Annotated in this window: 445 protein-coding genes, 1 tRNA gene, 1 pseudogene, 1 riboswitch and 2 other annotated features (2 of these 450 cut by a window edge); of the genes and pseudogenes, 329 read left to right on the plus strand and 118 right to left on the minus strand. The window is 42.3% G+C overall.

Annotation, left to right across the window (positions count from 1 at the left end; translation table 11 throughout):
* A protein-coding gene (locus tag AC4E8A_RS05915) for a heavy metal translocating P-type ATPase (protein ID WP_490197357.1) crosses the window boundary here: on the plus strand, positions 1-936 show its end. Its footprint begins 1,197 nt before the window's first position; 936 of the gene's 2,133 nt are visible here — the last part of the coding sequence; its start codon lies beyond the left edge, outside the window; its stop codon occupies positions 934-936.
* A gap of 135 nt (positions 937-1,071) precedes the next feature.
* Here the strand turns inward: AC4E8A_RS05915 and AC4E8A_RS05920 are convergent, their stop codons facing one another.
* Positions 1,072-2,424: a TrkH family potassium uptake protein gene (locus tag AC4E8A_RS05920; protein ID WP_490197358.1), complete on the minus strand. Its 1,353-nt coding sequence runs from the start codon at positions 2,422-2,424 to the stop codon at positions 1,072-1,074.
* A 183-nt stretch (positions 2,425-2,607) separates the two neighbouring features.
* Between AC4E8A_RS05920 and AC4E8A_RS05925 the strand changes: the two genes are divergently transcribed.
* The 5 genes from AC4E8A_RS05925 to AC4E8A_RS05945 all read left to right on the plus strand — a co-directional run bounded on the left by AC4E8A_RS05925 (position 2,608) and on the right by AC4E8A_RS05945 (position 8,273).
* On the plus strand, positions 2,608-2,946 hold the full coding sequence (locus AC4E8A_RS05925) for a hypothetical protein (RefSeq protein ID WP_490197359.1): 339 nt from the start codon (positions 2,608-2,610) through the stop codon (positions 2,944-2,946).
* Between the two features lie 1,102 nt (positions 2,947-4,048).
* On the plus strand, positions 4,049-5,278 hold the full coding sequence (locus AC4E8A_RS05930; RefSeq protein ID WP_490197360.1) for an HD-GYP domain-containing protein: 1,230 nt from the start codon (positions 4,049-4,051) through the stop codon (positions 5,276-5,278).
* A gap of 177 nt (positions 5,279-5,455) precedes the next feature.
* Positions 5,456-6,637 (plus strand): zinc metalloprotease, encoded by a 1,182-nt coding sequence (locus AC4E8A_RS05935; RefSeq protein ID WP_490197361.1) that lies wholly within the window; start codon positions 5,456-5,458, stop codon positions 6,635-6,637.
* A gap of 123 nt (positions 6,638-6,760) precedes the next feature.
* Positions 6,761-8,005 carry an ATP-binding protein gene (locus tag AC4E8A_RS05940; protein WP_490197362.1) on the plus strand — a complete coding sequence of 415 codons (1,245 nt, stop codon included), beginning with the start codon at positions 6,761-6,763 and terminating at the stop codon, positions 8,003-8,005.
* 67 nt (positions 8,006-8,072) lie between these two features.
* Positions 8,073-8,273, plus strand: coding sequence for a Fur-regulated basic protein FbpA (locus AC4E8A_RS05945; RefSeq protein WP_490197363.1), 201 nt, complete (start codon positions 8,073-8,075; stop codon positions 8,271-8,273).
* Between the two features lie 38 nt (positions 8,274-8,311).
* On the opposite strand, the gene AC4E8A_RS05950 is transcribed toward AC4E8A_RS05945, so the two are convergent.
* Positions 8,312-9,214, minus strand: a complete 903-nt coding sequence (locus tag AC4E8A_RS05950; RefSeq protein WP_490197364.1) for an aldo/keto reductase — start codon at positions 9,212-9,214, stop codon at positions 8,312-8,314.
* Positions 9,215-9,423: 209 nt separating this feature from the next.
* Positions 9,424-9,536, plus strand: a riboswitch (TPP riboswitch).
* A gap of 133 nt (positions 9,537-9,669) precedes the next feature.
* On the opposite strand from AC4E8A_RS05950, the gene AC4E8A_RS05955 reads away from it, so the two are divergent.
* From AC4E8A_RS05955 to splB, 7 genes are all read left to right on the plus strand, one after another.
* Complete coding sequence (locus AC4E8A_RS05955) at positions 9,670-10,677, plus strand: ABC transporter substrate-binding protein (protein WP_490197365.1); 1,008 nt, start codon at positions 9,670-9,672, stop codon at positions 10,675-10,677.
* Between the two features lie 14 nt (positions 10,678-10,691).
* On the plus strand, positions 10,692-10,982 hold the full coding sequence (locus AC4E8A_RS05960) for a thiamine-binding protein (protein ID WP_490197366.1): 291 nt from the start codon (positions 10,692-10,694) through the stop codon (positions 10,980-10,982).
* Positions 10,982-11,776: an ABC transporter permease gene (locus AC4E8A_RS05965; RefSeq protein ID WP_490198782.1), complete on the plus strand. Its 795-nt coding sequence runs from the start codon at positions 10,982-10,984 to the stop codon at positions 11,774-11,776. The genes AC4E8A_RS05960 and AC4E8A_RS05965 overlap by 1 nt, the downstream gene beginning before the upstream one ends.
* Positions 11,745-12,482 (plus strand): ABC transporter ATP-binding protein, encoded by a 738-nt coding sequence (locus tag AC4E8A_RS05970; protein WP_490197367.1) that lies wholly within the window; start codon positions 11,745-11,747, stop codon positions 12,480-12,482. The genes AC4E8A_RS05965 and AC4E8A_RS05970 overlap by 32 nt, the downstream gene beginning before the upstream one ends.
* Entirely contained in the window at positions 12,475-13,263 is a 789-nt protein-coding gene (locus AC4E8A_RS05975; RefSeq protein ID WP_490197369.1) for a TatD family hydrolase, read from the plus strand. The genes AC4E8A_RS05970 and AC4E8A_RS05975 overlap by 8 nt, the downstream gene beginning before the upstream one ends.
* Positions 13,264-13,377: 114 nt before the next feature.
* A complete protein-coding gene (locus AC4E8A_RS05980) occupies positions 13,378-13,623 on the plus strand; it encodes a transcriptional regulator SplA domain-containing protein (protein WP_490197370.1) in 246 nt (81 codons plus the stop codon).
* A gap of 12 nt (positions 13,624-13,635) precedes the next feature.
* Positions 13,636-14,664 (plus strand): spore photoproduct lyase, encoded by a 1,029-nt coding sequence (splB, locus tag AC4E8A_RS05985; protein ID WP_490197372.1) that lies wholly within the window; start codon positions 13,636-13,638, stop codon positions 14,662-14,664.
* A 50-nt stretch (positions 14,665-14,714) separates the two neighbouring features.
* On the opposite strand, the gene AC4E8A_RS05990 is transcribed toward splB, so the two are convergent.
* Positions 14,715-15,146: a low molecular weight phosphatase family protein gene (locus tag AC4E8A_RS05990; RefSeq protein WP_490197373.1), complete on the minus strand. Its 432-nt coding sequence runs from the start codon at positions 15,144-15,146 to the stop codon at positions 14,715-14,717.
* 132 nt (positions 15,147-15,278) lie between these two features.
* Between AC4E8A_RS05990 and AC4E8A_RS05995 the strand changes: the two genes are divergently transcribed.
* Positions 15,279-15,449: a hypothetical protein gene (locus tag AC4E8A_RS05995; protein ID WP_490197375.1), complete on the plus strand. Its 171-nt coding sequence runs from the start codon at positions 15,279-15,281 to the stop codon at positions 15,447-15,449.
* Positions 15,450-15,454: 5 nt separating this feature from the next.
* On the plus strand, positions 15,455-15,949 hold the full coding sequence (locus tag AC4E8A_RS06000) for a GNAT family N-acetyltransferase (RefSeq protein ID WP_490197376.1): 495 nt from the start codon (positions 15,455-15,457) through the stop codon (positions 15,947-15,949).
* Positions 15,950-15,991: 42 nt separating this feature from the next.
* Here the strand turns inward: AC4E8A_RS06000 and AC4E8A_RS06005 are convergent, their stop codons facing one another.
* A complete protein-coding gene (locus AC4E8A_RS06005) occupies positions 15,992-17,107 on the minus strand; it encodes a histidine kinase N-terminal domain-containing protein (RefSeq protein ID WP_490197378.1) in 1,116 nt (371 codons plus the stop codon).
* A gap of 367 nt (positions 17,108-17,474) precedes the next feature.
* Between AC4E8A_RS06005 and AC4E8A_RS06010 the strand changes: the two genes are divergently transcribed.
* Positions 17,475-17,942 (plus strand): helix-turn-helix transcriptional regulator, encoded by a 468-nt coding sequence (locus tag AC4E8A_RS06010; protein WP_490197380.1) that lies wholly within the window; start codon positions 17,475-17,477, stop codon positions 17,940-17,942.
* A gap of 101 nt (positions 17,943-18,043) precedes the next feature.
* Here the strand turns inward: AC4E8A_RS06010 and AC4E8A_RS06015 are convergent, their stop codons facing one another.
* Positions 18,044-18,553 (minus strand): universal stress protein, encoded by a 510-nt coding sequence (locus tag AC4E8A_RS06015; protein ID WP_490197382.1) that lies wholly within the window; start codon positions 18,551-18,553, stop codon positions 18,044-18,046.
* Positions 18,554-18,940: 387 nt separating this feature from the next.
* On the opposite strand from AC4E8A_RS06015, the gene AC4E8A_RS06020 reads away from it, so the two are divergent.
* From AC4E8A_RS06020 to AC4E8A_RS06050, 7 genes are all read left to right on the plus strand, one after another.
* On the plus strand, positions 18,941-19,498 hold the full coding sequence (locus tag AC4E8A_RS06020) for a P-loop NTPase family protein (RefSeq protein ID WP_490197383.1): 558 nt from the start codon (positions 18,941-18,943) through the stop codon (positions 19,496-19,498).
* Positions 19,467-19,772 carry a hypothetical protein gene (locus tag AC4E8A_RS06025; RefSeq protein ID WP_490197385.1) on the plus strand — a complete coding sequence of 102 codons (306 nt, stop codon included), beginning with the start codon at positions 19,467-19,469 and terminating at the stop codon, positions 19,770-19,772. Before AC4E8A_RS06020 ends, AC4E8A_RS06025 begins: the two co-directional genes overlap by 32 nt.
* A gap of 166 nt (positions 19,773-19,938) precedes the next feature.
* Positions 19,939-21,207, plus strand: coding sequence for an MFS transporter (locus tag AC4E8A_RS06030; RefSeq protein WP_490197387.1), 1,269 nt, complete (start codon positions 19,939-19,941; stop codon positions 21,205-21,207).
* Positions 21,208-22,158: 951 nt separating this feature from the next.
* Positions 22,159-23,916, plus strand: coding sequence for an ABC transporter ATP-binding protein (locus AC4E8A_RS06035; protein WP_490198783.1), 1,758 nt, complete (start codon positions 22,159-22,161; stop codon positions 23,914-23,916).
* Positions 23,913-25,934: an ABC transporter ATP-binding protein gene (locus AC4E8A_RS06040; protein WP_490197388.1), complete on the plus strand. Its 2,022-nt coding sequence runs from the start codon at positions 23,913-23,915 to the stop codon at positions 25,932-25,934. Before AC4E8A_RS06035 ends, AC4E8A_RS06040 begins: the two co-directional genes overlap by 4 nt.
* A gap of 970 nt (positions 25,935-26,904) precedes the next feature.
* Positions 26,905-27,285 (plus strand): hypothetical protein, encoded by a 381-nt coding sequence (locus tag AC4E8A_RS06045; protein WP_490197390.1) that lies wholly within the window; start codon positions 26,905-26,907, stop codon positions 27,283-27,285.
* On the plus strand, positions 27,282-27,779 hold the full coding sequence (locus AC4E8A_RS06050; RefSeq protein ID WP_490197392.1) for a hypothetical protein: 498 nt from the start codon (positions 27,282-27,284) through the stop codon (positions 27,777-27,779). The genes AC4E8A_RS06045 and AC4E8A_RS06050 overlap by 4 nt, the downstream gene beginning before the upstream one ends.
* A gap of 169 nt (positions 27,780-27,948) precedes the next feature.
* On the opposite strand, the gene AC4E8A_RS06055 is transcribed toward AC4E8A_RS06050, so the two are convergent.
* Complete coding sequence (locus tag AC4E8A_RS06055) at positions 27,949-28,569, minus strand: NAD(P)-dependent oxidoreductase (RefSeq protein ID WP_490197393.1); 621 nt, start codon at positions 28,567-28,569, stop codon at positions 27,949-27,951.
* Between the two features lie 168 nt (positions 28,570-28,737).
* Between AC4E8A_RS06055 and AC4E8A_RS06060 the strand changes: the two genes are divergently transcribed.
* The 4 genes from AC4E8A_RS06060 (at position 28,738) to fumC (ending at position 32,669) form a co-directional block, all read left to right on the plus strand.
* Positions 28,738-29,565, plus strand: a complete 828-nt coding sequence (locus tag AC4E8A_RS06060) for an amino acid ABC transporter substrate-binding protein (protein WP_490197395.1) — start codon at positions 28,738-28,740, stop codon at positions 29,563-29,565.
* The gene (locus tag AC4E8A_RS06065; RefSeq protein WP_490197396.1) at positions 29,549-30,253 is read left to right on the plus strand and encodes an amino acid ABC transporter permease; all 705 of its coding nucleotides are present in this window, start codon (positions 29,549-29,551) and stop codon (positions 30,251-30,253) included. Before AC4E8A_RS06060 ends, AC4E8A_RS06065 begins: the two co-directional genes overlap by 17 nt.
* Before the next feature lie 21 nt (positions 30,254-30,274).
* Positions 30,275-31,009: an amino acid ABC transporter ATP-binding protein gene (locus AC4E8A_RS06070; RefSeq protein ID WP_490197398.1), complete on the plus strand. Its 735-nt coding sequence runs from the start codon at positions 30,275-30,277 to the stop codon at positions 31,007-31,009.
* A 277-nt stretch (positions 31,010-31,286) separates the two neighbouring features.
* Positions 31,287-32,669 (plus strand): class II fumarate hydratase, encoded by a 1,383-nt coding sequence (fumC, locus tag AC4E8A_RS06075; RefSeq protein WP_490197399.1) that lies wholly within the window; start codon positions 31,287-31,289, stop codon positions 32,667-32,669.
* A 59-nt stretch (positions 32,670-32,728) separates the two neighbouring features.
* On the opposite strand, the gene AC4E8A_RS06080 is transcribed toward fumC, so the two are convergent.
* Complete coding sequence (locus AC4E8A_RS06080; RefSeq protein ID WP_006838227.1) at positions 32,729-32,950, minus strand: alpha/beta-type small acid-soluble spore protein; 222 nt, start codon at positions 32,948-32,950, stop codon at positions 32,729-32,731.
* A 266-nt stretch (positions 32,951-33,216) separates the two neighbouring features.
* Here AC4E8A_RS06080 and AC4E8A_RS06085 point away from each other — a divergent pair, with 266 nt between their 5' ends.
* Entirely contained in the window at positions 33,217-33,471 is a 255-nt protein-coding gene (locus AC4E8A_RS06085) for a hypothetical protein (RefSeq protein ID WP_490197401.1), read from the plus strand.
* A 54-nt stretch (positions 33,472-33,525) separates the two neighbouring features.
* On the opposite strand, the gene AC4E8A_RS06090 is transcribed toward AC4E8A_RS06085, so the two are convergent.
* The 3 genes from AC4E8A_RS06090 to AC4E8A_RS06100 all read right to left on the minus strand — a co-directional run bounded on the left by AC4E8A_RS06090 (position 33,526) and on the right by AC4E8A_RS06100 (position 36,007).
* Positions 33,526-34,623 (minus strand): ABC transporter ATP-binding protein, encoded by a 1,098-nt coding sequence (locus AC4E8A_RS06090; protein ID WP_490197403.1) that lies wholly within the window; start codon positions 34,621-34,623, stop codon positions 33,526-33,528.
* A 114-nt stretch (positions 34,624-34,737) separates the two neighbouring features.
* Complete coding sequence (locus tag AC4E8A_RS06095; protein ID WP_490197405.1) at positions 34,738-35,658, minus strand: PucR family transcriptional regulator; 921 nt, start codon at positions 35,656-35,658, stop codon at positions 34,738-34,740.
* Positions 35,659-35,797: 139 nt separating this feature from the next.
* The gene (locus tag AC4E8A_RS06100) at positions 35,798-36,007 is read right to left on the minus strand and encodes a YheE family protein (RefSeq protein WP_490197406.1); all 210 of its coding nucleotides are present in this window, start codon (positions 36,005-36,007) and stop codon (positions 35,798-35,800) included.
* A 305-nt stretch (positions 36,008-36,312) separates the two neighbouring features.
* Here AC4E8A_RS06100 and AC4E8A_RS06105 point away from each other — a divergent pair, with 305 nt between their 5' ends.
* Positions 36,313-36,708, plus strand: a complete 396-nt coding sequence (locus AC4E8A_RS06105; protein WP_490197408.1) for a hypothetical protein — start codon at positions 36,313-36,315, stop codon at positions 36,706-36,708.
* Here AC4E8A_RS06105 and AC4E8A_RS06110 read toward each other — a convergent pair.
* The 4 genes from AC4E8A_RS06110 to AC4E8A_RS06125 are packed head-to-tail and all read right to left on the minus strand — an operon-like array spanning position 36,701 to position 41,682.
* Positions 36,701-37,894, minus strand: a complete 1,194-nt coding sequence (locus AC4E8A_RS06110) for a YheC/YheD family endospore coat-associated protein (RefSeq protein ID WP_490197409.1) — start codon at positions 37,892-37,894, stop codon at positions 36,701-36,703. The two genes, AC4E8A_RS06105 and AC4E8A_RS06110, sit on opposite strands and share 8 nt — an antisense overlap.
* The gene (locus AC4E8A_RS06115) at positions 37,891-39,255 is read right to left on the minus strand and encodes a YheC/YheD family endospore coat-associated protein (RefSeq protein ID WP_490197411.1); all 1,365 of its coding nucleotides are present in this window, start codon (positions 39,253-39,255) and stop codon (positions 37,891-37,893) included. The genes AC4E8A_RS06110 and AC4E8A_RS06115 overlap by 4 nt, the downstream gene beginning before the upstream one ends.
* Complete coding sequence (locus AC4E8A_RS06120; RefSeq protein ID WP_490197413.1) at positions 39,252-40,340, minus strand: YheC/YheD family endospore coat-associated protein; 1,089 nt, start codon at positions 40,338-40,340, stop codon at positions 39,252-39,254. The genes AC4E8A_RS06115 and AC4E8A_RS06120 overlap by 4 nt, the downstream gene beginning before the upstream one ends.
* 1 nt (position 40,341) lies before the next feature.
* Entirely contained in the window at positions 40,342-41,682 is a 1,341-nt protein-coding gene (locus AC4E8A_RS06125) for a YheC/YheD family endospore coat-associated protein (protein ID WP_490197414.1), read from the minus strand.
* 168 nt (positions 41,683-41,850) lie between these two features.
* On the opposite strand from AC4E8A_RS06125, the gene AC4E8A_RS06130 reads away from it, so the two are divergent.
* From AC4E8A_RS06130 to AC4E8A_RS06155, 6 genes are all read left to right on the plus strand, one after another.
* A complete protein-coding gene (locus AC4E8A_RS06130) occupies positions 41,851-42,987 on the plus strand; it encodes a DUF445 domain-containing protein (RefSeq protein WP_490197415.1) in 1,137 nt (378 codons plus the stop codon).
* 93 nt (positions 42,988-43,080) lie between these two features.
* The gene (locus tag AC4E8A_RS06135; RefSeq protein WP_490197416.1) at positions 43,081-43,434 is read left to right on the plus strand and encodes a YlbF/YmcA family competence regulator; all 354 of its coding nucleotides are present in this window, start codon (positions 43,081-43,083) and stop codon (positions 43,432-43,434) included.
* Positions 43,435-44,000: 566 nt separating this feature from the next.
* Positions 44,001-44,867: a Cof-type HAD-IIB family hydrolase gene (locus AC4E8A_RS06140; protein ID WP_490197418.1), complete on the plus strand. Its 867-nt coding sequence runs from the start codon at positions 44,001-44,003 to the stop codon at positions 44,865-44,867.
* A 673-nt stretch (positions 44,868-45,540) separates the two neighbouring features.
* Positions 45,541-47,034, plus strand: a complete 1,494-nt coding sequence (locus AC4E8A_RS06145; protein WP_490197419.1) for a coproporphyrinogen III oxidase — start codon at positions 45,541-45,543, stop codon at positions 47,032-47,034.
* Positions 47,035-47,220: 186 nt separating this feature from the next.
* Positions 47,221-48,834, plus strand: a complete 1,614-nt coding sequence (locus AC4E8A_RS06150; protein WP_490197420.1) for a long-chain fatty acid--CoA ligase — start codon at positions 47,221-47,223, stop codon at positions 48,832-48,834.
* A 132-nt stretch (positions 48,835-48,966) separates the two neighbouring features.
* Positions 48,967-49,761, plus strand: a complete 795-nt coding sequence (locus AC4E8A_RS06155; RefSeq protein ID WP_490197421.1) for an enoyl-CoA hydratase — start codon at positions 48,967-48,969, stop codon at positions 49,759-49,761.
* Positions 49,762-49,801: 40 nt separating this feature from the next.
* On the opposite strand, the gene AC4E8A_RS06160 is transcribed toward AC4E8A_RS06155, so the two are convergent.
* Positions 49,802-49,990, minus strand: a complete 189-nt coding sequence (locus AC4E8A_RS06160) for a YhzD family protein (protein ID WP_490197423.1) — start codon at positions 49,988-49,990, stop codon at positions 49,802-49,804.
* Between the two features lie 213 nt (positions 49,991-50,203).
* Between AC4E8A_RS06160 and AC4E8A_RS06165 the strand changes: the two genes are divergently transcribed.
* The 8 genes from AC4E8A_RS06165 (at position 50,204) to AC4E8A_RS06200 (ending at position 60,366) form a co-directional block, all read left to right on the plus strand.
* A complete protein-coding gene (locus AC4E8A_RS06165; protein ID WP_490197424.1) occupies positions 50,204-51,103 on the plus strand; it encodes an ABC transporter ATP-binding protein in 900 nt (299 codons plus the stop codon).
* Positions 51,096-52,346 (plus strand): ABC transporter permease, encoded by a 1,251-nt coding sequence (locus AC4E8A_RS06170; RefSeq protein WP_490197425.1) that lies wholly within the window; start codon positions 51,096-51,098, stop codon positions 52,344-52,346. Before AC4E8A_RS06165 ends, AC4E8A_RS06170 begins: the two co-directional genes overlap by 8 nt.
* A gap of 148 nt (positions 52,347-52,494) precedes the next feature.
* Complete coding sequence (locus AC4E8A_RS06175) at positions 52,495-53,040, plus strand: P-loop NTPase family protein (RefSeq protein WP_490197426.1); 546 nt, start codon at positions 52,495-52,497, stop codon at positions 53,038-53,040.
* Positions 53,041-53,068: 28 nt separating this feature from the next.
* Positions 53,069-54,439 (plus strand): NAD(P)/FAD-dependent oxidoreductase, encoded by a 1,371-nt coding sequence (locus tag AC4E8A_RS06180; RefSeq protein WP_490198785.1) that lies wholly within the window; start codon positions 53,069-53,071, stop codon positions 54,437-54,439.
* A 148-nt stretch (positions 54,440-54,587) separates the two neighbouring features.
* A complete protein-coding gene (locus AC4E8A_RS06185) occupies positions 54,588-55,820 on the plus strand; it encodes a metallophosphoesterase family protein (protein WP_490197427.1) in 1,233 nt (410 codons plus the stop codon).
* Positions 55,821-55,841: 21 nt separating this feature from the next.
* Positions 55,842-58,820 (plus strand): ATP-binding protein, encoded by a 2,979-nt coding sequence (locus AC4E8A_RS06190; RefSeq protein ID WP_490197428.1) that lies wholly within the window; start codon positions 55,842-55,844, stop codon positions 58,818-58,820.
* 148 nt (positions 58,821-58,968) lie between these two features.
* Complete coding sequence (gene yhaM / locus AC4E8A_RS06195; RefSeq protein WP_490197429.1) at positions 58,969-59,910, plus strand: 3'-5' exoribonuclease YhaM; 942 nt, start codon at positions 58,969-58,971, stop codon at positions 59,908-59,910.
* Between the two features lie 276 nt (positions 59,911-60,186).
* The gene (locus AC4E8A_RS06200) at positions 60,187-60,366 is read left to right on the plus strand and encodes a sporulation YhaL family protein (RefSeq protein WP_490197430.1); all 180 of its coding nucleotides are present in this window, start codon (positions 60,187-60,189) and stop codon (positions 60,364-60,366) included.
* A 49-nt stretch (positions 60,367-60,415) separates the two neighbouring features.
* Here AC4E8A_RS06200 and AC4E8A_RS06205 read toward each other — a convergent pair whose 3' ends face one another.
* Positions 60,416-61,387 carry a peptidylprolyl isomerase gene (locus tag AC4E8A_RS06205; RefSeq protein WP_490197432.1) on the minus strand — a complete coding sequence of 324 codons (972 nt, stop codon included), beginning with the start codon at positions 61,385-61,387 and terminating at the stop codon, positions 60,416-60,418.
* A 190-nt stretch (positions 61,388-61,577) separates the two neighbouring features.
* Between AC4E8A_RS06205 and AC4E8A_RS06210 the strand changes: the two genes are divergently transcribed.
* The 3 genes from AC4E8A_RS06210 to AC4E8A_RS06220 all read left to right on the plus strand — a co-directional run bounded on the left by AC4E8A_RS06210 (position 61,578) and on the right by AC4E8A_RS06220 (position 62,000).
* A complete protein-coding gene (locus tag AC4E8A_RS06210) occupies positions 61,578-61,664 on the plus strand; it encodes a YjcZ family sporulation protein (protein WP_490198786.1) in 87 nt (28 codons plus the stop codon).
* An 88-nt stretch (positions 61,665-61,752) separates the two neighbouring features.
* Positions 61,753-61,842, plus strand: a complete 90-nt coding sequence (locus AC4E8A_RS06215; RefSeq protein ID WP_044022974.1) for a YjcZ family sporulation protein — start codon at positions 61,753-61,755, stop codon at positions 61,840-61,842.
* Positions 61,843-61,907: 65 nt separating this feature from the next.
* Positions 61,908-62,000, plus strand: a complete 93-nt coding sequence (locus AC4E8A_RS06220; protein ID WP_490197433.1) for a YjcZ family sporulation protein — start codon at positions 61,908-61,910, stop codon at positions 61,998-62,000.
* Between the two features lie 593 nt (positions 62,001-62,593).
* Here AC4E8A_RS06220 and AC4E8A_RS06225 read toward each other — a convergent pair.
* Both AC4E8A_RS06225 and AC4E8A_RS06230 read right to left on the minus strand, forming a co-directional pair.
* Positions 62,594-62,773, minus strand: a complete 180-nt coding sequence (locus tag AC4E8A_RS06225; RefSeq protein ID WP_113928232.1) for a hypothetical protein — start codon at positions 62,771-62,773, stop codon at positions 62,594-62,596.
* Positions 62,774-62,930: 157 nt separating this feature from the next.
* Positions 62,931-63,479: a DUF3267 domain-containing protein gene (locus AC4E8A_RS06230; protein WP_490197435.1), complete on the minus strand. Its 549-nt coding sequence runs from the start codon at positions 63,477-63,479 to the stop codon at positions 62,931-62,933.
* A gap of 314 nt (positions 63,480-63,793) precedes the next feature.
* Between AC4E8A_RS06230 and AC4E8A_RS06235 the strand changes: the two genes are divergently transcribed.
* Positions 63,794-64,123 (plus strand): DUF1878 family protein, encoded by a 330-nt coding sequence (locus AC4E8A_RS06235; RefSeq protein ID WP_490197436.1) that lies wholly within the window; start codon positions 63,794-63,796, stop codon positions 64,121-64,123.
* Here AC4E8A_RS06235 and AC4E8A_RS06240 read toward each other — a convergent pair whose 3' ends face one another.
* The gene (locus AC4E8A_RS06240; RefSeq protein WP_490197437.1) at positions 64,124-64,693 is read right to left on the minus strand and encodes an HTH-type transcriptional regulator Hpr; all 570 of its coding nucleotides are present in this window, start codon (positions 64,691-64,693) and stop codon (positions 64,124-64,126) included.
* A gap of 226 nt (positions 64,694-64,919) precedes the next feature.
* Entirely contained in the window at positions 64,920-65,276 is a 357-nt protein-coding gene (locus AC4E8A_RS06245; RefSeq protein WP_490197438.1) for a YtxH domain-containing protein, read from the minus strand.
* A gap of 245 nt (positions 65,277-65,521) precedes the next feature.
* Between AC4E8A_RS06245 and yhzF the strand changes: the two genes are divergently transcribed.
* Positions 65,522-65,716 carry a membrane protein YhzF gene (gene yhzF / locus AC4E8A_RS06250; protein WP_490197440.1) on the plus strand — a complete coding sequence of 65 codons (195 nt, stop codon included), beginning with the start codon at positions 65,522-65,524 and terminating at the stop codon, positions 65,714-65,716.
* Positions 65,717-65,756: 40 nt separating this feature from the next.
* On the opposite strand, the gene AC4E8A_RS06255 is transcribed toward yhzF, so the two are convergent.
* Positions 65,757-66,281: a tryptophan transporter gene (locus AC4E8A_RS06255; RefSeq protein ID WP_490197441.1), complete on the minus strand. Its 525-nt coding sequence runs from the start codon at positions 66,279-66,281 to the stop codon at positions 65,757-65,759.
* Positions 66,282-67,716: 1,435 nt separating this feature from the next.
* Positions 67,717-68,136, minus strand: coding sequence for an HIT family protein (locus tag AC4E8A_RS06260; protein WP_490197442.1), 420 nt, complete (start codon positions 68,134-68,136; stop codon positions 67,717-67,719).
* Positions 68,137-68,747: 611 nt separating this feature from the next.
* Here AC4E8A_RS06260 and AC4E8A_RS06265 point away from each other — a divergent pair.
* The 3 genes from AC4E8A_RS06265 (at position 68,748) to AC4E8A_RS06275 (ending at position 71,505) form a co-directional block, all read left to right on the plus strand.
* Positions 68,748-69,479: an ABC transporter ATP-binding protein gene (locus AC4E8A_RS06265; protein ID WP_490198787.1), complete on the plus strand. Its 732-nt coding sequence runs from the start codon at positions 68,748-68,750 to the stop codon at positions 69,477-69,479.
* On the plus strand, positions 69,476-70,696 hold the full coding sequence (locus AC4E8A_RS06270; RefSeq protein ID WP_490197443.1) for an ABC transporter permease: 1,221 nt from the start codon (positions 69,476-69,478) through the stop codon (positions 70,694-70,696). The genes AC4E8A_RS06265 and AC4E8A_RS06270 overlap by 4 nt, the downstream gene beginning before the upstream one ends.
* A 95-nt stretch (positions 70,697-70,791) precedes the next feature.
* Positions 70,792-71,505, plus strand: a complete 714-nt coding sequence (locus AC4E8A_RS06275) for an EcsC family protein (protein WP_490197444.1) — start codon at positions 70,792-70,794, stop codon at positions 71,503-71,505.
* Between the two features lie 340 nt (positions 71,506-71,845).
* On the opposite strand, the gene AC4E8A_RS06280 is transcribed toward AC4E8A_RS06275, so the two are convergent.
* A complete protein-coding gene (locus AC4E8A_RS06280; protein ID WP_490197446.1) occupies positions 71,846-73,018 on the minus strand; it encodes a M20 family metallopeptidase in 1,173 nt (390 codons plus the stop codon).
* Between the two features lie 177 nt (positions 73,019-73,195).
* Between AC4E8A_RS06280 and AC4E8A_RS06285 the strand changes: the two genes are divergently transcribed.
* Complete coding sequence (locus AC4E8A_RS06285; RefSeq protein ID WP_490197447.1) at positions 73,196-73,687, plus strand: phosphatase PAP2 family protein; 492 nt, start codon at positions 73,196-73,198, stop codon at positions 73,685-73,687.
* 74 nt (positions 73,688-73,761) lie between these two features.
* Here AC4E8A_RS06285 and AC4E8A_RS06290 read toward each other — a convergent pair.
* Positions 73,762-73,854, minus strand: a pseudogene (locus tag AC4E8A_RS06290) (MFS transporter); the annotation flags it as partial.
* Between the two features lie 14 nt (positions 73,855-73,868).
* A complete protein-coding gene (locus AC4E8A_RS06295; protein WP_490197448.1) occupies positions 73,869-75,107 on the minus strand; it encodes a hypothetical protein in 1,239 nt (412 codons plus the stop codon).
* 276 nt (positions 75,108-75,383) lie between these two features.
* Between AC4E8A_RS06295 and liaF the strand changes: the two genes are divergently transcribed.
* From liaF to AC4E8A_RS06310, 3 genes are read left to right on the plus strand one after another with little or no spacing between them, the layout of a single operon-like run.
* A complete protein-coding gene (liaF, locus tag AC4E8A_RS06300; protein ID WP_490197449.1) occupies positions 75,384-76,172 on the plus strand; it encodes a cell wall-active antibiotics response protein LiaF in 789 nt (262 codons plus the stop codon).
* 13 nt (positions 76,173-76,185) lie between these two features.
* On the plus strand, positions 76,186-77,241 hold the full coding sequence (locus tag AC4E8A_RS06305; protein WP_490197451.1) for a HAMP domain-containing sensor histidine kinase: 1,056 nt from the start codon (positions 76,186-76,188) through the stop codon (positions 77,239-77,241).
* Positions 77,234-77,884, plus strand: coding sequence for a response regulator transcription factor (locus tag AC4E8A_RS06310; protein ID WP_490197452.1), 651 nt, complete (start codon positions 77,234-77,236; stop codon positions 77,882-77,884). The genes AC4E8A_RS06305 and AC4E8A_RS06310 overlap by 8 nt, the downstream gene beginning before the upstream one ends.
* A 234-nt stretch (positions 77,885-78,118) precedes the next feature.
* On the opposite strand, the gene AC4E8A_RS06315 is transcribed toward AC4E8A_RS06310, so the two are convergent.
* The gene (locus tag AC4E8A_RS06315; RefSeq protein WP_490197453.1) at positions 78,119-78,631 is read right to left on the minus strand and encodes an antibiotic biosynthesis monooxygenase family protein; all 513 of its coding nucleotides are present in this window, start codon (positions 78,629-78,631) and stop codon (positions 78,119-78,121) included.
* A gap of 342 nt (positions 78,632-78,973) precedes the next feature.
* Here AC4E8A_RS06315 and hemE point away from each other — a divergent pair, with 342 nt between their 5' ends.
* From hemE to AC4E8A_RS06335, 4 genes are all read left to right on the plus strand, one after another.
* The gene (gene hemE, locus AC4E8A_RS06320) at positions 78,974-80,017 is read left to right on the plus strand and encodes a uroporphyrinogen decarboxylase (RefSeq protein WP_490197454.1); all 1,044 of its coding nucleotides are present in this window, start codon (positions 78,974-78,976) and stop codon (positions 80,015-80,017) included.
* 41 nt (positions 80,018-80,058) lie between these two features.
* Positions 80,059-80,988 carry a ferrochelatase gene (hemH, locus tag AC4E8A_RS06325; protein WP_490197455.1) on the plus strand — a complete coding sequence of 310 codons (930 nt, stop codon included), beginning with the start codon at positions 80,059-80,061 and terminating at the stop codon, positions 80,986-80,988.
* A gap of 33 nt (positions 80,989-81,021) precedes the next feature.
* On the plus strand, positions 81,022-82,422 hold the full coding sequence (gene hemY / locus AC4E8A_RS06330) for a protoporphyrinogen oxidase (protein ID WP_490197457.1): 1,401 nt from the start codon (positions 81,022-81,024) through the stop codon (positions 82,420-82,422).
* 446 nt (positions 82,423-82,868) lie between these two features.
* Positions 82,869-83,120 carry a hypothetical protein gene (locus AC4E8A_RS06335; RefSeq protein WP_490197458.1) on the plus strand — a complete coding sequence of 84 codons (252 nt, stop codon included), beginning with the start codon at positions 82,869-82,871 and terminating at the stop codon, positions 83,118-83,120.
* 1,189 nt (positions 83,121-84,309) lie between these two features.
* Here the strand turns inward: AC4E8A_RS06335 and qoxD are convergent.
* The 4 genes from qoxD to qoxA are packed head-to-tail and all read right to left on the minus strand — an operon-like array spanning position 84,310 to position 88,187.
* Positions 84,310-84,612 (minus strand): cytochrome aa3 quinol oxidase subunit IV, encoded by a 303-nt coding sequence (gene qoxD, locus AC4E8A_RS06340; protein ID WP_490197460.1) that lies wholly within the window; start codon positions 84,610-84,612, stop codon positions 84,310-84,312.
* Positions 84,613-85,218, minus strand: a complete 606-nt coding sequence (gene qoxC, locus AC4E8A_RS06345; protein ID WP_490197462.1) for a cytochrome aa3 quinol oxidase subunit III — start codon at positions 85,216-85,218, stop codon at positions 84,613-84,615. It abuts the gene before it with no gap.
* On the minus strand, positions 85,208-87,184 hold the full coding sequence (gene qoxB, locus AC4E8A_RS06350) for a cytochrome aa3 quinol oxidase subunit I (RefSeq protein WP_490197464.1): 1,977 nt from the start codon (positions 87,182-87,184) through the stop codon (positions 85,208-85,210). Before qoxB ends, qoxC begins: the two co-directional genes overlap by 11 nt.
* Positions 87,174-88,187 (minus strand): cytochrome aa3 quinol oxidase subunit II, encoded by a 1,014-nt coding sequence (qoxA, locus tag AC4E8A_RS06355; protein ID WP_490197466.1) that lies wholly within the window; start codon positions 88,185-88,187, stop codon positions 87,174-87,176. The genes qoxB and qoxA overlap by 11 nt, the downstream gene beginning before the upstream one ends.
* Positions 88,188-89,423: 1,236 nt before the next feature.
* Between qoxA and AC4E8A_RS06360 the strand changes: the two genes are divergently transcribed.
* The 5 genes from AC4E8A_RS06360 (at position 89,424) to AC4E8A_RS06380 (ending at position 94,992) form a co-directional block, all read left to right on the plus strand.
* Complete coding sequence (locus tag AC4E8A_RS06360) at positions 89,424-89,999, plus strand: TetR/AcrR family transcriptional regulator (protein WP_490197468.1); 576 nt, start codon at positions 89,424-89,426, stop codon at positions 89,997-89,999.
* Between the two features lie 69 nt (positions 90,000-90,068).
* Positions 90,069-92,270: a YhgE/Pip family protein gene (locus AC4E8A_RS06365; protein ID WP_490197470.1), complete on the plus strand. Its 2,202-nt coding sequence runs from the start codon at positions 90,069-90,071 to the stop codon at positions 92,268-92,270.
* Between the two features lie 136 nt (positions 92,271-92,406).
* Entirely contained in the window at positions 92,407-93,417 is a 1,011-nt protein-coding gene (locus AC4E8A_RS06370; protein ID WP_490197472.1) for a DUF3231 family protein, read from the plus strand.
* A gap of 246 nt (positions 93,418-93,663) precedes the next feature.
* A complete protein-coding gene (locus AC4E8A_RS06375) occupies positions 93,664-94,629 on the plus strand; it encodes a phosphotransferase enzyme family protein (protein ID WP_490197473.1) in 966 nt (321 codons plus the stop codon).
* Between the two features lie 21 nt (positions 94,630-94,650).
* Complete coding sequence (locus AC4E8A_RS06380; RefSeq protein WP_490197475.1) at positions 94,651-94,992, plus strand: nuclear transport factor 2 family protein; 342 nt, start codon at positions 94,651-94,653, stop codon at positions 94,990-94,992.
* A 231-nt stretch (positions 94,993-95,223) separates the two neighbouring features.
* Here AC4E8A_RS06380 and yhfH read toward each other — a convergent pair whose 3' ends face one another.
* Positions 95,224-95,358, minus strand: coding sequence for a protein YhfH (gene yhfH, locus AC4E8A_RS06385; RefSeq protein WP_490197476.1), 135 nt, complete (start codon positions 95,356-95,358; stop codon positions 95,224-95,226).
* A 202-nt stretch (positions 95,359-95,560) separates the two neighbouring features.
* Here yhfH and AC4E8A_RS06390 point away from each other — a divergent pair, with 202 nt between their 5' ends.
* The 10 genes from AC4E8A_RS06390 (at position 95,561) to AC4E8A_RS06435 (ending at position 106,013) form a co-directional block, all read left to right on the plus strand.
* On the plus strand, positions 95,561-96,295 hold the full coding sequence (locus tag AC4E8A_RS06390) for an MBL fold metallo-hydrolase (protein ID WP_490197477.1): 735 nt from the start codon (positions 95,561-95,563) through the stop codon (positions 96,293-96,295).
* A 13-nt stretch (positions 96,296-96,308) separates the two neighbouring features.
* Positions 96,309-97,295: a lipoate--protein ligase gene (lplA, locus tag AC4E8A_RS06395; RefSeq protein WP_490197479.1), complete on the plus strand. Its 987-nt coding sequence runs from the start codon at positions 96,309-96,311 to the stop codon at positions 97,293-97,295.
* A 109-nt stretch (positions 97,296-97,404) separates the two neighbouring features.
* Positions 97,405-97,545 (plus strand): hypothetical protein, encoded by a 141-nt coding sequence (locus AC4E8A_RS06400; protein ID WP_187444358.1) that lies wholly within the window; start codon positions 97,405-97,407, stop codon positions 97,543-97,545.
* A gap of 754 nt (positions 97,546-98,299) precedes the next feature.
* Positions 98,300-99,853 carry a fatty acid--CoA ligase family protein gene (locus AC4E8A_RS06405; RefSeq protein WP_490197481.1) on the plus strand — a complete coding sequence of 518 codons (1,554 nt, stop codon included), beginning with the start codon at positions 98,300-98,302 and terminating at the stop codon, positions 99,851-99,853.
* Positions 99,854-100,153: 300 nt separating this feature from the next.
* On the plus strand, positions 100,154-100,930 hold the full coding sequence (locus tag AC4E8A_RS06410) for an enoyl-CoA hydratase-related protein (RefSeq protein ID WP_490197482.1): 777 nt from the start codon (positions 100,154-100,156) through the stop codon (positions 100,928-100,930).
* A 591-nt stretch (positions 100,931-101,521) separates the two neighbouring features.
* Positions 101,522-102,268 (plus strand): YdcF family protein, encoded by a 747-nt coding sequence (locus tag AC4E8A_RS06415; RefSeq protein ID WP_490197483.1) that lies wholly within the window; start codon positions 101,522-101,524, stop codon positions 102,266-102,268.
* A 171-nt stretch (positions 102,269-102,439) separates the two neighbouring features.
* Positions 102,440-103,123 (plus strand): AzlC family ABC transporter permease, encoded by a 684-nt coding sequence (locus tag AC4E8A_RS06420; protein WP_490198788.1) that lies wholly within the window; start codon positions 102,440-102,442, stop codon positions 103,121-103,123.
* A gap of 13 nt (positions 103,124-103,136) precedes the next feature.
* A complete protein-coding gene (locus AC4E8A_RS06425) occupies positions 103,137-103,427 on the plus strand; it encodes an AzlD domain-containing protein (RefSeq protein ID WP_490198789.1) in 291 nt (96 codons plus the stop codon).
* Between the two features lie 328 nt (positions 103,428-103,755).
* Positions 103,756-105,018: a M48 family metallopeptidase gene (locus tag AC4E8A_RS06430; protein WP_490197485.1), complete on the plus strand. Its 1,263-nt coding sequence runs from the start codon at positions 103,756-103,758 to the stop codon at positions 105,016-105,018.
* A 59-nt stretch (positions 105,019-105,077) separates the two neighbouring features.
* Positions 105,078-106,013: a hypothetical protein gene (locus AC4E8A_RS06435; RefSeq protein WP_490197486.1), complete on the plus strand. Its 936-nt coding sequence runs from the start codon at positions 105,078-105,080 to the stop codon at positions 106,011-106,013.
* A gap of 38 nt (positions 106,014-106,051) precedes the next feature.
* On the opposite strand, the gene AC4E8A_RS06440 is transcribed toward AC4E8A_RS06435, so the two are convergent.
* Positions 106,052-106,291 carry an IDEAL domain-containing protein gene (locus AC4E8A_RS06440; protein ID WP_490197487.1) on the minus strand — a complete coding sequence of 80 codons (240 nt, stop codon included), beginning with the start codon at positions 106,289-106,291 and terminating at the stop codon, positions 106,052-106,054.
* Positions 106,292-106,975: 684 nt separating this feature from the next.
* On the opposite strand from AC4E8A_RS06440, the gene AC4E8A_RS06445 reads away from it, so the two are divergent.
* On the plus strand, positions 106,976-107,506 hold the full coding sequence (locus tag AC4E8A_RS06445) for a competence protein ComK (RefSeq protein WP_490197488.1): 531 nt from the start codon (positions 106,976-106,978) through the stop codon (positions 107,504-107,506).
* Positions 107,507-107,698: 192 nt separating this feature from the next.
* Here the strand turns inward: AC4E8A_RS06445 and AC4E8A_RS06450 are convergent, their stop codons facing one another.
* Positions 107,699-108,088 (minus strand): YhjD family protein, encoded by a 390-nt coding sequence (locus AC4E8A_RS06450; protein ID WP_490197489.1) that lies wholly within the window; start codon positions 108,086-108,088, stop codon positions 107,699-107,701.
* A gap of 279 nt (positions 108,089-108,367) precedes the next feature.
* Here AC4E8A_RS06450 and AC4E8A_RS06455 point away from each other — a divergent pair, with 279 nt between their 5' ends.
* The 5 genes from AC4E8A_RS06455 (at position 108,368) to AC4E8A_RS06475 (ending at position 115,566) form a co-directional block, all read left to right on the plus strand.
* A complete protein-coding gene (locus AC4E8A_RS06455; protein ID WP_490197490.1) occupies positions 108,368-110,341 on the plus strand; it encodes a S9 family peptidase in 1,974 nt (657 codons plus the stop codon).
* A gap of 252 nt (positions 110,342-110,593) precedes the next feature.
* Positions 110,594-111,211: a TVP38/TMEM64 family protein gene (locus tag AC4E8A_RS06460; protein ID WP_490197491.1), complete on the plus strand. Its 618-nt coding sequence runs from the start codon at positions 110,594-110,596 to the stop codon at positions 111,209-111,211.
* Positions 111,212-111,231: 20 nt separating this feature from the next.
* Positions 111,232-111,792, plus strand: coding sequence for a signal peptidase I (gene lepB, locus AC4E8A_RS06465; protein WP_490197492.1), 561 nt, complete (start codon positions 111,232-111,234; stop codon positions 111,790-111,792).
* Positions 111,793-113,629: 1,837 nt separating this feature from the next.
* On the plus strand, positions 113,630-114,370 hold the full coding sequence (gene fabG / locus AC4E8A_RS06470; protein ID WP_490197493.1) for a 3-oxoacyl-ACP reductase FabG: 741 nt from the start codon (positions 113,630-113,632) through the stop codon (positions 114,368-114,370).
* A gap of 20 nt (positions 114,371-114,390) precedes the next feature.
* Positions 114,391-115,566, plus strand: coding sequence for a thiolase family protein (locus AC4E8A_RS06475; protein WP_490197494.1), 1,176 nt, complete (start codon positions 114,391-114,393; stop codon positions 115,564-115,566).
* A 37-nt stretch (positions 115,567-115,603) separates the two neighbouring features.
* On the opposite strand, the gene AC4E8A_RS06480 is transcribed toward AC4E8A_RS06475, so the two are convergent.
* A complete protein-coding gene (locus tag AC4E8A_RS06480) occupies positions 115,604-116,578 on the minus strand; it encodes a quinone oxidoreductase family protein (protein WP_490197495.1) in 975 nt (324 codons plus the stop codon).
* Between the two features lie 213 nt (positions 116,579-116,791).
* Positions 116,792-117,337: an MFS transporter gene (locus AC4E8A_RS06485; RefSeq protein ID WP_490197496.1), complete on the minus strand. Its 546-nt coding sequence runs from the start codon at positions 117,335-117,337 to the stop codon at positions 116,792-116,794.
* Between the two features lie 1,180 nt (positions 117,338-118,517).
* Between AC4E8A_RS06485 and addB the strand changes: the two genes are divergently transcribed.
* The 3 genes from addB to hlpB all read left to right on the plus strand — a co-directional run bounded on the left by addB (position 118,518) and on the right by hlpB (position 126,629).
* Positions 118,518-122,006, plus strand: a complete 3,489-nt coding sequence (addB, locus tag AC4E8A_RS06490) for a helicase-exonuclease AddAB subunit AddB (protein ID WP_490197497.1) — start codon at positions 118,518-118,520, stop codon at positions 122,004-122,006.
* Positions 121,999-125,781 (plus strand): helicase-exonuclease AddAB subunit AddA, encoded by a 3,783-nt coding sequence (gene addA, locus AC4E8A_RS06495; protein WP_490197498.1) that lies wholly within the window; start codon positions 121,999-122,001, stop codon positions 125,779-125,781. Before addB ends, addA begins: the two co-directional genes overlap by 8 nt.
* Before the next feature lie 542 nt (positions 125,782-126,323).
* A complete protein-coding gene (gene hlpB / locus AC4E8A_RS06500) occupies positions 126,324-126,629 on the plus strand; it encodes an HNH nuclease-like protein HlpB (RefSeq protein WP_490197499.1) in 306 nt (101 codons plus the stop codon).
* Between the two features lie 22 nt (positions 126,630-126,651).
* Here hlpB and AC4E8A_RS06505 read toward each other — a convergent pair whose 3' ends face one another.
* The 6 genes from AC4E8A_RS06505 to AC4E8A_RS06530 all read right to left on the minus strand — a co-directional run bounded on the left by AC4E8A_RS06505 (position 126,652) and on the right by AC4E8A_RS06530 (position 128,596).
* Positions 126,652-126,870, minus strand: a complete 219-nt coding sequence (locus AC4E8A_RS06505) for a spore germination protein (RefSeq protein ID WP_113926600.1) — start codon at positions 126,868-126,870, stop codon at positions 126,652-126,654.
* A gap of 63 nt (positions 126,871-126,933) precedes the next feature.
* Positions 126,934-127,302, minus strand: a complete 369-nt coding sequence (locus tag AC4E8A_RS06510) for a spore germination protein GerPE (RefSeq protein ID WP_490197500.1) — start codon at positions 127,300-127,302, stop codon at positions 126,934-126,936.
* 4 nt (positions 127,303-127,306) lie between these two features.
* Positions 127,307-127,486 carry a spore gernimation protein GerPD gene (locus AC4E8A_RS06515; RefSeq protein ID WP_490197501.1) on the minus strand — a complete coding sequence of 60 codons (180 nt, stop codon included), beginning with the start codon at positions 127,484-127,486 and terminating at the stop codon, positions 127,307-127,309.
* Complete coding sequence (gene gerPC / locus AC4E8A_RS06520) at positions 127,461-128,105, minus strand: spore germination protein GerPC (RefSeq protein ID WP_490197502.1); 645 nt, start codon at positions 128,103-128,105, stop codon at positions 127,461-127,463. Before gerPC ends, AC4E8A_RS06515 begins: the two co-directional genes overlap by 26 nt.
* A 27-nt stretch (positions 128,106-128,132) precedes the next feature.
* The gene (locus tag AC4E8A_RS06525; RefSeq protein ID WP_490197504.1) at positions 128,133-128,363 is read right to left on the minus strand and encodes a spore germination protein GerPB; all 231 of its coding nucleotides are present in this window, start codon (positions 128,361-128,363) and stop codon (positions 128,133-128,135) included.
* 11 nt (positions 128,364-128,374) lie between these two features.
* Positions 128,375-128,596, minus strand: a complete 222-nt coding sequence (locus tag AC4E8A_RS06530; RefSeq protein ID WP_490197505.1) for a spore germination protein — start codon at positions 128,594-128,596, stop codon at positions 128,375-128,377.
* Between the two features lie 129 nt (positions 128,597-128,725).
* Between AC4E8A_RS06530 and AC4E8A_RS06535 the strand changes: the two genes are divergently transcribed.
* The 5 genes from AC4E8A_RS06535 to AC4E8A_RS06555 all read left to right on the plus strand — a co-directional run bounded on the left by AC4E8A_RS06535 (position 128,726) and on the right by AC4E8A_RS06555 (position 134,658).
* Positions 128,726-129,910, plus strand: a complete 1,185-nt coding sequence (locus tag AC4E8A_RS06535; protein WP_490197506.1) for a DUF418 domain-containing protein — start codon at positions 128,726-128,728, stop codon at positions 129,908-129,910.
* Positions 129,911-129,942: 32 nt separating this feature from the next.
* Positions 129,943-130,848 carry a fumarylacetoacetate hydrolase family protein gene (locus AC4E8A_RS06540; protein WP_490197507.1) on the plus strand — a complete coding sequence of 302 codons (906 nt, stop codon included), beginning with the start codon at positions 129,943-129,945 and terminating at the stop codon, positions 130,846-130,848.
* Positions 130,849-130,948: 100 nt separating this feature from the next.
* On the plus strand, positions 130,949-131,320 hold the full coding sequence (locus tag AC4E8A_RS06545; protein WP_490197508.1) for a YisL family protein: 372 nt from the start codon (positions 130,949-130,951) through the stop codon (positions 131,318-131,320).
* A gap of 225 nt (positions 131,321-131,545) precedes the next feature.
* Positions 131,546-134,473, plus strand: coding sequence for an EAL domain-containing protein (locus AC4E8A_RS06550; protein ID WP_490197509.1), 2,928 nt, complete (start codon positions 131,546-131,548; stop codon positions 134,471-134,473).
* Between the two features lie 23 nt (positions 134,474-134,496).
* Positions 134,497-134,658 carry a hypothetical protein gene (locus tag AC4E8A_RS06555; protein WP_490197510.1) on the plus strand — a complete coding sequence of 54 codons (162 nt, stop codon included), beginning with the start codon at positions 134,497-134,499 and terminating at the stop codon, positions 134,656-134,658.
* A 530-nt stretch (positions 134,659-135,188) separates the two neighbouring features.
* Here AC4E8A_RS06555 and AC4E8A_RS06560 read toward each other — a convergent pair.
* Entirely contained in the window at positions 135,189-135,749 is a 561-nt protein-coding gene (locus AC4E8A_RS06560; protein WP_490197511.1) for a DUF2777 family protein, read from the minus strand.
* 168 nt (positions 135,750-135,917) lie between these two features.
* Between AC4E8A_RS06560 and asnB the strand changes: the two genes are divergently transcribed.
* A complete protein-coding gene (gene asnB / locus AC4E8A_RS06565) occupies positions 135,918-137,774 on the plus strand; it encodes an asparagine synthase (glutamine-hydrolyzing) (RefSeq protein ID WP_490197512.1) in 1,857 nt (618 codons plus the stop codon).
* Between the two features lie 419 nt (positions 137,775-138,193).
* Here the strand turns inward: asnB and AC4E8A_RS06570 are convergent, their stop codons facing one another.
* From AC4E8A_RS06570 to AC4E8A_RS06585, 4 genes are all read right to left on the minus strand, one after another.
* A complete protein-coding gene (locus tag AC4E8A_RS06570) occupies positions 138,194-139,573 on the minus strand; it encodes an ammonium transporter (RefSeq protein ID WP_490197513.1) in 1,380 nt (459 codons plus the stop codon).
* Positions 139,574-139,684: 111 nt separating this feature from the next.
* Positions 139,685-140,026, minus strand: a complete 342-nt coding sequence (locus AC4E8A_RS06575) for a P-II family nitrogen regulator (protein ID WP_490197514.1) — start codon at positions 140,024-140,026, stop codon at positions 139,685-139,687.
* Positions 140,027-140,202: 176 nt separating this feature from the next.
* A complete protein-coding gene (locus AC4E8A_RS06580) occupies positions 140,203-141,549 on the minus strand; it encodes an MATE family efflux transporter (protein WP_490197515.1) in 1,347 nt (448 codons plus the stop codon).
* Positions 141,550-141,782: 233 nt separating this feature from the next.
* The gene (locus AC4E8A_RS06585) at positions 141,783-143,540 is read right to left on the minus strand and encodes a glycoside hydrolase family 13 protein (RefSeq protein ID WP_490198790.1); all 1,758 of its coding nucleotides are present in this window, start codon (positions 143,538-143,540) and stop codon (positions 141,783-141,785) included.
* A 260-nt stretch (positions 143,541-143,800) separates the two neighbouring features.
* Here AC4E8A_RS06585 and AC4E8A_RS06590 point away from each other — a divergent pair, with 260 nt between their 5' ends.
* From AC4E8A_RS06590 to AC4E8A_RS06610, 5 genes are all read left to right on the plus strand, one after another.
* The gene (locus tag AC4E8A_RS06590; protein WP_490197516.1) at positions 143,801-145,090 is read left to right on the plus strand and encodes an extracellular solute-binding protein; all 1,290 of its coding nucleotides are present in this window, start codon (positions 143,801-143,803) and stop codon (positions 145,088-145,090) included.
* 162 nt (positions 145,091-145,252) lie between these two features.
* Positions 145,253-146,545, plus strand: coding sequence for a carbohydrate ABC transporter permease (locus AC4E8A_RS06595; RefSeq protein WP_490197517.1), 1,293 nt, complete (start codon positions 145,253-145,255; stop codon positions 146,543-146,545).
* Position 146,546: 1 nt separating this feature from the next.
* The gene (locus AC4E8A_RS06600; protein WP_490197518.1) at positions 146,547-147,389 is read left to right on the plus strand and encodes a sugar ABC transporter permease; all 843 of its coding nucleotides are present in this window, start codon (positions 146,547-146,549) and stop codon (positions 147,387-147,389) included.
* Positions 147,390-147,430: 41 nt separating this feature from the next.
* Entirely contained in the window at positions 147,431-148,969 is a 1,539-nt protein-coding gene (locus AC4E8A_RS06605) for an alpha-amylase family glycosyl hydrolase (RefSeq protein WP_490197519.1), read from the plus strand.
* A 115-nt stretch (positions 148,970-149,084) separates the two neighbouring features.
* On the plus strand, positions 149,085-150,116 hold the full coding sequence (locus AC4E8A_RS06610) for a LacI family DNA-binding transcriptional regulator (RefSeq protein WP_490197520.1): 1,032 nt from the start codon (positions 149,085-149,087) through the stop codon (positions 150,114-150,116).
* 809 nt (positions 150,117-150,925) lie between these two features.
* Here the strand turns inward: AC4E8A_RS06610 and AC4E8A_RS06615 are convergent.
* From AC4E8A_RS06615 to AC4E8A_RS06640, 6 genes are all read right to left on the minus strand, one after another.
* A complete protein-coding gene (locus AC4E8A_RS06615) occupies positions 150,926-151,834 on the minus strand; it encodes a nuclease-related domain-containing protein (RefSeq protein WP_490198791.1) in 909 nt (302 codons plus the stop codon).
* A 93-nt stretch (positions 151,835-151,927) separates the two neighbouring features.
* Positions 151,928-152,788, minus strand: a complete 861-nt coding sequence (locus tag AC4E8A_RS06620; RefSeq protein WP_490197522.1) for an SDR family oxidoreductase — start codon at positions 152,786-152,788, stop codon at positions 151,928-151,930.
* Between the two features lie 81 nt (positions 152,789-152,869).
* Complete coding sequence (locus tag AC4E8A_RS06625; RefSeq protein WP_490197523.1) at positions 152,870-154,231, minus strand: CoA-disulfide reductase; 1,362 nt, start codon at positions 154,229-154,231, stop codon at positions 152,870-152,872.
* A gap of 83 nt (positions 154,232-154,314) precedes the next feature.
* Positions 154,315-154,806, minus strand: a complete 492-nt coding sequence (locus AC4E8A_RS06630) for a YajQ family cyclic di-GMP-binding protein (protein WP_490197524.1) — start codon at positions 154,804-154,806, stop codon at positions 154,315-154,317.
* Positions 154,807-154,951: 145 nt separating this feature from the next.
* Positions 154,952-155,083, minus strand: a complete 132-nt coding sequence (locus tag AC4E8A_RS06635; RefSeq protein WP_490197525.1) for a DUF3941 domain-containing protein — start codon at positions 155,081-155,083, stop codon at positions 154,952-154,954.
* A gap of 61 nt (positions 155,084-155,144) precedes the next feature.
* The gene (locus AC4E8A_RS06640) at positions 155,145-156,011 is read right to left on the minus strand and encodes a DegV family protein (protein WP_490197526.1); all 867 of its coding nucleotides are present in this window, start codon (positions 156,009-156,011) and stop codon (positions 155,145-155,147) included.
* Positions 156,012-156,171: 160 nt separating this feature from the next.
* Here AC4E8A_RS06640 and AC4E8A_RS06645 point away from each other — a divergent pair, with 160 nt between their 5' ends.
* Entirely contained in the window at positions 156,172-157,026 is an 855-nt protein-coding gene (locus AC4E8A_RS06645) for a YitT family protein (RefSeq protein ID WP_490197527.1), read from the plus strand.
* A 57-nt stretch (positions 157,027-157,083) separates the two neighbouring features.
* Positions 157,084-157,836 carry a BsuPI-related putative proteinase inhibitor gene (locus tag AC4E8A_RS06650; protein ID WP_490197528.1) on the plus strand — a complete coding sequence of 251 codons (753 nt, stop codon included), beginning with the start codon at positions 157,084-157,086 and terminating at the stop codon, positions 157,834-157,836.
* A gap of 36 nt (positions 157,837-157,872) precedes the next feature.
* Here AC4E8A_RS06650 and AC4E8A_RS06655 read toward each other — a convergent pair whose 3' ends face one another.
* From AC4E8A_RS06655 to AC4E8A_RS06665, 3 genes are all read right to left on the minus strand, one after another.
* A complete protein-coding gene (locus tag AC4E8A_RS06655; RefSeq protein WP_490197529.1) occupies positions 157,873-158,067 on the minus strand; it encodes a DUF3813 domain-containing protein in 195 nt (64 codons plus the stop codon).
* Position 158,068: 1 nt separating this feature from the next.
* Positions 158,069-158,221 carry a hypothetical protein gene (locus AC4E8A_RS06660; protein ID WP_490197530.1) on the minus strand — a complete coding sequence of 51 codons (153 nt, stop codon included), beginning with the start codon at positions 158,219-158,221 and terminating at the stop codon, positions 158,069-158,071.
* Between the two features lie 121 nt (positions 158,222-158,342).
* Positions 158,343-159,158, minus strand: a complete 816-nt coding sequence (locus tag AC4E8A_RS06665; RefSeq protein ID WP_490198792.1) for a Cof-type HAD-IIB family hydrolase — start codon at positions 159,156-159,158, stop codon at positions 158,343-158,345.
* Between the two features lie 142 nt (positions 159,159-159,300).
* Between AC4E8A_RS06665 and AC4E8A_RS06670 the strand changes: the two genes are divergently transcribed.
* Positions 159,301-160,068: an alpha/beta fold hydrolase gene (locus AC4E8A_RS06670; RefSeq protein WP_490197531.1), complete on the plus strand. Its 768-nt coding sequence runs from the start codon at positions 159,301-159,303 to the stop codon at positions 160,066-160,068.
* 95 nt (positions 160,069-160,163) lie between these two features.
* Positions 160,164-160,472, plus strand: coding sequence for a metal-sulfur cluster assembly factor (locus AC4E8A_RS06675; protein WP_490197532.1), 309 nt, complete (start codon positions 160,164-160,166; stop codon positions 160,470-160,472).
* Positions 160,473-160,701: 229 nt separating this feature from the next.
* Here AC4E8A_RS06675 and AC4E8A_RS06680 read toward each other — a convergent pair whose 3' ends face one another.
* A complete protein-coding gene (locus tag AC4E8A_RS06680) occupies positions 160,702-161,514 on the minus strand; it encodes an undecaprenyl-diphosphate phosphatase (RefSeq protein ID WP_490197533.1) in 813 nt (270 codons plus the stop codon).
* Positions 161,515-161,929: 415 nt separating this feature from the next.
* Here AC4E8A_RS06680 and AC4E8A_RS06685 point away from each other — a divergent pair, with 415 nt between their 5' ends.
* A complete protein-coding gene (locus AC4E8A_RS06685; protein ID WP_490197534.1) occupies positions 161,930-162,109 on the plus strand; it encodes a YjzC family protein in 180 nt (59 codons plus the stop codon).
* Positions 162,110-162,211: 102 nt separating this feature from the next.
* Complete coding sequence (gene clpB / locus AC4E8A_RS06690) at positions 162,212-164,806, plus strand: ATP-dependent chaperone ClpB (RefSeq protein ID WP_490197536.1); 2,595 nt, start codon at positions 162,212-162,214, stop codon at positions 164,804-164,806.
* A gap of 593 nt (positions 164,807-165,399) precedes the next feature.
* Here clpB and AC4E8A_RS06695 read toward each other — a convergent pair.
* Positions 165,400-165,582, minus strand: a complete 183-nt coding sequence (locus AC4E8A_RS06695) for a YjzD family protein (protein WP_490197537.1) — start codon at positions 165,580-165,582, stop codon at positions 165,400-165,402.
* A gap of 318 nt (positions 165,583-165,900) precedes the next feature.
* Here AC4E8A_RS06695 and AC4E8A_RS06700 point away from each other — a divergent pair, with 318 nt between their 5' ends.
* The 4 genes from AC4E8A_RS06700 (at position 165,901) to AC4E8A_RS06715 (ending at position 168,756) form a co-directional block, all read left to right on the plus strand.
* Positions 165,901-166,641, plus strand: coding sequence for a hydrolase (locus tag AC4E8A_RS06700; RefSeq protein WP_490197538.1), 741 nt, complete (start codon positions 165,901-165,903; stop codon positions 166,639-166,641).
* A gap of 26 nt (positions 166,642-166,667) precedes the next feature.
* The gene (locus AC4E8A_RS06705; protein ID WP_490197539.1) at positions 166,668-167,444 is read left to right on the plus strand and encodes an NAD-dependent epimerase/dehydratase family protein; all 777 of its coding nucleotides are present in this window, start codon (positions 166,668-166,670) and stop codon (positions 167,442-167,444) included.
* Between the two features lie 159 nt (positions 167,445-167,603).
* Positions 167,604-168,563, plus strand: coding sequence for a BMP family ABC transporter substrate-binding protein (locus tag AC4E8A_RS06710; RefSeq protein WP_490197541.1), 960 nt, complete (start codon positions 167,604-167,606; stop codon positions 168,561-168,563).
* Between the two features lie 4 nt (positions 168,564-168,567).
* Complete coding sequence (locus tag AC4E8A_RS06715) at positions 168,568-168,756, plus strand: ComZ family protein (protein ID WP_490197542.1); 189 nt, start codon at positions 168,568-168,570, stop codon at positions 168,754-168,756.
* 227 nt (positions 168,757-168,983) lie between these two features.
* Here the strand turns inward: AC4E8A_RS06715 and AC4E8A_RS06720 are convergent, their stop codons facing one another.
* The gene (locus AC4E8A_RS06720) at positions 168,984-169,205 is read right to left on the minus strand and encodes a hypothetical protein (protein ID WP_490197543.1); all 222 of its coding nucleotides are present in this window, start codon (positions 169,203-169,205) and stop codon (positions 168,984-168,986) included.
* A gap of 445 nt (positions 169,206-169,650) precedes the next feature.
* Between AC4E8A_RS06720 and AC4E8A_RS06725 the strand changes: the two genes are divergently transcribed.
* The 5 genes from AC4E8A_RS06725 (at position 169,651) to AC4E8A_RS06745 (ending at position 174,577) form a co-directional block, all read left to right on the plus strand.
* The gene (locus AC4E8A_RS06725; RefSeq protein WP_490197544.1) at positions 169,651-170,586 is read left to right on the plus strand and encodes a beta-ketoacyl-ACP synthase III; all 936 of its coding nucleotides are present in this window, start codon (positions 169,651-169,653) and stop codon (positions 170,584-170,586) included.
* 200 nt (positions 170,587-170,786) lie between these two features.
* Positions 170,787-172,025 (plus strand): beta-ketoacyl-ACP synthase II, encoded by a 1,239-nt coding sequence (fabF, locus tag AC4E8A_RS06730; RefSeq protein ID WP_490197545.1) that lies wholly within the window; start codon positions 170,787-170,789, stop codon positions 172,023-172,025.
* Positions 172,026-172,449: 424 nt separating this feature from the next.
* Positions 172,450-173,232: a DUF2268 domain-containing putative Zn-dependent protease gene (locus tag AC4E8A_RS06735; RefSeq protein WP_490197547.1), complete on the plus strand. Its 783-nt coding sequence runs from the start codon at positions 172,450-172,452 to the stop codon at positions 173,230-173,232.
* Between the two features lie 180 nt (positions 173,233-173,412).
* The gene (locus AC4E8A_RS06740) at positions 173,413-173,661 is read left to right on the plus strand and encodes a YuzI family membrane protein (protein WP_490197548.1); all 249 of its coding nucleotides are present in this window, start codon (positions 173,413-173,415) and stop codon (positions 173,659-173,661) included.
* Between the two features lie 169 nt (positions 173,662-173,830).
* Positions 173,831-174,577 (plus strand): YjbA family protein, encoded by a 747-nt coding sequence (locus AC4E8A_RS06745; protein ID WP_490197550.1) that lies wholly within the window; start codon positions 173,831-173,833, stop codon positions 174,575-174,577.
* A gap of 265 nt (positions 174,578-174,842) precedes the next feature.
* Here AC4E8A_RS06745 and trpS read toward each other — a convergent pair whose 3' ends face one another.
* Positions 174,843-175,832, minus strand: a complete 990-nt coding sequence (gene trpS, locus AC4E8A_RS06750; protein ID WP_490197552.1) for a tryptophan--tRNA ligase — start codon at positions 175,830-175,832, stop codon at positions 174,843-174,845.
* 78 nt (positions 175,833-175,910) lie between these two features.
* Positions 175,911-176,138, minus strand: a binding site (T-box leader).
* Between the two features lie 39 nt (positions 176,139-176,177).
* On the minus strand, positions 176,178-176,552 hold the full coding sequence (locus AC4E8A_RS06755) for a DUF3899 domain-containing protein (protein WP_490197553.1): 375 nt from the start codon (positions 176,550-176,552) through the stop codon (positions 176,178-176,180).
* Positions 176,553-177,034: 482 nt separating this feature from the next.
* On the opposite strand from AC4E8A_RS06755, the gene AC4E8A_RS06760 reads away from it, so the two are divergent.
* The 11 genes from AC4E8A_RS06760 to pepF all read left to right on the plus strand — a co-directional run bounded on the left by AC4E8A_RS06760 (position 177,035) and on the right by pepF (position 190,180).
* Complete coding sequence (locus AC4E8A_RS06760) at positions 177,035-178,717, plus strand: peptide ABC transporter substrate-binding protein (RefSeq protein ID WP_490197554.1); 1,683 nt, start codon at positions 177,035-177,037, stop codon at positions 178,715-178,717.
* A gap of 180 nt (positions 178,718-178,897) precedes the next feature.
* Complete coding sequence (gene opp3b / locus AC4E8A_RS06765; protein ID WP_490197555.1) at positions 178,898-179,827, plus strand: oligopeptide ABC transporter permease; 930 nt, start codon at positions 178,898-178,900, stop codon at positions 179,825-179,827.
* A complete protein-coding gene (gene opp3C / locus AC4E8A_RS06770; RefSeq protein ID WP_490197556.1) occupies positions 179,827-180,849 on the plus strand; it encodes an oligopeptide ABC transporter permease in 1,023 nt (340 codons plus the stop codon). Before opp3b ends, opp3C begins: the two co-directional genes overlap by 1 nt.
* 17 nt (positions 180,850-180,866) lie before the next feature.
* Positions 180,867-181,937: an ABC transporter ATP-binding protein gene (locus AC4E8A_RS06775; protein ID WP_490197557.1), complete on the plus strand. Its 1,071-nt coding sequence runs from the start codon at positions 180,867-180,869 to the stop codon at positions 181,935-181,937.
* Positions 181,937-182,872 (plus strand): ABC transporter ATP-binding protein, encoded by a 936-nt coding sequence (locus AC4E8A_RS06780; protein WP_490197558.1) that lies wholly within the window; start codon positions 181,937-181,939, stop codon positions 182,870-182,872. Before AC4E8A_RS06775 ends, AC4E8A_RS06780 begins: the two co-directional genes overlap by 1 nt.
* 232 nt (positions 182,873-183,104) lie before the next feature.
* Positions 183,105-184,286 (plus strand): putative glycoside hydrolase, encoded by a 1,182-nt coding sequence (locus tag AC4E8A_RS06785; RefSeq protein ID WP_490198793.1) that lies wholly within the window; start codon positions 183,105-183,107, stop codon positions 184,284-184,286.
* 320 nt (positions 184,287-184,606) lie between these two features.
* A complete protein-coding gene (locus tag AC4E8A_RS06790; protein WP_490197559.1) occupies positions 184,607-185,179 on the plus strand; it encodes a GNAT family N-acetyltransferase in 573 nt (190 codons plus the stop codon).
* 327 nt (positions 185,180-185,506) lie between these two features.
* Positions 185,507-185,902: a transcriptional regulator SpxA gene (spxA, locus tag AC4E8A_RS06795; protein WP_113930503.1), complete on the plus strand. Its 396-nt coding sequence runs from the start codon at positions 185,507-185,509 to the stop codon at positions 185,900-185,902.
* A 442-nt stretch (positions 185,903-186,344) separates the two neighbouring features.
* Positions 186,345-187,013 (plus strand): adaptor protein MecA, encoded by a 669-nt coding sequence (gene mecA, locus AC4E8A_RS06800; protein ID WP_490197560.1) that lies wholly within the window; start codon positions 186,345-186,347, stop codon positions 187,011-187,013.
* A gap of 106 nt (positions 187,014-187,119) precedes the next feature.
* Entirely contained in the window at positions 187,120-188,232 is a 1,113-nt protein-coding gene (locus AC4E8A_RS06805) for a competence protein CoiA (protein WP_490197561.1), read from the plus strand.
* Between the two features lie 130 nt (positions 188,233-188,362).
* Complete coding sequence (gene pepF / locus AC4E8A_RS06810; protein ID WP_490197562.1) at positions 188,363-190,180, plus strand: oligoendopeptidase F; 1,818 nt, start codon at positions 188,363-188,365, stop codon at positions 190,178-190,180.
* A 307-nt stretch (positions 190,181-190,487) separates the two neighbouring features.
* Here the strand turns inward: pepF and AC4E8A_RS06815 are convergent, their stop codons facing one another.
* The 6 genes from AC4E8A_RS06815 to AC4E8A_RS06840 all read right to left on the minus strand — a co-directional run bounded on the left by AC4E8A_RS06815 (position 190,488) and on the right by AC4E8A_RS06840 (position 193,947).
* Complete coding sequence (locus tag AC4E8A_RS06815) at positions 190,488-190,634, minus strand: hypothetical protein (protein ID WP_490197563.1); 147 nt, start codon at positions 190,632-190,634, stop codon at positions 190,488-190,490.
* A 91-nt stretch (positions 190,635-190,725) separates the two neighbouring features.
* Positions 190,726-190,902, minus strand: coding sequence for a hypothetical protein (locus AC4E8A_RS06820; RefSeq protein WP_490197564.1), 177 nt, complete (start codon positions 190,900-190,902; stop codon positions 190,726-190,728).
* 317 nt (positions 190,903-191,219) lie between these two features.
* Complete coding sequence (locus AC4E8A_RS06825; RefSeq protein ID WP_490197565.1) at positions 191,220-192,077, minus strand: ClpXP adapter SpxH family protein; 858 nt, start codon at positions 192,075-192,077, stop codon at positions 191,220-191,222.
* Positions 192,078-192,082: 5 nt separating this feature from the next.
* The gene (locus AC4E8A_RS06830; RefSeq protein WP_490197567.1) at positions 192,083-192,481 is read right to left on the minus strand and encodes a globin domain-containing protein; all 399 of its coding nucleotides are present in this window, start codon (positions 192,479-192,481) and stop codon (positions 192,083-192,085) included.
* A 204-nt stretch (positions 192,482-192,685) separates the two neighbouring features.
* Positions 192,686-193,339, minus strand: coding sequence for a lytic transglycosylase domain-containing protein (locus tag AC4E8A_RS06835; protein ID WP_490197569.1), 654 nt, complete (start codon positions 193,337-193,339; stop codon positions 192,686-192,688).
* Positions 193,340-193,368: 29 nt separating this feature from the next.
* Entirely contained in the window at positions 193,369-193,947 is a 579-nt protein-coding gene (locus AC4E8A_RS06840; RefSeq protein ID WP_490197570.1) for a CYTH domain-containing protein, read from the minus strand.
* A gap of 149 nt (positions 193,948-194,096) precedes the next feature.
* Between AC4E8A_RS06840 and AC4E8A_RS06845 the strand changes: the two genes are divergently transcribed.
* The 4 genes from AC4E8A_RS06845 to AC4E8A_RS06860 are packed head-to-tail and all read left to right on the plus strand — an operon-like array spanning position 194,097 to position 196,917.
* Positions 194,097-194,474 (plus strand): UPF0738 family protein, encoded by a 378-nt coding sequence (locus AC4E8A_RS06845; RefSeq protein ID WP_490197571.1) that lies wholly within the window; start codon positions 194,097-194,099, stop codon positions 194,472-194,474.
* 48 nt (positions 194,475-194,522) lie between these two features.
* Positions 194,523-195,173, plus strand: a complete 651-nt coding sequence (yjbM, locus tag AC4E8A_RS06850; protein WP_490197573.1) for a GTP diphosphokinase — start codon at positions 194,523-194,525, stop codon at positions 195,171-195,173.
* A 52-nt stretch (positions 195,174-195,225) separates the two neighbouring features.
* Positions 195,226-196,023 carry an NAD kinase gene (locus AC4E8A_RS06855; protein ID WP_490197574.1) on the plus strand — a complete coding sequence of 266 codons (798 nt, stop codon included), beginning with the start codon at positions 195,226-195,228 and terminating at the stop codon, positions 196,021-196,023.
* A 9-nt stretch (positions 196,024-196,032) separates the two neighbouring features.
* The gene (locus tag AC4E8A_RS06860; protein WP_490197575.1) at positions 196,033-196,917 is read left to right on the plus strand and encodes an RluA family pseudouridine synthase; all 885 of its coding nucleotides are present in this window, start codon (positions 196,033-196,035) and stop codon (positions 196,915-196,917) included.
* A gap of 205 nt (positions 196,918-197,122) precedes the next feature.
* Here AC4E8A_RS06860 and prpE read toward each other — a convergent pair whose 3' ends face one another.
* Positions 197,123-197,875: a bis(5'-nucleosyl)-tetraphosphatase PrpE gene (gene prpE, locus AC4E8A_RS06865; protein WP_490197576.1), complete on the minus strand. Its 753-nt coding sequence runs from the start codon at positions 197,873-197,875 to the stop codon at positions 197,123-197,125.
* 506 nt (positions 197,876-198,381) lie between these two features.
* Between prpE and mgtE the strand changes: the two genes are divergently transcribed.
* The 4 genes from mgtE to AC4E8A_RS06885 all read left to right on the plus strand — a co-directional run bounded on the left by mgtE (position 198,382) and on the right by AC4E8A_RS06885 (position 203,366).
* The gene (mgtE, locus tag AC4E8A_RS06870) at positions 198,382-199,758 is read left to right on the plus strand and encodes a magnesium transporter (protein ID WP_490197577.1); all 1,377 of its coding nucleotides are present in this window, start codon (positions 198,382-198,384) and stop codon (positions 199,756-199,758) included.
* A 16-nt stretch (positions 199,759-199,774) separates the two neighbouring features.
* Positions 199,775-201,637, plus strand: coding sequence for a monovalent cation:proton antiporter family protein (locus AC4E8A_RS06875; RefSeq protein WP_490197578.1), 1,863 nt, complete (start codon positions 199,775-199,777; stop codon positions 201,635-201,637).
* Between the two features lie 198 nt (positions 201,638-201,835).
* Complete coding sequence (gene fabI / locus AC4E8A_RS06880; protein WP_490197579.1) at positions 201,836-202,612, plus strand: enoyl-ACP reductase FabI; 777 nt, start codon at positions 201,836-201,838, stop codon at positions 202,610-202,612.
* A 202-nt stretch (positions 202,613-202,814) separates the two neighbouring features.
* Positions 202,815-203,366 (plus strand): CotO family spore coat protein, encoded by a 552-nt coding sequence (locus AC4E8A_RS06885; protein WP_490197580.1) that lies wholly within the window; start codon positions 202,815-202,817, stop codon positions 203,364-203,366.
* A gap of 57 nt (positions 203,367-203,423) precedes the next feature.
* On the opposite strand, the gene AC4E8A_RS06890 is transcribed toward AC4E8A_RS06885, so the two are convergent.
* Positions 203,424-203,921 (minus strand): CotY/CotZ family spore coat protein, encoded by a 498-nt coding sequence (locus AC4E8A_RS06890; RefSeq protein ID WP_490197581.1) that lies wholly within the window; start codon positions 203,919-203,921, stop codon positions 203,424-203,426.
* 181 nt (positions 203,922-204,102) lie between these two features.
* Between AC4E8A_RS06890 and AC4E8A_RS06895 the strand changes: the two genes are divergently transcribed.
* The 10 genes from AC4E8A_RS06895 (at position 204,103) to AC4E8A_RS06940 (ending at position 210,697) form a co-directional block, all read left to right on the plus strand.
* Positions 204,103-204,432 (plus strand): DUF1360 domain-containing protein, encoded by a 330-nt coding sequence (locus tag AC4E8A_RS06895; RefSeq protein ID WP_490198795.1) that lies wholly within the window; start codon positions 204,103-204,105, stop codon positions 204,430-204,432.
* 412 nt (positions 204,433-204,844) lie between these two features.
* On the plus strand, positions 204,845-205,312 hold the full coding sequence (locus AC4E8A_RS06900) for a sporulation protein (RefSeq protein ID WP_490197583.1): 468 nt from the start codon (positions 204,845-204,847) through the stop codon (positions 205,310-205,312).
* 13 nt (positions 205,313-205,325) lie between these two features.
* A complete protein-coding gene (gene spoVAC, locus AC4E8A_RS06905; RefSeq protein WP_490197584.1) occupies positions 205,326-205,796 on the plus strand; it encodes a stage V sporulation protein AC in 471 nt (156 codons plus the stop codon).
* Positions 205,796-206,812: a stage V sporulation protein AD gene (spoVAD, locus tag AC4E8A_RS06910; protein WP_490197586.1), complete on the plus strand. Its 1,017-nt coding sequence runs from the start codon at positions 205,796-205,798 to the stop codon at positions 206,810-206,812. Before spoVAC ends, spoVAD begins: the two co-directional genes overlap by 1 nt.
* Before the next feature lie 25 nt (positions 206,813-206,837).
* Positions 206,838-207,194 carry a stage V sporulation protein AE gene (spoVAE, locus tag AC4E8A_RS06915; protein WP_490197587.1) on the plus strand — a complete coding sequence of 119 codons (357 nt, stop codon included), beginning with the start codon at positions 206,838-206,840 and terminating at the stop codon, positions 207,192-207,194.
* A 6-nt stretch (positions 207,195-207,200) separates the two neighbouring features.
* Positions 207,201-207,911 carry a DUF421 domain-containing protein gene (locus tag AC4E8A_RS06920; protein ID WP_490197588.1) on the plus strand — a complete coding sequence of 237 codons (711 nt, stop codon included), beginning with the start codon at positions 207,201-207,203 and terminating at the stop codon, positions 207,909-207,911.
* 49 nt (positions 207,912-207,960) lie between these two features.
* Positions 207,961-208,077, plus strand: a complete 117-nt coding sequence (locus tag AC4E8A_RS06925; RefSeq protein ID WP_490197590.1) for a YjcZ family sporulation protein — start codon at positions 207,961-207,963, stop codon at positions 208,075-208,077.
* A 140-nt stretch (positions 208,078-208,217) separates the two neighbouring features.
* Entirely contained in the window at positions 208,218-208,481 is a 264-nt protein-coding gene (spoVIF, locus tag AC4E8A_RS06930) for a sporulation-specific transcription regulator SpoVIF (RefSeq protein ID WP_490197592.1), read from the plus strand.
* A gap of 1,035 nt (positions 208,482-209,516) precedes the next feature.
* Positions 209,517-209,783, plus strand: coding sequence for a hypothetical protein (locus AC4E8A_RS06935; protein WP_490197593.1), 267 nt, complete (start codon positions 209,517-209,519; stop codon positions 209,781-209,783).
* 23 nt (positions 209,784-209,806) lie between these two features.
* Positions 209,807-210,697: an MBL fold metallo-hydrolase gene (locus tag AC4E8A_RS06940; RefSeq protein ID WP_490197594.1), complete on the plus strand. Its 891-nt coding sequence runs from the start codon at positions 209,807-209,809 to the stop codon at positions 210,695-210,697.
* 36 nt (positions 210,698-210,733) lie between these two features.
* Here the strand turns inward: AC4E8A_RS06940 and AC4E8A_RS06945 are convergent, their stop codons facing one another.
* The 4 genes from AC4E8A_RS06945 to AC4E8A_RS06960 form a co-directional block, all read right to left on the minus strand.
* The gene (locus AC4E8A_RS06945) at positions 210,734-211,408 is read right to left on the minus strand and encodes a DUF421 domain-containing protein (protein ID WP_490197595.1); all 675 of its coding nucleotides are present in this window, start codon (positions 211,406-211,408) and stop codon (positions 210,734-210,736) included.
* Positions 211,409-211,531: 123 nt separating this feature from the next.
* Entirely contained in the window at positions 211,532-211,954 is a 423-nt protein-coding gene (locus AC4E8A_RS06950) for a GNAT family N-acetyltransferase (RefSeq protein ID WP_490198797.1), read from the minus strand.
* 12 nt (positions 211,955-211,966) lie between these two features.
* On the minus strand, positions 211,967-212,482 hold the full coding sequence (locus AC4E8A_RS06955; protein WP_490197596.1) for a YjcG family protein: 516 nt from the start codon (positions 212,480-212,482) through the stop codon (positions 211,967-211,969).
* A 308-nt stretch (positions 212,483-212,790) separates the two neighbouring features.
* Positions 212,791-213,516 carry an alpha/beta hydrolase gene (locus tag AC4E8A_RS06960; RefSeq protein ID WP_490197597.1) on the minus strand — a complete coding sequence of 242 codons (726 nt, stop codon included), beginning with the start codon at positions 213,514-213,516 and terminating at the stop codon, positions 212,791-212,793.
* Positions 213,517-213,757: 241 nt separating this feature from the next.
* On the opposite strand from AC4E8A_RS06960, the gene AC4E8A_RS06965 reads away from it, so the two are divergent.
* Complete coding sequence (locus tag AC4E8A_RS06965) at positions 213,758-214,312, plus strand: phosphatidylglycerophosphatase A family protein (RefSeq protein ID WP_490197598.1); 555 nt, start codon at positions 213,758-213,760, stop codon at positions 214,310-214,312.
* Positions 214,313-214,829: 517 nt separating this feature from the next.
* Here the strand turns inward: AC4E8A_RS06965 and AC4E8A_RS06970 are convergent.
* Positions 214,830-215,057 carry a hypothetical protein gene (locus AC4E8A_RS06970; protein WP_490197599.1) on the minus strand — a complete coding sequence of 76 codons (228 nt, stop codon included), beginning with the start codon at positions 215,055-215,057 and terminating at the stop codon, positions 214,830-214,832.
* A gap of 156 nt (positions 215,058-215,213) precedes the next feature.
* On the opposite strand from AC4E8A_RS06970, the gene AC4E8A_RS06975 reads away from it, so the two are divergent.
* Positions 215,214-215,285 (plus strand) — tRNA-Val (locus AC4E8A_RS06975).
* Between the two features lie 269 nt (positions 215,286-215,554).
* Here AC4E8A_RS06975 and kynA read toward each other — a convergent pair.
* Complete coding sequence (gene kynA, locus AC4E8A_RS06980) at positions 215,555-216,397, minus strand: tryptophan 2,3-dioxygenase (protein WP_490197600.1); 843 nt, start codon at positions 216,395-216,397, stop codon at positions 215,555-215,557.
* Between the two features lie 158 nt (positions 216,398-216,555).
* Between kynA and AC4E8A_RS06985 the strand changes: the two genes are divergently transcribed.
* The 3 genes from AC4E8A_RS06985 to AC4E8A_RS06995 all read left to right on the plus strand — a co-directional run bounded on the left by AC4E8A_RS06985 (position 216,556) and on the right by AC4E8A_RS06995 (position 221,296).
* Complete coding sequence (locus AC4E8A_RS06985) at positions 216,556-217,608, plus strand: M42 family metallopeptidase (protein WP_490197601.1); 1,053 nt, start codon at positions 216,556-216,558, stop codon at positions 217,606-217,608.
* Between the two features lie 1,092 nt (positions 217,609-218,700).
* Positions 218,701-219,726, plus strand: coding sequence for a DmpA family aminopeptidase (locus AC4E8A_RS06990; RefSeq protein WP_490197602.1), 1,026 nt, complete (start codon positions 218,701-218,703; stop codon positions 219,724-219,726).
* A gap of 100 nt (positions 219,727-219,826) precedes the next feature.
* The gene (locus tag AC4E8A_RS06995; RefSeq protein ID WP_490197604.1) at positions 219,827-221,296 is read left to right on the plus strand and encodes a UDP-N-acetylmuramoyl-L-alanyl-D-glutamate--2,6-diaminopimelate ligase; all 1,470 of its coding nucleotides are present in this window, start codon (positions 219,827-219,829) and stop codon (positions 221,294-221,296) included.
* Positions 221,297-221,336: 40 nt separating this feature from the next.
* Here the strand turns inward: AC4E8A_RS06995 and AC4E8A_RS07000 are convergent, their stop codons facing one another.
* The 3 genes from AC4E8A_RS07000 to AC4E8A_RS07010 form a co-directional block, all read right to left on the minus strand.
* The gene (locus tag AC4E8A_RS07000; protein WP_490197605.1) at positions 221,337-221,489 is read right to left on the minus strand and encodes a hypothetical protein; all 153 of its coding nucleotides are present in this window, start codon (positions 221,487-221,489) and stop codon (positions 221,337-221,339) included.
* Positions 221,490-221,509: 20 nt separating this feature from the next.
* Positions 221,510-222,580 carry an aromatic acid exporter family protein gene (locus AC4E8A_RS07005; RefSeq protein WP_490197606.1) on the minus strand — a complete coding sequence of 357 codons (1,071 nt, stop codon included), beginning with the start codon at positions 222,578-222,580 and terminating at the stop codon, positions 221,510-221,512.
* 100 nt (positions 222,581-222,680) lie between these two features.
* Positions 222,681-223,898 (minus strand): NupC/NupG family nucleoside CNT transporter, encoded by a 1,218-nt coding sequence (locus tag AC4E8A_RS07010; protein WP_490197608.1) that lies wholly within the window; start codon positions 223,896-223,898, stop codon positions 222,681-222,683.
* Between the two features lie 249 nt (positions 223,899-224,147).
* Here AC4E8A_RS07010 and AC4E8A_RS07015 point away from each other — a divergent pair, with 249 nt between their 5' ends.
* The 7 genes from AC4E8A_RS07015 (at position 224,148) to AC4E8A_RS07045 (ending at position 233,052) form a co-directional block, all read left to right on the plus strand.
* Positions 224,148-224,384 (plus strand): YueH family protein, encoded by a 237-nt coding sequence (locus AC4E8A_RS07015; RefSeq protein ID WP_490197609.1) that lies wholly within the window; start codon positions 224,148-224,150, stop codon positions 224,382-224,384.
* Between the two features lie 87 nt (positions 224,385-224,471).
* On the plus strand, positions 224,472-226,040 hold the full coding sequence (locus AC4E8A_RS07020; protein WP_490197611.1) for a peptide chain release factor 3: 1,569 nt from the start codon (positions 224,472-224,474) through the stop codon (positions 226,038-226,040).
* Positions 226,041-226,930: 890 nt separating this feature from the next.
* On the plus strand, positions 226,931-227,962 hold the full coding sequence (locus tag AC4E8A_RS07025; RefSeq protein ID WP_490197613.1) for an EAL domain-containing protein: 1,032 nt from the start codon (positions 226,931-226,933) through the stop codon (positions 227,960-227,962).
* Between the two features lie 218 nt (positions 227,963-228,180).
* On the plus strand, positions 228,181-231,261 hold the full coding sequence (locus AC4E8A_RS07030) for an efflux RND transporter permease subunit (RefSeq protein WP_490197614.1): 3,081 nt from the start codon (positions 228,181-228,183) through the stop codon (positions 231,259-231,261).
* A gap of 129 nt (positions 231,262-231,390) precedes the next feature.
* A complete protein-coding gene (locus AC4E8A_RS07035; RefSeq protein WP_490197616.1) occupies positions 231,391-232,311 on the plus strand; it encodes an SDR family oxidoreductase in 921 nt (306 codons plus the stop codon).
* 3 nt (positions 232,312-232,314) lie between these two features.
* Positions 232,315-232,479 (plus strand): hypothetical protein, encoded by a 165-nt coding sequence (locus tag AC4E8A_RS07040; protein ID WP_490197618.1) that lies wholly within the window; start codon positions 232,315-232,317, stop codon positions 232,477-232,479.
* A 99-nt stretch (positions 232,480-232,578) separates the two neighbouring features.
* Complete coding sequence (locus AC4E8A_RS07045) at positions 232,579-233,052, plus strand: hypothetical protein (protein ID WP_490197620.1); 474 nt, start codon at positions 232,579-232,581, stop codon at positions 233,050-233,052.
* A gap of 304 nt (positions 233,053-233,356) precedes the next feature.
* Here the strand turns inward: AC4E8A_RS07045 and AC4E8A_RS07050 are convergent, their stop codons facing one another.
* The 3 genes from AC4E8A_RS07050 to AC4E8A_RS07060 are packed head-to-tail and all read right to left on the minus strand — an operon-like array spanning position 233,357 to position 235,355.
* The gene (locus AC4E8A_RS07050; RefSeq protein WP_490197622.1) at positions 233,357-233,941 is read right to left on the minus strand and encodes a hypothetical protein; all 585 of its coding nucleotides are present in this window, start codon (positions 233,939-233,941) and stop codon (positions 233,357-233,359) included.
* Complete coding sequence (locus tag AC4E8A_RS07055; RefSeq protein WP_490197624.1) at positions 233,938-234,915, minus strand: hypothetical protein; 978 nt, start codon at positions 234,913-234,915, stop codon at positions 233,938-233,940. Before AC4E8A_RS07055 ends, AC4E8A_RS07050 begins: the two co-directional genes overlap by 4 nt.
* On the minus strand, positions 234,822-235,355 hold the full coding sequence (locus AC4E8A_RS07060; protein WP_490197625.1) for a hypothetical protein: 534 nt from the start codon (positions 235,353-235,355) through the stop codon (positions 234,822-234,824). Before AC4E8A_RS07060 ends, AC4E8A_RS07055 begins: the two co-directional genes overlap by 94 nt.
* A gap of 309 nt (positions 235,356-235,664) precedes the next feature.
* On the opposite strand from AC4E8A_RS07060, the gene sigI reads away from it, so the two are divergent.
* Together sigI and AC4E8A_RS07070 are read left to right on the plus strand one after the other, a co-directional pair.
* Positions 235,665-236,417 carry an RNA polymerase sigma-I factor gene (sigI, locus tag AC4E8A_RS07065; RefSeq protein ID WP_490197626.1) on the plus strand — a complete coding sequence of 251 codons (753 nt, stop codon included), beginning with the start codon at positions 235,665-235,667 and terminating at the stop codon, positions 236,415-236,417.
* Positions 236,414-237,502 (plus strand): anti-sigma factor domain-containing protein, encoded by a 1,089-nt coding sequence (locus tag AC4E8A_RS07070; RefSeq protein ID WP_490197628.1) that lies wholly within the window; start codon positions 236,414-236,416, stop codon positions 237,500-237,502. The genes sigI and AC4E8A_RS07070 overlap by 4 nt, the downstream gene beginning before the upstream one ends.
* A 39-nt stretch (positions 237,503-237,541) precedes the next feature.
* Here AC4E8A_RS07070 and AC4E8A_RS07075 read toward each other — a convergent pair whose 3' ends face one another.
* The gene (locus AC4E8A_RS07075; RefSeq protein ID WP_490197630.1) at positions 237,542-237,733 is read right to left on the minus strand and encodes an alpha/beta-type small acid-soluble spore protein; all 192 of its coding nucleotides are present in this window, start codon (positions 237,731-237,733) and stop codon (positions 237,542-237,544) included.
* A 178-nt stretch (positions 237,734-237,911) separates the two neighbouring features.
* Between AC4E8A_RS07075 and AC4E8A_RS07080 the strand changes: the two genes are divergently transcribed.
* Entirely contained in the window at positions 237,912-238,088 is a 177-nt protein-coding gene (locus tag AC4E8A_RS07080; RefSeq protein ID WP_490197631.1) for a hypothetical protein, read from the plus strand.
* Positions 238,075-238,218, plus strand: a complete 144-nt coding sequence (locus tag AC4E8A_RS07085) for a hypothetical protein (RefSeq protein ID WP_490197633.1) — start codon at positions 238,075-238,077, stop codon at positions 238,216-238,218. The genes AC4E8A_RS07080 and AC4E8A_RS07085 overlap by 14 nt, the downstream gene beginning before the upstream one ends.
* Positions 238,219-238,271: 53 nt before the next feature.
* On the opposite strand, the gene AC4E8A_RS07090 is transcribed toward AC4E8A_RS07085, so the two are convergent.
* Both AC4E8A_RS07090 and AC4E8A_RS07095 read right to left on the minus strand, forming a co-directional pair.
* Positions 238,272-240,026: a B12-binding domain-containing radical SAM protein gene (locus tag AC4E8A_RS07090; RefSeq protein WP_490197635.1), complete on the minus strand. Its 1,755-nt coding sequence runs from the start codon at positions 240,024-240,026 to the stop codon at positions 238,272-238,274.
* Between the two features lie 226 nt (positions 240,027-240,252).
* Positions 240,253-241,305, minus strand: coding sequence for an acyltransferase family protein (locus AC4E8A_RS07095; protein WP_490197637.1), 1,053 nt, complete (start codon positions 241,303-241,305; stop codon positions 240,253-240,255).
* A 269-nt stretch (positions 241,306-241,574) separates the two neighbouring features.
* Between AC4E8A_RS07095 and AC4E8A_RS07100 the strand changes: the two genes are divergently transcribed.
* The 4 genes from AC4E8A_RS07100 (at position 241,575) to AC4E8A_RS07115 (ending at position 245,613) form a co-directional block, all read left to right on the plus strand.
* Positions 241,575-243,740, plus strand: a complete 2,166-nt coding sequence (locus AC4E8A_RS07100; protein ID WP_490197638.1) for a PAS domain S-box protein — start codon at positions 241,575-241,577, stop codon at positions 243,738-243,740.
* Positions 243,741-243,746: 6 nt separating this feature from the next.
* On the plus strand, positions 243,747-244,208 hold the full coding sequence (locus AC4E8A_RS07105) for a methylated-DNA--[protein]-cysteine S-methyltransferase (protein WP_490197639.1): 462 nt from the start codon (positions 243,747-243,749) through the stop codon (positions 244,206-244,208).
* Between the two features lie 409 nt (positions 244,209-244,617).
* Entirely contained in the window at positions 244,618-245,202 is a 585-nt protein-coding gene (locus tag AC4E8A_RS07110) for a DUF2087 domain-containing protein (RefSeq protein WP_490197640.1), read from the plus strand.
* Between the two features lie 207 nt (positions 245,203-245,409).
* The gene (locus AC4E8A_RS07115; protein ID WP_490197641.1) at positions 245,410-245,613 is read left to right on the plus strand and encodes an aspartyl-phosphate phosphatase Spo0E family protein; all 204 of its coding nucleotides are present in this window, start codon (positions 245,410-245,412) and stop codon (positions 245,611-245,613) included.
* 135 nt (positions 245,614-245,748) lie between these two features.
* Here the strand turns inward: AC4E8A_RS07115 and AC4E8A_RS07120 are convergent, their stop codons facing one another.
* Positions 245,749-247,197: an IS1182 family transposase gene (locus AC4E8A_RS07120; RefSeq protein WP_490197642.1), complete on the minus strand. Its 1,449-nt coding sequence runs from the start codon at positions 247,195-247,197 to the stop codon at positions 245,749-245,751.
* 455 nt (positions 247,198-247,652) lie between these two features.
* Here AC4E8A_RS07120 and AC4E8A_RS07125 point away from each other — a divergent pair, with 455 nt between their 5' ends.
* Positions 247,653-249,227, plus strand: coding sequence for a bifunctional metallophosphatase/5'-nucleotidase (locus AC4E8A_RS07125; protein WP_490197643.1), 1,575 nt, complete (start codon positions 247,653-247,655; stop codon positions 249,225-249,227).
* 21 nt (positions 249,228-249,248) lie between these two features.
* Positions 249,249-249,707: a MarR family winged helix-turn-helix transcriptional regulator gene (locus AC4E8A_RS07130; RefSeq protein WP_490197644.1), complete on the plus strand. Its 459-nt coding sequence runs from the start codon at positions 249,249-249,251 to the stop codon at positions 249,705-249,707.
* A gap of 438 nt (positions 249,708-250,145) precedes the next feature.
* Here the strand turns inward: AC4E8A_RS07130 and AC4E8A_RS07135 are convergent, their stop codons facing one another.
* Entirely contained in the window at positions 250,146-252,245 is a 2,100-nt protein-coding gene (locus tag AC4E8A_RS07135; protein WP_490197645.1) for an ATP-dependent Clp protease ATP-binding subunit, read from the minus strand.
* A gap of 295 nt (positions 252,246-252,540) precedes the next feature.
* Between AC4E8A_RS07135 and AC4E8A_RS07140 the strand changes: the two genes are divergently transcribed.
* Positions 252,541-253,578 carry a YkvI family membrane protein gene (locus AC4E8A_RS07140; RefSeq protein WP_490197646.1) on the plus strand — a complete coding sequence of 346 codons (1,038 nt, stop codon included), beginning with the start codon at positions 252,541-252,543 and terminating at the stop codon, positions 253,576-253,578.
* Positions 253,579-253,645: 67 nt separating this feature from the next.
* Positions 253,646-253,771, plus strand: coding sequence for a DUF6254 family protein (locus AC4E8A_RS07145; protein ID WP_490197647.1), 126 nt, complete (start codon positions 253,646-253,648; stop codon positions 253,769-253,771).
* 81 nt (positions 253,772-253,852) lie between these two features.
* Here the strand turns inward: AC4E8A_RS07145 and AC4E8A_RS07150 are convergent, their stop codons facing one another.
* Positions 253,853-254,032 carry a YkvS family protein gene (locus tag AC4E8A_RS07150; RefSeq protein ID WP_490197648.1) on the minus strand — a complete coding sequence of 60 codons (180 nt, stop codon included), beginning with the start codon at positions 254,030-254,032 and terminating at the stop codon, positions 253,853-253,855.
* 257 nt (positions 254,033-254,289) lie between these two features.
* On the opposite strand from AC4E8A_RS07150, the gene AC4E8A_RS07155 reads away from it, so the two are divergent.
* Both AC4E8A_RS07155 and AC4E8A_RS07160 read left to right on the plus strand, forming a co-directional pair.
* Positions 254,290-254,484 (plus strand): hypothetical protein, encoded by a 195-nt coding sequence (locus tag AC4E8A_RS07155; RefSeq protein ID WP_490197649.1) that lies wholly within the window; start codon positions 254,290-254,292, stop codon positions 254,482-254,484.
* 94 nt (positions 254,485-254,578) lie between these two features.
* Positions 254,579-255,322 carry an SDR family NAD(P)-dependent oxidoreductase gene (locus tag AC4E8A_RS07160; protein WP_490197650.1) on the plus strand — a complete coding sequence of 248 codons (744 nt, stop codon included), beginning with the start codon at positions 254,579-254,581 and terminating at the stop codon, positions 255,320-255,322.
* A 184-nt stretch (positions 255,323-255,506) separates the two neighbouring features.
* Here the strand turns inward: AC4E8A_RS07160 and AC4E8A_RS07165 are convergent, their stop codons facing one another.
* Entirely contained in the window at positions 255,507-255,884 is a 378-nt protein-coding gene (locus AC4E8A_RS07165) for a PilZ domain-containing protein (protein WP_490197651.1), read from the minus strand.
* Positions 255,885-256,021: 137 nt separating this feature from the next.
* On the opposite strand from AC4E8A_RS07165, the gene AC4E8A_RS07170 reads away from it, so the two are divergent.
* The 7 genes from AC4E8A_RS07170 (at position 256,022) to AC4E8A_RS07200 (ending at position 263,747) form a co-directional block, all read left to right on the plus strand.
* Positions 256,022-256,954 (plus strand): AAA family ATPase, encoded by a 933-nt coding sequence (locus tag AC4E8A_RS07170; RefSeq protein WP_490197652.1) that lies wholly within the window; start codon positions 256,022-256,024, stop codon positions 256,952-256,954.
* A 2-nt stretch (positions 256,955-256,956) separates the two neighbouring features.
* A complete protein-coding gene (locus AC4E8A_RS07175; RefSeq protein ID WP_490197653.1) occupies positions 256,957-258,150 on the plus strand; it encodes a DUF58 domain-containing protein in 1,194 nt (397 codons plus the stop codon).
* On the plus strand, positions 258,120-259,400 hold the full coding sequence (locus tag AC4E8A_RS07180; RefSeq protein WP_490197655.1) for a DUF4129 domain-containing protein: 1,281 nt from the start codon (positions 258,120-258,122) through the stop codon (positions 259,398-259,400). The genes AC4E8A_RS07175 and AC4E8A_RS07180 overlap by 31 nt, the downstream gene beginning before the upstream one ends.
* A 302-nt stretch (positions 259,401-259,702) precedes the next feature.
* On the plus strand, positions 259,703-259,951 hold the full coding sequence (locus AC4E8A_RS07185) for a hypothetical protein (RefSeq protein WP_490197657.1): 249 nt from the start codon (positions 259,703-259,705) through the stop codon (positions 259,949-259,951).
* Between the two features lie 507 nt (positions 259,952-260,458).
* Positions 260,459-260,725: a phosphocarrier protein HPr gene (locus AC4E8A_RS07190; protein ID WP_006836389.1), complete on the plus strand. Its 267-nt coding sequence runs from the start codon at positions 260,459-260,461 to the stop codon at positions 260,723-260,725.
* Entirely contained in the window at positions 260,725-262,443 is a 1,719-nt protein-coding gene (gene ptsP, locus AC4E8A_RS07195) for a phosphoenolpyruvate--protein phosphotransferase (RefSeq protein ID WP_490197659.1), read from the plus strand. Before AC4E8A_RS07190 ends, ptsP begins: the two co-directional genes overlap by 1 nt.
* Positions 262,444-262,844: 401 nt before the next feature.
* A complete protein-coding gene (locus tag AC4E8A_RS07200) occupies positions 262,845-263,747 on the plus strand; it encodes an NAD(P)-dependent oxidoreductase (protein ID WP_490197660.1) in 903 nt (300 codons plus the stop codon).
* 46 nt (positions 263,748-263,793) lie between these two features.
* Here AC4E8A_RS07200 and AC4E8A_RS07205 read toward each other — a convergent pair whose 3' ends face one another.
* Positions 263,794-264,966: an aminotransferase A gene (locus AC4E8A_RS07205; protein ID WP_490197661.1), complete on the minus strand. Its 1,173-nt coding sequence runs from the start codon at positions 264,964-264,966 to the stop codon at positions 263,794-263,796.
* A 144-nt stretch (positions 264,967-265,110) separates the two neighbouring features.
* On the opposite strand from AC4E8A_RS07205, the gene corA reads away from it, so the two are divergent.
* On the plus strand, positions 265,111-266,106 hold the full coding sequence (corA, locus tag AC4E8A_RS07210) for a magnesium/cobalt transporter CorA (protein WP_490197662.1): 996 nt from the start codon (positions 265,111-265,113) through the stop codon (positions 266,104-266,106).
* 133 nt (positions 266,107-266,239) lie between these two features.
* The gene (locus tag AC4E8A_RS07215; RefSeq protein ID WP_490197663.1) at positions 266,240-267,145 is read left to right on the plus strand and encodes a chemotaxis protein; all 906 of its coding nucleotides are present in this window, start codon (positions 266,240-266,242) and stop codon (positions 267,143-267,145) included.
* Positions 267,146-267,229: 84 nt separating this feature from the next.
* Here the strand turns inward: AC4E8A_RS07215 and AC4E8A_RS07220 are convergent, their stop codons facing one another.
* Complete coding sequence (locus AC4E8A_RS07220) at positions 267,230-267,694, minus strand: YkyB family protein (protein ID WP_490197664.1); 465 nt, start codon at positions 267,692-267,694, stop codon at positions 267,230-267,232.
* Positions 267,695-267,975: 281 nt separating this feature from the next.
* Here AC4E8A_RS07220 and AC4E8A_RS07225 point away from each other — a divergent pair, with 281 nt between their 5' ends.
* The 7 genes from AC4E8A_RS07225 to AC4E8A_RS07255 all read left to right on the plus strand — a co-directional run bounded on the left by AC4E8A_RS07225 (position 267,976) and on the right by AC4E8A_RS07255 (position 275,797).
* The gene (locus AC4E8A_RS07225; protein ID WP_490197666.1) at positions 267,976-269,508 is read left to right on the plus strand and encodes a Ppx/GppA phosphatase family protein; all 1,533 of its coding nucleotides are present in this window, start codon (positions 267,976-267,978) and stop codon (positions 269,506-269,508) included.
* A gap of 94 nt (positions 269,509-269,602) precedes the next feature.
* Positions 269,603-271,696 carry an RNA degradosome polyphosphate kinase gene (locus AC4E8A_RS07230; RefSeq protein ID WP_490197667.1) on the plus strand — a complete coding sequence of 698 codons (2,094 nt, stop codon included), beginning with the start codon at positions 269,603-269,605 and terminating at the stop codon, positions 271,694-271,696.
* 163 nt (positions 271,697-271,859) lie between these two features.
* Positions 271,860-272,075, plus strand: coding sequence for a hypothetical protein (locus tag AC4E8A_RS07235; protein WP_490197669.1), 216 nt, complete (start codon positions 271,860-271,862; stop codon positions 272,073-272,075).
* Positions 272,076-272,249: 174 nt separating this feature from the next.
* Positions 272,250-273,008, plus strand: a complete 759-nt coding sequence (gene fadH / locus AC4E8A_RS07240; protein WP_490197670.1) for a 2,4-dienoyl-CoA reductase — start codon at positions 272,250-272,252, stop codon at positions 273,006-273,008.
* A 128-nt stretch (positions 273,009-273,136) separates the two neighbouring features.
* Complete coding sequence (locus AC4E8A_RS07245; protein WP_490197672.1) at positions 273,137-274,357, plus strand: EAL domain-containing protein; 1,221 nt, start codon at positions 273,137-273,139, stop codon at positions 274,355-274,357.
* Between the two features lie 63 nt (positions 274,358-274,420).
* A complete protein-coding gene (locus AC4E8A_RS07250; protein ID WP_490197673.1) occupies positions 274,421-274,663 on the plus strand; it encodes a hypothetical protein in 243 nt (80 codons plus the stop codon).
* A gap of 474 nt (positions 274,664-275,137) precedes the next feature.
* Positions 275,138-275,797: a DUF3993 domain-containing protein gene (locus AC4E8A_RS07255; protein WP_490197674.1), complete on the plus strand. Its 660-nt coding sequence runs from the start codon at positions 275,138-275,140 to the stop codon at positions 275,795-275,797.
* A gap of 4 nt (positions 275,798-275,801) precedes the next feature.
* On the opposite strand, the gene AC4E8A_RS07260 is transcribed toward AC4E8A_RS07255, so the two are convergent.
* The gene (locus AC4E8A_RS07260) at positions 275,802-276,074 is read right to left on the minus strand and encodes a glutaredoxin family protein (protein ID WP_490197675.1); all 273 of its coding nucleotides are present in this window, start codon (positions 276,072-276,074) and stop codon (positions 275,802-275,804) included.
* A gap of 3 nt (positions 276,075-276,077) precedes the next feature.
* Positions 276,078-277,025 (minus strand): MBL fold metallo-hydrolase, encoded by a 948-nt coding sequence (locus AC4E8A_RS07265; RefSeq protein ID WP_490197676.1) that lies wholly within the window; start codon positions 277,023-277,025, stop codon positions 276,078-276,080.
* A 288-nt stretch (positions 277,026-277,313) separates the two neighbouring features.
* Between AC4E8A_RS07265 and AC4E8A_RS07270 the strand changes: the two genes are divergently transcribed.
* The 3 genes from AC4E8A_RS07270 (at position 277,314) to AC4E8A_RS07280 (ending at position 280,083) form a co-directional block, all read left to right on the plus strand.
* Positions 277,314-277,571 carry a YkuJ family protein gene (locus AC4E8A_RS07270; RefSeq protein ID WP_490197678.1) on the plus strand — a complete coding sequence of 86 codons (258 nt, stop codon included), beginning with the start codon at positions 277,314-277,316 and terminating at the stop codon, positions 277,569-277,571.
* Between the two features lie 505 nt (positions 277,572-278,076).
* Positions 278,077-278,517, plus strand: a complete 441-nt coding sequence (gene cbpB, locus AC4E8A_RS07275) for a cyclic-di-AMP-binding protein CbpB (RefSeq protein WP_490197680.1) — start codon at positions 278,077-278,079, stop codon at positions 278,515-278,517.
* Between the two features lie 69 nt (positions 278,518-278,586).
* Complete coding sequence (locus AC4E8A_RS07280; RefSeq protein WP_490197681.1) at positions 278,587-280,083, plus strand: MDR family MFS transporter; 1,497 nt, start codon at positions 278,587-278,589, stop codon at positions 280,081-280,083.
* Between the two features lie 674 nt (positions 280,084-280,757).
* On the opposite strand, the gene AC4E8A_RS07285 is transcribed toward AC4E8A_RS07280, so the two are convergent.
* On the minus strand, positions 280,758-281,489 hold the full coding sequence (locus AC4E8A_RS07285; protein WP_490197682.1) for a sulfite exporter TauE/SafE family protein: 732 nt from the start codon (positions 281,487-281,489) through the stop codon (positions 280,758-280,760).
* A 149-nt stretch (positions 281,490-281,638) separates the two neighbouring features.
* Here AC4E8A_RS07285 and ccpC point away from each other — a divergent pair, with 149 nt between their 5' ends.
* From ccpC to AC4E8A_RS07300, 3 genes are all read left to right on the plus strand, one after another.
* Entirely contained in the window at positions 281,639-282,529 is an 891-nt protein-coding gene (gene ccpC, locus AC4E8A_RS07290; protein WP_490197683.1) for a transcriptional regulator CcpC, read from the plus strand.
* An 84-nt stretch (positions 282,530-282,613) separates the two neighbouring features.
* Positions 282,614-283,324 (plus strand): 2,3,4,5-tetrahydropyridine-2,6-dicarboxylate N-acetyltransferase, encoded by a 711-nt coding sequence (gene dapD, locus AC4E8A_RS07295; RefSeq protein ID WP_490197684.1) that lies wholly within the window; start codon positions 282,614-282,616, stop codon positions 283,322-283,324.
* Between the two features lie 104 nt (positions 283,325-283,428).
* Positions 283,429-284,550, plus strand: a complete 1,122-nt coding sequence (locus tag AC4E8A_RS07300) for an N-acetyldiaminopimelate deacetylase (RefSeq protein ID WP_490197685.1) — start codon at positions 283,429-283,431, stop codon at positions 284,548-284,550.
* A 39-nt stretch (positions 284,551-284,589) separates the two neighbouring features.
* On the opposite strand, the gene AC4E8A_RS07305 is transcribed toward AC4E8A_RS07300, so the two are convergent.
* Positions 284,590-285,456, minus strand: coding sequence for a mechanosensitive ion channel family protein (locus AC4E8A_RS07305; RefSeq protein WP_490197686.1), 867 nt, complete (start codon positions 285,454-285,456; stop codon positions 284,590-284,592).
* A 328-nt stretch (positions 285,457-285,784) separates the two neighbouring features.
* Here AC4E8A_RS07305 and AC4E8A_RS07310 point away from each other — a divergent pair, with 328 nt between their 5' ends.
* From AC4E8A_RS07310 to AC4E8A_RS07330, 5 genes are all read left to right on the plus strand, one after another.
* Complete coding sequence (locus AC4E8A_RS07310; protein ID WP_490197688.1) at positions 285,785-287,539, plus strand: ABC transporter ATP-binding protein; 1,755 nt, start codon at positions 285,785-285,787, stop codon at positions 287,537-287,539.
* Between the two features lie 8 nt (positions 287,540-287,547).
* The gene (locus AC4E8A_RS07315; protein WP_490197690.1) at positions 287,548-289,371 is read left to right on the plus strand and encodes an ABC transporter ATP-binding protein; all 1,824 of its coding nucleotides are present in this window, start codon (positions 287,548-287,550) and stop codon (positions 289,369-289,371) included.
* A gap of 206 nt (positions 289,372-289,577) precedes the next feature.
* Entirely contained in the window at positions 289,578-290,918 is a 1,341-nt protein-coding gene (locus AC4E8A_RS07320) for a cytochrome ubiquinol oxidase subunit I (RefSeq protein ID WP_490197691.1), read from the plus strand.
* A 55-nt stretch (positions 290,919-290,973) separates the two neighbouring features.
* Positions 290,974-291,987, plus strand: a complete 1,014-nt coding sequence (locus AC4E8A_RS07325; protein ID WP_490197692.1) for a cytochrome d ubiquinol oxidase subunit II — start codon at positions 290,974-290,976, stop codon at positions 291,985-291,987.
* 65 nt (positions 291,988-292,052) lie between these two features.
* Positions 292,053-292,712, plus strand: coding sequence for a potassium channel family protein (locus AC4E8A_RS07330; RefSeq protein ID WP_490197694.1), 660 nt, complete (start codon positions 292,053-292,055; stop codon positions 292,710-292,712).
* A 622-nt stretch (positions 292,713-293,334) separates the two neighbouring features.
* On the opposite strand, the gene rnjA is transcribed toward AC4E8A_RS07330, so the two are convergent.
* Together rnjA and AC4E8A_RS07340 are read right to left on the minus strand one after the other, a co-directional pair.
* Entirely contained in the window at positions 293,335-295,002 is a 1,668-nt protein-coding gene (gene rnjA / locus AC4E8A_RS07335; RefSeq protein ID WP_490197695.1) for a ribonuclease J1, read from the minus strand.
* A 7-nt stretch (positions 295,003-295,009) separates the two neighbouring features.
* Entirely contained in the window at positions 295,010-295,216 is a 207-nt protein-coding gene (locus tag AC4E8A_RS07340) for a DNA-dependent RNA polymerase subunit epsilon (protein WP_490197696.1), read from the minus strand.
* Positions 295,217-296,212: 996 nt separating this feature from the next.
* Between AC4E8A_RS07340 and AC4E8A_RS07345 the strand changes: the two genes are divergently transcribed.
* Entirely contained in the window at positions 296,213-296,983 is a 771-nt protein-coding gene (locus AC4E8A_RS07345; RefSeq protein ID WP_490197697.1) for a Cof-type HAD-IIB family hydrolase, read from the plus strand.
* 56 nt (positions 296,984-297,039) lie between these two features.
* Here AC4E8A_RS07345 and def (AC4E8A_RS07350) read toward each other — a convergent pair whose 3' ends face one another.
* Positions 297,040-297,594, minus strand: coding sequence for a peptide deformylase (def, locus tag AC4E8A_RS07350; protein ID WP_490197698.1), 555 nt, complete (start codon positions 297,592-297,594; stop codon positions 297,040-297,042).
* 271 nt (positions 297,595-297,865) lie between these two features.
* Between def (AC4E8A_RS07350) and AC4E8A_RS07355 the strand changes: the two genes are divergently transcribed.
* The 5 genes from AC4E8A_RS07355 to lpdA all read left to right on the plus strand — a co-directional run bounded on the left by AC4E8A_RS07355 (position 297,866) and on the right by lpdA (position 303,986).
* On the plus strand, positions 297,866-298,525 hold the full coding sequence (locus AC4E8A_RS07355; RefSeq protein ID WP_490197699.1) for a YkyA family protein: 660 nt from the start codon (positions 297,866-297,868) through the stop codon (positions 298,523-298,525).
* A 490-nt stretch (positions 298,526-299,015) separates the two neighbouring features.
* Entirely contained in the window at positions 299,016-300,131 is a 1,116-nt protein-coding gene (gene pdhA / locus AC4E8A_RS07360) for a pyruvate dehydrogenase (acetyl-transferring) E1 component subunit alpha (RefSeq protein ID WP_490197700.1), read from the plus strand.
* 3 nt (positions 300,132-300,134) lie between these two features.
* Positions 300,135-301,112, plus strand: coding sequence for an alpha-ketoacid dehydrogenase subunit beta (locus AC4E8A_RS07365; protein WP_490197701.1), 978 nt, complete (start codon positions 300,135-300,137; stop codon positions 301,110-301,112).
* 95 nt (positions 301,113-301,207) lie between these two features.
* The gene (locus AC4E8A_RS07370) at positions 301,208-302,572 is read left to right on the plus strand and encodes a dihydrolipoamide acetyltransferase family protein (RefSeq protein WP_490197702.1); all 1,365 of its coding nucleotides are present in this window, start codon (positions 301,208-301,210) and stop codon (positions 302,570-302,572) included.
* 4 nt (positions 302,573-302,576) lie between these two features.
* Positions 302,577-303,986 (plus strand): dihydrolipoyl dehydrogenase, encoded by a 1,410-nt coding sequence (gene lpdA, locus AC4E8A_RS07375; protein ID WP_490197704.1) that lies wholly within the window; start codon positions 302,577-302,579, stop codon positions 303,984-303,986.
* A 56-nt stretch (positions 303,987-304,042) separates the two neighbouring features.
* Here the strand turns inward: lpdA and AC4E8A_RS07380 are convergent, their stop codons facing one another.
* Complete coding sequence (locus tag AC4E8A_RS07380) at positions 304,043-304,423, minus strand: hypothetical protein (RefSeq protein WP_490197705.1); 381 nt, start codon at positions 304,421-304,423, stop codon at positions 304,043-304,045.
* 550 nt (positions 304,424-304,973) lie between these two features.
* Here AC4E8A_RS07380 and AC4E8A_RS07385 point away from each other — a divergent pair.
* Both AC4E8A_RS07385 and AC4E8A_RS07390 read left to right on the plus strand, forming a co-directional pair.
* Entirely contained in the window at positions 304,974-305,882 is a 909-nt protein-coding gene (locus AC4E8A_RS07385; RefSeq protein WP_490197707.1) for a polysaccharide deacetylase family protein, read from the plus strand.
* 309 nt (positions 305,883-306,191) lie between these two features.
* Positions 306,192-306,311 carry a GapA-binding peptide SR1P gene (locus tag AC4E8A_RS07390; RefSeq protein WP_490197709.1) on the plus strand — a complete coding sequence of 40 codons (120 nt, stop codon included), beginning with the start codon at positions 306,192-306,194 and terminating at the stop codon, positions 306,309-306,311.
* A gap of 164 nt (positions 306,312-306,475) precedes the next feature.
* Here the strand turns inward: AC4E8A_RS07390 and AC4E8A_RS07395 are convergent, their stop codons facing one another.
* The gene (locus tag AC4E8A_RS07395; RefSeq protein ID WP_490195673.1) at positions 306,476-307,924 is read right to left on the minus strand and encodes an IS1182 family transposase; all 1,449 of its coding nucleotides are present in this window, start codon (positions 307,922-307,924) and stop codon (positions 306,476-306,478) included.
* A 572-nt stretch (positions 307,925-308,496) separates the two neighbouring features.
* The gene (locus tag AC4E8A_RS07400) at positions 308,497-309,969 is read right to left on the minus strand and encodes an aminotransferase class I/II-fold pyridoxal phosphate-dependent enzyme (protein WP_490197710.1); all 1,473 of its coding nucleotides are present in this window, start codon (positions 309,967-309,969) and stop codon (positions 308,497-308,499) included.
* Positions 309,970-310,213: 244 nt separating this feature from the next.
* Here AC4E8A_RS07400 and AC4E8A_RS07405 point away from each other — a divergent pair, with 244 nt between their 5' ends.
* Together AC4E8A_RS07405 and AC4E8A_RS07410 are read left to right on the plus strand one after the other, a co-directional pair.
* Positions 310,214-311,173, plus strand: a complete 960-nt coding sequence (locus tag AC4E8A_RS07405) for an NAD(P)H-dependent flavin oxidoreductase (RefSeq protein WP_490197711.1) — start codon at positions 310,214-310,216, stop codon at positions 311,171-311,173.
* A gap of 149 nt (positions 311,174-311,322) precedes the next feature.
* Entirely contained in the window at positions 311,323-311,589 is a 267-nt protein-coding gene (locus AC4E8A_RS07410) for a UPF0223 family protein (protein WP_490197712.1), read from the plus strand.
* A gap of 270 nt (positions 311,590-311,859) precedes the next feature.
* Here AC4E8A_RS07410 and AC4E8A_RS07415 read toward each other — a convergent pair whose 3' ends face one another.
* Positions 311,860-312,480, minus strand: coding sequence for a YktB family protein (locus tag AC4E8A_RS07415; RefSeq protein WP_490197714.1), 621 nt, complete (start codon positions 312,478-312,480; stop codon positions 311,860-311,862).
* A gap of 178 nt (positions 312,481-312,658) precedes the next feature.
* Between AC4E8A_RS07415 and AC4E8A_RS07420 the strand changes: the two genes are divergently transcribed.
* Positions 312,659-312,853 (plus strand): hypothetical protein, encoded by a 195-nt coding sequence (locus tag AC4E8A_RS07420; protein WP_490197716.1) that lies wholly within the window; start codon positions 312,659-312,661, stop codon positions 312,851-312,853.
* A gap of 249 nt (positions 312,854-313,102) precedes the next feature.
* Positions 313,103-313,909 carry an inositol monophosphatase family protein gene (locus tag AC4E8A_RS07425; protein ID WP_490197717.1) on the plus strand — a complete coding sequence of 269 codons (807 nt, stop codon included), beginning with the start codon at positions 313,103-313,105 and terminating at the stop codon, positions 313,907-313,909.
* Positions 313,910-313,977: 68 nt separating this feature from the next.
* Here the strand turns inward: AC4E8A_RS07425 and AC4E8A_RS07430 are convergent, their stop codons facing one another.
* Positions 313,978-314,163: a YlaF family protein gene (locus AC4E8A_RS07430; protein ID WP_490197719.1), complete on the minus strand. Its 186-nt coding sequence runs from the start codon at positions 314,161-314,163 to the stop codon at positions 313,978-313,980.
* A gap of 361 nt (positions 314,164-314,524) precedes the next feature.
* Here AC4E8A_RS07430 and typA point away from each other — a divergent pair, with 361 nt between their 5' ends.
* The gene (gene typA / locus AC4E8A_RS07435; protein WP_490197720.1) at positions 314,525-316,369 is read left to right on the plus strand and encodes a translational GTPase TypA; all 1,845 of its coding nucleotides are present in this window, start codon (positions 314,525-314,527) and stop codon (positions 316,367-316,369) included.
* A 25-nt stretch (positions 316,370-316,394) separates the two neighbouring features.
* The gene (locus AC4E8A_RS07440) at positions 316,395-316,706 is read left to right on the plus strand and encodes a YlaH-like family protein (RefSeq protein WP_490197722.1); all 312 of its coding nucleotides are present in this window, start codon (positions 316,395-316,397) and stop codon (positions 316,704-316,706) included.
* Positions 316,707-316,755: 49 nt separating this feature from the next.
* On the opposite strand, the gene AC4E8A_RS07445 is transcribed toward AC4E8A_RS07440, so the two are convergent.
* Together AC4E8A_RS07445 and AC4E8A_RS07450 are read right to left on the minus strand one after the other, a co-directional pair.
* Positions 316,756-317,196, minus strand: coding sequence for a hypothetical protein (locus AC4E8A_RS07445; protein ID WP_490197724.1), 441 nt, complete (start codon positions 317,194-317,196; stop codon positions 316,756-316,758).
* Positions 317,186-317,386 carry a YlaI family protein gene (locus AC4E8A_RS07450; protein ID WP_490197726.1) on the minus strand — a complete coding sequence of 67 codons (201 nt, stop codon included), beginning with the start codon at positions 317,384-317,386 and terminating at the stop codon, positions 317,186-317,188. Before AC4E8A_RS07450 ends, AC4E8A_RS07445 begins: the two co-directional genes overlap by 11 nt.
* Positions 317,387-317,856: 470 nt before the next feature.
* Here AC4E8A_RS07450 and AC4E8A_RS07455 point away from each other — a divergent pair, with 470 nt between their 5' ends.
* Positions 317,857-318,312 (plus strand): pyridoxamine 5'-phosphate oxidase family protein, encoded by a 456-nt coding sequence (locus tag AC4E8A_RS07455; protein ID WP_490197728.1) that lies wholly within the window; start codon positions 317,857-317,859, stop codon positions 318,310-318,312.
* Between the two features lie 28 nt (positions 318,313-318,340).
* Here AC4E8A_RS07455 and AC4E8A_RS07460 read toward each other — a convergent pair whose 3' ends face one another.
* Complete coding sequence (locus AC4E8A_RS07460) at positions 318,341-318,991, minus strand: YhcN/YlaJ family sporulation lipoprotein (protein WP_490197729.1); 651 nt, start codon at positions 318,989-318,991, stop codon at positions 318,341-318,343.
* Positions 318,992-319,169: 178 nt separating this feature from the next.
* Here AC4E8A_RS07460 and AC4E8A_RS07465 point away from each other — a divergent pair, with 178 nt between their 5' ends.
* The gene (locus AC4E8A_RS07465) at positions 319,170-320,498 is read left to right on the plus strand and encodes a PhoH family protein (RefSeq protein ID WP_490197730.1); all 1,329 of its coding nucleotides are present in this window, start codon (positions 319,170-319,172) and stop codon (positions 320,496-320,498) included.
* Between the two features lie 73 nt (positions 320,499-320,571).
* On the opposite strand, the gene AC4E8A_RS07470 is transcribed toward AC4E8A_RS07465, so the two are convergent.
* Positions 320,572-321,078, minus strand: coding sequence for a peptidyl-prolyl cis-trans isomerase (locus AC4E8A_RS07470; RefSeq protein WP_490197731.1), 507 nt, complete (start codon positions 321,076-321,078; stop codon positions 320,572-320,574).
* Between the two features lie 149 nt (positions 321,079-321,227).
* On the opposite strand from AC4E8A_RS07470, the gene glsA reads away from it, so the two are divergent.
* The 4 genes from glsA to pyc all read left to right on the plus strand — a co-directional run bounded on the left by glsA (position 321,228) and on the right by pyc (position 328,045).
* Entirely contained in the window at positions 321,228-322,154 is a 927-nt protein-coding gene (glsA, locus tag AC4E8A_RS07475) for a glutaminase A (RefSeq protein ID WP_490197732.1), read from the plus strand.
* Positions 322,155-322,803: 649 nt separating this feature from the next.
* Positions 322,804-323,085: an Fpa/YlaN family protein gene (locus AC4E8A_RS07480; RefSeq protein ID WP_119548816.1), complete on the plus strand. Its 282-nt coding sequence runs from the start codon at positions 322,804-322,806 to the stop codon at positions 323,083-323,085.
* Positions 323,086-323,227: 142 nt separating this feature from the next.
* On the plus strand, positions 323,228-324,445 hold the full coding sequence (locus AC4E8A_RS07485) for an FtsW/RodA/SpoVE family cell cycle protein (RefSeq protein ID WP_490197733.1): 1,218 nt from the start codon (positions 323,228-323,230) through the stop codon (positions 324,443-324,445).
* Positions 324,446-324,604: 159 nt separating this feature from the next.
* Positions 324,605-328,045 carry a pyruvate carboxylase gene (pyc, locus tag AC4E8A_RS07490; protein ID WP_490197735.1) on the plus strand — a complete coding sequence of 1,147 codons (3,441 nt, stop codon included), beginning with the start codon at positions 324,605-324,607 and terminating at the stop codon, positions 328,043-328,045.
* Positions 328,046-328,129: 84 nt separating this feature from the next.
* Here pyc and AC4E8A_RS07495 read toward each other — a convergent pair whose 3' ends face one another.
* Positions 328,130-329,035: a COX15/CtaA family protein gene (locus AC4E8A_RS07495; RefSeq protein ID WP_490197736.1), complete on the minus strand. Its 906-nt coding sequence runs from the start codon at positions 329,033-329,035 to the stop codon at positions 328,130-328,132.
* Positions 329,036-329,605: 570 nt separating this feature from the next.
* Between AC4E8A_RS07495 and cyoE the strand changes: the two genes are divergently transcribed.
* The 7 genes from cyoE (at position 329,606) to AC4E8A_RS07530 (ending at position 336,643) form a co-directional block, all read left to right on the plus strand.
* Complete coding sequence (gene cyoE, locus AC4E8A_RS07500; protein WP_490197737.1) at positions 329,606-330,520, plus strand: heme o synthase; 915 nt, start codon at positions 329,606-329,608, stop codon at positions 330,518-330,520.
* Between the two features lie 99 nt (positions 330,521-330,619).
* The gene (gene coxB, locus AC4E8A_RS07505) at positions 330,620-331,699 is read left to right on the plus strand and encodes a cytochrome c oxidase subunit II (RefSeq protein ID WP_490197739.1); all 1,080 of its coding nucleotides are present in this window, start codon (positions 330,620-330,622) and stop codon (positions 331,697-331,699) included.
* Between the two features lie 29 nt (positions 331,700-331,728).
* The gene (gene ctaD, locus AC4E8A_RS07510) at positions 331,729-333,600 is read left to right on the plus strand and encodes a cytochrome c oxidase subunit I (RefSeq protein ID WP_490197740.1); all 1,872 of its coding nucleotides are present in this window, start codon (positions 331,729-331,731) and stop codon (positions 333,598-333,600) included.
* Complete coding sequence (locus AC4E8A_RS07515; RefSeq protein WP_490197742.1) at positions 333,600-334,229, plus strand: cytochrome (ubi)quinol oxidase subunit III; 630 nt, start codon at positions 333,600-333,602, stop codon at positions 334,227-334,229. Before ctaD ends, AC4E8A_RS07515 begins: the two co-directional genes overlap by 1 nt.
* 4 nt (positions 334,230-334,233) lie before the next feature.
* Entirely contained in the window at positions 334,234-334,566 is a 333-nt protein-coding gene (ctaF, locus tag AC4E8A_RS07520) for a cytochrome c oxidase subunit IVB (protein WP_490197744.1), read from the plus strand.
* 655 nt (positions 334,567-335,221) lie between these two features.
* Positions 335,222-336,142 (plus strand): cytochrome c oxidase assembly factor CtaG, encoded by a 921-nt coding sequence (gene ctaG, locus AC4E8A_RS07525; protein ID WP_490197745.1) that lies wholly within the window; start codon positions 335,222-335,224, stop codon positions 336,140-336,142.
* A 39-nt stretch (positions 336,143-336,181) separates the two neighbouring features.
* Positions 336,182-336,643 carry a DUF420 domain-containing protein gene (locus AC4E8A_RS07530; RefSeq protein ID WP_490197747.1) on the plus strand — a complete coding sequence of 154 codons (462 nt, stop codon included), beginning with the start codon at positions 336,182-336,184 and terminating at the stop codon, positions 336,641-336,643.
* A 426-nt stretch (positions 336,644-337,069) separates the two neighbouring features.
* On the opposite strand, the gene ytvI is transcribed toward AC4E8A_RS07530, so the two are convergent.
* Together ytvI and AC4E8A_RS07540 are read right to left on the minus strand one after the other, a co-directional pair.
* Complete coding sequence (gene ytvI, locus AC4E8A_RS07535; RefSeq protein WP_490197749.1) at positions 337,070-338,128, minus strand: sporulation integral membrane protein YtvI; 1,059 nt, start codon at positions 338,126-338,128, stop codon at positions 337,070-337,072.
* A gap of 193 nt (positions 338,129-338,321) precedes the next feature.
* Entirely contained in the window at positions 338,322-338,681 is a 360-nt protein-coding gene (locus tag AC4E8A_RS07540; protein WP_490197750.1) for a YugN family protein, read from the minus strand.
* 178 nt (positions 338,682-338,859) lie between these two features.
* On the opposite strand from AC4E8A_RS07540, the gene AC4E8A_RS07545 reads away from it, so the two are divergent.
* Positions 338,860-339,333: a CBS domain-containing protein gene (locus tag AC4E8A_RS07545; RefSeq protein WP_490197751.1), complete on the plus strand. Its 474-nt coding sequence runs from the start codon at positions 338,860-338,862 to the stop codon at positions 339,331-339,333.
* 903 nt (positions 339,334-340,236) lie between these two features.
* Entirely contained in the window at positions 340,237-341,181 is a 945-nt protein-coding gene (locus AC4E8A_RS07550) for a CAP domain-containing protein (RefSeq protein ID WP_490197753.1), read from the plus strand.
* An 85-nt stretch (positions 341,182-341,266) separates the two neighbouring features.
* On the opposite strand, the gene AC4E8A_RS07555 is transcribed toward AC4E8A_RS07550, so the two are convergent.
* Entirely contained in the window at positions 341,267-341,752 is a 486-nt protein-coding gene (locus AC4E8A_RS07555; protein ID WP_490197754.1) for a PaaI family thioesterase, read from the minus strand.
* Positions 341,753-342,052: 300 nt separating this feature from the next.
* Here AC4E8A_RS07555 and AC4E8A_RS07560 point away from each other — a divergent pair, with 300 nt between their 5' ends.
* From AC4E8A_RS07560 to AC4E8A_RS07575, 4 genes are all read left to right on the plus strand, one after another.
* Complete coding sequence (locus AC4E8A_RS07560) at positions 342,053-342,454, plus strand: YlbD family protein (RefSeq protein ID WP_490197755.1); 402 nt, start codon at positions 342,053-342,055, stop codon at positions 342,452-342,454.
* 14 nt (positions 342,455-342,468) lie between these two features.
* On the plus strand, positions 342,469-342,708 hold the full coding sequence (locus tag AC4E8A_RS07565; RefSeq protein WP_490197756.1) for a YlbE-like family protein: 240 nt from the start codon (positions 342,469-342,471) through the stop codon (positions 342,706-342,708).
* A gap of 100 nt (positions 342,709-342,808) precedes the next feature.
* On the plus strand, positions 342,809-343,201 hold the full coding sequence (locus AC4E8A_RS07570) for a hypothetical protein (RefSeq protein WP_490197757.1): 393 nt from the start codon (positions 342,809-342,811) through the stop codon (positions 343,199-343,201).
* A gap of 62 nt (positions 343,202-343,263) precedes the next feature.
* Positions 343,264-343,707 (plus strand): YlbF/YmcA family competence regulator, encoded by a 444-nt coding sequence (locus AC4E8A_RS07575; protein WP_490197758.1) that lies wholly within the window; start codon positions 343,264-343,266, stop codon positions 343,705-343,707.
* An 84-nt stretch (positions 343,708-343,791) separates the two neighbouring features.
* Here AC4E8A_RS07575 and AC4E8A_RS07580 read toward each other — a convergent pair whose 3' ends face one another.
* On the minus strand, positions 343,792-344,106 hold the full coding sequence (locus AC4E8A_RS07580) for a hypothetical protein (protein ID WP_490197759.1): 315 nt from the start codon (positions 344,104-344,106) through the stop codon (positions 343,792-343,794).
* A gap of 85 nt (positions 344,107-344,191) precedes the next feature.
* Between AC4E8A_RS07580 and AC4E8A_RS07585 the strand changes: the two genes are divergently transcribed.
* Both AC4E8A_RS07585 and AC4E8A_RS07590 read left to right on the plus strand, forming a co-directional pair.
* Positions 344,192-344,467 (plus strand): YlbG family protein, encoded by a 276-nt coding sequence (locus tag AC4E8A_RS07585; RefSeq protein ID WP_490197760.1) that lies wholly within the window; start codon positions 344,192-344,194, stop codon positions 344,465-344,467.
* A gap of 11 nt (positions 344,468-344,478) precedes the next feature.
* Positions 344,479-344,715: a hypothetical protein gene (locus AC4E8A_RS07590; RefSeq protein ID WP_490197761.1), complete on the plus strand. Its 237-nt coding sequence runs from the start codon at positions 344,479-344,481 to the stop codon at positions 344,713-344,715.
* On the opposite strand, the gene AC4E8A_RS07595 is transcribed toward AC4E8A_RS07590, so the two are convergent.
* The gene (locus AC4E8A_RS07595; protein ID WP_490197762.1) at positions 344,707-345,096 is read right to left on the minus strand and encodes a DUF7147 family protein; all 390 of its coding nucleotides are present in this window, start codon (positions 345,094-345,096) and stop codon (positions 344,707-344,709) included. The two genes, AC4E8A_RS07590 and AC4E8A_RS07595, sit on opposite strands and share 9 nt — an antisense overlap.
* A 146-nt stretch (positions 345,097-345,242) precedes the next feature.
* Between AC4E8A_RS07595 and AC4E8A_RS07600 the strand changes: the two genes are divergently transcribed.
* The 4 genes from AC4E8A_RS07600 (at position 345,243) to coaD (ending at position 348,180) form a co-directional block, all read left to right on the plus strand.
* Positions 345,243-345,701 (plus strand): DUF4179 domain-containing protein, encoded by a 459-nt coding sequence (locus tag AC4E8A_RS07600; protein ID WP_490198798.1) that lies wholly within the window; start codon positions 345,243-345,245, stop codon positions 345,699-345,701.
* A gap of 35 nt (positions 345,702-345,736) precedes the next feature.
* Positions 345,737-346,471 carry a DUF5643 domain-containing protein gene (locus AC4E8A_RS07605; protein WP_490198799.1) on the plus strand — a complete coding sequence of 245 codons (735 nt, stop codon included), beginning with the start codon at positions 345,737-345,739 and terminating at the stop codon, positions 346,469-346,471.
* A 616-nt stretch (positions 346,472-347,087) separates the two neighbouring features.
* Positions 347,088-347,642, plus strand: a complete 555-nt coding sequence (rsmD, locus tag AC4E8A_RS07610; protein ID WP_490197763.1) for a 16S rRNA (guanine(966)-N(2))-methyltransferase RsmD — start codon at positions 347,088-347,090, stop codon at positions 347,640-347,642.
* Between the two features lie 55 nt (positions 347,643-347,697).
* Entirely contained in the window at positions 347,698-348,180 is a 483-nt protein-coding gene (gene coaD / locus AC4E8A_RS07615; RefSeq protein WP_490197764.1) for a pantetheine-phosphate adenylyltransferase, read from the plus strand.
* A gap of 44 nt (positions 348,181-348,224) precedes the next feature.
* On the opposite strand, the gene ylbJ is transcribed toward coaD, so the two are convergent.
* Complete coding sequence (gene ylbJ, locus AC4E8A_RS07620) at positions 348,225-349,448, minus strand: sporulation integral membrane protein YlbJ (protein WP_490197765.1); 1,224 nt, start codon at positions 349,446-349,448, stop codon at positions 348,225-348,227.
* Positions 349,449-349,639: 191 nt separating this feature from the next.
* On the opposite strand from ylbJ, the gene AC4E8A_RS07625 reads away from it, so the two are divergent.
* A complete protein-coding gene (locus tag AC4E8A_RS07625; RefSeq protein WP_490197766.1) occupies positions 349,640-350,422 on the plus strand; it encodes a patatin-like phospholipase family protein in 783 nt (260 codons plus the stop codon).
* 6 nt (positions 350,423-350,428) lie between these two features.
* Entirely contained in the window at positions 350,429-351,466 is a 1,038-nt protein-coding gene (locus AC4E8A_RS07630; RefSeq protein ID WP_490197767.1) for a SepM family pheromone-processing serine protease, read from the plus strand.
* A 537-nt stretch (positions 351,467-352,003) separates the two neighbouring features.
* On the opposite strand, the gene AC4E8A_RS07635 is transcribed toward AC4E8A_RS07630, so the two are convergent.
* Positions 352,004-353,221: a nucleotidyltransferase gene (locus AC4E8A_RS07635; RefSeq protein WP_490197768.1), complete on the minus strand. Its 1,218-nt coding sequence runs from the start codon at positions 353,219-353,221 to the stop codon at positions 352,004-352,006.
* A 150-nt stretch (positions 353,222-353,371) separates the two neighbouring features.
* Here AC4E8A_RS07635 and AC4E8A_RS07640 point away from each other — a divergent pair, with 150 nt between their 5' ends.
* The 5 genes from AC4E8A_RS07640 (at position 353,372) to AC4E8A_RS07660 (ending at position 357,241) form a co-directional block, all read left to right on the plus strand.
* Positions 353,372-353,914 carry a YceD family protein gene (locus AC4E8A_RS07640; RefSeq protein WP_490197769.1) on the plus strand — a complete coding sequence of 181 codons (543 nt, stop codon included), beginning with the start codon at positions 353,372-353,374 and terminating at the stop codon, positions 353,912-353,914.
* Between the two features lie 63 nt (positions 353,915-353,977).
* Entirely contained in the window at positions 353,978-354,151 is a 174-nt protein-coding gene (rpmF, locus tag AC4E8A_RS07645; RefSeq protein WP_006836756.1) for a 50S ribosomal protein L32, read from the plus strand.
* A 173-nt stretch (positions 354,152-354,324) separates the two neighbouring features.
* The gene (locus AC4E8A_RS07650; protein WP_490197770.1) at positions 354,325-355,542 is read left to right on the plus strand and encodes an ISL3 family transposase; all 1,218 of its coding nucleotides are present in this window, start codon (positions 354,325-354,327) and stop codon (positions 355,540-355,542) included.
* 169 nt (positions 355,543-355,711) lie between these two features.
* Positions 355,712-356,479, plus strand: a complete 768-nt coding sequence (locus AC4E8A_RS07655) for an enoyl-CoA hydratase/isomerase family protein (RefSeq protein WP_490197771.1) — start codon at positions 355,712-355,714, stop codon at positions 356,477-356,479.
* A 126-nt stretch (positions 356,480-356,605) separates the two neighbouring features.
* Entirely contained in the window at positions 356,606-357,241 is a 636-nt protein-coding gene (locus AC4E8A_RS07660) for an RsfA family transcriptional regulator (RefSeq protein WP_490197773.1), read from the plus strand.
* A 57-nt stretch (positions 357,242-357,298) separates the two neighbouring features.
* Here AC4E8A_RS07660 and AC4E8A_RS07665 read toward each other — a convergent pair whose 3' ends face one another.
* Positions 357,299-357,772 carry an N-acetyltransferase gene (locus AC4E8A_RS07665; RefSeq protein WP_490197774.1) on the minus strand — a complete coding sequence of 158 codons (474 nt, stop codon included), beginning with the start codon at positions 357,770-357,772 and terminating at the stop codon, positions 357,299-357,301.
* A 251-nt stretch (positions 357,773-358,023) separates the two neighbouring features.
* Here AC4E8A_RS07665 and AC4E8A_RS07670 point away from each other — a divergent pair, with 251 nt between their 5' ends.
* From AC4E8A_RS07670 to AC4E8A_RS07845, 36 genes are all read left to right on the plus strand, one after another.
* Complete coding sequence (locus AC4E8A_RS07670) at positions 358,024-359,370, plus strand: acetyl-CoA carboxylase biotin carboxylase subunit (protein ID WP_490197775.1); 1,347 nt, start codon at positions 358,024-358,026, stop codon at positions 359,368-359,370.
* 28 nt (positions 359,371-359,398) lie between these two features.
* A complete protein-coding gene (locus tag AC4E8A_RS07675) occupies positions 359,399-359,611 on the plus strand; it encodes an acetyl-CoA carboxylase biotin carboxyl carrier protein subunit (protein WP_490197776.1) in 213 nt (70 codons plus the stop codon).
* A 78-nt stretch (positions 359,612-359,689) separates the two neighbouring features.
* Positions 359,690-361,228: an acyl-CoA carboxylase subunit beta gene (locus AC4E8A_RS07680; protein WP_490197777.1), complete on the plus strand. Its 1,539-nt coding sequence runs from the start codon at positions 359,690-359,692 to the stop codon at positions 361,226-361,228.
* A gap of 160 nt (positions 361,229-361,388) precedes the next feature.
* The gene (locus AC4E8A_RS07685; RefSeq protein WP_490197778.1) at positions 361,389-362,285 is read left to right on the plus strand and encodes a 2-dehydropantoate 2-reductase; all 897 of its coding nucleotides are present in this window, start codon (positions 361,389-361,391) and stop codon (positions 362,283-362,285) included.
* Entirely contained in the window at positions 362,286-362,672 is a 387-nt protein-coding gene (locus AC4E8A_RS07690) for a DUF3397 domain-containing protein (RefSeq protein ID WP_490197779.1), read from the plus strand.
* A gap of 100 nt (positions 362,673-362,772) precedes the next feature.
* Positions 362,773-364,392, plus strand: coding sequence for a bacillithiol biosynthesis cysteine-adding enzyme BshC (gene bshC / locus AC4E8A_RS07695; protein WP_490197780.1), 1,620 nt, complete (start codon positions 362,773-362,775; stop codon positions 364,390-364,392).
* 540 nt (positions 364,393-364,932) lie between these two features.
* A complete protein-coding gene (gene mraZ / locus AC4E8A_RS07700) occupies positions 364,933-365,364 on the plus strand; it encodes a division/cell wall cluster transcriptional repressor MraZ (RefSeq protein ID WP_490197781.1) in 432 nt (143 codons plus the stop codon).
* 81 nt (positions 365,365-365,445) lie between these two features.
* A complete protein-coding gene (gene rsmH, locus AC4E8A_RS07705) occupies positions 365,446-366,378 on the plus strand; it encodes a 16S rRNA (cytosine(1402)-N(4))-methyltransferase RsmH (protein WP_490197783.1) in 933 nt (310 codons plus the stop codon).
* A 25-nt stretch (positions 366,379-366,403) separates the two neighbouring features.
* A complete protein-coding gene (gene ftsL / locus AC4E8A_RS07710; RefSeq protein WP_490197785.1) occupies positions 366,404-366,769 on the plus strand; it encodes a cell division protein FtsL in 366 nt (121 codons plus the stop codon).
* Entirely contained in the window at positions 366,766-368,979 is a 2,214-nt protein-coding gene (locus AC4E8A_RS07715) for a penicillin-binding protein (RefSeq protein ID WP_490197786.1), read from the plus strand. Before ftsL ends, AC4E8A_RS07715 begins: the two co-directional genes overlap by 4 nt.
* 273 nt (positions 368,980-369,252) lie before the next feature.
* Positions 369,253-371,169, plus strand: coding sequence for a stage V sporulation protein D (locus tag AC4E8A_RS07720; protein ID WP_490197788.1), 1,917 nt, complete (start codon positions 369,253-369,255; stop codon positions 371,167-371,169).
* Positions 371,170-371,458: 289 nt separating this feature from the next.
* On the plus strand, positions 371,459-372,922 hold the full coding sequence (locus AC4E8A_RS07725) for a UDP-N-acetylmuramoyl-L-alanyl-D-glutamate--2,6-diaminopimelate ligase (protein ID WP_490197789.1): 1,464 nt from the start codon (positions 371,459-371,461) through the stop codon (positions 372,920-372,922).
* Entirely contained in the window at positions 372,922-373,359 is a 438-nt protein-coding gene (locus tag AC4E8A_RS07730; protein WP_490197790.1) for a hypothetical protein, read from the plus strand. The genes AC4E8A_RS07725 and AC4E8A_RS07730 overlap by 1 nt, the downstream gene beginning before the upstream one ends.
* Position 373,360: 1 nt before the next feature.
* On the plus strand, positions 373,361-374,335 hold the full coding sequence (gene mraY, locus AC4E8A_RS07735; RefSeq protein ID WP_490197791.1) for a phospho-N-acetylmuramoyl-pentapeptide-transferase: 975 nt from the start codon (positions 373,361-373,363) through the stop codon (positions 374,333-374,335).
* The gene (murD, locus tag AC4E8A_RS07740) at positions 374,336-375,685 is read left to right on the plus strand and encodes a UDP-N-acetylmuramoyl-L-alanine--D-glutamate ligase (protein WP_490197792.1); all 1,350 of its coding nucleotides are present in this window, start codon (positions 374,336-374,338) and stop codon (positions 375,683-375,685) included.
* 112 nt (positions 375,686-375,797) lie between these two features.
* Positions 375,798-376,898: a stage V sporulation protein E gene (gene spoVE / locus AC4E8A_RS07745; protein ID WP_490197794.1), complete on the plus strand. Its 1,101-nt coding sequence runs from the start codon at positions 375,798-375,800 to the stop codon at positions 376,896-376,898.
* A 1,241-nt stretch (positions 376,899-378,139) separates the two neighbouring features.
* A complete protein-coding gene (locus AC4E8A_RS07750) occupies positions 378,140-378,928 on the plus strand; it encodes a cell division protein FtsQ/DivIB (protein ID WP_490197795.1) in 789 nt (262 codons plus the stop codon).
* Positions 378,906-379,613 carry a DUF881 domain-containing protein gene (locus AC4E8A_RS07755; RefSeq protein ID WP_490197796.1) on the plus strand — a complete coding sequence of 236 codons (708 nt, stop codon included), beginning with the start codon at positions 378,906-378,908 and terminating at the stop codon, positions 379,611-379,613. The genes AC4E8A_RS07750 and AC4E8A_RS07755 overlap by 23 nt, the downstream gene beginning before the upstream one ends.
* 48 nt (positions 379,614-379,661) lie before the next feature.
* On the plus strand, positions 379,662-380,378 hold the full coding sequence (locus tag AC4E8A_RS07760; RefSeq protein ID WP_490197798.1) for a DUF881 domain-containing protein: 717 nt from the start codon (positions 379,662-379,664) through the stop codon (positions 380,376-380,378).
* Between the two features lie 4 nt (positions 380,379-380,382).
* Positions 380,383-380,745 (plus strand): small basic family protein, encoded by a 363-nt coding sequence (locus tag AC4E8A_RS07765; RefSeq protein ID WP_119545880.1) that lies wholly within the window; start codon positions 380,383-380,385, stop codon positions 380,743-380,745.
* A gap of 118 nt (positions 380,746-380,863) precedes the next feature.
* Entirely contained in the window at positions 380,864-382,162 is a 1,299-nt protein-coding gene (ftsA, locus tag AC4E8A_RS07770) for a cell division protein FtsA (protein ID WP_490197800.1), read from the plus strand.
* 41 nt (positions 382,163-382,203) lie between these two features.
* A complete protein-coding gene (gene ftsZ, locus AC4E8A_RS07775) occupies positions 382,204-383,361 on the plus strand; it encodes a cell division protein FtsZ (RefSeq protein ID WP_490197801.1) in 1,158 nt (385 codons plus the stop codon).
* Positions 383,362-384,329: 968 nt separating this feature from the next.
* Positions 384,330-385,256, plus strand: coding sequence for a sigma-E processing peptidase SpoIIGA (gene spoIIGA, locus AC4E8A_RS07780; protein ID WP_490197803.1), 927 nt, complete (start codon positions 384,330-384,332; stop codon positions 385,254-385,256).
* A 54-nt stretch (positions 385,257-385,310) separates the two neighbouring features.
* On the plus strand, positions 385,311-386,030 hold the full coding sequence (gene sigE / locus AC4E8A_RS07785) for an RNA polymerase sporulation sigma factor SigE (RefSeq protein WP_490197804.1): 720 nt from the start codon (positions 385,311-385,313) through the stop codon (positions 386,028-386,030).
* Positions 386,031-386,420: 390 nt separating this feature from the next.
* Positions 386,421-387,197: an RNA polymerase sporulation sigma factor SigG gene (gene sigG, locus AC4E8A_RS07790; protein ID WP_148940290.1), complete on the plus strand. Its 777-nt coding sequence runs from the start codon at positions 386,421-386,423 to the stop codon at positions 387,195-387,197.
* 88 nt (positions 387,198-387,285) lie between these two features.
* Positions 387,286-387,564: a YlmC/YmxH family sporulation protein gene (locus tag AC4E8A_RS07795; RefSeq protein ID WP_490197805.1), complete on the plus strand. Its 279-nt coding sequence runs from the start codon at positions 387,286-387,288 to the stop codon at positions 387,562-387,564.
* A gap of 177 nt (positions 387,565-387,741) precedes the next feature.
* The gene (pgeF, locus tag AC4E8A_RS07800; RefSeq protein WP_490197806.1) at positions 387,742-388,563 is read left to right on the plus strand and encodes a peptidoglycan editing factor PgeF; all 822 of its coding nucleotides are present in this window, start codon (positions 387,742-387,744) and stop codon (positions 388,561-388,563) included.
* A gap of 6 nt (positions 388,564-388,569) precedes the next feature.
* Positions 388,570-389,244, plus strand: coding sequence for a YggS family pyridoxal phosphate-dependent enzyme (locus tag AC4E8A_RS07805; RefSeq protein ID WP_490197808.1), 675 nt, complete (start codon positions 388,570-388,572; stop codon positions 389,242-389,244).
* Between the two features lie 14 nt (positions 389,245-389,258).
* Entirely contained in the window at positions 389,259-389,705 is a 447-nt protein-coding gene (locus AC4E8A_RS07810) for a cell division protein SepF (protein ID WP_490197809.1), read from the plus strand.
* A gap of 8 nt (positions 389,706-389,713) precedes the next feature.
* The gene (locus AC4E8A_RS07815) at positions 389,714-389,977 is read left to right on the plus strand and encodes a YggT family protein (RefSeq protein ID WP_490197811.1); all 264 of its coding nucleotides are present in this window, start codon (positions 389,714-389,716) and stop codon (positions 389,975-389,977) included.
* A 123-nt stretch (positions 389,978-390,100) separates the two neighbouring features.
* The gene (locus tag AC4E8A_RS07820) at positions 390,101-390,877 is read left to right on the plus strand and encodes a YlmH family RNA-binding protein (RefSeq protein ID WP_490197813.1); all 777 of its coding nucleotides are present in this window, start codon (positions 390,101-390,103) and stop codon (positions 390,875-390,877) included.
* A gap of 91 nt (positions 390,878-390,968) precedes the next feature.
* Positions 390,969-391,487 carry a DivIVA domain-containing protein gene (locus AC4E8A_RS07825; RefSeq protein ID WP_119545893.1) on the plus strand — a complete coding sequence of 173 codons (519 nt, stop codon included), beginning with the start codon at positions 390,969-390,971 and terminating at the stop codon, positions 391,485-391,487.
* Between the two features lie 35 nt (positions 391,488-391,522).
* Positions 391,523-391,762, plus strand: a binding site (T-box leader).
* A 163-nt stretch (positions 391,763-391,925) separates the two neighbouring features.
* Complete coding sequence (gene ileS / locus AC4E8A_RS07830; protein ID WP_490197814.1) at positions 391,926-394,688, plus strand: isoleucine--tRNA ligase; 2,763 nt, start codon at positions 391,926-391,928, stop codon at positions 394,686-394,688.
* 957 nt (positions 394,689-395,645) lie between these two features.
* Complete coding sequence (locus AC4E8A_RS07835) at positions 395,646-395,906, plus strand: hypothetical protein (RefSeq protein WP_490197815.1); 261 nt, start codon at positions 395,646-395,648, stop codon at positions 395,904-395,906.
* Between the two features lie 116 nt (positions 395,907-396,022).
* A complete protein-coding gene (lspA, locus tag AC4E8A_RS07840; RefSeq protein ID WP_490197817.1) occupies positions 396,023-396,517 on the plus strand; it encodes a signal peptidase II in 495 nt (164 codons plus the stop codon).
* The gene (locus tag AC4E8A_RS07845; protein ID WP_490197818.1) at positions 396,489-397,400 is read left to right on the plus strand and encodes an RluA family pseudouridine synthase; all 912 of its coding nucleotides are present in this window, start codon (positions 396,489-396,491) and stop codon (positions 397,398-397,400) included. The genes lspA and AC4E8A_RS07845 overlap by 29 nt, the downstream gene beginning before the upstream one ends.
* A gap of 276 nt (positions 397,401-397,676) precedes the next feature.
* Here AC4E8A_RS07845 and AC4E8A_RS07850 read toward each other — a convergent pair whose 3' ends face one another.
* The gene (locus tag AC4E8A_RS07850; protein ID WP_490197819.1) at positions 397,677-397,823 is read right to left on the minus strand and encodes a hypothetical protein; all 147 of its coding nucleotides are present in this window, start codon (positions 397,821-397,823) and stop codon (positions 397,677-397,679) included.
* Between the two features lie 142 nt (positions 397,824-397,965).
* Between AC4E8A_RS07850 and pyrR the strand changes: the two genes are divergently transcribed.
* The 10 genes from pyrR (at position 397,966) to pyrE (ending at position 409,667) form a co-directional block, all read left to right on the plus strand.
* The gene (pyrR, locus tag AC4E8A_RS07855) at positions 397,966-398,508 is read left to right on the plus strand and encodes a bifunctional pyr operon transcriptional regulator/uracil phosphoribosyltransferase PyrR (RefSeq protein ID WP_490198800.1); all 543 of its coding nucleotides are present in this window, start codon (positions 397,966-397,968) and stop codon (positions 398,506-398,508) included.
* 152 nt (positions 398,509-398,660) lie between these two features.
* Complete coding sequence (locus AC4E8A_RS07860; protein ID WP_490197820.1) at positions 398,661-399,977, plus strand: solute carrier family 23 protein; 1,317 nt, start codon at positions 398,661-398,663, stop codon at positions 399,975-399,977.
* A 196-nt stretch (positions 399,978-400,173) separates the two neighbouring features.
* Entirely contained in the window at positions 400,174-401,070 is an 897-nt protein-coding gene (locus AC4E8A_RS07865) for an aspartate carbamoyltransferase catalytic subunit (RefSeq protein WP_490197822.1), read from the plus strand.
* 1 nt (position 401,071) lies between these two features.
* Positions 401,072-402,352, plus strand: coding sequence for a dihydroorotase (pyrC, locus tag AC4E8A_RS07870; RefSeq protein ID WP_490197823.1), 1,281 nt, complete (start codon positions 401,072-401,074; stop codon positions 402,350-402,352).
* Complete coding sequence (locus AC4E8A_RS07875) at positions 402,352-403,443, plus strand: carbamoyl phosphate synthase small subunit (protein WP_490198801.1); 1,092 nt, start codon at positions 402,352-402,354, stop codon at positions 403,441-403,443. Before pyrC ends, AC4E8A_RS07875 begins: the two co-directional genes overlap by 1 nt.
* A complete protein-coding gene (carB, locus tag AC4E8A_RS07880) occupies positions 403,436-406,648 on the plus strand; it encodes a carbamoyl-phosphate synthase large subunit (protein ID WP_490197824.1) in 3,213 nt (1,070 codons plus the stop codon). Before AC4E8A_RS07875 ends, carB begins: the two co-directional genes overlap by 8 nt.
* On the plus strand, positions 406,645-407,424 hold the full coding sequence (locus tag AC4E8A_RS07885) for a dihydroorotate dehydrogenase electron transfer subunit (RefSeq protein ID WP_490197826.1): 780 nt from the start codon (positions 406,645-406,647) through the stop codon (positions 407,422-407,424). The genes carB and AC4E8A_RS07885 overlap by 4 nt, the downstream gene beginning before the upstream one ends.
* Positions 407,421-408,362 carry a dihydroorotate dehydrogenase gene (locus AC4E8A_RS07890; protein WP_490197828.1) on the plus strand — a complete coding sequence of 314 codons (942 nt, stop codon included), beginning with the start codon at positions 407,421-407,423 and terminating at the stop codon, positions 408,360-408,362. Before AC4E8A_RS07885 ends, AC4E8A_RS07890 begins: the two co-directional genes overlap by 4 nt.
* Positions 408,334-409,044: an orotidine-5'-phosphate decarboxylase gene (gene pyrF / locus AC4E8A_RS07895; protein ID WP_490197829.1), complete on the plus strand. Its 711-nt coding sequence runs from the start codon at positions 408,334-408,336 to the stop codon at positions 409,042-409,044. The genes AC4E8A_RS07890 and pyrF overlap by 29 nt, the downstream gene beginning before the upstream one ends.
* The gene (gene pyrE, locus AC4E8A_RS07900; protein ID WP_490197830.1) at positions 409,041-409,667 is read left to right on the plus strand and encodes an orotate phosphoribosyltransferase; all 627 of its coding nucleotides are present in this window, start codon (positions 409,041-409,043) and stop codon (positions 409,665-409,667) included. The genes pyrF and pyrE overlap by 4 nt, the downstream gene beginning before the upstream one ends.
* Positions 409,668-409,776: 109 nt before the next feature.
* Here pyrE and AC4E8A_RS07905 read toward each other — a convergent pair whose 3' ends face one another.
* Positions 409,777-411,483, minus strand: coding sequence for an Rqc2 family fibronectin-binding protein (locus AC4E8A_RS07905; protein ID WP_490197831.1), 1,707 nt, complete (start codon positions 411,481-411,483; stop codon positions 409,777-409,779).
* Positions 411,484-413,212: 1,729 nt separating this feature from the next.
* Between AC4E8A_RS07905 and AC4E8A_RS07910 the strand changes: the two genes are divergently transcribed.
* From AC4E8A_RS07910 to spoVM, 16 genes are all read left to right on the plus strand, one after another.
* On the plus strand, positions 413,213-415,903 hold the full coding sequence (locus tag AC4E8A_RS07910; protein ID WP_490197832.1) for a calcium-translocating P-type ATPase, SERCA-type: 2,691 nt from the start codon (positions 413,213-413,215) through the stop codon (positions 415,901-415,903).
* A gap of 202 nt (positions 415,904-416,105) precedes the next feature.
* Positions 416,106-416,981, plus strand: a complete 876-nt coding sequence (locus AC4E8A_RS07915; RefSeq protein ID WP_490197833.1) for a YicC/YloC family endoribonuclease — start codon at positions 416,106-416,108, stop codon at positions 416,979-416,981.
* Positions 416,982-417,036: 55 nt separating this feature from the next.
* A complete protein-coding gene (gene remA, locus AC4E8A_RS07920) occupies positions 417,037-417,309 on the plus strand; it encodes an extracellular matrix/biofilm regulator RemA (protein ID WP_119545910.1) in 273 nt (90 codons plus the stop codon).
* On the plus strand, positions 417,309-417,923 hold the full coding sequence (gmk, locus tag AC4E8A_RS07925) for a guanylate kinase (protein ID WP_490197834.1): 615 nt from the start codon (positions 417,309-417,311) through the stop codon (positions 417,921-417,923). The genes remA and gmk overlap by 1 nt, the downstream gene beginning before the upstream one ends.
* Entirely contained in the window at positions 417,924-418,145 is a 222-nt protein-coding gene (rpoZ, locus tag AC4E8A_RS07930; RefSeq protein ID WP_490197836.1) for a DNA-directed RNA polymerase subunit omega, read from the plus strand.
* 196 nt (positions 418,146-418,341) lie between these two features.
* Positions 418,342-419,544, plus strand: coding sequence for a bifunctional phosphopantothenoylcysteine decarboxylase/phosphopantothenate--cysteine ligase CoaBC (coaBC, locus tag AC4E8A_RS07935; protein WP_490197838.1), 1,203 nt, complete (start codon positions 418,342-418,344; stop codon positions 419,542-419,544).
* A 5-nt stretch (positions 419,545-419,549) separates the two neighbouring features.
* Positions 419,550-421,967, plus strand: a complete 2,418-nt coding sequence (priA, locus tag AC4E8A_RS07940; protein ID WP_490197839.1) for a primosomal protein N' — start codon at positions 419,550-419,552, stop codon at positions 421,965-421,967.
* A 16-nt stretch (positions 421,968-421,983) separates the two neighbouring features.
* Positions 421,984-422,469, plus strand: a complete 486-nt coding sequence (gene def / locus AC4E8A_RS07945; RefSeq protein WP_490197840.1) for a peptide deformylase — start codon at positions 421,984-421,986, stop codon at positions 422,467-422,469.
* Positions 422,466-423,416, plus strand: a complete 951-nt coding sequence (fmt, locus tag AC4E8A_RS07950) for a methionyl-tRNA formyltransferase (protein ID WP_490197842.1) — start codon at positions 422,466-422,468, stop codon at positions 423,414-423,416. Before def (AC4E8A_RS07945) ends, fmt begins: the two co-directional genes overlap by 4 nt.
* Positions 423,409-424,746: a 16S rRNA (cytosine(967)-C(5))-methyltransferase RsmB gene (rsmB, locus tag AC4E8A_RS07955; protein ID WP_490197843.1), complete on the plus strand. Its 1,338-nt coding sequence runs from the start codon at positions 423,409-423,411 to the stop codon at positions 424,744-424,746. Before fmt ends, rsmB begins: the two co-directional genes overlap by 8 nt.
* Positions 424,747-424,883: 137 nt before the next feature.
* Complete coding sequence (locus tag AC4E8A_RS07960; RefSeq protein ID WP_490197845.1) at positions 424,884-425,633, plus strand: Stp1/IreP family PP2C-type Ser/Thr phosphatase; 750 nt, start codon at positions 424,884-424,886, stop codon at positions 425,631-425,633.
* A gap of 5 nt (positions 425,634-425,638) precedes the next feature.
* Positions 425,639-427,618, plus strand: coding sequence for a Stk1 family PASTA domain-containing Ser/Thr kinase (gene pknB, locus AC4E8A_RS07965; RefSeq protein ID WP_490197847.1), 1,980 nt, complete (start codon positions 425,639-425,641; stop codon positions 427,616-427,618).
* Positions 427,619-427,639: 21 nt separating this feature from the next.
* Positions 427,640-428,524: a ribosome small subunit-dependent GTPase A gene (gene rsgA / locus AC4E8A_RS07970; protein ID WP_490197848.1), complete on the plus strand. Its 885-nt coding sequence runs from the start codon at positions 427,640-427,642 to the stop codon at positions 428,522-428,524.
* A gap of 1 nt (position 428,525) precedes the next feature.
* Positions 428,526-429,182: a ribulose-phosphate 3-epimerase gene (gene rpe / locus AC4E8A_RS07975; RefSeq protein ID WP_490197849.1), complete on the plus strand. Its 657-nt coding sequence runs from the start codon at positions 428,526-428,528 to the stop codon at positions 429,180-429,182.
* Positions 429,183-429,299: 117 nt separating this feature from the next.
* Positions 429,300-429,947, plus strand: coding sequence for a thiamine diphosphokinase (locus AC4E8A_RS07980; RefSeq protein WP_490197850.1), 648 nt, complete (start codon positions 429,300-429,302; stop codon positions 429,945-429,947).
* A gap of 112 nt (positions 429,948-430,059) precedes the next feature.
* Complete coding sequence (gene spoVM, locus AC4E8A_RS07985) at positions 430,060-430,140, plus strand: stage V sporulation protein SpoVM (protein WP_006837352.1); 81 nt, start codon at positions 430,060-430,062, stop codon at positions 430,138-430,140.
* 249 nt (positions 430,141-430,389) lie between these two features.
* On the opposite strand, the gene rpmB is transcribed toward spoVM, so the two are convergent.
* Positions 430,390-430,578: a 50S ribosomal protein L28 gene (gene rpmB / locus AC4E8A_RS07990; protein WP_409253662.1), complete on the minus strand. Its 189-nt coding sequence runs from the start codon at positions 430,576-430,578 to the stop codon at positions 430,390-430,392.
* Between the two features lie 539 nt (positions 430,579-431,117).
* Here rpmB and AC4E8A_RS07995 point away from each other — a divergent pair.
* The 14 genes from AC4E8A_RS07995 (at position 431,118) to ftsY (ending at position 447,596) form a co-directional block, all read left to right on the plus strand.
* Positions 431,118-431,480 (plus strand): Asp23/Gls24 family envelope stress response protein, encoded by a 363-nt coding sequence (locus tag AC4E8A_RS07995; RefSeq protein ID WP_490197853.1) that lies wholly within the window; start codon positions 431,118-431,120, stop codon positions 431,478-431,480.
* A 15-nt stretch (positions 431,481-431,495) separates the two neighbouring features.
* On the plus strand, positions 431,496-433,172 hold the full coding sequence (locus tag AC4E8A_RS08000; protein ID WP_490197855.1) for a DAK2 domain-containing protein: 1,677 nt from the start codon (positions 431,496-431,498) through the stop codon (positions 433,170-433,172).
* Between the two features lie 191 nt (positions 433,173-433,363).
* On the plus strand, positions 433,364-433,825 hold the full coding sequence (gene tnpA, locus AC4E8A_RS08005) for an IS200/IS605 family transposase (protein WP_119549773.1): 462 nt from the start codon (positions 433,364-433,366) through the stop codon (positions 433,823-433,825).
* A gap of 263 nt (positions 433,826-434,088) precedes the next feature.
* Positions 434,089-434,754, plus strand: coding sequence for an L-serine ammonia-lyase, iron-sulfur-dependent subunit beta (gene sdaAB, locus AC4E8A_RS08010; protein ID WP_490197856.1), 666 nt, complete (start codon positions 434,089-434,091; stop codon positions 434,752-434,754).
* Between the two features lie 50 nt (positions 434,755-434,804).
* Positions 434,805-435,692 (plus strand): L-serine ammonia-lyase, iron-sulfur-dependent, subunit alpha, encoded by an 888-nt coding sequence (gene sdaAA / locus AC4E8A_RS08015; protein WP_490198802.1) that lies wholly within the window; start codon positions 434,805-434,807, stop codon positions 435,690-435,692.
* Entirely contained in the window at positions 435,685-437,733 is a 2,049-nt protein-coding gene (gene recG / locus AC4E8A_RS08020) for an ATP-dependent DNA helicase RecG (RefSeq protein ID WP_490197858.1), read from the plus strand. The genes sdaAA and recG overlap by 8 nt, the downstream gene beginning before the upstream one ends.
* 87 nt (positions 437,734-437,820) lie before the next feature.
* A complete protein-coding gene (fapR, locus tag AC4E8A_RS08025) occupies positions 437,821-438,399 on the plus strand; it encodes a transcription factor FapR (RefSeq protein ID WP_490197859.1) in 579 nt (192 codons plus the stop codon).
* Complete coding sequence (gene plsX, locus AC4E8A_RS08030) at positions 438,396-439,385, plus strand: phosphate acyltransferase PlsX (protein WP_490197860.1); 990 nt, start codon at positions 438,396-438,398, stop codon at positions 439,383-439,385. The genes fapR and plsX overlap by 4 nt, the downstream gene beginning before the upstream one ends.
* Before the next feature lie 25 nt (positions 439,386-439,410).
* Positions 439,411-440,358, plus strand: a complete 948-nt coding sequence (gene fabD, locus AC4E8A_RS08035; RefSeq protein WP_490197861.1) for an ACP S-malonyltransferase — start codon at positions 439,411-439,413, stop codon at positions 440,356-440,358.
* Positions 440,355-441,098, plus strand: coding sequence for a 3-oxoacyl-[acyl-carrier-protein] reductase (fabG, locus tag AC4E8A_RS08040; protein ID WP_490197862.1), 744 nt, complete (start codon positions 440,355-440,357; stop codon positions 441,096-441,098). Before fabD ends, fabG (AC4E8A_RS08040) begins: the two co-directional genes overlap by 4 nt.
* 209 nt (positions 441,099-441,307) lie before the next feature.
* Entirely contained in the window at positions 441,308-441,541 is a 234-nt protein-coding gene (acpP, locus tag AC4E8A_RS08045) for an acyl carrier protein (RefSeq protein WP_490197863.1), read from the plus strand.
* Between the two features lie 713 nt (positions 441,542-442,254).
* Positions 442,255-443,004: a ribonuclease III gene (gene rnc, locus AC4E8A_RS08050; RefSeq protein ID WP_490197865.1), complete on the plus strand. Its 750-nt coding sequence runs from the start codon at positions 442,255-442,257 to the stop codon at positions 443,002-443,004.
* Positions 443,005-443,015: 11 nt separating this feature from the next.
* Entirely contained in the window at positions 443,016-446,585 is a 3,570-nt protein-coding gene (gene smc / locus AC4E8A_RS08055; RefSeq protein ID WP_490197866.1) for a chromosome segregation protein SMC, read from the plus strand.
* Between the two features lie 15 nt (positions 446,586-446,600).
* Positions 446,601-447,596, plus strand: coding sequence for a signal recognition particle-docking protein FtsY (ftsY, locus tag AC4E8A_RS08060; protein ID WP_490197867.1), 996 nt, complete (start codon positions 446,601-446,603; stop codon positions 447,594-447,596).
* A gap of 520 nt (positions 447,597-448,116) precedes the next feature.
* On the opposite strand, the gene AC4E8A_RS08065 is transcribed toward ftsY, so the two are convergent.
* On the minus strand, positions 448,117-448,245 hold the full coding sequence (locus AC4E8A_RS08065; protein WP_490197868.1) for a hypothetical protein: 129 nt from the start codon (positions 448,243-448,245) through the stop codon (positions 448,117-448,119).
* 64 nt (positions 448,246-448,309) lie between these two features.
* Here AC4E8A_RS08065 and AC4E8A_RS08070 point away from each other — a divergent pair, with 64 nt between their 5' ends.
* The 16 genes from AC4E8A_RS08070 to dprA form a co-directional block, all read left to right on the plus strand.
* Positions 448,310-448,642 (plus strand): putative DNA-binding protein, encoded by a 333-nt coding sequence (locus AC4E8A_RS08070; protein ID WP_490197870.1) that lies wholly within the window; start codon positions 448,310-448,312, stop codon positions 448,640-448,642.
* Positions 448,643-448,654: 12 nt separating this feature from the next.
* Positions 448,655-449,998 carry a signal recognition particle protein gene (ffh, locus tag AC4E8A_RS08075; RefSeq protein ID WP_490197871.1) on the plus strand — a complete coding sequence of 448 codons (1,344 nt, stop codon included), beginning with the start codon at positions 448,655-448,657 and terminating at the stop codon, positions 449,996-449,998.
* A 253-nt stretch (positions 449,999-450,251) separates the two neighbouring features.
* Positions 450,252-450,524, plus strand: a complete 273-nt coding sequence (rpsP, locus tag AC4E8A_RS08080; RefSeq protein ID WP_490197872.1) for a 30S ribosomal protein S16 — start codon at positions 450,252-450,254, stop codon at positions 450,522-450,524.
* Between the two features lie 11 nt (positions 450,525-450,535).
* Positions 450,536-450,769 carry a KH domain-containing protein gene (locus AC4E8A_RS08085; protein WP_490197873.1) on the plus strand — a complete coding sequence of 78 codons (234 nt, stop codon included), beginning with the start codon at positions 450,536-450,538 and terminating at the stop codon, positions 450,767-450,769.
* 768 nt (positions 450,770-451,537) lie between these two features.
* Complete coding sequence (locus AC4E8A_RS08090) at positions 451,538-451,924, plus strand: YlqD family protein (RefSeq protein WP_490197875.1); 387 nt, start codon at positions 451,538-451,540, stop codon at positions 451,922-451,924.
* A gap of 15 nt (positions 451,925-451,939) precedes the next feature.
* A complete protein-coding gene (rimM, locus tag AC4E8A_RS08095) occupies positions 451,940-452,458 on the plus strand; it encodes a ribosome maturation factor RimM (RefSeq protein ID WP_490197876.1) in 519 nt (172 codons plus the stop codon).
* Positions 452,458-453,201 (plus strand): tRNA (guanosine(37)-N1)-methyltransferase TrmD, encoded by a 744-nt coding sequence (gene trmD / locus AC4E8A_RS08100; protein WP_490198803.1) that lies wholly within the window; start codon positions 452,458-452,460, stop codon positions 453,199-453,201. Before rimM ends, trmD begins: the two co-directional genes overlap by 1 nt.
* A gap of 134 nt (positions 453,202-453,335) precedes the next feature.
* Positions 453,336-453,680 carry a 50S ribosomal protein L19 gene (gene rplS, locus AC4E8A_RS08105; protein ID WP_421384555.1) on the plus strand — a complete coding sequence of 115 codons (345 nt, stop codon included), beginning with the start codon at positions 453,336-453,338 and terminating at the stop codon, positions 453,678-453,680.
* Positions 453,681-453,877: 197 nt separating this feature from the next.
* Positions 453,878-454,429: a signal peptidase I gene (gene lepB / locus AC4E8A_RS08110; RefSeq protein ID WP_490197878.1), complete on the plus strand. Its 552-nt coding sequence runs from the start codon at positions 453,878-453,880 to the stop codon at positions 454,427-454,429.
* 33 nt (positions 454,430-454,462) lie between these two features.
* Entirely contained in the window at positions 454,463-455,326 is an 864-nt protein-coding gene (ylqF, locus tag AC4E8A_RS08115) for a ribosome biogenesis GTPase YlqF (protein WP_490197880.1), read from the plus strand.
* 116 nt (positions 455,327-455,442) lie between these two features.
* On the plus strand, positions 455,443-456,219 hold the full coding sequence (rnhB, locus tag AC4E8A_RS08120; protein WP_490197882.1) for a ribonuclease HII: 777 nt from the start codon (positions 455,443-455,445) through the stop codon (positions 456,217-456,219).
* Between the two features lie 10 nt (positions 456,220-456,229).
* Positions 456,230-458,092, plus strand: a complete 1,863-nt coding sequence (locus AC4E8A_RS08125) for a hypothetical protein (protein ID WP_490197883.1) — start codon at positions 456,230-456,232, stop codon at positions 458,090-458,092.
* On the plus strand, positions 458,089-458,373 hold the full coding sequence (locus AC4E8A_RS08130; protein ID WP_490197884.1) for an EscU/YscU/HrcU family type III secretion system export apparatus switch protein: 285 nt from the start codon (positions 458,089-458,091) through the stop codon (positions 458,371-458,373). Before AC4E8A_RS08125 ends, AC4E8A_RS08130 begins: the two co-directional genes overlap by 4 nt.
* 426 nt (positions 458,374-458,799) lie before the next feature.
* Positions 458,800-459,960, plus strand: coding sequence for an ADP-forming succinate--CoA ligase subunit beta (sucC, locus tag AC4E8A_RS08135; RefSeq protein ID WP_490197886.1), 1,161 nt, complete (start codon positions 458,800-458,802; stop codon positions 459,958-459,960).
* Between the two features lie 16 nt (positions 459,961-459,976).
* A complete protein-coding gene (gene sucD / locus AC4E8A_RS08140; protein ID WP_490197887.1) occupies positions 459,977-460,879 on the plus strand; it encodes a succinate--CoA ligase subunit alpha in 903 nt (300 codons plus the stop codon).
* Positions 460,880-460,994: 115 nt separating this feature from the next.
* Positions 460,995-461,373, plus strand: the beginning of a protein-coding gene (gene dprA / locus AC4E8A_RS08145) for a DNA-processing protein DprA (protein ID WP_490197888.1). The gene runs 515 nt beyond the window's last position; the window shows 379 of its 894 coding nt (coding positions 1-379); it begins with the start codon at positions 460,995-460,997; its stop codon lies beyond the right edge, outside the window.

The following is a 461,373-nucleotide window of genomic DNA, read 5'->3' on the forward strand; positions in this document are numbered from 1 at the left end:
GATAAAACGGGGACGCTAACAAAAGGGGTACCGGAAGTCACTGATTTTATCTCATTTACCGAAATAGATGATAAAAATCTAAGGCTGCTTGCAGCACTTGAAAATGGTTCACAGCATCCTTTGGCCTCTGCTATCCTGAAAAAAGCTGAAGGCGGAAAAATCGATTACCGAAATATTGAGATTGAGGACTTCACTTCTGTCACAGGAAAAGGAATCAAAGGCACCATTCAAGACACAGTATATTATGCTGGGAGCCCTTCATTCATGGAGGAAGCAATTGGGGTGCCGCTGCCGGATGATATAAAAAGTATGATAGTGGAACTCCAGAAAGAAGGCAAAACCGTCATTGCACTAGGTACGGAAACCGGTGTAATGGCATTAACAGGTGTTGCTGATGAAATTAGGGAGAGCAGTGCTGAGGTCATTGAAAAGCTTCATAGATTGGGTATTGAGAAAACCATCATGTTGACCGGGGATAACCAGGGAACCGCTGAAGCCTTTGCCAAACGAACAAATGTTACAGACGTAGCAGCAGAATTACTTCCTCAGGATAAATTATCATATATTAAAACACTGCGCCGGCATTATGATAAGGTCGCCATGGTGGGGGATGGGGTGAATGATGCTCCTGCTCTTGCTGCTTCATCTGTAGGAATTGCCATGGGAGGAGCCGGAACCGATACAGCATTGGAAACTGCAGATATCGCTCTTATGGGAGATGATTTAAGGAAGCTTCCTTTTACTGTAAAACTCAGCAGGAAAGCTTTGTTGATCATAAAGCAGAATATCGTCTTTTCCTTAGGGATCAAACTTCTGGCACTCCTGCTGGTGATACCTGGATGGCTGACGCTTTGGATCGCAATATTCGCTGACATGGGAGCTACTTTGATTGTTACCTTGAATGGACTGCGGCTCCTCAAGGTAAAGGATAAATAAAGGTTGTTTTCGGAGAGTGCCGCTTTCGGAAAATCAATGAGCCGGAATTCCCTCTTAGTTATCAGGGGCTTCTCTCTTTAAAAAGGGTTTTCAAGGAGTCTAATAAAAAGAAGAAGCCGCTGAGGCTTCTTCTTTTTATCCAATAATGACTCTTTCTTTCGGATAATTATATAACGTCTCTTTTTGCTTGATGCCTAAGATAACAAGGAATGTCAGGAGCCCGATCCTTCCAATGAACATCAAGGCCATTATGATGAGTTTTCCATAAACACTCAAATCAGGAGTGATTCCCATAGAGAGGCCGACAGTTCCAAAAGCCGAACACACTTCAAAAAGGATTTCAATCATTGAAAATGACTCGGTGATTGAAAGGAATATCACCGAGCCTGCACACATGAAACTAGCTAAGAGTGTTACAGCAAGTGATTTTATAACGTCTGTATTATCGAGTTCTCTTCTGAACACCTTGATAGTGGAACGTCCCCTTGCAAAGTTAATCAGAAATAGTAGGTTTATAGCGAACGTGGTAGTACGAATTCCTCCTCCTACTGAACTTGGAGAAGCTCCAATAAACATCAACATGCAAATAATAATCAGGGCAGGCTCCGAAAACTGGCTTACATCCATAGTAGCCAAGCCCCCGCTCCGGGTAGTAGTGGATTGGAAAAACGCATAGAAAAAGGACTTATGCCAGGACATTCCTTCAAAAAAACGGTTAAACTCAATAACGAGTATCAGAAGCGTTCCCGCAAGCAAAAGACCGAAGAAGGTCACACTGGTTAACTTCGTGTAGAGCGAAAAGTGAAACCGGCCGCGTTTATTATTGTGAAGCAGGAAATCCTTCAACTCGATTAGTACAGGGAACCCTATCGCTCCCAAAGTAATTAAGATGATGTTCACACATTGAACAAAATAATCTCCCGCATACGGAATCAGTGATTGTCCCGTAATATCAAAACCGCCGTTTGTTGTGGCGCTGACACTGGCAAAAATGCCGTGCAAGTAAGCATCCTGCCAAGTCGGGTAGTATTTCAAGAAGTATGTACCTAATATGAGGGCACCCATTAATTCTATCAAAAGTATGATATACATAATCTGTTTCATCAGGTTGACCAGACCTGAAAGATTTGATTGATTTTGGTCCGTCATGATCAGGCGCCGTTCTTTTAACCCAATTTTCTTTCCTAAGACAAGCCATAGAAATGTCCCGAGAGTCATAATGCCGATACCGCCGATTTGCAGGATGAAAATCAAGATGAATATTCCTGCTGTACTGAAAGAATCAGCAATTTGTATAACAGTCAACCCTGTGACACTAATGGCACTGACTGCTGTAAACATGATATCGAGGAAACTAAGGTCCACACCGGGTTTAGCTGTAATGGGGAGACTTAGTAAAAGTATAGAAAATCCAACTGCCGCAACATAGAAAACCACGATAATCTGGGCAGGAGATAGTTGGTCAATTCCTTTTTTGTAGCTGGACATAAAATAATCCCCTTTATGGATAATAGCTATGTAACACTATACCACATGGTTTACTTAGGTAACATATAAAAAAATGATTTTTTCGTCTTGCAAATGGTAAGTAATTCCTACTCAAAACCAGGAATCTTATGGTACAATCTTAAAAGATGAAAGTCTGGCTATGTTTTTGAAAGGAGCATTGAAATGGCAAATGTTTTTAACAATTCGACGATAGTTGCTATTATTATTGCTTTTTCTGTGTATTTTATGATCAGGGGAATTGCGATATTCTTTGGAAAAGCGGGCAAAGGATATATGGAGCAAAGAAACTTAACAACAGAAAAACTTTTCTTCCATTTAATTGGCGGTTACTATATTTTCACCGGAATACTGGGACTATTCATTCCAAGACTGGACTGGAAAACCGAAGACATCTACAACTCAATCGGAATCTATGCTCTTGTTTCTGTTTTCTTCTGGCTGACGATCGACTTCCTTATGAAGCGAAACAGCAATATGGAACAGAAATTAGCAGAGAAGTAAAAAGGCTCTGAAAACCTAAATGGTTCAGGTTTGAAGTGAAAACGCCTAATCCTCATGCGGAAGGTCGGTCTTTTCGCGATGAAAATCTTATTATATTACAGAAAACGGTCAGTGGCTGATGCCTCTGACCTATTTTTATTTAAGGGGGGTTCTCCAGATGTGAAAAGCGGCTTTTCGGCTCTGCCCTCGCATGAGGTATAAAAATAATGAAGAGCATTAGCGAGTTGATGATGATTTATCACTAAAAAGTGAAGGTCCAATTCAACTGCGTACGGACTGGACTGATTCCGCATGCACGAATTGATGTTCTTTTCCCTTTGAACAAGATGAACACTGAATCGAATCGAGCTTATGACAGAAAAAATCCAGAACCCGATTTCTTCTGAAAATTACCTGAATTCAGTGAGGAACTGAACATGTGGACTTATCCCCAGCAGTTGGACCTTGGAGCTAATAATGAGACCGAAATCCAATAGCCGCTAAGACCCTCCCAGTGGTAAGGCCCCCTCAAGTGGAGCTGACGATTCATCCACATACTACAGGAAACTATGGATCTCCCTTGCTACTGTTTAATCATTTAAAACATCAATCCTATATCTGTTTATTGTATTCATTTTGATAGCTGGAATCATTGGGGCACTGGTAACAAAGGCAAATAAAAATGTCACTCCAAGGGTTAGAATAAAAAGTTCTATCATTTGGTTTTTAGGGTCGGTGCATATGATCTTACCATATCAGCAAAAATCGTTAACTCAAGAGATAGAGTGACATATATCGGTGCGATTTGTCACTCCTTTTGATGTGTTATTTTTAGTTTTGAATTCGAAAAAAGAACCCTGTTTCTGAGAACCGGGTTCTTTTTCAACATCTATTTAGTTCTTTAGGTCTATTTCATGGCACCTTCTGTAAACTTTTGGGTTTTTTATCCGATATAAGAAGAGTACATTTAGCTCAAAGATTACAACATTGGCTAAAAGTCATTCGAACAGTCACTACTCTTGATATGTGTGTAAAAGGAGATCCTACCCTGAACGTTCCTGCCAAATGAGCAAAAGAAACTATTTTCTTGATAGGACTTTTGCTATAGAATGAGAAATGTCGAATGTTGGCAAGTACTAGTTTAATGAGTAGAAGACATTTACAGCAAGCGAGGGCAGCCATGTTAAAAAATATAAAAGATTCAACGTTAATTCACGAAGAAAAACGGACACTTAAATGGTTTTTGGTGCTGTTTTTTACTATATCAATTTTGTATGATGCTTTCTACTATTTTATTATCCCTGGGTTTGTTGGAGGAAAGCAAGTGGGCATGCCTTCAATATTTGGATACTTTCTTTATATTTTTATATTCCTGCTCACAGGTGTAAGTTATTACATTTATAGTAAAAAAAATATATATTTAATTAAGTATAATGTAGTTTTAGCATATGTTGGCCTTATCTGTATAAACGACATTACTGTTCATATTAAAAATCCCAGTATAACTGGAGGAGGAAATATTGTAGAAATCTTCTTGATTCTATTCTCCCCCATTTTTGTAAGTGAGTCATTTTTTCTACTCGTATGTGGCTCAATTGTCCTAAAATATGCTTTAGTGGGAATCATTACACAAGATATTGTTGTATTAATAATTCCATCGCTTATGATCATATTAATTTCATCCATTGCTTACCTATTACTAAAACGAATTTTAGGTTATGTGGAAGGTATTAAAGGTTCATACAATAAACAGCTGGAAGGTATCGTTAAGGGCATTATTGCTACTTTGGAGCTAAAAGATCCTTATACAAGAGGTCATAGTGAGCGTGTTGCCTTTTATGCACTTTCCCTTGCAAAGAGGCTTGATATCTATTCAGATGAAGAATTAGAAGCATTTTACTATGCTTGTTTATTACATGACATAGGGAAAATTCATATTCCAGACAGGATATTGATGAAACCGGATAAGCTTACCAAGGAAGAATTTGAGGTTATTAAAACCCACCCGGCTGTAGGTGCAGAAGCAGTTGAAAAGGTAGAAGTGCTCAGTGACAGCTTAAACGTTATTCTTTCTCACCATGAGAGATGGGATGGCAGGGGTTATCCGGAGGGATTAAAAGGAACGGAGATTCCTCTCGCTGCGAGGGTAACAGCAATTGCAGATGCATTCGATGCGATGACTTCCACTCGTTCCTACAGAGAAGCGTTATCGACAGAAACGGCTTATAAACGAATTCTTGAAGGTCAAGGAACGCAGTTTGATCCTGATCTTATTCATACATTTAAAATTGTTTTTCCTGAATGGGTTGAGATGAGGAAGGGGTCAAACCAAACCGTTCAGCATCATCCTTAGATCCTGCACCACCTCGAGAATTAAATCCAAAGTAGATTGAAGGTGAAGTTATGAAAATCAAAAAACTTAGCAAAATTAAAACAACTTGCTGGTGGTGTGAATGGTTACAGATATAATGGGTGGGGGTGCATGCAATTGCTTGCATCCTTTTTTAATAGGAAAAAGGGAGAGAACTACATGTGGAATAAAGACAGTATAGTAGTGTTTGTTGCCCATGAAATACATGAGGATAAAAAAAAATATATTTTAGAGGATAAGCATTCAGGGGACTTCTATGAAATGCCTTTACCTGCAATCGACGCCATTAAAAGTCTCTCTGAAAGAAAAACAATAAACGAAACAGAAGCTTTGCTGATTGATAAGTATCCAGAAGAAGAAATAGATATGAAAGATTTTATCACTCAGTTGATTGAAATGGACTTATTAACCCAAATTGATGAAGAGGTCCTACAGGTAGTACCTGCAAAAAAGAAAAAGCGAGGTTTTTTGTGGATTGATAGAGACTTTGCAGGAAGGTTTTTTAAAAGCAGCTCCAAGAAATTTTACATTTTTTCGTTTTTCTGTTCAATTTTATTAATGATTCTGAATCCTTCCTCAATTCCTTATTATAAAGATTTATTTTGGTCTGATATCATGCTTCTAAACATATTGCTATTTTCTGTTTTAAGTATTGTTCTAGTTTTAATTCATGAGGCAGGACATGTATTGGCTGCGCGTTCCCTTGGCATTTCTGTAAACTTGGGTATAGGCCACAGACTCTTCTTCCCGGTTTTGGAATCCGATGTAAGTGAGGTATGGAAACTGGGAGGCAGAGATAGAAACAGAGTTTACCTTGCTGGAATTAATTTTGACATTGCTATTTTGTTTCTGAGTCTCTTTTTTCAAAACTTTTTATTATATGATGACCCGAAAGGGATGCTTTACACCATTACAGCAATGATGAATTTTAATATCGTTTTGAGGCTTATCTATCAGTGTTGTTTTTATATGAAAACTGATTTGTATTTCGTGGTTGAGAATATAACCGGGCAGTATAACCTTATGGAAGAAGCGAAGGGGTTTCTTAGAAAAAAAGTGGTTTTAAGAAGAAGTAGTAAAACAGAATATGGAAAAATGATAAAGGGTTATAGCTTCTTCTATATTTTAGGTACTTTTATATCAATAGGTATTTTTCTGTTTTACTATTTACCGCAATTATTTTATGCAATTAAAATGACTCTACCAAAACTTCAAAATCCACTTAGTTCTATTCACTTCTGGGATGGGGCTATCTTCCTTTTACAGTTGCAGATTGTGGCTTCAATTTTAATTTATTCATGGATTAGGGGATTAAAACACAACTTTCTCAAGTCGAAATAAGGAAGGTCATAAAAATATCTTAAAGATAAACCAACAAATTTCTACAAAGTTTTACAAAACGCCTGTTTTTCCTATATTATTAAGTGAATAGTCCTATCTTAAGATTTTTTAAAGGAGCAGCAAATGACTAATCTTCGACTTAATAGTATTCAATTAGATAAAGAAGAGAAAAAAACATTAAAATTATTCTTGTCCTTATTTTACTTTTTACTGATAGCTTATGATGCTTTTTATTATTACTTATTCAGGTTTTATGAGGACAAGAAAATGGGTCTGCCTGATGGGGGGCTCGGTTTCTGGTTTCACATTATCATATTGGCATTCCTTCCAGTAGCCATTTATTTAGCTAGGAAGGGAAAGCTTTATTCAATTAAATATATATATTTAATAGGTTATATTCTTATTGATATAGTTAATAACCTGATGATCTTTTTGGGAACTGATTTAGTATTTAATTCAGGAAACGCTGTAGAAATTTTCTTTATATTATTTTCTCCAATTTTTATAAATAAGAGATTCTTCTGGTTCTCTCTTATAGGCATGGTTGTTAAATATGCTTTGTTAGGGATTATTTTAGGTGCTGTTCAAGCCCTTCTGCCTATTGTTCTTTATGTCATACTTTCCGCTATTGCTTATATTTTCTTAAGCAGGTTTAATTCAAATCTTGAAACACGCCTTAAGTTGAACGACGAACTCCGCCACACAGAAAAGCTAGCCGCGGTCGGCCAATTCGCAACGTCTATAAGCCACGAGGTAAGAAATCCTCTCGCGTCCCTGAAGGGCTTCACACAGCTTCAGCATGAGAAGCATCCTGAAGATAGCGAGTACTACTCAATCATGATTAATGAAATTGAAAGGATTTCTTCTCTGCTCGATGATTTATTGGTGATCGGAAAACCTAAGGGAATGAAGTTTGAAAGCCATAATATCCCTGAAATCATAGAGTATGTGACTAAGGTGATGGAAAATGACGCAATAAACCAGAATATTGCTTTCAGTGTGAAAATGGAAAATAACCTTCCTCCAATTGAATGTGATGGGAAACATTTAAAGCAAGTACTGATTAATTTGATCAAAAACGGAATGGAAGCGATGCCTGAAGGGGGAGAGATTTCCATCAAAGCGGAACTTGAAAGGTCTGACATGGTCTTGCTGTCTGTAAGGGATGAAGGGCAGGGAATCGCTGAAAAGGATCTTGAGCAGCTCGGTACTCCCTTTCATACTACGAAATCAGACGGTACAGGGCTGGGCCTGATGGTAAGTTTTAAAATTATCGAAGAACACAACGGAACGATTCTTTATGACAGTGTTGAAGGGAAGGGGACAACGGCTTCCATCAAGCTTCCGGTCACTCAGCGGGTACTATAGAATGGGCATTCTGGTCTTAGGTTAGAAACCTAGAAAATCGGGTATACTCTCTTCGGAGGGATTAACCGTGCAGCATAGAAATAAAAACATAAATGAAGATTTTTATATAAAACAGCTATTAAGAATAGGCATCTATAAAGTTTCCGATAAACAGCTCTATGAATTGAGTAAGAATGAACTACAAAATGAGTACCTGGCCCACTATGTGGAGAACTCCATTTCAAAAGTCATTGGAATGACTGGGATGAATGAAGAAGGGTATGCATAACAAAAAAGAATCCTGCTCAGGATTCTTTTTTTATGGTTCTAAGGAACGTCATGCCCCATGGAGCTTTGTAAAATTTCAAACCAGTGATCATGGTCCAGCTTCATATCAAGAGAATCAACAGCAGATTGGATTCTAGCCATTTTGCCTGAACCGACAATCGGCATGATACGGGAAGGGTGGCTCAATAACCAGGCATATATGATTTGATCTATTCCGTCCGCGTTCTTTTCTTTGCGGATCTTTTCCAGTGTATGACGTAGACGCACTGCTTTCTCATCTTCACTGGTGAAGATTTTTCCGCCTGCCAAAGGAGACCATGCCATCGGAGCAATCCTGTTTTGGAGTGCGTGATTCAAAGTTCCGTCTCCAAAATTCTCCAGTTCATAAGGTGATAGTTCCAATTGATTGGTGACCAGAGGGAAATCCATATAAGATTGCAGCATGCTGAATTGATGATCTTTGAAGTTTGAAACACCAAAATAGCGGACTTTGCCTTCTTTATGAAGCTGGTTGAATGCTTCGGAAGTCTGTGCAGGGTCCATGAACGGATCGGGACGGTGAATGAGCAGGACGTCTATGTAGTCTGTATTCAAATTGGTTAAAGAGTTTTCCACTGATTTGATGATATGATTTTTGCTTGTATTATAATGATGTGTTTTGTGTTCTGGACGCTGTTTGGATGGAAGGACAATCCCGCATTTTGTAACGATTTCCATCTTCTCTCTGAGTGATGGTTTTAATCTCAATGCTTCACCAAATAAAGCTTCACAAGTATAGCTTCCATAAATGTCAGCATGATCAAACGTTGTAATGCCGGTATCCAGAACTTTTTGTATTAAATTCAACGTTTCTTGTTTCGATTGGTTCCAATCGTTCAGGCGCCAATGACCATGAATCAACCTGGAGAATGTTAGGTCTTCGGTAAGCTGAATTCTTTCCATTTGTATCCTCCTCGTTTTCACTTTCGCTTTCATTCATTATAGCCTGTATGGACTTATCTTCAAAATAAGAGGGCTTGTCGCTTTATTCCTTTAAAGCGGTGAGGGACTGTCCCCGGCTGCTTTAAAGGGGTAAAGGATGCTTCCGGATGTATTTCTTGAAATTCAGGGGTGTTTATGTCAAAGTAGAGAATGGAAATCAATTAAATATGCGAGAATAGTGGGGGGACCAGTAAGGCTGGTTGAGATTGTATCCTTTTTTAGATACTGACCCTTGGAACCTGATCTGGCTGAGACCAGCGTAGGGAACATATTCTAAACGGTAATTCTGTTTTCAATATGCGTCCCGGATAAACACCGGGGCGCTTTTTTTATTAGGGCACAGACACTGCATGACTCATATGAACAGGTTCTATCATATACTCGCGAACTTTTTGACACTTAAGGAGGAACCTATAATGAAAAAAGGACTATTAGCCTTATTTTCTGCTGTTTTGATTACCGGCTGCAGCGGGCAGAACAACAATGCCGAGCAGAAAGAAGAGGGGCAAGGAAATGAAAGTGAAGAATTGAAAGAAGTTTCCGTTGTGTTGGACTGGACTCCGAATACCAACCATACCGGATTATACGTTGCCAAGGAAAAAGGCTATTTCGAGGAGGCCGGTCTTGATGTGGAAATCATCATGCCAGGGGAGGCCGGGGCTGATTCCATCGTAGCTTCAGGCAGGGCCGAATTCGGTGTCGGCTATCAGGAAGGAGTGACACAGGCACGGGTCCAGGATGTTCCGCTCATCTCCATAGCTGCTGTCATTCAGCACAATACATCCGGATTTGCTTCCCCTGCAGACAAGAATATCGAAACACCAAAGGATTTTGAAGGAAAGACATATGGCGGATGGGGCTCACCAGTAGAAGAGGCTGTCATGGCATCAATCATGAAACAGGAAAATGCTGACGTATCAAAAGTGGATTTCGTCAACATGGGTGACAGTGATTTCTTTACAGCTGTCCAAAGAGACATCGATTTTGCCTGGATTTATTATGGATGGACAGGCATAGAGGCAGAGCTTAGAAACCAGGATATCAATATGATTTATCTAACAGACTACTCGGAGAAATTGGATTATTATACTCCAGTATTGACGACGAATGAAGAAATGATTTCTGATAATCCCGAAACGGTTGAGGCGTTTGTATCTGCTGCTTCAAAAGGATATAATTTCGCCATCGATAATCCGGGAGAAGCAGCAAAGATCCTTATCGATGCGGCGCCGGATCTGGACCCGGATCTGGTCATGAAGAGCCAGAAGTGGCTGGCATCCAAGTATACAGATGATGCACCTAGATGGGGTGAGCAGAAACTGGAGGTCTGGAAAAACTATGCAGACTGGATGTTCGAAAATGAACTTTTGGAAAATGAATTAGAGGCAGAAAAAGCATTCACCAATGAATTTTTGCCGGAATAAGAGGGGGTTCCTTTATGGAAAACAGCTTGATCAGTATTCAAATCCTGCCGAAGACCAAAAACGGTGAGGATGTAATTCCCTATGTCGACGCAGCAATCTCAGTGATTCAGGAGGCTGGAGTAAAGTTTGAGGTTCACCCACTGGAAACAACGATGGAGGGAAACTTATCCGATTTAATGAAAGTAATTGAAAAGATGAATGAAAAAATGATTGAAATGGGGAGCAGGAATGTGATCTCCCAAGTGAAAATCCTTTATCAGCCAAGCGGAATTTCAATGGATCAATTAACAGGGAAGTATAAATGATGAATAGATTCCTTGCAAGGGGATGGCGGCCTACCGTGGTCATCATCCTTTTGTTCATTATTTGGGAGACTGCCGTAAAGATGGCCGATATACCAGCATGGCTGCTGCCAGCCCCGTCACGAATCGCCGGTGAAGCTGCAGCTGTCTGGCCAACTTTTCAGGACCATTTGGCCTCCACTGTATCTTTGACGGTTTTGGGATTCTTGATTGGCTGCAGTATTGGTTTGCTGGTGGCGGTCGGACTGCATCTTATACCAGTCTTAAGAGAGTCGGTTTACCCGCTTTTGATTCTGTCGCAAAATATCCCGGTCATCGTCCTGGCCCCGCTCTTGGTCGTATGGTTCGGTTTTGGCCTGCTGCCGAAAATGATAGTAATCACACTTGTGTGTTTTTTTCCGGTAGCTGTGGCAGCATTGGACGGATTCAGGCAGACAGGCAATGAACTCAAACACTATATGCAGATGGCAGGTGCAAGCAAGATGCAAATCTTCACAAAGTTGGAATGGCCCCATTCCCTTCCATCTATCTTTTCAGGTGTAAAGATATCTGCTACTTATAGTGTCATGGGGGCTGTCATTTCTGAATGGCTGGGGGCGAAGCAGGGCATCGGGGTATTCATGACGTTGGCCTCCTCTTCATTCAGGACGGACAGAGTGTTTGTGGCGATTTTTGCCATTATGTTATTAAGCTTAATATTTTTCGTGTTCATTATTGGAATGGAAAAACTCCTTATCAAGTGGAGGCCGAAAGGAGAAGAGAAGAGTGGAAAAGTTGGAAATCGATCATCTATATAAATCATTTGAAGGTCAGCTCATCCTCGACGATCTCTCACTTTCTGTCGGTGATGGTGAATTTTTATCCATCCTTGGTCCATCTGGGAGTGGAAAGAGTACTCTGTTTCATTTAATTGGAGGACTCTATACCCCTGAAAAAGGAAGCATCACAATTGATGGGAAAACCATCAACGGACAGAGAGGGTATATAAGTTACATGCCGCAAGCCCCGTCACTTCTGCCTTGGAGGACCGTCGAAGACAATGTCCTCCTGGGTCAGGAATTATCAGGGAAAAAAGACAGGCAGGGTGCCAGGGGAATGATCGAACGAGCCGGCCTGGCCGGGTACGAAAAAGCTTACCCTCATGAATTATCCGGCGGGATGAAACAGAGGGTTGCCTTCATACGGGCGCTGCTCAGTCCTCAGCCGATCATTTGCCTGGACGAACCATTTTCAGCTTTGGATGAATTCACCCGGTTGGATATGCAAAAATGGCTCTTGTCCATTTGGGAGGAAAATAAAAAGAGCATTATATTCGTTACCCATAATATTGAGGAAGCTTTATTTCTCTCTGACAGACTGATTGTGTTATCTCCAAGGCCTGCAGCCATTAAAAGCGAATTCAACGTTCCGTTCTCTAGGCCGAGGGACGAAAGCCTGGTTCTCAGCGAGGAATTCCTTCGTTGTAAAAAAACGATTTATGAAGAGTTGATTGTCCATGAGTAACGGCGGGGAAAGAGGAATCATTGATTCACATATCCATCTTGATATGTATAAACCCTTTGAAAGAGAAAAAATCTTGTCAGAATGCACTATGCATCATGTCCTGGCACTGATATCAGTTTCCTATCATTTAAAATCATGTTATGAAAATTTGAAGTTATCTCAAATTGATGGAAGAATCAAACCTGCCTACGGGTACCATCCTGAGCAGCCACTTCCTTCAAATGAAGAGATTCTGGATATCCTGTCATTTCTGAAAGAAAATAAAGATTCGATGGCAGCAGTGGGGGAGGTAGGTTTGCCTTATTACTTGAAACAAGAGCTTCCTGAATTGGACCCTGCCCCCTACCATGAAATTCTTCAAATGTTTGTTCAGGAGGCAAAGGCCCTTGATAAGCCGATCATTCTCCATGCTGTATATGAAGATGCTGATAAGGCAATCTCGTTGCTTGAGCGGTTCTCGATTCATCATGCACATTTTCATTGGTTCAAGGGCTCATCTAAAACATTGCAGAAGATGAAGGACAATGGCTATTATATCTCACTTACTCCCGACCTCTTATATGAAAAAGAGATTATGACAATCGCTGAGGACTATCCCCTTGAACTTCTTCTTGTTGAAACAGACGGCCCCTGGAAATTTGAAGGACCGTTCCGAGGGGAAATGACTCATCCCGCAATGATTCATCAAACAGTGAAGAAACTGGCGGAAATCAAGAGGGAGCCCCTGCAGGATGTTTACAAAACCGTCCTTGATAACACAAAAAAACTTTATGGGATCTAAGCCTTTTCCTGGAGGAAAAGGCTTTTTTATAATCCTCCAAAAAAACCCACCTATAATAATGGCTCCCTTTAGGAAGAATGAGTACATACTGCCTATAAGAAAGGGTGTTGAAAAATGGAACTGAATACTGAGTTGACTCCTTATAAGGCCGGGGATGTAGTTTATGTGATTTACCGAAATCCCCATACACAAAGTGTGGCGAATGTTCAGGAAGCTGCAGTTATACACAACCCGGAGGACCCATCACAACTTGCTTTATTTCTATATGAAACCTATTATCCGTTAAATGACGAAATAGCTGTATACCAGACAGCCGATCAGGCTGAACAGGCATACATGGGCTATTTTGGCGGCATATAGGCGGGTGGGGCGATGATAAAACCATTTGTACCTCAATTAGTCTACATCGAACCAGGAGCCCTTGAATATCCACTGGGAAAACAACTTAAAGAAAAATTCGAAAACATGAATATTGAAATTCGGGAGACGACCTCCCATAATCAGGTCCGCAATCTTCCGGGGGACAATCACTTTCAGAAATATCGCGTTGCTAAATCAACCTTGGTGGTAGGTGTCCGGAAAACGTTAAAGTTTGATACTTCCAAGCCATCAGCTGAGTATGCCATTCCCTTTGCAACTGGCTGTATGGGCCACTGCCATTATTGTTATCTCCAAACCACCATGGGCAGTAAGCCTTATATAAGGACTTATGTAAATGTGGATGAGATCCTTGAAGCGGCAGATAATTATATGAAGGAGAGGGCTCCTGAATTCACTAGATTCGAGGCGGCATGTACCTCCGATATTGTTGGGGTCGATCACCTGACACATACCCTGAAGAGAGCAATTGAACATTTTGGGAATTCAGAGTATGGGAAGCTTAGGTTTGTCACTAAGTTTCACCACGTCGACCATCTGCTTGACGCCAAGCATAATGGGAAAACGCGTTTCCGTTTCAGTGTCAATGCCGATTATGTCATAAAGAATTTTGAACCTGGCACTTCTCCGCTGGCTAAGAGGATTGAAGCGGCAGGGAAGGTAGCGAGGGCCGGGTATCCGCTTGGCTTCATTGTTGCCCCGATTTATTTGCATGAAGGCTGGGAAGAGGGGTATCATCATATGTTTGAGCGACTGGACGCCGAACTTCCGGATTATGCAAAGAAAGATTTGACCTTTGAATTCATTCAGCACCGATTCACAAAACCAGCCAAGCGGGTCATCGAAAAAAATTACCCGATGACAAAATTGGAACTTGATGAAAATCAAAGGAGATATAAATGGGGAAAATACGGAATCGGTAAATATATCTATCAAAAGGATGAAGAGCAGGGAATTAAAGACCATTTATATAAATACATGGAAAAATTCTTTCCGGACGCGAAGCTCGAATATTTCACATAATGATTCTATAAAAAAAACCACCTCAGTCACAACTTTGACAAGGTGGTTATTTATGTGATCGTATCTAATACGTCTTTAAGGCTTTTCACCTTCATGGCGAGCGAATCACATAATTCTTGATAAAATACCCATTGTTCCATAGGGGTTTTCGCTCTTTTTTCAGGGTTGGGCAAATTCCAATGAACGACTTTGTTGTAGAAATGGGGTGGAAGTTCAAATTCATGGTCTTCCTCAAAGTCATGAATGGCAATGATGACAGAAGCATTGTCCAGTTTGTGGGATTCGACTCTTTTCTTTTTTTTCTTGGATATATCAATGCAAAGCTCTTTCATGGCTTCGACACTGAAAATATTTGTCCTTGTATCAGCCCATCCGCCGCTGTCGAAGTTCCAGCCTGAAAGGCCAGATCTTTGTGCCCAACCCTCTGCCATCAGGCTTCTTTGGTGACTTGGAGACAAAAAGTATATTTCATTTTGTGTCATTCTTATGAAGTCCCTTCTTATTAAGTTGGTTATTACACAATACCCGCTACAGAGACAATTACTCATAAAAACCCATATTTTAGTTGTGGTATGCTACGATAAATCTATAAATAGGCGGCTGGAGTGATAAATATGAGGTGGAAATTATTGGAAGGCAAAGGATACAGTACAGTGGAATGGGGTTCACTAAATGGGAACCCGGAAACTAAAGATGTAGAAGCATTAAAAGATTTGTTCTGGGGTATCCCTTCAGGGAATAGAGTGACAGTTGTGGTCCCTGCAGGTATCATTCAGAGGAACTGAAAGAGTTGGGATTAACGAAAATCAACGAGAGGGAAGTGTTTTATAAAGATTTAAGGGGGACAACGGTCTTTCCTGATACATCACTTGAATTTATTGCTGAGCCCTGCATGGAAGAGGGAATACGGTGCTTGGGCTTAATACTTGGAAGTCCGGATGAGGCACAGGTGATGCTCGATTCACTGTTTAGTGAGATTGATTCGAATAGATTCCGGATTTACCTCGTGAGAAAATCCGGGAGAGATGCGGGTTTCTTTATTCCTCATATCGAACCCTGTACAGAATCCGAAGGCAGGCTTTTTTTTATGGGGATAACACCTTCTTTCAGAGGTCTTGGCCTGGCTTCAACAGTCCATCAATTCGCTGCAGCAGCGCTAAGACTTGAGCTGAACGCGGATACTTATATTGGAGTCACCGATATGGATAACTTGCCGATGAAACAGGTTTTCAGTATAAATGGCTGCAAGAAAATACAGACCTTAGCCATATACTCTGCGACCTAATAAGAGTGCAGGCTGAACTTTACCGCTTCATCAACGATGATCCTATTTTATTACCGGTATTGTAATGTTGAAAGATGTACGCTCATCATTAGAGAAACATGATAACTGCCCTTCGTGTTTTTCGACAATTTCTTTGCAGATAAAGAGGCCTAGACCGGTACCATCTTCTTTTGAAGTAACAAAAGGTTCAAAGATACTGGTTAAGATTTCATCAGGAATTTTCTTCCCATTATTGCAGATACTCAGAATGAAACTATCGTTTTCCAATTTTGTGTTAATCCAGATTTTTGGGGTTTTGTAATTGGTGCTCAAGACATCGATCGCATTGAAAATGATATTGATGATAACCTGCCTGAATTCTTCTTTCCACCCCTTTATTTCAACATCCTTATCCAGATGCTTGTCAATTGAAACATTGACTTCCAGGATTCTTGGATATAAAAAAGCAAGTGCCTCCTCAATCAAACCATTCAAAGAAAAAGCAGACTTTTCAGTGTTCACAGCGGACTTCCTGGATAACAGCAAAAACTGTGAGATTCTGAAGTTGAGCTGCTCAAGCTCTCCAGAAATGATATCCAAATAAGACAAATCAGGATTTTCCGCTTTTAAAAGCTGAATGAATCCATTAATGGATGTCAGAGGATTCCTGAATTCGTGGACAAAACTTGAGGACATTTTTCCTAGGAGGGAGAGCCTGTCTTCATGATGGGAATCAATATACTCTTCTTTTTCCTTAATGATTTGATCTTTCATATGCGTATAGTATGAAACCGTGTAATATGTAAACTTATCGAAAAAATAATTAATCTGATTGACGATGAACTGAAGTTCCGTCCATTCAAAACTCAAGCCATCCAGGTGTTTGAGGGCTTCTGAACGGCCAAGATTCAAATTATATACAAATTCCCCAATATTGGTTTCAGACTCGAAACGTTGTTTGGCTACATGAAATGCTTCTGTTTGGATATACTGATCTAATTCGGAGTTGGGGATATGCAGACCTTGAATGAACATTTCAAATACTTCGGCCCCATTCTCGATGATTAGATCTTTTGAGAATCTTAAATCGGCAGGCGAAAGCTGACTGACCCAGCCTTTTATGATTTCTTCCTTATTGCTATTGAAAAAATTGATAGCTTTCTGTTCTACAGTAGACATCGTTTCACCTCTAATAACCATATTTATTTTTATGAAGGGGTTTGACATCTTAACAACGAATAATGGTTTTTAAAAAAGAAAACCTCTACTCTTAATATATCTTTAATAAAGGACTTTTTATAGGGTAAAATGGAAAAAACACCAAATTTAGTTGAAAGATAGCTATAAAATACTAAATAGCAGGGGGAAATACCCAGATTAATAGAAAAGCAAAATGGTTAATAGTAGGGTAAAGCTGTTTTACAGGCCACCATAAGTGAACGCATACTATCATAGATCATTTGGTTTTTTTTAGATAAGAAGTAATTGGCAAAATAGTCAGTGATGGTGTAAAATTACACTATGGATTAGCAGGAAGGTGTGCTTTATGACTAAAGAGGAATTGATTCTGCTTGTTTCTGAAAAATTAAAGATAGTCCGTGCAGAAGCCGGCTATACCCAGGATAAAATGGCATCGGTTATTGGGGTATCCAAAAAAACGCTTGTGCAGATTGAAAAAGGGCGGATGGTGGCAGGTTGGACAACCGTCGTAGCTGTTTGTGCACTTTTCCGCAACAGCGAAACACTCGTCAACTCATTCGGCGGTGAACCTCTTGAAGTGATAGAGGTTGTAGCCAGGGAAGATGTTGATTACCGAAAAGAAAAAACCTTAGGCGGAAAGATTTGGTGGAAGGAAGTCAATAAGGATGGGGGGTATATTCTGCAGCAGAATATTATCAGCCATCATTTTCGAATCCTTGATGAAGACTATTATCGCGTTTTCAGTACTTTTGATGAAAAGCATGCGAAGAACCACATGAATGAATTACTTGCTCAGCAAGATATGGAAAGATAAAGAGGCTGTCCTTGGGAAGAAACAGCCGCCGTTACAGCATTGTTGTTGCGTGCCGGTGGTGTTCATTCCTGGAGTGACAGCCTCTTTTCACTTGGTTTATTTTACTTGACGATTAGGATGCTGCTTGAACAATTATGAGAAATTTTTTCACTGACGCTGCCCAGGAACCATTTCTTAATACCTGTATTGCTGCTATTCCCTGCAACAATGATATCCACCTCGTTATCAGCTGCATAGCGGCATATGCTGTCTGCCTCAGAGCCTGTCAGCAGTTCATAATGTGCATGAATACCCCTGGATTCAAGGTTTTCCCTGACAGGTTTAAACTGGTCTCCGTTTGTACCCTTCCTGATTGGGTGGCGCTCTTCAATTTTATTATCATAGCTGTGAGGAAGGTTCTGAGCCTCATGGGAACTTAAACCGGTATTAATGACATCAAGTGAACGAGTGAATTGTTCCTGTCCCTGTTCATTCGTATACTCACTGTCTTTCGTAACATGGACCACCGTCAAGTTGGCTTCCCTGTTATGTGCAAGTAATTCTATTGCTTTTTCGAGAGCTTTTTTGCTTCCGTCGGTATTGTCATAAGCGAGCAAAATATTTTTGAACATTTCATCCACCTCTTTAATTTTTTTGTCTTGATCCTGCTTTTCAACCATTTGGTTCATAATTGAATTTTAAAAAAGGAATGACGGTACACCTTTAACGCTGTCCATCATTCCTTGTAAAGATTAGATTAATGCGAGAATCGCTCCGATTACAACGATAGCCCCGATGATCATTAAAATTGTACGAATCATGAAAACTCACCTCTGCTTTAGTTTAATAAAATCATTGATTTCAAGATTTTTATTAGGTATTTAATAAAGTAGTACCCCGCTCGAAATTTCTTTAAACATTGTAAAACCTTGTAAAAAAAGTATCCTTTACCCCGGAGAGGATTAACAGGATGGAAGGAGAATATCCGTTAAGGATGTAGAAGAAGGAAGGCATGGTATATGAAATTGATATTGGTTGAAGGGATTCCCGGTGCGGGAAAAACCTCTGCATGTGCATACATAAGGGAGAAGTTGAACAATAAGGGAATGGACTCAAGAATATATATGGAAGGGGACTTTGATCATCCTGCAGATTATGAGGCTGAAGCATTCATACACTGCGAAAGGCTGCGGGACATGGTGAATGATTTTCCAGAATTGAAAGATATCGATGATTTGGAATATCATACTGGCATGGATGAGGGGGTACTCATTCCATATGGAAAACGTTTAAAAGAAGGTAAAATGACAGACCGCTGCGCAGAGGAACTTTTAAAATATGATGTCTATGAAATGCCTCCTGATTTGTACAAGGAGTTAATCTTAGCCCGGTGGAAAACGTTCATTCAGGAAATGAAAACTTCTGATAACATAGCCATTATGGACTGCAGCTTCTTACAGAATCCCCTTACAATGCTTATGGCAAAGTATAATGAAACTCTAAAATTCCATTACAGAGTTTGTATTGGAGACGGAGCAAATCATTTTGGATCTCGTTCCGGTCCTGATTTACCTTAAACCCTCAACAGTCAGGGATACCATTGAAGATGTAAGGAAAGTCCGCTACCCGGAATGGTTTCAGTATGTGGCAAGCTGCTATACTGCACCAGGATATGGAAAAGCTCATGCATTGCCAGGAGGACTTGAAGGGGTGGTCCAACTGCTGGAGGAGCGAATGAAAAAGGAAGATCAAATCATCTCCCTTCTCACTATGCCCTCACATCTCATCAAGGTTTCTGTCCAAAACCGGGAAACGGCAGAAAATGAACTGGATGAAATCTTGGGGAAATGATGAGAGAAAAAGCCTAAAGTATCGGATAGGAACCACCGGGGTTCAAATTGGTCTTAATCTCAATCAGCCTTGAGACGGAGAAAGAAACCATCACAGGTCTCTGAACAATCCCCAGCCATTTTCTTACAATGAAAGCAGATCAAATATTGGATGGGAGTAAATAATCATGAAAAAATTCAAGGAAATCTTTAAGAATCCTACGTTCTCAAAATTGTTTTTTGCTAATTTCACCTCTCATTTGGGAAGTGTCATCGGGCTTACAGCTTTCATGTTTTACCTGCTTGACCGTTTCTCAGATCAGCCGGTCTATGCATCGATAACGGAAATGATGTACTCTGTCCCGACACTAGCAGTCTTCTTCCTGGTCGGGGTGTTGGCCGACCGGATGGACCGGAAGAAAATTGCCTATTACTGTGATACCATCAGTGCATGTTTGTCAGTCATCTTATTGGCGGCAATCTTCCTGGGCTGGATGCCCTTCATCTTTTTTGTTCTTTTCTTAAGAAGTGCGGTCCAGAAGTTCTTCTTCCCTGCGGAACAGGGGATCTTGCAAGGGGTATTAAACAAAGATGACTACTCCACGGCAGCGGGGCTGAACCAAATGGTCATGAGCCTGTTCATGCTGTTTGGAAACGGACTCGCCATCCTGATCTACTGGCTTGCCGGTATTTATGGAGCGGTTATTGTCGATATAATCACGTTCATCATAAGCGCCATCTTAATCAAAAAGTGTCAAGTTCCTGTTGAAGCTAGATTACCGAACGGCCATCATACTCTAAAAGATCTCAGTTTTTCTTTTATTATGAAAGATTTCAAGCTGGGAATGCTGTATATATTTAAACACAAGCTGTTGATGAGCCTAATTGGAGGATTCTTTGTCTTCGGTGTGGTGAACGGTGGATTTTCGGTCATGCCGATCTTTATTTTAAAATACAAACTCGCACCTCAAACATATGAGGAATATTCCATTCTACTTGGTGTTGCATTCGGAGCGGGTGTTCTCATAGGCAGTGTCATAGCTTCCATGCTTACGCAAAAGTTCAAATTCCACCACTTGATTGTGGCAGGATTAACGATATCTGGAAGTTTCATCATCCTGTCGTCATTTACAACAACTACCTGGACGTTCCTTGGCATAATCTTCTTTGCGGCACTTGGGCTGCCGCTTGTGAATATAGCCATCGGCGGGTGGATGCCTAGTATCATTGAACCCAAGATGATGGGCCGTGTCCAAGGCTGGATCAGTCCGCTTATGATGCTGTCACAATCCATAACACTTGGATTCATCGCGTACAGTTTCCCGGCCATCCTGAGCATTGAAATGCTTTATTGGATTGTGGGCGGCTGCCTCCTATTTGTAGGGATCTTCTACACTTTCCTCCTGCCGAAATTCATGAAAGAATCAGAGGAAATGGAAGCGGCGGTTGTTTCCTGATAGTGAAAGGACTTCTTTTGAAGAGGTCCTTTTGGATTGTCAAATATCATCATCAGAACAGGTAAACTACCGACAATTTTACAGTCCTCAAACAATTTTCAATTAAGGGATTTTTTCATCCAAAATAACGGAGGAAGCAAGAATGAAACAAGCCGGACTCCCTGGTGAGAGAGAAAACCTCTGAAAGCGGCTCTTGGGTCAAGCAAGGCATATCGGCAAAGATATTATTGCAGGATTAATAAAATTCCCGGTGGAGAAATCAGTAGTACAGCAAACGGATGGAGCCGGCACGACAGCAGGCAATAAGTTCGGATGTCAAGGACGCCAAACAAAGTGGGCCGATGCGAACGTGCTAGTGAGATTTAAACCGCAGGGCTGTCATGCAAAATGCTTCAGAAATTATTAGCGTATGGGTCAGCTGTAAGAGCAGCATAAAAGAAAAAGTACTGAATATAAATAATTGCCCAGCCAAAACATGAAATGAATGAATAACATGAATAATCCGAAAATAGTGATTGACACCGCCTATTCACCATGGTAATGTTATCATGACTTTGAAAATGAATGTAAAAGGAGGGTTTCGTGATGATTGAAATGATTAATGTGATAAGAATCCATAATAATACAGTTTCAAAACAATATAATCATGTAACCTGTCTGGAATACCATCCAGCCTTTTAAGGACCTTCTTATCTCGAATTGTGATATAAGGCACGGTTATGTATGTAATCGGTGCCTTTTTTATGTTCAAAGACATAACTGCCTGGCGCGGTGTGTCTTTTTTTTATTGTCATTATTTGGAATAATTTTACAGATGTCAACAGGATGACCTGTTAACATATAAAAAATTCTCTAGGAGGAATGAACATGCTGAAAGTGAGAGTTGAAATGATGATGCCTATTGTGGAGACAGAAGGCGGATAGCAGTGAAGAGTAGAGGAGTGAAGAATGATGTTTAGTGTTTTAGCGAAATTAAGTTGGTTTTTTAAAGAAAATTGGAAGAGGTATACCGTGGCTATCGTGCTGCTGACCTTCGTCGGCATCCTTGATGTACTGCCTCCAAAGATTGTTGGCATGGCCATTGATGACATACAAATCGGCAGGATGACAATGAGTAACTTAGGACAGTATTTAATTTGGCTTGCGGTGATTTTAGCAGTTTCATACGGACTGACTTATATTTGGATGTACCAGCTTTTTGGCGGGGCGTTTCTTGTAGAAAGAAAGCTTCGATCAAGGTTTATGGGCCATTTGTTGAAAATGACTCCCACGTTCTTTGAAAAGAACCGGACGGGAGACTTAATGGCGAGAGCGACAAATGACTTAAAGGCCATATCCGTTACTGCAGGTTTTGGAATCCTGACTCTGATTGACTCAAGTGTTTTCATGCTGACCATCCTGTCTACAATGGCGTTTTTCGTCAGTTGGAAATTGACACTCGCTGCTGTACTGCCTTTGCCATTTATGGCTTGGCTGATGAAGGTCTATGGAGCACGGATTCATAAACGCTTCGTGGAAGCCCAGGATGCTTTTGGCGATTTGAACGATAAAGTGCTTGAATCGATAGCCGGGGTGCGAGTAATCAGGGCATATGTGCAGGAAAGAGCAGATGAAGAAAAATTTTCGCAAATGACTGAGGATGTTTACAACAAGAATATCGAAGTGGCTAAAATAGACTCCTTATTCGAACCGACCATAAAGGTGCTTGTTGGCTTGAGTTACCTGATTGGATTGGGTTACGGTGCTTATCTGGTGTTTCATCAGACCATTACGCTTGGGGAGCTGGTATCCTTCAATGTTTACCTCGGAATGTTGATTTGGCCAATGTTTGCGGTAGGAGAGCTGATCAATGTCATGCAGAGAGGGAACGCATCTCTTGACCGTGTGCAGGAGACATTGAATTATGAGGAAGATGTTAAGAATCCCGTTGATCCCCAAGGTGTCAATAATCCTGAGACCATCGTCTTCAATGAAGTGACCTTTAGATATCCTTCCTCAAAAGTCGATAATTTGAGCCGAATTAATCTGAAGCTGCAAAAAGGGGAGACTTTGGGGATTGTCGGTAAAACCGGAAGCGGAAAAACGACGATGATCAAACAGCTGCTGAGGGAGTATCCAAGTGGAAAAGGAATCTTGGCTATTAACAATGTTCCCATAGAAGAACAAAACTTGCAGGATGTCCGGGGATGGATCGGATATGTTCCTCAAGACCATGTATTATTCTCAAGGACTGTGAGGGAAAATATTCTATTCGGCCAGCCTGATGCCACAGAGGCAGAATTACAAAAAGCGATAGAACTGGCTGATTTTAAGAAAGATTTGGAAATACTGCCCGATCGATTGGCCACTCTGGTCGGTGAGAAGGGTGTTGCCTTATCAGGCGGACAAAAACAGCGGATTTCCATTGCCCGTGCATTGATTAAAAATCCTGAAATACTCATTCTGGATGACTCCTTGTCAGCGGTTGATGCAAAAACAGAAGCAAAGATCATTGAGAATATCCGCCGCGAAAGACGCGGGAAAACCACCATTATTACAACCCACCGGTTATCAGCTGTGGAGCATGCGGACTGGATTATTGTCATTGATAATGGGGTGGTTATAGAGGAAGGCGAACATGAAACTTTATTGAAGAATGAGGGTTGGTATAAGGAACAATTCGACCGCCAGAAAATTGAGGAATCCTCGCTTGAGGAGGCAAACATATGAGTGTAGGAAAACGATTATTAAATTATGCTTTGATATACAAAAAGATCATCATAGCTGCCCTGCTGATGCTGACGGTTTCAGTAGCGGCAGATTTGGCTGGCCCATTCATCGCCAAGAAGATGATTGATGATCATATCCTTGGCATTGAAGCCGCCTGGTACCAAACGGAGGACACAAAAGATGCAGTTCGTTATAAAGGGAACTGGTATAAACGAGAAAAATATTTTACTGAAAGCGAGACAAAAGGGGAAGAGGTACGTGTCCTCTCGGTAGGCAGGGAATTTTATTTTGTTAATGAACCTGTCACGGAAACCGGTGAACGCAAAATTGAAGATGGGCAATTGGTCATTACGAAAGGAAATAACGCATCGTCCTTTTATAAAGCTGAAAAAATTTCTGCAGGTGAGCTGATCGATTTCTATAATCCCGAGATCCCGCGAATCGTTACACTGCTTGCGCTGTATTTTGGATTGCTGGTCGCTGCATCATTCTTTCAATACGGCCAGGGATTTTATTTGAAGAAAGCCGCAAACCGCGTCATTCAAAAAATGCGGTCAGATGTATTCGAGCATATTCAAAGGTTGCCGATCCGTTACTTTGACAACCTGCCTGCCGGAAAAGTGGTAGCGAGAATCACGAATGATACAGAAGCGATCAGGGAGCTCTATGTAACGGTATTATCAACTTTTTTCACAAGTGCTATCTACATTACAGGAATCTATATCGCCTTATTTATCCTTGATGTAAAATTGGCAGCCATCTGTCTACTGCTCATGCCGATTATTGCGGTATGGACGGTTTTATATAGAAGATACGCATCTAAATACAACCATGTCATCCGGACTAAAGTCAGCGATATCAATGCAATGATCAATGAATCCATCCAAGGGATGAACATCATCCAGGCATTCCGCCGCGAGCAGAAATCTCAAAATGAATTCGAAGAGCTGAATGAAACACATTTCAAGTATCAGAATAAAATGCTCAGCTTGAATTCATTGACATCCCACAATCTGGTGGGTGTGTTGAGAAACATAACTTTTGTGGCGTTTATCTGGTACTTTGGCGGAAGTGCAATGGGATCGGGTGCAGTTGTATCACTTGGTGTTCTATATGCCTTTGTCGATTATATCAATCGTCTCTTTCAGCCTGTGACAGGGATTGTGAACCAGCTTGCAAACCTTGAACAGGCACTTGTGGCTGGTGAAAGGGTATTTGAATTATTGGATGAAGGCGGAACCTCTGTAGAAGATGATAGAATGCAGCGATATAGGGGAGATGTCTCGTTTAACAATGTCTTCTTTGGTTATAAGGATAATGAACATGTATTGAAGGACATATCATTTTCAGCCAAACAGGGGGAAACGGTCGCACTGGTCGGCCACACAGGTTCCGGTAAAAGCTCAATCATGAATTTGCTTTTCCGTTTCTATGATTGCAATGAGGGGGAAATCCTGATAGATGGAAAGAACATCAAGAATATCCCTTATCAAACGATCCGTGAACATATGGGGATTGTTCTCCAGGATCCTTATTTATTTACAGGGACGATTGCCTCAAATGTCAGCTTGGATGATCCTGAAATTTCGCGCAGGGAAGTGGAAGCGGCACTGAATGCTGTAGGAGCAGGGAAGGTATTTCATAATCTTGAGAACGGGTATGATGAACCTGTGATTGAAAAGGGAAGTACATTATCCTCCGGTCAGCGTCAATTGATTTCCTTTGCGAGAGCATTGGCTTTCGATCCGGCAATCTTGATCCTGGATGAGGCCACATCGAGCATTGATACTGAAACAGAAGCAATGATCCAGGAAGCGATGGAGGTCCTGAAACAAGGCCGGACGACATTCATCATCGCTCACCGTCTATCTACTATAAAAAATGCAGATCAAATCATTGTGCTGGATAAAGGGACCATTTCTGAAAAAGGCTCACATGATGAACTTATGGAATTGAAAGGCCGATACTATCAGATGTATGAACTGCAGCAAGGCAAGCAGATGGGCAAGACGGGTTAGGCCGCTTCCTGTTGTAATAATTCATAAACAGTTCAGGCGTGATGAAAAAGTGAAGTCGGAAAAGCAGCTTAATTGGTGCATGCAAGGCAGGTGTGCTGGATGAATGTATGAAACGGATCCTAATTCCTCTACGATTTTGCAGGTGGAAGAGAGTTTATATGAATCTTGATCTAATTCATGAGAGGGTTTGAAAGAAGAGAAAAGCAGCTTAATCCTACATGAACTGATTAAACCGGTAAAATCAGGTATGAATCCAATAGACCTGTTCATCTCTGAAATGGTCAGCATGAAGTAAAGGGATTTTAAGACAAAAGAGAGTGTGTTCATCTGGGCACACTCTCTTTTCTAATTCCGGGGTTGCAGTCCTGGAATGATAATCATTTGATCCTTCCCTTTAGCTATAAAGGGGTGCCTCATGAACGCTTGATAAGACAACTTTGCCTTTTATTTTACGATTAGCGTGTCGCATGAACGCTTCATAAGACAACTTTTCCTTCCCTTTAACGATTAGGGGTGCCTCATGAACGCTTCATAAGACCATTTTGGCGTCCATTTTAGGATTAGCGTGTCGTATGAACGCTTGATAAGACAATGTTGCCTTTTATTTTACGATTAGGATGCCTCATGAACGCTTCATAAACCCATTTTGCCGTCCCTTTAAGGATAAGTGTGTGGCATGAACGCTCCATAAGACAACATTGCCGTCCTTAACGATTACGGTGTATCACCAGGACCAGGTAATCCTTCAGTCCCCCCTGTTATCGAATGATCATCAGCTTAAAACCAGATGAATAGCATATACGATTAAACTGGTTTCTCGAATTAAATTAGCCCCTATGGAGCATGAGTATTTCGGTATCCTGTCATAAAGACGGGACAAAAGGGGGATTTTGTCGAAATTAAACCCATTTCGGGTAGTATCAAGGTATAATCTAGTTTGTACTATAGAATGAAAGTAAGGGAGGATTCCATGATGGGATGGGTAATTGCCATTTTGTTTGGTTCGGCCATAGTGCTGCTCATTTTATCGTTTTTTAAAACGACTCAATCCAAATCACAACTTGAACAGCAAATTGAACACTCTTCAATTTCATTGATGAATGAAGTGCATGAACTGCAAAAACAAATCCGCACTATTGAATTAGATGCAGAAATTACAGCAAAACAGTCAGGGGCAATGGAACAAACTTCACAAGAACGCATCATGCTTCGAGAGGTCCTCGACATGCAAAAACGTGGATATTCCACCGACAGCATTGCTGCTAAGACCGGGCTTAAGACATATGAAGTCGAGGAAATGCTTGCTCCATATATGGCAAGGAAGATTGAAAGGAGCATGGCGGTACAATGATGAAGAATTCATTGCGCAGTTTTGCCTTAGGTCTGTTGATTGCAACCACCATGATTGGCGCTGTATACCTATTCGGGCCAACAAAAGCTGAAAGCATTGAACAGCCTGCCGGCACAGCACAAAAGCAAGAACTTAGTGAGAAAGAAATGATTGACCAGCTTGTTTCAAGTGGATACGTCATACATACAGAAGAAGAATGGAACAAGCAGGCTGCAGCAGCATCGGAAACTAAACAAGCTGAAGAAAAGCCGGAGGAGAAGCAAGAGGACTCAAGCGGAGAAAAAGTCGTCTACCGCGCAATCCTGTCTGTTTCTACGGGTATGACCAGCATTGATGTTGGAAATGCTCTGGAAAATGCAAAAATCATCGATAATGGGATGGATTTCTATAAAGAGGTGGAAAAACGAGGTCTTGAGAATGAATTAAGGCCGGGCTCCTTTGAAATTGAAAGTGGAATGTCGATGGATAAAATTATCTCCATCATTTTCAAATAAGCCAGCAAAAGCTCCTTTAAACAGCAGAGGAGCTTTTTGTTTTGGCTGCTTTCGATCGTCGTGATACTATTCAATAAAATGGCATCAGTGTACAAAGCACAAAAAAATAGCAAAAAAAGCTGATAGAGACTTTATCTGCAAGGATGGTTAGCCTATTGATCTCTATACATCAATAACAGATTCCAATTCTGCAGCAATAACTGTCTTTTTCTTTAATTAAGCTGTAGGCATAGTCAGCGGTATCAAATATCGAGATGCTCTTTCCACCTTCCGGAAGAACGTCCTTCTCAGTGCGGAAGGTGCCTGTCCTTTCTCCTTCCGGCAGGTAGGTGGGACAAACCACTGTGAAATCCATTTTTGAATTTTTCAACATAAGGTAGGTTTTTAAATGATCTTCTGCAGCTGTTGAGGTTTTTCTTTTGGATTCGTTCGTTTGGAACCTATAGTGGGAAGGTGATTCCCTTGATTGAAGAATACCCGCCGTACCTATTGTGATGATCCTGGTAATGTTATGCATTCTCATCGTTTTTAGGATAAGAGGCATACTTTTAGACAGTACATCATTCTTATCAGTACCCAGTGCACTTATAATTACATCACATCCGCGAAAGCAAAGTTCAAGGTTCTTTTCCAGCAGAACATTGCCCTTAATGTAGGAAAGGTTTGGGTGATCATATTTCTTGCCAGAAATATCCCGGACTAACGTGTTGATACAATGCCCATCTTTCAGTGCCTTCTTCAAGATGAGAGTCCCTACTCTGCCTGTTGCCCCCAATAAGGCAATCTTCATGATTGAATCCTCCTTTCATGCTCTAAAAATATTATAACAATTTTGATGAATTCTGTACTTATGGAGAAAACTATAAGGAGCAGACATTTTTATTGACAGAATGGGTATAACATTCTATGATAGCTAACGTTGATGAAATAATTCCGATAAGAATAGTGAGGTTTTAAGATGAAAAAGGTAACATTGAACATTTTGTTCTTTTTAGGTGCAGTATTCCTGCTTGCAGCTTGTGGAAATAATGCTGATAACGATGAAACAGCAGGGAATGGAAATGAAGGCAACGAGGAGCAGTCATTATATGACCAAATCCAGGATAATGGTGAGCTGCTGGTCGGAACGGAAGGAACATACCCTCCATTCACTTTCCATGATGAAAAAGGTAAACTTACTGGTTTCGATGTGGAAATTGCCAGAGAAGTAGCCAGTCGTCTCGGCGTAGAACCGGTCTTTAAAGAGACCCAGTGGGATGCAATGTTTGAAGGGTTGAACTCCAACCGCTTCGATATGATTGCCAATCAGGTAGGAATCAAGGAAGAACGTCAGGAGAAATATGATTTTTCAAGCCCGTACATTGAATCATCTGCTGTATTAGTTGCAAGCAAGGATAATGACGAAGTGAAATCCTTTGAAGACATTGAAGGGCTGACTTCTGCTCAATCCTTGACAAGCAATTATAAAGATATTGCTGAAGGTTATGGTGCTAAGATTCAAGGCGTTGAAGGGCTTGCTCAGTCGATTCAATTGCTGGAACAAGGACGTGTGGATGTAACAGTCAACGATAAGCTGTCAATTTTGGATTACCTGCAAAAGCAAAAGAATGCAAATGTTGAGATTGTGGCTGAAGAAGAGAATGCTTCCCAGAGCGGTTTAATGTTCCGTAAAGGAAATGAAGAATTAGTCGAAGAAGTAAATAAAGCGTTAGAGGAAATGATGGAAGACGGTACATACGCCGAGATTTCTGAAAAATGGTTTGGCGAAGATGTATCTCCTAGGTAGTATTTTTCAAGATCCTGAACGCATGATGGATATCCTGCAAAGCTCCCTGCTTCCTATGGTGAAGGGAGCTTTGTATTATTCTATTCCTCTAACACTGATATCTTTTGTATGCGGAATGATCTTGGCAATCTTGACAGCACTGGGCAGATTATCCGGAAGTAAAATTTTAAGGGGAATTGCACGGGTATACGTATCGGCAATCAGGGGGACCCCATTACTTGTGCAATTATTCATTATCTTTTTTGGATTGGGGAATCTGGGTATCGAAGCGTTGAAATTCGATCCGTTTCCTTCCGCAGTCCTTGCCTTTTCATTGAATGTGGGGGCCTATGCCTCTGAGATTGTTCGTGCAGCCATTCAATCAATCCCTAAAGGGCAATGGGAGGCGGGCTACTCGATTGGAATGACATATGGGCAGAACCTTAAACGGGTCATCCTGCCACAGGCAGCAAGGGTATCCATTCCTCCTCTATCAAACTCTTTTATCAGTTTAGTGAAGGATACGTCTTTGGCTTCCCTGATCCTGGTAACCGAATTATTCAGGAAAGCCCAGGAAATTGCTGCGACAACGTATGAATTTCTTCTTTTATATATAGAAGCGGCATTCCTGTACTGGGTCATGTGTTTCATTCTCACACTTATTCAGGACAGGGTTGAATCAAGACTTGACCGGTATATTGCCAAGTAAAGAGAGGAGGAAGCAAGCAGGATGATCAGCATCAAAGGATTGAAGAAAAGATTTGGAGACCTTGAAGTCCTTAAAGGATTCGATATAGAAGTTGAAAAGGGTCAGGTAATTGTACTGATCGGCCCATCCGGTTCGGGAAAAACAACGTTCCTTCGCTGCCTTAACCTCCTGGAAGTACCTGATGAGGGGAAACTGGGCATCAGCGGTACAAAAATGGATTTCAGCAAGAAGCTGGCGAAAAAAGAGCTTCTTGAGATGCGGCGCAAGACGGGGATGGTCTTTCAAAATTATAATCTTTTTCCGCATCGGACAGCCCTTGAAAATGTTATGGAAGGGCCGGTGATCGTTCAGAGAAAAACGAAGGAAGAAGTGAGGAAAACGGCCGTTTCCCTTTTGGAAAAGGTCGGGCTTGGTGACAAAGTAGACTATTATCCATACCAGCTTTCAGGCGGTCAGCAGCAGCGTGTAGGGATAGCCCGTGCATTGGCGATCGATCCTGAAGTCATGCTCTTTGACGAACCGACTTCGGCCCTGGATCCGGAGTTGATCGGCGAAGTCTTGAAGGTGATGAAGGACCTGGCCGAGGAAGGCATGACGATGGTCGTTGTAACACATGAAATGAAGTTTGCCAAGGAAGTGGCGGATGAAGTTATCTTCATGGACGGAGGCTATATCGTCGAACGCGGGAAACCAGCAGAAATCTTTGAAGATCCAAAGCAAGAAAGGACCCGCCAGTTCTTGAACTTAATACAATAAGAGGTGAAAGCTTAGCCGTTTGGTTAAGCTTTTTCGTTGCATTAAATAGGCAATAGGCATCTGGTTCAAGCCGGTCAAATTGAATATGTCCCCAAAATGGCTGAATTTGGAGAGGAACCTGTGAAACGAACGGCGAAGACGATAATTCCGCATCCTCCTTTCTAGTTTCACATAGGCTTTCAATAGATATAAAAATATCTACATTATTTTGCCATTGATGTTATTTCTTGAATTTAAGTGGAAAAATAATAAAGAGAAATGTGAAGGAGGAGATAAAATGGAGTATAGAACAGAACGTGATACGATTGGAGAGATTCAGGTTCCTGAAGATAAATTCTGGGGGGCACAGACTCAGCGAAGCAAGGAAAACTTTAAAATCAGTCATGAGCGGATGCCACTTGAGGTTACATACGGGTTTGCAGAGTTAAAGAAAGCAGCGGCCATAGTCAATAACAAGCTTGGAAAATTGTCAAATGTGAAAAAGGATGCCATCGTAAAAGCATGCAATGAGATCAGCTCTGGAATGCTCAATGAACACTTTCCTCTTGTTGTCTGGCAGACAGGAAGCGGCACTCAGTCAAATATGAATGTGAATGAGGTTGTCGCCTACAGGGCAAATCAGATGATTCTGGAGAGCGATGAACAGGTCCATCCCAATGATGATGTGAATATGTCACAAAGTTCGAATGACACATTTCCTACAGCCATGCATGTTGCAGCTTATAAAGAAATCCATGAAAACCTGGCACCAGCTATCGACCAATTCCATAAGACTTTGAAGGAAAAAGAAGCGGAATTCATGGATGTTATAAAAATTGGCCGTACACATCTGCAAGATGCCACCCCGTTGACTTTAGGCCAAGAAATCAGCGGGTGGAGGGCGATGGTGGAGAGATCGAAGCAAATGATTGAAGAAAGCAGCAAGCATTTGTTGAATCTGGCAATCGGCGGAACGGCAGTGGGTACCGGAATCAATGCTGACCCGAGATTTGGAGATATGGCAGCGGCCCAGTTAAAAGAACAAACCGGCTTTCCTTTTATATCTTCTGCTAATAAATTTCATGCATTGACTTCACATGATGAGATCGTTCATGTACATGGTGCCTTAAAGGCATTGGCTGCTGATGTCATGAAGATTGCTAATGATGTACGCTGGCTTTCCAGCGGTCCCAGGAGCGGTATCGGGGAAATCGTCATTCCTGCAAATGAACCCGGGAGCTCCATCATGCCTGGCAAGGTGAATCCAACCCAGAGTGAAGCACTCACCATGGTGTCTGCTCAGGTGTTCGGAAATGATGCAGTCATCGGTTTTGCAGCGAGTCAGGGGAATTTTGAACTGAATGTATTCAAACCTGTCATCATTCATAACTTGCTTCAGTCAGTGAGGCTCTTGGCTGATGGCATCCGTTCTTTTGATGAGAATTGTGCACAAGGGATAGAGGCAAATAATGAAGTGATCGAAGAGTTTGTAAACAGGTCATTGATGCTAGTTACTGCACTTAACCCTCATATCGGCTACGAAAAAGCGGCTGAGATTGCAAAAACAGCCCACAAGGAAGGCCTGACATTGAAAGAGGCTGCTGTCCGTTCCGGCTACCTTACAGAATCACAATTTGATGAATGGATCGACCCGATGAAGATGGTGAACTTAAAAAAGTAAAACGATAGAAGCCCCTGACTGAATGTCAGGGGCTTTAGCCATATTAATATTAAGTTGTATTATTGTTGTGGGTAACCGCTGATTTGCTGTTCAGCCATCTGTACAAGGCGTTTAGTGATTTCTCCACCTACAGAACCGTTAGCGCGTGCAGTTGTATCCGCACCAAGCTGTACACCAAATTCAGAAGCGATTTCCAATTTCATTTGGTCAATAGCTTGTTGAGCTCCTGGAGCTACTAGTTGGTTAGAGTTATTGCTGCGTGACTGTTGTTGGTTTTGCATGGTTTGTCATCTCCTTGATGTTTTTATGGTTGGGTCAACTGGACTTGCACCAGTCCCGCACAATTTCTGCGGCCATCTAATTTGGTGAACCCAGCGTTGTATGGGTTGATTTCTTGCTGCTGTTACTCTGTATTATGGTATTTTTAAAAAAATATATACAAGGTTGCAAGAGGGAATTTATTCCTGAAGAGAAACAGATGATTAACACATAAAACCCGGGGAAAAACAAAGCATAGTAATGATAAAATCCTGCAGAAGAAGCGGTGATGGAAATGAAAGCATGTTCACTATGCAATGGTGTGACCCGAATGGCAATTGACTGCTCCACATGCGAGGCCAAGTTGACTGACAGGGGAAGAATCTATGATTATTATGATGACTACAGTGCCTATATGGATATTGATGAAATTAAGCTTGCGGATGGGATTCCCGACAGCTCAGGTTCTGACGATTGTATACACTTGTTTGCGGGGGATTGCGGCCATGAGGAAACGAGGGTCATCAAATTTACCGAAATCTAATAGTGAAAAAGGCCGTTCCCACTTAAATCGGAACGGCCTTTTGGATGTATTTTATTAGCGGATGCGTACTTCTGTTTCAGCATCGAAGAAGTGTGTTTTGTTCATGTCGAATGCAAGGTCGATTGTTTCACCGGCTTGAACATCTGAACGGGAATCGACACGGGCAACGAAATCCTGATCGCCAAGACGTGAATAAAGCATTGTTTCCGCACCAGTTAACTCTGATACTTCAATTTTTGCTTTGACTTTTGATCCTTGGGAAGAGTCGATGAAAACGGGTTCATCATGGATATCTTCCGGCCTTACACCAAGGATGATGTCTTTTCCAATGTACCCTTGTTCACGCAAAGCTTTCATTTTGCCTTCAGGGACATCGACTGCCACGTCCCCAAATGTGAATTTCCCTTCTTGAAGGGATCCACGGAAGAAGTTCATTGCAGGTGATCCAATGAATCCGCCGACAAAAACGTTTTCAGGTTTATCATATACTTCTTTAGGAGAACCAACTTGCTGGATCAAACCATCTTTCATGACAACGATACGGGAAGCCATTGTCATTGCTTCTGTCTGATCGTGTGTAACATAGATGGTTGTCGTTTGAAGCCGTTGGTGAAGCTTGGCGATTTCCGCCCTCATTTGTACACGCAGTTTGGCATCAAGGTTGGAAAGTGGTTCATCCATCAAGAAAACTTTTGCATCACGGACAATCGCACGGCCGAGTGCCACACGCTGGCGCTGACCACCAGATAAAGCTTTAGGTTTACGATCCAATAATGATTCGAGCCCAAGAATCTTTGCTGCTTCTTGTACGCGGCGGTCAATTTCCTGTTTATCGAATTTACGTAATTTCAACCCGAAAGCCATGTTGTCATATACACTCATATGAGGATAAAGAGCGTAGTTCTGGAACACCATTGCAATGTCACGGTCTTTTGGAGCCACGTCGTTGACACGCTTTCCGTCGATATAGAAATCACCTGTAGAGATTTCTTCCAGGCCGGCTACCATTCTCAATGTAGTAGATTTACCGCATCCTGAAGGGCCAACGAAAACGATGAATTCTTTATCTTGAATATCAAGGTTGAAGTCTTTTACTGCTGTAACGTTTTTATCATAAATTTTATAAATATTCTTCATTTGCAATTCTGCCACTTTGAATTCCTCCTCTAACTTCTATTTCTCTGTTAAAACCATTGTAGTAGAAAACGCTTACCAAATGTAATGGTTAAAGTGCATAAAAAAACATGGAGGGTTTGGGCAAATTGCTCAATCCTCCATGTGGTCATCCTGGTCGAATTCAAGGCAGGCAAGATAAACGGTCAAAGCGCCTTGAAAGGTTTTAATATCTATGCCGATTTTCTCAATGAATTTGTCGATCCTGTATTGGACACTGTTGCGGTGCATAAATAAGACTTTTGCGGTTTGGCTTGTGTTTGATTGGTTTTCAAGATAAGTCTTTATCGTTTTTTTTAATTCCTCATCTTCAGTGAATAATTGAAGTATATCAGCGAACAAACTTGTCTTTGTCTGTTTTGGTACATGCTCGAGGACGAATGATGGAAAGGTAGAAGCAAATGTAAATACTCTTCCTTTAGCAATATTTTGTTCAGCAAAGGCAAATAAGTTTTTTTCCTCATTAAAAAAGGATAAGAACTGGTCATTGAGTGAATAAAACCTGCCGATGAAGAATGTCGGTGAAGCGAAAAAATCTCCTTCAATTACTGCAGCCGCAGACAGGAGTTCTTCTTCAGGAAGGGACCACTCCGTTCTTTTTTCTACAATGGCACCTGTTCCAGGCGAAGTGAAAACAATGATTGCCTGCTCGGCAAAAATACTCCGGAAAGCCTCTATGAGCAGGTCGTTTTCCACTTTATCCTTTATGGAAAATTGGATGATGCGAAACTGAGCTTTTCGAGAAATCTTATTCTCAAGTGGAATGCCGTTGTATAGGTAATCATGCCAGCTTCGGCTCTCTGCTGTGTCATTTTGCCAGCTTTGCAATGGTGCTGCCTCAGAGAAAAGGATGCAAAGAAGTTCTGCTTCAGATGGAGTGAGCAAATGTTTGGGAATTGCGAGAAATTCCTCATTTGCTTCTGTTGTCAGCCAAAGCGTATCCGGGTCTTCTTCTGAAGGTGGAACTGAGTGCAATTGGGATTCTGGATATTTTTGTTGAAGTTTTGCAAGCATGTTTTCTCCTCATTTGCCTTTTCTTGGCCATATTATTTTACGATAAGAGTAAGTAGGTTACAAAGTGTTCGGCAGACGGAAAAAAAATGATCAACCTGCCGGGAAGCCTTTTACTTGTTCATGAGATGCCCGTTAATCCTTACTCATATACATGATAAAGCATGAGTTCATGAATTTGGCTTTTTATCATTTCTTCATCTGAAGCTGGAGGACGCTCATCTTTCCACTCAATTGTGCCATTTTTGTGATAGCTTCCGTTATATTTACTTCCTTTATAGAAAAAAGAAAATGTCCATCCGGGTAATTTTTTGTTTTCATACATGCTCTGAAATTGAAAGTGCTGAATCATTTGTTTGCCCCCTCATTGTTTGACTAAAGCCGTTCAACGACTTTTTCTTCTTACTATTCTAAACCTTTATACATTTTTTTTACAGAGGGACATGAACCTACAAGTATTGCGAAAAAGCCCAAAAAGTGACATAAGCCTGTATGAACCGTCATACGGTGTAATAAAGCGATACTTCAGACCGGTGCTTTAACACGTTACCGCACGTGGGGACAGTCCCCACGTACGGTAACGCGTTAAAGTGGCGGGGGACTGTCCCTCAATGCGGTGATGAGGTAAAGCGAAAATTTATTGGAGGGATGCTGTTAATGGTGTTTATTCGGCAATTGCAAGTTGGTATCTGCCATACGTGGGCTTCGTGCCATTTTTATCAAGAACTGAAAACCAAAACCACTAATCCTGTTTATCAGAGGTATATTGAACAGGCAGAAGGTGACAAACGAAAACACTACGAACTACTGCAATATGCTTATTACCTCCAGACAGGGGAGTACCATACTTTAGAGAACGAAAAAAGGACCTCCTCCAGCTTCAGGGAGGGTGTCCACATGGCGTTGAAAGATGAGTTGAAAGAGGCGTCAATTTACCGGGATCTTTTGATGGAGGCTCCAGGCTGGGAGGTTTACCAGCCGCTCTTTATCGTCATGACGGATGCTCCGAGGAATGCAGTGAGATTTTCTTGTATCTATAATGCCCTTAAGTAGAGACCTGACGGGCGGCCTTCGAAAAATGAAAGAATGATTCAGCAAGGCTTTCCAGCCGCTTCTCCTCAATTTCATTCTCATCAAATTTCATCGGCTTAGAATTAATTTCGAAAATAACAAGCCGGCCATCACTTTCTTGCATTCCGAGGTCCATTGAAAATTCCCCAATGAGTCCGAAGGCAGATGAAAGCTGTCTTCCGCAATCCTCCGCCAGAGCTTCAATCTTGGCTATGAGTTCCTTGGTCTCAACATAACGGAAGGGCAGAATCTTTCCTCCTTCAGGAACATGGGTCGTCACGTCCTGTCGTTCAGAAACACGGATGCCAATGCCGGTAATCAAAAATTCAGTTCCTGTAAAATGGACGAGCACACGCAAATCATAACGTTGATTATTCAATTTTCGGCATTGTATGGCTTCCTGATAGATATACTCATCCGCTTCAAACCATTCGGGATATTTCAGCAGCAATCGGTCAAATCTAATGAACTTCTCTATCTTTTTGGTGCTTTTGCAGATGATCTGCCCATCTCCACAAAGCTCCAGCAGCCTTATTCCTTTTCCCTTGGAAGAAAGAACCGGCTTGATGTACATTCTTTGTTTGTCTTTCAAATCCGCTTCCAGTTCCTCTTTATTGTGCACCAATTTGGTTTCAGGTAAATGCGGCTTTAAAGAATCATTTTCGGCAAGACATTGATAAATCTCCCATTTATTAAAAAAGTGTGGGTTGAAAAAGTGAATGTTCTTCTTTTCTGTCCATTGAAGAAATCCGGTAAATTCGTCAGTTTTCTCAGCAGAGGGAGATGGAATCCTGTTGTAAATAAAGTGGGGAAGGGGAAATTTACAGGATATCCATGTGTTTTTTTCTTCATTAAAACACAGCCCTTCTATTCTCTCGCTTCCGATATCACTCAATGAGAAGACAAAGGAAATCCCCCCCCTTGACTGGACAACCTTCTGAAGCTCTTGAAATAAAGGGAAGTTACCTTGGTAACCTCCCTTTTCCTTGGCTGTCAATATCCCGATTACCGGACCGCATATATTGTTCACTGCCGATATATCAAATGCGTATTGATAAGGTTCCTTCTCTCTGTACAGAATGTAAGAATCCCTGCCAAACATAAGTGAAGGAAGTGAAGGATCTGAATGAAAGAAAATTTTCTTCTGCGGCTGATAATACATTTTCATGTGAAGGTCTCCTGAGGATGGCGGATCGCTTGCCGGGTAAGGTATAGGCCAAACGATAAAGATAGTTTACGTGTAAGTAATTCAAAAGATTTTAAATCGGGATGTGTGAAAATCGACCTTCCTGGTTTCGAATTGGCTTCAAATAACCATATGCGGCCATCTGTATCCATGCCAAAATCAAACCCGATTTCCCCGATGAAGCCCTCCATATTCCGTTCAAGAGCAGAAGATAAGGTGATTGCAGCCGCTTTAAGTTTTTCTTCCACCCGGCTGCAGTCATTTTTATCAGTGAAGATTTCTTCCAAACATTTAACCTTGCCGCCATTATGGAGATGAGTCGTTACACTTCCCTCGCCAGCAACCTTGCCGGCAATGGCGCTGACCTGCCATTTTCCGTATTCATCCTTATTAGTATGAACCCGAAAATCGACTTCACGTCCTTCCAGTTTTACCAGATGGATCCCCTGTTGAATGAGCATTCTGTTTAACAATTTGGCAGGAATCAATTTCTGTACCAACTTTTCAAGTGCAGCAGATTTCACCAAGCGGTTCTTTCCAGTTCGATCCTGAAACCGGCATGAATATACTTCCGCTATTCGGTCATAAGTAAATTGATGGACACCGAGCCCAAGGCTGCCGTTTTTAGGCTTAATATACACATGGCCGTATTCAGACATTAATCTGTCTATTTGTGAAAAAGATTGAAAGGCATGCGTCTCCGGAAGATATCTAACTGCTTCATCGTCATTTTCCAACCGTTCAAAGACGTCCAGTTTGTTAAAGAAACCTGGGTTATACCAGGGGATGCCATACTCAGTTTGAAGCCGCGACTTTATATCCTGGTATCCCGGCTTTTTTTCGCTTTTGCGATTGGGGAGGCGGTCATAAATCACATTTGGGAGAGGGACAACATGTTTTTCCCATTGATTCCGGATATAAAAATGCCCTTTTACCAGCCCATTTTCCCAATCAATATGTTTTTCTCCAAAGACAAAGGGGATGACTCCCATAGATGACTGAAGAGAAAGCAGTTTGGAAAAAAAGGCTGACCGTTCGCCAATCGGTTTCATTAAAAATGAAGTAAAGCCAGAAGTGAAAATGCCGATTAGCGGTCCAAGGATGATTGTGTTTTCATGACGGAACAAATAAATAGTTGAAATAAAAGGGGGAAGCGCGAGTTCCTCTCCAAGACTAGAACTGATGGAAACGACATTTCTCCCCTTTGGATGTTTTTGGCATATGGCATCGGTTTGGACGGATCCAAGGGAGATGGTTTCAATGTTCTCCTGATCCAGGCTTACGGGAAGATACAGAATTCTTTTTTTTGCTTCGAATCTTTCCAGTTTATATGGTTTAATCAAGAAGAATCGCCTCCTGCTGCGGGCATTTTTCGTTGAAGGGCTTTACAATAACGTAAAGGTAACGAATATATCTGTCTTTTCTCTTCCTCTGAAAGAAGCTGAAGCATTTTGTGGCCAGGCTTGGAGTTCATGTCCAGGATCCATAAGGAACTGTCTCTGCCAATGACAATATCGAGCCCAATTTCAAATAATGGAGCGAATTCCTCCTCGAGAATCAAGGGAAGTGTGCTGAGGATCTCTTTTAATTCAGTCTCGATATAGTTCCAGTTATAGTGTTTCTGTTGTTTCTTCCATTCATCATAATGGATTGCTGCGGCGCCGGCACTAAGGTTTGTGAGCAAGCTGTTTTGATTTCCGGCCCGGAAACCCTTGCAAGTAACAATCCATTCATCATGTTCATTTTTTTGGAGGAGGATTCGTAAATCAAATGGCCGGTTTTGGTCATCTGTATTATCAAGTTTTCTTTGCATTATGAAGCTTTTTTGGCTGGTGATGACTTCCAGCCAGCGGGCAAGAGTGTCTTCATCCATCTTTTTCTCCACTATTTCAAGTTTCTTCGTCGTCCTGATGGTCATCTGCTGCTCTTTATCAGCATGGATTTCGTAGACCGCTATCCCATGGGCACCATCAAAAGGCTTAATGATGACATGTTTTTCCCTTTTTATTCTTGCAATGGTTTCAGGGATGGAGCCAATGAGAGTTGTTTCGGGAAGATAAGGAGATACTTTGTCTTGGTTTTTCAAATGCCTATAAATCGTCCACTTATTGGGAAGGCCGTAACCGAGGAAGCACAAATCATCCCGGTTCTTGAGCCATTGTGCAATGGCCTTGGCCTGCTTCGATGCAAAGTCATCCTGGTAAAAGGTTCGATCGTATATAAATTCAGGTATCGTAAAAACAGCATCCTCCCAGCTGCCGGATTCCCTGCAATAGCGGCAGCCCTTAATCCATTCAGTATGAGGATGAATCTGCAGAGGCGAAAATAATACAACCTCCATGTCATGAAGTTCGCTGGATTCCGCCATCCTTGTGTAAAAGGAATGAGCAGTATCGGGTTCCAGCATCATGATGCCAAGTGTGTTCATCTTAGGTTCTCCTTTCTTCCCAAATGGAAGTTGATAATGAATGAAGTGCTTTAACAGACGGCCTGATGGAAATGTTATCAGCATAAGTCTGCTTAGACGGCTTTGAATTCACCTCGATTAACCATGGTTTCCCGGTTGCATCCAAGCCAAGGTCAACACCCAGTTCTCCTAAAGTCAAAGAACTGTTTTCAGCGAGTCTGCAGCAGACTGTCAAGGCCGTTTCTTTCATAAGCATGAAAATTTTGCGGGCTTCATCCCTGCTGAAAAATTCATGTAGCATAGTCAGTGGTTTAGCCAATTCTCCGCCTTTGGCGATATTGGATACAAATTGGCCCTCACCGGAAATCCTGGCAACTGCTGAAATCAACTTCCACTCGTTCCTGTCGACCAAGTGGCAAAGAAACCGGAAATCCAGCGCCCTTCCTCTGGATTTGAGCAGGGGTATTGTTTCCTGAATAATAAAGTTTGAAGATACCTTTAGGTTGGAGAGTTCCTCATAAGCCACTTGGAGGGAGGGAAAAGACATCTTGACAGCATCTTCCTGCATGTTTTGAAATAACAGAAATTCCTTTTCCAGGTAAGTAAGTCTCAGCAGTTTTTTTCCCTGACTGCCTGCAATGTGTTTAATGAAGAGGTCTTGATGTTGATCGATCATACGTTTCAGGCTGGCAAGAGAATAGGTTTCCGTATGGGGTAAATATTCAAGAAGATGATCTTCCTTTGAAAGCTGCTCATGAACATAATCCTTTGTTAAGTAAGAAGTATTGAACACAAAGGCAGATTGGTCTTCCAACCCCATAATAAGATTTTTCATCAACTCTCCGCAGTCGGATCTGCGTGAGTGGATACGGTTATACAAAGTATCAGGGACTGGTATGCGGACTTGGATCCACTCACTGGTTTCTTCACTATATACCCAGCCCTCGGACTGTTTTAATGATGCAGTACCAGTAATGAAGAATAACCCTCCCTGGATTTGTGTGAAGCGATGCAGCTCATTATAATAGGTTTCCAGTCTTCCGAGAACTGGCTTTCCCGATTTTTCTGCATCAGTAAGTATTCCGATGACGGGTCCAAAGGAAAGGGTTCTATTTTCGATAGAGAAATGAGTATTCAATCTACAACAATATTCAATCTTATAAGGATGTTCTTCAGGAAAAAGAAGTTCGCAATACTCCTGTCCTGATATTGGAGGCGCCAACTTGACTTGAAACCGGGAAAGTCCGACTCTGAGGAATATGACTTCTCCGTAAAGTGCTTTTAATTCCGGACTGCTGGTTTCAGACAAAGATAAGACAGGCTGTTCAATCATTGGTTTAGAGACCCTGAATTTTATTTGCATAAAACCTCCCCATTTGCGCTGTCGTTGGACAAAATTTATAATATTATAATGGGCGAATGCTGATATAGCATATTATGTTGCACTGATGAAAATGTTCAGGGACAATGATAAATAGCTTGAAGGATAAACTGCATTTTTTTAGGGGAAGCCCGAAGGAAGGATGAAAGTATGGATATTCTAATTACCTTTTGCCTAATGGTCGTAATTGGTGCTGCAATTGGCGGGTTTACCAACTCCCTTGCCATCAAGATGCTGTTCAGGCCGTATAAACCAGTTTATATCGGAAAGTGGAGGGTGCCATTTACTCCGGGACTGATACCAAAAAGAAGAAATGAAATGGCCGTACAGCTTGGGGAAATGGTTGTTCATCATTTGATCACACCGGAAAGCATCCAAAAAAAATTATCCAACAGCCAGTTCAAGACCGATGCGGTGAGTTGGATAGGCGAAAGCGTGGAGCCGATCATTGAATCGGATGAAAATATAGAGGCGTGGCTTAAAAAACTTCACATTCCATTGACAACGGAAAATATCGAAAGTGGTATAGCGAATTGGATTGACCAGAAGTATCATAGTTTTAAAGAACAGTATCGTTCCAAGACAATTGAATCCACAGTTCCGGCCCAGTGGCAGGAAAAAGTGGAGGCAGGCATTCCTAAGGCAGCAGATTTCATAGCTGAAAAAGGGGAGGCGTATTTTAACAGCCCGGAAGGCAAGCGTAAAGTGAAAATCATGATCGATGACTTCCTGGAAGGCCGGGGAATGCTCGGAAACATGCTTGGTATGTTCCTTGGCAATTCTTCTTTATCAGAAAAAATCCAGCCGGAAATCATAAAATTCATCAAGCATGACGGCACTAAAGAGATTCTAAGAAATCTCCTGAAAAAAGAATGGGAGAAACTAAAGGAATCGAAATGGGAAGAGGTCCTGAAAAATGTTAAAGATGAAGAAGTCCTACCGTCATTGAAAAACTCGGTACTGGACATGGTTTCAGTGGAAAAGCTGATGTCAACCGACCTGAAAGACGTCTTGGAACCTTTCAAAAAGAGAATCACAGGAATCATTGTGCCTCAAATTTTTGAAATGAGTGTAAGGGCAGTTTCGCAAAAAATTGAAGTCATTATGGAAAAACTTCACCTTCAGGAAGTGGTCAGGGAACAGGTGGAAACCTTCTCTGTTCAACGCTTGGAAGAACTGGTTCTCGGAATCACCTCCAAAGAGCTGAAAATGATTACCTACCTTGGGGCATTATTGGGTGGAATCATCGGATTTGTCCAGGGTGCTATTGTACTGTTTATTGCATAGAGATAGCAGAAAGCATAAGTATCCTCGCATTCTCCTTTCACTTTTGTTATAGTGGTAGGGAATTGGCAAGAGAATTAATAGGAGGTATTTATTTTGGCAGTAAACTTATACGATTACGCAAATGAATTGGAAAGTGCACTTAGAAAAAGTGACGAATTCAATAACCTGAAAAAAATGTATGATGAAGTGAACAACGACGAACAAGCTAATAAAATGTTCGAAAACTTCCGCAATATCCAAATGAACCTGCAGCAAAAGCAGATGAACGGTGAAGAACTTACACAAGAAGAAGTAGAACATGCACAGAAGACAGCCATGCTTGTCCAGCAGCACGAAAAGATTTCACAGCTGATGGAAGCCGAACAGAGAATGAGCATGCTCGTCAACGAACTGAATAAAGTCATCATGAAACCACTTGAAGAACTATACGGTTCCATGCAAAAGTAATGTTTGAATGCTGCCCCCGGCTCACTGTAGCCTGGGGCAGTTTTGTATTAAATATTGGTTAATGATGCCTGGCAATTTTGTCTTTGTCCCCCGTCATTCTGTTTCACTGGAAAAGTGGGAATTAAGAATCGGAATCAGCTGTTCAATGTGCATAGGCCAGAGATGTGCTCCTCGTGGCCATCGTTGGTTCCGTAGGACCGTTTTATGCGGAATCGGCCCCTTATTGGCCCTGTATGAGCGGAAGCAACCTCCTTATCCTGCTTCAGCTTTCTTTATTGCCAACCTGAGGGGAAAGCACTTTCGATATTACTTATGCGAAGGCATTGGATTCACTCGCCCTGCGCAGCCTTACTCGAGGAACGGAGTTTTCGCGATATCAAGACAAAGAGTCTTATTGCGGTTCTAATTGGATGATTAAAAGCTCAAGCCTTCTAAAACCTGTCATATTTTCCTACCCGCACACATATCAGTATACAAAGGACTAGGGTGGACATGATTACCAGTCCATTCCAAAATTTATATATTCCATCAGGTTAAAATAGACAACAAATGAGGAGGGCGCATCCATGATTTATCGTATGTTAGCTATGAATATCGACGGTACTTTGCTAAACAACGGCCGTTTAAGCAAAGACACAAAAGAGGCAATAGATTATGTCCAAAGCAAGGGCATCCATGTAACACTCATTACAGGAAGAACATTCCCTTCGGCCAAAAGGGTTGCCAAAGCCTTGAAAATTGATAATCCCCTTGTTACACATCAGGGAGCCTATATCGGCAAACAGATGGATAAACCGCTGTTCGTGAATAAGGTCCATGAAGATATTACCTATGAATTGGTGAAGTTTCTTGAAGAACTTAACTGCCAGCTTCGGGTCGTCCAGGAAAAGATGGCCATTATGAATAGAGTCAAACTCTCGGGTTCGCTTCGGGAAAAGGTCTTATATAACAGGGAATCAAGCTTTATTTATAGTACCCACTATACAGATTCATTGAGTGAATACCTCTTTGAAGATCCTTCTTCTGCACTGAAAATCGAAGCTAAGTTCAATTCAGAGGCGGATCTCCATGATGCCATTAAAGCAATCAAAGGGATGTACCATGAGGTGGACTGTATCGTGACAGGCACTGGCAGGATGGATATTGTGAAAAGGGGCGTTTCAAAATTAAGGGGTCTTCTGTATGTATGTGAACGAGCGGGTATCACTCGGGATCAGGTGGTCATGGTAGGAGCCAATCCAGACGACAAGGATCTTCTCGATTGCTGCGGGCTGGGGATCGCCATGGGGAATGCACCTATGGAAGTGAAACATGCAGCTGACTGGATTACCCGTTCTGATAAACAAAACGGGGTCGCCTATGCAGTAAAAGAGCTATTCCGCAAACAGCAGCCAATTGAGTTCTTAAGAAAAATGAATGTGATAAAGTCATAGACTGAGAGAACTGGCCTGGCGGGGTCAGTTTTTTTTGTTTGAAAGGATACACCAGATGGGGGGGCTTCCCCAGCCCCTCGGGGTCATAAGCCAATCCGTCAAGAAGGGTAAAGGGCACCCTTCCTGCCGGCTCGTCTTATGCCTGTTGGGGCTGATCAAGGCGCTTTTGCTTTAGTATCATCCAGCTCCAAGGTCCCAACGGCTATCGAACTTCAGTCTTTCTCCTTGCGATAAGTCATCATCGAATCGCTTTCGCTCTTCGTGATTCCTTTATCTCATACGAAAGCCTTCCAGTTCGTACGCCGCTAAACGGGACCTTTCCGCTTTAGTATCATCCAGCTCCAGCGGCCAGCTCCTAGCAGATTTCGGTCTTCTTCCTTGCGATAAGTCAACATCAACTCACTACGCTCGTTGTGTTTCCTTTATCTCATGCAGAAGCCCTCCAATCTGTACGGAGCTGAACGGCCGCTTGCGCTTTAGTATCATCCAGCTCCAGCGCCTAGCCCCTCGGGGTCATAAGCCAATCCGTCAAGAAGGGTAAAGGGCACCCTTCCTGCTGGCTCGTCTTATGCCTGTCGGGGCTGATCAAGGCGCTTGCGCTTTAGTATTGACCGTACCCGTTTCCTTTTGTACACTTAAACAAGTTGAAATTCGATTTTGAAAGGTGATTTCATTGAACATTACATTCAGCGGTTTGCGTGATGAACGTTTCAACCGTCCGTTACAGCTTATCGCCAATTTATTTTTTGAAGAACCGATGGTCGCTCCTCTTGAACAAGAAAAGGCTGACCTCCATATAGACTTCCATTTAGAAAAGGGACAAGGGTTTGTCAAAGCAAAGGCCGATCTTGAATCCATGGATCAAAGCCACACTTCTCAATACGAAAAAGAAGTGCAGCTGGAGCAAACAGAAAAAGAGCAGTTCCGCAGCTTCAAGAATGCCCTTTCCCATGTCTATCTGAATGTGCTGCAAGAATACACAGGCATTGTGCAGCCTTGGGGGATCCTTACTGGCATCCGCCCGACTAAACTTTTTCATAAAGGTGTCAAGGAAGGTGTCCCGAGGGAAGATATTCGCCGTAAGCTTAAAGAAGACTATCTCATCTCAAATGAAAAGATCGATTTGATGGAGCGGATTGTCGACAGGCAGCTTTCTGTCATTCCGGATTTATATTCCCTTCAAAAGGAAGTCAGCATTTACATCGGGATTCCTTTCTGTCCAACGAAGTGTGCATACTGTACCTTCCCGGCTTATGCTATCCTCGGAAAACAGGGAAGAGTCGACTCCTTCCTTTCCGGGCTGCATTATGAAATCCAGGAAACAGGCCGCTGGCTGAAGGAAAATGGAGTGAAGATCACTACCATTTATTATGGCGGAGGGACACCTACATCCATTACAGCAGAACAAATGGACCTGTTGTATGAAGAAATGTACCGATCATTCCCTGATGTTGATAAAGTTAGAGAAGTGACAGTAGAAGCAGGCCGCCCGGATACAATCACTCCGGAAAAATTAGAGGTATTGAATAAGTGGAACATTGATCGGATTTCGATCAATCCCCAGTCTTATACCAATGAAACCCTGAAGGCAATCGGCAGGCATCATTCGGTGGAGGAAACCATTGAAAAGTTCCACCTTGCAAGGGAAATGGGCATGAAGAACATCAATATGGATCTTATCATCGGTTTGCCAGGTGAAGGAGTGGAGGAGTTCAGCCATTCATTAAAGGAAACCGAAAAGCTGATGCCGGAATCATTGACGGTCCATACATTGTCTTTCAAAAGAGCCTCCGAAATGACTAGGAATAAAGAAAAGTATAAGGTTGCGGACAGGGAAGAAATCGAAAGGATGATGGCACTGGCCGATAAGTGGACGGACGAACATGATTATGCACCTTACTATCTCTATCGCCAGAAGAACATTCTCGGAAACCTGGAAAATGTGGGGTATGCGCTTCCTGAACAGGACAGCATCTATAACATTATGATCATGGAAGAAATGCAGACCATCATCGGAATCGGCTGCGGTGCAGCGAGCAAATTCATCGATCCTGAAACGGGCAAAATCACTCATTTTGCCAATCCGAAAGAACCTAAAGCTTATAATGAAGGGTTCAGGAACTATACTGAGAAGAAACTGCAAATTCTTGGTGAGCTTCTGAATTAATTAAAAAGCGGGCCACATTAGGGGTCCGCTTTTTGTATGTATTTTTCCATAACAAAATTTAAAATTGGAAAATTCGCTTAATTAAAAGGTTTTAGCCTGTAAAAGAGCGAATGAGATAGGTAGGATAGCATATATTTTATTGTAGTGTTTTGAAAGCGATTTCACAAATGATGGGAGAGATGTCAAATGATGAATACTCCTTTGCTGCTGACACAAATGATTGAACGCGCTGAAAAGTATTATCCGAAGAAAGAAATCGTTTCTCGAACTGAAAGCGGAGTGAACAGATTTACCTATAAGGAGATGGCTTCCCGGACAAGAAGGCTTGCAAGCGCTCTTGAAAAGCTGGAAGTGGGAGAAGGGGATAAAGTGGGTACACTTGCCTGGAATCACCACAGGCATTTGGAAGCGTACTTTGCCATTCCATGCAGCGGAGCTGTCCTGCATACCATCAATATCAGGCTTGCCCCTCAGCATATCATTTACATAATCAATCATGCGGAAGATAAGGTCCTTTTGATTGACTCAGATATAGTGCCGTTGATCGAAAAGGTGAAAGACCAGTTGAAAACAGTTGAAGCTTTCGTCATTATGACCGATAGCGACAGTCTCCCGGAAACCAGCCTTTCACCTGTCTATCATTATGAAGAACTCCTTGCTGAAGGAAATCCAGAGTACCCATTCCGACATGACTTGGACGAAAATGCGCCTGCTGGCATGTGTTATACCAGTGCCACCACTGGAAACCCTAAAGGGATTGTATACTCTCACAGAGGGATTGTCCTGCACAGCATGGCGCTTGGACTTGCCGACACTACAGGGGTTTCTGAAAAGGATATTGCCCTTCCGGTGGTGCCGATGTTTCATGTGAATGCATGGGGTCTTCCATTTGCGGCAACATGGTTTGGGACGTCCCAAGTCCTCCCTGGACCTTATTTCACCCCTAAGCTGCTGGCGGAATTGATGCAGGAAGAAAAAGTGACAATAACGGCTGGGGTACCGACGATCTGGCTTGGCCTTTTAAAGGAACTTGATGAAAATGAATATGATCTCTCCAGTCTCCGATCCATTCTTTGCGGAGGATCGGCAGCACCGCTTGGCATGATCAAAGCTTTTGAGGAAAAGCATGGAATCCCGTTTATGCACGCATATGGCATGACCGAAACCAGTCCGCTTGCCACAGTAACCGGAGAGAAAAGCTATATGGAAGAATGGGGAAAAGAAGAGAAATACAATGTGAAAGCAAAACAGGGAATTCTCGTGCCTGGTCTGGAGATGAAGATCATCGGAAAAGACGGGGAAGTATCCTGGGACGGAAAAGAAATGGGAGAATTGACGATAAGAGGACCATGGATTGCCTCTGAATATTATAAAGATGAAAGAACAGCAGAAGCCTTCCGCGATGGCTGGCTGTACACAGGGGATGTGGTAACAGTCGATGAAGAAGGGTTTGTGAAAGTCGTCGACAGAACGAAGGATCTTGTGAAATCAGGGGGTGAATGGATTTCCTCTGTCGATTTGGAAAATGCACTGATGGCCCATGAAAGCATTTTTGAGGCTGCGGTTGTGGCTGTTCCCCACCCTGAATGGCAAGAGCGGCCAGTTGCCTGTGTCGTCTTAAAAGAAGGCGGCCACCAGAATACGACAAAAGAAGAAATCTATGAATTTCTCAAGCCGCAATTTGCCAAGTGGTGGCTGCCGGATGAAATCCTCTTTTTCGAGGAAATCCCGAAAACATCAGTCGGTAAATTCCTGAAACGGGCACTGCGTGACCAAGTAAAAGATCGGGTTGGTCAGTAAATAGGAAAGAAAGCCGGGAGCTTCCCGGCTTTCTTTAATTAGCTCAACTGTCTTTTTACAATATATTGTTATATAATAATTGATGGAATATTATAAAAATTTATAAATGAGAGTACATAAGGGGTGTATGTCATGAATGCAAATGCACTGTATGAAACCATCAAAATTGACAGGGACGGCAAGACTGCGACTGTCACTTTAAACCGGCCGAAATCCTTAAATGCGATGAACCCGAAAATGATGAGGGAGCTATTGAACTGCCTCAAAGAAATTAAGAAAGATGATGAGATCCTGATTCTTGTCTTGAAAGGGGAAGGAAGAGGTTTTTCCTCAGGCGGCGATATCAAGGAAATGCTGAGTCTGGGGGGGCAGGAGGAATTTTCTGAGATCATGGAAGTGATCAATGACCTATCGATGACTCTCTACACGATGAAAAAACTGACTATTGCAGGAGTTCACGGAGCTGCTGCCGGCTTGGGGTTGAGCCTGGCCCTGGCTGCCGATTATATCATCTGTGAAGAAGACAGCAAACTGGCGATGAATTTTATCGGTATTGGATTGATACCGGACGGCGGCGGCCACTTCTTTCTTCAGGAACGGCTAGGGACGTGCAGGGCTAAAAAGCTGATGTGGACAGGAAAGGTGATCGAGGGGCAGGAAGCCTTGATGAAAAAGCTTGTGGACGAAGCCACTCCATCCGGAAAGTTGGATAGAGCCGTTGAAAAGTATATCACGGAATGTTTGCAGAAACCTTTAATGTCAATCATTGAATCAAAAGCGATTTTTGCCGAGCTGAATAAAGGTCGATTGGAAAAGGCCTTGCAGCTTGAGAAAGCCGGGCAGTGGAAAATGCGCCAGACCCATGACCACCAAGAAGGTATAAAAGCGTTTGTAGAGAAAAGAAAGCCGCACTTTAAGGGGAAGTAATACGAACGGGATGAGCCATGGCTCATCCCGTTTGCTGCTATCAAGGGTGAAATAGTATTAATTTCCCTAGAGGAGATGCACAGCGGTGAGTGTGATCCTCATATCCTTTTTCTTCTAATATTCCTTTGCCGATTGTCTTTGCTTCGTCATCAGAAGGAGCTTCGAAGGAATCTTCAAATATGCTTTCCCCTGTTTGCTCAAAAACTGTCAATTTGTAAACTTTCATCATTTTTATCCCCTTTTGAAAAATTCTGATAGTTACTATTATTCTTGCATAATTTTTAAAAATAATAAAGTTTTTAATTGTATTTAGATTTTTATAGAAATAGGGAACTTAATTCCTATACAATCGTATATATAGCTGGAATATATACTCAAAATAGGAAAAGACGGTGCAGAGATACTGGCATCGGATGTGGGGAAGGAAAAGGAGGACACAAGAATGGTTCTGTCACTGAATAACGTAACCAAACGGTTCGGGAACTTTACAGCAGTGGACAATTTATCAATCAGTATACCGGAGAAAGAAATGTTCGGTTTCCTGGGTGGGAACGGTGCAGGCAAGACGACTACTTTCAGGATGATACTCGGTCTGATGGACCCAAGCGGAGGAACAATAACCTGGAATGGGAAAAAAATTGATTATTCCACAAGTCCTGAAATAGGCTATCTTCCTGAAGAGCGGGGATTGTATCCAAAAATGAAGGTGAATGATCAGATCATTTATCTCGCCCGTTTAAGAGGAATGGATAAAAAAGAAGCTGAAAAAGAACTAGAATACTGGCTGAAGAGGTTCAATGTTCCTGAATATAAAAACAAGAAGGTTGAGGAATTATCAAAAGGAAATCAACAAAAGATTCAATTAATCGCCTCCATCATACATAAGCCGAAATTGCTGATCCTGGATGAGCCATTCAGCGGACTTGACCCGGTAAATGTTGAACTGCTGAAGGATGCGGTAGGCGAGATCAAAGAAAGTGGAACCACTATCGTGTTTTCAAGCCACAGGATGGAACATGTAGAGGAACTTTGTGAGAATCTATGTATTATGCATAAAGGTACCCCGGTCGTTCATGGTGGTTTGAAAGAAATCAAACGGTCATTTGGAAAGAAAAATGTTACTATTCATGCAGATTTTGATTTGAGCTTCCTGGAGGCTGTTTCCGGAGTGGCAAAGGCAAAGAAAACAACCGAAGGGATCCAGCTGCAGGTGGAATCGGAAGATATAGCAAAGGACATTTTCAATGAAGTGGTGAAAAAAGGCTTTGTCCGCAAGTTTGAATTGGAAGAGCCGTCCTTGAATGATATTTTCATCGAAAAGGTGGGTACTTCTTATGAATAATTTTTTCCTGATGCTATCACAATCCTATTTAAATAAATTAAAGGCGAAATCCTTTATTATTACCACCCTTATTGTAGCAGCCGGCATCTTTCTGCTCGTGAACTTACAGGATATCATTGAAAGTTTCAGCGGCGATGAGCAGGATACAGTGGCTGTAGTAGATGAAAGCGGTGAGCTTTACGAGCCGTTTGCTGCACAGGTCGGCACACTGAATGAAGATTTAAAGCTGGAACAAACAAGTGAAAGTGAAGAAAGTTTAAAAGAAAGCGTAGAAGAAGGCACCTATAATGGTTATTTGATACTATCTGAAGATGAAAGCGGGCTGCCGCAAGGGATATACAAATCAGAATCGATTTCAGAATCAACAGTTGCGGGTGATCTGCAAAATGCACTTCAGGGAATCAAATCTGCAAAGGCTGCACAAAATCTGGAATTGTCTCCTGAAGAGCTTGCTTCGTTAAGTGCACCGGTTTCGTTTGAAAGGGAAGCTCTCGTAGAAGGCGCAAAATCGGAAGAAGAGTTGAACCAGGCGCGCGGAATCGTGTATATCCTGCTGTTTTTCATCTATATCACAGTAATTGCCTATGCTAACATGATTGCGATGGAAGTAGCAACAGAAAAGTCATCACGCGTAATGGAAATTCTCATTTCAAGTGTTTCCCCAGTTAAGCAAATGTTCGCAAAGATCATAGGAATCGGGCTTGTCGGGTTGACCCAGCTCACGGTACTGCTGGGCATTGGTTACCTCGCACTGACTAGCAAAGCAGATTCGCAGCTTGGAGGGGTTATGGAATTTTTTGGATTTAATGATGTAAATGTGAGCGTCATCATATACGCCATTGTGTTCTTCCTTCTCGGTTATTTTCTTTATGCAACACTTGCGGCACTTCTTGGTTCCCTGGTCAGCCGGATTGAAGATGTACAGCAAATGATCATGCCAATGACATTCCTGGTCATGATCGGGTTCTTTATTGCCATGTACGGATTGAGCAGCCCGGAAGCAGGCTTTATCACGGCGGCATCTTACGTTCCGTTCTTCACGCCGATGGTCATGTTCCTGCGGGTCGGAATGCTCAATATCCCTGCTTGGGAACCATTCCTTGGCATCGGAGTCCTTCTCCTTTCCATCCTGTTTCTTGGCTGGTTCGGAGCAAGGGTTTATCGCGGAGGAGTATTGATGTACGGAAAATCCAATTCATTTAAAGATATCAAAAAAGCGATTGAACTGACTAAGAAAAATTAACACCTTGCAAAGCAGTTTCCCGGCCTGGGAAATTGCTTTTTTTATTGGAAAGAAAAAACAAAGAGGTATTCTCCATATTAGAATCGAATTTTTAAAAGATGCACTTATCCTGAATACGTATTTTTATATTGAAAAGAGGCGTTAGCGGATGGAAAGGATTATGGTGGTGGGAATATCAGCAGGCGTTGGGAAAACGACGTTTGCGAGAAGGCTTGGAGAAATCCTTGGTATTGAGGTAACGCACCTTGATTCACTGTATTGGAAACCGGGATGGGTAGAGGCCGAACTGGAGGAGTTTTCTGCCTCACAAAAGGAAGTCGTCAAAAAGCAGCAATGGATCATCGAAGGAAATTACAGCAATACATTTGAGCTGCGTTTTAATCATGCGGATACAATCGTTTATTTAGAGCTGCCCATGTATGTGTGCCTGTATCGCGTAGTGAAGAGATGGCTGACAAATTTAGGGGAAAACCGGCCGGACATGGGTGAGGGATGCACAGAAAAGATGGAATGGGCTTTTCTGAAGTTCATCATCACCACCTATCATTCCCGGAAAAACAAAATGGAGAACAGGATGGAACGATTTCCATTATTGGGTCCTGGAAAGAAAGTATTCAAATTGAGGAATAAAAGGGAGATCTCCGCTTTTTTAGCAGAAATGGAGGGAAAGGCAGACAAGAGGAGGATAATTTAAAAAGGAGGTAAGATTTGTGAAGGACTGCATGTATGATATCACCATTATTGGAGCAGGCGTGAGCGGTGTTTTCACAGCCTTTCAGTTAATCAAAGAAAACAGGCATCTGAACATACATATCATTGACCTTGGAAAAAAGTTAGAGGACCGCGTCTGTGGATTGGAAGCAGGAGGCGAATGTACCTGCGGGGAAAACTGCAGCCAATATACCGGTTTTGCCGGGCTGGGAAGGTCTGAAGGGAAATTCAATTATACAAATGATTTCGGTGGTGAGCTTGGAAGGGAAATTGGTGAAAACCAGGCAATGGAATTAATGAATGAGGTTGATGATATCCTTTGTGCGTTTGGCGGAGACGGCGTGAAGACATACAACACCGAGAATAAGCCGTTAGCCGAAAAGGCAAAGCAGCACTCATTAAGGGTCCTCTCTACTAAAGTCCGGCATCTCGGAACACGGTTGGCTAAAGAAGTCTTTCAGCGCATGTATGAATACTTGAGAAACGCGAACATCACCTTCACATTTGAAAAATTGATAGAATCGTTTCATCCTACTGATGAAGGTTTTCTTTTGCGCTCAAAAGATGAGGTGTATCAGACGAAGGACCTCGTACTGGCTACTGGTATGAGCGGCAGTAAATGGTTGAAGTCTCAGATGGAATCCTTGGGCATTTCTCTTTCAAAAACAAGAATTGATTTAGGACTCCGGATTGAGATGAAAGGGAGTCAGCTTCAGGCTATCCTTCAGGATACCTTTGAAACAAAACTTACATATTTGGGTGACTCATACACCGCTACTACCTACTGCATGAATCCTGAAGGAAGGATCATCCGGAAACATCAGCATGGCTTGGTGATGCCTGACGGACAAAATTTGAGAGAACGCGGGACGCCAAGTCCAAATCTTAATTTCACTCTGTTTGTGCCTCGTTACTTTCTCTCATACGAAGAAGCACAAAAGCATGCCAGGTCCATCATTGGAAATATCAATAAAGGAATCGGCCGTATCGTGGTACAAAGGCTTGAAGATCTCAAGCTTGATAGACAAACAGTGAGGCTGGACAATAATAAGGTTGTCCCATCGCTGGAAGCGGATACTGGTAACCTCAAAGATGAAATCCCTGAACTATACACAAAGGCTGCATTGGAAATGTTATCTGCCCTTGAAGGGCTGATTGGTGAACAAATTCATGGTGATACTTTGTTATATGGGATTGATGCAAAATTTTATGAACCTAAGGTCTATACCAACTCTAACTTTGAAACCGAGATTCGGCATTTATATTTGATTGGGGATTGTTCTGGAGAGACGCATTCTCTTTCTCAAGCGGCCGCGAGCGGTATCTGGATGGGGAAGCATCTCGCTGGAAAACCTGATGCAAATCATTTAGTTTCACCTTGATTATTTAGAATGGACTCATTTGGAAGCCTGATAAACTAGGCTTCTTTTTATTTGGATTTTCATGCGGAATCCTTATTTTTTTGGGAAAAGTAGTCTATAATAAAAGAATAAGAGAACGTGTATTCGTATTCAGGAAGAAGGGATATTGATGAACGAAATTCGGTTCATACATACTGCAGACCTGCATTTGGACAGTCCTTTTAAAGGATTGAAGCATATGCCGGAAGAACTGTTCCAGAGGATAAGGAACAGTACTTTTCGATCTTTAGAAAGAATAGTAGACAGGGCAATCGGGTTGAGGGTTGATTTCATTCTGATGGCAGGCGACCTCTATGACGAAGAAGACAGAAGCATCCGTGCACAGGCAAGGCTGAAAAAGCAGTTTGAGCGTCTTGATGAAGCTGGGATCTCAGTTTATGTCATTCACGGTAATCACGATTACCTTGGCAACTACTGGTCCCACTTACAAATGCCTGCGAATGTAAAGATTTTCAACAGTGAGATAGAGAAGGTCATCCATCATACGGTTGAAGGAAGAAAGGTTCATTTATACGGTTTCAGTTACGATACCCGCCATGTGCATGAAAGGAAAATTGCGGCTTATCCTGCTGCATCCAATGATGGGGGAATTCACATAGGCCTCCTTCATGGTAGTGAGACGGGGGGGACAGCAGGTCATGAACCTTATGCACCATTCACAATTAAAGAGTTAAAAGAGAAAAACTATCACTATTGGGCATTGGGGCATATTCATGTCCGGGAAGAACTGTCGATGTGCCCGCCTATAATATACCCGGGAAATATCCAGGGAAGGAACCGAAAAGAAATTGGGCGTAAGGGGTGTTATGCAGTAACAGTAAATGATGAGGAAACCAAACTTGAATTTATTGAAACCCAGGAAATTCTTTGGGAGAAGACGTCGATTTCATTGAAAGCTATCACCAATCTCAGCCAAGTATTTGAATTATGCAGAGCCGACATTGAACTATACAGGAGAAAAGGCGGGACCATGCTGGAAATAGAGTTTTACAATGTAGAAGAGACAAGTGCTGAAATTTTGAACAAAATCAAAACCGGGGAGATTCTTGAAGCATTTCAAGATGGAGAGGAACACCAGGATGACTTTGTATGGGTTCATTCCATGAGAGTCAACAGAAGCGGGCAGATTGCTAATGTCGAAGAACAGGAAACCTTCATGAGCGATATGATTCAGGCTATCCTAAACTGGGACGAGCAGGGATGGGACGAAGTGGCTTCTGATCTCTTTCTTCATCCTCAGGCACACCGGTATATCGATTTACTGGATAGCGAGGAGAAGGATGAGATGAAGAAGTCTGCAGCGGAGATGCTGGCCACATCTTTTTCAAAAAAAAGGTCCTAGGAACAGGAGGAGGTGGATTGAATGCACATTACAGATATTCATATTTATGGATTTGGAAAGTGGGAAAATCTCAAACTGAATGAATTGAAGCATTTCTCCGTTTTCTACGGAGAGAATGAAGCTGGAAAGTCGACGATCATGGCTTTTATTCATGGTGTCCTATTTGGATTTCCTACAAAACTTCAATCCGAACAGCGATATGAGCCAAAGACCCATGCCAAATATGGAGGCAGATTGACGCTTTCTATGGAAGACGGCCAGTCCATTACAGTAGAGAGAGTGAAGGGAAAAGCAGCAGGCGATGTGACAGTGTTATATGAAGACGGTTCAATGGGTGGGGAAGAAGAGCTCAAGAAAGTATTGAAAGGTATTGACAAAGCTGCCTTTCAAGGGATCTTTTCATTCGATATCCATGGTTTGCAGGAGATTTCGCGCTTAAAAGAAGAAGAAATCAACCGGTACTTGTTCAGTTCAGGTATGACAGGGACAGATGCCATATTCAAATTGGAGGAACAATGGCAGAAGGAGCTTGACAGGTTATTCAAAAAGTCAGGCAGAAAACCCGAAATCAATCAAAAAATTGCAGAGTTAAGACAAACAGAATTACAGTTAAAAAAAGCGAAAGAAAAAAATGAGGCCTTTTCATTACTACTGGAAAAGAAAATGGCCTCTGAAAACACCCTGGCATCCCTATATCAAGAAAAAGAAAAGAGAGAGAAGGAATTCCACCAGATGGAGTCCTTGGAAAAGTCGTGGAATGACCTTCATGACTATCAGGGTATTCAGGCAAGGATCATGGAATTAAAAGATATTGATTCTTTTCCTGCAGACGGTTTCCAGCGTTTTGAAAAATGTCAAAGCCAGATAGTACAGCAAAAATCGGCAATGGAGGCGGCCGGTTTCCGCTTTTCAGAACTGAAAAGGACAATGGAGGAGACAAAGCCGGATAAGGACATCACAGACAATGCTTCCCTCCTGTCCTCTCTACTGGAGAAGCGGGAGTTGTTTACCAGGTGGAAGGATCAGGCGGCAGACCAAGAGAGAGAAAAGGCTCAATTGGAAGCAAAGATGGACCATCTTATGCAGGAGCTGAAAATCGAAGAAATAGATATCATAACAGATGTACAATTAGATATGGTAGCGAAGGATCGGGTGAATCATACCGAACAGGCACTAAATAAGCTTCAGTTGAAAAAGGAAACACTGAAAGACCGCATTCATTCTGAAGAAGTACAACTGCAATATCTCGAAGAACGATGTACAGAATTAGAAGATAAGCTCCTGGTGGAATCCCAATTTCAAGAGCTGCAACGAACAATCAAGGACACCAGGGAGGCAGATACTCTAAAGGCTCAATATGATTTGATTCAGGAACAGCTTAGAGAAAGTGAGAATAAAAGCAGCGCAAAAAGCCTGCAAGGAGCTTTATTGTTTGCTGGTCTCCTTTTCTCAATGGTCACTGCCATGCTTGTCTGGATTACGACAGATTCAATCTTTATAACTGGAGGAATCTTGGCTGGCTTACTGGCGGTGATGTTTTATTTTATCCGTTCACAGAAGAAACAGGATGAGAACGGATATGTGAGCGAGCTGAAAAGGAAAAGTGAAATTCTCAAGCGGCAAATGGAGGATCAGAATAATATAGAGAGTGTAAAGGACCGGACCTTACTGAAAGAACAAACTGAGTTGAGAGAATCATGGAAACAATGGATTTTAAAACTGGAAAATCAGCAGCATACCCTTTTGAACCTTCATGAGGAAGAACGGGAACTATTCATTGAGGAAGAAAAGCTCCAAGAAGAGTTTCGCAGACTGGCAAGGGAACTAAGTCTCCCTCCCGAAATGCATTGGGGTCTGCTTGGGGAAGCTTTCGATAAACTCAAGGAACTGAAGATCCTTTCTGAAGAGAAGCAAAACAAAACGGAAATGTATTGCAGCTATCTGCAGAAGATCACTCTTTTCGAGAAGGAGATAGAAGCTGCTGTTGAAGGGCTGCCTGTTAAGCAAACCACTACTGAAGAGACCTTAATAAGAGTAAAAGATGCTCTTGTGATGAACGAACGAAAGATCCTCGCCTATGACCAACTGAAACAACAGCTGGCAGATATCAAGGAGGAACTAGACTACAGCCATGCTCAAGTAAATGTTTTGGAGAAAGAAATGAATGAGCTCCTGGCAGCCGCCGATACGGAAACGATTGACGATTTTCGGCAAAAGGCTGTAAGGGTGGAAGAAAAGAATTCACTGGAACAACAGAAACGGATATTATTTAATCGCTTGGGCGCCCCCTTGATTGAATCTTTTTTTGAAGCAAAAAAAATAAATTTGGATGTCAGGGAGGCAAAGAGGAGTCTGGACGAAAGGCTTGCTTCGATTAAGCAAAATATCTATAAAGAAAATGAAAACCTTGCAGAGACAGTATATGAGATTTCAGTTCTTGAAGAAGGCGAGTCCTTCACCAGACTTCTTTATCAATATCAAGAACAGAAAGCCAGTGTTAACGAATTGTCCCGAGAGTGGCTGAAGTATTCTCTCGCACGCGCAGCTCTTCGAAAAACCATAGAGGAGTATAAAAAAGAAAAGCTTCCAAAAGTGATTCGTACTGCGGAGCACTACCTTGTGGTGCTGACGGGTGGAGAGTATTCAAGGATTCATTCTCAGCAGGATAGATATTTTATCATCCAAAGGAAAGACGGAATGAATTTCACACCGGATGAGCTCAGCCAGGGTACCAAAGAACAGGTTTACATCGCATTAAGAATTGCACTTGTCAAAGTACTGAAGGATGCTTACCCTATGCCGGTCATCATTGACGATGGATTCGTCAATTTTGATGAGAAGAGGACTGAAGCGGTCATCAAACTTCTTGAACAGTTAAAAGATGAAGTCCAGATATTATTCTTTACTTGTCACCCTCATATATTGAAAAAGGTGAAGAGCGGCGGGATTATCCATCTCAGTGGCTCAAAGCCGGGATCATTAGCCGTTGCTGGAGAGTAGAAGAATGCGAGAAACAAAGGCTGCTCCTCTTCAGTTTCCGGCCGTTTCTCCCCTGAAGGCCAGATAAATAAACAGAAGCCATTTCCAGCCAGTAAGAGGCTGGGAATATGGTATACTAGCAGAAATAATAGAAATGGGAGGAGTACTAATGTCTGGAATTGCACAATTTGATGTCGGCTCTTCAGTGGATTTATTCATGCTGATCAAGCAGACGACGAAAGGAACGACAAATACAGGGAAACCATTTTTAACCTTGATTCTGCAGGACAAAAGCGGTGATATCGAAGCGAAGCTCTGGGATGCCAGCGAGCAGGACGAGATAAGTTATCAGCCGGAAACGATTGTGAAGGTTTCCGGAGATATTCAAAGCTACAGAGGGAAGAACCAGCTTAGAATCAGGCAAATCAAACCAAGTGCTCCCGGCGATGGTTTGGAATTAAGCGATTTCCTTCAGACTGCACCTTTGAGCATTGACGAAATGACCAGCAAGATCACACAATATATCTTTGAAATGAAGAACCCGAACATTCAACGGATTACACGCCATCTTTTGAAGAAATACCAAAAGCCGTTTCTGGAATATCCGGCTGCCACCAAAAACCATCATGAATTTGTATCCGGATTAGCTTATCATGTAGTGTCTATGCTGGATTTGTCAAAATCCATTGCTTCGCTATACCCTTCTCTTGATACAGACCTTCTGTATTCCGGTGTCATCCTCCACGACCTTGGGAAAGTGTTTGAACTGTCAGGTCCAACATCGACATCCTACACAGTGGAAGGGAACCTGTTGGGACATATCTCAATCATGGTCAATGAAATCGGGAAGGCTGCAGATGAACTCGGCATTAAAGGGGAAGAAATCATGATCCTTCAACACCTTGTCCTCAGCCATCATGGAAAAGCAGAATGGGGGAGCCCTAAAACCCCGATGATCAGAGAAGCCGAAATCCTTCACTACATCGATAATATCGATGCAAAAATGAACATGCTGGACAAGGTCCTTGAGAAAACCAAGCCTGGAGAGTATACAGAAAGAGTATTCGCCCTTGATAACCGGTCTTTCTACAAGCCGACTTTCCATAAATAAAAAAGCAAAATGACTTTCGAATGAAAGTCATTTTGCTTTTTTACTAGGGTGTCCGATGTGGCTTAGGTGTAAGAGTGCGAGGACCTGCTATTACTACAATGAAATTCATCATTTTAAGAGGCATTTTGATGCTTTTTCTGTAGAATTTGTCTAGTTTAAATGTGTGATTGGAGCAGAGGGTAAGCAAGGGGAAGAAATCACCAGTCACATGTCATTTTATTGTGTGGACAGGCATATATTTGGAATAGCAGGACAAACAGTGGGGGGAATCGAATTATGACTTTGCCAATTTGGGTGTATTTCATTGTAGCAGGTATTTTTGTCAGTGCTTACATGGCGATGAAATCAGCGAAGGAAGATAGAGATGTGGAAAATGAATGGATAGAGCAGGAAGGGGATGTCTATATTAAACGAATGGAAGACGAGAAGGAAAGAAGGCGCCAGCCATCTGCTTAATACAAGATATACAAAAGGGAAGCACTTTGACAGTGCTTCCCTTTCCTTATTATTCTTCAGTTTGTTCAGCAGATTCATCAGCCGGGGCTTCCTCTGTTGGAGCTGGTGTTTCACCTTCAGGCATTGCAGGTGTCTCAGGAGGGTTTAAGATTTGTTCTAAGCTCTTTTCGAGATCTTCATCTTTAATCTCCAATTCGGCATCTTCGACAACCTGTTTCATGGCTTGTTGGATTTTTTCAGGAGTTACTTTCGATAACTTAAGTGATTTTTCAAGCTCATCTTTCATTTCATCGAAAGACTTCTTCTCTTTTTTGTCTGTTACTTCAATAATATGGTACCCGTATTGTGTTTTAATCGGATCACTGACTTTTCCGGTTTCAAGCTTGTCCAAAGCCTCAGAGAACTCAGGTACGAAATTCTGTCTGCCTTCATAGTCAACCCAGCCTAAGCTTCCGCCCTTTTCGGCAGATCCAGGATCATTGGAGTATTCCTTCGCCAGCTCTTCGAATTTACCTCCATCAGCAAGCTTCTGCTTTACTTCTTTAGCAGTGGCTTCATCATCAACCAGGATATGGCGCACTTCAATTTCCGGCTTCCAGTTATCGTAGTACTCTTTCAGCTCATCTTCAGATACTTTGACATCAGCAGTTGCGGCTTTTTCTTGCAGCAATTGAAGCTTAAGGTATTCACGGAAAGAGTCTTCATCCAAGTTGTATTGAGACAAGAACATTTCAAACTGAGGTCCCAGCTGGTCTTTTGCCTCGTTCAGCTTTTCATCGATCTCTGCTTTTGATACTTCATATTTATCGCTAAGAACTTTAGTCAGTACTAATTCTTGCAAGGCTTGTTCCATTTGAGGAGTGAATTTTTCTTTCATTGATGCATAAAGTTCTTCCTTCGTTACATCTCCTGCTTTCGTCTCAGCCACAATTTCGCCGTTATCGCTGCCACTATCATTGCTGCATGCAGATAATCCAATTACACCAGCGGCCAAAGACATTGTTAAGATCCATTTCTTCATAGGTATAACATCTCCTAATTGTTATATTGTCAATAAGGTTTGTCTGAAAACTACAAATCATACTATATCATAAACTTAACAGGAAAATAAACATTTTAATGGAGTGTTTTCTAAAAATTGGGCGTATATAACACCCATATCAGTTCCTCATACATAAGATATCTTGACTAGAGAAAAGGAGGTAATAACAATGGGCTACGGAAATCAATCAGGATTTGCACTGATCGTGGTGCTGTTCATTTTATTAATTATCGTAGGTGCAGCCTACATTTGCTAAGTTTTTCTCAGGAACTATGTTATTCGCCTAAACAAAAAATCATTAGTTGAATAAAATAAAGTAGCGCTTCTAAAGGAGGTGGAAAGTTATGGGTGGCTCATACGGATATGGCGGAGGATTCGCGTTGATCGTAGTATTGTTCATCTTGTTAATCATCGTAGGTGCAGCTTGGCTATAATTTAACCTCGCGGAGCATGAGGCACTGAGTGCTTTATGCTCCAAAAAAGAAAGGAGGAAGCGTGTATGTCTGGTGGATACGGTTATGGTGGAGGATTCGCTTTAGTCGTCGTATTGTTTATTTTGTTAATCATCATCGGCGCATCTTGGATCAACTAATCAGATGAAAATGTAAAAAGCAGCGGGCTGCCTTTCAAAGCAGTCCGTTTTGTTTATTGGTTTGAGTGGACATGGTCCTAAAGTACATAAAGAAACGGAGACATGGGAAAGTACCTTCAGGAGTACTATAGGACATGAATGATTGAAAAGGCAGAGGGAAGTGTGGAAAGATGGATTCTATAGGACATGCAAAGAGAAGAGGAATGGAAAGCATTGTAGAAAGATTCTATAGCTCTTAAAAAAGAGTAGGGGGGCATAGAACCGCCTGCTTTACAGATAGCCGGCTTCCTTGTTTTTTCGCTCCAGCGCTTGTCAGGTCTGAGCAAGCGCCTTCCGCATTTCATAGTCCAACTTCGCCTCCTAGCCCCTCGAGTCGCTTCACAAAAAATGAAGGAAACCCAAGTGCAGGCTTCCTTCATTTTTTGCTCCAGCGCTTGTCGGGCCAGAACAGTCGGCTCCGTTTTTTATTGTCCAGCTCCAGGCGCTAGCCCCTCGAGTCACTTCACAAAAAAACAAGGAAACCAAAGAGCCGGCTTCCTTGTTTTTTCGCTCCAGCGCTTGTCGGGTCTGAGCAAGCGCCTTCCGCATTTCAATTACGCATACAATATTTCTATGTATGATGAGATTAAGAGTATTGTTATAAGTATGTTGATGGTTCTGAAGACTTTTGGCTGTCGTTCTTCAGGTATTTCTTTTTGCAGACAAAGTGAGTTTGTCATTTGGTTTATAAAATAAAGGATAAATACTGAAAAAATGATAAAAATGGAGATCATTTTATCCCCTCCCTATATCTCCTATATGCTATACGATACCAAAATATCCACTAAATTGGTAGAATGAAGTTCCCAAAAATGAAGAAGAGGCATTTATAGATAGGGGAATCAGCTGTAAGGCTCCTTCAACTGTATAAAGCCGCCAATCGCTGACTATCTATATAGTGCCTCTTTGAAGGTTCAAAATTTCATAGCCGTCCTCATTTTCCTCAATCATCGCATCTCGCGGTGAGTATAGCAAACATTTAGCATACAGAAGATCGATTGTGCAAATTCCTGTATGATAAGCTGTTAAAATCGTAAAATAATGGGAGTAATGAGGCATCATGACACAGCCGGCCATCAGCACTGTGTTAATAAAGAAAAACGGGAATAACAGGGCAAGGATAAACCGGTATTTCGGAATGGGTTCACCCACACGGAAGTTAACAATTGGGATAAAGAAAAAATGACGCTTCACTTGGTATCTAATTTTATTTAAATAGGTCACTATCGGGACAACGTGCAGCAGCTTATGTGATGGGTAAATCAGAAGCAACCCTGCCATGAATATATAAAAATGAGTATCATAAAGATCCTCAGAGAGTATGAGATTGACAGGTACATAAATAAGTGTAAATACCATCATCATCACGATACCAGACAGGAAGATTACACGGCTGTGGCCGAATTGTTTTTCAAGATTGATTGTTTTCCAGCAATGCATAAAAAAATCGCCTCCATCAGACGACAAAGTTTAGTTTTTATATCTTTCGCTTTCATACTTTACGATGTCTGGTGGAAAAAATCAATAGAAAAATTAACATAAATCTGTAAAAAAAAAATTCAAATAATTTTTCCGTCACTACACTGAGAAACGGAAGCTTCTAAAATAGGCATATAGCAAGATGCCATGGGGTTTGATATGATTTATTTATAGAAATGAGTACTTCATTTCTTGGAAACTTGGTACAATATTTTTTTGAAATATTGATTAGTCTCATTTTGATATGTGAGAATGAGTGAGAAGGAGGGATATTAATGGATGAGATAAGAAAAAGGTTGGAGAACCTGGAATTTCAGCAAAAGCTGTTGTTAAGGATGATCCCTGATAAGGGTTATGATTTTTACAGACTTATCATTAAAAAAGGACTGTCAGAGGCGGAGGTACATAATTTCTATAATTTGTGTGAAAAACTGAACAATCATTCACAAGAACAAAAAGCGGAAGGATTTGTCTTTTTTGCTCCGCTTTTTAAAGAATTCACTGAAAAACTAGATCCCCGCCTGGCACCTGAAGAAGTAATAGAAGCGTGTATAGCCCAAGGGTTATATCCACTATTAATGGAACAGCTCCGGCGAAATCTGTAATTATACTTCTTTATCTTCAGAGATTTTTTGGAGCTTCCCATTTTCTTCAGTAAATTCGGCTTCGATGTTATGGAACGATTTTTCAAAGATCTCCATAAAGTCATTTCCGTATATGTTTTTGACGACAGCCATCATTTCAATCATATCCGGGAAGCGGCCATATAACTCTCTCAGAGGGGTCACCCCCTGAAAAATGGAGTGGTTTTCCGGCTTATAGTTCCTCATCAGCTCAAGTAAAACGCTTTCACCTTTTTCGGTAAGTTGAATATAGGTGTTGCGTTTATCATTTTCCCGCTTGGAAAAACGAAGCAATTCCCGTTCCTCCAGTTTCTTAGAAAAGTTGAAGGCAGTCGAAACATGCATGACGCCGAACTTGGCTACATCTGAAATGGATGCTCCTTTTAGATGATAGGAAATCCATAAGATATGATGTTCATTTATATTAAGGTCATAAGGTTTAATCCATTGCTGCCAGTCCTTTTCAATTGCTTTCCATAAAGCTTTGCTCAGTTGGGCCATTCTCTGGCTGAACAACATTGCTTCCTTCATTGAAAATTCTCTCTCTTCCATCCGACTCACCCGCTTTGCAAAAGTTATAAAAAAACCGTGTCCAGTGTTTACTAATCTCAGAGTTTGAAACTCTCTCTTTTATTATGCCAATAAAATAAAAATTAATAAAGGTTTAAATTTACAAAATTTTTAGAATGGTGGGATTTTCTTATAAAAAAGGGAGTAAATCTGTTATGTAAGCGTATAAAAAAGGCTCGGCTGAAAACCTTTACCGAACCCTTAAAAATTATTGTTTACTTATGGTTTGTTCCATATTTTCTGCCAGCTGCTCAATCGCGCTGATATCATCTTTGATATGCTGTATATTAGGTTCTGTGCTCCCTTGCCATGCTCCAATGGAACTTTGGATATCATCTTTAAGATGAGTGATGGTTTCCTTTCCTTCCGAGGAAAGACGGGAAACAGCATCTTTAACATCGACAGCATTTGTTTTTATTTCGGTGAAAACAGATTTCCATTCGTCTTTATTTTTCTTGATTTGGTCTTTAAGTTCTTTTCCGGACTGCGGAGCGGAAAGGAAGGCAGCCAAAGCACCGATTGCACTCCCTGCTAACACGCCATAGGTTATTGATTTTAATTTCATAAGTCTCTCTCCTCCATTTTATTTCTGCGTTCTTAATTCGACATACTCCTAATATATCCTTTTTACCCCTTTCAGCAATTCACTAATCAACTTTTCTCATAACGCTTGTAAAAAGGCATAAACATAGGTAAAGGATTGTTTAAGAAAGGCTCTTTTCGTAAGCCTATTGTTTTTTTGCAGTGATCCATAAACATTAAACAGCAATCAATACGAAAATGGCCTTTTATAAGAAAGGGGTGGAGGGTGTGGATGGAATTATATTTGGATTCTTTGCGCTAAGTGCAATATTATTTTTTGGAATGATCCACTATTTTATGGCAACCCAAAAGCCTGGGATGTATCCGCCGAAGAATATATTGAAGAGGAGAGCCGGGGTTCTGGGGACCGGAGGCGTTGTAGCATTGCTTCTTGGAATATTACTATGGCTCATGTTTAAGTAAATCAAAAAGGAACCTGTCACAGGTTCCTTTTTGATTTGATTTATAAAGATATAGTTTGAGCGAAGCTTGTTCGCTTAAGTATCGAAGTAACTAGCGGAAAGACTATAAACATTGCTCCGGCATTGACAAGTGTTGCAGGTAATACAACAGCGGCAAACAAACCAAGGAATGCACCTGGAAGTCCTACAATCAAGTAAGCGGAAGACAGGAAGAAAACCCCTGATATAATGGTTCCGACTGCTGTAAGTATGACGGTCCCAGCTATGGATGAAGAATATTTCTTAAGTCCAAGGACCATAAGGTAAAAGACAAAAGCAGTAAGTGGTTTGTCAATCAGGTTTGGGACAAATCCACCTGGGAATTGGGTTGTCAGTCCGGAGATAATTCCGGTAGTAATCCCAAGCAGTAATACATTCTTCTTATCCGGAAACAGCAGGATACCCAGAAACATCATTGTCAACATCATGTCAGGCTTCATTCCAAGGAAAATCCCCGGGATGACTGCGTGCAGTACAGCTCCTATCCCCACAAGCAATGATAGGGCCACCAAAGTCTTTGTATTCATTTCTCATCTCTCCTCGTCTGATCTTTTCTCATCTATTCTTCTCCTACCGTGCACTCTTGCCGGCAGCGAAAAGTTAAAAACAGTATATCATATGATGGAAAGCATGAACAGTTGCAGGATTGAATTTTTATTAAAAGCCCAGATGCCATTTTATCAAGTATATAGAGTTCCGAAAAATTTGAAGGAGATGTTCAATAAGCAGCGGACTAAAAGGGGCGAATAGCTTTGAGAATGGACCGAAACTTAAGGGAGGCGGAAATTAACTCGGGGAATGGACCAAATCTTGAGAGCGATGTAGAAAACCTGATCCAATACCTCAGGGAATGAACCAAATCTTGAGGGCGATGTAGAAAAAATGGTCAATTAACTCGGGGAATGGACCAAATTTTGAGGGCGATGTAGAAAACCTGGTCCAATACCTCGGGGAATGGACCAAATCTTGAGGGCGATGTAGAAAAAATGGTCCAATACCTCGGGGAATGGACCAAATCTTGAGGGCGATGTAGAAAAAATGGTCCAATACCTCAAGGAATGGACCAAATCTTGAGGGAGACAGAGAAAACCTGGTCAAATACCTCAAGGAATGGACCAAATCTTGAGGGAGACAGAGAAAACCTGGTCCAATACCTCAGGGAATGGACCAAATCTTGAGGGCGACAGAGAAAATCTGGTCAAATACCTCAAGGAATGGACCAAATCTTGAGGGAGACAGAGAAAACCTGGTCAATTAACTCGGGGAATGGACCAAATCTTGAGGGAGGCAGAGAAAATCTGGTCAACTACCTCAAGGAATGAACCAAATCTTGAGGGCGATGTAGAAAACCTGGTCCAATACCTCAGGGAATGGACCAAATCTTGAAGGAGACAGAGAAAATCTGGTCAACTACCTCGGGGAATGGACCAAATCTTGAGGGCGATGTAGAAAACCTGGTCCAATACCTCAGGGAATGGACCAAATCTTGAGGGAGACAGAGAAAACCTGGTCCAATACCTCAGGGAATGGACCAAATCTTGAGGGCGACAGAGAAAATCTGGTCAAATACCTCAAGGAATGGACCAAATCTTGAGGGAGACAGAGAAAACCTGGTCAATTAACTCGGGGAATGGACCAAATCTTGAGGGCGACAGAGAAAACCTGGTCCAATACCTCAAGGAATGAACCAAATCTTGAGGGCGATGTAGAAAACCTGGTCCAATACCTCAAGGAATGGACCAAATCTTGAAGGAGACAGAGAAAACCTGGTCAAATACCCAGGGAATGAACAAAAACCTGGTCAATTAACCCGGGTTATGGATCAATTCTTTTGTTCAAGGAAGAAATAGATGATTAATAAGCGAAAATCAGCCTAATGATACTCCAAGCAATAAAAAACTCCCCACTGAGGAGGAGTTTTCATTCTATTGTGTAATAAGTTAAGGTAGGTTCCATTATGGATTATAGATGCCTGCTGATACCTTCTGCAATTTCTTTTAAATCTTCAGGGCTGTATTGGTCAGTATGGGTTTTCCAGACAGCTCCAAATCCATCGCCTGTTCCGTAGCGAGGAATGATATGAAGATGGAAATGGAAAACGGATTGACCGGCATCTTCGCCATTATTATTCAGCAGGTTTAAACCGATCGGGTCATATTCCGCTTTAATTGCATTTGTGATTTTGGGCACAGCAGCAAAGACTTTGGATGCAAGGCCTTCTGTAAGTTCATAAACATTTTCTTTATGTAGTTTGGGAATCACCAATGTATGTCCTTTTGTTACCTGACTGATATCAAGGAAAGCAAGGACATGTTCGTCCTCATACACTTTGGATGAAGGGATTTCTCCCTCGATTATTTTGCAAAAGATACAATCACTCATACTATCCCGCCTTTTAATGTTTTTTTGATTTTATCATAAGAAGAGAAATTTTGGAAAGAACAAACAAGGGGCCGGCAAGAAGGTAATATCAGCATCACCCTCTGCCAGCCCCTATTGAAGGGGGGATTACTTTAGGTTCATTAGTGGAACGTCTGAATGATCTGCGATAAACACCTCATTTTGCATTATTTTGCAAGATTAGTGAATATACAGTGTGTTGACTGACTCTGGTTCAAAGCGACCATCCCCTTGTCTTATAGCTTTTATGCTTTAAGAGTTCTTGAATAGTCCGTGTTCTTTGATAAACACCTCATTTTTAAAGTTTTTAAAAAATCTGGTGTGAGTTCAGGCCAATACTATGCAAGACGACCATCCCCTTAAGTTTTTGGAAGCAAACGTATAATTCGGATACCGGTCTTTAACAACCACCCCGTTTTAAGTTTTGCTGTCCCCTTCCTCCATTATGATGGCCATTTTTGTTATCTATATTACAGGAAAAACATGGAATTGGTTATTCCGGCGAAAGGCCGGCAATAGCTAGAAAAGCCTGGCTTTGCTAAAATAAAACAAACAAAGAGAAAGAAAGGACGTTGCTTGTGTCACTGTCACTATTGGAAATTCAACATTTGGTTGGAGGATATACAAGAAAGCCTGTTCTGAAAGATATTTCATTCCATTTAAACTCAAATGAAATCGTCGGTTTGATCGGACTGAATGGAGCCGGAAAGAGTACGACAATCAAGCATATAATTGGATTGATGGAGCCGAAGCAGGGAGAGATCAAGATCAACGGGCTTCAATTGAAAAGCGATACAGATGAATACCGGAAACAGTTCGCTTACATACCTGAAACGCCTATTCTCTATGATGAATTGACACTGGAAGAGCATATGCGTTTAACTGCAATGGCGTATGGGGTACCCGAGGCAGAATATAAGAAAAGGGCGGCGGGTCTGCTGAAAGAGTTCAGGATGGAAAAAAGGCTCGGTTGGTTTCCTTCCCATTTTTCAAAAGGGATGAAACAGAAAGTCATGATCATGTGCGCATTCCTGGTTGAACCGAGTCTTTATATTATTGATGAACCTTTTGTAGGACTCGACCCCCTTGCGATTCAGTCTTTACTGAATTGGATGGAAGAGATGAAAAAGAATGGTGCAGGTATACTGATGTCGACTCACATTCTCGCAACAGCCGAGAGGTACTGCGATTCCTTCATCATTCTTCATGAAGGGAAAATAAGGGCAAAAGGGACCCTTCTGGAACTTCAGCAGGAATTCGGGATGCCTGGTGCAACACTGGATGATATATATATTGAACTGACAAAGGAAGAAACGGAGCAATGAAAAATATCGAGGGAATTTGGAAGAAAAGGGTAGTAGAATACAATGCAGAGCTGAGGAAATATCTCCGGTACATGTTTAATGACCATCTTCTGTTTGTTCTTATATTTGCATTGGGAGGAGGGGCATTTACTTACAATCAGTGGGTAAGCACGCTTGACAGTTCATTTCCGGCACCGCTGATCATGGCCATCATTCTTGGACTGATCCTTACTTGGAGTCCTGTCTATACCTTCCTGAGGGAAGCAGATGCTGTCTTTTTGCTGCCTCTTGAAAGCAGGATGAAAGGCTTCTTCCGGAAAGGGATATGGGTCAGCTTTATCTCCCAATCCTACATTTTGCTGCTCGTTTTGGCTGCTATGATGCCAATGTATGTGAAGGTGACCAATAGGGGATTTCAATCTTTCTTTGTCATCCTTGTGATTTTATTGGCTCTTAAGGTATGGAACCTTTACGTGAGATGGTACACCTTGAAAAATCAGGAACGGGAAGCGCATTTTGTAGATTATTTCGTACGATTTGCTATGAATGCCGTTTTCTTATATATGATTCTTCATGAAGCATCCGTGGTACTTATCGCTGCTGTGGCCTTTATCCTGTTAGCATATTTAGTGTATTTCAGGTTTTCTGTAAAAGGGAAAAGCCTGAAGTGGGATGTGCTGATAAGTCTGGAGGAACAGAGGATGCTGCTTTTCTACAGGTTGGCGAATATGTTTACGGATGTCCCTAAGCTGAAGGGGAAGGTGCATCGCAGGAGATGGCTGGATTCCGTCTTGAATGCCATTCCATATGATCGAAAACAAACGTACAAATTTTTGTACTTACGAGCGCTTCTGCGTACGAGTGAATATTTTGGACTGTATATCCGCCTGTCCCTGATTGCCATGGTCCTCTTATACTTTAGTGATGCATTATGGCTCAGTATTTTTACAGGGATCCTGTTCATTTACTTGACTGGCTTCCAAATGATTCCGATGTTTAAACGATTCGATTACAAAATCTGGGTCTCTCTTTATCCGGTTCCAGAAAGTATCAAGAAGCATTCATTCCGGCAAGTAGTGCAATGGGCGCTGATCGTTCAGGCAGTCCTGTTTTCACTGGCACTGGTTTTGAGCGGGCAGCTGCTGGAAGCTTTAATTATGCTCGGGGCAGGACTACTGTTTGCCTTTGGATTTGCCAACTTTTATCTGATCCAAAGGGTAAAGAAATTTGAGTTCTGAGCGAAACTTCTTGTATCTTCATTCGTATAATCATACAGGCAGAGCCATAAGGCAATGCTTATAAAAACAGTCTTAACAAAGGACAGGGGTGTGACATGAACAGTTTTGAATCCGCTGCCCGGAATGACATGGAGATGTGGAAGAGAAAGAAGTTAAAGAGGGCCGGTTTTCTAAACCGTACCGCAAAGAAAGCCCAGGTGAAATTTAATTCAGTAATTCCCGAGAAAGTGCACATGGTAGTTACGGACAGCATTAAAAATATGGTCAAAGTTACTTTGGCAGGATCTGGTTTTACATCCGGCAATAAGATTGTGATTCCTGAATCGTTAGAAGAAAAGGAGCGGTATATGAAGGAGAGGCTGTCTTTCTATAGGAAGGCAGCTGCCATCGAAGGTGCAGGAACAGGTGCAGGCGGCTTGTTTCTTGGATTGGCGGATTTTCCTTTGCTCCTTTCCATAAAAATGAAATACTTGCATGAAGCAGCTCTAACACATGGATATGACCCTAAAGCATATGAAGAGAGACTGTTCATGTTATACGTGTTTCAGCTTGCATTCTCCGGTGATGAACATCGTCGCGAAGTTTTCTCTATTATCGATAATTGGGAAGAATATAAGAAAAAGGCAGTTGACCTTGATTGGAAGGTGTTTCAGCAGGAATATCGGGATTATATAGATTTGGTCAAATTATTTCAGCTGGTACCGGGGATTGGAGCGGCAGTAGGGGCTTATGCCAACTATGGTCTTTTGGAAGAGCTTGGCGAAGCAGCGTTGTATGCTTATCGAAGGAGGCACTTCAACCAGCTTTAGGGCGGGTAAGAAACATGGATGCCTGGAAAATCTCTGGAGTGGTGATTCCGAAATTCCTCAAAAAAGCAGAGATGGTTTCTTGGGTGTCGGTTTCAAGGGCATGAACTCGCTAAAATACAGCAAAATTGTCTAGGAGTCCAATTCTTAAGTGAAGACTTCTTCTCGCATATATTGTTGCTTTCGGAAAAATCCCGAAAGCCGGATTTTTCCCCTGCGTACTAAGTTTTTCGCTCTGAACGAAGAGAGAAGCTCTTTTCTCCCTTGTTAAACAGTTTTTTTTGTTCATTACTCCACTATGATGCAACAAAAAAGCCGGTACAAATCCATGTACCGGCTTTTGTCATTTTGCGTAGGTGATGGCTGCTTTTGCCATGACACAAGCAGCAGTCAACATCGCCTTTTCATTAAAATCAAATTTAGGGTGATGGTGGGGGTAAGGCTGGCCTACTCCTTCCGGCTTGGCCCCTGTAAAGAAAAAGGTGCCCGGGATCTCTTGCAGATAGTAGGCAAAATCTTCGCCGCCCATTTGCATTTCACACTCTTCAATGGTGTCGACGCCTATTACGCCTTCTGCTGTTTTAATAAGGTGTTCGGTTTCTGGCGGGTGATTAACCACAGCCGGGTAGCCTTTTTCATAATTAAAAGTATAAGAGCAATCGGTTGAAATGCATGTTCCTTTTATGATTCTTTCCATTTCAGATAGGATGAAGTCCCTTGTTTCTTCGCTGAAGGTTCTTACAGTACCGACCAATGTTGCGGTATCAGCAATGACATTAAAGGCGTTTTCTGCGACAAATGATCCGATTGTGACCACCGCAGGTTCTATTGGATTGACTCTTCGGCTGACGATTTGTTGAAGAGTCCCGACCAATTGAGAGGCTGCCACGATGGAATCCTTTGTCTTATGGGGTTGAGCACCATGTCCGCCCGCACCCTGGATGTTGATCTCAAATCTATCTGCTGCAGCCATGATTGGTCCTGTTCGATGTTGGATTTTGCCAAAGGGTTCTGTAGCCCATAAATGGGTTCCGAAAATAGCATCCACGCCCTTCAGGCAGCCTGCTTCCACCATGGATTTTGCTCCCCCTGGTGCATACTCTTCAGCATGCTGATGAATGAATACATAAGTTCCAGGAAGCTCGCTTTTCAGCTCATTAATTGATTTTGCCAGGACCAGCAGTGTGGCAGTATGGCCATCGTGTCCACAAGCATGCATTACTCCATCAACGGTCGACCTATAAGGAACTTTTTTTTCATCTTGAATTGGTAGTGCGTCAAAGTCAGCCCTGAGAGCGATGGTCTTGCCTGGTTTCTCCCCCTGAACTTTCGCAATGACTCCGTTGCCACCAACTCCGGTGGTTACATCAATGTCAAGCTTTCTGTAGTAGTCGGCGATATATTGAGCTGTCTTATATTCCTTGAATGAAATTTCGGGATTCCGGTGAAGGTACCGCCTGATTTCCACCATTTCTTCCCATCTGTTTTCCAGTTTTTCAAACAATGTTTCCAGCATTCCCGTTCCTCCCCCTTAGCAATCGGTACTACTATATTATATAAATGAAAAGTATGAATAGTATATCATTAATTCAGCTGAGTTGATGAGTGATTTCTATAGCTGGTTTTGAGTAATGTATGATACAACAAGTAAGGAGGAGGTGAGAGTATGTCTGAATAGAAAGCTGCATGGGGATTGATATCATTTGCTTCATTCTTGATTATTTTGCTAATGCTTGAAACAGAATACATAAGTTGGTTGGACCACTCCGTCAATTCAATAGCCAAAAATATGCTGGTGTTGGAATATTTCTATATGTTCGGTTCAGAATTGTTCATTGGGACAGTCAGCATTCTACTTATCCTTTGGCTTGCATTGAAGGAAAGGAATTTTACCGGAATCATTCTAACTGTTTTGGCTGTAGGCGGTGGAAACTTTATAAATACGTATAGTAAGTCTACGGTTGAGAGAGAGACCGGAAGGCTTGCATGGGGAAGAGGGTTCAATTTTCCCAGCGGCCACGCAATGGTAGGGCTGATCTTCCTGCTGGTATTGGCGTTTTTCATTTCAAAGCATTTGACATCTTCTTATGGAAGGCTGACTGTATATGTGGCGGCCATTGTGATCGCCTTGCTGACGGGACTAAGCAGACTTCCAGAAAAGCATTCTTTTCTTCTTGCTTTTTGAGATATTTCTGGTGAAATACGGCGATTTATTTTGAAATTCATATTTAATGGCAGCAAAGGTTATGAAAAGAGCCTCTATATAAGAAATATAGCGGTAATAGTGGTTGCGGCCAGTCCAATGGTAACGGGAAGCAGATTGCGTCTGGCCAATTCAAATGGATCGACATTCAGGTACAGCGACTTTAACTGCTCTCGGGCAGATATCCGCCATCTGGATCGGGGGCGGCACCCTTGTCCCTTGGGCACTCATACCGGCGGCTGCCATCTGTACCTGAAAACCCTGATCCATCCAGCCCTGTTATCGCACCCACCGTCGTCAGGGTAACAGCGCCCACCGCTTTGGACAGCGGAACTGCAGCGGCCAGAGCACCGCCAAGATCATTTACAATCCCCGAAGAACCTTCAGGAAGATGCCCTTCGCCGATGATTGCCGTAAACCCTGAATCTCCGAGATAGAAAAAAGCGGCAATAGGAATGACCGGGCCAAATACTTTAAATCCAAATTGAAACCCTTCAATGATAAAGCTTGTTGATTGTTCCAGCCCCTTGGCCTTATAGCCGGAGAGTGAAATGATCAACAGGATGAAGATGGATGTACCGCCAATAAGCGCAGTCGCATCTCCTCCCTGAAGGCTGAATACGGACATCGCAAGGATATTTAAGGCAAAAAGGACAGGGATCATAAGGGCAAGAAACTTTTTCGCGGAGCTGCTTAAAAGTTCAGGCCCTTTTTCTTCGGCTGTGCCTTTGATTTCAGAGTCTTCGACCACCAATATTCCTTTCTTGATATCCCTCCTTAAAAATAGAAACGCGGTCACCGTAGTGACAATCCCCATCACGGCAACTAGTGGTATACTTGCCTGAATAACCTGTGAAACATCGAGTCCTGCAGCATCTGAGGTCAGCTTGGGTGCAGCCTGTATAACAAAGTCGCCGGAGAGGGCAATGCCATGGCCAAATAGATTCATTGCCATCGCAATTCCCAGTGCAGGCAAGCCGACTCGAAGTGCGACAGGAACCAGGACTGCTCCCAGAAGGGCTACTGCAGGTGACGGCCAGAAGAACCAAGATATCAACATCATGACAATCCCGATCGTCCAATAGGCGAGTGCGGGGGTCTTGATCAATTTGGCAAACGGACTGATCATCACATCATTAATACCGGTTTTAGTAAGGCTCCGGCTCATACCGACAATGATTGAAATAACCAAAATAGTAGGGAGCAGCTCTGTTATGGCATATATGAAGCTGTTAAAGACACTGCTCACAGAGCTGGTTAACGAGCCTTTGGCAAACAAAGCAATGAGAAAAACTCCTGCTATGCAAACAATTGTTGTATCTTTCCTGAACACCATAAAAAGGATGATTAACCCGATAAAGCCTAAATACAGCCAGTGTAGTGCGGTCAATTCCACCAGCATTAAAATTCCTCCTCACTTTCAAAAAAGGGTATCTGCCCTTTGGTATTACAGAATATTCAGGCTGAAAATGATTGTGAAGAGGTACGTAAGTAAATTCAGTCTTGGGACGGAGCCCATTTCATGCGGATGCTCCTCTTAAGGAGCAAAATACATAGGTAGACTGTAATCATAAGGTATTTTCTATTCTTCAAAACGATTGACCTTTGTATGGAAAAATAAAGGATTTTAACGTTGTTCATCAAAATGAGAAAAGACTGGTTAAAGGCGGTGTAGAAATTGAAGAATTCTGGCGGAAAACAATGGTTTTTCTCAGCGGTACTATTATTGACCGGCGTAGTATTGCTTTTTATTAATATTGGTGTCATTTCCTTGGAAATAAAACAGTTATTTGTCATGTTCATTCCGCTGCTCTTGCTGTTTCAGGGATTGAAATGGATGTATTCAGGTGTTAAGTGGAAAAGGATGTTTAAATTTACCTTTGGGCTCTTTTTATCCATATATGGCGCCTTGCTCATACTAGATAGTTTTGAGGTTGTATCCTTCCATTATGGTGACTGGTGGAAACTGTGGCCGGTAAGCTTGATTGGGTTTGCCTTTACCGTGCTATGGAAGAAAAGCCGAATCAGGGTGATGTATTCAAGTGATGATTTTTTAGATGAAGATGACATTGTGCAGAAAAAAGAATATGAGAAAGTCAAAATAAACAAGAGCCATTTCATCGGTGATATCAAATACAATCAGCCCAATTGGCCGCTTGAATCGATGAGGCTCTCTAACATGATTGGAAGTTACTATTTTGATATCAGCAAGGCGTATATTCCTGAAGGTGAAACCCCGATTTATTTAAAAGGGTGGATAGGGGATGTGAAAATGCTGATCCCTGAGGATATCCCGGTGGATATCAGTATCGATGGAAGCATAGGAGATATCAAGCTATTCGGCCAGAAATCCTCTGATATCAAACCGACCATGAGCTACCGGTCTCCAGGATACGAAGAGGCTGAGAAAAAAATAAAGATCTTTATAGAATTCAGTATTGGTTCTGTGAAAATCAATAAGGTTTAGTGAGGTGCAGCCATTGAATAAATCTTCTAATATTGGTTTTGGGTTTTTCAAAAGTTTTTTTATGATGGGGTTAATGGGCACACTATTCTTTTTCCTGATTATCCAATTCTATATTCTGGTATCGGAAACCTCTCATATCACACTTGCAGGATCCTTGTATCTCACCCTGCTTGTCCTGCTTATTTTTCTAATGCTGAGCATTTACTTTGGTTTCCGGACAGGCTTTTTATTTAAGGGGAGGCTGGATGATATTTCGACCTTTGTTTCAGTCCTGAGAAGCGGAAGGTTTTCAGCGAGAGTTGACGACAGCAAACCAGATGAGATCGGAATTTTAACAGAGGAGCTTAACCAACTGGCCGTCTATATCCAGGAGCAGGTAAAGTCCCTGCAAAGACTCGCAGATGAAAAATCGGAGTTGGCGGATCAGGCTCATCAGGCAGCTGTAATGGAAGAAAGGCATCGTCTTGCCAGGGATTTGCACGATTCAGTCAGCCAGCAGCTCTTTGCTCTTAATATGCTTTCATCAGCAGCGGTACGCACTGTGCAAAAAAAGCCAAAGGATGCAGAACCGATCCTGAAGCAGGTAGCAGAAATCGCTTCGAAAGCCCAGGGAGAGATGAGGGCACTGCTGCTTCACTTAAGACCGATCGATTTGAAGGGAGAAAGTCTTTCACAGGGGTTAAAGAAGCTGATTCATGAACTGAAGGAAAAGACACCAATCGATATTTCGGCCGAATTCAATCACCTCGAAGGGTTGACTAAGGGAGCCGAGGCTCATCTGTTTCGTATCGTCCAAGAGGGGATTTCCAACATCCTCCGGCATGCTGAAGCGACTCAAATTAAGATTTCCACCAAAAAAATTGATTCCAGCCTCAACTTATATATCAGTGATAATGGAAAAGGTTTCAGTGTCAATCAACAAAAGATGACGTCCTACGGCTTGCAGACAATGAGGGAGCGCTGTGAAGAAATCGGCGGCATCTTTCAAATCCGCTCCAAGGAAAACGAAGGGACATATATTAATATACGGATACCATTAAGGGAAGAAGGGGAGAACAGGAATGGATAAAATCAAAGTGATGATTGTGGATGATCATGAAATGGTCCGGCTGGGAATGAAGACGTACCTGCTGACCGAAGAAAGAATCGAATTCCTGGGGGAAGCATCAAGCGGCAATGAAGCCGTTAAACTCGCAAAGCTTTATCAACCGCAAATCATCCTGATGGACCTATTGATGGAGAACGGAAATGGAATTGATGCCACACAGGAAATCCTTGCATTTCTGCCAGACTGCAAGATTATTATACTTACAAGCTACTATGATGATGAAAAGGTTTTCCCTGCGATTGAAGCAGGCGCACACAGCTACCTCTTGAAAACGGCAAGTGCAGAGGAAGTGATATCAGCTGTTTATAAAGCTGTAAAGGGAGAGAGCGTGATTGCCCCGAAAGTCGCTGACAAGATGATGAACCGATTTCGCCCACAGCAAAAGAAGCTGCATGAGGACTTGACTGCCAGGGAACTCGATGTCCTGAAATGTTTGGGAGAGGGAATGACAAACCAGGAAATATCGGAAGAATTGTTCATCGGTATTAAAACAACAAAAACTCATGTCAGCAATATCCTCAGTAAATTAGGAGTTGCCGACCGTACCCAGGCTGCCATCTATGCCAATAGAAACGGAATTTTGCTGAAGAGACAGGTGGAGTAACATGGGACACCTTTCGAAGGCGGAGGCTTAAGCAAAAAACATCCTATGATAAAATAGTTGACACGATATAGCAGGTGAATAACGGAAAAAAATCCATTATTAAAAGGCTGACGCGGTCTAACCATATGATTACATGAATTCACCGGCTTAGGGGACACTTTAAATAGGACGTAAATAATACTCTCCAGCTTCATGAAACAAAAGCCGGGCCGCAAATAGCGGCCCGGCTTTTGTTTATTCTTCATCTTCAGCAATGCTGTATTTGGTTACAAAGGAAGGGCGGGGGAACATGTTTCTCTGCGCATCAACGCCATCCGCGGTTCCCCTTTTTTCATGAGCCTTTGCATACTGCTGGGAATCCTGCCATTGTTTAAAGGAATGTTCATCTTCCCATTGAGTCAAGATCGAATAGGTATCCGTGTCAAGTGGGCGAAGCACCCTGATGGCGATAAAACCGGCAACTTCTTCAATTAAACCTGCACGGTTCTTGAAACGGTATTCAAATACTGGACGTCCTTCGTCGGAGACAGGAATATTATTGATGACGACAAATCCATGTTTTTGAAGATCGCCTGATGAATCGATCACTTCGTACCGTCTTGGTTCCTGGAAAACGGATTTCCCTTCTGTTTCATGGACCAATACGGACGTATCAGCATTATCCATAAGGAGGATGGTTTGATCGGAATGTTTGTTTTCTAATGTTTTAAGAAATTCATGTGTACCGCTTGTCATATAAACATACATATCATTTTCACTCCTGCCAATTGTTTAGTTATATCTTTCCCATTGCTTCAACAGGTGAAACTCCCCCTCAATAGTGAAAGGCCTGTGTATGGTATATCCATGATATCGCTTTCAACAGGCTCCCGCAAATCCAGCGCTTGAATTTTGAACAAACCGCCATAATAAAATCGGCAAATTTATGACATTTAGAGTCACCAACTATACTTTTATAGTGGAAAAGTCTATAGTGAAAACGGGATATATGAACGGATAGGTTACATTAACTGCTTCATTTTTTATTCTTGAGCCATAATATAATACAATGGTGTACATAGAGGAATGTAGAAGGGTGGACATATAAATATGAAGAAAATGAATGACACATTTTTAAGAGCGGCAAGAGGGGAGAAGACTGACTATACACCAGTTTGGTATATGAGACAGGCCGGGCGCTCTCAGCCCGAATACAGGGAACTGAAGAAAAAATATTCCCTATTTGAAATTACCCATCAGCCTGAAATCTGCGCTTATGTTACCCGCCTGCCGGTAGAACAATATGATGTGGATGCTGCAATTTTGTATAAAGATATCATGTCTCCACTGCCTTCGATAGGAGTGGATGTTGATATCAAGACAGGAATTGGACCGGTCATCGAAAATCCGATTCGATCCCTTGCGGATGTTGAAAAACTTGGAGAGATTGATCCTGAAAATGATGTACCTTATGTGCTGGATACAATCAAGTTGCTGACACAAGAGCAGCTTTCAGTGCCGTTAATTGGATTTGCAGGCGCTCCTTTTACATTGGCAAGCTACATGATTGAGGGCGGACCGTCTAAAAACTATAATAAGACAAAAGCCTTCATGTACGCTGAACCCAAAGCCTGGTTCACCTTGATGGACAAGCTGGCTGACATGACCATTGCATACGGCCGTGCCCAAATCAAAGCAGGAGCTTCTGCGTTCCAGATCTTTGATTCCTGGGTTGGTGCCCTGAATGTACAGGATTACCGTACGTTCATCAAACCAATAATGGAAAAGATATTCGCCGAATTGAAAAAAGAAAATGTACCATTAATCATGTTCGGGGTCGGAGCAAGCCACCTTTCCATGGAATGGCATGACCTTCCGATTGATGTGGTCGGTTTGGACTGGAGACTTCCGATTGAGGAAGCGCGCTCAAATGGAATCACAAAGACCGTCATGGGTAATTTGGATCCTGCTATTCTGCTTGCTCCATGGGATGTCATTGAAGAAAAAGCGAAAGCAATCATTGATAAGGGAATTGAAAATCCGGGTCATATCTTCAACCTTGGCCATGGCGTGTTCCCATCTGTTAAGCCTGAAACCCTGAAAAAGCTGACGGCTTTTGTCCATGAATACAGTGCTGAGAAGCTGAGAGGCTAATCACGTACACAACAACGAACAAAAATTCGAGGTGAAAAGAAATGGCAAAGAAAAAAATGGGTCTCCTTGTAATGGCATATGGGACACCATATAAAGAAGAAGACATCGAACGTTATTACACACATATCCGCCACGGCAGAACGCCTTCACCGGAAATGCTTGAAGATCTGACCCAGCGTTATGAAGCAATCGGAGGAATCTCCCCATTGGCGAAGATCACGCTGGATCAGGGTAAAGCGCTGGAAGAGCGACTGAATGCCATTCAGGATGAAGTTGAATTCAAAATGTACCTTGGCCTTAAACATATTGAACCGTTTGTTGAAGATGCTGTGCAGCAAATGCATGAAGATGGAATAGAAGAAGCTGTATCGATTGTTTTGGCACCGCACTTTTCAACCTTCAGTGTAAAATCATACAATGGACGTGCGAAAGAAGAAGCGGCTAAAATCGGCGGTCCGGAAATCACTTCGATTGAGAGCTGGTATGATGAACCGAAATTCATCGAATACTGGGTAAAGAAAGTAAAAGAAACTTATGCAAAAATGACGGAAGATGAACGAAATAGGGCAGTATTAGTTGTTTCTGCTCACAGCCTTCCAGAAAGAATCCTGAAAGATGGAGATCCATATCCTGATCAGCTGCAGGAAACAGCAGACCTGATTGCCAAAGGTGCGGGCGTTACCGAATATGCAGTAGGCTGGCAGAGCGAAGGAAACACTCCTGATCCATGGCTTGGGCCGGATGTTCAGGATTTAACGAGGGATCTTCATAAAGAAAAAGGATATAACACATTTGTCTATATCCCAGTCGGTTTCGTTGCCGATCATTTGGAAGTACTCTATGACAATGATTATGAATGCAAAGTCGTAACAGACGAAATAGGCGCAAGCTATTACAGACCGGATATGCCAAACGCAAAGCCCGAGTTCATTGATGCTCTGGCAACGGTTGTCATGAAACATCTACAATAAGAAACAAAACTATAAAAAGAAGGCGATGGACCAGTGGAGAAACAAAAGGTAGTAATTATCGGCGGGGGAATTACAGGATTAACATCAGCTTATTATTTACAAAAAGAAGCCGAAAAGACCGGACGTCCACTTGATATTACGTTGATTGAAGCCAGCCATAGACTCGGCGGTAAAATCCAGACGGTGACAAAGGACGGCTTTGTGATTGAAAGAGGACCAGATTCGTTTCTTGAAAGGAAAGAGAGTGCTGCCAGACTTGCAAAAGAGGTCGGAGTGGATGATGAACTTGTCAACAACTCGACTGGCAAGTCTTATGTTCTTGTGAATGAAGAACTTCATCCAATGCCGGGAGGCTCTGTAATGGGGATTCCCACACAGATGGCTCCTTTTGTTACCACCGGTTTGTTTTCAATGCAAGGCAAGGCAAGGGCGGCAGCTGACTTTGTTTTACCCAAATCCAGCGTAAAAGGGGATCAGTCACTCGGCCAATTCTTCAGAAGGAGACTTGGTGATGAAGTGGTTGAAAACTTAATCGAACCGCTGTTGTCAGGAATCTATGCTGGCGATATTGATCAGCTCAGCCTTATGTCAACATTCCCGCAATTTTACCAGGTTGAACAAAAGCATAGAAGCTTGATTCTTGGAATGAGAAAGACAACCCCGGCTCCACAGAATAAAGGTGGAAAGAAAAAAGGGATCTTCCTGACATTAACGAGAGGCTTACAGTCATTAGTGGATGCGATTGAAGAGAACCTTGCCCCTGATTCTGTTTTGAAAGGAGTCAGAGTCGAACATATTGAGAAGGATGAGAATAGCAGCTATTCTTTATTACTGAATAACGGTGAAAGACTGGAAGCGGACAGTGTCATTGTGACAACTCCGCATCCGGCCATCCCGGCAATGTTCCCTCAATACCGTTTCTTTGATCATTTAAAAAATACTCCGGCTACTTCGGTGGCTACGGTTGCCATGGCTTTTCCAGAAGAAGCCATCACAAAGGACATCGATGGGACTGGTTTTGTCGTGTCACGCAACAGTGATTATACAATCACCGCATGCACATGGACACACAAAAAGTGGCCGCATTCGACTCCAGAAGGAAAAGTATTGCTGAGATGCTATGTCGGCAGGGCAGGAGATGAAGCGGTTGTCGATCTTTCTGACAGCCAGATAGAAAAAATTGTCCTTCAGGATCTGAACAAAATCATGGACATCTCGATGGAACCGGAATTCACCATCGTATCAAGGTGGAAAGATGCCATGCCTCAGTACACTGTCGGGCATAAAGACAGATTAGAGACCATGCAGTCAGATGTCAAAAGGGAACTTCCAGGCTTGTTCATTGCTGGAAGCTCGTTTGAAGGTCTCGGTCTTCCTGATTGTATTGATCAGGGTGAGAAAGCAGTCCATGATGTATTGAAATACCTATCATGATATAAAAAGCATGCGCGCTGGCAATCAGCGTGCATGCTTTTTTGTGTTTGCCTGCCAAGCGTACCCTTTCAGGGAGATTCAGAGATATGAAAGGCACGTTTCATCTTTAAACGTACCCCTAGTGGCCATTTCCAAGAGTTATAAGGGTACGATTAGAAGAGAAACCTACCCTTTAGTCCAGTTTCAAGTATTCTAGGGAAACATTTCGTCTGTAAATCTATTCCTGCAAAAAGGTTCATAAGAAAAAATGGTACAACCACCGCCTTGAGGATGGAAAACGAGCACAAGGTCACTTGAAGAGGGGCTACCTGGAAATACTCTCTTTTAAATACAGGAGAATAATTGTGTTCTAAAGTAGACGGAAAAACTATTTTTGAATTTTTTAAGAATTTTATTTGACAAATCTGTGAACAAACATAAAATAGTATATAAAGGGGGAGAACCGGATGGGAAATAAAGAACAAACATTAGCAGTTGTAAAATGGTTATCTGCTGCAGGTACAGCAATCGGATTAATGATTACTTTTTATAGCTTTTTTGTAAGCGGTGCCACACAAGATTATATGCTTTCAATCGGAATCGGTGTGATGGTTGGATTCATGTTTATCTTCGTAACGATGATTTTCTTGCCTCTTATTGAGGAGTTTACAGGAAAGAGCAAGCCTGAAATGAGCGGAATGATCAAGAATAGAATATAATTTACAGATGCAAAGAAGGCTTGGAGAAAAAAATCTCCAAGCCTTTTAAAATTTGTATTTTTTTTGTATCAGCTGCCAGTTTGGACCGCTGCTTCCGCTTTTCTAATTGTCCAGCTCCAAGGCCCCAACGGCTAGCAGATTTCGGTCTCTCTCCTTACGATAAGTCATCATCGAATCGCCGAAGCTCTTCGTGATTCCTTTATCTCATACGAGAGTCCTCCAATCTGTACGCCGCTTAAGCGGGGCCTTTCCGCTTTTCTAATTGTCCAGCTCCAAGGCCCCAACGGCTAGCAGATTTCGGTCTCTCTCCTTACGATAAGTCATCATCGAATCGCCGAAGCTCTTCGTGATTCCTTTATCTCATACGAGAGTCCTCCAATCTGTACGCCGCTTAGCGGGGCCTTTCCGCTTTTCTAATTGTCCAGCTCCAAGGCCCCAACGGCTAGCAGATTTCGGTCTCTCTCCTTACGATAAGTCATCATCGAATCGCTGAAGCTCTTCGTGATTCCTTTATCTCATACGAGAGTCCTCCAATCTGTACGCCGCTTAGCGGGGCCTTTCCGCTTTTCTAATTGTCCAGCTCCAAGGCCCCAACGGCTAGCAGATTTCGGTCTCTCTCCTTACGATAAGTCATCATCGAATCGCTGAAGCTCTTCGTGATTCCTTTATCTCATACGAGAGTCCTCCAATCTGTACGCCGCTTAGCGGGGCCTTTCCGCTTTTCTAATTGTCCAGCTCCAAGGCCCCAACGGCTAGCAGATTTCGGTCTCTCTCCTTACGATAAGTCATCATCGAATCGCTGAAGCTCTTCGTGATTCCTTTATCTCATACGAGAGTCCTCCAATCTGTACGCCGCTTAGCGGGGCCTTTCCGCTTTTCTAATTGTCCAGCTCCAAGGCCCCAACGGCTAGCAGATTTCGGTCTCTCTCCTTACGATAAGTCATCATCGAATCGCTGAAGCTCTTCGTGATTCCTTTATCTCATACGAGAGTCCTCCAATCTGTACGCCGCTTAGCGGGGCCTTTCCGCTTTTCTAATTGTCCAGCTCCAAGGCCCCAACGGCTAGCAGATTTCGGTCTCTCTCCTTACGATAAGTCATCATCGAATCGCTGAAGCTCTTCGTGATTCCTTTATCTCATACGAGAGTCCTCCAATCTGTACGCCGCTTAGCGGGGCCTTTCCGCTTTTCTTAGTGCGCAGCATGACCAGATGACAATACCCAGATAGAACCGATAACAATGACGACCGCACAGAATACGGCATAAATGATATTGACAATCTGTACTTTGCCATCTTCTCCTTCATTGACGTGCATGAACATGAATAACTGAAGACCTGCCTGAATAATGGCAAGTGTTCCTATTACCCACATAATTACCGTAAAGGAAAGAGAGGTTTTTAGTGCTGCCCAAGCCGCAACAAAGGTTAGGGCGAGTGACATGATGAAACCGGCCACATGACTTATCGGGTAGCTTTTAGTGCTCTTTTCCATTTACATCACCAACCCTTTCAGATAAACGAATGTAAAGATGAAGATCCAGACCACATCAAGGAAATGCCAGTACAATCCGATGATAAATACCTTTCGGGCAGTAACAGGGGTCAGTCCTCTTTTTACAAGCTGGATAATGACCATACTTGCCCAGAAGATACCGAAAGTTACGTGGGCACCGTGTGTTCCAAGCAGTACGAACAGGCTTGAAAGGAATGCACTTGTCTGAATTGTTGCACCTTCATGTACATAATGTATGAATTCACTGATTTCCATGAATAAGAATCCGGCACCAAGGCCGAGGGTAATGATTAACCAGGTAATCATCCCTTTCAAATTACTGCGTCTCATTTCAAATATAGCCAATCCGCATGTGAAACTGGATGTCAGAAGCAATACAGTCTGAATCAAGACCTCTTTGATCATAAAGATATCCTGGTGTGTCGGACCACCGGCATAGCGGTGGCTCAACACAGAATAGACAGCAAACAAGGTAGCGAAGAGGGCGATCTCAGCTCCAAGGAATATCCAGAAACCAAGGATATTCAAACGGTTTTGCTCTGTTTGATACTCTAAAGGAAGGGATGTATCGACTTTAGCTGACATGTTTGTTCACCTCTCCTTTTTTGTTTCTCCATGAACGTTCAACCTCTTTGATCTCTTCAACAGGGATGTAATATCCTTCGTTGTAATCGAACGAACGATAAATCAGTCCGGCAATGATGCCGACGGAAGCAACAATGGTTGCAATCTGCCACTCAAATACAAGGAAGAATCCTGCGGTACCGAAGAACACACACATGATGAACGGCAAGCCGGAGTTGCTTGGCATGTGGATCTTCTTGATTTCTGAGTCGCTTAACGTCAAGCCTTCATTGTTCTTTTTCATATGCCAGAAAGCATCGATCTTTTTCACTTCAGGTTGTTTTGCAAAGTTGTAATATTGAACTGGAGAAGAAGTTGCCCACTCCAATGTTCGTGCATCCCACGGATCGCTTGAGATATTGCGGTCTGCGTAGCGGATGCTCCAATAGATGTTGTAGCAGAATACTGCGAAACCAGCTGCAAGGATGATAGAACCAATTGCAGACAACAAGAACAATCCAGAGAACCCTGATTCTGCTGAGAAGGTATAAGAACGGCGTACCGCCCCTTTTAGTCCCAGGAAGAACATAGGCATGAATGTTACGTTGAAACCGATATTAAATAACCAGAAATGCCATTTTCCTAACTTTTCATTCAGCATATGGCCGAACATTTTTGGCCACCAGTAGTATAATCCAGCAAATACAGCGTAAACAACACCAGGAATCAATACATAGTGGAAGTGAGCCACCAGGAACAATGTATTATGGTATTGGTAATCTGCTGCACCCATCGCAAGCATGACACCAGTCACACCGCCGATCGTGAAGGTTGGAATGAAAGCCAGCGCCCACAGCATGGAAGTGGTCATCTTGATCCGGCCTTTTCTCATGGTAAACAGCCAGTTAAATATCTTGACTCCCGTCGGCACCGCAATCATCATTGTTGTGATCGAGAAGAAGGAGTTAACAGCAGGGCCTGAGCCCATTGTGTAGAAGTGGTGGACCCACACGACCATACTCAATACAGCAATACCGACAATCGCGTAAACCATCGATTTATAGCCAAACAGTGATTTGCGAGAGAATGTAGCAATGACTTCAGAGAAAATACCGAAGGCTGGCAATGCTACTATATATACTTCAGGGTGTCCCCATAACCAGAACAGGTTTGCCCAGAGCATATCCATTCCTCCACCGGAAACTGTGAAGAAATGCGTTCCGAAAATACGGTCCGTTGTCATCAATGCCAATGCAACAGTAAAGATAGGGAACGCTGCGACAATGATCACAGATGTAATCATTGTGGTCCATGTGAACATTGGCATCTTCATCAGACCCATGCCTTTTGTTCTCATTTTTAAGATCGTGACGATAAAGTTAATCCCTGTCATCAATGTACCGATACCGGCAATCTGTAGGGCAACTGCATAATAGTTATTCGCTATACCCGGGCTGAATTCCTTACCAGCAAGCGGGAAGTAGGATGTCCATCCGGCATCAGGAGATCCCCCGATGACGAATGAAAGGTTGAATAGCATAGCTCCGGCAAAGAACAGCCAGAAACTCAAAGCATTCAATTGAGGGAACGCAACATCGCGTGCACCGATTTGCAGCGGGACGACAACGTTCATTAATCCAATCAAGAAAGGCATCGCCATGAAAAGAATCATGATAACGCCGTGTGTTGTAAAAATTTCATTGTAGTGCTGTGCATTCAGAAATTCCATTTCGGGTCTTGAGGTCTGTGCCTTCATCAGCAATCCGTCAATACCTCCACGGAAAAACATCAGAACGGCAGAGATTATATACATGATTCCTATACGTTTATGGTCAACGGTCGTAATCCATTCCTTCCACAACCAGGTCCATTTCTTTAAATAGGTAACACCAAAAACGATACCGATCATTGTCAGTGCAATGGAGATCTGGGCTCCTAAGATAAGGGGGTCTCCTGTGACGAAAAATTCATCCCATTTAATGCCCATGGTGTTCACCTCCGTGAGAGTCGTGTTCATCTTCGCTGTGCTCACCGTGTGAATCTTCATCTTCCTTGGATTCATCTGTTTCATCAGCGTTTTTGTAATTATCTTCTTCTTCAAACGTTTTTCCTTGGTATCCGTGGTAACGGTATAATTCAGGGTTGGTGTATGTTTTTGACTTCATATCTGAATGGTCAACCCATGCAAGGTGTGTATCATTAAATGTCATTCTGCCTAAGTGAGTAGGCTCTAATAGTTCTTCATATTTTTGTTCTGTAAGTTTAGGAGCCGTGTCTTTTACTTCTTCGACCCACTCATCATAATCTGATTGAGTTTGAGCCAGTACTTCAAATTCCATCTCGGCATAACCGCGGCCATTGAAGTTTGAGTTTTTTCCCATATAAGAACCAGGATTATCTGCAGCAAGATAAAGCTCTGTTTCCATTTTGGCCATGGCATATTTTTGGCCGCCCAATGCTGGTACCCAGAAGGACTGCATTGTGCTGGCTGACGTCAGCTTGAACAAGACGGGAGTATCCTCAGGAATGTTGACATAGTTGACGGTTTCAATGCCTTCTTCAGGATAGCTGAAGATCCATTTCCAATCGGCAGCTGTTACATGAATCGTAATCGGTTCCTTTTCTTCAAGTGATTGGGGAACCTCTTCCAACGCATAAAGTGTTTTAACTGTCGGAATCGTCAAAGCGATGACGATAAGAATCGGGATACCTGTCCAGATAACCTCAAGCAGTGTGCTGCCGTGTTCTTCAGGCGGCTCATAGTCCATGTTTTCTGGTTTCTCTCTGTACTTCCAGATGATAAAAGCAAACAATGCAAAAACGAATACTACTACGATTAACATCCAAATAAGCGACCAGTTGATTAAATCAGCGATGGACCTTGCCACCGGACCCTGTGGTTCGAAAACAACCATATTCGTCTCACAGCCACCTAAGAAAAGCAATAGTGATAATGGCAGCAATATCATTAAAGGCTTTAGTGATTTCATCTCTGTTCCTCACCTTCTTTTTATAAAATGTCACAATTTGTTCAAAAATGTTCAGTACTTCACAAACTTATTGAAAAAAATTTGTGTTTGTCAGAAGAGCAATTTAACATAATCGCGCCTTCCAGTAAGTGAATAATATCACATAAGGCATGTTTAATTTGTTACAAAAAAAGTAAGGTTGATTTTTACAGTCGGCAAACAATCCATTAATCAGTTGCGAAAACCTTGATATTACAAGGGTTTGAGTGCTTTTTGAATCTGTGACAAGAATTCGAACGTTTGGAGGTTGAGGTGTTGTCAGGGCAATTTTATATATTTCTTGATACTGTTTTGGAGAATAAGGGGGAAGCAAATTTAATAAGAATGGACCATATCTTTGTTTTGAAGTTGAAGAATTGAATGGTTAGTAGAGGGATGGAGCAGATTTTTTGTCCTTGTTCAAGAATGTCTCCATTAATGATGAACTAGTAGCTCCCATCCATTTCAAGGTTGACCCAATAATTACTTCCTGAGATCTGATAGTATAATTGGGTATTCCTTATAGAAAATGAACCAGTCGCCCTCTAAAAGGCCAACTTTGAAAATAGTTACTGAAAACGACAATTCCACCATCTTTCTTAATTGTTTCTATTAATAAGTGTCTTTTATTAAGGTTGCTTTCGCATATATTGTTATTTCCGAAAAAATCCCAAAAGGCGGATTTTTCCCCTGTATACTACGTTTTTCACTCTGAACGAAGAGAGAAGCTCTTTTCTCACTTGCTAAACAGGGAATTTTTCCGGTTCATTACTCCACTCTCTTTCGGAATAATTATTAAATAGCAGCAAAGTTTACGAAAAGATCCTTTCTAAAAGATTGTTGCTTTTGAATGCTTTATTATCCTCCTCCCCATTTTTACGTAGGAGGATTAGAGCGGAAGGTGTCCGACCTCCTGCGGGACTAGCGGGACCAGGTGAGACCCCGGAGGCTCAACGCCCGCCCCGAGCTTGGAGCGGAAATCGATTACTTTTAAAATAGCCGCAATTTATTGCGAAAACAGCCTTTATTAAACTTTGCTGCTGTTTAATAGGAAACCAATACATACGGACGCAGAAAACATCCGGTTTTCAACATCAATCTATACGGGATCCGCCTTAATAAAGTGTGGTTGCTATAATGTGAAATATATGATAATGTACATATGAATCTAATATGACCATATTACAGATTTGGTCACATAGTCAAAAGGGTGAGCGCATGTCCATTGATCGAAAAACACTAATAGTAGAGGCTGCAACGAAATCCTTTTCTTTGTTTGGGTATAAAGCAACTACTATGGATCAAGTATCAAAGCTTGCAAACGTAGGAAAAGGAACAATTTATAACTTTTTTAAAAATAAAGAAGAGCTTTTCGATGAAATCATCGGTTCGTTGATCAAAGAGATGAAAGAGGCAGCTGAGGAAGTCATCAACCCACGGAATACATTTTCTGAAAACGTACATGCTGCGTTATTCAGGATTTTGGAGTTCAGAAAAGAACACCAGTTGACGATCAAGTTGTTTCAAGAGGAACAGGAAATGGGGACGCCGGCGGTGATTGAGGTAAGGAAGCGCCTTGAAGAAGCCGTTATATCCTATATTAAGGTGAAAATTCAGGAGGCTGTTGAAAGAGGTGAAATCAGGCAGTGCAATCCTGAAATCACAGCTTTTGTCATGCTTCAATTATATGTATCCCTTATCTTCGATTGGGAGCAACGACATGAGCCGCTTGATAAAGATCAAATTGCAAAGCTGTTTGAATTGTATCTTTTTGAAGGATTATCTTCGAGGTAATTCTTTCTTTTTTATCACATGTGACTAAATGTCTAAAATGGTCATTTGTTCAATATAGGAGGATAAAGGATGAAAAAATCATTATTTCTAGCAGAATTGAAGAGGATCATCAGTAATCGAAAATTGTTTATTCCCATCCTCGCAGTCATGTTCATCCCGATCATGTACAGCGGAATGTTCTTGTGGGCGTTCTGGGATCCGTACGGACAGCTGGAAGATTTGCCGGTTGCGGTTGTCAATAATGATTCCGGCGCTGAATTTGATGGGAAAGAGATGAAGCTGGGCGAAGACCTGGTTGAGAAGTTGAAGGACAGTGATAAATTCAACTTTCACTTCGTAGATCAAGAAGAAGGCTACGAAGACCTCCAGCACCAACAGTATTACATGCTGGTAGAGATACCCGATTCATTTTCAAAGAATGCGACAACTCTTCTCGACGAACACCCGGAAAAGCTATCATTGAAATATGTTCCAAATGAAGGATTTAACTATCTTTCAGGCCAGATAGGCGATTCGGCGATAAAAGAAATTAAATCCAGTCTTTCCAAAACAGTCACTGAAACATATGCTGAGACAATGTTTGAAAACATAGACAAAATGGGGCAGGGATTTGCTGATGCAAGCAAGGCTGCTTCCGAGTTAAATGAAGGAACGAACAAAGTCTCAAATGGTGCTGCAGAATTGAAGGAAAACTTGACATTACTGGCAGAAAAAAACCTGGAATTTGACAATGGCCTTTCTGAAGTAAAGGGCGGGGTGGATGAACTCGCTGTCAAGACGAAGGAACTTTCAGAAGGATTAGGTGAAGTTTTCAACGGATACAGCCAATTATATGAAGGAGCAGAAAAACTGCAAAATGGATCTGATCAAGCAGTCATTGGTGCCGATGCCTTGTCAGCAGGATCTGAAAAAGCTGCTGAAGGATTTGAGAAAATCGTGACAAGTACTGAGCAGCTGAAAGATGGAGCAGGCAATGCAGCCGATGGAGCGGAGGCTCTTGGACAAGGAGCATCCGAGGTTCAGTCTGGAGCTTCGGAACTCACCAAGGGACTTACAGTCCTGGACCAGTCCTTATCCCCGATCTTGGAAACAATGCCTGAAGAACAGCGCGCCCAGATTGCTGGGCTTCTGGAAAAACTTCAGGAGGGCAGCGGCAGGCTTGAAGCAGGAACAGCCGCATTATCTGAAGGGGCTGAAGATTTGCAGGTTGGAACTGCTCAACTTAAAGGAGGTCTTCAAGCTCTAAGTGAAGGAAATAAAGGGTTGAACAGCGCTTTTTCTGAATTAAAGTCTGGTGCTGCAGAACTGGCAGAAGGAACAAACGAATTATCAAAGGGTCAGTCTGAGTTCATCGCCAAATTTTCACAGGCGAATGATGGCTTAGCCAGCGCTGTCAGCGGTTCTGAAAAACTTGCTTCTGGAGGATCTCAACTTCAAAATGGTTTGAGTCAGCTTCAAGACGGTTCAGGGAAGCTTGCTGACGGTTCTCAAAAGGCCGCTGATGGTTCTGCTGAGTTGCAAGAAGGAACGAATTCCCTCAATGACGGTACAACCGAATTTAGTGAAGAAATGAAGAAGGCTGAAGAAGAAGCCAGCTCATTCAAAACGAATGAGGAAACATCTGATATGATGGCGGAACCTGTTGAAATGGAAAAAGACGCACTCAACCACGTACCAAACTATGGGACCGGGTTTGCACCTTATTTCCTTTCTCTGGGATTATTCGTAGGAGCCCTTCTGATTTCGATTGTATATCCATTGAGAGAACCTGCGATTGCACCAGCTTCCGGATTTGCTTGGTTCAGAGGGAAACTTGCAGTATTGATTGTCTTCGGTATTGTCCAGTCATTGATTGCGGACAGTATTTTGCTGCTTGGATTGGGAATTGATGTACAAAGTGTTCCAATGTTCATTACTATGTCGATTGCAGCCAGTCTGACGTTCATCGCAATTGTTCAGGCACTGGTCACCATTTTAGGAGATCCAGGAAGGTTTGCGGCAATCATCATCCTGATCCTTCAGTTGACGACAAGTGCCGGAACATTCCCGATTGAAATGATACCTGCACAGCTGCAGCCAATCAGCGCCTTCATGCCAATGACGTATTCAGTCGCCGCCTTTAGAGGAGTTATATCAAGTGGGGATTTTGATTTTGTTTGGAAGAACATAGGTATTCTCTCCTTGTACTTCATGGCATTTGCAGCCCTGACCGCTGTTTACTTCTCTGGTTATTTCAAAAAGAAATATACCAATGACATCACAAGTGCCTAATAGTAAGTGCTGGACCGGTCTTTAAGCCGATTCAGCACTTTTTTTATGCAACATACAATATGGAAATCATTTTACATTTTAATACCCATTCCAGGTAATAATAACAGAATGAATAAGGATTCCGATGAGGTGACTTATGGAAATAGAGCATCAAACCAAACTGACAAGTTCAGAAATTGCCATGTTATGGAATACGTATATGGCGGATACAATGGCTTTTTGTATTTTGCACCATTTTTTAAACACCACAGAAGATAAAGGGGTGGATCCTGTTATCAAGTTGGCTTCAGATATTGCCAGGGAACATATCGAAGTCATCAGGGAGATCTTCCGTGAAGAAAAGCTGCCGATCCCGAATGGTTTTGGAAAACGAGATGTCAATTCTGCTGCGCCTAAGCTATTTTCTGATATATCATACTTAAGGTACATTCATCATGTAGGAAGGAGCGGGTTGAATGCCTATTCACTTGCGAAAGGGGTGTTGGCAAGAAAGGATATCCGCGCTCTCTACAGTAAATGGCTTCAGCAGTCCGATCAGTTATTTGACGCGGCATGCGAAATCATGCTGGAAAAAGGAGTATTCATCCGGTCCCCTTATATGGCTTATCCTAAAAAAGTCGAGTTTGTAAAGGAAAGAGACTTTATGGGAGGAGTATTTGGAGAAAAACGCCCCTTGCTTTCTTTGGAAGTTGCCCATCTTGGTACAAACATCGAAGTCTCAAATGTAGCAAAAACCCTTCTGCTTGGTTTCAGCCAGGTAGCACAATCCAAAACGGTGTCAGCTTACTTTAAAAGGGGTTATGACTCATCATTGAAACATAATGAAAAATTTATTGAATGTTTAAGGGTGAATGATGCTTCCTATCCCTCAACGTGGGATTCTACCATAACATCATCGACCGTAAGCCCTTTTTCCGACAAGCTTATGTTGTTTCAAATTTCTGCGTTGAATTCCATCGGCCTGGGTGATTATGGAATGGCCCTTGCCTCCTCTATGAGAAAGGATATTGCTTTGCTTTACGAAAGGCTGATTCTCAATCTAGGAAGATTTGCAGACGAGGGAACTAAAATCATGATTAAGAATGGCTGGTTTGAAAAGCCGCCCCAGACATTAGATCGGGAAAAATTAAGAAAACAGAATAGGTAGAATTTACAGAAAAAAACATTTCATGTAAACTATTCTTGTTAGGAAAATCAATTAGAAGGGGTGATATTGTGATACGGAAGCAACTTAACCTGAACGAAAGAAAACCGATATCCTTTATTGTTCCTTTTTCATACAGTTGATTAAATTTGCACCTGTGGAGGCTGTCGCGTTTATTGCGGCAGCCTTTTCATTTGGGATAATCGGTCATCCTGACATCTTTCGTTCTGAAAATTCAGGAGGAATGGCATGATGATGAAACTTTCTATTATGCGTGATTTCCTGCAATCGCCTTTGTGTAAGGAGCAGGTAAAAGGAGTCCTTTCCTTATGGGATTATGAAAAGGATTCTGAACGATTCATAAGGGTCAGCAGCAATTTTGTTTTTTCTTTCAAAAGCGGAGATGATTCTTTCATCTTGAGGTTAACGCCTGGTGAAGATCAGCACAAGTTGAAGCGGGAAATGGATTTTCTGACCATCCTTTCAAAGCAGGGTTTGATTGTTAACACCCCTGTTCCATCTATGAATGGAAAGTTGATAGAACCGCTTGTAACAGAAGCAGGAAATTTTCAAGCGGTAGTCTTTCAGTTTTTTTGTGGAGAACATCTCGAAATAGATGGAGTGAGTAATGATCGGATGATCGCTTGGGGGAGGGCTCTGGGCAGTTTGCACGCTGCTTCAAATGGAGCTGCCAGTCTCAGGGAACATTCCAGATTGGAAAGATTGTTTGAGGGAAAGGTGGCCGGCATGCCTGCCGCAGTTCAACAGGAAGAGGCATATTTGCGAGAGTGGCTGAATGGACTTGAGCAAAGCTCTGAGGTTTATGGCCCCCTCCATTTCGATTTGGAGTTGGATAATATCCTATGGAGAGGCAGTGTTCCGCAGATCATAGATTTTGAAAGCAGCTTAACTGGGTGGTATGCAGCGGATATAGCCTTCGCGTTAAGAGATTTAGTTGAAAATGCCGTTGATTTACAGGATGGGAAATTCAACCTGTTCCTCGAAGGTTACCGGCAGGCTTGGCCGATTGGAGATAAGGAAGTGGAGAACATCCCGATGTTCTTGCGTTTTCGTCGGTTAATCACCTATAAGCAGCTACTTCTTTCATTGGATCTACGGGTGGAACATGATCAGGCTGACTGGGTGCAGGAGTTGATGATGAAACTGGGCACTAAAATAACTCAATATGTGGCTGGTTTGGAACTTGAAGATTGAAGAAAGGAGCTTATATATGATATGAGGAATAAAGCAGAAGAACTGGCGCAAAAACAGCTTGAAGCATACAATGCACAAACTATAGAGGCCTTTCTGGACTGTTATAGCGAAGATGTAATCGTCATGGAATACCCATCGAATAGTGTGATGTACCAGGGGATCAACGAGATGAGGATACGATACAGCCGGATGTTTGAAGAAAATCCCGACAATCATGCAGAGCTGTTGAGCCGCATTATAAAGGGTAGCATCGCAATTGACCATGAGTATGTGACAGGAAGATCGAACGGCAAGGAAGTCCATGCTGTGGCCCTGTATGAAGTCATTCATGAGAAAATTAGTAAGGTTTGGTTTGTTGTGTAATAATGCCGATTAATTGCATTTTGATCATTTTAATATGTGGTTATTTTATGCATGGATTGCTGCTTTCTGAAAAATCACAAGAGCTTCGTTTTCCCCTGAATACCAGGGGTTTTCTCTCTCCACAGGGAGAACAGATCTTGCTTCCTGGTTTTTTGCAGATAAAGAATTTAATAGAAACAAAGTTTAAGTGGAAACAGAAGCGGAGTTGCCGCTTCTGTTTTTTTGAATTATTTACAGGTCGTGATCTGACAGACAGTTATCGCAATGGTTTCCATAGCATTCGTGCTGCTCATCGATATGCTCACCGCATTGAACACATTGCTTCCTAGGTAAATTCCTGAAAAATTCCACCACATTCGTTAACATGTTGATCACCCTCCGCTTTTTTTTGTGAGCCCCTTTGTTATATAACTGATTACTTACTTTTTAATATTGTATTATAACAGTTAAAATTTAGTCAATGAATTTTGTATTTAATCTTTAAATAATGAAAAAATAGGCGTATTGAAGTATAGTAAATATAGGATGAAAATCATTCTCAGACCATAAGTTGAAAGGAGAGAATTCTTTGAAACTGACTGTTATCGGACAGTGGGGCGGTTATCCCAAGAGGAATGAAGCCAGTTCGGGCTACCTGCTTGAAGAAAAGGGATTTAAATTGCTGATCGACTGTGGCAGCGGTGTACTATCACTTTTGCAGAATCACGTTGAAGCCTATGACCTGGATGCTGCGATTCTTTCTCATTACCACCCTGATCACACAGCTGATATTGGTGTCCTTCAGCATGCGCTTTTAATACAGAAATACCTCGGCAACAATAATAGATCCCTTCCTTTTTATGCTCATAACGAAGATAAGAAGGGCTTTGAATCACTTACATACAAAGATCTAATGAAAGGGATGGAGTATGTTCCTGAGACTCCTTTGGAGGCAGGGCCATTTAGCATCACTTTTTTAAGGACCAAGCATCCAGTACCATGTTATGCTATGAGAATTGAAGCAGGAGGAAAAACCATCGTTTATACAGCGGATTCCGCTTTTCAGGAGTCGTTCATTCCATTTGCAAAGGAAGCAGATCTTTTTCTTTGTGAATGTAACTTTTACGGAGACATGGATGGAAGCCCGGCTGGCCATATGAACAGCTATGACAGCGGAAGAACCGCCAAAGAGGCTGGTGTCAAAAAGCTTGTCCTGACTCACCTTCCACATTACGGCGACCTTAAAACGCTCAAAGAAGAGGCAGGAACCATCTATGACGGGGAAATCATCCTCGCTGAAAAAGATTTGCAATTAATTGTTTAGGAGGATTCATCACATGAAATTCATCGATAATAAAGGTATCAACGACCCGCGCATTAACTTGGCAATTGAGGAATATGCGTTAAAGAACCTTGATATCAACGAAGACTATTTGCTTTTTTATATTAATCAGCCATCGATCATCATTGGAAAGAATCAAAATACGATAGAAGAGATCAATACGGAATATGTGGAAGGGCAAAACCTGCATGTCGTCCGCCGTTTGTCCGGGGGAGGAGCGGTTTATCATGACCTCGGGAATCTTAACTTCAGCTTCATCACAAAAGATGATGGTGAAAGCTTCCATAACTTCCAGAAGTTCACTGAACCTGTTGTCAAAGCGTTGAAAAAATTAGGAGTCAATGCCGAATTAAGCGGAAGAAATGATATCGAAGCAGAGGGCCGCAAGATCTCCGGAAATGCTCAATTTTCAACCAAAGGCAGAATGTTCAGCCACGGAACTCTTCTATTTGATTCTGAAATTGAAAATGTCGTCTCTGCATTGAAAGTAAGAAAGGATAAAATTGAATCCAAAGGGATCAAATCGATTCGCAGCCGAGTAGCGAATATTTCGGAATTTCTTTCAGAGAAGATCTCCATAATTGAATTCCGTTCCATGCTCCTTCGCTATATCTTTGATGAAAATGAAGTCGAGGAATATGTGCTGACAGAGGAAGACTGGAAGAATATCAATGAACTGTCTGAGCAAAGATACCAAAACTGGGATTGGAACTATGGAAGATCTCCGAAGTTCAACCTCCAGCATTCGCATCGTTTCCCTGTAGGCTCCATTGACATCAGGCTTGAAGTCAATAAAGGCATCATCGAAAACTGCAAGATATATGGTGACTTCTTCGGTGTAGGTGATGTAAGTGAAATCGAAAACAAACTGACCGGATTGAAATATGAAAAGGCACAAGTGGAACAAGCACTAGAAGGAGTAGAAATTAAACACTACTTTGGAAACGTCACGAAAGAGGATATCGTCAACCTAGTCTATTGATCTGAGAAATTCCTGTTCACCAATGTTTTTTTTCTGCAAAAAGGTTAATAATAGCTTCTTATGGATAAAACATAGTAAAGAGCAGATTTGAAGAAAGTGGTGAATTCAAATGGAAAGAGCTCAGGTGAAAAGGTACTGCGAAAACGATAAAAAAGAAACCATCCATGATGCTGTCGAAGATGCCCTTGAGATCCAATACAAGTGCACTGTCTGCGGACGCGAGGAACAAGTAGTCAAGAATTTCTTCTGATAATAAAATAGTCAAAACGCACGGAATCATGGATTCCGTGCGTTTTGCATTTCCTCAAGGATTGTTTATGTCTTTCTCCAACAACCACACAGCACCAAGTACCAGCGTATTTCAGGCAATGCCTCTGATTCAATTTTTGATGAAGTTGTGGAAGATTTGATGGGGAATGAAAAACGCTGCATTTGGAGAGAGAGGGCGGAAAAAAGGTGCAATTCCAGAAGGAATAGGCCAAATCTTCAATGGCGGAGGGAAAAAAAGGTGCAATCCGAGAAGGAATAGGCCAGATCTTCGATGGCGGAGCGGGAAAAAGGTGCAATCCCCGAAGGAATAGGCCAAATCTTCGATGGCGGAGCGGAAAAAAGGTGCAATTCCCGAAGGAATAGGCCAAATCTCGATGCCGGAGGGAAAAAAAGGTGCAATCCCAGAAGGAACAGGGCAAATCTTCGATGGCGGAGCAGAAAAAAAGTGCAATTCCCGAAAAAATATCCAAATCTATGATGGAGAAGCAAATCAATATGCCAATCCAGAGAAACTGCCGAAATTCACTTGTTTTTCCCCATCCCTGCAGAGAATTTGATGAAGTTCACTAGCCGTCCCACAGAGGCACCCGCCTGTACCGTATAGTAACTAATTTAACCAAAAAGAATCAGAGCTCTTGAATTTAATGTTTTCTTTATATAAAATATATTTTGAAAACTTTTAATTTTTAGATGAATGACCATTCATTCATTATTTGGGAAAAGGGAGGGAGAACATGAATCTTTCAGCACGTTTAGAAGAGTCGTCAAAAGTCCATGCTTTGAAGCCAGCTTATTATTTTATGGGGCAGTCCAGTACATATGGAGAATTGAATGGAGCTGTCAATAAATTTGCCAGTGGACTCGAAGAACTCGGATTAGGCAAAGGGGATCATATAGCACTTGTGCTTGGCAACTCACCTCATTTCATCATTGCGTTATATGGTGCAATGAGAGCCGGAGCAACAGTCATACCAATCAACCCTATCTACACACCCGATGAAATAGGGTATATCCTCAAGAATGGGGATGTAAAAGCAGTTGTCACGCTGGACATCATGCTGCCGCTTGTGGAAAAGATGCATCACCATCTGCCTGAAGTGCATCACTTCATTTATTGTGAAACAGGGGATGAAAGAGCAAAGGGGCTCCAGCCTGAACAGCTTTCTGCACACCCTAACTTGAAACCGTTTTCACAAGTTGTCGATTCGGGAGATCTTTCCTACAAGGGTCCGGATTTACAAGAAGATGATACCGCTGTGATCCTTTATACTTCAGGTACCACCGGGAAGCCGAAAGGCGCTATGCTGAGTCACAAAAACCTTTATTCCAATGCAAGGGATACAGGGGAGTATCTCAAGATGAATGAAGGTGATAAAGTCATCACGACGCTGCCAATGTTCCATGTGTTCTGTTTGACGGTCGTCCTGAATGCTCCATTGATGACAGGTGCGACACTACTGATCACACCGAAATTCAGCCCGCAGGATATTTTTAAACTGGCAAAGGAATATCAACCGACAGTCTTTGCGGGGGTACCGACAATGTATAACTTCCTTTATCAGTATGAGGAAGGAAACCCCGAAGACTTCTCATCTTTAAGGCTTTGCATTTCAGGAGGGGCTTCCCTTCCAGTTGCACTTCTTAAAAACTTTGAGAAAAAGTTCAATGTCATGATTTCTGAAGGATATGGACTGTCAGAAGCATCGCCTGTTACATGCTTCAATCCGCTGGACCGTCCAAGAAAGGCTGGATCGATCGGTACTTCCATCGTCAATGTCGAAAACAAAGTGGTCGATGAACTGGGCGAAGAAGTGCCAGTCGGGATGGTGGGCGAGTTGATTGTCAGAGGCCCGAATGTGATGAAAGGCTATTACAAAATGCCTGAAGAAACAGCCGCAGCCATCCGTGACGGCTGGCTGTATACAGGGGATCTCGCCAATATGGATGACGAGGGTTATTTTACAATCGTCGATCGTAAGAAAGACATGATTCTTGTCGGCGGCTATAATGTGTATCCTCGAGAAGTGGAAGAAGTATTATACAGTCATCCTGAAGTCGTGGAAGTGGCCGTTATCGGTGTTCCAGATCCGGAAATGGGGGAAGCGGTCAGATGTTTTGTTGTGAAGAAGAACGATACTTTATCCGAGCAGGAGTTAATGGCCTATTGCAGCGAACATCTTGCAAAATACAAGCTTCCAGGCTCCATCGAATTTCTGGAAGAGCTTCCTAAAAACACGACAGGGAAAATTTTGCGAAGAGCATTGAAACAGCAAGTCGTCCAGTCCTGATAAACCTGTGCTTATTTCCGTCAGCATCCGCTTTCGGAAATGAGCTCTTTTTTAGTCTCTTTGCGTAAACTTTGTTGCTGGCTAAAATGAATTCCGGAAAAATATCGCCATCATTGACCAGAAATATCTTGAATAGCAAAAGAGAAAAGAGTTTCTTTTCCATTCAACTAGAAAAGTCCTGGAACCCAAGGGGAAAACCGGCCCTTGGGATTTTTCCAAGAGCAACAAGGTTTTTCACAGCCTTTGTCGAAAGAAGTAATGGAAGCGGACTGCTTAATTCAACACAAGGGGGATACATATATGAATTCTATTATAATAGAACAAAGAGGGCATCTTGCCATCGTAACGATCAATAGGCCGGATGCCATGAATGCTTTTAACTATGATACCTTGGCGGAACTGGAAAAAACCGTTGAATCCATAGGGATCAACCCGGACATCCGGGCAGTTGTCTTTACAGGAGCGGGAGAGAAGGCATTCAGTGTCGGAGCCGATTTGAAAGAGAGAAAAACCCTGACAGAACAACAAGTGAGAAGAAATGTGAACAAGATAGGAGATGTATTCAATTCCGTTTCCTCCCTTCCGCAACCTACGATTGCAGCAATGAATGGGTATGCTTTTGGGGGAGGCATGGAACTGGCCCTTGCCTGTGATTTCAGAATTGCAGTAAGCGGAACCACGATGGGATTGACTGAGACCAGTCTCGCCATCATTCCGGGAGCAGGAGGGACCCAGCGCCTTCCAAGGTTGATTGGGGAGTCAAAGGCAATGGAGCTGATTCTTACAGCCAAAAGACTTAAATCGGAAGAAGCTTTGGAAATCGGTATGCTGACAAAGACAGCGCCTGCAGAGTCTTTCATGGAAGAAGTCCTAACTTTTGCCGATGAAATCCTCTCCAATGGACCGGTTGCCTTGCAGCAAGCTAAGTTCGCTATCAAAAACGGGATGAACACGGACTTACAGACAGGGCTGCAAATCGAAAGAAAAGCATATGAAATCACGATTCCTACAGAGGATCGTGTGGAAGCCCTGGTTGCTTTCGGTGAAAAGAGAAAGCCTCAGTTTAAAGGAAAGTAATATAAAAGGCATCTCCTGTATCATGACGGGTTCTGTATTAAAGCGTAAATTGTGATTAGCAGGGGAAATGGTGGACCATTATATCAAGAAAAAAGGAGTGACAACATCGAGGCGATGCGGCACTCCTTTTTTAAAGTTTTGTATTCGAAAATAAAACCTGTTACCTGTGTCGATAGGCTTCTTACTCGTTTTCCATCTTATAACTGAAGATATTAGTATAACCGCACAAATTACAAAATAACCGAAACCTATATGAATCAGCATTCACTTTTTCAACAAGGTCAACCTGCTGGGGGCCGGTGGTCAAACTGAATACAGCGAACGAAGGGGAATCGACCAGTGGAGAAAGAGGATACAACCAGGGCAGGAGACGCTCGCAGTTATCACACTTGTGTATACTTGAAATCTCTTTCATACGACACCATCCAATTTATGTAAGGTATTTATGCTGGGTCCATTTTACCATGTGCTTCCTGGTCTATCTACAGTTATTCCTAGAATTATATATTTCGAATTTCATGGCTGGTAATGGGTTGGTGAAAGTGGACCAAATGTTGGTAAACTGAAGTAATCTTAAGGATGAGGGATCTCATGAAAACAAAATCTTTTTTATTTTTTTGGGCAGCGACTATTTTTGTATTCTTGATTTTTATGGCTCTGTTCAAAATTACGTTCGGGATGACATTCATCGCGGCAAATGTTCTTGTGATAGCATCTTTATACTTTTTTTCTCCCCTGAGGCGGACACCGATTTTTCGATTTATTCATAATGCTGTCCTGCTGATTTACTTCATATTTCTTCTATCTTTTGCAGCTGTCCAGATTATGCTTCTTATCGCAATGGATGGCGAAGCAGCTCCAGACAGTGATTATGCGGTCATTCTCGGAGCTGGTTTGAAAGGAGAGGAACTATCGCAGACCTTGGAAACAAGACTGAAGACAGGAGCAGAGTACCTTAAGGAGCATCCTGAAATTCCTGTAATTGTGTCCGGCGGTCAGGGAGAGGGAGAAGACATTCCGGAATCAACAGCGATGGCCAGGTATCTCGTTTCTCACGGAATCGCAGCTGATAGAATCACGGAAGAAAGTCAATCGACCACCACTTTTGAGAACCTTGAAAAATCAAAGCGAATCCTTGAAAGAAATGGGGCGTCCGATGGGCATATTCTGATCATCACCAGTGATTACCATGTTTTTCGTGCTATACTTACGGGTGAAAAACTTGGATTTCAATGCAGTGGATTGGGCGGTGAATCAAAGTTTTTTATTAAAATCAATTATATGATCAGGGAATATTTTGCTGTGGTGAAAGCTGTTGTATTTCCTGGAAAAGAATGAATATTGAGGTTCCTATTTTTCAAGTTTTTACAATTATTCTTGTATACTAAATTCTTCCCCGCTATAATATAATGAAATTATTTATTTCGGAATTTGATCTATTTTACATAATGGGGTGGGATGAGTGTGGAAGCGTTGATCAATACAAGAAAGCCCGGCGGCGGGTTCCGTATGGGACTGCAGTCTGGAATCAGCATTGCCGTCGGTTATTTTCCGGTAGCTCTGACATTCGGCTTGCTGGCGCGTACGACAGGACTGACTTTTTATGAAACGGTTATGATGAGCCTGCTTGTATTTGCGGGGGCTGCTCAGTATATTTCCTTGAGTTTGATTGCGCTTGGAACAGGTGTATTCGAAATTATATTAACCACATTCATCGTGAACATCCGCCACTTCCTGATGTCCGCCTCACTGAATGAAAAGCTGGAAAAAGAAAAGGGATGGGTAAAGGCCATTTATTCTTTCGGCATAACGGATGAGACTTTTACAGTGATTTCCGTCAAGGACGGTAAAGCGAAGACGTCTTTTGCTTTCGGTGTCATACTCATTTCATATGCCAGCTGGGTGCTGAACTCCGGGTTGGGTTTTATCATCGGGCAGATTCTCCCTGAATTCCTGCAAGTCAGCATGGGGGTGGCGTTGTATGCCATGTTTGTCGGTCTGCTCGTTCCTTCCATGAAAAAGAGTGTGAAAGTGGTCTTTCTGGCAGGAACTGCGGCTGCGTTAAACAGTGTGTTTCTTTTTACAACAACTATCTCCGAGGGCTGGGCGATCATGATTGCCACAATCATTTCTGCAGTGCTTGTGGAGGCAGTGGCAAGCCTCAAAAAGAAAGGGGCGGTACAAGGTGAATGAGACGATTCTTATCATGATAATAGGGATGGCCGTTGTCACGTATATTCCAAGATTAGTTCCGCTCATCATGTTTCAGGGAAAAGAGCTCCCTCCGTTTTTTCAGGGAGTCCTGAAAAATGTTCCGTTTGCCGTTTTGGGTGCATTGATATTTCCAAAGATCCTGTTGATTGAAGAAGGAGATGTCTGGTTCGGAGTCATCGGGGCAGCATCGGCGTTCCTGCTGGCTTATTTGGGGGCCAATGTTATTGTAGTTGTTCTGGGAGCCATTGCCGTGCTCTCTGTATACTCATTGTTTTTCATGTAGAGAAGAATCTGAATTTCTTCTCTTTTTGTTATTGTTTAAAAATGGATAAAATGTAGTACTGTGGTTATTATCTTTTGCCTGGGATATCCACCTCCAGCAGTCAAACCCCATAGGAAATCATCAATGAAGAAGGTCAAAGGGCAGCCCTCCTGCTCGCTTGGTTCATGCTTGTCAGGACTGTAAGACACCTGCGCTTTATTCTTTTCTAATAGGCTTACGTTGAAGTGGTAAACTAACAGCAGGGAAGTGGTCCAAATTTGAAAACTGTTTGTTCTATTTAGTGGGACATGTCATTACATATAGTATAGAGGAATGAAGGGAGGAATATATGTTGCGGAAATGGGCGTTCAGGGCTGTACTGCTCTATTTGCTTTTAGGGATATTCTTTTATGTCTATCTTTACTTCCTGGCCGATTCATCACTGCCTGATGTTTATAAAGGAAGCAATGCTGATCCGGAAACATTCATGAACAGCAGGGAACTGATGTTAAGTGAAGAGTATTCAAAGATAAAAAATTTATTGTTTTTTCTTTCCACTCCATATGAATGGCTTTTTTACTTCTTGATCCTGATTTTGGGTGCATCAAGAGCCTTCGAACGATGGTCACAGGCAACATCAAGGTTCGGGATTCTTCAGACGGGGATCTATCTATTCTGGCTGTCACTGCTTTCTAATGTGGTGATCTTTCCTTTCCAATATATTTCTTATAGGATTTCAAAGGCCTATGATATTTCCACACAAAGTTTCTCCGAGTGGATGAAGGATGAATTGACTGATTTCTGGGTGAATTACCTGACGATGTTTATCATCATCACCGTCCTCTATTGGCTGGTCAGGAAGTTCCCGAAAAGATGGTGGCTGGCGGCATGGGCATTATCGGTACCGTTCAGCATTTTCATGATGTTCATTCAGCCCGTCTTGATCGATCCCTTATACAATGACTTTACCCCTCTGAATGATAAAGTGTTGGAGGAGAAGATCCTGGACATGGCAGATCGGGCAAACATACCGTCGGATCATGTGTATGAAGTCGATATGTCCTCGAAGACCAATTCATTGAATGCCTACGTCACCGGGGTAGGATCCAATTCCAGGATTGTGTTATGGGATACGACAATCAACAGGCTGTCCGAGAGAGAAATTCTCTTTATCATGGCCCATGAAATGGCACACTATGTCGAGAAACACATTTATATCGGAATTGCCTTGTACTTGGTTTTCTCTTTCTTCGGTTTGTGGATTGCCGCAAAACTGATGAATTACATTGTCAAAAGGCATGGAGAGAAAATAAAAGTGGAGAAGGTTTCAAGCCTGAGTTCACTTCCGGTGTTCTTGTTGATCACTTCCATACTGATGTTCACCATCAGCCCGTTTTCAAATTTTATATCACGCTATCAGGAGACGCGTGCCGACCGGTATGCCATTGAAATGACACAGGATACGGAAGCAGCCATTTCATCTTTCCAGGAGTTGTCCAGGGTAGGATTGAGCCAGGTCAATCCGCCTCTCTTGGTGAAAATATTCCGTTATGGGCATCCAACCATGCTGGAAAGGCTGATTATGCTGGAAGAGCATGAAAAGAATGAATGACCGCTGAAATGAAACCAAAATCCCTCCCATTCGTATATACGAGTGGGAGGGATTTTTAAATGGATGATATAAATACACGACTTGAACAAGTAAAAGAGGAACTTAGATTACATAAGAAATGGACCACCAGACAAAGTCAGCTGAGGAATGAAATCGATGAAGCGGAAGGGAAATTGGACCGTTTCAAGGACCGGCTGGAAAAAGAAAATCAGGACGTGAATAAACTCGAAGGCTGGTCGATCACCGGTTTGCTGTTGACCATGACAGGGAAGAAGGAAGATCGTCTGCAGCGTGAAAAAGAAGAGGCAGTAAAAGCCAAGCTTCAATACGATGAGTGGAAACTGACGGTTGAAGAGCTGCTGCAGGAAGACAAGGAGTTATCAGAGAAGGTTTTGAAACTGGGCAGCCCTGATAAGAAGTATGAACTGCTGCTGGAGACAAAGGAAAAAATGATCCATGATTCTTCTTCAAGTCTCAGTGAGCTGCTGTACAATCTGGCAGAACAATCCGCAGAATATAAAGCTCAACTGAAGGAAGTGAAGGAAGCTGAAGATGCTGCCGCGACAGCCCGTTTAAAACTGGAGGCAGCTTCAGACTTTCTTAGAAGTGCCGGGAACTGGGGAATGCTCGATATTGCCGGCGGCGGATTGATGTCCAGTATGGCAAAACATTCAAAGATGGATGAAGCGCAGCGGGCACTTCATGAAGCGCAGCGATACATGAAAAGGCTGGAAAAGGAATTGCAGGACCTTAACATGGAAGCAGCTGGCACCTTAGAGGTTTCTGGTTTTCTTAACATGACAGATATGTTTTTCGATAACTTCTTCTCGGACATGATTGTCCAGGATAAAATCAGCCGTACAGCCGGCAGGGTATCCGAAACCAGAGGCAAGGTGCAAAGTCTCTCGGTGAAGTTGGAGAAACAGGCAGAAGAGCTTACGCGTGAACTTGAAGTCATAGAAGAGAAAAAACGCATTCATCTGGAAAATGCATGAAAATAAAGATGGACTGACTTTAAGAGTCAGTCCATTGGTTATATGCCATATTCATCATTCAATTTTTTGATTTGCAGCGAAAGCGTCATGAATTTTTGTTTGTCACGCTGATCAAGGGCGCAGTCCAACTCTTCTTTCAGCTTCTTTTTTTGATTCATCAAGCTGAGTTCATTCAATACCATATCAACATAAATTTCGTTCAGAGTCATCTCGGCGGCTGTTTTCCCTGACTTTGTACAAGCTCTCATCAATTCTGAATAAGTTTTCTTTTTATCCATAAGCTCACCCCTGAAGTCTTTTTAAAAGTCTCTTTTCGTAAACTTTGTTGCTATTTAATATGGATTTTGAAGTATATCGCCCTGTTTCACCAGAAAATATTCCGAAAAGCAAGAAAGAAAAGAACTGCTCTTCGATTCAGATAGAAAAGCCTTACCTTAGGATTTTTCCAGAATCAATAATAAGACGAAAACACCCTTTATAATGCAGATTACATGAAATTGAATTCCTCTCTTTGTTGATTTTCGCTACAGATGTATGACTCCGCGGTGCAGGCAGAGAGCGGTCAGATGATGACTTATTGCCAGGAGAGAGACCGTAATCCGCTTTTCGGCGGCCACGAAAGTTAGACAAGTCCCATTAGTTCCGCAGGAAATCGTACATCTTCCGCTCGATCAACCCCTATTCACAAAGATTAATGGTGTATCATTAACACTCATCCAACAAAGTTCTAATAAGGTGCCACATACATTAAAGACGATATTTCCGTGTTTATAAAAAAGCTCTTTTTGGGCCCACCGGTTTTCCGGTAAAAGAACTTTTTTCTATTATATGAGAAAAGGAAGAAGAAAACAACGTAAAATTTTAAATTTTCTGATAAATCATTTTAGATAATTTAAGGAATTTAGTGTAATTTTTGGAATATTATGTTATTATATTAGAGAAATTGTAGAGGAGGGAAAGGAATGGTCGAGAAATCTCGAATTATTGAAGAATATGAAATTAATCCCTATACGATGCTGATTATGCCGATTGAATACGGCGCCAGGACGTATACAGAAATCCATGAAGTGAGCGAAACGCTGATATCACCGTTTAAGCCTTTTGACATCATCAAGAAAAGCTGTGAGTTTTTTGGATCATCTTACCAAGGTCGGAAAGACGGCACCAAACGTTTAACAGGCATCACCCATAAAGCCCCCATCATTGTAGATCCTCATTCGTCTATTTATCTCTTTCCAACCACTTCACCGGTCAAATCCGAATGTATCTGGATATCCCAGGATCATGTCCTTTCTCATACGAAGTTAAACAGCAAAGAAATCAACGTTACATTCAGGAATCGCTGCAGCTTTACTCTTCCCATTTCCTATGCTAGCTTTGAGCAGCAAATGATGAGGACGGCGATGTTAAGGATTAATTATCAGCATCGAATTGTTCACACAGAAAGAAAAACGTCATCGAGGAATTTCACAGCTTATCCTGCCAGGGCTTAAGAACAGATACCAGCTTATTCATGGAGCCAGAAAACCTCAGGGGAAGATAGGTAACCATGGGATAATTGCCGAAGTGTAGAGGAGGAAAGTCAAAAGTCCAGCAGGATAGGTTTCTGCTGGGCTTTTGCTTCTTGTATTAGAGTGTTTTCTTGGAAGGCGGTCAGGGGCAGCCTGCAATATGGAGGTGGGCACTTATGCTTTTTTGCTTTCCTGGGTCTCGATTTTCAAGAACCGCTGATACAAATAAAACCTCAACAAATCCTCGACCCTGTTGCGGAGGCGGGGGTTGAAGTAATTGTGATGCTCCTCATATCCTTTGTAAAGGAACAGATACATGGTGAAGGCATCATCCGTCTTAATTCTTTCCACTTTCATTCCATTGTTTTTCATGTACTTCTTTACACCTGCAAGTTCGCTTTGAATGATCTTCATCGTTTCCTCGATCAGTTCCAGATATGGTCTTTTCAGTTTGAAGGGACTTTTTTCCACAACAGCGAAATCCCTGTCCAGCACAGTCAAGACCATTGGCAGGTAAATGGCCTGCTCTAAGATGTTTCGATCTTCCTCAGAAATCCTGGTCATAATCATGCTCCTTTTTATAAGGAATTTCAGAACGTTTGTTCGTATATTTATTTTACGTACTTTTCCCGGATTTATCAATATCCAATATTGCAGAACTCAGTCGAATTCCAATCTTTTTTCCATAGTATGGTTAATTAATTCAAATCTAATCAATACCTTTACCCGAGAGTGGGTAATAAAGACAGAAAAAACATTCAGATAAGAATTGAAACAGAGGATTTGAGCCAAAGCTGTCGAATTTTTTAAATAGAAATTTGATTTTGAAAAGGAGTTGGCAATTTGACAAACAAAAGAGGAGTTACTGCAGAGGATCTTTTTAAATTAAAATCTGTTTCCGATCCAAAACTATCACCTAATGGGAAAGAAGCTGTCTATGTGCTGACGGAAATGGATCAAGAAAAGAATGATTACATATCAAACCTGTATCTTATTGATATCGACACGGGTAAAAGCATTCAATGGACATTTGGAAAGAACCGAAATTCATCACCAAGGTGGTCACCTGATGGAGAAAAAGTAGTCTTTGTCTCGAACCGTTCCGACCATAGCCAGTTGTTCCTGATCTCAAGGGGGGGAGGAGAAGCACGGCAACTCACTTTCTGTCCAAATGGGGCTTCCCAGCCTGTATGGTCGCCTTGCGGGAAAAAGATTGCCTTCTCAACAGCACTGGGTGAAGGGGAATCACTCTCGGAAGGAAAGGAAGAAGAAAAGCATCCTCAACCGCTTGAAGTGACGAAAATGAAATATAAGTCCGATGACAGTGGATTTTTCAAAGGAAAAAGAAATCATATTGCCATCATTGACATGGATGCGCTTGACATGAAAACCATAACAGAGGGAGATACGGATTATTCTTTACAGTCATGGTCTCCTGATGGGAAATACATAGCTTATGGTGCAGATAAAAGTGCCGATCTTGATACCTCTTTCCAAACGGACTTATTCCTGTTCAATGTTGAGACATCCTCCGAGAGAAAAATAACAAGCGGAACCGGTTATTTCGGGAATGCAGCATGGTCGCCTGACAGCCGTTTGCTGGCTCTCCTTGGACATGAAAGGGAATACGAGAATGCAACGCTGACCAAGGTATGGCTGTATGAGTTGGAGACGGAAGGGTTTAGTTGCATGACGGGTGACCTTGACAGCCCGGTTGGGGATTTGATGGTCATCGATTTTCAGCAAGGGGTGACAAATCCAGGGATCCAGTGGAGTTCGGATAATGAAAGTTTCTATTTTATGACTACAGATAATGGAAATACCGTCCTTTATTATGGAAACCGAGACGGCGCCCTTTATCCGGCATTACTGAAAGATCAGCATATTTACGGATTTGATGTGGATGGTGAGAATCAAAAAGCTATTCTGGCCATCAGCGATCCATTGCTGCCGGGTGACTTATTCATGCTGGACATCCCGTCGGGCGATTTGAAGAGACTGACTTCTGTGAATGGTGATTTCCTATCTGAAGTTACGCTTTCGCAAACAGAAGCCATTTCGTTTAAAAGCAAGGACGATTGGGAAGTCAATGGCTGGCTGATGAAACCGGCCGGTCTGAAAGAAGGGGAAAAGTGCGGCTTGATCGTGGAGATCCACGGCGGGCCTCATATGATGTATGGAAATACATACTATCAGGAGTTTCAGGTGCTTGCAGCCGAAGGATATGCTGTGCTATTTATCAATCCAAGGGGCAGCCATGGATACGGCCAGACTTTTGTCGATGCGGTCAGGGGCGATTACGGCGGCGGAGATTATGCAGATGTGATGGCCGCAGTGACTCATGTCCTCGAGAACTATGATTTTATTGATAAAGAGAGACTTGGTGTCACAGGAGGAAGTTACGGAGGATTCATGACCAACTGGATTGTCGGCCATACCGATATGTTCAAAGCTGCGGTAACACAAAGGTCAATTTGTAACTGGGTAAGTTTTTATGGTGTGAGCGATATCGGCTATTATTTTTCCGAATGGCAGATCGATGCTGACCTGAATGATATCGAAAAGCTCTGGAAACACTCCCCGCTTGCATATGCGGACAAAATCAAAACGCCGCTTTTGATCCTGCACAGCGAGAAGGATTACCGCTGTCCGATCGAGCAGGCGGAACAGTTGTACATTGCCATTAAAAGACAAGGGAAAGAAACCGAGATGGTGCGTTTCCCTGAATCGAATCATAATCTTTCAAGGAACGGCAAACCGAATCTGAGAGTGGCAAGGTTAAACTACATTAAAGATTGGTTCAAGAAATATATTTGATTGCTTCTGTAAAAACCCGGTAATATTGCTTTACCGGGTTTTTTTCTAGAAAACGAGACAGTAAAACCGCAGTGTAAATGATATTTCATTTTCGTAACAATCTATTTAGATGACAAACCCTTATGATATACTTCATATAAGCCCTGAATTTACGATATTCAGGTATAATGAACTAGAACTAGGTTGCAAAAAGAAAATAAATAATGGAAATATGATGTTTTGTTCTGCGGTTATTTAGGGGAAAGATATAGTATGGATATAGAGATGATAAAAGCATGGTTTACACTTGAGAATATAATGGAGTTAATCAGGGAATACCGTTCGTTTGGTCCTTTGCCCGGGATTCTGCTGCCTATGCTGGAAGCCTTCCTGCCATTCCTTCCGCTGTTTGTTTTTGTACTGGCAAACGTCAATGCATTCGGCCTGTGGTTCGGCTTTTTGTTTTCATGGATGGGGGCTTCCCTGGGAGCACTGCTGGTGTTTTTGCTTGTCAGAAAATACGGCCAGACCCGCTTCTTCCGATTTCTGAAAAATAACAGGCAGGTCCACCGCTTGACGAACTGGGTGGATCGTCACGGTTTTGGTCCTTTGTTTCTGCTGTTGTGCTTTCCTTTTACACCATCAGCACTGGTCAATATTGTAGCTGGATTATCAGGGATCAATATCTTCCAGTATATGCTCGCTGTTGTCACAGGGAAAATCGTCATGATTTTTACCATTAGCTTTATCGGGCATGATATTGTATCATTATTTCAACAACCACTGCGTACGGCACTGGTATTGGCCGGAATCTTTGTTCTTTGGCTTGCCGGTAAACGGGTGGAGTCCCGCCTCAATAAAAGAATAGAAAAAGATCACTCCCGCGGGTAACCTGGGTAGGAGGAATAAGATTGAGAGACAGCATAAAAAAAGAGAGTGTTGAATGGATTAAAGCTTTAGGGATAGGGTTGGTCATTTTTGTTGTCATCAGGACTTTCCTGTTTTCAAATTATGTCGTAGAAGGCGAGTCGATGATGCCTACGCTTGAAGACGGCAATAAACTGGTCGTCAATAAGATAGGTTATCAGGTTGGTGAACTTCACCGTTATGATGTCGTTGTCTTTCACGCCAACGAAGATGAGGATTATGTAAAACGGGTCATTGGCCTGCCTGGGGATACCGTCGAGTATAAAGATGATAAGTTATATGTCAATGGCAAAGTGCAAGAGGAGCCATATCTTGATAAATTCAAAGAAGAAATGGTTGGGACCAAACTGACCGGCGATTTCACGTTAGAGGAAATCACCGGGAAACAAACTGTTCCAGAGGGAATGGTGTTTGTTCTTGGAGATAATAGACGAAGCAGCATGGACAGCCGTTACTTCGGATTTGTGGACCAGGATCAGGTGGTCGGCAAAGTAAACCTGCGTTACTGGCCTCTGAATGAATTTGATGTCCAGTTCGCTGATTAATAAAGGCTCTTTTCGTAAACTTTGTTGCTATCTGATATTCATTCCGAAAGATAGTGGAGTAATGAACCAGAAAAAACCCTGTTTAACAAGAGAGAAAAGAGCTTCTCTCTTCCTTCAGAGCGAAAAACGTAGTATGCAGGGGAAAATCCGGCTTTTGGGATTTTTCCGAAAGCAACAATATATGCGAAAACAGCCTTAATAAAAGAGCGCTTGATTCCAAAGGGGATCAGGCGTTTTTTGTTTCTTTGATAAGGAGTCGGGAGGGGTAGAGGAGATATGCGGCCTTAGGAGGCGGGTCGCTATAATGATGAAGGAGTGTGATTCCGTTAGAAGACAGGATGAATAGATACGAATAGGGAGGGACGTGCTATGGGAGGAGAGAATGATAGGTGAAGAGGTATGATTAAGGGAGGAACGTGCCTTCAGGAGTTGGGGATAGCTATATATAGCTAGTGAAGAGGTACCTTTAGAACAAAATGTAACCTGACGAGACCGCAACCCGGTAATGGCAACTTTATGAAGGAAACACCTGATTATAAACGGGTCTGGCTAGTAAAGCCAGGTGATTAAGGAAGAAACACTGTATTATAGATGAAGCTGCCCTGTAAAACCTGGTGATTAGCGAAAGAACCCCTTGTTATAAACGGAGCCTGCCTGTAAAACCAGGTGATTAGTGAAAAAACACCATATTATAAACGGAGTCCGCCTGTAAAACCAGATGATAAGCGAAAGACCACCCTGTTATAAACGGAGTCCGCCTGTAAAACCAGGTGATAAGCGAAAGACCACCCTGTTATAGACGGAGCCCGCCTGTAAAACCAGGTGATTAGTGAAAAAACACCCTGTTATAAACGGAGCCTGCCTGTAAAACCAGGTGATTAGTGAAAAAACACCATATTATAAACGGAGCCCGCCTGTAAAACCAGGTGATAAGCGAAAAACCACCCTGTTATAAACGGAGCCAGCGTGTATAATCAGGTGATTAGCGAAAGAACCCCCTGTTATAAACGGAGCCTGCCTGTAAAACCAGGTGATTAGCGAAAGAACCCCCTGTTATAAACGGAGTCGGCCTGTAAAACCAGGTGATTAGTGAAAAAACACCCTGTTATAGGTGGAGCTGCCCTGTAAAACCAGGTGATTAGCGAAAGAACACCCTGTTATAAACAGAGTCGGCCTGTAAAACCAGGTGATAAGTGAAAAACCCCCATATTATAAACGGAGCCTGCCTGTAAAACCAGGTGATTAGCAAAAAAACACCCTGTTATAAATGGAGCCTGCCTGTAAAACCAGGTGATTAGCGCAAGAACCCCCGTTATAAACGGAGGCATCTCGACTAACCAGGCAATTAAGAAAGAAACACCGTAAAATAAACGAAGCCCGCCCATAAAAACCGGGGGGCAAGAAATCCCCTGGTTTAAACGGAGCCAGCTCCGAAAATCGGTGACCAAAAATATATGCTAGCACGGAACCCGCATGGATGATTCGTCCAATCGGTTTACCGCCAAGCAACTTTCCCGTTTTTATCTATTCTTCGTCATTAACTTCGCCATCGCCTACCTCATCTTCGCCCGGGGCATCTCCACATGCTGTCATTGTTGTTGCAAGCATAGCGGCAAGAAGCATATAAAGCAGCTTTTTCTTCATTGATTTCCCTCCTTTTCTTAAGGTCTATTTTTAAATTACTAATCATAGAGTGCACTAAAACACAAAGAATATCCGAACCAGCTGTTGGCCAAACCAGTGAAATGAAGTTAAAAAATGTTTTAATAGAGGAAAATGGATGTTATTGTCGAAATATTCAACCAGAAAGTTGTTTTTATGTTGGGAGGATACATACATGAGATTGAAGGGTAAAACTGCTGTCATAACCGGAAGTGCCAATGGGATTGGCCTGGCTGCAGTAAGGAAGTTCGCCGGTGAAGGCTGCAGGGTCATCATGGCTGATTATGATGAGCAAAAGGGAAAAGAAGAAGCTGAAAAGATAAGGGAAGAAGGATATGAGGTTGTCTTTTATCAAGTAGATGTCGCAAATCGCGAAAGCGTTATCAGGTTGGCGGAAACAGTCACCGGGGAATACGGAGGGATTGATATTCTGGTCAATAATGCGGGAATCACAAGGGATGGCATGATGGCCAAAATGAGTGAAGAAGACTTCCAGAAGGTTCTGGAGGTGAACCTGACCGGAGTTTTCCATTGTACCCAGGCATTTCTGCCAGCCTTGGTAAGCAGGGGAAAGGGCAAGATCATCAACACTGCCTCTGCAAGCGGACTTTTCGGGAATGTCGGGCAAACCAACTATGCCGCATCAAAAGCAGCTGTCATTGGAATGACCAAAACCTGGGCAAAGGAATTCGGGGCAAAGGGAATCAATGTTAATGCTGTGGCACCGGGAGTGATTGAGACAGAGATGACTGCAAAGATTCCGGATAAGGTAAAAGCACAAATGAATGCTTTGATTCCTGTGGGGAAGTTCGGTAAGCCGGAAGATGCAGCAAATGCCTATCTTTTTTTAGCTTCAAATGAATCTGATTATGTAAATGGAATTGTTCTTCAAGTAGATGGCGGAATCATGATGTAAAAGAAGGGATGGGGAGAGAAATGAGAAATGTCGTAATAACTTCTGCATTCAGGACTCCTGTAGGAGCATTTGGCGGAGCATTCAAGGACCTGCTGCCAACGGATTTGATTGTACCTGTAATGAAAGCGGCAGTGGACGACAGCAATCTGGGGCCAGGAGATATTGATGAGGTTATTCTTGGACATTGCATCCAAAGGACTGATCAGCCTAATACTGCCAGAACAGCAGCCCTTTTGGCAGGATTCGCCGATACGACCACAGGCTACACCATTCAGAGACAATGTGCCAGCGGAATGCAGGCAATCATTTCCGGCTTTATGCAGATACAAACAGGCATGTCGGACATTGTACTGGCAGGCGGTGTAGAGGCAATGAGTTCAAGTCCCTATATCATGAATGGCCACCGATGGGGACAGCGCCTGCAGCATGGAGAAATACGTGACTCAGTCTGGGAAGCTCTAGAGGACCCGATTCATGGAATCATGATGGGTGAAACAGCGGAAAATCTCGCGGAGATCCATAATATTACGAGAGAGGAACAGGATGAATTGGCAAAGGTGAGTCATGAGAGAGCTGTGAAAGCTGCAGAAGATGGCCGTTTTGACAGCCAGATTGTTCCTATAACGGTAAAATCAAGGAAAGAAACGAAAACCATTACGAAAGATGAAGGTCCGCGTGCAGGATTGACGATGGAAAAACTGTCCGCTCTGAAGCCTGCTTTCCGACAAGGAGGAACTGTGACAGCCGGGAATTCATCAAGCCTGAATGACGGGGGGGCAGTTCTGATCCTCATGTCAGAAGAAGAAGCAGAAAAGCGAGGAATCAAGCCTCTTGCTAAAATTTCAGGGTGCTCTGTTGCCGGAGTCGATCCGAAGGTGATGGGCAGAGGGCCGGTGCCCGCAATGGAAAAGAGTCTTGCACAAACCGGTTGGTCTCTGGAAGAAGCAGATCTCATTGAAGTAAATGAGGCTTTTGCTGCTCAATATATTGCCGTGGAAAAAGAACTTGGCCTTGACCGTAACAAAACCAATGTGAATGGGAGCGGGATCAGCATCGGTCATCCTGTAGGCTGTACAGGTGCACGGATTGTGGTGTCATTGATTCATGAATTAAAAAGAAGGGAACTGCGAAAAGGGATAGCGTCCTTATGCGTCGGCGGAGGCATGGGGGCTGCGGTCTTTATTGAAACATTATAAGAAACAAGAATAGCCCGGATTCTCCGGGCTATTCTCATTACTCAACATTCAATATGATTTTTCCTAGATTTAATCTGCTTTCCATCAACTCATGGGCCTTTGCAGCATCATCCAAAGGAAATTCATGTCCTACTTTGATTTTGAGCTTTTCATTGACTAAAAGAGATAATACTTCTTTTGCTGTGTCATGCAAAAGGTGAGGTCTTTTTTTCCTGGTGGTTCCCAAATTGAAACCGAGAACTGATCGACAGCTTGAATATAGATCGGATGTCAATATTCTTCCTGTTTTTCCTCCCGAATTACCAAAATGGACCAAACGCCCATAGGGAGCCAAACAATCCAAACTCTTTTCAGTAATATTTCCGGCGACTGAGTCCAAGATGATATCAGCTCCTTTTCCATCAGTTATCGAATTCACGGATTGAGAAAAATCTTCCTCTTTATAACAGATGACATAGTCCGCCCCGCTTTCTTCAGCGATTTTCCTTTTATCCGGGTTGCCTACTGTCCCGATGACCGTACCCGCTCCAAGAAGCTTGGCCAATTGTATAGCTGTTGTGCCGACTCCTCCGGCTGCTGCATGAATCAAGACGGTTTCCCCTTTTTGAATTCGGGCAACATTAAAAAGCAACTGGTGTGACAGGAAAGATACGACCGGACAAGCGGCAGCTGTTGTAAAATCAAGTCCATCAGGTATAGGAAAAATCAATTCTGGTGAAGCAACAGCAAATTCAGCGTAAGTTCCATTCTTTGGGAAGGCGATTACTTTTTGCCCCTCAAACAATCCGGTCACCCCTGAACCAACCTGTTCAATAATTCCCGCTGCATCCAGGCCGGGAATAAAAGGCAGACTGGCGCCTTTTTTCCCGTATCTGGCTTTAATATCGGCGAAGTTGACACTGGTTTTCACCACTCTGATAAGTACTTCGTTATCTTTTAGCGATGGAAGCTCCACTGAACTCACCTTAAGTGTTTCTGTACCTCCAAATTCTGTTACAAGAACTGCTTTCATTTAATTCACCCTTTTGAAAGTTTTCCGGTCCTGAATATATTTGACAACTACGTTTGCAATCCTTTATTTGTATATTTATTTTTTTCGGCGATAAACTGGATTTTCTAATGAAATTGCCGGCAATTCCCTGGATGACAAAAATCGTGATCAGCAAATACAGCGATTGTTTATAAGTAAGGAGCATGATGATTAAAGGCGCTAAACCCGCCCCACTCAGAAGAATGAATACAAACTTAGATCCTTCCCTCTGTCAGCTTCAGCCAAGCGGTCAATAAAGGTGATGATAGTGGGAAGCAGAAGCGAAATGGCTGAAACAAATAAAATCGAGGATAAGAGTAAATGCAGAGGCCAGAAAGAAACAAGAGCGGCAGGATACTCATGCTCCCCAAGATAAGGCTGAAGAACAATTTTTTCGCCTCCCCCGTATTGTTTAGTGAAATAGCCAGTAAAAATAGATAATATTGCTCCGGCTAGCCCCACAGAGCGTATTGCGAGTATTTGAGAGGACGTTCCAGGGGAATGGCGCGATAAACTATCGTAGTAACCGACAAAAGTGAAGAGAAGAAGAAAAACAATTCCATAACCCATTAAGAGGTGTGGGCTCTTCAAAATAGATAAATAGGAGACGACTTTTTCAGGTGGTATATTGATGGAATATCCAACATTTTCAAAAATCGGGATCAACGTATAAATGTTACAGGCAAAGAAAATAGCCATAACCACCAACAGGGCTTCTACACGAAAAGAAAAGCGTTCCATACCAAATCCCTCCCTGCCATAAAATATGAAAGGCCTGCCTGCCTGGTTTACCTTATCTTCGGCAACTAAAAAATTTCCAGTCATATCGAACCTGTTGTTCCCGACAGAATTCATTCAGTGTATTATAATGAACTTAGACAATTTAATTCAGATAAGAATAGATTCTTCATCTGGAAATTAGGAAACTTTAAAAGGCTGAGGTGTGGATAATTAAGATTTATTCTGCATCCAGCAACCTTCCCGCCGGCTCGTCTTATGCCAGTCGGGGCTGATCAAGGCGCTTTTGCTTTTGTTCATCCAGCTCCAGCGCCTAGCCCCTCGGGGTCATAAGCCAATCCGTCAAGAAGGGTAAAGGGCAACCTTCCCGCCTGCTCGTCTTATGCCTGTCGGGGCTGATCAAGGCGCTTTTGCTTTAGTATCATCCAGCTACAAGGTCCCAACGGCTATCGAACTTCAGTCTTTCTCCTTGCGCTAAGTCATCATCGAATCGCTTTCGCTCTTCGTGATTCCTTTATCTCATACGAAAGCCTTCCAGTTCGTACGCCGCTAAACGGGACCTTTCCGCTTTAGTATCATCCAGCTCCAGCGGCCAGCTCCTAGCAGATTTCGGTCTTCTTCCTTGCGATAAGTCAACATCAACTCACTACGCTCGTTGTGTTTCCTTTATCTCATGCAGAAGCCCTCCAATCTGTACGGAGCTGAACGGCCGCTTGCGCTTTAGTATCATCCAGCTCCAGCGGCCAGCTCCTAGCAGATTTCGGTCTTCTTCCTTGCGATAAGTTAACATTAACTCACTACGCTCGTTGTGTTTCCTTTATCTCATGCAGAAGCCCTCCAATCTGTACGGAGCTGAACGGCCGCTTGCGCTTTAGTATCATCCAGCTCCAGCGGCCAGCTCCTAGCAGATTTCGGTCTTCTTCCTTGCGATAAGTCAACATTAACTCACTACGCTCGTTGTGTTTCCTTTATCTCATGCAGAAGCCCTCCAATCTGTACGGAGCTGAACGGCCGCTTGCGCTTTAGTATCATCCAGCTCCAGCGCCTAGCCCCTCGGGGTCATAAGCCAATCCGTCAAGAAGGGTAAAGAGCAACCTTCCCGCCGGCTCGTCTTATGCCTGTCGGGGCTGATCAAGGCGCTTGCGCTTTTGTTCTTAATAGATTACTAACAGGGAGTGGGAACATGTCGGTCAGATTTATTTTGGGACGTGCCGGAACTGGCAAAACCAATATGATTTTAAATGAAATTAAAGAGAAACTGAGACAGGCACCGAATGGAAGTCCTGTCATCTATTTAGTTCCAGACCAGATGACATTCCTTTCTGAATACAACTTGGTAAATGAAGAAGGGATCAATGGGATGATCCGGGCACAAGTCTACAGCTTTACGAGGCTTGCGTGGAGAATCCTTCAGGACACAGGCGGGCTTAACAGATACCACCTGTCCAATATCGGTCTGAACATGCTTATACGAAAAATTATTGATGATAAAAAAGACCAGTTGAAATTGTTTTCGCGTGCATCGGACAAGGCAGGCTTCATTGAGCATGTGGAAGTGATGCTTACTGAATTCAAGCGTTACTGCATCTCTCCTGAAGAGCTGTCTGGTAAACGGGAAAGCTGGGGGCAAGCCGGGCAGGAATCCAAGGCGCTGGCGGACAAGCTTCATGACCTTCAACTAATCTATGACAGCTTTGAAGAGAATCTGTCTGGAAAATATATTGACTCTGAAGATTATTTCACATTGCTGGAAGAATCCATCGAGAAATCCGCTTTTCTTAAAAATGCAGAGATTTATATAGATGGGTTTCATAGTTTCACTCCTCAGGAATATGCAGTCATTGGAAAGTTGATGGATTACTGCCCAAGTGTTACGGTTTCGTTAACAGCCGAACCGAGTCCAAGACAGGGCGAACCAACGGACTTATTCAGGATGACAACGGAAACCTACGATGCACTGGAACAGCTTGCCCAGAACTCCCGGCATGGAATAGAAGACAAGATTGTGTTGACTCAAACAAACCGATACCGAAACAGGGGCCTGGAGCATATCGAGGCGAATTTTGAAAAGAGGCCGGTGCTTCCATTCGAGGATATGTCCGGTCTGAACCTACTCGAAGCCTCCAATCGCCGTGCGGAGATAGAAGGGGTCGCGAGGGAAATCCGCCGACTCGCCCGTACGGAAAATTACAGGTATAAGGATATGGCAGTTCTTGTTCGAAATGGTCAGGAATATCAGGATATCATTGAAACCGTCTTTTATGATTATGAAATTCCTTATTTTATCGATCAGAAACGAAAAATGCTCAATCACCCGCTGATTGAACTCATTCGTTCAACACTTGAAATCATGAACAGCAACTGGCGGTACGAGCCTGTATTCCGGGCGGTCAAAACCGACTTGCTGTTTCCTTACGATCGTAATCCCAAGCAATTGCGGGAGAAGATGGACAAACTCGAAAACTATGTCCTTGCATACGGGATTCAGGGAAATAAATGGACAAAGAAAGACCGCTGGATTTATCGGAGATTCCGCGGGCTTGAACAGGCTGATATGCCGCAGACAGATAGAGAGCGGGAAATGGAACATGAAATCAATGAATTGCGTCTGTTCATCTCAGCTCCCATCCTCCGTTTCGGCCGCCGATTGAAAAAGGGCAGGACGGGTCAGGATCTTTGTGAAATTCTTTATCTTTATCTGGAAGAGCTTGATATTCCAGCCAAGCTGGAGCGGCTTCGGGTTGAGGCTGAGAACCGCGGTGATATTATATCAGCCAGGGAGCATGACCAGGCGTGGAATGCTGTAATGGATTTGCTGGATCAATTCGTCGAAATCCTTGGCGATGAGGAAGTGTCGGTGAAGAAGTTTGCTTCCATCATGGATGCGGGAATTGAATCGATGAGATTCTCGCTGGTCCCGCCGGCGGTCGATCAGGTCATGATTGCCAACCTTGAACAATCAAGGCTTGCCGACCTGAAAGCAGCCTTTGTGATAGGGGTCAATGATGGAGTTCTTCCTGCCAAGATCACAGAAGACGGAATCTTTTCTGATGAAGACAGGGAAAAGCTGACCGCTGCCGGAATTGCAATTGCGCCTGGCAGCAAGACCCGCCTCCTGGATGAAGAGTTTATTGCCTATAAGGCATTCACGACTCCATCGGATAGGTTGTATGTATCCTATCCGATTGCCAATGAAGAGGGAAAAGCCCTTCTGCCTTCTCCCTATATTAAGAGACTGTCTGAATTGTCCCCTCAATCAGAAGTCAACCTGCTGGTCAATGATCCTTCCGAGCTGCCAAAGGATGAACAGCTGGCCTATGTCTGCCATCCCAATGTGACGATTGCCTATCTGACATCAGGCCTGCAGGCGAAAAAGAGGGGGTATCACATAGAGGACTTCTGGTGGGATGCTTATAACTACTACATTTCAGATCCCATTTGGAAAGGCAGGGCAACCCATATACTCTCCAGTCTGTTCTACCAAAATAGAGGGAAAAAACTGACAGAAGAAACAAGCCAGGAACTGTATGGGGATGAAATATTGGCAAGCGTTTCAAGAATGGAAATGTTCCACGGCTGTCCGTTCTCTCATTTTGCTAACCATGGGCTTAAACTTCGGGAGCGGGATATTTATCGTTTGGAAGCTCCGGATATCGGAGACATGTTCCACGCTGCGCTAAAGTGGATTTCCGAGGAAATTGACAGAAGCGGATTGTCATGGAAGCAGTTGACGAAGGCCCAGTGCCTCGAGTTGGCAAAGGATGCGGTTATGTCCCTAGCTCCAAAGCTGCAGCATCAGATACTGCTCAGTTCAAACCGCCATCATTATATTAAGAAAAAATTACAGGATGTGATCGGAAGAGCCTCCTTGATTTTAAGTGAGCATGCCAAAGCAAGCGGATTTGCACCCGTCGGCCTCGAGTTAGGATTTGGACCGAAAGCAGAGCTGCCCCCGTTTGCCTTTACGTTAAAAAACGGCACGAAGATGGCACTGCAAGGCCGTATTGACAGGGTCGATAAAGCGGATAGTGATGAAGGAGTTTATTTACGGATCATCGATTATAAATCAAGTTCGAGAGACCTCGACTTAACGGAAGTGTATTATGGATTATCACTGCAGATGCTGACATACCTGGATATAGTGCTGACCCATTCGCAAAAATTGATTGGAGCGGATGCCCATCCTGCAGGTGTCTTCTACTTCCATGTCCATAACCCTATGGTCAACAGCAAGAAGATTCTCACACTTGAAGAGATAGAAGAGGAAATTTTCAAGAGTTTCAAGATGAAGGGCTTGGTACTCGGCGAAACAGATGTCGTCCGGTTGATGGACCAATCATTGGAATCAGGCAGTTCAAACATTATTTCGGCAGGGCTGAAAAAGGATGGGACCTTATCGTCAAGGACCAAAGCTGCAGACCGGGAACAATTTGAGGTCATGCGTTCGCATGTAAGGACGCTCTATAAGAAATCAGGAGACGATATCATGTCCGGAAAAACGGATATCGCTCCATATAAATTAAAAGACAGGACACCATGTCAATTCTGTGCATTTAAACCTGTCTGCCAGTTTGATTCCTCCCTGGAAGAAAACGAGTATCGTATCTTTGCTGAGGGAAAACCGGCAGACCTGCTGCAGAAGATGAAAGGAGAAGAAGATGCCCATGAATAATGATCTTCCAGCAAAACCCGCAGAAGCCACTTGGACAGATGATCAATGGAAGGCAATCTGGGCTAAGGGGAGGGATATCCTTATTGCAGCGGCGGCGGGTTCCGGAAAAACCGCTGTCCTGGTTGAAAGGATCATTCAAAAGATACTCGACAAAGAGGACGGCATCAATGTGGACGAACTGCTTGTCGTCACGTTTACCAATGCGTCGGCAGCCGAGATGAGGCATAGGATCGGGGAAGCGCTGGAAAAGGCGATTACTGCAGATCCGGGATCCTACCATCTCAGAAAGCAGCTCAGCCTGCTGAACAGGGCATCGATATCCACTCTCCATTCATTTTGCCTTGAAGTCATACGTAAGTACTATTACTTGATTGACATTGACCCGGGGTTCAGGATCCTGGATGATACGGAAGGTGAACTTCTAAGGGATGAAGTCCTCGATGAGCTGTTCGAAGAGGAATATGGAAAAGAGGAGAATGATTCTTTTTACAAGCTTGTGGACACATTTACGAATGACCGCAGTGATGCGGACCTACAGGATATGATCCGGAAACTCTATGATTTTTCAAGGTCTCATCCAAACCCGGATGCCTGGCTGGGGAATCTGGTCGATATGTATGATGTAGACGAAGGCGGGGAAATTGAGGACCTGCCATTTATCAGTGCACTTAAGTTTGATATTTTACTAAGCCTTAAAGGAGCACAGGCTCTATTTCAGCAGGCATATGATCTTACAAAAGAACCGGGCGGACCTGCACCGAGAGCTGAGAACTTTCTTGATGATCTGTCGTTGACGGAACAACTGAGCAAGTCTTTCCGAGATTCCTGGAGTGAAGGGCAGGCGTTATTCCAAAGTATCAAGTTTTCGAGGCTGAAGCCATGCAAAGGCGACGAATATGACCGCGGTTTGGTTGAAGAAGCAAAGGCGCTCAGGGACAAAGGGAAAAAAATGATTGAAAAGATAGCCGAGGACTTCTTCTCACGGAAACCGGAAACATACTTGAGGGATATGAAGAAAATGAAAGGCGTAGTAGCATCCCTAGTTAAAGTTGTAAGAGGCTTCAACCAAAAATTCATGGCCTTGAAGAATGAAAAAGGTGTCGTGGATTTTGCTGATCTGGAGCATTACTGTTTAGCGATTTTGACTGAAACTGAAGAAGAAAGAGCATTAACGCCATCATTTGCTGCCTTGGAATATCGAAAGCAGTTTAAAGAGGTATTGGTCGATGAATATCAGGATACCAACCTTGTGCAGGAATCGATTTTAGGGCTTGTTACCGCAGATGAAGAGTCAAATGGCAACCTGTTCATGGTAGGCGATGTAAAACAGTCGATTTACCGGTTCAGGCTTGCAGAGCCCAACCTCTTCCTTGGCAAGTATAACCGCTTCACGCCAGCAGGTGCAGAAACTGGAATGAAAATTGACTTGTCCAGGAATTTCCGAAGCAGACTGGAAGTCCTGGAAGGAACCAACTTTTTGTTTAAGCAAATCATGGGAGTGAATGTTGGGGATATCGAGTATGATCAGGAGGCAATGCTGATTAAAGGAGCCTCCTATCCGGAAGACGAAAAGTACCCTGTTGAAGTAACAGTCATTGACCAGTCGGATGACACTGTGCCGCAGCAAACTGAAGGCGGTCCCGAGTTGGAAGGACTTGTGTATGATGAGGCAGATTTGGAAAAGTCGGTAATTGAAGCCCGGTATATGGCCCAGAAGGTCAAGGAATTGATCAGTGAAGGCAGACAGGTTTATGATCCCAAGGCTGGCCGCCACAGGAAACTTCAATACAAGGATATCGTCATCCTTCTCCGTTCAATGCCATGGGCTCCGGAAATCATGGAAGAATTCAAAAAACAAGGAATCCCGATTTATGCCAATCTTTCTTCAGGGTATTTTGAAGCAACAGAAGTGGCAATTATGCTTTCATTATTGAAAGTGATTGATAATCCTTATCAGGATATCCCGCTTGTATCAGTATTGCGGTCGCCGATTGTCGGAATTGATGAAGAGGGGCTGGCAGAAGTAAGGATCCATTCAAAATCCGGTACCTTTTATGAAGCGGTTCAAAAGTTTACAGATAAAAATCTGAGTGAAGTCAACAATGAGGAAGTTCATGAAAAACTAAGCGATTTTCTCTCAAGCCTGACAGTTTGGCGGACGAAGGCACGCCAAGGGGCGCTTTCCGAATTAGTCTGGCAGCTGTATCGTGATACCCGGTTCTATGATTTTGCGGGAGGGATGCCGGGCGGCAAGCAGAGACAGGCCAACTTGAGGGCACTGTATGACAGGGCACGACAATATGAAGAGACATCTTTCCGTGGATTATTCCGCTTTCTGCGATTCATTGATCGAATGAGGGAGCGCGGGGATGACCTGGGGGCAGCAAGAGCATTAAGTGAGCAGGAGGACGTTGTCAGGATGATGACAATCCACTCCAGTAAAGGTCTTGAGTTTCCGGTAGTGTTTGTGGCGGGATTATCCCGGCAGTTCAACTTAATGGATTTGAATCAATCTTATCTGCTGGATAAGGAGTTTGGATTCGCGTCCAAATATCTTGATCCCGAAAAAAGAATCAGTTATCCGTCCTTGCCGCAGCTTGCATTTAAGAGGAAGAAGCGGCTTGAAACGATTGCTGAAGAGATGAGAGTGCTGTATGTTGCTCTTACCAGAGCTAAGGAAAAACTTTATCTAGTTGGAACTGTGAAAGATGCCGGGAAGTCCATAAAACAATGGAGTGCCGCTGCACGGCACCAGGAATGGCTTCTTCCCGATTTTGAGAGAGCCAAAGCATTGAGTTTTATGGATTGGATTGGCCCCTCCCTTGTAAGGCACCGTGACTGTATGGCTTTAAATGAAGGCGGACAGCCAGCGTTGACATCATCACCAGAAATCCATGAACACCCTTCTTGCTGGAAGTTGGAAGTCCTGCCGAAATCGCAGTTTATGGTTCTTAATGAAGAAGAAGTTGAAGAAGAAAGCGAATGGCAGGAGAAGGTAAAGGCAGGAGTTCGGGTTGAAAAAGGGTCTCCTGCTGAAAAGGAAGAAGTAATTGAAAGGCTGTCATGGAATTATCCTTATCCAGAAGCTGCTATCCTTCCGTCCAAACAGTCGGTTTCAGAAATCAAAAGAATGTTTGAACGATCGGATGAAGCAAGCAGTGATCGTATGGTAAGAAAAATCCAGAAACCTGTCTTCAGGCGTCCAAAATTCCTGCAGGCGAAACAGCTGACCCCTGCTGAAATTGGAACAGCCATGCATATGGTGATGCAGCATCTATCCTTTGCAGAAAAGCCTGGCGAGGAATCTCTGCAAAAACTCCTTGATGACCTGCAACGGAAAGAACTGCTGACTGAAGAGCAGGCAGAAGCAATTGATAAGGAAAAAATTGCTGGCTTCTTTGAAACTGAAATGGGACAAAGAATTCTGCATGCAGAAGAAATTCACCGTGAGGTCCCTTTCAGTATGGCGGTCCCGGTTCAGGAGATTGACACTGCCGCCTCTGCAAATGATGCAGAAACCGTACTGGTTCAGGGGATTATCGACCTGATCTTCAGGGATGAAAATGGGCTTGTCCTGTTGGATTATAAGACGGACAGTATAGAGGAACGATACAAAGGCGGGTATGAAGAAGCCAGGCCGATCTTGCTGGAAAGATACCGTGTACAGGTTGAGCTGTATACGAAGGCCGTCGAAAGGATCTGGAAGGAAACCGTAGGTGAACGGTACCTTTACTTCTTTGATGTTGCACGTGAGCTGAAAGTGGAAAAAGAGTAAGAATAGATTGACTGTATGGCCTGGGGATTTGTCTCCGGGCCCTTTTGGCATTTTGGTTATACTATGGACATGCAAGCGCTGTGCAGTAGGAAACGGTGAACGTCCCATATTGATAGGAAGGAAGCTGGGCCAATAACAGGTAAATGATCCAAAAAGAGGGAAGATTTCACGGGAAGTTGGCCTAATAACGAGCTAAATGGTCCAAAGAGAAAAGGGAACCTTCAGGAAGCTGGTCCAATAACGAGGTAAATGGCCTAAAGAGAAAAGGGAACCTTCAGGAAGCTGGCCCAATAACGAGCTAAATGGTCCAAAGAGAAGAGGGAACCTTCAGGATAATGGCCCATTAACGAAGTAAATGGGCGAAAGAGAAGGAATGTTCCAGGGGAAGCTGGTCCAATAACAAGCCTAAAAGGTCCAAAGAGAAGGAATGCTCCCCGGGATGGTTGCACAAGAAAAAAAGAACCAGCGAAACAGGAAAAAACCAGGAAGGTAGTTTGAAAAGCGGTTAATGAAACGGAAAGTCCCAAGCTGGAGGTGTTTAAATGGGGAAAGACGCTATTGGAACGTGTGAATTGTGCCTGAGAGAAGAGGTGGAGACAACGAGACATCATCTTACACCGAAAGAAGAAGGAGGCACTTTCCTGCCGACTGCACAGCTTTGTAAGGCCTGCCATAAACAGATTCATTCGCTTTATTCCAATGAAGAGCTTGCTGCAAGGCTATCGACAATCGAGAGTCTCAGAAAAGATGACAAGGTCGCCAGATTCGTAAAATGGATCAAGAAGCAGCCTGCCACAAAACTGGTTAAGTCCAAGAAATCAAATGAGCGAAAACGAAAGGGAAGGTGATGGGGTATACATCATCCTTCCCTTAATTATTGCCTGTAATCGGCTGATCGATGACATTGCAATCGAAAGTGGTATTGGCACTGAATACATTATACGTGAGCTGGAAAGGACCAGTATTGAAGCCGCCGGAACCCCCTGTTGTTTTTTGGCTGGATTTAGGAGAAATAATCCCGGCATCACCGAACTGGACGTTCCCTCCGCCTACACTCAGAATTTGGACAGGGCCTATTATTGCCGGCATATAAAAAACATCCTTTATGTTCAATAGTTATAGTTTACATTATGAAAGCCCCGGGTTAAATGTTCACTCATCCCCGCGCTGCCTGAGCTGCCTGATGTGCTTCACTCTGGATTCCATATACACATTGCCGGTTTGGCCGAAATGAAGAACGGACGAGAAGGAAGAACCTATAATGTCGATTTTATCCACTACAATGGGGCTTTCATCCATTTTATAAAAGTTGACTGGTCCTTTGGGAGCCGGTAAAGGAATAAGTTCATTGAAGATGGGATACTGCCTGAAATCCCCCTCACTTGAAAAAAAGACCTGCCGTTCACGCTGGACTGCAAAAGCTTTTTGATAGGAGGTAATTTCGTTTGAATCACCAATTTGAAGGACGGCACTAAAAGACAGGGTCCGGAGCTTAAAATCATTTACGATGGAATATCTCATCTCCTCACCCTTTAGGAGTCAGCGGGACAAAGGGGCCGATGATCAGCGACTCAGCCGGTGTGTCAAAGGTTGAAGCAAGCTGTATGGTATTTGCATCCCCTATAAGGAGTAAGGACGAACTGGCCACTGCATCAACCTTTAAAGAGTTTACACATAATTCACGATTGATCACCTGAAGATCCATGGTTTGCATCTCCTTTTCCTTTCAAATTATCCGGGAGGTTAGCCATAAAGGAATAGATGGCATTAGTAATGTCGGTTTTGATCCTTGCCAGTATTGTCTCTTCCCATGATTCTCCACCATCTTGTCTTTCGTTGCCTGGAATCGATTGGATATAGAACTGCAGTCTCTGGGGAATTTGTTTTCTGATATCCTCTTTAATTAAGTGATGATACGATTCATCCAGTGAAATGCCCAATTGGTTTTCTGTATCATGAATGATGACAGGTACTTCTTTTTCGATGTAGTCATTGATTCTCGGAATCGTGGACTTTTGGACATCTTCCATATCAAATTGTTTAACAGGAGGGACAGGAGCCGGGGCTGATTGGGCTTCAATGGCAAGGTCTCCGATTTTTTCCAGTTCACCGGGGTTCAACCCGATATTAAGTGTTCCTTCCAATGTTTCAACCTTGAGTTGATCGAACCTGTATTCGATGCTTTCAACATTGATTGACGGCTTATCTTTGAGAGAAGTGACTTCCTGCTGCAGCTCTTGGATGATGCTCTCGAGGTTTTGAATTCTTTTATTTTGTTCACTGATATACTGATACATCTGCTGAAGGGTGTGATACTGCTGCAATTCTGGCACCTCTTTCTCAAATTGATTTTAACCAGGGGTTGGGGATGTTAGTGGAACTACGATTTCATCCCCAAGCTGTGATGGCTGTGAACCAGGCTTGACGGGCTCTGGAGCAGGTTCAGCGAAGCCTCCGGTATTATATAAGTTTGAAGAAGACAGGATTTGTCCGGATGTACCAATTTGAAAGACCGACGAGTTGGACATCCCGCCTATAGATATCATTCGTATATGAATGGATTGCTGAACAAAAAGTTTCATAATCATCACACTCACAAATTGAAATTAATTCCCTGATCGAGCGTATCATCATCGATCGTATAGGTAACAGAGTTTTCATTATATACAGAGATCCCATCGCCTGTAACGAAGGATCCTGCCCCCGCAAATGTTTTGGCGCTCGAGATGGGCCTTATCTGAAATGCATCACCGATATGGAAAACACCGCTTGAACCTACACTGACAACTTGAACAGCTCCTACAAAAGCGGGCATACTGTTCACACCTTTTCTGCTGTATTAGATACTGTATCTTATGAGAAAAAGGGGGGGATGTGATAATCGCCTAATCTGCCGAAACAAGTTACAATAGGAAATAGAAAACATGAAGAAGGAGACAGGTTCATGCAGGTACTTCAACCGGTTGCTAATAAAGAAAGGATCCTCTCACTTGATGTGATAAGAGGCTTTTCATTATTAGGCATATTTATCATTAATATGATTTCTTTTCACTCGCCATTTCTATATATTGACCCTTACTCCTGGTGGAATGCCCCTGGTGATCAAGTGGTGTTTCCATGGATTGATTTACTGGTTCAATCAAGTTTCTATCCGCTGTTTGCCATGCTCTTCGGATATGGATTGGCTATACAGTATGAAAGGTCGCTGGAAAAGGGGGTGGATTTCTACCCGCTGGCTGCAAGAAGGCTTATCGTACTCCTGCTGATTGGCTGTGTACATGCTTTTGTTATATGGTCAGGAGATATACTGATCAATTATGCTTTATTCGGATTGCTTCTGCTGGTATTCATGAAGTTGTCAGTCAAAGCACTTCTTTTGATGGGATCACTGTTATTCCTGCTTCCGCAGATGTTCTTCAGTATTTTAATGATCTTGGTCAGTTTGACCGATCAGACAGGTGTTGCTTTTTACTCTGATTTGACAAATATCACAAATTCAATAGAAGCATATGGAAGTGGAGGCTTCAAAGAGATATTCCTTCAGAGATTTGAAGATTGGTATAATGTGAATGGCCCTGGAAATATCATGTTCTTATTGCTTTCCATCTTACCAATGATGATGGTTGGAGCAGGAGCAGGGAAATTACATATTCTTGAAAGAATCCCACGTAATAAAAAGCTATGGATCACGTTGTTGGCCATTTTCGCAAGTGTTGGTCTTATGCTGAAATCACTCCCGTTCACGGTGGAAGCGAATATAGCCTATTCTTATATACAAGATATGCTCGGAGCGCCATTCTTATCAGTATCATATGCGATTCTGTTGGCATTATTATTGATTAATCGAAAAATATCCGCTGTTTTCAAGCCGTTGGCGGCTGCAGGAAGAATGTCACTGACGAACTATCTGGCCCAGTCGATTCTCGGGACCCTTATATTCTATAATTATGGATTGGGCTTATATGGAGAAGTTACACTGGCAACCGGGACATGGCTGGCAGCAGGTATTTTCTTCATTCAAGTCATCCTTTCCGAGATATGGCTGTCAAAGTTCCGCCAAGGTCCGATGGAAAAACTATGGAGGGCCCTTACATATAACAGGGTCAGGAACAATTCGGGTCATGAATAATCCTTTAAAAAATGATAAAGGCAGGTTGAGATATGAAACTTCTATCGTTTAAAATCAATGAGGATGAAAGATTTGGAGCAGTTAAAGAACCAGGGAAAACCGTGTGGGATCTTCCAGAGCTTGAGAAAGAATATGATGGACAAAATCACCTTCCAGTTTCTTTGCTTCGTGTCATCCAAGGTGAACAGGGTGCCTTAAAAAGACTGAAGGAATTGATATACTTCGGCAGCTCCCTTGAGGATCCCTCCCGATTTCTGCTTGATTGGGAGGATATCACTTTGCTGTCTCCGATAATCAAACCTGAAAAGAATATTATGTGCGTCGGGAAAAATTATCGTGAACACGCAATTGAAATGGGCAGTGAAGCCGATATTCCTGAACACATCATGATTTTTACAAAGGCACCTACTTCGGTAACAGGATCATCGGCGATGATTAAACCTCATTCAGCCTTAACATCACAGCTCGATTACGAAGGTGAGCTAGCAGTCGTCATTGGGAAAAAAGGAATCGATATCGCTGAGGAAGAGGCATTGGATTATATTTTTGGCTATACAATCCTGAATGATATCACGGCAAGGGACCTTCAAAAGAAACACAAACAGTTTTTCCTGGGCAAAAGCCTCGATACCACTTGTCCAATCGGACCGTACATTGTAACAGCGGATGAAATTCAAGAGCCTGAAGCCCTCACAATTAAAACGGTAGTAAACGGCGAAGTCCGCCAGAAGGCACCTGTGAGCGATATGATTTTCCCGTTAAGGAAGATCATCTCTGAATTGTCAGCAGGAATGACACTTGAGCCGGGTGATATTATCGCAACCGGAACGCCGTCTGGTGTCGGTAAGGGCTTTACACCCCCCCGTTTCCTAAAGTCCGGTGACAAAATCGAAATATCGATCAATCACATTGGTACCCTGATCAATAGTATTGAATAGAAGTTACAAATTTATGTCGAAGCCGGCTATAATTCGTGTTGATGAAGACGAGTATGGTAAGATAATGAAGATGTGAAGTAATGTTCAAGGAGGATTTGACATGTTTGATAATACCCATGCCCACATTACAACCTGGGTGATCGGAATTATTTTGTTCTTTGCAGCATTGTATCTGCATAATAGCGGCAAGAAAAAAGCTATGAAAATTGTTCACATGACATTGAGGCTGTTTTACCTATTGATCATCCTGACAGGAGCGTTATTGTTCTGGAAACACCAGGGGATCTACCCAATGCAATACGGTATTAAGCTGCTTGGAGGACTCTGGGTCATTGCAATGTTTGAAATGATCTTAGTCCGGACAAACAAAGGCAAAAATACAGGAATCTTTTGGGCTCAATTGATTATCGCCCTGATTTTAACTGTTTATCTTGGTGCTTGGCTTCCAATCGGTTTATGGTCTATATCTTAATCAAGGAGGACTGTTCGTAAATGGACAGTCTTTTTATTTTGATCTCCTGAGAACAATACCTCAATTTCCGCCATCATTCTCCATAAATATCAAAAATTCTCTACATTATATCTGAAAATTATGGTATTTTTGATATATGGAAGAATGACTATCTATAATATTGATATACATATATGAAGTGAAAGTTGATTTGCATAGATTGGGTTTGAGAGTGGTGGTGTTTCAATGGCGAAGTCTTTCAATTATATATATTATTCTCAACAAGATCTGTCCAGGTATATCAGCAGCAATGAAATCGACCAGTATCCATCCATCCTTGTTCAACTGTTTCTTGGACAGCTTTCAATGGGGGAAGCAAAGAAGCTGAGGTCTGAAGTCCTTTTTTTGCTGCCGGATGCAGTGATTATTGGATGCAGTACCGAAGGACAGGTGGCGGATGGGAAAGTTATTAACGAATGTCCTGTCATATCTTTTACTGTGCTTGAAGAAACAGAGGTTGTTTCAACACTTATTGAGGCGGGGAATACCGATGATGGCATCCAAACAGGCAGGCGTCTTTCGCAAGAATTGGTCGGTATGGAAACGAAAGCGGTCATAATGTTTGCCAGTCATTTGGACATAAATCCTCATCGTGTACTGGACGGATTTCACACCGTTACTCCTCATATTCCTGTAGGTGGAGGAGTCTCCATAGTAACGGCAGGAAAAAAACAATCCATTGTCCTGACCGAAAACGGGGAATCAGAGAATGGTATTGCCGCAGCCTCTTTCAATAACTCAAACCTGCATGTCCACACGTTCATTAATGAACAGTGGAAAGAAGTCGGGCGGCCTTTGATTGTAACCAAGGCGCATGGAGCAGTGATCGAAAAGATTGATTATCAAAAGCCCCTGAAAATATTAAAGCATTACCTGGGAGAACGCTTTGTTGCCAATCTACCAGAGTCAGGGGTGGAATTCCCGTTTCTTGTCAAAAGAAAAAATTCCACCTCAACGTTATTTCCTTTAAGGATTCACGATAATGGTTCCATCGAAATGAGTAAACCGGTAAAACAGGGAGAAAGCCTTACTTTTGCATTTGCCGATCTTGAGTCGATTGTGGAATGTTCACTGAAGGAGTTAAACCGCTTGCGTAAAAAGCCGGTTGAGTCCATGTTTGTCTTCAATTGTGCAGCAAGACGGCAATTTATCAAAGACTTCTCGGAAGCTGAGATGCAGATGATGGGGGAGATTTCTTCCCTATCTGGTTTCTTCTCGAATGGGGAAATCCTGATGAATAGTGAAGCTCCTCCTGAATTATACTCCCATTCGCTAACTTATCTGGCCATCTCTGAAAAGGACCATCTTCAGCCCTTGGAGAGGGAGAGGTTCCACTATTCATTGACAACTGAAGGGAATACAAGGGTTTCATTGACACAGCTGATTAAGGCTTCTTCTTTTGACATTGAGAGGCTGAACCAAAATATCCAGATATCAGAAGAATACTACCGCTCGTTGTTTGAAAATAATACCGACTTCGTTTATTCAACAGACTTAAAAGGAAGATTTAATTCAGTCAACCCCACCTTCCTTAAAACGTTCGGCTATTCAGAGGACGAATTGATAGGGAAATTATCCATCTCCTATATCTTTGAGGAAGATGTCCCCCGTATAAAAAGGCACTTTTACAGGACTTTGTCAGGAAAAGAGCAGTTTTATGATCTTTGGATCCCATCAAAATCAGGCGAGGTTCAGTTATTCCATATAAAAAATATCCCGATCACCATTGATGGGGAGTGTGTAGGGTTATTCGGGATAGGAAGAAATATAACGGAACAAAAGAAGACAGAGGAAAAGATAACCCAGCTAGCCTATTTCGATGCTGAAACCGGCCTTCCCAACAGGGTCAAGTTCAGGGAATTGGCTGAAGAGTTCATTGAACGGGCCAGGAAGAAAAAAAGAAGGCTGGGCATTCTTTTTCTTGATATTGACCGGTTTAAGCTTGTCAATGATACCCTTGGACATTCGGCTGGGGACAAGATCCTGATTGAATTAGCAGAGAGGATCCAGGACGTACTGCCAAAGGGGGCGTACCTTGGGAGATTTGGCAGCGATAAATTCACCATATTGATCAGCAAGAATGTAACGGATGAGAAAATTAAGCAAGTGGCGGAAACAATCGCAGAACATATACAAATGCCGCTTATACAAGGGAATCAGGAATTTTACATCAAAGCCAGTATAGGGGTCGGTATATATCCTGATCTTGGGACTAACCTTTCGGATTTGTTGAGAAATGCTGACACGGCACTTAATTGGGCGAAATCAAACGGCGGAGACCAAATCATTTTCTATACAAATGAAATGAATATAAAAGCAATGGAAAAGGTTAAAATGGAAAGCTATCTGCGCAAAGCTTTGGAAAGAAAAGAGCTTTGCATCGTCTATCAGCCTATTGTCGAACTCAACGGACGCAGAGTCATTGGGGCGGAGGCACTGCTGCGCTGGAATCATCCGTACTTAGGAGTCGTCCCACCAATGGAATTCATCCCTCTAGCGGAAGAGACAGGGCTCATTGGACCAATAGGCAGCTGGGTGCTGCATGAAGCCTGCAAGCAGGCAAAAGAATGGCAGCGAAAAGGCTTTCCTGACTTTTACATTTCAGTAAATGTTTCTGCCAACCAATTTCAACAGCCCTCCTTTACATATGATATCAATCAGGCTTTGGAAATGTCCGGGCTCTCACCTGAAAGCTTGTGTCTGGAGTTGACTGAAACTGTAATGATTCAGCACTCGGGCCATACCATTGACCGGATGGAGGAATTGGCATCTTTAGGGGTGAAAATCGCTATCGATGATTTTGGAACAGGTTATTCATCACTTGGATATTTGAAACATCTACCGCTGCATGTCCTAAAAATTGATAAATCCTTCGTTCAGAATATTGAGGAAAGCAGTCCTGACTATGCGATTGTTCAAGCAGTTTCAACAATGGGAAAAGGTCTGGGCATGCAAGTGGTTGTTGAAGGAATTGAAACAAGCGAGCAGCTGGAACTCCTCAATGACTTGAATTGCGATCTGGGCCAGGGATATTTAATCTCACGGCCGGTTCCGCCGGAAGAAATGGAAAAGTGGATGATCAATACACAAGCTTATCTAATGAGTAAGGGATAAGCATAATACGGGGTGTGAAAACTTTGGAAGCATGGATTCTTTGTATTGTAATAGCGGTTACTTCGATATGCGCGTTATCTGTAAAAGCTGCTTACAGCCACAAACACACACCATTGTTGACACAAAAGGACTTGAAAGAAGCAATCAAACGCCAACGGGAAGAAGAAAGGAAATCAGTGGATTGAACCAAAAGCTGCTGCCTCGTGCTTTTGGATGATCAATGAACTGGACGTATGGAGGACAGAATCGATTATGATACGTTCCCTTACTTTTGTATTACTATCAAAAATGAGTTTGTTGAAAAGAATGTGTGATTGAAGTGGAAGGTGAGCGGTCTCCTGTGGGAGCAGCAGGACTCGTCTAGCTTTAGCGGCCAGCGCCTGGCGGATTCCGGTCTCTCTCCTTGCGATAAGTCACCATCGGATCACTTTCGCTCTTCGTGAATCTTTATCTCAAGCGGAATCAGTCCAGTCTGTACGCCGCCGAACGGGGGCTTTCACTTTTGGTGATAAGTCATCATCGAATCGCGATGGCTCTTTGTAATTCCTTTATCTCATGCGGGCGCCCTCCAATCCGTACGGCGCTGACCGGCGCTTCCGCCTTTCAATGTACCAGCCGCCGCGCGGAGTCGCACACCTGTAGCGGAACTCACTTTGCATTTACCCAAAAACAAAAAAGAAACTGGTAATCCCAATTTCTTCCTCATTTTATTTTCTTATTCGAATTTTTCAATGACGATTCTTTTTCCAGTACTTAAGGTGAACTCAAACCGGTCACGCTGTTTTTTGTAATAGGTAAAGTGATGTTGTACTGAGCATACATTCTCTCCGTTATCAAACGTCAAAAAGTTCACCCCTTCTCTTATTTTTCTATCCTCAAGAAAAGAAAGATGATTATGACAAAATATGCAGTCAAATAAAGAAAAATCCAGAGAGTTCAAACTGGTCAGGAACTGAAAAAAAGAATCATCATTCAATTCCTCAATCAGCATCTCCAGTGAATATATAAGCGATTTTTTGATGCGGATCGTTTCCGTATCTTTAAGAGTCATTTTATCATAGGCCATTTTAACAATGCCTTCAGACTCTAATATTCCTCGTTCCCATCCTTGGTCCCGGTAAATTTCAACCTCCTGCTGTGTATAAAATTCCAAGTCCGTTGCTTCATCCAGCTCATCATCAAAAAATACCCATTGATTGTGAATGAATTCTACAGTTCCTAGTGTGTAGGAGCGATTTTGCCGCTGAAGGAGCTTATTTCTATACAGGTTATTCACCCATTTCCCTCCCTTATTGAAGATGTTATATCCATATTATCTACATTTTGGGCCTAATTTAGCATATTCATTTAAAGTGAAAATGAAATAAGACAATTAACCATTTTCTGAAGATTGCATATGATAATCCATATTGCATCTAGCCCAATTGTGACGGGAATAGAAAGGATGACCAAAATGTGCGGAATAACAGGATGGATAAACTTTAAGGAAGATTTAAGAAGTGCTGAAAAGGTACTGGATTCCATGACCAAAACCCTGACCAAAAGGGGACCGGACGATTCCAATGTATGGCTGGACACTCATGCGGCTTTTGGCCATAAAAGGCTGACAGTGGTGGACCCTGAAGGCGGGAAACAGCCAATGGCAAAAGATTACGGCGGTAAAAGGTTTGTCATCTGTTATAATGGAGAACTTTACAATACTGAGGATATACGAAAAGTTCTGCTGTCAAAAGGATATACATTCAAGGGGCATTCAGACACAGAAGTACTGCTGGCTTCTTACATTGAATGGCGGGAGGACTGTGTTGACCATTTAAATGGAATCTTTGCATTTGCTGTGTGGGACAGTGAAAAACAGCACGTCTTTATCGGAAGGGACCGTCTTGGGGTCAAGCCATTATTTTACGCTGAGAAAAATAATGGCTTCTTGTTTGGATCAGAATTAAAAGCTTTGCTTGCCCACCCCTCATTAGGAGCTGAAGTGGATAGGGAAGGATTGGCGGAAGTTCTGGGACTTGGCCCATCACGTTCTCCAGGATCGGGAGTCTTTAAAGGCATTAAGGAATTGAGACCAGGGCATGCGATGACATTTTCCAGAGATGGGCTGAAAATCTGGAGATACTGGAACGTGAAAAGTGAAGAACATACAGACAGCTTTGATGAAACTGTGGAAAGAGTAGGATTTTTGGTGAAGGACAGTATAACGAGGCAGCTCGTTTCGGATGTCCCGCTTTGCACATTTTTATCAGGAGGTCTGGACTCAAGTGCCATAACGGCGATTGCCGCCCAGTCATATAAGGAGGAGGGAAAAGGTAGGCTGCACACCTATTCCATCGATTATGAAGGCAATGACGAACATTTCAAATCGAATCAATTCCAGCCGAACGCTGACAGCAAGTGGATAAATTTAATGTCTGATCAATTCAATACGATCCACCATAACTGCATCATTACTCAGGAAGAACTAAGAAACTATTTGACAGAGTCCGTTCATGTAAGAGATTTACCGGGAATGGCAGATGTCGATTCTTCTTTACTCTGGTTTTGCAGGGAAATCAAGAATGAATTCACTGTAGGGTTATCTGGAGAGTGTGCGGATGAAATTTTTGGGGGATATCCTTGGTTCCATAACGAGGAGGACTTTAACAGGAATGGCTTCCCTTGGATGAGATCTGTGAAAGAAAGGCAGTCATTGTTAAAAGCGGATTTGCGGCGGAAATTGAATCTTGAAGAATATGTATCTGCCAAGTACAACGAAACGGTAGCGGAAACCCCTGCGCTGGAAGGGGAGTCTGCGGTTGAAGCAAAACGGAGGGAGTTATTCTACCTGAATATTGTTTGGTTCATGACTACCCTTCTTGACCGAAAAGACCGGATGAGTATGGGGGCAAGCCTGGAAGTAAGGGTGCCCTTTGCAGATCACCGTCTGGTTGAATATGTATGGAACATCCCGTGGGGAATGAAGATGCATGAAAACAGGGAAAAGGGAATTCTGAGAAAAGCGCTGGAAGGGACCCTGCCTAATGAAGTGCTGTATCGCAAAAAAAGCCCATATCCGAAAACCCACAACCCTGTATACACTTCACTCGTAAAAAATTGGCTTGAAGAAATCCTGCAGGATAAATCAAGTGTGCTCTATGAACTCTTTGACCATACCCAGTTGAGAGCATTGGTCCAGACGAATGGGGAAGCGTTTAAGACACCATGGTTCGGCCAGTTGATGACAGGTCCTCAGCTCCTTGCCCACCTTGCTCAGATTCATGTGTGGTTCAAAGATTATAGTATTAATATTGTAGATTGATTATTATCGAGCTCATGCCCGGTGGCGGGTGTGGGTTCTTTTGTTGGTTTAGGGAAAGTGAGTTAAACTTGAATCTTTAATAAGTTCCAGTTTAATGAGGGCACTCCCTGATCTAAAAAGTGAAGCGGGGTGGTCTAATGAGAGGTTCGTTCATGAGTCACTCTAATCCAAAAAGCGAAGGGGTTATGGTCATATGAAGGGTTCATGAGTCACTCTGATCCAAAAAGCGATGGGGTGGTCATATGAAGGGTTCATGAGCCACCCTAATCCAAAAAATAATATGGTTTTAGTCTCTTAAAGGTTCATGAGTAACCGAAACCAAGAAAAAATTTTAATAAATGTTTTATCATTCAGCTCGGGAGGATAAAACCCAATAAAAAACCCCTCCATCAAACTGAAGGGGTTAATTCCATTTACAATCAATGATATTGTTTTTTCGTAGCAGTAACACTTAAGCCATCGAGCTTTCGCACCAGCTCTTTCCCAAAAGCGGTGTTGTGCTGATTTGAATGGGAAGTCAGGACCGTCTCGCTTAGTTCATATGCTGTGGCACCATGTTCAGAAAAGTCAAGTCCTGCCAACTCATCCTCGCTGGATACACGGATGCTGTCTGCTTTGTTGACAAGGTAAACTACAGCACCAGTAGACAAGGCCACCCAAAGAAAGACAGCTGCTGCACCAAGTGCTTGAACGCCTAACAGGGAAGCGTCTCCACCATAGAACAATCCGTTTGAAACATCAAAGAATCCAATGGCCACTGTTCCCCATATTCCACAAAGGCCGTGAACAGCAATTGCGCCAACTGGGTCATCCACCTTCAATTTGACTTCAATGAACCGTACACCTTCTACCAACAGGATGCCGGCAACTAACCCAATAATGATGGAACCGCCTATGGAGACATTTGCACAGCCTGCAGTTATGCCGACCAACCCGCCAAGGGCACCATTCAATGTCAAAGAAGGATCGATGCGTTCATATCGGAATGCAGTGTAAAATGCGGAAGACAAGACGGCAGCTGAAGCAGAGAGCAAAGTAGCAGTGATAACACGGGGGACTAGGTCAGGATCCGCAGTCAAGGTGCTTCCGCCATTAAAGCCAAACCAGCCAAACCAAAGAATAAAGACTCCCAGAGCTCCAAGTGGAATGTTATGGCCGGGGATGACATTTACTTTTGATTTTGTATACTTGCCGATACGGGGGCCGAGGAAAAGTACGGCAATCAGGGCAGCTGCGGCCCCGCTCATGTGAACAACGGTGGACCCTGCGAAATCAACAAACCCCAGTTGTGACAGCCAGCCGCCGCCCCATACCCAATGGCCGGCGATCGGGTAGATAAAACCGGTCATGACAACGGTGATGAGCATATAGCTTCTTAGCTTCATCCGTTCTGCAACAGCGCCGGAAATAATTGTGGCACAAGTGGCTGCAAATACAGCTTGGAAGACGAAAAAGCCAATATCGTCACGACCTGCTAAAAGGAATCCGTCCGTACCAACTATGCCGTTGGCGGAACTGCCGAACATTAAACCGAATCCGACTACGAAATATAGGATAGAAGCGATTGAGATTGTCAAAAAGTTCTTCATCAGGATATTAAGGGTGTTTTTAGAGCGGGTAAAACCTGATTCGACCATTGCAAACCCTGCATGCATGAAGAAAACCAATAAAGCGGCTACCATTACCCACATTCCGTCCACTGAAGTCTGGACACTCTGTACGGTAGGTGTAGGTGCGGCAAAAGCTGGTGTGGCGGCTGACAAAAGTAAAACAGATAAGCATGAAACTTTTTTCAACATTATAAGGTTCCTCCTGTTTTGTAATTGTTCATAAGCCAAAGGGAAGGTGAGGTGAGTGGTCATCCTTGTTGGTATATCTTTCGTGTGAAGGCGGTAAAGACGAAAGAGTATCTAAATGAATGCCTGCTTTCCCCGTTCTTGGGAGCGGATACGGACAACCTCTTGAATATCAGAAATAAAAATCTTTCCATCGCCGACATGGCCGGTTGAACAATATCTACAGATTAAATCGATGATCTCTTCGGTTTCGGAATCTTCTACAATCATTTCTACCCTGACCCGGGGGGAGAGGGCAATTTCAAAGGTATTTCCCCGGAACAGCCCCTGTTTTCCTTTTTGTTTTCCGCAGCCTGCAGCTTCAGAAACGGTCAACCCGTTAAATCCATTTGCGGCCAGGCCTTCTCTTAGTGCTTGGAACACCTCAGGGCGAATAATCGTTTCAATCTTTTTCATCACTATCAACTCCTCAATTATGATGTTATAAAAACTAACATCTTTTAGTTATGTTTTATATCATATTCTGAATTGTTTAAAAAATCAACTAATAAATTTTCATGGAAACGTTTTTATGTGAAAAAACTTTACAAAAAGAGAGTGGAGACTAAAATCCCCACTCTTTTTAAGAAGTATTATATTGAATCTGCTTTTCCAATAAAATTCTTGTTCATCCAGACTCGTGACTTCCACCTTCGGAGCATGAACAACCCGCGGAGCCATTCATCGGCTATAAACGAGATCCATATGCCGATCAATCCAAGCCCGAAAACAATTCCGAGTATATAGGACAAGAGGACACTCACTCCCCACATGGAAAGTATGCCGATGTACACAGGAAATTTTACATCACCGGCTGCACGCAGTGAACTTATGACAACCAGATTAAAGCTTCTTCCAGGTTCAAGGATGATGGTCAGCCAGATAAGGATGCTGCCGAGATAGATGATTTCCTCGTTGCTGGTAAAAATTCTTAAAAGCTGTCCGGAAAACAGAGCAAACAGAACAGCCATCCCTAAAGAAATAATGATCGAGATTTTTAAGCTCCTTATACACCTTTCGTAGGCACCTTTAAAATCTCTGCCCCCGACCATATGGCCAATCATGATTTGGGTGCCTTGGCTGATGGCAAGAGCGAATAAAAAAATGAACATCATCAGGTTCTGTGCATATACTTTCGTCGTCAACGCCTCTGTGCCCATTACCGCAATAAAATACGTAATTGCCATTTGGGAGCCGTTGTACGAAAGATGTTCTCCAGCTGATGGAATACCGATCCGTAACAAATCCTTGATATGCTGGACGGGGAAACGCTTTTTGAAAGAAAATATTCCTGGAATCCGTTTCATTAATACAAAGATGATCGCTATAAGGCCAATCGTCCGGCTGATCACTGTTGAAATCGAAACTCCTTCAACCCCCAGGGCAGGAATCCCGAAAGGACCGAAAATGAACAGGTAATTTCCTATGATATTTAAAATATTCATACCGATGGTTATGTACATAGCATCTTTCGTAAACTCATAGCTCCGGAGAGTTGCGCCGGCCGTCATAATCAAAGCCTGGATGAAGGAGAATCCTCCGACAATGGTTAAATAAGAGGAAGCTTCCCCATGCAGCTCCTGCGGTATGTCCATCAAATTAAGAATCTGATCATTAAAGATGAAGATTAGAAAACTTAATAAGAAACCGAAAATCAAGTTTGCGCTTAATGACACGAAGGCTACCCCGCGGGCTGTCTCTATTTTGTTTGCGCCAAGGTTCTGCGATACCAATATGGAGGTACCAGTAGCGACAAATCCAAACATGACAATGATCAAGGATAATACTTGGTTGGAAACGCCAACAGCAGCAACGGAGTCATCAGAATATTGGCTGAGCATCAAGGTATCGGCATTCCCCATCAGCATATGTAAAAAAATCTCTATGAATATCGGCCAAGTCAGCGCATAAAGACTTAGCTTCTTCTTATCTAGGCTCATGATGCCAGTCATCTCTTTTCTAGTCATAGTGTAATAGTTGATAGTGATTCTGCGGTCCAATCCGCAAGTAAATGGAAATTTAAAAGATCTGCTTAATTATACCTAATAATTCAAAAGAAAGTTCGAATTCAGAAATAAAATTTAAGGATTTTAATTTGACTAACTTGACAAGCGATTAAAAATTCCTGAAAGAAAAAGGCCTCCCGGCAGAGTTTATGACCGGAAGGGTGGTATTAAAATTGGAGGATACTGAACCCAAGAGGCTCGAGTTCGACTCCTAAATCATTCGAATCGGCGGCAAATTCATTGTCCTGCCAGATGTCAGTGATTTTCCTGCCTTTTAAGTTGAATGGCAGAGGATATACGGTTTTCTTGCCAGAGGTATTAAGAATGACAACTATTGTTTTGTTTCCGTCAGATTTAGTGTATGCTATGCAGTCCTCATTCATTTCCACAGGGAGGAAGGTAAAAGTTCCTTCATTTGCAAGGAGACGGTGTCCTTTTCTTAATGATATGAGCTTTTGGATATGGTTGAACAGTTCATGATCCTGTCTCTCGCTGTCCCATTCCATGCATTTACGGCAGCCTGGGTCCGTTCCTCCCGTCATCCCGATTTCATCTCCATAATAGATACAGGGAGATCCAACGAAAGTAAGCAGGATGGTGAAGATTTGTTTGGCTTTTTCTTTATTGTCCATACATTCAGTAAGAATACGGGGTGTGTCATGGCTTCCGACAAGGTTGAAGGCGACTTCAGTTACGTTTTTCGGGTACATATGGACAACCTGCGTCATGCTTTCCACAAACTGGCGGGGACCAATGGATTCCTTGGCAAAAAGGTTTAATATGTTAGTCGTGAAGGGATAATTCATGACAGCGTCAAATTGGTCTCCACGCAGCCAAGGCATCGAGTCATGCCAGATTTCCCCGAGTATGTACAAATCCGGTTTGAGGGCTTTTGCTTCTCTCCGGAATTCCCTCCAAAAAGAATGGTCAACCTCATTCGCTACATCCAATCTCCAGCCGTCAATATTGAATTCCTTTATCCAGTAACGCCCAACATCAAGAAGATATTCCCGTACTTCAGGGTTTTCCGTATTAAGCTTTGGCATGGAAGGTTCAAAAGCAAAAGTATCATAATTGGGAAGAGGCTCTCTCTTCAGGGGAAATTCCCTTATATGGAACCAGTCTTTGAAGTTCGATTGTTCCCCTCTTTCCAATACATCCTGGAACTGGGCAAAATATAGCCCGCTGTGGTTAAAAACAGCATCGAGCATGACTTTAATCCCGTTGTCATGGCATGCATTCACAAGTTCCTTCAGCGTTTCCTTATTCCCGAATTGAGGGTCAAGCTCGAAGTAATCAATCGTATCGTATTTATGATTAGAATGTGCTTTAAAGATTGGTGTAAAATAGATACCGGTAATCCCCAAATCTTTTAGATAAGGAATGCCGTCAATTACACCCTGCAAGTCGCCGCCAAAGAAATTATCCGGCTTTGGATCGGTGCTTGCCCATGGAAGAGTGCCTTCTGGATCCCAATCCATGTTTCCGTTTGCAAACCTCTCCGGAAATATCTGATACCAGACTGTATCTTTAACCCAGGCAGGCGCCTCAAAGACATCGATATGGTTCAGAAATGGAAAGCAAAAATAATCGCCAACATCATTCGTTGGCTCTGGAAGAAAACCCCGGTCTCCGTAAAAGTGCGATTCGTGATCGTCTTCTATATGGAACCCATAACGGAGCCTTTTGAAAGGAGGTTCAATTGAAGCAAACCAATAATCATAAAGCTGATCTGAACCGGTGTTCACCATCGCTGTTGAAGAATGGATCCATTTACCTTCAGACCATTCATAGGGATCGCCGTGGAGCAAAGTAACTTCTTTTACATCTTTTTTCTTTGTACGGATACGAATATGTAATTCTCTATCAGTGCAAGCGTATGCATAATTATCTTTTGGTCTATGATATACAGCCTCTAAAAGCATCATCAAGCCTCCTAGTATGATTTCCCTTAAAGGTTATTGCATATCTATTTTAAAGTCAATGAAGACTTTTCGAGGCAGAGATAAAACGTTTACAAAAAAATAAAAAAGTATTGTCAAAAGTGAAATAAGCATTATAATAAGGTTAGGTTGTGCAATCGGTTTCACAGGTTTGGGATGCGGTATCGTAAACCCTTTATTTTTTGCAGATTTGTGCAAACGGTTGTGCAATATAATTATTTATATATACAGGAGGGGTCAGAATGAAGAAAACACTATCATTATTGATGGTCATCATGCTGGTTTTGGGCGCATTGGCTGCCTGCGGACCTAATCGAGAAGAAGGGGCAGGGAACAATAGTAATCAAGATAACAACGAAAATACATCTGATGATGCAAATAAACCAGAAAAGCTTGTGATCTGGGAAGATGAAAAGAAATCAGGATGGTTAGATGAAGTAGGAGCAAAATTCACTGAAGAATACGGCATCGAACTTGAAATCAAAGAAGTAGAAATGGCTAGTAAGATGAGAGAACAACTGCGTTTGGATGGTCCTGCCGGGACAGGCCCGGACGTCTTGACACTACCTCATGACCAAATCGGAGAGGTGGCTTTAGCAGGTCATATTGCTAAACTGGATGTCGATCAGGACATAATCGACCGATTCTCAGAATCTTCTATTTTAGCACAAACCTATGATGGAAGCTTATACGGTCTTCCAAAGTCTTCAGAAACTCCTGTATTCATTTATAATAAGGAGTTGATGGAAGAAGCTCCGGCTACTATGGATGAAGTATATGATTTCGCATCTGATTTTACAAAAGACGGTAATTATGGATTCCTTGCGCTATGGGATAACTACTACTTTGCACACGCGCCAATTGGCGGCTACGGTGGGTATGTATTTGCTGAAAACGACGGTGCTTTAGATCCTTCGGATATTGGTCTAAACAATGAAGGTGCAGTTGAAGGTGCCGAGTATATTGAAAAATGGTATGGAGAAGGCCTATTCCCGAAAGGTATCGTCGGTGAAAACGGCGGAGCAGCAATGGATGGTTTGTTCAATGAAGGGAAAGTTGCTTCCGTGATGAATGGACCTTGGTCTTTCCAAAGCTATACAGACGCTGGGATCGATATTGGAATTTCCCCGATGCCCAAGCTTCCAAATGGCGAGCCAATGAAAACATTCATGGGTGTTAAAGGATGGCATGTTTCAGGTTATTCTAAAAACCAAGAATGGGCTCAAAAGTTCATTGAGTTCATCACCGAAGATGAGAATGCAAAACTTCGTTTCGAGCAGACTCAAGAGGTTCCGACAAACGTTGCACTGGTAGATGATCCGGCAATAGCTGAAAACGAGGGTGCCAAAGCGGTAGCTGAACAGTCTCAATATGCAATTCCAATGCCAAACATCCCGGAAATGAGTACTGTTTGGGACCCGATGGCAGATGCGTTGCAAACCATGGTTACTGGCAAGCAGGAACCTAAGGCAGCAATGGATGCTGCTGTGGATCAAATTGAACAGAACATTCAAGCGAATCATTCAAACTAAAAAAATAGGGGGACTGACTCCAGGCTGGGTCAGTCTTCTATATTCCTGTATAAAAAGAGACTGAATACCTTTTTCAGGGTCTTCATGAAGGAAGAATTCCTCTTTCTTCATGAAGCTTCTGAAGCTTACTACAACTATAAAGAGAAGAAGGGGGAATTTAGAATGGCTGAAAATTCCTATCAAACTAAACATCGTAAAACAGCACTTGCCCTTTCCTTAATACCCGGATTCGGTCAATTTTACAACAACCAAAAGTTAAAGGGCGGATTTTTTCTTATAATGGCGGCGGCCTTTATCTTTGTTTTCAGGGATTTAATTGATTACGGTGTCTGGGGCATCTTGACATTGGGGGAAGAACCGGGAGCACCGTATTACGATCATTCAATTTTCCTGATGGTATATGGAATACTTGCAATCATCATTCTGTTGTTCGGGCTCGGCTTTTATGCCTTTAATTTATATGATGCTTTTAAAAATGGGCAGAAGAGAGACCGTGGTGAAACTCTCAGTACGATTAAGGAACAATACCGCAATTTAGTGGACAATGGTTTTCCATACTTAATTATGTCACCAGGTTTCTTATTGCTGGTATTTGTAGTTATTTTCCCGATAATTTTTGTTGTATTGCTGGCATTTACCAATTATGACCTCTACCATTCACCACCTGCAAAATTGGTCGATTGGATCGGTATACAAAACTTTATCGATATTTTCAAAATAGATATCTGGAGAAGCACTTTCTTATCTGTACTCTCCTGGACTTTGATATGGACATTCGTGGCGACCACCACACAGGTGGCACTCGGCATCTTCCTGGCAATTTTGGTCAACCAGAAGGACTTAAAAGGAAAAGCAATTATCAGGACTGTATTTATTCTACCTTGGGCGATACCTGCTTTCGTCTCCATTTTAATCTTTGCAGGAATGTTCAATGAATCATTCGGTACTATCAATAGAGATATTCTCGCATTCTTCGGAATTGGCGATCTTCCATGGATGACAGAAGCGCTGTATACAAGAATTGCTTTAATTTTCATTCAGACCTGGCTCGGTTTCCCGTTTATTTTTGCCATGACGACCGGTGTTCTTCAGTCTATCCCTGATGAGTTGTATGAGGCGGCTACCGTTGATGGGGCGTCCAGCATGCAAAAGTTCAAGAACATTACGCTTCCGCTGGTCCTCTTTGCGACTGCGCCGATTCTAATCACTCAATACACCTTTAATTTCAATAATTTTAATGTGATCTATCTATTTAATGGCGGAGGCCCTGCACTGACAGGACAGAATGCAGGTGGAACGGACATCCTGATTTCTTGGATTTACAGCTTGACGATGACATCTGCTCAATATTCTAAAGCAGCCGCTATTACATTATTGCTTTCCATCTTTGTTATCTCCGTAGCAATATGGCAGTTCAGAAGAACAAAATCATTCCAAGAAGAGGATATGATGTGATATGAATTTAAAAAAACAGAAACTCATCAGATTAACTCTATCGTATCTAGTCATTGCGATCATGTTCGCAATCATTTTGTATCCCGTAGCCTGGATTGTTGGTTCTTCATTTAATCCGGGACAAAGTTTATCAGGATCAAGCATCATTCCAAAGAATGCAACACTGGCACATTACAAAGAACTATTCGATTTAGGGCAAAGCAAATACCTGATTTGGTACTGGAACTCGTTGAAAGTCAGTTTGTCGACGATGGCTCTGACTGTATTGATGGTCAGCCTGACCGCTTATGCTTTCTCCCGCTATCGTTTTATCGGAAGAAAAAATGGCTTGATGACATTTTTGATTCTGCAGATGATTCCAAACTTTGCTGCGCTGATTGCGATTTTCGTATTGGCGCTGGTAACAGATTTGCTTGATACCCACCTAGGTCTGGTTCTTGTGTATGTTGGCGGCCAGATCCCGATGAACACATGGTTAATGAAAGGGTATCTTGACACGATTCCCAAGGAACTCGATGAATCGGCAAAAATGGACGGGGCAGGACATTTCAGGATTTTTTTCCAGATTGTCATGCCTCTCGCTAAGCCGATTGTTGCCGTAGTTGCATTATTTTCATTCATTGCACCATTTGCTGACTTTATCATCGCCAGCATCCTGCTGAGAACGGAAGAAAAATTCACATTGCCTGTTGCCCTTTATGATATGGTTGCGAAACAGTTTGGAGCCGAGTTCACAACATTTGCTGCGGGATCTGTTTTAATCGCGATTCCGATTGCCCTGCTGTTCCTATATTTCCAGAAATACTTTGTTTCCGGATTGACGGCCGGGGGGACAAAAGGATAATCTTATAGGCGTAAACTTATAAATTTTAAGGAGGAGCGGAGATGAAAAAAAGAGTATTATCTCTTATTCTAATCCCGTTTCTTCTTTTTTACGCCCTCCCTGCAGGAGCTGCTGAAAAAGAAGAACGCATGTGGAAAGACGAATCGATTTATTTTTTGATGATAGACAGATTTAACAATGGAGATCAGTCAAATGATTATGAGGTAGACAAAAATGATCCGAATGCCTATCAGGGCGGTGACTTCCAAGGGGTCATTAATCAGCTTGAGTATATAAAGGATATGGGGTTCACTACCATCTGGCTTACTCCGATCTTTGATAACCAAGAAAAAGGCTACCATGGATATTGGATCAAGGATTTCTATAATACGGATGAACATTTCGGATCAATTGAAAAATTCAAGGAACTGGTTGATGAGGCTCATAAAAGGGATATGAAGATCGTCCTTGATTTTATCGTCAACCATGTAGGGCCGAACCATGGATGGCTGAATGACCCTGACAAAGAAGACTGGTTCCATGACAAGAAGCCTATGGATATGAACAACGATGAAAGCCTGCAAAATGCCTGGCTCTATGATCTGCCTGATTTGAATACTGAAAATCTGGAAGTGAGAGAATATCTGCTTGATGCAGCACGCTGGTGGATTAAAGAAACTGATATTGACGGATATCGTCTGGATACGGTCAGACATGTCCCTCAAGACTTTTGGGAAGATTTCTCCGCAGCAGTCAAAGCTGAAAAGGAAGACTTCTATTTAGTAGGTGAAGTGTTTGATTATGATCCACGCAACATCGCCAAGTATGAAGGAGTGGGAATTGATGGGTTTGCAGATTTCCCTCAGGCTCAAGAAATGCGTGAAGTATTCCAGAAACCGGATGTCGATATGGACAGACTGTTTAATTTCTGGGAGTACAATCAAACCTATTTTGAGAACCCCTATTTGATGGGAACGTTTATTGATAACCATGATATGGTCCGCTTTACTGACCTGATCACCCAGAATAACCAATTCCCAGGAACACGTTGGAAATTGGCTATCACGTATATGTATACCGTTCCGGGGCTGCCAATCCTTTATTACGGTTCTGAGATTGCCCTAAGCGGAGGGGAAGACCCGGATAATAGAAAGCTGATGAACTTCCGGACAGATGAAGAGCTGATCGAATATATTACAAAAGTCGGCAAGATCAGAAATACGTATCCAGCCCTTACCAGGGGAAGCATGGAGCTGCTCTACGAAAAAGATGGAATGGCAGTCTATAAGCGCGAATACGAAGACGAAACGATGGTCATTGCCATCAATAATACAAGCAAGTCACAAAGTGTAAAATTAGAGTCCCCTCAGCTGCCTGAAGGAATGGAACTCAGGGGGCTCATTAACGAGGACCTTGTCCGTGCAGACGGGGGCACTTATGACATCATCACTGATAGGGAAGAAGCGGAAATCTACTTGCTGTCATCCAAGAGCGGCTTGAATTATGGTTTCATTGGAGCAATGACAGCAGTATATGTCATTTTCATGATTTTCCTTTATTATGTTTGGAAAAAAGGCCGTGCAAAACGAAAGAGTGAATGAATTTATTGAATGGCAGTAAAGCGGAAGGAGAAACAGCCCATCCCACAACTGTCTTGACGAAATGAATGACGCAAGCAAAACTATGAGTGGTTTTCGGGGGAAGGGGGGGAAAGATATGGCTGTAACAATAAAGGACGTAGCAAAGCTCGCTAATGTTGCTCCATCAACTGTATCCAGGGTAATAGCCAACAATTCCCGTATAAGCGAAAGTACGAAACAAAAAGTAAGAGAGGCAATGAAGCAGCTGGGCTATCATCCAAACTTCATTGCCCGCAGTTTGGCAAGTCAATCTACACAAGTCATCGGTTTGGTACTGCCTGGCTCTGCTGATACCTTTTTTCAAAACCCGTTCTTTCCGACAGTACTCCGGGGTTTAAGTGAAGGAGCTCATGAAAAACATTATGCTCTGCAAATGACAACCGGCCAGAGTGAACAGGAAATATATGATGGCATTATTCAAATGGTTCAAGGAGGACGGGTCGACGGAATTATCCTTCTTTATTCCAAAGTTGAAGATAAGGTCATGATGTATTTAAAAGAAAGGGATTTCCCGTTTGTGGTGATCGGCAAGCCATTCAAGTATGATGATGAAATTACGCATGTGGATAATGATAATTTCAGAGCGACAAAAGAAGTGACAGATTACCTGTTGAATGCAGGCCATGACCGCATTGGGTTTGTCGGAGGAGATTTGAATCTTGTTGTGACAGTGGAGCGGCTGCTTGGCTATGAAAAATCTCTGAGAAAAGCAGGGATTCCCCTGAGGGATGAATACATTGTTCATGAAGAATTCCTGAGAGAGGGCGGCCAGGAAGCTGTAAAGGAGTTAATGACTCTGGAAAATCCACCTACAGCCCTTGTAGTGGCCGATGACTTGATGTCGCTTGGGGTCCTGAATACATTGAATGAGATGGGCATTAGAGTACCTGAAGACATATCAATCATTAGTTTTAACAATGTAATGCTTGCAGAAATGTCACGTCCGCCGCTGACGTCTGTGGATATCAACATTTTTGACTTGGGATATCAAGCAGCAAGAAACCTGATACAGAAAATTGAAGATCCACGTGAGCCGGTTAAACGGATCACGATTCCGCATAAGATTGTTGAACGGTCTTCATGCAGTGATTTGAATTCCAGTTTGTAAGAAAGTCAGCCTTTTTGAGGCTGGCTTTCTTTGTGTTTGGTGTGTTGATGGGCAAGGGTGGGTTTTAAAGAAAGCACCAAAAAAGAAGGCAGCGGCAGGAAATGTGGTTGAATAAATGCGGGAAGGGACCAAATTAATGGGAATGAGGCAGAAAAATGGTCTAATCCTTTAAGGAAAGCACCAAAAAAGGAGGATGCGGCAGGAAATGTGGTGGAATAAATGCGGGAATGGGCCAAATTAATGGGAATGAGGCAGAAAAATGGTCTAATCCTTTAAGGAAAGCACCAAAAAAGGAGGATGCGGCAGGAAATGTGGTTGAATAAATGCGGGAATGGGCCAAATTAATGCGAATGAGGCAGAAAAATGGTCTAATCCTTTAAAGAAAGCACCAAAAAAGGAGGATGCGGCAGGAAATGTGGTTGAATAAATGCGGGAAGGGACCAAATTAATGGGAATGAGGCAGAAAAATGGTCTAATCCTTTAAGGAAAGCACCAAAAAAGGAGGCAGCGGCAGGAAATGTGGTTGAATAAATGCGGGAATAGGCCAAATTAAGGAGAATGAGGCAGAAAAATGGTCTAATCCTTTAAAGAAAGCACCAAAAAAGGAGGCAGCGGCAGGAAATGTGGTCGAATAAATGCAGGAATGGGCCAAATTAAGGAGAATGAGGCAAAAAAATGGTCTATTACTTCAAGAAATTCACTAAAAAGTATACCAGAAGAGATATAGGTATCATTAGATTAAATCGTACAGTTGCAAAAACAAAAACCGGTCCACTCGCTGAGGAATGGACCGACCGATTAGAATATCTTTATTTCTTTTCAGTAAAGTAAGAACCTCTCCCATTTTTAATATGATGGTAGTTTTCATGAAGTATCTTCCTCATGGTTTTTGTATTTTTAATAATACCACACCATTCAAGAGCTCGAGAGGTTGTAATATTTTGTTCAGGGAATAGAGTTTTATATTCTGCTAGGCTTCGTAAAATCGCTGAAATTGCATTCTCTGATCCTCCGCAATGCTTGCATAACAAGACCCTATAATAATCTAAATAAAATTCTCCGCAGGTTGGACAAGTAATGCCTTTCCGAAGTTCCTCATATTGATATTCCGGGATTTGTGCATATGGATTTTCAGGTATTGTGTTGGCAATAAGTTGATTGGAAAGTTGGGTATGGTCTTTTTTTAGAAAGGAAGGAATTTGTTTCAGTTTTTCAATAAATCTTTCTTGTTGAGAGGAGTAGGCAATGGGTAGATCCCTTGGAGCATTATAGAGGTGAAACCGTGGGTTGACGAAGATTGCGAAGGGTATTATGGGTATGTTATATCCTAGTTTTTTTAAGATTGATTGAAGCAGAGGCTCATTCCTTTTGAGTTGAAGCAGAGGATTTTTAGCAATAGTTCCATCAGTTCTGTACAAATTGTCACCTTCAAAAACATGATCTCCTTCATAATTTTTAACCTCAAATAAATATATCGGTTTAGAGGTGATAAGTATGGAATCCCCCTGAAAAAAATTATTGTTGGGCATAAACTGCATATCTGGCAATAAAATTCGATCATTAACCACAGGTGCCAGCCATTCATCAAATATCTTCTCTCCAGCAAATCCTTTCTCCAGTCCCGCATAGTGCTGCTTTTCTTTTGAATTCAAGGTCTTTCTTGTATCCAAAGACCGGTAAATCCTCAATTCCTTCGATTTGATTCGTTCTTTCATCATCAATAGACATCACTCCTTTTTCTATATAATACCATTAATCTCTATATGAACATCAAAAAAAACAGCCCTGAAATAAGGGCTGTTCGAATCCTGCTATCCATTTACAATCTTTCCGCCATTTACGTGCATGACCTGGCCGGTTGTATATTGGGAATCATCACTTGCCAGATAGACATATGCCGGTGCCAGCTCAAACGGCTGTCCTGCGCGTCCGAGGGGTGTATTCGCACCAAACTTTGCTACCTGGTCTTCAGGGAAAGTTGACGGGATTAATGGTGTCCATATCGGTCCAGGTGCGACACCGTTGACCCTGATATTCTTTGAAGCGAGCGACTGAGAAAGAGACCTGGTGAATGCGACGATCGCCCCTTTGGTTGAAGAATAATCAAGCAGCTGCTCATTACCGGCATAAGCTGTGACAGAGGTTGTATTGATGATGGAACTGCCGCTTTTCAAGTGAGGGAGAGCGGCTTTGGTCAAATAAAAGAAAGAAAATACATTCGTACGGAACGTTTTTTCCAGCTGTTCATCTGAAATGTCGAGCAGGCTTTTTTGCGGATGCTGCTCCGCTGCATTGTTGACAAGGATGTCCAGTTGCCCAAAGTGATCGACTGTTTTCTGGACCACTTCTGTACTGTAGGAAGAACTTCCAAGGTCGCCTGCGAACAGTAAGCAGTTTCTGCCTTCCTTTTCGATAAGGCTTTTCGTTTCCTGGGCATCTTGATCTTCCTCCAGGTAGGCAATGGCAATGTCTGCGCCTTCTCGTGCAAAGTAAAGAGCTACCGCTTTGCCGATACCGCTGTCTCCGCCTGTAATGAGGGCAACCTTGCCATCCAGCTTACCACTGCCTTTATAATTGTCATCCAGGTATTTTGGCTGCGGATGCATTTCCTTTTCGGTTCCAGGCTGATGATCCTGATGCTGCGGCGGGAATTGGTTATTATTCTGAGACATATTAAGTCCACTCCTTAGATTTGATAGTCCATAGTCAGTTTGCATTGAAATCAAGATTCCTTTACCCCTACTTTATTGACCCTAATCAACAGGTTTATCTTTTAACAGGTTTTCCGCTTTATACCCAATAATGTTTAACAGACTTTTGGGTGATGAATAAGGAGGGGAGTAGGCAACTTCAATTTCCTGAAGCTGATCTGCTGTGATGTTTCCATTAATGGAAGCAGCAATGATATCTATCCTTTTGTCTACACCCTCTCCTCCAATGATTTGTGCGCCCAATATTTTTCCGGTTTCTTCATGGAAGTGGACTTTAATCTTCACTATTTCTGCCCCTGGATAATAGCCTGCGTGTGATTTCCCTGTATGGACCACTGTTTTAAAGGGAAGGTTTTCCGCTAAAAGCTGTTTTTGGTTTAATCCTGTAGCAGCGGCTGTCAAATTGAATATCTTGACAACTGATGTTCCAAGCAGCCCTTTAAACCTGACCGGGTCACCGGTGATGTGTTTGGCAGCGATGTAGGATTGTCTGTGAGCAGGCCAGGCAAGCGGTATTCTTATTGGGTTGCCTGTGATGGCGCTGATCGTCTCAACAGCATCGCCAACGGCATATATAGAATCGTCACTTGTCTGCATAAACTCATTAGTTTGTATGCCGCGGGTTTCCCCGATGGAGAGGCCGGCACTCTCTGCCAGTTTCGTCTGTGGCCTGACGCCTGTTGCTAATATAACGAAATCTGATGCCAGCTCATTTCCTCTCTGAGTCAGCAGGGTACCATCCTGTCTAACCTCCTCGACACCATCATTTAGAATCACGTTGACCCCGTGTTGTTTCAGTTCTTCTTCAATCATGCCGCTCATGTCTTCATCCAAGATACCCATAAGATGAGGAGTAGCCTCCACAAGGTTGATTTTTAAGCCAAGTTCTCTAAGGTTTTCTGCCATTTCAATGCCGATAAACCCACCGCCGATAATGGAGCAGGAAGCTGGGTTATGATGTTCAATAAAGCTTTTAATGCGGTCCATATCTTCAATATTGCGAAGGGAAAAATAATGGCTGTTTTCCAATCCATCAATTGGCGGAATAAAAGGGGCTGCCCCTGGAGCAAGGACAAGCAGGTCATAAACCTCCTGATATTCCTCTCCTGACTGGACATCCTTGATGTGGATCTTTTTTTGTTTACGGTCGATGGAAAGGACTTCATTGAAAACCCGTACATCGATGTTGAGGTCTTCCTTCATTGACTCTGGAGTAGCAGCAAATAGATGGTCTCTTTCTTTTATGACATCACCGAGAAAATAGGGCATTCCGCAATTGCCGAAAGAGATATATTTATCCTTTTCAAAGATTATGATTTCAGCTTCTTCATCCAATCTCCTGAGCTGTGCGGCAGTGGTGGCGCCGCCTGCAACTCCACCGACTATGAGCACTCTTTTTTTCATGTTCAGTCCTCCCCAAAAAACATAATAAAAAAACCAGTTGGATTTATTTTACCCAACTGGCTTGATTAGAAACGATGCCTTCCTTAACGGTAGTTCATAAACTGAACATCCACTGACAAATCTGCTTCCCTGACTGAAGCCATGATTTGCTGAAGGTCGTCTCTGTTTTTTCCTGTGACGCGTATTTGGTCATCTTGAATCTGGCTTTTAACCTTCAGGCCAGAGTTCTTGATAAGTGTGTTGATTTTTTTAGCATCTTCTTTTCCGATCCCCTGGATTAACTTAGCACGCTGGCGGACAGTACCGCCGGAAGCGCCTTCCAGCTTTCCGTAGTCAAGGTTTTTGACGGGGACACCTCTTTTGATAAGTTTACTGAGCAGGACATCTTTCAATTGGTTCATTTTATATTCATCATCGGATACCAAGACGATTTCTTCCTTGTCGAGGGAGAGATCACTCTTGCTTCCTTTAAAATCATAGCGGGTTTTAATTTCTTTTAAAGCCGCGCTGATTGCGTTTGTCACTTCCGGAAAATCAACCTGTGAAACGATATCGAATGAATTTTCTTTTGCCATGAAATAACCTCCTTATGTATCACTGTACGCCAGTACCCAGTCAGGGCCGGCCGTTTAGTACCATTATAGACAACGATATTGCACCATTCAACTATTAACAACGAAAAGGACCTGCTGCTCGTATTAGGCAGCCGGTCCTTTGTGATCAGAGATGATCCGTCTTTTTGGAATATTGGTTTTTTCCTCTTTTTCGGTTTTTTTCTTTCATCATATTTTTCTCGTGATGCAATGCATTATTATCTTTCGCTTTCTTATCATTATCAGAAGTATGCGGCATAGTAAGCTTCTCCCTTCTAAATCACTTTCAGGTTTAGCTTTTCCTGAAATGGAGGTGCTTATTACTCTGCCGGCGGGTATTGATTGGAAAAGAAGATCGCCAGTGTTCCCGGACCTGCATGCGAGCCGACTGCTGCCCCGATGATATTGATGTAGATTTCTTTTGGCTGGAATCTTTCTTGTATCAGGTTTTTCATCTCCTGTGCGAGTTCTTCATCATCGCCATGACTGATGGCGACAACTTGCTGGTCGAGGTTTTGGCCGCGCTGTTCCATAACATCAAGGATTCTTTTCAAAACCTTTTTACGGCCGCGGATTTTTTCAATCGGCACAAGTTTTCCGTCTTCAACATGCAGGAGCGGCTTAACATTCAACAGTCCTCCTAGGAATGCCGACGCTTTTGACACTCTTCCGCCCTTTGCTAAATAATCAAGATCCTCAACAGTAAAGAGATGTTCCATGTGCCGACATCTGTTTGCAGCAAAGGCAATGACTTTGTCAGCAGATGCTCCTTGCTTCAATAGTTCTGCTGATTCTTTTACAGTCAGTCCGTACCCAAGTGAAGCACATTTGCTGTCGATAATGGTCAAATCCAACTGGGGATGATCTTCTTTAACCTGATCTCTTATCATGACGGCTGTTTGATATGTGCCGGATAGCTCAGAAGAAAATGTGATATAGATTCCTTTGTCCCCGCTTTGGGCAAGCTCTGTGAACACTTTTTCGAAAAAGAGCGGGGCTGCCTGGGACGTTTTGGGCATTTGCCCTTCCCTGATTTTCTGGAATACTTCCTTTGGCTGGATAGTGACCATATCCTCAAACTCTTTATCGTCGATAAGGACACGAAGAGGGATGAGCTTCACTTCGTACTCATCATAAAAATCATTTGGAAGGTCGGATGCACTATCAGCAAATAATCGAATATTCATTTTGACTAACTACCCCTTATAAATTCATGTATTTGACAGAAATCAACCAAAGCTATATATACTAAGTCTAGCCATTTATAGAAAAAATGACAATGATTTGTTGTTTTTTTCATTTTTGGGATAAATAAAGGAATAAAGATATTTTTAAGGAGGGAACGCAATGTCTCGTGACTTTGTAGTACTGGAATCCAAAAAGGTGGCGGTAGTGCTGTTCGGCGCACTTCTGAACGCGCTTGCCCTTAATTTGTTCCTGATACCGGCAAATGTTTATGCCAGTGGGTTTACCGGGATTGCCCAGCTGCTATCGAGTGTCCTATCGGATTATACACCTTTTGCTGTATCTACCGGTATTCTGCTGCTGCTGCTCAATATACCTGTCACCATATTGGGCTGGCTGAAGGTAGGGAAATCATTTACTTTCTATAGTTTTGTATCCGTTTTGTCTACTACGATTTTCCTTGGGTTTATTCCAATAACTCATCTTTCTCCGGACATTTTGCTCAACGCAGTATTTGGCGGGGTGATTGCCGCGATTGGTGTAGGAATTACGTTGAAATGGGGAGCATCAACCGGAGGAATGGATATAATCGCCATGATTCTTTCCCGTTTAAAGGATAAACCCGTCGGTACATATTTTTTCCTGATGAATTCAATCATCATTATCACTGCCGGCCAGCTTTATGGGTGGGAGAAAGCCCTTTATACCCTGGTTACACTCTATGTATCCACAAGGGTGATCGATGCCATCCATACAAGGCATGAAAAGCTCACCGCCATGGTCATCACCAAGAATTCCACTGAGTTGAAACAAGCCATTCACTCTAAACTTGTCAGGGGGATTACAACGTTACCAGCAAAAGGCGGCTTCACCAATGAAGATAAAGAGATGCTGTTCATTGTCATTACTCGTTATGAATTATATGATTTGGAACACATCATCAGAGAAGTTGATCCGGCTGCCTTTACCAACATCGTTGAAACCGCCGGGATTTTCGGTTTCTTTCGAAGGGACTAATACAAAAAAAGTTGAGAATAATAAAGGGTGCATCCTGAATGAATGGGGGTAAGCCTTTTGAAGAAAGCAGCAGTAATCATAGTTACCATCTTGTTGGCGCTTCATTGCCTGCCTGATACCATGCGCGCGCAGCAGCCTGATTGGAATGTGGAAATCATTCAGGGGCCGGAAGTTGCAGAGATCATTTTCAAGGTAATTAATAACACTCCTGGAGAAATGGTCTTGGAGTTTCCTTCAAGTCAATTCTTTGATTATGAAGTGAGTGACCAGTCTGGTAATAAAGTCTACAGGTATAGTGAAAATAAAGCATTTCTCCAAGCGATTCAAAAAGTGAGAGTGAAAAGCGGCGGTAACAAGGTGTGGCGGGATAAGTGGAAGTATACTTCGTCAGAAGGAAAGCGAATCCCAGCCGGAACCTATACTATCAAGGCATCACTTATGATCAAAAAAATCAATAGGGAACTGGTGAAAAATGATTTCGTTAAAACGTTGGAGATCAAAGCAGAAGCTGAAAATCCTTCTTTTAAGAATGTTGATTTTATCAAAAGTGACGGTTCCTACAAGGTTAAGGGAGAAGCGAATGTTTCTGCAGGTTGTTTTTATTACACTGTGGAAGACGGTCATACTATTTTGAAAGAAGAAGCCCTGGTGAAAGTGAATAAGGAATATCCGAACTGGATCTCTTTTGATTTTGACTTTGAACTGGCTGCCGAGAAGCTTCCAGAAAACCGGCCGGTGCTGCTGAACCTATATGAACGTGATTTGAATGAGGGGACGATTTATCATAATTATACGGTTCGTTTGAATTAAAAGAAGCATTTGGCACTGTGCCAAATGCTTCTGCATTTATTGAAGCTGATTTAATTCGTCCTGTAATTCATGGAGCTGCTGCTGTTCTGCTCTTGTCGTATTGGCATACGCAGATGAAAGAGCGTTTTTCGCACGTTGAATGGTTTGCTGGATGTCTTCGCTGCCTGTGGACGAAGCCTCCTTGGCCAACTGGACATATTGACGGGCTTCCTGAAATAATCGGTTGCCCATTCTATATGCCTCCAAGGGAAGAGTTTTCTACATTTTTTAATTTCTTCGCTTCAGCCTCAGCCAGAGTGGAGTGATAAGGAATGCGGTCATCATGCTTGGAAACCGCATCTTTTCCTTGCTGCACAAATCTTTTGGATTTATTGCTTCTGCCCATCTTCAGCACCCCTTTGTCAGTTTAAGCACCAGCATTCATGTGCTCACTATTAGTATGGACGGAAAGGCAGCTTATTAGTGTGCAGAATTTTTGCCAGCATTGTTAAAGTCTGTTGGAAAGTTCAGCCCAGACGAAGGTGTCCGCTTAAGAATGCTGCAATCCCATCTTCCTCATTGCTTAGAGTAATATCATCGGCGACGCTTTTCAGTGGTTCAATGGCATTTCCCATTGCCACACCGACCCCTGCAAATTTAAGCATTTCAAGATCATTGTCCTCATCTCCGAATGCAATGATCCGGTTTTGAGGGATTTGCAAGTGCCGTGCCACTTTTTCGATGCCGACAGCTTTGTTCAGACCGCTTTTGACAATTTCAATGACGTGCCAAGGTGCTGCCCAGCGGCGGTGATCTATCACTTCGGCATGTACATTGCTGAGGTGTTCCCTTATGCCCGTAACATGCTCTTCATCTGCATGGATCAGCATGCTTGTGGGGGAGTCTTTCAGGTAGCTCCTCAAGTCGCCGGTGGTGACATTTGGCTCACCGAAATTGAACACATCAATCAAACGTTCATCATGGTAATGAAAATAGACATCATCCATTACTTCGGCAATGATATTCCTGAAATTGAAATCAAAGTCGTGGCATGCCTGGACGATATCTTTCGCTACATCGACATCCATAGGTTCATGGAAAATTCCCCAGTCCTTATCAAGGGGATGGTGCACAAATGCCCCGTTGAAATTGACAATTGGTGTATTCAGCACCAATTCTTTGTAATACATTTCGCTTGCTCTGAAGGGCCTCCCTGTTGCAATCATGACTTCATGGCCGTGTTCTTTTGCTTTATGTAAGGTCTGTCTTGTTTTTTCGGAAATTTTCTTTTCATCAGTCAGTAATGTTCCATCTAAATCCAAAACGATTAAATGCTTATCCATACTCATAAAATCAATCTCCAATCATTTTTAACTACATCTATAGTGTATATGTTTCGTAAAACAGAAGTCCACCGTGGTAAACTAATTAATGTAAATTTTACAGTATATTTAAACAATAGAGAATTTATAAAGGAGTATTTCAATGATTACAATTAAAAAAGATCAAGTCGGCAGTATACCGGTCTTGGATCTCAGCTTGGATGAGTTATCAAATGACACGTTGCCAGCAGTTTTTTTCATCCACGGTTTTACAAGTGCCAAAGAACATAATCTGCATTATGCCTATTACCTGGCAGAGAAAGGGTACAGGGTATTGATGCCTGATACACTGCTGCATGGGGAAAGAGGGGAAGGGCTCGATGAAACCCGTCTCAGCACTAAATTTTGGGAGATAGTTCTTACAACCATTGAAGAAGTGGGGATGCTAAAGGACCATTATGTCCAGAATGCCCTGATTGATGAAGGACGTCTCGGTGTTGCAGGCACTTCAATGGGCGGAATCATTACATTAGGAGCCTTGACGAAGTTTCCATGGGTCAAGACAGCAGTCAGTCTGATGGGGTGCCCATCCTATGTCCGCCTTGCCAACGCGCAAATCAGTATGCTGAAAAAGAGGGGGTATAATCTGCCGTATTCAGAAGAAAAACTGAATTCCCTCATGGAAATGCTTGAAAAATATGATTTAAGTATGCAGCCTGAGGTATTGGAAGGAAAAGCTTTGTTCTTCTGGCATGGAAAGCAGGATACAGTCGTCCCATTTCAGCCAGCTTATGACTTTTACAAGTCAATCACAGAAAAGGGTGAACCAAAACTTCGTGATTTACAGTTCATGACGGATGATCTTGGAGGTCATAAAGTAACCCGCGAAGGTGTACTGAGAAGTGTGGAGTGGGTTTCAGAAAACTTGTAGCCCGTTTTTCACAACAATCGTATCACTTTCTATACATATCATTCTTTGTTAAGATAAAAATATAAAAAGGGTTAGATAAGGAGTGAATACTGAAGATGGATCAAGATATGAAAGACAGCATGATGGGTGCGCTCGAACAAGTGGTCGACCCTGAATTAGGCATAGATATCGTCAATCTTGGGCTGGTTTATGATGTTGATTTAGATGATGAAGGAAAAGCAACGGTTACCATGACATTGACATCCATGGGGTGCCCTCTTGCCGGAACGATTGTCGATCAGGTCAAAGCCGCTCTATCCGAGTTGCCTGAAGTCAAAGATACTGAAGTGGATATTGTCTGGAATCCGCCATGGAGCAAAGACAAAATGTCCAGATATGCGAAAATTGCATTGGGCATCAGATAAGGTTTGAAACAGCCGTCCGGGATCATCCCGGGCGGTTTTCTTCATTTGGGATGGGGAGAGAAGGAAAGTAAGTTATGAAAAAACGCATAGGTTGAGAATCATTCCCGTGCAGGGGATTGAGGATGTAACGGATACGGATAGCGAGCCAAGAAATGAGCCTTGAAAAGCTTCACTGAACAATCCAGCAAACTAAAATCAACAAAAAAAGAACGGAATAAAATCCGTTCTCCTAAAAGATCAATACTGCGATACCAACAACCACACAGTAAATCGCAAAGATCTTTAAGTTCCCTTTGGCCATTACATTCATGAACCACTTCAATGAGAAATAGGAAGCGACTAATGAGCCAAGAAAGGCCACTGTATATGGCATCATCATGGTGCTTAGGTCGGGGTCATTCAGCAAGTCGGATAGCCCGAGGATCATCCCTCCAAGGCTGACAGGTATATATAGCAGGAAAGAATAACGCAATGCCGTTTCCTGATTCATTCCTCTTGCCATGGCTGCCACAATGGTTGCACCGGAACGGCTGATTCCTGGAATCAAGGCAACAGCTTGTGCAAGACCGACAATGACAGCATCTTTCATAGTCAAGTCTCCATCATGTTTGCGGCCGCGCAGATTTCTGATCAGCCATAAAGCAATCCCGGTGATGATGAGGGTAATCGCAACCGTCTTGATGGATGATAGGTTATCAGAAATGAAATCACCAAACAATACGCCAATCACACCTGCAGGGATGGTTCCGATGATCAAGTAAATAATAAAATGAAAATCACGTTTATTTTCAGGACTTTTTTCTTTGAAATAACCAAGTCCATTCATGACAAGTCGCATGATATACCCGCGGTAAATGATCAGTACAGCAAACAATGAGGCTGTGTTGACAAGAAGCTCGAAAGTTAAACCGGGCAGATTGATATCCAGGTAGTGCTGTGCGAGCTGCAAATGTCCGCTGGACGAGATGGGGATAGGTTCTGTAAAGCCCTGAAATAATCCAAGAAACAAATATTTCAGCAGCTCAAATGTAGTTTCAGTCATTTAATTTCCTCCAAAGAATAGTTTCTCCACATTTATCTATTTAACATCAAAGTAGGACAGCCTGCAAGACTAAACTGAAAGGCCGGTAAGGATAAAATTGCAGCGGTTGCCGATAGCCTGGTTCTATTTTATCAAAAATATGAGGTGTTCCAGATTGTAGAAAGATATATGGGACGCCAGTTAGCCGTCACTCCTTTTCTGCAGAAGGGAGTAATGACATGGAATGGGCTAAAACAAGAATCATGTTCCAACATAACGATAGGATAAGGGAAAATAAAAAAGCAGCTCTCAAGAATGGCAATAAAAGCCGCGAATCTTTTCCTTTGCTAAAAGTCATAGTAAAAGTAAGCGATTAATTCAATCGCAGTTCCAGTTTGATGGAAGAATGTAATTTTGACATAGAGGGGGAGCTGACATGGGTCAGTCAAGACAATTTCGCTCAGGGCAAAAAGCGCCGAATAATGGAATATATATCGAAATCGGTGAGACAGGCAGCGGGGTCATGAATCCGAAGAAAGTCAAATTGAAAGCGGGGGACCGTTTTCCGGAAACCTCCAACCAAAATCGTTATTGGTCCTATATGCCCAAGTTTTGAAATCGTAAAGTCATCCTAAACCGGATGGCTTTACTTTTTTCTGTAAATAATTATAATGAAAATTAAAGGTCAATAAAGGTCAAATCAAACGGAGGTAATGCTGTGAAAATCGATGGCTTTACTTATAAGGTTCAGGAGGCAATTGCTGGAGCCGGAGAGCTTGCAGTGGAACACAAGCATACAGACATCACCATCCTTCATTTATGGATGGCCCTGCTATTACAGGAGGATGGTTTGTTGAGTTCCATTTATACAAGACTGAACTTAGACAATAATGAACTCATTACTTTTATTAATAAAAAACTTTCTGATCAGCCTTCTGTTTCTGGAGAAGGGATTGCCTATGGGCAGTATTCATCCCAGGACTTCAATAAGCTGTTCCAGGACGCAGACAAGATAAAAGTGAGGCTCGGGGACGACTACTTATCAGTGGAGCATCTCGCGCTGGCCTTGTTTCGCCAGAAAAATCATCAGGTAACCGATTTCTTGGAAAAACAGCAAATCACAGAAGATAAACTTTCTTTCATAATCGAAGACATTAGAGGAGGAGAGAGTGTGAATACCCAAAATCCTGAGGTAAAGTATGAAGCACTAAAGAAATATGGCAGAAATCTAATCGAAGAAGTGAAATCAGGGAAAATGGACCCTGTCATTGGCCGGGATGGAGAAATCCGGCATGTCATTCGGATTTTATCAAGGAAGACAAAAAATAATCCTGTGTTGATAGGGGAACCCGGGGTAGGAAAGACAGCCATTATTGAAGGCCTGGCACAGCGGATCGTCCGCAAAGATGTACCTGAAGGGCTCAAAGATAAACAAATTTTCGAACTCGATATGGGTGCCTTGGTAGCAGGGGCGAAATTCCGGGGTGAATTTGAAGAACGGTTAAAAGCTGTCTTGAATGAAGTCAAACGCAGCAATGGAACCATCCTGCTCTTTATTGATGAGCTGCACACCATTGTAGGGGCCGGGAAAACAGAAGGAGCGATGGATGCCGGAAACCTGCTTAAGCCGATGCTTGCAAGAGGGGAACTTCATTGTATAGGGGCCACCACGTTAAATGAATATAGAAAGTATATTGAGAAAGACCCCGCATTGGAACGAAGATTTCAGCAAGTGATGGTCAAAGAGCCTGATGTAGAGGATACCGTTTCGATCCTGAGGGGATTGAAAGAGCGCTTTGAGATTCATCATGGTGTCAATATCCATGACAAAGCAATAGTGGCTGCAGCTTCTCTGTCTGACCGCTATATCACCGACAGATTTTTACCTGATAAAGCCATAGATCTTGTGGATGAGGCATGTGCACTGATCAGGACGGAAATTGATTCCATGCCCTCAGAGCTCGATGAAGTAACCAGAAAGATTATGCAGCTCGAGATCGAAGAGGCGGCTTTGCTGAAAGAGAAAGATGAGGCAAGCAAAAACCGTCTTGTATTGCTCCAGGAAGAGCTTGCCAATCTCAAAGAAGAAGGCTATGCCATGAAAGCAAAATGGCAGAAAGAAAAAGAAAAAATCAACTCTCTCCAGGAGAAGAAGGAAGAGTTGGATCAGCTCCGCAGGCAGCTTGAAGAAGCTGAAGGGAACTATGACCTCAACAAGGCAGCTGAACTCCGCCACGGTAAGATTCCTGCAGCTGAACGGGAACTTCAGGAGCTTGAAAAAGAAATGATGAATGAACAGGAAAACCGTCTGCTCCGTGAAGAAGTGACAGAGGAAGAAATAGCGGGCATCGTTGCCCGCTGGACAGGGATCCCTGTCAGCAAATTGGTTGAGGGAGAGCGGGAGAAACTACTTAAGCTTGAGAGTATCCTTCATGAGCGGGTCATCGGCCAAGATGATGCAGTCCAGCTGGTCAGCGATGCGATCCTAAGGGCGAGAGCAGGAATAAAGGACCCGGGTAGACCGATTGGCTCATTCATCTTCCTTGGTCCGACAGGTGTAGGGAAGACAGAGCTTGCGAAAACTCTTGCGCATACTCTGTTTGACAGCGAGGAACAGATGATACGGATCGATATGTCCGAGTACATGGAAAAACATGCGGTCTCAAGGCTGATTGGTGCTCCTCCGGGTTACGTTGGGTATGAAGAGGGCGGACAGCTGACTGAAGCAGTAAGGCGAAAACCTTATTCTGTCATTCTGCTGGATGAGATTGAAAAAGCGCACCCGGAAGTATTCAACATTTTGCTGCAAGTATTGGATGACGGAAGAATCACTGATTCACAAGGAAGGACTGTGGATTTCAAAAATACGGTGATTATCATGACATCGAATATCGGCTCACAATTCTTGTTAGAAAGACAAGAAGGCTCTGATGACATCGATGAAAAAACAGAAACTCTTGTCCTTGGCCAACTGAGATCATCGTTCAGGCCTGAATTTCTAAACCGGGTTGATGATATCGTCTTATTTAAGCCTTTAAGTATTGAGAACATCAAGGGAATTGTTGAAAAAGCAGTGAGGGAATTACAAAACCGGCTGCAGGAGCAAAATATCCATATGACCATCAGTGAAGCAGCCAAAGAATTCATTGCCAAAGGCGCCTATGATCCTGTGTATGGTGCCCGGCCGTTGAAACGATACATCCAAAAGAATATTGAAACCAAGCTTGCACGGGAAATCATCGCTGGAAATTTTAAACCTGATGAAAAGATCACTATAGATATAGAAAATGACCGAATCATTTTTCAAAAATAGGGGTTTGCAGGCTGATGAATGCGTATTAATATTTTATTTGAATAGGCTGTTTTCGCAGTAATTGTTGTTTTTGGGTAAATCCCAAGAGCCGGATTTTTCCCCCTGTACCCATGGATTTCCCCTCGGAAAGGGGGAGGGGGTTATCCGGTGAATCACCAAAATTTTGACATTCATATATAGAGCAGCAACAAAGTTTGCGAAAAAGCCTTTGAATAAAAGGTGAACGACTCTGTGGGACGGACGCTGAGCCTCCTTCAGCTTCGTATGCAGGGTTTCGCCTGACCAAAAGGGAATGCGGTTCAGTGCCCTACGGAGTGAAGGGCTCTCACATGAGAATATAGGAGTCACGAAAATCACAGCGATTCGATGATGACTTATCGCAAGGAGGGAGTGTGAAATCTGCTAATCGGTGCAGCAGCCGTTGAAACACAGACTCCCGGTCCTGCAAGGTCGAATACCTTCCACTCTAATCAACACTGAGGACAAAACGGTGAATTCTCTTAAATCCACCCAACCGACTGTTTACTTCCTTATTAAAAACAATAGCAAAACAAAAAAGGAGAATCCGCCGGAACGGGTTCTCCTTTTTTAGGTTAATGCTTCTCTACAGGTTCGTTTGGAATGACCAATGTCACCACAAAGATCAAGATGGTAGCACCCACAGCCAGGATCAAGCCCGTCATGAAGTCAAAATGAGCGCCAGTCATTGAAGTTACTACATAAGTAAGCATTTCCACCAGCAGGAAAGTCCACAAGAAAGTCCAAAAGTATTTCATACCATTCACCTCAATTCCTTGCATCTATGTATAACAGAGTGTTATCAAATCCAGGAAGGGAATTCATTCCCTCAAATATTCATTATCTGTTTTATAGTACCATAATTAAAAGAAATATTAAATCATTTTCATGACAGGATTGTAAACCTTTTCTTCAATAAGGGGGATGGGTGTGTATTTTCTTGTTTTATAGGCTGTCTCCCATACATTTGCATAAAAATTTCATAGACTATCATGACGAATTATGTTTAGCTGACGACTAATAGAAGGAGATCATTATTGATGGGAACCACAGCACGTTAAAAGGAGAAATTTCAGATGAATCATCGAATTTTTAAAATCGACAACGAACCTTGTATTGTGCACTATCCTTTCCGTCCCAACGGGTTTGCCGTTCTTATTCTGGGGGATGTTAATCATTATGTTGATGAACAGAGCAGCTTCTGGGTTCAGCAGGAGACAAGAAGATCGATCATCTCGGAATTGACGGACAAAGGATATATCGTTTTTTATTCTAATTTATATGGAGCAAATTGGGCGAGTGATAAAGCAATAAGCCTGACCCAGCGCCTTTATCATTATGTGAAAAGAAGGGAAATCATAAATGAACAGGTTCATATACTTGCGGAAGGGATGGGGGGATTGTTAATCGAAAAACTGTTGCCTGCAATCGGAAGTCAAATTCGGTCCGCTGTCTTGCTGACCCCCTGTGTCTCTCTTTATGAACATTTTTCACAAGAAAAGGATCAAAAGTTCTTCTATAAAAAACTTATAAAAGAAATTTCCCTTGCTTATGGCATTAAAGATGCTGAATGTGAAGCCATGATAACTAATCGCGCAATATCCGGTGAATACCTGAAGAACACGGAAACGCCTATCTATACAATACAATCGATTAATTCCTCTCGTTATAAAAATCAATTCCCTCTCATAAAAGATATATATATAGAACGAAATGAAAAGGGGCTTCCTGGAGAAATATATATTATCCTTCCAGAGAAGAGATACAAAGTTTCCTTGAAGGTTGTATCTTACTTCTCAATGCATGAAGAATTGTAAGAAGGAAGTGAGGGGAACGAATAACAATGACTAAAGCAATCGTAACCGGTGGATTGGGATTTTTGGGATTTGAACTATGCCTGGCCTTTCTGGAGGAAGGCGTTGAAGTGCTGGCGGCAGATACTGAAGATACAGCAGGAGGAAGATGGCTGGAGGTGGGGAGAAACGCTAATATTACCTACCAGCCTATTCGGCAGGATTTGATACCTGGGTTTTCAGAGGCCAGGACCTATATTAATTTATATGATCATTTCACCGGCAATAAGGCTGATGCTCAATTGAAATCAATAAAAAAGTTTGTTGAAAAGGTTCAATCCTCTAGTGCAGATGCCTTTTTGCTGCTGCCCTCAGTCGTGCCAAACCGGATAAAGGAGAGCGAGCTAACGGAACTGATAGAATACTTGAAGGAGCAATTCAATAATCACTATATCGTGTATATTCCCACTCTTTTTGGCCCGCATCAGCCTGAGACATTTTTGTTCCAGCAAATTCTGGCTGATTCAGACAGCGGCTTGGATTATGTAGATGATACAAGGTCGGCTATTTTTGTGAAGGATGCAGCCAAGGCCATCCAGAACCAAATAAAAATCAGCAGAACCAGGTACGTTCAATTGACACCTGCCCATTCCGGCAGCTGGATGGAAATCCTTCATCTATTAGGCAAACCTGGGGCTTTTAAACAAGGCACTGCAAGAATAAGAGATGTGCTTCCTGATGGTTTGGAGAAGGTAGTCGTAGATTCCACTTCATCCGTCCAAGAAGTATTGGAGCACCAAAGGGCTGTTGAGAAAGGCTGCTGCTAAATTTTTCTTTTCTTCATTCATAAACCAAGGTAAAATAATAAGAGTAAAACTCTTGCATGATAGATTTGCCTGCAGGGGATTCGCAGCGGACTGCGGATGTAGTTGTCAGTAACGACGGCCGGCTGTGCAGTTGACTGACATCCTTAAGGAGTTGCTAATATGAAAATAAAAGGTCTTCTCGTTCTGATTCTGCTGTTGCTTCTTTCGGGATGTGCCCAGCAGGGTGATAAAGGGAGCCTCGGAAATGTAGGGCTGCTTGTTACTGAAACAATAAGTGATCAAGTATGGGGAACAAAAGGATATAAAGGATTACTGAAAATACAATCCGAATTCGGTGTGGATGTTTTTTACAAGGAAGGGATATCAACCAAGCAGTCGGTTGAAAAAGCCGTGGCAGAGTATGATGAAAAAGGTGTCAATTTAATATTTGGCCATGGACAGGAATATGCCCCTTTCTTTAACGAAATTGCGGAAAAATATCCGGATATCCATTTCGTTTCTTTTAATGGGAATGCCAGTCATTCAAACACCACCAGCTTAAACTTTGAAGGGTATGCCATGGGCTTTTTTGGCGGAATGACTGCTGCCCATCAAACAGAAAGCAAGAATATAGGGGCCATCGCCTCTTATGCATGGCAGCCGGAGGTAAAGGGATATATTGACGGTGCAAGATACCAGGACAGTGATGTAAAGGTCCATGTCGATTATACCGATGATTGGGATAATACCGAGAAGGCAATGGTCATGTTACATATGCAGTTGAAACAAGGCGTGGATATTGTATACCCTGCGGGAGATGGATATAATGTCCCTATGATCGAAAAGCTGAAGGAAAAAGGATTGTACGCGGTCGGATATGTATCCGATCAATCAGACATGGGAGAATCAACGGTATTGACCAGTACAGTTCAGCATGTGGACAAACTGTATGAAGTGGTAGCGGAGAGATTCTCTCATGATGAATTAAAATCCGGAAATATCCCATTCGACTTCCAAGATAAAGTCATTTCAATGGGGAAATTCAGCCCTGCTGTAGATGAGGATTTCCGAAAAGTTATCCAAAGCGATATTCAGCACTATATCAAAACCGGTACCTTACCGACAGAGAGGAAGGAATAGACAGATGCACGATAAAAATATGGAATTCATGCAAATTGCAATGAAATATCTTCCAGAAGCAAAACAAGAACTGGAGCAATCCGGTATTGACTTATCAATGGAAATGATCCAGCCCTTTATGAACCTATTCACACAGGTGATGAACGAAGCCTACGAATTGGGCCGCAAGGATGCTCTGGAAGAAAACAAGTAACCTGAAAAAAAGATTGATCTCATGCGGATCAATCTTTTTTTATGGCTCTTTTCGTAAACTTTGTTGCTATTCAATATAAATTTCAACTAATATCCTGGTAAATCGTCGTTAAAACCGCGGTGAGAGGGAAAGAAAAGAGCTGCCCGTTCTTTTTCGAGAGTAAAACCCTATGAATACAGGGGAAAAATCCGGCACTTGGGATTTTTCCGAAAACAACCTTTTTTATTCTAGGATTTCGTCCACTTAGTAATAAAAGGCATGACTTTATTAAAGAGAGGCTTTAAATCTGAGACCGCAATCATCAATGTTTCTATGTTGGACATCAAATCGCCGTCCCCTGACTCGTTATTCTTGGGCAGTTCCTCATTTCGTTCCTCGGACGGGAGTTCCTCTTGTCTCCCTCTGACCATGATATCAAAGGGATGCTGCCGAATCGGTTTGCGTTCCATGCAGTTCCTCTCCTTTCTAATTTATATTAGGCCTCTTTCCGTAACCTTTGCTGCTGCTTAACTTGATTTTGATATAGATCGCCCTAATCAATATCTCGAAAAGCACAAAAGAAAAGGGTTACTCATCCATTCAGATTGAAAAGCCCCAGTATCCAAGGGGAAAATTCTGGCCATTGGGGGATTTCCAATTGCAGCAATCACTACGAAAACATCCTTTTATTAAAATATGTATACTTTCAGCCAGCGTATAGACGAACGTGGATAGGTGAAAAATTAACTTGGGATTAAAAACTATTGCAAGAGATTCTGATTTTCGTTAAAATTAGTACCAAGTCATAATAATTGATATAAATATTAGATATAACCTCCGACTTTATACATACGCAGCTATTTTTACCCAGAGGCAATTATGCTGCGCAAAAAAACCAGAAAGAAGGGACTCTGAATGAATGCTGGAGTTATCGGTATTGGGAGATATGTACCTGAGAAGGTTTTAACAAATGCAGACTTAGAAAAGATGGTAGATACATCTGATGAATGGATCCGGACGAGGACAGGGATTGAAGAAAGACGGATTGCCGGTGACGATATGAACACATCTGACTTAAGTTATGAGGCCGCAAAGGCAGCCATTAAAAATGCGGGCATTTCACCTGAGGAAATTGATATGATTCTGGTAGCAACGGTGACACCTGATCAACCATTTCCTTCGGTGGCGACCATGCTGCAGGAGAGACTGGGTGCCAAGCGAGCAGCAGCTATGGATTTAAGCGCTGCCTGTGCCGGATTCATGTATGGAATGATTACAGCGAAACAATTCATTGAAAATAATGCTTATAAACATATCCTTGTGATTGGTGTGGAAAAGCTTTCAAAAATCACGGATTGGAATGACCGGAACACTGCAGTCCTATTTGGTGACGGAGCAGGAGCAGTTGTAATGGGGCCGGTTTCTGAAGGAAGGGGGATTCTTTCGTTCGAACTTGGTGCCGACGGCTCTGGTGGAAAGCATCTATTCCAGGATGATGCTTTTATTTATATGAACGGCAGGGAAGTATTCAAGTTTGCTGTTAGACAAATGGGTGAATCCAGTATCAACGTAATCGAAAAAGCTGGATTGAAAAAAGAGGACGTAGACTTTTTGATCCCCCATCAGGCGAATATCAGAATCATGGAAGCATCAAGACAGCGGCTTGAACTTCCGGAAGAAAAAATGTCCAAAACCGTGAATAAATACGGAAACACATCAGCGGCATCAATACCGATATCGCTGGTAGAAGAATTGGAAGCAGGTAAAATCAAGGACGACGATGTCCTCGTGATGGTTGGCTTTGGCGGCGGATTGACATGGGGTGCCATCGCTCTAAAATGGGGCAGGTAAGTTGTATAGGTTGAAACTAATACCATTAAAAGGCATTGCATGATGATTCCATGTTCCCTAATACAGGGTTGAGGGGAGCGGAATCGAACAGCTGCATGTGGTAGTCGACTTTTCAGTTTATAAGCAGCAAAGTCTATGAAGAAAGCTTTATATTAAATAATGATGTCTCTTCTATGACCATAAAAAGGAGATGGAACTGAATGAATAAACGCAGAGTAGTGGTAACAGGGTTAGGTGCGGTAACTCCGCTGGGAAACGATGTAGAAACAACATGGACCAATGTCCTGGAAGGGAAAAGCGGAATCGGGCCATTGACAAGGCTGAATGCGGATGAGTATCCAGCAAAAGTAGCGGCAGAATTAAAGGGGTTTGACCCTGAGCAGTACGTAGAACGTAAAGAAGCAAGAAAAATGGACCGCTTCACTCAGTACGCAGTGGCAGCTTCGATGATGGCTGTAAAAGATGCAAACATCGAGATCACAGAGGAAATCGCAAACCGTGTCGGTGTATGGATTGGATCTGGAATCGGTGGTATGGAAACATTTGAAAATCAGTTTGAAACATTCCAGAAACGCGGGTATCGCCGTGTAAGTCCTTTCTTTGTACCAATGATCATTCCTGATATGGCAGCAGGACAGGTATCCATCCTGCTGGGAGCAAAGGGAATCAACTCTTGTACAGTAACGGCTTGTGCAACGGGCACGAACTCAATCGGCGATGCCTTCAAAGTCATCCAGCGAGGGGATGCCGATGTCATGGTAACTGGCGGAACGGAAGCACCGATTACAAAAATGTCCATGGCTGGATTCTGTGCGAATACAGCATTATCTACCAATGAGGATCCAAATAAAGCGTCGCGCCCTTTCGATGCAGACCGTGATGGATTTGTTATGGGCGAAGGTGCCGGGATTGTCATCCTTGAGGATCTTGACCATGCACTTGCACGTGGAGCAAAGATTTACGCTGAGATTGTAGGGTATGGATCAACAGGCGACGCCCATCATATCACAGCACCTGCACCTGGCGGAGAGGGCGGTGCAAGAGCAATGAAGATTGCGCTTGAAGACGGCAGCCTTTCTGCAGAAGATGTGGACTACATCAATGCGCACGGAACAAGTACACCATATAATGATAAATATGAAACAATGGCCATTAAAGAAGTCTTCCATGACCATGCCTATAAATTAGCTGTCAGTTCAACTAAATCAATGACTGGCCACTTACTTGGAGCAGCGGGCGGTGTCGAGGCAATCTTCTCTGTCCTTGCCCTTCAAGATAATGTACTTCCGCCTACTATCAATCTCGAGACGCCAGATCCGGAATGTGATTTGGACTATATAACAGAAGGTGCGAGAAAAACGGAAGTGAATGTCACTATGAGTAATTCACTTGGTTTCGGCGGCCACAACGCAACAATCGTCTTTAAAAAATACAAATAATAATCACGGCTGTTTCATAAGGATATAAAAAATCCTTGTGAAACAGTCTTTTTTGTTTTGGTCGTTTTTGCAAAGGTCTTCAGATATTCGTTAATCCTTACTATCGCTAGTCGAAAGGTGTTTGTAGCAGAAGTTGTGTGACCTTTTGCAGGATGAGGGAAATTTTTCCAACCCCAGCAGCCGACAACCAGCGGATTTCAGGCAGACTCCTTGGGATTGGTAATCATTGAATGGCTAATGCTCTTCATGATTCTTATATCTCATGCTATCAATCCATATCGAACTGAACGGTTGCTTCTGCTTTTGCGTTTACAGCCCTCACCGCGGAGTCACGCAGCTGGAACGAAAATCAGCTTTCAGCAACATTTGCAAAAGCAACGACGTTTAGGAAAAGAGCTTTGGTCTTTTATGGGGAGGGGAATTCATGGGAATCATAGAAACAGGCAGCTGGCTGGAGGAAAATGCAGATAACCCAGAGAAAATGCTGATGAAAAAGGGGATAACGAGTAAAAAGGCGGCTGACTTATACGGATATTTAAAAACATTTGGCATGTACGCTCCTTCCGGGAACACCAAGCAACAAGTTGATTCCTTGAAAAAACGAGATGCCTGGAAAAAAATGAATGCTTATTATAAAAAATACCGAACGCTCTGGAAAGGACCTTCTGTTCCGGTATATATTTTTCCAGTCCAGGAGGCAAACGGTTTTTTAACAAGCGGCCTGAAGAAATCTGGAGTCTCCTTTAAAGATGAGATCTATTTATTTTTATCAGACGAAGAAGATTTTAGGGAATGGGAAGCGTTATTTGTTCATGAATACCATCATTGCACAAGAATGAACAGACTAGATAAAAGTCCAAAGCAATATACACTTCTTGATTCCATCATTTTTGAAGGGCTGGCAGAGGACGCAGTAAGAGAATATTGCGGGGATCAATATGTCAGTGTCTGGACGAAGAAGTACAGCGAATTCCTCTTGCAGAAACTCTGGAATCAGCATATCAAGAACGAATTGCACTTGAAGAGGGAAGATGCCAGGCATGACCAGCTGCTCCTTGGAAGAGGAAAATATCCCAGCCTGATCGGATATGCCGTCGGTTATTATATAGTGGATAGGTACAGAGAAAAACACAGGCTGACTTCAATGGAAATGATGCAGCTTGACGCAAACAGGTTCATAGAAGATGAAAAGGCAAGGGGAAACTGAGGGGGGAACGATTCCTCTCTTTTTTTGTGGAGCATTTCCAGTCGAGGTGTGAGTCCTTTGGTAAGGAGCAATTTTAAAGAGCAACAAATTATGAAAAGCTTTGGGACGACAAGAATAATCATATATCCCTTTACGGCTTCATATAGTGCTAGTACATGGACAAGCAGAAAAGGTGAGAAAATGAATATATTGAAAATCTGGACGACAAAGGCGGAGGGGATGATGTTTCGAGTATTTATATTATTGATCGGTTTCGGCCTCTCTGTATCAGGAGGAGTGACCTTGATCATGTACCTTAATTTACTGGCAACAGGGATGTCGTTTCAGGACTATTTCCTTTTCATTTCGGAAAGGGTGGAATGCTATCTTCTCCTGGCTGGCATTTTTTTGATCACCATCTCCATATATTCACCTCAGAAGAAGGAATAATCCACTACCTCCGTGTCTAATGAAAATAACCTGCACACCGATTTTTGACTACTATGAATCACTTCAATACCAAATAGATAATTTTAGATAACTGAAGGACTATACAGGAATAAACTGGTTGCAATTTGCCTATACTGATTGACAAATAGGTTGAAGCGGGGGGTCAATCATGCTATATCTTCATGATGTATGGGTAAATTGGTTCGAAGGGGAAGAAAACGGTTACAACGTTTGTCATTTTCATGAATGGAGAAAAGAGGATACAATCGAACTTCTCGATCAGGTACCGCTGATAAAAGTTAAACCAGAAGTTTTCCATTACATAGAGAATGACTTGTCCGATCTTCCTCAGTCGCTGTTGAATGACATTTTTCAAAAAGCATATTTGCGAAAAAACCATGAGCGAATCCAGCTGGAATACTGTTTCATTGTTACGGATGGGACAGGCATACTTGCCGTGGACACAATCGGATATTCCATCCCGATCAGAAAAAGCAGAATCATACCTCGTCAAGAACAGCTTGTGTACGAAATGACAGAAGATCAAGAACCTTACAATTATACTTTCCAGATGGAAAAACAAAAAAAAGACTATCATATCCTGTCTCCTAAGCCTTCAATAATGAGTGGATTAACCAGAAGGGAAAGACAGTTAAAACAGTTGATGTTCATGGCACTGGATCAATTGCACTCCTCCAAGAATACGGCAGAAATTCGTTATTGGTGTACGGAATGGACACCTGGAAATTATGAAAGAATCCAATCAATGAACTTTGAAGAAGCATGGCAAAGCCTTTTTGAGGAAACAAAAGAAGGCTGGTCGGACAAGCACTTGATATTTTGTGAAAATCTAATAAAAGGACAACCATTCTTTGAGAAACTATGGGAGATGGAGAATCGTCCGAAAGTGAATTAAAAGGCAGCCTTGACGCTGCCTTTTCTTTGTATATGAAGATCCTTGAAAAAGGTATCTAAAGAGGCTTTCAAGTCCAAAAAGATAGAATACGTTTCTAGAAAAGTCCCAGAGGACAAAAGAAAGAGGAATTCAGAGACAAAAGGGCGTCTAAGATGGTTCTGAATCTACGAAGGCGGGACCTTAATCCAACATGAAAAATATATCGCAACCCGATTCTGAATTTAAATGAAAAAGCAGCCTCAAGGCTGCTTTTCCATTTCCGATATTATCTTCTCTTCCGTCCAAGCCCCATAGCCCTTTCCATTTTCATCAGCATTTTATTTGCTGTGAAGTTCGCTTTCTCAGCGCCTTTATCCAAAATTTCATCCAATTCTTCAGAATCAATCAGTTCATTGTATCGTTCTTGGATAGGGGCCAATGCATCAATCACTACCTCTGCGAGATCTCCCTTGAAATCCCCGTAGCCTTTTCCTTCATAATCCTTCTCCAGGTCTTCGATGCTCTTGCCGGACAGGATTGAATAGATAGAAAGCAGGTTTGAGACCCCTGGTTTACCTTCCTTATCATATTTTACAATCCCATCAGAGTCAGTAACAGCACTTTTGATTTTCTTTTCAATTTGTTTAGGAGTATCCAGGAGTGTAATAAAAGCTTTCTGGTTTGGGTCCGATTTACTCATTTTCTTAAGTGGATCCTGAAGGGACATGACTCTGGCCCCAACTTTAGGAATCCGGACTTCCGGTACGGTGAAAATATCATTATATTTCTTATTGAACCTCTCAGCTAAATCCCTTGTCAGTTCAAGGTGCTGCTTCTGGTCTTCACCAACCGGGACAAGGTTCGTCTTATATAGAAGAATATCAGCGGCCATTAACGGCGGGTAGGTCAACAATCCTGCAGAAACGGCTTCTTTTCCATGAGACTTGTCCTTAAATTGAGTCATCCGTTCAAGTTCCCCGATGTAAGCTACACACTGGAGCATCCATCCAGCTTGCGCGTGGGCGGGTACTTCGGATTGAATGAATAGTGTGGACTTATCCGGATCAATCCCGCTTGCGACATAAAGAGCTGCAAGGCTCTTTATGTTTTTTCGTAATTCCGCCTTGTCCTGCGGTACCGTAATCGCATGTTGATCAACAACACAGAAATAACAGTTATAGTCCTCCTGAAGTTCAGTGAATTGCTTCAATGCCCCGATGTAGTTTCCCAAAGTTATTGTACCGCTTGGTTGAATTCCGCTAAATATTGTCTGCATTTCTTTTCCTCCAATTAACTAGTATCGTTTCAACGACTAAGTATTAACATAAAAAAACCATCCAGCCCTAATAATAGTGATAGGGACGAATGGTTTACTCCGCGGTGCCACCCTAAGTTGCCCCGAAAGGCCTCTTGGTCCATGAAAGCATGGAGCCCGTATACCGGCGGGCTGCCGTCACAAGCTACTGTTATTCGCAAGTGAAGCTCGAAAGTCCATTCCATACAGACGGCTGTTTGTTTACACCTGCCACAAACTCTCTGAAAAAACCTGTTTGTATGTACTACTCTTTGTCATCGCAAAATCAGTATTCGAATTGATTATAAAAGAATATAGAAGCTCAAATCAAGTATAGAAGAGATAAGATACAAGTAAATCAAAAGCTACAGCAATTCCTCCGCTTAACAGAAAGGGAACCGTCGTCGAAAAACTGTTATCCTTATTATATTCTTCATGGGCTTCCTTTGTCTCATCCATATCATCAAATTGAGAAATGTACTTTCCTTCCTTCGTGCTTTTCCGAAAACGCTTGAAAGCATATTGGATTCCATTGAAAAATCCTGATTCAACCACTTTCATCAGACCGCCTATCACCAGCAGCCCCATTCCTAATAGGAAAGAGATATTGATGATCCCGAGCCACAATCCATAATCATAAAACAATGACAAGGCAGCAGAAAGCAAATATATAATTAGTACTGCAAAAAAAACTTTTTTCAATCGATTTCACCAACATTATTTTTTTTTAAGTATATCGAACCTTAACAGTCATAATCAAGGTGTTTTAAATATATATACAAGTAGTCTTGCGGCTTTTGTTTTCTTTGAATTCTGACAATTATACATAGTAGAAGAGGGAATGGAACTTTTTGAAAACAAAGAAAGATAAGGATCCAAGAAATATACATTCACTTTAATGAATAAAAATTAACCAACTCTTGAAAAAACATAAAAAACCGCTTATGTAAATTTTGGTATTTTATGCTCCCAACGTCACTTTTGTAAAGATTGTAACAAATAAATTATAGGATAAATGAGCGTGAACCCTTGAGGTGTAAGGGTTTTTGGATAGATGTGATAATTTTGCAAAAAAACTGTTAAATTCATATTGCAATAATTTCTGTATGTTGTATAATAGAAAACGAATCTTCTGACAAATCGGAAGATAAATAAATATGAAATACGAGGAGGTCAATTTCAAGATGAAGAAAAAGTTTTCACTTCTTCTGGTGCTATTATTGGCACTAACTACATTCCTTGCTGCTTGCGGCGGAAACAATGGCAACTCTGCCAACGGCAACTCCAACACTAACTCCGGAAACAACGGCGGCGGTGAAGGTGAAGAACAGCAAGAAGAAAGACCGCAAGTACTTAACCTGATTGAAAGTTCAGAGATTCCGTCAATGGACTCTTCTCTAGCGACTGACCAGGTATCATTCATCGTAATGAACCAGGTGTATGAAGGTCTTTATCGTTTAGGTGAAAACGATGAAGCAGTTCTAGGTGTGGCTGCTGAAGAACCTACTGTATCTGAAGACGGCAAGACTTACACTTTCAAAATCCGTGAAGATGCTGTTTGGTCCAATGGTGATCCTGTAACAGCAAATGACTTCGTGTATTCTTGGAAGAGAACGTTGAATCCTGACACTGCCGCTGAATATGCTTATATCATGTATGACATCAAAAACGCTCAAAAAGTTAACGCTGGTGAACTTCCTGTTGACGAACTTGGTGTTAAAGCTGTCGACGAAAAAACGTTTGAAGTTCAACTTGAAACTCAAGTTCCTTACTTCAAAGCATTACTATCTTTCGCAACTTTCTACCCGCAAAATGAAAAATTCATCACTGAGCAAGGCGATCAATATGGTCTTGAAGCAAACACATCTGTTTACAATGGTCCGTTCGTTCTTAGCGAGTGGAAGCATGAGCAAAGCTTCCAGGTTAAGAAAAACCCTGACTATTGGGAAGCTGATGTAGTGAAATTAGAAGAAATCAACTGGAATATCGTTAAAGATACTGCAACTGGAGTTAACCTGTATGAAACTGACAAAGCTGACACTGTAGGATTATCAGCTGAGTTCGTTGACCAATACAAAGGTACCGAGGACTTCAAAACTCGTGAAAAGACTTCTGTATACTTCCTTCGCCTTAACCAAAAGAATGAAGTATTGTCTAACGTAAATGCTCGTAAAGCAATCGATATGGCTTGGGATAAAGAAGGTATGGTACAAGTACTTCTTAACAATGGTTCTATGCCTGCGTACTACCTAGTACCAAAGAATTTCGTATTCGGTCCAGACGGAGCTGACTACCGTGAGACAAACGGAAACTTCAATGAAACTGATGTTGAAGCAGCTAAAGAAGCATGGGCTAAAGCTAAAGAAGAAGTAGGGTTCGAAGATGTATCTCTTGAACTATTGAACTACGACTCTGAAAGCTCTAAGAAAGTCGGTGAGTACCTGAAAGAACAGCTTGAATCTAACCTTGAAGGTCTTACTGTAACAATCTCTCAACAACCATTTAAGCAAAAGCTAGACCTAGAAACTAAAGGTGAATATGACTTCTCATTCGCAGGTTGGGGTCCAGACTATCCAGATCCAATGACATTCGTTGATATGTTCGTTACTGACGGTGCTCATAACCAAATGGCCTACTCTAACCCTGAGTATGACAAGTTGGTTGAAGATGCTAAGACTACATTGCTTAGTGATCCAGAAGCTCGTTGGGAAGCATTGTTGAAAGCTGAGCAAATCTTGTTCGAAGATGCAGCAATCAGCCCAATGTACCAAGCTGGTGCATCTTACCTTGAACGTCCATATGTACACGGAATCCTTAAGCATGCTTTCGGTGCTGACTTCACTTACAAATGGGCTTACATTGAGTAACATATAATTGCTCAATGAAACAAACTTTCAAAAGGAGAGTGTATGCATGGGCATACACTCTCCTTTTCCACTGAATCTTGAAAGTAATTGCAATTTAAAAAATAGATTGAAAATTTGTCGAAATAAGATATAATATGTAAAGTAGCCAAAAAATAAAAATAGAAAAAGGGGGGCTAAAGAGTGATCAAATACACTTTAAGAAGACTAGCTTATATGTTTGTAACAATACTCATCATTGCAACAGCCACATTCTTTCTGATGAAGCTCCTTCCGGGGTCGCCACTTACAAACCAAGAAAAGCTTTCACCAGAGCAGCAGCAAATCATCCTAGATAAGTATGGTTTGAATGATCCTCTCCCAGTACAATACGTAACTTACATGACAAACTTAGCGCAAGGTGATTTAGGTTTGTCATTCCAGTACGACAACCGTCCGGTTACACAAATTATCGGTGATCGTATTGGTCCTTCCGCACAACTTGGTTTCCAAGCAATCGTACTAGGAACAATCATTGGTTTAGCATTGGGGATTATAGCAGCTTTACGGCATAATTCCTGGATCGATTACGGTTCAACATTTATAGCGGTATTAGGTATTTCAATCCCATCATTCGTCTTCGCTGGAATGATGCAATATTACATCGGGGTGAAACTTGAGTGGCTACCTGTAGCACTTTGGGGTGAGTTTAAGCACACGATATTGCCGACTCTAGCACTAACCGTAGGGGTAGTAGCAACCATCGCCCGTTTTGCAAGAACAGAAATGCTTGAGGTGTTGGGATCGGATTATATTCTTTTAGCCAAAGCAAAAGGGATTTCTAAAACCGCAACAGTATTCAAGCACGCAGTCAGAAATACACTGATTCCAATTGTAACAATTTTGGGGCCAATGACTGTTGGGATCATGACAGGTACACTTGTAATCGAACAGATTTTTGCTGTCCCTGGTCTTGGTTTCCAGTTTGTCAGCTCTATCAACACGAATGACTATACAGTAATCATGGGTGTAACATTATTCTATAGCGCATTGTTCATCGGTGTGATTTTCCTTGTGGACATTCTTTATGGAATAATCGACCCTCGGATTCGCTTGGCTGGAGGGAAGAAATAATGGAAGTGAACAAAAGAAAAGACCTAGAAAATCTTAATCCTGACCTCTTCCAACCCAAACGGGCAAGTGAGTCAGAATCCGAAGTTATCGGCAGACCCAGCCTCAGCTTCTGGCATGATGCCTGGCTTCGCCTTTTCAAGAACAAAGGAGCAATAGTTGGCCTGGTACTTATGATAATTGTTATCTTAATGGCGATTATTGGGCCAAGTATGAACGAATTTACATTTAAAGAGCAAAATATCCGCCATGCAAAGCTGCCTCCTAAAATTGAAGCGCTTTCCTGGATGCCTTGGTTCGATGGTATAGATCAAAATGGTGTGGATTCCTATGAAACTCGTCAAGTTGAAGAAAATTATTGGTTCGGGACAGATGACCTAGGGCGTGATATTTGGACTAGAACTTGGCAAGGGACAAGAATTTCCTTATATATCGGTGTTCTTGCAGCATTGATTGATCTGATTATCGGTATTGCTTACGGTGGTATTTCCGGATACTACGGCGGCAGAATCGATGACTTCATGCAGCGAATCATTGAGGTTTTAGTTGGAATACCAAACTTAATTGTCGTAATCCTGTTTATCCTTGTATTTGAGCCTGGTTTATTCACCATTACGATGGCAATGGTTATTACCGGATGGACCGGTATGGCCCGGATAGTGCGGGGGCAGATACTTCAGTTGAAAAACCAGGAATTCGTCCTTGCATCTCAAACATTGGGTGCAACCAGCAACCGCTTGATCTGGAAACACCTGCTCCCTAACGTTATGGGCCCTGTTATCATTACGACGATGTTTACAGTGCCCTCTGCCATTTTCATGGAAGCATTCCTGAGCTTCATCGGATTGGGAATTGCAGCACCTCAAGCATCGTTGGGTTCATTGGTTAACGAAGGGTACAGATCAATCCAGTCTTACCCTCACATGATGTTAATTCCGTCTGTGGTTATCTCTCTAATCATTTTAGCGTTTAACCTGCTTGCTGACGGATTGCGTGACGCTCTTGATCCTAAGATGCGTAAATAGTGGAAGGAGTAGAGAAAATGAGTAGAATACTAGATGTAAAAGATTTACAAGTCTCCTTCACGACATACGGGGGAGAAGTAAAAGCTGTACGCGGCGTGGACTTTCATCTTGATAAAGGTGAAACTCTTGCGATAGTTGGAGAGTCAGGTTCCGGTAAGTCTGTAACCACTAAAGCGATTATGAGATTATTGCCGCACCCAGCTGGATTTATCAAAAATGGCGAAATTGGCTTCGAAGGCAAAGACTTATCAAAGTTACCTGAAAGAGAAATGCAGAAGATTCGTGGTAAAGACATTTCAATGATTTTCCAGGATCCTATGACTTCGCTCAATCCGACCATGACAGTCGGCAAGCAAATCATGGAGCCGCTGTTGAAGCATCAGAACATGAGTAAATCGGATGCGAGGAAGCGTACCATCGAACTTTTAAAGCTCGTTGGGCTGCCTAATCCTGAAGGGCGTTTCAAGCAGTATCCTCACCAATTTTCCGGAGGACAAAGACAGCGTGTCGTCATTGCGATTGCACTTGCATGTAATCCGAAGATCCTTATCGCCGATGAGCCGACTACTGCACTTGACGTTACAATTCAGGCTCAAATCCTTGAATTGATGAAGGATCTGCAGAATAAAATTGACACATCCATCATTTTCATTACACATGACCTGGGTGTTGTAGCCAATGTTGCCGACCGTGTTGCTGTCATGTATGGCGGGCAGATTGTAGAATCAGGAACAGTGGATGAAATTTTCTATGATCCAAGACATCCTTATACTTGGGGACTTGTGGCATCCATGCCTACCTTGGATACTGAAACTGGCCAGCAGCTACAAGCAATCCCAGGTACTCCTCCTGATCTGATGAACCCTCCTAAAGGAGATGCGTTCGCACTTAGAAGTGAGTATGCTCTGAAGATTGATTTCGAACAAGAGCCACCGACTTATAAAGTGTCTGATACACACTTCGTCAAATCTTGGTTGCTGCATCCGGATGCTCCTAATGTCGAGCCGCCTGAAGCTGTTAAAGTAAGACAGCGCACAATGCCTTCCAACTATGATGAGCCGGTATTATTTGAGGAGGTTCGTTCATAATGGCTGAAAAATTACTTGAGATAAAAAATTTAAAACAATACTTTAACCCAGGAAAACCAAACATGGTTAAAGCAGTTGATGATATTTCCTTTGATATCTACAAAGGTGAAACGTTAGGCCTTGTTGGTGAGTCCGGATGTGGTAAATCCACTACAGGACGTACCATCATCCGCCTATATGATGCGACTGATGGCCAGGTTTTGTTTGAAGGTGAAGATGTACACGGCAAGAAATCACGGAAAGAACTGAAAAAGTTCAACCGCAAAATGCAGATGATTTTCCAAGATCCATATGCATCATTGAATCCGCGTATGAAGGTTGCAGATTTAATTGCTGAGGGTATCGATATCCACGGCCTTGCAACTTCATCAGAAGCACGCTTGAAAAAAGTTCATGAACTTCTCGAAACCGTTGGATTGAACAAGGAGCATGCAAACCGTTATCCGCATGAATTCTCAGGCGGTCAGCGCCAGCGTATCGGTATTGCACGAGCTCTTGCAGTGGACCCTGAATTCATCATTGCTGATGAGCCAATCTCCGCACTGGATGTTTCGATCCAGGCTCAGGTTGTGAACTTAATGAAAGACCTTCAGCGTGAAAAGGGGTTAACATACCTATTCATCGCCCATGATCTTTCAATGGTTAAATATATCAGTGACCGAATCGGAGTTATGTATTTTGGTAAGCTTGTAGAGCTTGCACCAAGTGATTCATTGTATAAGAACCCGCTTCACCCTTATACGCAGTCACTTCTGTCTGCAATTCCCCTTCCGGATCCTGATTATGAGCGCTCACGTAAGCGTAAGACATATGATCCTGCAGTCCATAACTATACTGAGGACGATCAGCTGGAACTGCGTGAAGTTGCTCCTGGCCACTTTGTATACTGTTCTGAAAAGGAATTTGCCCAATACAAAGCTCAATATAAGCATTAATTTAAATGACCTCGGACTAAGTTCTGAGGTCTTTTTATGTGGATACCCCGGCCATGATCCGCTAAACGTTTGGTAGGTGATTTCCCAGGGAATTTCGACATTCATTAATAAAAAGGTTTTATATATTGCTCATTCATTGGTAAAATAGGGTATATAATATAAAAGTTAGAAAATAGTAAACTATCATTAAAAATGTTAAGAGGAGAGGTTAATTTTGAATTTAAGAAGTGCAATGACAGCGTTGGGTATATCAGTACTCTTTCTCTTGCCATTTAGCAGTGCAAGTGCTGAAGAGAAAGAAGTTGATGCTGTCCAAAAACACTCGTCCATTGAGTTAAATTTACAAGAGAAAACCCTTCCTAAGCAGCTTTCCCGTTTCTTCTACGATTCCGGCCTGGAATTTACATATCCGGATGCTGTCAGAGGAGTTTATGTAACAGGACATTCAGCTGGTGGCAGCCGCTTTGAGAGTCTGATCGACTTAATTGGGAAGACTGATTTGAATTCCATGGTCATCGATATAAAGGATGACTGGGGAAATATTACTTATGAGACTGAAACATCGGGCTATAAAGATATAGGAAAATCCTATATTAAAGACCCTCGGGCAGTTTTGAAGAAAATGGAAGAAAAGCAGATTTATCCTATTGCGCGGATCGTCGTATTTAAAGATTCTGTTTTATCTCAAGCCAAACCTGAACTTTCATACATGGAAGGCAATGAAATATGGAAAAATGGCAGGGGAGAATCCTTTGTTAATCCATTCCTGAAAGGAGTATGGGATTATAATGTAGGGATTGCCATTGAAGCGGCGAAAATGGGATTTCAGGAAATCCAATTTGACTATGTCCGTTTCCCGGAAGGGTTTGAAAAGAGAGACAAGGAATTAAAGTATAGTATGGGTGAGTACGCTGATTTGGAAGAAGATAATGTTCAGAAAAGGGTACATGCTGTAACAGACTTTGTCGCTTATGCAAAAGAACAGCTCGAGCCTTATGGTGTAGATGTATCGGTCGATATCTTTGGGTATACAGCGACATTACCGGAAGCGCCAGGAATTGGCCAGAATTTCTCCAAGATTTCTGAACATGTCGATGTAATCTCTTCCATGATTTATCCAAGTCACTGGACTTCTTATTTCGGGATTTCAAAACCAGATTTGGAGCCATATAAATTGATATCCGAATATGCCAAATTGGAAAACAACAAACTGGCGGAACTAGAGAATCCGCCAACTTCGCGCCCATGGCTGCAGGATTTTACAGCTTCATGGCTGGGATCAGGAAATTATAAGCAATATGGGAAAGCTGAAGTGGAAGCTCAAATTAAAGCCTTGAAAGATCAGGGAATCAATGAATATCTATTGTGGAATGCAGGGAATACCTATACAGAAAATGTGGATTTTACACCTTAATGCCACAATAAACCAGCAGAAAAATCTGCTGGTTTATTTTTCGCATGCTGCTATGAAAGATGAGAGGAGCCAGCCTCTTATCGTTTGACTTTTAATCTCAGTACGTTAAAATTAAATTGGTAATAAAAACCGCTTACATCCACCTATCAAATCCACTTACTGCTTTCGAATCTTCCAGAAAGCAACCGAAATCCCTGAAAATAACAATTAAGGTTCACTTTGCTGTTCAGTTTATTATCGTTAAAAGGTTGGAAATAATAATATGTATATTGAGAATTGGCAACCCAAGTTGACTTAATTGAAAACAAAGGAGTAGATCCATGCATTGGTATGAAAAGTTAAATCAATATTTTCCTGTAGAAGAAATGAAATCCAAAGAACATATGGAAACTTTACTGAAAGAACGAAGTGATATTTATCATAAGGATGAAGACGAATATCATGTGTTGATGTATGCTGAATTGAAAGACTTCATATTCATTGATTATCTGTTTGTTTCTTCAAAAGCAAGGGGACAAGGACTTGGACATAAGCTTATTGAAAAATTGAAGAAAAAGGCGAAGCCGATTATCCTGGAAGTAGAGCCTGTCGATTATGAAGACTCCGACTCAGAAAAGAGGCTGAGGTTCTATAAGAGAGAAGGCTTTGACCATGCTTCCAGTATCGGCTACCGCAGACGGTCTCTGGCTACAAATGAAATCAATGAAATGGAAATCCTGTATTGGGCTCCTGATAACGAATCTGAAGAATTGGTTTATCAGTCTATGATAAAAACCTATGAGCTCATTCACACTTATAAGGATACTAAATTTTACGGGGCATCCTACCAGCCGGCAGAAGAAGTATTGAATATTGATGATGATAAAAACAATGATATCTTAAAAGATATTTGATTGGCAAGAACCTTATTGGAGCATTCAATAAGGTTTTTCCATTTTCACCCTAGGTATAAACAGCATGATTTAAGTAGAAAAAATATGAATTATAGGTTTATACCTTATTTAATCGGGTAAATGTTAATTGAAACAAACAAATTGTTTGACACTGCATACAAAGTTGACAATTTGTTTAAAACTATATTCAATTGTACCTTTTTCATGTATAATACATAAGAGAGATTTCTTCTTTAAATTAATTATTAAATAAGAAAGCTTTGTTAAAAAGAAACCTCTACTTGTAAAAAAATAAGTCTTAATAATATAAGGGAGTGTGAATGGTTCATGGTAACTTTGTTCACTTCACCTAGTTGTACATCCTGCCGTAAGGCGAAAGCTTGGTTAGAAGATCATGAAATCCCATATAAAGAGAGAAATGTATTCTCAGAGCCGTTAAGCATCGACGAGATCAAAGAAATTTTGAGAATGACGGAAGACGGTACGGATGAAATCATCTCCACGCGTTCTAAGACATTCCAAAAGCTGAATGTTGAACTTGATGCTCTTCCCCTACAGAATCTTTTTGAACTGATACAGCAAAATCCTGGTTTGCTTCGCAGACCGATTATTATGGACGAGAAGAGACTTCAAGTAGGATATAATGAAGATGAGATCCGTCGTTTCCTTCCACGTAAAGTGCGTACTTTCCAATTACTTGAAGCGCAGCGAATGGTCAACTAATATAAAATTTTCCCCTTCATGTTCAGGCATGGAGGTTTTTTTATTCACATATTTATAGGTTTTAAAGCATCGTTCATAGGTTAATTTAGTATTATGGGAGAAAAACTAAAAACTTGAATTCTCAGTGAATTTAAGCTAAAATAACCAAAACACTGGAATGTATTTGATTTTTTGCATGGTTGAAAAATAGGCATATTTTTAATTCCATTTCTGTATGTTTTATCATAAAATAGGAGTACAAGGTATAAACTAATTCAACTGCTTTAGATTTACTGAAAGTCTTGTAGGCAAGGTTGTCTAACTGCCAGCATTCATCGCAGTACAGACTGGAAGCTCAGATCTGAGAAGAGAAATTAGTATAAGCAGTCTACATCATTTTTCAGAGCTAATAGCTCAGGGGTGCAGTCCCTTCACCAAATTGAACAGAAGGGAGAGGTGTTTGATGGAGATAGAACGTATAAATGATAATACTGTAAAGTTTTATATTTCATATGGCGATATAGAGGAAAGAGGCTTTGATCGGGAAGAAATCTGGTATAACCGGGAAAGAAGTGAAGAACTTTTTTGGGAGATGATGGATGAAGTCCATCAGGAAGAGAACTTTACGATTGAAGGTCCATTATGGATTCAGGTACAAGCTCTGGACAAAGGTCTCGAGGTCTTAGTGACAAGAGCACAGGTCACTAAGGACGGGCAGAAATTTGAACTGCCGATTCCAGAAGATAAAATGAAAGATCTGCCTGTTGATGAACGAATTGAAGATTTTCTTGATCAACACTTCCAAATGAAACAGGACCAGGAAGATGGAGAAGGATCTCTGGAATTCACGATAAAGTTCAAGGATTTTGAGGATGTTATTTCACTATCGAAGAAAATGGCATCTTCTGTTTATGAGCATCTTTCTACAAAATTGTTTTCTTTTGAAGGGACCTATTACCTTCATATTGAATTTTCAGATGAATACTTTACAGAGGAACAAATTGATAATGTATTGAGCATCATGCTCGAGTACGGAGATGAGTCAAGTTTGACTGTACATCGATTGAGCGAGTATGGGACTTCCATCATGGATGAGGATGTATTCAATACAGTAACAAAGCATTTCAGTTAAATAATATGTCACTCATCGCATTCTCTGCCGGAGGATGCGTTATTTTTTTTGAAATCAGAGGAAAAAGCGATATCTGCAGCGAAGTAGTAAGAATAGGAGGTGACATATGCTTACCGCATTGAACAATCGAAAAAAGATTGTATCGCTAACCCGTTTATCTCTCGATGAAGTCGCGATGATAAAAGGACAGAAATTTTTTTGTCCCGAATGTCATTCACCGCTCACCCTCAAAGCCGGTGAAATTAAAATCCCTCATTTTGCACATGTATCGATGACCCGTTGTGAAGGAAGCCATGAGCCTGAAACAGTCACCCATCTAAAAGGGAAGGCACAGCTTTTCCACCACTTTTCTTCTTTTCTCCCAAACGTTACGTTAGAACACTATTTTCGTAATATCCAACAAAGGACAGATGTGTTTATTCAGCTGAATCAAAGGAAGTTTGCTATTGAATATCAATGTACACCGATCAGCAGTACTGATTTCGCTGAGAGGACAGCTGGTTACTATAGTGCCGGCATAGAGCCAATTTGGATATTGGGGACACAGGTGAAGGCGAAAGGCGCGGAAACGTTGGTTCTTTCAAGTTTCCAGCAGAGCTTCATCAGATACAGTCCGCATGCAGGATACTGGCTGTCTTTTTACAACAGCCATTCTAAATATATTTACTTCTATTTCAACCTATTCCCTTTAACTGCAAACATATTTGCTTCCAACACACACTCCATTCCTCTCGCTTCCATTCCTTTCCCATTTCTGCTGCCGTCAAAAGACAATTGGCAGCAACACAAAAAACGGTTTTCGGCTTCTCAACATTCATGGCTCCAAAATAAATTAAAATATAACCGGGGAGTGAATGATATCTTTCTGAAATCTCTCTATTTAAATCGTGATCACGTAGTGTTTCTCCCCGACTTCATCGGACTGCCAACTAAGCATATGCTTTTAATCAAATCCAACCCGATTGAATGGCAATATTACTTATGGTGTGATGTTTTAAAGGGAAAAAAAGCGGGGGAAAAGGTACAATTAAAGGATTTCGTAAACTGTCTGAAGACCCGATTGAATAATGGATTCATTGTTAATCGAAAGCTCCCTCTTATCGGAGGGAACGATATTAATACAACCTTGCAAGATTACTTAATTATTCTGGAAGAAAGTGACATAATAAAAAATGTCGGTGGTGATGAATATTTACTATTGCAGGCTCATACTAAATAACGTCAAGGTTGAAATGGTTTTCAGGTAAGAGTGTGGTTAAAATAACCCATCTCTTGCAGGATTTTCTTTTTTGATAGAGAATGTAAGAGGGAAGGTTTAATTTCGAAACGCGAAAGAATGGAGGATACATATGGCAAACGACACAGCAGTAAAGAGTCTCCCGAATCGTAAAGATATCCAGGAAGAACTGACTTGGAGACTTGAAGACATTTTTGCGAGCGATGATGCATGGGAGAAGGAATATAAAGAAGTACAGGAACTGATCAAGGAAGCAGGTAAATATCAAGGTACACTATCTGAAAGTGCAAATCAGCTTTATAAGGCACTTCAATTTCAGGATGAGGTGTCTGAAAGAATGGGAAGGCTTTACTCATATTCCCATATGAGGTATGACCAGGATACAACGAACTCCTATTATCAGGGCCTTGATGACCGTGCAAAAACGTTGTATACACAGTTGTCCAGTTCCTTTGCATATCTTGTGCCGGAAATACTGGCGATTGAAGAGAACAAGCTGAGCAGCTTCCTTGAAGAGAACAAGGAACTTAAGCTGTATAAGCATGCCCTTGAAGAGATCAATCTGCAGCGCCCGCATATTCTATCTGCTGAACAGGAAGCGCTTCTTGCTCAGGCTTCTGAAGTTTTGGGTGCTTCCGCAAACACATTCGGCATGCTGAACAATGCTGATATGGAATTCCCAAGTATCAAAGATGAAAACGGTGATGAAGTAGAAATCACTCATGGGCGTTATATCCGCTTTTTGGAGAGTGACGACCGCCGTGTACGGGAGGATGCATTCAAGGCTGTTTATAAGACATATGGAAAGTTTCAGAACACATTTTCAAGCACGCTGAGCGGTACGGTCAAAAATGACAATTTCAGTGCACAGGTAAGGAACTATGATTCTGCCCGCCATGCAGCGCTGTCTGCTAATAATATCCCTGAAACTGTTTATGAAAACCTTGTGAAGACGGTTAATGATAACCTGCACTTACTTCACCGGTACGTCAAACTCCGCAAGAAAGTGCTTGGTCTCGACAAACTGCATATGTATGATCTTTATACTCCTCTAGTAAAAGAAGTGAAAATGGAGATCCCTTACGAAGAGGCTAAGGATATGATTCTGGACGGGCTTACTCCGCTTGGTGATGAATACATTAACCTTTTGAAGGAAGGGTTTGAGAACCGCTGGGTCGATGTGGTTGAAAACAAAGGAAAGAGAAGCGGTGCCTATTCTTCTGGTGCGTATGGAACAAATCCATATATCCTGATGAACTGGCAGGATAACGTCAATAACCTGTTTACACTGGCTCATGAATTTGGCCACAGTATTCATAGTTATTACACACGAAAGTATCAGCCGTACCCGTATGGCAATTATTCAATTTTCGTCGCAGAGGTGGCATCCACTTGCAATGAATCTCTATTGAATCATTACCTGCTGAATACAATTGATGATGAAAAGAAACGTTTATATCTTCTTAACCATTACCTTGAAGGATTCAGAGGAACGGTTTTCCGCCAGACAATGTTTGCTGAATTTGAACATATCATCCATAAAAAAGCCCAAGAAGGGGAAGCATTGACTGCTGAGATGCTTACTAAAGAGTACTATGAATTGAACAAGAAGTACTTTGGGGACGAGGATATCGATATTGATGAAGAGATTGGCCTTGAGTGGGCTCGCATTCCTCATTTCTACTACAATTATTATGTTTATCAATATGCTACCGGCTTCAGTGCGGCAACCGCATTGAGTAAGCAGATTCTTGAAGAAGGCCAGCCGGCAGTCGAAAGGTATATCGAGTTCCTTAAATCAGGAAGCTCTGATTATCCAATCGAGGTATTGAAAAAAGCGGGAGTAGACATGACAGTCTCCCAGCCGATTGAAGAAGCGATGAAAGTATTTGAAGAGAACCTAATCGAAATGGAAAAAATGCTTTCTTAATAGAATGAAACAGAGGGCCGTGACGAAAACCACGGGCCCTCTGTTTTTTTATCTTGAAAAAATGTTTCAAGGACATCAGCATAGAAAAGCGCATCAAATCTGTCTTGAAGGGTGATTTTAAGGATATCATCGTCACAAAAAGGATTCAAATGTGTCGTAAAAGAAGGTTTCAGGGACATCAATTTTGTAAAAAAGTCCAAACATGTTTAGTAGATGAAAATGGGCTTCACTAAAAGAAGCCATCGATCTAGCGAATTCATTGCGGCGGTGCGTTACTTGTCCACATCTATTTATTCACAAGGAATAATCAGTCTCGATGACCACCATTTCTGATCCAAATGGACCTTTTCACGTGAAACCAGCGTGAAAGGATGACGATTTTCAACTGAACGTCACCCTCGGCAAGTTCATCCTCTTGAAATGTTGCATTTTTTTCCTTAGTATTCAGCTTCACCTTTGTTCCCAGCCCCCATTGGGTAGTTTCTATTCTTAATTGCCGCTTCCATCATCAAACGAGATCACCAAGGGCAGCATTTCTTCTAAGATCAAAACCCTTTGAATCTTTTGCGGTTATTAAGATAGTGGACAAGAAGGAGGAGCGATATGAATAAGAGGGGAGAGGTTAGGAATATTGGATAGAGATGCATCAGCCCGAAAATGTTTATAGTAAAGGAAAGTACAATAAATAGAACCAGCATGATCAATTTCCATTGAGGGATCATTTTAACAAGCCTCCTAAATAGGTATCATTAAATTATATGAGATGTCCTGTTGGAAATTCATATTCTCAGCACGAAAAAGAGAAGGAAAGACCAAAAACAATATGACAATATTGTGAAATAATAAACAAACAACTTGCACATACAAGTTGTCCCATGCTATATTATGTACAAGAAGTTGATCACAACAAACATATACCCCTTTGTTTGACCGTGAAAAATTTCTCCCATCCCCTTTGTTTGTATAGGAAAACCCGTTGTCTTAGGACAACGGGTTTTCTCTTTGTATTCTTATCGTAGTATATTGTTTCCTTCATTTGTTATGAAGAGAGGAATCTCCAGAATGTCCCATGTTTCGCAGGTATCTTTTCCACTTTCTTCTGCAGCATCCATTTTTTCATATTCTTTTCAACCTGTGCCGTACTCATATCGTATACCACTGATATCTCTTTTGTTGCCACCATTCCGTAATATTCGAGGAAGTGTTCCAGCGGTGGGAGAGGCTGCGGTTCAGGTCTGGTGGAAAGCATTTCCTCCAAGATTTGCACATAGACTTCAAAGGGGTACATTCCGGTCACTTTAATGCCCTCATCTTCAATGTTTTCATTGAAAAAGACTAAAGTAGGAATTTCATCAACATCCATTTCAGCCGTTATTTTCAAATCACATTGAAAGGCTTTGGAAGCAGATTCTGAGTGGATATCGTTTTTGAATTCCTCTACATCCAGACTGCTCTGCCGGGCAATATCAGTCAGTACTTCAAGATTGGATACATTTTGTTTTCCCAGAAAAAGATCCTCCTGGAGCTTTCTGAAAAAACGGATACCCGCATGACGCCCCTGTAATTCTGCAGCTTTAATGGCAATGGACGCGAGATGGGGGGAATCTATCGGATTTTCAAACCATAGGTTCCCGTCACATGACATCCCAGAACGGCTTGCAGTCTTTTCCCATTTGTCAGCAATGTTTTCTTGTTTCTTCTTGTTGGTCAGGTTTAAAGAAGTCAATTTGCCGCTTATGACATTCTTAATTCTGAAATATTGCCCGTACTGAATGTAAAGCTTTTTGAGAATGGGCTCCAATGCCCAGCATTCCGGACAAAGGGGATCGATAAACATATAGATTTCTAACGGCTTTTTCTCAGGTCGGCACCTTTGAAGGTTTTTTTGATTAATCATGCTGCTCAACTTTCTTCACCATGTGTCTGGTCAGGGGAATTCACCATATGTCTGGCTGTCAGTACAAGCCTTGAAAAAAACTCTTCACGAAAGTGCCCTTCCAGACCGACTTCATCCATAGCTTCACTCATACATGCCAGCCAGGCTTTTGCCCTTGTTGGTGTTATTTCAAAATTCAAATGCCTGGCCCTCATCATCGGATGGCCATGCTCTTCTGTATATAAAGGGGGACCGCCTAAGTATTGTGTAAGAAATTGTTTCTGTTTTCTTGCGGTGTCAGACAAATCACTTGGAAATATAGGTATCAGGTCAGGATGTTTCCCCACTCTTGCATAAAAAGCATCTACAAGCATTGAGAGCTTTTTTTCGCCAATAGTTTCATATGGCGTCTTATGTTTCTCCATAAGTAGACTCCTTTTTGCATTGATTGTTTGTTTCATTTTAGCAATGGCTGAAAAATATCTCAAACAAATAGCTTCATCAAGCTTATCTCAAATAGTATCTGCGAATTCCATGAACGCATTCAGGGGTATTTATCCTAAGAATATTCGTCCACTAAAAAAAATCCGCTCACAAGTTTGTGAACGGTTGGGGCAGGAAGGAAGACGTCATGCATAGTATTTACTTGAAACCTTTTGTACGTACTGCATTGTCTCCTTAAAAGGAGGAATCCCATTATATTTATCAACATTTCCTGGTCCTGCATTATAGGCAGCCAAGGCCAATTCGAGATTCCCGTTATACTTATCCATCATTTGTCGAAGGTATTTGGCTCCAGCGAAAACATTCTGTTTGGGATCAAAAACATCTGTCACGCCAAGTCCGCGTGCAGTTGAGGGCATGAGCTGCATCAAGCCGGCTGCTCCTGCATGGCTCACTGCATCAGGATTGAAATTGGATTCCTGGCTGATGACTGCTGTGATCAACTTTTTAGGCAGGTTATATTTCTCCGCTGCACTGCTGATGATTTGTTCAATCGAACTGTCTGGAACCTCAGTTGAAGTGACGGGTGCAGTATTGGATAGGTAGGAAACAGCACTTTTGCTCATCAGGTAGTTGCTTGTGTTCAGCAACGGAATCATTTGGCTGACAGAGCCTAATTTTGCTTGATATTGCTGATCATTCATCTGGCTGGAAAGGGTTTCATCCAGTATTTGCTGGAACATCGAAGGGCTGCTGCCAGTTCCGGTCTGGGAAGAGGCAGAGGAAAAACCCTGGAGCGCCTGAAGCTCCATCATCGTCTTCAACACTTGCACATTCATTTTTGTAGGTATCTCCTTTTCAAGAACTATCAGTTGGATTTTGCAGCTCTTAGAAATCTTTTAATTTTATTATCGGCAGGACGGATGGGAATGTTCATCGTTTCAAGGAATTCGAAGAAAATAGCTTCTCCGGTCTTCCTGTCTTTCACCTCATATTCTACCTCATAATCTTCGGTGTTTAAATAGGTACTGTAATCCAGCACGATTAATCCTTCTTTAAATCCTGTTTCTGCCCGGCTCGTGGATAACGTTCCGAAATGGAGCAGCCTGTTGGCAGTTATACCAAGCTTTCGAAGGGCATCAGAGACTTCACCGGTTGGAATGATCCCTTCCTCAAGCATTCTTATCGTTTCTTGTTCAGTAACAGGCTGATTTGTTTCGAGCAACCCATTTTCTGCCGGCTGTTTGAGAGTTAACTCAAAGGAGTTATTTTTCTCTCTGATACGAAGGGCACATTGGTTTTCTTTCAGGGAATCTGAAGGTGTATCAAAGTAGTGATTCTTCTGTAGCAAGAAGGTATCCGGTTCAAATGAGAAATGCTCTTTTAAGCGCCGAAACTCTTCTTGTGTCAGCATATTTTTAAATTCTATTTCCAGTTCTTCCGGCATGCTGCTCGTCCTTTCTCTAGAAAGTCATTATGATAACAAGTTTACCACATTGTACCCCATTCTCACTTCATTCTTAGATGAATCACTGTTTTATGTGTTAAAATAAAAGGCATAAAGCGTAAAGCAGTGAAAGGGGAACCATGCATCTTATGAGAAAAAAAATTCATTTAACAAAGGCCGAACTTATGGAAGATCAATTAGTTCTGCATAGCAGTGAGAAGGTTGAAGAGTCTGAGTTAAAGCCTGCCGGGCAGGTCCTTGTCGACTCGGATAATTTTTCTTTTGTGTACTTTGCAGAATCCCAGGAAGATTACGTACTCATACATATACAAGAGGAATGCTGGACTGCATTGAATAAAGCATTTGAACAAAAGCTGCCTGTGTATGCCGGCATTGGGGAGACAGAATTTGAGTTGGAGGGCCTTCACCAGGAACTGGACTTTCTGATTGAAAACATTGAAGGCAACAGCAACTATGGCGAAGAAATGGTCAAAAAGGTAGAAGCTGTCTTTTTGGAAAAAGCATAACCATTAGTCATTCAGCTTATCCAGATAGCTTTTTTAAGAGGTGAACGTATGAATCATTGGGATCAATTTCTGGGACCATACAAACAGGCAGTAGATGAACTGAAGATAAAGCTCAAAGGAATGAGAGGGCTCTATGAACTGGAACGCATTCATTCTCCGATTGAATTTGTTACAGGAAGGGTCAAGCCCATTGCGAGTATTTTAGATAAAGCGAACCAAAAAGGAATTCCCTTAGATAAGATTGGCAGCGAGATGCAGGATATTGCCGGCATTCGCCTGATGTGTCAGTTTGTCGACGATATCCATGCTGTCGTCGGATTATTAAGGGCGAGGAATGACTTTCGAATCATCGAAGAGCGCGATTATATTTCACATAAGAAGCCGAGCGGCTACCGTTCATATCATGTAGTCATTGAATATCCTGTACAGACCGTCCATGAAGAAAAACTCATCCTTGCCGAGATACAAATCAGGACACTCGCTATGAATTTTTGGGCGACGATTGAGCATTCTCTCAATTATAAGTACCGGGGGCAGTTTCCTGAAGAAATCAGGACAAGACTGATGAGGGCAGCCGAGGCGGCCTTCATGCTTGATGAAGAAATGTCCTTGATCAGGGAAGAAATCCAGGAAGCACAAAGATTCTTCTCGAATAAGAAAGAGCAGGAAGAGAAAAGGCGGGAATCCAAAGGACAATAAGTTTTTCTCCGATGGAAGAGGGAAATAGAAACTAAAAAAGGGTGTAGCTGTTATGAAATTTGCAATCACTTCTAAGGGAGATTCAAAGTCAAACACATTGATGCACAAAATGCGGACATACCTGCAGGACTTTGAGCTGATTTATGATGAAGAAGAGCCGGATATCGTGATTTCTGTAGGCGGGGACGGTACCCTGCTATATGCATTTCACCGTTATAGTTCCAGATTGGATAAGACAGCGTTTGTCGGTGTACATACCGGGCATCTTGGTTTCTACGCGGACTGGGTGCCTGAAGAAATTGAAAAACTGGTCATTGCCATTGCCAAGACCCCTTATCAGGTCATAGAATATCCGCTTCTGGAAACGATCATACGTTATCAGGATGGCGGGAAGGAAACAAGATACTTAGGGTTGAATGAATCGACAGTGAAGAGTGTGGAAGGGACACTCGTCATGGATGTGGAAATACGGGGACAGCATTTCGAGCGGTTCAGAGGGGATGGGCTGTGTCTGTCTACCCCATCAGGAAGTACAGCCTATAATAAAGCTTTAAACGGTGCCATTCTACATCCTTCCATCCCTGCGATACAGCTTGCTGAAATGGCTTCCATTAATAACCGGGTGTTCAGGACAATTGGATCGCCCCTGATTCTGCCGGCACATCATACCTGCATGCTGAAACCTGTCAATGTACCGGATTTCATGATAACGGTGGACCATCTGACACTGCTGCATAAAGATGTGAAATCGATCCAGTACAGAGTAGCTGATGAAAAAATCCGGTTTGCGAGATTCCGGCCGTTTCCTTTCTGGAAAAGAGTCAGGGACTCCTTTATCGCTGACGACTGAGAAACAGCTATGATCAATTATCTTATGGAGTGGAAAATTTCAAGTGACGAATCAGGGATGGATATCAAAACGTTTCTAAATCAGCACAATATTTCCAAACGAATGCTGACCGACATCAAATTTGCTGGTGGAAAGATAGCGGTAAATGAAAAAGAAGAAACTGTGCGATATATCTTGGATAAAGGAGATTTTCTGAGTGTACGGTTTCCGCCGGAACCTAAAAGCCCAACACTGAAACCGGAAAAAATCGATCTTGATATCGTATTTGAGGATAAAGATATACTGGTAGTCAATAAACCACCGTACATGAGCACGATTCCTTCAAGGGAGCATCCTGATGGAAGCCTTGCCAACGCCATCACTGGATACTATAAAAGAAAAGAGATAGATTCAGCTGTACATATCGTCACTAGGCTGGACAGGGATACATCAGGTTTGGTTTTGATTGCGAAGCACCGCCACATTCACCACTTAATGAGCCTGCAGCAAAAAAAGAGGGAAATTAAACGATCTTATGAAGCTTTTGCCGAAGGATTCTTCGCAGCAAAAGAAGGAACGGTGAATGAACCGATTGGAAGGAAAGAGAGTTCTATTATTGAACGGGAAGTAAGGGCGGATGGAAAAGCAGCCATTACACATTATCATGTGGTACGTCAGTACGAAGAGTTCGCCCATATCACACTTAATTTGGAGACCGGCAGAACGCACCAAATCCGGGTCCATATGTCATTCAAGGGCCACCCTCTGCTGGGTGACAGTTTATACGGTGGAAATCACGAAAGGATGGAGAGACAGGCACTGCATTGTTTTTCGCTTTCATTTACCCATCCGTTCACCGGTGACCCGCTTCAATTCATGGCCCCGATTCCTCAGGACATGAAAGGAATGTTGTAGTATAAAAGCCTCTTTTCGTGGATTAAAGAATATCGCCATCATTCACCAGAAGAATTGCGAATAACAAGAAAGAATATTCAGAAGGAAATGCCCGGGGTATCCAAGGGTGAAATCCCGCTCTTCGATTTTTCCAAAAGAAGCCATCAATACGAAACAGACTTCCATAAAAGAAGCAGCCGGTCTGCCCTCAAGCCGGCTGCTTTTTCTAGTTTAGTCTGTCCGGCTTTACATCTCTGAATTTTTCTGCCACAAACGGCATGGAGGATTTCACGCTTTCGACTGTCATTTCCGGATAAGAAAGGGAGGAAAGCTTCCCGCCAAAGACGGCGCCGGTATCAAGGTTGTAAGTCCGGTTGATCTGTCTTACTTCCGAAAAAGGGGTATGCCCATACACGATATAGGCTTCCCCCTTGTAATTAAAAGCCCAGTCCCTTCTGACAGGTGTTCCGTCATCATTGGTTTCCCCGGTGATATCCCCGTATAATACAAAGGTTTTCACTCTTTTGTTTTGTTTCCCTATAAGGTCTTCTCGGATGCCGGAATGAGCAATAATCAATTTTCCCGAGTCAAGCTGCTGATAGAGAGGAGAGCTCTCATACAGTTCAATAAACATCTTCTTATATCTTTCTATTTCATCTTCTGGGAGTCTTCCTAATTCTTCTAAAGTTGTCTCCAATCCATGAAGAATCTTGACATTATTGCCCAAAAAATAACGGTAGAGCTTATTGCAGTGGTTGCCTGGGACATAATATGCCAACTTTTCTTTGAACAGTCTCCAAATGATTTCAATGACCTTTAACGAGTTGGGGCCGCGGTCCGTCAAATCACCCACGAATCCAAGCAAGCGTCCTTCCGGATGCACCGGGATTCCCGATTCCCATTTGTAGCCCAGTTTCATTGTCAATTCTTTAAACTCATCATAACAGCCATGTATGTCCCCGATTATATCAAGCTTCATAGGTTCTCCTTTCTAATATGAATTAAGTGAATAGACATCTGATTTCCTCGAGTGAAATTTTATGAGGCGACAATCTTTTAAAGATTTGCTAGTATTATGAGGACTGATATAGTTATCCTGATAAAATAAATTGATTGTACACATAACTTGATTGCATGGAATGATCACTTCTATAATAATAATTCTCTTAAATATAAAATTTAAACGGCGCTATACTTTATTTATTTTGCCTTTTTCGTAAACGTTGTTGCTATTTATATCAAGTTCGAAATTCTTCGCCTCAATTCACCAGAAAATCTAAAAAAGGCAGAAAAAATAGAGCTGTTCTTCTATAAAGAAAATCCCTGGTATCCAAGGGGAAAATCCGGTACTTAGGATTTACCAAAAACAGCAATCAAATCAATACGGAAACAGCCTTTTCTTAAGAGGAAGCAGGTATACTGTTTATTTATCAATTATCTGGCAGATGATTATGAACAATTTCAACAAGCAAGGAGGGATTGCCAATGCCAGTGGAAAATCAAGAAAAAAGAGAAGTCCAATTGGATGAAGACTACTTGACCTCTGCCCTTCTAAATGAAGAAATGGAGAAGTTCCGTGAAGAATTCACTGCTCTCCATTCATACGACAGAGCGCAATATTTCGAGAAAATCGATGATTCCCTAAGATTAAGAATGTATCAATATTTATCTCCTGCGGAAATGGCAGAACTGTTCGAAAGCCTGGATAAGGATGAAACGGAATATCAGGAAATCCTTGCGGAAATGACTCCCTCTTATGCTGCGGACATGCTATCCAACATGTATGCCGATGATGCCGTTGATGTTTTGAATGAACTTGATAAAGACCAGGTTGCCAGTTACCTGACCATTATGGACGATGACTCAGCTCAGGAAATCAAAGAGCTTCTTCACTATGAGGAGTATACGGCTGGAAGTATCATGACAACTGAATTTGTTGCCATAGAAGCCAATCAGACGGTACGCTCGGCGATGACCATATTGAAGAAAGAGGCCCCGAATGCTGAAACGATTTACTATATCTTTGTTGTTGACGAAGAAAAGCGGCTGGCGGGTGTTATATCCTTGCGTGACTTGATTGTCAGCGACGATGAGACGATGATTGCCGATGTCATGAGTGATCGTGTGGTATCCGTTTCTGTAGGGGAAGACCAGGAAGCGGTTGCCAGAACAATGAGGGACTATGATTTCCTGGCTTTGCCTGTCGTTGACTTTAAACATCATTTACTTGGTATCATCACAGTCGATGACATCATAGATGTTATTGACGAAGAGGCTTCAGATGACTATTCCAAACTGGCGGGTATTTCTGATGTGGATACGGTTGACCGTAATCCTTTCACAGCAGCCAAGAAAAGGCTTCCTTGGCTGATAGCATTATTATTCCTTGGGATGTTCACTGCCAGCTTGATTGGAAGATTTGAAGAGACATTGGACAAAGTTGCAATCCTGGCTGTTTTTATTCCTTTGATTGCCGGCATGGCCGGGAATACCGGAACACAGGCATTGGCAGTTGCCGTGCGTGGTATTGCAACTGGCGACCTGGAAGAAGAGAGTAAATGGAAGCTTGTTATCCGTGAAGCGGGAACCGGTTTGATAACCGGCACTGTTTGTGGAATAGTTGTCATGATTACTGTATACGTATGGAAAGGGCAATTATTCTTAGGTTTTCTTGTGGGGATTTCCATTCTGGTATCATTAATTGTGGCTACTCTTGCTGGCTCGCTCGTTCCGCTGTTGATGCATAAGCTCAAAGTGGATCCGGCCGTAGCATCAGGCCCGTTCATTACAACCATCAATGACATTATCAGTATCATGATATATTTTGGAATGGCAACACTATTTATGAATTATCTAGTATAGAAAAGGGGGAAGATTGATGGAACATGGTGCATCAGTGGCATCACTGGTTATTGTAATTCTTGCAGCATTCCTTACACCGATTTTGCTTCATAGGCTGAAGCTTAACTTTATACCCGTTGTAATTGCCGAAATCATCGTGGGGTTGATCATTGGCCGAAGCGGTTTTGACCTTGTTCAATATGATGTGTGGCTGGAGACATTGTCTACACTCGGTTTTATATTTCTTATGTTTTTAAGCGGACTGGAAATTGATTTTTCGGCTTTTTCAAACAAGGGGAAAAAGAAAGAAATCCTGCCAAATGGAAAACCGGAACCGAACAGACTAAAAGTATCCATGATTATTTTTGCCGGTATCTTTATAGTTTCCCTGGCATTGTCTTATCTATTTGTTATTGCCGGTTTGATTGATAATGCATTCCTCATGACACTTATCATCTCAACGATTTCTCTGGGGGTCGTCGTTCCTACATTAAAGGAAGCCCATATCATGAAGAGCGGCATTGGCCAGATCATCTTGCTTGTGGCGGTTATAGCTGATTTGGTCACAATGATACTCCTTGCAGTTTTTGTTTCTTTGTACGGCGATGGCCATGGAAATATGTGGCTGCTGTTAGTATTGTTCGGTGCAGGGGTATTGTTATACTTCCTGGGCAGAAGATTCAAGAACAATCCGTTAATGAAGACACTCTCAACGGGTACAACCCAAATCGGGACGAGGGCTATATTCACTCTGATCATCCTGCTTGTTGGGGTATCTGAATCAGTGGGGGCCGAGAATATCCTGGGTGCATTCCTTGCAGGTGTATTGGTTTCTCTTCTTTCACCTCCTCAGGAAATGGTCCATCGATTGGACTCCTTCGGCTATGGGTTCCTGATTCCGATTTTCTTTGTGATGGTCGGGGTTGAATTGGAACTATGGTCACTCTTAAGCGATCCGAAATTGCTTTTATTGATTCCATTGCTTATGCTCGCGTTCCTTGTATCGAAATTGCTGCCGGTTTACCTGCTCCGAAAATGGTACGATAACAAGACGACCATTGCTTCGGCTTTCCTATTGACATCTACATTGTCATTGGTAATCGCCGCTGCCAAAATCGCTGAACGAATGGAAATCATTACGGCTCAAATGAGTGGAACACTGATTTTGGTGGCTGTTATTACATGCCTGGTGACACCAATTGTATTTAAAAAGCTGTTTCCGAAAGAAGCAGGCAAGGAAAAGCAACTCAAGGTTGCCTTTTTAGGGGCCAATCAAATGACACTGCCCGTTTCAAGAGAGCTTAAGTCCGCACTTTATGTACCTGTGCTCTATCATACCCGACAGGATAAGTCGAATCGAAGCATCTCCGATTCATTATTTGACATCACCGAAATAGAAAACTATGATTTAAAAACCATTGAGGAAAACAAAATCTTTGAAGCGGATATCATAGTCATTTCCACAGGGGATGAAGAACAAAATGCCACCCTTGCGACTGCTGCCAAAGAAGCAGGCATTGAGCGTGTCATTGTCCGGGTGGAAAGCCCCGATCTTGAAGAGATGCTGCGGGATCAGGAGATAGAAGTATTTTCTGTCATGCTATCTACAAAAGCACTGCTTAAAGCACTAATTGAATCTCCGTCTGTAATGAATATCTTTACCAATCAGGAAACTTCACTATATGAAATCAAAATGCTGAACATCCAGTTCGAAGGCATGACACTAAGGGAATTCCCGTTTACAGGGGACGTCATCTTTGTCCGCATCTTTAGAGGCAAAGATTCCATTGTTCCCCATGGGGATACCGAACTTCACATGAATGACCGACTGATAGTGACAGGCTCCAAAGAATACGTTGATGAACTCAAACGTGAATTGGAATTCTGTGAATATTGCTAAGAAAGACCACCTGTCCGATGGGCAGGTGGTTTTTCTTATAGAATTTTCACGAACGGATATGGGCATAACTTGAATAATGAGGGTTAATTTTATCTTTTTTTTTGCTCTTATCCCTTTCTTTCCTGTAGTAAATCGGATAAGATTAGTATCAGGTACTAATAACTTGTAATAATCCAAGAATATATAGGAGGATTTTTGATGACTCTCTCACTAAAAGGTAAAACATACGTAGTAATGGGTGTAGCAAATAAACGAAGCATTGCCTGGGGCATTGCCAGAAGTCTTCATGAGGCAGGGGCAAGATTGATTTTTACATATGCAGGAGAACGATTCGAAAAGAGTGTAAAGGACTTGGCAGGAACACTTGAAGGCAGTGATAACAACCTTTTCCTGCAATGCGATGTGACGAACGACGAAGACATCGAAAAGTGCTTTGAGACAATCAAAGAAGAAGCCGGCACGATTCATGGGATTGCCCACTGTATTGCGTTCGCTAAAAAAGAGGAACTGTCCGGTGATTTTATGAATACGACAAGAGACGGCTTCCTGCTGGCTCATAACATCAGTTCTTACTCGTTGACAGCCGTTGCTAAAGCCGCAAAGGACCTTATGGTTGAAGGCGGCAGTATCGTGACGCTGACATACCTCGGCGGAGAGCGTGTGCTTGAGAACTACAATATCATGGGAGTGGCAAAGGCATCCCTGGATGCAAGCGTGAAGTACCTTGCCAGTGATCTGGGCAAAGCAGGAATCCGTGTCAACTCCATTTCGGCAGGGCCGATCCGGACTCTGTCTGCAAAAGGTGTAGGTGACTTCAATACGATTCTAAAAGAGATTGAGGAACGTGCTCCATTGAGAAGAAATACTACTCAGGAAGAAGTAGGGGATACAGCTGTATTCTTGTTCAGCGACATGAGCAGAGGCATCACGGGTGAAAATATTCATGTTGATTCCGGCTATCATATAATGGGTTAGTGAACGAAAAGTCCAAAGGCGATTTGCCTTTGGACTTTTTTTGTTATTTTTGATTGGAACAAGCCTAGCTCAAAAGTGTAGATTTGAGCCAGGTGAAAATTGCTGAATTGGGCAAGACTCAAAAAAATATTTGGAAATATTCTAGAAACCTCTAGGCACTTGCTGCATACATTGTAAAAGGAATGACCCGGGAGGTGCCAACATGAGTAAGAATTCCAAAGCGAGAACGCCTTTATTATACATCCAGCAGCCTTCACTTAAAGAAACAAGAGCAAATATGCAGCAAAGCTACTCAACAAAAAATGCCAAGCCGAAACCAAATGAAAAACAAATAAAAGATCAGTCAGCAGAGAAAAAGCCAAAACGAAGAAAGCGTTCCTTCTTTGAAGAGGAACTGGGAACTTTATATGGAGAAGGCCCACTACAAGAATCCGCCAAACCAGAGCCTGAGCAAGAGGAAATCAAAGCGGGTGAAGAGTCTGAAAACAAAGAATTAGAACAGAGGAATAAATCATTTTCTTTTAAACCATTAAAGCCGTTCAGAGACATGGACCTTGATGAAAAGGTTGATTATCTTTCCCGCTACATTAATGGAAAAGCTCCTTTTCCATGTGAGTTTATCACAAAAGAGGAAAGACACAGGGGGATCCTGCTGCAATCAGAAAAGGATATCCTTGTAATAAAGACATTTCAAGGTGACGAAGTAGAATTCAGCAGAAGTTCGTTGGAAGCAATCAAGATCATCGGCTTATAAGGTGTTAAAACAAAAGAAAAAGCCAGCCGGATTATATTCCGGCCGGCGTCTCAAAGGTTAGTCACAGATGCCTAGATCTCTGTCTGCAATACATTGAATTGCGCAGAAACAATTCAAGTCAACAGTGATACAGTTGTTTGTTCTGAACCACTCATCTACGTCGCAGATTGCACCGTAGTCTAATTTCCCGTAGTCGTTGATAATATCTCTGTTTGGTCTGATTGCTCTCAGAGTCGCACAGCAATTATCAAAAATTTCTTCTACACGGAAGTAAATGGTTACACAGTTAGCATCGCACTCTCCATCGCGCTGTCTGAACAGAGCTTTGAACAATTCACCATTTTTATTAGTCAGTGTAAAGATACGTGTGTCTGCGCGTCGTCTCATTGCAGGACTGTTCAAATCGCCAAGCGGCTCAAGGAAACAGCTGGTAGTACAATCCAGGCATTCATCATTTACTGCTGCATCCTGGATGTCTTTAATGGCGCGTACTACTTCACATACACAATTGTCAGTACTAACTCCACCTACATCATCTCTTTTTCCACAACCCATATTGAAAAAGCCTCCTTATAATTGTTTATCGCTACACTAATAACATATTGTAGTCAAGGAGTTTAAGTTACGGATATTAGCCCATTTTCGGGAAAATAGGCTAAGCGGTAATGGTTTACTTGATAAAAAATTAATCCTCATGAAAAGGAGTACCTTTGTGGAATTCACTTTATTACAGTTGATGATAATGGGTTTGGCCGTATTTCGGTTGACACATCTGATTGTTTACGATAAGATTACCGAATTTTTGAGATCCCCATTTTTTGATGAGGTTGAAGAAAAGGACGGGCTCGGCAATACTGAAACCTATTTAGTTCCTAAACAGACACTAATCAGGGGCTGGATCGGAGAACTTATCAGCTGCTATTGGTGTACTGGAATATGGGCGGCAGGCGTTCTTTATGGGCTGTATATTTTTCTGCCGGCAGCAGCCAACCCGTTGATTGTCATATTGGCTGCTGCTGGCATTGCCTCCATTATTGAAACATTGATACAAAAATGGATTTCTTGATTTCAGAGAACAAGCGTTATGGCAAGTGCATATTATGTTGATATAGGTATGGATTGCCTGAACGCTCTACTCTGAGCGCCATCATTTAAGGGGGAAGTAAAGGATGATGAAGAAATCTGAGTCAAATGATTCTAATCACAAAATCAATTCGCCTAAAAGAAAGAAAAAAGGATGCGGCTGCGGCAAAAGAAAGCGAAGGAAATAAGAACTTTATCAATTGTGTTTTTTTGTCAAATGATTATAAAGACTGATGCCCAAAAAACTCGCGGAGTTTATGGTTGGGCATCAGTCTTTTTTTATTCATAAAAAGCCGTCCATTAGCAGAAGATAGGAATACAATAAAAGCGTTTTGTAAGGAACTGATACCTGCTTTTCTTCTTTACAGACATTCAAAAACTGAGGGGATATTTTTATGAATAAACAGTGGTTTGGTGTATTAATTATCATGTTACTCGCCGGGTGTGCTGTCAATGAGGAAGATGGAAAGGACAGCAGGGGTGCTTTGATCAAAGTTACAGATCCGCCGCCGGTTGAATTGATGGAGAATCCTGAGACAGACAGCATCGGTCATGCCGTAAAAAAAGAAATCGCAAAGCTTCCTGAACTTTATGATGTCGCTGTCATAGAAGGGAAAAAGGAAATATTGGTTTCCTATAAGGTAAAACATTCCCATCGATTCCATATGAAGGGAATTGAAAAAAAGATGACAAAGAAGCTCGAGAAAAAATATCCTGATGAAGAATTCATTGTTTCCAGTGATTATAAAATTTTTTTGGAAACCGTGAGACTCAAAGAAAGAATCGAAAAGAACCATATTTCCAATAAGAAAGCTGAGGAAAGGTTCCAAGAGATCATTAAGCTGAAAGAGGAACTAACCTAGAAAGGAGCATGGTATGGGAAAGAAGCAAAAAACACCGCAGCAGAAACAGTTCGAACAGCTTGAGAAGAAGCATGAAACTAAACGCCCCGTGTTGCTAAACTGTATCAAAGCTTTTTTTGTTGGAGGTTTCATTTGCTTGATTGGACAGGCCGTCACTTATTTCTATATCTATTTCTTTAATTTTACCGAACAGACAGCCGGCAACCCGACCGTTGCCACTATGGTGTTTTTTTCGATGCTCTTGACAGGATTTGGCGTCTATGACCATATCGGACAGTTTGCCGGGGCTGGAAGCGCTGTGCCGGTTACAGGGTTTGGTAATGCGGTCATATCCGCCGCCATCGAACATCGGACTGAGGGGCTAGTTCTTGGAGTAGGGGGAAATATTTTCAAGCTTGCTGGTTCAGTTATTGTCTTTGGAGTGTTTTCAGCGTTTGTCATAGCCTTGATTAAGACTCTTCTGATTAAGTGGGGGGTTATTTAATGTTAAAAGGAACACAATCATGGGAATTTCAGAATCAGCCATCCATCATTTCAACAGGGGTAGTCGGTGGGCCTTTTGAAAAGAAGGGCAGATTATCGGAAGATTTTGATCGATTTTTCGATGATTTATGGATGGGGGAAGAAACGTATGAAAAAGCAAACCGCCTGATGATCGAAAATGCAGTAAAACTTGCGGTAGAAAAAGGAGGAATACGGGAAGATCAAGTCCAATTCTTCTTGTCTGGAGATTTAATAAATCAAATCACGCCATCCTCCTTTGCTGCCAGGACAAACGCAATACCTTATCTTGGTTTATTTGGAGCCTGTTCGACATCGATGGAAGGACTTGCGCTGGCCTCTTATATTGTGGATTCAGGAGGTGCGGATTATATCGTGACGGGTGCTTCCAGCCATAACTCTGCAGTTGAAAAACAATTTCGATATCCAACGGAGTATGGGGGCCAAAAACCGCCAACAGCGCAGTGGACCGTTACGGGAGCCGGGTATTCGCTTGTTGGAAAAAGTACACCTGGATCAGCACCTATGCCCCGGGTCACTTCTGCCACAGTAGGAAGAGTCATTGATATGGGACTGACAGACCCATTCAATATGGGGGGGGCGATGGCACCGGCGGCGGCAGATACCATCGCTGCACATTTTAAAGATTTAGAAAGAGACCCATCGTATTATGATCTCGTCATCACTGGGGATTTGGCTAAAATAGGACGCAGGACGACCCGGGAATTACTTCAGCAAAAAGGGATTGACCTGGATGAGAATCAGTTTCATGATTGCGGTTTGCTGATATACGGACAGGATCAGCCTGTACAATCAGGCGCCAGTGGTCCGGGATGCTCAGCAACGGTTTTATATGGGCATCTCCTTAATCAAATGAAAAAAGGTGTGTACAAAAAGATTTTAATGGTAGCAACAGGAGCTCTTTTGTCACCACTCACCTTTCAGCAGGGAGAAACCATTCCATGTATAGCCCATGCTGTGTCGATTGAATATATCTAAACGAGACTGAAAGGAGTGGCAGTTAATGCTGGCAATGTTTTTTTGGGCGTTTTTGATAGGTGGCATGATGTGCGTAATCGGCCAGCTTTTATTCGATATCGCAAAATTGACACCTGCTCATACTTTGAGTTTGCTTGTGGTCATGGGAGCCATATTATCAGGGTTTGGCTTATATGAGCCATTGATTGATTTTGCAGGGGCTGGAGCAACGATTCCCATTACATCATTTGGGAATGCACTTGTTCAGGGAGCCATGCAGGAAGCAGACCAACATGGTCTGGTAGGTGTGCTTACGGGAATGTTTGAAGTGACAAGCTCCGGTATATCGGCAGCCATCATCTTCGGATTCCTTGGTGCCTTGATTTTCAAGCCGAAAGGGTGAGGCTGTGTGTACGAATATGCAGAGGTAGCCTTTAGGAGCCTTTTTGTTCTTGCTGCATTATTTCTTGTAACAAAATTACTTGGAAGGAAACAGCTTTCGCAGCTTTCCTTTTTTGAGTACCTCACAGGTATCACAGTGGGCAGTATCGCGGGGACGCTGTCGATGGACTTGGAATTGAAGCTTTTGGAAGGGTTGATGAGTATATTGCTTTGGTTCTCTGTCCCCTTCATCTTTTCCTTGTTATCACTGAAAAGCGTCAAATTCAGACATTTCATAGAAGGTACTCCGACTATTTTTATCCAGGATGGCAATATCATCGAGCAAGCCTTAAAAAAAGAAAAAATTTCAACAGATGAAATGCTTGAACAATTAAGAAAAAAGGGGATCTTCCGGGCAGCTGATGTCCAATATGCCTCATTTGATACCAATGGGGAGTTAAGTTTTCTGCTAAAAAGAGAAAAACAGCCTCTTCTTTATGAAGACTTGTTCCATTTTTCTGGTAAGATGCTGCAAATTCAGCCCGTAATCAGTGATGGAGAAGTTGATACTCAAGGGTTAACACAAATAGGGTTCACCGAGGAGTGGCTTTATCAACAGCTTACGCAAAGGAAAATCCTGCTTGAAAATGTTTTCCTTGCACAAGCGGATACTTCCGGGCAATTAACCATTGATTTATTTGATTGGACGGAAGGCAAGCTCCAGCCCAAACATAGGTAATCATCTCTACATACACTATATCAGCAAGGTACAAAGAGAGGTGATAACTATGTATGGATATGGTTATGGCTGTGGATACCCAGGTAACAATTACGGATCAACCTTTATCTTGATTGTTGTTCTGTTCATTCTCTTGATCATCGTTGGTGCAAGCTTCTACTGTTAATCCGATAAGCAGGTTTCAGTACCCATCGTGCAAAGACGATGACTGCTGAAGCTGCTTTTTTGGTTTTTTCAGGGATTGAATCATGCACCAAAAGGTCAGCGCCTCATACTATATAGTAGCTATGAAGGAGGCGTTTACCCATGAATAACAATAACTTCTTTAAGAATATTGAAAAGAAAACCGGTGTCAATATGAATGATGTTTTAGAGCTGGCCAGCTCACTTCAAAACGCAAATTTCAAAGATGAACAAACAGTCCGTGGTGTCATTCAGCGAGTATCGCACATTGCCAACAAACCAGTAAACAAAGAAACGGAAGACAAAATTGTAAAATCCCTTGTAAATGAGGGAAAACAGCTGGATTTTGGTACGCTATCCCAAATGATCAATAACGAGAAGAAATAGTAAAAGTGGAACCATTTGGCCCTTGGTGCGATTAAGGGTAACTCGTTCGGTTGAGAGGGAGAAAATGCCTATTTGCTGGTGGTTTTGCAGGTTAAAATACAAAGACTTTTGCAGGCTGTTTTGAAGTGTATTATGAATGAAAATTGCACAAAAAAGAGGAGCTGCCAACGACCTTGCAGCTCCTCGCTTCTATTATGCGTTATTCAATTAAGCCCCAGATCGGTTGAACAGCCGGTTTCCCGTTAAACTTTTGCATTCTTCAGCAATGAAACCAGGTTCTTTGCTAATTGAGGTTTATAGAGGGAAAAATTCCCCTTAATTAGCAAATAGTATTGAAAACAGCTTAAATAGAGGGAGAAATTCCTCTTATTTGACTCAAAAAACGTAAAAATACGCAGCTTTGCTTTGTATAAAGGGAAAAACTCCCCTTATTTTCCGCAAAAACCACGTCTACTCTACATCTAACGGTAAAATCTCCCCTTATTTTTCTATCACTCGTTACTCCCCCTTTCTCTCCCATCTATTGTATCTGCAATAACGAATCCGTTGACAAATTTGTAACATAAAATGCAGACCAGTTTGCAACACCACATAAATTTATGCGGTAGTGCAAATCGGCCTGCAAATCAGTATGCAACAATAAGCGAAAAAACTTCAAAACCATTGGTATGCCGATACAAAAGCCGATACAAAATGCTATGCAAAATGTACCGCAAATTACCTTTCAATTTATTGGTTTCTCCCTCTATACTGAACGGGTTGCGATTAAGGGGGACCGGATGGTTTTTTCGTACGTAAAGGCCCGTTTGCTGCAGGAAGATTTCCAGCGGGCAATGCAACAGCAAAAGAGATGAGATGGAAGCCCTGCTCTTCTTTCAGAAAAACCCATTAGATACACAAAATTCGAAAACAGAAAACCTGAATATAATATTTACCCACCGAAATTCATATCTTCATCCGTATTTCATAATAATAAAAATGAGAGTTTATAATCTTTCTTAACCGGGAATTGAAAATCAAAGCGAGGTGAACAGTATGGGATATATTGCACCAGTACCGCATTTTCAATATATGCAGTATGCCGAGCGTGAAGTCAGTAAGGATTATGATCCTTTCACCTTTATGCCCGTAAGCAGGATTCGTCCTCTGGTGAATGAAGATGAGCAGTATGACGGTGACCTATCAGGTGAAAATATGGTCAATGTGAGGGGACAGAAAAGAAGCAGCAAGTCTGAACCCCTATTAGAGGAATTTTTAGCAGATATTACAGGAAAAGGGAAGTACATTAACGAATATGTATAAAAAACGGAAAGGATGTAATTCCCTTGCTATTGAAACAAATCAATGAAAGCTGCTACTATTTTTTTTCTGCAGTCAATGTCGGTTATATCCTCAATAATGAGGAAGGGATGCTCATCGATACAGGAATCGATGATTCGTCCATCAAGAAAGTGCTGAAACGATTGGAACAGGAAGGCCTCCCGTTGAATTACTGCCTCGTCACTCATGCACATACGGATCATTTTGGAGGAGCCTCTTACTTAAAGAAGAAGGGGGTAAAACTGTTTGCCCCTCAATTTGAAAAAGCCATTATGGAAAATCCATTGCTGCAACCCGTTTATTTATGGAATGGAGCATTTCCTTTGAAGGAAATAAGGAATAAATTTTTAGAAGGAAAATCTGTGGAAATCGATGAATGGTTTTCTCCAGGAAAATTGGAAATCGGCCCATTTACATTGGAAGCCATCCATTTGCCAGGACACTCCATCGGACAAGTGGGTATCCTGTATAACGATATCTTTTTTGCTGCTGATTCTTATTTTGGTCAAGAAACAATAGAAAAGCATATCATTCCATTCATCACAGATGCCCAACAAACAATTGATACACTTGAAAGATTGAAAGATTATTCTTTTCAGGGAGCTGTTCCCGGGCATGGTGAGTTTGAGAGGGACATCAACGCCACGCTCGAAGCAAATATTTCGGTACATAAAAAGTTATTGAGCCAGCTGGCAGATAAGGTGGAAAACAGCAATGAGAAGTGGGAGTTTGACCAATTGATGAAGGAGTTTTTGGACCTCAATCGGGTAGAGTCTGGTTCACTGGGCCAATACTTGCTTTACCGGACAAGCTTTACAGCCTATTTAACCAAATTAATCAATGATGGGTCATTAAAGATATCCTTGGAAAAAAACAAGCTATTTATCAGTAATTAGAAATGGCCCAAGCGGCCTTTTGAAATAAACGGGTATCTAGTACCCTTGAAGCAATAAATCTTCTCCATCCTGCCACTCTCCAAATAAAACATCCTTTGCGGAAGAGAACCCCTTTTTTTGTATTTCATTGATGAGCCATTGTTCATCTGCATGTATCATTTTCAAATTGTCATAAATGATTTCACCATCCAGAATCACAGATATCGGAATCGGGATGGAAGAAGGGGCAACATTCAAATCCTTTTTTTGTACAGAAGCATAAATGGATTTTTTAATGACACTTAAACTCCCATCAGTTTCGAGGATGGCATATTCACATTCACGAAGAGAGAAAACATCTTTGGTACGGAGCAGCTGCTGAAGCTGGTTTAAATCAAGATGATTCTTCTTCAATTGTTGAAATTGAATCTCTCCCTTTCGAATGATGATGGAAGGCGTATTCTCAAACAAGTGCCTTAATCTTCGGGAACGCTGGGTAAGCTTCTCAGTAAAATATATCATTCCGCCCCAGATTGTAATCGCAAAAAGGATTTCCATTACTCCCCCTTTATTATCATAAAGGGAGTTTCCCACAAGTTCCCCTAGAATGATAGCTGATATGAAATCAAAAGGGGTAATCTGTGAAATTTGTGTTTTTCCCAATACTTTTGTCAATATGAGCAATGCAACGAAGCCTACGATAAGTTCAGTTGCAATTTCAATAAAATTCATAGTAGTTCTCCCGTTTCCGTTTTTAGTCATTAATCCATTTTCAACAAGATACGAAAGAATTATGCAAGACCCACGACATTGGAAACAAAAAAAACCGTCCTCCGGCAGACCGGAAGGCGGTTATTATCTGTTCAATTCTTTTTTCATAGATTTATGAGGGATGCCGGCATCAAGGAATTCATCCGATGTTACGGCATAGCCAAGGTTTTCATAGAAGGGAATCGCGTGTGTCTGCGCATTCAGGATTAAGGCCGGAATACCTTTGCTTCTGGCATGATCTTCGATAAAATTCATAATCAATTTTCCGGCGCCTTTTCCGCGTGCACTGGAAAGAACACAAATTCGTTCTACCTTTCCTTGGCCGTCCTTCTCACGAAACCTTCCAGCACCTACTGGCTTATTATCTTCATATAGTACAAAATGGTCAGAAGTGTTCTCGAATTCATCAATTTCTTCTTCCAAAGGAACATTTTGTTCACCAACGAATACTTCTTTCCGGACAAACATTGCATCTTGAAGCTCATTGTCGGTATTTGCAAGGATCATATTCAAAGTGGACTATTCCTTTCCTAAGCGGAAGGTTTCGTACACTGTCCAGGAGCCATTCTCAAGCTGGTACAGCAGGTGGAAACGATCCACTGTTTCTTGATGGTCGATTCCCAGCATACGAAGGGAACCAAAGACGTCAGAATGCTCATCATCCGAGAGGTTTTGAGCAACGGTGATGTGAGGTACAAAGGCATATTCGGGTTCATGTCCATTGAATTCAGGGGAATGCATATCATGATGAAGACCCTCAAGTTCCGGTGTGGACTCCACTTTAAAGTAGATAACATTGTTAACCGGCTGAAACGAACTGATTCTATAAACCTTCAGGTTGAATGGGTCATAACTCTTTGCGATGTTTCTTAGTTTGCCGGCAATATCTTTTATTTCACTATCGTCTGCAGAAAATACATTCTTAAGAGTCAAGTGAGGTGTAATTAGAGCATAATGTGGATCGTAACGCTTTCGGTAAGCATTGGCCTTATCCTGAAGCGATTTAGATGGAAAAATAACGACACCATAATTCATAAATGTTACCTCCTTTGGTTCGAGAAGTTCGATATATTCAAAATAATTAAATATATCAGTTATTATAGCACAAAAAAAGCAGAAATTAACTAGAGCGAAAGATGGTTTTCTGATAGTGCGTTACAAAAGGCTTGATTCCCACAAAGTACTCAGTATTCTGCCCCACTGAAAAACAGGTTCATCTGCTCCTGAGGTGTTACTCCAAGGGCTGGTTTTTTCAGAGCTGATACTAAACGGGAGCAGCTTGAGGAATTCTCTCAAAGAGATGAAAGTCGAAACAATATTATTATGCCATACGTTTAAATATCTTATGAGAACATATGCTTTAACGCCCGCCTCAAGTCTGGCTGCCAATGCTTCCAAGTGTGGTCCCCATTGAATTCTTCATAAAAGGTTGAGAAATTTTCTTTTTCAAACAGTTCGTGAAGCTCCCTGTTAGGGGTAAGGAAGTCAGCTGTTTCCCCATTCGTTGTTTTCACTTCTGTTTCACCTTTCCCGATGATATGGTAAATGTCCAAAAGGTGCGGCTGGCCATTTTGTTTCACTGCCTCCAGCACTTTATCATTCACAAAAGGTGACTGCAAAATGACCTTGCCAAAGGTATTAGGATATTTTAAAGCAGCCATCAAAGATACTGACGCACCGAGGGAATCGCCAATCAGCGCCCTTCCCATCCCCATATGGTAAACAGGGTATTTTTCATCAAGATAAGGCACCAGTTCATGCCCCAAAAAGCGGATATAAGCGGCATTCTGTTCCCCATCCGGATGATACTTCCTCCTTCGGTCATGGACATCTTTATAAGGGACAGCCACAATGATCATGTTTTCCATTTCCTGATTGCCGATCAATTCATCGGCCAGCCTTGGAATCCTTCCCAGTTGGAAATAATCCTTACCGTCCTGACAAATCAATAATGAGTATTTATATAATGGCGAATAGGAGGGAGGCAAATAGACAAGCATATTTATTTCTTCATTCAATTCTTTACTGAAGAGGCTGATTTCATTGATTGTTCCTCTAGAAGCTGACATTTAGAATGACCTCCAATAATTTAATTTCGAGTTTGGCTTTCGGCATTTGTGAAAAGCCTTCCAAAAAAGATTGTACCATAATTAATTGTTAAAATCCCTGCAACCGCTCACATCAATTTGATTGCCTGTCGGGGTTTCAAAACCCCCAACTTGGAGAAAAGTATAAGAGACTGCCAGTTTCATATTCACCTAATTGTCAGTATAATATGACAAAAGGATAGATAAACTTAGGAGGGGAATCATGTCTAAAATCGTACACTCAAAAGATGTTACATATGCTGCAAGACAGAAACTTGAAGAAAGGGGAGTCTCGGTAGAAGATATAGCGGATATCGTTTATCAGATGCAATACCCGTACCATCCCGAACTTGAATTGGGGGATTGTATTGAAAGTGTTGAGAAGGTCCTGTTAAAGAGGGAAATTCAGCATGCCATCCTTGTAGGCATTGAACTAGATATGCTCGCTGAAAATAAGCAGCTTTCAGAACCGCTTCAATCCATTGTGGAAACAGACGAAGGTCTGTTTGGGGTAGATGAGACAATTGCCCTTGGAGCTGCACTAGGTTATGGAAGCATTGCCGTTACAACATTCGGGCATCTTGATAAAAACAAAATTGGTGTCATCCGCGAACTGGATACCAAAAATGGAAAGGGTATACACACGTTCCTGGATGACATGGTAGCAAGCATTGCTGCTAATGCAGCATCGAGGATTGCACACCGGCTGCGTGATGAGGAAGAACAATTCACAGACGAAGAAAAGAAGGCACACGATGAAGAGGAAATAATCGGATAACAAAAGGTCCCCAATGAAGAGCACGAGGGCACTGGAAAAGGGTAAGAAAAATTAAATTTCAAAGGCAGAATCGTTCACTTCTATGAGCGGTTTTGCCTTTTTTACTTTACGTTCTGTAGTGAGTGAGGGTGGATTTCCATTCCAGGTGCACGACTCCACGGGGCGGGCGGTATGCCTCGTCGGCTTCGCCTGCCTATAAAGCGGAAGGAGCCGTTCAGCGACGTACAGATTGGATGGCTCTCTTATGAGGTAAAGGAAACCCGAAGAGCAAAGTGAGTCGATGATGACATATCGCAAGGAGGAGCCGGGAAGTACGCTAACAGCTGGGCTTTGGAGCTGGATTCTGAAGAAGATGGACCGAAATCTGCTAGTCTCTGGCCGCTGAAGGTGGACTCGGGGTCTCACCTGTCCCGCTCGTCCCTGAGGAGATCGTGCACCTTCCAGCCAATCAACATTACGTAAAGTATAACCAAATGACCCCACAGCAAGTACTAATGGAGCGCTCCAAGAATCTAAGTCAGATAAAGTTTTGGTCCATTCTGTACCCGCTTTCAGGAAACACAGCAAGGATATTTCTGGTCCTGAATGTCCGAAACTGCTGCCGCATGCAGCAATAACCCTTAATATGATCTGCTTCTATCTTTGTGATCAGGATGGTCCGCTTGGTGAAAATATTTCTATCTGTTTTGTAGATAATCCTCACAGGAGTCTTGTACTTCAACGCTTTCTCCAATGCCTTCTTCAAATGATATCTCCCCTTCAAGAGGTGGTTAATGGTACCAATATACGCGAACGTTTGTTCTTTTATACGTTTATTGAGGAAAAAAAGTGATTAGTGTATTGACAAGCGCAGAATTTTTCATATAATAGAATATGTAACTACTAAACAAATGGATATCATGATCTGATAGTTCAGCGGGAGAATACATCCTTGACAGGGATGGGGTCGGGGGTTCGAATCCCTCTCAGATCATACCAAAAAGAGGTTGCTTTCATTGAAAGCAGCCCTTTTATTTTGTAAAGGCTCTTTTCGTAAACTTGGAATATATCGTCCTTTTTGACCAGATATAACTCGGAAAGCAAGAAAGAAAAGAGCTGCTAGTTTAAATAGGTAATCCCAAGTATCCAATGGGAAAAGGGAGACTTGGATTTTCCAAAAGCAATATCACTACGAAAACAGCCTTTTTAAATAGGAAATTCCCGAGCAAGTACCCGGGGATTTCCAGTCTAAAGCAACGTTCACTATAATTTTGTTCGCACATCCCAAAGTTCAGGGAAGAAGCGATGCTCCAAGACTTTTTTGAGATATCCTACACCGGATGATCCCCCTGTACCTTTCTTATGGCCGATAATCCTTTCAACCGTTTTCATGTGCCGGAACCGCCACTGCTGCAGCCAGTCTTCAATATCAATCAGCTTTTCAGCCAGTTCGTAAAGATCCCAATAATCATCAACATCTTTATATATAGTGATCCAGGCATCCTCTACAGATTGGTGATGCTTATAGGGGGAGGTATAATCCCTGTTCAGCACTTCATCAGGGATATCCAGTCCTGCTCTTGATAATGCAAGGATGGCCGCATCATATATACTCGGTTTCTTGTAAGCTTCCATCAGCTCTTGATGAAGTTTTGGATCCTTTTTATAGATTTCCAGAACATGTTTTGTTTTGTAGCCAAGCATAAATTCGATCATCCGGTATTGATATGATTGAAAGCCTGATGCCTGCCCAAGTTTTTCCCTGAACTCCATGTATTCAGCTGGAGTCAGTGTTGACAGCACATCCCAGGCATGAATGATCTGCGACTGAATCTTTGATACCCGTGCAAGCATCTTGAACGCCTGGGAAAGTTCGCCTTTTTGTATCAGAGTGATACTCGCTTCAAGCTCATGTAATATCAGCTTCATCCACAATTCGCTTACCTGGTGGATAATGATGAATAACATTTCATCATGATGTCCGGAGAGTCTTTTCTGGCTTGAGAGGAGCGATTCAAGCTGCAGATAATCCCCATACGTCATTTTTTCTGAAAAATCGGTATGTATAGCCTTATCAAAGATATTCGATTGGTTATTTTCCCCCATGCATGTCCCTCCTGAAATATATTAATGTTCATTCATATACAAACTTCGCTTAAAAAAGTCATATTCCTTCAAAAAAATGAGGTGGGGCAATAGCGGAAATTTTCATACACTTTCACTTTTACGCTATAATGAGAGAAAAGGGGAAGGAGATTAGAAAAATGACTACATATCCAAATACTAAAAGCACGATGGAACTAATTAAACAGCTTGTTTCAATTCCAAGTCCATCCGGGAATACCAATACGATCATTTCTTTTGTTGAGGACCATTTAAAGGATACCGGTTACGAAATGTACAGAAACAGAAAAGGCGGCTTGATTCTCTCTATACCTGGGGAAAATGACAGCAGGCACCGTATGCTGACAGCTCACGTAGACACCTTGGGGGCCATGGTCAAAGACATCAAAGGTGATGGACGGTTGAGGCTGTCCATGATTGGCGGTTATCGCTGGAATGCGGTGGAAGGAGAATACTGTACGATTGAGACATCTTCTGGAAAAACATATACAGGGACAATCCTGATGCACCAGACTTCTGTGCATGTTTACAAAAATGCAGGTGAGGCAAAACGTGATGATGTAAATATTGAAGTCCGAATTGATGCAAAAGTTTCAAATCCAGGTGAAGTCAGGGAGCTGGGTATCGAAGTAGGGGACTTTGTTTCATTCGATCCTCGTGCAGAAATTACAGACAGCGGTTATATTAAATCAAGGCATTTGGATGATAAAGCAAGTGTGGGGATGCTTCTTCAGTTGATCAAAAAGGTTAAAGAAGACAACATAACACTTCCTTATACAACTCATTTCCTTATCTCGAATAACGAGGAAATCGGTTACGGCGGAAATTCAAATATCACTCCTGAGACGGTAGAATACCTGGCTGTCGATATGGGTGCACTTGGCGATGGACAGTCTTCAAATGAGTATACCGTTTCCATTTGTGCAAAAGATTCAAGCGGTCCTTACCACTTCGGCCTCAGACAGCATTTGGTGGAGTTAGCTAAAGAAAATGATGTTGAGTATAAGGTGGATATCTATCCTTATTATGGTTCAGACGCATCAGCGGCCATTCGTGCAGGCCACGATATCATCCATGGACTCGTAGGAGCAGGAATCGATGCTTCCCATGCATACGAAAGAACGCATGAAACATCCTTATATAACACAGAAAAGCTTCTCTACCATTATGTTCAGTCACAGATGGTCGAGTGATTAACCTGAAAATCGAGAGGTCATACCTATATGGTTGACCTCTTTTTTATGCATGAGGCTGGGACAAAATCAATAAAAAAGCTTTTTTCGCAAAGAATGTGTCAGAGTAATAAGGATGGATTTCCACTCCAGGTGCACGACTCCGCGGGGCGGGCGGTGTGCCTCCTCGGCTTTGCCTGCGGGGTCTCACCTGTCCCGCTAATCCCGCAGGAGATCGTACGCCTTCCGCTACAATCCGCATACGTTCAGAAAGAAGCGGTAAATAACCTTAAATAACCTTAAATAACCTTAAAAGCAACACTTTTAAATATGGAGTCTAATAACATGAATGAACCACATGAAGTCAAGTATATAACCTTGATCTCATACGGTTTTATTTTCGATTATTTCTACTTAAATCAATTAGTTTTCAACTTATGTCCCAGCCTCCTTTTTTATGCATAGGAAAGAAAGTATGACAGCTCAGCTGCTAGAGGAAATATAAGGTGAAAACCTTCTGTCGCTTATTCCTGTGTAGGAAGGATAAACATTAAATGGGAGCTTCTGAAGCTAAATACTACACTTATAAAGGGAAGTGTTTAGAATGGCAAACAATCAGAATAACAATAATCGTAATGGTAAGATGCCACCTGAAGTAGCAGGATGCAGGGGCGACGAGCCGCAATCACGATAAGGAATTTTATCAGGATATCGGTGGAAAAGGACGAAACCGAAAGGGAACATGATGCACCTAAAGCAGGATATGTGCTAAGAAGTGATCTCTGCCGGAACAGGCGGGGATCTTTAATTATGGCTGTTTTCGCATATAATGTTGCTTCCGGAAAAGTCCCAAAAGCCGGATTTTCCCCCTGCAAACTGAGTTCTTCGCTGTGAACGAAGAGAGAAGCTCTTTTCTCTCTTGCTAAACAGGGGTTTTTCCGAATCATTACTCCACTATCTATCTTCCGGAATTATTATCAAATAGCAACAAAGTTTACAAATAGAGCCTTCTTTATTATCGTTCATAACTGTCTGCGAGAAGAAAAAGCTTGAATTTATTGAAGTAAAATAGGAAGATGGAAATAACTAGAAGAGGAATAAAGAGGTGAAGAAATGAATACCTTGTTTTCAGTAGGCAGTTTACCTAAGGGGAAACATAACTGTATCACCGATGTGCCCGGTGTCAAGGCAGGCCATGTGACTCTTTCAGAGGAAAGGGAAAATGAAGAGAAAGTGCAAACGGGGGTTACAGCTGTATTGCCTCATGGTAAGAATTTATTCCATCATAAAGTTCGGGCGGCAAGCTATGTGATTAATGGTTTTGGTAAGACAACGGGTTTGATCCAGATCGATGAACTCGGACTTATAGAATCTCCGATCATGCTGACCAATACCTTCTCCATCGGAAATGTATGGCAGGGGACGTTAAACTATATGCTTGATCAAACACCGGAAATTGGGGAATCGGCTGGTTCGATTAATATTGTTGTGGGGGAATGCAATGATGGTTTCCTTAACTCTGTAAGACTTCAGGCTGTTCAATCATCCCATGCGGAGGATGCCATCAAAGCTGCAAGCACCGGACCTTGTCAAAATGGTGCGGCAGGAGCAGGTGCAGGAACACTCTGTTTAGGGTTTAAAGGGGGAATCGGGACTTCCTCAAGGCTTATTGAAGCAGAGGGGACCCTTTTTACAGTTGCCAGCCTGGTGCAGACCAATTTTGGAAGAAGAGAAGAAAATAGATACCTTGACAAGGCACTAGACCCGTCAAGAGAAGAACTGCCTGACGGATCAATTATGATCATTCTCGCTACAGATATTCCATTATCAGACAGACAGTTGAAAAGATTAGCCAAAAGGGCAAGTGTGGGGCTTTCGAGAACTGGAAGCCATATTCATCACGGGAGCGGCGATATCGTAATCGCTTTTACAACCGAGAATCAGGTGAACCATAAACAACTGGATCTTTTCGAATCGGTCATAACGATCAGGGAAGACCATCCTGTCATGAATGAAATCTTTCAAGGGGTGGCTGAAGCGGTGGAAGAAGCGATTTTATCATCCATGTATTTTGCTGAGGAAACGGCAGGCAGAAAGGGAAGGAATGCCCCTTCTTTCAGAAACCATGTGAATGGGTGAAATTGCTTTTAGGAAAGAGGGCTCTTTTTCTTCTCAATTTCCCAGTGGTAATATAAAATAGAAGCGTAATTGATTTCAACACATTGTGAGGTTATTGAAAATGAATACATATGAATTACTATCAAGCTTGAAAGTGAAGACCACTTATGGTGAACTTCCTTCTAATATTTTTAAATTGCACGTTGACTCCCGTAAGGTCAGGGAAGGCGACGTCTTCATCTGTACAAGAGGATTTACTGTAGACGGCCATGATTTTGCCAATGATGCTGTTGAAAAGGGTGCAGTTTTAATCATTGCAGAAAAACAGCTGGATATTGATTTAGGAAAAGCAGCCCTTGTTGTTGTAAAAGACACGTTTAAAGCAATGGCGCAGCTTGTTAATAAGTACTATGATTATCCTTCCCAGAAATTGAATGTGATTGGTGTCACCGGAACAAACGGCAAAACAACGGTAACCAATTTGATCCATGCCATTCTGCGAAAGGATGGTCAGCGGTCTGCCCTTTCAGGAACAATCGGGTTCGACCTCGACGGAGAGTTGTTCCCAAGTGAAAACACCACCTGTGATGTCATGACCAATCAGGAAATGATCCAGAAAGCATTAGACAGGGATATTGAGAATATGGTTCTGGAGGTTTCTTCTCACGGACTTTCTCTCGGAAGGTTATGGGGTGTTGATTTTGATGTTGTCACTTTTACGAATCTGAGCCATGACCATCTTGACTATCATAAGACAATGGAGCATTACGGTTACGCCAAAGGCCTGCTTTTCTCCCAGCTGGGCCAGAACTTGTCCAAACCCAAATACGCTGTTTTGAACAGTGACGATGAATGGTATGAAAGATATTCAAGCATGACAGCGCATGAAGTCATCAGCTATGGCCTGGAGACGTATGCCGATTTCAAGGCTGAAGGCATCCGTTACTATAATGACATGACAACATTCACTCTGCATTCTCCTGAAGGTATCTTTGAAGTAGAGTCAAAACTTTTAGGGGAATTCAATGTGTATAATATCCTTGCTGCAATGGCGACCTTATTTGCAAAAGGAATGTCAGTGGAAAAACTGGTAGAAATCATCAGGGACCTTCCACCAGTCAGCGGTCGTATGGAAAAAGTCAATTCCGATGCACCGTTATCGATGTATATTGATTATGCCCATACACCTGATGCAATTGAAAATGCAATCAAATCCGTTCTTCCATTCAAAGAAAACAAGATCATTTTCCTTGTAGGAACAGGAGGGAACAGGGATAAATCCAAGCGTCCTTCGATGGCGGAGAAGGCTTCCATCGCAGATTATGTCATCTTAACTACCGATGATCCGCGATATGAAAGCTATGATAGCATCGTCAACGACCTTGGAAAGGGAATGATGCACGAGAATTATGCATTGATAGGAGATAGGGAAGAAGCGGTCAAACATGCCGTCGATGTAAGTGAACCTGGAGACATCATTATCTTCGCCGGTAAAGGCCACGAAGACTACCAGATTATCGAGAACACCAAGTACCCGCACAGCGATAAAGAAATAGCGATCCAACGCTGCAAAGATAAATACAGAATGTAAAATAAAGCTGGAGGGTTTAACCCTCCAGCTTTATTTGTTTTTAGCTTGCTCCGCTTAGCTGCCTGTGAGTTTTTGTATCCATGCGTCCTGGAACTTTGCTGACGACAGTGTTGTGAGTGTTGCGGGCAATTGATGCCCAATGATCAGAGCTGACGACAATTTCATCCGAATACAAGAAGTCATTATGCTTCATAGGAACTTCCTATGGGCAACCTACTTTTGTACTTGAATCAAAGCTGTATCATTTCGATGCTGCATTGCATAAATGTGTGATAACTCCTCGGTTAAATCCTGTATGGAAAGTAATTCATAAAGCAGGACGGTCTCAGTAGAGAAAAAATGATGATGGTCTGTTTCCTTTACCTCTCTTAATTCATCCCGGACATGCCAAAATTCTTCCAGTAGTTCTTTGTATTTATTATAGTGCTCATCGGAAATAACGTGTTTGGGATCCTGGATGATTTCCACCAAGGACTGTACAGCTCTTATAATTTTGTTCTGTTTCTCCTCTTCCCACCTGATATCATTCTGGGGGAGGAGCATGAGATTCCCTAAGTGATAATGGATTTGCCTGAGGATGCTCATTTTTTTATTTTCATAATGAAAAGCTTTCATATCTTTTCGGCTGTGCCGGTGGTATTTCCATTCCTTGCGCTGATACCGGCATAGTTTTTCTATCGTATCCATCGACTTATTGACTTCCTGAAATAGAAAGCGGGTCCGTGCTTCTGATTTTTTATCAAGGACCAATTCAATGATGCGGGATTCAAGCAGATTGCCTGTTTTTACAAAAAGGTTATGCGTCATTGTGCTGATCCGTGGCGAATAATTGGGCGGCAACACGAATATATTGACCATTGTGGATACAATCAGGCCGATACTTGTTGTCTCCAACCGGGAAAGAAAGGAAAAAAGATAGTGGTCATGAGTCGTCGGAATCATTGCCACGGCGGTCAGGGTTGCAACAAGCATTCCGTCCTCAAGGTGGAGTTTTAAGCATATGACAATTGTAAATAGAGTCGCGAGTGTATAGGACAGCGGAGTGTCTCCAAAAAAGAATGTGAATAGCATTGCCAGACCTGCGCCTATCGCAGATGCCGGGAAGCGGACAAGCCCTTTTCTGATGGAATCTGCTGCGGTTGGCTCAATGGTCACGATGGCAGTGATAACTGCAAAAGCCGGCGGAAGGTCAAGCCAGAAACAGATAAAAGCCGTCAAAAAAACGGCTATTGCCGTTTTAATTACTCTGCCGCCTATGATTTTGAATTTTTTAATCTTTAACATCAATAATTCTCCTTTACTCCTCCTATAAGTATAAAAAAAGATTCTATAGAAAGCAAAAGGCAAATGAAAAGGACCGCAGATAATTTCTGCGGTCCTTTCCTTAAATGAACATTCCGGCGATCGCTGCACTCAATAGCGAAGCCAATGCCCCGGCGGCAATTGATTTTAAGCCGAGGCGCGCAATATCCTGGCGGCGGTTCGGTGCCAGGTTCCCCAGTCCCCCCAGCAGGATGCCGAGAGAAGATAGGTTGGCGAAACCACACAATGCGAAACTGATGATGGCTGCCGTTTTAGGTGATAAATCCTCCATTATTGGAGCAAAATTGGAATAAGCAACAAATTCGTTGATGACGAGCTTTTGGCCAATGAAGTTACCAGCCTGAACGGCTTCATTCCATGGAACTCCTATTGCAAACGCGAGCGGAGAGAAAACATAGCCGAGAATCAGCTCAAGTGACAGATTGTCTGCTCCAAACCATCCGCCAACAAAACCAAGAATCCCATTGATCAATGCAACAAGCGCAATGAAAGCTAGAAGCATTGCCCCGATATTCAAAGCTAATTGAAGCCCGACAGATGCCCCTTTCGCCGCTGCATCAATGACATTGGTCGATTCGGAATCCGTTTCCATTTCGAATTCTTTAGGTTCTGGCGCCTTGTCTGTTTCTGGTATAAACAATTTGGCCATGACCAAACCAGCAGGAGCTGCCATGAAGCTGGCTGCCAGCAAGTATTCCAAAGGGACGCCCAAAAGGGAATAACCGATCAAAACCGAGCCGGCGACAGACGCGAGCCCCCCGGTCATGACCGCAAATAGTTCAGACTCGGTCATTTTCGGAAGGAAAGGACGGACAACCAAAGGTGCTTCGGTTTGACCTACAAATATATTGGCAGCTGCTGACATTGACTCGGCTTTTCTAGTGCCAAGGAGCCAAGAAAGACCACCGCCTAAGATATAAATAAATACCTGCATGATTTTTAGGTAATACAATACAGAGATTAACGAAGAAAAGAAAATAACGACAGGCAGAACGTTGAATGCAAATACCATTGCAATATTCGATTCCTTTGTATACAACCCGCCGAACAGGAAGTTAATCCCTTCATTAGAATAGTTGATGATGTTGTTGACTACTTTTGTGAAGTTCTGCAAAAGTTCCTGGCCCCAGCCCGTTTTCAATACAATGAATGCAAAGAAAAGCTGAATGGCCAATCCGCCTAGTACAGTCCTCCAATTGATGGAACGTTTATTCGATGAGGAAATGAATCCGATAGCCAAAACGACCAAAATACCCATGATACCCCAAATATACTGCAAATCTCTCACCTCTTATGTAATATTCTTGCTAGGTTAGTAAGATTACTTTAAAATTTACATAATGTAAACCCTTTAATGAGTTTTGGAAATTTTTAATCACCACTATTATGCTGAATTAGAGTCTTTTTATCCTGAGTAACGGGAATTTTTAAAGCAGTTTTTCGTCTCAGGCCTTATTTTGCTAAATGATATATACCCACCTTCACAAATAATGAAATAGGATTGAGAAAAACGAAAGGGACGATTGAATTGAAAATAAGGAATAGTCTTGCCGGAGGGAAGGAACGCAAAGTATTTATTGATGAAAATAAGAAAGAGGAGTATTTTATGGTCGCCATTCCCGCTGCGGGCTGGTCTGTTGATTTTACCTACGAAGCTGAGAATCTAAAGGAAATGCTGGAAAAATCGCTGTTTTCTGCTGTAGGTGACAAGGAAGAGGCTGAGGAAATGGCTTCAAGGATTTACAATTGGACAAGGGAAATGTAGTCAGGGTTCCAGGTTTATATTGCAAATGATTATAGGAAAGAATATGATGAAAACGTGAGATTTTAAAGATGAGAGGGTTATATTTCAATGACGAATTTAAAAGATGAAGTTCTTTCCAGAAGAACCTTTGCCATTATATCACATCCGGATGCCGGAAAGACCACATTGACGGAACAGCTGCTGCTATTTGGCGGTGCCATAAGGGCTGCCGGTACGGTGAAAGGGAAAAAGACCGGGAAATTTGCAACCTCTGACTGGATGGAAATCGAGAAGCAAAGAGGAATCTCGGTTACCTCTTCTGTCATGGCTTTTGATTATGATGGTTACCGTGTAAATATACTTGATACACCTGGACATCAGGATTTCAGTGAAGATACCTACCGTACACTGATGGCGGTCGACAGTGCAGTCATGATTATCGACTCGGCAAAAGGGATAGAAGCACAGACCATTAAACTGTTTAAGGTATGCCGAATGAGGGGAATACCTATTTTTACATTTATCAACAAACTTGACCGGCAAGGAAGGGAACCGCTCGAAATCCTTGAGGAGCTGGAAGAAGTGCTCGGGATTGAATCCTATCCGATGAACTGGCCGATTGGTATGGGGAAGGAATTCCACGGGATCTATGACAGGCATTATAACCGGATTGAGCAATTCAGGGTAGAGGACGAGGAACGGTTCCTCCCGCTTGATGACAATGGTGAATTGATTGGCGATGCTGACCTGATATCTTCCGGGCTTTATCAGCAGGCTTTGGAAGACGTTCAGCTCCTGAATGAGGCTGGAAACGATTTTTCAAAAGAGAAGGTAGCCAACGGGACGCTTACCCCTGTATTCTTCGGAAGTGCCTTGACAAACTTTGGTGTACAGACATTCCTTGAAACCTATCTGCAATTCGCGCCATCACCGCAGCCGAGGAAAGCAGAGCAGGGTCCGGTAGATCCTGTTAAGGAAGAATTCTCAGGCTTCATTTTCAAGATACAAGCCAATATGAATCCGGCCCACCGTGACAGAATCGCTTTTGTAAGAATCTGTTCAGGGAAGTTCGAAAGAGGAATGAGCGTTACCTTATCAAGGACAGGTAAATCGATCAAGTTGTCGCAGTCAACCCAATTCCTTGCCGACGACCGAAGTACCGTGAATGAAGCAGTAAGCGGGGATATTATCGGCTTGTATGACACGGGGACCTATCAAATCGGCGATACCATTGTTGAAGGGAAAGAAACCATACAGTATGAAAAGCTGCCTCAGTTCACCCCGGAATTATTCATGAGGGTAACGGCGAAGAATGTCATGAAGCAGAAGCATTTCCACAAGGGTATCCATCAGCTTGTCCAGGAAGGCGCCATCCAGCTGTACAAAACATTGCGGACAGAAGATATCATCATCGGTGCCGTCGGCCAGCTTCAATATGAAGTATTTGAACACCGCATGAAAAATGAATACAATGTCGATGTCATCATGGAAAACATCGGTGGAAAAATTGCCCGCTGGATCGAAAACGAAGCAGATGTAAAAGAATCCATGTCCAGCTCGCGAAGCCTTCTTGTAAAAGACAGACACGACAGGCTCGTGTTCCTCTTTGAGAACGACTTTGCCATGAGATGGTTCCAGGATAAAAACCCGGATATCAAGCTGTATAGTTTATTATAAAATTAGGCTCTTTTCGTAAACGTTGATGCTATTTGATAATAATTCCGAAAGACACTGGAGTAATGAACCGGAAAAGACCCTGTTTAGCAAGAGAGAAAAGAGCTTCTCGCTTCGTTCAAAGCGAAAAACGTAGTATGCAGGGGGGAAATCCGGCTTTTGGGATTTTTTCCTGAAGCAACAATATAGGCGAAAACAGCCTAAAATGAAGAAACAGGGAGAGCAGTATTGTTCTCTCTGTTTTTTTATAAACGAATTCCGGCTTTTGTTTCAGAGGGATAAATAGACAATGAAAAGGATTCATGAGTTTTGTGGAGCCGAGGAGGATAAAAGGACATTAAAATAGTTTTATCAACTAACTTTAAATGGCAGGTCATTATGCTCGTAAATCATCAATATTAAATTCTGTTTTCATATTGATTGTTGTTGTTCTAAGAAAAATCCCAAGGTCGGATTTTTCGTTTGCCATACTAGGGCTCTTCTATTTGAATGGAAGAGCCGCTTTTTTCTTTCTCGCTTTTCGAAACATTTCTGCTGAAATAGAGCGAAAAATTCTGCCCCTCATAATAAATAACAAAGTTTACGAAAAGCGCTATATTTAAAGAGAGATGGTTACAAAGACAGACCAGAGAAAAAGAGAGTTTAAATGTCTTGAAGAGGGATTTCAAGGCACGAACACCCAAAAGGTCCGTGTTGATAGAAGTTCCTTCAGAACACTGATACCAAAAAAGACAAACAAAGTACCTCGAACAACCCCAAACGCCAAAAAAGAGTATCTTATAAAAAATTTCTCTCCCAAACCCCAAAAAAGAAATTGTAATCAAACTAATGTTACAATAAAACTAGTATAAAAGAACGACAAACCAGAAATCTAAGATTAGGAGAAATAAGATATGAATAACACTTGCATTAACTGTGGGATTTCAATCCCTTTCTATGAAAAGGGGTATCTGACAATAAAAGGGAAGGACGAGCTTCGACTCAGCGGCCTCTCAATCTTCAAGGAGAGTTCCAGTGCTGACAGGGCCCTTTTCAGGTATGACACCTTCAGTGAATTGCTGGCAATGCTTCAAGAACTGGAATCAACAGTCACGGAAACGGGGAATTGGGAGGCAGGAATTTCTGCCAGCAGCCAGAACCCCAGGCCCCTGCTGATTCCTTTTAAAGATTTTAAAACACGGATGGATCAGCGCGAGGCGGTGAAATTCATTCAAGAAGGAAAATTGGTAAGCCATTTTCAGCCGATCATGGACTTACAGAATGAAAACAGAATATATGGGTATGAGTCGTTACTAAGATCGGATGACAGTGAAAGCCAGATTTCACCGGGGGTTCTATTCCAAACGGCATCTGAAACGGGGCTTCATTCCTTATTGGATCAAAGAGCGCGTGAAACAGCAATACGCTGCAGAAAAGATCAGTTGCATAAAGGCGTTAAAAGTTTTATCAACTTCCTGCCTTCCACTATTTACAATCCGGAATTCTGCCTGCAGCACACCTTCAGTTTTGTGGAGAAATATGATGTCGACCCTGCTGATCTTGTATTCGAAGTAGTGGAAACAGAAAAAATCGTGGATGTCGACCACTTGAAGAGTGTCTTTTCCGTATACAGGAGAGAAGGGATGAAAGTGGCTCTTGATGACGTCGGTGCGGGTTTTGCCACACTGGAAATGCTGAGCCGGCTTAAGCCAGACTACGTTAAAATTGACCGTTCATACATCGATCACTGTGACACGAAAGCAGCTAAGCAGTCTTTTCTAAAAAAAGCAGTTTATATTGCCAGGGAATTGGGTATTCAGGTACTTGCTGAAGGAATTGAAAGAAAAGAAGAATTGGATTACTGCCGGGAGCTGGGCGTGGATTTGGCCCAAGGATACTACATAGGGAAGCCAGCCAAAGAAGCTAAGGTTCCCATTATCATTTAATACTATTTTTCTAAAGAGGCTGCGTTATAAGCCTCTTTTTTTTGTCAACAGCCGAAGCAAGCTATGTACAGACTGCATCTTTTTTCCTTTAATTTCCTATACTAAATGTGCTATGAGAAGGCTTAAATGTTGATAGGCAGGAGGACAAGAATTATAGTAGGTTTAACTTAAGAAAATAGTCGAATGAAGGCAGTTCTTTTCAGGGAAGGAGTTTTTGGATGAAGATAAGTGATTTTTCCATCAGGAGACCGGTTTTTACCATTGTTACGATGTTCCTGATATTGATTTTAGGAGGAGTATCACTCCTTAGGATCCCTCTTAAGCTGATTCCTGATATTAATCCGCCAGTTGGCGTGGTTGTGACTACATATGAAGGTGCCGGCCCTACGGAGGTCGTTGAAAAGGTGACAAAGCCTTTGGAAGATACACTGGCGACTTTACCGGGAATTAAAAATATACAATCGACTTCACGTGAAGGTTCAAACTTTATTCTCCTGGAGTTCTCATGGACCACATCTATTGATGAAATACAGGATGAAGTTCTCCAGAGACTGGATGGTGTATCCCTTCCGGAGGATGCAGGAAATCCCCGTTTTTTGAAATTTGACCCTTCGCAATTTCCGATTATACAGGTTTCCCTGAAAGAAACCGGGGAAGGTGCAAATATCCAAGATCTTTCTGAGGATTTAAAGCTTGAACTGACGAAAGCGGAAGGAGTAGCCAGTGTCAATGTGTCGGGAGTCAACGCTGATGAAATTGCGATTGAACTGGATCAGGAAAAGCTGAAGGAATACAGGCTTTCCCAGAGTGATATTGTGAATTCCATCCGGGCAAATAATATCACCATGCCCGGGGATACAATTAAAACTGATGAAAAGACATTGACGACCAGGGTTGTAAGCGAGCTTGCCAACGCGGAGGAAATTGCCGGCCTGGTCATAGGGAAAAATCCGCAGACAGGCAAAAATATTGTGCTTAAAGACGTGGCGGAAGTCGAACAGAGAAAACAGGAAAGCAATACGATTACAAGAGCTGACAAAAAAAATGCGGTCCTGCTCAGTGTTCTGCAAGAGTCAGATGCCAATACGGCCGAGGTTTCGGACGCATTTCAGGAAAAACTCAATCAGCTCATCGACGAGGAACGGTATAAAAGCATAGAAGCTGACATTCTGTTTGACCAGGGAGATTACATCAAAGATGCAATAGGCAATATAGCAAACTCCCTTATTATTGGTGGAGCATTTGCCATGCTGGTATTGTTCTTATTTTTGAGGAATGTCAAAAGCCCTTTGATCATAGGAGTGGCGATTCCTTATTCTGTCATAGTGACATTTGTCCTTATGTATTTTGCCGACTTTGCCCTGAACATCATGACGCTTGGTGCCTTGGCTCTGGGGATTGGGATGCTGGTGGATAACGCCATTGTGGTCATAGAGAATATTTACCACCATCTCTCTATGGGAAAAGATCCGAAACAGGCGGCAAGAGACGGGGCAAGAGAGGTTGGCACAGCCATCACAGCCTCTACGCTGACAACGGTTGCCGTGTTCTTGCCTGTTGTGTTCATCTCAGGATTGATTGGGCAGCTTTTTACTGAGTTTGCCCTGACCATTTCATTCAGTCTTTTTGCTTCCTTGGTAGTTGCCTTGACTGTCATCCCGATGCTTGCAAGCAGAATGCTGAAAACACCAAGAGGAAACCATGAAGCCATCAGAAGGCGCTCAAAGTCAATGAATTCCTTTGAGAGAAGCATTCACTGGTCCTTAAAGCACAGGTGGGCAGTCCTGTTGACCACCACGGTTTTCCTTGCAGCTGGTGCCTTCGGATTGACGACTGTTGGGACTCAATTCCTCCCTCCTACAGATGAAGGTTTTTTCAATATGAATGTCAAATTGGAAAACGGTTCTTCGCTGGAAGAAACAAACTCGGTGGTTGAAGCGATTGAAGCAGAACTTGAAAAAGAAAAAGCGATTGACGTATATGTATCTCTGACCGGAACGAATCAGGAGCAATCATTCAGAGGTCAGTCGAACAGGAATATAGCTGAGATTTACGTTAAACTGGATCCACTTGAGGAAAGGGATATTTCGGTGTTTAAGCTCGTGGATAAGTTAAAACCGCGGGTAGAGGAGGCTGCATTGCAACAGAGCGAAACCGCAACTGTAGGATTTAATTTACAGTCGACCTCAGGACAGAGCCCGCAGACTCTTACATTTAGCGTAAGGGACACTGATAATCGCAGACTGACTGAAGCCGTTGAAAAGATTGAAGAAAACCTGCAATCCGCAAAACATGTAACCGACGTAACGACGGACCAAGATGAATTGATTCAGGAAGTGCAAATGAGAGTAAACCGTGAAAGAGCATTGGAAGAAGGGCTGGCGCCTGCAGGGATTGCACAGACTGTCAATGAAATAACACGAGGTGTACCGGCTGCCCAAATTGTCTCTGAAAACGAGGATGTCTTGACTGTTTTTGTCCGTTATGACAGGGAAATCACTCAGAATCTTGAGAGTTTGAAAAAGCTGGAAATCCTAAATGCCCAAGGGGAATTCATACAGCTCGATCAGATAGTGGACTTCAGTATTGAAGAGGGACCTGTCAGCATTCAAAGAATTGACCAGCAGGGTTCTGTCCAGTTTACATTGAAATATTCTTCAGAAACAAACCTTGGGGCCATTTCCAAAATAGTTGATGATGAAATTGCAGATTTAGGCTTGTCAGAGGAAACAGCGGTCTCGTTCTCAGGTGACAGGGAACTACTCGAGGATTCCATTGATGACATGATTCTGGCAATCGGTTTGGCGATCATATTGGTTTATATCGTAATGGCTGCCCAATTTGAATCGTTTAAATATCCATTTGTCATCATGTTCACAGTTCCACTGATGGTTATTGGCGTCGCACTGGCGCTGACGGTGACAAGGACACCCATCAGCATCTCGGCTGTCATAGGGGTGATTGTGCTTGCTGGTATCGTCGTCAATAATGCGATAGTGATCGTCGATTATATCAATCAGAAGAAAGCAAATGGTACTGACAGCTATGAAGCGATTGTTGAATCGGTAAAAGACAGGGCTCGGCCCATTCTGATGACTGCGTTGACGACCATCCTTGGATTGCTGCCGCTTGCACTTGGTATCGGCCAGGGAACGGAAATCAATCAACCCATGGGAATCACAGTCATTGGAGGATTAGTAAGTTCGACCTTATTGACACTATATGTCATACCGGTCATCTACAGCCTTTTTGATAAGAATACAAGAAGAATGAAGAGAAAGAGAAGAGCATATCTATAAACAGCAGCACCGATTACCTGCTGAAAAAGACAGAAATCCACCTCAAGATTGAACATCCGTTGCCGTTCAATTTTGAGGTTTTTTTGTGTCTTTGCGAATAAAAATGACTGAATAATAAGGGGGAGAAAAATGGCCAACTATTTTATAACCGGATTTTCTGGCTTTATTGCCAATGAACTGATTAAGCTGTTAGTCAATGATAATACCGAACATGTTCTTTATTGTCTCCACCTGCCTTCTATGCAACATAAAGCCATGCTTGCAGCTAAAAGGATAGAAGAGGAAGCTGGTAGTTCAAAAAGGATCATACTTGTGGAAGGAGATATCACTTATGAAGGATTGAATCTGCCGGAAGGTGTAAAGGACCAACTGAAGAATGAGATAGACTATGTCTGGCACCTGGCTGCAGTTTACGATCTTTCAGTTGCTTATGAGACTGCTTATAAAGTAAATGTGATAGGGACCCGAAATATGAACCAGTTCTGTATGGAGTTGAAGAACCTGAAGAGGTATGTATATTTCAGTACGGCTTTTATAGCGGGGAAACGGGAAGGCAGGCTGTTAGAGACGGAGTTGCTCAGGCCGGAGTCCTTCCACAATTTTTATGAAGAAACGAAGTTTGAGGAGGAAATCATCGTCGAGGAAATGAAAAAACAGCTGCCTGTCACAATATTCCGGCCAGGAATCGTAAAGGGCAGGTCTGACACTGGAGAAACAAGCAAGTTTGATGGCCCCTATTTTATCATGAACATGTTCCGTAGGCTCTCCTTTTTGCCTGTGATTCCTGCCATTGGCGAGGGGGAGAACGTTGTGAATATTGTCCCTGTTGAATTCATTACGAATGCTTCCATTTACCTTGGACATCATCCAAATGGGGAAGGGAAAACCTATCATTTAACTGATCCCTGTCCACATAAAGTCAGAGAGGTATACACCTCGATCTTATGGGAAATGAATAGAAAAAAACCAGTTGGGAGAGTTCCATTGAGTCTGGCTTCTTCATTGCTGAAATTTTCTCCTGTGCGCAGATTTTTGCGGATGGAAAGATAAGCCTTGGATTATTTTGCGTGGCAAGGCTCATTTGATTGTAATGTCACACTGACCGACCTTGAAATGACAGAGATTGCCTGTACCGATTTTTTAGAAACGGTGGCGAGTATGGTCCAATTCTATAAAGATAATTGTGAAAATCAGCAGTATCATGTCATAGTGGATTAGCATAATTGATTACCTTGAATGTAAATAACAGTAATAAGAGTTACATCTCTGTGCAAACTAGGATAAGCAGATAATTTGGAGGAGATGGAATGAGAGTACATGCATAACAAAACAATAAATAAGCTTGAAGCCATCTTATGGAGTATAGCTCTTCCGGGTTTTCCGCAGCTTTTAATCAATTCAGTAGTCAAAGGAATTTTTTTTGTTATCCTGGAATTTTTAATAAACGTACAAAGTAATTTCAATGAAGGCATACGTCTGAGTTTTCTTGGTGAAACCAGGCTTGCGGCCGAAGTGATTGATTACCAATGGCTGATGTTTTATCCATGTCTCTATATGTTTGCCATGTGGGATGCATTTAAAAGTGCCCAGGGGGAAAGGGATAGGTATTCATTTCTTCCTTTTGTATGTACAGCTTATACTGTCACAACCGGCTTGATGATTTCGCCTGACATTTATATTAATGATATTTTTATTGGACCGGTTTTTTTTCCGATGCTCTGTGTAGTGCCGGGGGTGGGTGCAGGGCTGCTTATACAATACTTACTTAAGCGCGTCATACACAATCACTGAACTGGCATAAAGAGGATGATCCGATTTCGGAAAACCTTTGCCTTAAGAGAGGCACGAGGTCTTTTTTACCGGCCATTTTAAAAGAAAATGCACCCTGAAGTCATGGAAGCACAGAAGATTCTCCGATTTCTAGAACCTAATTGTGCGTAACAAAGATAAATCCGACCGACTCTTCTTCCTGACAAAGGAAGAAGAGTCGGTGTTTTTTAGGAAAGCATGGTGTGTATGGTCTTTTTTTACCAAAGTAGTTATAGAAACCTTTCAAACGTACATACAGCCATGGCACCTGGTGATTCCATGCCAATCAGGCCCGATGATTCTCATTCCTGTCCCGATTTCTGCAGGATCGCGCCCCCTGCGCCTCCTTTCCAGCGGTTCCTGTCCTGATTTCTGCAGAATCGCGCCCCCTGCGCCTCCTTTCCAGCGGTTCCTGTCCTGATTTCTGCAGAATCGCGCCCCCGTGGCCACCTTTCCAGCGATTTCTGTCCCGATTCGTCCGGAATCGCGACAGCCCGGCCGCCTTTCCAGCGGTTCCTGTCCCGAGTCGTCCGGAATCGCGACACTTAGGCCTCCTCATCACCGGATTCTGTCCCGATTTCCCCAGAATCGCGACAGCCCGGCCACCTTTCCAGCGATTCCTGTCCCGATTTGTCCGGAATCGCGACAGCCCGGCCGCCTTTCTAGCGATTCCTGTCCCGATTTCTGCAGAATCGCGACTCCTCGGCCGCCTTTCCAGCGGTTCCTGTCCCGATTCGTCCGGAATCGCGCCACCGTGGCCACCTTTCCAGCGGTTTCTGTCCCGATTTCCCCAGAATCGCGACAGCCCGGCCACCTTTCCAGCGATTCCTGTCCCGAGTCGTCCGGAATCGCGCCACCGTGGCCACCTCACCAGCGGTTCCTGTCCCGATTTCTGCAGAATCGCGACAGCCCGGCCACCTTTCCAGCGGTTCCTGTCCCGAATCGTCCGGAATCGCGACACTTAGGCCTCCTCATCACCGGATTCTGTCCCGATTTCTGCAGAATCGCGCCAGCCCGGCCACCTTTCCAGCGGTTCCTGTCCCGATTTGTCCGGAATCGCGACACCTTGGCCGCCTCATCACCGGATTCTGTCCCGATTTCCCCAGAATCGCGCCAGCCCGGCCACCTTTCTAGCGATTCCTGTCCCGATTTCTGCAGAATCGCGACTCCTCGGCCGCCTTTCCAGCGGTTCCTGTCCCGAGTCGTCCGGAATCGCGCCCCCGTGGCCACCTCACCAGCGGTTCCTGTCCCGAGTCGTCCGGAATCCCGCCCCCGTGGCCACCTTTCCAGCGGTTCCTGTCCTGATTTCTGCAGAATCGCGCCCCCGTGGCCACCTTTCCAGCGATTTCTGTCCCGATTCGTCCGGAATCGCGACAGCCCGGCCGCCTTTCCAGCGGTTCCTGTCCCGAGTCGTCCGGAATCGCGACACTTAGGCCTCCTCATCACCGGATTCTGTCCCGATTTCCCCAGAATCGCGACAGCCCGGCCACCTTTCCAGCGATTCCTGTCCCGATTTGTCCGGAATCGCGACAGCCCGGCCGCCTTTCTAGCGATTCCTGTCCCGATTTCTGCAGAATCGCGACTCCTCGGCCGCCTTTCCAGCGGTTCCTGTCCCGATTCGTCCGGAATCGCGCCACCGTGGCCACCTTTCCAGCGGTTTCTGTCCCGATTTCCCCAGAATCGCGACAGCCCGGCCACCTTTCCAGCGATTCCTGTCCCGAGTCGTCCGGAATCGCGCCACCGTGGCCACCTCACCAGCGGTTCCTGTCCCGATTTCTGCAGAATCGCGACAGCCCGGCCACCTTTCCAGCGGTTCCTGTCCCGAATCGTCCGGAATCGCGACACTTAGGCCTCCTCATCACCGGATTCTGTCCCGATTTCTGCAGAATCGCGCCAGCCCGGCCACCTTTCCAGCGGTTCCTGTCCCGATTTGTCCGGAATCGCGACACCTTGGCCGCCTCATCACCGGATTCTGTCCCGATTTCCCCAGAATCGCGCCAGCCCGGCCACCTTTCTAGCGATTCCTGTCCCGATTTCTGCAGAATCGCGACTCCTCGGCCGCCTTTCCAGCGGTTCCTGTCCCGATTCGTCCGGAATCGCGCGCCCGTGGCCACCTCACCAGCGGTTTCTGTCCCGATTTCTGCAGAATCGCGCCAGCCCGGCCACCTTTCCAGCGATTTCTGTCCCGATTGGTCCAGAATCGCGCCAGCCCGGCCGCCTTTCCAGCGATTCCTGTCCTGATTCGTCCAGAATCGCGACCCCCAGGCCTCTCTCCATAAGAACATCCAGAAAAGCTATGCAAAATTCAGCGGAAAAATGGAGAGGTGAAAAGGAAGCAGAACTTGCGGAAGAAGCAGCCGCTGACATAGAAACTGAGGAGGCAGCAGGAACCTGAATAACAAGCAGCCAAAATTAATAAAAAAACTGGTTTGAAGCAATAAATACCATTTTCCTAGTCAAACAGTAGTCCATGGAGGCTGTCTCTTGATACTCACCTGTGAAAAGCAGATTTAAAGAGGCGCCTTTTCCATATTCAAGTACCTTCATGGGTGATTTCAACATGATATAATAAGGGTCGGAATGAGGTGAGACTAATGCTGAATGTGCTATTGATTTTTACAGCAAACAGGACTAAGAAAGTTACTCTGGAGAAGACCGCAGAAGAAATACAAAAAGGTAAAAAAGAATTGGTGAACCAGGTACTTGAGGATTATAAGCCTTTTGTGAAAAAGGTTGTTTCTTCTGTATGCAAGAGATACATATATGAGAGTGATGATGAGTTCAGTGTTGGTCTTATTGCTTTTCACGATGCTATATATAAATATAACAGCGAACGAGGGGCTTCATTTTTGAGCTTTTCGGAAGTGATAATTAAACGAAAAGTGATCGACTATATCAGGATGAATGGCCGCCATCAGACTATCAGTATGGAAACAAGTTTTGAAAATGAGGAGGGAGAATCCAGAAACATCATGACGGAAACTCTTTCCATGGACCAATATAACCGAGGCAAAGTAGTAAGTGACAGAAAAGAAGAGATATCGGCTTTTAGTAAAGAATTAAAAAAATATTCTCTCAGCTTCGATGATTTGGTTAAAAATTCTCCAAAGCATGAAGATGCCCGGATCAATGCCATTTCAATTGCTGGAAAAATAGTGTCCACTCCATCTTTTTTGGAGTACTTACAGGACAAGAAGCGTTTGCCGATTAAGAGACTGGAAAAAGAAGTTGGGTTCAGCAGAAAAACCATTGAACGAAATAGAAAATATATCATTGCCATAACCATCATTATCATGGGGGATTTTTATTATCTTAAGGATTACTTAAAAGGGCGGATGAAACAATGAAAAAAGGAATCGTTATGGAGGTTAAATCGGATACCATCATCATGATGACTCCTGAAGGGGAATTTATTAAGTCCAGAAAACAGCCATCAGTACAATATGAAATAGGAGAAGAACTGACTTTGTTCCCTCAAGAGTATAAAGACAGCAATTCATTTATCTTTGATCGGTGGACACAGAAGTTTTCTATTAAACCGATCTTAGCGGGAGCCGCCGCATTGCTTATGCTAATATTCATACTACTTCCTGCAGGTAATGATCACGGGGTCTATGCTTATGTTTCTGTTGATATCAATCCAAGCTTCGAGATAAGCATCGATGGACATCGTGAAGTTATACAGATAAAACCTTTTAATGACAAAGCGAAAAGGATACTGGAAGACCTCTCTGATTGGAAGGGGAAATCTGTTTCTGAGATCACAGAAGAGATGATCACTTTGAGTACTGAAAATGGTTATATGAATGAGCAAAAAAAGGTGTCCCTTACAACAGTCTTTACGGAAAAAGCGGGAGAAAAGGATAGGCGTTCCATTGAAAATGAAATAGAGGAGCTCACATCAGAAGAGAGTAAGGAAGGAACAGCCGATATTTCTTCGGTTGAATCAAGCTTGGAAATAAGAGAAGAAGCTGCAGCAGCAGGAATGTCTACAGGCCAATTGTTGATGAACAAAGAAAAACCGCAACAAAAGAGGTCTGAAAAAATCACACAACCGTCAGTTCCTGAAAATAAAAAAGAGGAAAAAGCTGAAGTACAGACAAAACCGCTTCCTAAAGCAGCCGATAAAAGGCAGGATCATGTAAAAGAAAAACAGGCACCTCAAACGACGAATGGCAGCAACCTAAAAGAAAAACAGAACCGATCTGGTCATGGATCGGATAAGAAAGAAGAAGACAAGAGCAGGGGAAGCAATGGAGATCATTCCCATCGAGAAGACAAACATCCTGGTAAAAAAGCCAAGGATGGTACACCTCAAAGTAATCATGAAGAAAAGCATCAAGGGGATAATAGCAAAGGCAATAAAGATTCAAATGAAAAACGTAAAGACAACTCTTCTGGTAATGGCGGCAAAAGAGGAGATGCACACTAAACAAGGCTGCCGCCGGCAGCCTTGTTTTTTATAATGATATTACTTTCCCTTAAGCTGTGTCTGAGCTTGTTTCACTAAACGCTTAGTAATTTCTCCGCCTACTGAACCGTTGGAACGTGAAACGGTATCTGAACCTAGTGTAACCCCAAATTCCTGGGCGATTTCATATTTCACTTGATCCATAAATTGCTCCACGCCAGGAACTAATAATTTATTTGAACTTCTAGCCATGCTGATTCCCTCCTCTTTAGCTGTTTTTGTTGTTTCTATTGTTATCTTTTCACTATTTAAAAAGAAAATGAGTGGTAATTTTTCGCATGCCTGGATGACTGATGTTGAGTACGGATTGAATGAAAATAAGTTACACGGAAAAACTAAATCCAGTACACTCTAAAAGGAGATGACATAAATGGCGAAACGCAAAGCAGAATTTGATGCCGCAGAAAAAAATAATAAAACACCAAGAAAGAATTTGGCAGAGCAAAAGGATTTCAGTGCCGAATTTGCAGAAGATGAAAATCCGGCTAAAGGTAAAAACAGAAATTCAAAACATGGCAGGGAAGGCAGAATGAATGATGAAAGATAAACCAAAAAAGAATGTGGAAAAACAGGATTTCCAAGAAGAGTTTGGCATGGAGTTTGGCGATTTCAATGCTGCTAAACACTTTGAACCGCCACATGCAAATAAAAAGCAGGACAACAAAAAAGATTGTTAATTGTCAAAAAGGTTAAGCCAGTCCGGCTTAACCTTTTTGCAGCTATAAAGTAGTCAAATATCTTGAGATAGCTCCAAGTCAGATGCAGTATATAATTGAGCAGATCCCGAGGCTGGATCGTAATAGGCGAGAAGGCAGCAAGGTTCCTCTATTAGTCCGGCTCCAGATGGTGTTACGGGAAGTTTCTCCAAAAGGGTATGCTTGTGCAGGTCTTTTTCGTTTAAGTTCAACTTGATGAAGTCACTGCCGAACAATGCGGGATCCTGTAATATCAATTGATATACTTGAGAACGGTCCCGTTTCTCGAGTGTCGGCTCCCACCATGCCTTTCTTGGTTTATATCGCTGATTCTTTAAGTAGTCATATTTCATGATCGCTTCAATAGTCGCAATGTGTTTAATCCTTGTCTCTGAAAGGAATTCATGAAGCCTTCTGAATAAATCCTCAAGCTGGTGACCGATCCTTGACCAGCCCCGTCCTTCCCAGTAGGAGCCAAAGCTTTGGAAGAAATCAAATGGTGTTTCGAAGACATGGGTAACCAGGTATTCGATGGTTTCATCCATCCGGTGATCATTCCAATACTTCTCCAATACATCTTCCACTTGTTTGATCCTTACAATATCATCAAAGGATAGGATGTTGTTCCCCAGTATTTCATACGGTGCATTATCCATATAAATGTAGTCATGATTTTTTGCGTTGATTCTTAACCCGGTCCCTCTCAGCATTTTCAAAAAGCCCAGCTGGAGTTCCTCAGGCCTTAATGCAAAGACATCATTGAATGTTTTACGGAAGGATTGATAATCTTCTTCAGGCAAGCCGGCAATCAAATCAAGATGCTGATCGATTTTCTTTCCTTCCTTCACCATAGTGACTGTTCTGGTCAGCTTTGAGAAGTTCTGCTTTCGCAACACGAGATCATTGGTTTCATCATTTGTGGATTGGACACCGATTTCGAAACGGAACAATCCAGCAGGGGCTTCTTTATTTAAGAAGTCGATAACCTCCGGACGCATAATATCAGCAGTGATTTCAAATTGAAAAACCGTTCCGGGAAGATGTTCATCAATAAGGAAGCGAAACATTTCCATCGCATAACTTCGGCTGATATTAAATGTCCTGTCGACAAACTTGATTGTTTTTGCCCCATTTTTCATCAGGAAACGGATATCATCTTTAACTTTTTCCCTGTCGAAGTAACGGACGCCCACTTCAATGGAAGAGAGGCAGAACTGACATCGGAATGGACATCCCCGGCTTGTTTCAATATACGTTACCCGTTTAGAAAGATCTTTTAAATCTTCTTCAAATCTAAATGGAGATGGTAATTCCCTAAGGTCAAGCTTGTTCCGCTGTGGATTGATTTTTACCTTGCCGTCTTTCAAATAACCAATCCCATTAACCTCTTCCCAATTTCGATCGCCATAGATCTGGCCAAGAAGGCTTTTGAATGTTTCTTCCCCTTCGCCAATAACAATGAAGTCGACTTCGGGCAAACGCTCCAGCCAATAAGGGACATCATAAGATACCTCTGGCCCGCCAAAGATCACGATTGTTTCAGGAGAGATCTTTTTCAGCATTTTTACAACCGCTATCGTCTCTTCTATGTTCCATATATAACAACTGAACCCAATGACATCGGCATTTTTTGTATAAAGGTCTGAAACGATGTTCATCTGGGGATCTTTGATGGTATATTCAGCCATTTCGACTTTGTAATCCGGCTCTGAAAATGCTTTAAGGTTCCTGATTGCTAAGTTTGTGTGTATATATTTGGCATTTAATGTGCTTAGTACAGCTTTTTTCATTATAAATCTCCTTTTATGTACGTAAAAAAGTTAGAGCAACAGTACTTTAACATTGTAACCAAGCAAGGCACTAAACTCAACGTTATTCGGTATTTTGACCTATTTCCAAATTATATGAAGGAATTTGGCGGTACGGGTGAGAATATGTATAAAAAAGTTAAAAGACCGGCATTAGTGCCGGTCTGGTACTTTAAAGGCTGACAAAATAGGTCTATTGGCATCAGCATCAATACTTCATATTTTCAGTATATCTCTTTTTATAGTTTTTCAGACTTTTCAATAGTTTAACGAATTTACTTGTTTTCAGCTCAATCAATGGTTGTGTCAAAGAGGTAAATGGCCCGCTGGATAATAGTACAGTCAGGATAAAGGAAGCAGCAACCAGTAAGGTGATCGACTGGATCGGCGGCAGGATATCCGGGTAAGGAGTCTCGCGGAAAAGCTTTATGAAAAAGCCATGTATCAGATAAACATATAGAGTACTGGCTCCCCATTTAGTGAAGAAATGCCTGCTCTTTGGAACAAAAGCGAAAAAGCTGAATGACATTGCGATATTCATTAGATAAACACCGCTTCTCTCTATTGCACTAAAGAATTCTTTTCCGCCAAGTTGTTCATAGGATTTGGAATGCAGCAGCCACTTATCTGAAAACTCTGGTACAAAAAACATGAAAATGAATACAGCTGCCGGAATGAAGGCTGCAGCAATACGGGCTTTGTTCGTTCTGATCTTGGAGAAATGTTCCTTTTTCAAATAGTATCCAAGAAGAAACAGCGGGAAGAACACAAATGTCCTGGAAAGGCTCAGGTAATTGGAAACAGTGTCGACAAACCCAATGGCGATACCTAGAGCAAATGCAATAAGCAATGCTTTAGTCTGAGTCAGTTTCCATTTTCGCACAAACAAATACAGCAGGATGTTCCAGCAGAATAAACTCAACAAAAACCACATGGACCATTGTGGATCATAAATATCAATCGTCAAGCTGTTCTTGTCATATAGAAAATAATAATAGATCGTATAAATAACTTGGAATAAAAGATACGGCAGGATCAGTTTTTTAAATAACTTTGGGATATAACCTTTCTTATGGAATCCTTTGGCGAAAAAGCCTGAAACAATGATAAAGGCAGGCATATGAAAGGTATACAGCGTTTTATACAAGGCCAGAACTATTTGATCGTGCTCAATGAAAGAACGGAGAAAGTGGCCAAATACGACCAGGAATATCAGAATGACCTTTGCGTTATCAAAGTAATAATTTCTAGTTTTCTTCATGGAGTTCACCAACTTTGAATAGTTTTAAGATTTACTGCTGTGCAGTCTGTTAGAGATATCCTCAAATACCGGATAGGAAAAAGCGGAAAGGACGCTTCTGCACTCCTAAGGTATCAAAAAATATATCTTGAAAGTACCCTTTCAATCGAATCTTAAACTATAAATAACGGAAACGATATAATCGGAAACTAACCTGTAAACATTCTGAAACAGAAGAAAGATACTATTGGATAAAAGGCAAAGATGCATGGTAATAGGAGGAAAGTGGAATGACCAACAATCAAACGTATAAGCCTCATCAAGCTGTTAGTCCTTTGGATGACTTAGAGTACAGGGTGATTTTAGAGGCTTCACCCGCCCCGATTTTGATCGTGAATAAAGATTTATCCATCATTGAAGCCAATTCAGCAGCGCTCGATTTGCTGGAGGCAGAAGAAAAATCCTTGCTGCATCAGTCATTTGTCCAATTCTTTCAAGATGTACCCGAACCGATTTTTTCTCAATATGAAAAGGTTGTAATAGAGGGAGGGGAGATAGAAGATGAAACGCTGCTGACAACCCCAGGAGGAACCCTTAAACATATTGACTTAAAGATTACCAAATCAAAGAAAAGCAATTATGCGTTCTTTTTTTTGCGAGATATAACAAGTGAGCGCGAGAAACAAAGAAACGACCATATGAACCTTCATATGCTTAATAATATCTTTCAGCAGGCTGCCGAAGGAATTCTCTTGTTTGATAAACATGGGATTATCCAAGAGGCAAACCAGGCATTCTGCAAGCAGGTGAATCTTAAGAAAAGAGAGGTTTTAAGCAGGAGAGTGGCTTCCTTCATTCCTGAAAACTTTCATTTTAAAGTGTTGAAAATCAAAGAACTTCTTGATTCAGGAAGACAAGCGAGGGGAGAGATGCCGATTACCCATTCTGAGGGGGTATCAGTTGTCGAATATACAACGACCCCTTATGTTAATCATGAACTGCATATGGCCATCCTCCGGGATATCACTGAAAAGAGACAGATGGAAATCCAGTTGAAGCGGAGTGAAGAATTGTTTAAAGACCTTTTTGAGGAAGCGATCGATGCAATTGTATTATGGGATCAAGATGGACGGGTACTCCGTGCTAACAGATCTGCCTTGAAGATCTTTGAATGCTCACTTTCGGAAATTCTGACCAAAAAGATTGAAGACTTTGTTTATCCGCTGGAAATGTCTAAGTTTGAGTCGGTAACCCATGAGCTCAAATCCAAAGGTGCGGTCCGGGATGAAGTGTTGTTCCTTATGCCAAATAATCAATTAAAGCACCTGGAATTCACCTCTAAACTGCATTCGGTGGACGGATATAATATGACCATCTTCCGAAACGTCAGTGAAAGGCATCAAATGGAAAAGAGTCTGCGGGAAAGTGAAGAACGGTTCCGAAAGATTTTTGAAGGAACACTGGATGGAATGGTCCTGACCAATCATTCAGGACAGTTGGTCGATGCCAACCCGGTCGCCCTCAAGATCTTATCCACCAATAAAGAAAAGTTGATTGGCAGTGATATTAAAGATATATTTATGATTAAAGAAAATGAAGATAAGGAATACCAGCGTTATCAGGAAAAGTTGAAGGAAGAGGGCCAGGCAAGCTTTCTAAAACTGATGAAAACCAATGAAGACCGCCAGCAGCATCTGGAGCTTTCCTCTAAATATAATCTCTTATCCAATTTGAATTTGACTGTTATAAGAGATATAACAGAAGAAGTTGAACTACAGGACCAGCTGAGAAAATCCGATACTTTGTCTGTTGTTGGGGAGCTCGCTGCAGGCATAGCCCATGAAATACGGAACCCGATGACGGCTTTGAAGGGCTTTATTCAGCTTCTTGAAAATAGTATGGAAACCGATCATGAAATGTATTTCCACGTCATACAGTCAGAACTTCAAAGGATTGAGTCAATCATCACTGAATTTTTGATACTTGCAAAGCCGCAGGCTGTTCAATATCAGGAAACGGACCTTACGAAAATCATGAAAGAAACACTGGAACTTTTGAGAGCACAAGCAGTCATGCATAATGTACAGTTTAAGGAGCAGTATGACAGTGGAATAGCTTCCATTTATGCTGAACCGAATCAATTAAAACAGGTTTTTATAAATATTGTAAAAAATGCAATTGAGGTGATGCCGAAGGGGGGCATAATCACCATTGTCATTTCAGAAAAAAATGCAGAAACCCTCCGAATCTCCATCACGGATGAAGGGATCGGCATCCCAAAAGAAAAAATAAAAAAATTGGGGGAACCATTTTATACAACCAAGGAAAGAGGAACAGGGCTTGGTCTGATGGTCACTTTCAAGATTGTTGAAGAACATGAAGGTACGGTAGAGGTGGAAAGTGAGTTGGGTAGCGGTACCACATTCCATATTGATTTCCCGAGTGTGAAAGGATGAAAACCAATGAATATAGAAAGCATCGTGATTGCCAGTCCGATCGGGAATCTGAAAATTACGGCAGAAGAGAACTTCCTTAGAAAAGTGGAATTTGTAATGGACGCGGAATCAACCAATGAACATGAACTACTTATGGAAGCGGCGAATCAGTTGGAAGAATACTTCAAGGGAGTTAGGACAGAGTTCGACCTGCCTCTCAGGACCAAAGGAACTCCATTTCAGGAAGCCGTCTGGAAAGCCCTGCAGGACATTCCCTATGGAAGTACTTGCAGTTATAAGGATATCGCTGAGAAAATTAATAATCCTAAAGCAGTGAGGGCGATTGGCCAGGCGAATAAAGCTAATTCTCTTCCCATCCTCATCCCGTGCCATAGGGTGGTGGGGAAGGATCAATCGCTGACAGGTTACGCAGGGAGTCAGGTGGATAAAAAAGAAATCCTTCTCGGGCTGGAAAAAGCAACTCAATAAAGAAGTTTTCAAAGCCTCGAGCTATCCAGAACTCGGTTTCGTCTCTTGTATCGAAAATCAAACGATTTAATTTAATACCCTGGACTTTCTCTACAAGCTGAAACCTCAAGTTATATTGAGGTTTTTTTGTATTTAAAGGCTCTTTTCGTAAACTTTGTTGCTATTCAATATAAATTTCAACTAATATCCTGGTAAATCGTCGTTAAAACCGCGGTGAGCAGGAAAGAAAAGAGCTGCCCGTTCTTTTTCGAGAGTAAAACCCTATGAATACAGGGGAAAAATCCGGCACTTTGGATTTTTCCGAAAACAACAATATATGCGAAAACAGCCTATTTAAATGAATTGACAGTGCAATCTGATTAGATGATAATGAAATTAGATACACATCTAATTAGAAAGGGGGGATCGAATGCAGCTTGAAAAGCTTGTTGCCTTTTATAAGACAATAGGGGATCCGGCCAGATTGAAGATCATCATGCTTTTGAAAGAAGGGCCATTACATGGACTTGCGATTGCCGGAAAACTGGGGCTTTCAGCTCCGACTATTTCTCATCACCTGACAAAGCTTAGGGACATTAATCTGGTGTATTCACGCAGGGAAAAAAATTCATTGTATTATCATTTAAATCAGAAAGTAATCCAACATCATGGGAATGTCCTGTTAAAGATGGCGGAAGAAAGAAAGGGGGATAAAGAAGCGATGGTTCAAATTCAAAAAGAAAAACAAAAGGTTATCAACAACTTTTTCTCTGCCGATGGAAAGTTAACTCACATCCCGGCTCAGCGAAAAAAGAAGCTGTTCGTCTTTGAACATATAATAGAAGGTTTGAAAGCGGGGGTGAAATACGAGGAAAAGGAGATTAATGAATATATTAAACAATTCCATGAAGATTATGCCACCATCAGGAGGGAATTCATAATAAATCATTTTATGTACAGAGAAAACGGAATCTATGAAATGAATCCAAAGGAAATGTGGGCTGCAATTGAATAGTCACCTAAATCCCAGCCAGTTACACGAGGCTGGGATTTTGTCGTAATTCGTCAGATTGTATATTATATATGGAGGTCTTTTTGGGAGATTTTGTCTTGTTTTAGCGATACTATTTACTTTTATATCTAATGTTGCGATACTTCAAATGTATCCCTGATTATAGAATACACTGAGATTCCATATACAGACAGAAAGGTGAGAGTTTCAATGATGTTCCCATTTGATAAAGTCTACCAAAAAGCCATCCTTTATAGAATTGCTAAAAGACAAAAAGAAATGCTCGAGATAGGCACTGAATTCGGCTTAAATGACAGCCGGACGGTTGAAAGCAGCCAGGAGCTTGACAAACTTATTACAAAATATCAGGAAATAAACTATATAAAGAACGCTCAACAAAGTTCCCCGCATTGAAACCGGGGGCACTGAAAATCTGCCGATTTCTAAACTATAACTAAAATTAATAAAGAAAAAGCCACCCCTTCTTCCTATAAAAGGAAGAAGGGGTGGCTTTTTCTTGGATATAAACATATATGCTGCCCTTTATTATCACATTAGTTTTAGGATCCTTTTAATATTTACCGCAAATATAGCCATGGCACCTTGTAATTCCATGCCAATTAGACCCGAGGATTCTTCTACATCATACCCGTGTCTGTGTTTTAGTTCACTATTTTTCGCTTCAATTTTATATCGTTCTTTTGCCTTTTCCTTAAAATACTCGCTTTCCTGGAATTTTGCTTGGGAGGAGTGCTGATCGGACTTTATAGTAACGGAATACGTCTTACTTTTGGCTCCTTCCTTGTAGCACCCTTCTCTCAGTGGGCATCTCTTACATTTATCCACGTCATAATAATAGGTGTCTGCCTGGTTTTTGCCTACTCCTTTTTTACCTTGCCTAGCTTTCCTTATAGCCATATGTCCTGCCTTGCAGACATACATACCCGCATCCTTATTGAATTCGAATTCGTCCTCTTTTTTTCGAGCACCCTGAGTGATTAGAGGGTTCAATTTTGAAACCAGTTTGATTTCATTTCCTTCACAATATTCAATATTATCTTTCTCGGAATAGGCCGCATCCCCAATAACCGTCTCCACTTCTATGCCCGCGTTTTTACTTTTCTCTATGAGTGTCTGCAGTTCTTTCCCGTCACTCTTTTCTCCAGTGGTAATGGTTGCGGCTGTAATAATACGTTCTTCACTCATCGCAAGATGAGTTTTATAGCCAAAAAAGGAGGAATCTGCTGTTTTGTGTCCCACTTTGGCATCCTGATCATTCATGCACTGGAGCTGCTCAATATCATCGGCAACCGTTTCTTTCAGGAGATTAAGCTGTTCCTTCACTTTGGGATATTCTAAAAGGATTTCTTCCTTTTCTATCACCTTAATGAGCTTTTGTGAGTAGGTTATCTCATCTTCCAGAACATCATTGGTTGGCTTCACAGGGAACTTGTCCTTCATACTTTCGTTAATCTTATAAATCGATTTTCTAAGATTCTTGGAGCGCTCCATAAGAATTTCCTTTGGCTTCATTTGATTATAGCGGGCTTTGGTATGGGTGGCATCAACAATAATGGACTTACTTTTTATAATTTCTTTCTCTATGGCAATCTCAACCGTCTTGTTGACAAGCATGTCTAATAAGTTCATGTCCTTTAACCTAAGTTTACGAAACTTAGTCAGAGAACTTGAATCAATGACGGGCTCTTCTGGAGCCATATTCAAAAAATACTTGAAAGACATATCATATTTAGACCGCTCAACAATATCGACATCTGATACATCGTGAATGGTTTTCAAAAACAAATATTTGAACATGCGAATAGGATCAATCGCATTTCGCCCATTATCATGACAATATTTATTCTTTAATTCATCAAAAATAAAGGAGAAATCGATTAAATCGTTTATTTTCCTTAACATATTGTCCTGAGGAACGACGATATCATAAAGGTCCATATACTTACTGAACATCATTGTTTGTTGTTGTTGAATCACTGGAAACCACCCACTTAATATTGTTAGTTCTATTATAAAGTAAGGATTTATTAGCGGGTAGTGTTCTTTTTTCTCAATGTTGATTGGAGTGGAAGGTGCACGACCTCCTGCGGGACTAGCGGGACAGGTGAGACCCCGCAGGCGAAGCCGAGGAGGCTCAACGCCCGCCCCGCGGAGTCGTGCACCTGGAACGGAAATCAACATTTTTTCGTAAAATCTGAAGTAAAAAAGGCAGAATCGCTCTTTGAGGTGAGTGATTCTGCCTTTTAGAACTTTATTGGACTTTTTCAGTGCCCTCATTGAAACCGGGGGACTTTTTTTATTTTCCAAACAATCATAAAAGGACAGATTCCCTCTTTAAATCTGGATTGATGGAATAAGCGCATCTGTAACGAAATGATACAACCTGCAGGGAAATTTGATACAATACCTATAAGAGAGAACGCTGGAGGTAAATGATGTCACAAATCTCATTGACGATAGTGGAAACAAGTGATGTTCATGGGAACATCTTTCCTATAAATTATGGAACCAATGAATTACAACCAGTAGGATTGGCCAAGGCAGCCACATTGATCAAGCGGATTCAAAAGGAAAATGAACTTGTGATCACTCTGGATAACGGTGATGTCATTCAAGGTACACCGATGACATACCACTATGTGAAAAAAATGGCTGATAAAACAAATCCTATGGTCAAGGTCCTGAATCATCTGAATTATGATGGAGCAGTCATAGGAAACCATGAGTTCAACTATGGAATGAGGACAATAAATGATGCTGTTGACCAATCCAATTTCCCCTGGCTTTGCGCAAATATTATTGATAAACAGACTGGGAAGCCTTACTTTGGACAGCCATATTTAATCAAAGAATTTACTAACGGATTAAAGGCCGCCATACTTGGAGTAACGACCCATTATATACCCAATTGGGAAAATCCTGAATATATTGAAGGGCTTGCATTCAAGGATGCGTTTGATGCTGTCAGGCAATGGGTCGGATATATCAGGGAAAATGAAAAGCCGGATATAATGATTGTTTCCTATCACGGCGGATTCGAAAGCGACATTGAAACAGGAGAGCAGACAGAGCCTCATACCGGGGAAAATCAAGGCTTTAGAATTTGTTCTGAAATCGACGGTATTGATGTATTGCTGACAGGTCACCAGCACCGCCAGTTGACCGGCATGGTGAAGGGAGTACTGATCCTACAGCCCGGATCCAATGGCCAATACCTGGGATGTGCAGATATCGTGCTTGACAAGATAAACGGTAAATGGGAAATTGTGGGAAAAGAGCCAAGATTGCTTCCAGTAGGTTTTGAGGAAGAAGATGAACATGTACTGCAGCTGACAAATGAATATGAAACAAGGACCCAGGAATGGCTCGATCAGCCAATAGGATTCATACAGGGAGACATGACGATTACCGACCCGCTGGAAGCAAGAATGATCGAACACCCATTGGTTGAATTTATCAATAAAGTCCAAATGGATGCACTGGGAGTGAACATTTCGAATACTGCTTTGTTCAACAACTCTGCAACAGGGTTCCCAACTACAGTGACCATGAGGGATTTAGTCTCGAATTATGTATACCCCAATACATTGACTGCCATTGAAATCAGCGGGAAAGATATGAAGCAGGCATTGGAGCGGTCAGCTTCTTATTTTCTGCTGAATGACAAGGGACAAGTAATGGTGAACCCGGATTTTTCTACACCAAAACCACAGCACTATAATTATGATATGTGGGAAGGCATTGAATATACAATCAAGGTCGGCAATGAAATAGGCAGCCGGATTGAGAATCTGGAATACAAAGGAAAGCCAGTCGATATGGCAGGGAAGTACACAGTTGTGATGAACAATTACCGTGCTGGCGGTGGGGGAGAGTACCCTATGTTTAAAAACCGTCCTGTTATCAAATCAAGCCAAATTGATATGACTGAATTGCTCGCTAACTATTTTATGAGACACAAGAAAGTACCAGCTGCTGTCAACCACAACTGGAAAGTTGTAAAATAGGTATAATAACTTTAAAAGGAAATGATCAAAATGGAAGAAAGAAAAGATATAGAACAATCACTGAAGTTATTTATTGTACTGTCACGCGCTTATAAAGCCATCAATGAGGATGTGCAGGTTTTTATTCAAAACAATGGATTGAATATGACGGAATTTGCCGTTCTTGAACTGCTTTACCATAAAGGCGATCAGCCGCTGCAGCAGATAGGCGGAAAAATACTGCTGGCAAGCGGAAGTATTACGTATGTCGTGGACAAGCTGGAGAAGAAAGGTCTGATCAGGCGGGTGGCCTGTCCTAGTGACCGCCGTGTGACATATGCCCAAATTACAGAAGAGGGAAAAGAATTCATCGGTGAGCTATTTCCACGCCATGAAAAACAAATCCATCAGTTGATGTCTGTATTGGATAGTGAGGAAAAAGAAACAGCGATCGAATTGTTGAAGAGAGTAGGTTTGTCAATCAAGGATTTATCTTATTGATGACCGGGGAGAGTATTCATGAGAATACTCTCTTTTTGCATGGCTCTTTTCGTAAACTTTGTTGCTATCTGATATTAATTCCGAAAGATTATGGAGTAATGAACCAGAAAAAACCCTGTTTAACAAGAGAGAAAAGAGCTTCTCTCTTCGTTCAGAGCGAAAATCGTAGTATGCAGGGGGAAAATCCAGCTTTTGGGATTTTTCCGAAAGCAACAATATATGCGAAAACAGCCTTTTGCATTCAATAATGGCCGGAATTTTTTTGAATGAATGCACAGGCTGTCTCATGAACGCTTCATAGAATCCTTTTTCCTGTTTTTAGATGCACCAGGATGTCTTATAAATTATTATCCAATTTAATCAATTTCTATCTCAACTTGAATTCAACCTGAAGCAAAAAAAGCCATGCTTCCAACCGAGGAAGCATGGCTTTTCGCATTACTTGATCACAATTTCATTATCTTCAATGACAGCAGTCATTTCTTTTTTGCCTGGATGGTCCAGGATGAAGTCCGCAATGGAGTCTTCAAGTGTTTCTTGAATGATTCTGCGCAATGGCCGTGCTCCAAAGGCAGGATGGTATCCATCTTCAACAAGCTTATCTTTGACTTCTTCTGACACAGTCAAATTAATTTCCTGCTCCTCAAGAACTCCATACAATTCATTCAGGAGGATATCAATAATCTTCTTCAAATCATCAGTACCCAAAGAATTGAACTCAACAATATTGTCGAAGCGATTCAAGAATTCAGGTCTGAAAAAATCTTTCAATTTTTCTAAAGTCGATGTTTCTTTCATTGTGTGGCTTGTAAAGCCTACATGTTTTTCTTTGAAGCCGACCCCCGCATTGCTTGTCATGATGATGACAGAGTCTTTGAAACTGACGGTTCTGCCTTGGCTGTCAGTCAGGCGCCCATCCTCAAGGATTTGAAGGAACATATGCTGTACATCCGGATGAGCTTTTTCAATTTCATCAAGCAGTATTATACTGTATGGATTTCTGCGTACCTTTTCTGATAACTGCCCTGCTTCTTCATGTCCTACATAGCCTGGAGGTGAACCAATCAATTTGGAAATGCTGTGTTTCTCCATATACTCACTCATATCCAGCCTGATCATGGAATCAGCAGTACCAAACAGTTCTTGGGCAAGAGATTTGGTTAGCTCTGTTTTCCCAACCCCGGTTGGACCGATGAATAGGAATGAACCAATTGGACGATTCTTGTTTTTAAGACCTGCCCTGCTTCTTCTGATTGCTTTGGCAACTGTTTTTACTGCTTCTTCCTGCCCGATAACCTGGCTGTTCAGTTTAAACTGGAGTTCTTTCATTTTTTTATGTTCATCTTCCTGAAGTTTTCCTACAGGAATCCCAGTTTTCTTTTCAATTAATTCTTTGATAAGATCAGAGTTCACTACAGGATAGAGGTTATCATCCTGGTTTTCTATCGTTCTTTCCAGCTGAACTTCTTCGTCCCTCAGTTTGGCTGCAAGTTCATAATTCTCTTCAGACAGTGCGGCCTCTTTCTCTGCTGCAATTTGAGAGAGTCTGCTTCGGCCTCCATCTATAGTTTGATGCCCGCTTCTCAGGTTTTCGTGAGAGCCTGCTTCATCAAGGAGATCGATTGCTTTATCCGGCAGGAAACGATCCTGAATATAACGTTTTGAAAGAATGACACAGTTTTCGATCGCTTCGTCGCTGAACCTCACCTCGTGATAGTCTTCATATTTTTTTTGCAAGCCTTTCAATATCTCAATTGCGGCTTGTTCTGAAGGCTCTTTGACGTGAATGGGTTGAAAGCGTCTTTCCAACGCGGCATCTTTCTCAATTTGTCTGTACTCTTTCAACGTCGTCGCACCGATCAACTGCAGTTCCCCTCTTGCAAGGGCAGGTTTAAGAATATTTCCTGCATCCATGCTGCCTTCTGCAGAACCTGCGCCGACAATCAAGTGAATTTCATCGATGAATAACAGGATGTTCTTTCTGCTCTGAAGTTCTTCAATCAGGGCTTTTATGCGTTCCTCGAATTGGCCTCGGATACCTGTGTTCGCTACTAACGAGGCAACATCCAGAAGATAGACCTCTTTATTCAGTAGTTTGGATGGAACCTCACGATTGGCAATCTTAATGGCTAAGCCTTCTGCAATTGCTGTTTTCCCGACTCCAGGCTCCCCGATCAATACAGGATTATTTTTATTCCTCCGGTTTAAAACCTCAATCATTCTATCTAGTTCATCATCCCGCCCGATGACTGGGTCTATAAGGTCAGCCTTGGCAAGTTGTGTTAAGTTCCGGCCGTATTGATCCAAGAAGGACTTCTCTTTGTTTCCTTCCTGTGAAGTTGATTTATGAAAAGCCTGGTGCTCTCCTCCAGCTCCACTCCCACCAAAGAAATTTTGGAAAGGGTTATTTGGAGAGCTGCTCATTTCCTTTTCATTTGTATAGCATTCATGACAGAGAAATAATGATTTTTTGTGACCATTAACGTTAAAATGCAGGTTTATTTTGGCAGTGTTCTCTTGGCAATTTTGACAAAGCATAAATTATTCCTCCTAAATAAGTATTAGTTCTTTGACTTTGATTAACTTTGACTAAATTTATATTTTAAAAAGAAAAGACATAATATAGTTTGATCATCTTTGACCTATTTTTCATTATACTTTGACTAATTTTGACTTTCAAGCAATCTGTTTAAGGCAATTATTTCCTCTTGTGAAGAAGGTTTGTACTTCTTAAATGCCCTGCTTGTACATAAGGTTAAATAGCGGGCTTAACAAATTAAAGCTGCGATAAATAATTTGCAATACAACAAGCATGCGTAATGAGGTGAAATAGATGAAAAGATGGAGCGGTATATTTCAATTAGCGGCAGTTTACGTTGGTACTATCATCGGAGCGGGGTTTGCCACTGGAAGGGAAATTGTTGAATTCTTCACCAGATTTGGTTTCATTGGTTTGATCGGCATCCTTATCAGCGGATATTTATTTATATTTCTAGGTTCTAAAATCATGGTCAAAGCACATGAAATCAAGGCAGCATCTTATGAAGAATTTAATGAATATTTATTTGGTAAATGGTTCTCGAAATTCATGAACATCCTTATGATGCTCATGCTTCTTGGGGTAACGGCCGTCATGTTATCAGGTGCAGGGGCTGTTTTTGAAGAGCAGTTAAATATGAACAAACAGACAGGGGTACTGCTGTCAATCTTCCTTGGATTCATCGTAATGGTAATTGGCATGAAAGGGTTATTCGCAGTTAATACCCTCGTTGTTCCCACCATGATTATCTTCAATATTTCCATTATGCTGACCATTATTGTTGATCCTGATTTTTTTGAAGCCGTACTGAGAATACCTCACGCAGAGGATGGATGGAAAGCAGTCATAAGCCCTTTTACGTACGCAGCTTTTAATCTGGCGATGGCTCAAGCAGTCCTTGTGCCGGTTGCCGCCCAAATCAAGGACATCAAAACAGTAAAATATGGTGGGATCCTTGGAGGCGTTCTGCTTACGGTGATATTGGTGTCGAGCCATTTCACACTGGTAATGATACCGAATGTTACTAGTTATGAAATCCCTATGGCAATCGTAATGAAAAGTATGGCAGGCAGCTTATATGGTATCTACATTTTCATAATCTTTGGAGAGATATTCACTTCCATTATTGGCGGGGTTTTCGGCCTGGAGAAACAGATGGCCAATTATTGGAATGGGAAAAGAATCTTCATAACTCTTGGTATATTTCTCATTGTTTATCTTCTGAGTTTCTTTGAGTACAGTCAGCTGCTTTCCTATTTATATCCTCTATTCGGTTATCTGAGTTTATTGTTCATCATTTTGTTGTGGATGAAACCGGACGAATCCAACTGATAGTGGGAAGGGAATAAACCTCAGAAAAACAGCCATCATAGAAAAGACGCTAAAGGAGGGATTGTTCATGACAAAATCAAAACATGAAAAAGAAAGGCAATGGAATGTTAGAAAACAGGATCAGCATCCCCATGGGAAAGTGGAGTCTTATAAAGAGCTGGAAGGAGAAACCATCTCAAAAGGGAAACAGTAATGAGGACGGATATTCGTCAAGAAACCACGCGAAAAGGCAAAAGCCTGGTACTCCTAAATGGAGAATCCGGGCTTTTGGCTGTTAGGCTTCAATTATTTTATAATTTTTATGATTGACAACTGTTTTTTCTTCCAGCTCAAGGTCGCGGTAATTCTCCATGAATGTCAGGTCGACGATGACAGAGTTTTCATTCACTTTTTCAACGATGCCTTTTAAGCCGTCCCGAAATTCAATTAGGTTACCTACTTCTGCTTTTTTCACAAAAATCTCTCCTTTGTCAAAAGTTTCAGAAACAATTAATTACAGTTTGCCTTAAAATTACAAAAAGGTAAAGGGCTTTATTATAATATTATTCTAATAATCTGTTTATTTGTAAAGAGAAATGACAATTTTCGGCTAATTTTACCGTAGGAAACGAAGATGTTCCCATTTTTTGATTAACGGTGGTAGAATAAAAGTGTTAAAAAGCTATAGTAGGCTAATAAATTTTTGAAAAGTAATGAAAGGGGGAAAGTGAGATGGATGATCAGGAGATACTGGCGATCCTCGACGAGTTAAGAAGTGGAGAAGTCAGGGAGTACAGAGTACAAAAAGGGGAGTTCTTGAAATTCAGGCAGCATTTGATCGCTCAGGACGATTTTAAACATTTTAGAGGGATTGCCCAGCAAGGCGGGGATATTATATACACCTATTTGGAAACACCAAGAAGTTAAAATCTGCCTATAAATGGGCAGGTTTTTTTTGGATACAAGAGATCGGAGGTTTGTGTAAAAGAGAAACAGGAAAAATGAAGAAAAAAGGAGGCCAATGATGAATTACAATAAAACAGCGATTGTGACGGGCGGCGCCAACGGAATTGGTAAGGCCATCGTGAAGGAACTTTATAAGGAAGGATACACCATTATCCTTGTTGATAAACAGGAAGAAGATGGTCTCCGGTTTTCAAGGGAAATAGATGCTGCTGGAAATAAGGTCATCTTTAAAAAGTGCGATGTGGGAAAGTATGATGATGTGAAGGCATTATTTTCAGTCATTAAAGAAGAGTTCGATAAAATTGATGTTCTGGTGAACAATGCCGGGGTATCCAAGTTTAAGGATTTCTGGGAAATGGAGGCATCAGACTGGGAGGAAGTGATTTCGACTAATTTAAGCAGTGTATTCTTCCTCAGTAAAGAAGCCGCGCCGCTAATGAGAGAATATGGCGGAAGTATTGTCAATATGGCGTCTACAAGGGCAACTATGTCAGAAGCGAATACTGAGGCATACTCTGCAAGCAAGGGCGGAATCATTTCTATAACCCACGCGTTAGCTATTACGCTGAGTGATTATAATATCCGTGTGAACAGTATCAGTCCCGGCTGGATAGAAACAGATGATTATGAAGCATTGAGAGAAGTGGACCATTCTCAGCATCCATCCAACCGTGTCGGCAGACCTGAAGATGTTGCCAGGGCATGTATCTTCCTGTGCCATGAGGAAAATCATTTCATTAATGGTGAAAATCTTGTAATAGATGGCGGCATGACAAGAAAGATGATTTATGAACACTGATCATAATTCCTTTTGTAGCCGCACGAGATTAATGGTTCCAACTAACACACCAAATGATAGGCAGGATGCTTCATGACATAATGAATCCTCCGATTGATGATTTCATAAGGGTTAAATAGGCAGCAGATTAGCGAATCTGAATGCTTTGTAATTTATATAAGGGATAGAAAAGAAGCAGAAAAAATCACTGCTTCTTTTTTATTTCTTTTGTAAAAGTTTTCAATGTGTCGATGATGAACTGCTCAGTCTTTGAATCTTCAGCCGCCTTGAATCCATACATAAATCCCGTTCCTGAAGGCCTTTTCCATATGGGATGCCCGGCAATGACCATTTCGTGCCCGTTCATGTTGAGATAAATCTCCATGTGAAAGTCAAAGCGGTCAACAGGCAGATTGAATTTGGTCTTGAACCTCATCCCTTTAGGACTTATATCAAGAATATGCAAACTTCCTTCCTTTGTGGAAATCAGCTCATTTTCTTTTTGAAGCATTATTTTGAATCTGCCTGGGAAGGTGTCTTTAAAGGTATATCGAAAGGATTCATCTCGTTTAAACGGTTTCATTCTCCCACCCGCCTATTCGTCTTTTTATTCATTCTATCGGAACATTAGGAGTTAGACAACAAATGAAGAATATTTGGAAGATTTTAAATAAAAAGAAGTTCTTGTGATATAATTCATGGGAGAATGGGGGGGTCCGTATGTTCGTCAATAGATTAAAAAATGAAATTGGAAAAGTAATGGTAGGGATGGATAAAGAAGTAGAATTGGTAAGTATAGCCCTTTTGCAGGGAGGCCATATTTTGTTTGAAAGCGTTCCGGGTACAGGTAAAACGATGCTTGCGAAAACCTTTGCAGGCTGTATTCAATCAAGTTTCTGCAGAATCCAGTTCACGCCTGATGTCCTTCCGAGTGACGTAACGGGTATTCAATACTTCAATCCAAAGGAACAGGAGTTTGAACTGCGCCCGGGTCCAGTCGTCACTAATGTGCTGCTTGCTGATGAAATAAACAGGGCTACACCGAGGACTCAATCGAGTCTGCTTGAAGTAATGGAAGAAAAGCAGGTTACAATCGAAGGGAAAACGCTAAAGCTTGAGGAGCCTTTCATTGTATTGGCAACACAGAATCCAGTGGAGTCACAACAGGGTACGTTTCCTCTCCCTGCAGCCCAGCTGGACAGGTTCCTGATGAAAGTCCCGATTACATATCCTGAATTTGAGAGTGAAAGAGAGATGTTAAGGCGGTTCAAGGAACATCAGCCGCTTGATACTATTCAAACGGTGATTACTCCTGAAGAACTGACGGAGTATGCGAAACAGGTGAAAGAAGTTCATGTATCCGAAGACATCGAGTCATACATATTGCAAATAACAAGAAAAACCAGGGAACATGAATTAATTGAGCTGGGGGTAAGCCCGCGCGCCAGCCTTGCATTGTTTCGTGCTGCTCAAGGAATGGCCTATATCAATGAAAGGGATTATGTTATACCAGCAGATATTAAGAAAGTAGCTGCATTTGTTCTCAGCCATAGAATATCTCTCACACCCGAAGCTTCATTGATCAAGACAAATGAACGTGTGATGGAAGAACTGATTAAAGAAGTACTGGTCCCGGTTGAATCGAGGGTTTAACGGTGGAGTGGAAAAGAGAGACATCCGATTCTAATTTAATTTCCGCCTGCATTTTCTTGTGTTTATTCTTGTCACTGCTTGGTTTAATACTGCAAAACCTGATGATTTTATCAATATTCCTTCTGTCTTTTGCCCTATTTTATGGCTCTCAGAGTTATATCCATCATGCGGGAAAAAGGCTGGTATTCAAAAACGAAAGAAATAAGGAAAAATTCAACAAAGGGGATCGGGGAGAGTGGTCATTTAAATTTGAGAATACAGGATTGCCGATCCTAAATGGATCACTCATCCTTCGCTTTGATGATGTTGTCATTCCGATTGGGATTGATTACGATGAGTTTCCTGGCGGGATCATTGAAATGAAGATTCCTTTTTCATTGAGCCAAAATGAAAGGATTGAAGTGAGGTTCCCGATTGAAGCAAGAAGGAGAGGGCTGGCCAGGATAGCAAAACTTACAGTGGATATCCCGAATTTGTTCGGCAGCGGCGGTATTCAAATGCAGTATGACAAACCGGTGAAATCAGATATTTTGGTCTTTCCTCAGAGTAAGTCTGTGGATGGGTTTACCTCTGCGCATACAAAGATCCAGGGGGATTTTACCGTCCTGAATTCTTTATTCAATGATCCATTTCAACCGGTAGGCACCAGAGAGTATACACCCGGTGACAGCTTTGCAAGTATCAATTGGAAAGCCACTGCCAAGATGCAGTCGCTGCAGACAAAGATTCATTCCCCGGCAACCAGCCGGAATTGGTTGATTACCTTGAATATATCAGCACATTATTCCATAACAAGTAATTTGGAGGAGATGATTGAACGTACAGCCTATATTATTGAAATGGCTGCAAAACAGGGCATTCCTTTCGCGTTGGCAGTAAATGTCCGGTCATTCAGCGGGACTCCATTTTACTATTTGACAGCCGGAGAAGGAATGAAGCAAAGGCAAAGGGCGCTTGAACTGCTTTCCGTCCTTTCTGCAGATGACGTGACCTTTCCCTTCAGCCAACTGTATCAATTTTTACTCATGCATCATCAGGTTCCACCTGTACTTATTTCGATAGGGGAGCAGGATAAAGAAAGTGAAAAGCTCCTATCGATAATGAACCAAAGGGACGTTTCCGTGTTTCAGTTGGAAAATCATAAAGAGCAAGGAGTTTTGCAGGAATGGAAGCAGCAGAGCAGGAAATACGCTTAGCAGGAAAGAACGCTTACCATCTCAAAGTATCTGTTAAATTAACCGCAGATGCTTTGATGCTGCTGGCAGTTCTTACTTTTTTTACTAATGAAAATTTCTTTATGTTCCGGTGCATCCCTTTCATCGGCCTTTCACTTATTGTAACCTTCCCGTTAATTTGGATGGGGTTGGAGACAAGCAGAAAATTCAATAAAACTTTTACTGGTATCGGTTTGACTCTGTTTTTAACTGGCCAACTCTTTTTGGGGATTCCATGGTGGCTTTCTATTCTTATTTTATTTTTGCTTCATTGGAGAGTGTCCACCCACTTGGAAGAAGAAAGGAATTCTCGTTATGAGATGGCCGGAGGATATATGCTGGGACTTATGATTGTGTCCCTTATATCATATGCTTACCAAAATATATACGAAAAGCAGCCTACAGAATTCATTTTGGTGATTTTTCTCTGTGGGATGCTCTTTTACACGGCAGGCACCTATATTGTGAGATATACAGAGAGCACAGAACATTCAAAGAGGTCGACCAGAATGAGGTCAGCCAAACTTCCAGTAGTTTATGGAGGCATTTTAGTAACTCTTGCGGCCGTGACTGCTTTTTTGAATGGAACGGTGAGCGGTCTGCTGAATAAGATGTTTGAATGGTTTTTTTGGATGCTGTCTTTTTTGATTGACCCTATTTGGAAGCTGGTCAACTGGTGTTTAAGCTTGCTGCCAAAAAGTGTTTCAGAAGGGTGGGAGACCCTAAGGAGACCTGACAAAAAACGGCCATATGAGATTACTCCGGAACAGCTTGAGAATGGGGGAGAGCTCTCATTTTCATGGTGGAATGAGGCGCTTATCGGAATCTTATTGCTTGTGATTGTCTTCTATGTCTGGAGACGTTTTAGGAACAATGGCTGGAGTGGGGACGATGATACCAAAAGATATGCAGGCTATTCCTCCTTTAAGGAAGCTGTTTTGCCAGATGGAGACACGCAAACAGTAAATATCCCTTATTCAAGCCCGGATAGTGAAATCAGAAAAGGAATTTTTTCTTTAGAAAAACGGGCAGAAGGAAAAGGGATGCCGCGTCAGAACGGCGAAACGATTCAAGAATGGTTCACAAGGTTAGGTTTTCAGGAAGACCAGGAATTTTATCGAGTGTATGAAGCGGCAAGGTACGGAAATAAACAGATTACCGATGATAAACTCGCCTTGTTTAAACAGGGAGTAGAACGTGTGGCGGAAAGGATAGAGAATGAAGATTCATAAAAGATGTTAAAAAAGAGCATAGAGGCTAGTGGGATTTTCCTTCCAGCAAATGACGATTGGACAATTCTATCAGGGGTTAGCTCTCTCTCGGCAATAGAGTATCAAATAGCCAACCTTCTTGGTATGAGAAGTTGCTGCCTTATCATCAGTACCTTGTTCATAAAGTGGGGATACGAACCTTTTTCACCAAAGACAGCAGTATAAGGGCAATTTCCTTTTCCTTTTTCTATCGGTTCTATTCTTTTAAAAAGCGGCATAGGATTTAGTAGACAGATTGATAGAAAGGGGCGGGGAAAGTGAACATGGAAGTGGAACAAGCATTGAAGGTGAAAAGCATTGCATTGGATATCATTGAAGAATTATTGCAGGATGAGGTCCACTACAGGGAACAAGATTTAAAAAATGCAGCAGAGTTACTGGCCAGGTGTGTATGTGACTTGGTCAATGTGTACGCTGGAATCACCGAAGTCCATGGAACTGCATTACAAGGGACCATCGCCAAAACAAAGGTCAGTTACAACGCCATTCTAACCAGTAAGCAAAGGGTATAGAAATTCATCCGTTAGCTTCTTAAAGAAAGAAATTACCCGGGGGCTATAACAGTCTTATATAAATTTACTGGGGACGGAATCTATTTTGAGTTCGTCCTCTTTTTCCTTGATTTATTACAGACTTTCAATTCGCCATATGCTTCACGGAATCAAGTGCTTCTTGTGTAAATCTTTATCAGATATACATTTTATTTTTCATGTTTCAAACGTTTAATTACAATAGAGAAGGGAAATCTAAGAGGGAACTGTGATGGCAGGCAGCTGCAAATGGTTTCGATATATCCTAGTAGAAAGTTGTAAATAATGCCTGAAATTGGTCATAAGATGTCTAATTCATGAAAATAATAAAAATATCATGCTTTACAATTGTTAAACTTTGATTTGCATGCTATTCTTTTAAATTGAAAAGGCTTATATCCATTTTATACTTTAGCCAATGAATACGGACTGATTCTTCATCCGGATTAAAAAGCTGAAAATAAACATATGTTAAGGAGAAGATTATTTATGGCACAAAAGCAATTTACAGTAACAGCTGATACAGGTATCCACGCTCGTCCAGCAACACTTCTTGTTCAAACAGCAAGCAAATTTGATTCTGAAGTTCATCTTCAGTACAAAGAAAAGAAAGTTAACCTGAAATCAATCATGGGTGTAATGTCTCTAGGTGTAGGTAAAGGTGCAGATATCACAATCATCACTGAAGGAAGCGATGAAGAAGAAGCATTGAACAGCCTTGAAGAAACACTGAAAAAAGAAGGACTAGCAGAGTAATGTCAAGCATGCTTAAAGGAATAGCAGCTTCGAATGGCATTGCCATTGCAAAAGCCTATCTTCTTGTTGAACCCGATCTTTCTGTAGAAAGAAAGGAAGCAGGAGATACAGAGGAAGAGGTAAACCGTTTTAGAGAGGCACTTGCGACTTCAAAGTCTGAACTGGAAACGATCAGGGGAAAAGCCAATGAAGATCTGGGTGCAGATAAAGCGGCGATTTTTGATGCCCATTTACTTGTACTGAGTGATCCTGAATTGATTACACCTATTGAAGACAAAATCACAAACGAAAAAGTGAACGCCGAAGCCTCCCTTAAAGACACCGCAGATATGTTTGTTTCCATGTTCGAGAGCATGGATAATGAGTATATGAGAGAACGTGCAGCGGATATCCGTGATGTAACGAAACGTGTACTCGCACATCTTCTCGGTGTTCAGGTATCGAATCCGAGCATGATCACGGAAGAAGTCATCATCATTGCAGAAGATTTGACTCCTTCAGACACGGCTCAGCTAAACAGGGAATACGTTAAAGGCTTCACTACTGATATTGGCGGACGGACTTCGCACTCAGCCATTATGGCGCGGTCCATGGAGATTCCTGCTGTTGTCGGTACAAAAGAAGTCACTTCCACAATCAAAAACGGTGACCTTGTTATCGTTGATGGATTGAATGGTGAAGTACATATCAATCCAACACAAGAAGTGGTTGAACATTATAAAAAAGAACATGAACAATATGAGAAGCAAAAAGCCGAATGGGCAAAATTAGTCAATGAAAAGACAGTATCTGCAGACGGTACTCATGTTGAACTTGCGGCTAATATCGGGACACCAAAAGATTTGGAAGGTGTTGTCAATAATGGCGGTGAAGGCGTAGGGTTGTATCGTACCGAGTTTCTTTACATGGGAAGAAACGAACTTCCGAGCGAAGAGGAGCAATTTGAAGCCTATAAGGCTGTTCTTGAAGGAATGGGGGACAAGCCTGTAGTAGTAAGGACTTTGGATATCGGTGGAGACAAGGAACTTCCATATCTCGACCTTCCAAAAGAAATGAATCCTTTCCTTGGATATCGAGCGATTCGACTTTGTCTTGATGAACAGAGTATTTTCCGCACTCAACTAAGAGCATTGTTGAGAGCAAGCAGCTTTGGAAACTTAAAAATCATGTTCCCGATGATTTCCAATCTAAATGAATTCAGAGAAGCTAAGTCCATTTTAGAAGATGAGAAATCAAAATTGGTTAAAGCGGGCGAAAATGTCGCTGACTCAATAGAACTTGGTATCATGGTGGAGATTCCGTCAACAGCTGTCATGGCAGATGTGTTCGCAAAAGAGGTTGATTTCTTTTCAATTGGAACGAACGACCTTATCCAATATACAATGGCGGCAGACCGGATGAATGAACGCGTATCTTATTTGTACCAGCCATACAACCCGGCGATTCTTCGTTTGGTCAAAATGGTTATTGACGCTGCGCATAAAGAAGGCAAATGGGCCGGCATGTGCGGAGAAATGGCTGGAGACGAAATTGCGATCCCTATCCTGCTTGGACTGGGTCTTGATGAGTTCTCAATGAGTGCTACTTCCATCCTGAAGGCCCGCTCTCAAATTCGGAATCTGAATAAATCAGACATGGAAACTCTTGCCCAAGAAGTGCTGGAGCTCGATACGAATGAAAGTGTAATCGAAGCTGTCAAAAAAGCAGTGAATGAATAAGAGTAAAAAAAGATTTTAAGGGTGAAATGAGGATATATAAAGTACTACATCACCAGTGGACTACACAGCCTTTTCATTCTCATTTTCCCCTTATTAACCAGGTGTTCTAGCACCTGGTTTTCTTTTTGTCAGCCATAAATCATTATAAAACATGTAAGCGCTTTTTTAAAGGGTTGATGAAAAAATATTTCTAAAAACAGGTTTACTTCCTGCATATCAGGGTATTCTAATAACAAGCATAAAGTTGGAGATTCTCTTTTTACAACCCCCTTTTCCTTAGGACCTGTTTTACAGGTCCTTTTTTTATGCCCGCAAGAGTTTGTCATTTAGACCGAGTCTTTTGAATGTCATTAACAGGAATAATTTATTATAATTACGATAAAAACCGGGGGAGGAAGAAGATGAATAATCAAACATTGAAAGCAGGATTTATCGGCACTGGAGTAATGGGAAAAAGTATGTCTTTGCATCTTATGGAAAAGTACAGAAATCTTTATGTCTATACAAGGACGAAAGAGAAGGCGCAAGAACTTCTTGAAAAGGGAGCGCAATGGAGCTCATCACCTGGAGAACTTGCATCCTCCGTTGATATCCTGTTCACTATAGTAGGATATCCCCAGGATGTAGAAGAAATCTATTTTGGGGAAAAGGGTATTCTGAAAAATGGGAAAAGCGGCCTGATTGCAGTGGATATGACCACTTCCAAGCCGAGCTTAGCCAGGGAAATCCACAGGACAGCAAAGACGCTTGATATACATACGCTGGACGCACCGGTTTCCGGAGGTGACACCGGAGCAAGAAATGGTACACTTTCTATCATGGTCGGCGGTGATGCCGACATATTTAAGAGAGCGCTGCCTTTCATGCAGACATTTGGTGAGAACATACGCTATCAGGGTGAAGCTGGATCTGGCCAGCATACGAAAATGGCCAATCAAATTGCGATAGCTACGAATATGATTGGTGTCTGTGAAGCTCTTGTGTATGCCAAAAGAGCAGGACTGGAAGTGGAAGAAGTATTGAAGTCCATTTCAGGAGGTGCTGCAGGAAGCTGGTCCATGTCAAATCTTGCACCAAGGATGTTAGATGGAAATTTTGAGCCTGGATTCTTTGTTAAGCATTTTATTAAGGATTTGGGTATTGCACTTGAAGAAGCAGAGAATATGAATTTGATCCTGCCTGGTTTGTCGCTGGCAAAAGAAATGTATGACGAATTGCGATCGCAAGGTTCAGAAAATGATGGAACGCAGGCACTGATCAAATTATGGGACGATGGAAGAACATACACCAATAATGGTGTATAACGAGAAAAAGGACCCATAGCGGTCCTTTTTCCCGTCAAAGCGGCAATCATCCAGTGGAGGTCTTTGAGTCCAGGTCATTAACGAAAGATTGGATCCTATCCATACCCTTCTGCAGTTCTTCCATGGAGCACGCATATGAAAGCCTGAAGAAGCCTTCGCCTGCAATTGAGAAACTGCTGCCAGGGACAACCCCTGTCTTATATTGCTGAGCAAGTGTAAGAGCGAAAGTGAATGAATCTTGCTTGAAATCTTCCGGGATTTTAACAAAGAAGTAGAAAGCCCCGTCGGGGAGAATTACATTAAACCCCATTTTTTTTAACCTCTCTGAAACAAAGTCTCTTCTGGCTTTATATTCATCCCTCATTTCATCAGCATCATTGATGCCGTTCGTCAATGCTTCTACAGCCGCTTTTTGAGAGATGGAAGATGCACAGGAAACATTGTACTGATGAACTTTCAATAGGTGTTTAGCAATGTTTTCGGGAGCAAAGACCATTCCTATTCTCCATCCAGTCATGGAATGTGATTTTGATAATCCATTGATCACAATCGTCTGCTCTTTCAAGTAGGAGGCGATTGAGACATGTTTTCTGTCATATGTCAGCTCGCTGTATATTTCATCTGCCAGGATGAATATATTTCTTCCCCTTACAAGTTCGGCGATGTCCTCCAGCTCTTTGGGTGACAGACTGACACCGGTCGGATTTGAAGGGTACGGCAGGATTATGCATTTTGTGTTGTTTGTTATGTATTCTTTTAATATTCCGGCATCCAGCTTGAATCCATTTGAGACCGTATCGGCCATGACCGGTGAAGCCCCGCATAATCTAATGATTGGTTCGTAACCTGGATATACGGGACCTGGAAGGATGACCTCATCTCCATTATTTAATATCGTCCTTAAAGCTGAGTCGATTCCTTGTGAAGCTCCGTTCGTTATGATTACTTCGGTAGCTGGATCAAATGAGACATTATATTTTCTTTTGTAAAATTCAGAAGCAGCTTCCCTAAGCTGTACAAATCCTGCATTTGGAGTGTAGTTCGTATAACCTTCATCGATGGCTATTTTGGCAGCCTTTTTGACATGGGGCGGCGTAGGGAAATCCGGCTGGCCAAGTGTGAGGGACACCATATCTTCTATATCCGCGACCATATTGAAGAATCTCCGGATACCTGAAATTTCAATCTGCTGGACTTGTTGATTAATTAAATGTTCCATATTAACACCTTCTCTTTCTAACTTGCTTCATATTCTACCATGAGATGAGTGTTAAAACGATAGTAAAGATTAGCCCGCCCGAATATTGGGTAAGGATATAAGTGGCAAGGGAGCAATATCATAAAAGGACCAGGGAGTTAAACTATGATAAGAACCATGATGATAAACAAGAATGGGGAAGTAAAACGTGACCTTCCCGTTGAAGAGGTAAATAGAGACGAGGTTAAGTGGTTTTGGGTAGACTTTGCTCAGCCGAATGAAGATGAAGTACAAATGCTGAGGGGTTTTTTCGACTTTCATCCGCTGGCGGTCGAAGATTGTTTGGAAGATTTTAGTGAAAGGCCGAAATTGGATTTCTATGAGAACTACTTTTTCCTTCTGCTGCATACGATTCACCCTGCTACACTCGATTTCCATGAGGTCAATATGTTTGTGAGCGACCAGTTCATCGTTACATTCCATAAACAGCCTGTAAAAGTTGTTGATTCTATTTGGCGTAAAAATGATGTAGTGAAAGGGGAAAAATATACTACATATAATATAATGCATGAAATCATCGATGGTCTTGTCGATGACTTCTTCCCTCTTGTCTATAAAATCGAAGACAGGCTGAATCAAGTAGAGGACGTCTTGGAAAATTCCAGCACTACGATCATGCTGGAGAGGCTGTTTGATATCAGACATGATATGTCAAAGCTGAGAAGGTCCCTGATCCCAATGAGGGACTTGATGTACAGGATTTTGAATTCTGGAAAACTCCATTTTCTAAAGGAACATCATCTTTATTATAATGATGTGTATGATCACTTGCTTAAACTTGTTGAAATGCTGGAATCCTACAGGGAGTTCTCATCTGATATCAGGGACAATTATCTGTCCGTCAATTCAGATAAAATGAACAATATCATGATGACATTGACCGTAATAACAACCATATTCATGCCGCTCACATTCATTGCCGGTCTTTATGGAATGAATTTTTCCTATATGCCCGAACTTGATGAAAGGAATGCATATTTCATTGTCCTGGCTGTCATGGGTATCATCGCACTTGGAATGTTTGCATTCTTTGTTAAGATCGGCTGGCTTCATTTTGGAATAAGAAAAAAGAAGAAACGCAGGAAAATAAGATTGAAATAACTGCAAATCCCTTATCAAATCGGAAATTTGCAGGTATAGCAGGAATGAACTGAAAAGTGAGCCCTTCAGAATGACTTGGAGATGCCGATATAAATGGTAGATCTAATATGGTTAAGAGGAAGGATGCTGAAAAGTGGTAGAAGACAAAGGAATCCTGCTAGAATCAGGTACGAATGAACTGGAGATTGTCGAATTTGAAGCAGGGACAAATAAGTATGGGATAAATGTCATTAAAGTAAAGGAAATTATACAGCCTCAGCCTGTAACGGCTATCCCCCATGCGCATCCTTTTATGGAAGGAATCATTCAGTTACGAGGGGAAGTCCTGCCGGTTATCGACATAAGGAAAGTTCTGGGGATACCTGATTACAAAAAAGACAGCCAAGATAAATACATAGTTACCGAATTCAACCAGCAAAAAGTTGTATTTCATGTAGATACTGTTACACAGATTCATCGTATCTCCTGGGATCAAATTGAAAAGCCGTCAAATATGTATCAGGGATCTGATTCAAAAGTGATCGGCGTTATCAAAAAAGGCGAAGACATGATTCTCATGCTCGATTTCGAGAGTATAATGACAGAGATAAATCCTGATGCCGGCATCAAAGTGGATGAAGTGAAAAAGTTAGGAAACAGGACACGGTCGGACAAAAGGATCGTTGCTGCCGAAGATTCCCCCCTGCTTAGGAAACTGTTGAATGATACGTTGTCGGAAGCGGGTTATGAAAATGTGGAATTTTTCGAAAACGGCAAAGATGCATATGATTATCTGATCTCTCAGGTTTCCTCGAAAGATATTGGAAAATCTGATGTCAGCCTTGTCATTACCGATATCGAAATGCCTCAGATGGATGGACACCATTTAACCAAAAGAATCAAAGAAGATTCAAGGTTGAAAAACATACCCGTTATCATCTTCTCTTCTCTCATAACAGATGATTTGAAACATAAAGGAGAAAGAGTTGGCGCTGAGGATCAGATAAGCAAGCCGCAAATCAATGAACTCGTCATGAAAATCGACAAATATATTCTATAGGATTAAGACTGGCATCCCTGCATAAAAAAGAAGCAAAGCTGTTAAAAGATAACTTGTCTCAGCTTTGCTTCTTTGCTGTATAAATTAGAAACTGTCGCCCAGCTTTTTGAAAACGGGCTTTTGAAATTTACGTCCGCAGGATTGATGAGAAGATTCCATCTTTTCCTTCATGCCTGTATATCTTTCCAGTATCACTTTCGCTTCGTTCAGGCTCATCCTGCATTTTGGATTTCTTATTGAATTATTGAGTGAACCCAGATGAGGAAGGTTTTCAAAGTCTGTTTTTGCAGGAGGAATATGAAAAGTGTACACTCCGCAATCCACCAAAACATCAGACTGCTGTTGACTGAAACGCGGGTTGTTGGAAAAATGCAAGCCTACTTTTGTCGCTTTTCCTTCTTCAATCATCTTTTGCAACGCTTGTTTTTTCAAAGAATATAGATATTTTGGATTGATAGCGGTTTTGGCGTGGCGGTTCACCGTGAAAACAGCTTGTGAGAGGTTTTTAATTGTAGCAGATTGAGGGGTTGAATCATGAGAATTCCTCAAATTTTTGACTCCTTCCTTTTATAGATTATGTTTGATTCTATTATACCTTTTTTTCCTAGGTTTGGAAAGTTCCAAACTGAACCTCATTTACTTCCAATAATCTATTCCCGCATACATATGTATATAACCTTATCACGAAATCAGGTGAACTTTAAGGTTAATATCACCTCTGAGCAGGGAAATATAAAGATAAAGGGTGTTCTTTGTTGAGGGAATAGTCGGAACAGACCTTCCTTAAAGATAGAAACTCTTAACCCATTACTTTAATTAGGATGATCTTAATGACAAATAAGAGTGCAATCATTGATATAGGCTCAAACACCATTCGGCTTGTCATCTACAAGTATGAAAACGAAGGCCGGTATAAAGAGATTGAAAACGTAAAGGCTGCAGCAAGGTTGAGGACATATTTAGGTGACGATATGAAGTTGGCTGTCAAGGGTATTGATAAACTAGTGGAAATCCTGAACAGCTTTAAGGAAATTTTAGACTTTCATGAATGTCCTGCTGCCAGGTGTGTTGCAACTGCAACGATCAGGCAAGCAGAAAATAAGGAAGGAATCCTTAAGGTCATCAAGAGGGAAACGGGTATGGATATCGAAATATTATCTGAAGAACAAGAGGCATACTATGGTTTCCTTGCTGTAATATCAACAACTCCGGCAGATACTGCGTTGACAATAGATATTGGCGGGGGAAGTACGGAACTAACGTTTTTTGAAAATAGAAAATTGATACATTCTCACAGCTATCCCTTTGGGGTGGTTTCCTTAAAACAAAAATTCATTCAGGGTGACTCAATTACAGAAGAAGAAAGAAACAGGCTGATAGACTTCCTCTTGAATGAATTTTCTAAACTGCCTTGGCTGAAAAACAAAAACGTACCGATAATTGGTGTTGGGGGAAGTGCAAGGAACATTGCCCAGATTGACCAGCAGCAAAGAGAGTACAAGTTAGCAGATGTCCATCAATATGTTCTTTCAGGAGGAACGATTTCTTCCATTCGTGACCAGTTGTTTCCTCTGAATTATAAAGAAATTGAAAAAGTAGAAGGCCTGTCAAAGGACAGGGCGGATATCATACTGCCTGCAGTGGAAGTGTTTAATCAGCTGTTTGCCTATTCAGCTGCAACCTATTTCATGATCAGCCGTAAAGGTTTGAGGGAAGGGCTGATTATTGAAATGGTAAATAAAATCAGCCAAGCGGAAATGACAAGGGATTCTGTTATCCGGATGAGTCTAAATGAATTATGTCATGAATTCGATATCAATGAACTCCATTCAAAACAGATGGTGTTCATGGCTTCAGAGTTATCCCGCAGGCTATCTGAGTTGGGGTTCTGGGAACTCACCGATGAAGAGTTGAACATGATTCAATATAGTGCGGCTTTATACTATCTTGGCGAGTATATCGATTCTGATTCAAGCAGCCAGCATACCTTTTATATATTGGCGAATCGGCCGGTCAATGGCTTCTTCCATAAAGAGAGAGTAAGGATGGCGTCCATTGCCTCATTTAAAAACAAAGCGGCTTTAAAGCAATATCTTGATCCGTTTCTTGGATGGTTTACTAAAGAGGAAATACAGAAGTCAAGGGAAATGGGTGCAATGCTTAAATTGGTGTACAGCTTGAATGCTACCAAAAGAAATATTATTCAAAGCATTGAAGTTGAAAGACAAGCTGATTTACTGGCCATTTCAATATGTTGTAAAGGTGATTACCTTGCTGAACAGTACCAGGCAGAGAAACAAAAACGACATTTAGAAAAAGCAATCAAAACAGAAATGCATTTAATCTTTAAAAGAATAGATTGATACAAACTTTTGACATTGTCTTAACAATACGAGGCTTAGTTTCAATAGGCTTGAAACGCAGGAGATAACTTCTTATGAGAGGAGGAGAGACTAAATGAAGGCTGTACGGTTTGACTCGTCTCGATATTATAACAACAGGGAATTAAGCTGGCTTGCTTTTAATGAAAGAGTCCTGGAAGAAGCACTGGATTATCAAAATCCGCTTCTGGAACGGATGAAATTCCTGGCTATTTTCAGTTCCAATCTTGATGAGTTTTTTATGGTTAGGGTAGCAGGGCTAAAAGATCAAGTTAAGGCAAATTATTTTAAACCTGAAAATAAAGCAGGGTTGACTCCCAAACAACAATTAGAGGAAATCTCCATCAAAAATCATGAACTTGTTGATCTTCAGGATGAAACCTTCAATCATTTAATTATCCCTCAATTGAATGAAGAGGATATTCATTTGCTGGATGTAAAAGATTTGAACGAGGAACAGCTGACTTTTTTGGAAATCTTCTTTGAGGAGCAGATTTTTCCGGTATTGACACCGCTGGCAGTGGATGCGTACCGCCCGTTTCCCATGCTTTTGAACAAAAGTCTGAACCTTGTTGTGATTATGGAAAATTCGGAACCAGAAGAAGAGAAAGAGAAAGTGGCACTTGTCCAGGTGCCCTCTGTTTTGGATAGAGTCATTTCCTTACCTTGTAAGGAAGGGGAAGAAAGGTTCATACTTTTGGAGAATGTCATCATTCATTTTATTGATAAAGTGTTCAAGGGATATAATGTCAGTTCAGCCAGTGCCTTTCGAATTACCAGGAATGCAGATATGACCATACATGAAGAAGGTGCAAGGGATTTGCTGCTTGAAATAGAAAAGGAGTTGCAGAAAAGGAAATGGGGAGCGGCTGTCCGCTTAGAGGTTCAGGAGGGAAAAGTGAATGAAAAAGTTCTCGATTATCTGCTTAGTGAGCTTGAAATTCATAACAAAGATGTATATAAGATAAAGGGTCCACTTGATCTTACGTTTTTGTTTGGTTTTATAAGCCACATTAAGAAGAAACGTGAAAATCTATCGTTTGAAGTCTTCATACCTCAACCTCCACGGGATTTGCGATCTGATGAAGATTTGTTTGAAAAAGCATTCCATGAAGACTTGTTTTTTCATCATCCCTATGAATCTTTCGAGCCCATTGTTGATTTTGTTTCAGTCGCGGCCGATGACCCCAATGTCCTTGCCATCAAACAGACACTCTACAGAGTAAGCGGGGATTCACCAGTCATTGAAGCACTGAAGAGGGCAGCTGAAAATCGAAAACAAGTAACCGTCCTTGTGGAGCTTAAAGCAAGATTTGACGAGGAAAATAATGTGCAATGGGCTAAAGAATTGGAAAAGGCAGGCTGTCACGTTATTTATGGAATGAACAACCTAAAAACCCACAGCAAGATTACCCTTGTCGTAAGAAAGACACATGGCAGGATTGACCGTTTTGTCCACTTAGGCACCGGAAATTATAATGATCAGACTGCCAAGCTGTATACAGACATGGGGATGATTACATCGAAGAGAAAATTCGGGATTGATGCAACCAATTTCTTTAATTACCTTAGCGGTTACACTGAAAAGCCTGAGTTTCATCACTTAGTGGTCGCTCCTTTTGACATAAGGGATGAGTTTATCAGGTTGATCGATCAGGAAATCGTTTCACACGCGGCCAATGGGAATGGCAGGATCGTCGCCAAAATGAATTCACTGACGGATAAAGAGTTAATAATGAAAATGTATGAAGCATCCTCAGCCGGGGTAAAGATCGATCTCATCATAAGGGGGATTTGCTGCCTTCGCCCAGGTATCAAAGGTGTCAGTGAAAATATCCAGGTGATCAGTATTGTAGGTAGGTTCCTGGAGCACAGCCGCATCTATTATTTCCATCAGAATGGAGAGGGGAAAATGTATTTATCTTCTGCTGATATGATGACAAGAAATATGGTTAAGCGGGTAGAAATTTTATTTCCTATATACAAAGGCAGCATTAAAAGAAGACTTCTAGATATCCTTGATCTTACATGGAGGGATAATATGAAGGCGAGAAAGCAGGATTCAGAAGGGAATTACCATTATGTACAGAGGAAAAAGGGAGATCGTCCGATAAACAGCCAGTTGGAATTAAAAAGAGAAGTGAGTGAGCATTTGATTCTTGAAAAATAGATTTTTCTATAGTCAGAAGGTGTAATGTTTTGGAGTCATATACTCTGTCATACTGTTAGCCTGGAAATCTATAAGTTGACAATGGCCAGTGGATAATTTACTTTTATTGTAATGGTGCATAGCATTGCTTGGCCCAGAGTTTAACAGCAAAGGAGTATGTTTTATGACGAAACAAGAACATATGGAAATGATCATTCTGCCGACCGATCAGGGTGAAGTCAAGGTGTTCGTGAATGGTTTTAAGCCATTTGGATCTTGGGGACAAGTAGTTGTACAACTAAATGATCTAACAGTCAATTCAAAAGGATACAACCGCAAGAAAACAATAATCCGGACATTGACCCAGCTTCATCAAATGCTTGTCAATAATCAGGAATAAGGAACTACTATTGTTTTTTTAATATAAACAAAGCTGCCAGTCGTTTTTTGGAAAACGATTGGCTTTTTTTGATTCAAAAAGAGGTTGGTTGTTTTCTTTATGGCTGAATTGTTATATAATTCTGACACACACAAAAATGAGTGACTATTCATTCATTGATATGGAGGGGAAGAAATGAAAACCGTTATTGTGACTGGCGGATCAAATGGAATGGGGAAGTTCATGGCAAAGCATTTCCTGGATAAAGGATGCAATGTGGTCATAACTGGAAGGGATCAGGAGCGCCTGCAAGGGGTTAAAGAGGAGTTCTCATCACTATCGGGATCCCTGGGAACCTTTCAAATGGATGTAAGGGACCCTGATCATTCAACAAAGATGATTCAATTCGCAGTTGATAAATTTGGCAGCATCGATACTTTGATTAACAATGCTGCTGGGAATTTCATTGTTCCAGCTGAAAAACTTTCGCCGAATGGCTGGAAATCCGTTATAGATATTGTGTTAAATGGCACATTTTTCTGTTCCCATGCTGCTGCAAATCATTGGATTAATACAGGAACCAAGGGGAATATCATCAATATGGTTGCTACATATGCCTGGAATGCAGGTGCAGGAGTAGCACATTCAGCTGCTGCAAAAGCGGGGGTGCTGTCACTTACAAGAACGTTGGCAGTAGAATGGGGACATAAATATGGTATCCGGACCAATGCAATCGCACCTGGGCCGATTGAAAGAACCGGGGGAGCCGAGAAACTGTGGGAATCGGAAGAAGCGGCCAAAAGGACAATCGACAGCGTGCCTTTAAAGCGTTTGGGAACACCAGAAGAAATTGCCGGCCTCGCCTACTTTCTATCATCTGAGGATGCCTCATACATAAACGGGGAGTGTGTCACAATGGATGGAGGGCAGTGGCTGAATCGTTTTCCATTTTAACAATCTCATCCGTTTTATCCAGTCTGGTTTTCAGGCTGGATTTTTTTTGCTTTATAGAAAATTCACGTCAAAGTTGCCTCGGGATATGATATACTCAATAATATTTTATCATTGGGAAGTGGTTGATAATGGATCCATTGGAAATCATGTCAAATATCGAACGGTCTTTTCCTTATTTTCAACCTGTGTTCAGTGCAGATGAACATACGATCATGGGTTATGAAATATTGGGAAGGTATCAGGGTGAGAATGGCGTGGTCAGTTTAGGGCCTTTTTTTCTAGATGGGGATATACCTGACGAATACCGCCTTGAGGTAGACAATTACATATTGTCAAAAGCTCTGGAAAAATCTCTGAATGAGAACGTTTCTGCATGGTTTTTCATTAACAGGGATGCAAACTTACTGATGATGGACGAAGGTGATTCACTGCTTGAATTACTACTGCGTTTTTGCAGCAAAGGGTTGAGGATGGATCAAATAGTCCTAGAGATTTCAGAGAAGGAATTCAGGGGGGATTTTGAACAATTATTCCACCTAATTCAATATTACAAGACATATGGCATCAAGATAGCCATTGATAATATCGGCGGAGACAGCGATCAGTGGGAACGGCTGGCGAAAGTGAGTCCGGATATTTTAAAGGTGGATCTCCAGCATTTGCGTAAGGATGCAGGTAACACTGCATTTCATAATATCCTGTACAGCCTTTCAATGCTGGCAAGGAAAATAGGTTCGACCCTTCTGTTTGAAAATATAGAATTGGATTACCAGCTCCACTTTGCCTGGAAAAATGGAGGCCGGTATTATCAAGGATTCTATTTGAATAAACCTTCACGTGATTTTTTGAGTAAGGATCTCTTAAAAGAAACATTAAAGACCAAATGCCAGGAATATATTGAACATGAAAAAAGGCATTTAAAAGCAGTATATAATCTCACTCAACTGCTTCAGAAAGAAATCAATGATCAAATTAATGAGCTGAAAAAACAAGCAGTAGATTTAGACAGCCTGCTAGTATGCCTTGCGAAAAATGTGGAAGATAAATTCTTTCGTTTATATATTTGTGATGAGAACGGATTTCAATTGACAGATAACTTGGTAAGAAGAAGGGGTAAATGGGAAGCTTCCCCTCATTTTAAAGGTAAGAACTGGAGTTGGCGTCCCTACTTTCTAGAGAACATCATGAGGATGCAGAATAAAAATGCTGGACTTTTATCTGATTCCTATAGTGATATCGAAACAGGCGAAACCATAAGGACGTTTTCGTATCCGCTTGGAGAAGACCAATATTTATTTATGGATCTATCATATGAATTCCTATATGAACAGGATGGGATTCTATACTAAGGCTGGAATAGTTAAAGCTGTATCGGGAACATTAACCTTAAAAGGCATTTAAGGGGTGGTGTAATGAGCAGCTTTATCTTAATCCTCATGTTAATATGTGCAGTGATTCTTGCTTTTTCTTTGATATATACCTTCAAGGTCGCAAAGCAGCAAAAATCCTTGAAGAATGAATTGGACACGGATTTGCCTGAAAAGGTCCAGGAACACCCATACACCCGGAATCCAATTTTCCTGTCGTTCTTAATTGCTGCTGTCCTGGTAATTTTATTTATCATCTATAAAGCCATTGACTTATATAAGGTATAGAACTTTCTATGGCATGCCGAAAGAAGTAAGATAACCGTTATGCAGGACGAAATCATATGATTTCGTCCTCTTCATTTTGGTTTGCAAACTAAAACGTGACCGATTCCTCCTTCCTGTAGGTATCAACTCACTCTGCTTGTTGTATGTACTATAACTACTTCAGAGACAGTCCAAACCGCCATAGATGACCGGTGCCATTCCGATTCTTAGTTCAAAACCTTTCCTCAAAGTTACCCTTACTGCAGCGAAGGACAGATCACTTGGTAGAGTGCCTTTAAGCTTGACTTTCAAAAATGGTAATTTATTCTTATGTACTTTTTATGTTTTACAAATATCCATAAAAGGGAACAGAATTAATGAAAATGATAAATGAATGTGTCTGCTTTTGTTAGTTAAAAACGAACGATTTACATACTATCGACAAGCAAGGATTGCTACAATGGAAAAGAAATCCAAAAAGGGAGAAGGGACGACATGAAGAACAAAATGAAGAAATTAACAGCAGTACTGATCTCAGCCATCTTTTTCGTACAAATCATTCAGCCGGCTAATGCCTTGGACAAGGGGTCATTATTTGATAGAGTGAAAACAGCATTTGAAAAGCAGATTTCATTGAGTGAAGAACCAAGAACAATGGAAGAAGTTACTGCCCTTTTAAGTACTCATTTTACTGATGAATTCAAGAAAAAGTTTGTTGTGGAGAACGTTATTGAAACAGAAGAAGGATTCCAAACTTTCGGTTCGGATTTTGCGCCATACTACATTCCGAACTTTTCATATACTGATGAAACAAAGGCAGTCAAAAAAGGGGATTCTGTATATTTAATTGAGTATTTTACTTATGAAGACGGACCTGTATATTTCGAGGACAGCTATCAAGGAGTAAAATTGACCAAAAATGATGGGGAACTGAAGATCGACGAAGTTCTGTATACACTTCCTGAAGAACTGGATGGTGAATGGATTAGTGAGACTGCATCTCCTGTCATGAATGATCAAGCGAAGAATATCCAGGGTATGGAATCGGCAGAAGGGGAGAGTAAAAGCAGTCCCCTTTCATCTCGATACCTGAATAAACTATCTTTTATCTTTAGCGGGTATTTCGTTTCCGAGAGACAAGATCATTTACTATAACCATTCAGTGTTTGACACATTCTCGTGTCATTTTTTTGTTTAAATGTAATGCTTCCGGCAGTTTTGAGAGGTCAGTGCTGTAGAATACTTGATCCCCGATAAGTACTACAGGCGTGGACATGGCCTTATACTTTTCTATGAGTTCTCTCCTTGCATTGTGGTCTTTCTTTACATCTTTTTCGGTAAATGGAATGGAATGGCTGGTCAGCAGATTCTTAACAAACGAACATGGAGGACATTCAGGCTGTGAATATACAGTGATATTAAATTTCTTCAATCTTTACACTTCCTTCATCGTGCAGTTTTTCCTAATATAGTCGAGTAATCCCATTGCTGAAACGTTCATATCTAATTCAAGAAGACGAAGAAAGTCTTCGTTATCTGCAAACTGTTTATTTGAATCGATCACCGCTTTCTTTAATGCACTTGTTAATGCAGGAAGCTGGTTCTCTGCTTCAAATTTTCTTGATATATCAAACGCAGTCTCAGTAAATATTTTCAGCCATTTCCCGACTTCTGTCAAAGCTTTTGCTGGTTCTTCAGAAATGCCGAAGTGGCCAAAATAGATTCTCTCCAAGTCAAGCCTGCTGAGTAATTCAAGAGACTGCTCCATTTCTTCAGGGTTAAACTGGTTTGGAGAAGTAGAAGGCAAATAAAGTGATTCGCCATCCAGGGTGTAAGCATAATTGATCCCGGCTGTGTCCCCTGTGAAAATTCCTTTGGTTTTTTTATCATAAATGCTGAAGTGATGGCGTGAATGACCGGGAGTATCATAAAAGGTCAAACTCGAATCGGGACCAATTTGTAATCTGTCATTGTGTTTCTTGATTCTCACCCTGTCTTCAGGGACCGGGACAATTGGGTGAAACAGCCTGTCGAATTGTTCACCATACACCTGTCTGGCACCAGCTTCGAGCCTCTCAGGATGGATTAGATGACGTGCCCCTTTTTCATGAACTATTATGGACGCATTCGGGCATTTTTCTAAGAATAAACCTGCTCCTCCTGCATGATCAAGATGGATATGGGTGACAATGATATTTTTGATCTGATCAAGGGGGATGTTCAATTCTGCCAATCCTTTTAGAAGGTGCGGAATGGAGGGGCCGGCAGATGTTTCAATGATTGTCACATCTTCTTCTTTGATGACATATGCCCCCGTCCTGAAGGGTTCGTTTAGGTCGAGTAAATCAATTAGGGAAATTCTGCCTTCACGATTAAGAATCATCTTTTTGTCTCCTTTAACAGAAAGGCGGGCTATGTTCATCCCTGATTACCTCTCATGAAAATAGTAATATCATTCATAATTATATACATTGGAGAATAAGAAACAAAAAATTCTGTTTTTTACTTGAGAAGGAAAATTGATGGTGTTATGGTTAAAGGTGTGATAGAGTTGAATGTGTTTTCAATTAGGTCCTTTAAAGATGTGGATTATCCAGTTATCAAAAAGGATAGAAAAAAGGCATAATGCGAAAGATAAGAAAGAATGAAGTGATGAAAGGAGAGACGGTCAATGTCTCAGCTTCTGGGAATCATTCAGCGTTTAAAATCATTGCAGGATGGTACAGATACAGGTGAAACTCAACAAAGGTTTTTTGAAGTGAATGGAAAGAAATTATGTCAGGTGAAGTATTTTTCGAATACCGATACTTTCGAATTAGAAGTTTACACTGATGATAAGAAAGCCAACAAATATCCGTTCGATGATATTGATATTACGGCTATTGAAATCTTTGAACTGCTTCAAGAAGAGAAAGAAAATACACAGTAACAGGGCCATGCCAGCTTATTTTCAAGATGGACAGCCCTGTGAGCAAAAGGAGAAAGTGATTACAGAGGTGTAATTGCTTTCTTTTTTTGTTTTGGAATCAGTCGTCTGGTTGTGGGATAATAACGTTGATTTCTATTCATAGGAAATTCGATCAGTTAAAGAGTAAGCTTCTTGCCAACTCTCCAGATGGCTGTTGTAGGTGAGACAAGGCGGTTTCCGCTGTGTTCTGGGGAAGTCTGGTGACTGCAGCACTTGAGCAGTTTGTTAATTACAGAGGGCTGTTTCCGCGTAGCTTGTGACTCTTGATTATCAGGTTTTTGATGAATTTATGGCATATCTTTTGAAGTTTTTTATAAACCAAAATTTAAGAAAAGAGCCAACGAAGAAAGTAAGCGGTTTCTCGAAACCCGCTGATCAGACGGAAATGTGTTACAATAATAAGCGATTTCAATTATTTCATTCAGCCATCCAAAGATTCTTTTATTTCGAGAGTGAGGGGTTCAATATGTTTTCTTTACATAAAAAGGATTTTTTAGAAGCGAATATTGCAGACTTTATCATCCCGTCGGAAAAGGTAGCTCATGTACAAAAAACGAATACGCTGGAGCACGCACTTCTTGTTTTGACAAAAAGCGGATACTCCTCCATCCCGGTGCTTGACCCACAATTCCGCCTGCAGGGATTGATAAGTTCAAGTATGATTACTGACTCAATTCTGGGCTTGGAGCATATTGAATTTGATAAACTTGATCAAAAGAAAGTCGAGGAAGTCATGGAAGCAGGATTTCCGACAATTTCTCTTAAAACCCAATTCAAGAAAGCGCTGGAGCTCTTGATTGACCGTCCATTTTTGTGTGTAGTGGATGAAGAAGGTTTTTTTGAAGGGATCATGACAAGAAGAGTTATCCTTAAACACCTGAACCGTAACTTGCATAATGTTGAATGATCTTCTGGGCTCCCTGATTGGGGGCTCTTATTACGTAAAGCGTAAAACATTCAGGAGAGGAGAGTTCACATGACGAAGACAGATGGCGGCCAGATTGGACAGGCTCCGAAAAGGAGCAAGAGACCCTTGGTGCTTGCTGCAGTCATGCTGGCCATGTTTATGGGGGCTATCGAAGCGACAATCGTATCTACAGCCATGCCGGCCATTGTAGGCGATCTTGGAGGGTTTTCATTATATAGCTGGGTGTTTTCTGCCTATTTATTAATGAATGCAGTTACGGTTCTGATATACGGAAAACTGTCGGATTTATTCGGGAGGAAGCCTATCATTACATTCGGCATCATCATCTTTATGGCTGGTTCCGTCCTCTGCGGGTTTTCACAGTCGATGGAGCAATTGATTATTTTCAGGCTTATCCAAGGTTTTGGTGCTGGTGCTGTCATGCCCATCGCTACTACGATTGTCGGGGATATTTATACAAAAGAAGAACGGGCAAAGATTCAGGGATACTTGTCCTCTGTGTGGGGAATATCAGCGATTAGCGGCCCGGCAATCGGCGGCCTGCTTGTTGAATATGTAAGCTGGCACTATGTATTTTGGATCAATTTGCCTCTTGGTGTGTTATCCATTGCAGCCCTTTGGATGTTCCTTCATGAAGACGTCAAGAAAGAGAAGCATAAGATTGATTATCCGGGCGCCGTTTTACTTACTGTCTCCATTTCGACTTTGATGTTTATCCTGGTGGAGGGCGGAGTCCATATCCCTTGGCATTCACCAATGGCCATAGGTTTATTGGCAGCTGCTCTTGTTTTCTTTGTATTATTTGTCTTTCAGGAAAGAAAAGCTTCTGAACCAATGATGCCATTTGGGATTTGGAAGGAACGCTCTATATTTATAGCCAATATTGTTTCCTTGACTACTGGTGTGATGTTGATCGGTATCTCGAGTTTCCTTCCGGCATTTGTTCAGGGAGTGATGGAAAGAAGTCCTACAGTGGCGGGCTTCACGTTAACAACCATGTCAATAGGGTGGCCGATAGCAGCCACAATTGCCGGAAAGCTGCTCTTGAAAATAGGCTACTACAGAACCTCCCTGATGGGTGGCATCTCATTGATCATCGGAAGCATCTTTTTTGTCACCATGGGAGCTGATTCAGGTCCTGTCTGGGCAGCTGCAGGTTCATTCTTTGTGGGTGCAGGTATGGGCTTAACGTCAACTTCATTTATTGTATCCATTCAGAGTACCGTTGAGTGGAAGGAGAGGGGAATTGCCACAGCAGCTAATATGTTTATGCGAAATCTGGGGAGCACGCTGGGTGCCGCGTTGCTTGGTGGCATTCTCAATAGTTCAATTAAGCAGTATTTAGAGAATAAAGACCACACAAAAGCTGATATTGATGTCGTGAACTTGCTCCTGGACGAAGAGAAAAGGGCATCTCTTAGCGCATCGTTGAGAGAAACCCTTCAGTCTGGCCTGACCTTCTCATTGCATTGGGTATATTCTGGAGTACTTTTCTTTGCCCTCCTCAGCCTGGTGTTGATCTTGTTACTTCCGAAGAAGACCTGAAGAAAAGGCATTTTCACTTCTTCAAGTCTTAAGAATAAGTGCTTAAGGGCAGGCCGTGAACTAAAAAGCAGAAGATTCCCGTTCAGCTGGGAACGAATTAAGAAGGCTTCTGCATGAGATAAAGAAAACACAATGTAAGATGGGGAGTTGGTGTTCATTTCCTTTTTTGAGGGGAAATCCATGGAATACAGGGGAAAAATCCAGCTCTTGGGATTTTTTCGAAATCAACAATTAATGCGAAAACCGCCTTTTGAAAAAAGAACATCCCCAATAGATCGAGTTGAGGACAGAAAAAAATCCAAAACCCGATTATTTTTAAATTGAGTGATTTGTTGACTTATCACGAGGAGGAGTCGGGAAGCATGCTGGCTGCTGGTGAGTGGAGCTGGATTCGAATGTAGAGAGACCGTAATCAAAAGTCTACAGTCCGTACATTTCAGCGGGTACTGCCACTTTGCTGCTGTAACTAAATTGCCCGCTAATTCCGCTGAAGATCAGTTGTCATTAATATCATTCAATCCTGGTTAAGGGAAACAGGGAAACTTTTTAAAAAAACAAGCTAGACCCTCTCATCCCTATCCAAAGAAAAGGCTGAAAAGGATGGTTGGACCTCTTTTACTATATGTTTTTCCTTTCCCCTAAACACGAGCTGACTTTTATAAAGCAGTCATTCCTTATGTCATCAATGAATGTATAATCTGGAAGATAAGGATAATAGTCATTGTATTTAAAATGATTTTTGCTGTCTTCAATGGGACCTTGTCTACAAATCGGACAGCGGTCTGTGCTCCCATTACACTGCCCAGGCAAAATGCAAGTCCTGCCTGCCAAATGAAGCGGCCGTTGAATAAATATGCCGCAAAAGCAGCTGAACAGGAAACAAACGTTTGAAATCTGGTAAAAGCAATGGCTCTTATATAGGAAATCCCTTTATACATAAACGTGTGCATCAGCATCGTTGCCTGCCCGGGTCCAAATATCCCGTCATAAAATCCAATGGCAGTCAAGACAGGCCCGCTTCCTTTAAGACCGGCAGCCTGGTCTGTGTTCAAGTTTTCAGGTTTTTTTATGAAACTTATAAGAAATGCAACAATCAATAAGCATACCGCACTGATTTCCATGATGGTCTGAGATAAAAGCCCAGCTGTCAGCCCCCCTGCAATTCCTCCTCCAAAAGCAAACGGAAGGATGGAGACAGCTTCATTCCAGTTGATTTCTTTTTTCTTCAATAAATAGGCAAAACTTGAAAACGAACTTAGCGTGTTGGAGAATTTGCTTGTTGCAATCGCTGAATGCACCGGAAGACCCGCTAGCAGCATGACAGGCATCCCTATCAGCCCGCCGCTTCCAGCAACCGTACCGACTAAAGATGTGAAGAGTCCGGTGATTATAAGGATAAAAAACATGATTAACACCCCGCTGGACATTTCTTGTCTGATACGCCTGTAAACGCATCCTGTTACCAGTAGTGTATTCCATAAGAGGTCATAATGAAATTAGATAAAAATTAATATATAATATAAGGAAAACTTATAGAGAGAACGAGGTGGCATCAATGGCATTTTCAGAGTATCAATTAATGTCAGTCCTGGCACAGGAAATGAATATGAGAAAGGCGGCAGAAAGACTGTTTGTTTCCCAGCCTGCTTTATCGCAGAGACTGCAGAATATTGAAAAGGAATGGGGAACCAAGCTGTTTATCAGATCTCAAAAAGGATTATCCCTTACACCTGCAGGGGAGTTGGTTGTAAAACTTTCCCAGGAAATGCTGCAGAAAGAAGAGAAGGTGAAGGAAGAGATTCAGGCAATGCAGTCCCAAGTACACGGGACGTTGAAGATTGCCTGTGCTTCCATTGTCGGACAGAACTGGCTGCCCCAAGTGCTGAAGAAGTTTGTAGATACATATCCACACGCGAAGATTTCATTGATTACCGGCTGGAGCAGTGAGATTCTTGAGGCACTGTATCAAGATGAAGTCCATGTTGGGATCATAAGGGGAACTGCTGATTGGAAAGGCCCCAAATATCACCTGTTTACAGATCGGCTATATTTGGTGGACAGAGAAATCCAAAACGTAGAAGAGGTCTTGAACACGGACCGTCCGTTCATTCAGTTCAAAAGTGATTCTAACTATTATCAGGAAATACAAGATTGGTGGCACCGGCAGTTTCAATCCGTTCCTAAAAGGACCATTGTCGTGGATCAAATCGAGACATGTAAGCAAATGACATTCAATGGGATTGGCTATGCCATTCTCCCTGCAATCACGTTGAATGGCGAAGAGGAAAACCTGTATAAAATTCCGTTGATGGATGAAAAGAAAGGATCCATTCACAGGGATACATGGCTGCTGGGGTATGATTCTGCATTTCAACTAAAGCAGGTAAAAGCCTTTGTGGAAATAGTGGAAGGATTTTTAGAAGAAAACAGTACTTCAATTTTGTAGTGATATCTTGTCTTTTACCCTTTAATTTGTTAAAGTATTAACTAGATTTCAGAATATATACATATTTTGCAGGGGGTCATACCAATGAAACAAATGGATGCTAATGAGATTATCTCGTTTATTCAAAATAGTACGAAATCTACACCCGTAAAGGTCTATGTGAAAGGAAGCCTATCCGGCATCGACTTCGGAGAAAAGGCAAAAAGCTTCATTAATGGGGAGTCAGGTGTCGTTTTCGGCGAATGGGCGGAAATCTCCCGGGTTCTTGAAAACCACAAAGACAGTATCGAAGACTATGTAGTGGAAAATGACCGCCGCAATTCGGCGATTCCATTGCTTGATATGAAAGGAATAAAAGCACGTATCGAACCAGGTGCAATCATACGAGATCAAGTTGAAATCGGTGATAATGCTGTCATCATGATGGGAGCATCGATCAACATCGGATCTGTCATCGGCGAAGGTACAATGATTGATATGAATGTTGTCCTTGGCGGGCGTGCCACTGTAGGGAAGAACTGCCATATTGGAGCGGGAGCTGTGCTTGCAGGAGTGATCGAGCCTCCATCCGCTAAACCGGTTGTGGTTGAAGACGCAGTAGTTGTCGGTGCCAATGCTGTCATCCTTGAAGGAGTTACGGTTGGAAAAGGAGCTGTTGTTGCTGCAGGTGCCATTGTGGTCGAAGATGTACCTCCTTACACTGTTGTTGCAGGCACACCGGCAAAAGTCATCAAAGAAATTGATGAAAAAACAAAATCCAAGACAGAGATTAAACAAGAGTTAAGACAACTATAATTTTTTGGCTGGTAAAGCCAAATGAATAGGAAAAGGACTGAACGCCTGATGGGTTATCAGTCCTTTTTCAGCTAGTTACCCAGAAAGAAAGGAGTAAAAAGAGTATGTCAGCATTGAGTAAGTTTGTAGAAATCAGGCGGGACCTGCATAAGATTCCTGAGCTTGGCTTTCGGGAACATAAAACTCAAAACTATCTGCTTTCCTATATTAAAGATCTTCCACAGGAGAGGCTTGAAGTGAAAGAATGGAAAACAGGTTTATTTGTAAAGGTAAAGGGGACTAATCCCAAAAAGATAATCGGTTACCGGACAGATATAGATGGACTGCCGATTGAGGAAAACACGGGCCTGCCATTCAGGTCGGAACATGAAGGAAGAATGCATGCCTGCGGACATGATCTTCATATGAGCATAGCTTTGGGAATTCTTACACACTTTGTTGAGAAAGCAATCGAGGATGATATTCTCATTATCTTTCAGCCTGCGGAAGAGGGGCCAGGCGGAGCTAAACCGATGCTCGAAAGTGAAATCATGAAAAGCTGGAAGCCAGACTTTATCATCGGGCTTCATATTGCCCCGGAATATGAAGCCGGAACCATTGCGGTTAAGGAAGGCCTGCTGTTTGCAAATACATCTGAACTTTTTATTGGTCTGAAGGGCAAGGGGGGGCATGCAGCCTATCCTCATGATACCAGGGACATGGTCGTGGCTGCGGCAATGCTGGTCACACAGCTGCAAACCGTGGTATCCAGGAATATAAATCCATTGGATAGCGCCGTAGTGACAGTCGGCAAAATTACTGGCGGTACAGTCCAGAATATTATTGCGGAGACAGCCAGGCTTGAAGGGACCATCAGAACGTTATCCCAAGAATCCATGGAGAAAGTGAAGGAAAGAATAGAAGCTCTCGTCAAAGGCATCGAAATAGGCTATGACTGTGAAGCTGTAATTGATTATGGAAGTATGTATCACCAGGTTTATAATGAAGAGGTTTCTACCAGGAAGTTCATAGACTTCCTCAAGGAAAAGGAGAATGTGACCCTGAAGATTTGTGAGGAAGCAATGACTGGTGAAGATTTTGGTTATATGCTTCAAGAAATTCCAGGTTTTATGTTCTGGTTGGGTGTCGATTCGGAATATGGACTGCACCATTCGAAGCTGAATCCTGATGAACGGGCAATTGACTTTGCTATCTCGACTGTCACTGATTATATCCAAATCTTATAAAATAAGAAAACACCGCCTGGAAATCCAGGCGGTGTTTTCTTATTGGTCTTTCTTTTCGATATAAACCTGGTGAGGAAAGGGAATCTCAATACCGTTCTGATCAAGGGCTTCTTTAAGCGCTTTTCGCAATTTGCGTTCGACTCCCCATTGTTCCATGTTCCTGGTCTTACCGATGATGCGGATGACTACATCAGATGCACCGAGTGATTGTACCCCGATTACATTCGGGCCATCTACGATATTCTCGTCTTCCGCAGCTGCTTTATCACACACTTCCTGAAGAACGGCGACAGCTTTATCAATATCATCATCATACGAAATGCCGATATCGACCAAGGCCCGCATGTTTCCTCTGGAATGATTGCTCAAGCTTGTGATTTCTCTATTGGGCACATAATTTAACGTGCCATCGAAACTGCGGATTTGAGTTGTCCTTAGCCCGACAGCCTCGACAATTCCGGAGAAACTCCCGGTTGTGACGTAATCGCCTACATCCACTTGTTTTTCCAGTAAGATGAAGAAACCTGTCACCACGTCACTGACAAGTCCCTGGGCGCCGAAACCGACAGCAAGCCCGATGATACCGGCCCCTGCCAGAATCGCTGTGACCTGTATACCAAATATCTGAAGAATCGTAACGAAGAAAATAAAGATCAGGACATAGGAGAAGATATTCTTCGCAAGGCTCTCCAATGTCTGGGCTCGTGCTGCAGAAATACTGTTTCTCTCGCCATACCGGCTGAACGCCCGCTGCAATATCTTGTTTCCAAACCCTTTCACAATGAGAAAGGCAATGTAAATAGCGATTATTTGAAGCACAGAAATGCCTATTGTAATCAACAGGCCAGTCCAGTCAAAGTCAGTGATTCTTTCTGTGACACCATTAAACCCTAATATGAATTCCACTTAAGTCATCCTTTCTGTTTATTGACCTATGTACTTGCAAAAAGACCTTATAAGTATAAACATAACTTCATAAGTATTGTCAAAAGGTACGGTGTTTTATTCCGGTCTTTTCTGTTATCTGATTAGATAGCGGCTTATTAATGAGGAAGAGTCGGTCGGAAGGCGGATTTTTTTTTATCCTGAGAAAGTAAAATGAAAACCGTATTATCAAAATTGCGGGAGGATTCTCAAAAAAGTAAAAAATTCAAATAAAAAGGTGGAAAAATATTTCGAAACCCGATATATTTAATAGTACGTGAATTTTTGCACCAAAGAGAGGGGGATGAAAATGGAGACCTTTAAAAAATTAAAACAATTTTACTGGCCTTACAAGAAATTCTTTATTACTTCAATAATTTTCCTGGTTGCCGTGACAGCCATCACAGTGGTCTATCCGATCATTCTGCAGAAAACCATTGATGACGTCATCTTGCAGAGAGAATTTGGCTGGGTACCTTACCTGGCGTTCGGCTTCATTTTAATCATGGCTGTAAAGGGCGTAGCCACATTTATTCATCAATATAATGGGGATATGTTTGGAATCACGAGTGTATACAGACTGCGAAATGAACTGTATGAAAAACTTCAATACCTTCCGTTCCGTTATTATGATAACGCGAAAACAGGAGATCTGATGTCCAGGCTGACAGCAGATGTTGAAGCATTCAGATTTTTCCTGTCTTTCGGAATCTCTGAATTGATCCGTTTTTTCCTGCTTGTGACAATCAGCTTCGGAGTCATGTTCTACTACTCTCCTTCCTTGACATTTGTGACATTGGCAACATTGCCGTTTCTCGCTGTATCCGTTTATAAGTTTGATAAGGCTGTGCATCCGGCTTTCAGGGGCATCAGAAAGTCCTTTGGGAAGCTGAACACAAATGTACAGGAGAATATCAGCGGAATCAATACGGTGAAATCCTTATCAAGGGAAGACTTTCAGATCAATAAGTTCAATTCATCCAATGGTGATTATAAAGATAAGTATTTATTGACCTCCGATGTGTGGGCTAAGTACTTTCCGCTGATGGAGTTCCTAGGGAATGTCAGTGTGGTCCTGCTGCTATCTTACGGCGGTTTTCTTGTCATGGATGACAGCTTATCACCTGGTGAGCTAGTAGCCTTCTATAGCTTGCTTTGGTACATCATCTGGCCGATCATGAATCTTGGATTCACCATCAACCAATTCTCGCAATCAAAGGCATCCGGGGAACGATTGCTTGAAATTCTTGAAGCGGAAGAAGATATCACCGATAAAGAGGATGCGGTTAAAGTTGACAGGATGAAAGGGGAAGTCGAGTTCAAGAATGTGACTTTAAAATATACCGAGAATGATGAAGAGGCACTTGAGGGTATTTCGTTTAAGGCTGAACCAGGAAAAGTCATCGGCCTGATAGGCGGTACGGGTTCAGGGAAAACGAGCATAACGAATCTGATTACCCGATTCTATGAACCTAGCGGCGGGGAAGTGTTGATTGATGGAAAACCCGTTCAGGATTACGCCATTAAATCCTTGAGAAAGAATATTGGCTTTGTCCTTCAGGAGTCATTCTTGTTTTCGTCTACCATTAAAACGAATATTGCCTATGGCAGGCCGGATGCAACAATGGAAGATATCATCGATGCTGCAAAACGAGCGCAGGCTCATGACTTCATTGAAGAACTTGAGGACGGGTATGATACCAAACTGGGAGAAAGGGGACTCGGCCTTTCAGGTGGACAAAAACAGCGTATTGCCATCGCCCGTGCAATCTGCACTGATCCAAGCATCCTTATTCTGGATGATGCAACAAGTGCTGTGGATATGGAAACGGAGTTTAACATCCAAAAAGGCTTTAAAGAAGTCATGGCTGATCGAACGACTTTCATCATTGCCCATCGTATTTCTTCACTGAAACATGCAGATGAAATCCTTGTACTTGAAAATGGAAAGATTGTAGAGCGTGGTGTGCATGACTTCCTGCTCAAAAATAACGGACCTTATCAACGAATTTATGATATTCAATATAAAGATCAGAAGAAAATCCTTCAATCACAGCAAGGGTAGGTGAGAAGATGAAAAATAAGGAAAAAGTAAATCAGAGTATATTAAAACGGTTTTATTATTCAACCGACACGGTGATTGATAAACCATTTAACTGGGAACAGCTATGGCGGCTGCTGACCTATTTGAAGCCGTATTCAAAGAAACTTCTGCCGCTCTCAGTGATCATGGTATTGATCACAACAGGGGTCAGGCTCATCATACCTATCTTAATCGGTGTGTACACCCTCGATAAAGCGATCATTGAACGGGACAGCTCAATGCTGACGACATTGATTATTACAATTGCCGGTCTCTATATCCTTAGTTACATCGCCAATGTACTAAGGATCCGATGGATGAACATGCTTGGCCAAGGGGTTATTTATGACCTGAGAAAGCATTTATTTTCACATGTTCAACGGCTATCGCACAGATTCTTCGACCAGCGTTCAGCAGGCTCGATCCTCGTCCGGATCATGAATGATATTAATTCCCTGCAGGAACTGTTTACGAACGGAGTCATCAACCTGCTTATGGATATGATCCTTTTAATTGGAATTATAGTAATCCTGTTTACATTGAGTCCGCCATTGACTCTTGCGGTATTGGTTATATTGCCCATCATGTTCTTCATCTCAACAAGCTTGAGGAAGAAAATCAGAAGGTCGTGGCAAATGGTCCGCCTGAAGCAATCCAAACTTAATTCCCACTTAAATGAAAGTATACAGGGAATCAGAGTAACCCAATCGTTTACTCAAGAAAAAGAAAACATGGCATACTTTGATGGCATCAATACGGAAAGCTTTGACAGCTGGAGAAATGCGACTAGAAAAAGTGCGATGTTCAGACCGCTTGTTGAGTTGACAAATGCAGTCGGTACCGCAGTCTTGATTTGGTTTGGGGCCAGTCTTATCCAAGGAGACTCCATCACCTTAGGTGAATTTGTTTCCTTCGCCTTTTATTTAGGAATGTTCTGGGAACCGATTTCACGGTTGGGTATGGTATATAATCAACTGCTGGTTGGGATGGCTTCTTCTGAACGGATTTTTGAATTCCTTGATGAAAAGCCCAATGTCGGGGAAAAACCAAATGCCAGAGAGTTAAAAGACATCAGTGGTCACATTCAATTTGAACATGTTAATTTTGCTTACGACAGCAAACGGAAAGCCCTTAACAACATTTCTCTAGAAATGAAAGCCGGGGAAACGGTTGCTCTAGTAGGCCATACAGGGTCTGGTAAAACAACCATAGCCAACCTTGTCAGCCGTTTTTATGACCCTACTGGAGGAAAGGTCAAGATTGACGGCCACGACCTTAGAGATGTCTCTTTAACCAGTCTGAGAAGCCAGATCAGCATTGTCCTGCAAGATACCTTCATATTCTCTGGGACAATCAAAGAGAATATACTCTTTGGAAGGCCGGATGCCTCTGATGAAGATGTATTGGAAGCGGCCAAAGCAGTTGGTGCCCACAAATTCATTGAAAAGCTTCCTAAAGGGTATGATACGGAAGTCGAAGAGCGGGGGAACATATTGTCAGTAGGCGAACGCCAGCTGATCTCCTTTACGAGAGCACTGCTTGCGGATCCGAGGATCATTATTCTCGATGAAGCCACTGCATCTATAGATACAGAAACGGAAGTCCAAATCCAAGCTGCATTGAGGACCCTGCTGAAGGGCCGTACAGCCATCATGATTGCGCACAGACTGTCCACGATCAGGGAAGCTGATAATATCTTTGTGCTCGATCATGGAAACATCATTGAACACGGAAATCATGACGAACTGATGGATCAGCAGGGAGAGTATTACCACTTGGTAAAAGCTCAATTTAAAATGCTTGAAGTTATTTAAAATTAAAACCGCCTTTGGTTCCTGGGGGTCACTGAAAATCTTTTTCAGTGACCTTCGTTCCTGAAGGGCGGTTTTTTTATACGAGCTGAAAAAGGAGTTAAATTGGATTATTCAACAATGCTCATTACTTCACAAACTAATTATTAGGTTTTATAATGTTGGAATAGTGATACTTATAAGTATAGAGATTGCTAGGGGGGAAGTATATGGAGCTGGATAGTGTCATGTTAAGCAGGATGCTCACATCAGTGACGTTGGCATTTCATATTATTTTTGCAACGATAGGTGTAGGAATACCTGTATTGATATCAATAGCCGAATTCATAGGAATAAAGAGAAAGGATGGACATTACATATTGCTGGCCAGAAGGTGGGCGAGAGGTTTTACCATTACGGTCGCTGTCGGAGTGGTTACAGGTACTGCGATAGGATTACAGTTGTCGCTGCTGTGGCCCGCATTTATGCAGGTGGCGGGGCAGGTGATAGCGCTCCCTTTATTCATGGAAACATTCGCCTTCTTTTTTGAAGCGATCTTTTTGGGAATTTATTTATATACATGGGACCGATTCAAGAACAGGATGGTCCACTGGTTATTAACGATTCCGATAATGATTGGATCATCTGCCTCTGCTTTATTTATTACTATGGTAAATGCTTTTATGAATACACCTCAAGGGTTTGATTTAGAGGGAGGCAAAGCGGTGAATATTGACCCTATTGCTGCTATGTTTAATCCTGCTACACCCGCAAAGGTATTTCACGTATTGACGTCAGCCTATTTAACATCAGCCCTGATATTAGCTGCTATCACGGCATATGCCATTCTCAAAAACAAAGGCAGTGTCTATCACCGGAAAGCCCTTCGTTTGACGATGGTGTGCGGACTGATCTTCGCCGTTGGAACAGCAGTTGCAGGGGATGTTTCTGCAAAATTCCTCGCTGAATATCAGCCTGAAAAACTGGCGGCAGCAGAGTGGCACTTTGAAACAGAGAGTAATGCGGATTTGATTGTTTTTGGGACGCTGGATGAGAATAATGAAATTCACAATGAAATAAGAATACCTGGTTTTTTAAGCTTTCTTGCTGGAAATTCCTTTGAAACAGAAGTCATCGGGCTGGATGAGTTCCCTGAAGACGAACTGCCCCCGCTAATTGTCCATTACTTATTTGATTCCATGGTGTCAATTGGGATGTTCACACTGTTCATTACATCACTGTTCGTTCTTTTCTGGAAGTGGAAGAAGAGGAATGAATGGAATAAGCCGCTCCTATGGGGAATTGTCGCAAGCGGTCCTCTGGCAATGTTTGCCATTGAATTTGGATGGATCTATGCCGAAATAGGGAGGCAGCCATGGATCCTCAGAGGGTATATGAAGGTTGCAGATGCAGCTACAAAAGCCGATGGAGTAGGACTGACCTTTGTTCTATTCGTTATTTTGTATATTATACTGGCTGTATTCTGCGTGACGGTTCTAGTTAAGATGTTTAAAAACAAGCCGCCTGAACTTGAATACGAACAGAGGTTCAAAAGCGGGAAACTTCAGTAAGCTGAAAAACAATATAAAAAATGATGGATATCTGGTTGAATAGGAGGGGAGACACGTGAGTTTAGAGGTATTGGGGATTACCGTTCTCTGGGTATTTCTTTACGGATACCTGATAGTGGCATCGATAGATTTTGGGGCTGGATTCTTTGCATTTTACGCCAAGATTTCAAATAAGAAGCATACAGTCAATGATTTAATCAGCAGATATTTATCTCCTGTTTGGGAGGTAACGAATGTATTCTTTGTTTTTTTCTTTGTAGGACTTGTTGGTTTCTTCCCGGACACTGCGTATTATTACGGAACAGCGCTGCTTCTGCCTGGAAGCGTCGCCTTGATCCTACTGGCAATAAGAGGAGCTTTTTATGCCTTTGGAAATTATGGTTCCAAAGATAATGTAATTTTCTTATTTCTTTATGGAGCTACCGGCCTGTTGATTCCTGCGTCATTGTCAACTGCTTTGACTATTTCTGAAGGAGGCTTCTTGGAAGAAACCGAAGACAGGGTAGTGTTTTTAGCGGGAGAGCTCTTTACAAGTCTTTATTCCTGGAGCGTTGTGATCCTGGCGGTCGTTTCAGTTCTCTTCATATCCGCTTCGTTTTTGACTTATTATGCTGACAGGGCAAACGACACTGGAGCAAGGGAAATTGTCCGGAAGTTTGCCTTATTTTGGAGCCCTCCTACCATTCTTGCAAGCCTCCTTGTTTTTATTGGTTTGAAGGAACATAATCCGGAACACTTTCAGAATGCACTTGATATTTGGTGGATGTTTGGTTTGTCGCTTTTGTTCTTCCTGATTGCTACCATGCTGATTTATACCCGGAAGAAATTCGGCACAGCATTCATCATGGTGATGCTTCAATTCTTTTTTGCCTTTTTTGGATATGGAGCCTCTCATTTACCTTATATTCTAAAGCCCTTCATTACAATTGAGAGCAGTGTTACAAGCCCTGTTATGGGAACAGCCCTTGTTGTCGTCTTTATAGCCGGCCTGCTGCTCTTGATACCGTCACTCATCCTGCTCATGAGATTGTTCCTGTTTGACGCAGACTATGTTAAAGGAAAGAAATAACCTAATTTTCTCAAATTTGTGCTAAAATTAAGGCATAAGTAATCTCTTGTGTTGGGGGAGTTAGAGTGAAAAAAGAGTTTGTTGTTATAGGATTGGGGCGCTTTGGGGGAAGCATCGTCCGCTCCCTGGCAGATCAGGATCTAGAGGTTATGGCGATTGATAAAGAAGAAGATAAAGTCAATCAGTTCGCCTCAATTGCTTCTCATGCCGTAGTAGCCGATACGACGGATGAATCAGTGTTAAAAAGTCTGGGTATCCGGAATTTTGATCATGTCATTGTAGCTATCGGTGATGACATACAGTCAAGTATTCTTACTACACTGATGCTGAAAGAGATAGGCGTAAACAAAATTACCGTCAAAGCACAGAATGACTATCATGAAAAAGTCCTGAGGAAAATAGGGGCCAATCATGTGGTTCATCCAGAAAGGGATATGGGCAGGAGGATCGCCCATAATATCGTTTCAAATAATGTACTTGATTACCTCGAACTATCCGAGGAGCATTCAATCGTGGAGATTGCAGCCAATGAAAGATTAGACGGCAACTCATTGATCGATCTTGATATCCGTGCTAAATACGGGATTAACATCGTGGCCATTAAACGCGGAAAAGACATCATAGTCTCCCCGCAGGCTGACGAACAGATATCAACAGGAGACATCCTCATCGTGATAGGAGCAGACACAGACATAACCCGATTTGAAAAAAAATTATTGGCGTAACTAAAAAGCGGAAGCGGCCGATCAGCGACGTACAGATTGGAGGGCTCACGCATGAGATAAAGGAATCACGAAGAGCGTCAGCGAATCGATGATGACTTATCGCAAGGAGAGAGCCTGAAATCTGCTAGTCGGTGGCCGGAGGAGCTGGATTGATAAAAAGCGGAAGCGGCCGATCAGCGACGTACAGATTGGAGGGCTCACGCATGAGATAAAGGAATCACGAAGAGCGTCAGCGAATCGATGATGACTAATCGCAAGGAGAGAGCCTGAAATCTGCTAGTCGGTGGCCGGAGGAGCTGGATTGATAAAAAGCGGAAGCGGCCGATCAGCGACGTACAGATTGGAGGGCCACTGTATGAGATAAAGGAATCACAACAAACGGAGTGAGTTGATGATGACTTATCGCAAGGTACCGATCTAAGGCCGAAAAGAAGTTGATGTGGCGAGGAATCCTATTCTCAAGGGGGTGAGGAGTCTGGTGAATCCCACTCTAGAAAAAGCCCGAGATGAAAAAGAAACAATACTCTTTGGAGTCCCTTATAGCCAGTTTGGCTGAAAACTGTAAAATATAGCATTAAAAAAGCAGGCTGAATACTAATCAGCCTGCTTTTTTTGCTTTATATCATACTTCCATTATAATCGGTAAGATCATAGGACGGCGTTTTGTCTTTTCATACAGGAACGGAGCTAATGTATCAGTGATCTCATTTTTGATTTCAGACCATTGGCTTGTTCTGCGTTCAAGAAGCTTAGTTAAATGTTTGCTGATAATATTCTGAGCTTCGTTGATCAAGTCGCCTGACTCTCTCATATAGACAAAACCTCTGGAAATGATATCAGGACCCGAAGCGATTTTAAAGTCACTCATATTGATACTGACTACCACTATGACCAATCCTTCTTCTGAAAGGATTCTTCTATCACGAAGAACGATATTTCCGATATCGCCGATTCCGCTTCCGTCAATATAAACAGATCCGGAAGGGATTTTGCCGGCTACCTGGGCAGTGTCATTGCCCAGGGCAAGGACTTCACCATTGTCCATTATGAAGCAATTTTCCGGTTCTACCCCGCAGTCCACAGCCAGCTGGTTATGCATTTTCTGCATACGGTACTCTCCGTGGATAGGCATGAAATATTTTGGTTTAATGAGCCTCAACATCAACTTCTGTTCTTCCTGGCTTCCATGACCGGAAGTGTGGATATCACTCAATGACCCATGGATGACATCAGCGCCAGCACGGAATAACATGTTAATCGTCCGGTTTACACTAATGGTATTCCCCGGAATTGGAGAAGAGGAGAAGATAACTGTATCTCCCGGATGGATCTGTATTTGCCTGTGTGTTCCATTGGCAATTCTGGACAGGGCAGCCATTGGTTCCCCTTGGCTTCCTGTACAAAGGATGGTCACTTCATTGGCCGGTAATCTGTTAATCTGGCTTGGTTCGATGAACGTATCTTTAGGAGCCTGAATATATCCAAGGTCCTGGCCGATGCCGATATTATTTTCCATACTGCGGCCGAATACAGCTACTTTTCTTCCGTGGGTAACCGCGGCATCAATGACTTGCTGCAAACGGTAGATATTGGATGCGAAAGTAGCAAATATGACTCTTCCTTCAACTTTACGGAAAATGTCATCAATGCTTTCTCCTACTTTTCTCTCAGACATTGTAAAGTTAGGCACTTCACTGTTTGTACTGTCAGAAAGGAGGCAGAGCACGCCTTCTTTACCAATTTCAGCCATCTTAGTTAAGTTGGCTGGTTCTCCTACCGGGGTAAAGTCAAATTTAAAGTCACCCGTATGAACAACATTGCCCGGAGGTGTCTTTACGACAATCCCGTAAGAGTCGGGAATACTGTGAGTGGTTCTGAAAAAGCTAACAGCAGTTTTTCTGAACTTGATTACATCGTCTTCCTGGATGATGTTCAACTTTGCAGATCTCAGCAAGCCATGTTCTTCCAGTTTGTTTTTCAACAAACCTATTGCCAGTTTACCGCCATAAATCGGAATGTTTACTTGCCTTAAAAGGTATGGGATTCCGCCGATATGATCTTCGTGGCCATGGGTAATGAAAAGGCCCTTGATTTTATCAGCATTTTTGACTAAATACGTATAGTCAGGAATGACATAATCAATTCCTAAAAGTTCATCCTCTGGAAATTTGATTCCAGCATCAATCAAAATTATTTCGTCCTGAAATTGTACGCCGTAAGTATTTTTGCCGATTTCGCCCAAACCGCCAAGTGCGAATACAGCTGTCTGATCATTTTTTACGAATTTCATAACCAGATTAGTTCTCCACCTGGAAGTTTTCGGACTGTTTCTCGTATTCAAGATGGGAGTCATCTAGTAGTTGGACGAATTCAATATTGTACGGTTTGTCTTTCAATTTCAGGCGGACCTCGCGTTCTGAATCAGCTTCAACATACAGGGTCATGGTGCATTCCCGCACAGGGACTTCCTGTTTGCTTTCCTGATAGTAAACTTTGTAAATCATTTTTTCTCTCTCCTTATCCGTTTTCAAAATGTAACTTTTTCTATTATATAAAAAGTTTTAAAAGTTTTCATGCATTCAACATAACAAGCTCAAGGTATGTAGGAATGCGTATTAATATCTTAAGGGAAATCCGGTTTCATCAAGTTACCGGTTTCAATGCAGATAATAAACAAAGAACAGCCCTCCTAAACGTGAGGGCCTGACACATTTAAGCGATTGTCTTTTTTCTGAGTACATCCTTCCATTGTTTCAAAAGCTTCTTTCTGAGCTTCTTAAACATTTGGATCACTCCTTATTAGTAGTTTACCTAGAATTGGTCGTAAAGTAAAGTTTACCCGATATCCGTCTCTCGTTTTTCAATTTTAGTATATGGAATATTTGTCAGTTTTTACGTGGTTAAGTTTGGAAATGGCAGGATAAAAAGCGGAATCGGTCGTTCAGCGCTGTACGGATTGGAGGGCTTCCGCATGAGATAAAGGAAACACAGCGAACAGAGTGAGTTGATGTTGACTTATCGCAAGAAGGAGTCGGGAAGTACGCTAGCAGCTGGGCCTTAAAGCTGGATTCGCAAGGAGGGAGACCGGAATCCGCTAGGGGCTCGGCGCTGGATTGGATAAAAAGCGGAAGCGGCCGTTCAGCGCTGTACGGATTGGAGGGCTTCCGCATGAGATAAAGGAAACACAACGAACAACGTGAGTTGATGTTGACTTATCGCAAGGAGGGAGACCGAAATCCGCTAGGGGCTGGCCGCTGGCGCTGGATTGGATAAAAAGCGGAAGCGGCCGTTTTAGCGCCATACAGATTCATATTAAGTATCCTTTCAGAATCCGTGCTCCGTGTTAAGAATTAATAGGTCACGATAAAGTGAAAAAACAATTGCCTATGAAATGTAAAGCAAACGTGCCTCGATTGACTTTTAAAAAGGAGAGGGGTAAGTTAATGGGGGAAATGAGGACTAATCAGTCTATACATAATTGTTGAAAGGAGTCAGTGAAAATGTCCAAAATTGTTTTTTTTGATATAGATGGAACATTGCTTGATCATGAGAAAAAACTGCCCGATGCAACCAGGAAGGCGATAAGCCTGCTTCAGGAGAATGGAACATATGTAGCGATCGCGACAGGGCGTGCCCCTTTCATGTATGAAGGCTTGCGGGAGGAGCTTGGTATTGAATCCTTCATTTCATTTAACGGACAGTATGTCGTTTTTGAAAATGAAGTAATATATAAGAATCCCCTGGACAGGGACGAATTGGTCAACCTTTTAAAAGTGGCCAATGAGAATAAACACCCAGTCGTGCACCTGAATGAAAAAACGATGAAAGCCAACATCCAGCATCACCCGTTTATAGAAGAAAGCATGGGAAGCCTGAAGTTTCCTCACCCTGATTTTCAGCCGGGATTCTACAGCGATAAGGAAATCTACCAATCCCTGCTGTTCTGCCGCGACAGGGATGAAGCCATTTACAGGGAGAAATTTTCTAAGTTCAACTTCATCAGATGGCATCAATATTCGATGGATATCCTTCCAAGCGGGGGGTCAAAAGCAGAGGGAATTAAAAAAATGATTGAAAAACTTGGGTTTGATATCAGAGATGTCTATGCATTTGGAGATGGCTTAAATGATATTGAAATGATAGATAGTGTGGGTACGGGGGTAGCGATGGGAAATGCAGTCCAGGAAGTGAAGGAGCATGCAAATCTTGTTACGAAACCAGTGGACGAAGATGGAATTTACCACGGACTTAAGGAACTCTCATTAATATGACGTTTAAAAAAGCACAAAAAAAGGAAACTCCTAAAAGGGGCTTCCTTTTTTTGATTTCATCTTTCAATTGGTGTCGCATCAGCAATCGGCTGAAGAGGGTTCTCCTGATCGATATGGTCGTAAAACATGACGCCGTTCAGGTGGTCGATTTCATGCTGAAAAACGATTGCCGGCATGCCTTTTAAGCGGAATTTGACTGGATTGCCGTCAATGTCCATAGCTTTGATGGTGACTCTGGCATAACGCGGGACATAGCCTGGAACCGGGCGGTCTACTGATAAACAGCCTTCCCCGCTGGTCAGATATGCTTTTTCAACAGAATGGCTGATGATTTTCGGGTTGAATAATGCATAGCTGTAGAGATCACCTTTATTATCGGTCACGTGGACAGCAAGCATCCTTTTCAATACATTGATTTGCGGGGCTGCCAGTCCAATGCCTGATCTTAACCCGTATGCCTGTGCGGTTTCAGGGTCCTGGCTGTTCTTTACATATTCAAGCAGGCTGTTAAGTGTTTCCCGGTCTTCAGCAGAAGGCGGCATGGCGACCTCTTCTGCGGCTTTCCGTAAAGAAGGATGTCCCTCGCGTATAATATCATTCATAGTAATCATGCATATTCCTCCCAATATATCCGTCATTTTAATGATTTTAGTCTAACAGACCACTTATGAAAAGTTAACTGTTTTTAATAGGGGAATTCCTTGACATACTTTTGTGGTTTTATCATAGTAATTAACTAGGGACATGCTGTTCAGAGGCTGCTATTAAAAAGAGGAACCTTATTAAATCTATCAATCAAACATTCAACGGTATATTTTCATTGTCAAAAAATGAAAGTGCCGATATAGTAGTAAATGTCATTATAATAAGGGGGATTTAAAAGTGTATAAACTTCGAGGAGTTTTGGCTGCTGCAGGTGTTACATTTCTGTTGACAGGATGTATGGGAGGAAGCACACCTCAAGAGATGGTATACGACACTTTGGAAGATACAGTCAAAAAAGAAGAGAAATTAAAAGAGACTCAAGAACCTTTAACAAAGCTTGAACAGGAAGAGCAAAAACTCTTTGACCAGGCAATTGGTTTAAGTATGAAGGAAATCGATGAAGTCAGAAAACTGGCAGATCAGGCCCTTGAGAATATCTCTGAAAGGGAAGCCCTCATCAAAGAAGAGGCTGCGGCGATGGAAGACGCGGAAGAGGCTTTCAAGGATGCAGAAACCTCTATTGAGGATATCGAGGATGAAAAGCTGAAAAAAGAAGCGGAAGAACTGTCAGTGTTGATGAACAAAAGGTTCAAAGCTCATGCTTCCATGGCGGAGTCCTATATGAAATCCTTGACCAGTGATAAGGAACTTTATGAAATGCTGAAAAAGGAAGATCTCACAATGGAAGAGCTTCAGGGGCAAATCGAAAAAATCAATGATAATTACAAGTCCACCATGGAATATAATCAAACCTACAATCAATTGACAGAAGATGTTAATTCATCTAAAGTATCTTTTTATGAAAAGGCAGAAATTGAAGTGAATACCGAAGCTTAAAAATTAAACCCGATTCAGCGGTTATCCGTTGTCTCGGGTTTTTTATTTTCTGATCAGGCAAAATCTGAATCTAAAGATGAAGGGTTTAGGTTTAATGTATAACAGATAGTGAAAAAATATACTGTTTTATAATACAGTTAAAGTGATTTGATTGATACAGTTATTAGATTTTTATGAGGAGGGCTAAAAGTCCATGTGTTATTGGTTGTTGTAGGTATAAGTTTTTCTCGTTGACTTCTATAAAAGCAGTGTGTAAACTAGAAAACGTGAATTACATATTGTATTAGTTTTTTCTATGGAATGACTAGTACAGTTAAATTTTTAAAAAGTGCTTTTCAAAGAGTTTTCTTGCACCTGAGTTGTGGAAACATATGTTTAAGGAAGTGTATTTGCCAAAATTGCGGTTGTCAGAAGTGATTCTGGATACCATAAACACTGTGTGAAAAAAACTCTAAAAATAAGTGGAAAAAGAAAGGAAGAGGTGACTTCGATGGCTTCTAAATCTAAGAAGGCACAATTTGATGCGAAAAAAGCGCTTGAAAATATTGAAGCGCAGTTCGAAATGGTTCAAGTTTTAAACGAAGAAGGCGAAGTGGTGAATCAGGATGCAATGCCTGATCTAAGCGATGAGCAGCTGCAAGAGCTTATGCGCCGCATGGTATACACACGAATTCTTGATCAAAGATCAATCTCCCTTAACCGTCAGGGAAGACTGGGTTTCTATGCTCCTACAGCAGGTCAGGAAGCTTCTCAGATTGCTTCACATTATGCATTGGAGAAAGATGACTGGATTCTTCCCGGTTACCGTGATGTACCCCAAATTGTATGGCATGGTCTTCCGTTGTACCAGGCTTTCTTATTCTCCCGCGGGCATTTTAAAGGAAATCAACCTCCTGAAGGAGTTAATGTATTATCACCTCAAATCATCATTGGTGCTCAATACATCCAAACTGCCGGTGTTGCACTAGGCCTTAAAAAGCGCGGCAAGCAGTCAGTAGCGGTTACTTACACTGGCGACGGCGGATCTTCTCAAGGGGACTTCTATGAAGGTATCAACTTTGCCGGCGCATTCAGTGCACCTGCAATCTTCGTAGTGCAGAATAACCAATTCGCGATTTCCACTCCTCGTGACAAACAGACAGCTGGACGCACGATTGCCCAAAAAGCTGTTGCAGCAGGAATTCCTGGAGTGCTTGTAGATGGAATGGATGCGTTAGCCGTTTATGCGGTGACACGTGAAGCGCGCGACCGTGCTGTGAATGGCGAGGGGCCGACATTGATCGAGACGCACTGCTACCGTTACGGTCCACATACAATGGCAGGCGATGACCCGACTCGTTACCGTTCCTCTGAAATGGATACAGAGTGGGAAAGAAAAGATCCTTTGGTACGTTTCCGCAAGTTCCTTGAAGGTAAAGGCCTGTGGAGTGAAGATAAGGAGAACGAAGTAATTGAACAAGCGAAGGAAGATATTAAGGACGCAATCAAGAAAGCAGATGGAACTCCTAAACAGAAGGTAACGGATTTCATCAACATCATGTATGAAAATCTTCCTCAGAACTTAGAAGAACAGTTAGAAATTTACACAGAGAAGGAGTCGAAATAAGCCATGGCGCAAATGACAATGATTCAAGCTATCACTGATGCTATGCGCACTGAACTGCGTAATGATGAAAATGTGCTTGTTTTCGGTGAAGACGTAGGATTGAACGGCGGTGTGTTCCGTGCAACAGAAGGTCTTCAAAAAGAATTTGGAGAAGACCGCGTATTCGATACACCGCTGGCGGAATCCGGAATTGGCGGATTGACAATCGGTCTTGCACTGGAAGGTTACCGTCCTGTACCGGAAATCCAATTCTTCGGTTTCGTTTATGAAGTAATGGACTCAGTCAGCGGCCAGCTCGCACGTTTGCGTTATCGTTCAGGCGGCACTTATAATGCACCTGTAACAATCCGTTCACCATTTGGAGGGGGGGTACATACTCCTGAGCTTCACGCAGACAGCCTCGAAGGACTTGTCGCGCAACAACCTGGTCTTAAAGTTATAATTCCTTCAACTCCATATGATGCAAAAGGTCTTTTGATTTCTGCCATCAGAGATAATGACCCTGTCATCTTCCTGGAGCACATGAAGCTGTACCGTTCATTCCGTGAAGAGGTTCCTGAAGAGGAATACACAATTGAAATCGGTAAAGCCGATGTTAAGCGTGAAGGTACTGATCTATCCATCATCACTTATGGTGCAATGGTTCATGAATCACTGAAAGCTGCAGAGGAACTTGAAAAAGAAGGCTATTCTGTAGAAGTCGTCGACTTAAGAACAGTCAGCCCTCTGGATGTAGAGACAATCATTGCTTCAGTTGAAAAAACAAACAGAGCGATTGTAGTTCAGGAAGCTCAAAAACAAGCTGGTATCGCTGCAAATGTTGTAGCGGAAATCAACGACCGTGCTATCTTAAGCCTGGAAGCGCCAGTATTGCGCGTGGCTGCACCAGATACGGTTTTCCCATTCTCTCAAGCAGAGCCGGTATGGCTTCCAAATTTCAAGGATGTTATTGAAACAGCTAAGAAAGTACTTAACTTCTAAGAATAACAGGCTGAATAAGAAGAAGGGGGATTCCCCCTTCTCTTTTCCAATCCTGTATAAACCAATAAGGAAAACAATAACAGGAGGTAGAACCTATGTCATTCGAATTCAGGTTACCGGATATCGGTGAAGGTATTCATGAAGGTGAAATTGTAAAGTGGTTCATCAAACCCGGAGATAAAGTTGAAGAAGACGATGTGTTGTGTGAAGTCCAAAATGATAAAGCAGTGGTGGAAATTCCATCACCGGTTGCCGGAACAGTTGAGGAACTTCTAGTAGAAGAAGGAACGGTTGCAGTAGTTGGAGACATACTTATCAAGTTTGACGCACCCGGCTATGAAGATCTTCAGTTCAAAGGTGAACATGGTGATGAGAAGAAGGAAGAGCCTAAAGCCAACGAAGTAACAGAAGGACAAGTTCAGGGAGTAGCCGAACAGGGTCAGGCTGTATCTAAGGAACCTTCCCAAGAGAACACGGATGATCAAACAACTAGTGCCGGCGAGCAAGGTGAAGAAGTTGATCCTGACCGCCGCATCATTGCCATGCCTTCTGTACGTAAATTTGCGAGAGAAAAAGGCGTTGATATCCGCAAGGTCTCCGGTTCCGGTAAAAATGGCCGCATCACAAAAGAAGATGTTGAATCATTCCTATCAGGTGGAGCTAAATCTTCTGCTGCGGACCAGCAGGAAACAGCACCGGCTGCTAAAGAAGAAGCAGCACCAAAAGCGGCAGCTGCCCAGAAGATTCCAGAAGGTGAATTACCTGAAACTCGCGAGCCAATGAGCGGAATCCGAAAGGCAATTGCAAAAGCGATGGTTAACTCCAAACATACTGCACCACACGTTACACTTATGGACGAAGTGGATGTTACAAAGCTTTGGGCACACCGCAAAAAATTCAAAGAAGTGGCTGCAGAAAAAGGAATCAAGCTTACATTCCTTCCTTATGTGGTAAAGGCATTGACAAGTGCGCTTAGAGAATACCCTGCACTTAACACTTCTCTTGATGACAGCACGAGCGAGATCGTTCACAAGCATTATTACAATATCGGAATTGCAGCTGATACTGACAAAGGACTTCTTGTCCCTGTCGTCAAAAATGCTGATCGAAAATCCATGTTCTCAATTTCTGATGAGATTAATGAACTTGCTGGTAAAGCACGTGACGGCAAGCTGTCTGGTGATGAAATGAAAGGTGCTTCCTGCACAATCACCAATATCGGTTCAGCGGGTGGACAATGGTTCACACCTGTCATCAATCACCCAGAGGTAGCCATTCTTGGTGTTGGGCGTATTGCAGAAAAACCTGTGGTTAAAAATGGTGAAATTGTAGCCGCACCTGTGTTAGCATTATCATTGAGCTTCGATCACCGTATGATCGACGGAGCTACTGCTCAACACGCACTTAACCATATTAAGCGTTTGTTGAACGATCCAGAACTTTTATTAATGGAGGCGTAATGCGATGGTAGTAGGAGATTTCCCAATTGAAACAGATACTATAGTAGTCGGTTCAGGTCCAGGAGGATATGTTGCAGCGATCCGTGCAGCACAACTGGGTCAAAAAGTAACAATCATTGAAAAAGAGAATCTTGGCGGCGTATGCCTGAATGTTGGATGTATTCCATCAAAAGCTTTGATTACTGCCGGACATCGTTTTCATAATGCACAGCATTCTGATGATATGGGTATTGTTGCAGAAAACGTTAAAGTAAATTTCGATAAAGTCCAGGAATGGAAAGCTGGAGTGGTTAAAAAGCTTACCGGCGGTGTTGAAGGACTTCTAAAAGGGAATAAAGCTGAAATCGTACGCGGTGAAGCTTACCTTGTAGATGAAAATACTCTACGTGTAATGGATGAAAATTCAGCACAAACGTATAAGTTCAAGAATCTGATCCTAGCAACCGGTTCCCGTCCAATTGAGATTCCAAGCTTTAAATTCTCAAAACGAGTACTTGATTCTACTGGAGCTTTAAATCTTTCTGACATCCCAGAGAGCATGGTTGTAATCGGTGGAGGATACATCGGTACAGAACTTGGTTCAGCTTATGCCAATCTAGGGTCGAAAGTAACAATCCTTGAAGGTGCTGACGATATCCTTAGCGGTTTCGAAAAGCAAATGACGCAGATTGTCAAAAAAGGCCTTAAGAGTAAAGGTGTTGACATTGTTACTAAAGCAATGGCAAAAGGTGTTGACGAGACTGACAGCGGCGTAACAGTTAAGTATGAAGCAAATGGTGAAGAAAAAACTGTAGATGCAGAATACGTCCTTGTGACTGTTGGACGCCGTCCGAACACTGATGAAATTGGTCTTGAAGAAGCGGGAATCGAAATGACTGACCGCGGACTTGTCAAGATTGACAAGCAGTGCCGTACAAACATCTCAAATATCTATGCGATTGGTGACATCGTTGATGGACCACCGCTTGCTCATAAAGCATCTTATGAAGGTAAGATTGCAGCAGAAGCTATTTCCGGCGAGCCGGCTGAAATCGATTATATGGGTATCCCTGCAGTATGTTTTACAGACCCTGAACTAGCTACTGTTGGTTACACTGAAGCACAAGCTAAAGAAGAAGGTCTTGCCATCACTGCAGCTAAATTCCCATTTGCAGCTAACGGCCGTGCACTTGCATTGAATGCAACTGATGGATTCCTGAAGCTTATCACTCGCAAAGAGGACGGCTTAATCATCGGTGCACAAATTGTCGGTGCTGGTGCATCTGACATGATTGCTGAACTTGGCTTGGCAATTGAATCCGGAATGACTGCAGAAGATGTAGCAATGACAATTCACGCGCATCCAACACTTGGAGAAATCTCCATGGAAGCTGCGGAAGTTGCCATGGGCAGCCCGATTCATATCATTAAATAACCAAAACAAAAACCTCTTGGTCTCCCAAGAGGTTTTTGTTGTATCCAAGAATTTTTTCAGTTCCATTTATCCAGAGCATTGCTTACCGGTTTTAAGATATCTTCCTTATTTGCCTTGCCGATTACTTTACATACCACTTTGTTATCTTTTATTACCAGCAGAGCTGGATAAGTTCCGTTCAAAGAGGCAAAAGCGGGATCATAATCCTGATTTTTGGGGATAATCTTATAATTATCAAAGTGAGCAGGGTAACGATCTTTCAACTCAATTAACGCTTCATAATAGGAATCCTCTTCCTGAATATCATCCTCATCAGAATAAAACAAAATACCTTTTTCAATATTGAGTCCGGCTGCAGTGCGATCACTTTGCAGGCTGCAGGATGAGAGGAAGATAATATTTCCTAGCAAAAGAATGATCAGAAAAGAATACTTCATCTAATAGCCTCTTTTCAATATTGTATTAAAAAAATATTCAATTGGACGCCTATATAAGTATAATTCATCAGAAAAATGTAAAAAAATTACTAGTGATTTAATTGAACTTATTCTAACATACGCAATATCCATAATGTTGAAATTCATCAAATTGTTACACAATTGAAACGTCCTCTAGAAGATTGAAGTTTTAAATTGGGTACCAACGAGAATATAATGGTATAAATCCTTAAACCAGGGTGAGATGATGAAAAATTATATTGCTTTTCTAGTTCAGCTTATAGTGTGGAGTGCGTTTTCAATCGCTCAATGGCTGTCCAGTAAGGACCATATAGAGTATAAATGGATAATGTTCATTATTTTTTTTTATTTTGGCTTTATCCTGGCAAAAAAAATTCTCCAATCTCCAAAACGGACATTTATCGTTACGCTTATAAGCCTCAGTACATTTTTTTCTTTAAAGGTTTTCTTTGAACAAGTCCTTATATCCATATAATCCAAATATTAGTGTTATAATTGAATTGAGATTTTTAACAGAAAGGGGTAAAGCATGAAAAAGTTTATTTTCTGCAGTTTACTGTTCCTGTTGGTATCAGGGTGTTCTGATAATCAGTCATCAGGATCAGCTGGAAATACTGCAGACCAGGAAGATGACAGGAGCGGGGTTTCTGCAGCAGAGAGGCAGACTGAAGACAAAGAATCAGAGAGTGTCAATGAAGCTGCTGATGTTAATGAAAACGAAACTTCTAAAAACGGAAGTGAAGAAGGTAACCAGGAAGAGGAGACCAAAGAGCCTCTTTATTCTATAAATGAAAACGATTGGTCTGTTCAACCTGTTTCAGAGGGAGAGGGAAATGAAAAGGTAGTATTGCTCACGATTGATGACGCGCCAGACGAGCATGCTGTTGAAATGGCTGCAACATTAAAGGACCTTAATGCAAAAGCAATCTTCTTTGTGAATGGACATTTTCTTGATACAGAAGAGGAGCGGCAAAAACTTAAGGAAATTCATGATATGGGCTTTGCTATTGGAAACCACACTTTTAACCATCAAAAGCTTGATGAGGTCAGTGAGGATAAACAAAGAGAAGAAATTGTCCGTCTGAATGAACTCATCACGGAAATTATAGGAGAAAAACCAAAGTATTTCCGAGCCCCTCATGGAGTCAATACAGATTTTGTTAAGAACCTTGTAAAAGAGGAAGGCATGACGTTAATGAACTGGACATATGGTTATGATTATTTTAAACCATACATGGATTCAGAGAAGCTGAAAACGGCGATGATCACTGGTGAGGGTCCGGAAGTCGACGTACCGTATTCACTTTTGAAACCAGGGGCCAATTTATTGATGCATGACAGGGACTGGACCAATGAAGCACTGGCGGATATTGTAAAAGGACTCAGGGAAAAAGGATATGAAATTTTGGATCCGGCGTTAATTAAAACACCTCAATAACTCTTTAAGCTGCCAAACGGTAACCGTTGGCAGCTTTTAATTTGAATTCCTCTTTTCATACTTAAACGAAATAAATAAATGGGGCTATCATAAAATCAGAATTCATAAAATACCTTATCATAAGACTGGTTCATTCATTCAGGTAAGAGGGAGCTTTGAATGGGAACTTATACAAGTTTAGTCACAATTAAATTAATTATGTCATACAATTTAGGCTTGATATTTTAATTGTGTTATATTATTATATACTTAAAGAAAGTTAAAGCGCTTTCAAAAATCAAAAACTGAAAATATGAGAGGAGTTTTAAGATGGGTACAATTGTTTGTCAATCATGCTTAAATACTATTGATCACTTTGAAGATGAAAAGGTATCGGTTTTATTCTCCACCAGCTGTGAGTGTAATAAAGAAAATGATTTGGATGATTAAGAGTTTCATATAACAAAAGCCCCCTCAGATTGTGGAGGGCACTGAAAATCTGCCGATTTCTAAACTATAACTAAAATTAATAAAGAAAAAGCCACCCCTTCTTCCTATAAAAGGAAGAAGGGGTGGCTTTTTCTTGGATATAAACATATATGCTGCCTTTATTATCACATTAGTTTTAGGATCCTTTTAATATTTACCGCAAATATAGCCATGGCACCTTGTAATTCCATGCCAATTAGACCCGAGGATTCTGCTACATCATACCCGTGTCTGTGTTTTAGTTCACTATTTTTCGCTTCAATTTTATATCGTTCTTTTGCCTTTTCCTTAAAATACTCGCTTTCCTGGAATTTTGCTTGGGAGGAGTGCTGATCGGACTTTATAGTAACGGAATACGTCTTACTTTTGGCTCCTTCCTTGTAGCACCCTTCTCTCAGTGGGCATCTCTTACATTTATCCACGTCATAATAATAGGTGTCTGCCTGGTTTTTGCCTACTCCTTTTTTACCTTGCCTAGCTTTCCTTATAGCCATATGTCCTGCCTTGCAGACATACATACCCGCATCCTTATTGAATTCGAATTCGTCCTCTTTTTTTCGAGCACCCTGAGTGATTAGAGGGTTCAATTTTGAAACCAGTTTGATTTCATTTCCTTCACAATATTCAATATTATCTTTCTCGGAATAGGCCGCATCCCCAATAACCGTCTCCACTTCTATGCCCGCGTTTTTACTTTTCTCTATGAGTGTCTGCAGTTCTTTCCCGTCACTCTTTTCTCCAGTGGTAATGGTTGCGGCTGTAATAATACGTTCTTCACTCATCGCAAGATGAGTTTTATAGCCAAAAAAGGAGGAATCTGCTGTTTTGTGTCCCACTTTGGCATCCTGATCATTCATGCACTGGAGCTGCTCAATATCATCGGCAACCGTTTCTTTCAGGAGATTAAGCTGTTCCTTCACTTTGGGATATTCTAAAAGGATTTCTTCCTTTTCTATCACCTTAATGAGCTTTTGTGAGTAGGTTATCTCATCTTCCAGAACATCATTGGTTGGCTTCACAGGGAACTTGTCCTTCATACTTTCGTTAATCTTATAAATCGATTTTCTAAGATTCTTGGAGCGCTCCATAAGAATTTCCTTTGGCTTCATTTGATTATAGCGGGCTTTGGTATGGGTGGCATCAACAATAATGGACTTACTTTTTATAATTTCTTTCTCTATGGCAATCTCAACCGTCTTGTTGACAAGCATGTCTAATAAGTTCATGTCCTTTAACCTAAGTTTACGAAACTTAGTCAGAGAACTTGAATCAATGACGGGCTCTTCTGGAGCCATATTCAAAAAATACTTGAAAGACATATCATATTTAGACCGCTCAACAATATCGACATCTGATACATCGTGAATGGTTTTCAAAAACAAATATTTGAACATGCGAATAGGATCAATCGCATTTCGCCCATTATCATGACAATATTTATTCTTTAATTCATCAAAAATAAAGGAGAAATCGATTAAATCGTTTATTTTCCTTAACATATTGTCCTGAGGAACGACGATATCATAAAGGTCCATATACTTACTGAACATCATTGTTTGTTGTTGTTGAATCACTGGAAACCACCCACTTAATATTGTTAGTTCTATTATAAAGTAAGGATTTATTAGCGGGTAGTGTTCTTTTTTCTCAATGTTGATTGGAGTGGAAGGTGCACGACCTCCTGCGGGACTAGCGGGACAGGTGAGACCCCGCAGGCGAAGCCGAGGAGGCTCAACGCCCGCCCCGCGGAGTCGTGCACCTGGAACAGAAATCAACATTTTTTCGTAAAATCTGAAGTAAAAAAGGCAGAATCGCTCTTTGAGGTGAGCGATTCTGCCTTTTAGAACTTTATTGGACTTTTTCAGTGCCCTCAGATTGTGGAGGGGCTTTTTTCATAGGATGTTTACACATAGATTGTTGCTTTTGGAAAGAATCCAAGGGCGGAACTTTCCCCTTGGGCATTAGAATTTCTGGCTCACATGGAGAGCTTTTCTTTCTTGAATACAAGTTTTTTCAGGTGATTGATGGAAACACTCTTTGATACACGTATGAAATAACAATTCACGAAGAGAGCCTTTTGATAGCAGATCCCTATAACAAAAAAAGGGCACACTTTTCTCGAGTGCGCCCCTTCTTGATGCTGAACTTATCTGATTGCTTTATGTTCTTTGATGACGCGAAGATGGGTGAGGTCAAAATCTTCAGGTCCCTGAACCGGCAATCCGGCCTCCATATTCTTCTGAATATAGGTTATATTCTCAGCAGTGATAATTTCTCCAGGTATAAAAATTGGAATGCCTGGCGGATACACCATTATAAACTCTGCAATGATCCTTCCGACAGTTTGTTCAATAGGAATCACTTCTGTATCTGCATAGAAAGCATCTCTTGGTGTCATCGACAAGACTGGGATATCTGGAAGAAGAACATCTACTGTCTCTGTCAACCCTTCTTGATGTGAGAACTGATAGGACATCGCTGTTAAGGCATCCACTAACTTTTCACCTTCAGTCGATGTATCTCCAGGTGTTATAATGCAGAGGATATTATATAGGTCAGACATTTCAACCTCAATATTATTTACTTCCCTTAACCACTTCTCTGCGTCGAATCCGCTTATTCCTAATTTTTTTACAGAAATAATCAATTTAGTCGGGTCATAATCAAATGTTGCTTTGGTCCCCAGTATCTCTCTTCCTACACAATACAGCCCTTCGATACGGTTGACTTTTTCTCTTATGTCTTCCGACAGCTGTATGGTTTTTTCTATCAGATCTCTTCCTTCTGTCGCCAGCCTTTTTCTGGCCACATCAAGTGATGCAAGTAACAGATATGAGGTCGAGGTTGTGGTAAGCATGCTTAGGATCGTTTGTACCCGTTTGGGGGATACAAGTCCCGTTTTTATATTCAGAACTGAACTCTGGGTCATTGAACCGCCGAGTTTGTGTACACTTGTGGCAGCCATGTCAGCTCCTGCCTGCATGGCTGATATTGGAAGATCTTCATGGAAATGAATATGCACTCCGTGAGCTTCGTCGACAAGCACAGGAACATCATAAGAGTGTGCAATTTCAACAATCTTCTTTAAATCGGCAGATATACCAAAATAGGTTGGATTAATTACCAGCACACCCTTTGCATCGGGGTGCTGTTCCAGTGCTTTTGCCACTGAATCGGTTGTGATTCCGTGCGAAATCCCCAGATCTTCATCCACTTCAGGGTGAATGAAGATAGGCGTTGCCCCAGAAAATACAATCGCACTCATGACTGATTTGTGAACGTTCCTCGGTACAATGATTTTTTCCCCGGGTCCGCACACAGACATGACCATCGTCATGATGGCGCCGCTCGTACCTTGAACAGAGAAAAAGGTATAATCTGCCCCAAATGCTTCTGCTGCAAGGTCCTGGGCTTCTTTAATCATCCCTTTAGGCTGGTGAAGGTCATCCAGCGGTCCTATATTAATTAAATCAATTGAGAAGGCGTTGTCCCCGATGAAGTTTCTAAATTCCGGATCCATGCCATTTCCTTTCTTATGGCCGGGGATATGGAACTGTACGGGATTTTTTTTGCTGTGCTCTACTAAGCCTGTAAATAAAGGAGTTTTGTATTGTGACAATTCATTCGACACCTCTTTAAAGTCTGTTATATCTAAGCCTTTCCCTTAATTGGAAGGAATTAGTCATTACGATTTTTTAGGAAGAGTACTGGTGAAAAACCATGCTCGTTCTTATCGATAAAGAATTATAGCATTTCCGTTTTTTTTTGCATAGTGTTAGACGCCCATCCTTATTACAATTTGTCGAATAAGACAGGAGATTCCAGAAGAGAACGCGAATAAATTCGTGGAAAGGGTGATGAACATGAACTGGAACACTAGAGTTACAGACCTGCTGGACATTCAATATCCAATAATACAGGGCGGGCTGGCCTACCTTGCCTATGCAGAACTGGCAGCAGCTGTAAGCAATGCTGGCGGCCTAGGACAGATTACTGCGATGTCCCTTGATACACCTAAAGATCTCAAAGAAGAGATTGAAAAAGTCCGCAAACTTACCGATCGTCCCTTTGGAGTTAATTTTGCTATTGGTCAGCATGGGCGCCCATTTAAGGAATTCCTGCGAATAGCAATTGAAGAGGAGGTACCTGTGGTTTCCATGACAGGGGGGAACCCTGTACAGATGTTTGAAATGCTGAAAGGGACTTCAATTAAGAAATTGGTGCTTGTTGCAGCCAAAAGGCAGGCAGTGAAAGCAGAGGAACTGGGTGCTGATGCTGTTATGGTAGTGGGGGCAGAGGGCGGCGGCCACCTGGGGAAAGATGATATTGGGACATTTGTATTGATTCCGCAGGTAGTGGACGCTGTGATTATTCCTGTCATAGCTTCAGGAGGAATCGGAGACGGCAGAGGGCTTTCTGCAGCATTATGCCTTGGTGCGGAAGGGATTGAAATGGGGACAAGGTTTATCGCAACTGAAGAGTGTGTCCATGCTTCTGCAACTTACAAGCAGGCATTGATTAGCGGAACAGAAAGTGATACAGTGGTCATCAAAAGGTCACTTGGGGCTCCGGCGAGAGCCATATCCAACAGTTGGACTGAGCAAATCCTCAGTTTGGAAAACCAGAGTGCTGGATACGAAGGGTTAAAGCCATTCATAAGCGGTGAAGCTAATAAAAAATTCATCTATGAAGGAAGATCAGACTCGGGATTCGGATGGGCAGGACAGGTAATGGGATTGATCAATGATATCCCTTCTGTGAAAGTTCTGATTGACCGTATAATAAAACAAGCCGAAACTACAGGTGTAAAGTGGAGTGAATAGTTCTTTTTGTACGAACATTACCTGATTGTCCCCGCGCTGCCCCATTTTGATTGGCAGAAGGCTAAACATCCGACCCGCGCATTCACGCACTATCCAACAACAATCAAAGTTAGTTTTTGAAAACAGGAATAGAAAGCAAGGTGAAGTTAATGGAGTACCAATATCCCTTTTCTTTGGACTGGTCTACGGATGAAGTCATCGATGTAGTTGCATTTTTTCAGAGTATTGAAAGAGCTTATGAAAAAGGGATCGACCGCGAAGAACTCATGTCTGCTTATAGGCGTTTTAAGGAAATCGTGCCCGGCAAGGCGGATGAGAAAAGAATTTGTAATGAATTCGAGGAATCAAGCGGATATTCGTCATATCGTGCTGTAAAGAAATTAAAAGAATCCGAAACAAGGAACATTAAAATGTAAGGCTCTTTTCGTAAACTTTGTTGCTATCTGATACTAATTCCGAAAGATAGTGGAGTAATGAACCGGAAAAACCCCCTGTTTAGCAAAAGAGAAAAGAGCTTCTCTCTTCGTTCAGAGCGAAAAATTTAGTATGCAGGGAAAAAATCCGGCTTTTGTGATTTTTTCGGAAGCAAAAATATATGCGAAAACAGCCAAATGTAAAGAAACACAGAAGAGGAGGGACCTGATTTATCAGGGTCCCTCCTCTTTTTTTTACACACCGCAGTATGTTTATGGGAGTTTGTATAGGGGTATTAATTTTACAAATGCATCACTGATTATTTCAATTGTTTCAACCCCTGAAAGTTGTATGGCCTGCTCTCTCGGAATCTGGATACCACAAAGTATCTCAGCTTTTTTGACGGTTTGTAATCGATTGACTAAAGAAAGTAAGTCTTCCTTTTTCATTTCAGAGAAAGCCTGGACTTCCGACTTGGTATGATCGCCTGACCAGACAAAGTTCTTCGGGATAATGTTAAGGATATGATCGATGTTCTTTTCTAATTTTCTTCCATACTCTTCCTTATCAGGAGCTTCATAAATCATGGCGAACCATACAAATACGTGGGTTTTCCAAAGGCCGATTTGAAAATGCGGATGCTTCTTATAGCCTCGTTTATTATTGGCGAAAGCAACCCATGTGTCATCAGGGGGATTGACAGACCGCCTTGCATGTTTTGCTACATGGGGGAACATTTCCTCACCCGTGTTTACGCTAAGAGTGGGGGCGAAATGACCGCCAAGTGCTTCCAGTTTGGGTCTGACAGTTTCTATCAAAGCTTCCATCCGATCGTCAAGACCATCGATGGTAAAAACATTAAAATCATTTTCCGTAAAACCATTAAATTTCATTTTGTTCCTCCTTACGCTTATGGGCACTATTTTACCATAAGCAAGAGCGGAAGAAAAAAGGTTGAATCGGAATAGGTGTAAGCACATTTTAGTTACCTGTTTCTAATCCAGTACATAGAATGTACTAGATAAATTCAGAAAATTTAGAATAAAATTATCCGGAAGGGGTGTACTGTCCATGAAACAAGTAATGAGTTCAACTCGAAAGAAAAATGTCCAGCAGCAGCGTACGGCGGTGCTGAAACTGGAGATGGATTATGAACTGGCCGTACTGTTTGAAGCCATGGAAGACAAAAACACTGCAATCCAGGTAAAATCCAAAGAAAAACTGATGGAAATCAGGGAAGAACTAATCAAATTAAAAGCATTATAATGTCTAAAAAAAAATAGGCTTTATGCGGACTCTGAAAACAATTGAAGAGTTCGTATTTTTGTGGAAAGATGCACTTAACTTGAAGGGGACATCAATATAATTTAAGCTATATGAAAGTCAGTACATCTTAAGGCTTTAGTTGTAAATACTACATAAGCACGCTTTCCTTGGGTCAGGTAAGCGAAACCCGGGAGGTCTTAATTTATAGGGTGAAGGATAATTGCATTTAAACCAGAATGGAGGATTATAATGGCTAATTGGCAGCAAGTAGATACATATGTTAAACACTGGATCAAAGAAGCAGGTGAAAGAATCAGGCAGTCGTTTAAAACGCAGTTGAATATACAAACAAAATCAAACCGCAATGACCTTGTTACCAATGTTGATCAGGAAACGGAACAATTTTTCATCGAAAGAATCAGGAATACTTATCCTGACCATCATATTCTAGGTGAAGAGGGATTTGGCGATGAGTTGAAAGATATGAACGGAACCGTCTGGATTATCGATCCCATTGATGGCACAATGAACTTTGTCCATCAGCAGAGGAACTTTGCCATCTCCATTGGGATATATCATGAGGGTGAAGGCGTTCTTGGGTATATTTATGATGTTGTTCATGATGAATTGTATCATGCCCATAAAGGCCATGGGGCATATATGGAGGACATGCAATTGCAACCGCTCCAAGAAGTAGATATCAGGGATTCCATCATTGGTGTAAATGCTCTTTGGGTAACAGAAAATAACCGGATAGACAGAGAAGTCCTCGGGCCTTTGGTAAGGGATGTCAGGGGGACAAGATCCTATGGATCTGCTGCAATCGAAATGGCCTATGTAGCATCCGGGAGAATTGATGGTTATATGACAATGAGACTTGCACCTTGGGATTTCGCGGCTGGAAAAATCATTATTGAAGAAGTGGGTGGAGTGGTGACCAGCCTTGACGGCAAGGAGTTGAACATGCTCGAAAAAAGCTCGGTCTTTTCCTGTAAGCCTGGCCTTCATGAAAACATTCAGAACACCTATTTAAAGGGAGTCCGTTTTAAATCGTAATGAAAAAGAAAGAGCTGATCTGAAATATGGTCAGCTCTTTTCCTGGGAAAGCTGAATTAGGCTGGATCTTAAAGCTTTCCTTCTTCTCTATACTTCTTTTTGGTTTTGAATCCATACCCCATTACAAACACCCAGGCGGCAACGGCCAATACAGCTATCAATATACTTTTTTCACTGATAGCAATTCCTATTCCCATTATACAAACTGCAGCGAGAACGGCATACAGTACGAAAATCCATTTTATATTTTTCACGGTCCATATCTCCTTTGATAAATGGTTAGGGAAATCTCACTTAAAATCTTATCAATGAAAGAGCAGGATAACAAGCATTATTCTGAGCCGAGGATTGGGTGGTAATTTATTGTAATATAGACCCTTCTGTTTTTACGCAACACCGTAAAGATGCACGTCAGGGACACTGCATATTTTTTTATTTCGGTTACAGCAGTAGAATTTACAAGAATAAGTTTCTGCTTTTTTGAATGCTGTGATATAATGTCTTAGTTGCAAGAAAAAAGGCCCCTTATGGCTTGTTTTTTTGAAGGAGCGCATGAAGACAGTTCATAATGTCTGTTATCATAAATAAGAATGACTACAATCAGGAGTGAGTACATTGAATAAAAGAAATGATTTAAGAAATATAGCGATTATTGCCCACGTCGACCACGGTAAAACAACCTTAGTCGATGAACTATTAAAACAATCTGGTATTTTCCGTACGAATGAACATGTAGAAGAACGTGCAATGGATTCTAACGACCTTGAAAGAGAAAGAGGTATCACGATCCTTGCTAAAAATACTGCCATTCAATATAAAGATACAAGAATCAACATTCTGGATACACCAGGACATGCAGACTTCGGTGGTGAAGTGGAGCGTATCATGAAAATGGTTGACGGTGTTCTGCTTGTTGTCGATGCGTATGAAGGCTGTATGCCTCAGACACGATTCGTGTTAAAGAAAGCCCTTGAGCAAAACTTAACACCAATCGTTGTCGTGAATAAAATTGACAAAGATTCTGCCCGCCCTGAAGAGGTAATTGATGAGGTTCTTGAACTTTTCATCGAGCTGGATGCGAATGAAGATCAGCTTGAGTTCCCTGTAGTTTATGCTTCAGCAATCAATGGTACTGCCAGCGTAGACCCGGATCCGGCTAACCAGGATGAAAACATGCAATGCCTTTATGAATCTATTATCGAACACATCCCAGCTCCAATTGACAATCGTGAAGAACCGCTTCAGTTCCAGGTAGCACTGCTGGATTATAACGATTATGTAGGCCGTATCGGAATTGGACGTGTATTCAGAGGGACAATGAAAGTTGGCCAGCAAGTTGCATTGATGAAAATTGATGGAAGTGTGAAAAACTTCCGTGTAACGAAAATTTTCGGTTTCATGGGCTTGAAGCGGGTTGAAATCCAAGAAGCGCATGCAGGGGATTTAATTGCGGTATCAGGTATGGAAGATATCAATGTTGGTGAAACAGTGTGTCCAATCGATCACCAGGATCAACTTCCTGTACTTCGAATCGATGAGCCGACACTGCAAATGACTTTTCTTGTAAACAACAGCCCATTTGCTGGCCGTGAAGGTAAGTATGTTACTTCAAGAAAGATTGAAGAAAGATTGCTTGCACAGCTGCAAACAGATGTGAGTTTGCGTGTGGAAAACACTGACTCTCCTGATGCTTGGACGGTTTCTGGCCGTGGTGAGCTCCACCTTTCTATCTTGATCGAGAATATGCGCCGTGAAGGATTTGAACTCCAAGTTTCAAAACCGGAAGTTATCGTGCGTGAAATTGACGGAGTGAAATGTGAGCCTGTAGAACGGGTCCAAATCGATGTACCTGAAGAATATACAGGAAGCATCATTGAATCAATGGGAACTCGAAAAGGTGAAATGCTCGATATGATCAACAATGGCAGCGGCCAAGTCAGACTGATTTTCATGGTGCCTGCTCGTGGTTTAATCGGCTACTCAACAGAGTTCATGACTTTGACTCGTGGTTATGGAATCATCAATCATACGTTCGACAGCTATCAGCCTATGCAAAAAGGTCAAGTCGGAGGCCGCAGGCAGGGTGTTATCGTTTCAATGGAAACAGGTAAATCTTCTCAGTATGGAATCATGGGTGTAGAAGACCGCGGAACCATTTTTGTTGAACCTGGTACGGAAATCTATGCCGGTATGATTGTTGGAGAACATACCCGTGAGAATGATATTACGGTGAACATTACTAAAACGAAACAAGCGACCAACGTACGCTCTGCCAATAAAGACCAAACGGTCACGATTAAGAAAGCACGTATCATGACCCTTGAAGAATCGTTGGAATATTTGAATGATGATGAGTACTGTGAAGTTACTCCTGATTCCATTCGACTTCGTAAAAAGATTCTAGATAAGAATGAACGTGAAAGAGTTACCAAAAAGAAAAAAGTAGCTGAAACGAATTAATAATAATAAATGGGAGTGATCAAGAATGGATGTAACTGAACGTTTATCCTTTTTTGCATCCCTCTACCGAGTGGATGAAAATCCAACGCTTGGCATGTGGCTTTTATACTTTACCATTATCGCCTTATCGATTTTGGTGTATAAATTGGGATTTGCAAAAAAACTGCCTCCATTAAAATCAGCTGTGATTTATTTCTTCCTTGCGGCGGGATCGACCGTATTGACCTTTTTAGGAATCTTTTTGCCTGTAGCAGAAGGCCTGGTGGTTGCAGCATTGATTTTAATCATTTACAAAATCAGACTCCGTAACCATAAAAAAGAAGAAGTGAGTTCATAAGAAAAAGCAGAGGAAACAATCCTCTGCTTTTTTTTATTTATTTATTAGGTTAATTGGATTTGATCAGGGGGTACAACTGGACGAGTGACAGCATGAATAGAAAGTGAGCTCCGGTCCAGTAGAGGAAAGCTCCCCAATCAGTTATTGATGGAACCTCTTTGACTGCCAAAAGTGATAACGGGAAATACAGTAAAAGGGCGGGGATTGTCAGGATGGCAGCTAATATCCATCTCTGTTTTTTCCCTGCATTCCATTTGTCGGAAAGGTAATAAAAAACCAACCCCAACAGCAAAGAAACTATCAGGTGAAAAGAAAACTCGATGAGTTCGGGCCATGTGACCTTTCCCAGAATTGGGATGAAATCAATATTAAGCAGGAGTGTATATACTTTGTGATTTGTATAAACTTCAACTGACTTAAGAAGCACACCCAGAAAGATTCCAGAAATTATGCCCAATATGGTTCCTTTTGTCAGAATTTCAGAAGTCATTTTTTAATCGTGCTGAGCGATAGAGCCGGAAGTTGCCGGTGTCCTCCCGTACTTTTGTTCTCTTGGTGATCCTGTCCTGGCATTTATCACACATGTACGTATGAATCGGCCTGTTTCTCAAACGCTTGGCTGTTAAAGATTCATCATCAATGGACTCAATCACATCACACAGAGTGCATTTCACTCTCATTTTTAGACACCTCCATGTCCTGATGCGTATGTATTTTGTTCTTAGTATATCATGGAGTAAATTGGATTTCTTCTTTTTGATTATGGATTAATATACTTTCTGATTAAACTCAGTCTGGAAGTTCATAAAATATGCAGATTTCAGGCAGGGCCAAAAGGATTGGTTAGGATGACGTGAATTGATATCCTTTCCTATTGTCACCGTGGGAATTGCCTATATTGTAATGGTTCATTTTAATAAGGAATGCACAAGCTTCTGGAAGTCATCAAGTGGAGGGCTTCATCTGCTGTGGAACGGACTAACGTATGGTAACGAATGGAATATGATTTATTCTTGCTGGACCAATTAAGGTCAAAGATAGCGGCTCCTTCCAAAGTAGGTGAAATCTATTTCTCAATATGTCCACAGGAATTTTTTTCTATTCTGCTTTAAGCTGTTGTATAATATGAATAATTAAAGGAGGGATTTCATTGGCGAATCGAATTGAGTCCAGATTGATTCCGATTTTATTTGAAGAACTTCAGAAGGAAAGGTTCATTACAGTGTCTACTGTTGATTACCAGACAGGCGGTCCTAACGTAAGCGCCATTTCGTGGGTTTATGCAGAAAGCGAAGATAAGCTGCTGATTGCCATTGACAGTCGTTCCAAAATAGTCAAGAACATTAAAGCCACCCCTCTTATTGTATTGAACATCATCGCTAACGAATCTTCCTATTCAATCTGCGGAAGAGCAGAACTGAAAACAGAAAAACTGAAGGATGTTCCTATCCATTTATCCCTGATTTTATGTGCCATCAACGAAGTAAGGGATGTCATGTTTTATGGATCGAAAATTTCTGCTGAACCGCAGTATGAAAAAACATATGATAAAGAAGCTGCCGACCGTCTTGACCGGCAAGTAATAGAAGCCATGAAAAAAGCTTAATTGCAAATTTTCATGGCTTCTTCCTGTATTATTGATTTTTGTTCTGATTCTGATTCTGATTATTGTCAGTACTTCGGTTCTTATAATCATTTGACTGTTCCTGCTGCTCTTTCTGCAATTCATTTCCTTGTTTCTGTCCTGCTTTGTTCCTGGATTGTTCCGTAGCCTCATCAGGATTCATTTGCTGTGTGCTGTTAGGGGTTTCGGGCATAAGCCGTCCTGCTATATCGGATAATTCGTTCAGGATGCCTTGGACAGGCCTTCCATTTTGAATGTCATTACCGACTTCTTTAAGGCGGGCATAAAGGTCAGGGTCGGCAATGATCATTGCTTGTGCACCATGTGGATCATCTTTGAGTGCTTCTGCTACTGAATATTTGATGGTTCCAACTTCAGACCTTTCGACCTCAGCGTCAATATCAATACCGACAAACGCGTATTTCCCTAGAACAACAGCTGTCGCATCGTGAACGTTCGGAACCGCAGTTGCAATTCTGACTAAGTTTCTTGAAACTTCCTGGCTAGACTCATTCTGCTTCTGTCGAATACTACTGTTTTCTACATTGATGGGTCGGGCGCTATTTCCGTTATTCTGATCATCATAAGCCGTTTGATTATTCTGCTGATTACAGCCTGATAACAGGATGCCGACCAAGAATAAAAAAAGCAATTTTTTCATTAGGCAACCTCCGATATTTTATATGTGTATTTGTTATTGTGTAATCTTCTTCTATATTTATTCCTTGGTTCATATATTTTAGCAACGGGCCGTCCTATTAAGTGGACTCTTTAGTAATAACCGGATGAAGAGGGTCTACATACAATAGTATAAGAATAGAGGAGCAGGAGGCATCGATTTGAAAAAAATTTACGTACTGGATACCAATGTCTTATTGCAGGACCCGCAAGCGATTTTTTCCTTTCAAGATAATGAAGTTGTCATCCCGGCAGTCGTTCTGGAAGAAGTTGACGGCAAGAAACGTTACATGGATGAAATTGGGCGAAATGCGAGGCATGTATCAAAGATAATTGATAGCTTAAGGCAGCAAGGAAAGCTCCACGAAAGTATTCCGTTATACAATGGCGGATCTCTAAGAATTGAATTGAATCATAGATCTTTCCATGAACTTCAGGAAATTTTTGTAGAAAAGACAAATGATAATCGCATATTGGCTGTTGCTAAAAATTTATCACTTGAAGAGCAGACTAAAGAAGATGGACGGCAAGTCATTCTAGTCAGCAAGGATACACTTGTCCGCGTTAAAGCAGATGCACTGGGTCTGGAGGCTGAGGACTTTCTTAGCGACAGAGTTGTAGATGAAAGTGACATTTACAGCGGATTCATTGAAATTTACATTCCAAAGGAGCTCCTTGACAAATTTTATGAAAAGGGTGAAATACCGCTGGCTGATATTACTCAGCATCCATTCTATTCACATCAGTTCCTTTTGATGAAAGATGCGATGGGCAGCTCTGCATCCGCAGTGGGGGTTATTGATACAACAGGGAAATATGTTAAAAAGTTCATTTATGACCAAGACCATATTTGGGGTATCAAACCAAGGAATGTCCAACAGACCATGGCGATGGAATTGCTGCTAAGGGAGGATATTCCGCTGGTTACGATGATCGGTAAAGCAGGAACAGGAAAAACCTTGCTGACTCTAGCTGCAGGCCTCCTGCAAACAGAAGATCTTCAAGCTTACAAAAAACTCTTGGTTGCACGGCCGATAGTCCCGGTGGGGAAAGACATCGGATTTCTTCCAGGAGAAAAACAGGAGAAGCTGAGGCCTTGGATGCAGCCGATATTTGATAACCTGGAATATCTTTTTAATACGAAAAAACCCGGGGAGCTGGATGATATTCTTGCCGGTATGGGGTCTATCGAAGTAGAAGCGTTGACTTATATAAGGGGGAGAAGCATACCCGAGCAATTCATCATTATTGATGAAGCGCAAAACCTTACAAAGCATGAGGTTAAAACCATTCTCACCAGGGTTGGCGAAAAGAGTAAGATTGTCCTCATGGGGGATCCGGGACAAATTGATCACCCGTACCTTGACGAATATAATAATGGATTGACATATGTAGTTGAGAAATTCAAGGAGCATCCTGTTGCTGGACATATCAAGTTGATGAAAGGGGAAAGGTCAGGTTTGGCCCAGCTTGCGGCTGATATCTTGTGAGTTAAAAAAACACATTAACACCATATGAAAAAAACGATTCAGCTGTTCCATGCTGAATCGTTTTTTTTATGATTTATTTAATGATGAAGCCCCTGACCTTTTTAATCGGATCGTCTGCATTTGACCCGTCTTTAAAGTAAATATGGACAGGACCATCTTCCTTGAGCGGCTTTCCATCCTTTGAGAAGCCCAGAAGGATTTCATCACCTTTTGATAATGGCAGAGAAATTTCGCCATTTTGGTCATCTGTCGTAATAACGATAGTATTTGTGCCATTTTCAGGTTCGGCATTATTCAGGAATGGTGCCAAAGGAATGCCGAATGTGCCATTTAAAATCTTCTCTTTCTGGTATTTCTTTTCGGTTTTCAAGGTAGGAGGGGTCGTTGCTCCTTCCTGAATCTCCCTCGTCCAGTTTCTGGACATGTTCTTTGTGTATTCATCCAGTTCATTAACAGCTTTGTCTTCGTCTTGGAAATATGTATTCAGATCGACTTTGCGGTCATCAAAAATCCAGACACCAGGATCTAATGTGATTTTATATTTTACCTTTCCTGTCAAAGGTACAATTGTTGGATCCATCTTGATTTTCCCTCCATTTATGTAATACCCCTAGTATATCAAATTATATACCGCTTTCACATCTTTGCGCATTCTACTATAGGAGTAATGGATTGTAAAGTGGGGAAATGATATAGGGTAATCTTTAGCAGGGGTTAGGAGGTCCTTGAATGTATATAGATAATCATTTACTTGCAGATATGGTGAATCAAGCACGTCCTATCTCTTCTGAAGGAAGGCTTGTTAATTATATTCCTGCTCTGAAAAAGGAAAACAAGGATAAACTTGCTGTATCTGTTTGCTTTTTGAACGGAGAATTTTTTTATGCAGGTGACTATCTGGAGAAATTCACTTTGCAAAGCATATCAAAAGTTATCACATTGGCATTGGTGTTGATGGACAATGGGGAAGAAGAAGTGTTCTCGAAGGTGGGGATGGAACCCACAGGCGACCCATTCAACTCTATCGTCAAGCTGGAGACCAACAGGGTTTCAAAGCCGTTAAACCCCATGATCAATGCTGGGGCATTGGCTGTGACTGACATGATCAAAGGCGCATCCAATGAAGAGAAGTGGGAGCGGTTATTGGCATTTGTGAATGTACTGACAGGGGAAGAGGAAGTGACTTATAATACTGAAGTGGCTGATTCAGAATTTAAAACTGCATTTTTGAATCGCTCTCTTGGATATTTCATGAAACAGCATGGGGTTATTAAAGGAGATGTGGAACACTTAATTTATCTCTATACGAAGCAATGTGCTTTGGAAATGAACTGCCAGGACCTTGCAAAAATTGGTGCTGTTTTTGCCAATGACGGTATGGATCCAGTAACAGGCAAGCAACTGATCACGCGTGATGTAGCACGCATATGTAAAACATTCATGATAACCTGCGGGATGTATAACTCCTCTGGCGAATTCGCCATAAAGGTTGGAATCCCTGCGAAAAGCGGGGTTTCAGGCGGTATCATGGGGGCCGTTCCCAGGAAGTGCGGTATTGGTATATTCGGCCCCTCTCTGGATGAGACAGGAAACAGCATTGCGGGTCTGAAACTATTGGAGTTAATGGGGAATGAGTACAAATGGAGCATTTTTTAAACCAACGTTTACAAGAGTAGAAAGAAACAGGAACTTAAGTCCGAGAAGAAGGTTGTCTTCATAAGGTTGCTGTTTTTGGAATAATCCAAGGGCCGGATTTTTCCTTTGGGTACCAGAGTGTTCTTATCTGAGTGGAAGAACTGCTCTTTACTTTCTTGATTTTCAGGATATAACTGGTGATGGGTGATATCTTTACAATTAAATGTAAAGACTGCGGAAAGAGTCTAAAAGAAAGACTGTGTACAAGAAGGTGAAGACTCACGTTGCCTGAGGGGAACCATCTGCCACTGCGTATCCCAGCACCGTCTTCTTCTTTGCGAATCCAGCTCCAAAGCCCGCTGCTAGCGTACTTCCCGACTCCTTCTTCCGATAAGTCAACATCAACTCACTCTGTCCGTTGTGGTTCCTTTATCTCATGCGGAGCCGGTCCGGTCCGTACGCAGCTGTCCGGGCTTTTCCGCTTTTTAGTGATAAGTCATCTTCGAATCATTTTACTCTTCGTGATTCCTTTATCTCATGCGAGAGCCCTCCAATCCGTACGTCGCTGAACGGCCGCTTACGCTTTTGTTTTCCCCTTGCATTTTTTTCGGTTTAGCGATAAAATTTTAAGATAAGAGAGTCGCTATTTGTACGGAATGGGGGGATCATAATGGCGTCTGAGATGAAAATAGACCATCGTGAAAAAGCCTATCAGCTGCTGAAGGCTGACGCGGAGAAAATATTAAAGCTTATTAAAGTACAGATGGATAATTTAACGATGCCCCAATGTCCTTTATATGAGGAAGTGTTGGATACTCAAATGTTCGGATTATCCCGTGAAATAGAGTTTGCTGTCCGTCTCGGACTTGTGGACGAAACAGATGGAAAGACCCTTATGGATTCTTTAGAGAGAGAGCTTTCTGCTTTGCATGAAGCTTCGACTAAAAAATAAATATTCATGAAAACTCAAACAAGAAGCAAGTGGTTGTTTGAGTTTTTTACTAGGGCATTCACTTGTGATTCTATTTATTGTCTGATAGAAGGATTTTCAACATTTAAATAGAATATTTATAAAAAAGGGATAGGAAGAGATTATGCTTATTAAAAAAATATTAAAATCGTATGATTACTCATTGATAGCTGTTTATTTGTTCCTGGTTATTTTCGGTTTGATTATGATATACAGCGCGAGCATGGTTACCGCAGTGGAATTCTACGAAACCAGCAGTGATCATTTTTATAAAAAACAGCTATTTAATATAATAATCGGATTCGGGGCTTTTTTATTTGCAGCAGCCTTCCCATATAAAGCTTTTATTAAATTTAAGCTTCCGTTAAAGATATTGTTGTTTGGTACGATTGGACTTTTGTTGTCTGTACATTTCATAGGAGTCGAAGTCAACAGGGCGCAAAGCTGGGTAAACATCGGGTTCATGCAATTGCAGCCATCGGAATTCGCGAAATTATCGGTGATCATTTATCTGGCTGCCGTTTATGCCAAAAAGCAGAACTACATAGATCAATTGAATGTGGGAGTCATGCCGCCATTGCTGCTTTTTGGTTTCATCTGTTTCCTTGTTTTCCTTGAGCCTGACTATGGAACTGCAGGAATCATCTTTGTGATTGGCTGCTTTGTCATCCTCTGCTCAGGCATAAGCTTTAAAATGTTTTTCAAGCTCGGGGCTGTAGGAGCTGCGCTTCTGCTGGTCCTTTCCCCATTTATATATCTTGGAAGAAGGTTTATATTCACTGAAGAGAGAGTGGGGCGGATCCATGCTTACCTTGACCCTTTCCAGTATGCCCAGGGTGAAGGGTATCAGCTTGTTAATTCATATTTGGCAATTGGTGCCGGCGGAGTAAAAGGTCTTGGACTCGGCCAGGGAATCCAGAAGCTGGGTTACCTCCCCGAGGCTCACACGGACTTTATAATGGCCATCATCGTTGAAGAACTTGGACTGCTGGGAGTGGCTTTTGTCATTCTTGGACTGGCCTATATTGTATTGAGGGGTATCTACACAGGAGTAAAGAGCCGTGATCCATTTGGTACTATGCTCGCTGTCGGCATTTCAAGTATGATCGGCCTTCAGGCGTTTATTAATCTGGGAGGAGTATCAGGGGTGATCCCGATTACAGGAGTACCACTGCCTTTTGTCAGTTATGGAGGCTCGTCTCTGCTTGTCCTTTCCCTGTCGATGGGCATCCTTGTTAATGTCTCGATGTTTGTGAAGTATGACGAGAAGTATAAAACGAAAAAAGAAAAAAGTGCTGTAAATAGCAGTGAAGTAAAAAATGTATATAGCATAAATCAGTAAAATGAACACGGGCTGGTATTTAGGAGTCATTCTTAGAAATCAGCCCTTCTATTTAAGCAGATTAGTTTGAAAAATTAAAACTTTCCGACTTGATTTTTCAGCTGCTGCTATAAATAAATACATAACAGACATGATAACTGCTTAAAGGAGAGAGAGAAATTGAAAAAATTCAATAAAGTATTAGTAGCCAACCGGGGAGAAATTGCGATTCGTGTCTTCCGCGCTTGCACAGAGCTGAACTTGAGAACGGTCGCTGTTTATTCAAAGGAAGATTCAGGGTCCTATCATCGTTATAAAGCGGATGAAGCTTATCTTGTAGGAGAAGGCAAGAAACCAATTGATGCCTATCTTGATATTGAGGGAATCATAGAAATAGCGAAAAAGTCTGGTGTGGATGCCATCCATCCCGGCTATGGATTCTTATCTGAAAATATTCATTTTGCAATACGGTGTGAGGAAGAAGGCATCACTTTTATCGGTCCTCATTCAAAGCATCTGGATATGTTTGGAGACAAAGTTAAAGCCAGGCATCAGGCTCAATTGGCTGATATTCCGGTTATTCCAGGAAGCGATGGTCCAGTTTCAGGCTTGGATGATGTTGTTCAATTCGGAAAAACACATGGCTATCCGATCATCATCAAAGCCTCGCTGGGAGGCGGCGGAAGAGGAATGAGGATTGTCCACGGACCTGACCAGGTAAAGGAATCTTATGAGAGGGCGAAATCCGAGGCTAAGGCTGCTTTTGGAAATGATGAAGTTTATGTAGAAAAATTTGTGCAAAATCCCAAGCACATTGAAGTCCAGATTCTGGGAGATGAAAAAGGAAATATCGTCCATCTTTATGAAAGGGACTGTTCTGTACAGAGAAGGCATCAGAAGGTTGTTGAAGTCGCGCCCTGTGTATCACTTGATGAACAGCTGAGGAAGGATATCTGCAAAGCTGCAGTCCAGTTGATGAAAAATGTGGACTACGTCAACGCAGGGACCGTCGAATTCCTTGTTGCAGATAACAAATTTTATTTTATAGAAGTCAATCCAAGGGTTCAGGTTGAACATACGATTACAGAGATGATCACCGGTATAGATATTGTTCAATCCCAGATCATGATTGCAGAAGGAAATGAATTGCATGGAACCAAAATCGGTATTCCTGCACAAGATGAGATAAAAGTTCACGGGTTTGCGATTCAGTCAAGGGTGACGACTGAGGATCCCTTGAATAACTTTATGCCTGATACAGGAAAGCTAATGGCCTATCGTTCCGGTGGGGGCTTTGGTGTCAGACTGGATGCGGGGAATGGCTATCAAGGAGCTGTCATCACACCATTTTATGATTCTTTGCTTGTAAAAGTTTCTACATGGGCATTGTCCTTTAGCCAGGCTGCATCTAAAATGGTTCGAAACTTGCAGGAATTCAGAATAAGGGGAATCAAAACGAATATTCCTTTCCTTGAGAATGTCATCAAACATGAGCAGTTCTTGACGGGACAGTATGATACCTCCTTTATCGATACCACACCGCAGCTATTCATCTTTCCGAAACGAAAAGACCGCGGGACCAAAATGCTGTCGTATATAGGCAATGTAACGGTCAATGGTTTTCCCGGAATCGAGAAAAAAAAGAAACCTGTATTTGACAAACCTAGAATACCAAAGTTGAAAGACCTTCCTGAATTAAAGGATGGCACAAAACAAATTCTTGATAAACATGGTCCTGAAGGTTTGGTAGACTGGGTGAAGAATCAGGGTCATGTCCTTCTCACTGATACCACATTCAGAGATGCCCATCAATCCTTGCTTGCCACAAGAGTGAGGACGACTGACTTAAAGGCGATTGCCGATCCGACTGCACGGCTGCTTCCGGATCTTTTCTCCTTGGAAATGTGGGGTGGAGCAACTTTTGATGTTGCGTATCGCTTTTTGAAAGAAGATCCGTGGGACAGGCTGATTTCCTTGCGTGAGAAGATACCTAACATACTGTTCCAGATGCTCCTCAGGGCTTCGAATGCGGTAGGTTATAAAAATTATTCTGATAATGTAATCCGCGAGTTTGTAGAAAAATCATCATTCTCTGGAATTGATGTTTTCCGTATCTTTGACAGCCTTAACTGGGTTCAGGGAATGGAGACAGCGATTGACGCAGTAAGGCAGAATGGAAAGGTTGCAGAAGCAGCCATTTGCTACACTGGTGATATCCTTGACCCTTCAAGACAGAAATACAATGTCAAGTACTATAAAGATATTGCTAAAGAACTTGAGTCACAAGGGGCTCATATTCTTGCAATCAAGGATATGGCAGGCTTGTTAAAACCGGAGGCGGCTTACCGCTTGATCTCTGAATTGAAAGAAACAGTAAATCTTCCAATTCATCTGCATAGTCATGATACAAGCGGAAATGGGATTTTTATGTATGCAAAAGCGATTGAAGCGGGAGTGGATATTGTGGATACGGCATTAGGGGCCATGTCCGGCCTTACTTCGCAGCCAAGTGCCAATTCACTTTATTATGCAGTCAAAGGCATGGATAGAGAGCCGCAAGTTGATGTCAACTCATTGGAAAACCTCTCACATTATTGGGAAGATGTCAGGAAATATTATCAGGACTTTGAAAGCGGCATGATGTCTGCCCATACAGAGGTGTATCAGCATGAAATGCCTGGAGGCCAATACAGCAACCTTCAACAGCAGGCAAAAGCGGTTGGACTGGGTAACCGCTGGGAAGAAGTGAAGGACATGTATTCAAGGGTCAACCACTTATTTGGAGATATGGTCAAGGTTACCCCTTCCTCCAAAGTGGTTGGGGATATGGCGTTATTTATGGTTCAAAACGACTTATCTGAAAATGACGTCCTGGAGCGGGGTGAAAAGATTGACTTCCCTGATTCCGTAATTGAGTTGTTTGAGGGATATCTGGGCCAGCCATTTGGCGGATTCCCCGAGAATCTGCAAAAAGTCATATTAAAAGGAAGAGAGCCGATTACAGTGAGGCCGGGTGAACTTCTTGATGATGTTGATTTTGATAAGCTGAAAGAGAAATTGTTTAAAGACCTTGACCGTCAGGTAACAAGCTTTGATGCTATCGCATATGCTCTATATCCTAAGGTTTTCAAGGAATATAACCAGATGGTGGATATTTTTGGCGACATTTCAGTGCTTGATACTCCTACTTTCTTGTATGGGATGAGGCTTGGTGAAGAAGTTGAGGTGGAAATTGAGACAGGCAAGACCTTGATTGTAAAGTTGATTTCAATAGGGGAACCTCAGGTTGATGGTACAAGAATCGTTTATTTCGAGTTGAACGGACAGGCTCGCGAAGTTGTAATTAAGGATGAGAGCATCAAGGCAGCAGTCACCTTGAAGTCGAAAGCCGATTCTAAAAACGAGAGCCATATAGGTGCCACAATGCCTGGAACGGTACTGAAAGTAATTGCGGAGAAAGGCGAAAAGGTCAACCAGGGCGATCATTTGCTGATCAATGAAGCAATGAAAATGGAAACAACTGTACAGGCTCCATTCACCGGAACGATAAAAGATATACATGTTAAGAGTGGAGACGCCATTGCGCCTGGTGATCTGCTGATTGAAATGGACCGCAAATGAATATGAAAAAGGATGGGGATTGATTCCCCATCCTTTTTCATATTTCCATAATTGATAACATTTTTATATCAAATGACACTTTCTCTATCTCCGCAGTTTACTTCTAGAGGCAATCAGGTTGAAATAGCAAAGCAAACCGAACAAACATGAGATAATTAATGCATGAGCAAGGGCAACAAATAGATTGAGCCTGGTGAACACAGTAAGAGCCCCTGTCGTTGCCTGTAGCGTTACAAGGATAAAAGCAATGATCCATCCCCAGTAAATAACTCTTTGGTCCTTATAATTTTTGACTGCCAGATAGGCTGCATAGGCAATCCAGAAAAAGATAAGGGCAGCTGCAAATCTGTGTCCCATTTGTATCCATTCATACATGTTTGCGGGCCAGGCAGGACTATCATTAAGACATAGTGGCCAATCCCTGCAGATTAAGCTGGAATCCGTATGCCTGACCAAAGCACCCGTATAGACAACAATGTAACTGTAAAGAGTGATGCCGAGGATGTGAAAGCGCATCTTGCGGTCAATGACCACCTTGTCCGCGTCAAATTTCTTATCAACTTCAAAGATAAGCAGTGTCAAAAGAAGTATGGCAGCAAATGAAATTAATGAGATTCCGAAATGGAGGGCAAGCACAAAATCGGATTGAGCCCAAATGACAGCTGCTGCCCCGATCAGCGCCTGCGCTGCCAAAAAGAAAAAAGATAATACTGCCAGCAGCTTGGTTTCTCTTTTATATCCTATGACTTTCCAAGACCAGACAGCCAGAATGAGGACGAGGATCCCTACACTTCCGGAAACCAGCCTGTGGGATAATTCGATTACAAGTTCAAAGGTAATATCGCTTGGAACAAATTCTCCATTGCACAGGGGCCATGACCGGCCGCAGCCCATCCCTGACTCTGTCTTTGTGACCAGCGCGCCGCCAAGCAGCACGAAAAGCATTCCCAGGGTGGTAATCACGCTTAACCATTTTAATCCTTTATGCAATTCATACACCTACTTTAAAATAAACTCTCAAACTTCTAACTACTATAAGAAACAATTATTTATACAAATATCTGCAATGGGTATAATAGCGTATAAAAGTATTCTGCAAAAACGTATGCCTTTAAGATGATACCTAATAACCCCTTAAAAAACAACAGATAAAATGTTACAGAATAACGAGAATGGCCCCTGATGCCTCCATTAGTACTAGATTGCCAGAAAGTGGCCAACCCTGTAATGTAATAAAAAAGACGAATGTCTGTAAGCGTTTCATCAAATTTTATGATATGATGATTTAGTGGAAATATCTATACTTTTTAGAGGAAGCTTGATGACACAATATCGCCATATTTCATTTTGTTCTACTGACCAAAAAGAAAAAAATCTGTGGTTTAATATAATATTGACAGCAGAAATTTAGGTGATTTCCAGACTGTACAGACAATTTTCTTCAGGTTTTAATAGGAAATCTATTAAATTCCGGCGTGGTTATAGAAATGGATATGGAATTCCTTTATAGTATAGAGGTGAGGAAAGCCTCTGTTATCTCAGAGAGAGGAGGGGGAAAAGATGTCTAACAGCAGAGTAATTGCAGATATGAAAGATACTGATATTCCAGTTACTACAGCATGGAAAGACTTTTTGGCCCTTATTAAAATTGGAATTGTCAATTCCAATTTAATTACAACTTTTACAGGTATGTGGTTAGCGTTTTACTTTACTAATACACATTTTCTCGGTTCACTTGATACGATGTTCCTCACTTTGGCGGGTTCAGCCCTTGTGATGGGCGGTTCTTGCAGCATCAATAACTATATTGACCGGGACATCGACCATTTGATGGAGAGGACTAAAGGACGGCCTACGGTAACCGGTAAGATTACCGGCAGCAAAGCATTGCTGATTGGATTGCTGATGGTTACAATAGGAACTGTTCTTTTATTTATGACTACTGTTACGGCTGGAGTAATTGGGATTATCGGTATCTTCAGTTATGTAGTCCTATATACAATGTGGTCTAAAAGACAGCATGTCAGCAACACAGTCGTAGGAAGCATCTCAGGGGCTGTACCTCCATTGATTGGATGGGCGGCAGTCGATGGCAATCTGGATATTATTGCTTGGATGCTGTTTGCGATTGTCTTCATCTGGCAGCCTCCGCACTTTTATGCGCTGGCAATGAAGCGGGTTGAAGAGTACAGAGCGGCAAACATTCCGATGCTGCCTGTTGTAAAGGGTTTTGCTTCTACAAAGAATCACAGTGTTGCATGGGTTGCTGCCCTTCTTCCGATTCCATTTTTCTTGATGGATCTTGGTCCGGTGTTTTTCACACTGGCTACTGTATTCAACTTGGGATGGTTAGCTTTAGCTCTTTCAGGTTATAAAATGAAAGACGACCTTAAATGGGCAAGGCTGATGTTCGTCTATTCTTTGAACTATTTGACAATCCTTTTTGTAGCGATGGTCATCGTAACCGTCATTTGATTAATTCGGGAATTCTTTCTATAGGAAATCCATATAAAATAAGTTTCAGTCCTTGTTTTACAAAAAGTACATTACACGAAAGAGGGGTTTGATTAAGCTATGAAAGCAAGGCTACCTAAATGGCGTCTTTTATCGGTTTTCACGCTGATGGCGCTCGTTCTCTCCGGCTGTGGAGAACCATTTGTTTCTGCACTTCAGCCAGCCGGTGAAGTGGCACAGATGCAATATGATCTTATGATCCTGGCTACCACTATCATGGTTCTCGTTATAATAGTAGTTGCAATTGTTTACTTTGTTGCTATTGTACGCTTCCGTCGTAAAAAAGGCGACGAGAATAAGATTCCTAAGCAAGTGGAAGGAAGCCATACACTTGAGGTCCTCTGGACAACTATTCCGATCATCCTCTTGTTGATCCTGGCTGTTCCTACTGTTTCAGCTACGTTTAAATTGGCAGATACAGATGCAATGGAAAAGAAGGACGCGGATGGAAATCGCGAAGCTCTAGTAGTGAATGTCCGTGCCAACCTATATTGGTGGGAGTTTGAATACCCCGACCAAGGAATCATCACCTCACAGGATCTTGTAGTGCCGACTGACAAAAAAGTATATTTCAATGTTACTGCTTCTGATGTTAAGCACTCATTCTGGATTCCGGCAGTAGGTGGTAAAATGGACACGAACGTTGATAATGTTAATACGTTCTTCCTTGAGTTCGACAGCAAAGCCGCTGAAGATGTAGGCAACCTTTTCTATGGAAAGTGTGCAGAGCTATGCGGACCATCTCATGCTCTGATGGACTTTAAAGTAAAAGCCATCTCTCAAGATGATTTCAACGGCTGGGTAACAGCGATGCAAGAGGCAGAAGAGCCTGCTCCTACAACTGAACTGGCTCAACAAGGACAAGAGATTTTTAACCAGAAATGCATGAGCTGTCACGCAGTTTCCGGTCAGGATCAAAGACCTGCCCAGGCACGACTTGCGCCGAACCTTGCAAACTTTGGTGAGCGCTCACGTGTAGCCGGTATCCTTGAACATAATGAAGAAGAATTGAAAAGCTGGCTGACAGATCCGGAACAATACAAACCTGGAAACAAAATGACAGGAACGTATGGAAAACTGGATGACCAGCAATTAGATGCCCTGGCGGAATACTTAATGGGCCTAAAAGTACAAGATTAATTTGGGGAAAGTAAAAGGGAGGTTTAATCGTGAGTAGCTATGCACAAAAGAAAGGCTTTGGCGCGACTCTTTGGGACTACTTGACAACAGTGGACCACAAGAAGATTGCGATCCTCTACCTGATATCCGGTGGATTTTTCTTCCTTCTTGGTGGACTAGAAGCCTTGATTATACGTATTCAGCTTGCCGTTCCAAACAACGATTTCATAAGTGCAGGCTTATACAACGAAGTGTTGACAATGCACGGTACGACGATGATATTCTTGGCAGCCATGCCGCTCATCTTCGCATTCTTGAATGCTGTCGTTCCATTGCAGATTGGTGCACGTGACGTTGCATTTCCATTTTTGAATTCACTTGGTTTTTGGTTGTTCTTCTTTGGAGGAGTATTCTTAAACCTATCTTGGTTCTTAGGCGGAGCACCTGATGCAGGATGGACTTCCTATGCATCATTATCAACTCATTCCGAAGGACACGGAATCGATTTCTACGTATTGGGGCTTCAGATTTCCGGAGCCGGTACACTGATTGGTGGTATCAACTTCCTGGTAACCATCGTCACGATGCGTGCTCCGGGTATGACATACATGCGTATGCCGTTGTTCACTTGGACGGCATTCGTCACATCGGCCCTAATCTTATTCGCATTCCCGGCATTGACTGTCGGATTATTCTTAATGATGTTTGACCGTATGTTCGGAGCTAATTTCTTCGATGTTGCGGCAGGAGGAAATACAATTATTTGGGAACATTTCTTCTGGATATTTGGACACCCTGAAGTATATATCCTGATTCTTCCGGCATTCGGTATATTCTCTGAAATTATCCCGACATTCGCCAGAAAGCGATTGTTCGGTTATTCTTCAATGGTATTCGCAACAGTACTTATTGGTTTCTTAGGATTCATGGTATGGGCCCACCATATGTTCACTGTTGGCCTTGGCCCTATTGCAAATGCTATCTTCGCAGTTGCAACAATGGCGATTGCCGTACCAACGGGAATCAAAATTTTCAACTGGTTATTCACCATCTGGGGTGGAAGCATCGCTTTCACAACTCCAATGCTTTATGCGGTTTCATTTATCCCGACATTTACGCTTGGTGGTGTAACGGGGATCATGCTGGCATCAGCTGCGGCTGACTATCAGTTCCATGATACCTATTTCGTTGTGGCCCACTTCCACTACGTTATTGTTGGTGGGGTTGTCTTAGCGCTATTAGCAGGTACGCATTTCTACTGGCCGAAAATGTTTGGTACTATGTTGAATGAATTCCTAGGAAAGCTCACTTTCTGGTTGTTCTTCATTGGATTCCATTTGACATTCTTTATTCAGCATTTCCTTGGGCTTATGGGTATGCCTCGCCGTATCTGGAAGTTCTTGCCTGGCCAAGGATTTGAAACGGCTAACCTTGTAAGTTCAATTGGAGCAGCTTTCATGGGAGTTGCTACAATTATATTAGTGATTAACATCATTATGACTCAAGTTAAAGGTGTGAAAGTCGGCAATGATCCTTGGGGAGACGGCCGTACTTTGGAATGGGCTATTCCTTCTCCTCCTCCATTTTATAACTTCAAGCAGACTCCACTTGTCCGTGGGTTGGACGCTTGGTGGTTAGAGAAAATGGAAGGAAAGAAAGAATATACTCCGGCAGAGCCGATTGGCGACATTCATATGCCCAACAATTCCATTCTGCCATTCGTCATTTCACTAGGATTGTTTGTGGCTGCCTTCGGTGCCATGTATCATGTGGATGACAAAGCATGGGCGATTCCGGTGCTTATTATTGGAATGCTGATTACATTGGGGTCTATGTTCCTTCGCTCAGTTATTGATGACCATGGATATCATGTCCATAAAGAAGACCTTCTTGAGGATTCCGACAAAGGAGGTAAGGCATAATGCATACAGAAGAAAAATTCACACCAAAAACGTGGCCGGCAGCCCCTGAAAAGGCAACCCTGGAAGCCAAGAATAAGTTCCTTGGATTCTGGTTCTTCCTTGGTGGGGAAACAGTACTTTTCGGTTCTTTGTTTGCAACCTATCTTGCTTTGAAAGATAGTGTACCAAGCCCGGATCATGCTTTGGCGAAAGACCTTTTTGATCTGCCGCTTGCATTCGTGGCAACAATGCTTCTTTTAACCAGTTCGTTAACAAGTGTATATGCTATGTACCATATGAAAAACTACAGCTTTAAAAACATGCAGGCATGGCTGTTGATTACAGTGTTACTAGGCTTTGGTTTCCTTGGACTTGAGATTTATGAGTTTAATCATTATGTCCATGAATATGGCCATACCTTTACAAGCAGTGCTTTTGGTTCAGCCTTCTATGCACTGGTTGGATTCCACGGGGCTCACGTTGCCTTCGGTCTTCTATGGATCATTTCATTGATGGTTCGTAATGCCAAGCGCGGTTTGAACCTTTACAATGCACCAAAGTTTTATGTAGCAAGTTTATATTGGCACTTCATCGATGTCGTGTGGGTATTTATCTTCACGGTAGTATATCTAATGGGAATGGTGGGATAAACTGATGGCGAATGTACAATCAAATTCAGGAAACCCAAGTGTAGATTACGAATATCGTCGTAAGAAAAATGCAGAAGACATGAGAATGCAGGTTGTTTCATTTGCACTTATGATCTTCTTAACCCTGGTGGCTTTCGTATCAGTGGCAGGAGGGTTCTCAAAGTGGTTCATTGTACCATTTATCCTTCTTCTTGCTGTCGTACAATTGATTTTCCAATTGTACTACTTCATGCATATGAGCCATAAAGGTCATGAAGCACCAGCGTTGTTCCTGTATTCAGGTGCACTGGTTGCCTTCATCACTGTCTTGACATTCATGACGATCGTTTGGATTTAATTAACTCGAAAACCCCTAAAATGACTCTTAGCCATTTTAGGGGTTTTCTTTTTTCTTGAATGCTGATTCATTTTTTGTTCTTCATAAACGTTAGTCGGATGAAATTGCTAAAAGCTTGTGTCCGTTTTTAAATTTTATAAGTTGAAACGCTAGCATATTGATTCTTAAATCCTATGGTTTTAACCAATTTATTTAGTAGATTGAAGCCGAAGTTGCACAACAGACAGCGTGTTTAGCAATAACCAGCTTCAGCTGCCGGCAACTAGCGGATTTCAGTCTTCCTCCTTTGCTATTAGTCACTTCGACTTCTATCGTTCGTCGCGTTGTCATATGTGGAGCCGGCTAGTCCGTACATCGATGAGGGAGGCATTTCCACATTTCACTTCGACTCGCTAACCGCCAGGTCGTCTGGATTCTATTATCCATGCGAGAGCCCTTCCAATCTCTATGTCTCTGAACCGACGCTGCGATTTTTAAAATTCACCGCCCGTCCCCCATAGTCGGGCACTTGGAGTGAAAATCAATATACCGAACTCTATTTCAGGAAACTTTTAAGTGGGGAAATGTCATCAACTTGTCATGAGCGGACGTTGAACTGTCGAATCCTGCGACGTATAATAAGGATGAGCATCCTTCAGGAAACGAGGTAATCAATATGCATTTAGGTATATTTGGATTTTTTGCGTTATGGAGTCCATTATTTATAATAACGATAGTATTTTTGACAGCTGTATATTTTTTAATCACTGTAAAATGGAGAAGCAGTTTTAAAGAAAGTGAACCTCTTACCGTTAAACAGGCCACTTTTTTTCTGATTGCTATGATCCTGCTTTACGTGATAAAGGGTTCACCTGTTGAAGTGATGAGTACGATGCTGTTTTCAGTCCATATGACTCAGATGGCGACCCTTTATTTGGTCTTTACACCCATTTTTCTGATAGGAATACCAAGCTGGGTTTGGAGGAGTGTAGTAAGACTGCCTGTGATTAAATCAATATTCAGATTTGCTACAAAACCTCTCATTGCCTTAGTTTCTTTCAACATTGTTTTTTCTGTGTACCACATTCCTGCTGTTTTTGATAATGTCAGAACGGATGTTACACTGCATGGACTATTTACATTTATTATTTTCATCTTGGCTGTCTTTATGTGGTGGCCGCTGCTGAACCCTGCCAACAGTGAAAATGATCTTCACGGTTTAAAGAAGATAGGGTATATCCTTGGGAGTGCTGTTCTTTTGACACCTGCCTGCGGCTTGATCATTTTTGCAGAAAATCCTCTATATGCCACCTATTATGATCCTAAAGAATGGTTAAAGGCCTTGGCATTGTGTGTTCCTTCAAACACTCTATCTGGATTGAGCTTAAGTGGTCCTGAGCTGTTTACCTCTATGTCGTTAGAACATGATCAGCAGCTCGGCGGGGTCATTATGAAGATCATTCAGGAAATTGTATTTGGTGTTGTCCTTGCAAGCTTGTTTTTCCAATGGTATAACAAAGACCAAGCAGAAGCCGCAAAATCTATACAAGACTTTGAGGCAAATGCAAGCTTCACTCGCCCAAACCCAGTTGAATAAGAAGCAATCCTTACCATAGAGAAAAGAGAGGAAGAAAACATGTCCTTACCTATTTTACCCACAATCAGCACGACGTTCATTGTTCTAAGTGCCATTACTGTTGCAATAGGCTGGTGGCAGATCAAACAAAGAAAGATCGAAGCACACAAGAAAACAATGTTTACAGCTGCAGTATTTGCTTTGATCTTTTTCATCATCTATATGAGCCGTACTATATTTGTAGGAAACACATCCTTCGGCGGTCCTGATGATATTAAAATTTTCTACACTTTATTTTTAGTTTTCCATATCACTCTTGCAACAACCGGGGCAGTGTTTGGGCTTGTCACCATATGGTCTGGTTATAAAGAAAATTATAAGCGTCACCGGAAGCTTGGTCCGATTACAAGTATAATCTGGTTCTTTACTGCTACAACTGGTGTCGCTGTTTATCTGCTTTTGTATGTTTTATATAAAGGCGGGGAGACTACTTCGGTTATAAAGGCGATCCTTGGCCTGTAATAGTAAAAGCGAAAGAGCCGGTGAATTCACTGGCTCTTTTTTCAGCTTATATATGAAGAGGACTAGATAGGAACGTGCAGATTCAGGGAAGAGAGGAATAGCTTACCAAGACTCAACAAGGATCACGATGTCCGGGTCTTCCCATGTCTGCTTTCCAATACAGTAGATTTTCCCCTGGGACTAGGGCCATGCTTTCTTAATGGAAGAGAGCTTTTTATTTACTAAAGGTGTCAACCGCCATCGAACATCGGAGAAAGGCAGCGGTAATGGACATGAAGTCATTGGGTTTTTTGTCATTTTTACTGCGAGAGAGTTCATTAGAGGAGATGCTGGAAGTCTTGTTGCATTGGAAAGTCTGAAGGTAAATCCTGGCTGCTTTAAAAGTAAAGGAAAGGCAGGTTTCCTGTTTGGAGACCTGCCTGTTGCTTATAATTTAAAGTTTAATTTGATGATTCCGGCTTCTTTAGCTGAATTGAAGACAATCAGAATTAACGGACCTAATATAAAGCCAAGCACTCCGAGCAATTTTACCCCAAGATACATGGCGATAAGAGTAGAGAGCGGAGATAGGCCGATATGGCTTCCCATTACCTTTGGCTCAACTGTCCTGCGGATGATGAGGAGGACAGCGGCTAAAATGGATAATTCCGTACCGAGAGTAAGATTGCCTGATAACAGATGATACATTGCCCATGGACCAAGAACAACGATCGATCCAATCAATGGAATGAAATCAATCAGCCATATAATGATCGACATGACGACCGCTACTTCCGGGGCAATAAACAAGAGACCAATTAAGGACACCATAAATATGATGATGCTTACCAGGAATTGTGCTTTAAAGAAACCGAAAATAACATAAGAGAGCCTTGAAGTCATAAAATTGACTTTCTCAGCAGTCCTTTCTGTTAGATGATTGAATATTGTCTGTTTGATTCTAGGAAGATCCAGCATGAACATGAATAATGCGATCAGGAAAACAAGGAAGCTGACCAAGTAATTAGGGATATAAGCAAGAAATGCACTGATTTTTTCAATATTTAAGTACTCTTTTAAACTGTTTTTGAAACTGTTTAAAAAGTCTTGTACCTCTTGGCTGACTTCAGTAACAATTTCAATCGGAAGATCTTTGGCGGCATTTGTAAGCTGCTTTTCATACATAAGCCAAATATCGCTTAACTGATTGATATAAGCAGGCATATCTTCAACTAATTTGACACCTTCTCCCACAACCTTGGTGATGGCAAAATAGGATAGAACACCAATGGAAAGCATGAAGATTAGAAATACGATCAATACAGCAAGTTTTCTTTTGATCTTGAATTTCCTTTCCAGCATTTTCACGACAGGATCCAATAACAAAGCCGTGACAATGGCAGTTATCAGGGGGATGGAAACCGGAAGAATATAATAAAACAATAAAATTGTGATGATGATAGCGATGGCAATCATTATCATCTTTTTGGAGAGAAATTTCGGCAATTTGACGCCCCTTTCTTCATATGTACCTACACTACTATTATATTACAATAAAGCCCATACTGAACAGGGCAGAGCATTTCAATTCAACTTTTTTATGACATACAGACGTGTCAGAGGAAGAAATCTGATTAACGGAGTAGATCACAAAAAAGCCGGCAGAAAGATTAGTCCTTTTCCGCCGGCTGTACCTTCATTATTCTGCAAAACCAGTAACTTCTGCTTTAATTTCAGCCAGAAGCTTTTCGCATGTTGTAACAAGATGCGCTGGGAAATGTTCCCCTTCGCCATACTCAATACCATGTGGGTAATAGTGTTTCCCTAACAATGGTGTCATCAGTTGTATGACAGCGTCATGCCTGCCGATATCACCGTTTACTGAGTGACCTTGGATCCTTAGATAGTATGTACCTTCTTTAATTTCAAATTTCTTGTCGTAGGTAACGCGTTCATAATCCCATTGACCTTCTCTTAACATTCCATGAGATTTCATGACTTCATCAAGCCTGTTTAAATCCGCTTTCATTTTTTCGACGCCAGAAGCTTCAAATCGCATAATTTATCCCTCCTATATCATCAACGCATTCTTATCCTTTCAAAAAGAACCAGACAAAATGCAAAAAAATCCTCATCCTTTATAATAGTGTAATTTATCTATGGTTGCAACGAATACATGTGACGAATTTAGTAATTCCTTTTATCAGGAGAATACTTCTTTTTCAAATGAGAATGATATGAAAAGGAACATTCATGAAATGGAGAGTGAAACAGACGTGATCGTGAAAGAAATAATGAGCAAAAATGTAGAAACGTGTACATTGCTGGATAATGTATATGAAGTTGCTGTCAAGATGAAGGAAAATGAGGTCGGGGCAATTCCTATTGTCGATGGAGAGGAACTAGTGGGGGTGATTACAGATAGAGATCTAGTTATAAGGGGGATCGCTGAAAAACATCCTGGTTCATCCAAGGTCGAAGTGGTTATGAGTGATAAGCTCGTAACAATCGGATCAGAAGCAACAGCAGAAGAAGCAGCGAATCTAATGAGCCATCACCAAATCAGGCGTCTGCCTGTAGTGGACGGAAATAAACTGGTTGGAATAGTATCACTTGGTGACCTCGCATTAAGAGACAACCTCGATAGTCAAACCAACATGGCTATTGAAAAAATATCGGAACACCAAATAGAGGCAAACAAACCTATTTGAAGAAAATCCTGACTATAAGACTGCCTGCAAGAAGGGAAGGAAAATATAGGGACCATACGTCTTATCAAAGACCTTCTTGATGGCATGATATTGTTTTGCTTCACCTTAGGCAGTCTTTTTAATTGGCAGGGTCTTTGAAGGGACCCTGTGTCTATGCCTATTTAACCCGTTCCATATAAAAGGCTGATTGGAGCAGAAGATAAACATTTTCTGTTTGGGAAGCGGGACAGGCATCGCGTTCCAGTGGCCAACCATGCCGAATCAAGTCGCTTAAATGGCGAATGCAGGCCAAAGCCCCAGCTGCTGGCGGTCATTCTGACTCCTCCTTGCAAGACTCCAGCTCCAAGCTAGACGATTTTAATCTCTCTCCTTATGATAAGCCATCATTGAACCGTCCGCTCTCTGTGGTTCCTGCATCCCTTGCCAAAGCCCTCAAATCATGAACGACCTTCTCCCCTTTAAATTCACTGTCCACCCCTCAGAGTCGTGACCATGAAGAGAAAATCGTTAATAATTTAAATAAGGGCAATATTCGAGCTATCAGCCTTATATAATGAGGATACCTGGAATAAAAATAGAAGCAGGGAAAAAATATTACTATATTGATGTGATAATATACGAAATTTCTAAAAGCTCTTACTGTAAATGGAGTTAGGAGTAATGCTATACTAATAATAGTTATACATATATATGGCCTAAGCCAGTACGGTTTTAAATAATAGAATGCCTCCTGAAATAATGAAATATTTTATATCACCATCTTAAAAGAAAGGAGGATCATTCCTGAAAACATTATTCCGGATCTTAACGATTTTAGCAATCATATTATTTGTAGGTATTTATTCTAACGGGAAACAAGATGATACACCAATCCTTAAAGGACCTGGATCAAAGGAGCCTCAAGTGGATGAAGACGATTTATTGAATGAAAAGGACGAGAATACAAATTCAGGAGTCCCTGCACAAGGAATCGCTTCATTTATTAATAAGAGTGCCGAAGAACTGGTTGCCCAGCTTGGCGAACCCGACCGCATTGACCCTTCTGCTTATAGATATGAGTGGTGGATTTACCACCTTTCTGAAAAAAAATACCTTCAAGTCGGCATCGAAAGAAGCAAAGTGGTTACTATTTATGCCGCCGGTAAAGAATCAGATATTGAACCTTTCAAGATTGGACAGTCCATCAAGGAAATTTATGAGGATACCTCTGTGGAGTCTGAAATTGTCGTGAATGTCGATGGAGGTACATACCGATTTGAGCTTTCTGAGGAAGATCTGTACACGAGGATGCTTACGATGATAGGGGATGTTTATGCTCAACTTTATCTTGATGAATATACAGGACAACTGGTAAGCATTCGTTTATTTAACAAAGAAACGCTTGTGGAGCAGAGACCATATGAAATGGTGTACAGAGGCGAGCTGATGGAAGAAAACGAGATCCCTGAAGAGAAGTGGAAAGAAATATCGGAGGGCAGCGAGCAGCAAATTTTCGATATTACTAATATCATTCGTTCCACTTATGATGCAAAACCGGTGGAATGGGATGAACAAACTGCTTTGGTGGCCGAGGAACATAGTAAAGATATGTTTGAACAGGACTATTTCTCCCATGAATCACCAACTTCCGGCACACTGGCAGACCGCCTGGAGAGTGCAGAAATTGCATTTGGTATGGCAGGAGAAAATATTGCGGCGCAGTATGCAGATGGGCCGGCTGCAGTCCACGGCTGGCTGAATTCAGAAGGACACAGAAAGACCTTGTTAGAGCAGGATTTTACTCATCTGGGAGTGGGGGTATTCAGAAAGTATTATACCCAGAATTTCATCCAGCAGTTTGAGCAATAATACCATAAATGACCGGTTGTTTACAGCCGGTCCATTTTTGTGTGAAAAAGCCTGTCAACTTATTGTCAGGCTTAGTTTCACACCACTATCTCTTCTTTACGATGAAAAACGATCCGGTGCAATGAGCCACTGTTCTGCCATCCTCAGAGAGTACATTTCCATCAATGACCAGCGTCTTGGAGCCCTTGTGGACCAGATTTGCCTTGGCTGTTAGATTTCCATGTCTTCCAGGTGATACATAGTGAATGGTCAGATTGGTTGTTACTGCTCCATATCCATCAGGAAGCAAAACGTTTGCCAGCGTACCCATAGCTGTATCGACCAGTGTGGCGGTGATACCGCCATGCACAATTTCCAGTGAATTATAAGTGAGCGGCGTGATGGGGATGGTCACATCACAGGTGTTATCACTAATTGTTCTTTCCATAGCCAGGGCTGCACCTATATAGGACCCGTTATGATTGTTCTGCTTTCTTCTGACTCCTTGAAGCATTTGTTGAATGACTACAAGGTCAGCTTCACTTCCATTTTCTATACATTCATTTAAAAGTCTTGCCAATTCTTCTTTCATTTTGATACATCCTTCTTTTTATAGTTCTTGATCAGCTATTTACTATATTTATATAGAAGATCAATTCTGATCTGTTCTTATTTTTCACATAAAGACAGATTAGAAACTCTAAAATGATAAGTTAAAACGCAAATTCACAGTTGAAAGAGCCCTTTAACAGACTTCTTAATCATATCATGAAATAATTTTCCAGGGGAATGATTTGTCATGATCTTACTTCTTTTTTCAGCTTAAATTCACATTTTAAATTTAACATCATAAATTGTAATAGGTATATGCCCCGACTAGGAGGTGAAGGATATGGCCAAAAAGCTGCATCCTAAAGTAAAAGAATTTAAACAGTTCGTGCAAAAACATCCCAAATTATCTTATGAGGTAAAAAAGGGGACGGCAAGTTGGCAGGATTTGTTTGAGGAATGGTACTTATTAGGAGAAGAGGATTCCAGGTGGGATGAATATCGAGACGGTAAATCCCAGCAGGAAAAGAAAGAATCCAAGGGTTTCATGGATCAAATTGGAGGAATGCTCAAGAATATGGATCCCAATCAAATGCAGCAGCATATTAACAGCTTAAGTCAGGCAATCGGTGCGGTGCAAGGTGTGCTCTCGCAATTTCAATCCACTGGTTCGACCCCCTCAATAACGGAACAAAATGAAGCGCCGGAAAGGCCAAGACATCCGTTTTCAATTAGAAAAGATTAGGGGACGTGAAATCAATGAGGAAGGAAGTTATCGAATATATTCATTCTAAACAGGATCTTAAGGATTTCATTAGGGTCCAGCCAGTCTGGTATAGGATTTTAAGTAAAAATCCCCATTATCTGGATAGGTTTGAAGCAGCCTCGATTAATCATTTTGAAAAAACCGTACATCATCAGGTCCAAAGATTCTCGAATGGTGTCCAGATGGCTTCAATGATGATGCAGATGTTTCAAGCCATGAATAATTCTAATTAGTCAGCATGCGATGAAATTCATGCAGCCCAGCCTGAAATTACGGCTTTTTTTGGTTAAAACCCCCTTTGTCTGTAAACGCTAAAGGCAAGGAGTGGTTTAGATGAAAAAGTATATACTATTGTTTCTAATAATAGGATTGGCTGGATGTCAAGAGGATATGCCTGAACCTGAATCATTTGGAACGGAACCAGAAGCTAAAGCAGCTTCGGTCAGTACCGAGGGTAAAACAAAAATAACAGTCAGGCACATTGTCCAGGGGAGTCAAGTATATGTTGAGTGCATTGCTCCCGGAGTTACGTTTACGGCTGGCAAAACTGGCAGAAAAGGAAAAATAATTGTGAGTGTTGACGGCAAAAGATTTGACGAATACCATACAGCGGCATTTGTCATGAAAGGCCTAGACAAAGGGATCCACCATGTCAAAGTGGATATTGTGTCTAAAGATAATACCACCCTGGGATTGCAGAAGCAGTTTTATATTACAATTCCATAAGAAACAACCATTCGCTTACTTTCATCAAACGTGTTAAAATATCGTTATGGAGGTGAGCTCTTTTGCTTGCTACAATAGAAAGACTTGAAATACAGGAATCTGCTGAAGAATTGGCTGCTCAAATTCTGCAATCTGAAATTGCGGAAGAGTACCGTCGTTGTTTATATAAGCTCCAGACAAATAAAAGCACACAGCGTAAAATCCAGGAATTCTCCAAAATGAAGGAGCTTTACGAAGAGGTTCAGCGTTTCGGCCGGTATCATCCCGATTACAAGCGGGTAATGATGGAAATTCGCCAACTGAAACGTGAAATGGACATGGATGATAACGTAGCCAGTTTCCGCCGTGCTGAAAACGATCTACAAGATTTATTGGATCAAATCAGTGTACTTATCGGAAAATCAGTGTCAGAAAATGTGAAAGTACCGACAGGAAATCCATTCTTTGATTCCGGTTCTGCTTGTGGAGGCGGTTGTGGAAGTGGAGGAAGCTGCGGCTGTTCATAAAAAATGCGGGAATCTTCCCGCATTTTTTATTTAGAAAGCGAGTATGCCAGCCCCTGGCCATGACAGACGCTGGTGCTTTTCTTATTATCCTTTAAGTCTGATACAGTCAACACATAGGTTTCCACAGCAAAACATCTTTTCCTGTGGGACATAGAAGCGGTGCCGGTAGACATAATGTCTGTCTTTTTGTCTGACATAAATTGTTTCAGAATGAAGACGTTTGCCGCGCATGGATTTTGCTGCAGCCTTTTTGATCATTTCCTCCATCTCATGTTTGGGATAGGAGGATTTGATATATATAAAGGGGATGCCGGCTATCTTTTTCATTTTGTAGTCTTCCATCGCTTCATATGATTGTAATTGTTTTGCGAATATATTCCAGATCACTTCCAGGTCCATACTTTACATCCCTTCTTTTGTTGATTTTTGGTTATTTCATATGCTAGACTTAGGAAAATAGAGTGAAATTTAAGGGGAAAATAAGATGTTTACCGATAGACAAGGTATCACCGTATGGTTATATAGTTTGAAACATGCCAAATCCATGAGACGGTTCGGGAATGTTCAGTATGTTTCAAGAAAATTGAAATATGTTGTATTATACTGCAACCAAAGTGAAACGGACTCGATAATAGAAAAACTTTCTTCCTATTCTTATGTGAAAAAAGTGGAGCCATCCTACAAGCCGTTCATTAAGACTCAGTTTGAAAATTCCAAGCCTGATAAAGCAAAAGAATATGATTATAAAATGGGGATTTAAAGGCTCTGTTTTTGCAGCTATTTAATGTGGACTTCAAAAACAACGAGCTGATTGATGACCTTAAAGAGCAGGAAGGAAAAGAGCTGCTCTTACTGTTCAGAGAGAAATCCTTATCACATAAGAGAAAAATTCGGCTCTGGAATATTTCCGAGAGAGCCAATCAACAGGAAACAGCCATCCTAATAAGAAAGCAAACAGGAATCTTCCTGTTTGCTTTTGTTTGTCTTGTGGGTTCTCTATCATTGTAATGGCGGAATATAATGATTCAATCTCAAAATGGCAATAAGGTGCTGGTAATATAAATCTTTTTCAGCAAAAAATGAAGATGGTTTCACATCCATTTGGATAACTTGACGGCCTTGTGCTTTTGCAGCTTGTGCAAACAAATCAAACCTCTTGTTGGCCATATGATTTGGATCTGGTATTCCTTCCCTGCAAATATATAAAGGCTGAAATTTACCTTCTTCAGCTGGTTTAAGGACGAGGGCCAATGATGTTACAGGCCTTTCGTTAACGACTGTATGAAAAGCCAGGAAATGATGCACCCTAGGTTCGTTATAACGGGCCAACTCTATAAGCTCATATAAATCCGAATACCCTTCCCCGAGTTCGATAAAACGCTGGATCATGTAAAAACTCCTTTCAATCCTCATACTATGTACAATTCTCAATTATTCCAAATACCCTTTAAGAAGTAAAGATGCACATTCATATTCTGATATAAAAAAATTCCCTTCTGGCAAAACTTTTTCCTTATTAATATGTACGAATAGGGATTCATAAAGCAAGGGGGTCAGGGAGATCTTTTTATACCTGGAGGACATTCGCCGCTGCTGCATTGTTATTCTTTACAATATTCATCGGTTCGCTTCGTGTTTCTGAAACTTTGGCCTCTTATGTAAGCACTATCCCGGGGAGGGATAAAATCGTGGAGATTGTAAGACAGGATAAGGGATTGGTATCAATCATAGAGAATGATTATGTTCAAGAGGTAATGAATTCTGATACTCACCATGGGATAACGATTGCACTTCACTCCTTTATCGCGGATGAAGAACAACTTGTTTTGTTTTACTCAGTGAAGACAGAGGAGGAGACTTACGAAGACCTGCAAATTGAGCAAATCAGACTAGAGAACGACCAAGGTGAGGTAGTACCCTATAATACTTTATCCATTGAAGGAATCGATGCATCATATAATGGGAAAATTTGTATAAGGCCATACAGGGGCTGAATGGCCCGTTAACAGATGAAGGGTATACTGTAGTGATGAGTATAAGAAATGGTGAAGATTCATTATGGGAAGAATGGGAAATTCCAATTACTGTTGATGAGAAGAAGATAGCCCAGACAAAACAAACAGACATCAATGATGAATATGAGATAGAAGGCCAAAAGATAATGATCAAGAGTGTAAAGACCTCCCCAACAAGAGTGGGGATTACTTTTGAATTTCCTGAAAAAAACTCTATGCGGATTTTCGATATTGAAGATCTCAGGCTGGTAAATGAAAAGGGTGAAACTTGTTCAAGAATAGCGAGTGGGGTCGTTGCAAGCGGTGATTTTAAAGAAAAAACCTATTACCTTCAAAGTAATTATTTTAAAAGACCAAAGGAACTTTATCTGGTCTTTAATACTCTCCGCGCACTGGATAAAGACAACTTGCTCGTCAAGGTAGATACAGAGAATTTAGATATTTTGCAGTCACCGGATGGAAAGCTTGCGAAAGTGGAATATGAGGAAAATGTTGATAATGCAGGGGTCCTATTTTTTTCATGGGATAAGGCATATGAGCAGGTAAATCATCTGAACCCTATACAAAGCTATAAGAATGGAAATGGAGAAGATCGGAAATTAAGTACACAGTATCAGGAGGAAGCGGGAAGTGTCGGCCTTTCCCGGTTCGGTTTTCCTTATGAACGGACCGGACACCCAGGGGAGATCATTACGTTTGAACTTCAGGATTATCCATCCTGGATTCATGGAGAGGTGAAAATCCCGTAAAGAAGGAATGGTGACATATACTGGGAGAGGGGCAATCCGCATTATAGTCAATCCAGCTCCAGCGGCCAGCGCCTAGCAGATTTCGGTCTCTCTCCTTGCGATAAGTCATCATCGAATCGCTGTCGCTCTTCGTGATTCCTATATCTCATGCGGGAGCCCTCCAATCTGTACGGCGCTGAACGGCCGCTTCCGCTTTATAATCAATCCAGCTCCAGCGCCTAGCCCCTCGGGGTCATAAGCCCATCCGCCGAGAAGGCAAAGTTCAGCCTTCCCGCCGGCTCGTCTTATGCCTGTCGGGGCTGATCAAGGCGCCTGCGCTTTATAATAAAAAAAGCCCTGCAGGCATCCTGCAGGGTCCTTCTAATTCCACAAGGGATAGAAGGCAAAGGGAGAGGAGAAACCGGAGGAAGAACTTATGGGGAAACGTAAGTCTTCTCCGCGGTTGGCAACAACACCAGAAAAGATGTTGTTACTAGCAGTATCACCAGTGAACATACTTTTATACATTAATAGAAAATTTTCAGCGGCATTCAACACGATTCGACGATTGATAGCAAAAGATATTTATATATGGTAGGATATAAAAGAAATAAATACATATTCAGTGGTGAGTGCAATGAGAGTGATTTCTGGCGAATGTAAAGGCAGGCCATTGAAGGCTGTGCCCGGCAGTGGAACAAGGCCGACGACAGATAAAGTTAAAGAAGCGATTTTCAATATTATCGGCCCTTATTTTGACTCAGGCTCAGGATTAGACCTGTTTGCAGGGAGCGGTGGTCTGGGAATAGAGGCAATGAGCAGAGGCCTGGACAAAGTGATTTTTGTGGATAAGGACTATAAAGCTATCCAAACCATTAAGAGCAACCTGGATTACTGTGGATACAGCGGCAAAAGCGAAGTTTACAGAAATGATGCAGGAAGGGCCCTGAAGGCTGTCATCAAAAGAGAATTAACCTTTCAATATATTTTCCTGGATCCCCCTTATAAAAAGCAGAAGCTTCAGGAACTTTTGGAGGAGATTGAAGCAAATGACTTACTGATTGAAAGCGGTTACGTAGTCTGCGAACACAGTTCCGATATTATTTTGCCTAAGGAGCTTGGCAGCCTGCAAACAGTCAGAACGGAGTCATATGGAATCATTGGGATAACTATATACCAGAAAGTGATGTAGAGGATTTACATACTGAGCAATGATAATCGTTATCGAAGAAATGGAGGCTGCAAGCATGTCAAGTATAGCTGTCTGCCCGGGGAGCTTTGATCCTATAACATACGGACACCTTGATATCATATCCCGTGGGGCAAAGGTTTTTGATAAACTATACATCACGGTTTTAAATAATTCATCTAAAAAACCTATGTTTTCAGTGGAAGAGAGGATACAGTTGATTCGCGAGGTGACCAAGGATATACCCAATGTGGAGGTGGACTCTTTTCAGGGGCTGCTTATGGATTATGCAAAGAGTGTAAAGGCCAATGCGATTCTGCGCGGGCTAAGGGCTGTTTCGGACTTTGAGTATGAAATGCAGATCACGTCGATGAACAGGGTGCTTGATGAGAATATTGAGACATTCTTCATTATGACCAACAACCAATACTCCTTTTTAAGCTCCTCAATTGTTAAAGAGGTTGCGAAGTACAACGCTGATATTTCCGAACTGGTTCCAAAACCGGTTGAAATGGCATTGCGGGAAAAGAATAATCTCTAAAGCGTCAGGCTGTATTCGTGTGAATACAGCCTGATTTTTTATTGTCAGAGTCTATTTCCATCATTCATTCTGACAGTATATAGGATGATATACACTACCAGTGACACTAAGGTGATCACTGGACCCCAATGCTTCATCAATAGAAGTGCACGTTCCCAGAGATGCCAATCAAGATTATTGAATACAGGCACTGCATTTGAAGGCTTATCATGGTAGAACCGCATATAGATGGGTTTCCAGATTAAAAGGGTGATGACCGCAGCAGCCGTCCCATGGATCAATCTCGCGATAAAGAATGGGCGGAAACGAATATCTGTCTCGGCTAGGATGCTTGCTGCCTGTGCCTGTACACTGAAACCGTTGAATCCAAGAATAAAGCTCACCATTATTGCCTGTTGAAGAAGGGTGGCATGGTCAACATCGCTGGTCAACTGGCTTCCAAGTGTAATCTCAAATAATCCTGAAATAAACGGAAGGCTCAAATCTTCAGGCAGCATCAGCATTCTAAAAAGAATATTCAGAGCATCAGCTGCAATAGGGGTGATTTGCAGTTGAAACAGCAGTTTGTTGACGACTGAAAATAATATTATGAATCCACCAATCATCAGTAAGGTTTGAATAGAAGAGTTAACAGCATCTCCTAATTGTTTTCCAATCGGTCTTTTTTCACTTACCCTCGTATGGTGAAGGGCAGATATAGCTTCTTTAATTGAGAACTTTTTAGAGGACGATTCATATTTCCCCGCTTCCTCTTTCCGTCCATGAAAGCTCATTATAATACCTACACAGAAATTGCCTAAATAATGAGCGCATGCAAGGATGATACCTAAATGAGGGTTATGGAAGAATCCAATGGAGACAGCACTGAAAATAAATAACGGATTAGATGAATTTGTAAAGGACACTAGACGCTCTGCTTCAATTTGAGTGAGTTGATTTTCCTGGCGGAGGCGGGATGTAAGCTTTGCGCCTGCTGGAAAACCGGATGCCATTCCCATGGCCCACACGAATCCTCCAACTCCCGGAACCCTGAAAAATGGACGCATGAATGGCTCTAGGATGACACCGATGAACTTTACCACCCCAAAGCCAATTAACATTTCGGAAATAATGAAGAATGGCAGCAGAGAGGGAAATACTATTTCCCACCACATATTGAGTCCCCTGATAGAAGCATCGAAGGATTCTTTAGGAAATAAAATAAGTGAAACGGCTAGAGTTGTAACAGAAACCGCTAAAGTGACCGTTTTGAAATGAGAAGCATTCAATCTGTTCCCCCCTGGTTTATTGAAGGAAAGTTCAATTTCCTTGTCTTGTAGATATTGTAAATAGTGTTAAAATATAATTATATTTCGTGGATTGGCACTCACAACTTGTCCTCATATAAATGAAATATACTCATAGGCACCGAATTTAGACCATAAGATGAAAACAATCGATGAAAAAAGGGGGAGCCCAAGTGAACCAGCCCAAAATTGGTTTAGCTCTCGGTTCGGGCGGTGCAAGAGGATTTGCCCATTTGGGGGTACTGATGGCCTTGAAAGAGAAAGGCATCCCTGTTGACATGATTGCAGGAAGCAGCATGGGGGCACTGGTTGCCTGCTTTTATGGTGTTGGGCATAATATGGAAGATTTATATAAATTATCTACCGCCTTTCGCAGGAAATATTATCTTGATTTTACTGTGCCGAAAATGGGGTTCATTGCTGGAAAGAGGATAAAGCAGTTTGTCAGGCTTTTTACTCATAACAAAAATATAGAGGATCTCCGCATACCGATCTCCGTTGTAGCTACAGACCTCACCAAAGGGGAACGGGTGATATTTCAAAAAGGGCCGATAGCTGAGGCAGTCCGGGCGAGTATAAGCATTCCGGGGGTGTTTGTTCCGGAAAAAATCGGCGGCAGGCTGCTAGTCGATGGTGGAGTGATTGACAGGGTTCCTGTCTCTGTTGTGAAAGAGATGGGCGCGGATATCGTGATCGGGGTGGATGTTGCCCAGGTTAAGCAAAATGCAGAGATTACAACAGTATATGATGTTATAATGCAAAGCATTGATATACTGCAAAAGGAGATCGTCCGTCACCGGGATCTCCATGCAGACTTTATGATCAAACCGAATGTGGAACAATATAGTTCCAGGGCATTTACAAACATAGAGGAAATCATTGCCATCGGTGAAGAGGAAGCAATGAAGATAATACCTTCAATTAAGAAAGCGATTGAAGGATGGAAGGAGAAATAACAGCAAGTGTCTCAAAAATCGTGGATCCGAACTCTAATCATTATTACGATACTTATAGCAGGGAGCTCATTCTATTACTTGCCATACTATGTTACCAAGCCAGGCAGCGCAAAGGATCTCGATCCGATTATTGAGGTCGAAAATGGATATGAAGATGAAGGAAGACTTATGCTGACGACTGTCAGGATGGGCAAGGCAAATATTTATGCCTATTTAATCGCTTCCTTAAGAAAGTATGAACATATCTATCCGGTGGAAGAAATCAGAAGCTCGGAAGAAACGGACGAAGAGTACAATGTCAGGCAACTCCACTTGATGGAATCTTCTAAATTGAATGCGATTGAAGTCGCCTTTCAGCATGCTGAAAAACCATATTCTTTTCAGTATAATGGAGTATATGTTTTGAATGTGTATGAGGGCATGCCGGCTGCTGAGGTATTGAAACCCGGCGATATGATTTCAGCGATTGATGGAAAGGAATTTAACTCTTCTCAAGAATTTATCGATTATATAAATGGGAAAACAGTCGATGAGTCTGTGGAAGTTACTTTTACCAGGGGTGATGAGGTCCAGGAAAAAGAGATTGGCTTGGCAGAATTTTCAGCAAGCAAAGGAAAAAAAGGATTGGGAATCGGGCTTGTGGATGATAAAGAAATTATAACAACCCCTAAAGTAACCATGAATACTGAAAAAATAGGCGGCCCTTCAGCAGGCCTGATGTTCAGCTTACAGATTTATAATGAACTTGTCGAGAGGGATATCACCCATGGGATGGAGATTGCAGGAACTGGCACGATTTCTTCCAATGGGACGGTCGGTAGAATTGGAGGAATCGAACAAAAGGTAATCGCTGCGGATAAAGCTGGAGCTGAGATTTTCTTTGCCCCAATGGATATGATTCCGGAGAGTATAAAGAAGTCTAACCCTGATCTGAAGCCCAACTATGAAGAAGCATCGAAGACCGCTGAAGAAATAGGTACTAACATGAAAGTAGTTCCAGTTAAGACATTCGAAGATGCATTAAACTATCTGGACTCGTTGTAATGAATAAAAAGAACCGAACCCAAGGTGTTAGTTCTTTCAGACCGTAGACAAAACCGATTTCAACCAACTGGTTAAAATCAGTTTTGATAATTTCTGGGGAAATAACGTATGAATAGCAAACTGGACATGGCCCTCGCCATGGCCAGTTTGCTAACTTCTTAAGATCCATGGCAGCAAAAACTCTCTCGATTGTTTCTTTGTGCTGCGCGTAGTTTTTTTAGTTAAGTAGTAGTTAACTTAATTATACAAAAAAAGCAGGTAGACGTGGTCCATCTATTGGACTTTGTCTACCAGCTGAAAGAACTGAACCCAAGGTGTTCAGTTCTTTTTATTTGGCTATTTTCGTAACCTTTGTTGTATTTACTATAAGGAGCGAAATATATCTCCCTATTTCACCAGAAATAGTTCGTGAAGCAAGAAAGAAAAGAGCGGCTCTTCCTTTCAGATAGAAGAGCCCTGGTATGCCTAAGGGAAAATCCGAACCTTGGGATTTTCCAAGAAGCTATAATCAATACGAAAACAGCCTTTTGTTTTTAGTTAATTCTTAAGATAGATAGGTGGCTGCTTAAATTCCTGCTCAAGCAGCTCCTGTTGAATATCAGGATTCTCAATTCCCATCGAATAGACCTCGGCGGCTTTGATGTCCAGGGAAATACCTTCTGGATCAGCGGATCCCAGTCTGCTGATTAAAGGCAGGGAAAGCTCTTTCTTATTAAGATTTAGATAACGTCTTCCAGTTTCAGTCATACCGAGAAGCCGGATATACTTGGGAGTAAGACGGGTATTCATCTCTTTCTTTGTGGTGTTTGTAAGAATATGGAGGGCCATGCGCTGGAGCCTTGTCCATGTATATCTCTTTGTTTTAACTGTTTCCATGAACTCCTGGAAACTTGATGAAGAGCGTGCCGCAGTTTTAAATCTGTTTTCAATCCCTTCTTCTATTTCATATATCCTTGAAAGTTGCTCAGGAGAAGAGGAAAGGATTCTGTACCTTAAAAACTGAAAGTATCTTTCCCAGTCATGGAAGCTGCCGTATGTATCCTGATAGGCCTTCAATTCATTCAATGTTGATTCAGGAAGGAAAGAATGGACAGACTCTACATACCCTTTCTTTTTCTTCAGTTCCTTCCTTATGCTCGTTGCGCTTGCAATCGTCTCATCTGTAAAATTTTCATCGTGATAATTTGCATTTTTTCTGCCAAGGGTATAGGCTTTCATATCAGAGCCTATTGAATTACGCGCTTGGATATAATGATAGCCAAGGATATTATTAGGCAAGGATAGATCTACAAGCGGCCATTGGGTATCGAGACGTTTGAATGCTTCCGACAGGGCGGATGGGTAACTCATTCCCATTTTGATATAATCCTGTATAAATCCATTATATTGCTTCTCATTTTCGTGCAGGTACTGGACTGTGGCTTCAAAAGCCGTAATGTTCCCTGATTCGCTTCCGAAACAGAAAGATGAACATTTCATCGCGTCCAATAGTGTTACAGAACCTGACGCAAATACTTCAGCATGCTGTGTTGCAAAGGCATATGGCAATTCAATTACAATGTCGGCCCCTGATTTCAATGCCATTTTGGTCCGCGACCACTTTGAAACGATTGCGGGTTCCCCGCGCTGAAGGAAGTTGCCGCTCATCACTGCGATAATGAGGTCGGTCTTTGTCATTTTCCTTGTCTCAGACAAATGGTGGAAATGGCCATTATGAAAAGGGTTATATTCTACAATAACGCCCGCTGCTTTCATTTCTTTTTCACATCCTTTAAAATGGTTGGTAAATACTCATAAATACAAGTTATAATTACAACACTATGCTTGTAAAGAGTGTAAAGAAAAAATATTGACAAAAGGTATTATGAAAGCTATAATTACCTTTGTTGCCTTGAGGTGATTAAATTGAAATGGTCAATTATTCAATTGCAAAAGTTTCGTGATAAGGGATTGATCCTTGATGAAACCGTTGATGCAAGTGAAGTGAAAGAACTTGATCCCCAGATACGCGATGTTTCTCCAATCCATGTAACTGGAAGAGCAGACATCAGCTCTGATAAGGTAACCTTCCATCTTAATATTGAAGGTGAACTTGTTCTTCCTTGTTCAAGAACGCTGGAAGACGTCCATTTTCCGATTGATATTGATACGGTCGAAACATTCTTGTTAAAAGCGAATGACTATGACCAGTACGAAGAGGAGGAAGTGCACCGAATCCAGGGAGAAGTCATTGACTTGATGCCGGTCATCAAGGAATTACTTGTTCTTGAGATACCGATGCAGGTTTTCAGTGAAAAAGCGAAAGCTGCTGACAATCTTCCTTCTGGTAAGAACTGGGAAGTCATTACAGAAGAACAGGCCAATCAGGCGGAAGCAGAAGAGGAAAAGAAAGTCGATCCTCGGCTTGCAGATCTTGCAAAGCTTCTTGATCAAGACAAGAACTCTTAAAAGCATGTGAACCAGCTTGTTCTGGATTCATCATAACATATCTCTGTAAGGAGGTGGGAAGAAATGGCAGTACCTTTTAGAAGAACATCTAAAACAGCAAAGAGAAAACGCCGTACACATTTCAAGTTAAATGTACCTGGTATGGTTGCATGCCCGAATTGCGGGGAAATGAAACTAGCTCACCGTGTATGTAAAGAGTGCGGTACTTATAAAGGAAAAGAAGTTGTGAATAAATAAGTTTATTTACAGCAAAAAAGCGTGAAGAGACCATGGCTCTTCACGCTTTTTTTATGGTTCTATAATATTTGTTGGGGTTCTTACACAATTTGAACAAAAAAAATGCACGTAATCATCCAGTCTTTTATACTTGAGTTGTCGAGAAACAAGTATAGATTGGAGATTCGTGCATAATGAATTCTAACATAATTCTACCTGGTTTTGAAGAAGCAATGGTTACGAAAATGGAGGAAGTGGAGGCGAGACTTTGTATTTATACAGAGATGCCGGTTACACCCCACAGCTGTCCGGTTTGTGCTACTTTCACTCATAAGATTCACGACTATCGTATACAAAAAATTAAGCATTTAAAGCTATTTGAAAGACACACACTAATCTTTTACAAAAGAAGAAGATATGCTTGTCCTTGTGGAAAGAAGTTTGCGGAAAAGAACCCTTTTGTGAATAGATACCAACGGTTATCAGTGGAACTGAACCAGGCAGTTAAAATTCGTAGTATTAAAGGCAAGACGTTCAAGGAGACGGCAGAAGTGTATGGAACATCCCCTTCAACGGTCGTAAGGCGCTTTGATCAATTGGCCAAAGAGACAGTCAACGAAGAAGTGAAAGAATTGCCAAAAGTGATCGCCATCGATGAATACAAAGGAGATACCAGAGAAGGCAAGTACCAGCTCATCATCGCGAATGGCATCACTAAAGAGCCCATTGATATCCTTCCGAATCGATACAAAAATACGATTAAGCACTATCTCCGAAAGTATGGAGCTCAAGTGGAAATCGTAATCATGGATATGAGTCAGTCTTTTAAAGCAGCTGTCACACAAGCCCTTGGGAAGCCTATTATTGTGGCGGATCGGTTTCACTTTGTTCGATATATCTATTGGGCCCTTGATGGAGTGAGGAGAAGAGTTCAATCCAGCTGGCATGATTATGATCGAAAGAAATGCAAAAAGATGCGACATGTATTCTATAAAAAATCCTATAAGTTAACAGAGGACAATCAGTGGTATCTTCAACGTTATCTGGACATGTCCCCTGAATTAAAGCTGGCCTATGAATTGAAAGAACTGTTCTGTCACTGGTTCGATGAGGCGAAACAAAATGGAGAAGAGAACATCCACCAAACCAAAAATGACTTATATTCCTTTTACAAAGCCGTTGATGAGGCGGGCATCCCGGAGTTTCAAAAAGCAGCGCAAACATTAAAAAATTGGCAGGTTAAAATATTAAATAGCTTTACCTATAACTATTCTAACGGCTTCTTGGAGGGAATTAACAATTTAACGAAAGTGATGAAACGAAACGCATTTGGATTTCGAAGCTTTACGCGTTTTCGAGCGAAAATACTATTAACACATACGTATAAAAGACTGGGTTCACATATTGGATAAGGGTGAAGCAAAATTCACTTCACCCCAACATTTGACGTTGAACCTTTTTTATTCAATAAAAATGATAAATACAAATATCCCATCTCAAGGGATTTTTTTTGTATGATAGTAAATGAATACTTCCAATTAGATACATATTCTTAAATTCACTAGTCAAAAGGAGGCCGTCATGGCAGATTACCTATTGAAGAAGACAAAAGAAGGAGCTCTTATATTCACCATAAACAGGGAAGAAAAACGCAATGCTGTCAATTATGAAGTGATGGACGGATTGAAAGAGGCAATGGAAGAAGCTGAAGGCAATGAAGAAATCAAGGTTCTGGTCATTACGGCAGCTGGAGAAAAAGCCTTTTGTTCCGGAGGGGATCTGGACATCTTTCATGGATTGAAAACCGAAGAACAAGCTTATTCAATGCTGAAAAAAATGGGTGACATACTCTATCAATTGTCCGTGTTTCCCAAATTGACTGTGGCATTGATAAATGGAAGCGCAGCAGGGGGAGGGTGTGAGATTGCAGCAGCCTGTGATTTCCGTATTGCACGTAAAGGCGTAAAGATGGGCTTTATCCAAGGGAAGCTCGCCATCACTACAGGCTGGGGCGGTGGTTCCCTCTTAATGGAAAAAATCCCTTATGCGAATGCTCTCTATCTTTTAGGAACTGCAGGCTTGTATCAATCTGAAAAAATGTATGAACTTGGCTTTGTGAATTATTTGGTTGAACATACAGAAATTCAGCCGGCACTGCAGCTGATGGATCGATTTCTGGCCAGGGATGGGAGTGTATTGACGGCATATAAACAAGCTGTAAAAGAAAAATGGGAAGCAGGGCACCTTCGTACAAGAATGGAAAAGGAAATTAGGAAGTGCGCTGAATTATGGGCAAAAGACGAGCACCATCTGGCGGTAGAGGAATTTTTATCTAATAGGAAAAAATAGTAAATTAATGACTGCAGTCTGCTCAGAGTATAAAAAGTTAAGAAAAATCTTTTGTAATATATTCTATCTTTTCTACCATATACATAAGTATGAATTAATAAATACATTCATACAGGAGGGATAGGAGTGACTTCTAATAGACAAGATGCCTGGAGTCAGGATGAGGATTTATTGCTTGCCGAGGTAGTCCTTCGCCATATCAGAGAAGGTGGGACTCAGCTTCAAGCTTTTGAAGAGGTTGGAAGGAAATTATCAAGGACAGCAGCAGCTTGCGGTTTCCGCTGGAATTCATTTGTGCGCAAACAGTATAAGTCCGGTATTGAACTTGCCAAAAGGCAGCGGAAAGAAAACAAGAAGCAGCCCGTGTTTTCACCTTCGGGGGAGACTAAGACCCAGCAACCTCCAGTGAAACAGGAAACCGTTCCTGTGAAGAAGGCAGATGAGTCTCAACCGGCGAAATTGACATTAAATGAAGTCATTGATTTTTTGGAGAGCTTAAAGGGCAGCTTGAATCAAGATTTAGAATTAGAATCGGCATATAAGAAACTGGAAGAATATACAGAAATACTTGAGCAGCAGATCGAGAAATTAAAAGAGGCTAATGCTGTTTACCAAGATAAGCTTGAATTGCTTGAAGAAGATCACCAGTCCCTTCTTTCCATTTTTGAAAAAGCACGTAAAATGGCGCTGCTCCAGGAAACGGATGATAAAGTGAAATTTCAGATGGATAAAAACGGAAACCTTCAAAGGCTCCAAAAATAAGCAAAAGGCTGACACCCCAAGTCAGCCTTTTGCTTGTATCCCCTGGGGGTCTGCGAATCAATGTTTCTGCTCACTTACACCTTCCGGAAGCCAGATAAGCGGATTCTGCCCCAAGTCTCTCTCCATTTCATAGGTGGCTTTTTCAAAGTCCATCTGTTCCCAAAAACCGTGAGAATGAATCCGTGGGTTTGTTTTAATGGCCATATTGAAGCTTTTTGCAAAATCCACCAGTATTTTTCCATATCCTTTTCCCTGGTAGGACGGAAGGACTTCCAGCTTCCATAGTTCCAGATAATTCTGTGGCGGATCGAAATATTGGTCATATCGCGAGTCCCTTTCATACAGGCTCATCCGTGCGATCAGGGCATCTCCAAAGTAAATACCGTAAAAGGGAGATTCACTGTTATTTTCAATAATATTAGACTCTAGATCTTCCATCATCGAAAGCTCCTGGACTCCATACTCTCTAAACTTCTTGAATTCCTCGAGTGTTTTATAATTCACTTTAAGCTTTTCAACCTTTACTGTCATACCGGTTACCTCCTGTGCAAATGATATGGTGTACACCTTCTTTAGTGTATGAATAAGAATCTATAAGAAGAGCCTATTCAATCATTCATCATTACTATAACTGAAGATTATGATATTATCATTATATAACAAAAATACAAAAAATTCTGCACACATTAAAGAAAGCGGTTGCAAATCAAGGAGGATTTTTTGTTTTTTTGTAGAAAGTAATTACTAGAATGCGTTTCAACTGATTAGAAAGGGGATATGTTGTGCAGAAAATTTTAGTTGCAAACAGGGGAGAAATTGCTTCGAGAATAATCCGAACATGCAAGGAAATGGGAATTGAAACGATCGCAGTCTATTCAGATGCTGATAAAGATATGCCTTACGTGAAGGAAGCTGACAGTGCCTTCAGGATAGGCGAACCACCAGTGAATAAGTCGTATCTGCAAGTCGATACGGTCCTGGACATTGCTAGCCGTGAAAATGCAGACGGTATTCATCCTGGTTATGGGCTGTTATCCGAGAATAGCGAATTTGCAAGGAAGACACGAGATAGAGGGATTACATTTATCGGTCCATCGGCGGAAGTTATGGAAATGATGGGTGATAAGGTGGCAGCGAGGAAGACCATGCTGGCTGCGAAGGTTCCGGTCGTGCCTGGAAGTGAAGGGGGAGTAGCTTCTTTAGAAGAAGCTAAGTCGGTTGCGGAATCCATTGGATATCCGGTGATGCTGAAGGCGAGCAGTGGAGGAGGCGGTATCGGGATGGTCCGCTGTAATAATGAGCAAGCGCTCGTTCAAAGCTTTGACTCTACCAGAAACCGGGCAAAAGCATATTTCGGCCATGACGAAGTATTTCTGGAGAAGTGTATTGATAATGGCAGACACATCGAAATCCAAATATTCGGGGATGAAAAAGGAAATATTGTCCATCTGTTTGAAAGGAACTGTTCAGTACAGAGACGCAATCAAAAAGTTATTGAAGAAGCACCTTCACCCGAGTTATCAGATCAGGCGAAAGAGAAAATGTATGATGCTGCAGTCCGTGCAGGTAAAGCAGTCGGCTATGTCAACGCGGGGACTGTTGAATTTATAGTTGATAAAGAGGAGAATTTCTATTTCCTTGAAATGAACACAAGGCTTCAGGTTGAACATCCCGTTACGGAGAGTATTACAAACCTGGACCTGGTGAAATGGCAGATTCTTGTAAGCAGAGGAGAGGAACTTCCCTTATCAAATCAGGAAGCACTCCAAAATAAAGGGCATGCCATCGAATTCCGTGTATACGCGGAGGATCCAAAAACATTCTTCCCTTCACCAGGGGCTATTTCGTCCATTACATGGGGACGTACAGAAAACGTTCGAATAGACAGCGGATATGAAGAAGGAAATAATGTTACACCATTTTATGATCCGATGATTGCTAAAGTCATCATTCACGGCAATACCCGGGAAGACTGTATTCAGGAAGCAATCCAGTTCTTTGAGGGAACCGAAATACTGGGCGTTAAGACGAATATCCCTCTATTCAGGGAAATTTTAAAGGAAGAAAGCTTTAAAGATGGTTCATACAATACCGCCTGGATCAGTTCGAGGCAAGCGGTAAATAAATAATACATCGACTTAATAGGAGGAACTAACTATGAAAGAAATTACAGCATCAATGGCAGGGACAGTATTAAATGTTTTGGTAGACAGCGGGGCAGAGGTCAATAGCGGTGACACGATCCTCATGCTTGAATCAATGAAAATGGAAATCCCTGTAGAGGCGGAAACAGCAGGGAGAGTTTCGGAAATTAAAGTAAATGCAGGGGATTTTGTTAACGAAGGTGACGTACTGGTTACATTTGAATAATACTTCAGGACGTTTGGAGATGGCGGATTAAACTTTCATTTCTTGGTTGGCAACTGATCACAAAGGGGGAATTTTTCAGTGACTCAAAAAACATATGAACATGTACTGGAAGAAAAAAGGGAGAAAATATTAAGCGGCGGACAAGAGAAATATCATGAAAAGCTGAAGGAACAAAATAAATTGTTTGTCAGGGACCGTTTGAACTTATTATTCGATAACGGAGAGTATCAGGAAGATGGCATGTTTGCCAATTGCCAGGAGGAAGGCCTGCCGGCAGACGGAGTAGTGACTGCAACAGGAAAAATTGGAGGCAGGACGGTATGTGTAATGGCCAATGATTCGACCGTCAAAGCAGGGTCATGGGGAGCCAGGACAGTTGAAAAAATCATCAGGATACAGGAAACAGCCTTGAATCTGAAAGTGCCGATTCTGTATCTTGTCGACTCTGCAGGGGCAAGGATTACCGATCAGCTTGAAATGTTTCCTAACCGCAGGGGGGCAGGAAAAATTTTTCATAATCAGGTGAAAATGTCAGGCATGATCCCGCAAATTTGTCTTTTGTTTGGGCCTTCTGCTGCTGGTGGAGCGTACATACCTGCTTTCTGTGATATTGTCATCATGGTGGATGGGAATGCTTCAATGTATTTAGGATCTCCACGTATGGCCGAAAAGGTTATTGGTGAGAAAGTGACACTCGAAGAAATGGGTGGCGCGAGAATGCACTGTTCGGTCAGTGGGGTAGGTGATATGCTGGCCTATTCTGAAGAAGAGGCGATAAAAGCGGCTAAGGATTACCTGGCTTACTTCCCGGCAAATTACCTTCATAAGCCTTCGGGTATAGAAGCGGTGAAACCTAAAGAGGGAAGAACATTAGAGCAGATTATCCCTGAACATCAGAATGCACCATTTGATATGTACGAATGCATCGATGCTTTGATCGACGAAGGAAGCTTTTTTGAAATGAAGAAGCTATTCGCTCAGGAAATCGTCACAGGTTTTGCCCGCGTTGACGGTAAGCCCGTTGGCATCATTGCGAATCAGCCGAAGGTAAAGGGCGGGGTACTTTTTGTGGACTCTGCAGATAAGGCAGCCAAATTCATTACTTTGTGTGATGCATTCTCTATTCCTCTTCTTTTCCTTGCAGATGTGCCAGGATTTATGATCGGAACCAAGGTGGAAAGAGCGGGAATCATCAGACATGGAGCAAAATTAATTGCTGCAATGAGCTCAGCAACTGTACCGAAGATTTCTGTCATTGTTAGGAAAGCGTATGGAGCAGGTCTATATGCAATGGCGGGTCCTGCTTTTGAGCCGGATGTCTGTATTGCCCTCCCAACTGCCCAAATTGCAGTAATGGGGCCTGAGGCAGCTGTGAATGCGGTGTATTCCAATAAGATCCAGGCGATTGAAGATCCGAAAGAACGCATTGCATATGTCCAGGAAAAACAGAAGGAATATAAGGAACACATTGATATCTATAAGCTTGCATCTGAAATGATTATAGATGAAATCACAGGGCCGAATGAGCTTCGGAATGTATTGATTGAACGCTTTAAACTTTATGAAACAAAAGAAGTGGAATTCAGCTCAAGAAAACATCCGGTATATCCGGTCTGATCAACGAAGGGGTTAACCTGCAGATAAGAGATCTGAGGGTTAGCCCTTTTTTTGTTAATCCCGGATGATTTCCAGACCAGGACTATTTCATCTGTCTTGTGTCAATGATAGAATATTCTTAGAAATAATAACCAATACGGACCGGATTGAGGAGATGAATATGAAAGTGGGAGTTATCGGCGGAGGGGCAATAGGCCTGCTTTTTGCTGCTTATCTCGGTAAAATTTATGATGTGACATTATATGTAAGAAGGCGAGAGCAGAAAGAATCCATCAACAGTAAAGGGGTCATACTCCACGATGATCAAAATGACCATCAAGTGATCAAGGTCAAAGTTGAGGATCATCTTGGTGATCTTTCAGAAAATGATTTGATTATCATCGCAGTCAAGCAATACCATTTACTCAATCTTGTTGAGAGAATGAATGAAGTCCCCAAAAATATTCCTCTATTGTTCTTACAGAATGGAATTGGCCATCTTGAGATGCTGGACAATTTTCATCATTCAAATTTATATGTGGGCACCATTGAACATGGGGCACTGAAGCTTTCGGACCATGAAGTGGCCCACAAAGGAAAAGGAAAGACAAAAACAGCAGTGTTTCGGGGAGGTGCAAAGCTGCTTGCCAGGTTATCGCAGGAAAGTGCCGAGTTCCCTTTTTGCATACTCCCTGATTATGAACTGATGCTCCTGGAGAAACTTGCGGTCAACGCTGTGATCAACCCGTTAACAGCCATCTTGGGGGTGCAGAATGGCAGGTTGATTGAGAATGAAAATTTCCAGGACCTTGCTCACTCTGTATTTAAAGAAATCCTTCTTGTGTATCCAACGTTGAACGGAGTAATTCATTTTAAAGACATTAAAGCAATTGCATTCAATACAAAAGGGAATACTTCTTCAATGCTGGCTGATGTTCGGGCGAACAGACAAACAGAAATAGAGGCAATACTTGGAGCGGTAATTGAACGTGCTGGCCGAAGCAAGGTTTCGCTCTCAATCATTCCTTATTTATATAAAATGGTTGAAGGACTTGATCACGAAAGGAGGAAAGGATAATTGTCTTCTTTTATCTCTGGTCTGTCGGCTGTCTTTACCCTGGCCCCATTTTTAGGTTATCTGACTGCCTTCATCCTAATGAAACAAATTAGCGGAAACCATAGAAAAGCCGTTAATACTGCTCTCAATATTACCACATTCCTATTGATCATATCTGTTCACTTTATCATCCTGGTGATCTGGGATAAACCCTTCATTTGGGTGCTTTTATTGATGATCCTGACTGGTACAGGAATCCTTTCGATTGTCCACTGGAGGATTAGGGAGGAGATTATATTCCGTAAGGTGATCAAAGGTGGATGGAGGCTTAGTTTCCTAATATTCTCTACAGCATATATCATCCTTTTGGTATATGGGATTGCTTCAAGCATTGCGAATACATTTTAGGTCTCTGATAAAAACAAATATCAGGCAAGTTTTTTCCTTTTATTGTTGTGGAATGCTATACTACGAACAGTAGAAGATGGAAGAAAAGGAGTCATTTAATATGGAACTGGAAAGCCTATATATTCCAGCAACAAATCGTTTTGCTTCATTATACTTACAGCAGGAATCTCCTGTAACTTCTTTTTTTCATTACAACCTGGGCGATTCGGACCTGTTTGCAAATAGAGTCACAGAGTTGAAAAAAAGGGATTTCCCAAGGGAAGCCCTGGTAAGGGTTATCGAAGGGTACATGAGACCCTTTCCTTCCAGCCAAGAAGTTGAGAAATCACTGGGTAAGCTGAAAGAAGATGCATCTGTAGTTATTGGAGGCCAGCAGGCAGGTCTGTTAACTGGCCCACTCTATACGATACATAAAGTCATTTCCATTATAAAGCTTGCTAAAGAGCAGGAACTAAAATTAAATTCCCCGGTTGTGCCGGTCTTTTGGATAGCTGGTGAAGATCATGATTATCAGGAAATCAATCATGTATATACAAAACTTCAAGGCCGGCTTGAAAAAAGGGGTTATCCAGAGCGGTCCGCAGATAAAAAAATGACAAGTGAATTCATTTATGAAAAAGAGACCATGCAGAAATGGGTGAATCAAGTGATTCATCATTTTGGAGAAACGGAGTTCACGAAAGACATCCTGATTGACCTGGAAGATGCGATTGAAAGATCGAGATCTATCGTTGATTTCTTCAGCAGCATCATTATGTCACTGTTCAAAGATTACGGCCTCCTCATAATAGATTCTGCATATCCTCCGTTACGAACTCTGGAAAAGCCTTTTTTTCATCATTTGATTGAAGGCAGCAGCACTATAACGGGAAAGGTAAAGGGACAGCAGGAAAACATTTTGGCAGACGGTTTTCCCCTTGCAATTGAGATGAAAGACAATGCAGCTAACCTGTTCATTACGGAAAACGGAGAACGGATCCTCCTCGAAAAAGAAGGGGACCATTTCAGGGGAAAAAATGGGGAAATCCATTACACACAAGGGCAACTTGAAGAGATTCTCCATGCTGAACCCCATAGATTCAGTAATAATGTCGTGACACGTCCATTAATGCAGGAGTGGTTATTCCCCACCCTTGCATTTATAGCGGGACCTGGTGAAATAGCTTATTGGGGTGAACTCAAGCAGGCGTTTGAATGGGCTGGATTCAAGATGCCGCCGATTGTGCCAAGGCTGAACCTGACCATCCTTGAACGTGACATAAACAAAAATATCGAGGAACTCGGCCTTTCGCTGGATACAGTCCTTAAAGAAGGGGTCCAGAAGGAAAAGCAGAGCTATTGGGATTCCGTTAAAGATGTGACTCTTGAAACAAACATTGATGAAGCGGAAATTGCACTCAGGGAATCCTATAAGGAGATCCTTCCAAAGGCAGCTGGAATTGATAAAGGGTTGGAGAGCATCATCGAGAAGAATCTCGCTTTCCACAAACAGCAATTTGATTTTTTAAGATTGAAGACAGATCAGTCAATAAAGAGCAAATATGAACTGAAGCTGGGAAAATACGACAGAGTACAGGCGTCGCTGAAGCCTGACGGAGCACCACAGGAAAGAATCTGGAATTTGTATTATTTCCTGAACCGGTATGGGAGAGATTTTCTCAAGGAATTGATGGAGCTTCCGTTGGAATTTGACGGAAAACATAAAGTGGTAAAGATATAAAGCAAAAAGGAAGAAGGTGATTAGACATCACCTTCTTCCTTTTTTGCGTGGGAATGTGGATGTTTTAGTGGTTAGAAAAGCTTAATATGCCTGGTCATGCAATAGAGTTCGAGATGGTTATGGGAAATGGGCGTTACGCCCGGGAAAAACAAGTCTAGCGCGAGGGGCATGTGAAAATGGACCAAACTCTTCGGTAATAGTGTATTTCGCAGCGGGATAGAGCAAGTTTCTGACACAACGCGAAAGAAACGCGGCATTCCATTAGAGAACGGGCAGACAGTGTATAGAAAATTGGCTCAGTTTACTTGGGCACAAACCTAATTGTTGAGATATCCCAGCGGAAATGGTTTAATCCATGTGGATTTTGACTCTATCTTGAAAGAAGCTCATTAATTTCCCTACCATGCCCCACCTTCCCAAAATGCTATAAAAAGAAGACTGAAATAAGCAGGAATAATTGTAAAGAAAAAGAAATTATTTATATGTGGTGAAAAGTGGGGGAATGTGGTACATTTGTGTTAGAAAGTGGGGGCAGTGGATATGTTCATGGGCGAATATCAGCATAACATTGATAATAAAGGCCGTTTAATCGTCCCTTCGAAGTTCAGGGAGCATCTTGGTGATGCCTTTGTTTTGACCCGTGGACTCGATCAATGTATATTTGGATATCCGCTTGAGGAATGGAGAGCACTTGAGGAAAAACTTAAATCTCTTCCACTGACTAAGAAAGACGCACGTGCTTTCACCCGGTTTTTCTTTTCCGGTGCAACTGAATGTGAACTGGACAAGACCGGGCGGATCAACATCCCCTCCACACTTACGGGGTATGCAAAGCTAGAAAAGGAATGTGTCGTATTGGGAGTTTCCAATCGAATTGAGATTTGGAGTAAGCCTTTATGGGAAGACTATTTCTCACAGTCAGAGGATTCCTTTGCAGAAATCGCTGAGAATATGATTGGTTTTGATATATGATCTGCTCTGCAAACACAACAAACGATTCGGAAATAGACTTTGCTTAATAAACTTGCAGTTCGATTGGAAAGGTGAATGAAAATGTTTGAACATACAACAGTGTTATTAAAAGAAACAGTGCTTGGGCTGGACATCAAAAAGGACGGAATTTATGTTGACTGTACACTTGGGGGCGCCGGGCATAGTGAATTTTTAGCTTCCCAATTAGGTGAATCCGGAAGGCTTTACTGCTTCGATCAGGACCAGTCGGCTATTGATCATGCAAAAGAAAGGCTTGCTCCATACCTGGACAGGGTAACCTTTGTCAGATCCAATTTTCGCTTTATAAAAGAGGAACTGAATGAATTGGGAGTACAGCAGGTTGACGGGGTCATGTTTGATCTTGGCGTTTCCTCCCCGCAGCTGGATACACCGGAGAGAGGGTTCAGCTACCACCACGATGCTCCACTTGATATGAGAATGGACTTGCAAGGTGACTTGACTGCGTATGAAGTGGTGAATAATTGGCCATACGCTGATCTGGTCAGGATATTCTTCCGATATGGAGAAGAAAAGTTCTCCAAGCAGATTGCGAGAAAGATTGAAGCCGCCAGGGAAATCCAGCCTATTGAAACAACGGGACAACTTGTGGAACTCATAAAGGACGGCATCCCGGCACCTGCCAGAAGAAAGGGCGGCCACCCTGCAAAACGGGTGTTCCAAGCAATTCGAATCGCTGTAAACGATGAATTGGACGCCGTGGAAGAAGCTCTTGAAAAATCAATTGATATTCTGAAGCCTGGCGGAAGGATAAGCGTCATTACCTTCCACTCGCTCGAAGACAGGATCTGCAAGAGTATTTTCAAGGAAAAAGCTTCTGGACCTGACCTTCCACCAGGACTGCCTGTCATACCAGATGAGTATAAGCCTGAGTTGAAATTGGTTAACCGGAAACCGATCCTGCCAAGTGAAGAAGAATTAGAGAGAAATAACAGGGCTCGTTCCGCCAAGTTAAGAGTAGCAGAAAAAGCTTAAACATTTACAGAAGGGAGTAGAGAGAGTGAGCAATGTAGCAAGGAATTACAGAGAACAGACAATTCAACAGCCCCAGCGACAGCAGGAAACAGTCCCGGTAAGAGAAGAAAAAAGGCCGCTGATTACTCCTGGAGAAAAAATCCTGGTGGCAATCATTGGCGTAGTATTTTGTTTTATGTCTGTTAACATTATTTCGACCCAGTCATCCATATATAAAACAAACAAAGACATTCAGGTGGTTCAATCACAAATTGAGAAACAGGAAAAAGCGAATACTGACCTCAAATTACAAATCAGTGAACTAAGTACATACGAGAGAATCCTGGAGAAAGCGAAAGAACTTGGTCTTGATTTGAAAGAAAAGAACGTTAAGGTTGTGCAGAATCAATGAACAAGAAACCTGGAATGAGAATTGGAGCGGCCATCCTTTTTGGATTTTTCGGCCTGCTCTTTTTTGTTTTGATGGTACGCTTTGTCACTATTCAGGTGACGGGTGAAGCCGACGGGAAAGTATTGGCAGCACAGGCTGCGAAGAAATACCTGAAAAGCGGTGTGCTGGAAGCAGCAAGGGGAACGATTTTTGATCAAAAAGGAGAAGTGATTGCGGAGGATACTTCTGCCTATACCCTCATAGCGATAATTGATGAATCAGTTTCAAAAGACAGCGAGAAGCCGAAGCATGTTTCCGATCCTGAAAAGACGGCTGAGGTGCTCGCTTCATATTTAGATGTGGAAAAAACAACCCTTTATGAACGCCTTTCAAATGGAATCAGCGATGATCTTTTCCAAGTTGAATTCGGGAGTGCCGGACGGGGAATTTCCCATCAGGTCAAACTTGAAATAGAAAAAGAGGAACTGCCGGGGATTACTTTTGTAAAGGAAGCAAAAAGATTTTACCCGAATGGTGTCTTCTCTTCCCACTTAATAGGGTTTGCCCAGAAAGAGGAAAATGAGGGGAGTGCCACTGATATTGTGGGTAAAATGGGTATTGAAAAAAGCCTTGATAAATATCTCACAGGCAAGGATGGAAAAGTTAAATATGATAGTGATAAATGGGGATATATTCTCCCGCAGAGCGAAGAGCATGTGACACCTCCGCAAAACGGAAACGATGTTTATTTAACGATAGATAAAAAGATTCAAACGTTCCTTGAAGAAACAATGAGAAAAGTGGATGAACAGTATAAACCTGAGAAAATGCTAGCAGTGGTAGCGGATCCCAAAACGGGAAAGATTCTGGCTATGGCTCAAAGACCGACATTCCATCCAGAAACGAGGGACGATCTGAAGTCATGGCAGAATGAAATTGTTGAATCCTCGTATGAACCCGGGTCTACTTTTAAAAGTTTTTCCCTGGCAGCTGCAGTCGAAGAAGGTGCTTTTGCACCAAATGCATACTATGAATCTGGTAAATACTTTGTCGATGGGAACCCTGTTCCAATCCGCGATCATAATGGCGGCGAAGGATGGGGAAGCATCACTTATCTTGAAGGGGTCCAAAGGTCTTCCAATGTTGCCTTTGCAAAGTTATTGGATGAAATAGGACAGGACCGGTATCGGGAATACCTGGATAAGTTCGGGTTTGGGCAATTAACAGGCATTGACCTTCCCAATGAGACTCCCGGAAAGATTCTTTATCATTATCCAATAGAGAAATATACAACAATCTTTGGACAAGGGACAACCGTCACTCCCCTCCAGATTATCCAGGCTGAAACTGCTATTGCGAATAACGGAACAATGATGAAACCGTATGTAATTGAAAAAATTGTTGATCATACTACAAAAGAGGTCATTAAACAAACTGAACCGGAAGCTGCGGGGAACCCTATTTCTCCAGGAACAGCCAAAAAAGTAAGGGAATACCTAGCGACCACTGTAACTTCAGAGCACGGTACCGGACAGAAATTTGCAATTGAAGGCTATGATGTAGCGGGGAAATCAGGTACTGCCCAGATCCCTGACCTTGAAAATGGGGGGTATCAATGGGGGAAGGAAAACTATCTATTCTCATTCTTAGGGATGGCTCCTGCTGATGATCCGCAGCTTATTGTTTATGTGGCAATTAAAAAGCCGGAGTTAAAGCCGACAGAAATAGGCTCCGATCCGGTATCACAGGTATTTAACCCGGTTATGCTGAATAGCTTGAAGTACCTGAATATCAAGCCGGAGGAAAGTAAAAGCTTGAAGAGATCAGAATTACCCGACTTAACGGGTGAACCTGTTGAAAAGGCTAAAAAAGAACTGGAAGTATCTGGATTGGACCCAGTCGTTATTGGAAATGGACGGACGGTCGCAGGGCAGTCAACATCCCCTGGGACAATGATGCTTCAAGGTGAAAGGATCATTCTCCGTACAGACCGAAAGTTAACCATACCGGATATGAAAGGCTGGTCGGTAAGGGATGTACTGAAAGTTACTAAAATGGCCAATCTAGAACTCAATATGGTGGGAACAGGATATGTAACCAAACAAAATATTAAACCTGATTCCACGATTAATGAGTCAGAGCCTCTTGTGGTTACATTCCAGACCCCTGAGCAGCAAATGAAGGAAGAAAAGAAAGAAAATGAAACGGATGAAGAAGCCCCATTGAACTAATGAAAAAGGCCGGAGGAAATCCTCCGGCCTTTTTCATTGTCTGGGTAACTATAAAATTCTTGGGAAGGGTTGAAAATATGATGGATTTCCGGGTCCAGCTCCATGTCAAGAAGGTTAAAGACACCCATCTTGCTCGTCTTACGAATGTTTGGTGAAGAACAAAAGCGCTTCCCCTTTTGTTCTTCAGGATGCCATTTACATTCTCAGAAATCAACATACTTTCCTTTGTACAGGCATATAATTGAACGAGCCAAATAAGGGGAGGTACTAGGTGTGAAAAGGGTTTCGAATGTAACGGTGAGGAAAAGGCTGGCGCTGGCGCTTGTAATGGGGATTTTAATTTTTGCAGTTATAGATGCAAGGCTTGGGTATGTCCAATTTTTTATGGGGGACAAGCTGACGAGCTGGGCTAAAGATTCCTGGAGCAGAAACATTCCCTTCGAGCCGGAGAGGGGAAAGATTTTAGATAAAAATGGTGTCGAATTGGCCACGAATCAAAGTGCGCCGACTGTTTTTGTGGTGCCAAGGCAGATTACCGATCCGGCTAAAACATCAGAAAAGCTTGCAGCAGCACTTAATCTGCCTCTGGAGGATATCTATCAATACATAACGAAATCGGCCTCAATGGTAAGAATTAATGAGGCGAGAAAGATTTCTTATGAAAAAGCAAAAGAAGTACGTGACTTGAACCTTAAAGGGGTTTATATTGCGGAAGATTCCAAACGATACTATCCCTTTGGGAGCTATTTGTCCCATGTATTGGGATTTGCCGGCATCGACAATCAGGGACTTATGGGGCTTGAGCTCTTTTACAATAAGGAATTGAGCGGCGATGGAGGCTCTGTAAAGTTCTTCTCTGATGCTAAGGGCAAGCGGATGCCTGATATGGCAGATGATTATGAAGCACCGGTTGATGGGCTGGACCTAAAATTAACGATTGACACAAAAGTTCAGACAATTATAGAAAGAGAACTTGATATAGCAGAAGCGGCCTATAATCCCGATGGAATCATTGCAATTGCAATGGATCCTAATAATGGGGAAATACTGGCAATGTCAAGCCGGCCGACATTTGATCCTGCAAACTTCAGGAATGTCCCCCAGGAAATCTACAATCGTAATCTGCCCATCTGGAGTACGTATGAGCCCGGATCAACCTTTAAAATCATCACGTTGGCGGCAGCGCTTGAGGAGAAAAAAGTTGATCTCACAAAAGAGAAATTCCATGATCCAGGACATGTGGAAGTTGCCGGTTCAACTCTGCACTGTTGGAAGAGAGGGGGACACGGGACCCAGACCTTCCTGGAAGTTGTCCAGAATTCCTGTAACCCGGGCTTTGTAGAATTGGGAGAACGCCTGGGAAAAGAGACACTCTTTAAATATATTAAGGACTTCGGTTTTGGCCAGAAAACAGGAATTGACCTTCAGGGAGAAGGGAAGGGCCTCCTATTTAACCTCGATCGGGTCGGACCAGTGGAGCAGGCCACTACTGCTTTTGGGCAAGGAGTCGCCGTGACTCCAATACAGCAGGTTGCAGCAGTGTCAGCAGCAATCAATGGGGGAACTCTATACCAGCCTTATGTAGCAAAGGAACTTGTCGATCCAAAGACAGGTGAAGTGGTCATGAGGAATACCCCGAAAGCGAAGAAACAGGTGATTTCCAAAGAAACCTCCGAAGAAATCCGGTATGCTCTTGAAAGTGTTGTTGCACAAGGGACAGGAAGCAAGGCATTTGTAGATGGCTATAGAGTTGGTGGGAAAACGGGGACGGCCCAAAAAGTTAAGGATGGACGATATATGGAAAACAATCACATTGTTTCCTTTATGGGGTTTGCTCCTGCGGATAAGCCGGAAATTGTTGTTTACTTAGCGGTTGACAATCCAAAAGGCACCATACAATTCGGAGGTGTGGTTGCAGCCCCGATTGTAGGCAATATCATTGGTGACAGTTTACGGGCAATGGGGGTCCCGCCGAGGAAGGACCAGATTGAAAAAGAAACAACATGGTCTGATATACCACTTTTAGAAACTCCTGACCTGGTGGGAATGTCGCGTAAAGAATTGCAGCAGCAGCTGATCAACCTTAAGCTTGACATCAGTGGAGAGGGGAGTAAAGTGGTAGCACAGTCACCAGATCCCGGTGTAAAAATAAAAGAGGGTGCAACAATCAGGATCCAAATGGCAGAGTGAAAAAGTGAACTGGACAGACTTAAATGTACCAAAAGAATAAAAGTGCATGAGCTGCCTGAAGCGGGAAGCGGTCTATCCGCTTCAGGCAATTCACTGTTAAGACTCATTCTTTACAGGCTTGCAACATATTGTTATAACATGGCGACCTTTGATTGTAAGGAGGTTCAATTTGTTTTCGTCTCTGATATTGTGTAGTTCCCCCTGAACTAATCTTAAAGGTTGATAGATTTTGCGCGTGTTTTTCTGTAAAATAAAAATGGTTGCTTTACATACATGAGGAGTTGAAACGATGAAATTGCAAACTTTGCTGGGTGTATTGCCGTTTTTCACGACTAAGGGCGAGGGTAATCCTGAAATTGCAAACTTAAAAAACCATCATAAAAAAGTTAGCAATGGTGATTTATTTTTTTGTATAAAAGGATCCGAAGTGGACAGCCATACTCTAGCAAAAGAAGCAGTTCTCTCTGGCGCGGCTGCGGTTGTTTCCGAGCAGGAATTGGAATTGGATGTCCCTGTGATCATCGTGAAGGATTCAAGGAGAGCAATGGCCGTTCTTGCCAATCATTTTTACGGTCATCCTTCTAAAAAGCTGAGTCTGATTGGTGTGACCGGTACAAACGGGAAGACGACCACAACACACTTAATTGACAGGATATTTAATTTTACCGGAGATCAAACAGGTTTAATCGGTACGTTATATGTGAAAACAGGAGATGATGTGATTGCCAGTAAGAACACGACTCCTGACAGCCTGACCCTTCAGCAGCTTTTCGGTGAATTTGTTAATACTGGAGTTAATACGGCTATAATGGAAGTTTCTTCACATGCGCTATATCAGGGAAGGGTCCACGGATGCGATTTCGATATAGCTGTTTTTACCAATATCACACAAGATCATTTGGATTACCACAAGACCATGGAGGAATATAAAAGTGCAAAGAGCCTTCTTTTTTCGCAACTAGGCAACACGTACAATGAGAACAAGCGGAAATTTGCCATCATTAACAGTGATGACCCCTCGGCTGAATTTTTCATTCATTCCACAGCAGCACATGTCCTTACGTACGGACTGAGCCCTAATGCTGATTTTTATGCTGAAGATATCAAGCTCCGGCATAATGGATCTTCTTTTACTATGGTAACCCCTGCAGGAAAGATCCATTTGGATATCCAGCTGGCAGGAAGGTTTAATATTTATAATGTCCTTGCAGCAGCAGCAGCGGCTGCGGTTACTAAGATTTCCCTAACAGAAATCAAAGTAGCCATCGAATCAACCAAAGGAGTCAGCGGCAGGTTTGAACAAGTGGAGGCAGGCCAGAATTTTTCAGTTATTGTCGATTATGCCCATACACCTGACAGTCTTGAGAATGTATTAAAGACCATTGAAACCATCACAGAAGAAAAAGTGATAGTGGTTGTTGGCTGCGGAGGGGACAGGGACAGGACGAAGAGGCCCGTCATGGCTGATATTGCTTGTAAATACGGAAATCATATCATCTTCACTTCAGACAATCCTAGGAATGAAGACCCCAAAATCATCATTGATGAAATGACTGCAGGTATACAACATGAAAATTACTCTGTTATTATTGACCGGCAGGAAGCAATAGATCATGCTGTCTCATTAGCTTGCAAAGGAGATGTAGTACTCATAGCAGGTAAAGGCCATGAAGCTTATCAAATCATCGGAGATAAAGTGCTCACCTTTGATGACAGGGAGGCTGCAAAGGCTGCTATTGAGAGGTTGAACTGATGCTGAGTTATTCAGAGGTAAAGAATGCCGTTTCAGGTACCAGGGGGATTAATGATCCGGCATTGCAATTTGAAATGGTGACAGCCGAGGTGGATGTCGATATGCCTAAAGGCCTTTTCATCCCCGCTTCCAATAAAGACCTGTTTGCTGCAATCCATAAAGGGGCTGTGGCCTCCTTTTGGCAGAATGATGAAAAAATACCTGCATGGATGCCGAATCATTTTCCTTTATTCGTAACAGACAATATAATAGAGGCTGTACTAGGAATCCTTGATCATTATTACTATAAAACGAAACAAGAAGAGTGGGGAACAATGACAAAATTTATATTTAGAGACAAAGAAATGAGTAAACTAAACACCATTACAAACCATCAGCAATATGTAAAGTCCAGAAATCAAGCAGAAAAATCATTACTAATGAAGGGAGGGGAATGAGATGGCAGAAAATGTGATCTTTTATACGATACTAATGGGCTTCATAGTAACAGTTGTCCTTTCCCCGATATTTATTCCCTTCTTAAGAAGGCTTAAGTTCGGGCAGAGCATCAGAGAAGAGGGGCCGAAATCCCATCAGAAGAAATCCGGGACACCGACTATGGGAGGATTGGTGTTCCTTCTGTCGATATTGATAACTACACTTTTCATAACAAGCAGGTATTCTGAGTTTGGCGCTGAAACATTCCTCTTGCTCCTTGTAACAGTCGGATTCGGTTTTTTGGGTTTCCTTGATGATTTTATAAAAGTAGTCATGAAAAGGAACCTTGGATTGACTTCCAAGCAGAAACTTGCCGGGCAGATCGTTATCTCAGCTGTCTTTTTCTATGTTTATCAACAAAACGATTTTGCTTCGACTGTTTCCATTCCATTGACAGATATAAGCGTCGACCTGGGATGGTTTTATGTCTTGTTTATCATCTTTTGGCTGGTTGGATTCTCTAATGCAGTCAATTTGACTGATGGGCTTGACGGTCTGGTTTCCGGAACTTCAGCCATCGCGTTCGGAGCGCTTGCAGTACTCGCGTGGAATCAGTCTCAATATGATGTTTCCATCTTTGCAGTGGCAGTGGTAGGGGCTGTCCTTGGGTTCCTTGTCTTTAATGCACATCCTGCGAAGGTATTCATGGGAGATACTGGTTCGCTTGCTCTTGGCGGAGCCATCGCAGCTATTGCCATACTGACAAAACTTGAGATTCTGCTTATATTGATCGGCGGGGTTTTCGTCATTGAGACGCTTTCTGTCATCATACAGGTCATTTCGTTCAAGACAACAGGAAAAAGGGTCTTCAGAATGAGCCCGCTTCATCATCATTATGAACTTGTAGGCTGGTCTGAGTGGAGAGTCGTCGTGACTTTCTGGACTGTCGGCCTGCTGTGTGCAGTTTTAGGAATTTATATTGAGGTGTGGATATAATTGAAAACGACTCTAAAATTCAAACATAAAAAAGTACTAGTATTGGGATTGGCAAAAAGCGGGGTCAGCGCAGCCTCGCTGCTTCATAAGTTAGAGGCATTCGTCACAGTGAATGACCGTAAACCTTTTTCTGAAAATCCGGAAGCACAAGGTCTTCTTCAGCAAGGGATCAAGGTTATTTGTGGAAGCCATCCCATTGAACTCCTGGATGAAGGTTTTGACTACATAGTTAAGAATCCCGGCATTCCGTATGAAAACCCTTTGGTGAGCGGAGCTGTGGAAAAGGGGATTCCTGTCCTTACTGAAGTGGAGTTGGCCTATTTGGTTTCAGAGGCACCATTTATAGGCATTACGGGTACAAATGGAAAAACGACAACAACAACCTTAGTGTATGAGATGCTAAATAAAGGCGGGAAACATCCTTTGATTGCGGGGAATATCGGAACCGTGGCTTCTGAAGTTGCGCAGACTGCTGAAGAAGAAAACAACGTGGTCATTGAACTTTCTTCTTTCCAACTGATGGGGATCGACACGTTCCGACCTAAAATAAGCATCTTCATCAATCTCTATGAAGCCCATCTTGATTATCATGGTTCAATTGATGAGTATGCCAAAGCCAAAGCAAATATCACAGCTAACCAGACAGAAGATGATTATCTTATCATCAACGCTGACCAGCCGGAGCTGGATGAACTTTTACGTTATTCTAAGGCAGAAAAGATTTATTTTTCAACAAAGAAGCAATTGGAAAAAGGGGCAAGTATTAAAGATGGGTTCATTTGGTTTGATAATGAAAGAATCATGAATACATCCATGGTTGCCCTGCCTGGAAAACACAATCTAGAAAATATCCTTTGTGCGGTCATCGCTTCAAAGATCACCGGAGTAGACAATGAAGCGATTCAAGAAGTCCTCAAGACATTCACCGGAGTTAAGCATAGGACACAATTTGTAAGAACACTGGGCGGCAGGTCATTTTATAACGATTCTAAAGCCACCAATGTTCTGGCAGCCAAAAGTGCGTTGGAAGCATTTGATCAGCCAACCATCCTGCTTGCAGGCGGGCTGGACAGAGGAAACAGCTTCGACGAACTGATTCCATATATGACCCATGTCAAAGCCCTCGTCACTTTTGGGGAAACAGCACCAAAATTAATGGAAACAGCGGCTAAAGCAGGGATACAAACTATAAAACGTGTCGATAATGTAGAGGCTGCAGTACCTGCCGCTTATGAGGTTTCAGATGAAGGGGATGTAATCCTGCTCTCACCTGCATGTGCAAGCTGGGATCAATATCGTACTTTTGAAGTCCGCGGTGACATTTTTATCGAAGAGGTGCATAAGCTTTAATAAGGGCTTGTCTATTTTGGAGCAATAAAGAAGAAATTCAGCTTGTGTGACATCGGAAATCAAAGGTTTTGATTGCTCGAAACGGCTCAAATAAGTCTATCGAGGTGTTAGGATGCCTTTGAAAAAATCTACTCCAGACTTCATTTTAATTGTAGTAACTTTATCTTTGCTGGCCATCGGGCTGATCATGGTGTACAGCGCCAGCGCGATATGGGCTGATTACAAATTCGATGATACCTTCTTCTTTGCAAAAAGGCAGATGCTTTTTGCAGGAGTGGGGGTTCTGGCTATGTTTTTTATCATGAATGTTGACTATTGGACATGGAGGACCTGGGGGAAAGTCATTATTATTGTATGTTTTGTGCTGTTGGTCCTGGTTCTTATACCAGGTGTCGGGGTGCTGAGGAACGGATCGAGGAGCTGGATAGGTGTCGGGGCTTTCTCGATTCAGCCTTCGGAATTTATGAAGATTGCCATGATTGCTTTTCTAGCAAAATTTTTGTCGGAAAACCAGAAGTACATAACTTCTTTCCGTAAAGGGCTGGTCCCTTCGCTGTTCCTTGTATTCACTGCTTTTGGAATGATTATGCTTCAGCCCGACTTGGGGACAGGCACTGTAATGGTGGGGACCGCTGTTGTTATGGTTTTTATTGCAGGAGCAAAAATCAGCCATTTCGCCATGATGGGACTCGCCGGGCTTGCAGGGTTTGCTGCCCTGGTGTTGTCTGCACCGTATCGAATGGAACGGATCACTTCATTCCTGGATCCGTGGGAAGACCCATTGGGCAGTGGATTTCAAATGATCCAATCCCTTTATGCAATTGGTCCCGGCGGTCTCCTTGGATTGGGACTTGGTGAAAGCAGACAGAAATTCTTTTATCTGCCAGAACCGCAAAATGATTTCATTTTTGCCATTTTGGCTGAGGAACTTGGTTTCATAGGAGGCAGTCTCGTACTTCTATTATTTGCTCTTCTGCTCTGGAGAGGAATTCGTATTGCGCTTGGTGCCCCAGACTTGTACGGAAGCTTTCTGGCTGTAGGGATTGTTTCCATGATAGCCATCCAGGTGATGATCAATGTAGGGGTGGTGACCGGATTGATGCCGGTGACCGGTATAACCCTTCCGTTCTTGAGTTATGGAGGGTCATCATTGACATTGATGCTTCTTGCAGTCGGTGTGTTGTTGAACATCAGCCGATACTCACGACTATAGGGACAATGACCGGAATGCAGATTCATGCTGTGTTTCGGTTTTTTGTATTCTTGAAAGAATATTGCAGGGAGCTATTCAAGGATATGAACAGTGAAATAAAGGAGTGAAGTGTATCGAAGCTCGACTGTGTCGTAAGGAAATCTTTCCGCCATGAGCAGATTGAAGGGATAAACCTTACAAATTGAGCAGGCCATTCAACTTTTTTCATGATTAATCAACATCAACTCACTGCGTTCGCTGTGTTTCCTTTATCTGATGCGAAGCCGGTCCAGTCCGTACACAGCCGACCGGGCCTTTCCGCTTCTTAGCGATAAGTCATCATCGAATCGCTGTCGCTCTTCGTGATTCCTATATCTCATGCAAGAGCCCTCCAATCTGTACAGCGCTGACCGGGGCAGCTTCCGCTTTATATCAATCCAGCTAGCCCCTCGGGGTCATAAGCCAATCCGCCGAGAAGGCAAAGTGCAGCCTTCCCGCCGGCTTGTCTTATGCCTGTCGGGGCTGATCAAGGCGCTTGCGCTTTTTAATCAATCCAGCTCCAGCGGCCAGCGCCTAGAGGATTTCGGTCTTCCTCCTTGCGATAAGTCAACATCGGCTCGCTCCGCTTGCCGTGTTTCCTATATCTCATGCGGAAGCCCTCCAATCCGTACGGCACTGAACGGCCGCTTGCGCTTTTTAATCAATCCAGCAACTAGCGGATTTCACACTGCCTTCTTTGCGATAAGTCAACATCGATTCACGTTCGTTCATCGTGTTTCCTTTATCTCGATGCGGCAGTGCTCCAATCCGTACGTTGCTGAACGGCCGCTTCCGCTTTATATTTTGTAACAAAACGGATAACCTATTTACATTTCAATGACATTCTGATAATCAATACCCGTGTGAGTTTAAAATGTAGTAGTATAGGGAATACGCTGAAAGGCCTTGCTTTTGGGTGAGAAAAAGGTAATTAAATTCACAAGAAGGAATATTTTGGATGTGTTTACGCCGTGAATGGCTGAAACTGGGGTCTGATGCTATGATAAAATACAAAAAATAGAAAAATATTGTGAAAATTACAGTCTACCCTCTTTTATCATCTTTTCCCTTCATATAAAATAAAGGTATTGAATAGAAAAGTGAAAGCTCTGATTTCATACAGATCCAGCAGGATATAAAACTATAAGAAAAATGATTTTTACATAAAGGAAAAGGACAAGCCTTTCCTTGCGCGGTATGGAAATTGGAGGGGAAAGAAAAGTATGGACAAGGGAAAAATTGTGTCCTTGGAAGAACGTATACCGAAACTTAAACAACACCGAAAGAAAAAGGCTAACCGCAGATTGACATTTTTACTCTCACTTTTTCTTCTGCTCATTCTTACTGTGGTTTATTTCCAGTCCTCTTTAAGCCAGGTAAAGGATATTGTAATAACAGGCAATCACCTGGTTTCCAAAGAATTGGTTCTTGAGAAGATTTCGATTTCCAAGGGCACTAATGTTTGGAGTGTTGACAGGTCCGAGACGGAAAGAGAACTGAAAAAGGTTCCTGAAGTTTCCGGAGCCGAAGTGAAGCTGCAGCTTCCCAACACGGTAACCATCCAGGTTAAGGAGTATGAGAAAGCAGCCTATTTGATTAGTGAGACACGTTTTTATCCCATTCTTGAAAATGGAGTTCTGCTTGACTCAAGGGAATTAGCATCACTTCCGACTGATGCACCTATACTGATAGGTTTTAAAGAAGATGATATTCTTAAGGAAATGGTAACAGAGCTTAAACTTCTGCCTTCAGAAATTAAGAACTCCATTTCGGAAATTGTCCTATCACCCAAAAAAACTGACCCTTATCATGTTTCATTGTATATGAACGATGGATATGAAGTCAGTGCTTCCATTAGGACTTTTTCTGAAAAAATGGTTCATTATCCTTCCATAGTCAGCCAGCTTGGCGAATCATCCAAAGGAGTCATAGATTTGGAAGTCGGCTCCTATTTCAGAGAATATGATACGGAAGGAGAACCTGGGAGTAATGAAGATGAAAGTGAAAGTTAGACACGTAACATTATCCCTGGTCTGCCTGGTTCTCGGCTTTATCCTGGCCTTTTCCTACAGTCTCGCCAATTCAGAGAAGCAGGAAGGAACCCAGGTGACAAGCGGGCAGTGGCAAAGAGAAGATAAGCTCCGCAGCCAGCTTATAACCCGTCAGGAAGATAATTCAGATTTACAAAATGAGATTTATGAGAAACAGCAAAAAATCGTGGATATTGAAAAGGAACTTTCCCAGGAAAAACAGATATACTTTAATCTTGCGGAAGATGCTGAAAAATACAGGATGTTCTTGGGGAAGGTGAAAGTACAGGGACCCGGCGTAAGTGTGACATTGTCTGATTCCCAATATAATCCTGATGAGCCGAATGTAAATAATTATATTGTCCATGAGCACCATGTGTATAAGGTTATTAATGAAATGTATATTGCAGGTGCTTCTGCCGTTGCTATCAATGGCCAGAGACTCAAGCATGATTCTTACATTCTATGCACGGGACCAGTAATTACCGTTGACGGGGTTCCTTACAGTGCTCCGTTTGAAATTACTGCGATCGGTGATCCCGAAGTATTATCCTCCGCCCTTAATCTGACAGGCGGTGTTAAGGATCAGTTAGTAAATGAAAATATCGATTTCAGCCTTAAAAAGGCAACTAAGTTGGTATTTGAACCTATAATCAGTGAATCGTAAGGCGGGATAACCCTGTGTATTGGAAAATAGAAAGCAAGGTGAGAAAGAGTGGGCAATAAAGTAAGCTTTACTCTTATAACCCTGATTATCGGATTCATGGTGGCTGTCCAGTTCCAGACAGTTCAAGAACCTGTGATCAGGGATACCAGGGATATATGGGAATTAAGAGAAGCCATAGAAATGGAAAAAGATACGAGCTCGAATCTCCTTAAGGAACTTCAGTCGATTGATGAGAAACTGAAGAAATACGAAACGGAGAGGCAGACGAGTCAGGAGCAGGCCTTAAGGGATACTCTCGAGGAGCTTAAGCAGGAAGCAGGGCTCGTTGAAAAATCCGGTCCGGGCTTGGTGCTCACAGTGGAACCGTCTGTTGAAGAAGTCCTGTTGGGCGAGAAGGTTAAATCTGTTTCTCCTGATCTCCTTGAGAGACTGGTGAATGAGTTGAATCAGTATGGAGCCAGGGATATTTCCATTGACGGCCGCAGGCTTATAAACACCTCAGTCATCAGGGATATAAATGGAGAAACGAAAATTGACGGGTACTCGATTAATACTATCCCGTTTGAAATCAGGATCTTAACCAAAGATCTGGAAGCTGCCCAAGATCTCCACAATCGGATGCAGGTTTCCCGGGCAATAGAAGACTTCTTTATAGATAATCTGAGAGTCAATATAGGCTCCCCTGTGGAAAGCCTGTCTGTACCGGCATATGAGGATACTATCAGGATCCGGTATATGGACCCTGTAACAGAAGGAGGGAATTAACAGAATGTGGCTGCCCGTTCTAGGGTTGCTGCTAGGAGTAATCCTTGGATTACTTACCGATATCAGGATCCCAGATGAATATTCAAACTACTTATCCATTGCGGTATTAGCAGCTCTCGATACATTGTTTGGTGGGATAAGGGCCCACCTGCAAAACATTTATGATGACAAAGTATTTGTCTCGGGTTTTTTCTTTAATATTTTATTGGCTGCAAGTTTGGCTTTTCTAGGTGTCCATCTTGGTGTAGACTTATACTTAGCAGCAGTTTTCGCGTTTGGTGTCAGGCTATTTCAAAATATTGCAGTCATACGAAGGATTTTGATTAGTAACTGGAGTACAAATAGCGAAAAAAAAGAAAAAAATTGAAATATTAAAAGGGAAATCTTTTAAAAGCGACGAATATTTTTATAAGATATACTTAAAACTCAACTTTAAACGAATTTGTTGTTCTAAAATACATAAGAATTGAAGGAGGTGCCACAGAGTGAACAGCAATGAAATTTTTGTAAGTCTTGACATCGGTACATCCACAGTGAAAGTGATTATTGGAGAAATGTCCAATGATTCTCTGAACATCATAGGTGTAGGTAATGTCAAATCACAAGGAATCCGAAAAGGTTCCATAGTGGATATAGATGAAACTGTTCAATCAATAAAAAAGGCCGTCGAACAAGCTGAAAGGATGGTCGGTATAAATATCAACCAGGTAATCGTCGGGATACCTGGAAACGGAGTCGCACTTCAAGCGTGTCATGGGGTGGTGGCTGTATCAAGTGATAACAGAGAAATCACAGATGATGATGTGGCACGTGTAATGGATGCTGCCCAAGTCATCTCGATTCCTCCTGAACGGGAAATCGTTAATGTGATTCCTAAACAATTCATCGTGGATGGGTTGGATGAAATTACGGATCCAAGGGGAATGATCGGGGTTAGACTTGAGATGGAAGGCACGATCATTACAGGATCTAAGACACTTTTACATAATACTTTACGTTGTGTTGAAAAAGCCGGTCTGGAAATAATGGATATAGTGCTGCAGCCTTTGGCATCTGGTTCCATCGCCCTTTCCAAGGATGAACAGAGCCTTGGAGCGGCATTAATTGATATTGGTGGCGGATCTACAACGATTGCAGTCTTCGAGCATGGTCATGTAAAAGCTGCTTCAGTCCTGCCGATAGGAGGGGAGCATATTACGAAAGACCTGTCCATAGGACTCAGAACTTCAACTGAGGATGCTGAGATGATCAAAGTGAAATATGGACATGCCTTTTATGATCATGCTTCTGAAGATGAAGTGTTCAGTGTACCGATTATTGGCAGTGATCAACATCAACAATTTAATCAGCTTGAAATTTCTGATATCATAGAAGCTAGATTAGAAGAAATATTCGATATGATTGGACATGAATTAAGAAGAATGGGTATCCATGACTTGCCTGGCGGCTATGTTCTGACAGGCGGAATTGCCAATCTTCCGGGAGTGCTTGAACTCGCACAGCTGGTTTTCCAAAATCGTGTAAGAGTAGCCGTCCCTGATTACATTGGTGTTCGAGAACCTCAATATACAACGTCTGTAGGGTTGATAAAATATGCTCACAAAAATGCTAGATTACAAGGGAGGAACGTAAGCGCCTCTCCTGTCCCTGCAGAGCCTGCTGAAAAGAGGAATGGTAAGACGAAGCCTGAGCAAATTGACAAACCAAAACCAAAACCGGACAAGCCAAATGAGGAAAAAGTCTCATCAAAAATGAAGAAATTTTTCGGCTACTTTTTTGAATAGCTTCAAATAGGTTGAGAATCGAGGAATTAGGAGGATGTTTCATGTTAGAGTTTGATACAAATTTAGATTCATTAGCCACCATAAAAGTAATCGGGGTAGGAGGCGGCGGAAATAACGCCGTCAATCGAATGATTGAGCATGGTGTACAAGGAGTAGAATTTATAGCGGTAAATACTGATGCACAAGCATTGAATTTATCAAAAGCAGAAATCAAGATGCAAATTGGCGGTAAGCTTACCAGAGGTCTTGGAGCAGGTGCAAACCCTGAAGTTGGTAAGAAGGCTGCTGAAGAAAGTAAGGAACAAATCGAAGAAGCCCTTAAAGGAGCAGACATGGTGTTCGTAACCGCCGGAATGGGTGGAGGAACCGGAACTGGTGCAGCTCCCGTAATTGCAGGGATTGCCAAGGAAATTGGCGCTTTGACTGTAGGGGTTGTTACCCGGCCATTCACCTTTGAAGGGAGAAAGCGTTCAACCCAGGCAAGCGGCGGAATTAGTGCGATGAAGGATGCCGTTGATACCTTGATCGTCATCCCAAATGACCGACTTCTTGAAATTGTTGATAAGAGCACCCCTATGCTTGAAGCATTCCGTGAGGCTGATAACGTATTGCGTCAGGGTGTTCAGGGCATTTCAGACCTTATTGCGACACCAGGCCTTATCAACCTTGACTTTGCGGATGTAAAGACAATCATGTCCAATAAAGGATCTGCTTTGATGGGGATTGGAGCTGCGTCCGGTGAAAATCGTGCCACCGAGGCAGCGAAAAAGGCTATTTCCAGTCCTTTGCTTGAAACTTCACTTGATGGTGCTCAAGGTGTCTTGATGAATATTACTGGAGGCACAAACCTTTCACTTTATGAAGTTCAGGAAGCTGCCGATATTGTAGCTTCTGCATCAGACCAGGAAGTCAATATGATTTTCGGTTCTGTTATTAATGAAGAGCTGAAAGATGACATCGTTGTTACAGTCATTGCGACAGGTTTTAACGAAGAAGCTGTCCAGCCTAAACAAACAAGACCTGCATTTGGTGGAATGAAGCCGAACAATAATCATGTTACCCAGCAGCAGGCTTCAAAGCGTGAACCCAAAAGAGAGGAACCTCAGCAACAACAGGAACCTTCTCGTACAAGCGGACAGGGAGCGGAAGAGACACTGGATATCCCGACTTTCCTGCGAAATCGTAACCGTCGCCGATAATGTAAAGGCTCAAAAGGCTCAAGGATAAATTCCTTGAGCCTATTTTGTTTGTTGTTAGCTGGTAAAAAACCTTCAGCATTGACTGATAACATACCCACAAAGGGTTTGAGTAATATTCTTATAGGAGTATTGATTATAATTAATTAGATTTACACTCTATTTCACTTTTGGCAAATGAAGGTAAATATAGTTAATTGGAGTGAAAAGTGTACAACCTACTGCTGGATGGCTGGATAGGTCCAGTTTCTGCTCCAGCAGCCAGAAGAAATCCCGAAACCTCCTTGCAAATCCAGCTCCAAGTCTCCTACGGCTATCGAACGGTAGTCCACTCCTTAAAAAAAGTCACATCAATCAATTCATTCCTTTCGTTGCATTTACTTATATCTTTTTGCGGAGCCAGTCCGCAGATAACTGATCGTGTCTTTCGGGTTTTTAGAGATAAGTCACCATTGACCCTCCGCTCTTCCTGATTTCTATATGCCGTGCACAAGCCCTGCAGTTCGTTTGGCGTAAATCTGCTCTTTCCGGTTTTATTGTGGTTTTACCCTCTCTAGCCTTTTATGTTGGAGGCTTGGAGCTGAAGGCGTGCGACCTCTAATCCATATGGAACTCAATGGCGGGTTCCTCCTTCTAGTTCACTTACCTTACGAGGTGTGTGCGCCTAAAGCAGAAAGCCATTACTTATAAAAAAGCCACAATGATTGCGGAAATGTCCCGGAGATAAAGCAACATTCAATCGTTTCGTTTGTTGTCAGCCCTCTTACCTCATATAGAGGCTTCAAACCCTTATGACAGACCTTATTGATGAGGCTCTGTCCCATGGGATGCATAAAATAATTTGACAATATTCGAACGAGAGTATGAAAAGTTTCACTTCTTTGCCTACAGAAAGTGACACACTTCAAGAGAGTATGTACGATATACTTCACATAACAGTCAGTAATGATGGACCAAAAGGAGGGAAAAGGTTGGTTCTGTATTTAGATGTCATTTGGCTATTAAATTTTTTGATAGACAGCATATTGCTGATGATGACTGCATTATTCCTAAAGAGACATCTAAAGTGGTGGAGAATATTTTCGGGTGGGTTTATCGGCTCCTTCATTGTATTGTTATCCTTTACCCCTTATGCCTATATCAGTGGTCATCCGCTGGTCAAATTATCCTTCTCGATCGTCATGGTGGTGGCCGCATTCGGATTCAAGCGTTTTCGATTCTTTGTTGGGAATTTACTGATGCTTTATTTTGCAACTTTTCTAACGGGAGGGTTTTTGATCGGAGTCCATTATTTTTTAAAGTTTGATAATAACCTCCAATCTTCCATGTTCTTGGCAAGTGTGAAGGGGTTTGGAGATCCAATCAGCTGGGTGTTTGTCATGTTTGCCCTTCCCGCAGCCTGGTATTTTTCCCGGAGCCGTGTAAGCAGTATAGAGACAGTCAATATTCAATATGACCAAATTGTCGGTATTGAGGTTGAGATAAACGGGGTGAAACTTGAGCTGAAAGGGTTGGTCGACAGCGGTAATCAGCTTTACGATCCACTAAGTAAAAGTCCTGTAATGTTGATTTCTTCAAAAGGTTTGAATGAGAAGCTTCCAAACGAAATAATTGGACTCTCAGAAGATAATGAAGACATCATGAGTGGAAACCATTCACTATCTCGGGAATGGGAGGATCGTGTCCGGTTTATCCCTGCGCAGTCAGTCGGAAAGAAGAATCAACTCCTTATTGCTTTTAAGCCTGACTCCATTGTAATAAGAAAAGGAGAAGAAACGTGGATATGTAAAAAAGGACTGGTTGTATTTCAGGATATCGTCTTTTCTGCAGACGATACATTCAACTGCATTGTTCATCCGAGGATGATGGCATCTTCTCCGCTTAGAAACGTATCTTAACACATGCCACTACTACTATACTCGTTATCCATCAAAATAGAAGGGGGAACTACATTGAAAAATTTGCGGCTTAAACTTACATATTATTGGTATAAGCTTCTCATCAAGCTGGGGATTAAAACAGATGAGATTTATTACATAGGCGGCAGTGAGGCACTTCCGCCTCCTCTTTCAAAAGAAGAAGAAGAGGTATTGCTTAAAAAACTTCCGAATGGTGATAAAACAGCCCGCTCTCTCTTGATAGAAAGGAACCTTAGGCTTGTGGTATATATTGCAAGAAAATTTGAAAATACCGGAATCAACATAGAAGATCTCATTAGTATCGGTACCATCGGTTTAATCAAGGCTGTAAACACGTTTAATCCAGAAAAGAAAATCAAGTTGGCCACCTATGCATCCAGGTGTATAGAAAATGAGATCCTAATGTATCTGAGGAGAAATAATAAGATAAGGTCGGAAGTTTCCTTTGATGAACCATTGAATATCGATTGGGATGGAAACGAACTGCTGCTATCTGACGTCTTGGGGACCGAGGAGGATATCATTACGAAAGACCTTGAAGCTACAGTTGACAGAAAACTTCTGTTTAATGCATTGACGGAACTCTCAGACAGGGAAAAACAGATAATGGAACTTAGATTTGGACTTATGGGGGGAGAAGAAAAAACACAAAAGGACGTTGCAGATATGCTGGGAATATCGCAATCTTATATATCCAGATTAGAGAAACGAATAATTAAAAGGCTGAAAAAAGAGTTCAACAAGATGGTGTAATTTTGGAAGGTTCTTTTGGTAAACTTTGTTGCTGTTTGATAATAATTCAGAAAGATAGTGGAGTAATGAACCGGAAAAACCAGCAAGAGAGAAAAGAGCTTCTCTCTTCGTTGAGAGCGAAAAACGTAGTATGCAGGGGAAGAATCCGGCTTTTGGGATTTTTCCGGAAGCAACAATATATGCGAAAACAGCCTTTTGGAAAGAGGAGCGATTCAAAAATTGAATCGCTTCTTTTTTTGTCCCAAAAAAATTTTTGTGATTATAGAACCCTTGTCCTGCCTTGATTGGAAGTATTTTCAATATGTGGGAGAGATGGATGGCGGTGCATAAATTTCCCTCCCGGGGAGATACTGACTTTTGTACAGCAACTCCTGTAAGGAGGGAAGGAATTTGACACGAAATAAAGTTGAAATCTGTGGTGTTGATACATCAAAGCTTCCCGTTCTAAAGAATGAGGAAATGAGAAAACTCTTTCGGGAAATGCAGGCGGGGGATATCTCAGCCAGAGAAAAATTAGTAAACGGGAACCTTCGTCTTGTTCTCAGTGTCATTCAAAGGTTCAATAATCGCGGAGAATATGTGGATGATCTGTTTCAAGTTGGATGTATCGGTCTAATGAAGTCGATCGATAACTTTGACCTTGGACAAAATGTACGATTTTCCACCTATGCGGTACCAATGATTATCGGAGAGATCCGCCGTTATCTAAGAGATAACAATCCGATAAGAGTTTCCCGGTCTCTTAGGGATATAGCCTATAAAGCTCTTCAGGTACGCGAGAGGCTGATGGGCGAGACTTCAAAAGAACCAACAGCGGAGGAAATTGCCAAGGTGCTTGATGTCCCGCATGAAGATATTGTATTTGCGATGGATGCGATTCAAGATCCTGTTTCCCTGTTCGAACCGATTTATAATGATGGCGGTGACCCAATATTTGTAATGGATCAGCTTAGTGATGAAAAAAACAGAGATCATACCTGGATTGAGGAAATTGCTCTTCAAGAAGGGATGAGACGTTTGAATGACCGGGAGAAGATGATTATACGGAAACGCTTCTTCCAAGGAAAAACCCAAATGGAAGTCGCAGAGGAAATCGGTATCTCACAAGCACAAGTATCCAGGCTTGAAAAGGCTGCTATCAAACAAATGAATAAGAATATTCAATAATGGGTCATGCCCCGTGAATAAGACGGGGCATGACCCCATTTTGTTTTGCATATATTTTTTATAAGACTTCAGAGAAAGAGGGAGAGACATGGTAAGGATATCAGATTTTCAAGTAAAGGATGTTGTGAGCATATCAGATGGGAGAAAATTAGGAAATATAGCTGATATAGAGATTAATCTCGATACCGGCAGGATAGAAGCGATCGTGATCGGCAGAAACGGTAAGCTGCTGGGTTTTTTTGCGAAGGAAGAAGATGTGGTTATACCTTGGACTTCCATTGTCAAAATCGGCGAGGATGTCATTTTGGTGCGGCATAAGGATAACCATTATCTCCAGGCTCAGTTGGAAGAACCGAAGAAACAATGAAAAGAATATCTGAAGAATTGCCATCAATATAAGGAAAACCTATGCATGCAGGAAAGAAAGAACTGCTCTCATCTTCAAGCTATGGGCAAACTGCCAAGTAAAAGCGGTCAGATAGAAGGATTATGACGGTAAAGGGGAGTTTGTGATAAACTGTAGAAAAAGGAAGGAGACATTGCAGTGACTCAACAAGCCTTCTTTAAAGAAAATCATCTAAATTTCTCCCTTCCTGAATGGGAAAATCTTGTGCCCGGCTTGACAGCAGGGATTACCAGTAAGCAAGGAGGTTTCAGTGAAGGACCATTTCAATCTCTAAATATGGGACTCCATGTAAAGGATGAAGTGGATACAGTTCGGCAGAATCGCAAGCGAGTTGCGGATAGTATCCATTTTCCACTGAAAACATGGGTATGTACTGAGCAAACACATGGAAATAATATTCGACGGGCAACGCATAAAGATGGCGGTAAGGGTGCATTGGATTATGCAACGAGTATCATGGATGCTGATGGCTTAATCACCGATGAACCGGATTTGCTCCTGACCATGTGCTACGCTGACTGTGTTCCGCTGTATTTCCTATACCCGGAGGGAAGGCTGATAGGGGTCGCCCATGCTGGATGGAAAGGCACCGTCCTTGACATCGCTGGTAACATGATAAGGGAATTTAATCATTACGGAGCAAGGTCAGAGGAGATACTGACGGCAATCGGACCCTCTATTTGCAGGAAATGTTATCAGGTAGACGACAGAGTTATTGACAAAGTGAAAAAACTACTAGAAGATTGTAATGAAAAGCCATATAATCTTAAATATGAAGGACAATATGAGCTTGATCTTAAAAGAACCAATTATCTGGCACTCAGAAACATGGGAGTCCCTTCCAAAAATATTACCGTGTCAGACCTATGTACGGCCTGTAATGAAAAGGAATTCTTTTCTCACCGTAGAGACAGCGGTAAGACAGGCAGGATTATGAGCTTTATCGGCTGGAAGGAGTGACGCTTCATGGATGTTAAGGATAAGCTCCAGATCATCAACGAAAAAATCAATGCAGCCTGTGAAGCTTCCGGCAGAGATCGTGAAGAGATCACAATAGTTGCCGTTACAAAATATGTATCGATTGAAAGGGCTAAGGAGGCTATTGAAGCCGGTCTTACCCACCTCGGTGAAAACAGGGATGAAGGACTGATTTCCAAATGGGAACAGTTGAAGGACAAGCCCGAGTGGCACTTCATTGGGTCACTTCAATCAAGGAAAGTAAAGAATATCATAGATAAAGTATCATACATACACTCCTTGGACCGAAAGTCGCTGGCAAAGGAAATAAATAAGAGGGCTTCCCGGCCGGTTTCTTGTTTTGTCCAAGTGAACGTCTCCGGGGAAGAATCAAAGCATGGACTTCCACCTGATGAGGTAACCTCATTCATAAAAGGTTTGAGCCAATTTGAGAGTGTGAAAGTGGCAGGCTTGATGGCCATGATGCCCAACATCGATGATGAAACTGAGTTGAGAGGGTATTTCAAACAAATGAAGGCCCTCCAGACAGGGGTTGCTGCAATGGGACTTGAACATGCACCCTGTACAGAACTTTCTATGGGAATGTCAAATGATTTTATGATAGCCATCGAAGAAGGAGCCACCTTTATTCGGGTTGGTACAGCACTTGTAGGAGAAGATTAAAAGGAGGCAGACAAGTGGGAATCAAGTCAAAATTCAAGAACTTTTTTCTGCTGGATGAGGAAGAATTTGAACAGGATCAAAGCTATACTGAGGAACAGTATGAGGAGAAGCTGCCAGTGAAGCAACAACAGCCTTCATCGACAAAGCAAAATGTGGTCAGTCTGCAAAGTGTCCAGAAGTCTTCAAAAATGATCATCGTAGAACCAAGAGTGTATGCAGAAGCGCAAGAGATCGCCGATCACCTTAAAAATCGGAAAGCAATTGTCGTTAATCTGCAAAGAATTCAGCATGACCAGGCAAAGCGGATTGTAGACTTTTTAAGTGGTACTGTTTATGCATTGGGAGGCGACATCCAGAGGATCGGCAGCAATATCTTCCTTTGTACTCCTGACAATGTTGAAGTGGCAGGAAATATTACAGAGTTCCTGCAGGAGGAAGATAACCATAATACAAGGTGGTAATGTGAACTATGGATTTTGTAATTGCAACTTTATACAGACTGATTGAGCTCTACTCCTGGGCATTGATCATTTATATCTTAATGTCCTGGTTTCCTAATGCAAGGGAGACTGCAATTGGTAAGTTTCTGGCAAGGATATGTGAACCCTATTTAGAGCCGTTCCGCAGAATTGTGCCGGCCATCGGAATGATTGATATATCTCCAATTGTGGCGTTCATTGTATTGAGTTTAGCCAAAACAGGTATTCTTGAACTGTACAGATGGTTTATTTAATGCCGTTGAGAATCCCTGTTGAAGAATAGAGCACTAAAATTAAGGGAGACCATTCAGGTACTCCTTTTTTCATTCTTAAAGGCATCATTATCTGCCACTCATCATTAAAAGCAGGTGAAAAACATGACATCGATTTATCAGCATTTTAGAAAAGAGGAAAAAGACTTTATTGACAGTGTATTGGCATGGCGTGATGTTGTGGAATATTCTTATTCTCCAAAAGTTACCGATTTTTTAGATCCCAGGCAGCAATACATTCTTACTGCCATAATCGGTAAGAACAGCGATATCAATTTCAGTTTTTACCCTGAATACGAGCATGTTGAACGAAAGCGGTGCATATTGTATCCGGATTACTTTGAGCCATCCCAATCTGATTTTGCTGTCACCTTATTTGAGATTAACTATCCACAAAAATTTGTTACCCTTGAACACCCGCAGATACTGGGGGCTCTTATGTCTATAGGCTTGAAAAGGGAAAAATTCGGGGATATCCTCATTAACGGGGACAGGGTCCAACTATTGACAGCCGCTGAGATCGCCGATTTTGTTGAAATGAATTTCAGGGAAGTTGGAAGGACTAATGTGACAATGGAAAGGCAGCCATTTGAAGACATGATCACTTCTTCAGAAGAATGGCAGGAAAACGTGACCACTGCAAGTTCCCTCCGCCTCGATGTGATCCTCTCAGCACTTTACAATATATCCAGGCAGAAGGTCCAAACCCTTATCAAAGGGGGAGTAGTAAAGGTGAATTGGAGAGTAGTCGAAAATCCATCATTTGAAGTGGGTGAAGGAGATGTGTTCTCCATGAGGGGACATGGCAGAAGCAAATTGATTTCCATTGAAGGCAAAACAAAAAGAGACAAATTTCGAATTGCCGCTGGTATTCTGAAATAAATTTTCGAAAAATAAAGGGAAATCCCCACAAACTGTCGAAAATTCAGTTATAATAGGAATAGAATACTTACTTCGATATGGAGGTGGCATTATGCCTTTAACGCCGTTAGATATACATAACAAAGAATTCAGTCGCGGATTCCGGGGTTATGATGAAGATGAAGTGAATGAATTTCTTGATCAGATCATTAAAGATTATGAGATCCTTCTTCGCGAAAAAAAAGAGCTGGAAGAATCTCTTGGTTCCATGAATGAGCGACTGGGCCACTTCACCAACATTGAAGAGACATTGAACAAATCAATCGTCATCGCCCAGGAAGCTGGAGAAGAAGTCCGCAGAAATGCCTCTAAGGAAGCCAAACTGATTGTCAAGGAAGCAGAGAAAAATGCTGACAGGATTGTTAACGAATCACTCTCCAAAGCAAGAAAGATCGCTATGGAAATTGAAGAATTGAAAAAGCAGTCCAAAGTTTTCAGAACCCGTTTTAAGATGTTGATCGAGGCACAGCTTGATCTGCTCAGCAGTGATGACTGGGATCAAATCATGGAATTTGAAATTGATGCAACCGACCTAAAGACACTGAAAGAAGAAGACAGCTTGACGAAATAAGTGTATATTTCATATAATGGATTTTACAATTATACTGCAACGCAATGAAAGGGACAGTACGTTTCTTTAACTAGTAGCCTTCAGGCAGCGAGTCAAGGATGGTGGAAGCTTGACAGAGGCAGAAGAAGCGGAAAATCACCCTCGAGCATCGGATTTGAAAGCCAATTAGCCATTAGAATCCGGCGTGTCATTCTCGTTACGAATGTCAAAGTGGGCAAATCATCATTGTTTTGCCTATTAGGGTGGTACCGCGGGTTAGCTTTCTCGTCCCTTTCCAGGGATGGGAAGGCTTTTTTTATTGCTTTTTTCCTTGAAGTATTAAGGACGATAAAATGGATAACCCTGTATAGTTAAAGAATGAATATAGAACGAATGACTTGCGTCGACAGGATTTTCAGGAATCAGCTCCCTTATTGGTTCCAGATAGGAGGAAAAAGAATGAATTATAAAGACACCTTATTAATGCCGAAAACAGAATTCCCGATGCGTGGTAATCTGCCAAAGCGCGAACCTGAAATGCAGGCAAAGTGGAACGAGATGGATATCTATAAAAAGGTCCAGGAGAGAACGGAAGGCAGGCCGTTGTTTATCCTGCATGATGGACCGCCGTATGCCAATGGTGACCTCCACATGGGGCATGCACTCAACAAAGTGCTGAAAGACTTCATTGTTAGATACAAATCCATGAGCGGCTACAATGCCCCTTATGTTCCAGGCTGGGATACGCACGGCCTGCCAATTGAACAGGCTTTAACCAAAAAAGGTGTTAACCGTAAAGAAATGACGGTTGCCGAGTTCCGTAAGCTCTGCGAAGAGTATGCCTATGGTCAAATCGACAGCCAGCGTACACAGTTTAGACAACTCGGTGTTCGCGGTGATTGGGATAACCCCTATATCACCATGAAGCCGGAGTATGAGGCAGAACAGATTAAAGTATTTGGTGAGATGGCAAACAAAGGTTACATTTACAAGGGCTTGAAACCTGTTTATTGGAGTCCGTCCAGTGAATCCGCGTTGGCCGAAGCAGAAATTGAATATCAAGATAAGCGTTCTCCTTCCATTTACGTTGGTTTTAAAGTGAAAGATGGAAAAGGTGTAGTTGAAGAAGGTACCCAGATCATCATCTGGACAACAACACCATGGACAATTCCGGCGAACCTTGCCATCACTGTCCATGCTGACCTTTCATATGTCGTTGTCGATGTGGACGGCAGTAATTATGTTGTTGCAGAAGACTTGCTTGAAGAGGTAACAACTGTCCTTGATTGGAATGCACCAACTGTTGTTAAAACTGTGAAGGGGTCAGAACTGGAACTCGTAAAAGCTCAGCATCCGCTTTATGACAGAGAATCTCTTGTCATTCTTGGCGACCATGTTACGACTGATTCTGGTACAGGGTGCGTACACACTGCTCCCGGTCATGGTGAAGATGATTATCTCGTCGGAAAGAAATACGGCCTTGATATCCTTTGCCCGGTAAATGATAAAGGTGTCATGACAGAGGAAGCTCCAGGTTTTGAAGGCTTATTCTATGATACTGCAAACAAACAGATCACCGAAAAGCTTCAAGAAACCGGAGCATTATTGAAGCTTGAATTCATCACTCACTCGTATCCGCATGACTGGCGTACAAAAAAACCGGTTATTTTCAGAGCAACTCCACAGTGGTTTGCATCCATTGATTCCTTTAGGGAAGATCTTCTCCAAGCAGTCAAGGATACTAAATGGGTTCCTGCCTGGGGGGAAACAAGACTTTATAATATGGTACGCGACAGAGGAGACTGGTGTATTTCCAGACAGCGTGCATGGGGTGTTCCGATCCCTGTTTTCTACGCGGAAAATGGAGAAGAAATCATTACGGAAGAAACAATTGCTCATGTCTCGGAACTTTTCAGAAAGCACGGTTCCAATGTCTGGTTCGAGAAGAGTGCCAAAGAGCTTCTTCCAGAAGGATTCAAGCATGAAGGAAGCCCTAATGGTGAATTCACAAAAGAACAGGACATCATGGATGTTTGGTTTGATTCAGGATCTTCTCATCAAGCGGTCCTGCACCAAAGAGACGATCTTCAGCGTCCGGCCGATCTTTATTTAGAAGGATCTGACCAATACAGAGGATGGTTCAATTCATCCCTGACAACGGGTGTTGCCGTAACTGGCAAAGCTCCATATAAAGGAGTACTGAGCCACGGGTTCGTCAATGATGGAGAAGGCCGTAAAATGAGTAAGTCCATCGGTAACATTGTCGTGCCTGACAAGGTCATTAAGCAAATGGGTGCTGATATCCTTCGCCTATGGGTTGCTTCTGTTGACTACCAGGCGGATGTTCGCCTGTCAGATGCCATTTTGAAGCAGGTTTCTGAAGTATACCGTAAAATGAGGAACACATATCGCTTCTTACTGGGGAACCTGGCAGACTTCAATCCTGAAAAAGATGCTGTTTCTTATGATGACCTTCGAGAAGTGGATCAATTCATGCTTGTAAGGCTTAATAACCTGATCAAGAGTGTTCGCACTGCATATGAAAACTATGAATTCTCAAGTATTTATACGAGTGTTAACAATTTCTGTACTTTGGATCTCAGCTCATTCTATCTTGATTTCGCAAAAGATGTGCTTTACATTGAAGCGGAAAACAATTATGAAAGACGTGCCATGCAGTCAGTCCTTCATGAGTGCCTTGTTGCATTGACGAAATTGATGTCTCCGATTCTTTCGCATACTGCAGATGAAGTATGGTCTCACATGTCATCGCCAAAAGAAGAAAGTGTGCAGTTGACGGATATGCCTGATTATCAGGAACTGCCGAATGCAGATAAACTCCTTTCTAAGTGGGAATCCTTCTTGAAGCTTCGTGACAATGTGCTAAAGGCTCTTGAAGAAGCCAGAAATGAAAAAATCATCGGGAAGTCATTGACTGCAAAAGTCATCCTTTATGTTAATGATGAAACAAAGGAACTTCTTGATTCTGTCAAAGAAGATCTGAAGCAATTGTTCATTGTTTCAGGTTTTGAAATCGGCGGAAGTGCATCCGAAGCACCGGATCATGCATTGAAGTTTGAGAACAATGCAATTGTCATTGAAAAGGCAGAAGGCGAAACATGTGACCGCTGCTGGACAGTTACTACGGAAGTCGGCCAAGACCCTGACCATCCGACACTTTGTCCTCGTTGTACTGACGTTGTTAAAAAGCATTACGCTTAATATCTTAAAGGCCCCGCTGACCGTTAGCGGGGTTTTTTTTGTGGACAATAGATTGTGTATCCCGTTAGAGGATTGATTAAGGAAAAGGAATAGGCCAAATCTTTAATGGCGGAGCGAGAAAATGGTGTAATCCGAGAAGGAATAGGCCAAATCTCTGATGAAGGCGCGAGAAAATGGTGCAATCCAGAGAGGAATAGGCCAAAACTTTGGTGGCGGAGCGAGAAAACGGTGCAATCCGAGAAGAAATAGACCAAAACTTTGGTGGCTGAGCGAGAAAACGGTGCAATCCGAGAAGAAATAGGCCAAATCTTTGATGACGGAGCGAAAAAACGGTGCAATCCGAGAAGAAATAGACCAAAACTTTGGTGGCTGGGCGAGAAAACGGTGCAATCCGAGAAGGAATAGGCCAAATCTCTGATGGCGGAGCGAAAAAACGGTGCAATCCGAGAAAGAATAGGCCAAATCTTTGATGGCGGAGCGAGAAAATGGTGCAATCCGAGAAGGAATAGGCCAAAACTTTGATGGCTGAGCGAGAAAACGGTGCAATCCGAGAAGAAATAGACCAAAACTTTGGTGGCGGAGCGAGAAAACGGTGCAATCCGAGAAGAAATAGGCCAAATCTTTGATGACGGAGCGAGAAAACGGTGCAATCTGTGAAGGAATAGGCCAAAACTTTGGTGGTTGAGCGAAAAAATGGTGCAATCCAGAAAGAAATGGGCAAAATTTTAGATGACAGCATAAAAAAATGGTGGAATCATGCCAGTATACGAAAGGATTAAAGGCTGAAAGGGTCCATTCAGAAGGAAACGTACCTTTTAAAGGAAGGAGGTACGGTTCACAGAGACGTCCGTTTAAACTCTTTCGGAAGGTGCATCCATCTTGATACCATGATTACTAATTCTTACATATCAACATTTTCTGTTGTTTGAACCATACTAACAACACGGAGGGATGTATATGGAAGAACAATTACAACAAACGATCAAAGAATTGGAAGTTTCTTTAAGAGAGCTTGAAAACGCCAGCTCGGAAAATGTTTTAGTTCAACATTACATTCAGGAAGAGAAGAAGGAAATCCAACATCTGCTGGAAAGATATTATTTTCAGCCATCGGCTGACCCGGAAATAAGCAATGAACTCATATCATATTTTTGGATTGGCAGCAGTAATCACAAGGAACAAGACTGGTCGCATTACACTAAGAAGCCGCTTTATTAGCGCATGCTAAACTCTAGATAACAAATCATGCTGTAATTGGATAAGAGTGTCTTTCTCGCCGTTATTATGCTAAAATGCTAAAGTAATCATTTTGATTGGAGACGGAGGCTTCCCGTATGTTTTATTATCTGATTGCTTTGGTTGTAATTGCATTGGATCAGTTCACAAAATGGCTGATTGTGCAGAGAATGACAGAAGGACAGAGCATCACCGTGGTTGAGAACTTTCTGTATATCACTTCCCACAGGAACCAGGGAGCTGCATGGGGCATCCTTCAGGGGCAAATGTGGTTCTTCTATATAATCACAATCGGAGTCATTATAGGAATCGTTTATTATCTTGAAAAGCATGCAAAAGGAAATAAACTGTTCAGCATGAGCCTTGCGTTGCTGCTTGGCGGTGCGATTGGTAATTTTATTGACAGAGTGTTTAGAAAAGAGGTCGTCGACTTTCTGAATACATACATCATTCAATATGATTTTCCAATTTTCAATATTGCTGATGCTTCTCTTACAATCGGTGTAGGGTTATTGATTATCAATATGCTGATGGAAGAGCGTAGAGAAAAGAAGGAGAAATTACATGGAAACAATGGAACATATCGTTCGTGAAGAAGAAAAGAGTGTAAGGCTGGACAAGATGCTGACCGGTCTTGAAGAGAATTGGTCAAGATCACAGATTCAGCAGTGGATCAAAGATGGCAATGTGAAAGTGAACGGTTCGGAAGTAAAGACTAACTATAAATGTGCTGTAAATGATAAGATTTCCATCACAATTCCTGAACCAGAAGAACTGGATGTTGTTCCGGAGGAAATGGATCTGGATATCTACTATGAGGACGCAGATGTGATTGTGGTCAACAAACCAAGGGGCATGGTAGTACATCCAGCGCCTGGGCATCCTTCTGGAACGTTGGTGAATGGCCTGATGGCCCACTGCACGGATCTTTCTGGTATTAACGGAGTGCTAAGACCGGGGATTGTCCACAGGATCGATAAAGATACATCCGGACTTCTTATGGTTGCCAAGAATGATATGGCTCATGAGAAGTTGGTGGAGCAACTGGTGAATAAAACTGTAACCAGAAAATATAAGGCAATCGTCCATGGTATTATTCCTCATGACATTGGAACAATCGATGCGCCGCTTGGCAGGGACCCAAAGGACCGCCAGAAGATGGCCGTCGTTGATTCCGGGAGAGATGCGGTCACTCACTTCAATGTTCTTGAAAGGTATACAGCTTTTACCTATGTAGAATGTAAATTGGAAACAGGCAGAACCCATCAAATCCGTGTTCATATGAAATATATTGGTTACCCTTTGGCAGGAGATCCAAAGTACGGCCCGAAAAAAACGTTAGATCTTGATGGCCAGGCTTTACATGCCGGTATCTTGGGATTTGTTCATCCTCGCACAGGTGAATACCTGGAATTTGAAGCAGAACCGCCTGAGGTTTTTCGACAAACTCTGCGAAAACTGCAAAATAATCGTTGACAATCACCCTGTCAGGTTTTATGATTGATGTAACCGAATAAGGAAACCTTTAATACAGTCCCGTGAGGCTGAGAAGGAACTTTTCATGGAATTACACTACAGGAGTGCAGTGTAATGATTTCTAACGATAAGTATGCCCTCTCACCATTGCGGTGGGAGGGATTTTTTGTTTTAGAAAACAATAAGAGCCTTGGGGTCTGGATAACAAACATGTTATTTATGCGGCCAGCGCCTAGCAGATTTCGGTCTTCTTCCTTGCGATAAGTCAACATCAACTTACTCCGTTCGTTGTGTTTCCTTTATCTCATGCAGAAGCCCTCCAATCTGTACGGAGCTGAACGGCCGCTTGCGCTTTTGCTGCATCCAGCTCCAGCGGCCAGCGCCTAGCAGATTTCGGTCGTCTTCCTTGCGATAAGTCAACATCAACTTACTCCGTTCGTTGTGTTTCCTTTATCTCATGCAGAAGCCCTCCAATCTGTACGGAGCTGAACGGCCGCTTGCGCTTTTGTATTTGAAAGTTGTTATTAATATGTTTCCTGGAAATATTAAGGATGAGGTGATGACAGTGGCTCAAAAGACAGTGGTTCTTGATCATTCGGCAATCAGAAGGGCACTTACCAGAATTGCGCATGAGATCATTGAGCGCAATAAGGGCATTGACAATTGTATACTGGTGGGAATCAAGACAAGGGGCATTTACTTAGCAAAAAGGCTGGCGAACCGTATTGAAGAAATTGAAGGCACTAAGATCCCGGTTGGAGAAATTGATATAACACTCTACCGGGATGACCTGACTGTCAAGACGGAAAACGAAGAACCCGAGGTGAAAGGGTCTGACCTTCCAGTTGATATTACTGCCAAAAAAGTAATACTCATTGATGATGTGCTTTTTACCGGGAGGACGGTAAGAGCAGCACTGGACGCCCTGATGGACATTGGAAGGCCGAGCACTATCCAGATGGCGGTCCTGGTTGACAGAGGGCACAGGGAACTTCCGATCCGTGCAGATTTTGTCGGGAAGAACATACCAACTTCCAGTTCTGAGAAGATCGTGGTAGAGCTTTCAGAAGTAGATGATGAAGACCAAGTAACAATACATGACAGTTAAACAGTTTTCCTTTTAAAGACAGTCCAGAGAGGCTGGCAAAGGAATCTCAATACTGCTTTCACTCGAAGTGGAGCGTATTGCAGAACCCTCTTTGCGCCCTCTTGCAAAGAGGGTTTTTTTACAGGATCGAACATAAAAGAGGAGGAATCAGCATGGCAAATCACAATGAAGCAGTTTTAGATGTAAGAGACGTACCGAAGGCGGGCCAATGGCTTACCTTAAGCATACAGCATTTATTCGCAATGTTCGGAGCAACGGTCCTTGTACCGTTCCTAGTAGAGTTAAGTCCTGCAGTGGCACTGGTTTCAAGCGGTCTTGGAACGCTTGCTTACCTGTTGATTACAAAAGGGAGAATACCTGCTTATCTAGGTTCATCCTTTGCCTTCATCGCACCCATCATCGCTGCGAAAACAGTAGGCGGACCAGGGGCAGCAATGATGGGAAGTTTTCTAGCAGGACTGGTATATGGGATTGTAGCACTGCTGATTTCACAATTCGGATTGAAATGGCTATTGAAAATTTTGCCTCCGATTGTAGTTGGACCTGTTATCATGGTCATCGGGCTGGGTCTTGCAGGTACTGCAGTCGACATGGCCATGTATGAAAATCCTGGGGCAGCAGAGCTGGTATATAGTAATACACATTTTATGGTTGCACTTGCGACATTAGCCATCACAATACTTGGGTCCATTTTCTTTAGAGGATTCCTTGGGCTGGTTCCGATTTTAGTCGGAATTGTAGGGGGGTATGTCATTGCTTACTTTGCAGGAATTGTTGATTTGACACCTGTAAAGGAGGCACCATGGTTTCAAGTTCCCGACTTCATTATTCCATTCGTAAGTTATACGCCGGTGTTTTCATGGGAAATAGTCTTCATCATGGTTCCTGTCGCGATTGTAACCTTGGCAGAACACACGGGTGACCAAATGGTCCTGAGCAAGGTGGCAGGAAAGAATTTTATCAAGCAGCCTGGACTGCACCGTTCGATATTGGGAGATGGTGTCGCGACAATCATTGCTTCCTTAATCGGAGGCCCGCCTAACACAACATACGGGGAAAATATTGGTGTCCTTGCAATTACGCGGGTATTCAGCGTGTTCGTCATCGGAGGTGCTGCCGTAATAGCCATCATCTTTGGATTCGTAGGAAAAATCACAGCCTTAATCGGCACGATCCCCACAGCGGTAATGGGCGGAGTCTCCATCCTGTTGTTTGGTATCATCGCTTCCAGCGGACTGCGGATGCTGATTGATAATAAGATTGACTTAGGCGAAAAACGCAATTTGATCATTTCCTCGGTCATCCTCGTCATTGGTGTCGGTGGGGCATTCGTGGAAATCACCGAAAGGCTTTCACTATCGGGTATGGCTTTGGCAGCCATTGTAGGTGTCGTGTTGAACCTGATCCTGCCGGGCCAAGAACCTGTCGATGAAGATGAGATGTTCAAAGGTTTGAATGAAGAGAATTAATTGATAGTTAAATAGATTTTCAAACACCTTTTAAGAGAGGTCCAGAGAGGCTTAGAAGGGTGTTTCGGTGAAGCATAGGGAACTTGTATCCATTTTGGGGACAGGTGTACCTCTGCGGACCCAAAACACCCTGACTTAGAAAGGTCAGGGTGTTTTTTATTACTTGATAGACTGTTCAAAAAAAGGAGGCCGAAGCATGAAACACTTGTTGACGATGGCAGAAATCAGTCCGTCAGAGATCGAAGAGATTTTAACCCAGGCCGAAGGATTTAAGAATGGGGAGAACTGGAAACCGGAAACGCCAAAATACATAGCGAATTTATTTTTCGAAAACAGTACAAGAACAAAGTGCAGTTTCGAAATGGCTGAGAGAAAGCTTGGCCTGCAAGTCATACCTTTTGAGACCCAGACATCAAGTGTGTCCAAGGGGGAAACACTTTATGACACAGTAAAGACTATTGAAGCAGTCGGAGTTAATGCCGTTGTTATCAGACATGAGCAGGACCGTTATTTTGATGAATTGAAAGACCATCTTTCAATCCCCATCCTCAATGGAGGGGACGGGTGCGGAAATCATCCTACACAATGCCTATTAGATTTAATGACCATTAAAGAAGAGTTTGGATCCTTTCAAGGGCTGACGGTGAGCATCATTGGAGATATCTCGCATAGCAGGGTCGCCCGTTCAAATGCAGAAGCATTAAAGAAACTGGGAGCAGAAGTTTACTTTTCAGGACCGCCGGAGTGGTTCCCGCAGGAGCTTGTCGAAAGCGGACAGTACCTTCCTATAGATGAAGCCGTAACAACAGGTGATGCCGTCATGCTGCTGAGAGTCCAGCATGAAAGGCATGAGAGTACTTCCTCGCTAACGAATGAACAGTATCACCAGGAATTTGGTTTGACAGTGGAAAGAGCCCGGTTAATGAAAGAACGAAGCATCATCATGCACCCCGCCCCGGTCAATCGCGGTGTTGAGATAGCAGATGAGCTGGTAGAGAGCTCTAAATCCAGGATTTTTAAACAGATGGAAAATGGTGTTTATGTCAGAATGGCAGTCTTAAAGAGAGCACTTGATTACCGAGGAGGAGAATAATATGACAACTATCATTAAAAACGCAAAATGGTTAAAAGAAAACGGAGCGATCTCCACTAAAGATGTAAAGATAGTGAATAAACAAATTGCCGAAATCGGTGAAGACCTCAGGGATGAAAATGCTGAAATATTTGATGCTGAGGGGCACTTGCTCCTTCCGGGTTTTGTTGACCTTCATGTGCACCTGCGCGAACCTGGCGGTGAGAAAAAAGAGACCATCGAAACAGGGACAAAAGCAGCGGCAAAGGGCGGTTTTACAACATTAGCGGCAATGCCGAACACAAGGCCCGTACCGGATAATGTTGAAACACTGCAATGGCTGAATGAAAGAATCAAAGAAACCGGCAAAGTCAGAGTGCTTCCATATGCTTCTATCACAGAACGCCAGGTTGGAAAAGTTCTTACTGACTTCCCTGCATTAAAAGATTCAGGAGCTTTTGCTTTTACAGATGACGGGGTAGGGGTGCAGGAAGCTGGAAAGATGTTTGAAGCAATGAAAGCGGCAGCGTCGGTCGACATGGCGATTGTTGCGCACTGTGAAGATAACAGCCTGATATACGGGGGTGCTGTCCATGAAGGCAAATTCTCCAAAGAGAATGGGTTTCAAGGGATCCCCTCCATCTGTGAGTCTGTGCAAATAGCGAGAGATGTCTTGCTTGCCGAAGCAGCAGGCTGCCATTACCATGTCTGTCACATCAGTACAAAAGAATCTGTCAGGGTCGTAAGGGACGCTAAGAAAGCAGGCATTAGGGTGACAGCAGAAGTAACCCCTCACCATTTGCTTCTGACAGAGGACGATATACCGGGAGACGATGCCAACTATAAAATGAATCCTCCTCTAAGAAGTAAAGAAGACCGGGAAGCATTGATTGAAGGCCTGCTGGATGGCACAATCGATTTCATTGCAACAGATCATGCCCCACACACAACAGAGGAAAAGGCTGAAGGCATTGCGCTTGCACCATTTGGGATTGTAGGGCTTGAAACAGCATTTCCACTGCTTTATACAAACTTTGTGGAAAAAGAAATATTCACACTGAACCAGCTGGTCGATTGGATGACCAAAAAGCCATCGCAGACTTTCAAACTACCTTATGGAACTTTGGAGATTGGAAGTTTCGCAGATATCACACTGGTTGACTTAAAGGAAACGCGCCGAATTAATCCCGAAACTTTTTTATCAAAAGGAAAAAATACACCATTTGGCGGCTGGGAATGCAAGGGCTGGCCAAAAGCAACATTCACAGAAGGAATTCTAAGTTGGAAGGAAGGCGGACAATGATGAAAAGACAGTTAATTCTTGACGATGGCACGGTTTTTACAGGCGAAGGATTCGGAGCAGAAACAGGTTCTGTTGGAGAGGTTGTTTTTAACACAGGAATGACCGGTTATCAGGAAATCCTTTCAGACCCGTCATACTGCGGCCAGATCATCACACTGACATATCCGATGATTGGAAACTACGGAATCAACCGTGATGATTTTGAATCCATATCGCCGGCAATCAAAGGATTCATCGTAAGAGAAGAAGCAGATTTCCCTTCCAATTGGAGAAGTGACAGCTCATTGAATGACCTTCTTAAAGCGAAAGGAATACCTGGATTAGCAGGAATCGATACAAGAATGTTGACAAGAAAGATCAGAGAGCACGGTACAATGAAAGGGATGATCTGTTCAGCAGAAGTAGACAAGGGAGAAATCCTTCATGAATTGAGAGCTGCTGAACTGCCGACAAATCAAGTAAAGCAGGTTTCAACCAAGACAGCTTACCCAAGTCCAGGCAGAGGGTTCCGGGTAGTGCTGGTCGATTTCGGGATGAAGCATGGAATTCTAAGAGAGCTAAACAAAAGGGACTGTGACGTGATTGTCGTTCCTTATAATACAACAGCAGAAGAAATTCAGGCACTGAACCCTGATGGAATCATGCTTTCAAACGGACCTGGAGATCCAAAAGATGTTCCTGAAGCAATCGAGATGATTAATGAAATAGTAGGAGTGATTCCTTTGTTCGGGATATGCCTTGGACACCAGCTCTTTGCACTGGCAGGCGGAGGCGACACCTTCAAGATGAAATTTGGGCATCGTGGATCCAATCATCCCGTAAAAGATCTTACAACCGGAAAAATTGCCCTGACAGCACAAAACCATGGGTATTCAGTAGATGAAAATTCCTTAAAAGAAACACGACTGGAAGTAACACATATCGGATTGAATGATGGAACTATAGAAGGATTGAAACATCTTGACCTGCCGGCATTCACCGTTCAGTACCACCCTGAAGCTTCTCCAGGACCGGAAGATGCCAACGGACTATTCGATCAATTCATGACAATGATGGAAACGGAAAAGAGAAAGGAGATTTCACATGCCTAAACGTACAGATATCAAAACCATCCTAGTAATCGGAAGCGGACCGATCATCATCGGCCAGGCAGCGGAATTTGACTATGCAGGAACGCAAGCGTGTATTGCCCTGAAAGAGGAGGGCTACAAAGTCATCCTTGTTAACTCCAATCCGGCGACAATCATGACAGACAGTGAAATTGCAGACAAAGTTTATATTGAGCCTTTGACATTGGAATTTGTCAGCAGGATCATCCGCAAAGAGCGACCGGATGCCCTGCTTCCTACACTTGGAGGCCAGACAGGATTGAATATGGCAGTTGAGCTGGCAAACGCAGGCGTGCTTGATGAATGTAACGTCGAGATTCTTGGGACAAAGCTATCAGCGATTGAACAGGCTGAAGACCGCGATTTATTCCGTAAATTGATGAATGAATTGAATGAACCCGTGCCGGAGAGTGAAATCATTCACAACGTTGAAGAAGCGTTCCTATTTGTTGAAGAGGTTGGGTACCCCGTCATTGTCCGTCCGGCCTATACGCTAGGAGGAACAGGTGGAGGAATCTGCCATAACCGAGAAGAATTGATTGAAATTGTCAGCAGCGGATTAAAATACAGCCCGGTTACACAGTGTCTGCTTGAAAAAAGCATTGCAGGGTTTAAAGAGATTGAATATGAAGTAATGCGTGACAGCAATGACAGTGCCATCGTTGTATGTAATATGGAAAACTTTGACCCTGTCGGTATCCATACGGGTGACTCGATCGTTGTGGCACCAAGCCAGACATTGAGTGATAGAGAATATCAAATGCTCCGGAACTGCTCATTGAAAATCATACGGGCATTAGGAATTGAAGGGGGATGTAACGTTCAGCTTGCGCTGGATCCGGACAGCTTCCAATATTACATCATAGAAGTGAACCCGCGTGTAAGCCGATCTTCAGCACTGGCATCAAAAGCTACGGGATACCCGATTGCAAAGCTTGCGGCCAAAATTGCCGTAGGTTTGAATCTTGATGAGATGATGAACCCAGTAACGGGGAAAACATACGCGAGTTTCGAGCCTGCACTGGATTATATCGTTTCAAAAATTCCCCGCTGGCCATTTGATAAATTTGAATCAGCAAAAAGAAATCTCGGAACACAGATGAAGGCAACTGGTGAAGTCATGGCAATCGGTCGTACATTCGAGGAGTCAATCTTGAAGGCGGTCCGTTCACTGGAGAGCAACGTTTATCACTTGGAGCTTGAAGATGCAGACAGTTTTGACGATACGTTAATCGAAAAGCGCATCAGAAAAGCCGGAGATGAAAGATTGTTCTATATCGGTGAAGCACTGCGCCGTGGAGTGACGATCAATACCATCCATGAGTGGAGCAAAATCGATTTGTTCTTCCTGCATAAATTGAAGAAGATTGTAGATTTTGAATCAGAACTTGTTGAAGCACCATTTAACACAGAGCTGGCTATGAAAGCAAAGAGAATGGGCTTTGCTGATATAACGCTTGCGAAGTTATGGAATGCCGCTGAAAAGCAGGTCTATGACTGGAGAAAAGAACAGGAACTGATCCCGGTTTATAAAATGGTGGATACATGTGCGGCAGAGTTTGAATCAGAAACACCATACTTTTACGGAACATACGAGAGAGAAAATGAATCTGTCGTCACATCGAAGAAAAGTGTTGTCGTACTTGGCTCAGGACCAATCAGAATCGGACAGGGTGTAGAGTTCGACTATGCAACAGTCCACTCTGTTTGGGCGATTAAGGAAGCAGGCTACGAAGCCATCATTGTAAACAACAACCCTGAAACCGTATCGACGGACTTCAGTATTTCCGACAAGCTTTATTTTGAACCTCTGGCAATTGAAGATGTCATGCATATCATTGATTTGGAAAAGCCTGAAGGTGTTGTAGTACAGTTTGGAGGGCAAACGGCAATTAATCTTGCAGCTCAGTTAGTGGAAAGAGGCGTCACAATCCTGGGAACATCACTTGAAGATCTTGACCGTGCTGAGAACAGGGATAAATTTGAATATACCCTTCAAAGCCTGGGTATTCCTCAGCCGGAAGGGAAGACAGCGGTTACGGTTGAAGGTGCAGTAGAAATTGCCGAATCCATCGGCTACCCAGTCTTGGTACGCCCATCTTATGTACTTGGCGGACGTGCAATGGAGATTGTCTATGAAAAAGATGAGCTACTGCAATATATGAAAAATGCGGTTAAAATTAATCCTGAACATCCAGTCTTGATCGACCGCTACTTGATTGGTAAAGAAATTGAGGTCGATGCGATTTCAGATGGAAAGGATGTAGTAATCCCGGGCATTATGGAGCATATCGAGAGAGCAGGTGTCCATTCAGGCGATTCGATCGCCGTCTACCCGCCGCAGCAGCTGACTAAGGATCAGAAAGATAGAATCATAGAGTACACAACCAAGCTGGCAAGAGGATTAAATATTATTGGCCTGCTGAATATCCAGTATGTCATCAGTAAGAATGAAGTATTTGTCCTTGAAGTTAATCCACGTTCAAGCCGGACTGTGCCATTCTTAAGCAAGATTACAAATGTCCCTATGGCAAACCTTGCGACTAAAGTAATCCTGGGCAGTTCATTGGCGGAAATGGGCTATCAATCCGGGTTGGTTCCAGAGAAAAAAGGTGTGTATGTCAAAGTACCTGTATTCTCCTTCGCAAAATTGCGCAGAGTGGACATTACACTCGGGCCGGAAATGAAATCGACTGGAGAAGTAATGGGGAAAGATCTAACGCTGGAAAAAGCTCTTTATAAAGGAATCGTAGCCGCAGGTATGCAGATGAAAGAGTATGGTTCCGTACTGCTGACAGTTGCGGATAAAGATAAGGAAGAAGCAGCCGGACTGGCGAAGCGTTTCGTCAATATTGGATATCAGATTCTTGCAACGAAAGGAACAGCAGATGTATTAAGAACATCAAACATTCCGGTGAAAGAAGTAGACAAAATCGGTTCTGACGGGCCGACACTCTTGGATGTCATCCAAAGCGGTGAAACACAACTTGTCATCAATACACTGACAAAAGGCAAACAGCCTCAAAGAGACGGATTCAGAATCCGCAGGGAGTCCGTAGAAAATGGTATTCCTTGCTTAACATCGCTTGATACAGCTGAAGCGATTTTGAAAGTCTTTGAATCCATGACTTTCTCAGCAGAAGCGATGGAAGGAGCAGAAAAAACTCAAGAGGCGGTACTTTCATGATCAAAAAAGATCTCATGCAAATCATTTCAAATGAAGAAATTGCTGATAATATATTCAAAATGGTTTTGTCTGGCGATCTTGTTTCAGAATTAAATGAACCAGGTCAATTCCTTCACTTTAAAACAGGCACAGGGGTGGAACCGCTCCTGCGCCGTCCTATAAGTATTGCAGAGATAGATAAGGAGAATAGCAGCCTTACCGTAATCTATCGGACAGAAGGAAGGGGGACAGCACTCTTGTCTGGTGAAAGGGCAGGTGCTGCTGCAGATGTTCTGGGTCCTCTGGGCAATGGTTTTCCTATACACCGAGAAGATGAAGGGAAAACAGCCCTGCTGGTTGGAGGTGGAATTGGGGTTCCCCCCCTTTATGAACTGTCGAAGCAGTTAGTCAAAAGTGGGATTGATGTCATCCATGTCCTTGGCTTTCAAAATCGAGGGGCAGCTTTTTATGAAAAGGAATTCTCGGAACTTGGTCCGACTTACATCGCTACTGTGGATGGCTCATTAGGAACTAAGGGATTTGTAACAGATGTCATTAAAGAAAAAGGGTTGGATTTTGACCTTTTCTACTCCTGCGGGCCAAAAGCCATGCTGGCAGCGCTCAGCAGATCTTATGGAGAAAGCAAAGGGTATATTTCCCTTGAAGAACGGATGGGCTGCGGAATCGGCGCCTGCTTTGCCTGTGTATGTGAAAAGGCAGTGAATGACGGAGACAAAGACTATCTGAAGATTTGCAGTGATGGTCCAGTCTTTCCAGTGGGGATGGTGAAGTTATGAAAAAATTGAAGATCGAACTTCCGGGTTTAAGTCTGAAAAATCCTGTAATGCCAGCCTCGGGCTGCTTCGGTTTCGGCAAGGAATTTGCAGGTCTTTATGATCTGAGCATGCTTGGGGCCATCATGATCAAGGCAACAACCCTTGATACCAGGTTTGGAAATCCAACTCCGCGTGTAGCCGAAACGTCATCAGGGATGCTGAATGCTATTGGATTGCAAAATCCTGGTCTTCATAAGGTGATGACCGAGGAACTCCCCTGGCTGGAGAAGCATGATGTACCGATCATTGCCAATGTAGCTGGGTCTCAGGCAGAAGATTATGTAGAGGTTGCTGAAACAGTCTCGACGGCTCCCAATGTAAAAGCACTTGAGCTCAATATTTCCTGTCCGAATGTGAAATCAGGCGGGATTGCTTTTGGGACAGTACCTGAAATTGCAAAGGAACTGACCAAGAAAGTAAAAGCTGTATCTTCAGTGCCTGTGTATGTAAAACTTTCCCCTAATGTCGCCAACATTGTAGATATGGCAAAAGCAGTGGAAGAAGGCGGAGCAGACGGTTTGACGATGATCAATACTTTAATTGGCATGAGAATCGATACGAGGACTGGAAAACCTGTCATTGCCAATGGTACAGGTGGATTATCTGGCCCAGCCATCAAGCCTGTCAGCATCCGAATGGTTTATGAAGTCAGCCAAAAGGTAAATATCCCTATCATTGGAATGGGCGGGATTCAGACAGTGGATGACATCATTGAATACTTTTATGCAGGGGCAAGTGCAGTTGCAGTCGGAACGGCAAACTTTGTCGACCCGTTCATATGCCCTGACCTGATCCAAGGCTTGGAAGAAAGATTGGATGAAATGAATGTGAACCATATTTCTGAATTGACAGGAAGGAGCTGGAGAAGCCATGGAACGGGAGCCTATAGTCGCACTTGATTTTCCCACGTGGGAAAGCAGCAGATCTTTTTTAGCAAACTTTGAAACTTCACTTTTTGTTAAAGTGGGAATGGAACTTTATCTGCAAAATGGCCAGGTTGTCATCGAGGAATTGAAAAGGATGAACCACCGCATCTTCCTGGATTTAAAACTTCATGATATTCCTAACACTGTCGGATACGCAATGAAGGGGCTTGCACAGTTGGAGATCGATCTCGTCAATGTCCATGCAGCTGGAGGTGTAAAAATGATGGAACGAGCCATGGAAGGGTTGGTTCAGGGGACACCGGCAGGGAAAGAAAGGCCGAAACTTATTTCAGTTACGCAGCTGACTTCCACGTCTGAAGAACAAATGAATCGTGAGCAGCTTATAACGGTTCCATTGATGGAATCTGTTATGAACTATGCCCAAATCACCAAGGAAGCAGGTCTGGATGGCGTGGTTTGTTCCCCTCACGAAGCGGCTGCCATTAAAGAAGTTTGCGGAGAGGATTTTTTACGGGTGACACCTGGAATACGGCTGAAAGGTGATGCCTCACAGGATCAAATTCGGACTGCTTCACCTGCTGAAGCTCGAACTCTCGGATCCTCTGCTATTGTAGTGGGCAGAAGCATTACTGGAGCGGGTGAACCAGGAGCCGCATATCGAAGAGTGAAAACGGAATGGGAGGGTCAAGCATGAAAAAAGAAATTGCACAACAATTATTGAATATCGAAGCAGTGTTTTTGAAGCCAAAAGATCCATTCACATGGTCTTCAGGGTTAAAATCCCCTATCTACTGTGATAATCGTTTGACGATTTCCTATCCAAAAGTAAGGGATATGATTGCCGAGGGCATGGCAGAAAACATCAGAACTCATTTCCCTGATGCTGAGATGATCGCTGGGACTGCAACAGCCGGTATCCCCCATGCCGCCTGGATCAGCGGCCGTCTTGGACTGCCGATGTGTTATGTCCGTTCGAAGCCGAAAGCCCATGGTAAAGGAAGCCAGATTGAAGGAAGAGTTATGACAGGCCAAAAGGTTGTCGTAGTAGAAGATTTGATTTCAACAGGCGGAAGCTGTATCTCGGCTGTTCAGGCCTTGAGAGAAGAGGGCTGTGAGGTGCTTGGTGTAGCGGCCATCTTTACATACGAGCTGCAAAAAGGTATCAAAAGGCTTGAAGAAGTGGGGGTCAAATCCGTATCTTTGTCTGACTACACAGCCCTGTTAGAGGCGGCCCGTGAAAATCATTATATCGAAGAAAAGGATTTGGAAACACTGAAAAGCTGGAAGCAAGACCCTGAAAATTGGATAGCCAACTAACATTGCCGGGGACAGTCCCCTGTTACGTTAACGTAACAGGGGACTGTCCCCGGATGTGTTAAAGCGTTAATGCAATAAAGAAAGCACCTTTAAAGGTGCTTTCATCGTTTTATTCCTTTTTTAATGCACGGACGAGATCGAGATTCGGGGTTGTATAAACAGTCTGTTGTCCATCATAGGTGACGAACCCGGGTTTAGCTCCGTTTGGTTTTTTTACATTCTTCACAGTTGTATAGTCAACGGGCACTGAACTTGATTCGCGGGCTTTACTGAAATAGGCTGCCAGCACGGCTGCTTCTTTGATGGTCTCATCTGAAGGGTTTTTACTTCTGATGACAACATGAGAACCTGGAATATCTTTTGTATGCAGCCATATTTCTTCTTTCCCGGCCAGTTTATTTGTCAGATAATCATTCTGTTTATTGTTTTTCCCGACCAGAATAGTCGCTCCATCACTGGATGTATAAGATTCCAACTGAGGCTTTTCATTGTTTTTCTTTTTCTTCTTATCGTGCTTTGCCTTGATGTATCCTTCTTCGGCAAGTTCTTCGCGGATTTCTAAAATATCTTTTGGAGAAGCGGAATCGAGCTGCTGCAGCAATTGTTCAAGATACACAATCTCTTCCTTCGCCTTTTTTATCTGTTCCTGAACAATCCTGACCGCTGTCTTGGCTTTTGTGTATTTTGAAAAATATTGCTGTGCATTTTCAGAAGGACTTTTCCGTGTATCCAAGTGAATCTTGACAGTACCGCCATTTTCATCATAGTAATTGACAACTTCAATTTCCTTCATACCTCTGTCAACTGCGTACAAATTAGCTGTCAGCAATTCTCCATAAAGCTGATAGGTATCTGCGTTTTCTGCATCTTTCAATGTCTTCTCAAGTTTACCGATTTTGCTTTGATTTTTATCCCGCTCATTCTTAATGAATCGTTCAAGGTCATTACCCTGCTGCTTTACTCGATCTCTTTCCGCTTTTTGGTGGAAATAACGGTCCAGCAAGTCACTTAAATTAGGATAGTGATTGCGCTCTCCATCAATATGCTGCAGGTTCAGGAAATAAAAAGTTTCCTTATCTGATTGGATCAGTGTTGGCTGATATTCCCGTTTTTTAACAGGCTCCAGCAGATTCAGCAAAGCATTCGGCAAGCTGGTGCGGTTTGCAAGCCCTGAGCGATGGACAGCTTCCTTGGCAAATAAGGGAGAAAAACCGGCAAAAGCCCCTACTAACTGATGATCAATCCTTCCGCTGTTAAAATCGACAGCTCGTAGAATATCATCACGGTCTGCTTCTAATGGATTTTTCTTATCTTGAGGCGGCGGGAATTTGTATTCCTGTCCGGGAAGTACCGTCCTGTAGCTGTTGATGGAAGGCGGGATATGCTTGATGGAGTCAAGGATCATATTCCTGCCTTTATCTACAATGATGATGTTGCTGTGTCTGCCCATGATCTCAATGATCAGCTGTTTATATGAAATGTCACCTATTTCATTTCGGCCCTTTATTTCAATGAGGATGATCCGGTCGACTTCCTTTTGATAAACATCTTCTATGATGTAGCCTTCAAGATGCTTTCTGAGAAGCATACAGAACATAGGGGGGACCGAAGGGTTTTCGTAGCTTTGGGATGTGATTTGTGCACGTGCATAGCTTGGGTGTGCAGATAGCAGGAGCTTATGGTTCTTACCCTGTGATCTGACAATCAAAATAATTTCATTTTTATACGGCTGGTGAATCTTGTTGATTCGTCCGCCTTTTAGTATATCGCCAAGCTCTTCCGACATGGCTTTTGTGAATAATCCATCGAATGACATTTTTTACATCCTTTTCTTTGGTTGATATTGATTTTCTTCATTCCGATTTATCAATCCAGTTCCAGCGGCCAGCGCCTAGCAGATTTCGGTCTCTCTCCTTGCGAATCCAGCTCCAAAGCCCAGCTGCTAGCGTACTTCCCGACTCCTTCTTGCGATAAGTCAACATCAACTCACTTCGTTCGTTGTGTTTCCTTTATCTCATGCGGAGCCGGTCCAGTCCGTACGCAGCTGACCGGGCTTTTCCGCTTTTTACTGATAAGTCAACATCGGCTCGCTCCGCTTGCCGTGTTTCCTATATCTCATGCGAGAGCCCTCCAATCTGTACGTCGCTGAACGGCCGCTTCCACTTTTTATCAATCCAGTTCCAGCGCCTAGCCCCTCGGGGTCATAAGTCAATCCACCGAGAAGGCAAAGTGCAGCCTTCCCGCCGGCTCGCCTTATGCCGGTCGGGGCTGATCAAGGCGCTTCCACTTTTTAGTCTATCCAGTTCCAGCGGCCAGCTCCTAGCAGATTTCGGTCTCTCTCCTTTGCGAATCCAGCTCCAAAGCTCAGCTGCTAGCGTACTTCCCGACTCCTTCTTGCGATAAGTCAACATCAACTCACTTCGTTCGTTGTGTTTCCTTTATCTCATGCGGAGCCGGTCCAGTCCGTACGCAGCTGACCGGGCTTTTCCGCTTTTTACTGATAAGTCAACATCGGCTCGCTCCGCTTGCCGTGTTTCCTATATCTCATACGAGAGCCCTCCAATCTGTACGTCGCTGAACGGCCGCTTCCACTTTTTATCAATCCAGTTCCAGCGCCTAGCCCCTCGGGGTCATAAGTCAATCCACCGAGAAGGCAAAGTGCAGCCTTCCCGCCGGCTCGCCTTATGCCGGTCGGGGCTGATCAAGGCGCTTCCACTTTTTAGTCAATCCAGTTCCAGCGGCCAGCGCCTAGCAGATTTCGGTCTCTCTCCTTGCGAATCCAGCTCCAAAGCCCAGCTGCTAGCGTACTTCCCGACTCCTTCTTGCGATAAGTCAACATCAACTCACTTCGTTCGTTGTGTTTCCTTTATCTCATGCGGAGCCGGTCCAGTCCGTACGCAGCTGACCGGGCTTTTCCGCTTTTTACTGATAAGTCAACATCGGCTCGCTCCGCTTGCCGTGTTTCCTATATCTCATACGAGAGCCCTCCAATCTGTACGTCGCTGAACGGCCACTTCCACTTTTTATCAATCCAGTTCCAGCGCCTAGCCCCTCGTGGTCATAAGTCAATCCACCGAGAAGGCAAAGTGCAGCCTTCCCGCCGGCTCGCCTTATGCCGGTCGGGGCTGATCAAGGCGCTTCCGCTTTTTAGTCAATCCAGTTCCAGCGGCCAGCGCCTAGCGGATTTCGGTCTCTCTCCTTGCGAATCCAGCTCCAAAGCCCAGCTGCTAGAGTACTTCCCGACTCCTTCTTGCGATAAGTCAACATCAACTCACTTCGTTCGTTGTGTTTCCTTTATCTCATGCGGAGCCGGTCCAGTCCGTACGCAGCTGACCGGGCTTTTCCGCTTTTTACTGATAAGTCAACATCGGCTCGCTCCGCTTGCCGTGTTTCCTTTATCTCATGCGAGAGCCCTCCAATCTGAACGTCGCTGAACGGCCGCTTCCACTTTTTATATAATCATATCATTTTTTTGGACGAGTCTGAATAATAATGCTGTGAGAGGTGAACTTTTCGGAGAATAAATGGGAGAGTGAGTTGGTCGAATGAGATACCATGAGATGCGGCAGGGAGACCTGGAAAAAACGGTCAATACCGACTTTGCCAATGGTCTTGCAGAAGATGAAGTTGTAAAAAGGAGAAAGCAGTTCGGCTATAATGAGTTGCAGGAAGCAGAAAAGCAGTCTGCTTTATTGTTGTTTTTCAGTCAGTTCAAGGACTTTATGGTAATCGTGTTATTGGCGGCCACCTTGATATCCGGCCTATTGGGGGAATATATTGATGCCATTGCCATTATTGCTATAGTCTTGATTAATGGATTTCTTGGTTTTTTCCAAGAGAGAAAGGCTGAGAAATCATTAAATGCATTGAAAGAACTTTCTGCTCCGCAAGTATATGTTCTGCGTGATGGAAATTGGGCCAAGGTTCCATCAAAAGATGTGGTGCCGGGGGATATCATTAAGTTTGCAAGCGGAGACCGTATAGGGGCAGATGTGAGGTTGATCAATGTCAATAACCTTGAGATAGAGGAATCCGCCTTGACTGGGGAGTCTGTTCCGGTAATGAAGCGGACGGAAGAGATGAAAGGAGAAAACATCAATCTTGGGGACTTAGAGAACATGGCATTCATGGGTACAATGGTCACCAGGGGCAATGGGATTGGCGTTGTAACTGCGATTGGAATGCAGACGGCAATGGGGAAAATTGCTGACATGATACAAACAGCTGAGACGATGACAACGCCCCTTCAAAGAAGGCTGGAGCAGCTTGGAAAAATTTTGATCACCGTTGCTTTGATCCTTACAGCCCTCGTTGTGGGAATCGGAGTCATTCAGGGCCATGATATGTATACAATGTTCCTGGCAGGTGTGTCATTGGCTGTAGCTGCGATTCCTGAAGGGCTGCCGGCAATAGTGACTGTAGCGCTTTCGCTCGGTGTTCAAAGAATGATCAGAAGAAATGCAATCGTCAGGAAGCTCCCGGCGGTAGAAACACTTGGATGTGCGTCCGTGATCTGCTCGGATAAAACAGGTACCCTGACACAAAACAAAATGACCGTGACCCATTTATGGAGCGGCGGAAATATGTGGACGGTGAGCGGAACGGGGTATGACCCTGAAGGAAGCTTTTACCGCAGTGAAAAAAGGGTGAGCCCTTCCTCTGAAAAATCCTTGAATCAATTACTTACTTTCGGTATGCTCTGCAATAATGCAAAAATTAAATTAAAGGATGATGAGTACATCCTCGATGGCGATCCGACAGAAGGTGCCTTGCTAGTCGCAGCCTTGAAGGCAGGGATGCAAAGGGAGGCTCTTCTGGGGAAATTCACCATTGAAAAGGAATTTCCATTTGATTCAACGAGAAAGATGATGAGTATCGTTGTGAAGGACCAGCATGGGAAACGGTTCATTGTGACTAAAGGAGCTCCAGATGTGCTGGTGGATATCAGTCAATCAATTCTCTGGGAGGAAAAACTTCAACACCGTACTAAAGAATTTACAGGTAAAGTACAGGGGGCAATCCATGAACTTGCTTCCAATGCCTTAAGAACGATTGCTATTGCCTATGCTCCTTGGACAGCACCTTCTCTTCCACAAACAGAGGAAGAGGCTGAAAAGGGCCTGACATTTATCGGGCTTCATGGAATGATAGATCCTCCAAGGCCGGAAGTGAAACAAGCAGTAAAGGAATGCAGGCAGGCAGGCATCAAAACGGTAATGATTACTGGGGACCATGTCATTACAGCCAAGGCTATTGCAAAGGATCTTGGTATCCTGAGAGGTAAGGATAAGGTGCTTGAAGGTGCTGATTTAAACTCAATGGAAGTGGAAGACCTTGAAGAAGTGGTGGAAAAGGTCACGGTGTTTGCCCGTGTATCGCCGGAACATAAATTGAAAATTGTCAAGGCGCTTCAGAATAGAGGGCATGTGGTTGCAATGACTGGTGATGGTGTTAATGATGCTCCTGCCATCAAAGCAGCGGACATAGGAGTTGCAATGGGGATTACCGGTACTGATGTTGCAAAGGAAGCATCCTCTCTAGTCCTGTTGGATGATAACTTTGCGACTATTAAATCGGCTATCAATGAAGGAAGAAATATCTATGAAAATATAAGGAAATTCATACGTTATCTCCTTGCTTCCAATGTCGGGGAAATCCTGGTCATGCTTTTCGCCATGATTCTAGCACTTCCGCTGCCTTTGGTACCGATCCAGATATTATGGGTGAATCTTGTCACAGATGGTCTGCCGGCCATGGCACTTGGCCTCGATAAACCTGAGGAAGATGTCATGAAGCGGAATCCAAGACACCCGAAAGAAGGCGTGTTTGCAAGAGGACTTGGATGGAAAGTGGTTTCCCGGGGGTTCCTCATTGGAATTTCAACTCTTGCAGCATTTATGATTGCTTATAAACAGCACCCCGATCACCTTGCCTATGCCCAGACCATTGCCTTTGCAACCTTGGTCATGGCGCAGCTTATTCATGTGTTTGACTGTAGAAGCGAGAAATCTGTATTTGCCCGCAACCCGTTTGGCAATATGTATCTTGTGGGGGCGGTGTTGTCGTCATTGGTTCTGATGCTTCTTGTTATTTACCTGCCTGGAATGCAGCCGATATTCCATACAGTATCAATTGAGCTGAGAGATTGGCTGCTGATTGCTGGAATGAGTGCACTCCCGACGTTTTTGCTTGCTGGTTCATTTTTTGCAGGAAAAAAACGTGAAGATGTGATATAATCCTAAAGGTAGTAGAGTCCTTACTCTATTACCTTTTTTATTAGGTTTCCTCTCAGTATTTTCTTTTAGAGAACAAAGCTGTCTTATACTATTCAGGAAATCCCTTCAGTCCGCTGGGTTCTTTGTGAATTTGGCTGCTGTTATTCAATTGAAATTAATGATTTCCAAGTTGAAATAGCTGAAAGATTGGATGTGACTGTTAATGGTTGTAAGTATGACCGGCTTTGGCAGGGCGATAAAAGAGTCGGAACAGCATGTGGTTACGATCGAGATGAAATCAGTAAATCACCGGTTTTGCGAATTGAATATCCGCACTCCAAAGCAGCTGGGTAAACTTGAAGATAAATTAAAGAAGAGAATGTCAAAATACATAAAGCGCGGGAAAGTCGATGTTTTCATTACCTTAACTGGAGAAGGACTTGTCCACCGCAGTTTGAAAGTCGATTGGCAGCTTGCCGAAGACTACTTCAAGACATTACATACTTTAAAGGAAAAGTTTTCTCTATCAAATGATGTTGCCCTGCAGGATCTGTTGCAGGAAACTGAAATTATTTCTATAGAAGAAACAGAGAAAGAAAATGAGCAGCTTGAACAATTGGTTGAGCAGGCTTGTATCATAGCGCTCGAAGACCTGAGAGCCATGAGGATGGCCGAGGGGGATAAGCTGAAGGAAGACTTGCTTTCCCATATCAGCCTATTCAAGGCCACCCTGTCATCCATTACCGAACATGTTCCCGCCGTCCTCAATCAATACCGGGCAAGGCTTGAAAGAAAAGTGAAGGAATTGACCGGTAATTCTGTTGATGAAACAAGAATATTAACTGAAATTGCGATATTCGCTGATAAGAGTGATATATCAGAAGAATTGACCAGGCTTGAAAGTCACCTGACGCAATTCACAGCAGCTGTCAGTCAAGATGGGCCGGTAGGGCGCAAGCTTGATTTCATCATTCAAGAGATGAACCGGGAAGTCAACACCATCGGTTCAAAGGGAAATGACGCTGTTATTGGCGGATATGTTGTTGAAATGAAAACCTCCTTGGAAAAAATGAGGGAACAAGTACAGAATATTGAATGAATTGATTATTTCTTGTTTGATAAGGTCAAAATAGACTATTGATTGGAGGAGCATTATGTCTATAAAGCTCATTAATATAGGATTTGGTAATATTGTATCAGCGAATCGCATCATTTCGATTGTCAGCCCTGAATCGGCGCCGATCAAGAGGCTGATACAGGACGCAAGGGATCGCGGGACTCTTGTGGATGCAACTTACGGAAGACGGACAAGAGCGGTAATCATTACAGACAGCGATCATGTGATCCTGTCAGCCGTACAGCCTGAAACGGTTGCAGCCCGTTTAACAGATAAAGATGAGATAGCTGAAGAAGGGCAGGGTAAATAATGAAAGAAAAAGGGTTGCTTATTGTGCTTTCCGGACCATCGGGTGTAGGGAAAGGTACAGTACGTAAAGAAATATTTTCCCAGGAGGATACTCGGTTTGAGTATTCGATTTCTATGACAACCCGTCTTCCTAGAGAAGGAGAAGTGGATGGAGTAGATTATTTTTTCAAGAGCCGCGAAGAATTTGAAAGTCTCATTGAACAAGGGAAGCTTTTGGAGTATGCCGAGTTTGTAGGGAACTACTATGGTACTCCTGAAGACTATGTCCGGGAGACGATCAATAATGGCAGAGACGTCTTTCTTGAGATAGAAGTCCAAGGAGCCAAGCAAATCAGGGAGAAATTCCCTGAAGGCCTATTCATTTTCCTTGCTCCCCCAAGCTTGTCGGAATTACAAAATAGAATTACGACAAGGGGAACAGAGACAGAAGAGCTGATCCTGAACCGTATGACGACAGCACGAAAAGAAATTGAATTGATGGATTTATATGATTATGTAGTGGAAAATGATAAAGTAGAGCATGCTACTGAAAAAATCAAGTCAATCGTACAGGCTGAACATTGCCGGATAGAGCGTGTGAAACAGCGTTACCAAAAAATGTTGGAGGTAGATTAAATGTTAAACCCGTCTATAGATTCTTTAATGAAAAAAATTGATTCAAAATATTCACTAGTCAGCATTGCTGCAAAACGTGCAAGAAGCTTACAGGAAGTGGAGAACTTCAAGCTTGATAAATATGTCTCTGAAAAGTATGTAGGAAAAGCACTGGAAGAGATTGAGGCAGGCAAACTTTCCATGAAGGAAAGAGATTCAGAAGCTGTTTATTCCGACGAATAGGGCGGGCATTTAAAAACTGAAGCGGTTTTTTTGAGGGACTGATACCTAAAGATTATATCTTTAGGGTCAGCCCTTATTTTCTTTTTATAGGGTAATCATTCATACTATAATAAGAATGCAGTTGAAGCTGGACTTTGAAACTGAATGGAATGGCTATGTTACTATAAATAAAAGAATGTCGAAATGAGGGGATTGTATGGTAAAGGGGAAAAACATATTGCTTTGTGTCACAGGCGGGATTGCAGTTTACAAAGCTGCTGCACTCACGAGTAAACTGGTACAGGCCGGTGCTTACGTGAAAGTAATCATGAGTGCATCCGCGAGACAGTTTGTCACTCCGCTAACATTCCAGGCATTATCCCGGCACGAGGTTTTCACCGATACATTTGATGAAAATAATCCTGAAGTTATTGCTCATATAGACCTTGCTGACTGGGCAGACCTGGTGCTGGTGGCACCGGCAACAGCGAATATTATTGGGAAATTGGCCAACGGCATAAGTGATGACATGGTGTCAACCACTTTGCTTGCGACCACCGCCCCGGTCTGGATTGCGCCTGCGATGAATGTCCATATGTATGGACATCCGGCTGTACAAAAAAATATAGCCGAATTATACTCTTTTGGTTATCGCTTTATTGAACCGAGTGAGGGATATCTTGCCTGCGGCTACATTGGAAAGGGAAGACTTGAAGAACCTGAAAGGATCATCGGGCATATCGATGACTATTTTAAGGGGACAAGGCTTCCTTTAAAAGGGAAAAAGATCTTGATCACTGCCGGTCCAACCCGGGAAAAAATTGATCCCGTCCGTTTCTTCAGTAACCGTTCTACAGGAAAGATGGGATTTTCCCTTGCTGGTGAAGCTGCAAAAATGGGAGCCGACGTAACATTAGTAACCGGACCTGTCTCCCTGCAAGTTCCTCAGGGAGTGAATCTTATCAGAGTTGAAAGCGCAGAAGAAATGTTCGATGAGGTATTAGGCCGTTACGATTCAACTGATATAGTGATCAAAAGTGCTGCTGTAGCGGATTACAGACCCAAAGTTACATCAGACAAGAAGATGAAGAAACAGGATACAGACCTGGTCATCGAATTCGAGAGAACGAAAGATATCCTTAAAGCCTTAGGAGAAAGGAAAAACGGTCAGTTCCTTGTCGGATTTGCTGCAGAGACGAATGATATTGACAGGTATGCAGCCGAGAAGCTCCGTAAAAAAAATGCCGATATGATCATTGCCAACAATATCACTCTGGATGGAGCCGGGTTTGCCGGTGATACGAACATCGTTACGTTGTTCAGAAAAGATGATACTAAACGCGAATTGCCATTATTATCTAAAGCTGAGACAGCGAAAGAGATTTTGCAGGAAATCCAAAAAATGCTGGACGAAGGTTGATAGGAATGAAGATAGCTAGTGTAATTGTCGATGTCCCAACTATGCAGACTGACCGGGTTTTTGACTATTCAATTCCTGAACCTTGGCTGGGGAAGATCCTTCCAGGGATGAGGGTGATTGTCCCATTCGGGCCCAGGAAAGTACAAGGATTTGTCATTGGGATAAAAGACAAATCGGAGGCAAAGAAACTGAAAAATTTGGTGCAGCCGATGGACCTTACACCTGTTTTGAACCAAGATCTTCTGAATATGGCTGACTGGTTGACCGAACAGACTCTCTGTTTTAAAATATCGGCATTGCAGGTCATGCTTCCCGCTGCGATGAAGGCCAAATATGAGAAAAAAATTGTTTTGAATCCTGCCAAACGGGGTTTCCTGGTGGAAGGAGCAGCAGGTCTTTTTAACAATAAAGATGAAGTGTCATGGAAAGATGCAGAGGATGCCGGCCTGCTGCCGTTATTGCAGAAGGAGATTAAATCAGGTCATTTGGATGTTTTTTACAGCGTAAGATCAAAAGGGAAAAAGAAAACAATCCAAAAATTCTATCCCGCTGTTCCAAAAGAAAAATTGGAGGAGGAAATGAATTCTCTTCCTGCCAATGCTGAAAAGCAAAAAGCTGTTTTGCGTTATTTTATATCGTTAGAAAATGATGAAGGTGTCACAACAAAAAATGCAGCTGATGCAGCGGGCGCATCCTCCGCTACGATGAAGTCCCTTGCAGAAAAAGGGCTCCTCATAAAAAAGCAGGAGGAAATCTACCGAAACCCTTTCGCTCATAAAACCTTTCAGAAGACCAGTCCGCTTCCTCTTACCGAGGAACAAGAAAAGGCAATCACTCCTATACTCCATACAATTGAACATAAGAAACATGAAACCTTTTTGCTGTATGGAGTGACTGGAAGCGGGAAAACGGAAGTCTACCTTCAATCCATCCAGGAAGTTTATGAACAAGGGAAAGAGGCCATTGTCCTTGTACCTGAAATCTCATTGACACCGCAAATGGTCAACCGTTTCAAAGGCAGGTTTGGCAATGATGTAGCGGTTCTTCACAGCGGGCTTTCAGCTGGAGAAAAATATGACGAGTGGAGGAAAATCCAGCGGAAGGAAGTCAAGGTTGTGGTCGGTGCAAGATCGGCAATTTTTGCCCCATTTGAAAATCTGGGCATCATCATTATCGATGAAGAGCATGAAACCAGCTATAAACAAGAAGAGAACCCGAGGTATCATGCCAGGGACGTGGCCATCTACAGAGCAAGACAGTATAATTGCCCAGTCATCCTTGGCAGCGCCACTCCATCCATGGAGACGTTTGCCCGTGCACAAAAAGGAGTGTACCAGCAGTTGACCCTGTCTAAGCGAATGAATTCAGGTAAACTCCCGTCGGTGTCAATTGTGGATATGAGGGAAGAGCTGAGAGGCGGAAATCGCTCGATGTTTTCAGAAGAACTGTTTGAAAAGCTGCAGGACAGGCTTCAGAAAGGGGAGCAGACTGTCCTCTTCCTGAATAGACGCGGCCATTCTTCCTTCATTATGTGCCGGGATTGCGGGTATGTGGCACAGTGTCCCCAATGTGATATTTCTCTCACATACCACCGTTTTTCAGATAGCATGAAATGTCATTATTGCGGATTTGAAACGGGGGTACCGAAAACTTGTCCTGAATGCGAAAGTGAGCATATCCGCTATTTTGGAACCGGCACTCAAAAAGTGGAAGAAGAGCTGGCGAAGCTGCTTCCGGAAGCCCGTGTCATAAGGATGGATGTGGATACCACCAGCAGGAAGGGGGCACATGAGCGGCTTCTGGACAGCTTCGGTGAAGGCCATGCAGATATACTTCTGGGGACCCAAATGATAGCGAAGGGGCTGGACTTCCCGAATATCACGCTTGTAGGAGTTCTCAGTGCCGATACCATGCTTCATCTGCCTGATTTCCGCTCTGCTGAGAAAACCTTTCAGTTGTTGACCCAGGTCAGCGGAAGGGCGGGAAGGCATCAGCTTCCAGGGGAAGTCGTCATTCAGACGTATACACCTGAACACTATAGTATTGAACTAGCGGGAACACAGGATTATGATGCCTTCTACCACAAAGAAATGTTGATGAGGAAGATGGGGAGCTATCCTCCATTTTATTATTTATCGTTAATAACGATCAGCCACGAAGAGTTAATGAAAGTGGTCGGGGCAGCGGAGAAGATAACCAGGTTCCTTCAATCCAAACTGTCCCAACAGTCGATCGTGCTGGGACCGGCCGCATCGCCGATACCGAGGATCAACAATAGATATCGATACCAATGTTTGATAAAATACAAGCGGGAACCGGAGCTGCCTTCGATTTTGAAGACGATCCTCGAGCATTCCCAACAACAAAAGGCAACAGAAGGGTTAACAATTTCAATAGATGTCAATCCTTATATGATGATGTAAGAAAGAGGGATCAGAATTGGCGATTTTACCGATTGTCACCTATCCAAATGAAATTCTTGAGATAGAGTGCAGAAAAGTAACGATTTTTGATAAAAAATTTAGAAGTTTTCTTGATGACATGTATGATACGATGATCGCTGCAGATGGAGTTGGACTTGCTGCTCCCCAGGTGGGAAAAGATCTTTCTGTGGCCATAGTCGATATCGGCGATGACAGCGGGACAATCGAGCTGATCAACCCAGAAGTGCTTGAAGTCAGGGGAGAACAAACGGACCTTGAAGGCTGTCTCTCTTTCCCTAACCTTTTTGGAGAAGTTTCAAGGCCTGATTATGTAAAGGTGGCCTTCCAGGATCGAAAAGGCAGCAGTCTTCTTGTAGAGGCGGAAGGCTTCCTTGCTAGAGCGATATTACATGAGATTGACCACTTACATGGAGTATTATTCACTTCAAAAGTGATCAGATATATAGAAGAAGATGAACTTGAAAGGTATGAAAGCGAATGACCAAAATTATATTTATGGGTACGCCGCAATTTTCTGTTCCGGTACTTCAAAATTTAATTAAAAATGACTACGATGTAATCGGTGTGGTGACACAGCCAGACCGCCCTGTCGGAAGGAAGAAAATCATGACGCCTCCCCCGGTTAAAGTGGAAGCCGAAAAACAAGGGATTCCAGTCTTGCAGCCGGAGAAAATCCGTGAGAAGGAGGAACTTGAAAAAGTCCTTGCTCTTAAACCGGACTTGATTGTAACAGCGGCATTTGGACAGATCCTGCCAAAGGAATTATTGGAAGCCCCGCAGTTCGGCTGTATCAATGTCCATGCCTCACTTCTTCCTGAGCTTCGCGGAGGAGCCCCGATTCACTATTCCATCATTCAAGGGAAGAGTATGACTGGTGTAACCATCATGTATATGGTGGAAAAACTTGATGCTGGCGACATGATCAGCTCCATTGAAGTAGATATTGACGAGAAAGATCATGTCGGGACACTGCATGATAAGTTAAGTGAAGCTGGTGCAAAACTATTGATCGATGTACTTCCAGGACTTTTGAAAGGGGAAATCAGCCCTCAGAAGCAGGATGAAAGCCAGGCAACATTTGCATGGAACATTAAGCGTGAACAAGAAAAGATTGACTGGTCCAAGCCTGCCGATGAAATATACAACCATGTACGCGGCATGCATCCTTGGCCTGTAGCCTATACTTTGCTGGATGGAGCTGTAATGAAAGTTTGGTGGAGCGAGAAGGTGGAAGGTACAACAGGAAGTCCAGGGGAAATCACCGGAGTCGAAGAAGATGGGATTGTGGTGGCGACAGGCAGCAATACATCAATTAAAATCACTGAAATTCAGCCTTCCGGGAAAAAGAGAATGAGTGCTAAAGATTACCTTAGGGGTGCGGGCTCATTCATCGAAAAAGGCATGAAGCTTGGAGAAGACAATGAGTAAGGGGAAAAAGACGGTTCGGGAAGCAGCTCTTGATGTCCTGGAATCAGTAGAGAAGAATCAGTCATACAGCAACCTCTTATTGAACCATGCCATTGAAAAATACGGTATTAAAGGTCCGGACACGGGCTTATTGACAGAGTTGACATATGGGACCATTCAGCGAAGGATGACGCTTGATTACTATCTTGCGCCATTCATCAATAAAAAGGTTGAAAGCTGGGTCCGCCAGCTTCTCAGGCTGTCGCTATACCAAATGGTTTATCTTGATAAAATCCCTGACCGAGCCATCCTGTTTGAAGCTGTGGAGATTGCGAAACGAAGGGGACATAAAGGGATTGCCAGTATGGTTAACGGCATCCTCCGTTCTATTCAACGAAAAGGGGTGCCATCAACCGAATCAATCCCTGACCCGGTTGAACGCCTTGCAATTGAAACGAGTCACCCCGAGTGGCTGGTGAAACGTTGGACGGAACAGTTCGGCATCGAAAAAACAAGGGAAATGTGTGAGACAAATATAACGGCTCCCCTTCAGACTGCACGGGTCAACACACTAAAGGCCACCCAGGATGAACTTCTTCATTCTCTTACACAAGAAGGCCTTTCTGTTAAGAAAAGCAGCATTGTTCCTGATGCAGTTGTCTCTTTGAAAGGAAACCTTGCCAAAACCGAGGCTTTCAGAAAAGGATTATTGACAATTCAGAATGAGAGCTCCATGCTTGTCGGCTACAGCCTCGATGTCCAGGAGGGTTTTACTGTCCTTGATTCCTGTGCCGCTCCTGGAGGGAAAACGACACATATTGCTGAATTGATGGGTGGCAGAGGGACGGTGCTTGCCCTTGATCTGCACAAGCATAAAATCAAGTTGATTGATGACAATGCTGCACGATTAGGCCTGGAAAATATAGAGTCCAAGGCTCATGACAGCCGCACTGCAGGAGAACTTTTCGAAGAGGAAAGCTTTGATCGTATCCTTGTGGACGCTCCTTGCTCAGGGCTTGGCGTATTAAGGAGAAAACCGGATATTAAATACAGCAAGAGTGAAAGGGATTTGGAATCTCTCCAGGAAATCCAGCTTCAGATTCTAAATGCCGTGGCCCCTCTTTTGAAAAAAGACGGTCTTCTCGTCTACAGTACATGTACTGTAGATATGAATGAAAATCAAGGAACTGTGAAAGAATTTATGAATCAAAACGAAGGGTTCAAGCCTATGGAATTGACTCATCTCCCTGAAACCGTCCTACCGTTTGCAGAAGGAAATATGCTTCAGATTTTCCCTCAGGATTTTGGCGGTGATGGATTCTTTATCTCCTGTTTTAAAAAGGATGCCTGATTTTAGGGGTCAAGCAGGAAAACTGGGCATAAAGGTCGTAAATGTAACGTAGCCGAGGAAAAAATGTCGAAGCGGGTCAATTCATTGAACGAGTTGTCCCGCTTCTGAAGTGGCAATGAAGAAAAGAGGTGGCCGAAATGAAATCTGTACACTATACAGATAAGGGGAAAGTCAGACAGCATAACGAAGATAGTGTAGGTGTCTTCAGCAATACAGAAGGTGACTGCCTGGCGGTGGTTGCTGACGGTATGGGCGGTCATCGTGCTGGAGATGTCGCCAGTTCAATGACCATCAATAAATTTGAAGAGCTTTGGAAGTCCGAGGGGAAATTCACAACGGCAGCACAAGCTGAGAAGTGGCTGCGGGAGAAAATCAGCGAAATCAATTTGAATGTGTTTCAGCACTCTCAATCGAATTTGAAGTGCGAAGGCATGGGAACCACTGTAGTTGCAGCGATTTGTACTGAAAACTTCGCTACCATCGTCAATATCGGAGACAGCAGGGGATATATCCTTAATGAGAGCGGCTTCAGCCAGTTAACGGAAGACCACTCCCTTGTCAATGAACTCGTTAGAAGCGGTCAAATTTCCAAGGAAGATGCAGAAAACCACCCTCGGAAGAATGTGCTGCTGAGAGCGCTTGGGACAGAAGAAAAGGTGGAAATGGACACACGGACCATTATTTTTGAAGAAGACGATATGCTCCTGCTGTGTTCAGATGGGTTATCCAATAAGGTATCTGAGGATGAAATGAAAGACATCTTATCCACTGCGGAAGACCTTGATGAGGCAGGGAAACAATTTATCTTGCGGGCAAATGATAATGGCGGCGAAGATAATATTACATTGGCAATCGTAAAGTATTCACTTGAAAGCAGAAACGGGTGAGCTTTATGTTGAATGGAAAAAGAATCAGCGGCAGATATAAAATCCTGGAGATGATCGGCGGCGGAGGTATGGCCAATGTATACCTAGCACAAGATATGATCCTTGACCGCGAAGTAGCCATTAAAATGCTGCGTCTCGATTTTGCCAATGAAGAAGAGTTTATCAAAAGGTTTCAGCGGGAAGCACAGTCAGCCACAAGCCTTGCCCATCCCAATATTGTCAGCATTTATGATGTTGGTGAAGAAGATGATATTTACTACATTGTCATGGAATATGTAGACGGAATGACGCTGAAGCAATACATACAAAAGCATTCCCCCATTTCTATAGAGAAAACGATTGATATTATGCGCCAGCTGGCTTCAGCAATCACTCACGCCCATCAAAACCATATCGTCCACAGAGATATCAAACCACAAAATATTTTGATTGATCATGATGGAACGGTGAAAATTACGGATTTTGGTATAGCAATGGCCTTGAGTGCAACATCCATTACCCAGACAAATTCTGTTCTAGGCTCTGTTCATTATCTTTCTCCTGAACAGGCGAGAGGGGGGATGGCGACAAGGAAATCGGATATTTATTCTCTTGGGATCGTGATGTTCGAGCTGTTGTCTGGCCGGCTTCCGTTTTCAGGGGAATCTGCTGTTTCAATCGCCTTGAAGCATCTGCAGTCCGAAACGCCATCCCTTAGAAGGTGGAACCCTGACATTCCGCAAAGCGTTGAGAATATTGTTCTGAAAGCAACAGCTAAAGATCCTTTCCAGCGATACGATACGGTGGAGGAGATTGAGGAAGAACTAAGAACGTCTCTTGATCCCGAACGCCTTGATGAACCCAAATTCTCCATTGAAGAAGATATGGATGCGACCAAGGCAATACCGGTGATTACAGATGAACGGCCTTATAACAATATGGACCACACCATTGTTCATGAAAAAAATGGAGCAGAAGCATCCGGTACGGTTCCACATGATAAATCCAATGAAGTCAAGCCTGAAAAAAAGAAGAAGAAAAAGTGGCCGGCAATTGTTATCGGCGTTTTCTTTTTACTGGCGGTAATTGCGATACTGGCAGTAACGGTCCTTCCTGATATGCTTGGGCCAAAAGAAGTTGAGCTTCCCGATGTAACAGGGAAAACCCAGGAAGAAGCAGTTGAATTGCTGGCACTTGAAGGCTTCCTTATCGGAGATTACCTTGAACAGGCTAACGAAGAGGTTGCGGCTAACCATGTAATCAAGACGAATCCGCCTGCAGGCAAAACCGTCAAAGAAGGCAGTGAGGTCAATCTTTATGTCAGCTCAGGGAAGAAGCGGGTGAAAATTAAGGATTATACAGATGAGTCTTTTACAGAATCCGCAGAAGAGTTAAATGAGCTTGGTTTTAAAGAGGTACGTAAAGAAGAGACTGCCTCTGAAACTGAACCTGGAACTATTTTGGAACAGGACCCAGCTGTTGATTCTGAAGTAATCCCTGATGAAACCGTTATTACCTTTACAGTAAGTTCCGGGCCCGAAACCTTTGAATTAAAAGAGTTAACCGGATTAAACCAGCAAAGCTTGAACTTGTATGAGGAAATTAGCGGTCTGAATATCAAACTAACAGAACAATACTCTGCTGATATACCAAAAGGGGAGGTTATTTCCCAAGATCCAGAAGCTGGTAAAGCAATGGTGGAAGGCGATACAGTGAGTGTGGTTATATCAAAAGGGAAAGAACCCCAGCCTCCAAGGACAGTAAGCAAGGAAATCACCATTCCGTATGAACCGGATGAAGAAGGAAAGCCGCAGAGTGTTGAAATTTATATTGAGGATAAAGACCGTAACATAGATGAAGCCGAAGCATTGTTTGGCATCACAGAAAATTACAAAGAAACATTTGAATTGACCATTAACGAAGGAGAAACTGGACAGATTAAAGTTGTGGTGGATGGTCAAGTGTTTAAAGAAGAAAAAGTCCCATATCCCGAACAAGAGGAATAGAAACAGTTAAGGAGGTTAGTTATGCCAGAAGGCAAAATCATAAAAGCGCTTAGCGGTTTTTATTACGTCATGAGCAAAAATGAAATTACTCAATGCCGCGGAAGGGGAATATTCCGTAAAAATAAGGTGACTCCCCTTGTCGGTGATTATGTCAGCTTTCAATCTGAGAATGATCAAGAGGGTTATATTCTTGAAGTCTTTGAAAGGAAAAATGAACTAGTTAGACCACCGATTGCCAATGTAGATCAGGCAATCCTGGTCTTTTCAGCTGTCGAACCTGATTTCAGCACAGCGCTTTTGGACAGATTCCTGGTTCTTGTTGAGAGTAAAGGCATTGAACCTTTAATCTGTATTACCAAGGTGGACTTAGTCGATGAATCGGGGCGGGAAACCATCAACCAGTATGCGGAGAAGTACCGTGCATTTGGTTATGAGGTTGTTTTGACATCCTCAGAGACAGAAGAAGGCCTTTCTGCATTGAAGCCCTATCTGGCAGGGAAGATTTCAGTCTTTGCCGGTCAATCGGGTGTTGGGAAATCGTCTTTACTAAATGCGATGAATCCCGAACTTGAGCTAAAGACCAGTAATATCTCCACCCACCTCGGCAGGGGGAAACATACAACGAGGCATGTGGAACTGATTGAAGTCGATAATGATGGATTAGTAGCGGATACTCCTGGATTCAGTTCACTGGAGTTCAGTGAGCTGGAGCTGGAAGAGCTCTCCTCCTGTTTTCCTGAAATGGATGAAAGAGCGGACGAATGCAAGTTTCGGGGATGCTTTCATATCAATGAACCAAAGTGCGCGGTCAAGAAAGCAGTTGAAAACGGGGATATCCCAGAATTCAGATATGAACACTATCAGCAATTCTATGATGAAATCAAAGACAGAAAGCCGAGGTATTGACATGGTTAAAATTGCACCATCGATTCTAGCAGCAGATTTTGCAAATCTTGCCAATGAAATCAAGGACGTAGAGGCAGGAGGCGCAGATTATATCCATGTAGATGTCATGGATGGTCATTTTGTTCCGAATATTACGTTGGGGCCAATGATTGTGAAAGCAATCAGGCCGTTCACAAATCTGCCTTTAGATGTCCACCTAATGATTGAAAATCCTGACCACTATATCGAGGCATTTGCTGAAGCGGGGTCTGATTATATTACTGTTCATGCAGAGGCAACCCCGCACCTTCACCGGACGATTCAATTGATCAAATCAAAGGGAATCAAGGCAGGGGCAGTTTTGAATCCGGGTACTCCCGTAGAGATGATCAAACATGTCGTTGAAGACCTCGATATGGTCCTTTTAATGACAGTGAATCCGGGCTTCGGGGGACAAAGTTTCATAAACTCCGTCGTACCGAAAATCCGGGCAGTGAAGGAGCTTGGAGAGCAGTTCAATCCTTCGCTGGAAATTGAAGTGGATGGCGGAGTTACCACTGAAACAGCAAGGCTGTGTACGGAAGCAGGAGCGAATGTACTTGTAGCCGGCTCTGCTATATACAATAAAAAAGACCGCGGGCAGGCAATTGCTGCTATCCGTGAAGCTGCTGCAAATTAACATACATCAGCCGGTATGAAGGATATTTTTCTTTGTACCGGTTTTTTTGCGGTATGAAAGAGATTATGAGGTTGAGGAAAAGGATACATAAAAATAAACGATAATAGAGGTGTATATATGAACATCAACATACTTGGCGGAGGTCCTGAAGAATTTGTCCCGGCTCTTCATAGATACCAAGATGAAGGTAGCATATGGGTTGGAGTCGATCATGGTGTTTTCCGGCTTCTTCATCACGGAATCAAACCTGATATGGCATTTGGGGACTTTGATTCTGTCACTGAGGACGAATGGAAGCAGATTGAAGAAAACGTAAACCAGATCAATCGATATTTGCCTGAGAAAAACGAAACTGATATGGAGCTTGCCCTGAACTGGGCAATAAAAAAATCACCTGAGATCATTCGTGTATTCGGGGCAACCGGGGGGAGAATCGATCACTTTTTAGCCAATGTCCAAATGCTTGGAAAGAAAGAGAACCTGCACCCATTTATCACAATTGAAATCATCGACATACAAAATCAAGTTCAAATTGTTCCTCCAGGTGAATATACATTAAAAGAGAAGACTGACAGCAAGTACGTCTCCTTCTTGCCATTGACGACTGAAGTGGAAGGGCTGACACTAAAAGGATTCAAGTATCCGCTTCAAGACAAGCATATTTCCTTGGGCTCGACACTATGTATAAGTAATGAACTTATTCAGCCAACTGGTACTTTTTCATTCAGAAGCGGCATATTAATGATGATAAGAAGTCATGACTAGGCACTTTTACTTTTTTACCTTGAAGCAATGCGTACTCAAACTCATCGTTTGAATATACTATTACCGATTCAAGCGAGACAGCAGGTTTTAGATTGACGGGGAGGGACTGTTGATGAAATTTTATACAATTAAGCTGCCTAAGTTTCTGGGCGGACTGGTGAAAGCGATGCTGGGGACATTTAAAAAAGAATAATGCCGCTGAACACCCTGGATGTACGGGGTGTTTTTTTCTTTTGTGAAAACCAGCGAGGGAATTTACATTAAAGTGAATGATTCTTTAGGAAAATTAGGACTGTAACGTGTTTTATTGGAGTGCGCTGGACTGGCGGAAGTCCACAAACCTGTACTGCGCTGAACGTCCCTTTCGCTGAAGCAGAATTCAACTTTGTTTTTCGAATAAAATGAAAAAGAGACATCCATCAGGATGTCTCTTTAATGAACATTATACACGTTCAACTTTACCGGATTTTAAAGCTCTTGCAGAAACCCAAACACGTTTTGGTTTTCCATCTACAAGAATGCGAACTTTTTGTAAGTTAGCGCCCCATGTACGCTTGTTAGCGTTCATTGCGTGGGAGCGAGCGTTGCCCGAACGAGCTTTACGGCCAGTTACTGCGCATTTTTTTGGCATGGTATTCCCTCCTCATAAAAGAAGCTGAAACAATATCAGTTGTTTCACATTTCAACATAGTCATAAAAGATACTTTAATAATTTATCATACAACCTCAAACAATGCAACACTTCTACAAAAAGATATCAAGAAAAATTACTTGACGCATAGCAGTGTGGAGCTGGCTCGAGGAGTCAGCCGGCGGAACCGGACAATAGAAAAGCGGAAGGCGCTGTTCAGGCCAGACAGGCACTGGAGGAAAAACTCTGAAAATCTTGATCTTGGATTTTTGGAGTTTTTTCGAAGTGGTCCGAGGGCCTGGCAGCTTGAACCGGACATGAACTAGTCAGCCTCTCAAGAATTCGAATCATCAATCAATTCTCAGGAAAATGTATATTCACCATGAAATAAGGGGTTATACTATAAATAGTAAGATGGTTCCTTGGAAAATAGTGTGTATGATGCTTAAAACGTCCTTTGTCATTACTTTGGCTTTTAAAAATAGTATAGATATAGTAAAATGTTTTTAGCCAAGCATGTATTTGAAGGGGGAACAATCATGTCCATCGAAATGAGAACGAAATTCGGGCAAATTGATATAACTAACGATGTCATTGCAATGATTGCAGGCGGAGCTGCTATAGATTGTTATGGTATTGTCGGAATGGCTTCTAAGAATCAAATCAAAGACGGTTTAACTGATATTCTGCGAAAAGAGAACTTCACTCGGGGTGTTATCGTTCGCCAGGAAGAGGAAGAAGTACATATTGATATGTATATCATCGTGAGTTATGGAACGAAAATTTCTGAAATCGCTCACAACGTACAATCAAAGGTCAAGTATACTCTTAACAAAACCGTGGGCTTGGCGGTCGATTCAGTAAATATTTTTGTTCAGGGTGTTCGAGTAACGAACCCGTAGTGAGGAGGAAGATTCGTGTCAATTACATCTTTGGAAGGAAAGCGTTTTGCGGAGATGGTCATCCAGGGTGCCAACAATCTGGCAGCCAACGCGAAGATGGTGGACGCTTTAAACGTATTTCCGGTTCCTGATGGTGATACTGGAACAAATATGAACTTATCCATGACTTCCGGAGCAAAGGAAGTTCAAAATAATGTGCAAGAACACATCGGTAAAGTGTCAGGGGCACTTTCTAAAGGCCTTCTGATGGGAGCAAGGGGCAACTCTGGTGTTATTCTTTCCCAGTTGTTCAGAGGTTTTGGGAAAGCGATTGAAAACAAATCAGCCCTTACCAGTGAAGAGTTTGCTTCAGCACTGCAGACAGGTGTGGAAACGGCTTATAAGGCCGTAATGAAGCCTGTTGAAGGTACGATTCTAACAGTGGCAAAGGACGCAGCTAAAAAAGCAGTGAGCGCTGCTGAAACTGAGAGTGACATTGCTGCCTTGATGGAAGCCGTAGTGAATGAAGCGAGGGCATCACTAAATAGGACTCCAGAGCTTCTTCCTGTATTGAAGGAAGTCGGTGTCGTGGACAGCGGCGGACAAGGACTGCTCCTTGTTTATGAAGGATTCCTTGCTGAGCTTAAAGGAGAACAGGTCTCCGAACATACTTCCCTTCCATCAATGGATGAAATGGTAAGTGCCGAGCATCATAAGAACATTCAGGGCTTCATGAATACTGAGGATATCGAGTTTGGTTATTGTACCGAGTTCATGGTTCGGTTCGAAGAAGGTAAAAAGACCTTCTCTGAAGAAGATTTCCGTAATGACTTAAGTGCATTTGGAGATTCCCTGCTTGTCATCAGTGATGAGGAGCTGGCTAAAGTACATATTCATTCTGAACAGCCTGGTGATGTCTTAAGCTACGGCCAAAAATATGGAAATCTGATCAACATGAAGATTGAAAACATGCGCCAGCAGCATAGTACGATTATGAATGAAACTTCTCATCAATTGGATTCAACTACTATTAAAACTGAAAAATCCAAAGAAAAGAAGGAATATGGCATTGTCACTGTGTCGATGGGTGAAGGCATTGCTGATCTGTTCCGCAGCATAGGTGCAGCTTATGTTATTGAAGGCGGCCAAACAATGAATCCAAGCACAGAAGATATTGTTAAAGCAGTGGAGGAAGTGAATGCAGAAAAAGTCATCATCCTTCCAAATAATAAAAATATCATCATGGCTGCCAACCAGGCTGCAGAAGTGATTGCGGGAGATGTCGTTGTGGTTCCGACCAAGACAGTTCCTCAGGGCATGGCTGCTTTGCTGGCATTCAACCCGTCAATTGGCACAGCTGATAATCAGAATTCCATGACAGAAGCCGCCAGTTATGTGAAAACAGGACAGGTGACATTTGCTGTAAGGGACACAAACATAGACGGCTTGAACATCAGGAAGGATGACTTCATGGGAATTTCAGAAGGCAAAATTGTCGTTACAGACAAAGAGCGCCTGAGTACGGCTAAGAAGCTCCTGGCTGAAATGCTCGATGCTGACTCTGAAATCCTGACGATTTTATACGGGGAGGATGCAGAGGAAGAAGAGATTGCTGCCCTGACTCAATATGTTGAAGAACAATTTGAAGATGTGGAAGTAGAGGTTCATAACGGCAAACAGCCACTCTATTCCTTTATTTTCTCAATAGAATAATTCAAGCGGAAATAGAAGGGCGATCGCCCTTCTATTTCCTTTTTTTGATGATCTTGAAAACCCCTGGCTATGCCGGGGGTTCCAGAGAGCTTAAAGCGTGGTATTAAAAAAACCTCGCTTCCATGATAGGATAAAGTTGGTTTCCCGACCACTTCATTCCATCATAGAAGGAGGTATGCCCTGTGAAGGACATGAACAGTTTAGCACATACAACTTGGAATTGTAAGTATCACTTAGTATTTGCACCGAAATACAGAAGACAGATTATATATGGAAAATACAAAAAGAGTATTGGGCAAATTATTCGAGATTTGTGTGAAAGGAAAGGTGTCATAATTCATGAAGCAAATGCCTGCCCGGATCACATTCATATGTTAGTGAGTATCCCACCAAAGTTAAGCGTATCTCAATTCATGGGTTACTTAAAAGGAAAAAGCAGTCTCATGATATTTGATCGCCATGCCAATTTGAAATATCGATATGGAAATCGAAAATTCTGGTGTCGTGGATTCTATGTTGATACAGTGGGCAGAAACAAGAAGCAAATCCAAGAATACATTAAGAATCAGCTGAAGGAAGATTATATGGCCGACCAGTTAACATTGTTCGAGGAACATGACCCGTTTACCGGACAGAAAAATCGGAAGAAATAAAGAAATTCTTTAGAATTAGTGAGTGAATGTGGTGCAGAAGGGAAACCATTCAGTGGGCCTTTTAGGCCGAGGCCGGTAAGAGAGGCTTCCAGCCGCAGAGCAAACCACCAGTTCACACTGGTGGTTTTGATTTTCGAAAGTTTTCATACTCCAGCGGTAACAGATGTCAGTATTCAAAAGTCATGTTATTATAGGGATAGACGGGCTTAAAATTAATGTAAATGAATAGATGATATTGATGTAACTGGGAAGGGGAGACGGCAATGAAGTATAAAAGTGTATTTGATATTATGGGACCTATCATGATTGGTCCATCAAGTTCTCATACTGCAGGAGCAGCCAGAATTGGGCGGGTTGCAAGGAATCTTTTTGGAAGGGACCCGGAATGGGCCGAAATTTCTTTTTATGGTTCGTTTGCCAAGACCTATAAAGGCCATGGAACCGATGTAGCCATTGTGGGCGGGCTAATGGATTATGATACATTTGACGAAAGAATAAAAGATTCTTTGAGAATAGCAAAAGAAAAAGGAATCCGAGTCAGGTTCCGTGAAGAAGACGCTGTTACGGATCACCCTAACACGGCCAGGATCCGCCTGGGTGATAAAAAAAGCGAGATGGAACTTGTCGGAATTTCGATTGGCGGCGGAAAAATAGAAGTTACGGAACTAAATGGCTTTGAATTAAAACTTACGGGCCACCATCCGGCAATCCTTGTTGTTCATGAGGACCGTTTTGGAGCCATCGCCGCTGTTTCACAGGTGCTGGCCAAACATGAAATCAATATCGGCCATATGGATGTATCCAGAAAAGAAGTCGGGAAAATGGCGCTCATGACTATTGAAATTGATCAAAATAATATTGATGATATAGTGATAGAGGAATTAAAAACATTGTCAAATGTTACCCAGGTGACCATGATTGCTGATTAATTAATGAAAACGTGACAGCGCTTTCAATAACTTGCGAAGGGAGTTTTATGATGTTTCGGAATGTAGCAGAATTAATTGAACTGGCAGAAAGCAGCAACAAGAAGATATCGGATATTATGATCGAACAGGAAATGGACTATAAAAACAAAACGTGGGATGACGTGTTCTCCCAAATGGAGAGAAACCTCGTTGTCATGGAAGAAGCGGTAGAAAAAGGTCTTAAGGGCGTGAAATCTCATTCAGGATTGACTGGGGGAGATGCAGTCCTTCTTCAAAAATACATTGAAAAGGGTAATTATCTTTCGGGTCAATTTTTATTGGATGCTGTCAGTAAGGCAGTTGCGACTAATGAGGTGAACGCGGCGATGGGAACGATATGTGCCACACCTACAGCAGGTTCTGCCGGTGTGGTCCCCGGCACACTTTTTGCAGTAAAGGAGAAGCTTAATCCAACGAGGGAAGAAATGGTCCGTTTCTTATTTGTGTCTGGAGCATTTGGTTTTGTAGTGGCAAATAATGCCTCCATTTCAGGTGCAGCCGGTGGATGTCAGGCAGAAGTCGGTTCTGCAGCAGGAATGGCGGCGGCGGCAATCGTCGAAATTGCCGGCGGAACACCAAGCCAAAGTGCAGAAGCGATGGCCATCACCTTGAAGAATATGCTTGGGCTTGTCTGTGATCCTGTTGCAGGGCTTGTTGAAGTCCCATGTGTCAAACGTAATGCAATGGGAGCAGCAAACGCAATGGTTGCAGCTGACATGGCACTGGCTGGAATAACAAGCCGCATTCCATGTGATGAAGTAATTGATGCGATGTATAAAATTGGACAGACAATGCCTGTAGCTTTAAGGGAGACAGCACAGGGCGGACTGGCGGCAACACCTACAGGACGTGAACTGGAGGCAAAAATCTTTGGAGTATCATTGAATAAAGGTGACTGATCTATTTTCTATTGCGGTAACGGATATTAAAGGGGTCGGTGGTGAGACTGCGTTGCAGCTGACTGCCATGGGTATTCAATCGGTCGGTGATCTGCTGGAATATGTTCCTTACCGGTATGAGGATTACCGCCTTAAAGACTTGGCGGAAGCAGAGCATGAAGAACGGGTAACAGTTGAAGGGAAAATACACTCTGCACCTTCCCTGATGTTCTATGGGAAAAAGAAGTCGCGTCTGAATGTACGTCTGTTTTCAGGCGGTTACCTTATTCAGGCGACTTTTTTTAATCAACCATATTTAAAGAAAAAATTGAATCTGCAGGATACCATTACGGTAACCGGGAAGTGGGATAAAAACCGGCAAATCATCACCGTCCAGCAGTACTCCCTTGGACCGCATACGGCTAAAGGGGATTTTGAACCTGTCTACTCCCTGAAGGGTTCAATCAAAAACCAGACACTGCGAAAATTCATCAGGTCAGCGTTCGACCTTTATGGAAATGATATCTCCGAGAATCTACCCGAAACACTAAGGATGCAGTATAAACTCCTCAACAAAAAGGAAGCCTTATTCAACCTTCACTTCCCGGCTGCGCCAACCAGCTTAAAACAGGCGCGCAGAAGGATGGTTTATGAAGAATTCCTGCTTTTCCAGCTGAAGATGCAGGCGTTGCGAAAGTTTGAGAGGGAGCATTCAAATGGGATTCAACAGAACTATGATCTGGATAAAATCAAAGAGTTCATCAACAGCCTGCCTTTCCCATTGACGGATGCGCAAAAAAGGGTCGTAAATGAAATTTCTGCAGATATGAAATCTCCTCACCGGATGAACAGGCTTTTGCAAGGGGATGTTGGTTCGGGGAAAACCGTGGTCGCTGCCATCGCTTTGTTTTCCACTATCACAGCAGGCTATCAAGGAGCATTGATGGTTCCTACAGAGATTCTTGCCGAGCAGCATGCTGAGTCTTTAAGTGAACTGCTTGGTCAAGCAGGGTTGAATACAGCCTTGTTGACAAGTTCGGTAAAAGGGAAACGCAGAAAGCTGTTACTGGAAAAGCTGCAAGAAGGAGAGATTGATGTACTCATTGGAACTCATGCTTTGATTCAGGATGAGGTCAATTTCAAAAACTTAGGACTGGTCATCACGGATGAACAGCACCGTTTCGGCGTCCAGCAAAGAAGAATCCTCAGGGAAAAAGGTGAGAGCCCTGATGTCCTTTTCATGACGGCAACCCCTATCCCGCGTACATTGGCCATTACTGTTTTTGGAGAAATGGATGTTTCCATCATCGATGAAATGCCTGCAGGCAGAAAAATAATAGAAACCTACTGGGCAAAGCAGGATAAACTGGAACGGGTGCTTGATTTTATGGAAAAGGAACTCTCGCAGGGCAGACAGGCGTATGTGATATGTCCGTTGATAGAAGAATCCGATAAGCTTGATGTACAAAATGCCATTGACGTCCATGCGCAGCTCGAATTTTACTTCCAGGAAAGGTATAAAGTCGGTCTAATGCACGGCAGGCTCCATTCCGATGATAAAGATGAAGTGATGAAAGCATTCAGCAGGAATGAGATCCAAGTCCTGGTTTCTACTACCGTTGTGGAAGTAGGGGTGAATGTCCCTAATGCGACCATGATGGTCATCTATGATGCTGAACGATTTGGGCTTTCCCAGCTTCATCAGTTGAGAGGACGGGTTGGAAGGGGAAGCAGCCAATCTTTTTGCGTCCTGCTGGCAGATCCCAAAACGGATGTAGGAAAAGAACGGATGCGAATCATGGCCGAAACGAACGATGGGTTTGAGTTGAGTGAGAAAGACCTTGAATTAAGGGGGCCGGGAGACTTCTTCGGGAAGAAACAAAGCGGACTTCCGGAATTCAAGGTGGCTGACATGATTCATGATTACCGTGCTCTCGAAGTTGCAAGAAATGATGCACAAAGGCTGATTCAAGGAGATCAATTCTGGCATGATCCCGAGTATGCTGCATTGAGGGGTTTTCTTGAACAAACTGGTGTCTTACAAGGAGAAAAATTGGACTAATAAATCAGATTGCAGATGCTTGCAATCTGATTTTTTAAATTATATACTACTATTAGTACCTAGTACTAATAGCGGATGGTGTTTAAAATGAGACCAACAAAAAAACAACGGCAACTACAGTTGTCAGATACAATAAAAGAAAATCCTTTTATTACCGATGAAGAACTTGCTGACCGGTTTGCTGTCAGTGTCCAAACAATCAGGCTGGACCGCATGGAACTTTCCATACCTGAATTAAGGGAAAGAATCAAGCATGTGGCAGAAAAGACATTCGAGGATGAAGTGAAATCCCTTCCTATAGAGGAAGTTATAGGGGAAATCATCGATATTGATCTCGATCGTAATGCAATTTCAATTTTTGATGTTAGAGGGGAGCACGTTTTTCAACGAAATAGGATTGCACGCGGACACCACCTATTTGCACAGGCCAATTCGCTGGCGGTCGCAGTTATTGACGACGATCTCGCTTTGACGGCTAAATCCCAGATTCGCTTTACACGGCCTGTCAAAGAAGGAGAACGGGTGATTGCCAAAGCGAAGGTAACCGATATACATAAAGAACGCACTATTGTGGAAGTGAATAGTTATGTCGGCGGTGAAAAAGTATTTGCCGGCGAATTTGAAATGTATCGTTCAAACGATACTGAAAAGGATGATGAACAATGAAGATAGCCATTGATGCAATGGGCGGAGACAATGCTCCAAAAGAGATTGTCCTTGGCGCAAAAAGGGCTGTGGAAGAGTTTCCGGACGTTGAAATCACCCTATTTGGCGACCAGGAAAGAATCAAAGCCGAAATCGGCGGTCATGAAAGAATTGAAATCGTACATACAACCGAAGTGATTCTTGGGACGGATGAGCCTGTCAGGGCGGTAAGGCGGAAGAAGGCCGCTTCCATGGTGCTTATGGCACAAGCTGTGGCTGACGGGAAGGCTGATGCCTGCATCTCGGCCGGAAACACAGGGGCACTAATGACTGCAGGATTATTTATCGTTGGAAGAATCAAAGGGATTGAGCGTCCTGCTCTCGCACCTACTCTCCCAACATTGGATGGAAAAGGGTTCCTGATGCTCGATCTTGGTGCGAACGCCGATGCCAAGCCAGAGCATCTGCTGCAATATGCCGTTATGGGCAGTATATACGCAGAAAAAGTCAGAGGCATAACGAATCCGAGAGTGAGTCTGTTGAATATAGGCACTGAAGAGAAAAAGGGTAACGAACTGACAAGAGCGGCATATTCCTTGCTGCAGCAATCTGAAGTTAATTTTATCGGAAATGTGGAATCAAGGGACCTTCTTGAAGGTACAGCTGACGTGGTGGTGACAGATGGGTTTACAGGAAATATGGTATTGAAAACAATTGAAGGAACTGCCTTATCGATTTTTTCAATGCTGAAAACAACTTTGACATCATCCTTCAAGAACAAAATCGCAGCAGGACTTGTGAAAAGTGACTTGAAAGAGCTGAAAAATATGCTTGATTATACTGAATATGGCGGAGCGGGCTTATTTGGCTTGAATGCACCTGTAATAAAAGCCCATGGATCATCGAATGCCAATGCCTTATTTAATGCCGTACGCCAGGCAAGGCAGATGGTCAGCCATTCTGTTTCTGAAACAATACGGGAAACGGCAATGAAAAAAGAAAATTAATCATAATGGAAGGGGATAATCAAATATGGGGAAGATTGCATTTGTGTTTCCTGGTCAAGGATCGCAGAAAACCGGGATGGGAAAAGAATTGGCTGAAAAATATCCACAAGTGGCAGAGTATTTTAATTCAGCAGACGAGAGGCTTGATATCGCCCTTTCACAACTGATCTTCGAAGGGCCGCAAGATAAACTGACATTAACGGAAAACGCCCAGCCGGCTCTGCTGACAACAAGTATCGCTTTCCTGCAGCTGCTGGAAGAGGAAGGGATCAAGCCGGATTATACGGCGGGACACAGCCTTGGGGAATACTCCGCATTGGTAGCTTCTGGCGCGCTTTCTTTTGAGGATGGAGTGTATGCGGTCCGTAAGCGTGGAGAATATATGGAAGAAGCGGTTCCGGCAGGAGAAGGGACAATGGCGGCAGTTCTGGGTATGGACCGCGAAAAGCTGTCAGCTATTACAGAACGGGTTTCTGCAGAGGGGAACCATGTAGGGCTGGCCAACTTGAATTGCCCTGGACAGATTGTCATTTCCGGTTCATTCCGCGGTGTGGAACTGGCTTCTGATCTTGCTAAAGAAGAAGGAGCAAAACGTGTGCTTCCATTACAGGTTAGTGGTCCTTTCCACTCTTCATTGATGAAGCCTGCTGCTGAGAACTTTTCCAGCGTGCTGAATGAAATCACCATCAATGATGCAGAGGTTCCGGTCATTGCTAACGTAAATGCCAAACCGATGACTGATGCCTCTGAAATCAAAGAGCGCTTGATTGAACAATTATATTCTCCGGTCCTTTGGGAAGATACAGTCGTGGAGCTGCTCGATGCAGGCGTGGATACCTTTGTCGAGATCGGACCGGGAAAAGTGCTTTCAGGATTGATCAAAAAGGTAAACCGCAGGGTGAATACCTTCTCGATAAATGATGAAGAAAGCTTTAGAGAGACATTAGAGAAGTTGAAGGAGGCTGCACAATGAATTTAGAAGGAAAAACAGCTTTGGTGACAGGTGCCTCACGTGGCATCGGAAGAGAGATTGCCCTTGAGCTTGCACGTCAAGGTGCAAATGTTGCCGTCAATTATGCAGGCAGTGAAGCAAAAGCCAACGAAGTGACTGATGAAATCAAAGCCATGGGCAGAGATGCATTTGCCATTCAGTGCAACGTAGCGGAGAGTGACTCTGTACAGGCTATGATAAAGGAAACGATTTCTCATTTTGGTTCTCTCGATATTCTGGTCAATAATGCTGGTATAACCAGGGACAATCTGCTGATGAGGATGAAGGAAGATGAATGGGATGAAGTCATCAATATCAACTTAAAAGGTGTGTTCCTTTGCACCAAGGCAGTCAGCCGTCAAATGATGAAACAGCGAAGCGGCCGGATCATAAACATTTCCTCCATCGTCGGTGTAAGCGGAAATCCGGGTCAGGCAAACTACGTTGCAGCCAAGTCCGGAGTAATCGGTTTGACGAAAACATCTGCCAGAGAACTTGCGGCCAGGGGAATCACGGTCAATGCAGTCGCTCCTGGGTTTATCTCAACAGACATGACAGATGAACTGAGTGAAGATGTGAAAGCTGAAATGCTTAAGGGAATTCCGTTAAGCAGGTTTGGTGAAGCTAAGGATATCGCGAAAGTGGTTGGTTTCCTAGCATCGGATGATTCTTCTTATATGACGGGGCAAACCCTTCACGTCGACGGCGGAATGGTCATGTAATTCTTTATAAAGCGGAAGGTGTGTGATCTCCTGCGGGCTTAGAGGCTCACCGCCCGCCTGGAGCAGAATTTATCTTACTTTTTCATATGAAAAGAAGTGTTAATGGCCAATTCTATTAATACAGTTTTATTACAAGAATGGAAAATCTAGAAACGGTTCTTGATTATTCATTAAAATCTACTATAATTACTTGAGGGGAGGTGACAAGAATGGCAGAAGTACTAGATCGCGTAACAAAGATTGTCGTTGACCGTCTTGGAGTTGACGAATCTCAAGTAACTCTTGAAGCTTCTTTCAAAGAAGACTTAGGAGCTGATTCACTAGACGTAGTAGAATTGGTTATGGAACTTGAAGACGAGTTCGACATGGAAATTTCTGATGATGATGCAGAAAAAATTGCAACAGTCGGTGACGCTGTGAACTACATAAATAACAAAGGCTAATCGATTTTAGGTGCTCCGCTGTATTGCGGAGCACTTGTTCCTTTTTAAGAGGCTGTTTTTGAAGAGTTATGGCACAGTATGTTCAGAACAGGATCCCGGCAGGAAATCAGATGCCGGCAGCCTCTTTCACTCGGGTGTCTGCCTCTTCAAGAACAACCTCTTTCTTTACAAGGGTGAGTGTTGCTTTCAGAAAAGCCCCAGGATCCGGATTCCCCCTTGATACCAGAGGGTGCCTTTCGAACGGGGAGAGCAGATCTTTTTTACTTACCAAGGCTTTTCATATGAATGATGGATATTCGTATTCAAATAGCTACAAATGTAAGAAAACAGCTTCTTAACAAACCATTTTGAAACTCTGTGAACAGTTATAAACAAACTTTGCGATTTCGCCGGTTTTATCATAAACTTAAATAGTGTGCAAAAATTATCGTATCAAAAGATTTTCCTATAAAGGTTGAGCGCCTTTTACCAATCAGCCGGGCACAAAGTGTTGAGCGCAAGCGGGGCATTCTTCTGAGGCGCTAAGTGGAATCAATCCAGCTTCAGCAGCCATCGCCAAGCAGGTTCGATCTTCCTTGCGATAAGGTCATCAGCAGCCCCCATTGTTTGCTGTGTTTCCTTTATCTCCAGGAGAGTTCAACGCCAGGCTCTAGTGGAAATTAACTTTACTGTTTAAAAAATTTTGTAATCATAAAAAGCAAGGTGGAGGCCCAATGAGGAAACAAGTAAGAAACAGGGATAAACAATCAATGCAGATCATTGATGAGAAATTCAAAGAGTTCCAGCGTGAACACGATATTCAATTTAATAACGAAAAGCTGCTAAGACAAGCATTCACACATTCATCATATGTGAATGAGCACCGGAAGAAACCCTATGAAGACAATGAACGTCTTGAATTCCTGGGTGATGCAGTACTGGAACTGACCGTATCACAATTTCTATATAAAAAATACCCAACCATGAGCGAAGGTGAATTAACGAAGCTTCGTGCCGCGATTGTATGTGAACCATCATTGGTAACCTTTGCAAATGAGTTGAAGTTCGGTCAACTTGTCTTCCTTGGAAAAGGAGAAGAATTGACGGGTGGAAGAGAACGTCCTGCCCTTTTAGCAGATGTATTCGAAGCCTTTATCGGTGCACTTTATTTAGATCAGGGGCTGGAAAAGGTTCTTTCCATATTAGAAAAGAATGTCTATCCAAAAATTAACTCCGGTGCTTTTTCTCATGTGATGGATTTTAAAAGCCAGCTGCAGGAACTCGTCCAAAGGGACAGCGCAGGCGTAATTGAGTATGGGATTCTCCATGAAAAAGGGCCAGCCCATAATCGTGAATTCATTTCCAGAGTCTGCTTGAATGGTGAAGAACTGGGAGTTGGAACGGGCAGATCAAAAAAAGAAGCTGAACAGCATGCTGCACAAATGGCATTGGAAAAACTCAAAACTAAGCTTGAAGAAAATTAAGGGGGAAGACTATGTTCCTCAAACAACTAGATGTCATAGGATTCAAATCGTTTGCAGAAAGGATTTCTGTTGACTTTGTTCCCGGCGTAACAGCAGTAGTCGGCCCGAATGGAAGCGGGAAAAGCAATATAATTGATGCCATCCGCTGGGTACTTGGAGAACAATCAGCTAAATCATTGCGCGGTGCCAAGATGGAGGATGTCATTTTTGCGGGAAGCGATTCGAGAAAGCCGTTGAACTTTGCTGAGGTTACACTGACACTGGATAACAGCGATGGTGCCCTTCCGATAGAATACAGCGAAGTCAGCGTAACACGCAGGGTTTTCAGGTCAGGTGATAGTGAATATCTCCTGAATAAACAACCATGCCGGTTGAAAGACATTATTGAACTATTCATGGACTCTGGCTTGGGAAAAGAAGCATTCTCAATTATAAGCCAAGGGAAAGTTGAAGAAATTTTAAACAGCAAACCTGAGGAAAGGCGCACTATCTTTGAGGATGCAGCGGGAGTTCTTAAATATAAAACGAGAAAAAAGAAAGCCGAAGCCAAACTCCAAGAAACCCAGGAGAATTTGAACCGCGTCAATGATATCATCTCCGAACTGGAGGGACAGGTAGAACCCCTGAAAATTCAAGCCTCCATGGCAAGGGACTATCTGGATCAAAAAGATGAACTAGAAAAAGTGGAGGTCGGTGTAACGGTATACGAAATCGAAGACCTTCATAAACAATGGCAGGACTTGAGCAGCTCATTCGAACAGCATGGAAAAGATGAACTGCAGCTTTCGGCGGAAATCCAAAAACGAGAAGCAAGACTTGAAAAACTCAGGGACAATGCTGCTGCACTTGATGAGTCCATTACCAAGCTCCAGGAGGTTCTTCTTTCTACCAGTGAAGAGCTAGAGAAGCTTCAAGGCAGAAAGCAGGTCCTTCACGAGAGGAAGAAGAATGCTTCCAACAATAGAGAGCAACTGGAAAAAAATCTGATAGAATCAGAAAACCGGATTGAAAAGCTTTATATTGAGCAAAAGGAAACGGAAACGGAATACGATACTATAAAAGCGGAAACAGAAAAGCTGCAAAAGCTTTTGTCAGAGAAACAGAAGCGTTACGAGCATTTCAATGATGACATCGAAACAATGATAGAAACGTTGAAAGGCGATTATATTGAAAAACTGAACCGTCAGGCTGCGGCCAAAAACGAAATTCAGTATCTGCAAAATCAGCTGAATCAACAAACAGGCCGGACCAGGAGGCTGGATGAGGATAACGAAAAGTTTCTTGCTCAACGGGAGGAAATCCAGCAAGCTCAGAAATTAACGGAGGCTCGTCTCCTGGAGCTTAAGGATTCCATAGATACACAGGTTGTGGCTTTCAGAAAAGAGAAAAATGACCTGGAATCGATGAAAAACATATCCCAAAAGCTTGAAAGTACTTTATATCAGGCTTATCAATTCCTGCAGCAGGCTAAATCACGGAAAGAAATGCTTGAGGAAATGGAAGATGACTACTCAGGCTTCTTTCAGGGTGTCAAGGAAGTACTTAAAGCAAGAAACAGCATCCTGAAAGGAATTGATGGTGCTGTTGCTGAACTGGTTTCTGTTCCCAAACAGTATGACAAGGCGATGGAGACTGCACTGGGTGCTGCCATGCAGCATGTGGTGGTCGAGAGTGAATCGCATGGACGGGAGGCGATTTCCTATTTAAAGAAGAATCAATATGGGCGGGCTACCTTCCTGCCGATGAATGTCATTAAAGGGAAGTCAATTCCTTCAGCACAATTATCCATGATGAGCAGTCAGGGAGCTTTTGTAGGAGTTGCATCAGACCTTCTTGAATATGATCGCAAGTACGATTCGATTGTCAGTAACCTGCTGGGAAATGTCATCATCACCGAAGATCTTAAGGGTGCCAATGCTCTTGCAAAAACAGTCGGCTACAGGTACCGGTTCGTCACACTTGACGGCGATGTGGTCAATCCGGGCGGATCAATGTCCGGGGGAGCTTCCAAACAGAAGAAATCCTCGCTTTTAAGCAGGAAAACTGAGCTGGAAGAGCTGACCGGCAAGTTGAAGCAGATGGAGGAAAAAACAACTGGGCTGGAAGGGCAGATTAAACAGTTTAAGTCGGATATATCACAAAGTGAAAAAAAGCTGGAAGATATGAGACTTAAAGGTGAGCAACTACGGTATAAAGAACAGGAGCAGAAATCCAAGCAGCGTGAATTGGAATTATCCAGAAAGAATATGGATGAAAGACTTTCTTTATATGATCTGGAAAAAGGAGAATTTTCAGATCAGAAAATCAAGAATGAAACACGGATAAAAGAACTGCAAACTGAACTGGATACGATTGCTCAGGAACTTCTTACAATGGAATCAAGGATTGAAGACTTAACTGATCAAAAGAATAATGACAGAACATCCAAAGAAGAAATTTCTGGTGAAATCAGTGAGCTTAAGGCCGTTCTTGCTGCAAAATACGAACAGCTCAATGCCAGTAAGAGTGTTTTGCTGCGTTTAACCGATGAACTTGAGCAGTCTCAAAAGAAGAAGAGAGACTATGAAGATGATCTTAACTGGCTCACCAGCGAAATGGAAAATGATTTTTCAGGAGAAGAAAAACTTCAGGAAGATGCTGAAGCCAGAGCGCGTGAAAAGCTGGAAACAGCCAGCCTGATCAGCAGCCGCCGGGAAGGAAGAATGAAGCTTCAAACCGAAGTGGAAGACGAAGAACTGCACCTGAAAGAGATGAAAAGGCAGCATAAGGGATTGATGGGGGCCCTTAAAGACGAGGAAGTGAAGATTAATCGCTTGGACGTTGAACTGGAAAACCGTCTTGCCCACCTGCGTGAAGAGTACATGCTTACCTTTGAGGCAGCGAAAGAAGATTATCCGCTGACAATGGATATCGATGAAGCCAGAAAGAAAGTCAAACTCATAAAAATGGCTCTCGAGGAGCTGGGTACAGTCAATCTTGGAGCAATCGATGAATATGAACGCGTTTCTGAGCGTTATCAATTTCTCCTTGAACAACAAACGGATCTTCAGGAGGCAAAAGAAACTCTCCATGAAGTCATCCGTGAAATGGATACTGAGATGGTCAAAAGGTTCGGCTACACATTCCATGCCATTAAATCTGAATTTGAAGGTGTATTCACAGCCTTATTCGGCGGTGGCAGAGCAGAACTGAAACTGACTTCACCGGAAGACCTGTTGAACACAGGGGTTGATATCGTTGCACAACCACCAGGGAAGAAACTGCAAAATCTTGGTCTGCTTTCTGGAGGAGAGCGTGCCTTAACAGCTATCGCACTGTTGTTTTCCATCTTGAAAGTCCGTCCTGTTCCCTTCTGTATATTGGATGAAGTGGAAGCGGCTCTGGATGAAGCGAATGTTCAAAGATTCAGCAAATATCTAAAAAAATTCAGCCAGGAAACCCAATTCATCGTCATTACCCATCGAAAAGGAACGATGGAGGATGCTCATGTCCTGTATGGGGTGACTATGCAAGAGTCAGGTGTTTCCATGATGGTATCAGTAAGATTGGAAGAGACGAAAGAATTTGTACAAGCTAAATAAGGCAGGTGCTTAAAAGTGAGCTTTTTTAAGAAACTAAAAGAAAAATTTTCAACCTCTCCTGATTCAGTCACAAATAAGTTTAAAGACGGTCTTTCTAAAACAAGGAATAATTTCACATCGAAAGTAAATGACCTTGTGGCGAGATACCGTAAGGTGGACGAAGACTTCTTTGAAGAACTGGAAGAAATCCTGATTGGTGCTGATGTCGGCTTTGATACGGTCATGGAACTTGTCGATCAATTGAAGTACGAGGCGAAACGGCAGAACATTCAGGAAACCAGCGAACTCCAAAGCGTAATCTCTGAAAAACTGGTAGAGATTTATGAAGGCGGCGAGGGAGCCTCCAGTGAACTTAACATTCAGGAGGAGACCTTGACAGTCATTCTATTTGTTGGTGTAAACGGAGTAGGTAAGACGACGACAATCGGCAAGATGGCTCACATGTTCAAAGATCAGGGAAAAAATGTTCTGCTGGCTGCCGGCGACACATTCCGTGCCGGGGCCATCGATCAACTAGAAGTGTGGGGAGAGAGAGCTGGTGTACCGGTCATCAAGCACTCGGAAGGATCTGATCCGGCTGCAGTCATCTATGATGCTGTTCAATCCGCAAAAGCGAAAAAGGCAGATATCCTGCTGTGTGATACGGCCGGTCGTTTGCAAAATAAGGTCAACCTTATGAACGAACTTCAAAAGGTGAAAAGGGTAATTGAACGGGAAATTCCCGGAGCACCACACGAAGTACTTCTTGTGCTTGATGCAACAACAGGCCAAAACGCTTTGCTTCAAGCCAAAACGTTCAAAGAGGCAACGAATGTATCGGGTATCGTCCTGACCAAACTTGATGGAACAGCCAAAGGCGGAATCGTCATCGGAATTAAAAATGAACTGCAAATCCCGGTCAAATTCGTCGGCCTGGGTGAAAAAGTCGATGACCTTCAACAATTTGATGCCGAAAAGTATGTATATGGATTGTTTTCAACCATTGTCGACGAAGAAGAGATGGAAGAGTAAGACCTATTTAGCCGCGATAAGCTCATTTTGCTTATCGCGTTTTTTTGTTTCTTTCTTGGAGGAAGGTCACAAAGCTTTATAAGACTAGAGCACAGGGAAAACTGGTTTAAGATTCTGATATAGTGTCCATAAGACTAAAAAAGCAATGAAAACTGGCTTAGGGTGTCTCATGGAGTGTCCATAAGACTAAAAAAGCAATGAAAACTGGCTTAGGGTGTCTCATGAAGCGTTCATAAGACCAAAAAAGCAGTGAAAACTGGCTTAGGGTGTCTCATGAAGCTTCCATAAGACTAAAAGAGCAGTGAAAACTGGGTTAGGTTGTCTTATGGAGCGTTCATAAGACTAAAAAAAAGTTTAACCCCGGATTAGGGTATCACATGGAGCGTTCATAAGACCAAAAAAGCATTAAAAACCGAATTAGGGGATCTCATGCAGCGGCCCTCCAATCCGTACGCCACTGAGCGGGGCACCTTCACTTTTGATTCATCCAGTTCCGGGTCCACACAGCGGCTAGCAGATTTCAGTCCATCCCCTTCCGATAATTCATCATCGAATCGCTGGCCACTCGCTGTGTTTCATTTATCTCATGCAGCAACCCTCCAATCCGTACGCCGCTAAGCGGGACCCCTACACTTTTGATACTTGACATTCACCCAATTCCCCTGTATTCTTCTAATGTAAAGGTTTTTCACTTAACACAAGGGGGAGAGGAAATGCTGGAGAAGACGACACGTATGAACTATCTCTATGATTTTTATCAGTCGCTATTAACTCCAAAGCAAAGCAGTTACATGTCCCTCTACTACTTGGACGACTTTTCTCTGGGTGAAATCGCCGAGGAATATGAGATCAGCCGTCAAGCAGTTTATGATAATATCAAGCGTACAGAAGCGATGCTTGAAGAATATGAAGAAAAGCTTTTATTATTTCAGAAGTTTCAAGAGCGCAGCAAGCTTTTGCGGGAAATCAAACAGTTGCTTAATACAGAAGACAATAAAACGTCGGAACTAGAAGAGCTGTTAGAAAAGCTCGAGAAATTGGATTAGGAGGCGGCACTTATGGCATTTGAAGGATTAGCCGACCGACTGCAAGGCACGATTCAGAAAATCCGCGGAAAAGGGAAAGTCAATGAAGCGGATGTAAAAGAAATGATGCGTGAAGTCCGTCTTGCCTTGCTTGAAGCAGACGTAAATTTCAAAGTAGTAAAAACTTTCGTTAAGAAGGTAAGTGAGCGGGCTGTCGGACAGGAAGTCATGCAGAGCCTGACACCTGGGCAACAGGTTATCAAAGTCGTTAAAGAAGAACTTACTGAACTAATGGGTGGAGAGCAAAGCCAAATCGCCGTTGCCAAGCGCCCGCCAACCGTCATTATGATGGTTGGTCTTCAGGGGGCGGGTAAAACCACGACTACTGGTAAGCTAGCCAATCTTCTGAGAAAGAAATATAACCGCAAACCATTGCTGGTGGCGGCAGATATTTACCGTCCTGCAGCGATCAAACAGCTGGAAACACTTGGAAAGCAATTGAGCATGCCTGTATTCTCTTTGGGAGATCAGGTGAGTCCTGTGGAAATTGCGAAGCAGGCAATCGAGAAAGCGAAGGAAGAGCACCATGATTATGTTCTGATAGATACAGCCGGACGCCTTCACATTGATGAAAAGCTGATGGGTGAATTGGAGGATATCAAGGAGCTTGCGAACCCTGACGAAATTTTCCTTGTTGTCGATGCAATGACCGGGCAGGATGCAGTCAATGTTGCCCAAAGTTTTAACGAATCATTGGGGATATCCGGAGTAGTCCTCACGAAACTCGACGGAGATACCCGTGGTGGAGCTGCTCTTTCCATCAGATCTGTTACGGAAAAACCGATTAAGTTTGTCGGGATGGGTGAAAAGCTTGATGCACTCGAGCCGTTCCATCCTGAGCGAATGGCTTCCCGTATTCTGGGGATGGGTGATGTTCTCTCATTGATTGAAAAGGCTCAAGCAAATGTTGATGAGGATAAAGCCAAGGAACTTGAAAAGAAAATGAGGACCATGTCCTTTACCTTTGAGGATTTCCTTGAACAGCTGGGACAAGTTAAGCAGATGGGACCTCTTGATGAATTGATCAAGATGATGCCTGGAGCGAACAAAATGAAAGGCCTGGATAAGCTTCAAGTGGATGAAAAACAACTTAGTCATGTCGAAGCGATCATTCAATCCATGACCAAAGAAGAGAAGCAGCATCCGGAAACCATCAATGCCAGCAGGAAAAAACGAATCGCGAGAGGAAGCGGAAGGAATATTCAGGAAGTCAACCGCTTGCTGAAGCAATTCGAAGACATGAAAAAAATGATGAAACAAATGAGCGGAATGCAAGCCAAAGGAAAGAAGAAAGGCTTTAAATTACCGTTTATGTAAAATTTAGTTTTAGCAGTTAATTATATCTTTTCACTTTGGGATTCATTCACGGACGGGTGTGCGTCACCTTCGGGATAAACGGGGCACATCTGCCCTGCAAAAGTCGTGCATGCTGCACTGGAAACCAATTTATCCAAAGTGAACAAGCAAAAATTCAAAAGAAAATTCAACTGTTAAGAAAAAACACTTTACAAACAAAATACACACTGATAATATATCTACTTGTGTAAAACTATTCGGAGGTGCTTTAAACATGGCAGTAAAAATTCGTTTAAAACGTATGGGAGCTAAAAAGTCTCCTTTCTATCGTATTGTAGTAGCAGATTCTCGTTCACCACGTGATGGACGTCAAATTGAAACAGTTGGAACATACAACCCAGTTGCTCAACCAGCTGTAGTTGATATCAATGAAGAGCTAGCTCTTAAATGGATGCAAAATGGTGCTAAACCATCTGACACAGTTCGCAACCTTTTCTCTAAACAAGGTATCATGGAAAAATTCCACAACGCTAAAAACAGCAAATAATTGTGGAACAAATGAAAGATTTGATCTTAACGATTGTGGCTCCCCTTGTGGACCGACCTGAAGATGTAGAGATACATGTTGAGGAAAAGGATGAATCCATCACTTATAAACTTATGCTTCATCCCGAAGACATGGGCAAAGTGATCGGCAAGCAAGGGCGGGTCGCAAAGTCGATTCGAACAGTGGTTTATGCAGCGGCAGGATCACATGAACAAAAGAGAGTCTTTCTTGAAATCGCAGAATAACAACAAGAGTGGACAGAAGTGATGCCTAAATGGCCCACTAACATCCACAACATAAGATAGTTAGCAAAGGGAGGAGAAAACACCTCCCTTTTTACATACCATTTTATAATGCCAGCTGGAATGCGGGTGTTTAATATACATCGCTGGGTCTGGTCAATTTTATTTTTTATAGGCAGATTATGATGCATGAACTGTTTCTGATGGCATGAACACTGTTTATAGAGATATGTACTGCACTTTCTTATCAGGCTGTTAGTTGGATAGGTTGTTATATAGAATATTTGATCAGCGGGCTGGTTTCATAAGGGAACATTATCCTGGGCTATCCCTCACCCCAGGGAATTCTTGAGGTCATGGTTTTGATCCTATCGTTGATTGGAGTGGAAGCAAGGTGCAGTGAAACTTCCTGCGGGAGCAGAGAAACTCGTCTGACTCGAGCAGCCAGCGGATAGCTGGCCCTCCTTATGAATCCCAGCTGCATGGCTTAGCTGCTAGCGTAGCGGACTTCCTGACGCCTCCTTGCGATTAGTCAATACCAACTCAATCCGTTCCCTTTATCTCATGCGGGAGCGCCAATACGCCCGTCGCTGAACGGAGGCTTCCGCTTTTTGATAGAAGACCCCGGAAGCGCTGTTGGGAAGGCTCGCGGTCCGCCCTGCGGAGTCATATACCGAAACGGAAATCAACATACTCATTAAACCAAGAAGAATACGGGCTTTTGATTAAAAACCAAGTCATGAAAAAGCAACATTCATAGGAGGCGGAAAAATGAAGATACTCCAGAATGTCACAGTTAACCAGGTTTTGACCGAAACGAGCAAAAAAGCTCTGCTTGAAAAGTATGAAGGAAAAAAGCTCCAGCTTCAAAAAGAATGTGAACAACTGAGATTTGAATTAAAGAAGATGGAAAAGACAAAAAAATACTCCTCTCAGAACCTGAAATCCCATTTTGAAAAAGAAATAGAATTAAGAATGGAAAAAATTAAGCTCACAGACTTTCAAATTGACCAGCTAAACATCCTGCCTATTGGAAGTGAGTTGAAAGATAAAGAGGTTCAAGGGATTGTCGATGTGGAAGTGGGGGATAATTGGGAAGAAAAGAACTCCTCACGGACGATAGTCATAAAAGACGGTTATATTAGCGAAATACGTTAGGTAGAGGTGATATAGATGGAGAAGTGGTTTAACGTTGGCAAGATTGTAAATACTCATGGTGTCAGAGGAGAAGTCAGAGTCATTTCGAGGACGGACTTTCCTGAGGAAAGGTATCAGGCTGGGAGCAAACTTTACCTGTTTTCGGAAAAAGGGGGGGAGCCGCTGGAATTGGCAGTTGAAACCCACCGCAAGCACAAGAATTTCGATTTACTGACATTCCAAGGGTATAATGACATCAGTGAAGTTGAACCATTAAAAAATGGACTTCTTAAAGTCAATGAAACGCAGCTTGGTGATCTGGATGAGGGCGAATATTACTTCCATGAAATCATAGGCTGTTTTGTTAAAACGGCAGACGGTGAGGAAATCGGTCCTGTAAAAGAAATCCTGACTCCCGGAGCGAATGATGTGTGGGTAATAAAAGGAGCTAAAGGAAAAGAAATATTGATTCCGTTTATAGATGAGATTGTGAAGGAAATCGATGTGGAAAAAAAGATGATTGTCATTGAGCCTATGGAAGGACTCTTATCATGATGAAAATCGATGTGCTTTCCCTGTTTCCCTCCATGTTCAACGGTGTTTTAGGTGAATCCATTTTAAAAAAAGGACAAGAAAAAGGTGTTGTGCAATACAATGTCGTCAATTTCCGTGATTTTGCGGATAATAAACATGGACAAGTAGATGATTACCCTTATGGCGGAGGGGCTGGAATGGTTCTTAAACCGCAGCCCATCTTTGATGCTGTAGAATCCTTGTCAAGCATGGAAGAGCCGCATAGAAAGCCGCGTGTCATCCTCTTATGCCCACAAGGGGAACGCTATAGCCAAATCAAAGCGGAAGAGCTTTCTGAAGAGGAACACTTGATCTTTGTATGCGGGCATTACGAAGGCTATGATGAGAGGATCAGGGAGAATATCGTGACAGATGAGATTTCCATAGGAGATTTTGTCCTGACAGGCGGGGAGCTCGGCGCGATGGTTATTATTGACAGTGTCGTCCGTCTTCTGCCGGGAGTCCTTGGCAATGAAGATTCACCTGTTTTGGATTCTTTTTCTTCAGGATTCCTTGAACATCCCCATTACACAAGGCCCGCTGATTTCAGGGGCATGAAGGTTCCGGCTGAATTGATATCAGGGAACCATAAGCTCATTGAAGAGTGGAGGGAAAGGGAGTCTTTGAGAAGGACTTTTGATAGAAGGCCGGATTTACTTGAAGATAAAGAGCTGAACGAACGCCAGAAAAAATGGCTGGAAGTATGGAAAAATGATAGAAACTAGTTGATTCATGATTCTCTGTGTGTTATTATTACATTTGTGACTTGATCAGATATTTTCTGACCGGTCATCGATTAGGGTGTTCCGCTGCAATAAATCGTTTTTGTAAGAGCATCTGGTGGAAGGAGATGAAATAGATGCACAAATTAATCGAAGAAATTACAAAAGAACAACTTCGCTCTGATTTACCATCATTCCGTCCTGGTGATACAGTTCGCGTACACGTTAACATTGTTGAGGGTACTCGCGAGCGTATCCAGGTATTTGAAGGTGTAGTAATCAGCCGTCGCGGTGGCGGAATCAGTGAAACGTTCACAGTTCGTAAAATTTCTTATGGTGTTGGTGTTGAGCGTACATTCCCTGTACACACACCAAAAATTGCGAAGCTTGAAGTTATTCGCCGCGGTAAAGTACGCCGTGCGAAACTTTACTACTTGCGTAATCTGCGCGGTAAAGCTGCTCGTATCAAAGAAATTCGATAATGTAGAGACGAAAAAGGAGCTTGGAAACAAGCTCCTTTTTCAGTTTGCACACAAAATCAATCCTTTGAGGCTTTTGTAATCATGGCTTCATAATAAGTGCATCATATATCCTGTTTTTGGGTATATCTGATGTAAGCCGTGTCTATTTTTTGTAGAATAATAAATAGGGGAAAATTGAGACACAGGAGGGGAACCTGTTGGCCAAGCAGAAGAATGAACTATGGGAATGGAGTAAAGCATTATTGATAGCGGTTGGACTTGCTGCACTAATCCGATACTTTTTATTTACTCCGATAGTTGTGGATGGGCTATCGATGATGCCGACCTTACATAATGGAGACAGGATGATTGTCAACAAATTAAGCTATAGCATGGGTCAGCCTGACAGGTTTGATATCATTGTTTTTCATGCCCCGGAGCAGAAGGACTACATCAAGCGTGTAATCGGGCTTCCCGGGGATATCATCGAATATGAAAATGATGTCCTCTACATTAATGGCAAGGCATATGACGAACCTTATTTGGAAGAATATAAGGAACAGGTCAATGACGGCCTTTTGACGGAAGATTTCACACTTGAAGAGAAAATCGGACAGGAAAAAGTCCCTGAAGGCACCTTGTTTGTAATGGGGGATAACCGGAGATTCAGCAAGGACAGCCGTCATATAGGCGTAGTGAGTGTCGAGGAAGTTATAGGCAGTACCAATGTCATATACTGGCCGATCAAAGACATAGAAGTTATTAAGTAGAAGCAGGAAAAAGTTTTCTTTGGAGGTGAAAATATGACCATTCAATGGTTTCCCGGCCATATGGCCAAGGCAAGAAGGCAGGTAACGGAAAAGCTTAAACTTGTCGATATCATTATTGAACTGGTAGACGCGCGTATCCCGATTTCCTCAAGAAACCCGATGATAGACGAGGTTGTTCAGCAGAAACCGAGACTCGTTCTTTTAAATAAGGCGGACATGGCAGATAAAGTATTGACTGATCAATGGATCGACTATTTTGCTAAACAAGGGATCAAGGCATTGGCAGTCAATGCACAAGGTGGAACGGGGCTTGGCGACATCGTTAAAGCTTCAAAACAGATACTCAGTGAAAAGTTTGACAGAATGAGAGCCAAAGGGATGAAGCCGAGAGCGATCAGGGCTATGATCGTCGGGATTCCCAATGTTGGCAAATCGACGTTAATCAACAGGCTTGCCAAGAAAAACATTGCGAAAACCGGAAATACTCCAGGTGTTACAAAAGCCCAGCAATGGATCAAAGTCGGCAAGGAAATGGAATTGCTCGATACTCCGGGTATCCTATGGCCAAAGTTTGAAGACGAAGAAGTGGGCTATAAGCTGGCATTGACCGGTGCAATCAAAGACACCATACTGAATCTGCAGGATATCGCAGTTTATGGTTTAAGGTTTTTAGAAAACCAGTATCCTAAACGCCTTGAAGACAGGTACGGAATTGATATATTCCCGGAAGAAATTGTCGAAGTGTTTGATAAGATCGGAACCCAGAGGGGCTGTCTTGTATCCGGTGGCGGGGTTGATTATGACAAAACGTCAGACTTGATTGTCCGTGATATCAGAAGTGAGCGGCTTGGTAAACTAACGTTTGATATTCCGGGCCATAATAGTGAAGAAGAATAGAACTTAAGCTGATTCCATGGGTGGATTTTCCCTAATTGGATCAGCTTGTTTATTTTTTTCATCTTTAGACGATATAAAAAAGGAATATTCTATACATAGCAAACAGGAGAGCGATTATGCCGAATAAATATACAGTTGCAGAAGCTGAAAAAATGATAAAAGAAATTTCAAGTGAAGAAGACGAGCGATTTCAAGCTTTTGTAAAGGATGAAAGAAAAGGAATCCAGAAGCTAGTATCCAGATGGTACAGTAATAAGGACAACCAAAGGGCTTTACTAAAGGAATTTGAACGCATGAGCTTCTTTGAAAAGGATCTAAAGCTTCAGGGGTACGAACAGATTGCCGGCATCGATGAGGTGGGAAGAGGGCCGCTGGCCGGGCCGGTTGTAGCGGCTGCGGTGGTACTGCCTTCGGATTTCTGCCTGCTTGGCATCAACGATTCAAAAAAGCTTTCAGAGAAGCAGAGGGAAGAATTCTATACCTATATTACTAAAGAAGCGATAGCATGGGGAACAGGTATCATCTCACCCCGGGAAATTGATGAACTGAATATCTATCAGGCTTCCAAAAAAGCAATGGCTGCGGCTTTGGATGATTTAAAGATGAATCCTGAGCATTTGCTTATTGATGCCATGGAACTCGGGACACCCTATCCGGAGATGTCCCTGATCAAAGGGGATGCACGCAGCATTTCAATCGCAGCAGCTTCCATTGTCGCAAAGGTGACAAGAGACAGGATGATGCATGAGTATTCCCGGCAGTACAGGGGGTATGGCTTTGAAAGTAATATGGGATATGGGACAAAAGAGCATTTGGAAGGATTGAAGGAGCTTGGCCCATCTCCCATCCATCGAAGGTCCTTTGCACCTGTAAAGGAGCTTATGTCGAGATAGAGGTGTTTATATGCTTGGAAGAGGTATTCAGCTGTCCGCTTCGACTCCGCCGAAAATGTCTGCTCCAACCAGATTAATGGACGGTCAAATGATTTTTGCGAGAGTGAATAAACTGCTTCCTGAAGGGATGGCTGAAGTAAATTATAACGACCGGAAAATCATCGCAAAATTGGAAGCCCCCCTGGCTGCAGGAAAGAATTATTTGTTCCATGCAGAGGCAGGGAAGGAAGGGCAGCTTAAATTAAGAGTGGTTCCTGGCTTAGCATCAGAAGCTGAATTTCCTCTGACTGACAGGGTATTAAGTGAATTGCAGCTCACTAAAGCAGGGAACATCAAAGAGGTTTTATCTCTCCTGATGAAGAACTCATTGCCCTTCAACAGAGCAGAATTGGGTGTGATAAGTGAATTGTTGGCAGCCACAAAGGACAAACAAGCAGCGCTTGAAATATTCATGACAATAAAGGAAAGCGGCTTTCAGGTATCCAAGCCATTATTTCTTTCTTATCTCCATGGAAAAAATATGGACTCCTTGTCAACAATGTTTACCGATCTGGAAACAAAAATGAAGACTAGCGGCCATAAGTCCATGGCTTATGAAAAAGTTCTCGGAATAATAAGAGGTATCCAAGAAAGTGAAAATAGTAATCTTTTTCAAAAAGCTGCAATCCGCTCCGCTGACATGATGATGGACCCGGAAACTGAAAATATACAAAGGTCTACAGCATTAAAGCTCCTGCAATCAATGGCGCTTATTCCGGAAGACAGCAAGGTAGCAGGTTTAAATTCATTGTCTGCAAAGGAATTGATGAATAACGGGCCGGCAGCCCGGTTTTTGAACAGCAGCCCTTCCCTTTTTCAAATAAAGGATAAATTGATAACCTTGCTGGAATTGGTGGAAGGAAGTCAATCACAGGATGAAACGGCTCGCACTATTATTAAGGATGTCCAATCCGTTTTAAAGGGAGTGGAGACGGGGAAAATCATTAGTCAGGAGGAACTCTTGAAAACGGCCATGACGATACTTGCAGAGGGAGATGGACTCTTTGCACAAAAAGGTTTAATGCAGCCATTAAGTGGAAGGGAAAGGTTCAATCTTTTATTTGGTGTGCATACAAGTAGGGAAAAGGAATTGATATCCGGATTTTCACTGAAGTTACAGCAGCTTCAGCAAACTGCAGAACCTAAGCAACCTTCTATGAAGCTTCTGCAGCAATTGGCAGTCAGTGACGAAGGCAATGTGCCTCGACTGCATAAAGAGGCCCTTCCTGATATTATAAAAGACCTTATATCAAGACTGGGATTGAATCAAGAGGCAAAGATTGCAGCGAGCCATCCCCAAGATCGTACCCTATACGATTCTCTAAAACCTTCATTGATTGCACTCTTGAAGGATGGACTGGAGGGCGGTGCAAAAGAATCGGTTGAAAACCTCCTTTATAAGTTGAATGGACCTTCCATCCTCTCCGGGGAAAACGGGCCGCTTCAGCAGGTAATCTATCAATTTCCGTTAACATGGCTGAATCAAAATACCGAAGTAATGATGCAGTGGTCAGGCAGAAAGACGGAGAATGGGCAAGTCGACCCGGAATTTTGCCGGGTGTTGTTTTATCTGGAATTGGAAAACATAAAAGACGTGATAGTCGATATGAGCGTGCAGCACAGGATCATCACCTTAACTATATATAATGATACACAGAAATTAAAAGAACTGGCAGCACCCTTTTCAGCTGTGATGAAGGAAGGGCTTGAAAGATTGGATTATAAAGTTTCTTCCATCAATTTTAAAAGTCCAGGTAAAACGGTTTCTTCAAAAGAAGTATACCGGGAGCTGGCCGGGGAAGTATCATATTCCGGAGTTGATCTGCAAATATGAGGAAAGAACAAGAAAATATAAGAAAGCAGGCAATTGCCCTCCAGTATGAAGCAGAAAAACAGCAGGCACCTAAAGTAATCGCCAAAGGAAAGGGATTAATCGCTGATACTATTCTCGAAAAAGCCAGAGAAAACGATATACCGATCCAGGAAGATCGTAATCTCGTTGAACTGCTTGGTAACCTGGATATTAACGAATCAATCCCTGAAGAGCTGTACCAGGCAGTAGCTGAAGTGTTTGCCTTTCTGTACAGAGTGGATAAGGAAGCTAAAAAAGGCTGAAGATTCATCGGGAATCTCCAGCTTTTTTGGGGTGTTCTATAGTCTTATCCTTTACAGTAGTCAATATGAGAACAAGTAACCTGAGGTGGAATAAGGGGCGTTTTCCATCCGAAAAATGCCGGACTAGGGAAAAGGGTAAGGAACTGTGGTCCTTAATTAGAATAACCAAATAGGATATATATATAGCAAATACGGACAAACGTACTCAAAATCTGCCTTTCCCTCTCGTTTCCTGACTTCAATTTTATTTTTCCAAGATAACATTTTCGAAAACAAACGCTGAAAATCATTAGTTTTTGACTTAGTATCATTTCTGAATTTTTAAATTAATATAATATTTTTTGCATATTGGTAGACATATAATCTTTCATTTTATACAATGAAAGCGCAGTCTATTTTTGAAAGAGTTTGATAGGAGGATGGAAAATGAATATCCATGAATATCAAGGTAAAGAAATCCTCAGAAATAATGGGGTAGCTGTACCTAACGGTAAAGTGGCTTTTACTCCGGACGAAGCAGTAGAAGCGGCAAAAACGCTGGATTCAAGTGTATATGTAGTCAAAGCACAAATCCATGCAGGCGGCCGCGGTAAAGCCGGTGGAGTTAAAATCGCAAAGAGTCTTGATGAAGTACGTACATATGCAGAAGATCTGCTGGGGAAAACACTGGTGACTCACCAGACAGGCCCGGAAGGTAAAGAGGTAAAGCGCTTACTTATCGAAGAAGGCTGTGACATCAAAAAAGAATACTATGTAGGTCTTGTCCTTGACCGTGCAACTTCCCAGGTTGTTTTGATGGCATCGGAAGAAGGCGGTACAGAAATCGAGGAAGTGGCCGCAGAAACTCCTGAGAAAATCTTCAAGGAGTATATTGATCCTGTTGTCGGCTTGACTGGATTCCAGGCACGCCGTATTGCATTTAACATCAATATTCCGAAGGAGCTAGTCAATAAAGCCGCTAAGTTCATGCTGGGTCTTTATAACGTCTATATCCAAAAGGATGCTTCCATCGTGGAAATTAATCCTCTTGTGGTAACTGGTGACGGAAATGTAATGGCTTTGGACGCAAAGTTCAACTTTGATTCCAACGCTTTATACCGCCAGAAAAACGTTCTTGAGCTTCGCGACCTTGAAGAAGAAGATGAAAAGGAAATTGAAGCTTCAAAGTATGACCTGAGCTATATCTCATTGGATGGAAACATCGGCTGTATGGTTAACGGCGCTGGCCTTGCGATGGCTACAATGGATATCGTTAAGCATTATGGCGGCGATCCTGCCAACTTCCTTGATGTTGGGGGCGGAGCAACAGCAGAGAAAGTAACGGAAGCATTCAAAATCATCCTTTCAGATGAAAATGTTAAAGGGATCTTCGTAAACATCTTTGGCGGAATCATGAAGTGCGACATTATTGCTGAGGGTGTTGTAGAAGCGGCTAAACAAGTTGAACTTAAAGTTCCATTGGTAGTTCGTCTTGAAGGAACGAATGTCGATCTAGGGAAGAATATCCTGAATGAGTCAGGTTTGAATATCATTTCCGCTGAATCTATGGCGGACGGTGCACAAAAAATTGTTGAGCAAGTAGGATAAGAAAGGCGGAGGACTAATGAGCGTATTTATTAATAAAGATACAAAAGTTATTGTTCAAGGTATTACTGGTTCGACTGCTCTTTTCCATACAAAGCAAATGCTTGAATACGGTACGCAGATCGTTGCTGGTGTTACACCAGGAAAAGGCGGAACTGAAGTTGAAGGGGTTCCTGTATACAATACAGTCGAGGAAGCAAAGGGAGAAACTGGTGCAAATGCTTCAGTTATCTATGTCCCTGCTCCATTCGCTGCGGATGCGATCCTGGAAGCTGTAGATGCTGAATTGGATCTTGCAATCTGTATTACAGAGCATATCCCGGTCCTTGATATGGTTAAGGTAAAACGTTACATGGAAGGGAAGAAGACTCGTCTGGTAGGTCCTAACTGTCCTGGCGTCATCACTCCAGATGAGTGCAAGATCGGCATCATGCCTGGATATATCCATACTAAAGGCCATGTTGGGGTTGTATCCCGATCCGGTACCTTAACGTATGAAGCGGTTCATCAGCTTTCCCAGGAAGGCATCGGCCAGTCCACAGCTGTAGGTATCGGCGGTGACCCTGTCAATGGTACGGATTTCATCGATGTATTGAAAGCATTTAATGAAGATGAAGACACTTATGCTGTCATCATGATCGGTGAAATCGGCGGAACAGCTGAAGAAGAAGCAGCAGAATGGGTTAAAGCCAACATGACGAAGCCGGTTGTAGGCTTCATCGGCGGCCGGACTGCCCCTCCAGGAAAACGCATGGGCCACGCTGGTGCCATCATTTCCGGCGGGAAGGGTACAGCAGATGAAAAGATCCGTGTAATGAACGAATGCGGGATTGAAGTAGCGCCTACACCTTCCGATATGGGCGATACGCTAATTAAGGTCTTGAAAGACCAAGGTATCTACGATAAATGTAAAACTCATTAATAGAAGAAACTGGACTGAATATGAATGTGGCCATTCATATTCAGTCCTTTTTTCCAATTGATGAAAACAGCTTTTTAAAAAAATTGATAAAAATTAATGATTTCAGGAGGTAATAATGAACTCAATCAGAAATATCCTTTTTACACTCCAGCACTGCGACAGTATAGGCTGGAAGTCAATCTCCCTGCTTATGAAGCACACTGCCAGTCCTCAAGAAATCCTGCATCTAACTCCGAAAGAGCTAAGCGCTATCCTCCCTATTCCAACCGATAGAGTCCACAGATTTTATCATCAGTTTCATTCTTTTGATCCTTTTCAGAAAAGAGAACAATATAAAGAAGAAAAAATCGGTTTTGTAACAGTATTGGATAAAGACTATCCTCATTTATTAAGGAATATATACGACCCGCCCTGGGTTCTGTTTTATGCAGGGAGAAAAGAGCTGCTTGCGAGTGAGAGAAAAATTGCCATCGTTGGTTCACGCAAAGCAGATG

The sequence above is a fragment of the Bacillus sp. SRL337 genome, from assembly GCF_984799155.1.

Excerpts from the sequence above, each read along its gene's own strand:
- gmk (WP_490197834.1), top strand. The coding sequence starts at position 417,309 with ATGAAAGAAAAAGGGTTGCTTATTGTGCTTTCCGGACCATCGGGTGTA.
- tnpA (WP_119549773.1), top strand. The coding sequence starts at position 433,364 with ATGAACAGTTTAGCACATACAACTTGGAATTGTAAGTATCACTTAGTA.
- AC4E8A_RS07450 (WP_490197726.1), bottom strand. The coding sequence starts at position 317,386 with ATGAGAGTGAAATGCACTCTGTGTGATGTGATTGAGTCCATTGATGAT.
- AC4E8A_RS06685 (WP_490197534.1), top strand. The coding sequence starts at position 161,930 with ATGGGTCAGTCAAGACAATTTCGCTCAGGGCAAAAAGCGCCGAATAAT.
- AC4E8A_RS07390 (WP_490197709.1), top strand. The coding sequence starts at position 306,192 with ATGGGTACAATTGTTTGTCAATCATGCTTAAATACTATTGATCACTTT.
- addB (WP_490197497.1), top strand. The coding sequence starts at position 118,518 with ATGTCGGTCAGATTTATTTTGGGACGTGCCGGAACTGGCAAAACCAAT.
- AC4E8A_RS06740 (WP_490197548.1), top strand. The coding sequence starts at position 173,413 with ATGAATATATTGAAAATCTGGACGACAAAGGCGGAGGGGATGATGTTT.
- rsmH (WP_490197783.1), top strand. The coding sequence starts at position 365,446 with ATGTTTGAACATACAACAGTGTTATTAAAAGAAACAGTGCTTGGGCTG.
- AC4E8A_RS07865 (WP_490197822.1), top strand. The coding sequence starts at position 400,174 with ATGAAACACTTGTTGACGATGGCAGAAATCAGTCCGTCAGAGATCGAA.
- AC4E8A_RS07070 (WP_490197628.1), top strand. The coding sequence starts at position 236,414 with ATGAAAAAAGGAATCGTTATGGAGGTTAAATCGGATACCATCATCATG.
- AC4E8A_RS07685 (WP_490197778.1), top strand. The coding sequence starts at position 361,389 with ATGAAAGTGGGAGTTATCGGCGGAGGGGCAATAGGCCTGCTTTTTGCT.
- AC4E8A_RS06645 (WP_490197527.1), top strand. The coding sequence starts at position 156,172 with ATGTCTCGTGACTTTGTAGTACTGGAATCCAAAAAGGTGGCGGTAGTG.
- AC4E8A_RS07915 (WP_490197833.1), top strand. The coding sequence starts at position 416,106 with ATGGTTGTAAGTATGACCGGCTTTGGCAGGGCGATAAAAGAGTCGGAA.
- AC4E8A_RS07910 (WP_490197832.1), top strand. The coding sequence starts at position 413,213 with ATGAGATACCATGAGATGCGGCAGGGAGACCTGGAAAAAACGGTCAAT.
- AC4E8A_RS06530 (WP_490197505.1), bottom strand. The coding sequence starts at position 128,596 with ATGCCCGCTTTTGTAGGAGCTGTTCAAGTTGTCAGTGTAGGTTCAAGC.
- AC4E8A_RS07665 (WP_490197774.1), bottom strand. The coding sequence starts at position 357,772 with ATGACAGTAAAGGTTGAAAAGCTTAAAGTGAATTATAAAACACTCGAG.
- AC4E8A_RS06505 (WP_113926600.1), bottom strand. The coding sequence starts at position 126,870 with ATGCCGGCAATAATAGGCCCTGTCCAAATTCTGAGTGTAGGCGGAGGG.
- AC4E8A_RS07025 (WP_490197613.1), top strand. The coding sequence starts at position 226,931 with ATGAATAACACTTGCATTAACTGTGGGATTTCAATCCCTTTCTATGAA.
- AC4E8A_RS06805 (WP_490197561.1), top strand. The coding sequence starts at position 187,120 with ATGCTTACCGCATTGAACAATCGAAAAAAGATTGTATCGCTAACCCGT.
- trmD (WP_490198803.1), top strand. The coding sequence starts at position 452,458 with ATGAAAATCGATGTGCTTTCCCTGTTTCCCTCCATGTTCAACGGTGTT.
- AC4E8A_RS06875 (WP_490197578.1), top strand. The coding sequence starts at position 199,775 with ATGGAACATGGTGCATCAGTGGCATCACTGGTTATTGTAATTCTTGCA.
- AC4E8A_RS06890 (WP_490197581.1), bottom strand. The coding sequence starts at position 203,921 with ATGGGTTGTGGAAAAAGAGATGATGTAGGTGGAGTTAGTACTGACAAT.
- AC4E8A_RS05950 (WP_490197364.1), bottom strand. The coding sequence starts at position 9,214 with ATGGAAAGAATTCAGCTTACCGAAGACCTAACATTCTCCAGGTTGATT.
- AC4E8A_RS07300 (WP_490197685.1), top strand. The coding sequence starts at position 283,429 with ATGTCAGCATTGAGTAAGTTTGTAGAAATCAGGCGGGACCTGCATAAG.
- AC4E8A_RS06410 (WP_490197482.1), top strand. The coding sequence starts at position 100,154 with ATGAATTCTATTATAATAGAACAAAGAGGGCATCTTGCCATCGTAACG.
- AC4E8A_RS07185 (WP_490197657.1), top strand. The coding sequence starts at position 259,703 with ATGGAAGTGGAACAAGCATTGAAGGTGAAAAGCATTGCATTGGATATC.
- AC4E8A_RS06955 (WP_490197596.1), bottom strand. The coding sequence starts at position 212,482 with ATGAATTATGGTGTCGTTATTTTTCCATCTAAATCGCTTCAGGATAAG.
- AC4E8A_RS07060 (WP_490197625.1), bottom strand. The coding sequence starts at position 235,355 with ATGTTCTTATGGAGAGAGGCCTGGGGGTCGCGATTCTGGACGAATCAG.
- remA (WP_119545910.1), top strand. The coding sequence starts at position 417,037 with ATGTCTATAAAGCTCATTAATATAGGATTTGGTAATATTGTATCAGCG.
- glsA (WP_490197732.1), top strand. The coding sequence starts at position 321,228 with ATGTATATAGATAATCATTTACTTGCAGATATGGTGAATCAAGCACGT.
- AC4E8A_RS07130 (WP_490197644.1), top strand. The coding sequence starts at position 249,249 with ATGATCAAAATGGAAGAAAGAAAAGATATAGAACAATCACTGAAGTTA.
- rpoZ (WP_490197836.1), top strand. The coding sequence starts at position 417,924 with ATGTTAAACCCGTCTATAGATTCTTTAATGAAAAAAATTGATTCAAAA.
- sdaAA (WP_490198802.1), top strand. The coding sequence starts at position 434,805 with ATGTTTCGGAATGTAGCAGAATTAATTGAACTGGCAGAAAGCAGCAAC.
- AC4E8A_RS06155 (WP_490197421.1), top strand. The coding sequence starts at position 48,967 with ATGAATGCAAATGCACTGTATGAAACCATCAAAATTGACAGGGACGGC.
- def (WP_490197698.1), bottom strand. The coding sequence starts at position 297,594 with ATGATTACTATGAATGATATTATACGCGAGGGACATCCTTCTTTACGG.
- AC4E8A_RS07315 (WP_490197690.1), top strand. The coding sequence starts at position 287,548 with ATGAAAAATAAGGAAAAAGTAAATCAGAGTATATTAAAACGGTTTTAT.
- AC4E8A_RS06170 (WP_490197425.1), top strand. The coding sequence starts at position 51,096 with ATGAATAATTTTTTCCTGATGCTATCACAATCCTATTTAAATAAATTA.
- AC4E8A_RS05995 (WP_490197375.1), top strand. The coding sequence starts at position 15,279 with ATGAGGTGGAAATTATTGGAAGGCAAAGGATACAGTACAGTGGAATGG.
- rpe (WP_490197849.1), top strand. The coding sequence starts at position 428,526 with ATGGTTAAAATTGCACCATCGATTCTAGCAGCAGATTTTGCAAATCTT.
- AC4E8A_RS07030 (WP_490197614.1), top strand. The coding sequence starts at position 228,181 with ATGAAGATAAGTGATTTTTCCATCAGGAGACCGGTTTTTACCATTGTT.
- AC4E8A_RS06310 (WP_490197452.1), top strand. The coding sequence starts at position 77,234 with ATGGATAAAATCAAAGTGATGATTGTGGATGATCATGAAATGGTCCGG.
- AC4E8A_RS07530 (WP_490197747.1), top strand. The coding sequence starts at position 336,182 with ATGTCCTTACCTATTTTACCCACAATCAGCACGACGTTCATTGTTCTA.
- AC4E8A_RS06360 (WP_490197468.1), top strand. The coding sequence starts at position 89,424 with ATGTCCATTGATCGAAAAACACTAATAGTAGAGGCTGCAACGAAATCC.
- AC4E8A_RS06725 (WP_490197544.1), top strand. The coding sequence starts at position 169,651 with ATGAATGCTGGAGTTATCGGTATTGGGAGATATGTACCTGAGAAGGTT.
- AC4E8A_RS06220 (WP_490197433.1), top strand. The coding sequence starts at position 61,908 with ATGTCTGGTGGATACGGTTATGGTGGAGGATTCGCTTTAGTCGTCGTA.
- AC4E8A_RS07635 (WP_490197768.1), bottom strand. The coding sequence starts at position 353,221 with ATGAAAGCAGCGGGCGTTATTGTAGAATATAACCCTTTTCATAATGGC.
- AC4E8A_RS07310 (WP_490197688.1), top strand. The coding sequence starts at position 285,785 with ATGGAGACCTTTAAAAAATTAAAACAATTTTACTGGCCTTACAAGAAA.
- AC4E8A_RS06440 (WP_490197487.1), bottom strand. The coding sequence starts at position 106,291 with ATGGATAAAAAGAAAACTTATTCAGAATTGATGAGAGCTTGTACAAAG.
- AC4E8A_RS07045 (WP_490197620.1), top strand. The coding sequence starts at position 232,579 with ATGCATAACAAAACAATAAATAAGCTTGAAGCCATCTTATGGAGTATA.
- AC4E8A_RS06625 (WP_490197523.1), bottom strand. The coding sequence starts at position 154,231 with ATGAAAAAAAGAGTGCTCATAGTCGGTGGAGTTGCAGGCGGCGCCACC.
- AC4E8A_RS07650 (WP_490197770.1), top strand. The coding sequence starts at position 354,325 with ATGAATTCTAACATAATTCTACCTGGTTTTGAAGAAGCAATGGTTACG.
- AC4E8A_RS06380 (WP_490197475.1), top strand. The coding sequence starts at position 94,651 with ATGAGGAATAAAGCAGAAGAACTGGCGCAAAAACAGCTTGAAGCATAC.
- AC4E8A_RS07545 (WP_490197751.1), top strand. The coding sequence starts at position 338,860 with ATGAAAAGGAACATTCATGAAATGGAGAGTGAAACAGACGTGATCGTG.
- fabG (WP_490197862.1), top strand. The coding sequence starts at position 440,355 with ATGAATTTAGAAGGAAAAACAGCTTTGGTGACAGGTGCCTCACGTGGC.
- AC4E8A_RS06070 (WP_490197398.1), top strand. The coding sequence starts at position 30,275 with ATGATCAGCATCAAAGGATTGAAGAAAAGATTTGGAGACCTTGAAGTC.
- AC4E8A_RS06035 (WP_490198783.1), top strand. The coding sequence starts at position 22,159 with ATGTTTAGTGTTTTAGCGAAATTAAGTTGGTTTTTTAAAGAAAATTGG.
- AC4E8A_RS06030 (WP_490197387.1), top strand. The coding sequence starts at position 19,939 with ATGAAAAAATTCAAGGAAATCTTTAAGAATCCTACGTTCTCAAAATTG.
- rsmD (WP_490197763.1), top strand. The coding sequence starts at position 347,088 with ATGAGAGTGATTTCTGGCGAATGTAAAGGCAGGCCATTGAAGGCTGTG.
- AC4E8A_RS05925 (WP_490197359.1), top strand. The coding sequence starts at position 2,608 with ATGGCAAATGTTTTTAACAATTCGACGATAGTTGCTATTATTATTGCT.
- sdaAB (WP_490197856.1), top strand. The coding sequence starts at position 434,089 with ATGAAGTATAAAAGTGTATTTGATATTATGGGACCTATCATGATTGGT.
- AC4E8A_RS06885 (WP_490197580.1), top strand. The coding sequence starts at position 202,815 with ATGAGTAAGAATTCCAAAGCGAGAACGCCTTTATTATACATCCAGCAG.
- hlpB (WP_490197499.1), top strand. The coding sequence starts at position 126,324 with ATGGGGAAAGACGCTATTGGAACGTGTGAATTGTGCCTGAGAGAAGAG.
- AC4E8A_RS06175 (WP_490197426.1), top strand. The coding sequence starts at position 52,495 with ATGGAAAGGATTATGGTGGTGGGAATATCAGCAGGCGTTGGGAAAACG.
- rsgA (WP_490197848.1), top strand. The coding sequence starts at position 427,640 with ATGCCAGAAGGCAAAATCATAAAAGCGCTTAGCGGTTTTTATTACGTC.
- AC4E8A_RS06045 (WP_490197390.1), top strand. The coding sequence starts at position 26,905 with ATGATGGGATGGGTAATTGCCATTTTGTTTGGTTCGGCCATAGTGCTG.
- AC4E8A_RS06445 (WP_490197488.1), top strand. The coding sequence starts at position 106,976 with ATGGTCGAGAAATCTCGAATTATTGAAGAATATGAAATTAATCCCTAT.
- hemH (WP_490197455.1), top strand. The coding sequence starts at position 80,059 with ATGGCAAAGAAAAAAATGGGTCTCCTTGTAATGGCATATGGGACACCA.
- AC4E8A_RS07995 (WP_490197853.1), top strand. The coding sequence starts at position 431,118 with ATGTCCATCGAAATGAGAACGAAATTCGGGCAAATTGATATAACTAAC.
- AC4E8A_RS07730 (WP_490197790.1), top strand. The coding sequence starts at position 372,922 with ATGCTGAGTTATTCAGAGGTAAAGAATGCCGTTTCAGGTACCAGGGGG.
- AC4E8A_RS07225 (WP_490197666.1), top strand. The coding sequence starts at position 267,976 with ATGACAAATAAGAGTGCAATCATTGATATAGGCTCAAACACCATTCGG.
- addA (WP_490197498.1), top strand. The coding sequence starts at position 121,999 with ATGAATAATGATCTTCCAGCAAAACCCGCAGAAGCCACTTGGACAGAT.
- AC4E8A_RS06995 (WP_490197604.1), top strand. The coding sequence starts at position 219,827 with ATGAATACATATGAATTACTATCAAGCTTGAAAGTGAAGACCACTTAT.
- AC4E8A_RS07320 (WP_490197691.1), top strand. The coding sequence starts at position 289,578 with ATGGAGCTGGATAGTGTCATGTTAAGCAGGATGCTCACATCAGTGACG.
- AC4E8A_RS07205 (WP_490197661.1), bottom strand. The coding sequence starts at position 264,966 with ATGGAACATTTAATTAATCAACAAGTCCAGCAGATTGAAATTTCAGGT.
- AC4E8A_RS07815 (WP_490197811.1), top strand. The coding sequence starts at position 389,714 with ATGGATTTTGTAATTGCAACTTTATACAGACTGATTGAGCTCTACTCC.
- yjbM (WP_490197573.1), top strand. The coding sequence starts at position 194,523 with ATGAATCATTGGGATCAATTTCTGGGACCATACAAACAGGCAGTAGAT.
- AC4E8A_RS06205 (WP_490197432.1), bottom strand. The coding sequence starts at position 61,387 with ATGAAGAAATGGATCTTAACAATGTCTTTGGCCGCTGGTGTAATTGGA.
- AC4E8A_RS06635 (WP_490197525.1), bottom strand. The coding sequence starts at position 155,083 with ATGCCGCATACTTCTGATAATGATAAGAAAGCGAAAGATAATAATGCA.
- AC4E8A_RS07000 (WP_490197605.1), bottom strand. The coding sequence starts at position 221,489 with ATGAAGCATAATGACTTCTTGTATTCGGATGAAATTGTCGTCAGCTCT.
- corA (WP_490197662.1), top strand. The coding sequence starts at position 265,111 with ATGATAAGAACCATGATGATAAACAAGAATGGGGAAGTAAAACGTGAC.
- AC4E8A_RS06245 (WP_490197438.1), bottom strand. The coding sequence starts at position 65,276 with ATGAAATTAAAATCAATAACCTATGGCGTGTTAGCAGGGAGTGCAATC.
- AC4E8A_RS06180 (WP_490198785.1), top strand. The coding sequence starts at position 53,069 with ATGTATGATATCACCATTATTGGAGCAGGCGTGAGCGGTGTTTTCACA.
- AC4E8A_RS07035 (WP_490197616.1), top strand. The coding sequence starts at position 231,391 with ATGGCCAACTATTTTATAACCGGATTTTCTGGCTTTATTGCCAATGAA.
- AC4E8A_RS06990 (WP_490197602.1), top strand. The coding sequence starts at position 218,701 with ATGAATACCTTGTTTTCAGTAGGCAGTTTACCTAAGGGGAAACATAAC.
- AC4E8A_RS05960 (WP_490197366.1), top strand. The coding sequence starts at position 10,692 with ATGGAAAACAGCTTGATCAGTATTCAAATCCTGCCGAAGACCAAAAAC.
- AC4E8A_RS07565 (WP_490197756.1), top strand. The coding sequence starts at position 342,469 with ATGAGGAAGGAAGTTATCGAATATATTCATTCTAAACAGGATCTTAAG.
- AC4E8A_RS07485 (WP_490197733.1), top strand. The coding sequence starts at position 323,228 with ATGCTTATTAAAAAAATATTAAAATCGTATGATTACTCATTGATAGCT.
- AC4E8A_RS06540 (WP_490197507.1), top strand. The coding sequence starts at position 129,943 with ATGAAACTTCTATCGTTTAAAATCAATGAGGATGAAAGATTTGGAGCA.
- AC4E8A_RS07235 (WP_490197669.1), top strand. The coding sequence starts at position 271,860 with ATGACGAAACAAGAACATATGGAAATGATCATTCTGCCGACCGATCAG.
- AC4E8A_RS08090 (WP_490197875.1), top strand. The coding sequence starts at position 451,538 with ATGAAGATACTCCAGAATGTCACAGTTAACCAGGTTTTGACCGAAACG.
- AC4E8A_RS06790 (WP_490197559.1), top strand. The coding sequence starts at position 184,607 with ATGCATTGGTATGAAAAGTTAAATCAATATTTTCCTGTAGAAGAAATG.
- AC4E8A_RS07180 (WP_490197655.1), top strand. The coding sequence starts at position 258,120 with ATGGAAGCAGCAGAGCAGGAAATACGCTTAGCAGGAAAGAACGCTTAC.
- AC4E8A_RS07595 (WP_490197762.1), bottom strand. The coding sequence starts at position 345,096 with ATGATCCAGCGTTTTATCGAACTCGGGGAAGGGTATTCGGATTTATAT.
- AC4E8A_RS06615 (WP_490198791.1), bottom strand. The coding sequence starts at position 151,834 with ATGATGAAAGAACGAATCAAATCGAAGGAATTGAGGATTTACCGGTCT.
- ptsP (WP_490197659.1), top strand. The coding sequence starts at position 260,725 with ATGTCAAGCATGCTTAAAGGAATAGCAGCTTCGAATGGCATTGCCATT.
- AC4E8A_RS06535 (WP_490197506.1), top strand. The coding sequence starts at position 128,726 with ATGCAGGTACTTCAACCGGTTGCTAATAAAGAAAGGATCCTCTCACTT.
- fabF (WP_490197545.1), top strand. The coding sequence starts at position 170,787 with ATGAATAAACGCAGAGTAGTGGTAACAGGGTTAGGTGCGGTAACTCCG.
- coaBC (WP_490197838.1), top strand. The coding sequence starts at position 418,342 with ATGGTAAAGGGGAAAAACATATTGCTTTGTGTCACAGGCGGGATTGCA.
- AC4E8A_RS07715 (WP_490197786.1), top strand. The coding sequence starts at position 366,766 with ATGAACAAGAAACCTGGAATGAGAATTGGAGCGGCCATCCTTTTTGGA.
- AC4E8A_RS06705 (WP_490197539.1), top strand. The coding sequence starts at position 166,668 with ATGACTAAAGCAATCGTAACCGGTGGATTGGGATTTTTGGGATTTGAA.
- ileS (WP_490197814.1), top strand. The coding sequence starts at position 391,926 with ATGAATTATAAAGACACCTTATTAATGCCGAAAACAGAATTCCCGATG.
- fmt (WP_490197842.1), top strand. The coding sequence starts at position 422,466 with ATGACCAAAATTATATTTATGGGTACGCCGCAATTTTCTGTTCCGGTA.
- AC4E8A_RS06370 (WP_490197472.1), top strand. The coding sequence starts at position 92,407 with ATGGAAATAGAGCATCAAACCAAACTGACAAGTTCAGAAATTGCCATG.
- AC4E8A_RS06485 (WP_490197496.1), bottom strand. The coding sequence starts at position 117,337 with ATGGAACGCTTTTCTTTTCGTGTAGAAGCCCTGTTGGTGGTTATGGCT.
- AC4E8A_RS07425 (WP_490197717.1), top strand. The coding sequence starts at position 313,103 with ATGGCTAATTGGCAGCAAGTAGATACATATGTTAAACACTGGATCAAA.
- AC4E8A_RS06415 (WP_490197483.1), top strand. The coding sequence starts at position 101,522 with ATGAAAACAAAATCTTTTTTATTTTTTTGGGCAGCGACTATTTTTGTA.
- AC4E8A_RS07875 (WP_490198801.1), top strand. The coding sequence starts at position 402,352 with ATGAAAAGACAGTTAATTCTTGACGATGGCACGGTTTTTACAGGCGAA.
- AC4E8A_RS07655 (WP_490197771.1), top strand. The coding sequence starts at position 355,712 with ATGGCAGATTACCTATTGAAGAAGACAAAAGAAGGAGCTCTTATATTC.
- AC4E8A_RS07105 (WP_490197639.1), top strand. The coding sequence starts at position 243,747 with ATGAATATAGAAAGCATCGTGATTGCCAGTCCGATCGGGAATCTGAAA.
- opp3C (WP_490197556.1), top strand. The coding sequence starts at position 179,827 with ATGGAAGTGAACAAAAGAAAAGACCTAGAAAATCTTAATCCTGACCTC.
- spoVM (WP_006837352.1), top strand. The coding sequence starts at position 430,060 with ATGAAATTTTATACAATTAAGCTGCCTAAGTTTCTGGGCGGACTGGTG.
- AC4E8A_RS07370 (WP_490197702.1), top strand. The coding sequence starts at position 301,208 with ATGTCATTCGAATTCAGGTTACCGGATATCGGTGAAGGTATTCATGAA.
- AC4E8A_RS06895 (WP_490198795.1), top strand. The coding sequence starts at position 204,103 with ATGATAATGGGTTTGGCCGTATTTCGGTTGACACATCTGATTGTTTAC.
- AC4E8A_RS06680 (WP_490197533.1), bottom strand. The coding sequence starts at position 161,514 with ATGACTGAAACTACATTTGAGCTGCTGAAATATTTGTTTCTTGGATTA.
- ffh (WP_490197871.1), top strand. The coding sequence starts at position 448,655 with ATGGCATTTGAAGGATTAGCCGACCGACTGCAAGGCACGATTCAGAAA.
- AC4E8A_RS06280 (WP_490197446.1), bottom strand. The coding sequence starts at position 73,018 with ATGCTGGAAACATTGTTTGAAAAACTGGAAAACAGATGGGAAGAAATG.
- rnhB (WP_490197882.1), top strand. The coding sequence starts at position 455,443 with ATGCCGAATAAATATACAGTTGCAGAAGCTGAAAAAATGATAAAAGAA.
- AC4E8A_RS07125 (WP_490197643.1), top strand. The coding sequence starts at position 247,653 with ATGATGTCACAAATCTCATTGACGATAGTGGAAACAAGTGATGTTCAT.
- AC4E8A_RS05955 (WP_490197365.1), top strand. The coding sequence starts at position 9,670 with ATGAAAAAAGGACTATTAGCCTTATTTTCTGCTGTTTTGATTACCGGC.
- AC4E8A_RS06110 (WP_490197409.1), bottom strand. The coding sequence starts at position 37,894 with ATGAAAATGTATTATCAGCCGCAGAAGAAAATTTTCTTTCATTCAGAT.
- AC4E8A_RS07095 (WP_490197637.1), bottom strand. The coding sequence starts at position 241,305 with ATGAAGAAAACTAGAAATTATTACTTTGATAACGCAAAGGTCATTCTG.
- AC4E8A_RS06510 (WP_490197500.1), bottom strand. The coding sequence starts at position 127,302 with ATGAGATATTCCATCGTAAATGATTTTAAGCTCCGGACCCTGTCTTTT.
- AC4E8A_RS06945 (WP_490197595.1), bottom strand. The coding sequence starts at position 211,408 with ATGAATTTTATTGAAATTGCAACTGAACTTATCGTAGGCTTCGTTGCA.
- AC4E8A_RS07845 (WP_490197818.1), top strand. The coding sequence starts at position 396,489 with ATGGAAACAATGGAACATATCGTTCGTGAAGAAGAAAAGAGTGTAAGG.
- qoxB (WP_490197464.1), bottom strand. The coding sequence starts at position 87,184 with ATGGGCATTAAATGGGATGAATTTTTCGTCACAGGAGACCCCCTTATC.
- AC4E8A_RS06105 (WP_490197408.1), top strand. The coding sequence starts at position 36,313 with ATGGTGTTTATTCGGCAATTGCAAGTTGGTATCTGCCATACGTGGGCT.
- AC4E8A_RS07270 (WP_490197678.1), top strand. The coding sequence starts at position 277,314 with ATGTCTCAGCTTCTGGGAATCATTCAGCGTTTAAAATCATTGCAGGAT.
- spoVAC (WP_490197584.1), top strand. The coding sequence starts at position 205,326 with ATGGGAAAGAAGCAAAAAACACCGCAGCAGAAACAGTTCGAACAGCTT.
- AC4E8A_RS07230 (WP_490197667.1), top strand. The coding sequence starts at position 269,603 with ATGAAGGCTGTACGGTTTGACTCGTCTCGATATTATAACAACAGGGAA.
- kynA (WP_490197600.1), bottom strand. The coding sequence starts at position 216,397 with ATGGGGGAAAATAACCAATCGAATATCTTTGATAAGGCTATACATACC.
- AC4E8A_RS06600 (WP_490197518.1), top strand. The coding sequence starts at position 146,547 with ATGAATTTAAAAAAACAGAAACTCATCAGATTAACTCTATCGTATCTA.
- AC4E8A_RS06065 (WP_490197396.1), top strand. The coding sequence starts at position 29,549 with ATGTATCTCCTAGGTAGTATTTTTCAAGATCCTGAACGCATGATGGAT.
- yhfH (WP_490197476.1), bottom strand. The coding sequence starts at position 95,358 with ATGTTAACGAATGTGGTGGAATTTTTCAGGAATTTACCTAGGAAGCAA.
- AC4E8A_RS06225 (WP_113928232.1), bottom strand. The coding sequence starts at position 62,773 with ATGATCTCCATTTTTATCATTTTTTCAGTATTTATCCTTTATTTTATA.
- AC4E8A_RS07135 (WP_490197645.1), bottom strand. The coding sequence starts at position 252,245 with ATGCTTTGTCAAAATTGCCAAGAGAACACTGCCAAAATAAACCTGCAT.
- mraY (WP_490197791.1), top strand. The coding sequence starts at position 373,361 with ATGGCAGAAAATGTGATCTTTTATACGATACTAATGGGCTTCATAGTA.
- pknB (WP_490197847.1), top strand. The coding sequence starts at position 425,639 with ATGTTGAATGGAAAAAGAATCAGCGGCAGATATAAAATCCTGGAGATG.
- AC4E8A_RS06050 (WP_490197392.1), top strand. The coding sequence starts at position 27,282 with ATGATGAAGAATTCATTGCGCAGTTTTGCCTTAGGTCTGTTGATTGCA.
- mecA (WP_490197560.1), top strand. The coding sequence starts at position 186,345 with ATGGAGATAGAACGTATAAATGATAATACTGTAAAGTTTTATATTTCA.
- AC4E8A_RS07905 (WP_490197831.1), bottom strand. The coding sequence starts at position 411,483 with ATGTCATTCGATGGATTATTCACAAAAGCCATGTCGGAAGAGCTTGGC.
- fabI (WP_490197579.1), top strand. The coding sequence starts at position 201,836 with ATGACTCTCTCACTAAAAGGTAAAACATACGTAGTAATGGGTGTAGCA.
- AC4E8A_RS06620 (WP_490197522.1), bottom strand. The coding sequence starts at position 152,788 with ATGTCTCAGAATAATAACCAATTCCCGCCGCAGCATCAGGATCATCAG.
- AC4E8A_RS06605 (WP_490197519.1), top strand. The coding sequence starts at position 147,431 with ATGAAAAAAAGAGTATTATCTCTTATTCTAATCCCGTTTCTTCTTTTT.
- qoxC (WP_490197462.1), bottom strand. The coding sequence starts at position 85,218 with ATGTCAGCTAAAGTCGATACATCCCTTCCTTTAGAGTATCAAACAGAG.
- AC4E8A_RS07560 (WP_490197755.1), top strand. The coding sequence starts at position 342,053 with ATGGCCAAAAAGCTGCATCCTAAAGTAAAAGAATTTAAACAGTTCGTG.
- AC4E8A_RS06130 (WP_490197415.1), top strand. The coding sequence starts at position 41,851 with ATGGATATTCTAATTACCTTTTGCCTAATGGTCGTAATTGGTGCTGCA.
- AC4E8A_RS05935 (WP_490197361.1), top strand. The coding sequence starts at position 5,456 with ATGTGGAATAAAGACAGTATAGTAGTGTTTGTTGCCCATGAAATACAT.
- AC4E8A_RS06430 (WP_490197485.1), top strand. The coding sequence starts at position 103,756 with ATGTTGCGGAAATGGGCGTTCAGGGCTGTACTGCTCTATTTGCTTTTA.
- lspA (WP_490197817.1), top strand. The coding sequence starts at position 396,023 with ATGTTTTATTATCTGATTGCTTTGGTTGTAATTGCATTGGATCAGTTC.
- AC4E8A_RS06240 (WP_490197437.1), bottom strand. The coding sequence starts at position 64,693 with ATGGAAGAGAGAGAATTTTCAATGAAGGAAGCAATGTTGTTCAGCCAG.
- pyrF (WP_490197829.1), top strand. The coding sequence starts at position 408,334 with ATGGAACGGGAGCCTATAGTCGCACTTGATTTTCCCACGTGGGAAAGC.
- AC4E8A_RS06085 (WP_490197401.1), top strand. The coding sequence starts at position 33,217 with ATGGAAATGAAAGCATGTTCACTATGCAATGGTGTGACCCGAATGGCA.
- AC4E8A_RS06745 (WP_490197550.1), top strand. The coding sequence starts at position 173,831 with ATGCTATATCTTCATGATGTATGGGTAAATTGGTTCGAAGGGGAAGAA.
- AC4E8A_RS06040 (WP_490197388.1), top strand. The coding sequence starts at position 23,913 with ATGAGTGTAGGAAAACGATTATTAAATTATGCTTTGATATACAAAAAG.
- AC4E8A_RS07725 (WP_490197789.1), top strand. The coding sequence starts at position 371,459 with ATGAAATTGCAAACTTTGCTGGGTGTATTGCCGTTTTTCACGACTAAG.
- AC4E8A_RS06100 (WP_490197406.1), bottom strand. The coding sequence starts at position 36,007 with ATGATTCAGCACTTTCAATTTCAGAGCATGTATGAAAACAAAAAATTA.
- fabD (WP_490197861.1), top strand. The coding sequence starts at position 439,411 with ATGGGGAAGATTGCATTTGTGTTTCCTGGTCAAGGATCGCAGAAAACC.
- dapD (WP_490197684.1), top strand. The coding sequence starts at position 282,614 with ATGAAACAAATGGATGCTAATGAGATTATCTCGTTTATTCAAAATAGT.
- AC4E8A_RS06140 (WP_490197418.1), top strand. The coding sequence starts at position 44,001 with ATGATTTATCGTATGTTAGCTATGAATATCGACGGTACTTTGCTAAAC.
- AC4E8A_RS06610 (WP_490197520.1), top strand. The coding sequence starts at position 149,085 with ATGGCTGTAACAATAAAGGACGTAGCAAAGCTCGCTAATGTTGCTCCA.
- ccpC (WP_490197683.1), top strand. The coding sequence starts at position 281,639 with ATGGCATTTTCAGAGTATCAATTAATGTCAGTCCTGGCACAGGAAATG.
- AC4E8A_RS07100 (WP_490197638.1), top strand. The coding sequence starts at position 241,575 with ATGACCAACAATCAAACGTATAAGCCTCATCAAGCTGTTAGTCCTTTG.
- AC4E8A_RS06480 (WP_490197495.1), bottom strand. The coding sequence starts at position 116,578 with ATGAAAGCAGTTCTTGTAACAGAATTTGGAGGTACAGAAACACTTAAG.
- AC4E8A_RS07380 (WP_490197705.1), bottom strand. The coding sequence starts at position 304,423 with ATGAAGTATTCTTTTCTGATCATTCTTTTGCTAGGAAATATTATCTTC.
- AC4E8A_RS07515 (WP_490197742.1), top strand. The coding sequence starts at position 333,600 with ATGCATACAGAAGAAAAATTCACACCAAAAACGTGGCCGGCAGCCCCT.
- AC4E8A_RS06820 (WP_490197564.1), bottom strand. The coding sequence starts at position 190,902 with ATGATCCCTCAATGGAAATTGATCATGCTGGTTCTATTTATTGTACTT.
- coxB (WP_490197739.1), top strand. The coding sequence starts at position 330,620 with ATGAAAGCAAGGCTACCTAAATGGCGTCTTTTATCGGTTTTCACGCTG.
- AC4E8A_RS06005 (WP_490197378.1), bottom strand. The coding sequence starts at position 17,107 with ATGTCTACTGTAGAACAGAAAGCTATCAATTTTTTCAATAGCAATAAG.
- AC4E8A_RS06845 (WP_490197571.1), top strand. The coding sequence starts at position 194,097 with ATGAGAAAAAAAATTCATTTAACAAAGGCCGAACTTATGGAAGATCAA.
- AC4E8A_RS07345 (WP_490197697.1), top strand. The coding sequence starts at position 296,213 with ATGTCCAAAATTGTTTTTTTTGATATAGATGGAACATTGCTTGATCAT.
- AC4E8A_RS08085 (WP_490197873.1), top strand. The coding sequence starts at position 450,536 with ATGAAAGATTTGATCTTAACGATTGTGGCTCCCCTTGTGGACCGACCT.
- AC4E8A_RS06710 (WP_490197541.1), top strand. The coding sequence starts at position 167,604 with ATGAAAATAAAAGGTCTTCTCGTTCTGATTCTGCTGTTGCTTCTTTCG.
- bshC (WP_490197780.1), top strand. The coding sequence starts at position 362,773 with ATGGAACTGGAAAGCCTATATATTCCAGCAACAAATCGTTTTGCTTCA.
- AC4E8A_RS06125 (WP_490197414.1), bottom strand. The coding sequence starts at position 41,682 with ATGCAAATAAAATTCAGGGTCTCTAAACCAATGATTGAACAGCCTGTC.
- AC4E8A_RS06570 (WP_490197513.1), bottom strand. The coding sequence starts at position 139,573 with ATGTTGAAAAAAGTTTCATGCTTATCTGTTTTACTTTTGTCAGCCGCC.
- AC4E8A_RS06185 (WP_490197427.1), top strand. The coding sequence starts at position 54,588 with ATGAACGAAATTCGGTTCATACATACTGCAGACCTGCATTTGGACAGT.
- AC4E8A_RS07480 (WP_119548816.1), top strand. The coding sequence starts at position 322,804 with ATGGCGTCTGAGATGAAAATAGACCATCGTGAAAAAGCCTATCAGCTG.
- AC4E8A_RS06775 (WP_490197557.1), top strand. The coding sequence starts at position 180,867 with ATGAGTAGAATACTAGATGTAAAAGATTTACAAGTCTCCTTCACGACA.
- AC4E8A_RS06055 (WP_490197393.1), bottom strand. The coding sequence starts at position 28,569 with ATGAAGATTGCCTTATTGGGGGCAACAGGCAGAGTAGGGACTCTCATC.
- priA (WP_490197839.1), top strand. The coding sequence starts at position 419,550 with ATGAAGATAGCTAGTGTAATTGTCGATGTCCCAACTATGCAGACTGAC.
- AC4E8A_RS06595 (WP_490197517.1), top strand. The coding sequence starts at position 145,253 with ATGGCTGAAAATTCCTATCAAACTAAACATCGTAAAACAGCACTTGCC.
- AC4E8A_RS06425 (WP_490198789.1), top strand. The coding sequence starts at position 103,137 with ATGATAATAGGGATGGCCGTTGTCACGTATATTCCAAGATTAGTTCCG.
- AC4E8A_RS06960 (WP_490197597.1), bottom strand. The coding sequence starts at position 213,516 with ATGTCAGCTTCTAGAGGAACAATCAATGAAATCAGCCTCTTCAGTAAA.
- AC4E8A_RS07090 (WP_490197635.1), bottom strand. The coding sequence starts at position 240,026 with ATGAAAAAAGCTGTACTAAGCACATTAAATGCCAAATATATACACACA.
- hemE (WP_490197454.1), top strand. The coding sequence starts at position 78,974 with ATGAAGAAAATGAATGACACATTTTTAAGAGCGGCAAGAGGGGAGAAG.
- mgtE (WP_490197577.1), top strand. The coding sequence starts at position 198,382 with ATGCCAGTGGAAAATCAAGAAAAAAGAGAAGTCCAATTGGATGAAGAC.
- prpE (WP_490197576.1), bottom strand. The coding sequence starts at position 197,875 with ATGAAGCTTGATATAATCGGGGACATACATGGCTGTTATGATGAGTTT.
- AC4E8A_RS06580 (WP_490197515.1), bottom strand. The coding sequence starts at position 141,549 with ATGAGCCTAGATAAGAAGAAGCTAAGTCTTTATGCGCTGACTTGGCCG.
- AC4E8A_RS05940 (WP_490197362.1), top strand. The coding sequence starts at position 6,761 with ATGACTAATCTTCGACTTAATAGTATTCAATTAGATAAAGAAGAGAAA.
- AC4E8A_RS06295 (WP_490197448.1), bottom strand. The coding sequence starts at position 75,107 with ATGCTGGTGGAATTGACCGCACTACACTGGCTGTATTTAGGCTTTATC.
- lpdA (WP_490197704.1), top strand. The coding sequence starts at position 302,577 with ATGGTAGTAGGAGATTTCCCAATTGAAACAGATACTATAGTAGTCGGT.
- AC4E8A_RS06835 (WP_490197569.1), bottom strand. The coding sequence starts at position 193,339 with ATGAATGTGCAAGTGTTGAAGACGATGATGGAGCTTCAGGCGCTCCAG.
- AC4E8A_RS07115 (WP_490197641.1), top strand. The coding sequence starts at position 245,410 with ATGATGTTCCCATTTGATAAAGTCTACCAAAAAGCCATCCTTTATAGA.
- AC4E8A_RS06460 (WP_490197491.1), top strand. The coding sequence starts at position 110,594 with ATGGATATAGAGATGATAAAAGCATGGTTTACACTTGAGAATATAATG.
- spoVE (WP_490197794.1), top strand. The coding sequence starts at position 375,798 with ATGCCTTTGAAAAAATCTACTCCAGACTTCATTTTAATTGTAGTAACT.
- AC4E8A_RS06160 (WP_490197423.1), bottom strand. The coding sequence starts at position 49,990 with ATGATGAAAGTTTACAAATTGACAGTTTTTGAGCAAACAGGGGAAAGC.
- AC4E8A_RS06095 (WP_490197405.1), bottom strand. The coding sequence starts at position 35,658 with ATGCTTGCAAAACTTCAACAAAAATATCCAGAATCCCAATTGCACTCA.
- AC4E8A_RS06270 (WP_490197443.1), top strand. The coding sequence starts at position 69,476 with ATGAAAAATATCGAGGGAATTTGGAAGAAAAGGGTAGTAGAATACAAT.
- spoVAE (WP_490197587.1), top strand. The coding sequence starts at position 206,838 with ATGCTGGCAATGTTTTTTTGGGCGTTTTTGATAGGTGGCATGATGTGC.
- AC4E8A_RS07860 (WP_490197820.1), top strand. The coding sequence starts at position 398,661 with ATGGCAAATCACAATGAAGCAGTTTTAGATGTAAGAGACGTACCGAAG.
- AC4E8A_RS06120 (WP_490197413.1), bottom strand. The coding sequence starts at position 40,340 with ATGAACACACTTGGCATCATGATGCTGGAACCCGATACTGCTCATTCC.
- AC4E8A_RS07190 (WP_006836389.1), top strand. The coding sequence starts at position 260,459 with ATGGCACAAAAGCAATTTACAGTAACAGCTGATACAGGTATCCACGCT.
- AC4E8A_RS07675 (WP_490197776.1), top strand. The coding sequence starts at position 359,399 with ATGAAAGAAATTACAGCATCAATGGCAGGGACAGTATTAAATGTTTTG.
- rpsP (WP_490197872.1), top strand. The coding sequence starts at position 450,252 with ATGGCAGTAAAAATTCGTTTAAAACGTATGGGAGCTAAAAAGTCTCCT.
- AC4E8A_RS06450 (WP_490197489.1), bottom strand. The coding sequence starts at position 108,088 with ATGACCAGGATTTCTGAGGAAGATCGAAACATCTTAGAGCAGGCCATT.
- AC4E8A_RS07885 (WP_490197826.1), top strand. The coding sequence starts at position 406,645 with ATGATCAAAAAAGATCTCATGCAAATCATTTCAAATGAAGAAATTGCT.
- AC4E8A_RS06760 (WP_490197554.1), top strand. The coding sequence starts at position 177,035 with ATGAAGAAAAAGTTTTCACTTCTTCTGGTGCTATTATTGGCACTAACT.
- AC4E8A_RS06665 (WP_490198792.1), bottom strand. The coding sequence starts at position 159,158 with ATGGATAAGCATTTAATCGTTTTGGATTTAGATGGAACATTACTGACT.
- ylqF (WP_490197880.1), top strand. The coding sequence starts at position 454,463 with ATGACCATTCAATGGTTTCCCGGCCATATGGCCAAGGCAAGAAGGCAG.
- AC4E8A_RS06200 (WP_490197430.1), top strand. The coding sequence starts at position 60,187 with ATGACTTTGCCAATTTGGGTGTATTTCATTGTAGCAGGTATTTTTGTC.
- AC4E8A_RS06515 (WP_490197501.1), bottom strand. The coding sequence starts at position 127,486 with ATGGATCTTCAGGTGATCAATCGTGAATTATGTGTAAACTCTTTAAAG.
- AC4E8A_RS06060 (WP_490197395.1), top strand. The coding sequence starts at position 28,738 with ATGAAAAAGGTAACATTGAACATTTTGTTCTTTTTAGGTGCAGTATTC.
- AC4E8A_RS07585 (WP_490197760.1), top strand. The coding sequence starts at position 344,192 with ATGTTTACCGATAGACAAGGTATCACCGTATGGTTATATAGTTTGAAA.
- AC4E8A_RS06475 (WP_490197494.1), top strand. The coding sequence starts at position 114,391 with ATGAGAAATGTCGTAATAACTTCTGCATTCAGGACTCCTGTAGGAGCA.
- AC4E8A_RS06735 (WP_490197547.1), top strand. The coding sequence starts at position 172,450 with ATGGGAATCATAGAAACAGGCAGCTGGCTGGAGGAAAATGCAGATAAC.
- AC4E8A_RS06860 (WP_490197575.1), top strand. The coding sequence starts at position 196,033 with ATGATCAATTATCTTATGGAGTGGAAAATTTCAAGTGACGAATCAGGG.
- AC4E8A_RS06630 (WP_490197524.1), bottom strand. The coding sequence starts at position 154,806 with ATGGCAAAAGAAAATTCATTCGATATCGTTTCACAGGTTGATTTTCCG.
- AC4E8A_RS06080 (WP_006838227.1), bottom strand. The coding sequence starts at position 32,950 with ATGCAAAACCAACAACAGTCACGCAGCAATAACTCTAACCAACTAGTA.
- AC4E8A_RS07250 (WP_490197673.1), top strand. The coding sequence starts at position 274,421 with ATGAGCAGCTTTATCTTAATCCTCATGTTAATATGTGCAGTGATTCTT.
- AC4E8A_RS06585 (WP_490198790.1), bottom strand. The coding sequence starts at position 143,540 with ATGCTTTTAGAGGCTGTATATCATAGACCAAAAGATAATTATGCATAC.
- AC4E8A_RS07580 (WP_490197759.1), bottom strand. The coding sequence starts at position 344,106 with ATGGACCTGGAAGTGATCTGGAATATATTCGCAAAACAATTACAATCA.
- AC4E8A_RS07160 (WP_490197650.1), top strand. The coding sequence starts at position 254,579 with ATGATGAATTACAATAAAACAGCGATTGTGACGGGCGGCGCCAACGGA.
- yhaM (WP_490197429.1), top strand. The coding sequence starts at position 58,969 with ATGTCTGGAATTGCACAATTTGATGTCGGCTCTTCAGTGGATTTATTC.
- AC4E8A_RS07415 (WP_490197714.1), bottom strand. The coding sequence starts at position 312,480 with ATGAAATTTAATGGTTTTACGGAAAATGATTTTAATGTTTTTACCATC.
- AC4E8A_RS07825 (WP_119545893.1), top strand. The coding sequence starts at position 390,969 with ATGCCTTTAACGCCGTTAGATATACATAACAAAGAATTCAGTCGCGGA.
- AC4E8A_RS06420 (WP_490198788.1), top strand. The coding sequence starts at position 102,440 with ATGGGACTGCAGTCTGGAATCAGCATTGCCGTCGGTTATTTTCCGGTA.
- AC4E8A_RS06700 (WP_490197538.1), top strand. The coding sequence starts at position 165,901 with ATGAATCATCGAATTTTTAAAATCGACAACGAACCTTGTATTGTGCAC.
- AC4E8A_RS07795 (WP_490197805.1), top strand. The coding sequence starts at position 387,286 with ATGGTAAGGATATCAGATTTTCAAGTAAAGGATGTTGTGAGCATATCA.
- AC4E8A_RS06015 (WP_490197382.1), bottom strand. The coding sequence starts at position 18,553 with ATGTTCAAAAATATTTTGCTCGCTTATGACAATACCGACGGAAGCAAA.
- AC4E8A_RS05930 (WP_490197360.1), top strand. The coding sequence starts at position 4,049 with ATGTTGGCAAGTACTAGTTTAATGAGTAGAAGACATTTACAGCAAGCG.
- AC4E8A_RS07080 (WP_490197631.1), top strand. The coding sequence starts at position 237,912 with ATGGCGAAACGCAAAGCAGAATTTGATGCCGCAGAAAAAAATAATAAA.
- AC4E8A_RS07820 (WP_490197813.1), top strand. The coding sequence starts at position 390,101 with ATGACATCGATTTATCAGCATTTTAGAAAAGAGGAAAAAGACTTTATT.
- AC4E8A_RS06150 (WP_490197420.1), top strand. The coding sequence starts at position 47,221 with ATGATGAATACTCCTTTGCTGCTGACACAAATGATTGAACGCGCTGAA.
- AC4E8A_RS07145 (WP_490197647.1), top strand. The coding sequence starts at position 253,646 with ATGACAAAATCAAAACATGAAAAAGAAAGGCAATGGAATGTTAGAAAA.
- AC4E8A_RS07555 (WP_490197754.1), bottom strand. The coding sequence starts at position 341,752 with ATGAAAGAAGAATTGGCAAGACTTTTAAATGAATGTATAGAAAATGGA.
- AC4E8A_RS07245 (WP_490197672.1), top strand. The coding sequence starts at position 273,137 with ATGGATCCATTGGAAATCATGTCAAATATCGAACGGTCTTTTCCTTAT.
- AC4E8A_RS07255 (WP_490197674.1), top strand. The coding sequence starts at position 275,138 with ATGAAGAACAAAATGAAGAAATTAACAGCAGTACTGATCTCAGCCATC.
- AC4E8A_RS07405 (WP_490197711.1), top strand. The coding sequence starts at position 310,214 with ATGAACTGGAACACTAGAGTTACAGACCTGCTGGACATTCAATATCCA.
- AC4E8A_RS07085 (WP_490197633.1), top strand. The coding sequence starts at position 238,075 with ATGATGAAAGATAAACCAAAAAAGAATGTGGAAAAACAGGATTTCCAA.
- AC4E8A_RS07460 (WP_490197729.1), bottom strand. The coding sequence starts at position 318,991 with ATGAAAAAATTGCTTTTTTTATTCTTGGTCGGCATCCTGTTATCAGGC.
- AC4E8A_RS06255 (WP_490197441.1), bottom strand. The coding sequence starts at position 66,281 with ATGAATACAAAGACTTTGGTGGCCCTATCATTGCTTGTGGGGATAGGA.
- AC4E8A_RS06275 (WP_490197444.1), top strand. The coding sequence starts at position 70,792 with ATGAACAGTTTTGAATCCGCTGCCCGGAATGACATGGAGATGTGGAAG.
- AC4E8A_RS06020 (WP_490197383.1), top strand. The coding sequence starts at position 18,941 with ATGAAATTGATATTGGTTGAAGGGATTCCCGGTGCGGGAAAAACCTCT.
- AC4E8A_RS07605 (WP_490198799.1), top strand. The coding sequence starts at position 345,737 with ATGAGTATAAGAAATGGTGAAGATTCATTATGGGAAGAATGGGAAATT.
- sucC (WP_490197886.1), top strand. The coding sequence starts at position 458,800 with ATGAATATCCATGAATATCAAGGTAAAGAAATCCTCAGAAATAATGGG.
- AC4E8A_RS07445 (WP_490197724.1), bottom strand. The coding sequence starts at position 317,196 with ATGACTTCTGAAATTCTGACAAAAGGAACCATATTGGGCATAATTTCT.
- pepF (WP_490197562.1), top strand. The coding sequence starts at position 188,363 with ATGGCAAACGACACAGCAGTAAAGAGTCTCCCGAATCGTAAAGATATC.
- fabG (WP_490197493.1), top strand. The coding sequence starts at position 113,630 with ATGAGATTGAAGGGTAAAACTGCTGTCATAACCGGAAGTGCCAATGGG.
- AC4E8A_RS06720 (WP_490197543.1), bottom strand. The coding sequence starts at position 169,205 with ATGGAACGCAAACCGATTCGGCAGCATCCCTTTGATATCATGGTCAGA.
- AC4E8A_RS07765 (WP_119545880.1), top strand. The coding sequence starts at position 380,383 with ATGTGGCTGCCCGTTCTAGGGTTGCTGCTAGGAGTAATCCTTGGATTA.
- splB (WP_490197372.1), top strand. The coding sequence starts at position 13,636 with ATGATAAAACCATTTGTACCTCAATTAGTCTACATCGAACCAGGAGCC.
- AC4E8A_RS06655 (WP_490197529.1), bottom strand. The coding sequence starts at position 158,067 with ATGGGCAACCGATTATTTCAGGAAGCCCGTCAATATGTCCAGTTGGCC.
- AC4E8A_RS06210 (WP_490198786.1), top strand. The coding sequence starts at position 61,578 with ATGGGCTACGGAAATCAATCAGGATTTGCACTGATCGTGGTGCTGTTC.
- AC4E8A_RS06785 (WP_490198793.1), top strand. The coding sequence starts at position 183,105 with ATGACAGCGTTGGGTATATCAGTACTCTTTCTCTTGCCATTTAGCAGT.
- AC4E8A_RS07075 (WP_490197630.1), bottom strand. The coding sequence starts at position 237,733 with ATGGCTAGAAGTTCAAATAAATTATTAGTTCCTGGCGTGGAGCAATTT.
- AC4E8A_RS06660 (WP_490197530.1), bottom strand. The coding sequence starts at position 158,221 with ATGGGCAGAAGCAATAAATCCAAAAGATTTGTGCAGCAAGGAAAAGAT.
- AC4E8A_RS07155 (WP_490197649.1), top strand. The coding sequence starts at position 254,290 with ATGGATGATCAGGAGATACTGGCGATCCTCGACGAGTTAAGAAGTGGA.
- acpP (WP_490197863.1), top strand. The coding sequence starts at position 441,308 with ATGGCAGAAGTACTAGATCGCGTAACAAAGATTGTCGTTGACCGTCTT.
- AC4E8A_RS07470 (WP_490197731.1), bottom strand. The coding sequence starts at position 321,078 with ATGGATCCAACAATTGTACCTTTGACAGGAAAGGTAAAATATAAAATC.
- AC4E8A_RS06215 (WP_044022974.1), top strand. The coding sequence starts at position 61,753 with ATGGGTGGCTCATACGGATATGGCGGAGGATTCGCGTTGATCGTAGTA.
- AC4E8A_RS07750 (WP_490197795.1), top strand. The coding sequence starts at position 378,140 with ATGGACAAGGGAAAAATTGTGTCCTTGGAAGAACGTATACCGAAACTT.
- AC4E8A_RS07020 (WP_490197611.1), top strand. The coding sequence starts at position 224,472 with ATGACGAATTTAAAAGATGAAGTTCTTTCCAGAAGAACCTTTGCCATT.
- AC4E8A_RS07265 (WP_490197676.1), bottom strand. The coding sequence starts at position 277,025 with ATGATTCTTAATCGTGAAGGCAGAATTTCCCTAATTGATTTACTCGAC.
- AC4E8A_RS07980 (WP_490197850.1), top strand. The coding sequence starts at position 429,300 with ATGAACATCAACATACTTGGCGGAGGTCCTGAAGAATTTGTCCCGGCT.
- AC4E8A_RS06840 (WP_490197570.1), bottom strand. The coding sequence starts at position 193,947 with ATGCCGGAAGAACTGGAAATAGAATTTAAAAATATGCTGACACAAGAA.
- ctaG (WP_490197745.1), top strand. The coding sequence starts at position 335,222 with ATGCATTTAGGTATATTTGGATTTTTTGCGTTATGGAGTCCATTATTT.
- AC4E8A_RS06670 (WP_490197531.1), top strand. The coding sequence starts at position 159,301 with ATGATTACAATTAAAAAAGATCAAGTCGGCAGTATACCGGTCTTGGAT.
- AC4E8A_RS07200 (WP_490197660.1), top strand. The coding sequence starts at position 262,845 with ATGAATAATCAAACATTGAAAGCAGGATTTATCGGCACTGGAGTAATG.
- AC4E8A_RS07960 (WP_490197845.1), top strand. The coding sequence starts at position 424,884 with ATGAAATCTGTACACTATACAGATAAGGGGAAAGTCAGACAGCATAAC.
- AC4E8A_RS07540 (WP_490197750.1), bottom strand. The coding sequence starts at position 338,681 with ATGCGATTTGAAGCTTCTGGCGTCGAAAAAATGAAAGCGGATTTAAAC.
- ftsZ (WP_490197801.1), top strand. The coding sequence starts at position 382,204 with ATGTTAGAGTTTGATACAAATTTAGATTCATTAGCCACCATAAAAGTA.
- trpS (WP_490197552.1), bottom strand. The coding sequence starts at position 175,832 with ATGCAGACAATATTTAGCGGAATTCAACCAAGCGGTACAATAACTTTG.
- AC4E8A_RS06550 (WP_490197509.1), top strand. The coding sequence starts at position 131,546 with ATGGCGAAGTCTTTCAATTATATATATTATTCTCAACAAGATCTGTCC.
- spxA (WP_113930503.1), top strand. The coding sequence starts at position 185,507 with ATGGTAACTTTGTTCACTTCACCTAGTTGTACATCCTGCCGTAAGGCG.
- AC4E8A_RS06950 (WP_490198797.1), bottom strand. The coding sequence starts at position 211,954 with ATGATCCTTGCAAATACCGACAATGAGCTTCAAGATGCAATGTTTGTC.
- sucD (WP_490197887.1), top strand. The coding sequence starts at position 459,977 with ATGAGCGTATTTATTAATAAAGATACAAAAGTTATTGTTCAAGGTATT.
- AC4E8A_RS05980 (WP_490197370.1), top strand. The coding sequence starts at position 13,378 with ATGGAACTGAATACTGAGTTGACTCCTTATAAGGCCGGGGATGTAGTT.
- lplA (WP_490197479.1), top strand. The coding sequence starts at position 96,309 with ATGAAATTCATCGATAATAAAGGTATCAACGACCCGCGCATTAACTTG.
- coaD (WP_490197764.1), top strand. The coding sequence starts at position 347,698 with ATGTCAAGTATAGCTGTCTGCCCGGGGAGCTTTGATCCTATAACATAC.
- AC4E8A_RS08130 (WP_490197884.1), top strand. The coding sequence starts at position 458,089 with ATGAGGAAAGAACAAGAAAATATAAGAAAGCAGGCAATTGCCCTCCAG.
- AC4E8A_RS06405 (WP_490197481.1), top strand. The coding sequence starts at position 98,300 with ATGAATCTTTCAGCACGTTTAGAAGAGTCGTCAAAAGTCCATGCTTTG.
- AC4E8A_RS07285 (WP_490197682.1), bottom strand. The coding sequence starts at position 281,489 with ATGTTTTTTATCCTTATAATCACCGGACTCTTCACATCTTTAGTCGGT.
- AC4E8A_RS05920 (WP_490197358.1), bottom strand. The coding sequence starts at position 2,424 with ATGTCCAGCTACAAAAAAGGAATTGACCAACTATCTCCTGCCCAGATT.
- AC4E8A_RS07005 (WP_490197606.1), bottom strand. The coding sequence starts at position 222,580 with ATGTTAAAGATTAAAAAATTCAAAATCATAGGCGGCAGAGTAATTAAA.
- AC4E8A_RS06830 (WP_490197567.1), bottom strand. The coding sequence starts at position 192,481 with ATGGAGAAACATAAGACGCCATATGAAACTATTGGCGAAAAAAAGCTC.
- rnc (WP_490197865.1), top strand. The coding sequence starts at position 442,255 with ATGAGGAAACAAGTAAGAAACAGGGATAAACAATCAATGCAGATCATT.
- AC4E8A_RS06365 (WP_490197470.1), top strand. The coding sequence starts at position 90,069 with ATGAAAAAATCATTATTTCTAGCAGAATTGAAGAGGATCATCAGTAAT.
- AC4E8A_RS06695 (WP_490197537.1), bottom strand. The coding sequence starts at position 165,582 with ATGAAATACTTTTGGACTTTCTTGTGGACTTTCCTGCTGGTGGAAATG.
- AC4E8A_RS07440 (WP_490197722.1), top strand. The coding sequence starts at position 316,395 with ATGGATGTAACTGAACGTTTATCCTTTTTTGCATCCCTCTACCGAGTG.
- cbpB (WP_490197680.1), top strand. The coding sequence starts at position 278,077 with ATGTTTTCTTTACATAAAAAGGATTTTTTAGAAGCGAATATTGCAGAC.
- rimM (WP_490197876.1), top strand. The coding sequence starts at position 451,940 with ATGGAGAAGTGGTTTAACGTTGGCAAGATTGTAAATACTCATGGTGTC.
- AC4E8A_RS07890 (WP_490197828.1), top strand. The coding sequence starts at position 407,421 with ATGAAAAAATTGAAGATCGAACTTCCGGGTTTAAGTCTGAAAAATCCT.
- AC4E8A_RS07170 (WP_490197652.1), top strand. The coding sequence starts at position 256,022 with ATGTTCGTCAATAGATTAAAAAATGAAATTGGAAAAGTAATGGTAGGG.
- plsX (WP_490197860.1), top strand. The coding sequence starts at position 438,396 with ATGAAGATAGCCATTGATGCAATGGGCGGAGACAATGCTCCAAAAGAG.
- AC4E8A_RS06335 (WP_490197458.1), top strand. The coding sequence starts at position 82,869 with ATGGGAAATAAAGAACAAACATTAGCAGTTGTAAAATGGTTATCTGCT.
- AC4E8A_RS06575 (WP_490197514.1), bottom strand. The coding sequence starts at position 140,026 with ATGAAAAAGATTGAAACGATTATTCGCCCTGAGGTGTTCCAAGCACTA.
- AC4E8A_RS06260 (WP_490197442.1), bottom strand. The coding sequence starts at position 68,136 with ATGAGTGATTGTATCTTTTGCAAAATAATCGAGGGAGAAATCCCTTCA.
- sigI (WP_490197626.1), top strand. The coding sequence starts at position 235,665 with ATGCTGAATGTGCTATTGATTTTTACAGCAAACAGGACTAAGAAAGTT.
- AC4E8A_RS06590 (WP_490197516.1), top strand. The coding sequence starts at position 143,801 with ATGAAGAAAACACTATCATTATTGATGGTCATCATGCTGGTTTTGGGC.
- AC4E8A_RS08125 (WP_490197883.1), top strand. The coding sequence starts at position 456,230 with ATGCTTGGAAGAGGTATTCAGCTGTCCGCTTCGACTCCGCCGAAAATG.
- AC4E8A_RS07835 (WP_490197815.1), top strand. The coding sequence starts at position 395,646 with ATGGAAGAACAATTACAACAAACGATCAAAGAATTGGAAGTTTCTTTA.
- AC4E8A_RS06715 (WP_490197542.1), top strand. The coding sequence starts at position 168,568 with ATGCACGATAAAAATATGGAATTCATGCAAATTGCAATGAAATATCTT.
- AC4E8A_RS06315 (WP_490197453.1), bottom strand. The coding sequence starts at position 78,631 with ATGTATGTTTATATGACAAGCGGTACACATGAATTTCTTAAAACATTA.
- AC4E8A_RS06525 (WP_490197504.1), bottom strand. The coding sequence starts at position 128,363 with ATGAAACTTTTTGTTCAGCAATCCATTCATATACGAATGATATCTATA.
- AC4E8A_RS06925 (WP_490197590.1), top strand. The coding sequence starts at position 207,961 with ATGTATGGATATGGTTATGGCTGTGGATACCCAGGTAACAATTACGGA.
- smc (WP_490197866.1), top strand. The coding sequence starts at position 443,016 with ATGTTCCTCAAACAACTAGATGTCATAGGATTCAAATCGTTTGCAGAA.
- AC4E8A_RS06825 (WP_490197565.1), bottom strand. The coding sequence starts at position 192,077 with ATGATTAATCAAAAAAACCTTCAAAGGTGCCGACCTGAGAAAAAGCCG.
- AC4E8A_RS06375 (WP_490197473.1), top strand. The coding sequence starts at position 93,664 with ATGATGATGAAACTTTCTATTATGCGTGATTTCCTGCAATCGCCTTTG.
- AC4E8A_RS06235 (WP_490197436.1), top strand. The coding sequence starts at position 63,794 with ATGGATGAGATAAGAAAAAGGTTGGAGAACCTGGAATTTCAGCAAAAG.
- AC4E8A_RS06190 (WP_490197428.1), top strand. The coding sequence starts at position 55,842 with ATGCACATTACAGATATTCATATTTATGGATTTGGAAAGTGGGAAAAT.
- AC4E8A_RS07850 (WP_490197819.1), bottom strand. The coding sequence starts at position 397,823 with ATGTTGACTTATCGCAAGGAAGACGACCGAAATCTGCTAGGCGCTGGC.
- AC4E8A_RS07805 (WP_490197808.1), top strand. The coding sequence starts at position 388,570 with ATGGATGTTAAGGATAAGCTCCAGATCATCAACGAAAAAATCAATGCA.
- AC4E8A_RS06855 (WP_490197574.1), top strand. The coding sequence starts at position 195,226 with ATGAAATTTGCAATCACTTCTAAGGGAGATTCAAAGTCAAACACATTG.
- fapR (WP_490197859.1), top strand. The coding sequence starts at position 437,821 with ATGAGACCAACAAAAAAACAACGGCAACTACAGTTGTCAGATACAATA.
- AC4E8A_RS06165 (WP_490197424.1), top strand. The coding sequence starts at position 50,204 with ATGGTTCTGTCACTGAATAACGTAACCAAACGGTTCGGGAACTTTACA.
- spoVIF (WP_490197592.1), top strand. The coding sequence starts at position 208,218 with ATGAATAACAATAACTTCTTTAAGAATATTGAAAAGAAAACCGGTGTC.
- AC4E8A_RS06935 (WP_490197593.1), top strand. The coding sequence starts at position 209,517 with ATGGGATATATTGCACCAGTACCGCATTTTCAATATATGCAGTATGCC.
- asnB (WP_490197512.1), top strand. The coding sequence starts at position 135,918 with ATGACCAAAATGTGCGGAATAACAGGATGGATAAACTTTAAGGAAGAT.
- spoVAD (WP_490197586.1), top strand. The coding sequence starts at position 205,796 with ATGTTAAAAGGAACACAATCATGGGAATTTCAGAATCAGCCATCCATC.
- AC4E8A_RS07340 (WP_490197696.1), bottom strand. The coding sequence starts at position 295,216 with ATGATTTACAAAGTTTACTATCAGGAAAGCAAACAGGAAGTCCCTGTG.
- AC4E8A_RS05990 (WP_490197373.1), bottom strand. The coding sequence starts at position 15,146 with ATGACACAAAATGAAATATACTTTTTGTCTCCAAGTCACCAAAGAAGC.
- AC4E8A_RS06435 (WP_490197486.1), top strand. The coding sequence starts at position 105,078 with ATGGATGATATAAATACACGACTTGAACAAGTAAAAGAGGAACTTAGA.
- rnjA (WP_490197695.1), bottom strand. The coding sequence starts at position 295,002 with ATGAAATTCGTAAAAAATGATCAGACAGCTGTATTCGCACTTGGCGGT.
- AC4E8A_RS07110 (WP_490197640.1), top strand. The coding sequence starts at position 244,618 with ATGCAGCTTGAAAAGCTTGTTGCCTTTTATAAGACAATAGGGGATCCG.
- AC4E8A_RS06985 (WP_490197601.1), top strand. The coding sequence starts at position 216,556 with ATGACTACATATCCAAATACTAAAAGCACGATGGAACTAATTAAACAG.
- rpmB (WP_409253662.1), bottom strand. The coding sequence starts at position 430,578 with ATGCCAAAAAAATGCGCAGTAACTGGCCGTAAAGCTCGTTCGGGCAAC.
- AC4E8A_RS07755 (WP_490197796.1), top strand. The coding sequence starts at position 378,906 with ATGAAGATGAAAGTGAAAGTTAGACACGTAACATTATCCCTGGTCTGC.
- AC4E8A_RS07365 (WP_490197701.1), top strand. The coding sequence starts at position 300,135 with ATGGCGCAAATGACAATGATTCAAGCTATCACTGATGCTATGCGCACT.
- rplS (WP_421384555.1), top strand. The coding sequence starts at position 453,336 with ATGCACAAATTAATCGAAGAAATTACAAAAGAACAACTTCGCTCTGAT.
- mraZ (WP_490197781.1), top strand. The coding sequence starts at position 364,933 with ATGTTCATGGGCGAATATCAGCATAACATTGATAATAAAGGCCGTTTA.
- AC4E8A_RS05975 (WP_490197369.1), top strand. The coding sequence starts at position 12,475 with ATGAGTAACGGCGGGGAAAGAGGAATCATTGATTCACATATCCATCTT.
- pyrC (WP_490197823.1), top strand. The coding sequence starts at position 401,072 with ATGACAACTATCATTAAAAACGCAAAATGGTTAAAAGAAAACGGAGCG.
- AC4E8A_RS06640 (WP_490197526.1), bottom strand. The coding sequence starts at position 156,011 with ATGAATATTCGATTATTTGCTGATAGTGCATCCGACCTTCCAAATGAT.
- carB (WP_490197824.1), top strand. The coding sequence starts at position 403,436 with ATGCCTAAACGTACAGATATCAAAACCATCCTAGTAATCGGAAGCGGA.
- fumC (WP_490197399.1), top strand. The coding sequence starts at position 31,287 with ATGGAGTATAGAACAGAACGTGATACGATTGGAGAGATTCAGGTTCCT.
- AC4E8A_RS06545 (WP_490197508.1), top strand. The coding sequence starts at position 130,949 with ATGTTTGATAATACCCATGCCCACATTACAACCTGGGTGATCGGAATT.
- AC4E8A_RS07410 (WP_490197712.1), top strand. The coding sequence starts at position 311,323 with ATGGAGTACCAATATCCCTTTTCTTTGGACTGGTCTACGGATGAAGTC.
- AC4E8A_RS06675 (WP_490197532.1), top strand. The coding sequence starts at position 160,164 with ATGGATCAAGATATGAAAGACAGCATGATGGGTGCGCTCGAACAAGTG.
- AC4E8A_RS08065 (WP_490197868.1), bottom strand. The coding sequence starts at position 448,245 with ATGTCAAGTATCAAAAGTGTAGGGGTCCCGCTTAGCGGCGTACGGATT.
- AC4E8A_RS06010 (WP_490197380.1), top strand. The coding sequence starts at position 17,475 with ATGACTAAAGAGGAATTGATTCTGCTTGTTTCTGAAAAATTAAAGATA.
- fadH (WP_490197670.1), top strand. The coding sequence starts at position 272,250 with ATGAAAACCGTTATTGTGACTGGCGGATCAAATGGAATGGGGAAGTTC.
- AC4E8A_RS07140 (WP_490197646.1), top strand. The coding sequence starts at position 252,541 with ATGAAAAGATGGAGCGGTATATTTCAATTAGCGGCAGTTTACGTTGGT.
- AC4E8A_RS07280 (WP_490197681.1), top strand. The coding sequence starts at position 278,587 with ATGACGAAGACAGATGGCGGCCAGATTGGACAGGCTCCGAAAAGGAGC.
- rsmB (WP_490197843.1), top strand. The coding sequence starts at position 423,409 with ATGAGTAAGGGGAAAAAGACGGTTCGGGAAGCAGCTCTTGATGTCCTG.
- AC4E8A_RS07165 (WP_490197651.1), bottom strand. The coding sequence starts at position 255,884 with ATGAAACCGTTTAAACGAGATGAATCCTTTCGATATACCTTTAAAGAC.
- AC4E8A_RS06780 (WP_490197558.1), top strand. The coding sequence starts at position 181,937 with ATGGCTGAAAAATTACTTGAGATAAAAAATTTAAAACAATACTTTAAC.
- ctaF (WP_490197744.1), top strand. The coding sequence starts at position 334,234 with ATGGCGAATGTACAATCAAATTCAGGAAACCCAAGTGTAGATTACGAA.
- AC4E8A_RS05965 (WP_490198782.1), top strand. The coding sequence starts at position 10,982 with ATGAATAGATTCCTTGCAAGGGGATGGCGGCCTACCGTGGTCATCATC.
- qoxD (WP_490197460.1), bottom strand. The coding sequence starts at position 84,612 with ATGGAAAAGAGCACTAAAAGCTACCCGATAAGTCATGTGGCCGGTTTC.
- pyrE (WP_490197830.1), top strand. The coding sequence starts at position 409,041 with ATGAAAAAAGAAATTGCACAACAATTATTGAATATCGAAGCAGTGTTT.
- AC4E8A_RS07385 (WP_490197707.1), top strand. The coding sequence starts at position 304,974 with ATGAAAAAGTTTATTTTCTGCAGTTTACTGTTCCTGTTGGTATCAGGG.
- qoxA (WP_490197466.1), bottom strand. The coding sequence starts at position 88,187 with ATGAAATCACTAAAGCCTTTAATGATATTGCTGCCATTATCACTATTG.
- AC4E8A_RS06230 (WP_490197435.1), bottom strand. The coding sequence starts at position 63,479 with ATGCATTGCTGGAAAACAATCAATCTTGAAAAACAATTCGGCCACAGC.
- cyoE (WP_490197737.1), top strand. The coding sequence starts at position 329,606 with ATGTCTAACAGCAGAGTAATTGCAGATATGAAAGATACTGATATTCCA.
- AC4E8A_RS07420 (WP_490197716.1), top strand. The coding sequence starts at position 312,659 with ATGAAACAAGTAATGAGTTCAACTCGAAAGAAAAATGTCCAGCAGCAG.
- rpmF (WP_006836756.1), top strand. The coding sequence starts at position 353,978 with ATGGCAGTACCTTTTAGAAGAACATCTAAAACAGCAAAGAGAAAACGC.
- AC4E8A_RS06900 (WP_490197583.1), top strand. The coding sequence starts at position 204,845 with ATGAATAAACAGTGGTTTGGTGTATTAATTATCATGTTACTCGCCGGG.
- AC4E8A_RS08070 (WP_490197870.1), top strand. The coding sequence starts at position 448,310 with ATGCTGGAGAAGACGACACGTATGAACTATCTCTATGATTTTTATCAG.
- pdhA (WP_490197700.1), top strand. The coding sequence starts at position 299,016 with ATGGCTTCTAAATCTAAGAAGGCACAATTTGATGCGAAAAAAGCGCTT.
- AC4E8A_RS07570 (WP_490197757.1), top strand. The coding sequence starts at position 342,809 with ATGAAAAAGTATATACTATTGTTTCTAATAATAGGATTGGCTGGATGT.
- AC4E8A_RS06965 (WP_490197598.1), top strand. The coding sequence starts at position 213,758 with ATGTCTAAAATCGTACACTCAAAAGATGTTACATATGCTGCAAGACAG.
- AC4E8A_RS06400 (WP_187444358.1), top strand. The coding sequence starts at position 97,405 with ATGGAAAGAGCTCAGGTGAAAAGGTACTGCGAAAACGATAAAAAAGAA.